Annotated in this window: 450 protein-coding genes, 9 tRNA genes, 1 other RNA gene, 1 pseudogene and 1 riboswitch (2 of these 462 only partly in view); of the genes and pseudogenes, 265 read left to right on the plus strand and 196 right to left on the minus strand. The window is 59.2% G+C overall.

Annotated features, from left to right (window positions below; all coding sequences use genetic code 11):
- From IE087_RS11480 to IE087_RS11485, 3 genes are all read left to right on the plus strand, one after another.
- Positions 1-468 carry the end of a 2-hydroxyacid dehydrogenase gene (locus IE087_RS11480; RefSeq protein ID WP_189369490.1) on the plus strand. The gene continues 483 nt to the left of window position 1, outside the view, so the window shows 468 of its 951 coding nt (coding positions 484-951); the start codon falls outside the window, past its left edge; the stop codon is at positions 466-468.
- Between the two features lie 229 nt (positions 469-697).
- Entirely contained in the window at positions 698-823 is a 126-nt protein-coding gene (locus IE087_RS23680) for a hypothetical protein (protein ID WP_268244646.1), read from the plus strand.
- A 10-nt stretch (positions 824-833) separates the two neighbouring features.
- Positions 834-1,811 (plus strand): glycerophosphodiester phosphodiesterase family protein, encoded by a 978-nt coding sequence (locus IE087_RS11485; protein WP_229801357.1) that lies wholly within the window; start codon positions 834-836, stop codon positions 1,809-1,811.
- 49 nt (positions 1,812-1,860) lie between these two features.
- On the opposite strand, the gene arsH is transcribed toward IE087_RS11485, so the two are convergent.
- Complete coding sequence (gene arsH, locus IE087_RS11490; RefSeq protein WP_189369491.1) at positions 1,861-2,580, minus strand: arsenical resistance protein ArsH; 720 nt, start codon at positions 2,578-2,580, stop codon at positions 1,861-1,863.
- The gene (locus IE087_RS11495) at positions 2,567-3,022 is read right to left on the minus strand and encodes a hypothetical protein (RefSeq protein WP_189369492.1); all 456 of its coding nucleotides are present in this window, start codon (positions 3,020-3,022) and stop codon (positions 2,567-2,569) included. The genes arsH and IE087_RS11495 overlap by 14 nt, the downstream gene beginning before the upstream one ends.
- A gap of 425 nt (positions 3,023-3,447) precedes the next feature.
- Here IE087_RS11495 and IE087_RS11500 point away from each other — a divergent pair, with 425 nt between their 5' ends.
- Together IE087_RS11500 and IE087_RS11505 are read left to right on the plus strand one after the other, a co-directional pair.
- Positions 3,448-4,029: a thymidine kinase gene (locus tag IE087_RS11500; RefSeq protein ID WP_189369493.1), complete on the plus strand. Its 582-nt coding sequence runs from the start codon at positions 3,448-3,450 to the stop codon at positions 4,027-4,029.
- A gap of 189 nt (positions 4,030-4,218) precedes the next feature.
- A complete protein-coding gene (locus IE087_RS11505; RefSeq protein ID WP_189369494.1) occupies positions 4,219-6,525 on the plus strand; it encodes a calcium-binding protein in 2,307 nt (768 codons plus the stop codon).
- A gap of 32 nt (positions 6,526-6,557) precedes the next feature.
- Here the strand turns inward: IE087_RS11505 and IE087_RS11510 are convergent, their stop codons facing one another.
- The gene (locus tag IE087_RS11510) at positions 6,558-7,685 is read right to left on the minus strand and encodes a beta-ketoacyl-ACP synthase III (RefSeq protein WP_189369495.1); all 1,128 of its coding nucleotides are present in this window, start codon (positions 7,683-7,685) and stop codon (positions 6,558-6,560) included.
- Between the two features lie 182 nt (positions 7,686-7,867).
- On the opposite strand from IE087_RS11510, the gene otnK reads away from it, so the two are divergent.
- Together otnK and otnC are read left to right on the plus strand one after the other, a co-directional pair.
- A complete protein-coding gene (gene otnK, locus IE087_RS11515; RefSeq protein WP_189369496.1) occupies positions 7,868-9,100 on the plus strand; it encodes a 3-oxo-tetronate kinase in 1,233 nt (410 codons plus the stop codon).
- Positions 9,097-9,747 (plus strand): 3-oxo-tetronate 4-phosphate decarboxylase, encoded by a 651-nt coding sequence (gene otnC / locus IE087_RS11520; RefSeq protein ID WP_189369497.1) that lies wholly within the window; start codon positions 9,097-9,099, stop codon positions 9,745-9,747. The genes otnK and otnC overlap by 4 nt, the downstream gene beginning before the upstream one ends.
- A gap of 178 nt (positions 9,748-9,925) precedes the next feature.
- Here otnC and IE087_RS11525 read toward each other — a convergent pair whose 3' ends face one another.
- The 5 genes from IE087_RS11525 to IE087_RS11545 all read right to left on the minus strand — a co-directional run bounded on the left by IE087_RS11525 (position 9,926) and on the right by IE087_RS11545 (position 16,246).
- Positions 9,926-10,978 (minus strand): ABC transporter ATP-binding protein, encoded by a 1,053-nt coding sequence (locus IE087_RS11525; protein WP_189369498.1) that lies wholly within the window; start codon positions 10,976-10,978, stop codon positions 9,926-9,928.
- A 3-nt stretch (positions 10,979-10,981) separates the two neighbouring features.
- The gene (locus tag IE087_RS11530; RefSeq protein ID WP_189369499.1) at positions 10,982-12,235 is read right to left on the minus strand and encodes an MGH1-like glycoside hydrolase domain-containing protein; all 1,254 of its coding nucleotides are present in this window, start codon (positions 12,233-12,235) and stop codon (positions 10,982-10,984) included.
- An 8-nt stretch (positions 12,236-12,243) separates the two neighbouring features.
- Positions 12,244-13,458 carry a carbohydrate ABC transporter permease gene (locus tag IE087_RS11535; protein ID WP_189369500.1) on the minus strand — a complete coding sequence of 405 codons (1,215 nt, stop codon included), beginning with the start codon at positions 13,456-13,458 and terminating at the stop codon, positions 12,244-12,246.
- A 124-nt stretch (positions 13,459-13,582) separates the two neighbouring features.
- Positions 13,583-14,815 (minus strand): carbohydrate ABC transporter permease, encoded by a 1,233-nt coding sequence (locus tag IE087_RS11540; protein ID WP_189369501.1) that lies wholly within the window; start codon positions 14,813-14,815, stop codon positions 13,583-13,585.
- A gap of 72 nt (positions 14,816-14,887) precedes the next feature.
- Positions 14,888-16,246 carry an ABC transporter substrate-binding protein gene (locus tag IE087_RS11545; protein ID WP_189369502.1) on the minus strand — a complete coding sequence of 453 codons (1,359 nt, stop codon included), beginning with the start codon at positions 16,244-16,246 and terminating at the stop codon, positions 14,888-14,890.
- A gap of 275 nt (positions 16,247-16,521) precedes the next feature.
- Here IE087_RS11545 and IE087_RS11550 point away from each other — a divergent pair, with 275 nt between their 5' ends.
- A complete protein-coding gene (locus IE087_RS11550) occupies positions 16,522-17,535 on the plus strand; it encodes a LacI family transcriptional regulator (RefSeq protein WP_189369503.1) in 1,014 nt (337 codons plus the stop codon).
- On the opposite strand, the gene IE087_RS11555 is transcribed toward IE087_RS11550, so the two are convergent.
- A complete protein-coding gene (locus IE087_RS11555) occupies positions 17,532-19,127 on the minus strand; it encodes a GMC family oxidoreductase (protein WP_189369504.1) in 1,596 nt (531 codons plus the stop codon). The two genes, IE087_RS11550 and IE087_RS11555, sit on opposite strands and share 4 nt — an antisense overlap.
- Before the next feature lie 109 nt (positions 19,128-19,236).
- Here IE087_RS11555 and IE087_RS11560 point away from each other — a divergent pair, with 109 nt between their 5' ends.
- The 4 genes from IE087_RS11560 to IE087_RS11575 all read left to right on the plus strand — a co-directional run bounded on the left by IE087_RS11560 (position 19,237) and on the right by IE087_RS11575 (position 23,434).
- Positions 19,237-20,469 (plus strand): TRAP transporter substrate-binding protein, encoded by a 1,233-nt coding sequence (locus IE087_RS11560; RefSeq protein ID WP_189369505.1) that lies wholly within the window; start codon positions 19,237-19,239, stop codon positions 20,467-20,469.
- Between the two features lie 146 nt (positions 20,470-20,615).
- A complete protein-coding gene (locus tag IE087_RS11565; protein ID WP_189369506.1) occupies positions 20,616-21,287 on the plus strand; it encodes a TRAP transporter small permease in 672 nt (223 codons plus the stop codon).
- Positions 21,284-22,642 (plus strand): TRAP transporter large permease, encoded by a 1,359-nt coding sequence (locus tag IE087_RS11570; RefSeq protein ID WP_189369507.1) that lies wholly within the window; start codon positions 21,284-21,286, stop codon positions 22,640-22,642. The genes IE087_RS11565 and IE087_RS11570 overlap by 4 nt, the downstream gene beginning before the upstream one ends.
- 12 nt (positions 22,643-22,654) lie before the next feature.
- Entirely contained in the window at positions 22,655-23,434 is a 780-nt protein-coding gene (locus IE087_RS11575; RefSeq protein WP_189369508.1) for an IclR family transcriptional regulator, read from the plus strand.
- Position 23,435: 1 nt separating this feature from the next.
- Here the strand turns inward: IE087_RS11575 and IE087_RS11580 are convergent, their stop codons facing one another.
- The 3 genes from IE087_RS11580 to IE087_RS11590 are packed head-to-tail and all read right to left on the minus strand — an operon-like array spanning position 23,436 to position 26,187.
- Entirely contained in the window at positions 23,436-24,098 is a 663-nt protein-coding gene (locus IE087_RS11580; RefSeq protein ID WP_189369509.1) for a GntR family transcriptional regulator, read from the minus strand.
- Complete coding sequence (locus IE087_RS11585) at positions 24,098-25,114, minus strand: Gfo/Idh/MocA family protein (RefSeq protein WP_189369510.1); 1,017 nt, start codon at positions 25,112-25,114, stop codon at positions 24,098-24,100. Before IE087_RS11585 ends, IE087_RS11580 begins: the two co-directional genes overlap by 1 nt.
- Positions 25,111-26,187, minus strand: a complete 1,077-nt coding sequence (locus tag IE087_RS11590; protein WP_189369511.1) for an isocitrate/isopropylmalate dehydrogenase family protein — start codon at positions 26,185-26,187, stop codon at positions 25,111-25,113. The genes IE087_RS11585 and IE087_RS11590 overlap by 4 nt, the downstream gene beginning before the upstream one ends.
- Before the next feature lie 133 nt (positions 26,188-26,320).
- Between IE087_RS11590 and IE087_RS11595 the strand changes: the two genes are divergently transcribed.
- Positions 26,321-26,614 (plus strand): putative quinol monooxygenase, encoded by a 294-nt coding sequence (locus IE087_RS11595; protein ID WP_189369512.1) that lies wholly within the window; start codon positions 26,321-26,323, stop codon positions 26,612-26,614.
- The gene (locus tag IE087_RS11600; protein WP_189369513.1) at positions 26,611-27,405 is read left to right on the plus strand and encodes an N-acyl homoserine lactonase family protein; all 795 of its coding nucleotides are present in this window, start codon (positions 26,611-26,613) and stop codon (positions 27,403-27,405) included. The genes IE087_RS11595 and IE087_RS11600 overlap by 4 nt, the downstream gene beginning before the upstream one ends.
- 98 nt (positions 27,406-27,503) lie before the next feature.
- On the opposite strand, the gene IE087_RS11605 is transcribed toward IE087_RS11600, so the two are convergent.
- The 9 genes from IE087_RS11605 to IE087_RS11645 all read right to left on the minus strand — a co-directional run bounded on the left by IE087_RS11605 (position 27,504) and on the right by IE087_RS11645 (position 36,961).
- Positions 27,504-29,213, minus strand: a complete 1,710-nt coding sequence (locus tag IE087_RS11605) for an ABC transporter ATP-binding protein (protein ID WP_189369514.1) — start codon at positions 29,211-29,213, stop codon at positions 27,504-27,506.
- A complete protein-coding gene (locus tag IE087_RS11610; protein ID WP_189369515.1) occupies positions 29,210-29,569 on the minus strand; it encodes a hypothetical protein in 360 nt (119 codons plus the stop codon). Before IE087_RS11610 ends, IE087_RS11605 begins: the two co-directional genes overlap by 4 nt.
- Positions 29,569-30,516, minus strand: a complete 948-nt coding sequence (locus tag IE087_RS11615) for an ABC transporter permease (protein WP_189369516.1) — start codon at positions 30,514-30,516, stop codon at positions 29,569-29,571. Before IE087_RS11615 ends, IE087_RS11610 begins: the two co-directional genes overlap by 1 nt.
- Position 30,517: 1 nt before the next feature.
- Complete coding sequence (locus IE087_RS11620; RefSeq protein WP_189369517.1) at positions 30,518-31,498, minus strand: ABC transporter permease; 981 nt, start codon at positions 31,496-31,498, stop codon at positions 30,518-30,520.
- 91 nt (positions 31,499-31,589) lie between these two features.
- Positions 31,590-31,748, minus strand: coding sequence for a hypothetical protein (locus tag IE087_RS11625; protein ID WP_229801358.1), 159 nt, complete (start codon positions 31,746-31,748; stop codon positions 31,590-31,592).
- Between the two features lie 78 nt (positions 31,749-31,826).
- Positions 31,827-32,807, minus strand: a complete 981-nt coding sequence (locus IE087_RS11630) for a hypothetical protein (protein WP_189369519.1) — start codon at positions 32,805-32,807, stop codon at positions 31,827-31,829.
- Between the two features lie 198 nt (positions 32,808-33,005).
- Positions 33,006-34,565, minus strand: a complete 1,560-nt coding sequence (locus IE087_RS11635) for an ABC transporter substrate-binding protein (RefSeq protein WP_189369520.1) — start codon at positions 34,563-34,565, stop codon at positions 33,006-33,008.
- 112 nt (positions 34,566-34,677) lie between these two features.
- Entirely contained in the window at positions 34,678-36,255 is a 1,578-nt protein-coding gene (locus tag IE087_RS11640; protein ID WP_189369521.1) for an ABC transporter substrate-binding protein, read from the minus strand.
- Positions 36,256-36,481: 226 nt separating this feature from the next.
- Entirely contained in the window at positions 36,482-36,961 is a 480-nt protein-coding gene (locus tag IE087_RS11645) for an Lrp/AsnC family transcriptional regulator (RefSeq protein WP_189369522.1), read from the minus strand.
- A 101-nt stretch (positions 36,962-37,062) separates the two neighbouring features.
- Here IE087_RS11645 and IE087_RS11650 point away from each other — a divergent pair, with 101 nt between their 5' ends.
- Positions 37,063-38,250 carry a diaminopropionate ammonia-lyase gene (locus IE087_RS11650; protein WP_189369523.1) on the plus strand — a complete coding sequence of 396 codons (1,188 nt, stop codon included), beginning with the start codon at positions 37,063-37,065 and terminating at the stop codon, positions 38,248-38,250.
- A gap of 119 nt (positions 38,251-38,369) precedes the next feature.
- On the opposite strand, the gene IE087_RS11655 is transcribed toward IE087_RS11650, so the two are convergent.
- From IE087_RS11655 to IE087_RS11735, 17 genes are all read right to left on the minus strand, one after another.
- Positions 38,370-39,275 carry an aminotransferase class IV gene (locus tag IE087_RS11655; protein ID WP_189369524.1) on the minus strand — a complete coding sequence of 302 codons (906 nt, stop codon included), beginning with the start codon at positions 39,273-39,275 and terminating at the stop codon, positions 38,370-38,372.
- 85 nt (positions 39,276-39,360) lie between these two features.
- Positions 39,361-40,539, minus strand: a complete 1,179-nt coding sequence (locus IE087_RS11660) for a DegT/DnrJ/EryC1/StrS family aminotransferase (RefSeq protein ID WP_189369525.1) — start codon at positions 40,537-40,539, stop codon at positions 39,361-39,363.
- Positions 40,540-40,633: 94 nt separating this feature from the next.
- Positions 40,634-41,932 (minus strand): NAD(P)/FAD-dependent oxidoreductase, encoded by a 1,299-nt coding sequence (locus tag IE087_RS11665; protein ID WP_189369526.1) that lies wholly within the window; start codon positions 41,930-41,932, stop codon positions 40,634-40,636.
- 45 nt (positions 41,933-41,977) lie between these two features.
- Positions 41,978-43,339 carry a glutamine synthetase family protein gene (locus IE087_RS11670; protein WP_189369527.1) on the minus strand — a complete coding sequence of 454 codons (1,362 nt, stop codon included), beginning with the start codon at positions 43,337-43,339 and terminating at the stop codon, positions 41,978-41,980.
- Positions 43,332-44,021 carry a type 1 glutamine amidotransferase gene (locus tag IE087_RS11675; RefSeq protein WP_189369528.1) on the minus strand — a complete coding sequence of 230 codons (690 nt, stop codon included), beginning with the start codon at positions 44,019-44,021 and terminating at the stop codon, positions 43,332-43,334. Before IE087_RS11675 ends, IE087_RS11670 begins: the two co-directional genes overlap by 8 nt.
- A 39-nt stretch (positions 44,022-44,060) precedes the next feature.
- Positions 44,061-45,395: a glutamine synthetase family protein gene (locus IE087_RS11680; RefSeq protein ID WP_189369529.1), complete on the minus strand. Its 1,335-nt coding sequence runs from the start codon at positions 45,393-45,395 to the stop codon at positions 44,061-44,063.
- A 4-nt stretch (positions 45,396-45,399) separates the two neighbouring features.
- Positions 45,400-46,206, minus strand: a complete 807-nt coding sequence (locus IE087_RS11685) for an ABC transporter permease (RefSeq protein WP_189369530.1) — start codon at positions 46,204-46,206, stop codon at positions 45,400-45,402.
- Positions 46,203-47,090, minus strand: a complete 888-nt coding sequence (locus tag IE087_RS11690) for an ABC transporter permease (RefSeq protein WP_189369531.1) — start codon at positions 47,088-47,090, stop codon at positions 46,203-46,205. The genes IE087_RS11685 and IE087_RS11690 overlap by 4 nt, the downstream gene beginning before the upstream one ends.
- An 85-nt stretch (positions 47,091-47,175) precedes the next feature.
- On the minus strand, positions 47,176-47,907 hold the full coding sequence (locus IE087_RS11695; RefSeq protein WP_189369532.1) for a transporter substrate-binding domain-containing protein: 732 nt from the start codon (positions 47,905-47,907) through the stop codon (positions 47,176-47,178).
- A 25-nt stretch (positions 47,908-47,932) separates the two neighbouring features.
- Positions 47,933-48,706, minus strand: a complete 774-nt coding sequence (locus tag IE087_RS11700) for an ABC transporter ATP-binding protein (protein WP_189369533.1) — start codon at positions 48,704-48,706, stop codon at positions 47,933-47,935.
- A gap of 124 nt (positions 48,707-48,830) precedes the next feature.
- Positions 48,831-49,568, minus strand: coding sequence for a phosphate/phosphite/phosphonate ABC transporter substrate-binding protein (locus IE087_RS11705; protein WP_189369534.1), 738 nt, complete (start codon positions 49,566-49,568; stop codon positions 48,831-48,833).
- Positions 49,565-49,999: a tellurite resistance TerB family protein gene (locus IE087_RS11710; protein WP_189369535.1), complete on the minus strand. Its 435-nt coding sequence runs from the start codon at positions 49,997-49,999 to the stop codon at positions 49,565-49,567. The genes IE087_RS11705 and IE087_RS11710 overlap by 4 nt, the downstream gene beginning before the upstream one ends.
- A gap of 25 nt (positions 50,000-50,024) precedes the next feature.
- On the minus strand, positions 50,025-50,459 hold the full coding sequence (locus IE087_RS11715; protein ID WP_189369536.1) for a tellurite resistance TerB family protein: 435 nt from the start codon (positions 50,457-50,459) through the stop codon (positions 50,025-50,027).
- Positions 50,460-50,465: 6 nt separating this feature from the next.
- Positions 50,466-51,239, minus strand: a complete 774-nt coding sequence (rlmJ, locus tag IE087_RS11720) for a 23S rRNA (adenine(2030)-N(6))-methyltransferase RlmJ (protein ID WP_189369537.1) — start codon at positions 51,237-51,239, stop codon at positions 50,466-50,468.
- A gap of 203 nt (positions 51,240-51,442) precedes the next feature.
- Positions 51,443-52,027 carry a ferric reductase-like transmembrane domain-containing protein gene (locus IE087_RS11725; protein ID WP_189369538.1) on the minus strand — a complete coding sequence of 195 codons (585 nt, stop codon included), beginning with the start codon at positions 52,025-52,027 and terminating at the stop codon, positions 51,443-51,445.
- A gap of 10 nt (positions 52,028-52,037) precedes the next feature.
- On the minus strand, positions 52,038-52,529 hold the full coding sequence (locus IE087_RS11730; RefSeq protein ID WP_189369539.1) for a peptidase associated/transthyretin-like domain-containing protein: 492 nt from the start codon (positions 52,527-52,529) through the stop codon (positions 52,038-52,040).
- 120 nt (positions 52,530-52,649) lie between these two features.
- Positions 52,650-53,546 (minus strand): NAD-dependent epimerase/dehydratase family protein, encoded by an 897-nt coding sequence (locus tag IE087_RS11735; RefSeq protein WP_189369540.1) that lies wholly within the window; start codon positions 53,544-53,546, stop codon positions 52,650-52,652.
- Positions 53,547-53,767: 221 nt separating this feature from the next.
- On the opposite strand from IE087_RS11735, the gene IE087_RS11740 reads away from it, so the two are divergent.
- Positions 53,768-54,661 carry a hypothetical protein gene (locus IE087_RS11740; RefSeq protein ID WP_229801359.1) on the plus strand — a complete coding sequence of 298 codons (894 nt, stop codon included), beginning with the start codon at positions 53,768-53,770 and terminating at the stop codon, positions 54,659-54,661.
- 65 nt (positions 54,662-54,726) lie between these two features.
- Here the strand turns inward: IE087_RS11740 and pyrG are convergent, their stop codons facing one another.
- Together pyrG and secG are read right to left on the minus strand one after the other, a co-directional pair.
- A complete protein-coding gene (gene pyrG, locus IE087_RS11745; RefSeq protein ID WP_189369542.1) occupies positions 54,727-56,370 on the minus strand; it encodes a CTP synthase in 1,644 nt (547 codons plus the stop codon).
- Between the two features lie 159 nt (positions 56,371-56,529).
- On the minus strand, positions 56,530-56,895 hold the full coding sequence (gene secG, locus IE087_RS11750) for a preprotein translocase subunit SecG (RefSeq protein ID WP_189369543.1): 366 nt from the start codon (positions 56,893-56,895) through the stop codon (positions 56,530-56,532).
- Between the two features lie 116 nt (positions 56,896-57,011).
- Here secG and nthA point away from each other — a divergent pair, with 116 nt between their 5' ends.
- The 3 genes from nthA to IE087_RS11765 are packed head-to-tail and all read left to right on the plus strand — an operon-like array spanning position 57,012 to position 58,605.
- On the plus strand, positions 57,012-57,629 hold the full coding sequence (gene nthA / locus IE087_RS11755; RefSeq protein ID WP_189369544.1) for a nitrile hydratase subunit alpha: 618 nt from the start codon (positions 57,012-57,014) through the stop codon (positions 57,627-57,629).
- On the plus strand, positions 57,626-58,300 hold the full coding sequence (gene nthB / locus IE087_RS11760) for a nitrile hydratase subunit beta (RefSeq protein ID WP_189369545.1): 675 nt from the start codon (positions 57,626-57,628) through the stop codon (positions 58,298-58,300). Before nthA ends, nthB begins: the two co-directional genes overlap by 4 nt.
- Complete coding sequence (locus tag IE087_RS11765) at positions 58,297-58,605, plus strand: nitrile hydratase accessory protein (RefSeq protein ID WP_189369546.1); 309 nt, start codon at positions 58,297-58,299, stop codon at positions 58,603-58,605. Before nthB ends, IE087_RS11765 begins: the two co-directional genes overlap by 4 nt.
- Positions 58,606-58,691: 86 nt before the next feature.
- On the opposite strand, the gene IE087_RS11770 is transcribed toward IE087_RS11765, so the two are convergent.
- Positions 58,692-59,087 carry a DUF6524 family protein gene (locus IE087_RS11770; protein ID WP_189369547.1) on the minus strand — a complete coding sequence of 132 codons (396 nt, stop codon included), beginning with the start codon at positions 59,085-59,087 and terminating at the stop codon, positions 58,692-58,694.
- 174 nt (positions 59,088-59,261) lie between these two features.
- Between IE087_RS11770 and IE087_RS11775 the strand changes: the two genes are divergently transcribed.
- Positions 59,262-60,554, plus strand: a complete 1,293-nt coding sequence (locus tag IE087_RS11775; RefSeq protein ID WP_189369548.1) for an adenylosuccinate synthase — start codon at positions 59,262-59,264, stop codon at positions 60,552-60,554.
- 10 nt (positions 60,555-60,564) lie between these two features.
- Complete coding sequence (locus IE087_RS11780; RefSeq protein ID WP_189369549.1) at positions 60,565-60,780, plus strand: DUF2842 domain-containing protein; 216 nt, start codon at positions 60,565-60,567, stop codon at positions 60,778-60,780.
- On the opposite strand, the gene IE087_RS11785 is transcribed toward IE087_RS11780, so the two are convergent.
- Complete coding sequence (locus tag IE087_RS11785; protein ID WP_229801360.1) at positions 60,759-61,322, minus strand: GNAT family N-acetyltransferase; 564 nt, start codon at positions 61,320-61,322, stop codon at positions 60,759-60,761. The genes IE087_RS11780 and IE087_RS11785 overlap by 22 nt on opposite strands.
- Before the next feature lie 50 nt (positions 61,323-61,372).
- Positions 61,373-63,544: a hypothetical protein gene (locus tag IE087_RS11790; protein WP_444545918.1), complete on the minus strand. Its 2,172-nt coding sequence runs from the start codon at positions 63,542-63,544 to the stop codon at positions 61,373-61,375.
- A gap of 137 nt (positions 63,545-63,681) precedes the next feature.
- Here IE087_RS11790 and IE087_RS11795 point away from each other — a divergent pair, with 137 nt between their 5' ends.
- Positions 63,682-64,401, plus strand: a complete 720-nt coding sequence (locus IE087_RS11795) for a thiamine diphosphokinase (protein ID WP_189369551.1) — start codon at positions 63,682-63,684, stop codon at positions 64,399-64,401.
- Here IE087_RS11795 and IE087_RS11800 read toward each other — a convergent pair.
- From IE087_RS11800 to IE087_RS11810, 3 genes are all read right to left on the minus strand, one after another.
- Positions 64,319-65,236 (minus strand): DMT family transporter, encoded by a 918-nt coding sequence (locus IE087_RS11800; RefSeq protein ID WP_189369552.1) that lies wholly within the window; start codon positions 65,234-65,236, stop codon positions 64,319-64,321. The two genes, IE087_RS11795 and IE087_RS11800, sit on opposite strands and share 83 nt — an antisense overlap.
- Positions 65,237-65,427: 191 nt before the next feature.
- Positions 65,428-66,801, minus strand: a complete 1,374-nt coding sequence (locus IE087_RS11805; protein WP_189369553.1) for an L-serine ammonia-lyase — start codon at positions 66,799-66,801, stop codon at positions 65,428-65,430.
- Positions 66,802-67,491, minus strand: coding sequence for a glutathione S-transferase family protein (locus IE087_RS11810; RefSeq protein ID WP_189369554.1), 690 nt, complete (start codon positions 67,489-67,491; stop codon positions 66,802-66,804).
- A 124-nt stretch (positions 67,492-67,615) separates the two neighbouring features.
- On the opposite strand from IE087_RS11810, the gene IE087_RS11815 reads away from it, so the two are divergent.
- From IE087_RS11815 to IE087_RS11845, 7 genes are all read left to right on the plus strand, one after another.
- The gene (locus IE087_RS11815; RefSeq protein WP_189369555.1) at positions 67,616-68,203 is read left to right on the plus strand and encodes an EF-hand domain-containing protein; all 588 of its coding nucleotides are present in this window, start codon (positions 67,616-67,618) and stop codon (positions 68,201-68,203) included.
- 101 nt (positions 68,204-68,304) lie between these two features.
- Positions 68,305-69,093, plus strand: a complete 789-nt coding sequence (gene rpiA / locus IE087_RS11820) for a ribose-5-phosphate isomerase RpiA (RefSeq protein ID WP_189369556.1) — start codon at positions 68,305-68,307, stop codon at positions 69,091-69,093.
- Positions 69,094-69,104: 11 nt separating this feature from the next.
- Positions 69,105-70,586 (plus strand): FAD-dependent oxidoreductase, encoded by a 1,482-nt coding sequence (locus IE087_RS11825; RefSeq protein WP_189369557.1) that lies wholly within the window; start codon positions 69,105-69,107, stop codon positions 70,584-70,586.
- A 73-nt stretch (positions 70,587-70,659) separates the two neighbouring features.
- Positions 70,660-71,826 carry an FtsH protease activity modulator HflK gene (gene hflK / locus IE087_RS11830; protein ID WP_189369558.1) on the plus strand — a complete coding sequence of 389 codons (1,167 nt, stop codon included), beginning with the start codon at positions 70,660-70,662 and terminating at the stop codon, positions 71,824-71,826.
- A complete protein-coding gene (gene hflC, locus IE087_RS11835; RefSeq protein ID WP_189369559.1) occupies positions 71,826-72,713 on the plus strand; it encodes a protease modulator HflC in 888 nt (295 codons plus the stop codon). Before hflK ends, hflC begins: the two co-directional genes overlap by 1 nt.
- Positions 72,713-72,907: a DUF2065 domain-containing protein gene (locus IE087_RS11840; protein WP_189369560.1), complete on the plus strand. Its 195-nt coding sequence runs from the start codon at positions 72,713-72,715 to the stop codon at positions 72,905-72,907. The genes hflC and IE087_RS11840 overlap by 1 nt, the downstream gene beginning before the upstream one ends.
- 172 nt (positions 72,908-73,079) lie before the next feature.
- Positions 73,080-74,552 carry a Do family serine endopeptidase gene (locus IE087_RS11845; RefSeq protein ID WP_189369561.1) on the plus strand — a complete coding sequence of 491 codons (1,473 nt, stop codon included), beginning with the start codon at positions 73,080-73,082 and terminating at the stop codon, positions 74,550-74,552.
- A 112-nt stretch (positions 74,553-74,664) separates the two neighbouring features.
- Here IE087_RS11845 and IE087_RS11850 read toward each other — a convergent pair whose 3' ends face one another.
- Both IE087_RS11850 and IE087_RS11855 read right to left on the minus strand, forming a co-directional pair.
- The gene (locus tag IE087_RS11850; protein ID WP_189369562.1) at positions 74,665-75,195 is read right to left on the minus strand and encodes a peptidoglycan-binding domain-containing protein; all 531 of its coding nucleotides are present in this window, start codon (positions 75,193-75,195) and stop codon (positions 74,665-74,667) included.
- 70 nt (positions 75,196-75,265) lie between these two features.
- Positions 75,266-75,694, minus strand: coding sequence for an OB-fold nucleic acid binding domain-containing protein (locus IE087_RS11855; RefSeq protein WP_189369563.1), 429 nt, complete (start codon positions 75,692-75,694; stop codon positions 75,266-75,268).
- A 124-nt stretch (positions 75,695-75,818) separates the two neighbouring features.
- On the opposite strand from IE087_RS11855, the gene IE087_RS11860 reads away from it, so the two are divergent.
- Genes IE087_RS11860 through IE087_RS11870 form a run of 3 tightly spaced genes read left to right on the plus strand, consistent with a single transcriptional unit; the run spans position 75,819 to position 77,304 of the window.
- Positions 75,819-76,142, plus strand: coding sequence for a 2Fe-2S iron-sulfur cluster-binding protein (locus tag IE087_RS11860; protein ID WP_189369564.1), 324 nt, complete (start codon positions 75,819-75,821; stop codon positions 76,140-76,142).
- The gene (locus tag IE087_RS11865) at positions 76,142-76,909 is read left to right on the plus strand and encodes an FG-GAP repeat domain-containing protein (RefSeq protein ID WP_189369565.1); all 768 of its coding nucleotides are present in this window, start codon (positions 76,142-76,144) and stop codon (positions 76,907-76,909) included. The genes IE087_RS11860 and IE087_RS11865 overlap by 1 nt, the downstream gene beginning before the upstream one ends.
- On the plus strand, positions 76,906-77,304 hold the full coding sequence (locus tag IE087_RS11870) for a hypothetical protein (protein WP_189369566.1): 399 nt from the start codon (positions 76,906-76,908) through the stop codon (positions 77,302-77,304). Before IE087_RS11865 ends, IE087_RS11870 begins: the two co-directional genes overlap by 4 nt.
- A gap of 92 nt (positions 77,305-77,396) precedes the next feature.
- On the opposite strand, the gene purD is transcribed toward IE087_RS11870, so the two are convergent.
- Positions 77,397-78,662: a phosphoribosylamine--glycine ligase gene (gene purD / locus IE087_RS11875; protein WP_189369567.1), complete on the minus strand. Its 1,266-nt coding sequence runs from the start codon at positions 78,660-78,662 to the stop codon at positions 77,397-77,399.
- A gap of 67 nt (positions 78,663-78,729) precedes the next feature.
- On the opposite strand from purD, the gene xseA reads away from it, so the two are divergent.
- Entirely contained in the window at positions 78,730-80,274 is a 1,545-nt protein-coding gene (gene xseA, locus IE087_RS11880) for an exodeoxyribonuclease VII large subunit (protein WP_189369568.1), read from the plus strand.
- A 138-nt stretch (positions 80,275-80,412) separates the two neighbouring features.
- Here the strand turns inward: xseA and IE087_RS11885 are convergent, their stop codons facing one another.
- The gene (locus IE087_RS11885; RefSeq protein WP_189369569.1) at positions 80,413-80,808 is read right to left on the minus strand and encodes a hypothetical protein; all 396 of its coding nucleotides are present in this window, start codon (positions 80,806-80,808) and stop codon (positions 80,413-80,415) included.
- A gap of 49 nt (positions 80,809-80,857) precedes the next feature.
- Complete coding sequence (locus IE087_RS11890; protein WP_229801361.1) at positions 80,858-81,889, minus strand: alkane 1-monooxygenase; 1,032 nt, start codon at positions 81,887-81,889, stop codon at positions 80,858-80,860.
- Positions 81,890-82,101: 212 nt separating this feature from the next.
- Here IE087_RS11890 and IE087_RS11895 point away from each other — a divergent pair, with 212 nt between their 5' ends.
- The 4 genes from IE087_RS11895 (at position 82,102) to IE087_RS11910 (ending at position 86,942) form a co-directional block, all read left to right on the plus strand.
- On the plus strand, positions 82,102-83,796 hold the full coding sequence (locus tag IE087_RS11895) for an NAD(P)H-dependent oxidoreductase subunit E (protein ID WP_189369570.1): 1,695 nt from the start codon (positions 82,102-82,104) through the stop codon (positions 83,794-83,796).
- 110 nt (positions 83,797-83,906) lie between these two features.
- Positions 83,907-85,349 carry a signal recognition particle-docking protein FtsY gene (gene ftsY / locus IE087_RS11900; protein WP_189369972.1) on the plus strand — a complete coding sequence of 481 codons (1,443 nt, stop codon included), beginning with the start codon at positions 83,907-83,909 and terminating at the stop codon, positions 85,347-85,349.
- Between the two features lie 48 nt (positions 85,350-85,397).
- Complete coding sequence (locus IE087_RS11905; RefSeq protein ID WP_189369571.1) at positions 85,398-86,300, plus strand: EamA family transporter; 903 nt, start codon at positions 85,398-85,400, stop codon at positions 86,298-86,300.
- Positions 86,301-86,312: 12 nt separating this feature from the next.
- Complete coding sequence (locus IE087_RS11910; protein ID WP_189369572.1) at positions 86,313-86,942, plus strand: inner membrane-spanning protein YciB; 630 nt, start codon at positions 86,313-86,315, stop codon at positions 86,940-86,942.
- Here the strand turns inward: IE087_RS11910 and IE087_RS11915 are convergent.
- From IE087_RS11915 to IE087_RS11925, 3 genes are all read right to left on the minus strand, one after another.
- The gene (locus IE087_RS11915) at positions 86,939-87,658 is read right to left on the minus strand and encodes a cyclic nucleotide-binding domain-containing protein (RefSeq protein WP_229801362.1); all 720 of its coding nucleotides are present in this window, start codon (positions 87,656-87,658) and stop codon (positions 86,939-86,941) included. The two genes, IE087_RS11910 and IE087_RS11915, sit on opposite strands and share 4 nt — an antisense overlap.
- A gap of 86 nt (positions 87,659-87,744) precedes the next feature.
- Positions 87,745-88,431: a glutathione S-transferase N-terminal domain-containing protein gene (locus IE087_RS11920; RefSeq protein ID WP_189369573.1), complete on the minus strand. Its 687-nt coding sequence runs from the start codon at positions 88,429-88,431 to the stop codon at positions 87,745-87,747.
- A gap of 24 nt (positions 88,432-88,455) precedes the next feature.
- Positions 88,456-89,394, minus strand: coding sequence for an alpha/beta hydrolase (locus tag IE087_RS11925; protein ID WP_189369574.1), 939 nt, complete (start codon positions 89,392-89,394; stop codon positions 88,456-88,458).
- Positions 89,395-89,507: 113 nt separating this feature from the next.
- Positions 89,508-89,585, plus strand: a riboswitch (SAM riboswitch).
- 71 nt (positions 89,586-89,656) lie between these two features.
- On the opposite strand from IE087_RS11925, the gene metZ reads away from it, so the two are divergent.
- From metZ to IE087_RS11950, 5 genes are all read left to right on the plus strand, one after another.
- Positions 89,657-90,844 (plus strand): O-succinylhomoserine sulfhydrylase, encoded by a 1,188-nt coding sequence (gene metZ, locus IE087_RS11930; RefSeq protein ID WP_189369575.1) that lies wholly within the window; start codon positions 89,657-89,659, stop codon positions 90,842-90,844.
- A 151-nt stretch (positions 90,845-90,995) separates the two neighbouring features.
- The gene (folE2, locus tag IE087_RS11935) at positions 90,996-92,099 is read left to right on the plus strand and encodes a GTP cyclohydrolase FolE2 (RefSeq protein WP_189369576.1); all 1,104 of its coding nucleotides are present in this window, start codon (positions 90,996-90,998) and stop codon (positions 92,097-92,099) included.
- A gap of 216 nt (positions 92,100-92,315) precedes the next feature.
- Positions 92,316-92,543: a DUF1127 domain-containing protein gene (locus tag IE087_RS11940; RefSeq protein WP_189369577.1), complete on the plus strand. Its 228-nt coding sequence runs from the start codon at positions 92,316-92,318 to the stop codon at positions 92,541-92,543.
- A gap of 104 nt (positions 92,544-92,647) precedes the next feature.
- Positions 92,648-94,096: a TrkH family potassium uptake protein gene (locus tag IE087_RS11945; protein ID WP_189369578.1), complete on the plus strand. Its 1,449-nt coding sequence runs from the start codon at positions 92,648-92,650 to the stop codon at positions 94,094-94,096.
- Positions 94,096-95,766, plus strand: a complete 1,671-nt coding sequence (locus tag IE087_RS11950; RefSeq protein ID WP_189369579.1) for a thiamine pyrophosphate-binding protein — start codon at positions 94,096-94,098, stop codon at positions 95,764-95,766. Before IE087_RS11945 ends, IE087_RS11950 begins: the two co-directional genes overlap by 1 nt.
- An 86-nt stretch (positions 95,767-95,852) precedes the next feature.
- Here IE087_RS11950 and IE087_RS11955 read toward each other — a convergent pair whose 3' ends face one another.
- Positions 95,853-96,149 carry a hypothetical protein gene (locus tag IE087_RS11955; RefSeq protein WP_189369580.1) on the minus strand — a complete coding sequence of 99 codons (297 nt, stop codon included), beginning with the start codon at positions 96,147-96,149 and terminating at the stop codon, positions 95,853-95,855.
- A 122-nt stretch (positions 96,150-96,271) separates the two neighbouring features.
- On the minus strand, positions 96,272-98,008 hold the full coding sequence (locus tag IE087_RS11960) for a serine protease (RefSeq protein ID WP_189369581.1): 1,737 nt from the start codon (positions 98,006-98,008) through the stop codon (positions 96,272-96,274).
- A 176-nt stretch (positions 98,009-98,184) separates the two neighbouring features.
- Between IE087_RS11960 and IE087_RS11965 the strand changes: the two genes are divergently transcribed.
- From IE087_RS11965 to IE087_RS12015, 11 genes are all read left to right on the plus strand, one after another.
- A complete protein-coding gene (locus IE087_RS11965; RefSeq protein WP_189369582.1) occupies positions 98,185-99,126 on the plus strand; it encodes a glycine--tRNA ligase subunit alpha in 942 nt (313 codons plus the stop codon).
- On the plus strand, positions 99,123-99,482 hold the full coding sequence (locus IE087_RS11970) for a glyoxalase superfamily protein (protein ID WP_189369583.1): 360 nt from the start codon (positions 99,123-99,125) through the stop codon (positions 99,480-99,482). The genes IE087_RS11965 and IE087_RS11970 overlap by 4 nt, the downstream gene beginning before the upstream one ends.
- On the plus strand, positions 99,479-100,000 hold the full coding sequence (locus IE087_RS11975; RefSeq protein ID WP_189369584.1) for a DUF6446 family protein: 522 nt from the start codon (positions 99,479-99,481) through the stop codon (positions 99,998-100,000). Before IE087_RS11970 ends, IE087_RS11975 begins: the two co-directional genes overlap by 4 nt.
- Entirely contained in the window at positions 99,997-101,199 is a 1,203-nt protein-coding gene (gene gltS, locus IE087_RS11980; RefSeq protein ID WP_189369585.1) for a sodium/glutamate symporter, read from the plus strand. Before IE087_RS11975 ends, gltS begins: the two co-directional genes overlap by 4 nt.
- Positions 101,200-101,208: 9 nt before the next feature.
- Positions 101,209-103,467, plus strand: coding sequence for a glycine--tRNA ligase subunit beta (gene glyS, locus IE087_RS11985; protein ID WP_189369586.1), 2,259 nt, complete (start codon positions 101,209-101,211; stop codon positions 103,465-103,467).
- A gap of 235 nt (positions 103,468-103,702) precedes the next feature.
- Positions 103,703-106,240: a putative PEP-binding protein gene (locus tag IE087_RS11990; RefSeq protein ID WP_189369587.1), complete on the plus strand. Its 2,538-nt coding sequence runs from the start codon at positions 103,703-103,705 to the stop codon at positions 106,238-106,240.
- A 154-nt stretch (positions 106,241-106,394) separates the two neighbouring features.
- Positions 106,395-107,036: a cell wall hydrolase gene (locus IE087_RS11995; RefSeq protein ID WP_189369588.1), complete on the plus strand. Its 642-nt coding sequence runs from the start codon at positions 106,395-106,397 to the stop codon at positions 107,034-107,036.
- Between the two features lie 92 nt (positions 107,037-107,128).
- Complete coding sequence (locus IE087_RS12000) at positions 107,129-108,058, plus strand: dihydroneopterin aldolase (protein ID WP_189369589.1); 930 nt, start codon at positions 107,129-107,131, stop codon at positions 108,056-108,058.
- Positions 108,058-109,035 (plus strand): dihydropteroate synthase, encoded by a 978-nt coding sequence (gene folP / locus IE087_RS12005; protein ID WP_189369590.1) that lies wholly within the window; start codon positions 108,058-108,060, stop codon positions 109,033-109,035. Before IE087_RS12000 ends, folP begins: the two co-directional genes overlap by 1 nt.
- 1 nt (position 109,036) lies before the next feature.
- Positions 109,037-110,383, plus strand: a complete 1,347-nt coding sequence (gene glmM / locus IE087_RS12010) for a phosphoglucosamine mutase (protein WP_189369591.1) — start codon at positions 109,037-109,039, stop codon at positions 110,381-110,383.
- Between the two features lie 56 nt (positions 110,384-110,439).
- Positions 110,440-110,934, plus strand: a complete 495-nt coding sequence (locus IE087_RS12015) for a hypothetical protein (protein ID WP_229801363.1) — start codon at positions 110,440-110,442, stop codon at positions 110,932-110,934.
- Between the two features lie 2 nt (positions 110,935-110,936).
- Here IE087_RS12015 and IE087_RS12020 read toward each other — a convergent pair whose 3' ends face one another.
- Genes IE087_RS12020 through IE087_RS12030 form a run of 3 tightly spaced genes read right to left on the minus strand, consistent with a single transcriptional unit; the run spans position 110,937 to position 112,517 of the window.
- Positions 110,937-111,860, minus strand: coding sequence for a DMT family transporter (locus tag IE087_RS12020; RefSeq protein ID WP_189369592.1), 924 nt, complete (start codon positions 111,858-111,860; stop codon positions 110,937-110,939).
- On the minus strand, positions 111,850-112,197 hold the full coding sequence (locus IE087_RS12025) for an antibiotic biosynthesis monooxygenase family protein (RefSeq protein ID WP_189369593.1): 348 nt from the start codon (positions 112,195-112,197) through the stop codon (positions 111,850-111,852). The genes IE087_RS12020 and IE087_RS12025 overlap by 11 nt, the downstream gene beginning before the upstream one ends.
- On the minus strand, positions 112,194-112,517 hold the full coding sequence (locus IE087_RS12030) for an NIPSNAP family protein (protein WP_189369975.1): 324 nt from the start codon (positions 112,515-112,517) through the stop codon (positions 112,194-112,196). Before IE087_RS12030 ends, IE087_RS12025 begins: the two co-directional genes overlap by 4 nt.
- Positions 112,518-112,588: 71 nt before the next feature.
- Here IE087_RS12030 and IE087_RS12035 point away from each other — a divergent pair, with 71 nt between their 5' ends.
- Together IE087_RS12035 and IE087_RS12040 are read left to right on the plus strand one after the other, a co-directional pair.
- Entirely contained in the window at positions 112,589-113,272 is a 684-nt protein-coding gene (locus IE087_RS12035; protein ID WP_189369594.1) for an ArsR/SmtB family transcription factor, read from the plus strand.
- A gap of 124 nt (positions 113,273-113,396) precedes the next feature.
- Positions 113,397-113,894: a GNAT family N-acetyltransferase gene (locus tag IE087_RS12040; RefSeq protein WP_189369595.1), complete on the plus strand. Its 498-nt coding sequence runs from the start codon at positions 113,397-113,399 to the stop codon at positions 113,892-113,894.
- 128 nt (positions 113,895-114,022) lie between these two features.
- Here the strand turns inward: IE087_RS12040 and ilvC are convergent, their stop codons facing one another.
- On the minus strand, positions 114,023-115,045 hold the full coding sequence (gene ilvC, locus IE087_RS12045) for a ketol-acid reductoisomerase (RefSeq protein ID WP_189369596.1): 1,023 nt from the start codon (positions 115,043-115,045) through the stop codon (positions 114,023-114,025).
- Positions 115,046-115,178: 133 nt separating this feature from the next.
- On the opposite strand from ilvC, the gene IE087_RS12050 reads away from it, so the two are divergent.
- The 3 genes from IE087_RS12050 to IE087_RS12060 all read left to right on the plus strand — a co-directional run bounded on the left by IE087_RS12050 (position 115,179) and on the right by IE087_RS12060 (position 117,332).
- Complete coding sequence (locus IE087_RS12050) at positions 115,179-115,634, plus strand: Lrp/AsnC family transcriptional regulator (protein ID WP_189369597.1); 456 nt, start codon at positions 115,179-115,181, stop codon at positions 115,632-115,634.
- Complete coding sequence (locus tag IE087_RS12055) at positions 115,631-116,089, plus strand: Lrp/AsnC family transcriptional regulator (protein ID WP_189369598.1); 459 nt, start codon at positions 115,631-115,633, stop codon at positions 116,087-116,089. The genes IE087_RS12050 and IE087_RS12055 overlap by 4 nt, the downstream gene beginning before the upstream one ends.
- A 115-nt stretch (positions 116,090-116,204) precedes the next feature.
- A complete protein-coding gene (locus tag IE087_RS12060) occupies positions 116,205-117,332 on the plus strand; it encodes an aminotransferase class V-fold PLP-dependent enzyme (RefSeq protein WP_189369599.1) in 1,128 nt (375 codons plus the stop codon).
- 100 nt (positions 117,333-117,432) lie between these two features.
- Here the strand turns inward: IE087_RS12060 and IE087_RS12065 are convergent, their stop codons facing one another.
- Positions 117,433-118,638: a UbiH/UbiF family hydroxylase gene (locus tag IE087_RS12065; RefSeq protein WP_189369600.1), complete on the minus strand. Its 1,206-nt coding sequence runs from the start codon at positions 118,636-118,638 to the stop codon at positions 117,433-117,435.
- A 62-nt stretch (positions 118,639-118,700) separates the two neighbouring features.
- Positions 118,701-119,348, minus strand: coding sequence for a pyrimidine 5'-nucleotidase (locus IE087_RS12070; RefSeq protein ID WP_189369601.1), 648 nt, complete (start codon positions 119,346-119,348; stop codon positions 118,701-118,703).
- A gap of 105 nt (positions 119,349-119,453) precedes the next feature.
- Here IE087_RS12070 and IE087_RS12075 point away from each other — a divergent pair, with 105 nt between their 5' ends.
- Positions 119,454-120,107 (plus strand): GntR family transcriptional regulator, encoded by a 654-nt coding sequence (locus IE087_RS12075; protein ID WP_189369602.1) that lies wholly within the window; start codon positions 119,454-119,456, stop codon positions 120,105-120,107.
- Here the strand turns inward: IE087_RS12075 and IE087_RS12080 are convergent.
- Complete coding sequence (locus IE087_RS12080) at positions 120,104-121,993, minus strand: glycosyltransferase (protein ID WP_189369603.1); 1,890 nt, start codon at positions 121,991-121,993, stop codon at positions 120,104-120,106. The genes IE087_RS12075 and IE087_RS12080 overlap by 4 nt on opposite strands.
- 81 nt (positions 121,994-122,074) lie before the next feature.
- Positions 122,075-123,223 (minus strand): glutamine-hydrolyzing carbamoyl-phosphate synthase small subunit, encoded by a 1,149-nt coding sequence (gene carA, locus IE087_RS12085; RefSeq protein WP_189369604.1) that lies wholly within the window; start codon positions 123,221-123,223, stop codon positions 122,075-122,077.
- 205 nt (positions 123,224-123,428) lie between these two features.
- Here carA and IE087_RS12090 point away from each other — a divergent pair, with 205 nt between their 5' ends.
- Positions 123,429-123,899 (plus strand): GatB/YqeY domain-containing protein, encoded by a 471-nt coding sequence (locus IE087_RS12090; protein WP_189369605.1) that lies wholly within the window; start codon positions 123,429-123,431, stop codon positions 123,897-123,899.
- A gap of 112 nt (positions 123,900-124,011) precedes the next feature.
- Here the strand turns inward: IE087_RS12090 and IE087_RS12095 are convergent, their stop codons facing one another.
- The 3 genes from IE087_RS12095 to ctaD form a co-directional block, all read right to left on the minus strand.
- Positions 124,012-124,494, minus strand: a complete 483-nt coding sequence (locus IE087_RS12095) for a DUF2244 domain-containing protein (protein ID WP_189369606.1) — start codon at positions 124,492-124,494, stop codon at positions 124,012-124,014.
- 110 nt (positions 124,495-124,604) lie between these two features.
- Complete coding sequence (locus IE087_RS12100; RefSeq protein WP_189369607.1) at positions 124,605-125,210, minus strand: peptidoglycan-binding domain-containing protein; 606 nt, start codon at positions 125,208-125,210, stop codon at positions 124,605-124,607.
- Positions 125,211-126,156: 946 nt separating this feature from the next.
- The gene (gene ctaD / locus IE087_RS12105) at positions 126,157-127,830 is read right to left on the minus strand and encodes a cytochrome c oxidase subunit I (protein ID WP_189369608.1); all 1,674 of its coding nucleotides are present in this window, start codon (positions 127,828-127,830) and stop codon (positions 126,157-126,159) included.
- A 375-nt stretch (positions 127,831-128,205) separates the two neighbouring features.
- Here ctaD and IE087_RS12110 point away from each other — a divergent pair, with 375 nt between their 5' ends.
- On the plus strand, positions 128,206-130,686 hold the full coding sequence (locus tag IE087_RS12110; RefSeq protein ID WP_189369609.1) for a Hint domain-containing protein: 2,481 nt from the start codon (positions 128,206-128,208) through the stop codon (positions 130,684-130,686).
- Between the two features lie 90 nt (positions 130,687-130,776).
- Here the strand turns inward: IE087_RS12110 and lipB are convergent, their stop codons facing one another.
- Entirely contained in the window at positions 130,777-131,433 is a 657-nt protein-coding gene (gene lipB, locus IE087_RS12115) for a lipoyl(octanoyl) transferase LipB (RefSeq protein ID WP_189369610.1), read from the minus strand.
- Between the two features lie 4 nt (positions 131,434-131,437).
- Positions 131,438-132,097 (minus strand): DsbA family oxidoreductase, encoded by a 660-nt coding sequence (locus tag IE087_RS12120; RefSeq protein WP_189369611.1) that lies wholly within the window; start codon positions 132,095-132,097, stop codon positions 131,438-131,440.
- A 155-nt stretch (positions 132,098-132,252) separates the two neighbouring features.
- On the opposite strand from IE087_RS12120, the gene IE087_RS12125 reads away from it, so the two are divergent.
- A complete protein-coding gene (locus IE087_RS12125; protein WP_189369612.1) occupies positions 132,253-133,614 on the plus strand; it encodes a peptidoglycan-binding domain-containing protein in 1,362 nt (453 codons plus the stop codon).
- A 119-nt stretch (positions 133,615-133,733) separates the two neighbouring features.
- Positions 133,734-133,820: transfer RNA gene (locus IE087_RS12130), tRNA-Leu, on the plus strand.
- A gap of 160 nt (positions 133,821-133,980) precedes the next feature.
- Here the strand turns inward: IE087_RS12130 and IE087_RS12135 are convergent.
- Complete coding sequence (locus IE087_RS12135) at positions 133,981-135,738, minus strand: ABC transporter ATP-binding protein (RefSeq protein ID WP_189369613.1); 1,758 nt, start codon at positions 135,736-135,738, stop codon at positions 133,981-133,983.
- 816 nt (positions 135,739-136,554) lie between these two features.
- On the opposite strand from IE087_RS12135, the gene IE087_RS12140 reads away from it, so the two are divergent.
- The gene (locus IE087_RS12140; protein ID WP_189369614.1) at positions 136,555-138,096 is read left to right on the plus strand and encodes an ankyrin repeat domain-containing protein; all 1,542 of its coding nucleotides are present in this window, start codon (positions 136,555-136,557) and stop codon (positions 138,094-138,096) included.
- A gap of 111 nt (positions 138,097-138,207) precedes the next feature.
- On the opposite strand, the gene IE087_RS12145 is transcribed toward IE087_RS12140, so the two are convergent.
- The gene (locus IE087_RS12145; protein ID WP_189369615.1) at positions 138,208-138,660 is read right to left on the minus strand and encodes a GNAT family N-acetyltransferase; all 453 of its coding nucleotides are present in this window, start codon (positions 138,658-138,660) and stop codon (positions 138,208-138,210) included.
- Positions 138,661-138,783: 123 nt separating this feature from the next.
- Between IE087_RS12145 and IE087_RS12150 the strand changes: the two genes are divergently transcribed.
- Positions 138,784-139,827 carry a YihY/virulence factor BrkB family protein gene (locus IE087_RS12150; protein WP_229801364.1) on the plus strand — a complete coding sequence of 348 codons (1,044 nt, stop codon included), beginning with the start codon at positions 138,784-138,786 and terminating at the stop codon, positions 139,825-139,827.
- Here IE087_RS12150 and IE087_RS12155 read toward each other — a convergent pair.
- From IE087_RS12155 to IE087_RS12185, 7 genes are all read right to left on the minus strand, one after another.
- Positions 139,784-140,713 carry an AEC family transporter gene (locus IE087_RS12155; RefSeq protein ID WP_189369616.1) on the minus strand — a complete coding sequence of 310 codons (930 nt, stop codon included), beginning with the start codon at positions 140,711-140,713 and terminating at the stop codon, positions 139,784-139,786. The two genes, IE087_RS12150 and IE087_RS12155, sit on opposite strands and share 44 nt — an antisense overlap.
- A gap of 68 nt (positions 140,714-140,781) precedes the next feature.
- Entirely contained in the window at positions 140,782-141,585 is an 804-nt protein-coding gene (locus IE087_RS12160; RefSeq protein ID WP_189369617.1) for an MBL fold metallo-hydrolase, read from the minus strand.
- Complete coding sequence (locus tag IE087_RS12165) at positions 141,582-142,382, minus strand: TatD family hydrolase (RefSeq protein WP_189369618.1); 801 nt, start codon at positions 142,380-142,382, stop codon at positions 141,582-141,584. The genes IE087_RS12160 and IE087_RS12165 overlap by 4 nt, the downstream gene beginning before the upstream one ends.
- Positions 142,379-143,497 (minus strand): DNA polymerase III subunit delta', encoded by a 1,119-nt coding sequence (locus IE087_RS12170; protein WP_189369619.1) that lies wholly within the window; start codon positions 143,495-143,497, stop codon positions 142,379-142,381. The genes IE087_RS12165 and IE087_RS12170 overlap by 4 nt, the downstream gene beginning before the upstream one ends.
- 73 nt (positions 143,498-143,570) lie before the next feature.
- Positions 143,571-144,206, minus strand: coding sequence for a dTMP kinase (gene tmk / locus IE087_RS12175; RefSeq protein ID WP_189369620.1), 636 nt, complete (start codon positions 144,204-144,206; stop codon positions 143,571-143,573).
- Positions 144,203-145,369 (minus strand): D-alanyl-D-alanine carboxypeptidase family protein, encoded by a 1,167-nt coding sequence (locus IE087_RS12180; RefSeq protein WP_229801365.1) that lies wholly within the window; start codon positions 145,367-145,369, stop codon positions 144,203-144,205. Before IE087_RS12180 ends, tmk begins: the two co-directional genes overlap by 4 nt.
- Before the next feature lie 16 nt (positions 145,370-145,385).
- Positions 145,386-146,303, minus strand: a complete 918-nt coding sequence (locus tag IE087_RS12185; RefSeq protein ID WP_189369622.1) for an SPOR domain-containing protein — start codon at positions 146,301-146,303, stop codon at positions 145,386-145,388.
- Between the two features lie 216 nt (positions 146,304-146,519).
- On the opposite strand from IE087_RS12185, the gene IE087_RS12190 reads away from it, so the two are divergent.
- Positions 146,520-146,609 (plus strand) — tRNA-Ser (locus IE087_RS12190).
- 265 nt (positions 146,610-146,874) lie between these two features.
- Here IE087_RS12190 and IE087_RS12195 read toward each other — a convergent pair.
- On the minus strand, positions 146,875-147,078 hold the full coding sequence (locus IE087_RS12195; protein ID WP_189369623.1) for a hypothetical protein: 204 nt from the start codon (positions 147,076-147,078) through the stop codon (positions 146,875-146,877).
- A 699-nt stretch (positions 147,079-147,777) separates the two neighbouring features.
- On the opposite strand from IE087_RS12195, the gene IE087_RS12200 reads away from it, so the two are divergent.
- From IE087_RS12200 to IE087_RS12235, 8 genes are all read left to right on the plus strand, one after another.
- Complete coding sequence (locus IE087_RS12200; protein WP_189369624.1) at positions 147,778-149,520, plus strand: hypothetical protein; 1,743 nt, start codon at positions 147,778-147,780, stop codon at positions 149,518-149,520.
- Positions 149,521-149,830: 310 nt separating this feature from the next.
- A complete protein-coding gene (locus IE087_RS12205) occupies positions 149,831-150,655 on the plus strand; it encodes a tryptophan 2,3-dioxygenase (protein ID WP_189369625.1) in 825 nt (274 codons plus the stop codon).
- Complete coding sequence (gene kynU, locus IE087_RS12210) at positions 150,656-151,840, plus strand: kynureninase (RefSeq protein WP_189369626.1); 1,185 nt, start codon at positions 150,656-150,658, stop codon at positions 151,838-151,840.
- Positions 151,841-151,924: 84 nt separating this feature from the next.
- Positions 151,925-153,052, plus strand: a complete 1,128-nt coding sequence (locus IE087_RS12215) for an ABC transporter substrate-binding protein (RefSeq protein WP_189369627.1) — start codon at positions 151,925-151,927, stop codon at positions 153,050-153,052.
- An 87-nt stretch (positions 153,053-153,139) separates the two neighbouring features.
- On the plus strand, positions 153,140-154,057 hold the full coding sequence (locus tag IE087_RS12220) for a branched-chain amino acid ABC transporter permease (protein ID WP_189369628.1): 918 nt from the start codon (positions 153,140-153,142) through the stop codon (positions 154,055-154,057).
- Entirely contained in the window at positions 154,057-155,040 is a 984-nt protein-coding gene (locus IE087_RS12225; RefSeq protein WP_189369977.1) for a branched-chain amino acid ABC transporter permease, read from the plus strand. The genes IE087_RS12220 and IE087_RS12225 overlap by 1 nt, the downstream gene beginning before the upstream one ends.
- A complete protein-coding gene (locus IE087_RS12230; protein ID WP_189369629.1) occupies positions 155,033-155,788 on the plus strand; it encodes an ABC transporter ATP-binding protein in 756 nt (251 codons plus the stop codon). The genes IE087_RS12225 and IE087_RS12230 overlap by 8 nt, the downstream gene beginning before the upstream one ends.
- On the plus strand, positions 155,785-156,474 hold the full coding sequence (locus IE087_RS12235; protein WP_189369630.1) for an ABC transporter ATP-binding protein: 690 nt from the start codon (positions 155,785-155,787) through the stop codon (positions 156,472-156,474). Before IE087_RS12230 ends, IE087_RS12235 begins: the two co-directional genes overlap by 4 nt.
- 28 nt (positions 156,475-156,502) lie before the next feature.
- On the opposite strand, the gene IE087_RS12240 is transcribed toward IE087_RS12235, so the two are convergent.
- A complete protein-coding gene (locus tag IE087_RS12240) occupies positions 156,503-157,741 on the minus strand; it encodes an FAD-binding domain-containing protein (protein ID WP_189369631.1) in 1,239 nt (412 codons plus the stop codon).
- A gap of 133 nt (positions 157,742-157,874) precedes the next feature.
- On the opposite strand from IE087_RS12240, the gene IE087_RS12245 reads away from it, so the two are divergent.
- From IE087_RS12245 to IE087_RS12255, 3 genes are all read left to right on the plus strand, one after another.
- Positions 157,875-158,513 (plus strand): ATP-dependent Clp protease proteolytic subunit, encoded by a 639-nt coding sequence (locus IE087_RS12245; RefSeq protein WP_189369632.1) that lies wholly within the window; start codon positions 157,875-157,877, stop codon positions 158,511-158,513.
- 165 nt (positions 158,514-158,678) lie between these two features.
- Positions 158,679-159,944 carry an ATP-dependent Clp protease ATP-binding subunit ClpX gene (gene clpX, locus IE087_RS12250; protein ID WP_189369633.1) on the plus strand — a complete coding sequence of 422 codons (1,266 nt, stop codon included), beginning with the start codon at positions 158,679-158,681 and terminating at the stop codon, positions 159,942-159,944.
- Between the two features lie 125 nt (positions 159,945-160,069).
- Entirely contained in the window at positions 160,070-160,438 is a 369-nt protein-coding gene (locus tag IE087_RS12255; protein ID WP_189369634.1) for a RidA family protein, read from the plus strand.
- Here the strand turns inward: IE087_RS12255 and IE087_RS12260 are convergent.
- Complete coding sequence (locus IE087_RS12260) at positions 160,435-162,225, minus strand: FkbM family methyltransferase (RefSeq protein WP_189369635.1); 1,791 nt, start codon at positions 162,223-162,225, stop codon at positions 160,435-160,437. The genes IE087_RS12255 and IE087_RS12260 overlap by 4 nt on opposite strands.
- A 166-nt stretch (positions 162,226-162,391) precedes the next feature.
- Here IE087_RS12260 and IE087_RS12265 point away from each other — a divergent pair, with 166 nt between their 5' ends.
- The 3 genes from IE087_RS12265 to IE087_RS12275 are packed head-to-tail and all read left to right on the plus strand — an operon-like array spanning position 162,392 to position 163,596.
- Entirely contained in the window at positions 162,392-162,775 is a 384-nt protein-coding gene (locus tag IE087_RS12265) for an NADH:ubiquinone oxidoreductase subunit NDUFA12 (protein ID WP_189369636.1), read from the plus strand.
- Entirely contained in the window at positions 162,776-163,228 is a 453-nt protein-coding gene (gene mlaD / locus IE087_RS12270) for an outer membrane lipid asymmetry maintenance protein MlaD (protein ID WP_189369637.1), read from the plus strand.
- Complete coding sequence (locus IE087_RS12275) at positions 163,225-163,596, plus strand: DUF2155 domain-containing protein (protein WP_189369638.1); 372 nt, start codon at positions 163,225-163,227, stop codon at positions 163,594-163,596. The genes mlaD and IE087_RS12275 overlap by 4 nt, the downstream gene beginning before the upstream one ends.
- On the opposite strand, the gene aat is transcribed toward IE087_RS12275, so the two are convergent.
- The 8 genes from aat to IE087_RS12315 all read right to left on the minus strand — a co-directional run bounded on the left by aat (position 163,560) and on the right by IE087_RS12315 (position 171,605).
- Positions 163,560-164,207 carry a leucyl/phenylalanyl-tRNA--protein transferase gene (gene aat, locus IE087_RS12280; protein WP_189369639.1) on the minus strand — a complete coding sequence of 216 codons (648 nt, stop codon included), beginning with the start codon at positions 164,205-164,207 and terminating at the stop codon, positions 163,560-163,562. The genes IE087_RS12275 and aat overlap by 37 nt on opposite strands.
- A 96-nt stretch (positions 164,208-164,303) precedes the next feature.
- Positions 164,304-165,650 carry an acetyl-CoA carboxylase biotin carboxylase subunit gene (gene accC, locus IE087_RS12285; protein WP_189369640.1) on the minus strand — a complete coding sequence of 449 codons (1,347 nt, stop codon included), beginning with the start codon at positions 165,648-165,650 and terminating at the stop codon, positions 164,304-164,306.
- Positions 165,651-165,660: 10 nt separating this feature from the next.
- Positions 165,661-166,152, minus strand: coding sequence for an acetyl-CoA carboxylase biotin carboxyl carrier protein (gene accB / locus IE087_RS12290; RefSeq protein WP_189369641.1), 492 nt, complete (start codon positions 166,150-166,152; stop codon positions 165,661-165,663).
- Between the two features lie 212 nt (positions 166,153-166,364).
- The gene (locus IE087_RS12295) at positions 166,365-167,120 is read right to left on the minus strand and encodes an ABC transporter ATP-binding protein (RefSeq protein WP_189369642.1); all 756 of its coding nucleotides are present in this window, start codon (positions 167,118-167,120) and stop codon (positions 166,365-166,367) included.
- A gap of 12 nt (positions 167,121-167,132) precedes the next feature.
- Positions 167,133-167,897, minus strand: coding sequence for an ABC transporter ATP-binding protein (locus IE087_RS12300; protein ID WP_189369643.1), 765 nt, complete (start codon positions 167,895-167,897; stop codon positions 167,133-167,135).
- 11 nt (positions 167,898-167,908) lie between these two features.
- Positions 167,909-169,108, minus strand: coding sequence for a branched-chain amino acid ABC transporter permease (locus IE087_RS12305; RefSeq protein WP_189369644.1), 1,200 nt, complete (start codon positions 169,106-169,108; stop codon positions 167,909-167,911).
- Between the two features lie 3 nt (positions 169,109-169,111).
- Positions 169,112-170,143, minus strand: a complete 1,032-nt coding sequence (locus IE087_RS12310) for a branched-chain amino acid ABC transporter permease (protein ID WP_189369645.1) — start codon at positions 170,141-170,143, stop codon at positions 169,112-169,114.
- A gap of 124 nt (positions 170,144-170,267) precedes the next feature.
- Entirely contained in the window at positions 170,268-171,605 is a 1,338-nt protein-coding gene (locus tag IE087_RS12315; RefSeq protein WP_189369646.1) for a substrate-binding protein, read from the minus strand.
- A 230-nt stretch (positions 171,606-171,835) separates the two neighbouring features.
- On the opposite strand from IE087_RS12315, the gene IE087_RS12320 reads away from it, so the two are divergent.
- The 5 genes from IE087_RS12320 (at position 171,836) to IE087_RS12340 (ending at position 177,853) form a co-directional block, all read left to right on the plus strand.
- Positions 171,836-173,143, plus strand: coding sequence for a helix-turn-helix transcriptional regulator (locus IE087_RS12320; RefSeq protein WP_189369978.1), 1,308 nt, complete (start codon positions 171,836-171,838; stop codon positions 173,141-173,143).
- Positions 173,144-173,233: 90 nt separating this feature from the next.
- Entirely contained in the window at positions 173,234-173,608 is a 375-nt protein-coding gene (locus tag IE087_RS12325; RefSeq protein WP_189369647.1) for a response regulator transcription factor, read from the plus strand.
- Positions 173,605-173,901, plus strand: coding sequence for a hypothetical protein (locus IE087_RS12330; RefSeq protein WP_189369648.1), 297 nt, complete (start codon positions 173,605-173,607; stop codon positions 173,899-173,901). Before IE087_RS12325 ends, IE087_RS12330 begins: the two co-directional genes overlap by 4 nt.
- On the plus strand, positions 173,898-176,579 hold the full coding sequence (locus IE087_RS12335; RefSeq protein WP_189369649.1) for a sensor histidine kinase: 2,682 nt from the start codon (positions 173,898-173,900) through the stop codon (positions 176,577-176,579). Before IE087_RS12330 ends, IE087_RS12335 begins: the two co-directional genes overlap by 4 nt.
- A gap of 89 nt (positions 176,580-176,668) precedes the next feature.
- Positions 176,669-177,853, plus strand: a complete 1,185-nt coding sequence (locus IE087_RS12340) for a hypothetical protein (RefSeq protein WP_189369650.1) — start codon at positions 176,669-176,671, stop codon at positions 177,851-177,853.
- On the opposite strand, the gene IE087_RS12345 is transcribed toward IE087_RS12340, so the two are convergent.
- Positions 177,850-178,296, minus strand: coding sequence for a protein tyrosine phosphatase family protein (locus tag IE087_RS12345; protein ID WP_189369651.1), 447 nt, complete (start codon positions 178,294-178,296; stop codon positions 177,850-177,852). The genes IE087_RS12340 and IE087_RS12345 overlap by 4 nt on opposite strands.
- A gap of 275 nt (positions 178,297-178,571) precedes the next feature.
- Positions 178,572-178,814 (minus strand): hypothetical protein, encoded by a 243-nt coding sequence (locus IE087_RS12350; RefSeq protein ID WP_189369652.1) that lies wholly within the window; start codon positions 178,812-178,814, stop codon positions 178,572-178,574.
- A 108-nt stretch (positions 178,815-178,922) separates the two neighbouring features.
- Between IE087_RS12350 and IE087_RS12355 the strand changes: the two genes are divergently transcribed.
- Complete coding sequence (locus IE087_RS12355; protein WP_189369653.1) at positions 178,923-179,186, plus strand: DUF2312 domain-containing protein; 264 nt, start codon at positions 178,923-178,925, stop codon at positions 179,184-179,186.
- A 6-nt stretch (positions 179,187-179,192) separates the two neighbouring features.
- On the opposite strand, the gene IE087_RS12360 is transcribed toward IE087_RS12355, so the two are convergent.
- Positions 179,193-179,684 carry a winged helix-turn-helix transcriptional regulator gene (locus IE087_RS12360; RefSeq protein WP_189369654.1) on the minus strand — a complete coding sequence of 164 codons (492 nt, stop codon included), beginning with the start codon at positions 179,682-179,684 and terminating at the stop codon, positions 179,193-179,195.
- A 50-nt stretch (positions 179,685-179,734) separates the two neighbouring features.
- Between IE087_RS12360 and IE087_RS12365 the strand changes: the two genes are divergently transcribed.
- Complete coding sequence (locus IE087_RS12365; protein WP_189369655.1) at positions 179,735-180,163, plus strand: GFA family protein; 429 nt, start codon at positions 179,735-179,737, stop codon at positions 180,161-180,163.
- On the opposite strand, the gene IE087_RS12370 is transcribed toward IE087_RS12365, so the two are convergent.
- Entirely contained in the window at positions 180,160-181,035 is an 876-nt protein-coding gene (locus tag IE087_RS12370) for a hypothetical protein (protein ID WP_189369656.1), read from the minus strand. The genes IE087_RS12365 and IE087_RS12370 overlap by 4 nt on opposite strands.
- A gap of 131 nt (positions 181,036-181,166) precedes the next feature.
- On the opposite strand from IE087_RS12370, the gene IE087_RS12375 reads away from it, so the two are divergent.
- From IE087_RS12375 to IE087_RS12415, 9 genes are all read left to right on the plus strand, one after another.
- Positions 181,167-181,242: transfer RNA gene (locus tag IE087_RS12375), tRNA-Thr, on the plus strand.
- Between the two features lie 837 nt (positions 181,243-182,079).
- Positions 182,080-184,023, plus strand: coding sequence for a winged helix-turn-helix domain-containing tetratricopeptide repeat protein (locus IE087_RS12380; protein ID WP_229801367.1), 1,944 nt, complete (start codon positions 182,080-182,082; stop codon positions 184,021-184,023).
- A 28-nt stretch (positions 184,024-184,051) separates the two neighbouring features.
- A complete protein-coding gene (locus tag IE087_RS12385; RefSeq protein ID WP_189369658.1) occupies positions 184,052-185,218 on the plus strand; it encodes a phosphatase PAP2 family protein in 1,167 nt (388 codons plus the stop codon).
- A gap of 17 nt (positions 185,219-185,235) precedes the next feature.
- Positions 185,236-187,206: a S8 family serine peptidase gene (locus IE087_RS12390; RefSeq protein WP_189369659.1), complete on the plus strand. Its 1,971-nt coding sequence runs from the start codon at positions 185,236-185,238 to the stop codon at positions 187,204-187,206.
- Positions 187,207-188,178: 972 nt separating this feature from the next.
- The gene (locus tag IE087_RS12395) at positions 188,179-188,403 is read left to right on the plus strand and encodes a hypothetical protein (protein ID WP_189369660.1); all 225 of its coding nucleotides are present in this window, start codon (positions 188,179-188,181) and stop codon (positions 188,401-188,403) included.
- Between the two features lie 246 nt (positions 188,404-188,649).
- Positions 188,650-189,261: a thermonuclease family protein gene (locus IE087_RS12400; protein ID WP_189369661.1), complete on the plus strand. Its 612-nt coding sequence runs from the start codon at positions 188,650-188,652 to the stop codon at positions 189,259-189,261.
- Between the two features lie 397 nt (positions 189,262-189,658).
- Positions 189,659-190,840, plus strand: coding sequence for an acyltransferase family protein (locus IE087_RS12405; RefSeq protein ID WP_189369662.1), 1,182 nt, complete (start codon positions 189,659-189,661; stop codon positions 190,838-190,840).
- Positions 190,841-191,611: 771 nt separating this feature from the next.
- On the plus strand, positions 191,612-191,806 hold the full coding sequence (locus tag IE087_RS12410) for a hypothetical protein (RefSeq protein ID WP_189369663.1): 195 nt from the start codon (positions 191,612-191,614) through the stop codon (positions 191,804-191,806).
- Complete coding sequence (locus IE087_RS12415; protein WP_189369664.1) at positions 191,793-192,803, plus strand: tyrosine-type recombinase/integrase; 1,011 nt, start codon at positions 191,793-191,795, stop codon at positions 192,801-192,803. The genes IE087_RS12410 and IE087_RS12415 overlap by 14 nt, the downstream gene beginning before the upstream one ends.
- A 203-nt stretch (positions 192,804-193,006) precedes the next feature.
- Here IE087_RS12415 and IE087_RS12420 read toward each other — a convergent pair.
- A tRNA-Cys gene (locus tag IE087_RS12420) sits at positions 193,007-193,080 on the minus strand.
- A 164-nt stretch (positions 193,081-193,244) separates the two neighbouring features.
- On the opposite strand from IE087_RS12420, the gene IE087_RS12425 reads away from it, so the two are divergent.
- From IE087_RS12425 to IE087_RS12440, 4 genes are all read left to right on the plus strand, one after another.
- Entirely contained in the window at positions 193,245-193,898 is a 654-nt protein-coding gene (locus IE087_RS12425) for a protein-L-isoaspartate O-methyltransferase family protein (RefSeq protein ID WP_189369665.1), read from the plus strand.
- Positions 193,899-194,011: 113 nt separating this feature from the next.
- Positions 194,012-195,361 carry a TolC family outer membrane protein gene (locus IE087_RS12430; protein WP_229801368.1) on the plus strand — a complete coding sequence of 450 codons (1,350 nt, stop codon included), beginning with the start codon at positions 194,012-194,014 and terminating at the stop codon, positions 195,359-195,361.
- Positions 195,362-195,435: 74 nt separating this feature from the next.
- A complete protein-coding gene (locus IE087_RS12435) occupies positions 195,436-196,317 on the plus strand; it encodes a hypothetical protein (protein WP_229801369.1) in 882 nt (293 codons plus the stop codon).
- Between the two features lie 40 nt (positions 196,318-196,357).
- The gene (locus IE087_RS12440; RefSeq protein ID WP_189369668.1) at positions 196,358-196,936 is read left to right on the plus strand and encodes a cobalamin biosynthesis protein CobQ; all 579 of its coding nucleotides are present in this window, start codon (positions 196,358-196,360) and stop codon (positions 196,934-196,936) included.
- 56 nt (positions 196,937-196,992) lie between these two features.
- Here the strand turns inward: IE087_RS12440 and IE087_RS12445 are convergent, their stop codons facing one another.
- Complete coding sequence (locus tag IE087_RS12445; protein WP_039684470.1) at positions 196,993-197,313, minus strand: DUF6280 family protein; 321 nt, start codon at positions 197,311-197,313, stop codon at positions 196,993-196,995.
- A gap of 219 nt (positions 197,314-197,532) precedes the next feature.
- Here IE087_RS12445 and efp point away from each other — a divergent pair, with 219 nt between their 5' ends.
- Entirely contained in the window at positions 197,533-198,096 is a 564-nt protein-coding gene (gene efp / locus IE087_RS12450) for an elongation factor P (RefSeq protein ID WP_189369669.1), read from the plus strand.
- Positions 198,097-198,386: 290 nt separating this feature from the next.
- Positions 198,387-199,085: an alpha/beta fold hydrolase gene (locus IE087_RS12455; protein WP_189369670.1), complete on the plus strand. Its 699-nt coding sequence runs from the start codon at positions 198,387-198,389 to the stop codon at positions 199,083-199,085.
- Between the two features lie 33 nt (positions 199,086-199,118).
- Here IE087_RS12455 and ygfZ read toward each other — a convergent pair whose 3' ends face one another.
- A complete protein-coding gene (ygfZ, locus tag IE087_RS12460; RefSeq protein WP_189369671.1) occupies positions 199,119-199,859 on the minus strand; it encodes a CAF17-like 4Fe-4S cluster assembly/insertion protein YgfZ in 741 nt (246 codons plus the stop codon).
- A 64-nt stretch (positions 199,860-199,923) separates the two neighbouring features.
- On the opposite strand from ygfZ, the gene IE087_RS12465 reads away from it, so the two are divergent.
- On the plus strand, positions 199,924-200,592 hold the full coding sequence (locus IE087_RS12465; RefSeq protein ID WP_189369672.1) for a glycosyltransferase: 669 nt from the start codon (positions 199,924-199,926) through the stop codon (positions 200,590-200,592).
- 489 nt (positions 200,593-201,081) lie between these two features.
- On the plus strand, positions 201,082-201,342 hold the full coding sequence (locus IE087_RS12470; protein WP_189369673.1) for a hypothetical protein: 261 nt from the start codon (positions 201,082-201,084) through the stop codon (positions 201,340-201,342).
- A gap of 201 nt (positions 201,343-201,543) precedes the next feature.
- Here the strand turns inward: IE087_RS12470 and IE087_RS12475 are convergent, their stop codons facing one another.
- Positions 201,544-201,930: a 6TM ABC transporter family protein gene (locus IE087_RS12475; RefSeq protein ID WP_189369674.1), complete on the minus strand. Its 387-nt coding sequence runs from the start codon at positions 201,928-201,930 to the stop codon at positions 201,544-201,546.
- A gap of 155 nt (positions 201,931-202,085) precedes the next feature.
- On the opposite strand from IE087_RS12475, the gene IE087_RS12480 reads away from it, so the two are divergent.
- Positions 202,086-203,294, plus strand: coding sequence for a pyridoxal-phosphate-dependent aminotransferase family protein (locus tag IE087_RS12480; RefSeq protein ID WP_189369675.1), 1,209 nt, complete (start codon positions 202,086-202,088; stop codon positions 203,292-203,294).
- A 45-nt stretch (positions 203,295-203,339) separates the two neighbouring features.
- Complete coding sequence (locus IE087_RS12485; RefSeq protein ID WP_189369676.1) at positions 203,340-204,083, plus strand: class I SAM-dependent methyltransferase; 744 nt, start codon at positions 203,340-203,342, stop codon at positions 204,081-204,083.
- A gap of 12 nt (positions 204,084-204,095) precedes the next feature.
- Here the strand turns inward: IE087_RS12485 and IE087_RS12490 are convergent, their stop codons facing one another.
- Positions 204,096-204,314: a hypothetical protein gene (locus tag IE087_RS12490; protein WP_189369677.1), complete on the minus strand. Its 219-nt coding sequence runs from the start codon at positions 204,312-204,314 to the stop codon at positions 204,096-204,098.
- 49 nt (positions 204,315-204,363) lie between these two features.
- On the minus strand, positions 204,364-205,467 hold the full coding sequence (locus tag IE087_RS12495; RefSeq protein WP_189369678.1) for a pyridoxal phosphate-dependent aminotransferase: 1,104 nt from the start codon (positions 205,465-205,467) through the stop codon (positions 204,364-204,366).
- Positions 205,468-205,568: 101 nt separating this feature from the next.
- Between IE087_RS12495 and IE087_RS12500 the strand changes: the two genes are divergently transcribed.
- On the plus strand, positions 205,569-206,363 hold the full coding sequence (locus tag IE087_RS12500) for a crotonase/enoyl-CoA hydratase family protein (RefSeq protein WP_189369679.1): 795 nt from the start codon (positions 205,569-205,571) through the stop codon (positions 206,361-206,363).
- Between the two features lie 176 nt (positions 206,364-206,539).
- Here the strand turns inward: IE087_RS12500 and IE087_RS12505 are convergent, their stop codons facing one another.
- From IE087_RS12505 to rimJ, 3 genes are all read right to left on the minus strand, one after another.
- On the minus strand, positions 206,540-207,085 hold the full coding sequence (locus IE087_RS12505) for a P-loop nucleotide/nucleoside kinase family protein (protein ID WP_189369680.1): 546 nt from the start codon (positions 207,083-207,085) through the stop codon (positions 206,540-206,542).
- A 149-nt stretch (positions 207,086-207,234) separates the two neighbouring features.
- Positions 207,235-207,669 (minus strand): RidA family protein, encoded by a 435-nt coding sequence (locus IE087_RS12510; RefSeq protein ID WP_189369681.1) that lies wholly within the window; start codon positions 207,667-207,669, stop codon positions 207,235-207,237.
- Between the two features lie 238 nt (positions 207,670-207,907).
- Positions 207,908-208,462: a ribosomal protein S5-alanine N-acetyltransferase gene (gene rimJ, locus IE087_RS12515; RefSeq protein ID WP_189369682.1), complete on the minus strand. Its 555-nt coding sequence runs from the start codon at positions 208,460-208,462 to the stop codon at positions 207,908-207,910.
- Positions 208,463-208,972: 510 nt separating this feature from the next.
- Here rimJ and IE087_RS12520 point away from each other — a divergent pair.
- A tRNA-Asn gene (locus IE087_RS12520) sits at positions 208,973-209,048 on the plus strand.
- A gap of 412 nt (positions 209,049-209,460) precedes the next feature.
- A complete protein-coding gene (locus IE087_RS12525; RefSeq protein WP_189369683.1) occupies positions 209,461-210,594 on the plus strand; it encodes a slipin family protein in 1,134 nt (377 codons plus the stop codon).
- A gap of 135 nt (positions 210,595-210,729) precedes the next feature.
- On the opposite strand, the gene IE087_RS12530 is transcribed toward IE087_RS12525, so the two are convergent.
- Positions 210,730-213,735, minus strand: coding sequence for a valine--tRNA ligase (locus IE087_RS12530; RefSeq protein ID WP_189369684.1), 3,006 nt, complete (start codon positions 213,733-213,735; stop codon positions 210,730-210,732).
- A 100-nt stretch (positions 213,736-213,835) separates the two neighbouring features.
- On the opposite strand from IE087_RS12530, the gene IE087_RS12535 reads away from it, so the two are divergent.
- The 3 genes from IE087_RS12535 to IE087_RS12545 all read left to right on the plus strand — a co-directional run bounded on the left by IE087_RS12535 (position 213,836) and on the right by IE087_RS12545 (position 218,053).
- Positions 213,836-214,612: a DUF3592 domain-containing protein gene (locus tag IE087_RS12535; protein WP_189369685.1), complete on the plus strand. Its 777-nt coding sequence runs from the start codon at positions 213,836-213,838 to the stop codon at positions 214,610-214,612.
- A gap of 74 nt (positions 214,613-214,686) precedes the next feature.
- On the plus strand, positions 214,687-216,984 hold the full coding sequence (locus IE087_RS12540) for a xanthine dehydrogenase family protein molybdopterin-binding subunit (RefSeq protein ID WP_189369686.1): 2,298 nt from the start codon (positions 214,687-214,689) through the stop codon (positions 216,982-216,984).
- Positions 216,962-218,053 carry a T6SS phospholipase effector Tle1-like catalytic domain-containing protein gene (locus IE087_RS12545; RefSeq protein WP_189369687.1) on the plus strand — a complete coding sequence of 364 codons (1,092 nt, stop codon included), beginning with the start codon at positions 216,962-216,964 and terminating at the stop codon, positions 218,051-218,053. Before IE087_RS12540 ends, IE087_RS12545 begins: the two co-directional genes overlap by 23 nt.
- A 41-nt stretch (positions 218,054-218,094) precedes the next feature.
- Here IE087_RS12545 and IE087_RS12550 read toward each other — a convergent pair whose 3' ends face one another.
- Positions 218,095-218,577, minus strand: a complete 483-nt coding sequence (locus tag IE087_RS12550) for a PaaI family thioesterase (protein ID WP_189369688.1) — start codon at positions 218,575-218,577, stop codon at positions 218,095-218,097.
- A gap of 124 nt (positions 218,578-218,701) precedes the next feature.
- A complete protein-coding gene (locus tag IE087_RS12555) occupies positions 218,702-219,571 on the minus strand; it encodes a methylenetetrahydrofolate reductase (RefSeq protein WP_189369689.1) in 870 nt (289 codons plus the stop codon).
- Between the two features lie 88 nt (positions 219,572-219,659).
- Here IE087_RS12555 and IE087_RS12560 point away from each other — a divergent pair, with 88 nt between their 5' ends.
- Positions 219,660-220,565 carry a LysR family transcriptional regulator gene (locus tag IE087_RS12560; protein ID WP_189369690.1) on the plus strand — a complete coding sequence of 302 codons (906 nt, stop codon included), beginning with the start codon at positions 219,660-219,662 and terminating at the stop codon, positions 220,563-220,565.
- A 58-nt stretch (positions 220,566-220,623) separates the two neighbouring features.
- Here the strand turns inward: IE087_RS12560 and curA are convergent, their stop codons facing one another.
- On the minus strand, positions 220,624-221,664 hold the full coding sequence (curA, locus tag IE087_RS12565; protein ID WP_189369691.1) for an NADPH-dependent curcumin/dihydrocurcumin reductase: 1,041 nt from the start codon (positions 221,662-221,664) through the stop codon (positions 220,624-220,626).
- 112 nt (positions 221,665-221,776) lie between these two features.
- Between curA and IE087_RS12570 the strand changes: the two genes are divergently transcribed.
- Positions 221,777-222,562, plus strand: coding sequence for an inositol monophosphatase family protein (locus tag IE087_RS12570; RefSeq protein ID WP_189369692.1), 786 nt, complete (start codon positions 221,777-221,779; stop codon positions 222,560-222,562).
- Positions 222,563-222,589: 27 nt separating this feature from the next.
- Here the strand turns inward: IE087_RS12570 and IE087_RS12575 are convergent, their stop codons facing one another.
- Entirely contained in the window at positions 222,590-222,958 is a 369-nt protein-coding gene (locus tag IE087_RS12575; RefSeq protein WP_189369693.1) for a GFA family protein, read from the minus strand.
- Positions 222,955-223,689: a rhomboid family intramembrane serine protease gene (locus IE087_RS12580; RefSeq protein WP_189369694.1), complete on the minus strand. Its 735-nt coding sequence runs from the start codon at positions 223,687-223,689 to the stop codon at positions 222,955-222,957. The genes IE087_RS12575 and IE087_RS12580 overlap by 4 nt, the downstream gene beginning before the upstream one ends.
- Positions 223,690-223,915: 226 nt before the next feature.
- On the opposite strand from IE087_RS12580, the gene IE087_RS12585 reads away from it, so the two are divergent.
- The 3 genes from IE087_RS12585 to IE087_RS12595 are packed head-to-tail and all read left to right on the plus strand — an operon-like array spanning position 223,916 to position 225,723.
- Entirely contained in the window at positions 223,916-224,368 is a 453-nt protein-coding gene (locus IE087_RS12585; RefSeq protein ID WP_189369695.1) for a hypothetical protein, read from the plus strand.
- A 20-nt stretch (positions 224,369-224,388) separates the two neighbouring features.
- Positions 224,389-224,742 (plus strand): hypothetical protein, encoded by a 354-nt coding sequence (locus IE087_RS12590; protein ID WP_189369696.1) that lies wholly within the window; start codon positions 224,389-224,391, stop codon positions 224,740-224,742.
- 15 nt (positions 224,743-224,757) lie between these two features.
- The gene (locus tag IE087_RS12595; RefSeq protein ID WP_189369697.1) at positions 224,758-225,723 is read left to right on the plus strand and encodes an NADPH:quinone oxidoreductase family protein; all 966 of its coding nucleotides are present in this window, start codon (positions 224,758-224,760) and stop codon (positions 225,721-225,723) included.
- Between the two features lie 75 nt (positions 225,724-225,798).
- On the opposite strand, the gene IE087_RS12600 is transcribed toward IE087_RS12595, so the two are convergent.
- The gene (locus IE087_RS12600) at positions 225,799-226,782 is read right to left on the minus strand and encodes a DMT family transporter (RefSeq protein ID WP_189369698.1); all 984 of its coding nucleotides are present in this window, start codon (positions 226,780-226,782) and stop codon (positions 225,799-225,801) included.
- A 103-nt stretch (positions 226,783-226,885) separates the two neighbouring features.
- Between IE087_RS12600 and IE087_RS12605 the strand changes: the two genes are divergently transcribed.
- The 10 genes from IE087_RS12605 (at position 226,886) to IE087_RS12650 (ending at position 235,584) form a co-directional block, all read left to right on the plus strand.
- Positions 226,886-227,404, plus strand: a complete 519-nt coding sequence (locus tag IE087_RS12605) for an SRPBCC family protein (protein WP_189369699.1) — start codon at positions 226,886-226,888, stop codon at positions 227,402-227,404.
- A gap of 87 nt (positions 227,405-227,491) precedes the next feature.
- Complete coding sequence (locus IE087_RS12610) at positions 227,492-228,427, plus strand: ABC transporter ATP-binding protein (RefSeq protein ID WP_189369700.1); 936 nt, start codon at positions 227,492-227,494, stop codon at positions 228,425-228,427.
- Complete coding sequence (locus tag IE087_RS12615) at positions 228,424-229,185, plus strand: ABC transporter permease (protein WP_189369701.1); 762 nt, start codon at positions 228,424-228,426, stop codon at positions 229,183-229,185. Before IE087_RS12610 ends, IE087_RS12615 begins: the two co-directional genes overlap by 4 nt.
- Before the next feature lie 69 nt (positions 229,186-229,254).
- Entirely contained in the window at positions 229,255-230,052 is a 798-nt protein-coding gene (locus IE087_RS12620; RefSeq protein ID WP_189369702.1) for a S49 family peptidase, read from the plus strand.
- Between the two features lie 178 nt (positions 230,053-230,230).
- On the plus strand, positions 230,231-231,181 hold the full coding sequence (locus tag IE087_RS12625) for a calcium/sodium antiporter (protein ID WP_189369979.1): 951 nt from the start codon (positions 230,231-230,233) through the stop codon (positions 231,179-231,181).
- Between the two features lie 22 nt (positions 231,182-231,203).
- On the plus strand, positions 231,204-231,980 hold the full coding sequence (locus tag IE087_RS12630; RefSeq protein ID WP_189369703.1) for an SDR family oxidoreductase: 777 nt from the start codon (positions 231,204-231,206) through the stop codon (positions 231,978-231,980).
- A gap of 288 nt (positions 231,981-232,268) precedes the next feature.
- Positions 232,269-234,155: an excinuclease ABC subunit UvrC gene (uvrC, locus tag IE087_RS12635; protein WP_189369704.1), complete on the plus strand. Its 1,887-nt coding sequence runs from the start codon at positions 232,269-232,271 to the stop codon at positions 234,153-234,155.
- Positions 234,156-234,228: 73 nt separating this feature from the next.
- On the plus strand, positions 234,229-234,888 hold the full coding sequence (gene pgsA / locus IE087_RS12640; RefSeq protein WP_189369705.1) for a CDP-diacylglycerol--glycerol-3-phosphate 3-phosphatidyltransferase: 660 nt from the start codon (positions 234,229-234,231) through the stop codon (positions 234,886-234,888).
- A gap of 5 nt (positions 234,889-234,893) precedes the next feature.
- Positions 234,894-235,139 (plus strand): molybdopterin converting factor subunit 1, encoded by a 246-nt coding sequence (gene moaD / locus IE087_RS12645; protein WP_189369706.1) that lies wholly within the window; start codon positions 234,894-234,896, stop codon positions 235,137-235,139.
- A gap of 4 nt (positions 235,140-235,143) precedes the next feature.
- Positions 235,144-235,584, plus strand: a complete 441-nt coding sequence (locus IE087_RS12650; protein ID WP_189369707.1) for a molybdenum cofactor biosynthesis protein MoaE — start codon at positions 235,144-235,146, stop codon at positions 235,582-235,584.
- Positions 235,585-235,709: 125 nt separating this feature from the next.
- Here IE087_RS12650 and IE087_RS12655 read toward each other — a convergent pair whose 3' ends face one another.
- From IE087_RS12655 to ubiA, 3 genes are all read right to left on the minus strand, one after another.
- Positions 235,710-236,036 (minus strand): hypothetical protein, encoded by a 327-nt coding sequence (locus IE087_RS12655; RefSeq protein ID WP_189369708.1) that lies wholly within the window; start codon positions 236,034-236,036, stop codon positions 235,710-235,712.
- On the minus strand, positions 236,023-237,936 hold the full coding sequence (locus IE087_RS12660; RefSeq protein ID WP_189369709.1) for an OmpA family protein: 1,914 nt from the start codon (positions 237,934-237,936) through the stop codon (positions 236,023-236,025). The genes IE087_RS12655 and IE087_RS12660 overlap by 14 nt, the downstream gene beginning before the upstream one ends.
- A gap of 65 nt (positions 237,937-238,001) precedes the next feature.
- Positions 238,002-238,964 (minus strand): 4-hydroxybenzoate octaprenyltransferase, encoded by a 963-nt coding sequence (gene ubiA, locus IE087_RS12665; RefSeq protein ID WP_189369710.1) that lies wholly within the window; start codon positions 238,962-238,964, stop codon positions 238,002-238,004.
- A 12-nt stretch (positions 238,965-238,976) separates the two neighbouring features.
- Between ubiA and IE087_RS12670 the strand changes: the two genes are divergently transcribed.
- The 4 genes from IE087_RS12670 to IE087_RS12685 all read left to right on the plus strand — a co-directional run bounded on the left by IE087_RS12670 (position 238,977) and on the right by IE087_RS12685 (position 242,604).
- A complete protein-coding gene (locus tag IE087_RS12670) occupies positions 238,977-239,702 on the plus strand; it encodes a 16S rRNA (uracil(1498)-N(3))-methyltransferase (RefSeq protein WP_189369711.1) in 726 nt (241 codons plus the stop codon).
- An 89-nt stretch (positions 239,703-239,791) separates the two neighbouring features.
- Complete coding sequence (locus IE087_RS12675; protein WP_189369712.1) at positions 239,792-240,565, plus strand: GNAT family N-acetyltransferase; 774 nt, start codon at positions 239,792-239,794, stop codon at positions 240,563-240,565.
- Positions 240,565-241,098 carry a hypothetical protein gene (locus tag IE087_RS12680; protein ID WP_308425462.1) on the plus strand — a complete coding sequence of 178 codons (534 nt, stop codon included), beginning with the start codon at positions 240,565-240,567 and terminating at the stop codon, positions 241,096-241,098. Before IE087_RS12675 ends, IE087_RS12680 begins: the two co-directional genes overlap by 1 nt.
- A 135-nt stretch (positions 241,099-241,233) precedes the next feature.
- Positions 241,234-242,604, plus strand: a complete 1,371-nt coding sequence (locus IE087_RS12685; protein ID WP_189369714.1) for a glutamate--cysteine ligase — start codon at positions 241,234-241,236, stop codon at positions 242,602-242,604.
- A gap of 179 nt (positions 242,605-242,783) precedes the next feature.
- On the opposite strand, the gene IE087_RS12690 is transcribed toward IE087_RS12685, so the two are convergent.
- On the minus strand, positions 242,784-244,199 hold the full coding sequence (locus tag IE087_RS12690) for a diguanylate cyclase (protein ID WP_229801370.1): 1,416 nt from the start codon (positions 244,197-244,199) through the stop codon (positions 242,784-242,786).
- Positions 244,200-244,275: 76 nt separating this feature from the next.
- Here IE087_RS12690 and IE087_RS12695 point away from each other — a divergent pair, with 76 nt between their 5' ends.
- The 5 genes from IE087_RS12695 to IE087_RS12715 all read left to right on the plus strand — a co-directional run bounded on the left by IE087_RS12695 (position 244,276) and on the right by IE087_RS12715 (position 248,674).
- On the plus strand, positions 244,276-244,560 hold the full coding sequence (locus IE087_RS12695; RefSeq protein WP_189369716.1) for a DUF3572 domain-containing protein: 285 nt from the start codon (positions 244,276-244,278) through the stop codon (positions 244,558-244,560).
- A complete protein-coding gene (locus IE087_RS12700) occupies positions 244,557-245,273 on the plus strand; it encodes an HAD family hydrolase (RefSeq protein WP_229801371.1) in 717 nt (238 codons plus the stop codon). Before IE087_RS12695 ends, IE087_RS12700 begins: the two co-directional genes overlap by 4 nt.
- 118 nt (positions 245,274-245,391) lie before the next feature.
- A complete protein-coding gene (locus tag IE087_RS12705; RefSeq protein ID WP_189369718.1) occupies positions 245,392-246,954 on the plus strand; it encodes a trimethylamine methyltransferase family protein in 1,563 nt (520 codons plus the stop codon).
- Positions 246,955-247,052: 98 nt separating this feature from the next.
- Positions 247,053-247,640, plus strand: a complete 588-nt coding sequence (locus tag IE087_RS12710) for a heme NO-binding domain-containing protein (RefSeq protein ID WP_189369980.1) — start codon at positions 247,053-247,055, stop codon at positions 247,638-247,640.
- Positions 247,637-248,674 carry a GGDEF domain-containing protein gene (locus IE087_RS12715; protein WP_189369719.1) on the plus strand — a complete coding sequence of 346 codons (1,038 nt, stop codon included), beginning with the start codon at positions 247,637-247,639 and terminating at the stop codon, positions 248,672-248,674. The genes IE087_RS12710 and IE087_RS12715 overlap by 4 nt, the downstream gene beginning before the upstream one ends.
- A gap of 183 nt (positions 248,675-248,857) precedes the next feature.
- On the opposite strand, the gene IE087_RS12720 is transcribed toward IE087_RS12715, so the two are convergent.
- From IE087_RS12720 to IE087_RS12740, 5 genes are all read right to left on the minus strand, one after another.
- Positions 248,858-248,932: transfer RNA gene (locus IE087_RS12720), tRNA-Glu, on the minus strand.
- A 102-nt stretch (positions 248,933-249,034) separates the two neighbouring features.
- On the minus strand, positions 249,035-250,774 hold the full coding sequence (recJ, locus tag IE087_RS12725; RefSeq protein ID WP_189369720.1) for a single-stranded-DNA-specific exonuclease RecJ: 1,740 nt from the start codon (positions 250,772-250,774) through the stop codon (positions 249,035-249,037).
- 102 nt (positions 250,775-250,876) lie between these two features.
- On the minus strand, positions 250,877-251,845 hold the full coding sequence (glpX, locus tag IE087_RS12730; RefSeq protein ID WP_189369721.1) for a class II fructose-bisphosphatase: 969 nt from the start codon (positions 251,843-251,845) through the stop codon (positions 250,877-250,879).
- Between the two features lie 31 nt (positions 251,846-251,876).
- Positions 251,877-253,163: a homoserine dehydrogenase gene (locus IE087_RS12735; RefSeq protein WP_189369722.1), complete on the minus strand. Its 1,287-nt coding sequence runs from the start codon at positions 253,161-253,163 to the stop codon at positions 251,877-251,879.
- An 81-nt stretch (positions 253,164-253,244) separates the two neighbouring features.
- Positions 253,245-253,529 carry a hypothetical protein gene (locus IE087_RS12740; protein WP_189369723.1) on the minus strand — a complete coding sequence of 95 codons (285 nt, stop codon included), beginning with the start codon at positions 253,527-253,529 and terminating at the stop codon, positions 253,245-253,247.
- A gap of 105 nt (positions 253,530-253,634) precedes the next feature.
- Between IE087_RS12740 and IE087_RS12745 the strand changes: the two genes are divergently transcribed.
- Positions 253,635-254,219, plus strand: coding sequence for a TetR/AcrR family transcriptional regulator (locus IE087_RS12745; RefSeq protein WP_189369724.1), 585 nt, complete (start codon positions 253,635-253,637; stop codon positions 254,217-254,219).
- Between the two features lie 54 nt (positions 254,220-254,273).
- Here IE087_RS12745 and IE087_RS12750 read toward each other — a convergent pair whose 3' ends face one another.
- From IE087_RS12750 to IE087_RS12780, 8 genes are all read right to left on the minus strand, one after another.
- Positions 254,274-255,185, minus strand: a complete 912-nt coding sequence (locus tag IE087_RS12750) for a pirin family protein (protein WP_189369725.1) — start codon at positions 255,183-255,185, stop codon at positions 254,274-254,276.
- A gap of 115 nt (positions 255,186-255,300) precedes the next feature.
- Positions 255,301-255,456, minus strand: a non-coding RNA gene (ssrS, locus tag IE087_RS23840) — 6S RNA.
- Between the two features lie 429 nt (positions 255,457-255,885).
- Positions 255,886-256,326, minus strand: coding sequence for an SRPBCC family protein (locus IE087_RS12755; RefSeq protein ID WP_189369726.1), 441 nt, complete (start codon positions 256,324-256,326; stop codon positions 255,886-255,888).
- Positions 256,326-256,745, minus strand: a complete 420-nt coding sequence (locus tag IE087_RS12760; RefSeq protein ID WP_189369727.1) for an SRPBCC family protein — start codon at positions 256,743-256,745, stop codon at positions 256,326-256,328. Before IE087_RS12760 ends, IE087_RS12755 begins: the two co-directional genes overlap by 1 nt.
- Entirely contained in the window at positions 256,742-257,062 is a 321-nt protein-coding gene (locus IE087_RS12765; RefSeq protein WP_189369728.1) for an ArsR/SmtB family transcription factor, read from the minus strand. Before IE087_RS12765 ends, IE087_RS12760 begins: the two co-directional genes overlap by 4 nt.
- On the minus strand, positions 257,059-257,466 hold the full coding sequence (locus tag IE087_RS12770) for a cupin domain-containing protein (protein WP_189369729.1): 408 nt from the start codon (positions 257,464-257,466) through the stop codon (positions 257,059-257,061). The genes IE087_RS12765 and IE087_RS12770 overlap by 4 nt, the downstream gene beginning before the upstream one ends.
- Positions 257,467-257,567: 101 nt before the next feature.
- Entirely contained in the window at positions 257,568-258,332 is a 765-nt protein-coding gene (locus IE087_RS12775; RefSeq protein ID WP_189369730.1) for a COG3904 family protein, read from the minus strand.
- Complete coding sequence (locus IE087_RS12780) at positions 258,329-259,603, minus strand: hypothetical protein (RefSeq protein WP_189369731.1); 1,275 nt, start codon at positions 259,601-259,603, stop codon at positions 258,329-258,331. Before IE087_RS12780 ends, IE087_RS12775 begins: the two co-directional genes overlap by 4 nt.
- Positions 259,604-259,710: 107 nt before the next feature.
- Here IE087_RS12780 and IE087_RS12785 point away from each other — a divergent pair, with 107 nt between their 5' ends.
- The gene (locus tag IE087_RS12785; RefSeq protein ID WP_229801372.1) at positions 259,711-260,169 is read left to right on the plus strand and encodes an MmcB family DNA repair protein; all 459 of its coding nucleotides are present in this window, start codon (positions 259,711-259,713) and stop codon (positions 260,167-260,169) included.
- A gap of 82 nt (positions 260,170-260,251) precedes the next feature.
- Positions 260,252-260,944, plus strand: a complete 693-nt coding sequence (locus IE087_RS12790; protein ID WP_189369732.1) for an outer membrane protein — start codon at positions 260,252-260,254, stop codon at positions 260,942-260,944.
- Between the two features lie 99 nt (positions 260,945-261,043).
- Here the strand turns inward: IE087_RS12790 and IE087_RS12795 are convergent, their stop codons facing one another.
- The gene (locus IE087_RS12795) at positions 261,044-261,232 is read right to left on the minus strand and encodes a DUF6324 family protein (protein ID WP_189369733.1); all 189 of its coding nucleotides are present in this window, start codon (positions 261,230-261,232) and stop codon (positions 261,044-261,046) included.
- 81 nt (positions 261,233-261,313) lie between these two features.
- Between IE087_RS12795 and IE087_RS12800 the strand changes: the two genes are divergently transcribed.
- Complete coding sequence (locus IE087_RS12800; protein ID WP_189369734.1) at positions 261,314-261,796, plus strand: GNAT family N-acetyltransferase; 483 nt, start codon at positions 261,314-261,316, stop codon at positions 261,794-261,796.
- Positions 261,797-261,839: 43 nt separating this feature from the next.
- Positions 261,840-261,916 (plus strand) — tRNA-His (locus IE087_RS12805).
- 327 nt (positions 261,917-262,243) lie between these two features.
- Here IE087_RS12805 and IE087_RS12810 read toward each other — a convergent pair.
- Complete coding sequence (locus IE087_RS12810; protein WP_229801388.1) at positions 262,244-262,534, minus strand: DUF6476 family protein; 291 nt, start codon at positions 262,532-262,534, stop codon at positions 262,244-262,246.
- On the opposite strand from IE087_RS12810, the gene IE087_RS12815 reads away from it, so the two are divergent.
- The 4 genes from IE087_RS12815 (at position 262,533) to IE087_RS12830 (ending at position 267,208) form a co-directional block, all read left to right on the plus strand.
- Positions 262,533-263,558 carry an RluA family pseudouridine synthase gene (locus IE087_RS12815; RefSeq protein WP_189369736.1) on the plus strand — a complete coding sequence of 342 codons (1,026 nt, stop codon included), beginning with the start codon at positions 262,533-262,535 and terminating at the stop codon, positions 263,556-263,558. The genes IE087_RS12810 and IE087_RS12815 overlap by 2 nt on opposite strands.
- Positions 263,559-263,768: 210 nt before the next feature.
- On the plus strand, positions 263,769-264,665 hold the full coding sequence (rpoH, locus tag IE087_RS12820; RefSeq protein ID WP_189369737.1) for an RNA polymerase sigma factor RpoH: 897 nt from the start codon (positions 263,769-263,771) through the stop codon (positions 264,663-264,665).
- Between the two features lie 150 nt (positions 264,666-264,815).
- Positions 264,816-265,133: a hypothetical protein gene (locus tag IE087_RS12825; RefSeq protein ID WP_189369738.1), complete on the plus strand. Its 318-nt coding sequence runs from the start codon at positions 264,816-264,818 to the stop codon at positions 265,131-265,133.
- Complete coding sequence (locus IE087_RS12830) at positions 265,130-267,208, plus strand: SUMF1/EgtB/PvdO family nonheme iron enzyme (protein ID WP_189369739.1); 2,079 nt, start codon at positions 265,130-265,132, stop codon at positions 267,206-267,208. Before IE087_RS12825 ends, IE087_RS12830 begins: the two co-directional genes overlap by 4 nt.
- On the opposite strand, the pseudogene IE087_RS23775 reads toward IE087_RS12830, so the two are convergent.
- A pseudogene (locus tag IE087_RS23775) lies at positions 267,209-267,831 on the minus strand (dipeptidase).
- A gap of 376 nt (positions 267,832-268,207) precedes the next feature.
- On the opposite strand from IE087_RS23775, the gene IE087_RS12840 reads away from it, so the two are divergent.
- The 3 genes from IE087_RS12840 (at position 268,208) to IE087_RS12850 (ending at position 270,461) form a co-directional block, all read left to right on the plus strand.
- Entirely contained in the window at positions 268,208-269,209 is a 1,002-nt protein-coding gene (locus IE087_RS12840) for a Gfo/Idh/MocA family protein (RefSeq protein WP_189369740.1), read from the plus strand.
- 48 nt (positions 269,210-269,257) lie between these two features.
- The gene (locus IE087_RS12845; protein WP_189369741.1) at positions 269,258-269,527 is read left to right on the plus strand and encodes a DksA/TraR family C4-type zinc finger protein; all 270 of its coding nucleotides are present in this window, start codon (positions 269,258-269,260) and stop codon (positions 269,525-269,527) included.
- An 88-nt stretch (positions 269,528-269,615) separates the two neighbouring features.
- Positions 269,616-270,461 carry an alpha/beta fold hydrolase gene (locus IE087_RS12850; RefSeq protein WP_189369742.1) on the plus strand — a complete coding sequence of 282 codons (846 nt, stop codon included), beginning with the start codon at positions 269,616-269,618 and terminating at the stop codon, positions 270,459-270,461.
- Between the two features lie 160 nt (positions 270,462-270,621).
- Here IE087_RS12850 and IE087_RS12855 read toward each other — a convergent pair whose 3' ends face one another.
- From IE087_RS12855 to IE087_RS12880, 6 genes are all read right to left on the minus strand, one after another.
- On the minus strand, positions 270,622-272,442 hold the full coding sequence (locus tag IE087_RS12855) for a M3 family oligoendopeptidase (protein WP_189369743.1): 1,821 nt from the start codon (positions 272,440-272,442) through the stop codon (positions 270,622-270,624).
- A gap of 139 nt (positions 272,443-272,581) precedes the next feature.
- A complete protein-coding gene (locus tag IE087_RS12860; protein WP_189369744.1) occupies positions 272,582-273,439 on the minus strand; it encodes an amidohydrolase family protein in 858 nt (285 codons plus the stop codon).
- A complete protein-coding gene (locus IE087_RS12865) occupies positions 273,432-275,024 on the minus strand; it encodes an ATP-dependent DNA ligase (RefSeq protein WP_189369745.1) in 1,593 nt (530 codons plus the stop codon). Before IE087_RS12865 ends, IE087_RS12860 begins: the two co-directional genes overlap by 8 nt.
- Entirely contained in the window at positions 275,021-276,025 is a 1,005-nt protein-coding gene (locus tag IE087_RS12870; protein WP_189369746.1) for a ligase-associated DNA damage response exonuclease, read from the minus strand. The genes IE087_RS12865 and IE087_RS12870 overlap by 4 nt, the downstream gene beginning before the upstream one ends.
- 38 nt (positions 276,026-276,063) lie before the next feature.
- Complete coding sequence (locus IE087_RS12875) at positions 276,064-277,005, minus strand: alpha/beta fold hydrolase (protein ID WP_189369747.1); 942 nt, start codon at positions 277,003-277,005, stop codon at positions 276,064-276,066.
- Positions 277,005-277,295 carry an SCP2 sterol-binding domain-containing protein gene (locus IE087_RS12880; protein WP_189369748.1) on the minus strand — a complete coding sequence of 97 codons (291 nt, stop codon included), beginning with the start codon at positions 277,293-277,295 and terminating at the stop codon, positions 277,005-277,007. Before IE087_RS12880 ends, IE087_RS12875 begins: the two co-directional genes overlap by 1 nt.
- A gap of 86 nt (positions 277,296-277,381) precedes the next feature.
- On the opposite strand from IE087_RS12880, the gene IE087_RS12885 reads away from it, so the two are divergent.
- From IE087_RS12885 to IE087_RS12905, 5 genes are all read left to right on the plus strand, one after another.
- Positions 277,382-277,927: a tetratricopeptide repeat protein gene (locus IE087_RS12885; protein ID WP_229801375.1), complete on the plus strand. Its 546-nt coding sequence runs from the start codon at positions 277,382-277,384 to the stop codon at positions 277,925-277,927.
- A gap of 21 nt (positions 277,928-277,948) precedes the next feature.
- Entirely contained in the window at positions 277,949-280,765 is a 2,817-nt protein-coding gene (locus tag IE087_RS12890) for a helicase-related protein (protein ID WP_189369750.1), read from the plus strand.
- Positions 280,766-281,152 carry an RNA-binding S4 domain-containing protein gene (locus tag IE087_RS12895; protein WP_189369751.1) on the plus strand — a complete coding sequence of 129 codons (387 nt, stop codon included), beginning with the start codon at positions 280,766-280,768 and terminating at the stop codon, positions 281,150-281,152.
- 51 nt (positions 281,153-281,203) lie between these two features.
- Positions 281,204-281,539: a ferredoxin FdxA gene (gene fdxA, locus IE087_RS12900; RefSeq protein WP_189369752.1), complete on the plus strand. Its 336-nt coding sequence runs from the start codon at positions 281,204-281,206 to the stop codon at positions 281,537-281,539.
- 289 nt (positions 281,540-281,828) lie between these two features.
- Positions 281,829-282,341, plus strand: coding sequence for a CarD family transcriptional regulator (locus IE087_RS12905; protein WP_189369753.1), 513 nt, complete (start codon positions 281,829-281,831; stop codon positions 282,339-282,341).
- 62 nt (positions 282,342-282,403) lie between these two features.
- On the opposite strand, the gene cobS (IE087_RS12910) is transcribed toward IE087_RS12905, so the two are convergent.
- A complete protein-coding gene (gene cobS, locus IE087_RS12910; protein WP_189369754.1) occupies positions 282,404-283,168 on the minus strand; it encodes an adenosylcobinamide-GDP ribazoletransferase in 765 nt (254 codons plus the stop codon).
- A gap of 71 nt (positions 283,169-283,239) precedes the next feature.
- Here cobS (IE087_RS12910) and cobT (IE087_RS12915) point away from each other — a divergent pair, with 71 nt between their 5' ends.
- Positions 283,240-284,247: a nicotinate-nucleotide--dimethylbenzimidazole phosphoribosyltransferase gene (gene cobT, locus IE087_RS12915; protein WP_189369755.1), complete on the plus strand. Its 1,008-nt coding sequence runs from the start codon at positions 283,240-283,242 to the stop codon at positions 284,245-284,247.
- A gap of 58 nt (positions 284,248-284,305) precedes the next feature.
- On the opposite strand, the gene IE087_RS12920 is transcribed toward cobT (IE087_RS12915), so the two are convergent.
- Together IE087_RS12920 and IE087_RS12925 are read right to left on the minus strand one after the other, a co-directional pair.
- Positions 284,306-286,186, minus strand: a complete 1,881-nt coding sequence (locus IE087_RS12920) for a monovalent cation:proton antiporter-2 (CPA2) family protein (RefSeq protein WP_189369756.1) — start codon at positions 286,184-286,186, stop codon at positions 284,306-284,308.
- 200 nt (positions 286,187-286,386) lie between these two features.
- The gene (locus IE087_RS12925) at positions 286,387-286,842 is read right to left on the minus strand and encodes an Lrp/AsnC family transcriptional regulator (RefSeq protein WP_189369757.1); all 456 of its coding nucleotides are present in this window, start codon (positions 286,840-286,842) and stop codon (positions 286,387-286,389) included.
- Positions 286,843-286,978: 136 nt separating this feature from the next.
- Between IE087_RS12925 and hppD the strand changes: the two genes are divergently transcribed.
- The gene (gene hppD / locus IE087_RS12930) at positions 286,979-288,073 is read left to right on the plus strand and encodes a 4-hydroxyphenylpyruvate dioxygenase (protein WP_189369758.1); all 1,095 of its coding nucleotides are present in this window, start codon (positions 286,979-286,981) and stop codon (positions 288,071-288,073) included.
- 57 nt (positions 288,074-288,130) lie between these two features.
- Here hppD and IE087_RS12935 read toward each other — a convergent pair whose 3' ends face one another.
- Positions 288,131-290,953, minus strand: coding sequence for an amino acid adenylation domain-containing protein (locus tag IE087_RS12935; RefSeq protein WP_189369759.1), 2,823 nt, complete (start codon positions 290,951-290,953; stop codon positions 288,131-288,133).
- 163 nt (positions 290,954-291,116) lie between these two features.
- On the opposite strand from IE087_RS12935, the gene IE087_RS12940 reads away from it, so the two are divergent.
- The gene (locus tag IE087_RS12940) at positions 291,117-291,794 is read left to right on the plus strand and encodes an SIMPL domain-containing protein (RefSeq protein WP_189369760.1); all 678 of its coding nucleotides are present in this window, start codon (positions 291,117-291,119) and stop codon (positions 291,792-291,794) included.
- A 125-nt stretch (positions 291,795-291,919) separates the two neighbouring features.
- On the opposite strand, the gene IE087_RS12945 is transcribed toward IE087_RS12940, so the two are convergent.
- The 7 genes from IE087_RS12945 to IE087_RS12975 all read right to left on the minus strand — a co-directional run bounded on the left by IE087_RS12945 (position 291,920) and on the right by IE087_RS12975 (position 297,416).
- Positions 291,920-293,212: an O-acetylhomoserine aminocarboxypropyltransferase/cysteine synthase family protein gene (locus IE087_RS12945; protein ID WP_189369761.1), complete on the minus strand. Its 1,293-nt coding sequence runs from the start codon at positions 293,210-293,212 to the stop codon at positions 291,920-291,922.
- Positions 293,213-293,313: 101 nt separating this feature from the next.
- Complete coding sequence (locus IE087_RS12950) at positions 293,314-293,751, minus strand: hypothetical protein (protein WP_189369762.1); 438 nt, start codon at positions 293,749-293,751, stop codon at positions 293,314-293,316.
- 125 nt (positions 293,752-293,876) lie between these two features.
- On the minus strand, positions 293,877-294,884 hold the full coding sequence (locus tag IE087_RS12955) for a GT-B fold glycosyltransferase domain-containing protein (protein WP_189369763.1): 1,008 nt from the start codon (positions 294,882-294,884) through the stop codon (positions 293,877-293,879).
- A 78-nt stretch (positions 294,885-294,962) separates the two neighbouring features.
- Positions 294,963-295,226, minus strand: coding sequence for a hypothetical protein (locus IE087_RS12960; protein ID WP_189369764.1), 264 nt, complete (start codon positions 295,224-295,226; stop codon positions 294,963-294,965).
- A complete protein-coding gene (locus IE087_RS12965) occupies positions 295,223-295,978 on the minus strand; it encodes a hypothetical protein (RefSeq protein WP_189369765.1) in 756 nt (251 codons plus the stop codon). Before IE087_RS12965 ends, IE087_RS12960 begins: the two co-directional genes overlap by 4 nt.
- A complete protein-coding gene (locus tag IE087_RS12970) occupies positions 295,975-297,048 on the minus strand; it encodes a Rieske 2Fe-2S domain-containing protein (RefSeq protein ID WP_189369766.1) in 1,074 nt (357 codons plus the stop codon). The genes IE087_RS12965 and IE087_RS12970 overlap by 4 nt, the downstream gene beginning before the upstream one ends.
- Positions 297,045-297,416 carry a hypothetical protein gene (locus IE087_RS12975; RefSeq protein WP_189369767.1) on the minus strand — a complete coding sequence of 124 codons (372 nt, stop codon included), beginning with the start codon at positions 297,414-297,416 and terminating at the stop codon, positions 297,045-297,047. The genes IE087_RS12970 and IE087_RS12975 overlap by 4 nt, the downstream gene beginning before the upstream one ends.
- 237 nt (positions 297,417-297,653) lie before the next feature.
- On the opposite strand from IE087_RS12975, the gene IE087_RS12980 reads away from it, so the two are divergent.
- The 3 genes from IE087_RS12980 to IE087_RS12990 all read left to right on the plus strand — a co-directional run bounded on the left by IE087_RS12980 (position 297,654) and on the right by IE087_RS12990 (position 300,754).
- Positions 297,654-298,619: a glycine betaine ABC transporter substrate-binding protein gene (locus IE087_RS12980; RefSeq protein WP_189369768.1), complete on the plus strand. Its 966-nt coding sequence runs from the start codon at positions 297,654-297,656 to the stop codon at positions 298,617-298,619.
- 73 nt (positions 298,620-298,692) lie between these two features.
- Positions 298,693-299,727, plus strand: coding sequence for an ABC transporter permease (locus IE087_RS12985; RefSeq protein ID WP_189369769.1), 1,035 nt, complete (start codon positions 298,693-298,695; stop codon positions 299,725-299,727).
- 1 nt (position 299,728) lies between these two features.
- Positions 299,729-300,754 (plus strand): quaternary amine ABC transporter ATP-binding protein, encoded by a 1,026-nt coding sequence (locus tag IE087_RS12990; RefSeq protein ID WP_189369770.1) that lies wholly within the window; start codon positions 299,729-299,731, stop codon positions 300,752-300,754.
- A gap of 105 nt (positions 300,755-300,859) precedes the next feature.
- Here IE087_RS12990 and IE087_RS12995 read toward each other — a convergent pair.
- Positions 300,860-300,943 (minus strand) — tRNA-Tyr (locus tag IE087_RS12995).
- A 106-nt stretch (positions 300,944-301,049) separates the two neighbouring features.
- On the opposite strand from IE087_RS12995, the gene rlmB reads away from it, so the two are divergent.
- The 3 genes from rlmB to IE087_RS13010 all read left to right on the plus strand — a co-directional run bounded on the left by rlmB (position 301,050) and on the right by IE087_RS13010 (position 302,822).
- Positions 301,050-301,826, plus strand: a complete 777-nt coding sequence (gene rlmB / locus IE087_RS13000) for a 23S rRNA (guanosine(2251)-2'-O)-methyltransferase RlmB (RefSeq protein WP_189369771.1) — start codon at positions 301,050-301,052, stop codon at positions 301,824-301,826.
- Between the two features lie 9 nt (positions 301,827-301,835).
- Positions 301,836-302,126 carry a hypothetical protein gene (locus IE087_RS23780; RefSeq protein ID WP_189369982.1) on the plus strand — a complete coding sequence of 97 codons (291 nt, stop codon included), beginning with the start codon at positions 301,836-301,838 and terminating at the stop codon, positions 302,124-302,126.
- Positions 302,127-302,348: 222 nt separating this feature from the next.
- A complete protein-coding gene (locus tag IE087_RS13010) occupies positions 302,349-302,822 on the plus strand; it encodes a CoA-binding protein (protein ID WP_189369772.1) in 474 nt (157 codons plus the stop codon).
- A gap of 58 nt (positions 302,823-302,880) precedes the next feature.
- Here IE087_RS13010 and IE087_RS13015 read toward each other — a convergent pair whose 3' ends face one another.
- Complete coding sequence (locus IE087_RS13015) at positions 302,881-303,258, minus strand: DUF2147 domain-containing protein (RefSeq protein WP_189369773.1); 378 nt, start codon at positions 303,256-303,258, stop codon at positions 302,881-302,883.
- A gap of 131 nt (positions 303,259-303,389) precedes the next feature.
- On the opposite strand from IE087_RS13015, the gene hisA reads away from it, so the two are divergent.
- Both hisA and IE087_RS23685 read left to right on the plus strand, forming a co-directional pair.
- Positions 303,390-304,106 carry a 1-(5-phosphoribosyl)-5-[(5-phosphoribosylamino)methylideneamino]imidazole-4-carboxamide isomerase gene (gene hisA / locus IE087_RS13020; RefSeq protein ID WP_189369774.1) on the plus strand — a complete coding sequence of 239 codons (717 nt, stop codon included), beginning with the start codon at positions 303,390-303,392 and terminating at the stop codon, positions 304,104-304,106.
- A gap of 160 nt (positions 304,107-304,266) precedes the next feature.
- Entirely contained in the window at positions 304,267-304,389 is a 123-nt protein-coding gene (locus IE087_RS23685; protein ID WP_268244647.1) for a hypothetical protein, read from the plus strand.
- 3 nt (positions 304,390-304,392) lie between these two features.
- Here IE087_RS23685 and IE087_RS13025 read toward each other — a convergent pair whose 3' ends face one another.
- Complete coding sequence (locus IE087_RS13025) at positions 304,393-304,833, minus strand: DUF302 domain-containing protein (RefSeq protein ID WP_229801376.1); 441 nt, start codon at positions 304,831-304,833, stop codon at positions 304,393-304,395.
- A 199-nt stretch (positions 304,834-305,032) separates the two neighbouring features.
- Here IE087_RS13025 and hisF point away from each other — a divergent pair, with 199 nt between their 5' ends.
- Together hisF and IE087_RS13035 are read left to right on the plus strand one after the other, a co-directional pair.
- On the plus strand, positions 305,033-305,794 hold the full coding sequence (gene hisF, locus IE087_RS13030; protein WP_189369776.1) for an imidazole glycerol phosphate synthase subunit HisF: 762 nt from the start codon (positions 305,033-305,035) through the stop codon (positions 305,792-305,794).
- Positions 305,791-306,099 carry a phosphoribosyl-ATP diphosphatase gene (locus IE087_RS13035; RefSeq protein ID WP_189369777.1) on the plus strand — a complete coding sequence of 103 codons (309 nt, stop codon included), beginning with the start codon at positions 305,791-305,793 and terminating at the stop codon, positions 306,097-306,099. Before hisF ends, IE087_RS13035 begins: the two co-directional genes overlap by 4 nt.
- A gap of 236 nt (positions 306,100-306,335) precedes the next feature.
- Here IE087_RS13035 and hisH read toward each other — a convergent pair whose 3' ends face one another.
- Positions 306,336-306,974 (minus strand): imidazole glycerol phosphate synthase subunit HisH, encoded by a 639-nt coding sequence (gene hisH, locus IE087_RS13040; protein WP_189369778.1) that lies wholly within the window; start codon positions 306,972-306,974, stop codon positions 306,336-306,338.
- The gene (hisB, locus tag IE087_RS13045) at positions 306,971-307,558 is read right to left on the minus strand and encodes an imidazoleglycerol-phosphate dehydratase HisB (RefSeq protein ID WP_189369779.1); all 588 of its coding nucleotides are present in this window, start codon (positions 307,556-307,558) and stop codon (positions 306,971-306,973) included. Before hisB ends, hisH begins: the two co-directional genes overlap by 4 nt.
- A 141-nt stretch (positions 307,559-307,699) precedes the next feature.
- On the opposite strand from hisB, the gene IE087_RS13050 reads away from it, so the two are divergent.
- Positions 307,700-307,939 (plus strand): Lrp/AsnC ligand binding domain-containing protein, encoded by a 240-nt coding sequence (locus IE087_RS13050; protein WP_189369780.1) that lies wholly within the window; start codon positions 307,700-307,702, stop codon positions 307,937-307,939.
- A gap of 173 nt (positions 307,940-308,112) precedes the next feature.
- Here the strand turns inward: IE087_RS13050 and IE087_RS13055 are convergent.
- Positions 308,113-308,187: transfer RNA gene (locus tag IE087_RS13055), tRNA-Gly, on the minus strand.
- A 98-nt stretch (positions 308,188-308,285) separates the two neighbouring features.
- Between IE087_RS13055 and IE087_RS13060 the strand changes: the two genes are divergently transcribed.
- On the plus strand, positions 308,286-308,684 hold the full coding sequence (locus tag IE087_RS13060) for a hypothetical protein (RefSeq protein ID WP_189369781.1): 399 nt from the start codon (positions 308,286-308,288) through the stop codon (positions 308,682-308,684).
- A gap of 26 nt (positions 308,685-308,710) precedes the next feature.
- Positions 308,711-308,896 carry a hypothetical protein gene (locus IE087_RS13065; protein ID WP_189369782.1) on the plus strand — a complete coding sequence of 62 codons (186 nt, stop codon included), beginning with the start codon at positions 308,711-308,713 and terminating at the stop codon, positions 308,894-308,896.
- On the opposite strand, the gene IE087_RS13070 is transcribed toward IE087_RS13065, so the two are convergent.
- From IE087_RS13070 to IE087_RS13085, 4 genes are all read right to left on the minus strand, one after another.
- Entirely contained in the window at positions 308,893-309,270 is a 378-nt protein-coding gene (locus tag IE087_RS13070) for a VOC family protein (RefSeq protein WP_189369783.1), read from the minus strand. The two genes, IE087_RS13065 and IE087_RS13070, sit on opposite strands and share 4 nt — an antisense overlap.
- 80 nt (positions 309,271-309,350) lie before the next feature.
- Entirely contained in the window at positions 309,351-310,058 is a 708-nt protein-coding gene (locus tag IE087_RS13075; protein ID WP_189369784.1) for a phosphotransferase, read from the minus strand.
- Positions 310,055-313,501, minus strand: a complete 3,447-nt coding sequence (locus IE087_RS13080; protein WP_189369785.1) for a pyruvate carboxylase — start codon at positions 313,499-313,501, stop codon at positions 310,055-310,057. Before IE087_RS13080 ends, IE087_RS13075 begins: the two co-directional genes overlap by 4 nt.
- Positions 313,502-313,679: 178 nt before the next feature.
- Positions 313,680-314,819, minus strand: a complete 1,140-nt coding sequence (locus IE087_RS13085; RefSeq protein WP_189369786.1) for an alpha-hydroxy acid oxidase — start codon at positions 314,817-314,819, stop codon at positions 313,680-313,682.
- A gap of 164 nt (positions 314,820-314,983) precedes the next feature.
- On the opposite strand from IE087_RS13085, the gene IE087_RS13090 reads away from it, so the two are divergent.
- Positions 314,984-317,413 (plus strand): ATP-dependent helicase, encoded by a 2,430-nt coding sequence (locus IE087_RS13090; protein WP_189369787.1) that lies wholly within the window; start codon positions 314,984-314,986, stop codon positions 317,411-317,413.
- Here the strand turns inward: IE087_RS13090 and sigJ are convergent.
- From sigJ to IE087_RS13110, 4 genes are all read right to left on the minus strand, one after another.
- Complete coding sequence (gene sigJ / locus IE087_RS13095; RefSeq protein WP_189369788.1) at positions 317,410-318,306, minus strand: RNA polymerase sigma factor SigJ; 897 nt, start codon at positions 318,304-318,306, stop codon at positions 317,410-317,412. The two genes, IE087_RS13090 and sigJ, sit on opposite strands and share 4 nt — an antisense overlap.
- A complete protein-coding gene (locus IE087_RS13100; protein ID WP_229801377.1) occupies positions 318,303-318,851 on the minus strand; it encodes a hypothetical protein in 549 nt (182 codons plus the stop codon). The genes sigJ and IE087_RS13100 overlap by 4 nt, the downstream gene beginning before the upstream one ends.
- Positions 318,848-319,231 carry a hypothetical protein gene (locus IE087_RS13105; protein WP_189369789.1) on the minus strand — a complete coding sequence of 128 codons (384 nt, stop codon included), beginning with the start codon at positions 319,229-319,231 and terminating at the stop codon, positions 318,848-318,850. Before IE087_RS13105 ends, IE087_RS13100 begins: the two co-directional genes overlap by 4 nt.
- A 390-nt stretch (positions 319,232-319,621) precedes the next feature.
- Positions 319,622-319,852 carry a DUF1127 domain-containing protein gene (locus IE087_RS13110; RefSeq protein WP_189369790.1) on the minus strand — a complete coding sequence of 77 codons (231 nt, stop codon included), beginning with the start codon at positions 319,850-319,852 and terminating at the stop codon, positions 319,622-319,624.
- A gap of 223 nt (positions 319,853-320,075) precedes the next feature.
- On the opposite strand from IE087_RS13110, the gene IE087_RS13115 reads away from it, so the two are divergent.
- Positions 320,076-321,149 (plus strand): Mrp/NBP35 family ATP-binding protein, encoded by a 1,074-nt coding sequence (locus tag IE087_RS13115; protein WP_189369791.1) that lies wholly within the window; start codon positions 320,076-320,078, stop codon positions 321,147-321,149.
- On the opposite strand, the gene IE087_RS13120 is transcribed toward IE087_RS13115, so the two are convergent.
- Positions 321,150-321,911 (minus strand): hypothetical protein, encoded by a 762-nt coding sequence (locus IE087_RS13120; protein ID WP_189369792.1) that lies wholly within the window; start codon positions 321,909-321,911, stop codon positions 321,150-321,152. It lies immediately after the preceding gene.
- Between the two features lie 724 nt (positions 321,912-322,635).
- Between IE087_RS13120 and mraZ the strand changes: the two genes are divergently transcribed.
- The 9 genes from mraZ (at position 322,636) to murD (ending at position 332,420) form a co-directional block, all read left to right on the plus strand.
- A complete protein-coding gene (mraZ, locus tag IE087_RS13125) occupies positions 322,636-323,127 on the plus strand; it encodes a division/cell wall cluster transcriptional repressor MraZ (RefSeq protein WP_189369793.1) in 492 nt (163 codons plus the stop codon).
- Between the two features lie 2 nt (positions 323,128-323,129).
- The gene (gene rsmH, locus IE087_RS13130) at positions 323,130-324,092 is read left to right on the plus strand and encodes a 16S rRNA (cytosine(1402)-N(4))-methyltransferase RsmH (protein WP_189369794.1); all 963 of its coding nucleotides are present in this window, start codon (positions 323,130-323,132) and stop codon (positions 324,090-324,092) included.
- The gene (ftsL, locus tag IE087_RS13135) at positions 324,092-324,448 is read left to right on the plus strand and encodes a cell division protein FtsL (RefSeq protein WP_189369795.1); all 357 of its coding nucleotides are present in this window, start codon (positions 324,092-324,094) and stop codon (positions 324,446-324,448) included. Before rsmH ends, ftsL begins: the two co-directional genes overlap by 1 nt.
- Positions 324,445-326,232 carry a peptidoglycan D,D-transpeptidase FtsI family protein gene (locus IE087_RS13140; protein ID WP_189369796.1) on the plus strand — a complete coding sequence of 596 codons (1,788 nt, stop codon included), beginning with the start codon at positions 324,445-324,447 and terminating at the stop codon, positions 326,230-326,232. Before ftsL ends, IE087_RS13140 begins: the two co-directional genes overlap by 4 nt.
- A 35-nt stretch (positions 326,233-326,267) precedes the next feature.
- Positions 326,268-327,743, plus strand: a complete 1,476-nt coding sequence (locus IE087_RS13145; protein WP_189369797.1) for a UDP-N-acetylmuramoyl-L-alanyl-D-glutamate--2,6-diaminopimelate ligase — start codon at positions 326,268-326,270, stop codon at positions 327,741-327,743.
- Complete coding sequence (locus IE087_RS13150) at positions 327,740-329,197, plus strand: UDP-N-acetylmuramoyl-tripeptide--D-alanyl-D-alanine ligase (RefSeq protein ID WP_189369798.1); 1,458 nt, start codon at positions 327,740-327,742, stop codon at positions 329,195-329,197. Before IE087_RS13145 ends, IE087_RS13150 begins: the two co-directional genes overlap by 4 nt.
- A 16-nt stretch (positions 329,198-329,213) precedes the next feature.
- A complete protein-coding gene (gene mraY, locus IE087_RS13155) occupies positions 329,214-330,296 on the plus strand; it encodes a phospho-N-acetylmuramoyl-pentapeptide-transferase (RefSeq protein ID WP_189369799.1) in 1,083 nt (360 codons plus the stop codon).
- Positions 330,296-330,952 carry an SDR family NAD(P)-dependent oxidoreductase gene (locus tag IE087_RS13160; protein ID WP_189369800.1) on the plus strand — a complete coding sequence of 219 codons (657 nt, stop codon included), beginning with the start codon at positions 330,296-330,298 and terminating at the stop codon, positions 330,950-330,952. The genes mraY and IE087_RS13160 overlap by 1 nt, the downstream gene beginning before the upstream one ends.
- Positions 330,953-331,025: 73 nt before the next feature.
- The gene (murD, locus tag IE087_RS13165; RefSeq protein WP_189369801.1) at positions 331,026-332,420 is read left to right on the plus strand and encodes a UDP-N-acetylmuramoyl-L-alanine--D-glutamate ligase; all 1,395 of its coding nucleotides are present in this window, start codon (positions 331,026-331,028) and stop codon (positions 332,418-332,420) included.
- Positions 332,421-332,494: 74 nt separating this feature from the next.
- Here the strand turns inward: murD and IE087_RS13170 are convergent, their stop codons facing one another.
- The gene (locus IE087_RS13170; RefSeq protein ID WP_189369802.1) at positions 332,495-333,661 is read right to left on the minus strand and encodes a BaiN/RdsA family NAD(P)/FAD-dependent oxidoreductase; all 1,167 of its coding nucleotides are present in this window, start codon (positions 333,659-333,661) and stop codon (positions 332,495-332,497) included.
- Between the two features lie 108 nt (positions 333,662-333,769).
- Between IE087_RS13170 and IE087_RS13175 the strand changes: the two genes are divergently transcribed.
- From IE087_RS13175 to IE087_RS13265, 19 genes are all read left to right on the plus strand, one after another.
- Positions 333,770-334,297: a peroxiredoxin-like family protein gene (locus IE087_RS13175; RefSeq protein WP_189369803.1), complete on the plus strand. Its 528-nt coding sequence runs from the start codon at positions 333,770-333,772 to the stop codon at positions 334,295-334,297.
- 132 nt (positions 334,298-334,429) lie between these two features.
- The gene (gene ftsW, locus IE087_RS13180) at positions 334,430-335,593 is read left to right on the plus strand and encodes a putative lipid II flippase FtsW (RefSeq protein ID WP_189369804.1); all 1,164 of its coding nucleotides are present in this window, start codon (positions 334,430-334,432) and stop codon (positions 335,591-335,593) included.
- A complete protein-coding gene (locus tag IE087_RS13185) occupies positions 335,590-336,687 on the plus strand; it encodes a UDP-N-acetylglucosamine--N-acetylmuramyl-(pentapeptide) pyrophosphoryl-undecaprenol N-acetylglucosamine transferase (protein ID WP_189369805.1) in 1,098 nt (365 codons plus the stop codon). Before ftsW ends, IE087_RS13185 begins: the two co-directional genes overlap by 4 nt.
- Positions 336,688-336,689: 2 nt before the next feature.
- Positions 336,690-338,096, plus strand: a complete 1,407-nt coding sequence (gene murC / locus IE087_RS13190) for a UDP-N-acetylmuramate--L-alanine ligase (RefSeq protein WP_189369806.1) — start codon at positions 336,690-336,692, stop codon at positions 338,094-338,096.
- Positions 338,093-338,413 (plus strand): hypothetical protein, encoded by a 321-nt coding sequence (locus IE087_RS13195; RefSeq protein WP_189369807.1) that lies wholly within the window; start codon positions 338,093-338,095, stop codon positions 338,411-338,413. Before murC ends, IE087_RS13195 begins: the two co-directional genes overlap by 4 nt.
- Positions 338,410-338,640, plus strand: coding sequence for a hypothetical protein (locus tag IE087_RS13200; protein WP_189369808.1), 231 nt, complete (start codon positions 338,410-338,412; stop codon positions 338,638-338,640). The genes IE087_RS13195 and IE087_RS13200 overlap by 4 nt, the downstream gene beginning before the upstream one ends.
- Positions 338,640-338,900 carry a DUF2484 family protein gene (locus IE087_RS13205; protein ID WP_189369809.1) on the plus strand — a complete coding sequence of 87 codons (261 nt, stop codon included), beginning with the start codon at positions 338,640-338,642 and terminating at the stop codon, positions 338,898-338,900. Before IE087_RS13200 ends, IE087_RS13205 begins: the two co-directional genes overlap by 1 nt.
- On the plus strand, positions 338,897-339,145 hold the full coding sequence (locus IE087_RS13210) for a DUF2484 family protein (protein WP_189369810.1): 249 nt from the start codon (positions 338,897-338,899) through the stop codon (positions 339,143-339,145). The genes IE087_RS13205 and IE087_RS13210 overlap by 4 nt, the downstream gene beginning before the upstream one ends.
- Positions 339,142-339,411 (plus strand): hypothetical protein, encoded by a 270-nt coding sequence (locus IE087_RS13215; protein WP_189369811.1) that lies wholly within the window; start codon positions 339,142-339,144, stop codon positions 339,409-339,411. The genes IE087_RS13210 and IE087_RS13215 overlap by 4 nt, the downstream gene beginning before the upstream one ends.
- A 31-nt stretch (positions 339,412-339,442) precedes the next feature.
- A complete protein-coding gene (gene murB / locus IE087_RS13220) occupies positions 339,443-340,366 on the plus strand; it encodes a UDP-N-acetylmuramate dehydrogenase (protein WP_189369812.1) in 924 nt (307 codons plus the stop codon).
- A 76-nt stretch (positions 340,367-340,442) separates the two neighbouring features.
- Positions 340,443-341,363: a D-alanine--D-alanine ligase gene (locus IE087_RS13225; protein ID WP_189369813.1), complete on the plus strand. Its 921-nt coding sequence runs from the start codon at positions 340,443-340,445 to the stop codon at positions 341,361-341,363.
- Positions 341,351-342,217: a cell division protein FtsQ/DivIB gene (locus IE087_RS13230; RefSeq protein WP_229801378.1), complete on the plus strand. Its 867-nt coding sequence runs from the start codon at positions 341,351-341,353 to the stop codon at positions 342,215-342,217. The genes IE087_RS13225 and IE087_RS13230 overlap by 13 nt, the downstream gene beginning before the upstream one ends.
- Before the next feature lie 5 nt (positions 342,218-342,222).
- Entirely contained in the window at positions 342,223-343,557 is a 1,335-nt protein-coding gene (gene ftsA, locus IE087_RS13235) for a cell division protein FtsA (RefSeq protein WP_189369814.1), read from the plus strand.
- A 26-nt stretch (positions 343,558-343,583) separates the two neighbouring features.
- Positions 343,584-343,961, plus strand: coding sequence for a hypothetical protein (locus IE087_RS13240; protein WP_229801379.1), 378 nt, complete (start codon positions 343,584-343,586; stop codon positions 343,959-343,961).
- 351 nt (positions 343,962-344,312) lie between these two features.
- Entirely contained in the window at positions 344,313-345,953 is a 1,641-nt protein-coding gene (gene ftsZ / locus IE087_RS13245) for a cell division protein FtsZ (protein WP_189369816.1), read from the plus strand.
- A 197-nt stretch (positions 345,954-346,150) separates the two neighbouring features.
- Positions 346,151-347,074 carry a UDP-3-O-acyl-N-acetylglucosamine deacetylase gene (gene lpxC / locus IE087_RS13250; RefSeq protein ID WP_189369817.1) on the plus strand — a complete coding sequence of 308 codons (924 nt, stop codon included), beginning with the start codon at positions 346,151-346,153 and terminating at the stop codon, positions 347,072-347,074.
- A gap of 107 nt (positions 347,075-347,181) precedes the next feature.
- Positions 347,182-348,051, plus strand: coding sequence for an outer membrane protein assembly factor BamD (locus tag IE087_RS13255; RefSeq protein WP_189369818.1), 870 nt, complete (start codon positions 347,182-347,184; stop codon positions 348,049-348,051).
- A gap of 40 nt (positions 348,052-348,091) precedes the next feature.
- Positions 348,092-349,741, plus strand: coding sequence for a DNA repair protein RecN (recN, locus tag IE087_RS13260; protein ID WP_189369819.1), 1,650 nt, complete (start codon positions 348,092-348,094; stop codon positions 349,739-349,741).
- A 96-nt stretch (positions 349,742-349,837) separates the two neighbouring features.
- A complete protein-coding gene (locus IE087_RS13265) occupies positions 349,838-351,526 on the plus strand; it encodes a chloride channel protein (RefSeq protein ID WP_189369820.1) in 1,689 nt (562 codons plus the stop codon).
- Position 351,527: 1 nt separating this feature from the next.
- Here IE087_RS13265 and IE087_RS13270 read toward each other — a convergent pair whose 3' ends face one another.
- The 6 genes from IE087_RS13270 to cobS (IE087_RS13295) form a co-directional block, all read right to left on the minus strand.
- On the minus strand, positions 351,528-351,872 hold the full coding sequence (locus tag IE087_RS13270) for a DUF427 domain-containing protein (RefSeq protein WP_189369821.1): 345 nt from the start codon (positions 351,870-351,872) through the stop codon (positions 351,528-351,530).
- A gap of 76 nt (positions 351,873-351,948) precedes the next feature.
- Positions 351,949-353,739 (minus strand): aminopeptidase P family protein, encoded by a 1,791-nt coding sequence (locus IE087_RS13275; RefSeq protein ID WP_189369822.1) that lies wholly within the window; start codon positions 353,737-353,739, stop codon positions 351,949-351,951.
- 48 nt (positions 353,740-353,787) lie between these two features.
- Positions 353,788-355,665 (minus strand): cobaltochelatase subunit CobT, encoded by a 1,878-nt coding sequence (gene cobT, locus IE087_RS13280; RefSeq protein ID WP_189369823.1) that lies wholly within the window; start codon positions 355,663-355,665, stop codon positions 353,788-353,790.
- On the minus strand, positions 355,662-356,363 hold the full coding sequence (locus IE087_RS13285) for an aspartate/glutamate racemase family protein (RefSeq protein WP_189369824.1): 702 nt from the start codon (positions 356,361-356,363) through the stop codon (positions 355,662-355,664). The genes cobT (IE087_RS13280) and IE087_RS13285 overlap by 4 nt, the downstream gene beginning before the upstream one ends.
- A 21-nt stretch (positions 356,364-356,384) precedes the next feature.
- Positions 356,385-356,843 (minus strand): DUF4240 domain-containing protein, encoded by a 459-nt coding sequence (locus IE087_RS13290; protein WP_189369825.1) that lies wholly within the window; start codon positions 356,841-356,843, stop codon positions 356,385-356,387.
- Position 356,844: 1 nt separating this feature from the next.
- On the minus strand, positions 356,845-357,831 hold the full coding sequence (gene cobS / locus IE087_RS13295; protein WP_189369826.1) for a cobaltochelatase subunit CobS: 987 nt from the start codon (positions 357,829-357,831) through the stop codon (positions 356,845-356,847).
- A 213-nt stretch (positions 357,832-358,044) separates the two neighbouring features.
- Here cobS (IE087_RS13295) and IE087_RS13300 point away from each other — a divergent pair, with 213 nt between their 5' ends.
- Positions 358,045-358,479: an Imm39 family immunity protein gene (locus IE087_RS13300; protein WP_189369827.1), complete on the plus strand. Its 435-nt coding sequence runs from the start codon at positions 358,045-358,047 to the stop codon at positions 358,477-358,479.
- 48 nt (positions 358,480-358,527) lie between these two features.
- Here the strand turns inward: IE087_RS13300 and IE087_RS13305 are convergent, their stop codons facing one another.
- A complete protein-coding gene (locus IE087_RS13305) occupies positions 358,528-359,154 on the minus strand; it encodes a J domain-containing protein (RefSeq protein ID WP_189369828.1) in 627 nt (208 codons plus the stop codon).
- Between the two features lie 86 nt (positions 359,155-359,240).
- Here IE087_RS13305 and IE087_RS13310 point away from each other — a divergent pair, with 86 nt between their 5' ends.
- Entirely contained in the window at positions 359,241-359,498 is a 258-nt protein-coding gene (locus tag IE087_RS13310) for a BolA family protein (RefSeq protein ID WP_189369985.1), read from the plus strand.
- 6 nt (positions 359,499-359,504) lie between these two features.
- On the opposite strand, the gene IE087_RS13315 is transcribed toward IE087_RS13310, so the two are convergent.
- A complete protein-coding gene (locus tag IE087_RS13315) occupies positions 359,505-359,981 on the minus strand; it encodes a DUF4177 domain-containing protein (RefSeq protein WP_189369829.1) in 477 nt (158 codons plus the stop codon).
- 66 nt (positions 359,982-360,047) lie between these two features.
- The gene (locus IE087_RS13320) at positions 360,048-360,521 is read right to left on the minus strand and encodes a thioesterase family protein (protein ID WP_189369830.1); all 474 of its coding nucleotides are present in this window, start codon (positions 360,519-360,521) and stop codon (positions 360,048-360,050) included.
- Positions 360,522-360,606: 85 nt separating this feature from the next.
- Here IE087_RS13320 and IE087_RS13325 point away from each other — a divergent pair, with 85 nt between their 5' ends.
- Entirely contained in the window at positions 360,607-361,794 is a 1,188-nt protein-coding gene (locus tag IE087_RS13325) for a class I SAM-dependent methyltransferase (protein WP_189369831.1), read from the plus strand.
- Between the two features lie 339 nt (positions 361,795-362,133).
- On the opposite strand, the gene gatB is transcribed toward IE087_RS13325, so the two are convergent.
- Complete coding sequence (gene gatB, locus IE087_RS13330) at positions 362,134-363,648, minus strand: Asp-tRNA(Asn)/Glu-tRNA(Gln) amidotransferase subunit GatB (protein ID WP_189369832.1); 1,515 nt, start codon at positions 363,646-363,648, stop codon at positions 362,134-362,136.
- A 119-nt stretch (positions 363,649-363,767) separates the two neighbouring features.
- Here gatB and IE087_RS13335 point away from each other — a divergent pair, with 119 nt between their 5' ends.
- A complete protein-coding gene (locus IE087_RS13335) occupies positions 363,768-364,256 on the plus strand; it encodes a hypothetical protein (protein ID WP_189369833.1) in 489 nt (162 codons plus the stop codon).
- Here the strand turns inward: IE087_RS13335 and IE087_RS13340 are convergent.
- Entirely contained in the window at positions 364,244-365,551 is a 1,308-nt protein-coding gene (locus tag IE087_RS13340) for a hypothetical protein (protein WP_229801380.1), read from the minus strand. The two genes, IE087_RS13335 and IE087_RS13340, sit on opposite strands and share 13 nt — an antisense overlap.
- Before the next feature lie 243 nt (positions 365,552-365,794).
- Here IE087_RS13340 and IE087_RS13345 point away from each other — a divergent pair, with 243 nt between their 5' ends.
- Positions 365,795-366,454, plus strand: coding sequence for a transglycosylase SLT domain-containing protein (locus IE087_RS13345; protein WP_373296516.1), 660 nt, complete (start codon positions 365,795-365,797; stop codon positions 366,452-366,454).
- 91 nt (positions 366,455-366,545) lie between these two features.
- Here IE087_RS13345 and IE087_RS13350 read toward each other — a convergent pair whose 3' ends face one another.
- The 5 genes from IE087_RS13350 to pepN all read right to left on the minus strand — a co-directional run bounded on the left by IE087_RS13350 (position 366,546) and on the right by pepN (position 371,772).
- On the minus strand, positions 366,546-367,445 hold the full coding sequence (locus tag IE087_RS13350; RefSeq protein ID WP_189369835.1) for an alpha/beta fold hydrolase: 900 nt from the start codon (positions 367,443-367,445) through the stop codon (positions 366,546-366,548).
- A complete protein-coding gene (locus IE087_RS13355; protein ID WP_189369836.1) occupies positions 367,442-367,873 on the minus strand; it encodes a hypothetical protein in 432 nt (143 codons plus the stop codon). The genes IE087_RS13350 and IE087_RS13355 overlap by 4 nt, the downstream gene beginning before the upstream one ends.
- Entirely contained in the window at positions 367,870-368,613 is a 744-nt protein-coding gene (locus tag IE087_RS13360; protein WP_189369837.1) for an SDR family oxidoreductase, read from the minus strand. Before IE087_RS13360 ends, IE087_RS13355 begins: the two co-directional genes overlap by 4 nt.
- Positions 368,614-368,634: 21 nt before the next feature.
- Positions 368,635-369,150 carry a DUF1993 family protein gene (locus IE087_RS13365; RefSeq protein ID WP_189369838.1) on the minus strand — a complete coding sequence of 172 codons (516 nt, stop codon included), beginning with the start codon at positions 369,148-369,150 and terminating at the stop codon, positions 368,635-368,637.
- A 78-nt stretch (positions 369,151-369,228) separates the two neighbouring features.
- Positions 369,229-371,772 carry an aminopeptidase N gene (pepN, locus tag IE087_RS13370; RefSeq protein WP_189369839.1) on the minus strand — a complete coding sequence of 848 codons (2,544 nt, stop codon included), beginning with the start codon at positions 371,770-371,772 and terminating at the stop codon, positions 369,229-369,231.
- A gap of 111 nt (positions 371,773-371,883) precedes the next feature.
- Here pepN and IE087_RS13375 point away from each other — a divergent pair, with 111 nt between their 5' ends.
- Positions 371,884-373,410, plus strand: a complete 1,527-nt coding sequence (locus IE087_RS13375; protein WP_189369840.1) for an FAD-binding domain-containing protein — start codon at positions 371,884-371,886, stop codon at positions 373,408-373,410.
- A complete protein-coding gene (locus IE087_RS13380; protein ID WP_189369841.1) occupies positions 373,410-373,574 on the plus strand; it encodes a DUF2256 domain-containing protein in 165 nt (54 codons plus the stop codon). Before IE087_RS13375 ends, IE087_RS13380 begins: the two co-directional genes overlap by 1 nt.
- Positions 373,575-373,921: 347 nt before the next feature.
- On the opposite strand, the gene IE087_RS13385 is transcribed toward IE087_RS13380, so the two are convergent.
- Together IE087_RS13385 and IE087_RS13390 are read right to left on the minus strand one after the other, a co-directional pair.
- A complete protein-coding gene (locus IE087_RS13385; protein WP_189369842.1) occupies positions 373,922-374,785 on the minus strand; it encodes a sugar phosphate isomerase/epimerase family protein in 864 nt (287 codons plus the stop codon).
- Complete coding sequence (locus tag IE087_RS13390) at positions 374,782-375,690, minus strand: NAD(P)-dependent oxidoreductase (RefSeq protein ID WP_189369843.1); 909 nt, start codon at positions 375,688-375,690, stop codon at positions 374,782-374,784. The genes IE087_RS13385 and IE087_RS13390 overlap by 4 nt, the downstream gene beginning before the upstream one ends.
- Positions 375,691-376,101: 411 nt before the next feature.
- On the opposite strand from IE087_RS13390, the gene IE087_RS13395 reads away from it, so the two are divergent.
- From IE087_RS13395 to IE087_RS13410, 4 genes are all read left to right on the plus strand, one after another.
- Positions 376,102-378,243, plus strand: a complete 2,142-nt coding sequence (locus tag IE087_RS13395; RefSeq protein ID WP_189369844.1) for a malate synthase G — start codon at positions 376,102-376,104, stop codon at positions 378,241-378,243.
- Positions 378,244-378,348: 105 nt separating this feature from the next.
- A complete protein-coding gene (locus IE087_RS13400) occupies positions 378,349-378,774 on the plus strand; it encodes a GlcG/HbpS family heme-binding protein (RefSeq protein ID WP_189369845.1) in 426 nt (141 codons plus the stop codon).
- Between the two features lie 111 nt (positions 378,775-378,885).
- Entirely contained in the window at positions 378,886-379,665 is a 780-nt protein-coding gene (locus IE087_RS13405) for a gamma-glutamyl-gamma-aminobutyrate hydrolase family protein (protein ID WP_189369846.1), read from the plus strand.
- Between the two features lie 35 nt (positions 379,666-379,700).
- On the plus strand, positions 379,701-380,279 hold the full coding sequence (locus IE087_RS13410; RefSeq protein WP_189369847.1) for an REP-associated tyrosine transposase: 579 nt from the start codon (positions 379,701-379,703) through the stop codon (positions 380,277-380,279).
- Positions 380,280-380,375: 96 nt separating this feature from the next.
- Here IE087_RS13410 and IE087_RS13415 read toward each other — a convergent pair whose 3' ends face one another.
- Positions 380,376-381,143: an SDR family NAD(P)-dependent oxidoreductase gene (locus IE087_RS13415; protein ID WP_189369848.1), complete on the minus strand. Its 768-nt coding sequence runs from the start codon at positions 381,141-381,143 to the stop codon at positions 380,376-380,378.
- A 167-nt stretch (positions 381,144-381,310) separates the two neighbouring features.
- On the opposite strand from IE087_RS13415, the gene IE087_RS13420 reads away from it, so the two are divergent.
- From IE087_RS13420 to IE087_RS13435, 4 genes are all read left to right on the plus strand, one after another.
- Entirely contained in the window at positions 381,311-381,763 is a 453-nt protein-coding gene (locus IE087_RS13420) for a methyltransferase family protein (protein WP_373296514.1), read from the plus strand.
- A 146-nt stretch (positions 381,764-381,909) separates the two neighbouring features.
- Positions 381,910-383,484, plus strand: coding sequence for a Re/Si-specific NAD(P)(+) transhydrogenase subunit alpha (locus IE087_RS13425; RefSeq protein WP_189369849.1), 1,575 nt, complete (start codon positions 381,910-381,912; stop codon positions 383,482-383,484).
- A gap of 15 nt (positions 383,485-383,499) precedes the next feature.
- On the plus strand, positions 383,500-384,996 hold the full coding sequence (locus IE087_RS13430; RefSeq protein WP_189369850.1) for an NAD(P)(+) transhydrogenase (Re/Si-specific) subunit beta: 1,497 nt from the start codon (positions 383,500-383,502) through the stop codon (positions 384,994-384,996).
- Between the two features lie 194 nt (positions 384,997-385,190).
- Positions 385,191-386,474: a DUF3422 family protein gene (locus IE087_RS13435; RefSeq protein WP_189369851.1), complete on the plus strand. Its 1,284-nt coding sequence runs from the start codon at positions 385,191-385,193 to the stop codon at positions 386,472-386,474.
- Positions 386,475-386,619: 145 nt separating this feature from the next.
- Here IE087_RS13435 and IE087_RS13440 read toward each other — a convergent pair whose 3' ends face one another.
- The 3 genes from IE087_RS13440 to IE087_RS13450 all read right to left on the minus strand — a co-directional run bounded on the left by IE087_RS13440 (position 386,620) and on the right by IE087_RS13450 (position 390,401).
- Positions 386,620-387,615 carry an ABC transporter permease gene (locus IE087_RS13440; RefSeq protein ID WP_189369852.1) on the minus strand — a complete coding sequence of 332 codons (996 nt, stop codon included), beginning with the start codon at positions 387,613-387,615 and terminating at the stop codon, positions 386,620-386,622.
- Positions 387,608-388,615: an ABC transporter permease gene (locus IE087_RS13445; RefSeq protein WP_189369853.1), complete on the minus strand. Its 1,008-nt coding sequence runs from the start codon at positions 388,613-388,615 to the stop codon at positions 387,608-387,610. Before IE087_RS13445 ends, IE087_RS13440 begins: the two co-directional genes overlap by 8 nt.
- 82 nt (positions 388,616-388,697) lie before the next feature.
- Entirely contained in the window at positions 388,698-390,401 is a 1,704-nt protein-coding gene (locus IE087_RS13450) for a peptide ABC transporter substrate-binding protein (RefSeq protein ID WP_189369854.1), read from the minus strand.
- Positions 390,402-390,694: 293 nt separating this feature from the next.
- Here IE087_RS13450 and IE087_RS13455 point away from each other — a divergent pair, with 293 nt between their 5' ends.
- The 5 genes from IE087_RS13455 (at position 390,695) to IE087_RS13475 (ending at position 397,633) form a co-directional block, all read left to right on the plus strand.
- Complete coding sequence (locus IE087_RS13455; RefSeq protein WP_189369855.1) at positions 390,695-392,527, plus strand: ABC transporter ATP-binding protein; 1,833 nt, start codon at positions 390,695-390,697, stop codon at positions 392,525-392,527.
- Between the two features lie 147 nt (positions 392,528-392,674).
- Positions 392,675-393,835, plus strand: a complete 1,161-nt coding sequence (gene argE, locus IE087_RS13460; protein WP_189369856.1) for an acetylornithine deacetylase — start codon at positions 392,675-392,677, stop codon at positions 393,833-393,835.
- A 90-nt stretch (positions 393,836-393,925) separates the two neighbouring features.
- Positions 393,926-395,272, plus strand: a complete 1,347-nt coding sequence (locus tag IE087_RS13465; RefSeq protein ID WP_189369857.1) for an NAD(P)/FAD-dependent oxidoreductase — start codon at positions 393,926-393,928, stop codon at positions 395,270-395,272.
- 12 nt (positions 395,273-395,284) lie between these two features.
- Positions 395,285-396,451 (plus strand): M20 aminoacylase family protein, encoded by a 1,167-nt coding sequence (locus IE087_RS13470; protein ID WP_189369858.1) that lies wholly within the window; start codon positions 395,285-395,287, stop codon positions 396,449-396,451.
- Between the two features lie 15 nt (positions 396,452-396,466).
- A complete protein-coding gene (locus tag IE087_RS13475; RefSeq protein ID WP_189369859.1) occupies positions 396,467-397,633 on the plus strand; it encodes a M20 aminoacylase family protein in 1,167 nt (388 codons plus the stop codon).
- Positions 397,634-397,682: 49 nt separating this feature from the next.
- Here IE087_RS13475 and IE087_RS13480 read toward each other — a convergent pair whose 3' ends face one another.
- From IE087_RS13480 to moaA, 3 genes are read right to left on the minus strand one after another with little or no spacing between them, the layout of a single operon-like run.
- Positions 397,683-398,732 (minus strand): glycosyltransferase family 4 protein, encoded by a 1,050-nt coding sequence (locus tag IE087_RS13480; protein WP_189369860.1) that lies wholly within the window; start codon positions 398,730-398,732, stop codon positions 397,683-397,685.
- The gene (locus IE087_RS13485) at positions 398,725-400,020 is read right to left on the minus strand and encodes a 3-deoxy-D-manno-octulosonic acid transferase (RefSeq protein WP_189369861.1); all 1,296 of its coding nucleotides are present in this window, start codon (positions 400,018-400,020) and stop codon (positions 398,725-398,727) included. The genes IE087_RS13480 and IE087_RS13485 overlap by 8 nt, the downstream gene beginning before the upstream one ends.
- A gap of 7 nt (positions 400,021-400,027) precedes the next feature.
- On the minus strand, positions 400,028-401,035 hold the full coding sequence (gene moaA / locus IE087_RS13490; protein WP_189369862.1) for a GTP 3',8-cyclase MoaA: 1,008 nt from the start codon (positions 401,033-401,035) through the stop codon (positions 400,028-400,030).
- A gap of 76 nt (positions 401,036-401,111) precedes the next feature.
- Here moaA and IE087_RS13495 point away from each other — a divergent pair, with 76 nt between their 5' ends.
- The gene (locus IE087_RS13495) at positions 401,112-401,561 is read left to right on the plus strand and encodes a hypothetical protein (RefSeq protein ID WP_189369863.1); all 450 of its coding nucleotides are present in this window, start codon (positions 401,112-401,114) and stop codon (positions 401,559-401,561) included.
- 11 nt (positions 401,562-401,572) lie between these two features.
- Here the strand turns inward: IE087_RS13495 and IE087_RS13500 are convergent, their stop codons facing one another.
- The 3 genes from IE087_RS13500 to glmU are packed head-to-tail and all read right to left on the minus strand — an operon-like array spanning position 401,573 to position 405,420.
- Positions 401,573-402,247 (minus strand): DNA alkylation repair protein, encoded by a 675-nt coding sequence (locus tag IE087_RS13500; protein WP_189369864.1) that lies wholly within the window; start codon positions 402,245-402,247, stop codon positions 401,573-401,575.
- Positions 402,244-404,064, minus strand: a complete 1,821-nt coding sequence (gene glmS / locus IE087_RS13505) for a glutamine--fructose-6-phosphate transaminase (isomerizing) (RefSeq protein ID WP_189369865.1) — start codon at positions 404,062-404,064, stop codon at positions 402,244-402,246. Before glmS ends, IE087_RS13500 begins: the two co-directional genes overlap by 4 nt.
- Positions 404,065-405,420, minus strand: coding sequence for a bifunctional UDP-N-acetylglucosamine diphosphorylase/glucosamine-1-phosphate N-acetyltransferase GlmU (gene glmU / locus IE087_RS13510; RefSeq protein ID WP_189369866.1), 1,356 nt, complete (start codon positions 405,418-405,420; stop codon positions 404,065-404,067). It lies immediately after the preceding gene.
- A 127-nt stretch (positions 405,421-405,547) separates the two neighbouring features.
- Here glmU and IE087_RS13515 point away from each other — a divergent pair, with 127 nt between their 5' ends.
- From IE087_RS13515 to IE087_RS13540, 6 genes are all read left to right on the plus strand, one after another.
- On the plus strand, positions 405,548-406,213 hold the full coding sequence (locus IE087_RS13515) for an HAD-IIIA family hydrolase (protein WP_189369988.1): 666 nt from the start codon (positions 405,548-405,550) through the stop codon (positions 406,211-406,213).
- Between the two features lie 80 nt (positions 406,214-406,293).
- Complete coding sequence (locus IE087_RS13520) at positions 406,294-407,493, plus strand: DegT/DnrJ/EryC1/StrS family aminotransferase (protein WP_189369867.1); 1,200 nt, start codon at positions 406,294-406,296, stop codon at positions 407,491-407,493.
- A gap of 154 nt (positions 407,494-407,647) precedes the next feature.
- Positions 407,648-408,370, plus strand: a complete 723-nt coding sequence (locus tag IE087_RS13525; RefSeq protein WP_189369989.1) for an EF-hand domain-containing protein — start codon at positions 407,648-407,650, stop codon at positions 408,368-408,370.
- A gap of 79 nt (positions 408,371-408,449) precedes the next feature.
- Positions 408,450-409,613, plus strand: coding sequence for an isovaleryl-CoA dehydrogenase (locus IE087_RS13530; RefSeq protein WP_189369868.1), 1,164 nt, complete (start codon positions 408,450-408,452; stop codon positions 409,611-409,613).
- Positions 409,613-409,888, plus strand: coding sequence for a hypothetical protein (locus IE087_RS13535; RefSeq protein WP_189369869.1), 276 nt, complete (start codon positions 409,613-409,615; stop codon positions 409,886-409,888). The genes IE087_RS13530 and IE087_RS13535 overlap by 1 nt, the downstream gene beginning before the upstream one ends.
- Positions 409,885-411,351 (plus strand): AMP-binding protein, encoded by a 1,467-nt coding sequence (locus tag IE087_RS13540; protein WP_189369870.1) that lies wholly within the window; start codon positions 409,885-409,887, stop codon positions 411,349-411,351. The genes IE087_RS13535 and IE087_RS13540 overlap by 4 nt, the downstream gene beginning before the upstream one ends.
- Positions 411,352-411,365: 14 nt before the next feature.
- Here the strand turns inward: IE087_RS13540 and IE087_RS13545 are convergent, their stop codons facing one another.
- On the minus strand, positions 411,366-411,968 hold the full coding sequence (locus tag IE087_RS13545; RefSeq protein ID WP_189369871.1) for an OmpW/AlkL family protein: 603 nt from the start codon (positions 411,966-411,968) through the stop codon (positions 411,366-411,368).
- Between the two features lie 137 nt (positions 411,969-412,105).
- On the opposite strand from IE087_RS13545, the gene IE087_RS13550 reads away from it, so the two are divergent.
- The 6 genes from IE087_RS13550 to IE087_RS13575 are packed head-to-tail and all read left to right on the plus strand — an operon-like array spanning position 412,106 to position 418,648.
- Positions 412,106-413,710: a carboxyl transferase domain-containing protein gene (locus IE087_RS13550; RefSeq protein WP_189369872.1), complete on the plus strand. Its 1,605-nt coding sequence runs from the start codon at positions 412,106-412,108 to the stop codon at positions 413,708-413,710.
- A gap of 6 nt (positions 413,711-413,716) precedes the next feature.
- Positions 413,717-414,406: a hypothetical protein gene (locus IE087_RS13555; RefSeq protein ID WP_189369873.1), complete on the plus strand. Its 690-nt coding sequence runs from the start codon at positions 413,717-413,719 to the stop codon at positions 414,404-414,406.
- Entirely contained in the window at positions 414,407-416,341 is a 1,935-nt protein-coding gene (locus IE087_RS13560) for an acetyl/propionyl/methylcrotonyl-CoA carboxylase subunit alpha (RefSeq protein ID WP_189369874.1), read from the plus strand.
- Positions 416,338-416,991, plus strand: a complete 654-nt coding sequence (locus IE087_RS13565) for a glutathione S-transferase family protein (RefSeq protein WP_189369875.1) — start codon at positions 416,338-416,340, stop codon at positions 416,989-416,991. The genes IE087_RS13560 and IE087_RS13565 overlap by 4 nt, the downstream gene beginning before the upstream one ends.
- Positions 416,992-417,846 carry a hydroxymethylglutaryl-CoA lyase gene (locus IE087_RS13570; protein ID WP_189369876.1) on the plus strand — a complete coding sequence of 285 codons (855 nt, stop codon included), beginning with the start codon at positions 416,992-416,994 and terminating at the stop codon, positions 417,844-417,846.
- 16 nt (positions 417,847-417,862) lie between these two features.
- Complete coding sequence (locus IE087_RS13575; protein ID WP_189369877.1) at positions 417,863-418,648, plus strand: crotonase/enoyl-CoA hydratase family protein; 786 nt, start codon at positions 417,863-417,865, stop codon at positions 418,646-418,648.
- On the opposite strand, the gene IE087_RS13580 is transcribed toward IE087_RS13575, so the two are convergent.
- Entirely contained in the window at positions 418,645-419,523 is an 879-nt protein-coding gene (locus IE087_RS13580; RefSeq protein WP_189369878.1) for a LysR family transcriptional regulator, read from the minus strand. The two genes, IE087_RS13575 and IE087_RS13580, sit on opposite strands and share 4 nt — an antisense overlap.
- 126 nt (positions 419,524-419,649) lie before the next feature.
- Here IE087_RS13580 and IE087_RS13585 point away from each other — a divergent pair, with 126 nt between their 5' ends.
- The 33 genes from IE087_RS13585 to IE087_RS13745 all read left to right on the plus strand — a co-directional run bounded on the left by IE087_RS13585 (position 419,650) and on the right by IE087_RS13745 (position 445,941).
- Positions 419,650-419,931 (plus strand): DUF1330 domain-containing protein, encoded by a 282-nt coding sequence (locus IE087_RS13585; RefSeq protein ID WP_189369879.1) that lies wholly within the window; start codon positions 419,650-419,652, stop codon positions 419,929-419,931.
- A gap of 176 nt (positions 419,932-420,107) precedes the next feature.
- Entirely contained in the window at positions 420,108-420,899 is a 792-nt protein-coding gene (locus tag IE087_RS13590; protein WP_189369880.1) for a GAF domain-containing protein, read from the plus strand.
- 148 nt (positions 420,900-421,047) lie between these two features.
- The gene (locus IE087_RS13595; protein ID WP_189369881.1) at positions 421,048-421,413 is read left to right on the plus strand and encodes an NADH-quinone oxidoreductase subunit A; all 366 of its coding nucleotides are present in this window, start codon (positions 421,048-421,050) and stop codon (positions 421,411-421,413) included.
- Positions 421,410-421,943 (plus strand): NuoB/complex I 20 kDa subunit family protein, encoded by a 534-nt coding sequence (locus IE087_RS13600; RefSeq protein WP_189369990.1) that lies wholly within the window; start codon positions 421,410-421,412, stop codon positions 421,941-421,943. The genes IE087_RS13595 and IE087_RS13600 overlap by 4 nt, the downstream gene beginning before the upstream one ends.
- 29 nt (positions 421,944-421,972) lie before the next feature.
- Positions 421,973-422,545, plus strand: coding sequence for a hypothetical protein (locus IE087_RS13605; RefSeq protein WP_189369882.1), 573 nt, complete (start codon positions 421,973-421,975; stop codon positions 422,543-422,545).
- Entirely contained in the window at positions 422,542-423,150 is a 609-nt protein-coding gene (locus tag IE087_RS13610) for an NADH-quinone oxidoreductase subunit C (RefSeq protein ID WP_189369883.1), read from the plus strand. The genes IE087_RS13605 and IE087_RS13610 overlap by 4 nt, the downstream gene beginning before the upstream one ends.
- A complete protein-coding gene (locus tag IE087_RS13615) occupies positions 423,150-423,323 on the plus strand; it encodes a hypothetical protein (RefSeq protein WP_189369884.1) in 174 nt (57 codons plus the stop codon). The genes IE087_RS13610 and IE087_RS13615 overlap by 1 nt, the downstream gene beginning before the upstream one ends.
- A 142-nt stretch (positions 423,324-423,465) precedes the next feature.
- Positions 423,466-424,680, plus strand: coding sequence for an NADH-quinone oxidoreductase subunit D (locus tag IE087_RS13620; RefSeq protein ID WP_189369991.1), 1,215 nt, complete (start codon positions 423,466-423,468; stop codon positions 424,678-424,680).
- A gap of 65 nt (positions 424,681-424,745) precedes the next feature.
- Entirely contained in the window at positions 424,746-425,042 is a 297-nt protein-coding gene (locus IE087_RS13625) for a hypothetical protein (RefSeq protein ID WP_189369885.1), read from the plus strand.
- 58 nt (positions 425,043-425,100) lie between these two features.
- On the plus strand, positions 425,101-426,264 hold the full coding sequence (locus IE087_RS13630) for an NADH-quinone oxidoreductase subunit E (protein WP_189369886.1): 1,164 nt from the start codon (positions 425,101-425,103) through the stop codon (positions 426,262-426,264).
- Between the two features lie 26 nt (positions 426,265-426,290).
- Entirely contained in the window at positions 426,291-427,064 is a 774-nt protein-coding gene (locus tag IE087_RS13635; RefSeq protein WP_189369887.1) for a helix-hairpin-helix domain-containing protein, read from the plus strand.
- Positions 427,065-427,067: 3 nt separating this feature from the next.
- Positions 427,068-427,286 carry a DUF5337 domain-containing protein gene (locus IE087_RS13640; protein WP_189369888.1) on the plus strand — a complete coding sequence of 73 codons (219 nt, stop codon included), beginning with the start codon at positions 427,068-427,070 and terminating at the stop codon, positions 427,284-427,286.
- 39 nt (positions 427,287-427,325) lie between these two features.
- Positions 427,326-428,606, plus strand: coding sequence for an NADH-quinone oxidoreductase subunit NuoF (gene nuoF / locus IE087_RS13645; RefSeq protein ID WP_189369889.1), 1,281 nt, complete (start codon positions 427,326-427,328; stop codon positions 428,604-428,606).
- 434 nt (positions 428,607-429,040) lie between these two features.
- A complete protein-coding gene (locus IE087_RS13650; RefSeq protein ID WP_189369890.1) occupies positions 429,041-429,517 on the plus strand; it encodes a DUF3291 domain-containing protein in 477 nt (158 codons plus the stop codon).
- Positions 429,514-429,888: a hypothetical protein gene (locus IE087_RS13655; protein ID WP_229801381.1), complete on the plus strand. Its 375-nt coding sequence runs from the start codon at positions 429,514-429,516 to the stop codon at positions 429,886-429,888. Before IE087_RS13650 ends, IE087_RS13655 begins: the two co-directional genes overlap by 4 nt.
- 120 nt (positions 429,889-430,008) lie before the next feature.
- Positions 430,009-430,410, plus strand: a complete 402-nt coding sequence (locus tag IE087_RS13660; protein WP_229801382.1) for a DUF5333 domain-containing protein — start codon at positions 430,009-430,011, stop codon at positions 430,408-430,410.
- A 3-nt stretch (positions 430,411-430,413) separates the two neighbouring features.
- A complete protein-coding gene (gene nuoG / locus IE087_RS13665) occupies positions 430,414-432,435 on the plus strand; it encodes an NADH-quinone oxidoreductase subunit NuoG (protein WP_189369892.1) in 2,022 nt (673 codons plus the stop codon).
- Positions 432,432-432,812: a hypothetical protein gene (locus tag IE087_RS13670; protein WP_229801383.1), complete on the plus strand. Its 381-nt coding sequence runs from the start codon at positions 432,432-432,434 to the stop codon at positions 432,810-432,812. Before nuoG ends, IE087_RS13670 begins: the two co-directional genes overlap by 4 nt.
- Positions 432,809-433,189 (plus strand): YNQ4 family lipoprotein, encoded by a 381-nt coding sequence (locus IE087_RS13675; protein ID WP_189369994.1) that lies wholly within the window; start codon positions 432,809-432,811, stop codon positions 433,187-433,189. The genes IE087_RS13670 and IE087_RS13675 overlap by 4 nt, the downstream gene beginning before the upstream one ends.
- Positions 433,190-433,195: 6 nt before the next feature.
- A complete protein-coding gene (nuoH, locus tag IE087_RS13680; protein ID WP_189369893.1) occupies positions 433,196-434,233 on the plus strand; it encodes an NADH-quinone oxidoreductase subunit NuoH in 1,038 nt (345 codons plus the stop codon).
- Position 434,234: 1 nt separating this feature from the next.
- The gene (locus tag IE087_RS13685) at positions 434,235-434,429 is read left to right on the plus strand and encodes a hypothetical protein (protein WP_189369894.1); all 195 of its coding nucleotides are present in this window, start codon (positions 434,235-434,237) and stop codon (positions 434,427-434,429) included.
- Positions 434,430-434,431: 2 nt separating this feature from the next.
- Entirely contained in the window at positions 434,432-434,926 is a 495-nt protein-coding gene (nuoI, locus tag IE087_RS13690) for an NADH-quinone oxidoreductase subunit NuoI (RefSeq protein ID WP_189369895.1), read from the plus strand.
- Positions 434,926-435,618 (plus strand): DUF4259 domain-containing protein, encoded by a 693-nt coding sequence (locus IE087_RS13695; RefSeq protein WP_189369896.1) that lies wholly within the window; start codon positions 434,926-434,928, stop codon positions 435,616-435,618. Before nuoI ends, IE087_RS13695 begins: the two co-directional genes overlap by 1 nt.
- Positions 435,615-436,037 (plus strand): carboxymuconolactone decarboxylase family protein, encoded by a 423-nt coding sequence (locus tag IE087_RS13700; RefSeq protein ID WP_189369897.1) that lies wholly within the window; start codon positions 435,615-435,617, stop codon positions 436,035-436,037. The genes IE087_RS13695 and IE087_RS13700 overlap by 4 nt, the downstream gene beginning before the upstream one ends.
- Positions 436,034-436,636: an NADH-quinone oxidoreductase subunit J gene (locus tag IE087_RS13705; protein ID WP_189369898.1), complete on the plus strand. Its 603-nt coding sequence runs from the start codon at positions 436,034-436,036 to the stop codon at positions 436,634-436,636. The genes IE087_RS13700 and IE087_RS13705 overlap by 4 nt, the downstream gene beginning before the upstream one ends.
- 3 nt (positions 436,637-436,639) lie before the next feature.
- Positions 436,640-437,110 carry a hypothetical protein gene (locus IE087_RS13710; protein ID WP_229801384.1) on the plus strand — a complete coding sequence of 157 codons (471 nt, stop codon included), beginning with the start codon at positions 436,640-436,642 and terminating at the stop codon, positions 437,108-437,110.
- Between the two features lie 45 nt (positions 437,111-437,155).
- A complete protein-coding gene (gene nuoK, locus IE087_RS13715; protein WP_039686350.1) occupies positions 437,156-437,461 on the plus strand; it encodes an NADH-quinone oxidoreductase subunit NuoK in 306 nt (101 codons plus the stop codon).
- Positions 437,462-437,582: 121 nt separating this feature from the next.
- The gene (gene nuoL, locus IE087_RS13720; protein WP_189369899.1) at positions 437,583-439,649 is read left to right on the plus strand and encodes an NADH-quinone oxidoreductase subunit L; all 2,067 of its coding nucleotides are present in this window, start codon (positions 437,583-437,585) and stop codon (positions 439,647-439,649) included.
- Positions 439,649-441,190, plus strand: a complete 1,542-nt coding sequence (locus IE087_RS13725) for an NADH-quinone oxidoreductase subunit M (protein WP_189369900.1) — start codon at positions 439,649-439,651, stop codon at positions 441,188-441,190. Before nuoL ends, IE087_RS13725 begins: the two co-directional genes overlap by 1 nt.
- A gap of 48 nt (positions 441,191-441,238) precedes the next feature.
- Positions 441,239-442,675: an NADH-quinone oxidoreductase subunit NuoN gene (gene nuoN / locus IE087_RS13730; RefSeq protein WP_189369901.1), complete on the plus strand. Its 1,437-nt coding sequence runs from the start codon at positions 441,239-441,241 to the stop codon at positions 442,673-442,675.
- A gap of 54 nt (positions 442,676-442,729) precedes the next feature.
- Positions 442,730-443,479: a biotin--[acetyl-CoA-carboxylase] ligase gene (locus tag IE087_RS13735; RefSeq protein ID WP_189369902.1), complete on the plus strand. Its 750-nt coding sequence runs from the start codon at positions 442,730-442,732 to the stop codon at positions 443,477-443,479.
- Positions 443,480-443,492: 13 nt separating this feature from the next.
- Positions 443,493-444,266, plus strand: a complete 774-nt coding sequence (locus IE087_RS13740) for a type III pantothenate kinase (RefSeq protein ID WP_189369903.1) — start codon at positions 443,493-443,495, stop codon at positions 444,264-444,266.
- 4 nt (positions 444,267-444,270) lie between these two features.
- Positions 444,271-445,941: a ribonuclease J gene (locus IE087_RS13745; protein WP_189369904.1), complete on the plus strand. Its 1,671-nt coding sequence runs from the start codon at positions 444,271-444,273 to the stop codon at positions 445,939-445,941.
- A 542-nt stretch (positions 445,942-446,483) separates the two neighbouring features.
- Here the strand turns inward: IE087_RS13745 and IE087_RS13750 are convergent.
- The 4 genes from IE087_RS13750 to IE087_RS13765 all read right to left on the minus strand — a co-directional run.
- Complete coding sequence (locus tag IE087_RS13750; RefSeq protein ID WP_189369905.1) at positions 446,484-447,926, minus strand: DEAD/DEAH box helicase; 1,443 nt, start codon at positions 447,924-447,926, stop codon at positions 446,484-446,486.
- Positions 447,927-448,049: 123 nt separating this feature from the next.
- A complete protein-coding gene (locus IE087_RS13755) occupies positions 448,050-448,985 on the minus strand; it encodes a glycosyltransferase family 2 protein (RefSeq protein WP_189369906.1) in 936 nt (311 codons plus the stop codon).
- Positions 448,982-449,719, minus strand: coding sequence for a hypothetical protein (locus IE087_RS13760; protein ID WP_189369907.1), 738 nt, complete (start codon positions 449,717-449,719; stop codon positions 448,982-448,984). The genes IE087_RS13755 and IE087_RS13760 overlap by 4 nt, the downstream gene beginning before the upstream one ends.
- A gap of 4 nt (positions 449,720-449,723) precedes the next feature.
- Positions 449,724-451,196: the 3' portion of a peptide chain release factor 3 gene (locus IE087_RS13765; RefSeq protein WP_189369908.1), read on the minus strand. Its footprint extends 126 nt past the window's final position; only the last 1,473 of its 1,599 coding nucleotides appear in the window; its start codon lies off the right edge, out of view; it ends in the stop codon at positions 449,724-449,726.

A 451,196-nucleotide genomic window follows, 5' to 3' on the forward strand; every position in this document is an offset into this window, starting at 1 on the left:
GCGCATCGGTGCCATTTTGGATTCGGCATGGACGTGGCGTATTTCAACCGGTCCCAGAAGAACCTCGGATTCCCGGCGGAGCGGGTCAAGGAACTGCCCGACCTTGCGGCGTCCGTCTATGTGCTGGTTGTCGCTGTCCCTGGGGGGACGGACACCCGCCATTTGATTGGTGCGCAAGTCTTGGAAGCGATGCAGGGGCACGCGCATCTGGTCAACATCGCACGTGGGGACGTGGTGGATGAGGCCGCTTTGATAGCGGCACTGGAAGCCGGGTCCATCGGAGGGGCGGGGCTGGACGTCTATGAACATGAACCGCAGGTGCCAGACGCCCTGCGGGCCTTGGACAACGTCACGCTGTTGCCGCATCTGGGCACGGCCGCGCTTGAGGTGCGAGAGGCGATGGGGTTGATGGCGGTGGAGAATATCGCGGCGTTTCTGGACGGAGAACCGCTGCCAAACGCGGTTTAAGGTGATTTGTCCCCGCGGGGACAAGGGGTACGGTCGCTTTGCCCGTTGTTTACCTTTGTCGTTTCTTTGCCTGCGATCAGTCGGTTGTCTGCCGAACGGTCAGGAAAGACGATTTTAACCACGCGCGACGCATCCTGCTTCCCGACGGCGGGCAAGCTTCGAAAAAAGCACGGCCATTTCTGCACTGATCGCCGTTGCATCAAAAAAACCGCTGTCGGAAGCCGTGACGGTGAGGCCGTACATCGTCCAGCTGCGGCCCACCATTCGTGCGGGCTGGATGGCGGTTCGGCGTATCCTTGCTGTCGGCGCTGACAGGCTTGATTTCGGCATTTCAACACGTTGGGACGGGCTCTAATGTCCGGATCATGCGGCGGATAATGAAACGACTTGCCAGTGTGGTTTTACTTCTGGTCCTGGGCGTGTGGGCGGCGAACACGTCGCTCTTTGTTGCCGGGGTTGATCAGCACCAGACCCGCGTGATTGCGCATCGCGGGGTTCACCACATCTACACTGGATCCGACAAATCGGGTGATGCTTGCCACGCCTCGCCTGTTGAACCGATTGAGCATGCTTTCATCGAGAATACGATCCCTTCCATGCAAGAGGCATTCCGCCTTGGTGCGGATGTTGTTGAGATCGATATTCATCTGACACCCGATGATGTGTTCGCCGTTTTCCACGATTGGACGGTGGACTGCCGCACCAACGGAGCGGGCGTCACACATGAACAGAGCCTTGCGGCGCTTCAGGCTCTTGATATCGGCTACGGACTTGATGACGGCACCGGCACCTATCCCATGCGGGGAAAATCGATTGGTGCGATTCCTTCGCTGGACCAGGTGTTCGCAGAGGCCATGGATGGACAGTTCCTGATCAATTTCAAAAGCCGTCGTCGAAAGGAAGGCGTGGCGCTTGCGCAGATGTTGCAACGGCCAGAGATGCGCGGGCAGGTCTATGGTGTCTATGGCGGGCAGAGACCGACGCGGGAAACGCTGGAGGCTGTTCCGGACCTGCGCGGGTTTGACAAGGCCGGGTTGCAGGACTGCCTTGTTCGATACCTCGCATTGGGTTGGAGCAGCTATGTTCCGGAAAGCTGCCGCAATACGATTGTTATGGTTCCGCAGAACTATGCGAGCTTTATGTGGGGGTGGCCGCATCGCTTTACCCGTCGGCTGGAAGCAGTGGGAACCGATGTTATTCTGGCCGGTGCCTATGACGGGTCGGGTTTTTCCAGCGGGATTGATGACGCGGACAGCTTTGCAAAGGTACCGGACGCTTTTGATGGCTATGTGTGGACCAACCGGATCGAATTGATTGGTCCGCTGAATGAGGCCAGACAGTAGGCATGTGACGCATTTGCGTCTCGCCCAGGTTGGCTATGCGTTGACCGCGTCACAGCTTTTTCAGTGACACCCGCTTGTGCACGTCTTCGACGCTTTCGACCCGTTCGGAATAGCGGTCAACGAGGTAGTCCTTGCGGCCCCGCACCATCCACGTGAATTTCACCAGCTCTTCCATCACGTCCACCACGCGGCGGTAGAAGGGACCTTCGGGCAGGCGCCCGTCTTCGAATTCCAGCCATGCCTTCGCGATGCTGGACTGGTTGGGAATGGTGACCATCCGCATCCAGCGCCCGAGGATACGCATCTGGTTCACGGCGTTGAAACTTTGCGATCCGCCCGACACCTGCATGACGGCCAGTGTCTTGCCCTGGGTGGGGCGGATGCCACCCTTGAGCGACAGGGGCAGCCAGTCGATCTGGGTTTTCATCAGGCCGGTCATGGCGCCGTGGCGTTCCGGGCTGGACCAGACCATGCCTTCGGACCATGTGGCCAGATCGCGCAGTTCGACCACTTTGGGATGATCCGCCTCTGCATCATCGACAAGAGGTAGGCCGGAGGGGTCGTATATCCGTGTCTCGCAACCGAGGTGGCGCAGGATGCGGGCCGATTCCTCGGCTGCGCGGCGAGAGTAGCTCACATCGCGCAAAGACCCGTAAAGCAGCAGGATGCGCGGGGGATGGCCCGGATCATCAGGTGCGCGTAGGGCGCCCGTATCGATTTGCGGCAATGCCTCGGCCACGAGGGCCGGAAGATCGTCAGGCACTTTCATCCTCGAGATGCAGTTTCATGTCGATCAGAACCTGCTGCAGCAAGGTCGTTTCCTTGAGCAACCGCTTGGCTTCGTTGACCGTGATCACGCCATCTTCGATCGACTGCTGGTATTCGGTCATCAGCATGGCAAAGCGTTGGCTGAGTGCGATCACGTCCGAGTTCACGCCGCCAGGACGGTCCGAGTTGGGGCGGCGGTCATCGTGGCTGAGCGTGATGCCCTGTAGTTCGGCCAGTGCGCCGGTGACATGGGGGTAGCTTGCCGCTTCTTCTAGTGCGATCACCGCGTCGACGGGCATGAAGCGGTCCGAGTGTTCTTCGTTATCGGAATAGTACCGGCCCAGGGTCGCTTTGGACTTTCCGGTCAGTTTGCATGCCGCTTCGATGCCGACATCCTTTACCAGCGACTCAGTGTGCTTTTTTAAATAGCTGCCAACGGTCATGAGTCTGCCCCTTACTACGTAACGCCTCAGTTCAACCGCCTGAGCGGGGGAACTTGGCCGATCTTTTCCCATTAATCGTCTAGCTTTGAAATGTCATTTTTAAAAGCGTCCCAAAGGTTTTCGGGATGTAACAAGTACCCGGTGCCCCCAAGTTCCGGGTTCGGGTGGGGTCTGCCACATCTTCTGTCCCGTGGGGGCGACAGGCCGGTCTGACCGGCAGCAGGGGTGGTAGATCCGTCGGAGGTTTAGTGTATCGGGAGGGGCATCATCCCCAAGTCGGGCGCGCGAGCACCCACGGCCCATCCCATTGTCACCCAGTGCCGAAGCGGTGCGGGGGCGTGCGACGCAGGCAACAAGATCATGCGCGCGGCCCTTGCACCCACCTGGTCTTGCCCAGACATGCGAGCCGAATTATGCAGCCGCGCATGGCCAAGCTCTATTTCCACTACTCCACCATGAACGCGGGCAAGTCGACCGTGCTGTTACAGGCTGCCCACAACTACCGGGAGCGAGGGATGGAACCCTATCTGCTGACCGCGTCCTTTGATGATCGGGCCGGGGCGGGGCGCATCGCATCGCGGATCGGGATCGGAGCAGAGGCCGACACGTTCACCAGCACCGATGATCTGTTCAAAGCACTTGTGGCAAGGCAGGCAGAGGGGCCTGTCGCATGTGTTTTTGTCGACGAAGCGCAGTTCTTGACCGAAGACCAGGTGTGGCAGCTGGCGCGGGCTGTGGATGATTTGGGCCTGCCGATCATGTGCTACGGATTGCGCGTGGACTTTCGCGGCAAGCTCTTTCCCGGGTCCGCCACGTTGCTGGCTCTTGCTGATGAGATGCGCGAGGTGCGCACAATCTGCCATTGCGGAAAGAAGGCGACCATGGTGATCCGGCAGGATGCCGAGGGCCGTACTATCACGGACGGCGCGCAGGTACAGATTGGCGGGAACGAGACCTACGTCTCGCTGTGTCGCAAACATTGGCGCGACGCTGTCGGGGACGGTTGAACCCGACGATTTCCTTCTTCGGCTTCGTCAAAAGTAACTAAAAACCCACCGATTTCCTTTGGTGCAACACCGGTCTTTCACTAGTTTTGACACATGTTCCCAGTATTGTTGCTGTCGGCATGAGAAGATGCTCAGCCGCATTCGACCGTATGTTTTTAGTGTCCTTTAGTTGCTTTGGAGGATTGTTTGATGCCCACCGTGTTCTATAATTTTTTTCAACAGAGCAATTTAGGCACCCTAGGCGGTACCATCACCAACGCTCATCTTGGGACGAACTTTCTGTTTGCGCGGGACGAAGTGGTTTCAGGATCTGACTACCAGGTCATTTCGGAACAGTTTGATTTCGGTGTTCTGCGCTATCCCGGTGGCACGATAACCGAGCGATACTTCGATCTGACCGATCCAGACCGGGTGGGCGAAGACTTTGAAAACCTGATCGGGGCAGTCAATGGAAACGGAGAGATTGCCAGGAGTGATATTGCAACCGGCCTGAGCGACTTTCTCGACTACGCGGACGCGCAAGTTGCCAGCGTGTCATTCGTTTTGCCCACGTTCCGCTATTTGAATGCGAATGCTGTCGGAACAACCAATTTGTTGACGCCTGGGGCAGAGCAGGAGATCAAGGCATTCCTCACAGATCTGCTGTCTGGAGTGTATGGCAACGCAACGATAAGCCACCTCGAGATTGGCAACGAGTTTTACAACGCAGACTATGACTGGACTGACGCGCAGTTTGGTGCGCTGCAGGCGCAAATCGCCGTGTGGATCAATGACGTGGTCACCGAGCTGACGGCCACAGGTCAATTGGCATCCGACCCGGTGATCCTCGCGCAAGGGTCAAACGGCACAAACCAGGCTACTGCGGACCAGCAAAACCAGATATTTATTGATGCTATCTTAGATGCACTGATCGCAAACGGCGTCAGCGCACCCGACGTCTCGGACCTGATTGATGGCGTTGTGGTGCACGGATATGGCGCATCATCCCAACCGTTGGCCATTGGTGGCGGGTTGGACAACCGCTTTACCAGCCTGATTGATACCTGGATGGATGGTGATCCGGACGCGCTTGAGATGGCTGTCACGGAATGGAATGTGGGGCAAAGCAGTACATCCGTGACGGGGATGGAACGCAATGCATCGGTGCTGCGCGTGTTTGCGGAAATGATGGAAGCAGGCGTGGACCTGGCCAACATCTGGACAGTGCAGAATTCCGCATATTCAACCCTTTCACGTGAAAGCCCCGCTTCGGTTGATTTACCAAGCACGAGCCTGACACCGACCGGATACATCTTTCGAATGATGTCCCAGTCGCTGCAGGGCACGCAGTTGCTGGACAATCAGAATGATATCCGTCTGGTGGACGGTTCTGCTGTCGCAAGCGGCTACACTTTTGCCTATTCGGGCGCGCAACAAACCGTCATATACATCGTGTCGGGCAGGGGCATTTCCTTTGATCTCAATATGGATCTGTCCGGTTTTCTATCGAATGGCATCGCTGTCAATGCAACGCGAATGACTGCTGTACCGGGGCAGGCACCGGATGCGTTAAATGTCGAGGCGCGGATAACGCTGTCAGACCGGGCCGATCTTGGACTGGCGACGGACAATGTTCTGAACGTGACACTGGATCCTTACGAACTCATTCAGGTTGTCATCACCCACAATGGCAATGGCGTTCTGCTGTTTGGCGATGATCAGAATGCAGTCAATGATGCATTGACGGGTACAGCCAACAACGACACGTTGATTGGCAATTCTGGAAACGACACGATTGTCGGGGACGGGGGGCAGGACATCATTGACGGTGGTTTCGGGAACGACAGTATCCTTGGCGGCACCGGGGAGGATCAAATCCGATCTGGGAATGGTGCAGACACCATTGATGGTGGCGCGGGCCATGACATGATCCGTGCAGGCACTGGCAATGACCTGGTCTATGGTGGTGCCAATGCAGACAATCTTTATGGCGAAGCTGGCAACGACACGCTTGATGGTGGCGCAGGACAGGACCGGTTATTTGGTGGTTCTGGCAATGACCTTTTGACTGACACCAGTGGCGCCGGTGGTCTGTTTGGAGAGGCCGGCAACGACACCATTGTGAATGGCGCATCTGCCAACCGGATTTTTGGCGGCGGTGGCAATGACAGCATTGATGGGGGAGGTGGCGCAGACACCATCTATGGCGGTGCCGGTTTTGATACAATGACTGGCGGTGCCGGAAACGATCTTCTTACCGGCAACTTTAACGCGGATGTGTTTGTGTTTGCGGATGGGTTTGGCAACGACACGATCACTGATTTTGACGTAGCCAACGCGTATGAGCGGATCGACTTTTCTTCTGTGGTTGCCATTGTGGATTTCGATGACCTGATTGCAGATCACGTCACGCAGAATTCAATCGGAGATGCCGTCATCTTTGATGGTGGCGGCAATTCAATCACATTGCTTGGTGTTTCCGTGTCTTCCCTCGGGGTCGGAGATTTTGTGTTTTAGCCCGTCGTCAACGGACACTGTGCTCGGGTGCCTTACCCGTGCCGTTCGACCAAAACAGAGCCTACGGAATAGCCCGCACCAAACGAACAGATGATCCCCTTATCCCCGTCGCCCAGATCGCCGGAATACTTGGAAAAGGCGATGATGGATCCGGCCGAGGAGGTGTTGGCGTAGTCCTGCAGGATGTTGGGCTGTTCGCCGGGTTCCGGTGTGCGCCCCAGCACCTTTTTCCCGATGAAGTCATTCATTGTCTTGTTGGCCTGATGCAGCCAGAGACGCTTGAGGTCCGATGCCTCAACCCCTTCATCCGCCATGTGGCCTGCGATGTGCTGGCTGACCATGGGCAGCACTTCCTTGAACACCTTGCGCCCGTTCTGCATGAACTGCATGTCGCGGCGGTCTTTCAGCCCGTCGGGGCGGGACCGGCGCAGGTAGCCGTTGTTGTTGCGGATGTTGTTTGAAAATGCGGTGCCGCAGCGGGTCGACTTAATTTCGAAGTAGGCGCCGGTGGCGTCCTCGGCCCGTTCGATCAGCGTGGCCGTTGCCACGTCGCCAAAGATGAAATGGCAGTCGCGGTCGCGCCATTCGAGGTGGGCCGAACAAATCTCCGGGTTCACCACCAGCGCTGACCGGATGGAGCCCGAGCGCACCATATCCGCCGCTGCCTGGATGCCGAAGGTGGCCGAGGAGCAGGCGACGTTCATGTCAAAGGCAAAGCCCTGAATCCCCAAAAGTTCCTGAATTTCGATAGCGACAGCAGGGTAGGCGCGTTCGAGGTTTGATGCCGCGCAAATCACCGCATCCACGTCCGCCGCCGTCTTGCCCGCCTGGGCCAGCGCCTTGTTGGCCGCATCGACGGCCATTTCCGCCATGATCGACGGTTCATCATCGCTGCGCTGGCGCAGCAGGGGGTGCATGACCTTGGGGTCGAGCACGCCGGATTTGTCCATGACATAGCGTCGTTCGATGCCCGAGGCTTTGACGATGAACTCTTCGGACGAGTGATCCTTGGCCTCAACCTCGCCTGCCGCGATCTCATCGGCATGTTCGGTGTTGTAGAGGTCCGCGTATGCGTTGAAAGCCTCGACCAATTCCGCGTTGGAAATGGATTGCTCTGGCGTGAAGACGCCCGTGCCGGTGATCGCAGGAGTGAAGGCCAAGGTGCGCCCCTTTCAGGCTTGTCGCATGTCGGGTGAACCTACAGGTGCCGCGCCCTTGTTCGCAAGGGGGACGGAGGGGTGCGCCGTTGCGGAAATCCCGAAATTTTGGCGTCATATGCCGCCGGGGTTGCCATTCCTGCTGTGCCAGTGCTTTCGTGCGGCAAAACGAAGGGAGAGGCGCGTTGAAACTGGGATGCATCGGGGACGATTTCACCGGATCAAGCGATCTGGCCAACACGCTGGCCAAGGAGGGGATGCGCACGACGCAATTTACTGGCGTGCCCGCAGGCAATGCCGATCCGTCCGTGGACGCAGGCGTGGTGGCGTTGAAGTCCCGTTCGATTGATCCGGCTGGGGCTGTGGCGAAGTCGCTCGAGGCGTTGGACTGGCTGCGCGCGCAGGGGTGCACTCAGTTTTTCTTTAAGTACTGTTCGACTTTCGACAGCACACCCGAAGGTAACATCGGCCCTGTTGCAGATGCGCTGGCGGACGCGTTGGATGCCCATCAGGTCATCGTATGCCCAGCTTTTCCCGGCACGGGGCGGTCAGTGTATCAGGGGCATCTGTTTGTGAACGATGTGCTGCTGAGTGAAAGCGGGATGCAGAAGCATCCGCTGACGCCAATGACTGATCCGGACTTGCGCCGCTGGCTGGCTCCGCAGACACGTTATGACGTGGGGCACGTGGCGGCTGCTTCGGTCTTTGCGGGCGCGGATGCGATCCGTGGTGCTTTGCAGTCCGAGCATGAGGCGGGCAAGCGTCATATCGTGGTGGACGCGATCCGGGATGAGGATTTGCGCGCCATCGGTGCCGCCGCGCGGGATTTGCCATTGATCACCGGCGGGTCGGGTGTGGCGCTGGGCCTGCCTGCGAACTTTGGCTGTGTGGCCGGTGCCGTGCCGTGGACAGGGCAGGGCGGCCGGGCCGTTGCCTTGTCCGGTTCTTGTTCAATCGCGACGCGGGCGCAGGTCGCTTATCATGCCGCCCGTCATCCCGCGCGAGAGGTTGTGGCGGCCGATGTGATCGAGGGGCGCTTGACCGCAGGTGATGCGGCGGCATGGGCCTTGGCGCAGGACGGCGTGCCGTTGCTCTATTCCTCTGCCGACCCGGAGGTGGTGCGACAGGTGCAGGATCAGTTTGGCCGTGACCGGTCGGCAGAGGCTTTGGAGGGCTTTTTTGCCGATGTGGCGCGCGCGGTGCGCGACGGCGGGGCAACCCGGATCATCACGGCGGGGGGCGAGACGTCCGGTGCGGTGGTCGAGGGGCTGGCGCTTGATACCCTCGACATCGGGCCAGAGATTGATCCCGGCGTGCCCGCACTGCGCGCTGGGCCTGATCTGGTTGTGGCGTTGAAGTCGGGGAATTTCGGGGCCGAGGATTTCTTTGAAAAAGCGGATCGGGTGTTGCAGGCATGAGTGAAGAAAGCGCGTTGCGCGAACAGATATGCTTGCTTGCCAAGTCCTTGTTCGACCGAGGACTGACGCACGGATCGACCGGCAACATCTCGGCCCGGACAGAGGATGGCGGGCTGTTGGTGTCGCCTACGGGCACCAGCTTTGGGCGGCTTGATCCGGGGCGGCTGAGCCGGTTCGATGCGTCGGGCGCTCATGTGGCAGGTGACAAACCGACGAAGGAAATGCCCCTGCACACGGCGTTCTACGACACGCGCAACACTGCCGGGGCCGTGGTGCATCTGCATTCCTGCCACTCGGTTGCGCTGTCGATGCTGCCGGGGGCTGACCCGGACAACTTCCTGCCGCCCCTCACGCCCTATGGCATCATGAAGCTGGGCAAGGTGCAGCTTTTGCCCTTCTTCCTGCCCGGTGATCCGGCAATGGGCGAGGCCGTACGGGGCCTCGCGGGCAAGCGGTCAGCGGTGATGCTGGCCAATCATGGTCCAGTGGTTGCGGGCAAGGATGTGGAGGCCGCCTGCAATGCCATTGAAGAACTCGAGGACACCGCACGGTTGGCGCTGATGACGCGCGGGATGCAGCCGCAGGGCCTGACCGAAGATCAGGTCCGGGCGGTGGTGACCAAGTTTGACGTGGCGTGGGATGATTGAGCGACGCGTTCTAGCACGGAATCAAGGCCAAAGGCCGCCGTGCCTACGCCGACCCGCCCCCCGGGGCGGCGTTATGTCGACGCCAGTGCGCTACCTTTGCGTCGCAATAACGCATCAACGATAAATCGCGCTGAACAATTGGTGCCAACGCCACCCCGCAGGTCGGCGTAGGCACTGCTCACGTGTTGATCGTGTTGCCGTCAGCATCAAAGAAATGCGTGCGCTCGGCATCAAAGCTGAGGCCGACCACATCGCCCACCTTCAAATCCGCATCACCGGAAATCCGCACATTGATCTGACCCGCTGCGCCACAATCCATCAGGACAAACGTGTCGGCGCCCAGATACTCGATCACATCGACCGTGCCATCACACTGCCCCATGCCCGAAGCGCCCACGAGGATGTGTTCGGGCCTGATACCCATCTGGGTCGCACCCGGTCCTACGGGGTACGGACCCGTCCGGCCCCCCGGCACAGTGTAGCTGTCCCCTGACGCCTCGCACCCGAACACATTCATCTTCGGGCTGCCGATGAACTGGGCGACGAAAACGTTGCCCGGATGGTTATACAGCTCGCGCGGTGTGCCGACCTGGATGATCCGGCCTGCGTCCAGCACCACGATCCGGTCGGCGAGGGTCATCGCCTCGACCTGGTCATGTGTGACATAGATCATCGTGGCCGACAGCGACTGGTGCAGCTTGGAAATCTCGTAGCGCATCTCGACCCGGAGTGCTGCGTCGAGGTTCGACAGCGGCTCATCGAACAGGAAGGCCGTCGGTTCGCGCACGATGGACCGGCCAATGGCTACCCGCTGGCGTTGCCCGCCCGAGAGGTCCTTGGGCCGACGCTCAAGATACTGATCCAGTTTCAGCGTCTCGGCAGCGGCATCCACCTTCTCGGCAATCTCGGCCTTGGGCGCGCCAGCGGTCTTCAGCGAGAAGCCCATATTGTCGCGCACCGACATGTGCGGATAAAGCGCGTAGGACTGGAACACCATCGACAGCCCGCGCTTGCTGGGCGGTTGATCGGTCACGTCCTGCCCGTCGATGAGCAGGGAGCCCCGGCTGATATCCTCAAGCCCCCCGATCATGCGTAGGAGGGTGGACTTGCCGCAGCCTGATGGGCCCACAAAGACAATGAATTCGCCATCGTTGATCGCCAGGTTGACGCCCTTAATGACCTGCACCTCGCCATACCATTTCTCGACAGCGTTGAGAGTGATCGCGCCCATTGCTCAGGCTCCTTGATTGTTTGGAGAGGCCCAGGCCAGCCAAACGGCCGCCGTCCATGTGAAAGTGCTGCCGCCTGCCGGTGACCCGTCGCGGGGGTCGAAGTATTCGGCAAAGCCGTGTTCGGCGATCAGGTCAGCCGTGTTGGTGCGCAACGCTTCGCCTTGGGGCAGTGCGAAATCCGCCAAACCTGTCCCGATCATCATGTTCATGATGGCCCAGACAGGCCCACGCCAATACCGCTTGCCGTCAAAGCGGTCATCATCCGGGGTCAAGGAGGGCACACCGTATTTCGAAAGGGCCATTACCTCGGCCAGACGGGTCCGCATATCCGGGTGGTCGATGCCGCCATACCAGCACAGGAAGGATGCGTTCGAAATGGATCCAGCCCAGCTGCCACCAACGACATCACGGCCATCAAAACATCCAAGCGTGGGGTTCCAGAGTGTTTGAGCACCGGCTTCCAGCGTTTTCACCCAGTCTTGTAACTCTGTCACATCCTCATCCAGCATCTCGCCAATGACGATCAGGTCACGCGTGGCACGCAACAGGATAAAGGTCATCGTCGGGTCAGCCACACGGAAAGGGGTATCCTGCAGCATAGCGGCCTCATCCCAGTGCAGTCGCGCGCCCCGTTGCACAAGCCAGATATAGCGATCGTAATCGTATTTCGTGGGCCGCATGGAGCCGTCCACATGGGTCGTGTCGCGGCGGGTGTATTCGCCGACGCCGTCGGGTGTGATCGCTGCCATCGCGGCATCCCAATCCGGGGCATTGTCGCGGCCTGCCTCCCACGGGTGGGTGATGCATACGGCCCCCTGATCCAACCGCCAGTCCATGAACCAGCGGTGCCAGGCGACCATCTTGGGATAAAGCGCGGCGACACGATCCCGGCCAACGTCCGTGTCTTTGTCCAGCATCATCCGTGCCATGGTCGCGGCCACCGGCGGCTGGCTGATGCCTGAGGACGGGATCGGTCCGGTTCCCTGCCACACGTCGTGATTGGGGAAGTACCCTTCATCCGGCACATGGAACAGGATATGCGGCACCATGCCGTTGTCCCACTGGCCCGAGAACAGGGTTTCGATTTCTGCCCAGGCACGTTCCACGTCGAACTCGGCAAACCCCACGGCAGCAAAAGCGCTGTCCCAGTTCCACTGGTAGGGATAGAGACCCGAGGTCGGGATCGTGTACCCGCCCTTGTCATTGCGTTTCAGAATTGCGCGCGCCTCTTCATCGCGCATGTCCGTGGATGTCATGTCTCGCATCATCCTTTTACCGACCCGGCGGTCAGCCCTTTCGTCATGAACCGTTCCAGCCCAAGGAACAGGGCCATGATCGGAATGGTGGCAATCACGGCGCCCGCCATCAGGTGCTGGCGCGGAATTTCAGAGGAGTTCAACATCGCGACCCCGCGGGTCAGCGTGAATTTTGACGGATCGTCCAGCAGCATGAAGGCCAGCAGGAACTCGTTCCAGGCGATCATGAAGACATAAAGCGATACCGACACCATCGCGGGCAGGGACAGGGGCAGGGTGATCTTCCAGATCACCTGCAGGCGGCTGAGGCCGTCCATAAGGCCCGCTTCCTCGACCTCTCCCGGCAGGCCGCGGAAGTAACCTTGCAACATATAAAGCGCCACGGGGATCGTGGTGACCGGATAGATCATCAGCAGACCCGGAATGGTGTTGCGCAAACCGGTCATGGAGAAAGCGATGTAGATTGGCAGCGCCAGAACGATCATCGGGACCATGTAGATCAACAAGATCGACCGCGAAAACGCCGCCCGCCCCTTGAACCGCAGCCGTGCCACGGCATAGGCGCCCGGGACGGAGAACAGCAGCGTGATCAGCACCGTCAGGACCGAGACATAGAAGCTGGTCCAAAGGTAGCTGCCGAAATTGAACTGGCCGAACAACTCGATGTAGCTGCGAAACAGGTCCCAGCCGCGGCTCAACTCGATGGAGAAATCGAGCGGGTTTTTCAGCAGCGCCTGCTGCGATTTCAGGCTGGTCATGACCATGACGTAGAAAGGGATCAGAACTACAGCGGTAAAGATGATGTAGCCGAAGCCTGTCAGAAACCGGATCACCGCATCCTCAAAGGCATGGCGTGACAGCGGACCTGGCTGCGCCTCGACCAGCATCAGGGTCAGGGGCCAGATCATGAAAAGACCAAAGGAGATGACGGCCATGAGCTGCCACAGAACCGGAACATTCTCCTGAAACAGGATCGGCGAGAGCGGCGTGAACATGATGACCACGCAAAGCAGGATGAAGCCGCCCATCACCAACCGCGCATCCCGCACGTAGATGGCCGCCAGCCCACCGCACAACCCAAGGATCAGGCAGCCCAGGGACCCGGGCCGAAATCCAAGACCCGAGGCGAAAGACAAGGTGACGGACACCGTGACAGAGATGACAAAGGCCCAGAACAGCCCAATCAATGCACCGGTCACAGCGCCATGACGCAGAATGCTCATGCCGATCCTCTTTCATCTTGCCAGATAAACTCCGGGGTGAATTGGCCGTCAGGCCAAGAGGGGCAGAGCCCCTGCGTCCCGCCCGCCGCAGGCGAGACGCAAACTTGTTTTGCGGCACCCACTTTCACAGCCCTTCCTCCTGAGAAATGTATTTGAAGAAGAAAAAGCTGAACAAAAGCAGGGTCGCAAAGATCACCACTGCCACAGCCGCGCCCGCCCCGATATTCGAGATCGCAAAGGCCTGCTCGTACACGTTCACGGTCAGTGTGCGTGTGCCCGCATTGCCCCCCGTGAGCAGGAAAATGTCGTCGAACTTGTTGAAGGTCCAGATGAAGCGCAGCAGGAACAGCACCGACAGGATGCCCAGGAGCATCGGCAGCGACAGGTACCAGAACTTCTGGAAGGGCGACGCGCCATCCATGTCCGCCGCCTCGTACATATCGGTGTCGATAGACTGCATCCGCGCGAGGATGAATAGGAAAGACAGCGGGAAATAGCGCCAGATCTCGAACACCGTGACCATGATCAGGGCAAGCGGGCGCTGGCCGAAGAAGTTGATGGGGCTGTCGACCACGCCCATCTGGATCAGCAGCGCGTTGAGCGAGCCCGAGAAGGGATCCAGAAGTGTGACCCAGGTGAAGGCAACGGCTATGATGGGTGAGACATAGGGAAACAGATAGAGACCGCGCAGCACACCTTTGCCGCGGAACGACTTGTTCAGCAGCAACGCGGCAAACAGCCCGATTACCAGCGCGCCGATGGTGCCGAAAACCGTATAGAACACGGTGGCCCAGAGCACGGACCAGAACTCGTCCCCGTCAAAGATGCGGGCGAAATTGTCGAGCGTGAATTCAGTATTTGTCAGGATGTTGTCGGCGGAGCCAAAGCCCTCAGGCTCGGTCCCCTCGACAATCTCTTCGAGCGTGTCCGGATCGCCGTCCAGTGTCACGGGAATGCGGATACGTTCATTGAACCCGCCCGGCACGTCGCCGAACTCACAGCGCAGCGCGCCGCTTTCAACGGAACATTGCTCTGGCAAAGCGCCCAGCGTCACACCGTCATGCAGCGTGTCGGTAAAGCTCAGCCCCGCGATCTCTTTCTGCTGGGACGAGTTGCGGACGCGATACTCGATCACCATCTCGCCGGATCGCTCGCGCAGGCTTTCGCGGATCACAGGGGCCACGGGGCGCAGGTCAGCCAGCCCCACGGGCTTGAAGCTGATCCAGAAGATCGCCAGCAGCGGCAGGATGATCACAAGGCTCACGATGGTGATCGTGGGCAGCAGCAGGGACCAGGCCAGCCGCGCCTCGCGGCGTTCAAGCGCACCACGGGTGGTCGGTGGAGTAGGGACCGTCATGGGATGTCTCTGAATGTGGGGTTGGGGGCGAGGGGGCAGGCGGACCCGCCCCCTCCAAGCCGAGCGACAGGCTTAGTTGATCGAGGACAGCTCGCTGTTCATCGCTGCAACGGCGGCGGCGGCGTCGATCTCTTCGTCAATGTACTGACGTACGATCCGGTTGATCGCCTGGCTGTTGATCATCTTGGAAGCCAGCGACAGCTGCCCTTCCTCGACGCCCCAGCGCTGGGCGACTTTCAGACCACCCACAATCTCGTCCAGCATCTCTGCTGCATAGAGATCTTTCATGGGCGCCTTACGGTCCACGCCCACCGGGATTTCCGACCACGCGGCCGAGAACTTGCCGGGCTCATCCGCCGTGCCAGTGCGGACAGGGAACTTGCCCTCGGCTGCGATGGACAGCGTTTGCATGTAGCCATCGTTCATCGAAAACTCGACAAAGGCCTGTGCCACTTCGGTGTCCGCGTCATTGGTGATGCCGAAGTACCGCACGTCACCCCATGCCGCGCCATCGGGGTTCGACGGTCCGGCAAAGTTGGTCACGATGCCGGTTTTGGCTGCCAACTCTTTGGTGGTGGGATCATCGTTGATCGTCGGGGCGGCGCTGTCACGCAGACCGGCCAGTTCATCCAGAATGAAGGGCGACCAGATGATCATGGCCGCATCGCCGGCGAAATAGATCTCACGCGATTGCTTCCAGAACAGCTCGCCCGGAGGCGAGGCTTTGGCGATGGCTTTGTAGAAATCCAGCACTTCCGTTGTGGCCGCAGCATCCAGTTCCTTGAAGCCATCATCGCCGACCGGGCTGACACCGTTGGCGAGGAAGACATGCTCCAGCACTTGCGACATGAAGTTCTCGTCCACCTTGGTGGCAGCGACAAAACCGTACATCTCTGGCGGATTGTGCAGCGCTTCAAGCGCGGCTTGCACGTTTGCGAACGTGTTCGGCGGCTCCAGACCTTTCTCTGCGAACAGGTCGGCGCGGTAGACGATCATCTGCGTCCAGCCGTCCACGGGGACGGACGCGATGTCGCCATCGTAGGCGGCCATCGACAGTGGGCCGGATGCGAATGTGTCGCGGCCCAGGCCGTCCACGACATCAGTTGCGGCTTCCGTGTCCAGAATGCCCGCTTCGGCCCAGGGCAGCGCGTATTGCAGCGGGTGGTAGATGACGTCCGGCAGGTCCCCGGCGGCAAAGGCGGCCGTGGTGCGTGTGCCGAGCTCGGTTTCCGAGACCGGGATGACTTCGACGCTGTTACCTGTCGCCTTTTCGAACTGCGCGGCCATTTCCTGCTGTTTGGCCAGGCGTTCAGGTTGCTCTTCGGTGGTCCAGAAGCGGATGTCTTCGGCCATCGCCGCACTGGCCCCCAGCACAAGGCTGAGTGCGGTGCCGGTGGCCAGTCGGGCTATCAGACCTTTGGTTGCGTACATGTGGTGTCCTCCCATTTGTCGTCTTTTGATCCGGTCGCCTGCGCAGCATCCGAACGGAACCTGCCATAAATGGTCGCAGATAATTGCAACGATGCAACAATTATTTTTGCTGCACCGTTTTTGAGAAAATCCAATAAATATCATGATTTTGCTGCGTTGCGGCGACGGAAGGAGTGCAAAAATTGCAACGATGCAACCCGATTCGGTGTTGATCGACATAGCGCCTCCTGTTCTGATAATCACAGTGTTCACTGACCCAAACCGCAAGGCAGGCCATGGCCGACCCGACCCGCAAACCGCCAACGCTCAAGACAATTGCCGAGATCACGGGCCTCAGCCTGTCGACCGTGTCATTGTCGTTGCGCGATGGGTCGCGTTTGAAAAAGGAAACCCGGGACAAGATCGCGGCTGCGGCTGCCGAGGTTGGTTATGTGCCCAACCGTGCGGGCGTACGTTTGCGTACGGGGCAGACCAATGTGCTGACGCTTGTTCTGTCACCCGCCAAGAACACGATCGATTACACCCGCCAGATGATCGAAGGGATCGGGGCGCATTTGTCGGGCACCAAGTACCACCTGAATGTCATTCCCGACCTGCAGGGCGCCACGCCCGAGGAATCGGTGCGCTATGTTCTGCAGAACCGCACCTCGGACGGCATCATCCTGACCCACACAAGCGCGCGCGACCCGCGAGTCCAGATGCTGATCGACGCCGATTTCCCGTTCGTGTCGCACGGGCGCACTGAATTCTACGCGGCCCATGCCTTTCACGACTTTCATGCCGAGCGCTATGTCGAGATGGCGGTGGAGCGCTTGATCGCGCGGAGGCGCAAACGCTTTGTCTTGGTGGCTGAAGACGATGCGACGACGAACTTCGCCAAGATCACGGGCGGATTTCATCGGGCGCTGGCCCGGCATGGCCTGACCGGAGAGGTGGCCACGGAAACCGGGATCCTGATTTCCACGGATACGGCACGGGAATTCGGACAGACGCTTGCGCAGCGCAGCGATCCGTTTGACGCGATCATCAGCAACAATGAGCTGGCCACTTTGGCCCTGATGGGCGGGATGGCCGATCAGGGACAGGTGCTGGGCCGCGACTATGATCTGATCTGCCGCCAGACGACGCCCATTCTACCGACGCTGTATCCGCAGATTGACACGGTGAGTGAAGATCTGGTGGCCACGGGTCGCGAATTGGCCCGTTTGCTGATCGACCGGGTGTCGGGTGTGCCGGTCGATCAATTGCAGACGTTACATGAACCAGAGCCTATGTGGCGCAGCCTTTAGGCGGTGCCGAGAATCAGATCTGATGCCTTTTCACCGATCATGATGGCCGGGGCATTGGTGTTGCCACTGACAATCTCTGGCATGATCGAACAATCAGCCACGCGCAGGCCTGTAATCCCGCGTACACGGAGCTGTTCGTCGACCACCGCCGTCTTGTCCTGACCCATCTTGCAGGTGCCGGTCGGGTGATAGATGGACGCCGTGTTGCTGCGTGCCCAGTCCAGCGTGGCATCATAGTCGTCCATGGGCAGATCCGCGTGTGGGCGGAATTCCTCCGAAATCTTGGACGTCAGCGGCGCATGGCGGGCAATACGTCGCGCAATATTGACCCCTTCGACCACCGTTCGGCAGTCCGTTTCCGTGCTGAGGTAGTTCGGAATGATCTTGGGATAGGTGCGCCCGTCCTTGCTGACCAACCGAATCTCTCCCTTCGATTCGGGCCGCAACTGGCAAACGGACATCGTAAATGCCGAGAATGGGTCAGCGCCTTTGCCGGGATTTTCTGCAGAAAGGGGCTGGACATGGAACTGAATATCGGGGGTCTCGAGGTCGTCCCGTGTCTTCATGAACCCGGTGGCGAGGCTTGCTGCCATGGTCATTGGACCGGCCCGGAACATCAGGTATTTGAGGCCGATCTTGGCCTGTCCGAACAGGCTCGACACCTCGTCATTCAGGGTGGGTTCGTTGCACTTGTAGACCAGCCGCGCCTGCAGGTGATCCTGCATGTTTTTGCCCACGCCGGGCAGGTCGGCAACCACGTCGATTGCGTGTTCCTGCAACTGTGCCGCTTCGCCAATTCCCGACAGCATCAAGAGTTGCGGAGAGTTGATGGAGCCCCCCGAAAGAATGACCTCTTTGCGGGCTTTGACCGTCTGCCATGTACCGCTTTTGTCACGGTAGGATACCCCTGTGACCTTGGTGCCATCCAGTTCGATTTTTTCGACCTGGGCATGGGTCACGATGTTCAGATTCTCGCGGCTGCGCGCGGGGTTCAGGAACGCTACAGCGGACGAGCATCGCCGTCCGTTGCGCGCAGTTAATTGAAAGAATCCAACACCTTCCTGATCGGCGCCGTTGTAGTCGGGATTGAATTTGTAGCCCGCCGATTGAGCCGCCGCGACCCACGCATCGGTGATGGGGCGCTGGATGCGCATGTTGGAAACCGAAAGGTTGCCTTTGTCTCCGTGAAATTCATCGGCACCGCGTTCGTTCTTTTCCGATCGCTTGAACAGCGGCAGGACATCGTCCCACGCCCAGCCGCGATTGCCCATCTGTGCCCAGCGGTCATAGTCCTGAGGTTGCCCCCGGACATAGAGCAAACCGTTGAGGGATGAGGACCCGCCCAGCACCTTGCCGCGGGGCCATTCGATAGACCGGCCGTTCAGGCCCGGATCGGGTTCGGTCTTGTAGCACCAGTCCACATTCGGATTGTGGATGGTTTTGAAATAACCGACCGGAATGTGGATCCACGGGTTCCAGTCCCGACCGCCCGCTTCCAACAGCACAACCTTGGTGTTCGGGTCCGCGCTCAGACGATTCGCGATCACGCAGCCGGAACTTCCGGCACCCACGATGACATAATCGGCTTCCAAAACGACCCCTCCCTTACTTAAAGTCAAAAAAAGACTAGGCAGATTGTTCAAGCTGCGCTAGCCTTTTCTGAGATAAAACGTCTCAATAATGCGCATCAGGGAGGATTGCATGAAACTTGGGAAAAATCTCGCGGGCATTTCGCGCCGCGATCTGTTCCGTGTGGCTGGTCGTTACGGCCTGAGCTCTACGCTGCTTGCAGCGGGCAGCTTTGGCGGTGCAATGAGCCTTGCCAATCTGGCGGCAGCCGCGGAATCAACCTACGATAAACGGTTCTCGAAAGAGCCAAAGCACACGCTGAAATTTGGCGCGGCCGGCTTTAACCAGCAGAACCTGCTGATCGAGCGCGCCGGTTGCCTTGAGTTCGCGCGCGATCTCGAAGAGCGCACCGATGGTGAGATTCGCATCGAGTTCATCGGCAACAACCAGATTTGTGGTCAGCTGTCCTGCGTTGAGAAGGCGCAACAGGGTATCGTCGACATCTACGCTGCATCGACACAGAACTCCGCCGGTGGTGCACCTTACCTGAACGTGCTGGACTATGCCTACATGTTCCGTAATCGGGCCGACCAGTACCACTTCATGTACAGCCCGGACAGCCAGCGCATCCTGCGTGACCCGTTCGAAAAGCGTCACGGCCTGAAGTTCCTGTTCACCCACGCAGAATTGCGCGGCATCCAGCTGGGTCTGGCTTGGGAAGACAAGCCAACGGTCGACAACATCGACGTTCTGCGCGGCACCAAGAACCGCGTGACGGGAACACAACTTGGCCGTATCGCCATGAACGCTCTGGGCCTGAACCCTGTGCCCGTGGCATGGGAAGAAACGCTCGACGGTCTGAAGCAGGGCCTGATCGATGGCGCGGAAACTTGGGCATCGGCCGTGGCCTATGCCAACATGTCGCCCGTCGTCAGCCAGTGTGTGGACCTGCGCTTCTTCTGCGGTACGGAACACACCGCGATGAACGCGCAAACCTTCGACGGTCTTGGCGGTGAGCTGCAGGATGCGGTTATGGAATCGTCCTACCTGACACAGGTGCACGTCCAGGCCGCAAACGAAGCCGCGCTGGTCAACACTGTTGGTTTCTCGCACCCACACCAAGGTCCGGACACCATCTTTGCCCAGAACAACGTGCGCGTTGCAGCGCTGTCCGACGCAGAGATCAAGAAAGCGGAAGAGCAGTGCTCACCCGAGTTCCAACCGCAGCTGTGGGAGCAGTGGCGCGAGCGGATCAACGGCTGGGCCGGTGGCATCGACACGTACCAGGAAATCTATGACAGCGTTCGTCAGAACACGCATACCCTGGCCGAGAACGTCGAACCTCGCCGCTGGTGGCGCGGTTAATCCGGAAGCGGATTTCTCACCAAATCAATGGCTTGGGCGTACATCGCCCAAGCATCTATCCATGTCGCGTAACACCGGCATGGATTTCCGTATCCTGACGCGACAAGATGCCGGAACGGATTTGCCAGGCACGAGGGAGGTGCAGCATGGACATGATTGCGGGTATGGGAGAAATCATCTCCGCCCTGATGACAGCGGACTCGTTCGAGATCCAAACCGCCCTGCGCGGCAACTCCGGAATATGGCCGCTGGGCTTCATCGCCACCCTCGTTGGTGGGGTGCTGGTGGCGCTGCTCTACCGTGCTATTCCATTCATCGAACGCAATCTCGAACCCGCAGTGATGGTCGTGGCTTACCTTGCCATCGGCTACATCATCTTTGCCGGCGTGATCCAGCGCTTCTACCTCAGCGGTCAGCCCGCGTGGTCGACGACGCTGCCGCCCTTCCTGTTCCTCATCATGACGTGGGTTGGGTGCAGTTATAACGTTAAGCTACGCACGCATCTGGCCTTTGCCGAATTCCGCCGCGGAGCGCCGCGCGCAGTTCAATTCGCCCTCCTGGTCCTCGACGCCATCCTGTGGTTCTGCTTTGCATGGATCGTGGTTGTCACCACCTCGCAGGAAACCGTTCGGGCTGCGGCCAACTTCGCCATCATGCTCGGCACCGACAATGTGATGCAGTGGTGGTTCCTGGGTACAGTGCCCATCGCCTTTGTCCTTCTGACCGCCCGCGTGTTTGAAAACCTGGTGAAAGACATCAACAAGTACAAAAAAGGTAACGAGATGATCGAAGCCGCTGTGATCGGAGGTGACGCATGAGCGATCCAACCCTCATCACGCTGATTTCCATCGGCGTTACTCTGTTCTTTATGATGGGTGTGCCGGTTTTCCTGGTCATCGCCTATTGGGTCATCGGCATGTCCTATGTGCTGGACCTGCAACTCCTGAACATGGGCGCGGCTCTGCAGGACGTGTTCACCGACGGTTTTGCGCTTCTGGCCATGCCACTCTTCATCCTGACGGGTGACCTTATCAACCGCTCTGGTATCGCCCGGCGTCTGTCAGACTTCGCCTATGCCTGTCTGGGCTGGATCCGGGGTGGCCTTGCCATGGCGTCACTCGGTGCTTGCGGCCTCTTTGCTGCCATCTCCGGTTCGAACTCGGCTACCACGGCCACAATCGGTTCGATGTTGCACCCTGAAATGGTCAAGGGTGGCTATGATGAACGCTTCTCTGCCGCCACTGCGGCCGCGGGCGGTACAGTTGGCATCATCATCCCGCCGTCGATCATCTTTATCGTTTACGGCTTCCTGATGAACCTGCCGATCTCGGAATTGTTCGTGGCCGGTATCATTCCCGGCGCGCTCATGGTTCTGGGCATGATGCTGGCGTGCTTCATCATCTGCTGGCGCAACGGCTGGGGCTACCTGATCGCCCTGTCCCCTTATCGCGTGTTCAAAACGGCTTTGGGCGCATGGCTTGGTTTCTTCGCCATCGGCCTAGTGCTCTGGGGCATCTACACGGGCAAATTCTCTCCCACTGAAGCGGCGGGTGTAACCGTGGGCTTTGGTATTATCGCTGGCTTGGTCAGCTGGGTGATCTCCAAAACGCTTAAGATGGATCAGACCAAGGACTGGTCGGAAAAGTCCGCCGTCTCAATGCTGGTGGTTGAAGGTTTCACCATCCCGCAGATCCCCGGTATCGTTATGCGCTCGGCCCAGATCACGGGTATCCTTGCGCCGCTGATCGCGATTTCGGTGGTGATGCAGCAGATCCTGTCGCTCCTGGGCGCGCAGGAGGTGATCGGCAACTTCGTGACATCGATGGGCGGGTTCTATCCGGTGCTGTTCACCGCGATGGCCATCGTGTTCATCTTCGGCATGGTTCTGGAATCGCTGCCGGTGACGATCATCCTTGCTCCGATCTTGGCACCCATCGCGGCCAATATCGGCGTGGACCCGGTCCACTTCGCCGTGATCTTCCTCGTGGGGGCCTCCATCGGCTTCATCACACCGCCTTACGGTCTGAACCTCTACGTCGCGTCAGGTGTAACAGGCGTTCCCTACTTCAAGCTGTTGCGCTATACGGTTCCTTATCTGTTTGCTCTGATTTCAGTGTGGATTCTGGTGTCGCTGGTTCCTGACCTCGCCTTGATCCTGCTGCCGGAAAGATAAGACGCACGCGCCATGCCTGACGATCACCGCCCCCGCAAGGACACCCAAATTCCCACCAATCTGCGCCTGCTGATGGTGATGGAGGAGGTCGCCAAGCGCGGGGTGGCCGTCAAACCGACAGACCTGATCGACGCATTGGGTCTGCCGAAACCCACCGTGCACCGGCTGTTGCAGACGGCCGAGGCCGAGGGGTTCCTGCAACGCGACCTTGATGGGCGCAGCTATGGACCGGGCCCGCGTCTGCGGGCCTTGGCCGTCAGCACTATGTCATCCGAGCATCTGCGCACCGCGCGTCTGACCATCCTGCGCAGTGTCGCCGAGGAGGTGGGGGAGACCTGCAATCTCGCCACGGCAGATCGTGAGGGGATGACTTATCTCGACCGGGTAGAAACCGAATGGCCGCTGCGCATTCAGCTGCCCATCGGCACGCAGGTGCCGTTCCACTGCACCGCATCCGGCAAAATGTACCTTTCGACCCTGCGACCCCATATCCTGCGGACAGTTCTGACGACCCGCCCGCTTGAGGCGCACACCGAAGGCACGCTCGTCGACATCGACAGCATCAAGGCCGAGTTGGAAACCACGCGTATGCGCGGCTATTCGACGGATAATGAGGAATTCATGTCCGGCATGGCTGCTGTTGCGGTCCCGATCTGGGACGGGCAGGGCAAGCTGCTGGCGACTCTCTCCGCTCACGCGCCTATTCAACGCCGCAGCCTGTGCGACCTGATCGACTTCCTGCCAGCGCTCCGCCGTGGGGCGGAAGAGCTGACCCGGTTGCACACGTCGTAACTTACAGCCCGTGAAACTGGTGCTTCTCGAGAAGCGCCACCAGCATGTCGCGCGCCGCTTGCCGGTGGGCGTGGTGCGTGTCATGTGCCGTCTTCGCATCCCCCCGCGCGATCGCCTGGTAGACGACCCGGTGATCCTCGTTCGACTGTTTGGGTTTGGGGCGCATGAACAGGGTCGTGGCACGGGCCCGACGCACCTGATCGCGCATCACGGACACAACCATGCTTAGCCGTGCATTACGACCCAATCGCACAAGCTCACGGTGAAACCGGTCATCCGCTTCGGCCCAGGCCCGCAGGTCATCTGCGGCCAGAGCAGCATCCATATCGCGGATGGCGGTGGCCAGAGTGGCAAGGTCCGCCTTGGAATACTGCGCCTCTGCGGCGCGGGCGGCGGCAAGGCTCTCCAACTCGGTCAGAATATCATAGATTTCCGCCATGTCGGTGGCCGATACCGGGCTGATGCGAATGCCTCGGCGCGGGCGCATCTCGACCAACCCTTGCGCCTGCAACATCAACGCCGCCTCGCGGACGGGCGTGCGGGACATGCCCAGCTTTTCGGCCAGTTCGGTCTCAAGATGGTCAGATCCCGGTGGCAACTCCCCGGCAAAGATCATCTGGCGCAAGGCCGACACGGCCCGTTCCACATTGCTCATGGCTCCCATTACTCCACCTCGTCCAAAGTGACTTTGCAGCCCGACCCCGCCGACGCATAGATCGCGTCCTTCACGGCAATGACGCGCAGGTAGTCGCGCGCCCCGTTCTCAAGCGGTGTGCCTTCTGTCATGGCGCGGATCACATGGGATTGCAGCGCGTGCACGCAATCACCGCCAAACCCGTCCCATGTATCGGGGCCGAGGATCGTTTCGACCTCTGACAGACCGAATGACCGGCGCGTGACAGACCCATCACCGTGCAAAGCAAGTATGCCCTTGTTGCCCTCGATCAACGCCTCGCCCATGGTGCGGCGTAAGTTGTCGGCCACGTGGTCCAAATGCCGATTGCCATCAAACAACGCCCGCACCGGCCCGTGGTCAAAGATCACATGGCCTGCGTCCTCACCCGCAATCACCGGATTGATCCGGCGCAGATCAGCATAGACAGCGCTGGCGGGGCCAAAGAGATAGGCAAAGGTGTCCACCCAATGGACCGCCGTTTCATGGACCAGAAAGCGCGGCATCTGCTGGAAGTAGGGCTGGCGATCCAGATAGGCCTCGGGCCCTTGCCCATCACCCGAGCGCAGACGAAAGGTGGCGTTCAGCACCTCACCAATCGACCCGGCCGCAAGTTCTGCCTTGATCGCCCGATACCATGGCTGAAACCGGAAATTCTCGTGCACAACCAAGCGCGCGCCTGCCGCTTCGGCCTCGGCCACGATGGACCGTGCCTCGTCGATATCCATGCAGAACGGTTTTTGACAAATGATCCACTTGATCCCTGCGGTCAGGGCCGCGCGGATGGTGGCGGCATGGGCGGGCGGGGGCAGGATGATGTCCAGCAGATCGGGCGCGGCCTCGGTCAGCATCACGCCCAGATCATCATAGGCGGGGGCGCCCGTGGCCTGCGCCTTTTCCATGTCCAGATCACAGGCCCCGACCAGATCGACTCGATCCATGCGGGTCCAGCTGCCATAGTGAAACTGGCTGAAATAACCCGCGCCAGCGCAGGCCACGCGGATCATGCCAAAGCTCCTTTTACAGCCGCGGCGACCTCCGCTGTCCCGGCACTTCCGCCCAGATCACGGGTCAGCACGTGGCCCTCGGACACCACCCGATCCACCGCCTCGCGCAGATTCTTGGCGTCTGCTGCCATCGCGGGCATGTCATGCCGACTGGCCAGCCATTCCAGCATCATTGCGCCCGACAGGATCATGGCCATCGGGTTTGCCACACCCTGGCCTGCAATGTCAGGGGCCGACCCATGGCAGGGTTGAAACACCGCGTGATCGGCCCCGATGTCTGCCGACGGGGCCAGGCCAAGCCCCCCCATCAACCCCGCGCCCAAATCCGAAAGAATGTCGCCAAACATGTTTTCAGTCACCATCACGTCAAAGGACCACGGACGCTCGACCATCCACAAGGCGGTGGCATCGACATAGGCGTGATCGGCTTCAATGTCGGGGTGTTTTGCCGCCTCGGCATCGAACATCTCGCGGAAAAAGGCAAAGGCGCGAAAAACGTTGGCCTTGTCCACACATGTCACCTTGCCCGACCCTTGTCCCGACGCCTTGCGTGCCTGGGCCATATCAAAGGCAAAACGGAACAAGGGCTCGGAAATTTCACGGGTGATGCGTAGTGTCTCGCGGGCCTCATCGGCCTCAACCTCGCCGCGGCCCTGCGTATAAAACAGGCCCTCGGTGCTTTCCCGGATGAGGACAAAGTCCACGGGTTTGTCTGTTGCCAATGGTGTCGGTTGGCCGGGCCGAATGGTAACAGGGCGCACCCCCGCAAATAGGGTCAACGCCTTGCGCAATTCGATCTGGGGGGCAATCTCTGTCCCGTCAGGATAGCGGATACTGGGCAAGCCCATCGCCGACAACAGGATCGCATCTGCCGCACGGGCCGCATCCATGGACGCGGCGGGTAGGCTGTCACCCGTTTTGGCGTAGTGCGCAGCCCCCGCAGGCAAGTCGATCCAGTTCAGACCATAGCCGCTGTTTGCCGCCAGATCACTTAACAGTTCAACCGTGGGCGCCATGATCTCGGGGCCGATGCCATCCCCCTGAAACACGGCGATATCGAAACTTCTGTGCATGATGCGGGCCCCTTTCGGCATAGGCTGGTGAAAAGCGACTCGCTTCTCGTATGCGTTTGTGTATACATTAACGCACGAGTTATCAAATACCCGTTCGCATCCACTGTGACCGGACAAATAAAAGGGGCACCCCATGCCATACGCCGTCACCGTCATCTTTGATCTGAAACCGGGCACGCAGGACGCGTTCATGCCGCACATCATCAACAACGCGCAGTGTTCGGTGCGGGATGAACCGGGATGCCGGCAGTTCGACGTCTGCACTGACCCCAGCCAGCCCGATACTGTGTTCCTTTATGAGCTTTACGACGACCTTGCGGCGTTCGAGGCGCATCAACAGATGCCGCACTACCTCGAAACGGGTCCCAAGATCGCTGACATGGTCGCGGGCAAAACCCTGCGCACGTTTGAACGGGTCGATCGATGACTTACGAGGTCTACGCTATCAAGTACGCCGAACAGACCGAGCGTGTGCGCGGTAACAACTATATGTTCGAGGACAATCACGACGCGCCCGATCCCATCGATTTCTACATGTGGCTGATCCGCGGTGAGGGGCGTGTGATCCTTGTGGACACAGGCTTTGACGCCGCCGAAGGGCAGGCGCGCGGGCGACCTATCCGCCTTGATCCGGGTGAGGCTCTGAAACCCTTTGGCTTGCAGCCCGATGACGTGACCGAGATCATCGTCACCCATCTGCATTTCGATCACGCAGGCGGTCTGCACCTGTTCCCGAACGCTCAACTGCACCTGCAGGTGGCTGAGATGGCCTATGCCACGGGTCCGTGTATGTGCCACGACGTGCTGCGCGACCCCTTCACAGTGGGCCACGTGGTCGAAGCTGTGCAGCGGCTCTATTCCGGCAAGGTGACGTTCCACGATGGCGACAGCGAGATTGCCGAGGGCATCACTGTGCACCGTGTTGGTGGGCACACCAAGGGCCTGCAGGCGGTGCGGGTGCGCACGCAGGCGGGCAGGCTGGTGCTGGCCTCGGATGCGGCGCATTTCTACGGCAACTTCCTGACCGGAACACCCTTTCCCATCGTGGTGGATATGCAGGATATGCTGGACGGTTTTGCCACGATACAAAGGCTTGCCAGCGCGCGGAAGCTGGTTGTGCCGGGCCATGACCCGTTGGTGCGCCAGTATTTCCCAACTGCCATGGCCGACCATATCACGCGACTTGATGTTGGCCCGATACAAGATCCCACACAGTAGCGGGGCACGTGCTGTTCCCTATGCTGCAATTCAGATGAAAGCAGCCAGGACTGGTTTGATTGACGCGGCACCCCCGCGTGACTGGCCAGATAACGGGGTCAGGCGTTTTCCAGGCCTTCGGTAGAGAGCCCTTCGAGTTTGGGCATGAGGCGCAGGAGTTCCTTGGTGTAGTCCGCTTGTGGCGCAGCAAAAAGCTGTTCTGTGTCCGCCACTTCGACCATTTGGCCCTGCCGCATGACGCCCACGCGGTCGCACATTTGCCGGACCACCGGCAGGTCGTGGCTGATGAACAGCATGGTGAGGCCAAGATGTTCTTGCAGGTCCTTGAGGATGTTGAGCACCTGCGCCTGGATCGACACGTCGAGGGCGGATGTGGGTTCGTCGCAGATCAGGAAGCGCGGTTGCGTGGCGAGGGCGCGGGCGATGGAGATGCGCTGGCGTTGACCGCCGGAGAATTCGTGCGGGTACTTGCGGCCCGCTTCGGCGCCGAGGCCCACGCGGTCCAGAAGTTCGTCGACGCGGTCCTGGATGGCATGCCCCTCAAGCAGTTTGTGGTGGAGCACCGGCTCGGCCACGATGGCATCCACCCGCATACGCGGGTTCAGGCTGGAAAACGGATCCTGGAAGATCATCTGGATCTGGCGCCGGTAGGCATCGCGTTCTTCGCGCGAGGCCAGTTGCGTGATGTCGGTGCCGTCGAAATAGATGTGGCCGCCGTTTGTCTCATACAGCGTGGCGATCATGCGCGCGACGGTGGATTTGCCGGACCCGCTTTCGCCCACAAGGCCAAACACTTCGCCCTCACGGATGTCGAAGCTGACCTTATCGACGGCTGTGAACATCTTGCGCCATGCAGGGATGATCGAGTCGCGCTGGACGAAGGTTTTTGTGATCCCGTCCACCTGCACCAGCGTGCCGGTTTTGGATTTGGGTGGCGTGGGCCAGTTGCGTGCAAGATCTTCGATCGCAAAGCGGGTGCTGCGGCCACCGTAGGAGAGTTGCGGGAAGCGGTGGACTTTGAGTGTCGCGCGGGGCACGGCGGCGATGAGTGATTTGGTGTACTCGTGTTCCGGCGTGCCCATGACCTGTTCAGTGGTGCCGCTTTCGACCACTTCGCCTTGGTACATGACCGTGACCCGGTCGGTCGTATCGGCGATCACGCCCATGTCGTGGGTGATCAAGATGACGCCAACCTGCCGTTCGCGGGCGAGTTCCTTGATCAGGTCGAGGATTTGCGCCTGGATCGAGACGTCGAGGGCGGTCGTGGGTTCGTCCGCGATGATCACATCTGGTTCCGAGCAGAGGGCGAGGGCGATGACCACGCGTTGACGCATGCCGCCCGAGAACTGGTGGGGGTATTGTTTGACCCGTTCCGCCGGGTCGGGGATGCCGACGCGGTCGAGTAGCTCGACGGCCCGGGCCTTGGCCGCTTTGTCGCCGAGATTCAGGTGCGCTTCGATGGTTTCGGTCAGTTGGTCCTCGACCGTGAGGAGCGGGTTGAGGGACGTGAGCGGGTCCTGAAAGATCATGGAGATCTTGGCCCCGCGCAGAGCGCGCATGCCTGCCGCGTCGCGACCGCTGATCGCCTCGCCCCGGAAGCTGACGGTGCCGTCGGCGATGTGACCTGGTGGGTCGATCAGGCCCATGACGGCGGCGCCGATGGTGGACTTGCCCGCGCCGGATTCGCCCACGAGGCCGTGGATTTCACCGGGGGCGACGGTCAGGTCGGCGCCGTTGACGGCGATGAAGGTGCCGCGGCGGGTGGGGTAGTGGACCGAGAGGTCTGAGATGTTGAGGAGGTGGGTCACTGCGTTCCCTCTAAGGCAGGTCTTGGCCCGCGTTTGCTCATGACTTCGAAAGCGATCTTGGCGAACGCTTCGACGCTTTTGTACTGAGGAATTGATCTCAGGCCTTGGACGCAGGTGGTATCTTCAACGTCCAGTTCATCGAAGTCAGACAGAGCTTTGGTGTAAGCTAAACATGCGGAAACCTCTTGATCTGTGAACACAGGAGCGGACATCCACGCACAATCAAAGTCTGTCCAGTCTTCCCAGATCATAACGAGATTGTCGGTTCCCAGTGTTTGGACGTATGAGCCGTCAGCGAAAGTCTCCATGTTGACGAAAATCGTTTCTCGGAGATTGATCAAAGAGTCATCTACCATCACCGCAACCTCGGGTTCAGCGCGTCGCGCAGCCAGTCGCCCAGCAGGTTGACGCTGAGCGCCAGAGCGAGAAGCGTGCAGGCGGGGAAGAAGAGGATCCACCATTCGCCTGAGAACAGGAAGCCCTGGCCGATGCGGATCAGGGTGCCGAGTGAAGGCTGTGTGGGCGGCGCGCCGACGCCGAGGAAGCTGAGTGTGGCCTCTGCGATGATGGCGAGGGCCAGTGAGATGGTGGCGATCACCAGCACTGGCGACAGCACGTTGGGCAGGATGTGTTTGACCATGATCGCGGGGCCGCTGCGGCCGATCAGACGGGCGGCTTGTACATATTCCTTGCTCTTTTCGACCAACGTGGCGCCGCGCACCACGCGGGCGAACTGGACCCAGTCCGACAGGCCGATGGCGATGATCAGCACCCAGATTGCCATCTGGTCGCGGTATTCGATGGGCGTGACCCCTTTCGCGATGCCGAAGATGAGCATGGCGACAAGGATGCTTGGGAAGGTCAATTGCACGTCGGCGATGCGCATGATGATGGTTTCGGTCCAGCCGCCCACGTAGCCTGCGATCAGACCCAGAGAGATGCCGAGGACCATCGCGAAGAGCACGGCAGCAACGCCTACGAAGAGCGAGATACGCATGCCGTAGAGGATGGTCGAGAACACATCGCGCCCCTGATCATCGGTGCCGAGCCAGAACGTGTCACCGGTGAAGGCGTTGGGCTCCATCGGCTTGGAAAAGCCGTTCATCAGGTTGAGTGACGCCGGATCAAACGGGTTGTAGGGGGCAATCAGTGGGGCAAAGATCGCTCCCAGCACGAGCAGTACCGCGACGGTGAAGCTGACGATGGCCACCGGCGAGTGTTTGAACTGGTAAAAGAAATCCGAGTCCGCCCAGCGTTGCAGGCGGGTGGGGGCTTTGGTTTGGGTTTGGGCCGTGTCGGTCATCTTAGTGTCCTCCCGCCCGGTCCACGCGCAGGCGCGGATCGATGGCGAAGTAAAGCAGGTCCACGATCAGGTTGATGCCCACGAACATGACAGAAATCAGCATCAGGTACGCGGCCATGACCGGGATATCGACGAACTGGATCGCATTGATGAACAAGAGGCCGACGCCGGGCCACTGGAACACCGTTTCGGTGATGATGGCGAAGGCGATGATGGAGCCCAATTGCAGGCCCGTGACCGTGATTACCGGCACGAGCGTGTTCTTGAGCGCATGGCGGAAGTTGATCGCTCGCTCTTTCAGTCCACGGGCGCGGGCGAAGCGGATGTAGTCCTGTCTCAGGACCTCAAGCATCTCGGACCGCACCAGTCGCATGATCAACGTCATCTGGTAGAGGCCGAGGGTGATGGCGGGCAGGATGAGGGCCTTGAGCCCACTTTCGGTCAGGAACCCTGTCGTCCAGTTGCCAATCCTGACCGTCTCACCTCGTCCGAAACTTGGCAGCCAGCCCAGTTCGACGGAAAACAGGTAGATGAGCAGGATACCGATCAGGAAGGTGGGTAGGGACACACCGATCAGCGAGGCGGACATGATGACATTGGCCCAGAGCCCGTTTCGTCGGATCGCGGTGAAGACGCCAAGACCGATGCCAAGCGCAATCGCGAGGAAGCCAGAAACGGCCGCCAGTTCCAGTGTGGCTGGTGCGCGTTCCAGCAGGATGTCGGACACGGGACGGCCCTGGCGATAGCTGACGCCGAAATTGCCCTGCACTGCCTCTTCGAGGAAGCGGTAGTATTGCACTGCAAAGGGCTGATCCAAACCAAGCTGCGCGCGCAGCCGTTCGACATCCTCGATGGTGCGTTCCTGTCCCAGCATGTTGTCGATGGGGTCACCGACAAAGCGGAACATGGAAAAGGCGACAAGGCCCACAACCAACAGTACGAGGGCGGATTGGGCGACACGTTGGAGAACGAAGGAAATCATTTCCTCGTCTCGCAAGATGCGAAGGTATGGTCAAGGGACTGAAACAGTGTTGTGGGCATAGCACCATGAGTTTTTCGCCCCGTGAGTGGCACTAGTCCGAGCGAGTGGCGTCCCACACCGTGATTTTGAGAATGTTGCCTTCACCGATCAGCGCCACCACAAACCGTGTATTGCCGAATGCGCTGTTGCCTGGCCGGATGACGGTCATTTCAAGATCAGAGTAGCGCTCGCCCAGTTCCCGAGTCGCCAATCTGGTAAACCCGTCGTCCAGTTCCCAAAGGTGCAATTGAAGCCTTGGCTTCAGGCTGCAGGGCTTGTCATAACCAAGCTACCCGGTGATGAACCGTGGCGAGGAGCCTGAAACGAAGCGGACAACGTCAACCTTGTGTGCCAAACCTTCCAATCCCGAAGACTCGTGTTCTGCAAGGCGGGAGAATTCAGCCGAAGCGGAAGGTTGGTTTTGCTCCCAGGCGATAAGCTTGCTGCGCCCTATTGGGCTGTAATGCACAACAATCGGGCCGTTGATACAGTGGGACGGGATAAATCGTCTTGGGTTGCTGACATAGCCTGAGGTGGTGAATGTGATCCATTGCCCGCCCTGAGTTTCTTCTAGCGGTGCGATGGCATGGTCCGTGACCTTGCCGCCGCGATCTGTTGCGCCCCGCACAATACCGTTGTTTCCACCGGACATAAGTGTCGTGAGGCGCAGGTCATCATTCCCAACACGCATGACAAGCGCGCCAAATGTGCCGCCCGCCATGTCCATGGTTTTGACTTCTCCAAAGTCCTGCCTGTTCGATATGGTGGGGAGGCCCGCGGTGTCCATGGTCACGCGCCAGATGTATAGGTCGTTGTCTTGAAGCTTGGCAGCGAGGCGGACTTCGCCGTCACTGGCGCCAGGTGACGATTTGACCGAGCGAATACGTGGGCCAGTGTCGGTGCCCAATCGGTCCAGCGTACGTCTATCGGATCCGACCTCGAACGAGATGACGCGCAGGCGGCCATCGCCGTCCCGCATTGTGACGAGGACGCGGTTTTCACCACCGGGAGAAATCGAAACAGAGGTGGCCGTCCCAGCATCATAAGACGCGCGCGCGGTGCGGTCGGTGCCCGCGAATGTCAGGGCCTTCAAGGTGTCGTTGGATGTTCTGACCACCACCACATAGACGTCGCTGAGGCCATAGTTGAGTCCTGCCACATCAACTTCGCGGACGGCGCCACGTTTAAAGTCGAGTGCCTTGGTGATCGATTGTGCGGTCGCTGTCTGAGCTGTGAGGAAAAGCAGAAGGATCGAAAGAATGGCTTTCATGGCAAATACCCAAAAATAGAAAAGCAATTTCATGCGCGGCGAAACAATGTCGCGCAATCACCGTACTTGAATGGGGGGGGCTGGGTGTCTCTGCCAAACCAAGGGGAGGCAGATTCTGGCAAGTCTATGCTTGTGGTATTTCTATAGTATTGCGGCCGCCCCGGTTTTGCAGGGCGACCACGGTCTGTTTTTTCCAGCTTAGTTCACGGTCACCCAACGCAAGATAAAGAAATTGTCCGGGCGTTGTGTGAGATCGACATTGGCTTTTGCACCCCAGACCAGAGGCTGCACGTACATCGGCACGTACGCCACTTCGTCCTGAAGGATCTTGGTGGTTTCGTCCAACATGGCTTGACGTTTAGCGTCATCGATTTCCGATTGGATCATCGGCAGCAACTCGTCCACACGCGGGTCCGAGAAACCTCCGAAGTTCCACGAGCCGAGCTTCTTTTCTTCGTTCGGCGTCGCGGCGAGGAATCGGATCGGGTGCTCAGCATCGAACGTGCCCGGCGACCAGCCCAGCAGGTACATGTCGTAGTTGTCAGCGCGCAGTTCTGGCCAGTAGTTCTGGACCGGCATCGCATCAAGCACGGCGGTGATGCCGACCTGCGCCAGCATGCCTGTGACCGCCTGACAGACGGCTTCGTCGTTCAGGTAGCGGTCGTTGGGACATTTCAGGCCGAAAGAAAACCCATCTGCATAACCCGCCTCGGCCAGAAGGGCCTTGGCCCGTTCCGGATCGTACGCAGGACGGTCTGCAAGCGGCGTGGAGTAACCACGCATGGCCGGGCTGACCAATTGGCTGGCGGGTTCCGCGTTGCCGCGCATGATCGTTTGCAGAATGGCAGGCACATTGATGGCGTGGGCCACAGCCTGCCGGACTTTTGCATCCGCAAACGGGTTGGCATCAGTGGTTTCGCTGGAGTATTTCAGCGCGTCGGCCTCATGCGGGAAGCCCAGCATGATGACCCGGGCCTCGATCCCCTGGATCACCTTGACGGCGTCATTGGCGGCAAGGCGTTCGGCGTCCTGAATCGGCACCGGGTTGATCAGGTCCACGTCACCCGATAGCAGCGCCGCCACAGCCGTGGCCGGGTTTTGGATTGGGGTCAGCTCGGCTCGGGTGATGTTGTGTTCGGCTGTGTCCCACCAGTCAGCATTGGGCTCAAGTACCGTGCGCAAGCCGGGTTCACGCGCGGTCACCTTGAACGCGCCGGTGCCGTTCGTGTTCAACGTTGCGTGGTTGCCGCTTTCCTTGTCAGGCAGGGTGGTGTTGTTCGTCTCGGCCCAGCCGCTGTCCATCATCATCCAGTTGGCGATGCTGTCGGGGAAGATGGGGTTGGGGGCCGTGGTCATGATGTCGACGGTGTAGTCGTCGACCTTGATGACCTCGGACACAGGCGCGAACCAGCTGCGCGTGTCCGACGCCTCGTCGCTTGCGCGCTGGTAGGAAAAGATCACGTCGTCGGCGCTAAATTCGGCCCCATCGTGGAAGGTGACGCCCTGGCGCAGGGTGAACCGCCACCCTTCGCCTGCACCAATCGGTTCCCACGATGTGGCAAGCGCGGGCTCGATGGTCATATCCTTGCCGCGGCGGACAAGGCCCTCATAGACGTTGTTGAGAAAGCCCAGAACGGCTGCCGAGTTCACGGCGTGCGGGTCCATGGTTTGCGGGTCGGTGGTTTCGGCCCACTTGAATTCTTCGGCGATGGCTGGTGCGGCCAGAACAGTGCTGGCCAGAAGGAAAGCGCGGATCATGTATTTTGGTCCTTGATGCGGTTTCAATGAAATCGGTGAAAAACAGGCAACACCCCGGCGCGCATTCGGGGTCAAAACGAAAGGGGGCCGCGCGTGCGGCCCCTGTCCATGATCAGTTCATGGTGATGTATTTGACCTTGGGCTGGTCTTCGGGGTCAACCTCGATCCCGACACCTTCGCCCATGCCCCAGTTCAGGACCTGGTGGTGCAGCGGAATATAGAGCTGCTCGTCCTGCACCACGCGCCAGATGGCGGCGATGTCTGCATTACGGGCCTCCAGATCGGTGTTTGAGGCCAGCGATTTGATCTTGGCATCCAGATCATCATTGTCGAACCCGGTGCCGTTCCATGTGCCGATGTCGCTTTCACGACCGTGGACCAGGAAGTTGAAGATGTATTCCGAGTCGTATGTCGGCACACCCCAACCCAGCATGTAGAAGTCGGTTTGCCCGTCGGTGATCAGCGGGAAGTGCTGTGCCTTGGGCTTGGCATCAAGGTTCACGGTGATGCCGATCTGACCCAGCATACCCACAGCCGCCTGACAGATCGCTTCATCGTTGATGTAGCGGTCGTTCGGGCAGTCCAGACGGATGGAGAAGCCGCTGTCATAGCCAGCCTCTGCCAGCAGGGCCTTGGCGCCGTCGATGTCGGTCGAGGATTCGCCGTCCATCGCCTCGGTCCAGCCGTTGACGAAGGGCGGTGCGATCATGCCCGCGGGCTGGGATTGGCCGCGCATCACGACCTGACGGATCGCATCACGGTTCATCGCCATCGACATCGCCTTGCGCACGCGCACATCGGCCAGCGGGTTGGCGCCGTCGACATTGTCCGCTTCGATGTCATCCGCACCCTGGTTCATGCCAAAGAAGATCACGCGGTTCTGCGGGGCCTGCTTGACCACCAGACCGTCAGCGGCATTCACGCGCTCAAGGTCCTGAACCGGCATGTCCTGAAGGAAGTTGATCTCGCCCGACAGCATGGCTGCGACGCGGGTCGCGGCGTTCTGGATGGGGGTGTAGACGATCTCGGTCACTTCCATCGGGAACTGGTCGATGCCCCAGTAGTTGTCGTTGCGGGTCATGACGGTTTTCACGTCAGGCTCGCGGCTTTGCAGGATGTAGGGGCCGGTGCCGTTGGCGTTCGTGGTGGCGTATGTGATCTCGCCCCCTTCAAAGTCCTGCACGTTGACGGTGTTGTTCGCCTCGGTCCAGTCCTTGTCCATGATGAACAGGTTTGTGAGGTTCGAGGGCAGGATCGGGTTCGGACCATCTGTGACCATTTCGATCGTGTAGTCATCGACTGCGCGCACTTCGGTGATCGAGCCGATCAGCTCTTTCATATCCGAATTAGTCGATTGGGCGCGGGTGAAGCTGAACACCACGTCCTCGGCTGTAAAGGCTGCGCCATCGTGGAAGGTGACGCCTTCGCGCAGTTTGAAGACCCAGACATTCGGATCATCTGCCTTGGGTGCCCATTCGGTGGCAAGTGCAGGTTCAAACGCGCCTGTTGTGTCGCGGATGATCAGAGGCTCGTACATCTGGTGGCGGATCGTGTGCGACGGCCCTTCGTTCTGCGAATGCGGGTCGAGGGTAAGCGCGTCGCCTGCGCGGGCCCATTTCAGCGTTTCGGCGCTGACCAGTGCTGTGCTGGACAGCAGAAGGGCCGCGGACAGGAATGATGTAACTCTCATGGAAGTCTCCCCATATTGCTTTTCTACCGCCGAGTGTTGGTTACTCCGAGGGGATTGGCAAGCAGGTAGCTCACGTTCGGCCACGCATAAATCTTCGGTCGAAGCCGAAATCATCACCTGATCTGACGGATCAGAAAAATTGTTCGCGTGATGTTTGGTCAGAGACCGCGGATTGCGAGCTGTTGGCAGCTTATCTGCCCATCACAGTCGATGCGAGGTTCCAGTGTCAGAGGTTCAGGCGTGTTGTTGCCTTGGTCCGATCCATTGCGACAAAGGTGTGAAATTTCCGAATGTTATCATTCGGAAAGAACAAACGCTGGGTCAGGTCCTCGTACTCGGACATGTCACCCACGATGACGATCAAGACAAAATCGACGACCCCCGTAACGTAGTAGCATTGCTGAACCTCGGGCGCGTCAAGGAAAGAGCGTTTTATGTCGTCAATGCGCCCGGCGGTCTCTGATCTCAGTTCGACCTCGACGACAATGGTGAGCGGCAGGCCCACTTTCTTTGGATCAATCTGGGCGGTTTGTGCAGCGATGATGCCCGCCTTCTCCATGCGCTTTATGCGTCTTTGTACTGAGGCGGTGGAGAGGTTGACCGCTTCGCCGATTTTTCGATGCGGTTGCGTGCAATCGTGCTGCAAAAGTCGGAGAATCGCCAGGTCAAACGCATCCGGCGCTTTTGATGAATTTTCGACGCTCATGCTGCAGTCATGCAAAATTTGCTTATTCAAAGCCAGTACAAAGAGGGCATTAGTCACCTTCAGCGGGTTAAATTTGCGCAAATGCAAAACAGGAGCCCCACATGTTCGCTTTACCTGAAACCCTGACAGCCGGATTTCACGCTTCGGAACCGCGTTTCGGACCCGTGATCCAAGACACTCTGCCGCGCGCAGGTTTTGATCGCGCCGAGGCCGAGATCACCACATGGTCTGGCTATCACCAAACACCACTGACTGATTTGCCTGGATATGCACGAAGTCTGGGCCTTGGCGCGATCCACTACAAAGACGAAGGACAGCGTTTCGGCTTGGGCAGCTTCAAGGCCTTGGGGGGCGCGTATGCCGTTTTGCGCGTCATTCAGCGAACAATATCCGGGCGCGAAGGGCGGACCGTGGGGGTTAATGAAATCCTGAACGGAGACTATGCCCAGCAGATATCAAACATGACCATGACATCTGCAACCGACGGAAATCATGGCCGGTCTGTCGCCTGGGGTGCGCAAAGGCTTGGGGCAAAATGCAGGATCTATATCCATTCAGGTGTCAGTCCGTTTCGTGCGAACGCGCTGCGCGCGTTGGGGGCGGACGTTATTCGGATTGATGGCGACTATGATGCGACGGTGGCCCAAACACGCGTCGATGCCGAAGAACATGGCTGGATGATCGTTTCTGACACCTCTTGGCCGGGTTACACGCAGCCTCCTGTTGATGTCATGGCGGGTTACGGTGTGATGGCGCGCGAGATTTTACGCGAACTGGCAGAACCGCCGACCCACGTGTTCCTACAAGGCGGTGTCGGTGGACTGGCCGCAGCGGTGATCGCCGTTTTCCACCAAGAGTGGGGAGCGAATGCGCCGCGCAGCATCATTGTTGAACCGGACCTTGCGCCGTGTCTGTTTGCCAGTTCCAAAGCAAACGCGATGACTCCTGTCAAAATCCAGGAGGAATCCTTGATGGCCGGACTGTCATGCGGTGAGCCATCGCAGCTCGCCTGGGCCATCCTTTCGCAGACTGTACATGGTTTCATGACGATACCCGAACATCTCGTTGCGCCCACCGTGCGCTTGCTGTCGCAAGGCTGCAATGGAGATCCGGGCATCGAAGCGGGTGAGAGCGCAGTGGCTGGTCTGATCGGATTGTCATGCGGGGCTTTGGATCGGCACCTGCGCAACGCACTCAGGCTGGATACGCAATCGAGGGTTCTGGTCATTGGCTCTGAGGGCATTACCGATCCAGAGGTGTTCAGCGCGATAATGTCTGGGGAAATCTGATCGATACTGTTGGTTTGGTCATGTCGTGTCACAGGTGTGACAGGGTTTCGTGACGCCATTTCCGGTGGCAGCTTTGCCTTGAAATGCTGCCATCGGTCAGTGACGTGACGCACGTGAAGTCATCTGGAGTATCGTATTTCGCTGCGGTGCTTTGAGCGCGCAATCCAGTCAAAATACCGGTTGCGCAAGTCAGAGGCGATCTCACCTGCCGCGCCATTCGAAAAACTCCGGTCGTCCACCCGCGCAACAGGAATGACGCCGCCGCCCGACGAGGACAGAAACACCTCGTCCGCCTCCAGAAACTCCTCGAGCGGCAGGGGCCGGGTTTCGATTTGCAGTCCGGCTTCAACGCACATCTCAAGCACCGTGCGCCGCGTGATCCCGTGCAGCACGCCGTGGTCGGAGGTTACGACGCGGTCGCCGAAGAGGGCAAAGACGTTGAAGCCCGGCCCTTCGGTCACGTTCCCGTCGTGGTCCAGCAGGAGCGTTGTTTCAAACCCATGCTCTTTGGCCTCGAACAGGCCCGAAGTGAAGTCGCCCCAATGGTAGTTCTTGACCCGCGGGTTCACGCTGTCTGCCGGGATGCGGCGGACGGATTTGGCGATCCAGACCGATGTGCCTTGCTCTGCCGCCTCTGGCTTGACGATGTGCACATAGGGCACGCACCAGGCGTAGAAATGGTTGGTGCAGTCGCGGGGGTCACGGCTGCCCGGCACCGGGTTGCGTCCGCGCGCTGCCACCATGGCGACATAGGCGTCTTGCAGGCCGCTGGCGGCGACCATGCGGTTGAGCGCATCACATATCGCTGCGTGGTCCATGCCGACGTTGTACCGGCCAGCCGTGAGCGACGCGATGAAGCGGTCAACATAGTCGTGCAGGCGAAAGAATGCACCGCGCCAAACCGGAACCACGTCATAAGCGATGTCGGAATGGGTCAGGCCCCAATCGGTGACGGGAATGGCCGCGTCCGAGATGGGGATGATGTTGCCAGCCATCCAGGCGGCACCTTGGGAGAGATCTATCATGCGCTCACGCTACTGAACCCGCTGCCCGTTGCAAAGGCAGGGTGGGCGGCAGTGCATCCCAACGCGTTGGGATGCAGGGCGGGTGTCAGGCGGCCTGTTGTTCTGTTGCCGTTGCCACGGCGGACAGCAGGGCCTCGGCCACAGCGTCGAGCGTGTCCTTGGTCAAGTGCACGGGCAGGCGCACGTCACAGGCGCGCATGAGCATGGTGCGGGTTTTCGGCAATTCCGGCAGGTTCGGGATGAACTGCCAGTTCCAGAAGGCGCGGGCGTTGTCCGTACTGGCCCCGAACACCTGCACCTTGACCCCGGCCTGGGCCGCGGCGGCGACAAAGCTGTCGACTTGCGCGTCACTCATGTCGATCAGGTTGAACTGGATGGAGTCCGGGGCACGTACTTCGCCATGCAACGGGCTGGGGACATGGATATGCGGGCTTTGATCCAACAGCGCGGCGACATGATCGTGGTTGCGCCGCCCGTCTTCGACCCTCCGGGCGAGGTGAGGCAGTTGCGGGCGGATCACGGCGGCACTCAGGTTTGACATGCGCAGGTTGTAGAGCGGCCACTTGTTCTGGTGCTTGGCAAAGGCGTCCTGCAGGACCGGGTGTTTCTTCCAGTTATGTTCGTATGCGCCTGACATGATGATGGCGCGGGCCACCAGATCGGCGTCGTCGGTGATCATGATCCCGCCTTCGCCCGCGTTGACCATCTTGTAGGATTGGAACGAGAAGCAGCCGATGGTCCCGATGGTCCCGATCTTGCGCCCGTTCCAGAGGGTGCCGAGCGAGTGGGCCGCATCCTCGATCACCGGGATCCCGGCGGCGGTGCACAGCGTCATGATGGCGTCCATATCGGACGTGTGGCCGCGCATGTGGCTGATGATGACGGCCTGTACGCTTGGTAGTTTGTCCACGAAATCGTCGATGTTGACGCGGTAATTGTCATCGACCTCGCACAGGACCGGCAGGCAGTCGGCATGCAGAACGGATGAGGGCACGGCGGCAAAGGTGAAGCCCGGGATCAGGACGCGGGCGTCGCGCGGCAGGTTAAGCGCCTTGAGCGACAGGAAAAGCGCGGCAGAACAGGACGACACGGCGAGGGCAAACTTGCTGCCCATCAATTCTGCGAATTCGGCTTCGAGAAGCGAGACAGGCGCGCCTTCGGTGGCGGTATAGCGGAAGAGATCGCCAGAGCTCAGCAGGCGGTCGATCTCTTGTCTAGCGGCGGCGGGGATGGGTTCGGCACTGTGCATGTCGGGGAGAGACATATTCAGAATCCTTATGATCGGTTTTCGTTTTTGTAAATCCGATAGGCGCAAAAGGAAACGGTTTTGTGACGTCTGGGCTGAATTAAGCCTGCCGTTAGAGGCCAAGGCGGTCGCGCAGGGCGTACCAGGTCATGGCGAGAACCAGGAGCGGGTTGCGCAGTTTTGCCCCACCCGGGAACGGTGTTGTTGGAATGGCGGCCATGGTGTCGAACCCATCAGGCTGCCCTTGGATCGCGTGCGCCATCAGCATGCCAGCATGTGTCGCTGTGCCGACGCCGTGCCCTGAATAGCCAGAGGCGCTCAGCATGTTGGGCGCCAGTCGGGCCACGTAGGGCAGCCGCTGCATCGTGATGGCAAGTGTGCCGCCCCATGCATAGTCGATCTGAACATCTGCAAGGTGCGGAAAGATTTGCGTCATCGGCTTGCGCACCTTTGCCGCGATGTCGCGGGGAAAGCGGTAGCCATAGCTTTCGCCACCGCCAAACAGCAGGCGGTTGTCGTGGCTGAGCCGGAAGTAGTTCACCACGAAGCGGCTGTCTGACACGGCGATGTCCTGTGTCAGCACGCTGGCGGGGTCGTCCAGCGGCGCGGTTGCGGCGACGAAGTTATTGATGGGCATGACGCGCGCTGCGACCGGGGCGTTTAGCCCGCCCAGATAGCCGTTGCAGGCGAGGATCACGTGATCTGCGGTGACAGAGCCTGTGTCGGTCCTAAGCGTGACCTGCGCACCATTTGTGATGCCGGTGACGGTGCTTCCTTCGTGAATTGTTGCCCCAGCAGTCTCTGCTGCATCAGCGAGCCCAAGTGCAAAGCGCAGAGGATGCAGGTGGCCGGACTTGTGATCAATGACACCACCGCGATAGGCCGGTGACGGGCAGATGGCGTGGAAAGCGTCCCGCTCCAGCACGTCAATGCGGTGGTCATAGTGCTTATCCATGTGTTCTGCATAAGCGTGCAGGTCCGCCACATCGCTGTCATCTTCCGCTGTCCAGGCGATGCCGGGGCGGTAGAAGCAATCGATGCGATGCGTGTCGATCAGCTGGCGAACGAGGTCTGTCGCCTCAAGCCCCAAGTCCCACAGACGTCGGGCATCCTCGGGTCCGACTATCTTCTCAAGATAGGGCTGCTCGACCCGTTGGCCGGTGCCGAGCTGCCCGCCGTTGCGACCTGAGGCTCCGAAGCCCGCGCGATGCGCTTCCAGCACAACAACCTTTCGCCCGGCTTGCGCCAGATGCAGCGCAGCGGACAGGCCTGTGTATCCCGCCCCGACAATACAAACATCGGCCCGCACGTCCCCCTGCAGCGGCGCGCGAACGGGGGGAATGTCAGAGGTCGCGGCATACCAACTATCGGGATAGCTCCCCGGTTGATCATTGGCGGTCAGAAGGTCCATCTTCCCTGTTTCCCAAAAATCCTCCCCGAAGGGCCGGGTTGCCAGTTAGACGTTCAACAGCAAATGCTCGCGCTCCCACGGGGAAATCACTTGCAGGAATTCGTCATATTCGGCGCGTTTCACAATCGAATAGACGCGGGCGAACTCTTCGCCCAATACCTTGTGCAGCTCTGTCGCTTCGTCAAATAGATCAAGGGCGGAACCTAGCACGCGTGGGATATCTCCGTCGCCTTCGTAGGCGTCGCCGCGGAACTGCGCCGACGGGCGTTGTTCTTGCACAAGTCCCAGGTATCCACAGGCCAGCGATGCTGCGATGCCTAGATACGGGTTGCAGTCCATGCCCGCGATCCGGTTTTCAACGCGGCGCGCTTGTGGTTCGGACAAGGGGATGCGGATGCCCGTTGTGCGGTTGTCACGGCCCCAGGCCAGATTGATGGGGGCGGCGTGATCCTTCACGTAGCGGCGATAGCTGTTGACGAACGGGGCCATGACCGCAAGCGCTGCAGGCAGGTGGTTCTGCAGGCCCGCTATGAAGTGGAAGAACGCATCTGTGTCGCCGTCTTGTGGTCCCACGAAAATGTTCTGGCCGGTTTCCATGTCGATGATCGAATGGTGGATGTGCATCGCACTTCCGGGTTCATTCGCGATGGGTTTGGCCATGAAGGTGGCGAAACAGTCGTGGCGCAGCGCCGCTTCGCGGATCAGGCGCTTGAAGTAGAACACCTCGTCCGCGAGTTTGACGGGATCGCCATGGCGCAGGTTGATCTCAAGTTGGCCTGCGCCGCCTTCCTGCGTAATGCCGTCAATCTCGAACCCCTGCGCCTCGGCAAAGTCATAGATGTCGTCGATCACGGGGCCAAATTCGTCCACGGCGGTCATGGAATACGCTTGTCGTGCAGCCGCCGGACGGCCGGACCGGCCCGTCATGGGTTTGATTTCCTGCGCGGGGTCCAGATTGCGCGCGATCAGGAAGAACTCCATCTCGGGGGCCACAACCGGTTTCCACCCCTTGTCGTTGTAAAGCCGCACAACCCGTTTCAGCACGTTGCGTGGGCTGAACGGGACAGGCTGGTCCTTGCGGTCATAGGCGTCATGGATCACCTGAAGCGTCCAGTCGCCGGTCCAGGGCGCCGCCGTTGCGGTCGACATGTCGGGCTTTAGGATCATGTCCTTTTCGATGAACCCGTCTTCATCCGCGGCCTCACCCCAATCGCCCGTGATGGTTTGGTAGAAGATACTGTCGGGCAGGTGGAAGTAGTCCTGCCTTGCGAATTTCGAGGCTGGCACCGCCTTGCCCCGCGCGATGCCGGGCAGGTCAGCGATGATGCATTCGACCTCGTCCAGTCGTTTGTCGTCGAGGTAGACACGCGCCGCGTCCGGCAGCTTGGATATCCAGTCGTCAGACATGTGTCAGCGCCCCCTGCTTGAGAAAGGCAGCCATTTCATCGGCGACCTTTTGACTGTGTATGGGGGCGTCCAGTTGCGCGCGGGCAGTGTCCAGCAGCCGGTCAGGCACAACGCCGGGACCCCGGTGCGTGGCCAGTGCATCCACCATGTCAGCGCCAAATTCGGGGTGGGGCTGTATCGTCCAGATGCGTTTGCCATAGACCAGCGCCGCGTTCTCGCAAAAATCGTTCGAGGCGATGACCTCGGCCCCTTCCGGAACGTCGACGACCTGATCCTGATGCCATGCGTTCACGGCAAGGGTTTCGCCTTTGTAGTCGTATTCACGTCGCCCGACCGACCAGCCGCCGTCGAATTTCACGACCTTGCCGCCCATGGCCTGCGCGATGATCTGGTGGCCGAAGCAGATGCCAACCATCGGACGGCTTGCTGCGTGGATGCCACGGATAAGATCCTCAAGCGGCGGGATGAAGGGGTGATCCTCGTAGGCACCGTGTTTGGAGCCTGTGATCAACCAGCCGTCGCATACCTCCGGGCCGTCTGGGAATTTCATGTCGACCACGTCGAAGGTTTCGAACTCAAAGCCGTGCCCGTCCAGCAGGCGGGCGAACATGGTGTCATAGTCACCAAGCGTTCCCAACACTTCGTCGGGTGCGTGACCGGTTTGCAGAATGCCGATTTTCATGGATCACCTGAGGGTTACGGGCCGAAGATAGTGCGCCGCCTAGACGGAGTCGAGGTAGATTTCCGTCTGCTCGTCCAGCGTGAGTTCGGCCATGTAGCGGGCTTCCTGCCGCTTGGTCATGTTCATGTTGCGGATCAGCTCTGCGTCGAAGATGCGCGCGATATGCGGGCTGTCGGCAAAGGCGACCATGGCGTCTTCCCACGTGCCGGGAACCTGCTCCAGTTCCTGTGCGTAGGCGTTCCCGGTGATCGGCGCAGGCGGGTCCTGTGCGTCCTCCATACCGTTCAGAGCAGCGCCAAGGACGGCAGCAATCGAAAGATACGGGTTCACATCACCCCCGGCCACCCGATGTTCGATCCGTCGGGCCGCTGAGGGGCCAGATGGGATGCGGATGGCTGCCGTGCGGTTTTCATAGGCCCATGCGATGCCGGTGGGTGCATGGGCATCCGGCACCAACCGGGCATAGGAATTGGCATGGGGCGCAAAGATCAGCATTGAGCCCGGCATGGCGGCAAGGCACCCCTGCACAGCATGGCGCAAGGTGTCTGTGCCCGCCTCGGTCCCGTCGTCAAAGATGTTCTTGCCATCCTTGTCCAGCACCGAGAAATGCATGTGCAACCCGTTGCCTGCATAGTCCGGATAGGGTTTCGCCATGAAGGACGCGGCAAAGCCGTGTTTGCGCGCCAGCCCCTTGACTAGCATCTTGAACAACCACGAGTCATCCGCTGCCTTCAACGCATCGGCCTGATGCATCAGGTTGATTTCGAACTGGCCGAGACCGCTTTCGGAAATGGCTGTGTCGGCGGGGATGTCCATCGCTTCGCAGGCGTCATAGAGCTCGGTAAAGAAGTCGTCGAAAGCATCGAGCGTGCGCATGGATAGGATTTCGCCGGCGACGCGCCGCTTGCCGGATCGCGGGGACGGAGGCACGCGCAGACGGCTGCCGGTGTCATCGATCAGAAAGAACTCCAACTCGACCGCAACAACCGGGGTCAGCCCTTTGGCAGCGAACCGATTTTGAACGGCAGCCAGTGCATGGCGTGGGTCGCCCATGAAGGGACGGCCATCTTCGTGAAACATCCAGATCGGCAGTAACCCCGTGGGCGTGTTCAACCATGGCATGGGGACAAAGCCGCGCTCGGTCGGGCGCAGTACGCCATCCCGGTCGCCGGTTTCCATCACAAGGGGGCTATCCTCAATATCTTCGCCCCAAATATCAAGGTTGAGCACTGACATGGGGAAGCGCGTGCCGCTGTCGGTGATCTTGTCGGCAAAGCGTACCGGCATACGCTTGCCGCGCGCCACGCCGTTCAGATCCGCGGCCGCCACGCGGATAGCACGGATTTCGGGATTGTCGACAAGCCAATCGTGCATGTGTTCACCGGATCAGGTTCATGCGCAGCTTCATCTTCTGGCGCGTGCTTGCAGGCAAGTGCCGGTTCAGGCGGCGGTTGACCAGACCAAACACACCGATGATCGCAAGCGAGCAGAGGATGAAATAGAATGCGAGGATCGGGTAGGGCACGAACGGGTTGAATGTCTTGTCCGCGAAGTAGTTTGCATAGTAAAGCGCGTCGCCGCGTTGCTGCCAGGCCGGGAAGCTTGAGAAGAACACAAGAGCCGTTGCGTGGAAGAGAAAGATCGCCTCGTTTGTATAGGCGGGCCAGGCCAGTCGCAGCATGGTGGGCCAGATCACCCGCCGGAACCGGGACCAACCGGACAAGCCGTAGGCGTCTGCCGCCTCTACATCCCCCTTGGGGATCGAGCGCAGGGCGCCATAGAAAATCTCCCCCGAATAGGCGGCCGTGTTCAGGAACAGGACAATCAGCGCCCCCAGCCATGCGGCTGTGAACGGATCAAAGAAGTCGTTTGTGCGTTTAAGGTTCAGGAACAGGAAGTAGGCAAAGAAGAACTGGATAAAGAGCGGTGAGCCCCGGAAGATGAAGATGAACCACTGCGCTGGTTTTCGGTAGATCGCGCGGGCCGACATCTTGCCCACGGCCAGCAGCGTAGCGAGGAAGAAACCGCTGACCAGGGCTATAACTCCGAAATAGACATTCCAGATCATGCCGGAGCCGATGAGCGTGAAATGCTCGCAAATGGTGAAGTCTGACCGCGGTAAGAGCCGTTCGCCAAACCCGATCGAACGGAAGGCATAGGCCTGGATTGTTTCCCAACAGCTCATGCGGCGACCTCTTTGCGCTGTTGTTCACCGCCGGTTGTGGCCTGTCCGTGAGTCAGCCGTTGCATGAGCCGTTCGAGCAGGATTTCGGACACACGGGTCATCATCAGATAAAACACCAGCAGACCAAGAAAATACCACATGCGCCAATCCCCATGTGGATACGCGGAAAAGCGCGATGTTTTGGTGCCGCCTAACTCGCGGGCCCAATAGACGATATCCTCAATCCCAAGCAGGAACAGCAGCGGCGTGGCCTTGATCAGCACCATCCACAGGTTTGACAGGCCGGGCAGGGCATAGACCCACATCTGCGGGACAAGCACGCGCCAGAAGGTCTGGCGGCGGCTCATACCGTAGGCTTCGGCGGTTTCCAATTGTGCCCTGGGAACAGCGCGCATGCCACCGAAGAGCACATTTGCTGCAAAGGCACCGAAGACGATGGCAAACGTGATGACGGCCAGTAGGAAGCCGTAGGTTTCGTGCACCCATTCCGCCGCGTTTCCCAGCGGCAGTTTCGCCTGCGCGCATACAAGGAATTCGCTGCCTTGCCGGACAGGTTGTGTCCAGTCTGGGCAGATTGCGCGGTGGCGCACATATTCGAACATCTGATCGAGAGCGATCACGAAGAACAGAAAAAAGGCAATGTCGGGCACGCCGCGGACGATGGCGATGTAGCTTTTGCCCAACAGGCTTACCGGAAGAAAGCTGGAGCGCGCCGCCATTGCACCCAAAAAGCCGACCCCCAAGGCCACAGGGCCGGTGACGGCGAGCAGAGCGAGCACCTTGATGAAGGATGCATAGAAGGACATGTGGACGCCCGTCGTCAGATAGCAGGAAAACCATCTGACCGTGTCCAGCGTATCGGGATCAGCGCAGTAGGAGAACATCTTGGGCCTCGCGCGGCGACCAGCCTCGAAGGCGATGCCGCGTGTAGGGGCAGGCGCGGTCGGTGCCGCACCTGCCGGGACCGTATCAGTAGGTTATGACTTCGTCGCCGAACCATTTGATCAGCAGTTCGTTCAACGTGCCGTCCTCTTTCATGGAGGTGATGGCTGCGTCGAACTTGCCGCGCAGTTCCGCGTCGCTTTCGCGCAGTCCCATGCCGACACCGCCGCCGAGCGGTACGGGCTCACCAACGAACAGCAGGTCGCCGCCGGATTCCTCGACCATCGGCACAAGGAAATCACGGTCGGCAAAGACGGCATCCGCTTCGCCATTGCGCACGGCTGCGATTGTCTCTTCCGGTGTGGCGAATTCGACCAGGGTCGCGCCGCTCTCTGCGATGTAACCAGCCTGGATCGTTGCGGTTTGTGCAGCGACCACGCCGCCTTCCAGATCGGCGTCTTCCGACGCGGCGACGTAGGCGGAGGCGGTTGGCGGATAGTAGTCTTGTGTGAAGTCGATCACTTCGTCACGCTCGGCCGTGATGCTCATGCCGGCGATGATTGTGTCGTAGTTGCCCGAAACGAGGTTGGGGATGATCGAATCCCAGTCGTTCTTGACCCATTCGCAGGTTAATTCGGCGCGCAGGCACAGCTCATCGCCCACTTCGCGCTCGAACCCGTCAATTTCGCCCGCGTCATTGATGAAGTTGTAGGGCGCGTAGGCGCCTTCGGTGCCCATGCGCACGACACTGTGGCCATCGGCCATGGCAAAGGTGGCTGTCATCGCAACTGCGACGGTCGAAAGAAGGATGGATTTCATGTGAGTTTCTCCCGTTGATTATTGGTTACGCGGCGTGGGTTGCAGACAGAAACCCGCGCAGTCGTTCTGATTTGGGCGCGCCAAAAAGCTCATCCGGCGGCCCTTGTTCTTCGATCAGGCCCTGATGCAGAAACACGACGTGGTCGCTTACATCATGGGCCAGTTTCATGTCGTGGGTGACGATCAGCATAGTCCGCCCTTCAGCGGCCAAATCCTTGATCACCTTGACAACTTCCTGTTCCAGCTCCGGATCCAGCGCGCTGGTCGGTTCGTCAAACAGCAGCGCCTCCGGCTCCATGCACAGCGCTCGGGCAATGGCTGCGCGTTGCTGCTGACCACCAGAGAGCTGAGCCGGGTAGACGTCGCACTTGTCGCCGATGCCGACCTTGTCGAGATATTTGCGCGCCGCACGTTCAACTTCGGCCGGGTCGCGGCGCAGGACGGTCACGGGCGCTTCCATCACGTTCTGCAGGATGGTCATGTGGGCCCACAGATTGAACTGCTGAAACACCATCGACAGGTTGGTGCGGATGCGCAGCACCTGTTTGGGATCTGCCGGACGGCGGCCATGGTCATGGCCTTTCCACGTCACCGCCTCGCCCTTGAATACCACATCACCTTGCTGGCTGTCTTCGAGCAGGTTGCAGCAACGCAAAAGGGTGGATTTTCCCGACCCGGACGACCCGATGAGCGATACGACATCGCCCCGCTTTGCCTTGATATCCACGCCTTTCAACACTTCCAGAGGGCCGTACGCCTTGTGCAGGTCTCGGATTTCAATAACGGAAGTGTCTGACACGTGGATTGGCTACGTTTGTTTCGATCAGCCGGTATAAGGGAGGAAAACATGTGCCTTGTCCACGGGCAAAAGGGACGTTTTGACTGCCATTTGCGCAAATTGACGTAGGGAGAACCCGGTTTGGTCAAGGCGCAGGCGGAATCGGTAAGGCGAGATACGCGGATGGCGGGAGGTTCACGATTCCCTTGAGGCGAAGCGCGCAGCGATCTTCGTGCGACAGGTTTGAAATAGCGGTTTCGATGGAATCGAATATCGGTTTGGGATCACGTTCCCGGGCCGTGATGTAGGGCAGCGCAGGCGTGGGCGCCGTGCGATCAAAAGCGTCCAGATATTCGGCAGCGTCGGTGTCCTCTGACGCCCATAGAAGCAGGGTCAACGCGTCAACGGCCGCATAGTCCGCCTTGCCATTCAGCACAGCCTTGATGCTTTCGATATGCGCCCCGGTCTGCAGGGTTTTCCCCGGCTTCAGCTTGCGTTCTTCTAGGTGCGCCAACGGGGCAGCCCAGCCTGATTGCGACAGTGGATCATTGAAGGCCATCAAACCTTGCCGCGACAAGTCTGCAAGGTCACGTGGATCGTCGCGTCGGAGAATGAGGTAGCTGAAGTAGTGCCCGGGCGGACAGTCGGGCAGATCGTAGTCGGGCGCACCAACAAGCGTGACACTATCATGCAATCGCGCCCGGTAGGGCAGTCCGCATGTCTGAGCCAAAAGCAGGTCAGGCGATTGCCATTCGGCCCACGGATCCCCACCACGGCTCAGCTGATCCGGCCCATACCCAAGGGAGGCGCGTATCGCATCCCAGAACCGATCATGGGCGCCGCGCAAATGCGGCATGTCGTACATGCCGAGCGATGCAATCACCCCGCAACCCGTTGGCGCGCCTTTGCGCTGTCCTGATCGGTGATGCCCAAAAGGTTGGTGACAAGACGCAAAAGCGCATCTTCTTCCTGCGCGCGTTGACCATCGGCCAGCACCACTTTCCACAGTGCCTCGACGACAGCCAGCCGGTCTTCGTACGCGACGGCCTCTTTGATCGCCCGGGTGAAGCGGACCGTGTCCGGTGCATCCGCCTCCATCGCCTCAGCTTCGGTGCGTAAAGCATTGGCTTCTTGGTGGGAAAGCTCATAGCGATCCTGTGTGATCTGATCGATCAATGCACGTTCGTCGCCGGAATAGTCGTAGTCGGAGCGGGCCACGCGGACCAGCAATGCGGTCAGGGCCAGCCGTGCGTCAGCGTCGGCGATCTGGGCGGGCTCGGGCTGGATCAGCCGTTTGAGGAGGTCTTGGAACATGGGTGCGGATATATGGCCGTTGTGCCTATTCGCCAAGCGCACGGGTGCGAATGTCCGCGCTGTCGTCTGCCGTGATGCCAAGTGCCGCTTCGATCTGGTGCAGGACATCCTCTTCGATGCCGGCATGTTCGCCGTCCGCCAGCAACACCTGCCACATCGCCATTGCGAGGCCGAGCCTGTCGGCATAAGCCACTGTTTCTCTGAGAATATCTGTGAATTCAGGTGTGCCGGGCGCGTGCCGTTCAAGCGCCTCGCACGTGGCGCGCAGTTTCGCCGCTTCCAAGGGTTTCAGATCGAAGGTGGCTGACAGAATTTTGTCAATCGCGGCCACTTCGGGTGCTTGGTATTCGCGGTCTGCCATGGCGACCCGGACCAGCAATGCGCCGAGGGCAAGCTGCGGCGTGGGTTCCGGCAAGGGTTTGGTTTCCTTGGGTCTTTTGGGGAAAAGGCGTTCGAACATGGCGTGTCACTTCAATTGGTCAAAGCGAGTTTTCAGATTTGCGGCCTGTTCGGCAAGACCGAAGGGCGGATTGATCACAAAAAGGCCAGAACCAACCATGCCGTGACCGGGTCGCGCGGGGGGAAAACGGACCTCGTGACGCAGTGCGGTCGGATGATCTTTTTCAAGCGCTTTCAGCATGTTGCTATGTGCACCTGATGTCAGGATTGGATACCACAAGACGATAATGCCTACATTCCACGCACGTGCGTATTTTTTTATGTGACCGGGTATCGTTGCGTAATCTTCTTTCACCTCGAAGCTGGGGTCGATCAGCATCAGGCCGCGCCTTGGCGTCGGAGGCAGGATCGAATGGGCCATGGCAAACCCGTCGGCGCGGTGAACCTTAGCTGTTGGCAACGCCAGTTCCAGCGCGTTGTGCTCTGCTGGGTGCAGTTCCGCCACCGTCAGCACGTCATTGTCCCGAAGCGTTTGCACCGCGATCATTGGAGAACCGGGATAGGCGTTTTCACCATGTAATTCATGGGTTTGCTGAAGGCATCTCATGTACACGTGGTTGCTTGGAAACCAATCCTTTACCCGCGCGATACCTTGCGCTGCTTCGCCGGTCTTGAGGGCTTCGTCGGCGGACAGGTCATAGAGCGCCCGACCGCCATGGGTTTCGATATAGCTGACCGGTTTGTCCTTGCGTGTGAGGTAGTCCAGCATCCATGCCAGAACGCTGTGTTTGTGGACATCCGCGAGGTTTCCGGCATGGTATATGTGCTGGTAGCTGAGCATGGGGGCTTATGGCCCGGAGGGCACCGTACGCGCAACGGTTAACAGGGTACTCCATGCATCGACATGGAAACCTGCGTTAACGCCTTCAAAAAAAGGGAAATCGGCCTGTCACCCCGCGTACACCCCCTGTGCACCCCCCGTACACCGGTTGTGCAGCTTTGGGCGGTTTAACGGACCGTGCGCTGCCAAATCCTGCCAGGTGGTTAACGTTGTCGGGGGCGGAGGCGCGGGGCGATCCGGAGGGCGGCCAAAAGGACCAGTGCGCTCAGGCCGTATTTGGTCACGGTTTCCATCGTGCCCTCGATCAGCAAGACGTGGATCACCGTGCCGACGGCAATTATCAGGGCAAGTGCCACATGCGCCCGTCGCCATGTCATCGGGCGGAGGGCGACGCGTTTGCGCAGCGCCGCCATGAGTGCTGCGGCGAACACGGCCCACATGGCGATGACACCCCAAGCAGAAAACGGCGTGGGCGAGGTGAAGGTCAGTGCGTCGATCACATCCGGCGGGCTTGTGATCCAGAGGCCTATGACATGCGTGAGAACTGCCATCAGCAGCAGCGTCCCTGTCAGGCGGTGCACCCGCCGCGCGCGGGCCGGGGACAGGTGGGGTAGATCACCGGCGGCCAGAAGGGGCTGCAGCAGCAGGAGCGTCATGCCGAAGATGCCAGCAAAACCCGATGCGATGTAGATGCCTTCGCGCCATTGCAGAAGGGGGCTGAACCCCGCCGCTACGAGCGGCGCAGCAATTGCGATGGCCAGCGCGGCCCATGGGATGATGCCGCGCATGGGTTCGGGGTCAGGCCTGTTGCAACACGAACTGAACGTCGAGCGTTGTGTCGGAGGCGCTGGACATGATTGGGCGCAGGAACACGGTTTGGAAGCCGCCCGCGTCAAACTCTGCATCGTAAGCGAGATGGCCGTGGGGCTGCCCAAAGGCCGGCACGATTTGCGGCATATCCATCTGGAACCGGCCTTGTGCATCCGTGAGCGTGGCGCCGTGGCTGCGTTCGTCCCGTTCGTGTCCTTCGGTTGTGTGTGCCCACATCTGGATGCGGGCGTTGGGGATTGGTGCACCGTCACCAGCGCGTAGAACGGTCCCGGTCATCAGGAAGCCACCGCCGCCGATGCGGTCAACGATTGGCGCGCCGGGGCGGTAGTTGTTGGCGCCGCCGCGCATGGTGAGGGTCGGGGCGACGCCTGCGGCGCGGGCGGGGATCGTCAGGCCGGAGGTCAGCAATGCGGCCGTGCCGGTCGCCAGAACGGTGCGTCGGGGCAAAGAGGTGGTCATAAGCATGTTTCCTCGGTTGGCGGTTGCCTATGAGGTAAGAGAGTATCACGTCGGATAAACCGGGGTCACGGGGTCGTGATAAATGTCCCAGACCAAATGGCGAAAAAAACGTGTGAACAGCTATTCGCTGATCGTGCTGCCGATGGCATCGAGGGGGAGAACCTCGGGACTGTTGCCGTCGTATTGAGACAGAACGGACGCGACGCCGAACATTGGTTTCCAACCCAATCGGGTGATGGCTCGTTTGGGATCATACACCCGGTCGATGCGGGGTGGCAGTGACCAGCCGCGGTTGTCAAAGGCCTTGGCAAGATCGGGCGCGCGGCGTCGGATGACGTGCGGTGCATCATGCCAGAGTTCTTCCTGATCGCTTTTCTGGAATGGGGTTTGGCCAGAGGCGATAAACACTTCGAAAGGCGACCCGGAATGGGACAGCGCCAGGGTGTGTGCATGGGCCACGTCGCGCGCGTCGATCCCTCGGTGCAGTCGGTAAACGGCCATCATCGGGGCAGGTTCGGGAAAGCAGCGCGACATGCGGATCACCCGCACCGCCAGATCGTCAGACGCCGCGCTTTGCAGCATGTCTTCGCCTTCGAGCTTTGTGCGGTGATAGATCGTGCGTGGTTGGGGTGTGGTGTTTTCGTTGATCCAGCTTGTCTGTCCCTCCTGTTGCGAGGCGTATCCATAAAGCGCCGTGGTGCTGGTGAAGATCAGGGATTTCACACCGTTTGTACGGACGGCATGTAATACGTTGGCTGTGCCCTCGATGTTGATCCTCGCAAATTCCGCTTCGGGCGTTGTGGGGACGTGGGGCGCATGGAGTGCGGCGGCGTGAAACACCGCATCGGCACCGGCACAGGCGCGTTGGAGCGCTGTGTGGTCGCAAATATCCGCAATCACGTGGGTGAAATTTGAGGGCGCGCGATCAACGCCCACAACCTCGTTGTTCTTAGACAGGTGGCGCACAATGGCGCTGCCAATCCTGCCTGACGATCCTGTCACGACGTATCTGCCCATAGGATTGGTGTGCCCCGTTTGCGCATTGCAGGCAACTGCGCGGCGTGGCTGTCGGCTTGGGCCTAGGGATGGATAGGATCCGTTAGGCGGGTCGATGCCGTGACACACGCCGTGCGACCAGAATCCGCCGAACGTGCAAGCGCGCAGAGATTTTGGTGGTCAGATCAGCATGCTTACATGATCTTGACGCGGAACAAATCGAGACAAAGCGGACCAGTTGCATGCCCCCTTCACGTCCGGCACCGGAAGCAATTGAGAATTTCATTTCTGCTTGCATAGCGGCCTACAGGCCGCTGGGCATGTTTCGTGCGCCATTGTTCGATGATGTGGCCGAAGTCATTGCGAAGCTGGATCAGGACTTCGACATTCTGGACCCTGTCGTGGGCAGCGAAACTGGCGAAATCTATACGCTCTTGCTGGCTTTGGACAGGGAAACGGCTGTTCACTTCAGTCTAAGGAATATCGGGACGTATCAGCAAACAGTGACCGATATGCTGAGGTGTTTTGCCAATGATGTTGCCGTTCAGGAAGCGGGGCAGGATGGCATTGTCACCTTGCACCTGACGGGGAATTTGAAAAGCAGGAGGCTCAATGCGGACGTCGCGAACTTCGCATTGACACAGGCCTTTGCGCCGGATTGGCCTTGGACGGATGCATTCTTTGTCGAGCAGATGTTGGGGCGCTTTCTGGGGGTCGGTGAGGTGCAGTGTTTTCGTGTGACCGGGGTGGACTTTGATCAGGCGGTCTATGTCTTCCCACCGCACGAGGATGCTGGCGATGTCCTGCATCGCTTTGAGGTCGAGCATCTTGAGGATTGGGAGCGTAGTACCGAGTTAAGGGCGGAGAACCTTCCGGAACTGCCGCAGCCCACGCCAGAGAACATCGAGGAGCTTTATGAAGAGCTGGGCATAGGGGCTGTGCGCGACAAGGACATGAACCTTGAACAGATTGCGTTGTTGACTGCCGACTACCTCGAACAGCGCCAGGTCAAGGCATCCATCTGGCAGGTTGGTTTTGACTGGTTTGTCCGGGCGCTTTGGGTGGTCGTGATCCTGTACGTCATCCGCACGGTATTGCTTCTTGCGTTCGGCTTCGGGTCGGACTGGCCCATCTAGCCATCCCAGACAAGCCTGTCCGTGAACGCAATGCCCGACCGTTTTGACAACGGCCCGGCGCGGGATCACACCAGCCGGGACATATCCTTGGCCGCGCGTACGAAATCCTGGAACAGCGGGTGAGGATCGAAGGGTTTGGATTTCAGTTCCGGGTGGAACTGCACGCCAATGAACCACGGGTGATCTGACCATTCCACGATCTCTGGCAGTCGGCCATCCGGCGACATGCCCGAAAAGCTGAGCCCCGCCTTTTCAAGCTGCTCGCGGTACTTGATGTCGACCTCGTAGCGGTGGCGGTGGCGTTCGTCGATCGTGGTGGTGCCATAGGCTTCGGCCACGCGGCTGCCCTCTGCTAGGGTGGCGTCATATGCCCCAAGACGCATGGTGCCGCCCTTGTCGTCGCCGACCTTGCGTTCGACCTTGTGATTGCCCTGCACCCATTCCTTGAGGTGGTAGACCACTGGTTCAAACCGTTTCTTGCCTGCTTCGTGGTCAAATTCCTCGGACCCTGCGGTTTTCAGACCAGCCATATTGCGCGCCGCTTCGATCACCGCCATTTGCATGCCAAGGCAGATGCCCAGGTAAGGTACCTTGCGAGTGCGGGCGAACTCGGCCGCCTTGATCTTGCCTTCAGTGCCACGCTCGCCAAAGCCACCGGGCACGAGGATGGCGTTGAAGCCTTCGAGATGGGGCGCAGGGTCTTCGTTGTCGAACAGCTCGGCATCGACCCATTCGACCTTAACCTTGACCCGGTTGGCCATGCCGCCGTGGGTCAGTGCCTCGGCAATCGATTTATAGGCATCTTCAAGCTGGGTGTATTTGCCCACGATGGCGACCTTCACCTCACCTTCAGCATTGTGGATGCGGTCGCTGACATCTTCCCATTTGGCCAGATCCGGCTTGGGGGCCGGGCTGATCTGGAAGGCGTCGAGCACGGCCTGGTCCAGCCCTTCGGCGTGGTAGGCGAGGGGGGCGTCGTAAATGGTGCCGAGGTCCTGCGCCGCAATCACGGAGTCGGGGCGGACATTGCAGAAGAGGGCGAGCTTCTCGCGCTCCTTGACGGGGATTGGCCCTTCGGACCGGCAGACAAGGATGTCCGGGGCGATACCGATGGAGCGGAGTTCTTTCACCGAGTGCTGTGTCGGTTTGGTTTTCAGCTCACCGCTGGCCTTGATCCACGGCAACAGCGTCAGGTGCATGAAGATGCACTGGCCGCGTGGCTTGTCCTGGCTGAACTGGCGGATGGCTTCAAAGAAGGGCAGACCTTCGATGTCGCCCACGGTGCCGCCGATCTCGCAGAGCATGAAATCGACTTCGTCATCGCCGATCTCGATGAAATCCTTGATCTCATTCGTGACGTGGGGGATGACTTGGATCGTTTTGCCAAGGTAATCGCCACGGCGTTCTTTTTCGAGGACATTGGAGTAGATGCGGCCCGACGACACGGAATCGGTCTTGCGCGCGGCCACGCCGGTGAAGCGTTCATAGTGCCCGAGGTCGAGGTCGGTTTCCGCGCCATCGTCGGTCACGAACACTTCGCCATGTTCAAAGGGCGACATGGTACCGGGATCGACGTTCAAATAGGGGTCCAGTTTACGCAACCGTACGGAAAAGCCACGGGCCTGCAAAAGCGCGCCAAGGGCAGCCGATGCCAACCCTTTGCCCAGCGATGACACAACGCCGCCCGTGATGAAAATGTAGCGTGCCATGTGGTGCAGTCCCCCGTGGTTCAATCAGGCCTTCAGGCCACTGTGAGCAGACGCATGAAAGCGTTCCCCACGGGACCTCAGTATAACAGGATTCGGTTTCACGGGGCAAGGATGCCGCAACATCATGTTGCAGCTTTTCCTATCTCCGCAAGGTTTTGTTTAGTCGGCGCTGGGGACCAGCGGTGCGTCGTCGTCAGCCGTGGGTGGCAACAGGTCGCTGCCAGGCGGCACCAGATCGTCTGCAGGCGCGTTCTGTGCGGGCGGCGTGATGCCCAGCTGGTCAATGACGGACGTGCCGGATGCGTTCTGTGCCGCAATGATCGTCAGCGTGATCGAGGTGATTGTAAAACCGATCCCGAGGATCCAGGTCACTTTACCCAGCGCGGTGGCTGCTGGCCGGCCCGTGGCCGCGCCACCTCCGCCGCCGCCCATACCAAGCCCACCCCCTTCGGAGCGCTGCATCAGCACAACGGCAATCAGGCCGAGGGCGAGGATCAGGTGGATGATCAGGACGACGTTTTCCATGAAGCGTTCAAGGCTCTTTGCTGCGCGATGGGCGGTATCTATGCAAGTTTGCGAAGCGGGGCAAGTGCGGTTTCGGCCTCTGGACATTTGTGTACGTGGGGTTCCATGATCGGGTCATGCCACATGACCATTCCGACCACGATCACCCGCATTCGTTGTTGCCCTCTGACCCTGCGTTGCGGGTCAAGGCGCTTGAAACCATCCTGACGCAGAAGGGGCTGATTGATCCTGCCGCGCTCGATGAGATCATAGACACCTATGAAAACAAGATTGGCCCCAAGAACGGTGCCCACGTGGTGGCCCGGGCGTGGTCCGATCCTGATTTCAAGGCCGCTTTGCTGGTGGACGCCGATCCGGTGCTGGCCGAGCTTGGCTATTACGGGCGGCAGGGCGAACATATGGTGGTCGTCGAGAACACCGAGACCGTGCACAACATGGTCGTTTGCACGCTCTGCTCGTGCTACCCGTGGCCGCTTCTGGGCATTCCGCCAGGCTGGTACAAGTCTGATGCGTACCGATCCCGCGCCGTGCGTGAGCCGCGTAAGGTGTTGGCCGAGTTCGGTGTGACCTTGCCCGAGGGGCAGGCGGTGCGGGTGTGGGATTCGACCGCAGAGGTGCGCTACCTCGTTCTGCCGCAACGGCCCGAGGGGACTGAAGGCATAGATGAGGCCGCGCTGATGGCACTGGTTACTCGTGACAGCATGATTGGCTGTGGTTTGGTAGTGTCACCATGACGCGCGTGCACGACATGGGTGGTCGCTTTGGGGACGGTACCGTCGTGCCAGAGCCCGAGGATGTAGTCTTTCATGCCGATTGGCATCCGCGTGCATTGGCGATCACGCTGGCGTGCGGATCGCTGGGGTTATGGAACATTGATGTCTCGCGTCACGCGCGGGAATGTCTGTCCCCCAAGGATTACACGCGCTTTTCCTACTACGAAAAATGGATGGCTGCGCTGGCTGATCTGCTGGTCGATACCGGGGCTGTGAGCCGCGAAGAGCTGGCAGAAGGGGCGGCACGGGAACCGAGCGATCTGGCGGGCAAGCGATTGGCTGCGGATGCTGTGGCCGAGGTTCTGGCCAAGGGTGGTCCTGCAACGCGCCCAAGCAATGTTGCCGCCCTTTTCGCTGCTGGGGACACGGTGCGCATTCGGTCGCTCCCGGAGAATCTACAAACGCCCGGTGGGCACACCCGGTTGCCCGCCTATGCTGCCGGTGCTGAAGGAACAATCGTGCGGCAGCATGGAACGCATGTTTTGCCCGACAGCAACGCGCACCGCATGGGCGAAGCGCCCGAACCGCTTTACGCCGTGGGGGTCAAGGCGCGGGACATCTGGGCGCATCCGGAACATCCCGAAGACGAGGTGATCCTTGACCTGTGGCAAAGCTATCTGTCAGCCAAATGACGCCCGAGCCGAGTTTCGAAGCCCCATGGCACGCCCAGCTCTTTGCGTTGACCGTGCATCTGAACGAAGCAGGTCATTTTGCCTGGCCTGACTGGGCCGCCCGCTTTGGCGCAACGTTGAAGCGGCATGGTCTGGCGAAAGAGCTGAATGGCGGGGACGACTATTTCATCGTGTGGCTCGAAACGCTCGAGGCGCTGATGACGGAAACAGGGGCCGCCGAGGCAACCGCGCTTTCGGATATGCGCGCAGCATGGGAAGCCGCCTATATGCGTACACCGCACGGGCAGCCTGTCACGCTGGATTGATCCTTCATCTTGCCAGATAAACTTCGGGGGTTTGGGGGCTGGCCCCCAAGGATGAGATTTTTCGGCGAAAAATCTTGGCGCCGTAGCTACTCGTCCACGTCGTCCATATCCGCCTGCCCCGACAGGCGCCGCCGTACATGGCTCCAGTTCAGGCCGACCCCCAGCACCAGAGACAGGGCGAACACCCCCAGCCATGTGTTGAGGTTCCCGTTGTCCAATGTGAGCAAGCCGAGGTCATAGAGCACCCAAAGCACCGCGCCGACAACAGCCAGCACCAGCGCCATGCCGAACCCGCCAATGGATCGCAGCGTGGCGCGCAAGTAGATGATGTAGCCGATCAGCAAAAGCAGCCCGGCAAGAACCGCAATTGAGAGATTGTTTGGCCCATGCTGCGCGGCCCAGGCCAAGTAGTTGTATTCCGTCGGATTGTAGGTGACGGCCAGAAGGCCAAAGGCGAAAAGCCAGCGTGCGAGAAAGCCCATGGGGGTTGGTCCTTGGATCGTGCTGATGCGTTGATGGCCTGAAACCTGCGCTAGTCGCAAGCGGCAGGAGCCTCCGGCGGTGGTATTTTTCGTCAGAAGAAACACAGATACCGGTTTGCCTCGGCTTCTGGTGTCGCTATACGGGCGCGGGTTTGCTTTCTGAAAGGGCATCAAATGGCCAATGTGGTGGTTGTCGGCGCACAATGGGGCGACGAGGGCAAGGGCAAGATTGTCGACTGGTTGAGCGAGCGGGCGGATGTCATTGCGCGCTTCCAGGGCGGACACAATGCCGGGCACACGCTGGTCATTGATGGTGAGGTCTACAAGCTGCATGCGCTGCCTTCGGGCGTTGTGCGTGGTGGCAAGCTGTCTGTCATTGGCAACGGCGTGGTGCTGGACCCCTGGCACCTTGTGTCCGAGATCGAGACTTTGCGTGCCCAGGGTGTAGAGATCACGCCCGAGACGCTGATGATTGCCGAAAACACGCCGCTGATCCTGCCCATTCATGGTGAGTTGGACCGTGCGCGCGAATCTCAGAACTCCGTGGCGAAGATCGGAACGACAGGCCGCGGTATCGGCCCGGCCTATGAGGACAAGGTGGGACGCCGGGTTGTGCGTGTGGCTGATCTGGCCGACCCCAAGACCCTTGAGCTGCGCGTGGATCGAGCCCTTGTACATCACGATGCACTGCGCCGTGGGCTTGGCCTTGATCCGGTGGATCGCGATGCGCTGCTTACCAAGCTCAGCGAGGTGGCACCCGCCATTCTCGAATATGCCGCCCCGGTCTGGAAGGTGATGAACGAGGCGCGCAAGGCTGGCAAACGCATCCTGTTCGAAGGGGCGCAGGGCGCGCTTCTGGACATTGATTTCGGCACCTATCCCTTTGTCACGTCTTCAAATGTGATTGCCGGGCAGGCCGCAACGGGTGTTGGCATGGGACCAGGCAGCATCGATTTCGTACTTGGCATCGTCAAAGCCTACACCACCCGTGTGGGCGAGGGGCCGTTCCCGACCGAGTTGGAAGATGCGGATGGCCAGCGTCTGGGTGAGCGCGGGCATGAGTTTGGCACAACGACCGGCCGCAAGCGCCGTTGCGGGTGGTTCGATGCCTGTCTGGTGCGCCAGACCTGTGCGACGAGCGGTGTGAATGGGATTTCGCTGACCAAGCTTGATGTGCTTGATGGGTTCGAGACGCTCAAGATTTGCGTGGGCTACGAACTGGATGGCGAAACGCTGGACTATCTACCGACCGCCGCTGACCAGCAGGCGCGCTGCACCCCGGTGTACGAAGAGATGCCCGGTTGGTCGGAATCGACCGAAGGCGCGCGCAGCTGGGCAGACCTGCCGGCCAACGCGATCAAATATGTGCGCCGGGTCGAAGAGTTGATCGATTGCCCTGTTGCCCTACTTTCCACCTCGCCCGAGCGTGAGGATACGATCCTTGTCCGGGACCCCTTTGCCGACTGAGGAGCCTCGCATGGCGCTGCGCTACAAGACCCGGAAACGGCTGGCTCTGCTGATCCTGATCGTGGCACTGCCGCTCTATATCGTGGCGGCTGTGTCCATCGTCGGGCTGTTCGAGCGCCCGCCGATCCTTGTTGAGTTGTTGATCTATGTCGGCTTGGGCGTCATCTGGGCGTTTCCACTGAAGTTTGTTTTCAAGGGGATCGGTCAGCCTGACCCGGATGCCTGACGCGCCCGCCATGTGGTTTTGCTGAGCCGGTAGCATTCATAGAGCGCCGTGCCGCTGCTGAGCGTCCGTGTTTCAGTTGCGACGTGATCAACGCCCAGTTTTGCGGTCGCCCTTTGTGAGCGGATATTGTCCGTGCCGATGTGGAACCAGACGGCATCCATGTATTGGAAGGCGTGATCCAGCATCAGCGATTTCATTTCCCAATTCGCCGCACCTCCCCAATAGGCGCGTGTCAGGAAGGTAAATCCGATGCCGTATTCCCCCGGGCTTTCCGGGGCTGGGTAGTAGCGTGAGCAGCCGATGATGTCATTGCTGGCCCGGTCGATGACGACAAGCGTGCCACCTTCGCTCAGAAGCATCTGGAAATAGGGCGCGAACACTTCTGGCTTATAGCGGTCAGGCGACGGGTGGACCGCCCAGATGGCGGGGTTGGACGCTGCCTGTGTAAGTGCACCTTCATCTTCGGTCTGCAAGGGGCGCAGGTGCAGCTTGGGGCCGTTCAGTGTGGGTTGGTCTGGAAAGCTCATATGTGCATCAGCCATCAAAAAAGGCGCCCGTGCAAGGGCGCCTTTCAAAAGTTCATTTGTCGGACTTAGCCTGCTTCGCGTTGGTCCGGGCGGTAGCCGATATCGCCTGTTACGGCAAAGCGGCCGCCTCTGATCTTTTCGATCTTGCCCGCGCGCAGCAGCTGGCCGAAAGAACGCAGCCCGTCTTCCCGGCTGAAATCGCCTTGTTCGACCTGACGCACCTTGGTCATCAGTTGTGGGCGCGAGAATTGATCGCGACCTTCCACAAAGCTCAGATAGCTTGCGGCGGCTTCCAACAGGGACGGCAGGTCATGCGCGCCCATCTCAGATGCATAGTCAGCGAAATTGCCCGCATCTTCGGCGTTAGCGCCGTCATCCATCGCGGCCACGCGGCGTGGTGTGACAGGACCCTTGGGCGCGGCTTCAACGTCGACCCGCTGTTCCGCAACCAGCTTGAGCGGTGCAGGGCGGTCGCTGCTCGGGCGCTTCGCACCTTCGTTGCGGGCTTCGGGACGGCGGGGTTTGACGACGGATGCAAGGTCCGAGCGGAAGGCGCCTTCCTCTTCTTCGTCCTTCTTGCCGATGTCTGCATCCGCTTTTTTCGCCATGACCGCAGCTTTGAGATGCTGGAAGGCGTTGCGGCGGCGCGACCCTTCTGGTTCATCCATCTGGTTCTCGGCTTCGGCCATCAGGCGCTGCACGTCATCATCTTTGACGGCTTCGGGTTCTGCTGGCGTGTCTGCCTCTGCTTCGACGTCATCAACGTGGTCGTCGTCGACGTCTGTGTCGGCGTCCTCTGATACCGGCAATTCCGCCTCGACCTCGGCCAGCTCTGCCAACAGTTCGGCTTCATCTTCCGCAGACAGCGTGCTTTCAGCAGTTGAGTCCTCGACCTCTTCAAGCGCGCCGCTTGCGATGGCGGCGTCAATGTCCGCGCGTTTGACCTTGATCACGCGCGCGCGGGGATGGGCGGGCGCCTCCTCCGCTTCGAGTGTATCGACCTCTGCGCTGTCGTCAAAGAGGTTGTCGGCCTTGTCTTCTTCCGATGCAGGGCCATCGTCATCGGCTGCCAACAATGCGGCCAGCGTATCGAGACCAAGATCATCGTCATCATCCGCTTGCGAATCGGGAGCGGCCGCGATCACCTCTTCTGCTTCTGCTTCTGCTTCTGCTTCTGCTTCTGCTTCTGCTTCTGCTTCTGCTTCTGCTTCTGCTTCTACCGGTGCATCAGATTGGTCGGATTCGAGGCGTGCAAGGATGTCGCCAATGTCGTCATCGTCGTCATCGGCTGTGTCAGGCAGTTCGTCCTGAGCCGCTTTAATATCTTCCGCTGCAGAGATGAGGACATCTTCAGCCGTGACATCTTCGTCTACTGCTTCGGTGATGTCTTCGAAATCGACTGCCGGTGCGAAGGCGTCGGCATGTTCGTCTTCGAACATCTCTTCGTCTTCTACCTCGTCCTGGCTTTGCGATACGACGGCGCGGATGCGCTGCAGCTTTGCCGCAATGCTGTCAGGTGCCGCATCGGCCATGGCGGCCGTGGTCGTGTCGTCGACCAGTTCGGCTTCGACAGGGGTTGCCTCGACGGTGGATTGGGCAAAGAATTCTTCGGCTTCGGCTTCGGCTTCGGCTTCGGCTTCGGCTTCGGCTTCGGCTTCGGCTTCGGCTTCGGCTTCGGCTTCGGCTTCGGCTTCGGCTTCGGCTTCGGCTTCGGCTTCGGCTTCGGCTTGAAGATCGACCGCAACATCAGCTTCTAAAGGATCGACTTGGTCGTCGTCAGCGTTGTTTTCCGCAGCCTCGTCTTCATCCTGTGCGATAACGTCAGTCGCCGCTTCATTCACCGAATCCGCGATCTGCACATTGGTGTCGCTGGCTTCTTCAGACACCGGCGCCAGTGTTTCGGCCTTGGGTGCAGGGGCGACAATCGGGGCTGCTGCCGCGGCAAGGGCAACCGGCGACACCGCGCTGGCTTCGGGTTGTTGCGTTTCTGCGCTGAGAACAATCCGGCCTTCTTGCTCGCGTGCTTCCACGCGGCGCGAAATCTCGCGCTCGGCAATACGGGCCAGCATCTCTGCATCGGGCTGTGGGGGCTCGGCCCCGAAATACCTGTCATCGGACGCCAGATCGCGGAAATACTCCGCAATCGCCTTCATGGTGCCGAAACTATCGTCGAATCCTTCCAACGTGCACGAAAAGGTACCGTAGGAAACTGTTAAAATTTTATTATTATTCATCATCGGATGCTCGTCCTCTGCTGATATGCAAAGGTCGTCCTATGTGGCGCGGCGGGCTAAAGCGGCCCGAATCTGTGGTGCTGAGGGTATCATTTTGTGTCGACATTGTGATCTGTTTCCGAAAATTGCATTAATCCGGCATGACTTCGTCGATTGTTTACAGTTCTGAGCCCGTGGCATTGTTCGGCGGTGGCGAGGCAACTCTGGCCGATGTGGCGGAGATTCAGGCGCTTTCCGGCCCCTGCGTTGCGGCGGATGGAGGCGCGAAAATTGCTCTTGAAGCGGGCGTCGATCTGGATGCTGTGATCGGTGATTTTGACTCGGTTACGGCGGATATCTTGCGCAAAATTCCGACGGATCGTCATCACCATATTGCAGAGCAGAACAGCACTGATTTCGACAAGGCGCTGCGCCATATCGCTGCACCCGTGGTGCTGGCCGCCGGCTTTTTGGGAGGACGGGTAGATCACCAACTGGCCTGTTTTACAGTGCTGGCGCGTTATGCGGACCGGCCATGTATTCTGATTGGACGAGAAGAGATTGTCTTTCTGTGTCCGCCGCGCTTGGCCTTGGCGACTCGGCCCGGCGATGTTGTATCGCTCTATCCGCTGGCAGCGGTTGAGGGCACATCAACGGGGTTGTACTGGCCGATTGATGGCCTCGCGTTTCACCCGACCTCGTCCATCGGCACATCGAACGCGGCGGAAGGGGCTGTCACCCTCACCATGTCGGATCCAGCGATGATCGTGATTGCGCCGCGCCGTTGCCTGCCAACGCTTACGCAGGCGCTGGTGCAGGCGCCTCAAGCCGCGCGATGGCCCGTTCGCGCAGCACGATGTACAGCCCCGCCGCAATCGTGATGCAAATCCCGATGGCGGCCAGCCCGTTGGGCAGGTCGCGGAACACGATGAACCCGATGATCGTGGCAAAGGGGATTTCGAGGTACTGCATAGGGGCCAATGTGGCCGAAGGCGCGTAGCGCAGCGACCACGTCATCAGCAGGTGCGCCAGCGTGCCGAGACCGCCGATTGCCAGCAGCAACGTCCATTCAAAGCTGTTCGGAGTGATCAGTTCGATACCCGGCAGATCGCGCCCTTGCAGCAGATAGACCAGCGGCCCCATGATCACCACGGCCATCACGCCGCTGACCGCTTGCAGGCCAATCGGATCGGTTTCCTTGGCGATCTGGCGCGTGACCAGCATGAAGACCGAGAAATTCAGGGCGACGAACAGGGGCAGCAGTGCGGGCCAGCCCACTTCAATAAAGCTGGGTTGAACCACCAGAAGTGTGCCACTGAACCCAACGATGCAGGCCCAGACGCGGCGACTGCCGACTTCCTCGCCCAGAACGTATTTGCCCAGAAGCATCATGATGAACGGCATGACAAAGGCGATGGCCACGGCATCTGCCAAGGGCAGGTACTGTAAAGCCGTGAACATGGCGCCGATCCCGAGGATGTGCAGCACCGTGCGGAATAGTGTCAGCCAAAGCACCCGCCCGTGCATGCGCCACAGCCGCCGTCCTAGCCAGACAATCGGGATCAGGATCACCGCTTGCACGGCGAAGCGGATCAGAACCAGTTGGGACAGTGGAACCGATTGCCCCAAGACCTTTGCCACTGCGTCCCCGACAGGGGCAACAACGCAAAAGCCCAGCATCAAAAGGATGCCGAGAAGAGGGCGATCGTGAGTCATGGTGCCACGCTACCCGGTGCGGAGCGGAGTGCAACACAAGTATTGAGACTTGAATGACGCCAATTGGCGTCAGATCATTTGATAATCTGCTTCGTTGGTCTGCGGATGCACTCTTTGCTGCGCAAATTCGCCCACCCGCCGCCCCCGGACCATGGCCCTTTGACCGTCTGTGTGTCAGAATCGCGACCGCATCAGCAGTTCGGCACGTTGACCGCGAGCCCACCGAGTGACGTTTCCTTGTACTTCTCGCTCATGTCTGCCCCGGTTTGCCGCATGGTTTCGATGCAGGCATCGAGCGGCACCAGATGCGTGCCATCACCGCGCAAGGCAAGACTGGCCGCGCTGACCGCCTTGATCGCGCCAAGCCCGTTGCGTTCGATACAGGGCACCTGCACCAACCCGCGCACGGGGTCGCATGTCATGCCCAGATGATGCTCAAGCGCGATCTCTGCCGCATTTTCGATCTGCTGCGGTGTGCCGCCCATGACGGCGCATAGGCCTGCGGCAGCCATGGCTGCTGCGCTGCCTACTTCCGCCTGGCAGCCCGCTTCAGCGCCCGAAATGGAGGCATTGTATTTCACAAGGCCGCCAATGGCGGCAGCCGTCAGCAGGAAGTCCTCGATATGCGCTTCGGATGCGCCGGGAACGTGATCGAGGTAGTAGCGCACGGTGGCAGGCAGCACGCCCGCCGCACCGTTGGTGGGGGCCGTGACGACCTGTCCACCTGCTGCGTTTTCCTCGTTCACGGCCATGGCATAGACGCTCATCCAGTCATTGATGGTGTGCGGCGCTGTCAGGTTCATGCCGCGCTCTTCTATCAGCTTGTCATGGATGCCCTTGGCCCGCCGCTTGACATTCAAACCGCCGGGAAGCGTGCCGTCGGTTGTCAGGCCACGTGTGATGCAATCGTTCATCACCTGCCACAGCCGTTTTGTGCCTGACCGCAGGTGCGGATCGCCGTTGCGGGACACTTCGTTGGCGCGTTTCATGGCTGAAATGGTCTTGCCCGACCTCTCGGCCATCTCAAGCATTTCGGCAGCCGTTTTAAAGGGGTAGGGGACGGGCGCCCCTTCGTCCGTTGCCTTGCCTGCGGCCAGCTCCTCTTCGGTCATGACGAAACCGCCGCCGATAGAGTAAAAAACCTGCTGCAAGGTGACGTCGCCCTGCGCATCGGTGGCCATCAGGATCATACCATTGGCGTGGCCTGTCAGGGGTGTATCGTAGTCGAAGATTAGGTCGGTTTTCGGGTTGAAGTGCAGGGCAGGCAAGCCATCAGGATGCAGTATGTGCGTGTCTGAGAGTGTGGCCAGTGCTGTTTCGGCCTGATTGTGGTCGTAGGTTTCGGGGACAAACCCAGCCAGACCTAGGATCGTCGCCCGGTCCGTGGCATGCCCGACGCCCGTGAAGGCCAGTGAACCGTGCAGCGACGCGCGCACTCCGGCGAACTGGAAGGGCGAGGCGCGCATCATGTCGAGGAACCGCGCGGCGGCCACCATCGGACCCATCGTGTGTGACGAGGAGGGGCCGATACCGACCTTGAACATTTCGAAGACGGACAAGAACATCTAGAGTGCGGATCCTTCGGGTGGGTTCGGGCGCTGTGGCGCTGTAAACGGTGCGGGGCCCAATCCTTCGGCCCGTATGGCGATCTCGGTGGCAGGCCATGCGTCCGCCCGTTTGCAGATGTGGGACAGGCGCGGGCTGTGGGCAAGGGTAAACCAGTCACGATTGTCCGGGCCATAGATTGCGCACCAGCGCAGCAAACAGGCCACATAAAAATCGATGGCGGTCGGTGTATCGTCACCAAAGGCTTGGTTGGCGGCCTGTTCAAGGATCGCGAAGTCCCGCATCAGTGCGCGTCGCGCACCATCGGTGACCGACTGTTTCAGGCCGGGGTCATCACCGACCAACTTGTCCGGGTAGAACAGCAATTGCATGTGCGGGTGCACCGTGTTGGCGCAAAAGAACAGCCACTTGAGGAAAGCAGCGCGCCCTTCATCACCTGCCTTTGGGCCGATGACGCCATGTGTATCGACAAGCCAAAGCAGGATGGCGCCTGTTTCAAAAAGGGTGCCATCGGGTGTTTCGAATGTCGGGATCAGCCCGTTCGGGTTCAGTTTGCGATAGCTGGCACTGCATTGCTCCCGTTTTGAGCGATCCACAAGGACGGTGGAGTATGCCAGGCCAATTGTATCAAGCGCCAATCGAATGATCAGCGACGCGTTGTCTGGCGCATAGTGCAGAACGTGGCTCATGCATGCCATGTACCTTCGATAACGGCGCAAACGATGTCTCAAAACGACCAATTCGTCGGAGAAAAAGCCACGATTAACGACCCGTTTACCTTGGTGCGCTTCCTTAAAGCACGGAGGATTTCAAATGCGCTGGATTCTATTGCTGATGTCGCTGGCGGTCTGTGCGTTGCCTTGGCGGGCCACGTTTGCGCAGGAATTGTCTGGGCAGTATTTGGTTGATGTGCTGGTTGCGCGGACACCGGGGGCGACGCTGGACCGGATGCGGGCGCGCCCCGACGCCTTTGTTCAAGAGGCGGCCGGGCTGATCCTTGGCTATGGCGGGACGCGGGGATTGACCGCTTCGGATATCGAGACCGCAATCGCAGCGGAGAAAGCGCGTCTGCGCGCGCGGGAAATCCGCCGCCTGCTCGAAGCTGACTTGAATGATGACCTGACGGTCACCCGCGACGAGTTGAACGTTCTGCTGCGGGCCGCGTCGGCGACAATGCGGGGGCGGCTTCTGGTCTGGCACCGAAGCGCGGACACGGACAGCGATGGCTCCGTCCAATGGGCGGAGTTGCGCAGCCATGCAGCCAAAAGGGCGGACGCCGGGATGTCAGAAACGGCTATGGCTGCCATGCGCGCGATGATGACCTTTGATCTGAATGGCGACGACCATGTGGTCCTCGACGAGGTGCTTGAGGCGATGGAACTGCTGGGTGCGCCTGCCTGACAATCTGTTTCCGTAGCACAGTGCAGCAAATTGCACCCTTTGGGGTCGCAACGACGGGCCCGCGTGCGTATAAGCCCAGCAGCATTTGGGGAGTCGCACACATGTCCGGAGAACTGTCGCCCATCGACAAGGCCAAATTCGTCGCTGCAAAACGCGCCGCCGACTATGTCGAGGATGGAATGCGCGTGGGTCTGGGGACCGGATCAACCGCCGCTTGGCTGGTGCGCTGCCTTGGTGAACAGGTCCGCGAGGGCGGCTTGCAGTTCAAGGGGGTGCCGACGTCGACCCGAACGGCAGACTTGGCCCGTGAGGTCGGGATCGAAGTGATCAGCCTGGACGAGGCTAGGTGGCTCGACCTAACCATCGACGGCGCGGATGAGTTTGATGGCGACCTGAACCTGATCAAGGGCGGCGGCGGTGCGCTCTTGCAAGAAAAGATCGTGGCGACTGCTTCTGATCAAATGGTGGTGATCGCTGATATCGGCAAAGAAGTCGAACATTTGGGCGCGTTCCCTTTGCCGATTGAGGTCATTCCCTTTGGCTGGCAGACCACGCAGGCGCTGGTTGAGGAAACCCTTGTGTCCATGGACGTTCTGGGCCGTCAGTCGAGCCTGCGCATGAACGGCGAGCGCCCCTTCATGACGGACGAGGGGAACTACATCCTGGACCTGCATTTGCAGCGCATCGGCAACCCTCGTCAGCTCAGCCTGGTGATCAACCAGATGCCGGGTGTGGTTGAAAATGGTTTGTTCATCGATATTTGTGACGCCGTTGTCATCGGCTACGGCGATGGTCGGGTCGAGGTGCGAGATATCAATGAAGGCACAGTGGAACAGGATCGGCTCGATTTCTTGGAAAGCGACAACCTGTTCTCCGACCTTGCAGACTAAGGACACGAAACATGGCGGACTATGACTACGACCTCTTTGTGATTGGGGGCGGTTCCGGCGGTGTGCGCGCGGCACGCGTGGCCGCTGGTGAGGCCGGGGCGCGCGTCGCACTGGCCGAGGAAGACCGCTATGGTGGGACCTGTGTGATCCGGGGCTGTGTGCCCAAGAAACTGATGGTGTTCGCCAGCGAGTTCGGTGAGATGGCAGGGGTCGGCAAAGCCTATGGATGGTCGATGACCGCTGGAACCTTTGACTGGAAAGGGTTCCGGGGCCACCTGAACACGGAATTGGACCGGCTTGAGGGCGTGTATCGCAGTCTTTTGAAAAACTCGGGGGTTGAGACCTTTGACGCGCGCGCCAAGCTGAAAGACAAGCATACGGTCGAGCTGTCGACCGGCGAGACCAAGACCGCCAAAACGATCCTTATCGCCACCGGTGGGCGTCCGGTGCGACCGGATATCCCCAATGCCGATCTCGGTATCGTCAGCGACGATATCTTTCACCTCGAAACGCTGCCGAAGTCGATCCTGATCATCGGTGGCGGATACATCGCGTGCGAGTTTGCGTGCATCCTGCACGGGCTGGGCGTGGAGGTGACGCAGTATTACCGTGGTGCCCAGATCCTGCGTGGCTTCGATGACGAGGCGCGGGGCCTGATCGCCGAGTCTATGCGAGATCGGGGGATCAACCTTCATACCGGCACTAACATTGTTCAGATGGGACCGGCATCGGAAGACCATTCCGGCGCAATTCCAACCGCATCTGATGCTGCAATGGGCGCAGGCGCACAGCAGGACAACGTCATGGCATATGGCAGTGCAACGACCGTGGAACACAATGGCGATCGGGATGGCCCCATCTGGGTGAAGTCCACAATGGGCCATGAGAATGTTTTTGATACGGTTCTGTTCGCGACTGGGCGTGACCCGAACAGCACTGACATGGGGCTTGAAGATGTCGGCATTGACGTCGGTCGCCGGGGTGAAATTGTCGTGGATGAGTTTTCCAAGACAGCCGCCGACAGTGTCTACGCCATTGGTGATGTGACCAATCGGGTAAACCTGACACCGGTGGCCATTCGCGAGGGCATGGCATTCGTCGAAACGGTGTTCAAAGACAACCCGACGGCTGTTGATCATGACCTGATCCCGTCCGCCGTGTTCACCCAACCCGAGATGGGGACCGTTGGCCTGAGCGAGGAAGAGGCCCGCGAACAGGAAGAGGTCGAAGTGTACTGCACGTCCTTCCGACCGATGAAGACGGCCTTTGCCGGGAAAAGCGATCGCGTGCTCATGAAACTGGTTGTGTCGGTGGCCACGCGAAAAGTGCTAGGGTGCCATATCGTTGCCCCGGATGCGGGCGAAATGATCCAGCTGGCGGGGGTCGCCATCAAGATGGGAGCAACCAAGGAAGATTTCGACAGGACGGTCGCGGTGCACCCCACCATGTCGGAGGAGATCGTAACCATGCGGACGCCAATGCGGACTGCTTGAATTTTTGGGTAAAAATCACAGGTAATGCACAAGGTGCGGCACATGTCGCACGGCAAAAGGAGAATAATACCACATGGCTGGCAATACAGGCGGCCCCTGGGGGGGTGGCGGAAACTCGGGCGGCGGCGACGATGATCGCGGCAAAGGCTCTCGCGGTCCCGGCCGCGGCAATGGCGGGCGTGGTCCCGGCGACGAAGGTCCGCAAATCCCCGAAATCGACGAATTGGTCAAAAAAGGCCAGGAACAGCTGCGTGTCCTGATGGGCGGTCGTGGCGGCGGCAGCAATGGCAGCGGTCGCGGTTCGGGCGGCGGCGGCGGTCCGTTTCTGACACGCGGTACGCTGGGCCTCGGGGCGCTTGCGGCCATTGTACTTTGGGGGATGGCAAGCTTTTACACCGTCCGGCCTGAAGAGCAGTCGGTTGAGCTGTTCCTGGGTGAGTTTTCGTCCATCGGAAACCCCGGTCTGAACTTTGCACCCTGGCCCGTCGTAACGGCCGAGGTTATTCCAGTCACCCGCGAACAAACCGAAGAGATTGGCGTTGGCGGTCGTGGTGGTGATGCCGGCCTGATGCTGACCGGTGACGAGAACATCGTCGATATCGATTTCCAGGTTGTCTGGAACATCAATGATCCGGCCAATTTCCTGTTCAACCTGCGTGATCCGCGCCCAACGATCCGGGCCGTGTCGGAATCGGCGATGCGTGAGATTATCGCGCAATCCGATCTGGCACCGATCCTGAACCGGGATCGTGGTGCGATTGCCGGGCGCTTGGAGGATCTGATCCAGTCCACGCTCGACAGCTACCAAAGCGGCGTCACGATTATCCGTGTCAACTTTGACAAGGCTGACCCGCCAGCATCCGTGATCGACGCATTCCGCGACGTGCAAGCGGCGGAACAAGAACGGGACCGTCTGCAAAACGTGGCGGACGCCTATGCCAACCGTGTGCTTGCCGAAGCGCGTGGTCAGGCGGCTCAGCTTTTGGAAGAGGCGGAAGCCTACCGCGCCCAACAGGTCAACCAGGCCGAAGGTGAAGCGAGCCGCTTTTCTGCCGTTCTGGAGGAGTATTCCAAGGCACCCGACGTAACACGCAAGCGTCTGTATCTCGAAACCATGGAACAGGTGCTTGGCCGCGTGGATAAGATCATTCTTGATGAAAACCAGGGTGCCGGAGGGCAGGGGGTCGTCCCATATCTTCCGCTGAACGAGTTGCGCCGTAGCGCTGGAGGGTCGAACTGATGCGGAGATCAACATTTCTTCTGCCCATCTTGGTTATTTTGGGTGCCATCGGCCTTTCTTCGTTGTTCATCGTGGATGAGCGTGAAAAGGCTCTGGTGCTGCAGTTTGGCCGCGTCGTCGCCATTAAGGAAGACCCCGGATTGGCCTTCAAAATCCCGCTCATTCAGGAGGTCGTGCGCTATGATGACCGTATCCTGAGCCGTGATGTCGAGCCGCTGGAAGTCACCCCTCTGGATGACCGTCGTCTCGTTGTTGACGCCTTTGCCCGATACCGGATCACGGATGTGAACCAGTTCCGGCAAGCTGTCGGTACGGGTGGCGAAGAGTCTGCGGATCGTCGCATCGACGGTATTCTGCGGAACGAGTTGCGCGAAGTGCTGGGCTCGGTGTCGTCAAACGACATCCTCAGCTCTGACCGTGCGGCCCTGATGCTGCGCATCCGCAACGGCGCCATCGCCGAAGCGCGTGCGCTGGGCATCGAAGTCATCGACGTGCGTCTGAAACGGACGGACCTGCCGACCGAAAACCTCGACGCCACCTTTGAGCGGATGCGGGCGGAGCGTGAGCGTGAAGCCACCGACGAACGTGCCCGTGGTAACGAAGCGGCCCAACGTGTCCGTGCCCAGGCCGACAGGACAGTGGTCGAATTGACGTCGGATGCGGAACGTCAGGCCGAGATCATTCGCGGTGAAGCAGATGCGCGCCGCAATGCGATCTTTGCGGATGCCTTTGGCGTGGATCCTGAATTCTTTGAATTCTACCGGTCTTTGACGGCCTACCAGCGGTCGCTTCAGGGGTCGAACTCGACCATGGTGCTGTCACCGGATTCCGAGTTCTTCAACTACCTGAAGTCGCCCACGGGCAATAACGCTGCCGCGGGGCAGTAATGGCTTGGGTCCTCTTGGCCCTAGGACTTGTGATGTTGGTGGAGGGGCTGGCCTATGTGCTGGCCCCTTCGCTTATTGAACGGGTGCTCGAGGTGTTGCGCACCATGCCGGAAAGTGCCCGGCGGCTGTTTGGCGCACTTGTTCTTGTGACTGGATTGATCTTTATCTGGCTGGCGTTTTTCATAGGTTTGTAAGGCAATAGGTTTCAGAGTGTTCACGCGCACATCACGCTGTGTTGAAACCACGGGACACTGATCCATCTTTAATGTTGCAAGGATGCAACCCTACATGCACGGTGTGCCCAGGTGCGCACATCCGTGTGCAAAATGACCGAAACGGTCAACAAGACTATGCAGGAGTAACCTGATGCAGCGACAGGCAATCGCCGTCTCCAGACGGCTTTCACCGCTTCCCTATTTTCGTGTCCTCTGGATGGGCGCTTTGGCGCTGGCCTTTGTTCTGGTGCAGGCGCTTATGGCGCACGCGCGCCCCGAAAGCCTGGCCCCTCTGGCCGAACAGATCAGCCCGTCGGTGGTCAACATCACCACTTCCACGGTGATCGAAGGGCGGACCGGCCCCCAAGGGATCGTTCCAGAAGGTTCTCCTTTCGAGGACTTTTTCCGCGAATTCCAGGACCGCAACGGTCAGGGTGACAGGCCGCGCCGTTCGTCGGCACTTGGGTCTGGCTTTGTGATTTCCGAAGATGGGTTCATCGTGACGAACAATCACGTCATCGAAGGCGCGGACGAGATCACGATCGAGTTCTTTAGCGGAGAGAAGCTGATTGCCAAACTGGTCGGCACCGATCCGAACACGGACATTGCGCTGCTGAAAGTCGAAGCGGATGAGCCTCTGCCGCACGTGCCATTCGGCGACAGCGACACCGCGCGCGTCGGTGATTGGGTGGTTGCGATGGGCAACCCGCTGGGTCAGGGCTTTTCGGTCTCTGCCGGTATCGTCTCTGCACGCAACCGCGCCCTGAGCGGCAGTTATGATGATTACATCCAGACGGATGCGGCCATCAACCGGGGCAATTCCGGTGGGCCATTGTTCAACATGGACGGTCAAGTGATCGGTGTGAACACGGCGATCCTGTCGCCGAACGGCGGTTCGATCGGCATCGGCTTTTCGATGGCGTCCAATGTTGTGACCCGCGTAGTCGACCAGCTGCAGGAATTTGGCGAAACCCGCCGCGGCTGGTTGGGTGTTCGCATTCAGGATGTGACCGATGACATTGCCGAAGCGATTGGCCTTGAAAACACCGCTGGCGCCCTTGTCACTTCCGTGCCAGATGGCCCCGCCAAAGATGGCGGCATGCAGGATGGCGATGTGATCCTGAGCTTTGCCGGTGTTGATGTGGCGGACACGCGCGGCCTGGTGCGTCAAGTTGGCAACAGCCCCGTGGGTGAAACAGTCCGCGTTGTCGTGTTCCGCGATGGTGAGACGGTGACCCTGCGCGTGACACTTGGACGGCGCGAGGAAGCGGAAGGCGCCGTGCCCGCCGCTGCGGCACCCGAGGAGGGACCGGCCGAAGCCGAAACCAAGGACGTGCTTGGTCTAACGCTCAGCACGCTGACGGACGAGCTGCGTGAACAGCTGGGTGCGGATGCGGATCAGGAAGGCCTTGCCGTTGTCGAGGTGGACGAGACCAGCGAAGCCTTCGAAAAGGGCCTGCGTGCGGGTGACATCATCACCGAAGCGGGGCAGCAAAAGGTCAACAGCATCGGTGAGTTCGAGACGCGCTTGGATGACGTAAAAGAAGCTGGGCGTAAATCGCTTCTGCTGCTGGTGCGTCGGGCGGGTGACCCGCGTTTCGTGGCGCTCAGTCTGGCTGAGTAAGTACCCTCATCGATCCGAAATAGGTAAGGCGCCCCTTGGGGCGCCTTTCTTTTGTTCAGGACTTGCAGTGGTGTGCCCAGCTGTAAGGCGCACCTGTGGTGCGCCCCGCCCGTCAGGTTGCGGCGGGATTGGCAACGGTGATCAGTCCCAGCTTGCGGGCGGCGGCGATGGAAAGGGTCTTGCTGTCCAGGCCCTCTGAGGCCTGGTATCGCCCGACTGCTGCTCGGGTGCGCGCGTCCATTTCGCCGGTGATCCGACCTGTATAAAACCCGCGCGCCTCCAGCGCCCGCTGGACCGATGCAATGAAGTCGGGCGTGATATCCGCTTCGCAGATTATCTCATACCAGGTTTCCCGGCGTGGCTGGACAACCTGTTGGCTTGTCTCGGTCTTGTAGATCGGGGGGGATTGGATCCGTCCGTCACTGCTGACCTGCGCGGGTTGCAACTGGACTTTTCGGGTCACGGTTTCGACGACGGCGGGGCTCACCGTCTTGTCCCAACACGTGTCCGGAGCAGCTCCGGGCGGGGCGGTCGCCAGCGAGATCGGGTCGACATTCGAAGACGATGTGACTGTGCCATCGTCGGCACAGGCTGCAACAATGCAGGCGGCAGCAAGGGCCGGGAAGAAGGGTCTGAGTGTCATGCTCGGGCCTCTGGCTGGGCTTTTGTGGGCAACATAGCTGCGGGTCCGGCCTCTGCCTAGCCCTGCTGCATCAGCCGCCCTTACGGCTTTCCCAGGTGTCGGTACGTGTCTCATTTCGCATATGCCGCCCGGTGCCTTCTGCAAGAAGCTGGTCGAGCAGGGACGAGATGTCCTCGATCTCTTCGGCCAGCACATGGGTGACGTTATGGGCCCGCTGCATCCGGCCCGTTACCTTCAACATGCGCCCGGCCACCACGGCACGGCGGAAGCGTTCGTAGATGTGACGCCAGACGATAATGTTCACCACGCCTGTCTCATCTTCAAGCGTGAGGAAGATCACGCCCTTGGCCGTGCCAGGACGTTGTCGCAGAATCACCAGCCCTGCCACCGCCACCCGCGCATTCACGGGCGGTGCGTCCAGTTCATTTGCGCGCAGGCATGCCGGGGGACGGGGCCATGTGGTCGTATGCCCGGAAGAGGAAGAGGAATAAGTCTGCATGAGAACAAAGATAGAACATACACTGTGTGTCGCAAGTGGGAAAGTTGGGGGTCGCAAAAGGGGCTGGCAGCCTTATCTCCTGCCCGGTAGAGATGTGCGGAATGCGGATTGAAGGAACCCAGACATGGCCAAGATTACCTATATTGAACATGGCGGCACCGAGCATGTTGTGGACGTGGCCAATGGCCTGACAGTCATGGAAGGTGCACGTGATAACAATATCCCGGGTATCGAGGCGGATTGCGGTGGCGCATGCGCCTGCTCCACCTGCCATGTCTATGTGCATCCCGACTGGGTCGAGAAGCTGCCGGCCAAGGACGACATGGAAACCGACATGCTCGACTTTGCATACGAGCCGGATGAGGCCCGCTCGCGCCTGACCTGCCAGTTGAAGGTCACGGACGCGCTGGACGGTCTTGTCGTTCAGATGCCTGAAAAGCAGATCTGATGCCCATCAGGGCGCCGCGTCTGCTGATGCGCCATTTGCGCCCGTCCGTTCGCGGCGCGGTGCAACCGCCGCGCCTGTTGCTGATCGCGCTGGCGTTCATGGTGTCCTCAGCGCCCGTACTGGCGGATGTCATCCTTGCCGCCCGCTATGCCGATCCGACCGACCGGTATGCCCACGGCATCCTTGGCGACGCGATCGAATGGGGAACGCTCGAGCTTGAGATGCAGAGCGGTGAGCAACGCCGCTTTGTCCTGCCCCGCGATCACGTTTTCGAAGACGTGGCTCCTCGACTTGCTGATCTGGATGGCGATGGCGCGCTCGAAGTGCTGGTGGTCGAAGCCGATGTGACCGCAGGGGCTGCCTTTGCAATCTACGGCCCGCAGGGTAAGATCACCGAGACGCCCCATATCGGGACCCGTAACCGTTGGCTTGCTCCGCTGGGGGCGGGTGATCTGGACGGTGATGGTGTGACCGAGATCGCCTATATCGACCGGCCGCACCTTGCCAAGACCTTGCGCATCTGGCGGTTTGCAGATGGCACGCTGACCCCCGCCGCAGACCTGCGGGGGCTTACAAACCACAGGATCGGAGAGGAGGACATCGCGGGCGGCATCCGCACCTGCGCGGGTGTACCCGAGATGATCCTCGCCACCGCCAACTGGTCGGACCTTGTGGCCATACGCTGGAACGGATCGCAGTTTCAGCGCATGTACTTGGGCACCGATACAACCCGCCCGGCCTTTGCCCGCGCCATGGACTGCGAATGATGCGACTGGCTGTTGCGTTGTTGTTTGCTGCAGCGCCAGCCATTGCGCAGGACCGCCTGACGCCCGAGCAGTTCCTTGATCTTGTTGCCGACCGAACGGCGTCTTTCGCAACGTTTCCAGACCGTCAGCCTGTCGGGATAGAACAGTTCCTGTCACGTGATCGCACCGTATGGGCCCGGGCAAACGGAACCTGCGCCTTTGGTCTGGTGACGGCGGAGAATGGTCAGGTCTGTTTCGACTATGATGATGACCCGCCCGGTGTGACGCACTGTTGGGTCCCGTTTCTGCGCGATGCGCGCCTGTTTGTTGCTTCAACCGATGATCTCGGAGAAGTGCAAGAGGTGGTGGACATCAGCGATGATCCGGTCGCCTGTACCCAAGCGCCGATGTCGTAAGCGATTTTCACACGCTGACCCGGTTGCTGGCGGTTGGAGCCTCCGGCGGGGATTTTTTTGAAACAGGGAAGGGGGGCCGGAAGGTCCTGGTCCTAGTCAAGCGCCCGCCATCCGATGTCACGGCGGCAAAAGCCTTCAGGGAAGTCGATGGCATCAATCATCCGGTAGGCACTGTCGGCGGCTTCTCGCAAGGATGCACCGCGGGCCGTTACGTTAAGAACGCGCCCGCCAGACGCGGTGATTTTGCCATCCCGCTGTGACGTTCCGGCGTGAAACACCATCTGGCTGCCAGTGGCGGGCAGTGTGTCAAGCCCGCCAATCACGGCCCCCTTCGCATAGTCGCCGGGATATCCCTCTGCCGCCATCACGACGGTGATGGCATGATCCTCAGCCCAGTTGACTTGTGCGGTGTTCAGCCGCCCCTCGGCTGCGGCGTGCATCAGGTCCATGGCTTGCGCCCCCAAACGCATCATCAGAACCTGACACTCCGGGTCGCCAAAGCGTACGTTGTATTCCACCAGTCGCGGCGCGCCATTTTCGATCATCAAACCTGCGTAAAGGACCCCTTGGTAGGGCATGCCGCGCGCTGCCATTTCGGCCATGGTTGGGCGAATGATCTCGTCCAGTGCGCGTTGAGCGATGTCATCGGTCAACACGGGCGCGGGGGAATAAGCCCCCATGCCGCCGGTGTTTGGCCCGATGTCGCCTTCGCCAACGCGCTTGTGGTCCTGCGCGGTGCCGATGGGCAGCACGTCGGTGCCGTCGCACAGGACGAAGAAAGACGCCTCTTCCCCCTGCATGAATTCCTCGATCACAACTTCGGCCCCGGCACCACCAAAGGCGCCCCCAAACATGTCGTCAATGGCGGCATGCGCCTGCTCAACAGTCTCGGCGATGATGACACCTTTGCCAGCGGCCAGCCCGTCTGCCTTGACCACGATGGGCGCCCCCTGGTCTGTGACATAGGCTTTGGCTGCAGCCGCATCCGTGAAATGACCGTACGCGGCCGTTGGTGCATTGGCCGCGTCACAGATGGCCTTGGTAAACGCCTTGGACGCTTCCAGCTGCGCTGCAGCCTTGCTCGGGCCGAACACCAGCACCCCTGCGTCCCGCAAACGGTCGGCGACCCCGGCGGCGAGCGGCGCTTCGGGGCCGACAATCACGAAATCAATGCACTCTTCTTCGACGAATGTCGCGACAACGCCCCCATCGTTGATGTCCAGGCTTGCACATTCGGCAATGGCTGCGATCCCCGCATTGCCGGGGGCCACGACCAGCCGGTCGCATTTCGGGTTCTGCAACACGGCCCAGGCCAAGCTGTGCTCGCGGCCACCGCCGCCTAGAATGAGAATGTTCATCGCTTGCTCCTTGGCCTTTGCTGGGCCGCGTTCTAAGCTGGGCGGACCTGCAGCACAAGGACGCCTCATGGACTTGCTTGACGATCCCGTTCCCGGTTCGAACACACCTGAGTTCTCTGTGTCCGAGATTGCGGGTAAGGTCCGCAAGCTGATCGAGGGCGAACTGGGCTGGGTCCGGATCAAGGGGGAGGTCGGGCGCGTCGTGCTGGCCCGCTCCGGCCACCTTTATTTCGACCTCAAGGATGATCGCAATGTCCTGTCCTGCATGACATGGAAGGGACAGGTGAGTGGTCTGGGCACCATGCCTGAAGAAGGGATGGAAGTCGTGGCGGAAGGGCGTATGACGGCCTCCGGCTTTCAGTCCAAATTCTCGCTGAACGCTGAACGCATCGCGATTGCCGGGCAGGGCGCGCTGATGGCGCTTCTGGAAAAGCGCAAGAAGGCGCTCGCTGCCGAGGGGCTGTTTGACGACGCGCGCAAGCGCCCCTTGCCCTATCTGCCCGACGTGATCGGGGTTGTGACGTCTTTGCAGGGTGCGGTGATCCGCGACATTCTGCACCGGCTACGGGACCGGTTCCCGCGCAAAGTGCTGGTGTGGCCGGTCGCCGTGCAGGGGGCCAATTGCGCCCCCGAGGTTGCGCGCGCCATCGCGGGCTTCAATGCGCTGACACCTGGGGGCGCCATGCCGCGACCCGATTTGTTGATCGTGGCGCGGGGCGGTGGCTCGGTCGAGGATCTGTGGGGCTTCAATGAAGAGATCGTCGCACGTGCCGCGGCCGCGTCCGATATTCCGCTGATCTCGGCGGTGGGGCACGAGACAGACACGACACTGATCGACTTCGTATCCGACCGGCGCGCACCCACCCCGACCGCAGCAGCAGAGATGGCCGTGCCGGTGCGCCATGAATTGCTGGCATGGGTCGAACAGGCTGGGGCGCGGATGACCGCTGCGGCAAGCGGCGGGATGCAGCGGCGCAATCAGCGCCTGCGCGATCTGGCCCGCGCGTTGCCCCGGGCGGATGCACTGGTCGAGGGGCCACGCCAACGGCTTGACGTGACGGGCGGCAAACTTGGGCCCGCACTTATCGCGGGCGTGCAACGGCGCAAGGTGCGGCTGTCGGACGTGTCGGGCAGCCTGCGTCCGGCCACATTGCGGCGCAGCCTTGATGCAGAGAAACGCCGTCTTGATGCCCTGTCCGCGCGGCTTGAACCGGCCTTGGCCCGTGTTGCTGCTGGCAAACGCGAACGGCTGGAGGCTCGCACGGCGCACCTGACACCGGCGCGGATTGGGCAGGATGCAGCGCGCAAATCGGAACGGCTGCGGGACGTAACAGCCCGAATGCAGGCCGCTGGTCAGAGACAGTTGGAGGGGTTGCATCGCAAGCTTGCGGCCATGGATCGTCTGCGTGAAACACTCAGCTACAAGGCGACGCTGGCGCGCGGTTATGCCGTTGTGCGGGGCGGGGGGCAGATATTGACCAGTCGGGCAGTAGCAGAACAGGCCAGCGGTCTTGAGATCGAATTTTCTGATGGTCGCTTGAAACTGGGTGGCGGAAAAAGCACTGCGCAGAAAGCTGTATCCAAACCGCCAGAACAGGGCTCGCTGTTCTAGGGCGCATCAAGATGCGCCTTACGGACCAGACCCACCGCATAGAACGCACAGAGATAAGGCGGAGGTGACCTCCGCCGTACAACGTCTCTGTGGCGCGATGATGCAAGATCTGTAAGGCGGACGTGTCGTCCGCCCTGCTCACACGCCGATCTTGGGGCCAAGGCAGATCATGTCCTCGCCAACATCCTGTGCTTCGTACAACTCGGTGCTGTCAGGGTCATTTGCGAAGGTTGCGATCAACCCACCGGCTCTCTTCTCGAAGGTCCAGCACTGCGGATCGGGGCGATCCTCGTAGACAAAGCAGATCAGCGGACCATCATTGTACCACGTCCCGTCCCTGCATTCACCATCCAGAAACGACCATGTGACGCGCCGGTTTTCGTGATAAATCTCAGCGCCATACGCTTCGCCCGAGCGCCCGTAAAACAGGGTCTTGCCCGTCACGTAGGCTTCGAACTCGGCCGCCGTCATCGGCTCGGCCATCGCGACGGAGCCTGCAAAGACAAGCGGGATCAGCAAGAGGCGAACGATCATGCGCGCACTGTGGCAGAGCCGCGCGAAACCTGCCAGAGGGTACGTCATTTCATGCGGATGCTGGCGTTATCCTGCTTTGGACCACGGCAGTCGCCCATCGTTCCGCCCGTTTGTCCATGATGCGACGCCACAAGGGTGGGACAAGCGCCAAAACGGCCATCACCGGCAGGGAGTGGGGCAATATGGGCATGGTCTCTGCATCCAGTTCCAGACGTGGAAAGGACTTCGCTGGACGGGCATGGTGAGCCGAGTGATGTGGCGCGTTCAGCATCATGGCCGCTGAATACCAATGTGGTGCGTTCCACGAATGGGCCGGCCCCATCGGCTCCAACTGGCCGTCTGACAGGCTGCGCCGCATGAGCCCGTAGTGCTGGACATAGTCCGACAACATCAGTTGAACCTGCGCATAGGCGCTGACGAGGATCAGCCCAAGAACCCCTGCACCGCCAGCCAGCGCATAAGCAACCGCAACGCTCAGCGCGGAGGCCAATGCATAGAAAAGATAGGGGCGCGGAAGCCGCGCACCGCCATGACGTCTGCGTTCCGCGCGCAACCCCTCGCGGCACCCACCCAACCATGCGCGCGTAAGATAGGCCCAGAACCCTTCACCCAGCCGGGCGGTGGCAGGGTCATCCATGGTTGCCGCGTGAACATGGTGCACCAGACGATGCGCACTGGTGTGGTGCCCGAAAAGGATGGAGGCATAGCAAGCCGCGCCCAATCGAAACGCCCAGCGATCCGCGCGGTGGATCAATTCATGCGCATTGGAGTTGGACACCTGCCCGAAATATAAGCCGGCCGCCACGACGATCAGCGCCTTGTCCAGTATCGCAAGGTCCGTGCCCATGGCCCAAACGGTCAGGCCCAACAGGGCAAAGTGGACAACGCCCAAGGTTTCGGACAGCCGATGACCAGACGTGTCAGTCGGCGCAGGGCGCACAGGCAGTTTGTCGAGAAAAAAGACAATAACCGTGATGACCAGCACAGCAGCAACCGGCCACGGCCCGCCCAACAAACAGGCCAGCGCCAGACACAACCCGGGCAAAAAGCTCGCGATCAAGAAGGGAAACAGCGGTGGCATCTATGCAGAATCACTCCGATTTTGGCGGCTGGACCGTAACATAGCCCGGCACAGAACGCGTTTAACCTGAATTTGCCGCCAAAAGCGTGACCCATTGGCGGCGACATGGTGACGATACGCGCGTCATTTGCGTAGCCGGGCGTCGCTTTTGGGCTGATCGTGCTTTCCCTGCGCTGATACTCTCTGCCCAAATCAGGGCAGGAGTGCGGGTGATGGCGCTGGACGAGTCGGCAAAGGGCAAAGGTGTCTGGAAATCGGGCAGGGGCAAGGGACGTGTCCGTCCCAAGGGCCGTGCGCTCGAGGATCAGGCTTGGCAAGAGGTGCAGGCGCTGCTTGGCGATCAACCGCGCCGCCGTGACCTGCTGATCGAATTCCTGCATCTGATCCAGGATACCTACGGCCACCTTTCTGCTGCGCATCTGCGGGCCCTGGCCGAAGAAATGCGCCTAAGCATGGCCGAGGTCTACGAGGTCGCGACCTTCTACGCTCATTTTGACGTGGTGAAAGAGGGCGAGGTCCCGCCCCCCGCGCTCACCATCCGCGTGTGCGACTCGCTCAGCTGCGAACTAGCAGGGGCTCAGGCACTCAAATCCGCCCTCGAAGACGGTCTTGACCCGTCCGAGGTGCGTGTCCTTCGCGCGCCCTGCATGGGCCGCTGCGACACCGCCCCGGTGCTTGAATTGGGCCACAACCACATCGACAATGCGACCCCACAAAAGGTGCATGCGGCAATCGCAGCCGGCGACACCCACGCGCATGTCCCGGAATATGAAACGCTGGATGCCTATGCTGCCGCCGGTGGCTACACCGCGCTCAAACAACTGCGCGACAGTGGCAACTGGGAAGACGTGCAGGCCAATATCAAGGAAAGCGGCCTGCGGGGGTTGGGCGGCGCGGGCTTCCCCTCCGGCACCAAGTGGGGCTTTGTCCGTGCCAATGCGGGTGCGCGCTACCTCGCCGTAAACGGGGACGAGGGCGAACCGGGCACGTTCAAGGATCGCTACTATCTCGAACGCACCCCGCATCTGTTCCTCGAAGGGATGCTGATCGCTGCCTGGGCGGTTGAGGCCGAAACAGCCTTTATCTACATGCGCGACGAATACCCCGCCGTGCTCGACATACTTGCTCGTGAAATCAAGGCGCTGGAAGATACAGGCATCGTGAAACCCGGCTATATCGATCTGCGGCGCGGGGCAGGTGCCTATATCTGCGGCGAAGAATCCGCGATGATCGAAAGCATCGAAGGCAAGCGCGGCCTGCCACGTCACCGGCCCCCCTACGTGGCGCAGGTGGGCATCTTCAACCAGCCCACACTGGTGCACAACGTCGAAACCCTGCACTGGATCGCGCGCATCTGCCGCGAAGGGCCAGAGGTGCTGAACAGCACTGAAAAGAACGGGAGGACCGGCCTGCGCAGCTATTCCGTCTCAGGCCGCGTCGCCAAACCGGGCGTTTACCTGCTGCCTGCAGGGTCCACGATCACGGACGTCATGGAGGCGGCTGGCGGTATGGCAGACGGCCACGTGTTCAAGGCATATCAACCGGGTGGCCCGTCTTCGGGCCTGCTGCCCGCGTCGATGAACGACATCCCGCTCGACTTTGACACGCTGCAACCGCATGGCACCTTCATCGGTTCGGCAGCGGTTGTGGTTCTGTCGGACCAAGATCGTGCCCGCGACGCAGCGCTCAACATGCTTAAGTTCTTCGAAGACGAAAGCTGCGGCCAATGCACACCCTGTCGGGTGGGCTGCGAAAAAGCGGTCAAGCTGATGCAGGCGGATACGTGGGACCAGGGTCTGCTGGATGAACTCTGCACCGCCATGACAGACGCCTCGATCTGCGGCCTCGGGCAGGCGGCGCCGAACCCGATCAAGCTGACGATGAAGCATTTCGGGGATGAAATTTGATATTGTCTTGGGCGACGTGATCAACGTCGCCCTTGCGTCGCCTCGAAGTCGTACCTTTTCATGCCCGCGCCCGCGTATTAGGTCAGGGGCAGAACGACATTCGGGGCATCATGGCATTTTTTAAGAAACTCAAGAATCGGCTGTTCAAGTCCTCGTCCAAGATTGACGAGGGGCTGGAGGCGATTGTCGAAGATGGCGGCGTGGAAGAGGCCGCGGCGCCCGATCCAGAGATCGTGCCGACACCTGACCCAACGCCGACCCCTGCACCGGTTGAGATGCCGCCAGTGTCCGATCCGATGCCCGAATCCGCGCCGGTCGAAGCGCCGGTGATTTCGGACCCGGAGCCTGTGTCTGAACCCATCGAAACACCTGTTGCACCCGATCCGGAACCGATAATCGTTCCTGAGCCTGAGCCTGAGCCTGAGCCTGAGCCTGAGCCTGAGCCTGAGCCTGAGCCTGAGCCTGAGCCTGAGCCTGAGCCTGAGCCTGAGCCTGAGCCTGAGCCTGAGCCTGAGCCTGAGCCTACACCGCGCCCGACGGATGTTGCGGCTGAAGCCCCTGTTGCCGAAGCGCCAGAAGCGGCTGACCCTAAACCGATGGCAATGCCCGCTGCCGTCGCGCCAGTGTCGCTGGTCGATGATGAACCGGAGCCTGATCAACCCAAGCGGGGCATCATTGGCCGCCTGCTGGGTCGTCGCGACGCGGCCCCGGTCATGCGCCGCACGCTTGACGACGACATGTTGGAACAGCTTGAGGAGTTGCTGATCGCCGCCGATATGGGCGTCGATACGGCCCTGCGCGTGACTGCCAACATGGCCGAGGGGCGCATGGGCAAGAAACTGTCGGTGCGCGAGATCAAGGAACTCATGGCGCAGGAAATTGCCCGGATTATGGAGCCAGTGGCAAAACCACTGCCGCTTTATCCACAAAAGCCGCAGGTCGTGCTGGTCGTGGGCGTGAACGGATCGGGCAAGACCACAACCATCGGCAAGCTTGCCAGCCAGTTCCGTGCAGCCGGCAAGTCCGTGGTGATTGCCGCAGGCGACACGTTCCGCGCTGCCGCCGTGGAACAGTTGCAGGTCTGGGGTGAGCGGGCAGGGGTGCCCGTGCTGACAGCACCCGAAGGCACCGACCCGGCCAGCCTCGCTTTCGACGCCATGACCAAGGCCCAAGCTGAAGGTGCTGACCTTTTGATGATCGACACGGCGGGTCGCCTTCAGAACCGCGGCGACCTGATGGAGGAACTGGCCAAGATTGTGCGCGTCATCCGCAAGAAAGACGAAAGCGCGCCGCACAACACCATGCTGGTGCTGGACGCAACGACGGGTCAGAACGCGATCAACCAGGTGAAAGTGTTCCAGGAGGTCTCGGACGTGTCCGGCCTCGTGATGACCAAACTGGACGGCACGGCCAAGGGCGGCGTGCTGGTGGCCTTGGCCGACAAGTTCGGCCTGCCCATCCACGCCATTGGCGTGGGCGAACAGATCGATGATCTGTCGCCCTTTGATCCCGAGGATTTTGCGGCAGCACTCACCGGGCTTGAAAGTGACTAGCTATATAAAACAATGGGTTAAACCTGTCCCCGCGGGGACAGATCCCAAATGACAGCGTGGCTCGCCAGCATTGAAGGTACAGAAACAGGACACACGGTTGCCCTGTGCCTCGCTATTTTGGCGGCTTTTTTGCACGCAGTCTTTGGCGCATTGCAGAAAGGGCGGCATGACCCTTGGCTGACACGTGGGGCCATCGACGCCTCATATGGGTTGATGGCCGCACCCTTTGCTCTATTCATCGTGCCTTGGCCCGAGCCGCATATGTGGCCCATCTTCGCCGTCGTGTTCGTGATCCACGTGGGCTACAAAGTTTTGCAGGCATGGGCCTACACCAAGGGTGACTTCACGGTCGTCTACCCGGTAGTACGCGGAACAGGCCCGTTGTTCACGGTAATCGGTGCCTATTTTCTATTCTCCGAAACCTTCACCATCGTTCAATGGCTGGGCGTTGGTGTATTGCTCGCGGGCATCTACGGGCTTGCGCTCTACAATCTGCGCTACTTGCAAACAAACCGCGACACGCTGCCGATGGCCCTTGGCCTTGCGGTGATCACCGGCCTTTTCGTTGCGCTGTACACGACCTATGACGCCTACGGCATCCGCGCGACCGAGAACCCGTTCACCTTTCTCGCGTGGTTCTTCATGATCGACGGCATCTTCATGCCGCCCATCGCCTACATGCGCTGGCGCCGGATGCAGGACGCGCCCGCATTGCCGCCCCTAATGTTACGCGGTGTGATCGGCGGGATCGTTGCCTTTCTCAGCTTCGGCTCCATCATGATGGCGACGCGGCTGGATAAAGTGGGCGAAGCGGCGGTGCTGCGTGAAACATCAACGGTCTTTGCCGCAATCATCGGTTGGCTGGTGCTGAAAGAAACGGTAGGACCGCGCAGAATTGCCCTGATGGCGTTGATCGCCGCCGGGGCAGTCATCGTCGAGATGGGCGGATAAAAAGGGCAGAGCATGGCAGACGCGCGCGAGATCAATCCCCTACTGAAACAGGTGCTGGAACTGGGACCACCGCTGGTCTTTTTCCTGATCTACCTGCGCATCCGCGACAACACCTATGAAATGGCGGGCACAGAGTATTCCGGCTTTATCGTTGCCACGCTGATCTTCGTGCCCATTATTTTGATCGCTATGGCCGTGCTGTGGGCCCTGACCGGCAAGCTGAGCCGGATGCAGATATTCACCGCGTTTATGGTCATCTTCTTTGGCGCGCTCACCGCGTGGTTCAATGACGAACGGTTCTTCAAGATGAAGACAAGCATTGTCTACGGTGTGTTTGCGCTGCTTCTGGGGATCGGCCTGCTGCGCGGGCAAAGCTGGCTGGCCTATGTGCTAAGTGATGCGGTGCCGATGCGGCACGAGGGGTGGATGATCCTGACCCGCAGGCTGTGCGCGATGTTCGCCACGCTGGCCATCGCGAACGAGGTCATCTGGCGGACCATGTCTACGGACGCATGGGTCAAAATTGAAACCTTCGGATTTCCGATCGCTATGATGGTGTTCATCTTCCTACAGTTTGCAGCCTTGCAAGAGCATATGATCAGTGAAGATGATGAAGACGCTGATCCTGATCCGCAGACCTAGGCTCGCACACCCTGAACCCTGTTCGCATCGTCCTGCCAGTTGGTTTGACGCGGAGCGACGGCAAAGGCGACCTTCAGCGCAAGATCACGTGAAATCATGGCTTCCAAGGCCAGCTTGAACCGAGATTTGCGCGCTGCACGCGCGCGCAAGTCGGCAACATCCCATTGCAATACCTCGGCACCCGCGCGCAGCCATGTGGTTGCTGCGCTGGGTTGCTGAGACAGATATGCAACCTCACCCACAAACAGGCGCGGTGGCATCGCAAAGGCTTCTCCGCGTTTCTCAATCTCAATGACACCCGAAATCACGTAATACAGAGATGCCAGAGGGCTGCCTTCGGATGTGACCTCTGTATCCTGATCCAGGGTGTACCGTTTTGCACGCATTACCAATTCGCGGAAGTCGCCTGGCGGCAGATCCTGGAATTGAGCATAGATGTCGCGATGTGCGTAGGGCACAGCCAGTGGTGAGCTGCGCCAGAACAGGCTACACAGGCCGATGATATTCGCGACCCCCATGACGACAGACGTGTAGATTGCCTCCCATAGCGGCACGTCCGATGCGACCGCATAGTACCATATGTAAAGAAGTGTGCCTGTCAGGATCATAAGGCGCAGGATGACCTGATTGATGATCAGGTAGCCCAAGGTGAAAACCGCCCCAGCCGCGAGCACAATCCACTCGGGTGGCACCATTTCGTTTAGTATTTGTATCATTCCAATTCCCCGGCGCGGAGGTTGGACCGATACGGTCAATTTTCAAAGCATTTTCTGAGACGGAACGCATCAAAACATGCGCGGGCTCAGCCTTTGCGGCCAAACAGGTTCTTCTGCCCCGCTTTGTCCTGCTTCGCCGTGCGCAGGTCCAGATGTAGCGCATGCCCCCGCTGCACAGCCGGTCGGTTGCCAACGGTGTCTAACCAACGCGCTAGGTTCGGCTTGTCTTCCAAAGTCTGCTCTTGCCCTTCCCACAGAGACGCCCAGGGCCAGATCGCCATATCAGCGATGGAGTAGTCCCCGGCCACGTATTCATTCTCTGCCAATTGTCGGTCCAGCACGCCGTAGAGGCGCGCGGTTTCGTTCCGATACCGGTCCTTGGCATAGGGAATATCGTGCCCCATCTGCGGCGCGTAGTTTAGAAAGTGATGGGTTTGACCGGCCATTGGGCCAACGCCGCCCATTTGCCACATCAGCCACTGATCCACGGCGATACGCTCCCGTTCGGACTTGCCCCCGAACCGGCCGGTTTTGCGCGCCAGATATTGCAGGATCGCGCCGCTTTCAAAGATTGAAATCGGTGCGCCGTCCGGCCCATCCGGATCGGTGATCGCGGGCATCCGGTTGTTCGGGGCAATCTTCAGGAAATCGGGTTTGAACTGATCGCCTGCGCCGATGTTGATGAGGCGGACGGTGTATGGAAGTCCAAATTCCTCCAACGCGATTGAGACCTTCCAGCCATTTGGAGTGGGCCAATAATACAGGTCGATCATGCGGTCCTCCGGGCAGTCCGGCGGTTATGATGCGGTTTTCTGCCAACCAAGCAAGTGTGATGGCATGTCTGGTATCGCAAAAATGCGCGACCAGCGGGGGGCAGAGATATCCGGAAGGGCGTCTTGCAGGGCTAGCAATTCTACGTCACGGGGGCGGCGCAGGGCGCGGGCATAGAATTGCAATGCGCCGGGCCGAGTATAGCCTGACCAGTGACAGACCCGGCGTCTGGTAATGTGGATGTGGCCACCAAACCGGGTGAGGGCGGCCAATGTGTGTGGACAATCCAGCTGCAACGTCACCGCATTTGGCAGGTTGATACCTGTCCCCACCGCGCGGTCGTGTGGCACATGCGCAGGGATCAGTTTTTCAAACATGGCATCGAAAGCGTCGTTTTCCCGACTGGTCACATTCAGCAATTCAGCAGTCCGGCCTGTTGGCGTTTCCATCGCCGCTTGCGCGACGCTGGCATAGCTTGCCCCTGTGATGGTGATGATGCGCTGCACCGCATGGGACGGCAGATGATGCAATGCTTCGAAGATCACCTCGGACCCCATGGAATGGGTGATGGCGTGGATCGGACGGTGGGGGGCAACGGTGTGGATCGTATGAATCGCTTGCGCCAATGCGACACCTGCCGCCCATGCAGAGCGTTGTGCCTGCCACAGGTTGCCGCGGGCGCGCCAGCCAAAGGCGATCGCCAAACCTTCGTCCGCATGACCGCAAGCAAAGCCTAACGGACGGGGCCACTGTGTGTGGTGCACGCTTTCGGGGTGGCGTGTGCGTCCGAAGATACGAACATGGGGGCAAAAGCGTGGTGTGCCCGGGTCGTATTTGAAGCCGTGGATCAGGATGATGATCGGGCCGCTACCTCGTGCTGCGTTCCGCAGGGCGGGCAGGGCCGGGGCCGGAGAGCCATGCAGCACAAGCCCGTCCGGGCCTGCATTCAGTCTCAGGATCGGCATGCTGCACCTCCTACCACATTTTGTGGGGCTCCTATGCTCTAGGCATATGACGCGGGCATGAAATTTAAGTTACAGCACCGTGACGGTGTTGACGCCCCCGGCGGGCGGGCGTAATCCACCGATGTGGCGATTTGTTACCGGATTGCGGGCCACGTTAAACATTTCCGCTAAAAGGTCAGGATGAAAGCCCCCCTTTCGCTTGACCCGCGTCTGGGGGTTTTTTGTGGCCTGACCCCTTTCAGGCCCGCGATGGAGTTTGAACATGTCCGATAAGTGGAATGCCCGCACCCGTGCCGTCCATGGCGGTGTCCGCCGCAGCCAGTATGGCGAAGTGAGCGAAGCGATCTTTCTCACACAAGGCTTTGTCTATGACAGTGCCGAGCAGGCCGCGCAGCGGTTCGAAGCGGCCGGCGAGGATGAGTTCATCTATGCCCGCTACGGCAACCCGACAGTGCGGATGTTCGAAGAGCGTATCGCGATGCTGGAAGGGGCCGAGGACGGTTTTGCCACCGCTTCTGGCATGGCGGCTGTGTCCGGCGCATTGATTTCCATGCTGAAGGCCGGGGACAGGGTTGTGTCGGCGCGGGCACTGTTCGGGTCGTGCCTTTACGTGTTGGAGGAGGTGTTGACTCGCTACGGGGTCGAGGTCGAATTTGTGGATGGGACCAATCTGGAGGCGTGGCGCGCGGCGATCACACCGGGCACCACGGCGGTTTTCTTCGAATCCATCTCGAACCCGACTTTGGAAGTCGTCGATATCAAATCCGTGTCGGAGCTGGCCCATGCCGTGGGCGCGACGGTCCTGGTCGACAATGTCTTTGCCACGCCGGTCTTCTCCAACGCGATTGCCGAAGGCGCAGATGTTGTCATCTACTCCACGACGAAGCACGTGGATGGGCAGGGGCGGGCCCTTGGCGGTGTGATCCTCGGGACCGAGGAGTTCATTCGCGAGACGGTTGAACCCTACATGAAACACACCGGCGGATCGATGTCGCCGTTCACGGCTTGGGTGATGTTGAAGGGGCTTGAGACCCTAGAGTTGCGCGTGCGTGCGCAGGCGGCGTCTGCCTTGCAGCTTGCGGATGCGCTGCAGGGGCATGATGCACTGGCGCGCGTGATTTATCCGGGCCATTCCAGCCACGCACAGCACGATCTGGTGGAACGCCAGATGGGCGGGGCCGGGGGCACGGTCCTGTCGCTCGATCTTGCTGGTGGGCAGGAGGCTGCGTTCCGGTTCCTGAACGCGCTCACGATCCCCGTGATCTCGAACAACCTCGGCGACGCCAAGTCGATTCTTACCCATCCGGCGACAACGACGCACCAGCGTTTGCCGGAGGATCAGAAGGATGCGCTGGGCATTACACCCGGTCTTGTGCGGATGTCCGTGGGGATCGAACATGGTGACGATTTGGTTGCGGATATCCTGCAAGCCTTGGAAAAAGCACAATAATGCACAAATGGGCGATGGTGCCGAAATCTGGCACCGCCCCCTTTATTTGTCATCCATGTTGCAGCGCCACACGTAACTGTTAGCAATATTGGAAAAGTGCTCGGGACGGCTTACCTACTTTGGGCACGCAGACAGAAAGGGGGGCTACTTTATGAACATTCATACGCCCGACATCACCGCAATACCCGAACGTGACGAGGCCGAAGCAGCACTGGATCTACTCCGACGCTGGGCCAAGAACGCCACAACAACAGATATCATTGAACTAGACCCCTCAGTCGCGCGACTTGTGCCGGGCAGCGATGGAGTCGAGTATCCGGCCTTTTCCCGCGAATACCCCGAGGGGTTCGACGTGGATGAAGGATATAAGGACACGTTGCCAGACTTGCAGAACGGGCCATCCAGCCTGATCCGAGGGGCAAAGACACGTATCCAACACGTTGGCATCTCGAATTTTCGTCTGCCGCTGCGCATTGAGAGCCGCGATGGCGCGCCTCTGACGTTAGAAACATCTGTTACGGGCACGGTCAGCCTTGAGGCCGACAAGAAGGGCATCAATATGTCCCGCATCATGCGCTCCTTCTACAAACATGCCGAAGCGACGTTTTCCTTTGGGGTGATCGAGGCGGCATTGGACGATTACAAAGCCGACCTTGATAGTTTTGACGCGCGGATCCAGATGCGGTTCAGCATGCCGGTACAGGTTGAAAGCTTGCGGTCTGGCCTGTCGGGGTACCAGTATTATGACATCGCGCTGGAATTGGTCGAGCAGGCGGGCGTGCGAAAGCGCATCATACATCTTGATTACGTCTATTCCTCGACATGTCCCTGCTCGCTGGAATTGAGCGAGCATGCCCGTGCCACTCGTGGGCAGCTGGCAACGCCGCACTCGCAGCGGTCGGTGGCGCGTATTTCGGTCGCACTCGAGGATGATGCTGACACGCTGTGGTTCGAGGATCTGATCGATGCTTGCCGTCGTGCCGTTCCGACCGAGACACAGGTGATGGTCAAGCGTGAAGATGAACAGGCTTTTGCCGAGTTGAATGCGGCCAACCCGATCTTTGTCGAGGATGCGGCGCGTCTGTTCAGTGAACAGTTGTTGGCCGATGTACGCATCGGGGATTTCCGCGTGGTGGCCAGCCACCAGGAAAGTCTGCACAGCCACGACGCCGTTTCAGTCCTGACTGAGGGCGACACGTTTGCGGTGGACAGTATCGACCCGCGCATGTTCCAGACACTGTTCCACGTTGGCTGATGATGGGCCAGGCGGAGGACACCTCCGCCTTACGAAACATACAGGCGCGCCGTTCTAGGCGCGCTTTTTTCATTTCGGCGGGGGACACCCCCGCCTTACAGCCCACAATTGCGCAAGGCGGCCATGCAGTTTCGGCATTGGTGTTTTTGCCCTTGGGGGCCTATGTTCCAGTCAACGGGAGGACACAGTTTAACGCATGATATGCGAGGTTTCCCAATGGCTTATGTCAGTCACCCCAACACATCTATCCTGAGTGCGATCCTTGATCGGATTACCGACTTCTTAGTTGCCCTTGGCCACTCTGCCGCCATGTCGGCCGCAGCGGAAAGCCGTTTCAAGCGCATTGAAGCTCTGAATGCCAAAACGGACGAAGAGCTGGCCGCCATGAACTTGCGCCGCGAAGACATTGCGGCATACGTGTTCCGCGACCTGATGCACCTGTAAGCTTGAATTCGGCCTGGCATTGTGCCGGGTCGTTTGCAAGCTGGCCACGTGTTGCGGTGTCACCTGCTTGACACCGCCCGCGCGGCCCGCCAACGCTGAGCGCGATGATCGACTTGCGCCCTGTTGGATATGTGATTGGCCTGCTTGTGGCTGTGCTTGGCCTGGCCATGATCCTGCCCATGCTGGTGGACTTGGCCGAAGGGCGTGGGCATTGGCCTGTTTTTGCGGAATGTGCGCTGATCACAGTCCTGGTTGGCGGCATGATCGCGTTGAGCTGCCAGAATGGCGTCCGTCAAGGGCTGACCATTCAGCAAACCTTTCTTCTGACCACTGGCGTTTGGTTGGCATTGCCCGTTTTCGGCGCGCTGCCGTTTTTCTTTGGCGCCACTGAGGCCCGGTTTGTCGATGCATTTTTCGAAGCGATGTCGGGCCTGACCACAACCGGGTCCACCGTTTTCTCGGGGCTGGATGAGTTGCCCAAAGGGCTGCTGTTGTGGCGTGGTATCCTCCAATGGCTGGGCGGCATTGGTATCATTGTTGTGGCCATGGTGTTCCTGCCAGAGTTGCGTGTGGGCGGGATGCAGATTTTCCGCACCGAAGCCTTTGACACCTTTGGCAAGATTCTCCCCCGTGCGACCGAGATCGCCAGCCGTATCTCGGTCATTTATGTGGCCCTGACCCTGATCTGTGCACTTGCCTATATCGCGGCGGGTATGGGCGCATTTGATGCAACGGTGCATGCAATGACCACGATCGCCACCGGCGGGTTCGCCAACTACGATATGTCTTTTGCTGCCTTCGGCCCTGCGCCGTCCTATGTCGCGACCTTGTTCATGATCTTGGCCGCGCTGCCCTTCGTGCGCTTCGTACAGCTCAGCGCGGGCACCGCGCGCCCTTTCCTGCAGGACAGGCAAATCCACGTGTTTCTTGTAACGGCTTGCGTCATCGTGGCCTTGATCGCAGGTTGGAACCTGCTGCAACAAAATGCGGTGAATGAAGGTGCCGTACGTGCAGCCCTGTTCAACACCGTGTCGCTGATGACTGGCACGGGCTATGCCAACGCAGACTATGGGCAATGGGGCAGTTTCGCGGTTGCGGTCCTGTTTTTTACCGGCCTGATCGGTGGCTGTGCGGGCTCGACTGCATGTTCGATCAAGATATTTCGCTACCAGTTGCTGTTTGCGTCGATCAAAGCGCAGTTGCAAAAGACCCGCAGCCCCCATGGCATTTTTACACCCCGCTATGCCGGCAGGCCAGTGGGTGATGACGTGCTGAACTCGGTCATGTCCTTTTTCATGTTCTTTGTGGTTACGCTGGGTATCTTGTCGGTGGCGCTGGCGATGACCGGGCTGGACTTTGTCACCGCTCTGTCTGGCGCGGCCACGGCCCTGGCAAATGTCGGTCCTGGTTTTGGAGACCAGATCGGACCATCAGGCAATTTCGCTGGCCTTAACGACACAGCCAAGTGGCTTCTGGCTGCTGCGATGCTAATCGGGCGGCTGGAGTTGGTGGCGGTCTACGTCATATTTACCATTCAATTTTGGAGAGCTTGATGGCCCAAACCCGCCCGCTTGGTGCGCAAATCTCGCACATGCTCAAAGACCGTGGCGTCGATGTGATCTTTGGCATCCCGGGGGTGCACAATCAGGAAATGTATCGTGGGATCGAAGAGGCGGGGATCACCCATGTGCTGGCCCGACACGAACAGGGGGCCGGTTTCATGGCCGATGGTTATGCTCGAGCGACGGGCAAGCCGGGTGTCGCCTACGTGATCACAGGACCGGGGCTGTGTAACATTATGACGCCGATGGGGCAGGCGTATTCTGACTCTGTGCCGATGTTGGTCATCTCGTCATGCCTGGATGAGATGGCTGCCACAAAGGGCCAGTTGCACCAGATGAAAGATCAACGCGGGGCAGCTGAAACTGTGTGTGATTGGTCGGAGGAGGCGCGTACTGCTGACGCGGCCTATGCGCTGGTTGATCGCGCCATTGCCGAGTTCAAAACCAATCGTCCGCGTCCAAAGCACATTCAGGTGCCAATACAACAACTGGAAACTCACGCCGAGGAAACCTTTGCGCGGTGGCGCCCCACGGATAAGGGTCGGCAAGAAAACAAGTTTTCGATCACAAGACTGCCCGGTGCGATCAAGCAGCCCATGCCATTGGATGTGATTGATACGCTTGCAATTCGGCTCTTGCAGGCAGAGCGGCCATTGTTCGTGTTTGGTGGAGGAGGCGCGCGGCAGCTGGGCGCATCCGGTTCGTCTGTGACATCTATTCTGGAATTGGCAAATGCGGCGGTATTCACAACATATGCCGGGCGCGGTGTTGCGCCGCCGGATTGGCCCCTCCTTTTTGGGTCGAGCCTCGCGCGCCCCGAGAGCGCCAAACTTCTTGATGCAAGCGATTGCGTCGTTCTCGTTGGAACTGATTTGGCAGAGGTTGATCTGTGGCGGTCTGAGGCTGGCCAACGGCCCGGTGCCTACATCGTCAACATTGATCCCGAGGTTTTGTCGCAATCCCACCCCAAAGACTGGTGTCTGCAATATGACGCTGCGACAGCGATGGCTCATTTGCACAGCGCGCTGGAAAAGCATTCCGCGAATGCTCTGAAGCGGCCCAAATCTGGTTGGTCTGCTGACTTAGTCGCGGGTTACCGCGACCGCTGGCGCGCCGAAGTTGATGCGGAACGCCCCGGCATCGTTCCCGTCTGTGACGCACTGCGAAGCTGCCTCCCTGAAGGAACCATGATCTATTCCGATATGACCCAATTCGCTTACACTGCGAAAGAAGTCTGGGACATGGAGATGCCCGGCCACTGGCATCACCCGACCGGCTTTGGCACCCTTGGCTACGCGACACCTGCCGCCATCGGCGGGGCTGTTGCACGCAAGGGCAAGCCGACAATGGCCATCATCGGTGATTATGGCTTCCACTACACGATGCAGGAACTTGGCGTTGCCGTTGAACTCGGCCTGCCATTGCCCATTATCCTGTGGGACAATGGTAAGCTCAAAGAGATCGAGGAAAGCATGGTCCGCGCCCAGATCGCACCCAATGCGGTTGTCGCGCGGAACCCGGATTTCTGCAAGCTGGCCGAGGCATTCGGCGCCTACGCGTGTGCGCCCAAAACTCTGGCAGAGATGCAGGATGCTGTCCGCGCTGCATTTGACGCGGATGGGCCAACCCTTATTTATTTGACACCCGAGATATCCGCGTAAGGCGCATCTTGATGCGCCATGCGAAGCTGACCGATATCTACGGGGACTGAGGAGGCGTAAGGCGCACCTGTGGTGCGCCCACCAGGCTACATCTTGGGACCTTGCGCGCGGTAGATGTCGCCCCACGTGTTGCCGGTAATGTAAGTGGGGCAGCCCTTCTTGCGGGTGTTGACGATCAGAAACCACATGGTTTCGCCGGGCCGCCCTGCACGGCTGTATTCGCAGCCCAGCGGATGTGTCAACCACTGCCCCTGGTACGCCGGTGACGGTTTCACCACAGCAGTGCTGGCCGAGGTGATGACGGCGGTTCCGACCAGGACTATGGCAGCAGGCACGACGATGGATATCGCCGCGGCGATGGATTTGAAGAAGGATTTGAACATGACACACTCCGATCACTGAAAAGGTACAGCGCCCCCACGCCTTGGCCTTAACCTGTGTTCATGCATGTTAATGCAATCCTAACGATCGCTGGCGAAGTGTGTCCGATTTGAGTGAAACCCGATCAGTCCCAGCAACTGACCAAAACAGTCATGCCGGTTGCCGCGGCTGAAAGGTCAACCGGATCAATCGGGGTCCCGCTGTCGGTGCTGGCCGCCGCCAGACCGGCCTCGGCAAGCACGCCCTGCAACGCTGCGCGATCCAGTGCAAAGCGCACACCTTTCGGCAGCGCCCGACCACCCTGTTCGTCCGGCAGCAGCATCCCCAAAACACCACCACCTGCATCCAAAACCGGGCCACCCACGTCACCTGGCAATGTGTTCAGGGCAAGACGTGAAAGATTTGGCTCACCGTCTAGACCGCGCAAATCGCTCAGGGTGCCAAAGGTCATGGACGGAGCGCCCAATACACCCTCGAAGCTGAAGCCGGCCGCGGCCACCTCGGATTGAAGCCGAGGTTGTGTGTCACTGAAGCGCGCAATCGCCAAAGGCGCCAGCGTGGATGTCGGTTTGAGTACGGCAACGCCCAGAGACTCGTCCACAACAGCAACTTCGGCATCCGTTTCGGAATCGACGGTCACGCGCGTGCAGCTGCTTACCGCCTCGGACGTGGTGAGGACGGTGCCCCGATTGTCCACAAAAAAGCCGGAACGTGACAAGCGCGGTTTGCGCACTTCAAGCCCTGACACAAGGTCAATCGCCTGCTCCTGTGTGCTGGCACTTGTTGGGATCACGCCGTCGGTCCGGACAAAGCTCTTGCCCATTTCGTCCAGCAAGCGCGTGCGGCGCTCTTCATCCCCTGCGGGCCACACGACAGTAAATCCCTTGATCTGTCCGTCTTCCAACGTCACGCGGGTTTCAGATACGTGTGCTGCATCTTCCCCTACCAGGACAAAGGAACGGTCCTTGCGCTCGCGTGCGCCGTCCAGTGGCACAATGTCCAGAGTCTGCATGATGTCGTAAAGACCAAACAAGGTTGTCTGGTCGCCTTCCTGGCTGATCAGAAGGACGGTCGCTTCAATGTCTCCGGTGCCTGTGTAGTGGGCGAAGGGGTATTCGTACTTGTCGAAAGCGACAACATCGGTGGGCATCAACATCTCGATCCCTGCGGTCTCGTCCCGCACGACCTCAAGACCCAGACCGTCCAGCACGGAATTGTAGTCCTGCAACAGAACGACGCGCTGCTGTGTTGTTAGAATGCCGGTGACATCAAACCCTTTTTGTTCTTGCCACTGCGCCATTGCGTTGCGGGTGCCACGACCAAATGCGCCGTCGATGCCGCCCTCATACGTCCCGGCCCATTGCAGGGCGATCTGCAAGTCTTCGCGCTCCGACCGGCTCAACTGCCGTTCACTGCGTTGTGCTTGTGCCGGGGTTTCATCAGAAGGCGGAGGGGCAGGCGTGTCCACGACGGGCGTGGTGTCTTCAGGTTCGGTCGGCACAGGGGGCTCCACCACGCCGCGGTTCAACACATTTGCGCCGATGGGCCAGAATTGCTGTCGGAAGGAAGATGTGAACGCGATGAAGCTGTCGCGCGGGATCACGCCTTCGGACCGGTACACGCGCAACACCTGTTCGGCATCCGATCGGGCATAAGGGCCAAGCGCGATACCATACCAGCCGCCACCAAGGGAAAACCCATTCACATCAGGCAGTTCAGCGGCATAGACGCGGGCACGCTCGGTTGCTGCGTTCAGGTTGGGCTGTGCCTCGATCTGGATCCAGACAGGGTCTTCCTGTGCACTTGCTGCAACCACCGACGCAAGCAGGACAACCCACGCCAGCACAATACGCTTCAACATCACCCGATATCCCCTTGGTTGGTCTTGGTGCCACTACTTTTCGTGCGCGGCAGATTAAGCAGGATTCCGCCCCAATGGAAATGGTGGAATACCCGTAAAAACCCACCTCGCGCGCAATTGACCATTTGGGGGCCGGGCCGTAGGTAAGTCACGCAATTCAACCGATGGCTTGACCCATGTCCGACACCGTTACACCGCCCCGTTCCTTTCAGGAAATTATTCTGCGTCTCCAGACCTATTGGGCGTCCAAGGGCTGCGCCGTGCTGCAGCCCTACGACATGGAGGTGGGGGCGGGAACCTTCCACCCGGCCACGACCCTGCGCAGCCTCGGATCACAGCCCTGGGCCGCGGCCTATGTACAGCCCTCGCGCCGCCCAACGGACGGGCGCTATGGTGAGAACCCCAACCGGCTCCAGCACTACTATCAGTATCAGGTGTTGATCAAACCATCGCCGCCCGACTTGCAGGACCTCTACCTTGGGTCTCTGAAAGCCATCGGTATCGACATGGACCTGCACGACATCCGCTTTGTCGAAGATGACTGGGAAAGCCCGACGCTTGGCGCATGGGGCCTCGGGTGGGAAGTGTGGTGCGACGGCATGGAAGTGTCGCAATTCACGTATTTCCAACAGGTTGGCGGGCACGATTGCCACCCGGTCTCGGGTGAGCTGACCTATGGGCTTGAACGACTGGCGATGTACATTCTGGGTGTCGATCACGTGATGGACATGCCCTTCAACGATCCACAAACACCCATCCCGCTGTCCTACGGTGACATCTTCAAGCAGACGGAAGAAGAATACGCGCGCTGGAATTTCGATGTGGCCAACACCGAAGTGCTGCTGCGACATTTCGAAGAGGCCGAGACCGAGTGCAAAGCCATCCTGGATCAGGCGCACGACGATCCCAAAACCGGCAAGCGCATCATCATGGCGCACCCGGCCTATGACCAGTGCATCAAGGCCTCGCACATTTTCAACCTGCTCGATGCCCGCGGCGTGATCTCGGTCACGGAACGGCAGGCCTATATCGGCCGGGTCCGCGCGCTGGCCAAGCAGTGTGCCGATGCGTTCGTGCAAACACGGGCAGGGGGCTGGCGGCCAGAGGATGCGGCGTGAGTTACACCAATGCCACCCCGGTTTTGCGCGTCTCTGACTATCAGCGCGCCAAGGCGTTCTACATGGACGTGCTCGGTTTTGAAGTGAAGCAAGAGGCGGGCGAACCTGTCACCGGCTTTGGCATCTACCGTGCAGGCCAAGCCCAACTCTTCCTCATCGCATGGAACGGACCCGAAGCGGCGTACGAAAACTGGCGCGTCTACCTTTACCCCGAAAACTTCGCGGCCACGGTCGACAAGATCAAAGCCACTGGCACCGCGATCAAAGGGCCAACCGTCACCGAATACGGCATGCGCGAGGTCGAAGTGACCGACCCTGACGGCAACGTCCTTTGTCTGGGCGAGGACGCGGGATGAGCGGCAAAATCATCGGGATTGTCATCGTGCTAAGTTCCATCATCGCGGGCGCGGCCCTGTACTATCTGCAGATCTACGGCTTCTACGAAGAGGTTGAGACGGCGGAGGTACAGCTTGTGTCGGTCGTTTCGGATGAACCCGAACCCATCCCCTTTGCTGATTTTCAAGCCATCGATGCCGACAGCTCCCCCATCCGCTACCGGGCCTGCTTCACAACCGAGATGTCACTGGCCCTACTGACCGAAACCTATGTGGGTCTGGAACAGGCAACCCCGCGCAATGCTCCGGGTTGGTTCGACTGCTTCGACGCCGAAGCCATCGCCTCAGAACTTGACGCAGGCACCGCTCTCCCGTTCCTCGGCCAGAAGAACGTCGATTTCGGCGTCGACCGTATCGTCGCCATCACCGAAGACGGGCGCGGCTATGTCTGGCACGAATTGAACGATTGCGGCGACAAGGCCTATGACGGCACCATCGTGGGCGAAGAATGCCCGGACCGTGACCAGATCACCCAATGACACTGGCCGTTCCAGCCTTCATCACCGCCACGCTGGGCCTTGCTGTCTTCCTGTTCGGGACCATCCTCAACGGGCGGTTCGAGGTCCTGCGCCGGTTCAACATCCCGGAACCGGTATCAGGCGGGCTGATTGCGGCGGTGATCGGGCTGCTCCTTTACTTGTTCCTCGACATTGAATTCGCGTTCGAGATGGACGCTCGGGACTTCTTCCTCGTCCTTTTCTTCGCTGGCATCGGCCTGAATGCACGGTTCGAGGATTTGCTCTCCGGCGGCAAACCACTGGCCTTGCTCTTGCTTCTGACGCTGGTGATGATCCTTGTTCAAAACGGGATCGGTACAGCCGGAGCGATCCTCTTGGGTTATCCCGCCGCCACGGGTGTCCTGTTCGGCTCCGCCGCCCTGATCGGCGGGCATGGCACGGCGATTGCATGGTCGCCCGAGGTGGCCGAAGCCAGCGGGCTGACAAACGCGCCAGAGCTTGGGATCGCTGTCGCCACGCTTGGCCTTGTTCTGGCGGCACTGATTGGCGGCCCCATCGCGCGCCACCTCGTCGAAGGCAAAGACCTGACCCCGGATCGCCCGGACGAAGGGCTCACTGTTGGTCTGCCCGCAGACAATGGCCCCAAAACACCCATCGACCCGGTGACCGTCTCGCGCGTGCTGCTCTATCTTAACCTTGCCATCATCGGCGGCTTCTCGGCGCATCTTGGGTTGATCGAAGCCGGCGTCAAACTCCCGCTCTTCGTGCCTTGCCTGATCATGGCCATCCTGATCGCCAATATCCGCGCGGTCCTGTTTCCGAATGCCATCCCCGTGGCCCGCACCCCCGCACTCGCCCTGATCTCTGAAATCGCACTTGGCGCCTTCCTCGCCATGTCGCTCATGTCCCTGCAGCTTTGGACATTGGTCGAACTGGGCGCGGCCATCGGCCTGATCCTTGCACTGCAAACACTGGCGACACTGGGCTTCGTGATCTTCATCCTGTTTCCGCTGATGGGTGGCGGCTACCGTGCTGCCGTTCTAGGGGCCGGGTTCGGCGGCTTCGCCCTTGGCGCCACCCCCACGGCCATCGCCAACATGACGGCCGTCACCAAACGATATGGCCCATCGCCCATGGCCTTTGTCATCCTGCCCTTGGTCTCGGCGTTCTTTGTCGATATTGCCAACGCCATCGCTATCCAATTCTTCGTCAATCTCTAGAGCGTCCCAATGCCTGACCTTCTGATCGAACTCTTCTCCGAAGAAATTCCTGCACGCATGCAAAAGCGCGCGGGCGAGGACCTGCAAAAGCTGGTCACAAACGGTCTGGTCGAGGCTGGGCTGACCTACGCCTCTGCCGCCGCCTTCACCACGCCGCGCCGCCTGACGCTGACGGTCGAAGGTCTGCTGGATCAAAGCCCCACCACGCGGGAAGAACGCAAAGGCCCCAAAGCGGACGCCCCCGAAAAGGCGATCGAAGGGTTCCTGCGCGGCGCGGGCCTGACCCGCGATCAGGTTGAGGAGCGCGAGACGCCCAAGGGCAACGTGCTCTTTGCCGTGATCGAAAAACCGGGCCGCCCCGCAGCCGAGATCATTGCCGAAGTGCTCGAGGCGACGATCCGCACTTTCCCTTGGCCCAAATCCATGCGCTGGGGCAGCGGCCCGCTGAAATGGGTGCGCCCGCTGCATTCGATCCTCTGCATCCTCACGGATGAGGCCGGGCACAGCGTTGTGCCGGGCGAGGTTGATGGCATCACCTTCGGCGACACCACCGAAGGGCACCGCTTCATGGCCCCGGGCCGCTTCCCCGTCACATCGTTCGACGACTACAGCGCCAAGTTGGCCCGCGCCCACGTGGTGCTGGACGCCTCCGAGCGCGCAAACACCATCTGGAACGACGCCACAAACGCTGCCTTCGCCAACGGGCTTGAGGTGGTCGAGGACAAGGGCCTGCTGGCCGAGGTTGCAGGCCTTGTCGAATGGCCCGTGGTCCTGATGGGCAAGATCGGCGACGACTTTTTAGACCTGCCGCCGGAGGTGCTGCAAACCTCGATGAAAGAGCACCAAAAATTCTTCTCGGTGCGGAACCCCAAGACAGGCCGGATCGAGCGGTTCATCACGGTTGCCAACCGCGAAACTGCGGACAACGGTGCCACGATTTTGGCGGGCAACGAAAAGGTTCTGAGTGCGCGTCTGGCGGACGCAAAGTTCTTCTGGGAGAATGACTTGCGCGTCGCCAAGTCCGACATGAGTGTCTGGACGCAAGCCCTTGAAAATGTGACGTTCCACAACAAGCTGGGCAGCCAAGCCGACCGCATCAACCGCATCGCGGCACTGGCCAAGGAATTGGCCCCCATCGTCGGCGCCGATGAGGCCCAAGCCGAGGAGGCAGCCCGCCTCGCCAAAGCCGATCTTAGCTCCGAAATGGTCTATGAATTTCCAGAACTTCAAGGGCTTATGGGGCGATACTACATCGGTGAAACTGAGAAAAACGCTGCAATCGCTGCCGCCGCGCAAGACCATTACTCGCCGCTTGGACCCTCGGATGATGTGCCGACCGCGCCCGTTTCGGTGGCCGTTGCTCTGGCAGACAAGCTGGATGTGCTTACAGGCTTCTGGGTGATTGATGAAAAGCCGACCGGTAGCAAAGACCCATTTGCACTGCGCCGAGCTGCACTCGGTGATGTGAGGCTCTTACTCGAAAACAAACATCGATTGAACTTGGCACAAGTCTTTGAACCAGGGATAGCACGAAACATTTCTGCTCGGTTGATTCATGATGACGAATACTACGCTAAACAGCTTGATCGGTTTCGAGCAGAACTGCCTGTCGAACTGCGCAACACACTAGACCGGTTGGACACTAAGATTGTGCTTGGTGATCCGAAAACTCAGTTGCGTTACCGGATTGTCATTGAATTTTTGTCGGGTGCTGTCTTTGCAGCTGATAAAGACGCAATTCGGCGCGACCTCCTCGCCTTCTTCCACGACCGCCTCAAAGTCTACCTCCGCGATCAAGGCATCCGCCACGACATCATCGACGCCTGCATCGCGATGCCGAACAACGACGACCTCACCCTGCTGGTCAAACGCGCCCGCGCCCTCTCCGAAACCCTCGCCACCGACGATGGCGAAAACCTGATCCAGGGCTTCAAACGCGCCAACAACATCCTGACCCAGGCGGAGGAAGCGGACGGCGTTGAATATTCCTACGGCGCCGACATTAAGTTTGCCGAGGAACCGCAGGAAACCGCCTTGTTCGAAGCGCTCGACACCGCCGAGGCCAAAATCGCTCCGGCGATGGAGGCACAGGACTTCACCACCGCCATGTCTGCCATGGCATCACTGCGCGGCCCCATCGACGCCTTCTTCGAAGCGGTCCAGATCAACGCGGAAAACCAAACCGTCCGCCGCAACCGCCTCAACCTGCTCAGCCGCATCCGCACGCTGTGCCTGAGCGTCGCCGACCTCACCAAGATCGAAGGCTGATCCTCCTTCATCTTGCCAAATAAACTTCGGGGGGGTCAGGGGGGCTGGCCCCCCTTTTCCCGCTCGAAAACCGTTGCGCTGACCCCGGTTTCTGCGCGCGCGCCCGGTGTACAGGGGGTGTACGGATGCTGCACGGGGGGTGCCACCCTGTCACAGGCCGAAAGTTGCACACCCTAAACCCTTGTGCGGTCAAGCTTTGCAGCTATGCTGCGCCTCGCAAAGGAGCGATGCCGCAGTGCAGAATAACCCGAACACCACCTTGGTCACGCCAACCGCCCCCATCGCGACCGAAACGCATGGCGGCCGGGCGAAATGCCTGCAAAGGCTGACCCGGCTTGACCTGCCGGTGCCTCCGACAGTGGCGCTGTCCTTTGATGCTGTGCACGACATTGCCAGCGGCCATCTTCCCGATGTGCCTGCGATTCTCGACCAATTCCCGGATGAGGCACTGCTCTGCGTCCGCCCATCTTCCGAAGATCCCGACTGGGGCGGCCCATCCGCGATCCTCAACATCGGCATGAACAAAACTCGCTACGCGGCGCTGTGTGACACGCTTGGAACAGATGCGGCGTCCAGCCTGTTCACCCGCTTCGTTCAAAGCTACGCCATCCATGTCGACCGGTTGGACCCGGACATGTTCGATGACGTCACCGGCGAAGGACCCGAAGCGCTCAAGCAAACCCTGGAAGCCTATGAAGTTGAAACAGAACTTCAGTTTCCGGCAACGCGTGTCGAGCAGCTTGCAGGCGTGCTGAAGTCCATGGCGCGCGCGTGGGAAGGCACCTCTGCCCGTCTGCTGCGGCAGGCCAAGGGAGCGCCCGCGGATGCCGGTTTGGGCCTGATTGTGCAGCAGATGGCTTTCGGTGTCGGGCAGGGCGAAAGTGGTTCAGGCGTCTTGCAACTCGTGTCGTCAAAGACGGGAATGCCTCAGGTCACCGGGCGGTATCTTCGCCAAAGCCAGGGCCGCGACGCATTGCGCAGCAATGCCAAATCCCTGTTCATCACCCGCGACCCCCGAGGCCCGTCCCTCGAGGAACTTGTGCCCGAAGGCTTTGCTCAACTGGTCGATCACGCCCGCCTGATGCGCACCAAACTGCGCGAAGAAATGCAGGTCGAATTCACGATTGAAGACGGGCGCTTGCACATTCTGGATGGTGTGCGCGTCGCACGCTCTTCCCGCGCAGCAGTGCGGATTGCCGTGCAACTGGCGCGCGACGGCATCATCCCCCGGCAAGAGGCGTTGATGCGGATCGAGCCGCGTGCGTTAAATGAATTGCTGCACCGCCAAGTCGATCGTCATGCCAAGCGCGATATTCTTGGCACAGGTATCGCCGCCAGCCCAGGCGCTGCCACCGGACGGTTGGTGTTTTCCGCAAACGAAGCACAAGCAAGCGCCGCGCGAAACGAAGACTGTATCCTTGTGCGCCGCGAAACATCGCCCGAGGACATTCGGGGTATGCACGCGGCCAAGGCCGTGATCACGGAACGCGGCGGGATCACCAGCCATGCTGCTGTGATCGGTCGAGGCATCGGATTGCCTTGCGTCGTCGGTGTGGGAGACATCCGCTTCCAGACCCGCAAAGGGCTGCTGACAACGAAGGATGGTCGTACGGTCGCCGAGGGCGACATTGTAACCGTGGACGGCACCAATGGGACGATCCTCGTTGGAGCGCCAGAGATGCAGGAGGCGGCCCTTGATGACGCCTTCACCGATCTGATGACTTGGGCGGACGCCGAACGCGACATTGATATTCGCGCCAATGCCGACACACCTGCGGATGCCAAAACAGCCAGTAATTTCAATGCCCAGGGTATTGGTCTGTGCCGGACTGAACACATGTTTTTCGAGCCGGGTCGTCTGCGGGTCATGCGCGAGATGATTTTTGCCGCAACCAGTGATGACAGGCGTGCGGTGCTCGAGCGGCTCCTGCCGATGCAGCGCGCTGACTTCAGTCAGCTTTTCCGCATCATGCAGGGCAAACCTGTCTGTATTCGCTTGTTTGACCCACCGCTCCATGAATTCCTGCCCACGGATCGCAACGGGCAGCGTGAGCTTGCCGATGCCTTGAACTTGCCGTTGTCGGATGTGACGCGGCGGATCGAGGCGATGACCGAATACAACCCGATGCTGGGTCTGCGTGGTGTGCGCCTTGGTGTGACGGTGCCGGAAATCTATGACATGCAGGCACGGGCGATCTTCGAAGCTGCTCTTGATGCCGGTCGCGACGGCGCGCCGGTTGTACCCGAAATCATGATCCCGCTGGTCAGTGCCAAACGTGAAGTCGAGTTGGTCCGTACACGTGTCGATGCAATTGCAGCAGCTGTGGCCGCGGAAAGGGGTGCGGAATTTGACTACCGCCTTGGCGTCATGGTCGAAACGCCACGTGCCGCGCTCCGAGCGGGTGACATTGCTCAGCACTGCAGCTTCCTGTCTTTCGGCACGAACGACCTGACACAGATGACATATGGGTTATCACGTGACGACGCGGGGCGGTTCATGTCAGATTATGTCCGGCAAGAAGTCTTTGTCGAAGACCCGTTCCACTCGCTCGACATTGATGGTGTGGGAGAGTTGCTCAAACTGGGTTCGGAACGGGGGCGCGCGGCAAGACCGGACGTGACGCTGTCCATTTGTGGCGAACATGGGGGCAACCCCGAATCAATTGCCTTTTGTCGACAGGCCGGATTCGACTATGTTTCGTGTTCTCCGTTCCGGGTTCCGGTCGCTCGGCTGGCTTCCGCTCAATTGGCGATTTCGCACAAAATCGGGTAGTTTTCGGTTCCATCCGCCACAGTATTCTGCGGTTCGTCACAAGCGATATCGCGCCCACGCATAGCGGCCATGTGCGACCAAATCGCCCAAAAACTGGACGAAGTGGTCAATTTTCCCTAAATGCCGCGGATCGGAAACGATCCTGGGGTGATCAATGCGACGTTTGGTAAAGGCGCTGCTGGCATGGTCCATGCTGGCAGGGACGCAGCTTGCTGCGGCTGACGCCGAGAATACGAGTGCAACGGGTGAGGCGTTGAGAAACGCAGAAAATCGTGGACTGCGCGGTGTGCCATCCACGCGGCTTGCAGCTTTGCTGACAGAGCCGGAGACGAAAACCGACATTTCTTTTTCGCGCAGCTGGCTTGATGCACAGCCCAAGGCGCAGGGCGGGGCACACTGGCGCTGCCTGAGCGAAGCGCTTTACTTTGAAGCACGTGGTGAAACGGTCAAAGGGCAGTTTGCCGTTGCCGAGGTTATTATGAACCGCGTGCGCAGTGCGCGCTTCCCCGACAATGTCTGCGGTGTGATCAATCAGGGCACCGGTCGCAAGTACCAGTGCCAGTTCACCTACACCTGCGATGGCGCGCCGGAAACAATCCGCGAGCAGCGCGCGTTTGAGCGTGTATCCAAAGTGGCCCGTACCGTTCTGGACGGTCGTGCGCCGGCTCTGACGGAAGGTGCCACGCATTATCATACGACCGCTGTCCGCCCACGCTGGAGCCGCGTTTACACCAAGACAGCTGCCATCGGCGTGCATATCTTTTACCGGCACACCTTCCGCACAGCTTCAAACTGACGTTTTCGGGTCCAAGGGTGGCGTCTTTGCACCTGTCCCCGCGGGGACAGCTTGGTTAGAAGTGCGCAACTTTGACTGCATAGGTCCGCATCATGGCGTCCGAAATCCGTCTTGCCTTTTCCCATCCATCTGAACGGTCAGAAGCGACTGCCACTTCTGCGCCGCTGGATCGCATCTCGGTCCGTGATCATACGGTCGAGGTTGAAATCGGCGCGTTTCAGGCCGAGCGTGGGGTCACCCAGCGCATCTGTTTCAACATCGTGGTCGAAGTGCGCCCGCTTACCGGGCCGATCGATGACGATGTGGACCGCATCCTGTCCTATGACAAGGTGACAGAAGCGATTGCCTATGAACTGGCCGCAGAACGCCTGAACTTGCTTGAAACCCTGTCTGAACGCGTGGCCGACCGCATCCTGATGGAGCCGCAAGCGATGCGTGTCTTTGTTCGCATCGAGAAACTTGACCGGGGCCCCGGAGCGCTGGGGGTCGAGATCGTGCGGAGCCGAGGTACGGCGCGGCCGGTCGCGGCAGAAGATCTGGAAGAAGATGTGATGCGCCCGGAACTGGTGTATCTGTCCAATGACGCCATTGTCTCGGACAATCTGAGTGGCTGGATAGATCAGCTAGAGGCGATGGGCCGACCGCTGATTTTTTGTGTCGGACCTGCGGACATTGATGCGCCTCAGGCCAGCCACCCACTGGCGCAGCGGCGCATCGACTTGCTTGCCATTGAACAGAATGCCTGGGTGCTCGCTGCCCGCGACGCACGGTGTAAGGTCGTGGACACCCGGACCGAGCTGGATTGGGCCATGCGCAACGGTCAGGCTTGCGTCTGGGCACCCTCCAAGATCGTTCTGGATGCCGTCGACGGTCCCTCGGCAAAGGGGGCGGATGCCGTTGCACTGGCGTCGTGGTTTGCCGCCACATTCGACGTTCTGGAAATGCTGGTGATTGGCGATGATGGCCCCAAGGATGCGCCGGTCACTCTGCGCGCCGTGCCTGTGGATCAGGCCAAGCTATAATGCGCTATGTCCGCCCGTTGATGCAGGTGGGACCAGCCCGTCCGGACGAGGCGATTGTCTTTGGTGCGTGCTGGTTCACACATGTTGAAACCCTTTCGCGCAGCGATGCGGCGCGCATCGTTCCGGTGTCTGACCTGACGGATGCAGAAAGCGCACCGTTTCGAAACGCGGGGTCTGCGCCGCAGATCATGGGCATCCTGAACACCACACTTGACAGCTTCTCGGACGGCGGAAAGCACAACACTCGTGCAGATGCCGCAGCGCATGGTCAGGTGCTGATTGGTCAGGGCGCAGACATCCTTGATATTGGGGGCGAAAGTACGCGACCGGGTGCGGCAATCGTGGACATAGACGAAGAGATCGCGCGCACAGCACCCGTGATCAGCGACCTCCGCGCCAAAGGCGTGACCACGCCCATCTCAATTGATACACGCAAGGCTGCCGTCGCAGTGGCGGCGTTGGATGCCGGTGCGTCCATTGTCAATGACGTGTCGGGCTTTACCTACGATCCTGATCTTGCCGCGCTGTGTGCTGAGCGCGGCGTGCCTGTTTGTGTGATGCATGCGCAGGGTGATCCACAGACGATGCAGGACAATCCAGTTTACGATGATGTTCTGCTGGACGTGTATGACTTTCTGGCCGCACGAATTTCGGCATTGCAGGCTGCGGGCATTGCGCAGGACAAGATCATCGCTGACCCCGGCATCGGGTTTGGCAAAACGCTGGAACACAACCTAACCCTGCTGAACCGGATCAGCCTGTTTCACAGCCTTGGTGTCCCGATCTTGTTGGGCGCATCGCGCAAGCGGTTCATTGGCACCATCGGCAATGCGCCCGAGGCGTCAAACCGCGCGCCCGGTTCCGTGGGGGTCGCGTTGGCGGCGATTGCGCAGGGAGTCCAGATCATCCGTGCGCATGACGTTGCCGAACACGCGCAGGCCATTGCGCTGTGGCGCGCTTCCGTGGCACATCGCTAACATGACAAAGCTTTTCGGGACGGACGGCGTCCGGGGCACGGCCAACACCGCGCCCATGACGGCCGAGATTGCGCTGCGCATCGGTGCGGCAGTGGGGCGGTACTTTCGCAGGGACGGCGACAGCGTACACCGCGTGGTGATTGGCAAGGATACGCGCCTGTCCGGGTACATGTTCGAAAACGCGCTGACGGCAGGTCTGACGAGTACCGGCATGAATGTCTTGCTGCTGGGGCCGGTACCGACACCCGCCGTCGGGTTGCTGACCCGGTCCATGCGCGCCGATCTGGGCGTGATGATTTCGGCCAGTCACAACCCCGCCCATGACAACGGCATCAAATTCTTTGGCCCCGATGGCTACAAGCTGAGTGATGCGGCGGAAGCGGAAATAGAAAACCTTGTATCCCAAGGGGTTGAGCCTGTCCCCGCGGGGACAATCGGGCGGGCGAAACGGATTGATGACGGTCGTTTCCGCTATGTGGAGCGGGTGAAATCCTCGTTCCCGCGCCAGATGCGGTTGGATGGGCTGAAGGTCGTTGTGGATTGCGCGAATGGTGCTGCCTACCGGGTGGCGCCGGAAGCCCTCTGGGAATTGGGGGCCACGGTCATTCCGGTCGGGGTGGCGCCGAACGGGCACAACATCAACGAAGGATGTGGATCCACACAGCCCCAAACGGCTGCAGAAGCGGTTGTGGCGCATGGCGCCGATGTCGGCATTTGCCTGGATGGGGATGCTGACCGCGTCATCCTGCTGGATGAAAAGGGGCGTGTGGGCAACGGCGATCAGTTCATGGGGCTGATGGCGGCCCGCTGGGCGGCCGAAGGGCGGCTCAAGGGCAATGCACTTGTCGCAACGGTCATGTCCAATCTGGGCCTTGAGCGCTTCCTGCAGGGGCGCGGTGTCGCGCTAGAGCGCACAGGTGTTGGCGACCGCTACGTGGTTGAACGCATGCGCGAAGGTGGGTTCAACCTTGGCGGTGAACAGTCCGGTCATATCGTGATGACGGACTATGCCACGACTGGTGATGGGCTCATGGCAGGGCTGCAGTTTCTGGCTGAACTTGTGCAGTCGGGCAAGCGTGCGAGTGAAGTGCTGCACGTGTTTGATCCGGTTCCACAACTTCTCAAGAATGTTCGTTTCGCAGTGGGACAGGCTCCGCTTGATATGGATAGCGTCAAGACAGCCATCACTGAGGCCGAAGGACAATTGAATGGCAATGGTCGCTTGCTGATCCGCAAATCCGGGACCGAGCCGTTGATCCGGGTCATGGCAGAGAGCGAAGACGAAACCGTATTGAACGCCAGCGTTGACCACGTTGTGCAAGCTGTCGAAGCCGCAGTTTCTTCTTGATCGGATATCGACGGGTCGTAGTGTTGCCGTATCTTTAACCTGATCGAGTACACATTATGAAGATTGTCGCCCTTTCCTTGTCTGTTCTTGCCCTGACCACCGGGGTCGCCATGGCCGATCTTAAGGCGAAAGTTGCTGCGCCCTGGAACGGGAAAAAGGTTCCTGCAGGACAAAACTGCGCTTTGGATGGTGGCAACGGGTCCACCCCGCCATTTCAGGTAACGGGCATACCGGACGGAACCGTTTGGCTGATCGTCGAATACAATGACAAAAGCTACAAGCCGCTTTCGCGCAACGGGGGGCATGGCACGATCGGTTATGCTGTTAACGGTGCATCAGGCAGTTTTCCCGCCGTTCCGGGCATGTCTGCGCGCATGCCGAAAGGTGTTCAGGTGATCGCGGCGGCGAAAAGCACCGGAAAATACGCATCGCCTGGCTATCTGCCGCCATGTTCAGGTGGGCGCGGCAACAGCTATGAGGCGGTGGTTAAAGCGGTTGATGCCAATGGCAAGGTGCTGGACAAGACGCGGATGTCGCTGGGCCGGTACTGAGATTATCCGCTGCGGCAGAACAATCGTCGCAGCGCGCCATATTGGCTGAGACCGACACCGGCAAGGATCAGCAGCATCGCCCAAAGTAGGCTTGGGGGGAGGGGTTCGTTCAGGATCACTGCGCCCATGACGACCGACCAGACCGGCACCTGGTAGTTCGTGATCGACATGAAGACTGGTCCCGCGCTGCGGATCACCAAGACGCGCAGCATGTTGGCCGCAGCCGTTGGGATCAGTCCGAGGAATGCGATGACCAAGAGCGTTTGCGTGTCTGGCAGCGGTGGCGGGCCCTCAACAATCCAGGCGGCGGGCAGCACGATGAGTGCGGCGATCAAAAGCAACACGGTAGACAGTCCGATTGGGTCCACGGGTGGCAGGCGGCGCATGAGGATGGACGAGATGCCATAGCAACTGGCGGCCCCAATACAGGCGATCCGTCCTGCAGTCTCCAACTGCGCGCCGCTCGCCTCAAAGGCCTGGCCACCGATCAGAATGCACACACCAACGAAGCCGATGACAAAGCCAAGGCTGCGGCGCCATGTCATGCGTTCGCCGGGGACCAGAAAATGCGCGAGCGGCAGTACGATCAATGCCACCGACGCCATCGAAACACCTGCAAAACCCGAGGTGACGTATTGCTGCCCCCATGCCAGCAGCATGAAGGGGATGGCCGAACTGAACCCGCCAATGGCGATCAGTGATGTCCATGTGCCCATCGGTACGGGGCTTTTGAACAATCGGGCACCGAGGGCGCTCCAGATGGCCACCATCAGGATGGCGGCAAAGCATATGCGTCCAGCGGCCAACCAGAACGGCGTGATCCCGGTCAGGGCAATTTCAGTGACCAGAAAGGTGCCACCCCAGGTGAACCCCAGGATGGCAACCATTGCCCAACTGATAGCCGTGATACGGGGGCTATCTGTCATGCAGCGCCCTGCTGTCGGCGGGTGCTTCATCCCGTTCCGTCATGCCATAGTTCCGGATGACCCCGGCAACACGCAGGCGGTAGTTGTCGAAATGGATGTCCCGGCCCGCAGATTGCGCTGAGCGGTGTTCCGGCAATTTGCGCCAGTGTTCAAGCGCTGCCTCATCTTCCCAGAAGGACAATGACAGGAGTTTGCCGGGCTCCACGAGGCTCTCGAATCTTTCGACGGAAATGAAGCCGGGGATGTCGTTCAGATGCTCCTTAAGCGCAGCAGCCCGGTTCAGATAGGGTGTGCGATGCCCATCCTTGGGCCAGACCTCGAAGATGACAGCGATCATTTGGAACCTCCCTGCGACATGGAAACGTTGGTGAGCCAAGTCCGATCTTCTTTGAGAATGAATTTCTCGGATTGTGCAAACAGGTAATTCTCACGTCCGAGTGGGTCGGCAGCGAGCCGCGCGCGGTATTGTTCGTAAGCTGCCAAGTTTTCAATGTGATAGATGCCGTAGGCAAGCGTCGAAGATCCTTCGTGTGGCGCAAAATATCCCACAAGGTCTGCGCCGCAACGCGGGATGGCTTCGCCCCACCGTTGGCCGTATTCGGCAAAGGCGGTGCGTTTGGTCGGGTCGATTTGGTATTGAATGATGCACGTTAGCATTTGCTTCCCTTTCATGTCTGAGCCTTGGCTAGCACTTTGACGAACGGGAATGCTTCGGTTACGATCGAACTATGAAAGAAGGTCCAGATATCTCTCACATCGCGGCGCTGATCGGGGATCCGGCGCGGGCGAATATTCTGACAGCGTTGATGGATGGTCGTGCGCTCACAGCATCTGAACTTGCCGAGGAAGCGGGTGTGGGTCTGTCCACGGCCAGCGGGCATCTGTCTAAGCTGGCTGAAGCTGAACTGATCGCGCCGCGCAAATCCGGGCGGCACAAGTATTTCAATCTGGCCGATGCCGAGGTGGCAGGCGTGCTGGAATCGCTGATGGGACTGGCGGCGCGGCGCGGTACCACGCGTGTCCGTACGGGGCCACGTGATGCGCAGATGCAGGTGGCGCGGGTGTGTTACAACCATTTGGCCGGACAACTGGGCGTGCAGATGTACAGCAAGTTGCTTGCGCAGGGCGTTTTGATGGAAGACGGGGAAGACGTGGCTCTGACCGCATCCGGGCGCGATTTCATGACAGCATTCGGTATCGATCTTGATGCTCTGGAAAAGGGGCGTACCCGTCTATGCCGCAGCTGCCTTGATTGGTCCGAAAGACGCACGCATCTTGCGGGGTCATTGGGGCGCGCGATGCTGACGTGTATGGAGCAGAAAGGCTGGATGTCCCGGGAGACTGGAAGTCGGGCAATCCACGTGACGAAGGCGGGGCAAGTCGCCTTTGCTGACATGTTTGGCGTCGATTAGCGCAGCGCGCTGTGCGCAATGATCCTTTACTATGAAGAAGGCTTTGAGACGTTTGTGTTGCACCTCTGAGGGTGACTTTGGAGCGGAACGACAAGCAGCCACTTAAACAGGTAGGCTCATTTTCATGTCGGAATTTAAGATCACGGTGGCAACAGAGAGCGTACTGGACAATGTGGAGAGCCTTGTTGCTGACGCAACGCGGGAACCGTTCTCTCACTCTGATTTGACGCCGGAGCAGTTGAAAGAAAACGAATGGGTGGTGTCGATTGCGAAATCGACTTGCCTTGCAGCACTTGGTCAGACGGACCGCGTATTGTTTGTGGCAACGGTCGACGCACGGCTTGTCGGGTTCGTTCTCGCGCTCAGAAAGACAGGCGACATTCCAGAAATCGACTGGTTGATCGTCGCGCCTGAATGCCATGGATCAGGCGTTGCTCATGCGTTGATGACTAGAGCGCTAAACTGGATAGGCTCGGGGGAACCGATCAAATTGGGCGTGATCCATTACAATCACCGCGCCATCGCGTTCTATGAAAAATTTGGATTCAGGAATACTGGCGAAATTGCGGGGCGTCACAAAATTCCCCGCCTTCTGATGATGCGAGACGGGTCGCCAATTTGAATGACCGTGACGCGATCTCAGTTCAGTTTCAAAAGAGCGTGTGGTAAGTCCGCTTAACGGCTGCCCGAGTCACATAAAGAAAACGGAGCGCAAATGCCTTTGCGCTCCGTATGTCTTTGTATTTTGACTTAGTTCTTGGACTTGTCGACCATTTTGCCGGCCGAGATCCATGGCATCATACCGCGCAGTGTTTCGCCCGTGGCTTCGATCTGGTGTTCGTCGTTGATACGACGTGTGCCTTTGAAGAAGGGCTGGCCAACCGCGTTTTCCTGCATGAAGTCACGCACGAACTTGCCGGTCTGAATGTCGGTCAGGATTGCCTTCATCCGCGCCTTGGTTTCGTCGTAAGGCAGAACGCGTGGGCCGGAGACATATTCGCCGTATTCCGCCGTGTTCGAGATCGAGTAGTTCATGTTGGCGATACCGCCTTCGTAGATCAGGTCGACGATCAGCTTCACTTCGTGCAGGCATTCGAAATAGGCCATCTCGGGCGCGTAGCCCGCTTCAACCAGCGTCTCGAAGCCCATGCGGATCAGCTCGACCAGACCACCGCAGAGCACGGCCTGTTCACCGAAGAGGTCGGTTTCGCACTCTTCACGGAAGTTGGTTTCGATGATGCCCGAGCGGCCGCCACCGATGGCGGAGCAATAGGACAGACCGATTTCCAGCGCGCGACCCGAGGCGTCATTGTCGACGGCCACAAGGCAGGGCACGCCGCCGCCTTTGACATATTCGCCGCGCACAGTGTGGCCGGGGCCTTTCGGAGCCATCATCACGACGTCGATGCCGGGCTTGGGCTCGATCAGACCAAAGTGGACGTTCAGGCCGTGGGCGAACGCGATTGCCGCGCCTTCGCGGATGTTGTCGTGGACGTATTTCTTGTAGGTTTCGGCCTGCAGTTCATCGGGCATTGTGAACATGATCAGGTCGGCCCAGGCGGCGGCCTCGGCAATGCCCATGGTTTTCAGGCCTTCACCTTCGGCCTTGGCGATGGATGCGGAGCCTTCGCGCAGGGCCACAACGACGTTCTTGGCGCCCGAGTCGCGCAGGTTCAGCGCGTGGGCGTGGCCTTGGGAGCCGTAGCCGAGGATGGCCACGTTCATGTCCTTGATCAGGTTGATGTCGCAATCGCGGTCGTAATACACGCGCATGTTGGTTCCTCCGGGTTTGGTTGCTGAGGTGCGTTATACGCAGGCTGTTGCCTCTGGTCAGCGTTGTGTTTTGGGTTTATTTGTCAATCAGAGAGAAAAGTCATGCGTCAAATAAACAGATTGTGGAAAAATCATGCTTGATGATGCGGATCGTCGTATCCTGCGGCAATGGCAGTCGGACCCGACGCTTGCCCCTGCGGAATTGGCGGAACGGGCACGCGTCAGTCCAGGGCAACTCGCACGGCGGCAGGCCAAGCTGCGGGAGGCGGGGTTGGTCAAGTCGGTACAGGCCGTGATTGACTGGGCTGCACTGGGGTATGCTGTCGAGGTATCCCTGCGCATCACACTGGACAAGACACAGGCGCGCGCCTTTGACGATTTCATCGAAGCGGCACGGGAGGTGCCGGAAGTGATCGAGATCCAGACCTTTCTGGGGCGCGTAGACGTGCGCCTGTCTGTCATTGCAAGGGATATGCCGCATTATCAGCATCTCTATCGCAGCCGTATCCTGACCTTGCCTCATATCGCGGATATCGAGGCGCTGATGCAGGTGGCAAGGATCAAGAGCGACGAGGCGCTGCCGCTGTGATCGACTTGGATGAGACAGACTTCGCCATTCTACGTTTGTTGGTCGAAGATGTAGGGCAGGGGGCAGGCGCCATCGGGCGGGCGTGCGGGTTGTCGCAGCCTGCCGCGTGGCGGCGCATCAAGCGGTTGCGCGCGGCGGGTGTGATCCGGGGGCAGCGGTTGAGCCTGGATGCGGAAAAACTGGGGTTCGGCGTGACCGTTTTTCTGGGTGTGAAACTGGCAACCAAGGGGCGGGTGAGCCTTGAGGATTTCGAGCGAGCTGTATCCGCCATTCCGGAAGTTCAAACCGTTGAACATGTGCTGGGGCTGTATGACTACCGCCTGCGGGTGGTGGCGCGTGACCTTCCCGATTTCGAGCGGGTCTTGCGGCGCCGGATCATGACGTTGCCCGGTGCGGGGGAGGTCGAGGCGAATGTGCTGCTGAGTGAAGAGCGCAGACCGGGGCCCATCGGTTAAAAACCGTTCCAATAGGCGACGCGCCGTGCCGCACTGCCGTGAATGTATACGGTGATAGGCTTTGTTCTGCAGGGTCCAAGCCGCTATGTCCTGCTGAAAGAGAAAGGACCGCATGATGCCCGCATTGCTTGATACCGTTGATCCGCAAGGTCTTGAGGAGTTTTCCGTCGTTTTCACTGACCGCTCACTCAACCACATGAGTGTGGCGTTTCAAGGCGTGATGAACGACATCTCATCAATGCTGAAAGAGGTCTACGCCGCCGATGCGGTGGTGGTTGTGCCGGGTGGCGGGACCTTCGGGATGGAGGCGGTGGCGCGTCAGTTTGGACGCGGTGCGGATGTGCTGGTGGTGCGCAATGGCTGGTTTTCCTACCGCTGGAGCCAGATTTTCGAAACCGGAGGCCTGACCGCCAACACGACAGTGTTGAAAGCACGACAAACCGGAAACACGTCACCATCGCCCTTTACCCCGGCCCCGATCGACGAAGTTGTGACCACCATTCGGGAGCAGAAGCCGGATGTGGTTTTTGCCCCGCATGTTGAGACAAGTGCAGGCGTGATTCTGCCCGACGACTATGTGGCCGCGATGGCGGCAGCTGCGCATGAGGTTGGTGCGTTGATGGTCCTCGACTGTATCGCGTCGGGCTGTGCTTGGGTGGATATGCGGGCACTGGGTGTCGACGTGCTGATATCAGCGCCGCAAAAGGGGTGGAGTGCGTCGCCTTGTGCGGGCCTTGTGATGCTGTCTGACCGTGCGGTGGCGCGGATGGAAGAGACGACCTCTGACAGCTTTGCCATTGATCTCAAGAAGTGGCACCAGATCATGCAGGCCTATGAAAACGGGGGGCACGCCTATCACGCAACCATGCCCACAGATGCGCTGCGCGATTTCCGCGATACGATGGTTGAAACGCAAGCGTACGGCTTCGACAAGCTGAAGGACGCGCAGTGGGCCTTGGGCAATGCCGTGAGGGCTATGTTGGCCGAGAAGGGTGTGACGTCGGTCGCAGCGGATGGATTTGGTGCGCCGGGTGTGGTTGTGAGTTACACCACTGACCCGGATGTGCAGACTGGTAAACGATTTGCGGCGCAGGGCATGCAGATCGCGGCAGGGGTGCCTTTGCAATGCGATGAACCCGCTGACTTCCGGACGTTCCGCATCGGGCTGTTTGGGTTGGACAAACTCTATGATGTGGACGGCACGGTTACGCGGCTGCGGCGTGTCGTGGATCAGGTGTTGTAAGGCGGAGGTGCCCTCCGCCGGGCGCACGGCACGTGCGCCTTACTATGGTGCGGAAACGTAAGGCGCACGTGCCGTGCGCCCGGCGGACCATAGGTCCGCGTTACCCCGCGCAGCGCACGCCCAACCCCAATTCCATCAGTGATTTTCGGATTGGCGTGATCTCATGCAACGCGTTCAGGCCAAGGGCTCTTGCATCGCGTGCCAGTGGCGATGTGGCCTGGCTTGCCCGGTTCAAAATGTCGATGCCTGTCACGCGCATGCGGATATCGCCATAGCGCGCCTTCTGGTAGCGGGCGAGCATTTCCGCGTCGCCGAGATTTACCGGTTGATCTATCGCCAGATCCAGCAGAGTCGTTGTATCGGCCAGCGACATGTTCAGTCCTTGCGCGCCAATCGGCGGCACCACATGGGCAGCTTCGGCAATCAGGGCCACCCGTGTACCGTTCAAACGTTCAGCGATCTGGCTGATAATCGGCCAGATCGTGCGGCGCGACGCGAGGGTGAGTGGCCCGAGTATGTGACAACTGCGCTCGGTCATCTCTGCTTCGAACTCTGCGGTCTCCAGCGCCATGCGCGCGACTGATTTTGCGCCATCATCCATCCAAACAACGGCAGAGCAGGGCATTCCCTCGTGATCGGGCAAGGGCACGAGCGTGAACGGACCCCCTGTTCGGTGTACTTCGGTCGAAATATTTTCGTGCTGGATCGGGTGGGTCACGGCAAAGGCCAGCGCCTTTTGTCCGTAGCGCGTGGTCGTCACCCCAATTCCGGCGGCTTGCCGCACGGGCGAGTTGCGGCCATCCGCGGCCACGACCAGCTTAGCTTTGATGCGCGTTCCGTCGTTCAGCGTGACTCGCGCCTCTGCCGTGCGACCCAAGAAACGGCTGGTGCCGGTTCCAGGTCGGAAATCCACGCTTGGAAGCGCATCAAGTCGCCCCACCAGTTCGCGCCGCAAGCGCCAGTTGGGAAAATTCCAGCCGAAGGGCAGATCAGACACGTCCGACGCACGGAACGATTTGACCTCGCGCGCTGCACCCGTGTCGGTGGCGGTGTCCGCGATGCGCATCACTTCAAGGGCCGCGCCATGCGGTGCAAGCGCGTCCCAAACACCTGCACGCTCAAGCAAGTCACGGGCGGGTTGCAGCATCGCGGTGGTGCGCATGTCGGAACCCTCGGCCTCGCGCTCGGTCACGGGTGGGGTTGGATCAACGCAGATGACGTCGAACCCGGCCGAACCAAAAGCAGCTGCGGCGGTCAGGCCCGCAATGCCGCCGCCGGAAATCAGAATGTCACAGGTTTCGGTCATATCTCACCTCCGATACAGGAAAAATATGCCGCGCGGTCCCGGTGCCAAGGTGGCATCCTGTCCTACCCGGTGAGCCGGGACAGAAAGTCAGTAAGGTCATCGGTGTGGTGATGGATGTGGCCTCCATCGGCGCGTGCCGCGGCAACGTGAACCGTGCGCATACCCATCGTATGCGGCACCGTCAGGTTCCGGGGATCGTCTTCGAACATCGCACCTTTTTCTGGCTCCAATCCGTCGCGGGCAAAGATGCGTTCAAACGCGGCATGATCCGGTTTGGGCTGAAAATCCGCATGTTCGATGCCATAGATCGCGTCGAACTTGCCCGATAGTCCGCGCGCAGCGAGCACCCTTTCGGCATAAGGGGCGCATCCGTTCGTATAGACGATCTTGCGGCCCGGCAGGGTGTCGATGCATGCGGCCAAGTCCGCGTCAGGCGACAGTCCATCAAACGAGATGTCGTGCACGTTCTCGAGGAACGGCAGCGGGTCGATCTCGTGTTCCCGCATCAGTCCGGCAAGGGTCGTGCCATGCGTGTGCCAATAGTGTTTGCGCAGACGATCCGCCTCAGGCTTCGAGATCTTCAAAGCCTCCATGACGTAGGCCGTCATCTGCACTTCGATCTGATCAAAGAGGCGCACGGCTGGCGGGTAGAGTGTATTGTCCAGATCAAAGACCCAGGCGCGGACATGTGCAAAATCATCAGCTGGCATGGGCTCGTGGATAGGCGCGGCGGGCAGGGTGCGCAAGGGCTTGGGGTTGCGTGACTGTGCGCGTGCACACTATGGTTTGGAAATTCAATGACTTGCGAGGATGCCATGCGCGCCGCACGCCCGACCCATACCGATGCTTATTCGATGATCCTCGAAGCGATCGACATCGGAACCTACCGGCCTGGTGATCGGTTGGTGGAAAGCGAACTGGCGGAACGGTTTGGTGTGTCGCGGACGCCTGTGCGCGAGGCATTGCAACGATTGGAAACGCAGTCCCTTTTGTCGCGGGACGGGCGCAGCCTGATCGTTGCATCGCTTGATCACAACCAGATGTCCGAGCTTTACGTCGTCCGGCGCGAGCTTGAGGGGTTGGCGGCGTCCTTGGCCGCACAACATGCCACGGTGGAAGAGGTGCGCATCCTGCGCGAGATGGTGGAGGCCGACAACGCGTTGGTCAACGATCCGCCTGCATTGGCACGCGCGAACCGGCGGTTCCATACTCAGATCCATCTTGCGTCGCACAACCGCTACCTGGTTCAACAGCTTGATCTGGTGCACAGGACCATGGCGCTGATGGCAACGACGTCTCTGGCCGCCGATGGGCGCACACGTATCGCACAGGATGAACATGACCGTATCGTGCGGGCGATCGAGGCCAAGGATCAGGTTGAGGCCGGGCAGGCGCTGCGTGATCATATTTCGGTCGCGTTCATGACCCGGTTGAAGCAGGATGCGGAGACGCGGCGCGACGAAGCCTAGTCTGGGCTTTTGATCGGTTCGACCATATCGCCGCTTGCGGTGCCGTGTTGGGTTTTATCCCAATAAAACGGTGCGCGCACCAGTTCGTAAATGGCCTTGTAGCTGGCGATGGCCCCAAGAGGGAAGTAAAGCGGTATGGTCAGCACCCAAGGCAGCAGATGACGGTGATCACGGTCCGACACTGCAAGTATGCCGATGGCCATATTCAACAACTCCGCTGCGATAAAGAAGGACACGGCAAACCAGACGACGGTTTCACCCAGTGTATCGGCGACGGGGTGTGGTAGACCCGTCGCGGGCAACCAGAAGCTCCAAAGCAACGGCAATGCTGCAAATTGGGATACTGTGGCCATAAACATGGCCTGTATGCCGATAAATTTTTTGAAGCCAAGATCCTCGAGAAGTTCCTTGGGGCGCCGCATGTGTACGCAATAGGTGATGAAAAAGCCTTTGATCCACCGGGATCGCTGTTTCACCCAAGGCCAGGCACGACAGTTGGCTTCTTCATAGGTGACGGTTGGGATCAACTCGGTACGGTAGCCACCGCGTGCCAGCCGTATGCCGAGATCCGCGTCTTCGGTCACATTGTGCGCGTCCCAACCGCCCAATTCGTCGAGGATCTCACGCCTGAAGAACAGGGTCGTTCCACCAAGAGGCAAGACAAGCCCAAGACGTTGAACGCCGGGCAACACCAGCCGCCACCAACTTGCGTATTCTATGGTGAAACAACGGGCGAGCCAGTTGTGACGTGCGTTGTAGTAGTCAAGTGTACCCTGCAGACAGGCAACGTCGGGACCTGCAGCCGCAAATTTCCATACAACTTTTTCGATCTGATCCGGTTCGGGCGCATCTTCGGCGTCCCACACTCCAATGATTTCGCCCTTACAAAAGTCCAGCGCATAGTTGAGAGCGCGGGGTTTCGTGGTGATTGTGCCATCATCCGGCACTTCGACGACGCGCATCCATTTTGGTAGGCGTGTGCGGGCGAGAGTTGTACGGGTCACGCTGTCCTTGGATTCGAGCACCAGAACTACGTCCAGAAGGGCTTTGGGATATGTCAGGCGGGACAGACGAGTGATCAGCGCCTCTGCAATTCGCTCTTCGTTGTACAGGGGGACCATGACCGACACGCGAGGCAGGCGACCAGCGAGCGGCATGGATACGGGTTCGGGTTGTGCAGGCAAACAGTGCATCAGTTGCGCAACGATCGCCGCCAGTTTGAGACCCGTGGTGAGTGCCAGCGTAAACACTGCCCAGCCAATCAATACGGTTGCTGTCCATGCGGGAAACAGCCAAAGAGACAATATCAAGAGAGCCAGTAAAGTAAGGGCGCCAACCATGCCCGGTGCCCAAGTCCGGCAACTCACTTCTTGTGGCACCTTGTACGCGGCCTGGTGTGCAAGTTGCACACCATGGATCGCGGTGATTTGATCGTGGATCTGGTCGATGGACGCGATGACCGGCAACAGCGTGATGGAGGGTTGATCCAGTATGTCATGGACGGCAGACAACTGATCTGGCCGTGCTGTCGCCACCAGAAGCGTATCGCCGATCCACCTCCATGGCACGACACCAAACTGTTGGCATATCTGTGCAGGAATAGCTTGTTTCATCAATGGATTGGGTGGATCGATGGTTAGGTCCACGCGGTCTGCATCGTGTTGCACCGCAAGGGCTGCCAGCACATCGTCCGGTTCAACATGCCCGTCGGCCACCAGTATCTCGCCCAGCGGGGCATCGAGCTGATGTTGCAGTGCGAGCGCTTCAAGCAAGGTTGTCTGGCTGATCAGTCCGGCGTTTACCAATTGTCGTCCCACCGGCACGGCAGGACGCACAGGTCGAGTGACCGGCTGCGGAAAAGACAGACGTAAAAGCGGATCGCTCATGGCGGGTCCCAGGTTCAGGAACCCTCACCAATGGCGTCTCATGGTTAACAGTCCGTTAAGACCATTGTATTCGCTTGGTTTTTAGCTGGCTCGTGCGGCCATTGCCTCGGCAAACCGTTCGAACAGATAGTAGCTGTCTTGCGGTCCGGGGCTGGCCTCTGGGTGGTACTGCACTGAATAGACTGGCTTGCCTTCGACACGGATGCCGCAATTGGACCCGTCAAAGAGTGACGTATGTGTTTCCACAACGCCTGCTGGCAGTGTTTGTGCATCAACTGCAAAGCCATGGTTCATCGACGTGATCTCGACCTTGCCGGTCTCAAGGTCCTTGACCGGGTGGTTTGCACCGTGGTGGCCGTGGTTCATCTTGATCGTCTTGGCGCCGAGGGCGAGGGCCAACATTTGGTGGCCCAGGCAAATCCCAAAGACGGGCACATCCTTGTCCAGAACGTCTTTGATCATGGGCACGGCATATTCGCCTGTGGCCGCTGGATCGCCGGGACCATTCGACAGGAACACACCGTCGGGTTCATGTGCCATTACTTCGTCTGCGGTCGCGCTTGCGGGCAGCACGGTGACATCACACCCGGCGGATGCGAGGCAGCGCAAGATGTTGCGTTTCGCGCCGTAATCCACGGCGACAACCTTGAATTTCGGATCATCCTGGGGCGTGTAACCCTCAGGCCATGCCCAGCGTTTTTCGTTCCAGCGGTAGGATTGGGCGCACGTCACATCTTTGGCCAGATCCATGCCTTCCAGACCTGCAAAGTCGCGGGCAGAGGCGACAAGCGCTTCGATATCGAAAACACCGTCGGGATTGTGGGCCAGAGCCACATGTGGGGCACCGGCCTGCCGGATAGCGCGGGTCAGGCGGCGTGTGTCGACACCGCCAATTGCAATGCGCCCTCGCGATGCCAACCAGCCCGATAGCCCTTCGGCGGCGCGCCAGTTCGATGGGTCGGTGGGCATCCATTTGACAACCATGCCGGATGCGACCGGATCACCCGTTTCATCATCTTCCGGGTTCACGCCGACATTGCCGATGTGAGGGAAGGTGAATGTAACGATCTGACCGGCATAGGAGGGGTCCGTCATGATCTCCTGATACCCGGTCATAGCGGTGTTAAAGCACAGCTCGGCCTGCGTTTGACCGGTGGCGCCGAAGCCTTGTCCGTAGAACAGTGTGCCGTCAGCAAGGGCAAGGCAGGCGGTGGGTTTGGCAGGGGTCATGGCAGGGCTTCCAGGTGCGGGCAAAGACAGCGGGTGCAGGCAAATTGCGCGGAAACTAATGTGCGGGCCTGTCTGGGTCAAGCCTATTGGTGAATTTACTTTATTGTTTAAAATCAAATAGTTGAATCGATGCCATTTCCTTGCTTCAACCTGACGTATGACGTACCTTTAACCTTCAACACGTGCCCATGGGGATGGACATCAAATGGATTTGCGCACCAAGATTTCGGCCGCGCTCAAGCAGGCCATGAAAGACAAGGATGCAGACCGACTGTCGACGCTGCGGCTGATCAATGCCGCTATCAAGGACAAGGATATCGACGCCCGTGCCGCCGGTCAGGATGACGGTGTGGGTGAGGGCGAAGTCCTTGCGATCCTTGGGAAAATGGTCAAACAGCGGAACGAGAGTGCGAAGACCTACGAGGAAGGTGGTCGCCTGGACCTGGCTGAGCGCGAGTTGGGCGAGATCAAGGTTATCGAAGAATTCCTGCCGCAGAAACTGGGCGCGGATGCGTCCGCCAAAGCGGTGGATGACGCCATTGCCGAGGTCGGAGCAGAGAGTATCCGGGACATGGGCAAGGTTATGGGTGTTCTGAAGTCCAAATACACCGGCCAGATGGATTTCGGCGCGGTGGGCCCGATGGTCAAGGAACGGCTCTGCGCCGCAGCCCACTAGGGGCGTGTCGGTCGCGTCGTGACACCAGCTTGGCGCGCAATTTGTTTGGTCACGCTGCATTGATGTTTGGCTTCATGCTTGCGTGCGAGTTTGTCGGCGGTAGCAAAGGGCTCTAGCGCCGCAGAGCACGCGTTAAGTCATCGTATAGCGCGATGCGTTCTTCCTCGCTCAGGAATGCGCCTATTTCGACTTCGCGCCCTTTCCCCTTGAGCGTGACGTAGTGGGGCACAGGCCCTTCGTCGTCGTACTTGGTGACCTTGGTCCAGTAGCGGTTGCAATCCCATTCCTGCACATCGCCATTGGCGTCGGTTCGGGTGAGGTGGGTTTCGTCTGCATCCAGTATCAGGACCTCAATGATCTGGCGCGCACGCCGGTTGCGGCGCAGGGCGACATACATCGCCCAGACCGCCCCCATGGCAAAAGGCAGAAGTCCCCACAACACGACAGAGCCCAGCAAAGGCAGGGCCGGGATCAAGATGAGGGTGAATGTTGCAAGGACGAAGGCCGCCATACCTCTTTGGGGGAGGGAATTGTGCGGCCAGAGATGCAGTTCCTGCACCTTTGCATCGGGTTCTGTGGTCCAGCGATACGGCATATCAACGTTATACGCCGCGATAAACACAAGTCGAAGGTCAGGTTGTCGCGGTTAGGGTGCCACCGCCCCCCTGGAGGAGTATTGGGGGCGGTGGCATAGCGGCGGGGGTGTTACAGGTCGGTATAGGAGGCCGACGGTTCGGGGCTCAGACGGCGCTGTTGGCTGCCGCCGGATGCAAGATCCTCACGGTAGAGTTTCAGGAGGCCGCGGGTACCGTCAGGCAGGCTGGCGATGTCCTGCAACGTGCGGCTGCCACCGGCTTCGGCGCGCAGATAGGACGACGTCAACAAGTGCTGCTGAAAGGTCGTGAGTGTGCCGGTGCCTTCATAGCCCATGTAGCGCTGATAGTCCGCGATGGCGTCGCGCGTTCTTGACCCAACCCGACCGTCCACGCTGCCGGCGTCAAAACCGAAGTAGTTGAGCGAGGATTGAACCTCGCGTCCTTCCTGGGTTGCGGGGATCGAGGGGCGATAGGTTTTCTTGGCGGGGGCCCGGTAGGTGCGCGGTTGCGCGGCGTAGGTGCGTGGGGCTACGGCGCGGCTTCGGGCGGCCTGGCGCTGCTTGTTCTTGCGCACTTCGTTGTTGATGATTGCGCCGCCGATGCCGCCGAGAATGGCGCCAGCGATGAAGTCCTTGCTGTCTGCGGTTGCGCGGGTGGCAGGCACAAGGGCAAGAGAAGCCGCGACAGCGGCAGACAAGAATGTTTTCGACAGCATAATATGCTCCTTTCGTCTGTTGTCCTGCGGGAAGCGGTCACGATGTTCGGGCAACGCGGTCCGCGGGCAGCAGTGTGGAAGTCATATGGGGCGAGGGTTAGCTTGTGGAAGATGGTTTGGCTGCCCCAAGCATAGGTGGGCGGCGATCTGCGCGTTTCAGACGGAGAGATGGGCGGTGAATGGCCATACACCGGGTTGTGATATTGCATAACAACCGGCATTCAGCTGCGATTTTGGCGTTAATCCTCTAACACCAATAGCCTCCTCAGTCAGACGAGACACGGCGTGTGCGATGGAAGATCAGCCCCACGATTGGCGCAAGAAACATCGCAAAAACCAGAAGCACATATGCGATGATTGCCATTCCGTGAAGGTTCCGGGCCTGCGAGATTTGAGCGAGAAGCGCCCTGGCATCCTCTGTGGGCATATCAGAAAGCGAAGGCTGTCGCGCGAATGCATTTGTGGGCTCAGCAAGGGCGATAACGAGCCATCCAAGAACAACGGTCCAGTGCATCAAGTACTATGTTTTCCGTCTGGCAGCACCGCGCCAGCTTCGTGCGAGACCATGCCACGGCCCCAGGCAAGCCAGAACCATCAACGGAACGGTCATGGATGCGACCAGCGGTGTATGTCGGTCTTGGGCCGAGTTGACTAGTGACGCAAGCCCTTCCACAGCCCGCCGTTCCAACAACACTGTTTGCAGGACAATTGAAACGCCTATTGAAAGCAATCCCAGAGCGACGAGGCTGGAAGCATGGAGGTGTGCCGAAACACCGCGCCGAAAAAGTATGACACTGATGCCTACCATTAGAAGCAGGCAAGCAGATGACGCGAAGTCGAGTGTAGGTAGAAGCATAGGAAAGCTGGTACTGATTACGTGTTTTTCCAGTGAAAAGGGCCCCGGTCGCCACCGGAGCCCCTTTTTGTTTTCAGGAAAGTGCAGCGCTTAGTGCGACGGCGCTTTGTCCCAGTCTTCCTGCTTAGGCAGGATTTCGAACGTGTGCTCTGGCGGCGGGCTGGGCAGGGTCCACTCCAGCGTGTCCGCATATTCGTTCCACGGGTTGTTTTCTGTCACCCGCGCACCGGCGCGCAGAGAATAGGCGATGACACCGAAGAAGAAGACGAACGAGGCAAAGCTGATGAAGGCGCCGATGCTCGACCACCAGTTCCAGTAGGCGAATGCCTCGGGGTAGTCGATGTAGCGGCGCGGCATACCCTGACGACCCAGGAAGTGCTGTGGGAAGAAGGTCAGGTTCGCGCCGATGAAGAATGCCCAGAAGTGTAGTTTACCAGCCCATTCGGGATACATACGGCCTGTCATCTTGGGGAAGTAGAAGTAGATGCCAGCGAAGATGGCAAAGACTGCACCCAAGCTCATCACGTAGTGGAAATGCGCAACCACGTAGTACGTGTCGTGGTAGTAGCGGTCCACGGCAGCCTGACTGAGAACGATGCCCGTCACGCCACCCACGGTGAACAGGAACAGGAAGCCAAAAGCCCACAACATGGGGGTTTTGAACTCGACCGAGCCGCCCCACATCGTTGCGATCCAGCTAAAGATCTTCACGCCCGTTGGGACCGCGATAACCATGGTTGCCAGCATGAAATAGGCTTGCTGGTTGAGGCTCATCCCGACCGTGTACATGTGGTGCGCCCAAACCACGAAGCCCAATGCGCCAATGGCGATCAGAGCCCAAACCATCGGCAGGTAGCCGAAGATCGGTTTGCGGGCGAAGGTTGCAATCACGTGGCTGATGATGCCGAAGCCGGGCAGGATCACGATGTACACTTCGGGGTGACCGAAGAACCACAGGATGTGCTGATAGAGCACGGGATCACCGCCACCGGCAGGATCAAAGAAGGTGAATCCGAAGTTCCGATCCATCAGCAGCATGGTGATCGCGCCTGCCAGAACGGGCAAGGACAGCAGGATCAGCCACGATGTGACAAAGATCGACCACGAGAACAGCGGCACTTTGAACAGTGTCATGCCTGGTGCACGCATGTTCAGGAAGGTGGTGATCATGTTGATCGCGCCCAGGATCGACGAGGCGCCCGAGACGTGGACCGCGAAGATCGCGAGGTCCATGGACATGCCCGCTTCGTTCGTGGACAGCGGCGGGTAAAGAACCCAACCAACGCCAGAGCCAAGCTGGCCGTTGCCACCTGGTGCAAGCACCGAGCATACGGCCAGCGTTGTACCAACGACATACAGCCAAAAGGACAGGTTGTTCAGCCGTGGGAACGCCATGTCCGGTGCGCCGATCTGCAAGGGCATGAAATAGTTGCCAAATCCGCCAAACAGGGCGGGGATCACCACAAAGAACATCATCAGGATGCCGTGGCCGGTGATCAAGACATTCCAGAGGTGACCGTTGGGCGTACATTCACCCGCGGCAGCGGCAATCAGGCGCGCGCCTTCCATACACATGTACTGAACGCCAGGGTCCATCAGCTCGAGGCGCATATACACAGTGAATGCGACCGAAATAAAGCCGGCGAGGGCCGAGGTGACAAGGTACAGAATACCAATGTCTTTGTGGTTGGTGGACATGAACCAACGGGTAAAAAATCCCCGTTCTTCTTCGTGCTCGTGCCCGTGAATGGCTGCGTCTGCCATGCGGTGCCTCCTGGCTGTTGGTTACTTCGCGCGCGGGGTTCCCGCTTCGCGCACGGATTCTTGAGTGGTTCTAGAGTTTTGACCCGCCCGCATCAATGGAAGATACGCGCAAGAGCCGGGATGAATTGTCGCGTGTGAAACATCCTGCATCCATCACTCTGACTTCATGATCAGAACTCAGGGTGAGGTGAGGGCGTTTCTGACCGAGAAACAGATCGGCAGATTATCGCTGTTCGTCTTCTCAATTCGTCGTACTGCCCCCTAAAAGCCGCAATAAAGGGCGATTGAGGGCGCTTTTCATCCTTCGTAACGCCTGAATCCACAGCCAAACCGAGCGCAAGGACGCATCAATGCGTCGAGCAGTGAGTGCAGACCATGGCAACCAACGACAACACCAATCCGGGGACCGAAGGCGATCAGGTCATATCGGGCACAACTGGGACCGACACGCTGACCGGCGGGCTGGGCTCTGACACCATTACTGGCAGTTCGGGCAATGATGTATTGCGCGGGGATGGCCCGGTTGAAGGTGCCTGGCATTTCGAGACATTTGATTTTGATTTTTCGTCTGCGGCGGGGCAAGCCTTTGACATCGAAAGCGGTGTGCGCACCGGGTCGGGTTATGTCACGGATTTCAACGAAGGGGGCTTAACCAACACGGTGCGCGGCACCACAGGCAACCCCGAAGACTTTGGTGTCATCTACACCAGCACCCTGAATGTCACGAACGGTGGCACCTATCGGTTGACCACGTCCTCGGATGACGGGTCGACCATCCAAATCTTTGATTCCAATGGTAATCCGCTTCAGTTTAACAACCAGACCGGCGGCACGCTGGACTATCTGAACAACGACTTCCACCAAGGCACGACGACACGTTTCGGTGACGTGACGCTGGACCCGAACGAAACCTACACCATCCAGATCCGCTATTGGGAAAACAGGGGCGGCGATACGCTGTCGGCCACGATCAGCGGGCCGGATACAGGCAATGTCAGTGAAAACCTTCTGACCTCGCCCATGATCGGCATACCACCTGGACCAGAATATTCGGTGACCGGCATCCCTGCGGGTGTTGAAGGCGATGATGTGATCGACGGCGGGGGCGGCAATGACACGATCCTTGGCGACGGCGGCAATGACACTCTGTCCGGTGGGGCCAACAGGGACAGTGTCGATGGGGGCAGCGGCGACGATGTGGTCCAAGGCGACGGCGGGGCCGACACCCTGATCGGCGGATCGGGTGACGATTCGATGGATGGCGGCAGCGGCCGCGACAGTGTGGGCGGCGGCACGGGCGACGACACGCTTCTGGGCGGCGGCGGTGCGGACACGCTTGAGGGCGACCAGGGATCGGATAGTCTCGCGGGCGGCGGTGGCGCCGACAGTCTGGTTGGGGACGACGGCTCGGACACCACGACGCTGTACGAAGATGATTTTGAAAGCGGTGCCAGCGGCTGGACCAACAACACGACCGAGTCGGATCCCGGCCTTGGCACGTCGCTGGGGCGCTTTGGATCACCGGACGGTGTCATCGCGACCGAACGCAGTTTTGATCTGGGCGCCGACGCAGAGCAGGTGAGGGTCGAATTTGACGCGCTGCTGCTGGACAGCTGGGATGGCGAAGATTTCGTAATCACGCTGAACGGCGAAGAAGTGCGTTTCAGCCACCTTGCTGGCGATACCTCGTCCCCGGCCAGCCAGAGCTTTGTCGGGGCGGATGGGGCGACGTATACGCTGGATTTCACGAATACCGCGACCGGAGAGCTGGGCTATACCTCCGGCGGATCAGTCTCGAACTCACAAGATACGATCATGAATGTCGTGATCACGATCGACAATCCGCCCGCAACGCTGGATCTGGGGTTAGGCAGCACACTGAATTCCATCATCAGCAATGAAAGCTTTGCCATCGACAATTTCAGCGTTGTGCGGGTGGATACCGCAAATGACACGCTGAGTGGGGGGACGGGTGACGACACACTAACGGGTGGCGCGGGTGATGACGTCTATATCTTCAACCCCGGTGATGATGACGATGTCATCACCGACTTCAATGCCGGCAATACGGGCTCGATCACGGATGGAGACCAGACCAACAACGACTTCATTGATCTGAGTTCATACTACACCAATATCTTCGAGCTGCGTGACGACTTGGCAGATGATGGCGTTCTGAACCAGTCGGTGGGCGATTTCGGCGACAATACGGCTCTGGGCGGGTCGATCACCATGACGGGTGTGGCCGGGGGTGATCTGACCTTTGACAACACCAACGTGGCCTGCTTCACGGCAGGCGCGCGGATCGACACCGTTGATGGGCCGGTCGAGGTGCAAGACCTGCGCAAGGGCATGCGCTTGCGCACATTGGACAATGGCGACCGGCCTGTCAGGGCTGTCCTGCGCCGCCGCGTTGATGGGTCAGGCGCGCTGGCCCCGGTCCATATCTCGGCAGGGGCGCTGGGCAATGATCGTGACCTGATCGTGTCGCCTGCGCATCGCATGCTGATCTCGGACTGGCGGGCCCAGATGCTGTTTGGCGCCGACGAAGTGCTGGTCAGCGCCGCAAACCTCGTGCGCGGGGACCTGATCTACCGCACGCCGATGCCAGAGGTGACCTATTACCATATCCTCTTGGACCGGCACGAGGTGATCTTTGCCGAAGGGGCACCGACCGAAAGCTTCCACCTCACACGCGACGCGGTCGAAGCCGCTGAATATGGTGACGGTGAAGAAGGAGAGGTGGCAGCCGAAATCGCGCGCTTGTTCCCGGAACTGCTGATGTGCGCCAGTCGCTGCATACGCCCTGTCATGAAAGGGTACGAGGCCCGCGCCCTTGCCGGGATGGTCGGCTAACCCCTTCTTCTGGCTGAAAATACCTCGGGGGTGCCCGAAGGACGGGGGCAGAGCCCCCTGAAACATGGTGTCGCGCAAGCGGCCTTTGGATCACGGTTGCGCGGAAAACACGCTGTCAAAGCTTTGGCGCAGTGCCATGTCCACGTCTTCCATCGTCACGGGCAAGCCCAGATCGACCAGCGACGTGACCCCGTGTTCGGCGATGCCACAGGGCACGATCCCGTTGAAATGGGACAGATCAGGTTCGACATTGATACTCAGGCCGTGAAAGCTGACCCATTTGCGCAGCCGGATGCCAATGGCCGCAATCTTGTCCTCGGCGGGCGCGCCGTCGGGGCGGGTGGGCTTTTCCGGTCGCGTGACCCAGACACCGACCCGCCCTTCACGGATCTCTCCCTTGACGTTGAAGCGGTCAAGCGTGGCGATCACCCATGCCTCAAGATCCTGAACAAAGGCGCGCACGTCGTGCCCGCGTTTGCCCACGTTCAGAAGGGTATAGGCGACGCGCTGACCGGGGCCGTGATAGGTGTATTGCCCGCCGCGCCGCGTTTGGAACACTGGAAAGCGGTCGGGATCGGTGAGGTCTTCGGTCTTGGCCGAGGTGCCCGCCGTATAAAGCGGGGGGTGTTCCAGCAGCCAGATGCATTCATCTGCTTCGCCCGCAGCAATCGCGGTCGCGCGCGCCTCCATCCAGGCTTCCGCCTGCCGGTAGTCGGTCAGCCCGGGTGTCGTGATCCATTCGACCATCGCGCTAGCCCGCCGCGTCCTCGGCCGCCTTGCGGAGGATCTGGGCGTAGTTCTCTGCCCCTTGGGCCCCGGTGACCAGATATTTGCCGCCAAAGACCATCGACGGCACGCCCGAGATGCCGTGCGAGGTCCAGAATGCCTGTTTCTCGCGGACACTTTCCTTCAGTTTTCCTGATTGCAGCACGTCTTCGGCGTCGGCCCGATCCAGACCAACGCTTTCTGCGACATCCAGCAGGACGCTGCGGTCCGAGACATCGCGCTGGTCTGTGAAATGCGCTTTGAACAGGGCCAGTTTCAAAGGGTGTTGCAGCCCCAGCGCTAAGGCGAAGTCCAGAAGCTGATGCGCATCGAAGCTGTTGACGATGCGGCTGTCTGGGGAAAAGACAAAGTCGATCCCAAGGCTGGACCCCAGCGCCTGTATCTGGGCTCGGTTCTGTTTGGATTGTTCCGGTGATGCGCCATATTTTTCGGCGATGTGTTCGGTCAGGTTCTGACCTTCTGGCGGCATGTCAGGATTCAATTCAAACGGGTGCCAGCGAACGCGCGCGCCTATGCCGGCGGTCCCTAAGGATTGCTCCAACTGTCGGAAGCCCACGATGCACCAAGGGCACATCACGTCTGAAACGATGTCCACGTCGACAACAGGTGAGTCGGTATCTGGCATGATTTGCGCTCCTGTAGCGCTGTTTGTTCGGCATACATCACCTTCATGGGACCAAGTTTCAAGCTTTTGGGCCCCTGAACGGGCAGGTATGGAATTTGTGACTCCCCAATACGCACGAAATTGATAGCATATGCCCATATTCTGGAGGGTTATTCATGTTCACAAAATCCATTGCTGTTTCGTTTGTTGCACTGTCCATGGCGATTGTTCCCGCAACGCGTGTGACAGCCGATGCCGGTGACTTCGTCGCCGGTGCCATTATTGGCGGCATCGTCGGTCACGCGGCAACCAAGCAGAACCAGCGCAGGAAGGCGACGCAGCGCACCTACACAAAGAAAACCTATAAGCCGCGGCTACCATCCACGCAGGAAGGGCGCGAGATTCAGGCCTCGTTGAACTATTTCGGTTTCAACGCGGGCAGCGTTGACGGGCAGCTGGGGCGTCGGTCGCGCAATGCGATTTCGTCCTATCAAGCCTATCTCGGTTATCCAGCAACTGGTCAGCTCACCCCGTTTGAGCAGAACCTGCTGATCACGTCCTATAATCGCGCGCAGGCCGGCGGCTATGCCGTGACGCAACAGATCGCGACGACGCCGGATGGCACGCGCGGTTTGCTCAAGACCTACCGGGCTGAACTGGCGGGCCAGCAGCCTGCGGTGCCACTGGCACCGAACACGACTATTGTCGTTGCCCCGCAGCCAGTCACCCCCACTGTTGGCACAACTACGACAACCACAGTTGTGGCGGCGGCACCCGAGGCGGCGGCGCCTGCGGCACCAACCGCAGCGGCAGCACCAGCCTTGCCGAACTTCCTTGGTAGCGGTTCAACTGCATCGCTGGCCTCGCATTGCAACACCGTTTCACTGTTGACCAACACCAATGGCGGTTTCACCACGGCGGCGGCGATGACCGACCCTGATGTCGCGCTGAACGAACAGTTCTGCCTTGCGCGGACTTATGCCATTGCGACAAGCGAGGACATGATTGCCAAGGTGCAAGGCTTTACCCCGGATCAAGTCGCTGCGCAGTGCGAACAGTTTGGTCCCGCCATGCAGCCCTATGTCGCCTCTCTCGCGCTCAAATCGCAGCCCGAGGTCGTGCAGGACGTTGCAGGTTTCATCCTGACAACAGGTATGTCCCCCGCGCAGTTGCAGGGCACTGCCAAGATTTGCATGGGCGTTGGCTACCGCACGGACAACATGGACGTGGCGCTGGGGTCTGCCCTGATGCTTTTTGCCATGGGTGATCATGTCTATGGCGAGATGATGGGTCACCATCTGGCGCAGGGCTTTGGCACCAGCAAGCGGATCGATTCTGCGCGTGTCTGGTATGCCGAAGGATTGAAGGCTGTGGATTCCGGCGCGCCTGCCGTGTTCGCACCGGGCCAGCCCGAGCGTGTGGAATTGCTGCGCCAGGCATCGCTGCGTCTGGGTACGTCGAATTCCGGTCTGGCGGTACCTGCGCAACCCACAGTCCAGCCTGCTGCACTGCCCACATTCGGTCTGAGCAGCGACTGATAGACACCTCGTTTGAGGATAGAGACCGGGGCCGATCTGCGGCCCCGGTTTTTCTTTGAGTTTTCGGTCTTGGCAAGGGGCGCGTTCATCGCTAAACCCCGCTCACCAAGTCAAGGCGTGCGGCCGTGGCGGAATTGGTAGACGCGCAGCGTTGAGGTCGCTGTGAGGTAACACTCGTGCGAGTTCGAGTCTCGCCGGCCGCACCACTTTCTCCGACATCCTGTTTTGAGACCATCGAAACGATGGCAGAGGCCTGTTTGCTTTGTGGGCTGGTGCGTCTGGAACGTCACGTGCCTTTGCCGCGTTCCGTATCTCTGGCATATCGCGGGGCATATCCCTGAAAGAGATATGCCCCGCGTGGTTTTGTCAGGCTGCAAGCGTCTGGCGCTGGCGCAGTGCGCGATAGAGGCCATCTTCGCGCGCCATCAACTCGGCAGGTGTACCGTCTTCGACGATTCTGCCGCGGTCGAAGACGAGTATGCGGTCCATCCGTTCGACCGTGGCAAGCCGGTGGGCGATGACGAGCGTGGTGCGCCCTTCCATCAATCGCTCGGCGGCCTCGGCAACGCGCGCTTCGGCTTCGGAGTCGAGCGAAGACGTCGCCTCGTCCATTACCAGAACGGGTGCATCGGACAGGAAGGCGCGTGCGATGGCCACACGCTGACGCTCACCGCCCGACAGCTTCACGCCGCGTTCGCCTACTTCGGTGCCGTACCCTTTGGGCAGGCGGGCGATGAAGTCTCCCGCACCCGCGCGCTCTGCCGCTTCGCGCACCTCATCCAAGGTGGCCCCGGGACGTGCATAAGCGATATTTTCGGCCAGCGACCGGTGAAACAGCACGGGTTCTTGCGGCACCAGTGCAATATGACGGCGCAGTTCGGCCAGAGAGACCTGTGCAATGTCCGTATCTCCCAGTGTGATCGCGCCATCCGTCAGCTCGTGAATCCGCTGGATCAGTTTGACAAAGGTTGTCTTGCCCGAGCCGGACCGCCCGACCAGCCCCACCTTTTGACCAGCGGGTATTTCAACGGAAAGATCGTTGAACAGTGGGCTGGGCGCGCCAGCATAGCCGTAGGTCACGTGGTTGAAAGCCAGCGTTGCCGCATGCGGTGGCAATGCGGTGGCTGGCAGGCGGGCGATGTCACGTTCTGCAGTGGCAGACATCAGATCGACCAGCTCTTCGGCATCGTTCACCGATTTCTGCAATTGGCGCACGTGATTGCCGATCTGGCGCAGGTAGCCATCCAGCATGCCAAGCGCCGACACGACATAGGCAATCTCGCCCGCGCCAGCGTGTCCCTGGACAAAGGCGAGCAGGGCACCACCAAGCACACCGGCCCGCAGGACCCACAGCGACAGGTCCTGCGTCAGCCCGGACCATGTACCGCGCTGCCACGTCCGGCGTGTTCTGTGCGCCCACTTCGACAGAACGCAACCCAGTCGGTCATCCTCACGTATTTCGCCCGCATGGGCGCGCACAACTGCATTTGATGTGATGGCATCAGCCAGCGCACCGGACACCCGACTGTCCTGCGCATTTGACAGCCGTGCGGCTGGGGCGACCCAGAACAGGGTGAGGATCAGCGATAGGGTGAGAAACAGCATGGCGCCCAAAGCCGCGACAAGGCCGACTTGCCATTGGAACGTCGTCAATGTGCCAATTGTGCCTAACAACACCAATGTCGACGGCAACAGTGCAAGCAGTAATACGTCGGCCATATCGTCCAAAGCCCAGGCACCCCGCGTAATTTGACGCACTGTCGACCCGGCAAAGGCGTTGGCATGCCAGTCTGCGGGCAACCGCTGGACATGGGCGAAGGCTTCGGATTCTGCCAAGCGCATTGTTGGAATGGTGAGCGCAATGATCGAGAAATAGCTGAGAATTTTCGCAGTAATCGACACCGCGCCAAGCCCAAGCAGCATCGCAAACGCACCCCAGGGGGAAGCACTTTCTGATACCGCGGCGACAAGGTGCCCGGTCACAACAGGGATGGCCACGTCGGCTGCCGTTGAGATCAGGACAAGAAAGAGAATGGCCGCGAGGAGGCCACGTCTGCGCAACCACAGACGCAGGGCAAAGGTAAGAACGCGCGCAAAGGCGCCTTTGGCTGACATGCGGGACATGAAACGTTCGCGGACAGTAAAGCCGCGCCTATTCTTCAAATGAAAAGATGTCCAAAGGTTGGACGTTAGCAACTGACGTATTTGGCTGGGTTAGCCGCGTGCTGTCAGGATGGGAAAGCTCCGACACGGACGCGTCCCGGGAGGAAATACATGCTGATAATCATAGTTGCCCTCCTTGCTAAACGACACCTTGGGGTTGAACTACTGGCAACTGAATATGCGAGTCAAGCGCGGCATCTGCCTTTGGGCAATTCTGCGCCGAGCGATGGGCCGACGGGCTGGTTCGGGAGGGCGTTGGCGTGCAGCTTCGAGTGGCTTCAAGCCGCGGCCGTCGCTTGCGCTGTGTTGACCGGGTCGAAACCCCTCGCGCCTTACATCATGTCGGGCCTTTTTGCCGTCGCGATCGGCGAATGTGTTGGTGGAAAACGGGCGTCTCTGTCGCTTGCACCACCGCGCCGATATGTGCCGGGAGGTGGTCCCAACCTATCACAGAGGATCGAAGGATGGCGCAAGAGGATTTGAACCGGTGCCTTGTCGTTTCCTGAACTCTCGGCCTGACGGCGACGCGCGCGTCCTTGTTCGTGTGAGCAATGTCAATCGTGATCGCATTGTAGATGGGACACTTGAGTGGTTGATGCTCCTCGACAAAGGCCTTGCTGATGCAAAAGTGGCTGTCTACCATAGTGGTGCTTTTGGGAAAGCATCCAGGTCCGCGGAAAGCTGTCATCGGCACCCCAGTACAAAGACCGACACACTTATCTCGGTATGTCTCATGCTCGTACCCAGCGGACCGTCGAGCCGAAAGTGAGAATTCCGATGACAAAATCCCTTGAACAACTGCGCCGTGATGCCAAGGCGCTTCGCAAAGACCACGAGGCTGGTGATGTCCGTGCGCGCCAGCGCATTGCGAACTACCCGCCACGCTCCGACGATGTTGCCCTTAAACATGCGGACTATCTGCATGTGATTGCGCGCGAAAATGGCTTTCTGTCGTGGCCCGCGCTCAAATTTGCTGTCGATATGGTTGGGATGGAGACGGCGGCCAAGCGGCAGCGTCTGAAGGCGGCCCTTTATAATGGTCAGTTCAGTGTGGCCGACCAATTGCTGGACGATACGCCAACCCTTGCGGAAGGCGATTTTAGCCTGTGCGTGGGTCTTTATCGCAAGGTGGATGTGCTGGCGTTTTTGCAGGAAAGCCCTGAGATGGCGACGCAGTTGGTTGGCAACATCGCCCCTCCGTTGACCGTTCTGGCGCGGTCAAAATGGATTCATCATGCGCCCGAACTGGTGGACGAAATGCTGGACATTGCGCGTGCGCTTGTCATGAATGGCGCAGATGTCGACCTGGGGTCACCCATGTATGATGGCAATCCCCACAAGCTGTCGCCGCTCTATTTCGCGATTGGGCACGCAAACAATATGCAGCTTGGCCGCTGGTTGCTTGAAAACGGTGCCAACCCCAATGATGACGAGAGCCTGTATCACGCGACCGAACTAGGACATCACGAGGGTTTGCGGATGCTGCTCAAGCATGGGGCTGACCCAAAGGGGACCAATGCGTTGCTGCGCGCGATGGATTTTCAGGACACAACCGCGGTTCAAATGCTGATCGACCATGGCGCTCAGGTTGATGAGTTCAATAATGCGTATGTTGGGGGCGAGGCGCCCTGGGTCGTGCCAGCCCTGCACCAGGCGGCGCGGAGGATGGCCAACCCTGACATGATCGAACTGATCTTGCAGAACGGCGCCGATGTGAACCGTCGCTTTCAGGGGGCAACACCGTATGCCTACGCCCGTGTTTTTGGCAACAAAACCTTGGCCCGGATGCTTGCGGACCGGGGGGCTGATACGACGCTAAGCGAAATTGAGCAGAGTCTTGCGGCAGCAGCGGACGCAGCACCAAGTGTGAAACGTCTCGATCCCGATCAGATCCCCGAAGCGTACCGCAACATCATTCGAATGATCTTGCATATCCCGGGCAAGCTGGAGCATGTCAAAAGACTAGTTGCATTGGGAGCAGCCTTTGATCTTCCGGACACGGAAGGATTGACCCCGGTTCACGTTGCGGGATGGGAAGGGCTGCCGGATGTTTTGGAGTACCTGTTGTCGCTAAAGCCCGACCTCACGCACGTGAACAGTTACGGTGGCACGCTTCTGTCCACGATCCTGCATGGGTCGGAAAACTGCCCGCAACGAGGCGAACGCGATTATGTGGCTTGCCTACGCCTTGTGCTGAGTGAGGGAGTGGCCCTGCCGCGCCGTGCGGTCGAAATGGCCGGGCCAGAGCAGATATCGGAGTTCCTGATTGACTGGGCCGACCAGCATCCAGAGCAGGTGGTTGACGGTGGTGTGGGCTAGCTCGGTCGTTTCGACATGTGTTCGAGGGTCGTAGTGGTTTAGGGCGGCGCCGGATTCTGACATTGGCGGCAATAAAGTCAGGCCGCGTTTTGTACGCGGCCTGACCAATGATCAGCGTTTCAGCTCCATCTGCGCGTTTTCAAATGGCAGACCGTCGTCATCCACGGCACGTCTTGAAAGTTCTTTGAACCCGAGTGCGTTGTAGAAATCCAGCGCTTGGACGTTTTCGGTGTAAACCTCTAACGACAACGCGCCTTTCAGGTCCAATGCGTGCGTAATCAAGCGGCGCCCGATCCCGGTACCTTGGCAATGTGGTGCAACGAACAAGCCGCCAACAAAGGTGTCGAGCAAGCTGATGAAACCAACCGGCACTTCGTCCTGAATGGCAACCCAAGTCTCGGCGTTAGGCAAGTATTGCGTTTCGATCAAGTAACGCTGCTCCAGCAGGCGTTCATGGCCGACAAAGGCATGTGCAAGACTGGACGCGTCAAACCAGATGTTTGACAGTTTTTTCAAGTCCGTTGCCGACTGGTAGGCACGGATGCGTATTTCCATGTTTTTCATGATGGTCCCAAAGGTGTTTATGCATAGAAAGAAAGCGCCCGACAGGCGCTGAGGCTTACCGCGTCTTGCGGTTCAAAAGCGGCTTCTGTGCATAAATCTCCTTCTGTCGACGCCGAGTAGATATTGGCTTCTGCCAATGACCGCAAGGCCGATGCCGGGCCGTCCAAGTGGCCTGCAGTGTTTTTCCATTTGAAGCATCGGTTTGAACTGGGCGGAAGTGTTGAGAAACACGTGCGGGTTCCATACCCTTGGTCGGACATGACGCACCAGGAAACACAAAACAAACCGCCCAAGGATGTTGCCCTGTGGTGGCGGGCTATTACCCATGTGGCGAGATTGAACGATGAAAAGCATCTGGGCTTGATTGCCGCTGGTGTTGCTTTTTATGCCATCCTTGCGGTGTTTCCGGGAATTGCCGCAACTATCGCTCTTTGGGGGATCATTGGCGATCCAGCCCTTGCGCTGGAGCAGATCGAGGAGTTCCGGCCCCTGATCCCGTCTGATGTCTATGGTCTGCTCACGGGGCAGTTGACGACCTTGGCGACGACGGATGGTTTGACGCTTGGATGGGCGTCACTCCTGTCTTTTGGCTTTGCATTGTGGTCGGCGCGGGCGGGCGTTGCTGCTTTGATGCAAGGGCTGAACGCAATCTATGATGCGCCGAACCGGTCAGGTTTGTCGCATTATTTGCGTGCATTTCTGTTGACGCTCAGCCTGATTGGGGTCGTGCTGACCGCCATGGCATGCATCGTTGTGGTGCCAGTCATTCTGGCCTTTTTACCGCTGGGGCCTTGGGCGAACCTTGGGGTTGAGCTGTTGCGCTGGGGTGTTGGCATCGGCGTGCTGCTGGTGGGTTTTGCTGTGATCTACCGGCTGGGTCCGAACCTTGAAGGCAAACGACCGCGCCTGATTTCGCCCGGGGTTGTTTTTGCTGTCATTTGCTGGATTGCTGCGTCCAGCGGGTTTTCTGTCTATTTGCAGAACTTCGGTCGCTACAACGAGATCTACGGCTCGATCGGCGCGGTGATTGTCATGCTCATGTGGCTCTTCATCAGTGCCTATTTGGTGCTGCTAGGGGGCGCGTTGAATGCAGAACTGGCCCGCGCGCGCCGGGCCAAGCTGGCTATCCCAGAGCCATCAGCCACATCCACGCCGTCAGGATCGTAAGAGCGGTTGCCACAAGCACCGAGGTTGCCGCCACACGCTTGGCCCGTCCGTACATGTTGGCAAAGATGTAGCCATTGACGCCGGGGGCCATGGCCGCTGTCAGCACGGCAGCCTTGTAGGCGTCGGTTGGCACAGACAATGCGCTGCCGAGCGTAAATGTGATGGCCGGGTGGAGGATCAGGGAGATGGCGCAGACCATCGCAATGACCCGTGCGTCACCTTCCGGTTTGTACTGGATCAGCACACCGCCGAGGGCAAAGAGCGCGGTGGGCAGGGCGGCCCGGATCACGAGGTCGAGCCCGTCGCTGAGCACGCCGGGCAGGGTGATCCCGCTGAGGTTCACGACAAAGCCTGCCATGATCGCCAGCACCAGCACGTTGCGGAACATGGCGCGGGCCACGCCGCGCGCCATCACAAGCGGGCTTTGGCCCCGGTTGCGCGCAATCTCCATCGCGGTGATGCCCAGCCCGTAGCAAAAGGGCGAATGGAAGGCGATGATCGCATAGGCTCCGGCCAGTGCGTCAGCGCCGTAGGCCCGTTCGTTGATGGCGAGCCCCAAAAGGACCGAGTTGGAGAAGAGGCAGCAGAAGCCGATGGCGATGCTGTCTTCGATGTCGCGCTTGAACAGGTAGTAGGCCCCCAACGTGCCCAGAACGAAGCCGCTGGCCGCACCTGTGTAGAAGCTGCCCAGCAGGCGGATGTCGAGGCTGCTCGACAGGTCGAGATTGGCGATGGCCGAAAAGAGCAGGCAAGGGATGGCGAAGTTCTGGCTGAACTTCATCAGCGCGTCGATGCCCTGTGCGGTGAAAAAACCGCGCCAGACGGCAACGTAACCGAACCCGATCACGAGGAAGACGGGCAGGATGACGTCAAGAAGCGCTTGCATGATCTGGCCTTTGCGGCGGTGTCAGAGGGCGGGAGCCTCCGGCGGGGATTTTTTTGGAACAGAGAAGGTCAGGACACGGGGCGCGTTACCGTCAGCCCGTCATAGGCGGGTTCGATGTGGTCTGCGGTTTCTGCGAGGACCGTGTCGTAATCGAGGTCAATATGCATGTTTGTGAGAATGGCGCGGCGTGGTTTGACCCGCTCGATCCACTGGAGCGTGTTTTCGAGGTGGCTGTGGGTCGGGTGCGGGTCGCGGCGCAGCGCGTCGACGATCCATGTGTCGAGGTTGGCCAAGTGGTCCCACGCGGCATCGGGGATTTTGGCAACGTCAGGCAGGTAGGCCACATCGCCGATGCGGAAGCCAAGCGCGTCGATGCTGCCGTGGTTGACTTCGAACGGCGTGAAAATGATCGGCCCGCCGGGGCCGTCAATCACCGTGTCGCCGTTGATCGTGTTGAGTTCGAGGATCGGGGGATAGGGCGAGCCTTTGGGTTGCACGAAGGCGTAGCCGAAGCGGCTGATCAGGTCGTGTTGCGTGTCGCCATCTGCCCAGACCTGTAGCCGTTCGCGCATGTTGAAGACGATCATGCGCAGGTCATCGATCCCATGCACATGGTCGGCATGGGCGTGGGTGTAGATCACGCCGTCGAGCCTGCCGGTGTTGGTGTTCAGCAGTTGGTTGCGTAGGTCCGGAGATGTGTCGACAAGAACCGTTGTGGTGCCCGCATCGCTTTTGCGTTCCACCAGAAGCGAACAGCGCTGGCGGCGATTTTTCGGGTTTTCGGGGTCGCAGGCGCCCCAGTGACCGCCCAGCCTGGGCACGCCGCCGGAGGAGCCGCAGCCCAGGATCGTGAAGGTTAGCGTGTCGCTCATGCGGGCACTGTGTAGGCCGCCGCCTTGGAGAACAAGCGGTCAAAATTCTTTTGTGTTTGCGCGGCGAAGTCGGCGTAGTCGAGGTCCATGGTTTCCGCCCCCTTGCGCGCCGTGTGTGCCGTGTAGGCGGGTTCGTTGCGCTTGCCGCGGTGGGGCGGTGGGGCGAGGTAGGGCGCGTCTGTTTCCACCAGGATGCGATCCATGGGCGCGTCGGCAAAGACGTCCCGCAGTTCTTGCGATTTGGGGAAGGCCGTGATGCCGGACATGCTGAGGTAAAAGCCGAGATCGAGAGCCGCGCGGGCCAGTGCCTTGGACGACGAAAAGCAGTGCATGACGCAGGTATAGGCACCCTGTTTATACTCTTCGCCCAGAATGCGGGCCATGTCGTCATCGGCGGCGCGGGCGTGGATGATCAGGGGCAGGCCTGTTTGCCGGGCAGCGTCGATGTGGATGCGCAGGGATGTTTTTTGGATGTCGGCCGACTCGGACGTGTAGTGATAATCTAGGCCGGTTTCACCGATGCCGACGAATTTCGGATGGTTTGCCAATGCGATCAGTTGGTCTGTTGTTGCCAGAGGTTCATCCGCCGCGCTCATCGGGTGGGTGCCAGCGGCGTAGAAGATCGGTGCATATGCTTCGGCGATGGCGCGCACCTGCGGTTCGAGCCGCAGCTTGGTGCAGATCGTGACCATGCGGGTGACGCCCGCTTGGGCTGCGTTCTGGATGATGTCGGGCAGCTGACCTTCGAAATCTGGGAAGTCAAGGTGGCAGTGGCTGTCGGTGATTTCTGGCGTCATCGGGAGGGGGCCGTCTCGGTAAGCTTGAACAGCGTATCTAGGACGAGGGCGGCAGGGTCAAGGTTGACCGCCCGACCGTGGCGCGCCCGGGCAAGCGCCTGCTGTGCGGTGTCGGCCCAGGCGCGTGCCTGTGCGGCGTTTGGGGCGAGCCGGGTGAGGATCGCCGCCTCGTCCAGGGCTGCTTCGACATCCGGTGGATGGCCCAATGCCCCGGTGCGGGCGAGGCGGCCAAGAGCCACGTCGATGAGCGTGTAGAGAAGGTCGAGTTTTTCTTCTGCTCCGCGGCCTGCTGCCGCTTCGGCAAGAGCCAGTGCGCGGGCGCGGTCGAGATTTGGGAACGTGCCGAGCAGGTGGATGACCTCGCGATAGAGTTTGAGCCCGTCGAGCAGGGACAGGCGCAGAGCATCGCCGACCGATCCGGCGCTAAGCTCGGCCAGTGACGCAGCATCTGGGCCGGGATCAATGCCTGCTTGGGCCATGGCCTGTTCCATCTGGGTGGAACTGAGCGTGCCGAGCCGGAGTGTACGGCAGCGCGACCGGATGGTCGGCAGAAGGCGGCTGGGCTGGTGACAGATCAGAAGGAGCGTGGTGCGAGGGGGCGGCTCTTCGAGCATCTTCAAGAGCGCGTTGGCCGCGTTCACGTTCATGTCGTCGGCTGCATCGATGATGACCACCCGGCGCCCGCCATCGGTCGCCGACAGCTGGAAGAAGGCGCCCAGGGCGCGGATGTCGTCGATGGTGATCTGGTCGCGCAGCCGCTTGGTTTTTTCGTTCTCGGTGCGGTGGACAGATTTGAGGCCCGGATCGGCCCCTGCTGCGATCCGGTGCGCGACCGGGTGGTCTGGTGAGACGTCCAGTGATGTGGGCACCGGTGCACCGAACATGTCGTCGGGATCGGGGTCAGGTGTGGCCAGCAGGAAGCGTGCGATGCGCCAAGCCAGCGTGGCCTTACCCACGCCACGCGGGCCCGTCAGCAGCCAGGCGTGGTGCAGGCGGCTTGTGTTGAACGCATCGAGGAACGCTTGTTGCGCGGCGTCTTGGCCGATCAGCGTTTCCGTTTCACGTGGATGTGGTGCGCCGGGAACGCGGGTGGGGTCTTGGGTCTCGTCGGCCATGAGGTTGCTCTAGCACCAGAGCGGGGAGGGGGGCCAGCCCCCTGGCGCATCCGCGCCGCCCCCCGTGGTAATTTCAGTCAGAAGAAGACAGATGCGCCGTGACAACCGCTTGTACTTCGGCGGCCACGTCGTTGATTGCGCGTCCGCCGTCAATGATGCGGAACCGGTTGGCGAACTCTGTGGCGAGGGCAAGGAAGCCCGCACGCATCTTTTCCTGAAGGTCGGTGCCGAAATCCTCGAACCGCTCTTCGGTGCCCTGACGGCCCTTGGCGCGGGCAAGGCCTTGGCCCGGGTCCATGTCGATCAGGATTGTCAGGTCGGGTTCGCGGCCAATCATCAGGTCGTGCAAGGTGTCCACTTTTGACCTCAGATCCCCGCGGCTCAGGCCCTGATACATGCGGGTGCTGTCGGCAAAGCGGTCGCAGATGACGATCTGGCCCGAGTCGATGGCGGGCTGGATCAGTCGCTCCATGTGATCCCGGCGGGCGGCGGTGAACAGCAAAAGTTCGGTTTCGGCCGACCAGCGGTCTGGATCCCCTTGCAGGACAAGCGCGCGGATTTCCTCGGCCCCCGCACTGCCGCCGGGTTCGCGTGTCAGAATGACATCGTAGCCTTGGTCGCGCATGTGATCTGCCAGCATCCGCGCTTGGGTGGACTTGCCGGAACCATCAATGCCTTCGAAGGTGATAAAGTGCCCTTTGGACGTCACACGTCACCTTCGGTTGCACGGCCTGCATTTATCCGATCAATCAATGACAGAGCTGCCGTGGACAATTTGGCAAGGAAGCCGCCATGGGGAACATCAGTTTCTGCCACAAGAGGAATGCGTACTTCGGGCAAACCATCGGGTTGAATGACCAACTCGGCCAACTCTGCCCCTTCGGCAATGGGCGCTTGGATTGGGCCGGTGTAAACCACCTCTGCATCTACGGTCTTACCGGCAAGAACGGGCACCAGGATGGTCACGTCTTCTTGCGGGACAAGTCCCACTTCGGGTTCTGCACCCTCCCAGACACGTGCTGTCGCGACGCGTGACCCACTTTCGACCACTGTGCGCTCAGCAAACTGGCGAAACGCCCAGTTCACGATCGCCTCGGATTCTTGGGCCCGTCCTGCGGTTGTATCGAGGCCAGAAATTACGAAAACGACGCGGCGGTCCCCCTGCTTGGCTGAGCCTGTCAGGCCATAGCCTGCTTCTTGCGTGTGGCCCGTTTTCAAGCCGTCCGCTCCGATGCCGAGCGTGAGCAGAGGGTTCCGGTTGTACCGGTTCGAGCTCTCCTCTTCGTCGAAAAGGAACTCTGTTTCCGAGAACATTGGGTAGTATTCAGGGTAGTCCGTGATCAGGCGTTGAGCCAGGAGGCCCAAGTCACGCATGGACATACGATGCCCAGCTGCAGGCCAGCCGCTGGAGTTGGCGAAGGTGGAATTTGTCATCCCCATCTCTTGTGCCCGGCGCGTCATCAGGCGGGCAAACCCTGCTTCGGTGCCGTCGGGGCTAAGCGCCTCGGCGATCACGACACAGGCGTCATTGCCCGACAGCACGATGATGCCGCGGATCAAATCCTCGACCGTGACGCGTTCGCCCTGTTTCAGAAATAGGGTCGATCCGCCAAAACTGTTGGCATGGGCTGACACAACCAGCTCATCCGTCATCGCCAGCTGTCCGCGTTCAATTGCCTCGAACGCCATATAAAGCGTCATGAGCTTGGACATGGATGCTGGCGGCAGCGGATCATCCGCGTTTTTGTTCAGCAGTACCGTGCCGGTCGTGTGATCGATCACATAGGCGGCCGAGGCGCGCGTTTCGAACGCGGTGGTGGGCAGCGCAGTGGTTGCGATCAACAGGGCGGCGGCAGCAATAGGGCGGATCACGGGGGTATGCTCCTGATCAATTGGTGACGGCGTATGCGTCCGTGAATCCTTCATCCTTGATCTTGGTCAGCAACTGGCTGCGTTCCGAAGACGTGCCGGCTGGGCCGACCACAACGCGCCAGAACGACTTGCCGTCGCGTTCAAAGGTTTTCACGGTTGGAATAACCCCTGCATTGCGCATTTGCGCGGCTGTCCGCTCGGCGTTGGCTTGAACCGAGAAGATGCCGATTTGGATGAAGGGTTTGCTCAGTTTCGAAGCCGAAGGCCGCGTGGTGGCAGCCGCAGGGATTGCGGTGGGTTTCGGGGCCGGCTGTATGCCCTGCGCGGCAGCGGATGTCGCAGATGGGGTGGGCTGGGCAGGTGCGTCAAGCACTGCAGCGGCGCTTTCGATTGGATCAAGTGTTGTTTCTGTGATTTCGGTCGGCGCTGCCACGGTGGCGTCGGTTTCAGTCAACTCGGGCTCTGCAGCCACTTCTTCCTTGCGCAACGCTGTCACGTTCAGTTGGGAGGGGGCACCAGCGAGCATACTGAGCGCTTCCGCGGCATCCGAGCTGATCTGCAGGCGTGGGCCCGGAATATCACGTTCGCGGCGGAACAAGGCGCCAACAACGAACTTGTCGTTTTCAGTGTTGCGAATGATGACGCGCTCCGGCTCAGTCACGTCAGGGTGCGCGACCCAGACGCCGCCCAGCGACGGGCGTCCATCCCAAAGGCCTGCCTCGGTGGCAGAGAACACTTCAGGTGCTTCGACGTCCCGTTCGATCGTCTTGATCGACTTGGCGTCCGGTGCGTTGCCCTCGACCGAGGTGTTGGAGCGTTTGAATGCATCCATCGCCACGAACTGACCGTTTTCGTTGCAACCGGCCAACAGGCCGACAGCGAAGAAAAGGGCAGTGCTGCTGCGAAGTGTGAAACGGGAAATCTGTCTGCTCATGGACCGAGTCCTTGCCTGCTGTTGCCTGTATGCCCGTTTTCGGGCTGTCGTTGGTGCCGCGTCCGGCACAAGGATTTGCCCCGCTGCAGCAGGGTTCTAGAGGAACAATAGACTGATCAGGCCAATCTGAAAAGCGTGTGATTCGTTTGTCGGCGATTTTTCCCTTTCATGTGGGGGTTTGCCGAATCACGCTTGCCCGCATAAAGCGGGTTCACCGGAGGTTTGGCAGAGTGGTCGAATGCGGCGGTCTTGAAAACCGTTGGGCGTGAGAGCGTCCCGTGGGTTCGAATCCCACAGCCTCCGCCACACCTGCTGTCCACTGCTTGTTGTTTTGCTTCGATTTACCGTTTTGCGTGTCTTGGGGGCGCTTTGGTCCGTGAGTATGAACGTCTGCTCCGAGCCAAATCTAACCCATTATGCACCCCGAGCAAATGTCGCTTCGGATACGTCAACCTCGCCTTGGCGCCGGTCATGGTGTGCGCATTTTGGGTGGGTAGTGAGGTGCCCACGCGAAAATAGAAGGAGCGCCATTCCGTAAGATGGCGCTCCAAACGCGCTGGTCTGAGGTTGGTCAAAAAGGCGGCCCCTGGTAAAAAGGCGGCGGGCGTTCAACCTCTGAAGAAAGGCCAACGTCCTTCTTGAGATAGTCCGGTAGCTCAACACGTCCGCGCGGAACAGAACGCGCTTTGTCGGGGCGACGTGCCAAAACGGCGGCAAGCCGCAGCAACAGCCCATGCGACCGGCTGAGTGGGATATAAAGGGATAAGCTTGGCATTGTTCTCTCCGTGATGATGGAAAGCCGCCGCATGAGGAAAAACACAAAAAAGGCCGCTCATGAGGCGGCCTTCAGATCGGAAACCTGTCAGACCGCGTTAACGGGCAACTGCGCCTGATGCGCGAAGCATTGGGGTCTGACAATTGATCATATCTGATCGCTCCTGAAACAGGGTTTCCATGCTCGCAATCTACTAACCAGATAGATATCACTCAACAACTTATGCGCGTATCGGTCGATTTCTGCCGGATCGTGAATTCAGGCCAATGCCACGGCTGATGCAGCGTGCGTTCCGACGTCGGCTTCGAGCCCATTGCGACCGATGCTGCGCCCCACCTGAACTGTAGCGATCCATCCGAAGCGGAAAATGACACCAAAAGAGATTTGAACAAAGATGGCTACTCTCGGTTCATCGAGATGCTGAGGAAGCAGGCCGTATCGCCCAGATCTGAATCCACGGCACAATGGGCGAAGAGTCTAGTACAAAGCTTCTGCTTAGATCCTACGCTACACTTTTCATGCGGTTCAGATAACCAATCATTGGGGAGTGCCTCCTCCAAGTTCAATTTTCGCCCAAGGACTAGACGACGGAGTGACGTCAGCTAGCTTTCAGTGTACGTAGGCATGGAAATGCAACTCATTCAAAAAATAAGTTTATGGGCTACTTTTGCTTAGTGATCACATGCGGGTACAAAAATAGTGAAGCCACCAGTTTATCTTCCCCAACCACTTGACCGGAGTGTCGCCGCTGTCAGTGTCGGAACTAAAACAAATAATCTTACTGATTTCTTTGATGTGGATTTTTCAGCCACCTTTGGTGAAAATAGAATACGAGTACCGCTTCACGAAGGAGGCTATCTTGATTTGCAGTGCAAGATCAACCAATCGTTAATCCAATTCCATTGGGTAAACTGCAGCCTGGAAAGTATAATGAGTTTCGATGAAGCAAATGGTGCATTCGAAACACGAAAAGTTTATCAAAAGAAAACTACTGAGACACAGGCTGCAGGGAGTGGCAGGGGTGAAGGTAACACGCCCGGTATTCTCCCAAAATGGATTACTCTCACTGGATCGTTTTCAGCAAAAAAAGATAAGTCTAGAACCCATACAATTGAGGGTTCGAGGGAAGATAGGCAAGTCTATCCTGTCGGAAACGATGCGGTATTCATCAGTCCCAACTCGGATGAAACACCTCTACGTGGGCCGGTGGTTTCGAACACAACTTTTGGTCGGTTTAGGCCAAACACTGCCTTGGATTCATGCCTTGTTGCTGCCGAAATACTTGTTACCGAAGACTGGGTAGATTATTTGGATCCTAAACCTGTTGATCTGCGGCCAGATTTACACGCTCGGTGGAGTCGCAATCGAAGCCACCGGAGCAATAGATCGGTGAACTTTCAACGTGATGCGTTTAGGCTGTTGCTCTCGCACCTAGTTAATAAGGGTTTACAGCGAGACCCAGACTCTCCATACGCGACTTTTGCAATGGATGCATTACTATTGCTGCCAACAGATATTGACGGAGAGTTGGGTATGTCGGTAGCTCATTTGGAAACGTCACGTGAAAAAGACACAAAGCCAATCTCCTTTAAGAAACTCTTGGAAGTTACGCAGCAAAGTCCAAGGAATACTATTGAGGCTTTACGCAGTGAGGGAGTTCCCGACGAACGTGTTCTTGGGCTGACACAAAAATACGAACTTTCGCCTGAGGGTCTTGGCGCCGACTGGAAATATATAGATAGTGATGGAGACGAGCTTGCAGAAGCACCTGAAGGATTTGGCATAGCAGCTAAAGTCTTGCATATGTGGAAAATCTATTTACCTGACGGTTCGATGCTTGACATTGCTGGCCGCCTTGCAGGAATCCAAAACGGTGTCATTGTCGCCTATTCTGCAAGCGGCAACCGCGCGACAGTATTAAAGATCTATAAAAACCATGCGCTTACCAAACATGGACATCTACAATCCCAAAAAGAACTTAAGGAAGAAATCTACGAACTCACAGAGTTTCTTTTCGCTAGCAGGGATGAAAAAATCTTGCCGTTTTCAGTATGGGTACAGTCAATTGAGGCTTTCTACCTAGGCCCGAAACCATTTTTTCCTGAGCTCCTTGACATGGATCGTCAGGCTATTCAAAGATTGTGTCAAGAACACAAGCTTGAAGTAATCCAATCAAGAGATGGCGACGAACTCTTGGTTTCTAGGCTGGTTCCCAAAGGGGCTTCTGTTTCTTCGCACGAGCTCAAAGAAGCTGCTTACCAATTGTTACAGGGCGGAAAAGAGTCTTTGCCTTACACGAATATGGCGCAGGATCTATCACGTTCGTTGGGTTTCGTTGCGGGATCGAAAAGAGAAATTGGTGTTGCAGGTAGTTGGCGCACACTGTTTGAGTCTGATGACAGGTTCGAGACAGATCAACATGGAATTAGGTTGAAAAGCTAGTTTAGCATTTTTTTGCGTGAACCAGCTGAGGACCACACTGATCGCGCTCGATGGGTTTTAGTGTTCCAGGCGAATTTCTCCTGGTGGCATATGAGCGGTAGACTATTTCAATAGCCGCGAAAGGCTATAGTCCAACGTTGCGGATTTTCATTGCGGGCACGAAATGCGCAAAGCAGACTTAAGGTCGAAGAAATTGAACGGCAGCTTTGTCCGCATTGCCATCGAACAGGATGAGGTACGATAGACCGCACCTCATACCGCTATGGACATCGCCGCGTGCCTGCACATTATCAGGCAGCGGAGGTAAGCGATGATCCACGATGACGAACACCACGGGGCACAGCTCGATTTTAAGGGCGACATGTCTTACGGCGATTATCTTGGGCTGGATGCGCTGCTGACTGCACAACATCCTTTGTCGGATGCCCATGACGAGATGCTGTTCATCATTCAGCATCAGACATCCGAGCTTTGGATGCGGCTGGCCATCCACGAGTTGAACTCGGCCCGTGATGCCATTGCGTGCGGCGATATGGCCCCGGCTTTCAAGATGCTGACGCGCGTGGCGCGCATCTTTGATCAGCTGAATGGCGCATGGGATGTACTGCGGACCATGACGCCCAGCGAGTACACCACCTTTCGCCCCAGCCTAGGCAATTCGTCAGGGTTTCAATCGCACCAGTATCGGCTGATCGAATATGTTCTGGGCAACCGGCAGCTCGCCGTATCCAAAGTGCATGAACACCGGCCTGAGGCATTTGCGACCCTCTCCGAAGAGTTGGAGCAGGCCAGCTTGTACCAGGTGGCCCTCGCCCGATTGGGTGACCATTTTGAAGTGGCTGACTTGGCGGGCGCGCTGCACACGGGACCATGGACGGCACAGGATCACGTACAGGATTTGTGGCAACGGGTTTACGAAGATCCCGCAACACATTGGGAACTCTATGAATTGGCGGAAAAACTGGTTGATCTCGAGGATTATTTCCGCCGCTGGCGCTTCAACCACGTGACGACTGTTGAACGCATCATAGGTTTCAAGCGTGGGACTGGAGGAACAGCCGGGGTCAGCTATTTGCGCAAGATGCTGGACGTCGTTTTGTTTCCAGAGCTTTGGAACGTGAGAGGAGCCCTGTAGATGGTTTTGAGAAAAGAGTTTTTCGATCTGCCCGAGGGTGTCATCTATCTGGATGGAAATTCGCTGGGTCCGTTGCCCAAGGGGGCCAAGGCGCGCGTGGCCGAAATGATGCAGGACGAATGGGGCGCGCAGCTTATCAAGGGCTGGAACAGTGCCGGTTGGATGGCGCAGCCGAGCCGTGTGGGCGATATGGTGGGTCGGTTGATCGGTGCATCTGCAGGTACGGTCGTGATGGGTGACACGCTATCCATCAAGGTTTATCAGGCGCTGGCCGCGGCATTGAAGATGCGGCCGGACCGAAAGGTAATATTAAGCGATTCCGGGAACTTCCCGACTGACCTTTATATGGCACAGGGCCTGATCCAGATGCTGGATGGCGGGTACGAGCTGCGCGTGGTTGAGCCTGAGGCCGTTGTGGACGCCATTGATGACAGCGTAGCGGCTGTGATGTTGACGCAGGTCGATTATCGGACCGGACGGGTGCATGATATGGAGGCGATCACCGAACTGGCGCACAGTTCGGGGGCGGTGATGATCTGGGATCTGGCCCACAGCGCGGGCGCGTTGCCCGTTGATCTGGCCGCTTGCTCTTGCGAGTTCGCTGTGGGTTGTACTTACAAATACCTGAATGGTGGGCCGGGTGCGCCCGCCTTTATCTATGTGCGACCTGATCTGGCGGACAATGTCGATCCGGCGCTGGCTGGGTGGTTGGGACATGAGGCACCTTTTGCCTTTGATCCCGACTATCGCCCGGCGCCGGGGATCGAACGGATGCGGGTGGGCACACCGCCTGTGATCCAACTGACGGCGCTGGAGGCGGCGCTGGAGGTTTGGGAAGGCGTTGATATGCAGGATGTGCGTGCAGCATCAGTGGCTTTGCAGGAGGTGTTCATACGCGAGGTTGAGGCGTGCGTACCCGAGTTGACCCTTGCCAGCCCGCGCGAGGCAGCGCGGCGTGGTAGCCAGGTGTCGTTCCGTTTTGAAAACGGCTATGCGGCGATGCAATCCCTGATTGCGCGGGGCGTGATCGGGGACTTCCGTGCGCCCGATATCATGCGCTTTGGCTTTACGCCCCTTTACCTGGATGAGGCAGATGTTTTGGCGGCCGTGGGTCACATCGAAACCGTCATGCGTGATCGTTTGTGGGACGATCCAGCCTTTATGGCCCGCCAAAGGGTGACCTAGGGCTTGACAGAACGGGGGCGGATAAGCGCCTGATAGATACGAAAGACGGGCCGCAAGAGCCCGGCAGACAAGGGAGAGACTTCAATGACATTCAAACAGCTTCTGGCTGCGACCTGCGTCGCGGCCCTGGGCGCAGGCGCGCAAGCCGATGGGGTAAAGGTGGGGATGATCACCACGCTTTCCGGTGGCGGAGCGGGCCTTGGAATCGATGTGCGCGATGGGTTCATGCTGGCCGTAAAGGGCAATGACGACATCGAACTGGTGATCGAGGATGATCAGCGCAAGCCTGACATCGCCGTGCAACTGGCTGACAAGATGATCCAGTCCGAAAAGGTCGACGTGATGACCGGTATTATCTGGTCGAACCTCGCCATGGCGGTGGTGCCTGCGGCGACAGCACAGGGCAAATTCTACCTGTCACCCAATGCGGGCCCATCGGCGCTGGCAGGTAAGGGATGCCATCAGAACTACTTCAATGTCAGCTGGCAGAATGATGCATTCTCCGAAGCGGCGGGCACGGCGCTGAGCGGTGAGGCGGGCAAGGTGTTCTTGATGGCGCCAAACTACCCGGCGGGTCAGGACATCATGGCGGGCTTCAAGCGCACCTTCCAAGGCGAGATCGCAGCCGAGGTTTACACCAAATTGGGCCAGACCGATTATGCCGCCGAGATTGCGCAAATGCGCGCAAGCGATGCCGACCAAATCTACTTCTTCCTGCCGGGTGGCATGGGGATTTCGTTCATGAAGCAATACGCAGGCTCGGGCGTAGACAAGCCTGTGTCCGGTCCGGCCTTCAGCTTTGATCAGGGTATTCTGGGGGCCATTGGTGACGCAGCAGTTGGAGCCAAGAACACCGCGCACTGGTCCAAGGATCTGGATGTGCCGGGCAATGCTGAATTTGTTGCTGCATTCGAGGCTGAGTATGGGCGTCTGCCGTCCATCTATGCGGCGCAAGGGTTTGACACTGGATTGCTGCTCGCATCGGCTGCGGCCAAGGCGGATGTGGCGGATGCCGATGCATTCCGTGCTGCGCTGAAAGCGGCGGACTTCCAATCGGTGCGTGGCAAGTTCTCGTTTGGGTCAAACAATCACCCCGTGCAGGACATCTACATGCGCGAAGTGATCAAGGAGGGTGATCTGGTCACCAACCGGATCGTCGGCACGGCGGCGACGGATCACAGCGATCCTTATGCGGCGGATTGCAACCTTTGATGTGATAGGCCCCGGCGGGTCCGGGGTCATCTCTTCCATAAAAATGAGAGGCTTGCGGGGCAAAAGTGATCTCGCAAGGCAGGGCGGATGACGACGCTGCTGTTGATCGAGCAGGTGCTGAACGGGCTGCAATCGGGGATCATGCTGTTCCTGATGGCGGCTGGTTTGACGCTGATCTTCGGCGTCATGGGCCTGATCAATCTGGCGCATGGCTCGCTTTACATGATCGGGGCATTTGCGGCAGCTGCGGTTGCCGGGGCCACCGGGTCTTTTGTTCTGGCTTTGTGCGCAAGCCTGATTACGGCTGCTGCGGCGGGGGCCATAATTGAAGTCGGAGTGATCCGACGCCTCTATGATCGGGATCATCTGGATCAAGTGCTGGCGACCTTCGCGCTGATCCTGATCCTGTCGGAAGGGACGCGTTGGGCGTTCGGGTCCTTTCCGCTTTATCTGGATGTACCAGCGGCGTTGGCGGGGCCGGTGACGCTGCCGGGCGGCATTCGGTACCCAGCCTATAGATTGCTGATCATTGGTGTTGGCTTGATCATCGCGGCTGGGCTGTTTCTGCTGATTGCCCGCACGCGCATCGGCATCCAGATCCGCGCGGGTGAGAGTGATCGTGAGATGATTGCGGCACTTGGTGTAGACATATCAAAGCTGTACACGCTGATCTTCGCATTGGGCGCCGCGCTTGCAGGGTTGGCTGGAGCCTTGGTTGGGGCCATTCAGTCCGTGCAGGTCGGCATGGGTGAACCGGTTCTGATCCTTGCCTTCGTTGTGATTGTGATCGGAGGGATCGGGTCCATCAAGGGTGCGCTGGTTGGGGCCCTTCTGGTGGGTTTGACCGACACGCTGGGCGGTGTTCTGCTGCCACTTGCCCTGAGCGGAGTGATGGATGCGTCTGCCGCGACCTCGGTTGGGTCCGCGCTGGCGTCCATGTCGATCTACATCCTGATGGCGGTGGTTCTGATCTTTCGCCCGACAGGCCTTTACGGGACGGCATGATGCAGCGCGAGACGGTTCTGAATACCCTTGTCTTTCTAGCGTTGCCTGCAGTCGCCGCAATCGCGCTTGTGCTGGACGAGCCGTTTACGATCACCCTTGCGACAAGGGCGGCAATCCTTGCCCTCGCTGCTGTTGGACTGAACCTCGCCCTTGGTCTGGGTGGATTGGTCAGCCTTGGGCATGCAGTGTTCTTTGGGCTGGGCGGATATGCCATGGGCATATTGGCGAGCCATGCGCAAAGCTATGCGCCGCTGGACCTTGGTCTGTTCGTGATCGAGGGTACCAAGTCCATGCCGGTGATCTGGCTGACAGCAGTCGTTGTGAGTGCGCTCGCGGCATTGCTGATCGGTCTGCTGGCCCTGCGCACGGCGGGTGTTTACTTCATCATGATCACGCTCGCCTTTGGGCAGATGTTTTACTACTTCACCATTTCCTGGCCTGCCTATGGCGGCGAGGACGGGTTGAGCATCTATGTGCGCAACAGCTTTCCCGGCCTCAACACGCTTGATCCAATCCAGTTCTTTGGTCTCGTGTTCGCTGTTCTGGCCATTGTGCTGTTCATCATGGGGCGGATCGAGCGGTCGGCCTTTGGCCTTGCCCTTGGAACTGCCCGACAGAATGCAGCGCGGGTGGAGACCGTGGGTCTCAGCCCGTTTCACCTGCGCCTCGTGGCTTTTGTCATCTCGGGTGCAGTGACGGGGCTGGCGGGGGCACTGTTTGCTGACCTCAACCGTTTTGTGTCGCCGACCATGTTCAGCTGGCAGATGTCGGGCGAGTTCATCGTTTTCATTGTTCTGGGCGGTATTGGCCGGTTGTTCGGGCCGGTGGTGGGGGCCTGTCTGTTCGTGTTGCTGGAGCATCTGCTGAGCGGGGTCAGTGAGTTCTGGTTGATCTATCTCGGCGCCATCCTGCTTTTTGTGGTGCTCTTTGCGCGGGGCGGTGTCATCGGAGCCTTGGTTGGGCGCGGAGGTCACCATGGCTGATCCGTTGCTGGAAATTCAGGCGGTGTCCAAGTCATTTGGGGCCTTGCGTGCGACAGACGATGTATCCCTGACCCTGTTGCCGGGAGAGATTCATGCTCTGATTGGGCCCAATGGCGCGGGCAAATCAACTTTGATCCAGCAAGTGGCGGGGGCGCTGGTGCCGGATACGGGCCGTATCCTCTTTGACGGGCGTGATGTAACGGCCCTCGGGACAGCAGAGCGTGCCCAGGCAGGTCTTGGCCGTACTTTTCAGATCAGCGCGCTCGCCATGGAGAATTCGGTGTTGCAGAACGCTGTTCTGGGTGCTGTTGGCGCGTCGCGCCGCGTGTGGCGTTTTGCACGATCAGTGATGCGGGACAGCGACGTGCGCAGCCATGCCGAGGCGGCTTTGAACCGTGTTGGGTTGTCTGACGTGGCGAACATGCGTGTCGGGGAATTGAGCCATGGGCAGCGCCGTTTGCTTGAAGTTGCAGTCGCGCTGACGCTGCGCCCCAAGGTGTTTCTGATGGATGAACCGATGGCGGGGCTGGGGGCCGAAGGGTCTGCCCGGATGACTGGGTTTCTGGATGGCTTGCGCAGCGAAGCGCCCATTTTGCTGGTTGAGCATGATATGGATGCCGTCTTTGCCCTCGCCGATCGCATTTCGGTTCTTGTGTCGGGCAGGGTGATCGCAACGGGCACACCCGCTGATATCCGCAGCAATGCCGAAGTGCGCACGGCTTATCTGGGTGAAGAGGGCTTATCATGACCCTTCTGAGCCTGGATAGCATCGAAGCGGCCTATGGTGCAGCGCAGGCTCTGTTTGGGGTTGATTTGTCTGTGGAGGAGGGCGAGGTGCTGGCCCTTATGGGCCGCAATGGCATGGGCAAGTCCACGACGATCCGTGTGATTTGTCGCTTGATGAAACACTCCGCAGGGGCGGTGCAGTTTAATGGGCAGGACATGGCCCGCGTTCCGTCGCATTTGGCCGCCCGTGCGGGGCTGGGACTGGTGCCCGAAGGGCGGCGCGTCTTTGCCCGGTTGACGGTGCGGGAAAATCTGATCGCTGCTGCCCGTCCTGGGCCGTGGGACTTGCGCAAGGTGACGTGCCTGTTCCCGCGGCTGGCGGAACGGTCGGGCCAGCTGGCGGGTCATCTTTCGGGCGGCGAGCAACAGATGCTGGCCATCGGGCGCGCCCTGATGACCAATCCCCGTTTGATGCTTCTGGACGAAGCCACCGAAGGTTTGGCCCCGGTTGTGCGGCAAGAGATTTGGATCGCCCTTGATGCTGTGCGCCGCGACAGCGGGCTTTCACTGCTGGTTGTCGACAAATCTTTGGCCGAACTGGGGCGTGTCGCAGATCGTGCTGTGATCCTGGAGCGTGGCCGCTCGGTTTGGAGCGGGCCGATGGCGGATGTGTCCGGCGATATTGCAAACACGTATCTTGGTGTTTGAACCGGGCATCGCGGATGCCCCGGTCCGGCTAGATGAGCCCCTCCACCGTATGCACGCCGCGCAGCCCTGCCAAAAGGGTCGGGATCTTGTCTTTGAATCGAAAAAAACCATGTGTCGCATTGGGCCACGCAGCACTGTCATAGGTACGCCGCAGCCTGTAAAGCGGCGGGGTATCCTTGGTTGCTGCAAAGCGCGCCAAGACATCCGCCGCGGGTCCGACTGGTGCATAGGCGGCCACAACCTGTTCCAATCCGGCCTCTTTCGCCCATGAGGCGATTGCCTCTGCTGTCGGCGCGGGCTGCGAAATGATACCGAGGTGTGGACGGAAACGGTCTGCTGCATCCTGTGTTGCGACTGTCGCAAAGTCCATCACATGGCTTGATACCGTCAAAGGGGAAAGGCCGGACCGTGTTGTTATGATCGCAGTGGCCGTTGGGGTGATGCCACGATCCAGAATGAAGCCTGGGCTCAGATCGTCATCGTGTAGGATCAGACCGGTTCTGGTCGCTTCGCTCGGCAGATCAAGGTCCGTCAGCGGAACCGGATCGGGTTTCGGTGGCCCGGACAGAGCAGAGGCATCTCCTGCCAGTTGCCATTTCGGGGCAAAGCGGCCTTCGGTATATTTTGAGACGTTCGATGTGCGGGCCAGATAGGTTTTCCCCGGCGTTTGAATGCCTGCCACCCAGCGCCAACTGAGCGTGTTCGAAGCGGGGTCTCCGTCCAGCAGATGCCGAAGGAAGAAGTCAGCGCCAAGTTCCCATGGCAAACGCAGGGTGAATATCCAGATCGAGGCAAACCACATGCGCGCGTGGTTGTGCATATATCCTGTTTCGACAAGTTCTTGTGCCCACGCATTAAAGCAGTCGATGTCCGTTTCGCCTTTGCAGGCCGCCTCCCATCTGTCGCGCAATCCGGATTGTGTCTGAACGTCATCAAGCGCCGCCTTGAGGGCCGTTTTGTATTGGCCCCAAACCGCCGGGCACATTTCCAGCCACCCTTTCCAATAGGTGCGCCAGTACACCTCTTGAATGAATTTTGCGGCCGATTTTTGGCTGTGGCGCACCAGCGTTGCTTCCAGAACCTCGGCTTCGGTCAAAAGGCGCGCACGGATATAGGGAGACAACGTAGACACGCCGCTGTGTCCGTCGCGGCCAAGATCATAGTTTCGGCGCGCGGCATAGTCCCGCCCTGCGCAAGGAACAAACCTGTTCAAGCGCTCAAGTGCTGCGATGCGGGTCGGGGGAAATCGTGTCAGGGCTTCGGTCATGGAGGCCCAGCTAGGTGACGATGTGACCGCTTCAAGCGTCCGCGTGCCCTTGCAGCCCCCGAAAGCCGATACTAAGACTCGGGTAACTTCTCTGCGGGTATGGTCTCGCGGAAGTCTGACGAGGCAGAATATTATGCGCGATCCCATCGACCAATACGCAAACTTCACGAACAACTTGGTGCCCATGGTGGTTGAACAAACCAGCCGGGGCGAGCGGGCCTATGACATCTTTTCGCGCCTCCTGAAGGAGCGGATCGTGTTCATCAACGGCCCGATCCACAGCGGGATGAGCCACCTTATCGTGGCCCAGCTTTTGCACCTTGAAGCGGAAAACCCGTCCAAGGAAATCAGCATGTACATCAACTCGCCCGGTGGCGAGGTCACGGCCGGTTTCTCGATCTACGACACGATGCAGTACATCAAACCCAAGGTGTCGACATTGATCTGCGGCATGGCGGCGTCCATGGGGTCAGCCATTGCCATCGGCGGTGAGCCTGGCATGCGTTTTGCGCTGCCAAATTCGGAAGTCATGGTGCACCAACCGTCGGGCGGGTCTCAGGGTATGGCGGCTGACATCCTGATCTCGGCGCGCCATATCGAACGCACGCGCGAGCGTATGTACCAGATGTATATGAAGCATTCCGGCCAGGACTATGAAACGGTTCAAAAGGCGCTGGACCGCGATACATGGATGACCCCGGAAGAAGCCAAGGATTGGGGGCATATCGACGAGATCGTCGAAGAGCGCAGCAAGTCTGGCGACGATGATTGATTGATCAAGTGATCGCGCACCTCACAAGGTGCGTGATCTGACCGCGAGGTCAGGTAAAAAGACGATTGTGGACCCCGCGGGCCTGTCCTAAGCTGACGGTCAACGCGGGGCGCGCCGGAGATTTCCGGCACCTGGATTGGCGGCATCTGCCGGGAAGGACGCGACATGGCCACGAACTCGGGCGGCGACAGCAAGAATACCCTCTACTGCAGCTTCTGCGGGAAGAGCCAGCATGAGGTCCGCAAGCTGATTGCGGGACCAACAGTTTTCATCTGTGATGAATGTGTCGAGTTGTGCATGGACATCATTCGGGAAGAGACGAAGGCGTCGGGCCTGAAATCCACCGATGGCGTGCCGACACCCAAGGACATTTGCGAAGTTCTGGACGACTACGTGATCGGTCAGGCCATGGCCAAGCGCGTGTTGTCGGTGGCCGTGCACAACCACTACAAGCGCCTGAACCACGCCCAGAAGGGCGGGGATATCGAACTGGCGAAATCCAACATCCTGCTGATCGGTCCCACTGGCTGCGGTAAGACACTATTGGCCCAGACACTGGCGCGCATTCTGGACGTGCCGTTCACGATGGCGGACGCAACCACGCTGACCGAGGCTGGATATGTGGGTGAGGATGTCGAAAACATCATCCTCAAACTGCTTCAAGCATCTGAATACAATGTCGAACGCGCACAGCGCGGCATCGTCTATATCGACGAGGTCGACAAGATCACGCGCAAGTCCGAAAATCCGTCGATCACCCGTGACGTGTCGGGTGAGGGCGTTCAGCAGGCTCTGCTGAAACTTATGGAAGGTACTGTTGCCTCTGTTCCGCCACAGGGCGGGCGCAAGCACCCACAGCAGGAATTCCTGCAGGTCGACACCACGAACATCCTGTTCATCTGCGGCGGCGCCTTCGCGGGCCTCGACAAGATCATCGCTCAACGCGGTAAGGGCTCGGCCATGGGCTTTGGCGCTGATGTTCGTGACAATGACGAACGCGGCGTGGGCGAGATTTTCACCGATCTCGAACCTGAAGACTTGCTGAAATTTGGTCTGATCCCTGAATTTGTTGGCCGCTTGCCAGTTTTGGCGACCCTCGAAGATCTGGATGAAGACGCTCTTGTCACTATCCTGACCCAGCCCAAGAACGCTTTGGTCAAGCAGTACCAACGCCTTTTCGAGTTGGAGGATACCACGCTGACCTTCACCGAAGACGCTCTGAGTGCGATCGCCAAACGCGCCATTGAACGCAAGACCGGCGCGCGGGGTCTGAGGTCGATCCTCGAAGACATCCTGCTGGACACCATGTTCGAACTGCCAGGCCTCGAATCCGTGACAGAAGTTGTCGTGAACGAGGAAGCGGTGACATCTGACGCTGCACCACTCATGATCCATGCCGAGGCGGAAAAGGAACCGGCCTCCGCAAGTTGATGTTGCCATAACGGTGCAAAAGTAAGGCGGGTTTCAAACCCGCCTTTTTTTGGTGACCATTGTTCTGTGGCACCAGACCAGAACCGTAAGGCGCACTTGCATGTGCGCCATCAAGTGGGAGAAAAATGGAAATTTCGCGTATTCATTCCGGTGGAGCGTTTGAGCCCAAGGTCGGCTATTGCCGCGCCGTTGTCGCTGGTGGCTGGATCCACGTGGCGGGGACCGTGGGGCAAGGCGATACCGTGACCGAGCAGTGCCAGAGTGCGCTGGACACGATACACGCCGCTTTGACCGAGGCTGGCGCAGATTGGAAAGATGTCGTGCGCGTCACTTACATGCTACCGGATCGGCACGAATTCGAGCCGTGCTGGCCCATTTTGAAAGACACTTTCGGTGCGCACCCTCCGGCGGCAACAATGATCGAATGCGGTTTGATCGATCCAAAATACAGGATCGAAATCGAAGTCACCGCTTTCGCGCCAAAACAGGGCTAGGCCGCCTTCTTGAAACGCTTCTTCAAAACGGCTTGAACGTCATCAGGGTCCAGCTCCTTCCAGGGTTTCCCTGGTGAAATTAACCCGGCCTCGACAAGGGAGGCTTGGATTTTTGCCATTTCAGGTTCTCCCATAGCCATACGTCCGCGCGATGTGTCGGGATGATCCCACACGGATTTGAGGTGAGAGATGACAAACGGCGCGGTGCCTGTGAAGGATTCAATGTGCCGGGTGATCATTGTCGTTGCTTTTGATTTGCGGCGCGCAATCATGGCCACACGTTGGTCGGCAATACCGCAAAACGCCATCAGGTGCAGGGCTGAACCCTCGCAGGCAATCACGTGTTTCGCGGCCTTGTAGCGGGCGATCTGAGCAGGGATCGGATGCTGCTGTGGGTGGAAAATCTCGTACCCTTGGGCGCTCAGGTGCTGTTCGATCTGCTCTTCGCCAAGCAAACCACCGCGTTCCAGGGACAGTTTTGACCGCGAGATATACAGTCTTTCTCCACCATCTGCTGTGATGTCTTTGGCAAAGTTGTTTTCGCGATACTGTCGGAAGGACGCAGTCCCTGCGATGATCGCGCCCAAGCCAAAGCCCTGGCCGGGGACAATCAACTGCTCCACGCTATGCGGCGTGTCGATCACTTTGATCGGCACGTTGACCCCCAAGACGTCGAACATGTCGCGCTGGAACGATTTCAGTGACAGGGGGACACCGGTGCGTCTTGGGGTGAACAATATCCCGTCGATATCGCCCTGAACGGTATCCAGCGCCCATAAGCGACCAAGAGATTCAGCGATGAAATGCGCGAAGTTTCGGTACAACACACCGCCCCAGATCCAGCGCCCTTTCAACGGCTCAGTTGTTTCGTTCAGAGGACCGAATGGCAAAGTGGTGCGGCCCCGATTTCGCCAATGCGCGGCCATGGGGACATCATGGCCTTGGGCAGTTTGCACACCGGACAAGCTGATGAAACCATTTGTCTCGCTTGGTTTCACGATGGCGTTTTCGCATGTCTGCATCCGCTCAGACCAGCCCCCGGTCGGGTCCGGCCAACTGGCATCCGGGTGTGACCAGATTTCATCTCGTGTACAGGTCCAGACAAAGCGCGTGGACAGCTCATCATTCTTTGTAAAGTTTGCCTTGCGAAGGATCGCTTTGCATTCGCGTGTACCGGCTTTGCCATATGCGTCAGGGTGGAATTCCAACACAATGGCTCGAATACCGCGCAGGTTTGCATGGCGCAAAAGCTCGAGCTCGCCCCCTTCGATATCGATGATCAATACGTCGGGCCGAAAGCTGTTGATCACCTGGTCATAAGGCACGGTCTCGACATCGACAGGTGTCGTGCGGCGCCGTTCATTCTGGATCAGGGATGACCCAAGGAAAGACGTGCGCAAATGGAAGGTGACATGATCCGGCTGATCTTCGCCTGCTGTGACAACCTGGTGGCGCACTTCCATCACGTCCTCAAGCCCGTTCAGACGATGCAGCGTCTTGATATGTGGGATAAGGTTCGGGTTCGCTTCAAACGACAGAACGGCGTCGGGGTGTGCATTCTTGGCAATGACGGCACCGACCACGCCAAGGCCGGCACCCAGCTCAAGCACACGATCGCCAGGTTGGACAACGTCCAATGCGCCCTGAATCTCTTCACCCTCGTAACGCCCTTCATTCATGCGGCGTATGCGGGTTTCGTTCAGGAACGGGGATGCGGGGACATGCACCCCAAAACATGTGGCCGCGATCTCTGCGGATGGATCATTCGCGTCGATGCTGTCCTTCATGATGTGCCTCGGTTTATCATTTGTTAGGGTTTAACTACACGTCGGGGTAGTCACTGCCCACTAAAATTTGAGCGAGATTCCAGATGCTGTAGACCTGCGGCACGCGTGCCACTGGACCTCGGTGCACTATTGCGGCATAGACTTCTCCAAACGTCGGAGGCGAAGCATGGGCATTCTCAACACGCTGTTGCGCACGGTGACTTGGTGGAACGGCCAAACGCTCAACACGCAACTCTTTACCGCCCGCAAAGGTGTAAAGGTTGGTGAAGATAGTCAGGGTAACGTCTTCTACAAAACACGGGATGATGCTCGCCGCTGGGTTATCTACAACGGTGAAGCAGAAGCCAGCCGTGTGGATCCTGAGTGGCACGGATGGCTGCACCGCACATGGGATGAGCCGCCCACCGACAAGCCCTTGAAGCGGAAGGATTGGGAAAAGCCGCACCAGCCGAACCTGACGGGCACAGCGATGGCCTATGCCCCGGCAGGTTCCATCCGGCGTGCCCAACCGGCTGATCGGTCCGACTACGAAGCGTGGACGCCTGAATAGATGGCTGAGAACACGACCGAGGTTCTGGTTGGCGGCGTTGTCATGGCAGCAGCCATTGGATTTGCAGTCTATGGCGCGCAGGTTGCGGGCTTGGGTAGCGCCAATGGGACTGCGTACCCTCTGACCGCCAGTTTTCGTAGCCTTGAAGGGGTGAGCGTTGGCACGGATGTGCGGCTTGCAGGCGTCAAGGTGGGTACTGTGACAGACGTTGCCTTGAACCCCGAAACATACCGCGCCGACACGGTCGTGTCTGTGCGGTCCGATACCCAAATCCCCGATGACAGCGCCATTGTCATCAGTTCGGAAGGACTGTTAGGGGGCAACTTTGTGGAAATCATGCCAGGCGGTTCACCGTTCTACTTCGAAGCAGGGGACGAGATTACCGATACCCAAGGCTCTGTGAGCCTGATTTCCCTTCTGCTCAAGTTCGTCTCTGGGGGTGAAAGCGAATGATCCGGCGCGCCGCACAAGTTGCGGCGCTCGCGTTTGCGGTGCTGGGCACCGAGATCGCGGCGCAGGAACAAACGGAAACTGCAACGGGGGCAGTGCTGCGCGGATTGGACAAGTTCAGCGGTCAGGTTGTCGATATTCAGATGCAGGCAGGCCGGACGGTTCAGTTCGAACGGCTGAGCATCACTCTGACTGAATGCCGTTATCCTGCGGGTAACCCATCAGGCAACGCCTACGCTGGGGTACAGATTACCGAGGCTGGGCGCGACGGCGTTGTTTTTTCAGGGTGGATGATTGCGTCAGCTCCGGCGTTGAACGCTATGGAACATCCGCGTTACGACGTCTGGGTTATACGCTGCACAACGTCGTAGAGTGTTCCGACAGGAACGGAATTGAAATCAGCCGTATGTACATCAAGTGCCCGCTCCAGCCGCGCATGGTAGGTGTCTCGGGTGATCTCGACCGCGCCCAGACTGGCGAGATGTGTCGTCAGAAACTGAGTGTCGAACAGAACAAAACCTGTGCGGCGCAGGTGATCGACGGCAGCCGCAAGGGCCATCTTGGAGGCATTTGTACGGCGCGAAAACATGCTCTCCCCAAAGAAGGCACCCTTCAAGACAACGCCATACACGCCACCGACCAATTGTGAGCCTTCCCAGACCTCAATCGAGTGTGCCTGGTTGCGGTCATGCAAGGCTTTGTAAAGCTCTCTGATCTCTGGATTGATCCACGTGTCGATCCGGTCCGCACACCCATCGACGACGCCTTCGAAATCGTTATCAAGACGCAATATCCAGTCGCTGCGCCGCATCGCTCGGGCGAGCGAGCGTGACATGTGAAACCCGTCCAGCGGTAGAACTCCGCGCATCCGTGGATCAACCCAGAAGACTTCTGGATCGTCACGCGACTCTGCCATTGGAAAAATGCCAGAGGCATAACCTTGCAGCAGCAAATTGGGTGTCAGTCGAACATCGTCTTTCATGTGCGCTTCCGCCGGGAGTCAGGACAGATTATCCCCGTCACCGGACATAAAAAAGGGACCGCGTTCAGCGATCCCTTTCGTCTTTGTGCCAGGACGTCACTCGGTCTGTGATTCCAGCCACTTTTCCAGCCAGTGGATGTTGTAATCACCTGTGTGGATATCTTTCTCGGCCAGCAACGCATGAAACAACGGAACGGTTGTGTCGATCCCGTCAATAATCAACTCTCCGAGAGCCCGGTTCAGGCGCGCCAATGCTTCGGCTCGGTCGCGGCCATGCACGATCAATTTCCCGATCAGACTGTCGTAATAGGGCGGGATCGAATACCCGTCATAAAGCGCCGAGTCGATACGCACCCCAAGACCGCCGGGCGCATGGTACTGTGTGATCCGGCCAGGAGAGGGTGAGAAATTGGGCAGTTTCTCTGCATTCAGACGCACTTCGATCGAGTGGCCGTTGATCTCCAGATCGTCCTGCTGGAAGGACATGTCCATACCGGATGCCACGCGGATTTGCTCGCGCACCAGATCGACGCCAAAAATGGCCTCTGTCACCGGGTGTTCCACCTGAAGGCGGGTGTTCATCTCGATGAAATAGAACTCGCCCTTTTCGTATAGGAACTCGATGGTACCTGCACCGATATAGTTAATCTTGGCGACGGCGTCCGCGCAGATGCGTCCAATTTCGGCCCGTTCTTCGGGGCTGATCGCGGGGCCAGGGGCCTCTTCGAACACCTTCTGGTGGCGGCGTTGCAGCGAGCAATCACGCTCGCCCAGATGCAGGGCCCGGCCCTTGCCATCGCCAAAGACCTGGATTTCGATATGACGTGGCGTGGTCAGGTACTTCTCGATATAGACTTCGTCATTGCCAAAGGCGGCCTTGCCCTCGGCCCGGGCCGTCATGAACGCGCTTTCCATGTCTGCGGCCGTTTGCGCCACTTTCATGCCGCGCCCACCACCACCTGCCGTGGCCTTGATGATGACTGGATAGCCGAACTCTTCGCCGATGGCTTTCGCCTCTTCCAAGGTGGCCACGCCACCATCGGAACCTGGAACGCAAGGCACACCTAGCGCCTTCATCGTGTCCTTGGCGGTGATTTTGTCGCCCATGACGCGGATGTGTTCCGCGGTAGGGCCGATAAATGTCAGTCCATGATCTTCGACGATCTGGACGAATTGGGCGTTTTCAGACAGGAAGCCGTAGCCGGGATGGATGGCCTCGGCACCCGTGATCTCGCAGGCCGAGATGATGGCCGGGAAGCTCAGGTAGGATTGCGGCGACGCAGGAGGGCCAATGCAGACGGATTCGTCGGCCATGCGCACATGCATCGCGTCGGCGTCCGCGGTGGAATGAACCGCCACAGTTGCGATGCCCATCTCACGGGCCGCGCGAATGACGCGCAGGGCGATCTCTCCGCGGTTGGCAATCAGGATTTTGTTGAACATGCGCCGACCCTTATTCGAGGATCACAAGCGGTGCGCCAAATTCCACGGCGGCGCCGTCATCGACCAGAATACGTTTGATCGTACCCGCGCGCGGGGCAGGGATGTGATTCATGGTTTTCATCGCTTCCACGATGAGCAGCGTGTCGCCTTCACTGACCTGCTGGCCAACCTGAATAAAGGACGGTGCACCTGGTTCAGCTTGCATATACACGGTGCCAACCATGGGGGATGTGACGGCGCCCGGGTGGTTGGCTGGATCAGCGGCAGGTTCAGTCGCCAGTGCTTCGACCGCCGGTGCAGCGGGGGCAGGGGCAGCAGTGGGCGCCGGCGCAGCGACCTGGGCCACAACCTGTTGCGCCATCTGACGTGACACACGCACATTTAGGCTGTCGTCTTCGCCATATTCGCGTTTCACCTGCAGTTCCGTCAGATCATTCTCACGTAGCAGTTCAGCCAGTGCCTGGATAAAGGCCACGTCCGCGTCATGGTTGCTCTTTGTCATTCTTGTCCTCAACCGTTTGGTCGTAGCCGCGCACAGATGCGCGGCCCGTAGTGCTCTTCGCTGCTTATAGCGGTGCAATGACGCAGAGGAAAGCGCTGTGACATTTCGCTGGTGCATGTGGAACAGTGCTGAGGACTGGACCTGTTCCCAAACGAAAAAACCGGCCCCACAAGGGGACCGGTTTGCGCATCTAACCTACTACCCAGGTTTGGTCAGATGGCGAGGTACTCGGCCCGCAATTCTTCGTTCTCAAGCACTTCTGCGGCCGTACCGTCAAACACGATCCCACCCGTGTCGAGGATCACGGCCCGGTCGGCCAGTTGCAGCGCACGCACGGCATTCTGCTCAACGATCACGGTCGTGATTCCCTGTTCCTTGATGACGGTCAGGGTCTTTTCGATCTCGTCCACGATGACGGGCGCCAACCCTTCATACGGTTCATCCAAAAGCAAAACCTTGATGTCACGCGCCAAGGCGCGGGCGATGGCCAGCATCTGTTGTTCACCCCCTGACAAGGTCGTACCCTCTTGGGTGCGGCGTTCGCCAAGGCGCGGAAATAGGTCATACAACCGTTCTATGGACCACCCGATGGGCGGGGCGATCTGGGCCAGTTTCAGGTTTTCTTCGACCGTAAGGCCCGGAATGATGCGCCGATCCTCCGGCACCAGGCCCAGTCCAGCTTGGCTGGCCTCATGGCTCGACATCTTGTGCAATGGCTGATGGTCCAGCCAAATCTCACCATGGGTGACTTCCGGGTCGCCGATGCGCGCAATGGACCGCAAGGTCGATGTTTTGCCCGCGCCGTTGCGGCCCAGCAAGGCAAGAATTTCACCCTCGTGCACGTTAAAGCTGATGCCCTGCACGATATAGCTTTCGCCGTAGTAGGCGTGCATATCCCAGACACTCAGAAATGCCGGAGCGGTGGCGGCGTGGTTCACGCCTTTAGAAAAGTCGGGTTTGACGTTCATCTGCTCAGCTCCTTATGCAGCATCTTGGGATTCACCCAAGTATGCTTCACGTACCTTCGGATGGCCCTTGATGTTGTCGGGCGTGTCTTCGACAAGCGGTGTGCCTTGCGCCAAAACAGTGATCCGTTCGGCAAGGCTGAATACCACGTGCATATCGTGTTCGATGATCGAGATGGTGATGTCCCGTTCGTCCTTGATTTGTTTCAGCAGGTCGATGGTGTTGTTGGTGTCGGCCCGCGCCATGCCGGCCGTTGGTTCATCAAGCAGCAGCAAGCGGGGTTCTTGCGCCAGGCACATGCCGATCTCGAGCCGCCGTTTGTTGCCGCGCGACATAGTCGCCGCGTTGTCGTTGCGCGCGTCCGCCATGTCCATCTCGACAAGCATCTCTTCAGCCCGCTCTACGATTTCGCGGTCTTTCATCATGCTGATGAACGCGTTGGGTGTGAACGCGCCGTCCCGCTTGGCAAAGCAGGGGATCATCATGTTTTCCAACACGGACAGGTCGCCGAAAATCTCGGGCGTCTGGAATACGCGGGAAATGCCCATTTGATTGATCTCATATGGCTTGCGTCCCAGCACCGACTGGCCGTCGAACATGACGGACCCCGTGTCAGGGATCAGCTTGCCCACCAGGCAGTTCAGCAGTGTCGACTTGCCTGCGCCATTCGGCCCAATGATGGCGTGTACGGTGTTCTCTGCGACGCTAAGGTTTACGTCCCCCAGCGCTTGCAGGCCACCGAACCGTTTGCCCACGTTTTTGACTTCAAGGATACCCATCTTGTCTCTCCTTATTCCGCAGGTGTGGTTTTGCCATCAGGCGTGTCAGTAGACTTCTTCTTGCGGCCAAAGAGACGCGCAATCCGTTGTCCCCCTTCGACAAGACCACCGGGCAGGAAGATCACGACCAACATGAAGATCAGGCCAAGTGTCAGGTGCCAGCCCTTGCCGATGAAGGGGTAGATCAGCGTGACCACGAAGTCTTCGAGCCCGTCCGGCAAGAAGGCGAACCAGGTGTGCAGAATGTCCGAGTTGATCTTGGACAGGATGTTTTCCATGTACTTGATCGCACCGGCACCGAGGACCGGGCCGATAAGCGTGCCAACACCGCCGAGGATCGACATCAGCACCACTTCACCCGAAGCTGTCCAGAACATGCGTTCGGCGCCGACTTGCGTGTCCATTGCCACCATCAGACCGCCTGCCAAACCGGCATACATACCTGAGATGACGAAGGCTGCGAGCGTGTAGGGTTTTGCGTTGAGGCCGGTGTAGTTCAGGCGCTGCTGGTTCGATTTTACCGCCCGCAACATCATGCCAAAGGGTGAGCGGAAAATGCGGATCGACATGTAGAAGGCCAGCAGCATCACTATCGCTGCCACGTAGTAGCCCGCGTTGAATGTGAACAACCAACTGCCCACGCTCCATTCGATGCTTGATCCCATCTCAAGCCCAAACAGGTTGGCCTTTGGTGTCGCGCCATCGGCAAGTGACCCGTCCAGAATGCGCGGATCGTTGACCTTTGGCTGTAAGCCCGTTTCGCCGCCCGTGATCGGTGTCAGCACCGAATAGGCGAGCGAATATGACATCTGTGCGAAGGCCAGCGTCAGGATCGAGAAGTAGATGCCGGAGCGACGCAGGCTGATCCATCCTACTGCGAGACTGAAAACACCCGCCACAATGACCGACACGATGATGGCCGGTACAACATTCATGGTCAGCAGCTTCATCATCCAGATAGCGGCATAGGACCCGACCCCCAGAAAGGCGGCGTGTCCGAAGGACAGGTAGCCGGTCAGTCCGAACAGTATGTTGAACCCGATGGCGAAAATGCCAAAGATGACAAAGCGCTGCATCAGGTCGGGGTAACCCGCGTTGAACTGCGCCATGCCGGACCCTTCAGGGAAGGGGTTCAGGATGAAGGGGGCCAGCGCAACCAGTACAGTGACCAGAAGCAGAAGGCGGAAGTCTTTTTTGTCCAGTCCAAACATGGATCAGTCCTCCATCACGCCCTTGCGGCCCATAAGGCCCCGAGGACGGGTCAACAGAATGATAATTGCCACCAGGTAGATGATGATCTGGTTCAGGCCCGGCAATACGGCGAGGACTTCGCGCATCGAGGCAAAGCTTTCGAGGATGCCCAGAAGGAAGCCCGCGGCGACAGCGCCGGGCAGAGAGCCCATGCCGCCCACGACCACAACCACAAACGACAGCACGAGGAAGTCCATGCCCATATGGTAGTTTGGCGAGTTGATCGGCGTGTACATCACGCCCGCCAGCCCAGCGACGGCGGCAGCGATGCCGAACATCAGGGTGAAGCGGCGGTCGATGTTGATGCCTAGCAGCTGCACCGTCTCGCGGTCGGCCATACCGGCCCGCACAACCATCCCGAAGGTGGTGAACTGCAGGAAGGCGAAGACTGCACCGATTATTACGGCAGCAAAGGCAAAGTAGATGATGCGCCAGTAGGGATAGATGATCGTGTTGGGATCAAAGCCCATCATGGCCCCGAAATCGAAGGACCCTTTGAAGGCTGCCGGGGCAGGGGTCGGGATCGGGTTGGCACCGTAGTAATACTTGATGATCTCTTGCAGAACGATGGCGAGGCCGAAGGTCACCAGGATCTGGTCCGCGTGAGGGCGCTTGTAGAAGTGTTTGATCAGCCCACGTTCCATAATGACCCCGATGGCGATCATCACCGGGATGGCAAACAGGATGGACAGCGGAACAGCCCAATCAATAATGGCAGCCCCGGTGCTTTCACCGAACCAGTCCATCACGTAAGGCACGTCGACTTTCAACGGATTGCCAAGAAAGTCCTTTTGGGTTTCGTCCACCACGGTGTGGCTGAGTGTGAGGATCCGGCTCAGGGTCACGGCGCAGAACGCCCCGATCATGAACAGGGCCCCGTGGGCGAAATTCACCACGCCCAGAGTGCCGAAAATCAGCGTAAGACCCAGCGCAATCAGCGCGTAGGCCGAGCCCTTGTCGAGCCCGTTTAGAATTTGAAGGATGATCGCTTCCATCGGCCGAACCTCTGGGTTGGGGACATCTGTCCCCGCGGGGACACATTATGTTGAATTTTGGGGTGCCTGGGATCAGGTGCCAGGGAAGGGTGGGCCACAATGGGCCCACCCTTGGTTTCGCGGCTTATGCGCCGGGGTTGCAGGACCCCAGTTCGCCACCAAAGATCGACGCGTCGTAGGTGACCTGGCTTGTCGGCGTGACTTCCACGATCTCGAGAAGGTCGAACTCGGATGTCGGGTTCTCTTTCCCTTTCACGACCAGCACGTCCTTGAAGCACTGGTGGTCTTCGGCGCGGTACAGAGTTGGACCGTTGCCCATGCCGTCGAATTCGAAGCCTTCGAGAGCCTCGGCCACGGCGCAGGGGTTGAACGACCCGGCACGTTCCACGGCATCCGCATAGAGCATCGCCTGCACGTAGCAGGTGTGCGCGGCCTGCGAGGGCGGGAAGCCGTACTTGGTGCCGAAGGATTTGACGAATGCCTTGGAACCTTCGTCCTGCAGCGACCAGTGCCAGTTGGTGGATCCGAAGATCCCCTTCACGTTGGCGCCCGCACCCTTCGCCATCAGGCGGGAGTAGAGCGGAACAACGATCTCGAAGTTCTTGTTGTTCACCAGCTTGTCACGCAGGCCGAACTGAACCGCGTTGGTCAGCGAGTTCACCATGTTGCCGCCGTAGTGGTTCAGAACCAGAACGTCCGCACCCGACTGCAGAACTGGCGCGATGTAGGACGAGAAGTCGGTCTGCGTCAGCGGCGTTTTCACGGCTGCAACAGTTTCCCAACCCATGGCTTCGGTCGAGGTGCGCACGGCTTCTTCGGTCGTGTAGCCCCAGTTGTAGTCAGCCGTCAGGTGATAGGCTTTGCGATCCGTGCCGTAGTTGTTGGCCAGGATGGGTGCGAGCGCAGCACCGGACATGTAGGAGTTGAAGAAGTGGCGGAAACCATTTGCTTTCTTGTCCTTGCCGGTGGTGTCGTTCGAGTGGGTCAGACCCGCCATGAAGATCACGCCCGCCTCTTGGCAGAGCGCTTGCACGGCCACGGCCACACCCGAGGACGAACCGCCTGTGATCATGACGGCGCCGTCTTTTTCGATCATGGAACGGGCCGATGCGCGGGCTGCGTCAGATTTGGTCTGAGTGTCGCCTGTGACGTATTCGACCTTCTTGCCCATGATGCCGTTGCCTTGCAGGGCCTTGGACGAGAAAGTGTTCATCAGGCCGCCGTCGCCACCACCGTTCAGGTGCTCGACTGCCAGTTCATAGGCGCGCAGTTCGTCTGCGCCTTCGTCTGCATACGGACCGGTCTGTGGTACGTTGAAGCCCAGTGTCACGCTCGAACCTGTTGGTTCGTTGGTGAATGCTGCGGCCGACTGCGCCGTGAAGATCGTTGGAGCGGCTACACCGGCGCCCGCGATGGCACCGGTCTTGAGCACGCCACGACGCGTCAGATTCATTTTGGACATGAATATCCTCCCAATTGTTGAAAAGCGCGATCCTGCTCCTCAACCGGATCGCGCATGCACTTTTCGTGCAAAGGCACTATCGCGCGGGTTTGGAAAATTGCGCAATAAGCCCCTTGTTTTGCAGAATTATTTTGTAAACATTTGCACAATACGACGGTATGCTTTGTAAACTTTGTTATGTCGCAGCGCAGAAACGCGTTGAAATGACTTACAAACGGGTGGGAATGGCGATGGCGCGAGATGCACTAACAGGCACGCGGATACGTGAGCGCAGGACGATGGAACGGCTCAAACAGTCCGATTTGGCGCGTCAGATTGGCATCTCGGCGTCTTACCTGAACCTGATTGAACACAATCGCCGTAGAATCGGAGGCAAGCTGTTGCTGGATATTGCAGCGGCTTTAGGTGTTGAACCTACCGTATTGAGCGAGGGCGCAGAGGCTGCGCTGATTGCTTCGCTTCAAGAGGCCGCTCAGCGCGCGAGTATGTCGGAGACAGAGAGCGGGCGGGCCGAAGAATTCGCCGGTCGCTTCCCTGGCTGGGCCGATGCGCTTGCAGCGGCCCATCGCAAAATTGCTGACCTGGAACGGACCGTCGAAACCCTGAGTGATCGCCTAGCCCACGATCCCGAACTTGCGGCCTCGGTACACGAGGTTTTGTCTACGGCGGCGTCGATACGGTCGACAGCCTCCATCCTTGCCGAGGATAAGACGATCACCGAAGAGTGGCGCAACAGGTTCCATGCCAACATTGATGCAGACAGTCGCCGCCTCGCGGACAGCTCAAAGGCGCTTGTTGGTTTTCTGGATGCTGAAACGGGGGAGGCGGCGCCGTCCGGGTCCCCGCAGGAAGAGGTGGCCCAGTTTCTGGCAGCACATGACTATGGGTTTTCGTCGCTTGAGGATGGGGCCGAGGATGTTGATCGCATCGTTAGCAACGCATCCGAATTGGTCTCGGCTCAATCTCGGCACCTTGCCCGCACAGTGCTTGATCGCGTCGTTCGCGACAGTGCACAGGTTTCAATGACCGATCTGAAGGCAGCGCTGACCGAGGATGGGCTGGACGTGATCGCCCTGTCCAACCGCTTTGGGGTTTCCGTTCCGCATATGATGCGCCGCCTTGCTGCCGTGCCGGGGTTGGACGCAGGGCTGGTCGTGTCTGATCGCGCGGGCAGTTTGCTGTTCCGCAAGGATATCGAAGGATTCACTATTCCGCGTCATGGGGCCGCTTGCCCTTTGTGGCCGCTGTTTCAGGTTTTGGCTCAACCGGGGCAAGCAATCCATGCGCGGGTTCAGATGCCATCTCGGGATGGGGCTGTCTTTGATTGCTATGCGGCTGCCCAGCCTGTCGGACCGCTGATTGTGAACACGCCGAGACTGGTGGAAGCGGCAATGCTTATTCTGCCGGTTCCCGATGGTCCTGAACCCAACGGTCTCACAATACAGGAGGTGGGTCCTGCCTGTCGGATTTGCCCGCGTGGTAGATGTGCCGGGCGGCGCGAGCCGTCGATCCTCAGTGATGGGTTCGGAGGCTTTTGACAGCTTGACCAAATACGCACATAGTTGGGCGCGCCAGCCAAGAGGCGAAACTGCTGCGGGTTGGTGCGATTTTGGGGAGGAGTCGCAGACATGGGCAAGCACGTTTTGCTCGTTGAAGACGAGACTAACATCATAGAGGCAATCCAGTTCCTGCTGAGCCGCGAGGGTTGGCAGGTTGATACGCATTCTGACGGGGCAACGGCAGTCGAAAAGGTGCGCAACATGCGCCCTGATCTGGTCGTGCTGGACTATATGTTGCCGGGTAAGAACGGCATCGACATTCTGACCGAACTACGAGCCGATCCGGATTTTGAGCGGTTGCCGGTTCTGATGCTGACTGCGCGAGGGCAAAGCAGGGATCGGGACCTCGCAGAGCGGGCAGGGGTCAGCCGTTTCATGACCAAGCCATTTTCCAATACAGAGGTGGTGACAGCCGTTCGCGATCTTGTTCAATTGGCGCAATGACGGACCACAACACAAACACCACCCTTTTTCTTGAGCGGCGCAGTTACCGCCGCCGCAGGGTGATGGATGCGTTGCGTCTGTTACCGATTGTCGGGCTGTTGTTGTGGCTGTTTCCGGTCTTCTGGCCAAACGCCAAGGATGGCCCGGACGCGCCTGCATCCGTATCCATGTCAGGTGCGGTCACTTATGTCTTTTTGGTCTGGGTCGTCCTGATCCTGTCGGCCCTCGTTCTTTGGTGGGTCTTGTCCAAACATTCGGGTGAAGCATCCGACCCGCCGGAGCAGCAGCGATGATATCCGTCAACCAGCTGGTTGCTGTCAGTCTGGTTTATGTCGCATTTCTGTTTGCAATTGCATTTTTTGCCGAGCGCGCATCGGCGCGAGGCCGGAGCGGATGGTTACGGTCACCGCTGGTCTATACCCTGTCTTTGTCCATCTATTGCACCGCCTGGACGTTCTACGGTGCGGTTGGCTATGCGGCGCGGTCCGGTATGGAGTTTGTCACCATCTATCTGGGCCCAAGCTTGGTAATGATCGGCTGGTGGTGGGTGTTGCGCAAACTGGTCCGTATCGGGCGCGCGCAGCGTGCGACGTCGGTGGCCGACTTGATTTCGGCGAGATACGGTAAGTCCAATCTTTTGGCCATTGTTGTGACGCTCATGGCCGTCGTGGGGGTTACACCTTACATCGCGTTGCAGCTGCAATCGGTGACACTGTCGGTATCAATCTTTTCCAATCCGACTGATGCAGACGTCCTGAGCCAGTCCACAGCCACGTTCTGGGTCGCCTGTGGCCTTGCCATCTTTACCGTGCTTTTCGGGACCCGGAATCTGAATGCCAATGAACGCCATGACGGCGTGGTGATTGCGATTGCCGTTGAAGCAGTCGTGAAGCTGATCGCTCTACTGGCCGTTGGTATCTTTGTTGTTTGGGGTATTGCCGGTGGCATCGGGCCCATGCTGGACCGCATCGATTCATCACCTATTGGCGAATGGAGTATGGACCGCAGCCGCTGGGTGGCTCTGACAGCCCTGTCCGCAGCCGCTTTTCTGGCGCTGCCCCGCATGTTCCAAGTCATGGTGGTCGAGAACGAGGACGAGCGCCATTTGCAGATCGCGAGCTGGGCCTTTCCGCTTTACCTGATGCTGATGAGTCTCTTCGTCGTGCCGATTGCTGTGGTTGGCCTCGACATTCTGCCTGCCGGTAGCAATCCGGATTTGTTTGTCCTGACCGTCCCGTTGGCTGAGGGGCGAGGTGGGCTCGCAACATTATCCTTCCTTGGGGGGTTTTCGTCTGCGACATCTATGGTCATCGTTGCCACACTCGCCCTGTCGACAATGGTGTCGAACCATATTGTGATGCCCATTTGGCTAAGTACGCAGGCCGAGGGAGCCCAAGTGTCGGGGGACGTCCGGAATGTGGTGATCCTGGCTCGGCGCGCGTCGATTCTTCTGATCATCTTCTTCGGGTATCTATACTATCGTTTGTCCGGCGGTGGCGCTGCGCTTGCGGCGATTGGGCTTATTTCCTTTGTTGGCGTGGCGCAGTTTCTCCCCGCCATGCTGGGCGGTATCTTTTGGCGGGGTGCCACGCGTTGGGGTGCGCTTGCAGGGCTGGTCGTAGGTTTCACTGTCTGGGTCTTTTGCTCGCTTCTTCCGAGCTTCGGGCCAGACGCTGTACTCAGTGCCGCCGTCTTTGACCATGGTATTGCCGGTCTGGGCTGGCTGAGGCCACAGGCTTTGTTCGGGGTCGAGGGGATCGACCCGACCGTGCACGCAATCGTCTGGTCCATAACACTGAACATGGTCGCTTTCCTCGGCGTATCTCTGGTCACGTTTCCGCAACCTCTTGAACGGTTACAGGGTGCTCAGTTCGTCAACGTCTTTGATCATTCTACGCAGGCTCGTGGTTGGGATGCGGCCCCGGCAACATCCGAGGACCTGATGGTTATGGCGCAGCGTATCCTTGGTCCGGCCGATGCATTGGCATTGTTTCGTGCTGAAGCCGAGCGACAGGGCGTGACCGGCCATTTGCCTGAGCCGACACAGGGCTTCCTGCAGGCGCTCGAACGGGAACTGGCCGGGTCCGTGGGGTCGGCAACGGCGCATGCGATGATCAGCCAGTTGGTGGGCGGCGCATCTGTTTCGGTCGAGGACCTTATGGCTGTGGCCGACGAGTCGGCTCAGATCCTTGAATACTCCAACCGGCTGGAGGCCAAGTCAGCGGAGTTGAGCCGTACTGCCCGCCAGTTGCGGGAAGCCAACGAAAAGTTGACGGCGCTGTCGGTCCAAAAGGATGCCTTTCTGGGGCAGATCAGTCACGAGTTGCGCACTCCAATGACGTCGATCCGATCATTCTCAGAAATCTTGCGCGACACGGACGAATTGGAGCAGTCGGAAAAGACCAAATATGCGTCGATCATTCACGGAGAGACGATCCGTTTGACCCGACTGCTGGACGATCTTCTGGATCTGAGTGTGCTGGAAAACGGGCAGGTCAGCCTGAACCTGGATACTGGCAACCTGAACGATGTGATCGGTCAGGCCGTTTTATCGGCGGGTGGGGATCGGAGTACACGATTGTCGGTCAGGCACGAGAATGCCGAGCTTGATCACCCGCTGACAACCGACCTTGACCGGCTGCGGCAGGTATTCATCAACCTGATCACCAACGCGCAGAAGTACTGCGATGCACCGCAACCCGAGTTGCATATTGACGCAATGGACGGTGGCGATGGATTGCGGGTTGTTTTTCATGACAACGGGACACCCATTCCAGCCGAGTCCCGATCGCTCATCTTTGAAAAATTCTCACGCATCAATGACAAGGATGGATCGGGCGCTGGTCTGGGCCTTGCCATATGTCGAGAAATCATGGCGCGTCTTGGGGGCGATATTACGCACGAGCCACGTTCGGACGGGAACGCGTTTATCGTGCACTTGCCCGTTCGCGCGGCCATGGCTGCGCAATAGAAGTAGAAGTTTTGTCGTCATAAAGTGGTTGGTAACCTATGGCCCTTAAGCAGTGAGTGCACCTGCAGGCCGTAGAAACGGCGGAGTTTATGAGCGAAACCGCAACAAACAGTATCTTGGGACGCATGGCGACAGCGGGCCGGGAAGAGCGTCAGGCGCGGGTCATGACGCTGGCCAAAGCGTTGCGTCTGACTTTGGCCAAGGTTGCAGATGCACTCATGGAACTGCCCATTGCCGTGATTGGGGCGGTGGTGGAAAAGGTCGACGGCGAGGCGGTCGAAGCACAGTTGAAGGATAATGCACTGCTGCTGCTGCTTGATGGGCCAGGCGGCCGGGCTGGGGCGGCGATTGTGGACCCCATCGTTGTAGGCGGAGTAATACAACAGCAGACCATGGGTGTTGTGCTGGCCGATACCGGAGCGACGCGCACGATGACCCGTACCGATGCGGCCGTTTGCGCGCCCTTGATCGACATGTTGCTGGAGAAGGCCTGCCCGATCCTGGACGATCCTGATGATGCCGCACTGCTTGACGGTTTTCGGTTCGGGGCAAAGGTGGACGATGCGCGCACGCTGGCACTGGCCTTGGACGCGCAGGAATACACCTTGATCCGTTTGACGGTCGATTTGACGCGAGGTGCGCGGCAGGGCGAAATCACCTTGGTGTTGCCACTAGCGGATTCACGCGATGCGGAGCCGGGCGAGGATGACACCGAGGCTGAGCCCACCGATGCGCCCTCGATGACCGACACGGTTATGGGGCTGAATGCGGATCTGAACATGATCGTCTGTCGCTTGCACTTGCCTTTGAACGCTTTGCAGGCGCTGAACATCGGGGATGAGTTGCCGCTGACACCCGGCGCATTTCCAAATGTCCAGATTGTGACCAATACTGGCCGAGTGGTAGGGCGTGGCGTTGTCGGGCATGTGGAGGGCGTACGGGCTGTCAAACCACAACGTGCGCCGTCTCATGCGACGCAACCATTACGCCGGGCCTCGGACGAACCGCATGTCGAGATGCCAAAGGTCGAAGAGATTTCCGGGCTTGCACGGCGTGAGGAGGATACAGGCGATGTACCTGCAGCTGACGAAGACGCCAATGTGACAACACTTGGAGACATGCGCGAGTCTGAAGGCGAAACCGACAAGTCGAAAGCAGATACGTCAGGCGATGACGACTTGCCTGGGTTGGATCAATTGCCCGATCTGGATGCTCTTCCTGATCTTTCAGAACTTCCCGACCTTGCGGAGTTGCCCGATCTGGCGGTTGGCTAGTCTCTTCGCGCTGTACCGGATTGTGCCGCAATAGCATCGAGGGTGGGCCGCAAACCATCCAGATCGTAACCGCCGTCACGCGCGGTGCGCAGAATGTCGTCGGTTGGTACGCGCCCCGCTTGACCCAGGCACCATACCACGGTCGACCGTGTCCCAGACGCGCAATAGGCCAGCACCGGTGTTTGCGTATCTTCGGTTAAAGCCATGTGCTGTGCCACATTTTCGGCGTTCATCGTCTGATGTGTCAGTGGCAGCCTGTGAAAAGCCAGACCCGCGGCCAAGGTGGCTGCTTCAATTGCGTCGGCCTGCAAAGCCGGTGGGACTTCGCCATCGGGACGATTGCAGATCACGGTTTTGATCCCCGCAGCCGCGATGTCCGGCAGGTCGGCAGGATCGAGTTGAGGGGCTACGAAATAAGTCGGCGTGATCTGTCGAATGTCCATCCTTCCGATTTATGTCGTGGATACAACTCTGTCCAGACCGTGTCACGTTGGCGGAACGCTCGCGGGCGGGTGGGCACCTTGCCTGTGTCTTGTTGGCGCGTGCCCGCCGAGCTGTCACGGATCTTTCCGTCTATTTCGATCAAGCAAGTTTTGCCGAACAACCGCTGCCCGGTCCGTCAATCATGTCGTTCACGACCCCGCGAAAGACAGCAGCTCGGTCAAAACACTCCCATCCCGGCGTCAAGCCCACCCCGATGGTGTGGGGGTGTTCCCTATCAGCTCAGAAAGATACCGATGATGACAAACATCAGGCCAATGACAGATACAAACAATGCCCCCAAATTCAGTGGTAGCACCCGTGCCATGACTGCGCGCATGTCTGCATCATCAAGGCCTGCCGCGCGTGCACGCCATACTTTGATGATGCACCAGACAAGGCCAATCAGGCCGAGGACGGACAATGTCGCACCGCCCCAAATCAGACCATCCCATAGGGTAAAAGCTGTCTTTTGTTCCATGACTTCCGGCTATCCGAGCAATGGCGTGATGGCAAGGCGCCAACGCCTCTTGCAGCACTGGACGCGCCCCGCTATCCAGCGGGCTGATCTGATCCTAAGGAGTGCGCAATGACCGACACAGCCACAAATGCCGAAAGCTACCGTGTCACCGCGGATGAGTTGCGCCAGTTCGTAGAACGGTTCGAGCGGCTCGAGATGGAAAAGAAAGACATTGCCGATCAGCAAAAAGAGGTGATGGCCGAGGCCAAGGCCCGCGGGTACGACACCAAGGTGATGCGCAAGGTGATCGCGCTACGCAAACGCGATAGCGACGACATTGCGGAGGAAGAAGCCGTCCTTGAGATGTACAAGGAAGCGCTTGGCATGAGTTAAGCGCGATCAGTCTGGGCTTTTTGCGGGGTCTTTTTTGTGCGCTGGAGCAAAGCTTAGCCAGCGCAACGGCAATGCACCGCCCTTGTGAACAATGCCGATTTTCACGGGGTTGCCCGAGCGTTTGTCGGTCAATTCAAGCGCGGACTCGCCGTTCTTGATATGCTTGTCGCCCCATTGCATGAGCGCAAGGATCACCGGCGCCAGTTCCCGGCCTTTCTGTGTAAGTACGTAGGCATGGCGTGTGCGGGATGATCCGTCGCGATACGCTTTTTTCTTTGCCAATCCGTTTTCGACGATCTGAGTCAACCGACCAGACAAAACGGATTTGGGTATTCCGATGTCTGCCTGAATATCCGCGAAACGACCGACACCATACAGCATTTCCCGCAAAATCAACCATGTCCAACGGTCCGGGACCTGTTCGATGGCAAGGGCTGCACCGCATTCGGACATCGGTATGGGGCTTTCGCGCACTGGCGAATTTTCTGAGTTTGACATTTGGACTCTGCTCTGTCAGTTTTTTGTTGTTGTCCGCAAGGTAGACTGAAATGACGTTGCAAGCCACTGAAAACACATTGAACGCTGGCGGTTGTTATTGCGGCGCGGTCCGATTTGCCGTCTCGCAGCGACCAGTGGTCAAGGGCCAATGCCACTGTCACGCGTGCCAGCGAATGTCTGGTGGGGCACCTCACTATTTCATGCTCGTGCCGCCAAACGGGTTTCACTGGACCGCCGGAACACCTGCGCAATTTACGCACCCCGATGTAGAGGGGGCGGTCACACGGTATTTCTGCGATGGATGTGGCACGCAGCTTGTGACAACACGACCGGACATGCCCGGCACGATCGTGAAAATAGGCACATTGGACGACCCGAGTGGTTTTGCCCCTCGCGTTGCCATTTGTCACGCTGATGCATTGGAGTTTCACACCGTACCCGATGGGGTTCAAGTATTCGAAGGATTGCCGGTCGCCTAGGGCGCGATGAGCGTCACTCCGGGGATGCGGGCGACCCGCTCCATGTCTTCTTCGTACATGTCTGTCAGGGTTTCGACAGTTTCATCAGTCCAGCCTGGAGCATTCAATTCTTCTTCGATCTCGTCCTGGATAGCAAACTTGTCCAGAAAGGCCGCAATGACACGGCGTTTTTGCATCTCCGTCATGTGCGGGTGGGATTTCAGGTAAGCCCGAAACCTTTGCATACCTTCCTTCGACATGATGTCTGACAGCAGATCGAACCCACCGATGATTTTTTCCCCATGTTCCAAGCCGGCGAGCTCTCGGACGATCTGTGCCCACAGCATTGGCATATCCTCAAAGCACCAGGTGGTGATCGTCACGTCGGGCGCGGCCGCTCGTATAGAGGATAAGGTTTCGGACCAGCGAATGCTGTAAGGGTCGGCGCCCCTCAAAAACGCCGCCATGTCTTTTTGCGGTGCGTTGTCGAACAGCGCTGGCAGGAACGTTGCCGGGTTGCGTATGGCGAGAAAGAGTTCGAATTCATCATGCGCGAACAATGCGGAAAGTTGGGCCACACGTTCGGCTGCGCCACGATAAATCTTTCCATCACGTATGCAGGCCCGCGGTGCTCCGAACAGGAACATGTGACTCAGGATCATGCGATCAGCGTTTTCTTCATCGAGGATCAAGTCCATCAAAACGTCGCGTGCATCCGGGGCAGGCTGCGCATCTTGCAGGGCCGCAAGCGTGTCTTTCAAAAGCGGCCGGTACTTGCTGGGACCCGGAACCGCGACACCGCGTTTTGAAAACTCTTCCTTGTTCCGCAACAAGCAGCGCATCAGCCTGTCTTCTTCGGTGAAATGCGCGCCAGCGTGAAGGACAATTTGCATGTAGTTCGACCTGATGGGCGTGAATTCCTGTGTTTTAGGTATACCTGTTTTGCGCTGGGATAAAACCTCTGACGGATAACGAAAAACGCGCTTGCCACAGCGCGAATCTCGGAGTAAGTGCTGCGCCCACGGCCCCTATAGCTCAGCTGGTAGAGCAACTGATTTGTAATCAGTAGGTCCGCGGTTCGAGTCCGTGTGGGGGCACCATCACTCTTTCCTGTGGCATCAAAGTCTCGTACAGACGTCTTTGATTTACAGGTGTTTTTTTGCAGCTACCTGACCGTACCATGTCATTCCAGCTCAGTGTTTTTCCAGATATCGCACTGGCAGATTGGGTGTGCTGGAGCTGGCTTCCAAAAGTGCAATTTGTCAATGAAGCGCCAGAGACGTGTAGGATAAGATACTGTGACGTCAGTTGCGCAACGATTTCCGGGACCACATGCTCGATACGCTCCTCCGCCGGGACATGTTTTTCGCAGACCTCATCAAACGTTTACTTGCCAATGAAAACCACTTTGGATCGGCGGGTGAGCCTGTGTCTGATCGATTCTGCGGATCTTGACCGGTTGCTATGTGGCCTACCCATTGAAGGGGGCGAGCGTAACCAATGCGGGAGCCACCTATCTTCTTCCAATGGCAGCAAAATTGGCAGGAGAACCATCGATATGATAGGCGGCTATGATGAATTTCATCTGATGCTGAACCGATCAAGCACCGCTTCGTTGTGACAGAGGTTCATAGTTTGGTGCACCTCTGTTTCTTGGTCAAAGAGCGGTGGAGCATGTTGTATTTGTTGAAGATTGTGCAATGTATGATGCCCGGCGGCGTTTTAATTGAGAGCCGCTGGTAAGTGCGATAGCTCACACCATGCGTGTCCGGACACAGCACGGGACATTTTTCTAACATGGGTGATAGAGCGATTGGGCGGCTTGATCTTCCCAAGTTTATTGTAGTGCTACTTAAGCTTGTGGATTATCGTTGATCGTTCGGTTAACAGATGACTTAAAGTTGGGATGGGGGACAACTTGTGATTTGTCGGCTGCAATGGCGAAAGTAAAACTAGGCGCGCTGGTTTTCGATACGGTGCAGCAGGAGCTTAAAGACGAAGTAGGACGACGAGTTCATCTCCGCTTGAAGTCAGTTCTTGTCTTGAACGAACTCATAAAGCACGCTCCGAATTTGGTGACACGTGATGATCTCATCCATGCAGTTTGGGGAGATGTATGTGTCACTGACGACAGCCTGACCCAATGTATTTCGGAAATTCGCCGTGTTCTCAATGATCCGGAGCGAACACTTGTCCGAACGGTAACAAAACGTGGATTCCTGCTGGATTTGCAACTGCCAGAGATCGGTTCAGAAAGACAGGAAGAGCGGAGCAATTTCGCGGTGGCGATTTTTGAGCCAGACCCATTCAGAGCCACCGAACTGTTCTCCAAAATCTCCATCGCGTCGCAGGACCTGAACCTGATCCGCGAAGGTCAACAAACCGTTGTCCTCGAAGGTCCCGATCTTGATGTGCTTCTAGATATTGCAACAGATGCCAATCAAGCGCGCCTTGGGGTTGCTCTCACTTCGGAAATGGCCGACGTCGCCAGCAAACTGGCGCATATTGCTGGCAGCGGGCAGATCTTTTCGACAATTGGCGCATGGGATGTTGGCAACCTTGGGCCAAATTTTGATTTGGAAGATCATGGTGAGCTTGACATGCCTGTTGAAGGTATGACCGTTCGTGTCGTGCGGATTATTCGCCGCCGGCAGCGTTCCATGCTTGGTTATGCGGCCCACAAGCCGGATCCTCGTCCCACCATCACGATTCTGCCACCGGTTGCTAGGCTCGAACAGCCGTTTGGCGAAGTGCTTGGTTCGATCATTGCGGATGATCTTGCAGCAACCATTACCGCGTCCCCCGAAGTAAACGTCACCTCTCGCCTGTCTACGGCAAATTGGCGAGGGAACAACGGGACACTGTCGAACTTGTCTGACCTGTTTGGATCGGACTTTGTGCTTTCGGGCCATTTCTTTCAAGTCGGCGAAGAGACGAAACTGAGCCTGGAGTTTGCTGAAACACGTAGTGACAAGGTTCTGTGGATCGAAACAAGAACCTGCCCAACGCAGGACATTTTGCATGGGCAGTCCGCCCTGGATGAGATCGCCGCAAAAGTGCAGAACGCCGTGATCAGAAACGAGGTCCGGAAGTTGCAATTCCAACCATTGGAGACATTGGAGAACTTTACTCTTCTGTTTAGTGCAATCGGCCTGATGCATCGCTTGTCCGTCTCAGATTTTTTTCGCGCACGGACGCTGTTGAGTGCTTTGAATGATCGTCTGTCTGATCAACCGGTGGTGTTGGCTTGGCTGTCGCGATGGTTCATCCTTCGAGTCCATCAAGGATGGTCTGATGACCCGCAAAAGGACGCCCAAAGCGCGCTTGATTGCACGAGGCGTGCGCTTGACATTGAACCTGAGAATACGTTGGCGTTGTCCAGCGAAGGGCACGTATTGACCAACTTGTTCAAGCGGTTTGATTTGGCGGAAAACAGGTTTGAGGCTGCGCTGTCTGTCAATCCCAATGACGCAATCAGCCACCTTCTGCGCGGTACGTTCTATGCTTTCCAGGGACGAGGTGAACAAGCCGAACGAGATGCATCTCGTGCTTTGCAATTGTCGCCCTACGATCCGCACAGGTTCTTTTACCTCGCCCACGCAGCAGGCGCCTCGCTTGCTGCGGACAACAACGAGCATGCGCTTGAACTGACAGAACAGTCATTGCGCTACAATCGTTCGCACGCTCCAACCTTGCGAGTGAAAACGGTGGCTCAAGTGCGTTTGGGAGACGTGCAAAGCGCGCGCGAAACGGCATCCGAACTTCTCAGAGTGCAACCAACGTTGCGAACGAATGAATGGCTTGCCAATTCGCCCAGTGGGCAATTCGATATCGGAACTTCATTCGCCCGAGACATGCAACTGGCAGGAATCCCAAAGTAGTGGGCAATTTTTTGGAAAGGAAATTTCAATGACAAAACGCGGTACAGGTGGACCTGAAAGCACGTTTAGCACGTTTAGCACTTTCAGTACGTTCAGCACTTTTTCGACCTTCGGTGGTGGCGGCGCGATCGAAAACCCGTTGCTGGCAGCCGCGTTGATGACCAACCGGGATGGCATCGCAGGTGCTCAGCTGCCAATCGTTGAAGGGATTAAACCCAATCCAGCGAACAGCACCAAAAACCTGCCCCGCCTCTCGCCAGAGGTACGTGCCGCAATTTTCGATTCCGAACTCGGCACGCGTGTGGCCTTCACCACGTCAAGCAATGATGACACACCCTCAGTAAATGTCTGGAGTGCAGCGATCATTGAAGCGGAAGAGCCGGAATCGGACTTTGACCCTTTGGTCAGCGTATCCGCGCCCACAATCGACCAGCTTCGCGCGCAGATGGCATTGGTCAGCAGCTACGCTGATATCCGGCCTGACCGCGCCGAAGAAATTTTGGTTCAGATGCCAGCGATTGCACCATTTTATGCGAGCCTGGAATTTATGGATCCGGCACGCACGCCTCATACAATGGAGCTGTTGGCCGCGGCTGGGCGGTTCTCAAACTACGTCGTGCAACGCATGAAGTACGCTCTTGCTATCAAGCGCCCCATTGAGTTTTCACCACAAGTGCAACCAATGATCCCAACGCCTACACATGGCACTTTACCAAGTGGGCACGCAACAGAAGCGTTCATGGTGTCCCGTCTAATGTGGGAACTGCTGTTAGCTTCGAATAACTCAACCTACACCGCTGGGTCTGGAGAATGGGGGCAAATTCTGATGCGATTGGCTTCTCGGATTGCCATAAACCGGACTGTTGCGGGCGTACACTTTCCGGTCGACAGCGCTGCGGGCGCGGTGTTGGGGCTATCACTGGCACAATTCGTGCGTACGCTTTGCTTGGGCGAGCGGAAATACACAAGCGCTACCTTCACTGGCCCCAACTTCAACGAAAATGCAGATTTTGATTGGACTCAGCTCTACACCGTGGAAGGCGACAAGCAGGCCAAGCATTCATCGAACCTTCCGAACGGAGAAGACTATGCCACATCGTCTTCGGCGAAAATCCCGAGCGGTGCTGTGACGTCAGAACCGTTGAACTGGCTTTGGCTTAAAGCCGTGAACGAATGGGTGGATCTGACAAATTGAAAGGCGGAGGTTTTTAGATGACTTTCAAATGGTATTTGACGAACCGTCCACCCGTAACGGATGCGCGCACGGATCATCGGCTGCTGCATCTTGAAGCACTTGAGCAAAACCTAACCGCTGATTGGTTCTCGGTTCTGATCAAACTGGAGCAGACCAGTATTGATGCTTTTCTGGATTCTTTGCCTGCGGAGATAGCAGACTCTGTTCATATTCCTGAGCTGTATGATAGCGATGATCGCGCCGAGGTGCCGACCATACAGCATGTAAGTGGCTTTGCCCGTGGTGCTGCGCTGCGCGCGCTGAACGAAGTCGATAACACTTTCGGAGTTTCCGCGTTGCGGTTGGGCGGACAAGTCCTTGGCGGTTTAAACCTCGATGCGACTTTTGACGAAATGCCTTTGGCGCATGTACCGGAAGATTCAATTGTCACTGCAGTGATCGATGATGCAATCGCATTGGGTCATAATCTGTTTGCCAGCGGAATCTGTAAAACCCGGATTGCCAGTGCCTTGGTCATGAGCGCGCCAACGCTGTCTGGCGGCAAGTTTTCGCGCGGGCAGGTATTCCACAAAGCCAAACTGGATCGGTTTTTGAAAGAGTGCACGGTTGCGGGGCTGCTGGATGAAGACCGCTTCTATCGCCTGACCGGACAGATTGACCATTCTGCCCCCGGTGCATCTTTGCTCGCGCATCGACGGACACACGGGACACATGTCGCTGGCTTGGCAGCGGGCTTCCCACGAGAGACGGCTCCAGATAACCGTCCCATCCTGTGCGTTACGTTGCCTGCAGAGGTGACGCGCGATGTTAGCGGACGCAACCTGCTTCCTGATCTCGCCTACGCGCTGATATTTGTAAGTCGCCAAAGCAGACGCATTCGCGCAGGTGATCGGCCAGCTCCGGTCGTGTGCAACTTCTCTTACGGGTCGTATGGTGGCCCGCACGATGGAACGGGTGACATTGATCAATTGTTCGAAAGGTTCGTCAACAGTGTGCCCAAACAAAAGCGCCGCGTCACGCTTCCTGCCGGCAATGCTTACGAAAGAGATATCCACGCCAAACTTTCCTTTGACGGCTGTTCCAGACAGACATGCAGCGTGGGGCTTAATGTGCCGGTTTCAGATCTGTCGGCGAGCCATGTCCAGTTCTGGTTGCCTGTGTCATCCAGTTCAACGCCCGACGGACAACCTGCATTTTCAGTTATCTTGCCATCCGGATATCGCAGCCCGGAGTTCAATGCTGAACCAGGTGCAAGCATGGTTTTGCAGAACGCAGAGGGACAAGTGGTAGCGCAGCTCAGCTATAGCTACGAACGCCGTCCGACCCAGCGTGGTGTCGTTTCATTGACCGTTTATCCGACTGCAACGTTCAATAGCAGTGACCCTGTCGCTCCTGCGGGACACTGGCGTGTCGAAATGGCGTTGTCCACCGAAGCCGAGATCCACGCTTGGATCGACCGAGACGAAGACCTGCCAGGCTATCGTCCACGCGGTCGCCAGATGCATTTTGATGCGAACGACACCGATCAAGTCAGTTCTGACAGCACGCTTAGCGGCTTTGCTTGCGGTGTGTCACCCGTTGTTGTGGGTGCGGTTGACTCGCGCATGGACGCGATGTCTGCCTACTCGGCTGCAGGGCCGATTACACCGACCGTCAATTCTCCCGACATCCCACGTCCGGGGCCAGACACGGCGTCAGTTAGTGACACCAGTCCTGTTTTGGCGGGAATTTACAGTGCTGGCTCCAGATGCGGTTCAATGGTGCGGATGAGTGGAACAAGTGTTGCCGCACCACAAATCGCACAATTTATGGTCAACGGTTTGGCTGCGGGGCAGCAAGCAGATCGCCCATGGGTGCAGTCTCAGGCACGCCAACGCAACCCCAACATTGATCGAACTGCTTACCCTCTTGGAAGAGCCGGTGAAGGCCCGATCAAGGTTGCAACAGGCATCAGATCAAGCAAAATCCTGTCTGACACAAGTACTTGAACATGGCGTATTTGATGCCAGCGCACTATCTTGCAGGAAGCAAAAAAGGACAGTTCTTGCCCCAGATGGCAGCGGGCATGAAGGCGCTTTGAGCAAGGCGTGAGCCGGGGATCGACAGCGTCTTGCGCGACGCTGAGCCAAAGCCCCTGCGATTTTACAAGTAGGGAAACGGTCCTGGGTATTTGGTCTGCTCGGCTCGGTCGGTGGACACGGTCCATTCAGAGGTTCTGCTGGGCCACCATAGGTACAGCAGGTGCCTGAACAGAGTGCGACAAGGCGCTTCAGTTGCTCTGTACCGGAGCCTTCAAGGTTGTGCTGGACATAGCAAAGACTGATCTCGGCTTTTCCCCTCATCCATCAAGGCACAGTCTTGCACGCTCACACGGCTCGGCGATGAGCTATCACACCATGATACGGTCAGGGTTAAGGAGCGTAAGCGTCTGGGATCAATGGCTTTCGACCAGCACCTGCTTTGGTACCGACACGTCACGGAGTTTGCCTGGGTGGGTTGCACAGACGACGAAATCGCCAGCGACAGCGGACACACATCCAAGAAGATGATCATCAAGTATGCGGGGAAAGCACGCCAAGTCATGCGAGCGCGACAAGCCACAGCCAAACGGAGATAGCCAAGAACAGAACCGTCACAGCATGGGAAGCTGATACCCCAATACGCGGAACAGATCATAAGGCGTTGCAAATATTGGAGGCGAGTACCGGAATCGAACCGGTGTACACGGATTTGCAAGAGTGGGCATGTTTCTGAAAGTATTGTATAAGTTGCTTAGACATCATACCCAAAATGGCGGAACAGAGCGGGAATGTTTAGACCGTAAAGGGGCCGCTTTTCCAACCAGTTGCTTTACAAAAAATGACTACAGCAACGACGCTTGAGTTATCTGCTGAGAGCATCGAAACTAGGGTCAGCCGTGCCCGTACGCCTGTTTGACCGAACAAAGGAAACAATGCCAGATGATCGATCAGAAACAGCACATTCTTTGTGATATAGAGCTACGTGTGTCCGGACCGACGGAAAAAGCGACAGCAACTTTTGCTGCCAACACTTTACGTACGATTGCCAATAAGCTGGAACAACACGGCTATGCTGATGGTCATCACGAAATAATGGATTTAGCCGGTCAGACCATGGGCACTATTTATCTCGACTTTTCGGAGGTCATAAACATGCAAAATTAGTGAGCGCGCTTTCGGTGAAATCAGCTCAATGCGTATCTCTTAGCAAAACGTTGCAAAGCTCGTTAGTTAACAAAACAAACCGAGGACCTGTAGCTTCTGCGGGCTCAGTTCCTCCTCTCATCAGAGGGTTAAGAAGCGGTCCATAGCAACAGAGTCAGTGAGGTAAGAACCCTTTCAGTCTAGATCATTGGACGTATTTGTGCGCCTATAGCGAGAATTGGAATCTCAGCTTATTGCGTGATGGTCATGGAAACACTGATTGGTTTATTGGTTGTCGCGGGCATTTTCGTACTTGTCTTGCGCTCGGCGTCTTCGCAAAACAGTGCATCTTTTGACCGCCGCGCTGGAGATCAGTCCTTTAAGCCAACGCGCACTTCGTCCGCAGGCAATCCTAAGCGACAGCCAGCATCGTATGACGCGAAAACCGCCGAACCGTTGCCTCTAAAACGGGTTGTGCAGGGCGCAGCTTACGTGACTGACGGAGACACCATCGTAATCAACAAGATGCAAATTCGCTTGTTTGGAATTGACGCACCTGAACTCGATCACCCGTATGGTCAGAAAGCCAAATGGGCGATGGTCAAGCTTTGCAAGGGTCACACAGTGCGCGCAGAAGTAACCGAAGAAGATCAGTATGGCCGCACAGTTGCACACTGTACTCTACCCGATGGGCGAGACCTGTCAGCTGAAATGGTTAAATTGGGGCTAGCAATTGACTGGCCGAAGTTTTCTGGCGGCAAGTACAAAACAATGGAGCAGTCCGGCGTACGGCGGAAACTTTGGCTGGCAGACGCCCGTCAGAAAGGACGGATGCACGTTTGGGAGAAATTTGAGGCCAAGAATGCTACCAGCAAGTAGGTAACAAACCGTGCCGGGTGAGGAAAGGATCTAGGTACGCCCCTCAGCCCATAGGAGACATTGGTTCTCAGTGCTCAGACGAGCAAGTCGCGGACAGACCGGCCTGATCTTGACGCAGCGAAATTTCCTCCTTTGGTCAGCCAAAGCATGTAAAAAAACTCCGCGTCGTAGGGCGATTTCCTAAATGCAGCCAATCAAGACGAACAACCCCGTCAGAAGCCAAACTGGTCGATTGCGGCGTCGCCGACTAGTAGAGTACATCGTCGTATACCGTCAAAGGGCTGAGGGATTTCGCGCTTATTTAGCCGCCTTGCCGAGCATCAATTTATCTTGCGAGACACTATTGACGCTTAGGCGGAACTGCATTTTAAGGCCAATCAGGTGTCATGGCTTTTGAATGAACAACGAGTGGCGCCAACCTTATAGATGCGCGAAAGCCAATAAAGTAACGATGCAATCTGACGCAAAGCCCATCGACACCCGGACTCGTGTCCATGGGCTGGATGCTCTGCGGGGATTGGCGGCGACAGGTGTTGTTGTAACGCACGCGGTTTTCATTCACCCCTTGGGCGTTGAGTTCAACAGGTGGTACGCCGACTATTTTTCGATGGGCGTGCCACTGTTTTTCATTGTCAGTGCGATGTCGATGTCCTTGGCGTATTCCGATGGTATTGGTCTACGTAATGCGTTCAGTTACGCGCTGCGCCGGTTTCTAAGGATCGCCCCGCTGTTCTACCTGCTTTTGGCAGCATGGCTGCATGTGGGAATCGAGAGAGACGCTGCCGCCTTTTGGCAAAATATTACGTTCACCTTTGGTTTTTTTTCCGAAAACCAAATAAGTCTCGTTCCGGCTGGTTGGTCTATCGGCGTCGAAGTGATTTTTTACCTTCTGTTTCCCATCCTTGCTATTTTCAGAAGTATTTGGGCAGCGGTCGCGATGACAGTGATTGCGTTTGGTGCCGCGTATTTCGTCAATTACACTGTCGCAGTGCCTCAACCAGACTATTTTTTTTGGACACATTTCGGCACGAACGCACCTTACTTCGCACTCGGGTTTTTGGCCTATGAGATTTACCGTCGTGTCCCTGAGAAACAGTATCAAAACGCAGGGCTGTTCTGTTTGACGGGCGGCCTGACCACTTTGGTGCTCTCATTTCTCTATGGCCCAACACTGAGCGCGGAACTCGTTTCCATCGAACCGGTTCCACTTAGCCTGATCGCAGGGTGGGGAACCGGATTCGCTCTTCTTGCATTGTCTCAAGCACTGTTCCCGGTTAGGGCGCTTGTGAACCGCGGTTCTACATACTTGGGCAAAATCAGTTACAGCGTGTACCTTTTGCATCCCTTGATCATCTGGGTGAGCTTTATCACACCTTGGGCCGCCGCATATGCACCCGACGGAAATTGGGTTGTGCCTTTCGTATCTGCCGCGACACTAGCACTCGTTCTTCCGATCGCAGCCATTTCTTTTCACGTGTTCGAGAACCCTTTCATCCGACTTGCGAGGAATTTGACGAGAAAAAAGCGGGCAGCACCGCAGCGAGACAAATGGGTGGAGAAACCGGGATCCTCAAACTAGGGGCTAGATCTCGGTGATTTCCAACTAGCTTTGCTTTTGACGGTTCGGCAATGAGCGGTAAAAATGGCTAGTCTTTTTTAGATAGGAGATGCGCAAATGGTGTATCTTGAAACCCTCTAAAAATGTCCCACGGCAAAAGGCGCTGAGTTGACATCAGGACAGACTTTGCAAAGTCAGCTTTCTGCGCATCTCTGACGCTAGCGAACGTTCGAACTCGAGTAGCACGCCGGTGTTACTTGGCCGTGCAACATCACGGGTCCAGTATGACGCGTAAAAATCGCTCGCAGAGACGCGGAGAGGCGTTTAGATCGCGCGTTTAGCGTCTCTCGGCACCCCACCCAACAAACCGCAATTGCGGTCGCTCAGTGGGGCGCTCCGAAGCTTGATCCTGCCGAAACTCCACATCGTGGAGGCAGGATCGAGCGGGCCAAACCTCACCCTCTTGTTAGGATATGCATTTAGTGACACCCAAAACACCGGCAAGACTGTTCGAGCTTCGAGGTTACGAAGCGTAGCCACACCGGAGATTAGTCGTGTTAGGATCGTGTCAACATTTAAGTTTATGTAGGCGCTTAATTTGCGGGAGCTGTGTTTTTGGGGTCTCGGATTGATATATGCATTTAGTGACACGACGACATTGAAAATTCTGAGAGCACCAAAGCGATTGTTGTGCCGTGAATCCGTCGTAGCTAGATTCATCCAAGAACCATACTTGCATGCTCCGCCCAGCGGGCATTCGACCAGAGTTGGGCGCGCAAGTGGTTGAAAAACGTGGTATTGGTGATCGTGGTGGCTAGGACGAAGATCGAGAAAAAGGCACTTGAACTGCACTCAGAATTTGAGAAAGCGGGTAAGACGGTTTGTAGAGTCATCGTCGAAGGTCGCCGGATCGAACTAGAGCTTGCTTTGCCAAGTGACGATGCAGATGAGTTCGCGGGGATAGAAATGCAGCATGGCAAAGCGTGAACTTCCAAAACACGTATATCGGCAGAGGAACGGAATTTATTTCCCGCGGCGTGGGTGGCCGTCGCAGAAGTTCGAAAGTGAGTTTGGAACCCCTGAGTTCTGGCGGGAGTATGCAGGAATTCTCGCGCAGAAAGACAAGCCGCGAAAGGTAGTCTCTCGGAACTTCGGCGGTCTCATCGACAGCTATCGGAAATCGCCGCGCTATCGGAACTTGAAGCCGCGCACAGGGCTGGACTATGACAAACACCTGGACTTCTTCCGCCAGATCATGGGCGAGATGAATCCAGCAAAAATGCAGCGAAAAGATGTGATCCGCCTGCGCGACTCAAACGCGCACAAGGCGTATTTTGCCAACTACTCTTTGCGTGTTCTTCGCGTTCTCATGGAACACTGCGTAGACCTCGGTTGGCGTGACACTAACCCAGCGAGGGGTGTCTCCGAGCTTAAATCCCAAAAGCGGCCCGAGCGCGAGCCGTGGCCGCGAGACCTCCTCGACGCTTACAGACTTGCCTGTCCGCTTGGCACGCGTCAGCGGTTGGTGATGGAGCTATGCGTCGGCACCGGCCAGCGGATCGGCGACGTTCTCAATATGCGTTGGTCAAATATTGAAGATGGCTCGGTCTGGGTGCGGCAGAGCAAAACCTCGAAAGAACTCTGGGTGCCCATTCTTCCTGAGCTTCAATCCGCGCTAGACGCCGCTAGTAAACACTCATTGTTCCTCCTGACCAACGAGCATGGCGTGAACAAATGGTCCTACAGAGGCGCTTCAGCCGCCGTCAGAAAGGTTCGCGAGCAAATTGGGGCCTTAGACTACGATATCCATAGCTGGCGATACAACGCGGCCTGTGAGCTCCTAGAGGCTGGCTGCGGCGACGACTTGATCGCGTCCGTGACCGGCCAGAGCCCTGCGATGGTCCAGCACTACACCAAAAAGGTGCGGCAGAAGATCAGAGCAGTACGGGCGCAACAGATGCGCACAGAGCAAGGTCGTTCCTGAAAACGCACCCATTGCAGCACAGCATTCTAGTAAAGCGCCCTCCCACAACAGATGTTGCACAACGCAACCGCGCTTCATTTGCGCGTGTTTTTGCTGTTTCCGAGCACCCAAAACAGGAACAGAACAAAAACAGAATGTTTAGACAAATGTTTAGACACTCGATCCACTTCGAGCCAAAAATCCGCTAAGTCATTGATTTTGTTTGGAGGCGAGTACCGGAATCGAACCGGTGTACACGGATTTGCAATCCGCTGCGTCACCACTCCGCCAACTCGCCATCCGTGGTGTGTGAGCGGCGATAGACCATTCGCTCGGGCCGTGCAAGGTCGTCTGCCAATGAAGTGCTGGAATTTTGCCACTTCGCACACCTGCCGCGTTGCCCACACGCTCCGACTGTGGCACATGTAAACGAAATAACCTGAACGAATGAGTTTAGCTGTAATGCCTGACTTCTCAACCCGGCGCACCTTGATGGTGGATACGCAAGTCCGTCCGGCTGATGTGACAAAATTCCCGATCATCGACGCAATGCTGACCGTTCAACGCGAGGACTATGTTCCAGTAGCGCAGCGCGAGACTGCTTACATGGGTGAAAACCTCGATTTGGGCGAGGGGCGGGTTTTGCTGGAACCGCGCACGTTGGCCAAAATGTTGGACGCGCTTGACGTTGCCCCAGATGAATTGGTGCTGGATGTCGGATCTGCCCTAGGCTACTCGGCAGCCATCATCGCTCATATGGCGCAGGCTGTTGTTGCGTTGGAAGACAACGAAGCGATGGCTGCCGAGGCCCAGGAAACACTGATGTCTGCTGGAGTGGACAACGTAGTTACACATGTCGAAGCACTGAAAGCGGGTGCCGCCGAACATGGACCATATGACGTGATTGTTGTTGAAGGGGGGGTGACCCATGTGCCCGACGACCTACTTTCGCAGTTGAAAGATGGTGGACGTATTGCCGCTGTGTTTATGGATGGTCCACTGGGAGAGGTTCGAATTGGGTACAAGATGGACGGCACGATCTCCTGGCGCCGCGCATTCAATGCCGGTGCTCCGATTTTGCCAGGCTTTGAGAAACAAGACGCATTTACGCTGTAACCCGTGATGCAGCGGGCACACAAAAAAAGAGGCATGTTGAGATGATAGGCAAGTCGGCGCGGAAATTTCTGACGACAACGGCAGTTACAGCGGCCGCTTTTGTGGGTTTTGGAATGCCTCAAGCGACCGCTGATACCCTCGCGGACGCGATGGTAGGTGCCTATACTCACAGTGGGTTGCTGGATCAGAACCGTGCGCTTTTGCGGGCGGCGGACGAAGATGTCCCGATTGCATTGGCGGCGTTGCGTCCCATCATCAACTGGTCGGCGAGCGTCACACAGGAATTCGGTGACGTGACCTCAGTGGCAGGCACGTCTTCCAGTGCAGAATCTACTGACGTAGTTCTGGCGTTGAGTGCATCCCTGCAATTGTACGATGGTGGTGCAGACCGGGCGCGGGTCGAGGCGACAAAAGAGACTGTTTTGGCCACGCGCGCGACTTTGTTGAACGTCGAGCAGGGAGTTCTTCTGCGTGCCGCGACAGCTTTCATCAACGTTGGGCGGCAGCAGAATTTTGTTGCCTTGAGCCAGAACAATTTGCGGCTTCTGCAGGAAGAACTGCGTGCTGCCAATGATCGTTTTGAAGTTGGGGAGGTCACGCGGACCGATGTGTCTCTGGCTGAAGCTGCTGTTGCGCAGGCACGCAGCAACCTTGCCAATGCACAACGCAACCTGATCCAAGCGCAGGCTGAATACACCAACGTAGTTGGGCGACGCCCTGGGCGTTTGGCGCCGCTGCCAGCACTACCGCGCACCGAGGCGCGCACAGAGTCAGCTCAGGCTGTTGCTGTGCGCAACCACCCCGACATGGAAGCTGCGCGTCGCCAAGTATCAGCGAATGAGCTGCTGGTTACAGCGGCCAACAAAGATACGCTGCCTGTTGTGACACTGGAAGGGACATTGGGAGTTCGGGAGGATATTGGCAATCCGGATGACGGAAGAACCGGATCGATTGGGGTTGAAGTGACGGGTCCAATCTATCAGGGTGGCCGCCTTTCTGCGCTTGAGCGTCAGGCTATGGCGTCCCGTGATGCGTCTCGCGGCAACCTTCATAACGTGCGGCACGGTGTGCAGCAGGATGTCGTAAACGCCATCTCGGACCTCGAAGCAGCTCGCGCCAGTCTCACCGCATCCGAACGTCAAATCCGCGCGGCTCGCATCGCATTCCAGGGCGTACGAGAAGAGGCAACGCTTGGAGCTCGGACCACACTGGACGTTCTTGATGCCGAACAGGACTTGTTGGATGCGGAAACCAACCGTATTGCGGCACAGGCGGATCAATACATCGCGGCTTACTCGGTGCTTGAATCCATGGGCCTGCTCACGGCGCAACGCTTGAAATTGCCGGTCCAGCTTTATGATCCGGCGGCGTACTACAACTTGGTCAAGAACGGCCCAGCGAAGCAATCAAAGCAGGGTAAGCAACTGGACAGGGTTCTTCGGGCACTTCAAGTAGACGATTAAGGTTTTCAGCATAGTATTGTGCGACTCTCACCCGCGGGGTAAGCTGAGGCCGAGGTTGAGAGTGGTACTTTGACATGTCTGATCCAATGACCAACACCGAGGTGGAGGACGTCTTGGCGTCCATTCGTCGTCTGGTGTCCGATGATAATCGTCCGGCACCAGAGAGCGCGGCGACTGCGTCATCCGACAGACTGGTTCTGACGCCAGCCCTGCGCGTGACCGAAGAGGTTGAAGAAGGGCGTGACCTTCCCGAAGATGCAGAAGCGGCTGCCGACGAAGCCATTGATTCCGTGGATGTATTAGAAGATGACTTGCCAGAGGATGGTGAAGTTGCATTTCAGCCAGCGGATGAAATGTCCGCGCCGACCGGGGATGAGGTTGAAGAAGCCAGCTTTGGTGACGATGACATGGGGCAGGCAGATGCTCTTGCGCCGGAAGAACATCCCATAGCGCTTGACGCAGTCGACCTGGATCAGGACACGCTGATGTCCATTCAAGATGCATTTGATGATGTCGACGACAGTGCCTCTGCTGACGAGACTGTGGAAGCAGAACCAGCACTGCAAGATGAATCGACAACTCTCAGCGCCAAGATTGCGGCACTGGAGACGCTGATTGCCGGGCAGACCGAAGAATTTGAGCCCGAGAAGGCCGGCGACGGAGCGAATGCGGGTACCGAGCCACCGGCGCTCGCCTGGGAAGATGCAGATGACGAGGTAAGCACGCCGGATCCGTCCCCGGATGTCGAGCCTGTGCCAGAGGCTGCCAAAAGCGACGGCGCGCAGATTTTCTCTAGCGACGAAGATGTACTTGATGAAGAGGCGCTTCGTGATCTGGTGAGCGATATTGTACGCGAGGAACTGCAGGGCGCATTGGGCGAACGCATCACACGCAATGTGCGCAAGCTGGTGCGGCGCGAAATTCACAGGGCACTTGCGGCGCAAGACCTAGAGTAGGGTGGTCAGTGTTCGGGTCCAATCGCTGTACTGACTGTCGGTGAATACGCCCGCTCATTTGCTTGTTGGCGCCGCTGTCTTCGGCGGACGGGGACGTCATGGCCTCCTTGTCGCTGCTTTTACCGGAGCGATCCTGCCGGACCTGTCTCTGTATGTCATGGCGGGCGTGTCTCTGTTCATTATCGGGATTCCGCCGGGAGTTGTCTTTAATGATCTGTATTTCTCGAACGCTTGGCAAACCGTATTCGCCATCGACAACTCGTTTGTCGTCTGGGGGGTATTGTGTGGCTTGGCCTGCTGGCAACGGTCCTCTTGGGCGATTGCACTGACTGGTGCGGCGTTGCTGCATGTGATGCTGGATTTCCCACTGCATCACGACGATGGCCGCCCGCATTTCTGGCCCTTCAGCTGGTGGGTGTTTGAAAGTCCAGTCAGCTATTGGGATCGTGGGCACGGTGCCGCATGGGTTGCGCCGGTCGAGGCTGCGCTTGCCATGTTTTCTGCGATGGTCCTTTGGCGGAGGGGGCTGCCAGCATGGGGCATTGCCTGTGTCCTGGCCTTGCTGCTTGCCGAGCTTTGGGTTGTACGCCAGTGGCTATTTTTCTTTTCAAGCGGATAAACAAAAGAAAACGCGCCCCGTGGGGCGCGCTCTCTTTGTAGCAGCGGTGACTGCGATCAGGCCGCTTCAGCCTGCTGTGCCGCATTGCGGCGCTCTGATTCTTCGCGGCTCAGGGCGACAGATGTACGGACACCTTTTCCAACGAATTCCATCAGGCCTTCCACAACCCGTTCGTTCGGGTCGATGCCTGCGCAGCTCAACACTTCGCGCCCATCGCGCGAACGTGCCCAGCGGGCAATCTGCTCTGGCCCGTTGCCATATTTCTTGTCATCGGCGATTGCATCGTCGAGTGCAGCCAACACAACGGCTGCGAATAGTTTGCGTGCACGGTTGCCTTGCTCATTGTTAAAGGCAGTGCCGTCAACGAAATCTTTCATTCGTCGTCCTTCCTTTATTCTTGCTCTTGTCTTTCCGGCGTGGCGCCCGTTATGGACGAACTGCTCCGATTCGGATACCCCGTAAATGCATGGCTGCCTTGCAATCAGCGCATATCAGGCTGCTGGCGCAGCACAGTATTTCGTTGTCTTGCCGGGACCCAATACGCGAGATATAGGGATCAACAACTTTACATCAACCTTTCGTCAAGGTTTTGCCACATGCCAAAAATCAACGGAAACGAGATACGCCCCGGTAACGTCCTGGAGCACAACGATGGCCTTTGGGCCGCTGTGAAGGTGGATCATGTGAAACCCGGCAAGGGTGGAGCCTTTGCCCAGGTCGAACTGCGCAACCTGCGCAATGGATCCAAACTGAACGAACGGTTCCGGAGCGCCGACAAGGTTGAACGGGTGCGTCTGGAACAGAAAGACCAGCAGTTTCTATATGAGAATGACGGAATGCTGGTGTTCATGGATGCCGACACATACGAACAGATCGAACTGCCAGCAGAGCTTCTCGGTGATCGACGTCCTTTCTTACAGGACGGCATGACGATCGTTGTCGAGTTTTATGAGGAAGAGGCCTTGAACGCGACGGTTCCGCAGAAGGTCACTTGCAAGATCGTCGAGACGGAGCCGGTTGTAAAAGGCCAGACTGCCGCGAATTCATTCAAGCCCGCGATCCTCGACAACGGGGTCAAAGTCATGGTGCCGCCCTTTGTCGGTCAGGACGAAGACATCATAGTGAATACTGAAACCATGGAATACGCAGAACGCGCCTAGGGCGTTGTTTTTACGTCACCTCCCATGGGGGTGTTGGTCGGGGCGCACAGCGCCCCGTTTTTTTACCATATGCGCATAGCTGCCCACGCGCGCGAGACCTTGGCCGAGAACGCGATGAACACGGTTCTGGTCGCCTTTCTGGAACTCAGGTTGCGCATGTATCTGCCACCGCCGCCCAATGTGGTTGATCACCGAGAAAGGTATGTTCTAGCTGCGGGAAAAGCGCGGTCCTGGCAAATGTCAGATTGAACCGGTCGGGCTTTGTAGAACGGTTTTCAGAAACACCGCCCATGATGGATACGACGCAATCTCATTTAGTAGCGCGGCCCAGCCTTTGGTTGCACGGTGCCAGCCTGACGTGCGCGACATGGCGCAGCATTGTTGCGGATTTGCCGTTGGCCCAAACACCGAACTTGCCCGTGGTCGACACCGCTGCGCGTGTCGAAGCGTACGCTGACCGTCTGCAACCTCTGGCTCCTGATGGGGCAGTGCTTGTCGGGCATTCCTTAGGCGGGATGGTCGCGCTGGAGTTGGCCGCCCGCACGCGGCCAGCAGCACTGATCCTGATTGAAGCGGTTCCGACAGTCGTCGACACCTTTGCCGGACGTTTGGCTGGTCGTACTCTTCCTACAATCCTCGGTCGGATGTCTCCGCGTCGTCTTGCCGGTCTGACCGGATTGGGTGAGCCAGATATGGTTGCACAGGAGTTGCGCGCCCAAATCCCGCACTGGAGCGCAGGCGAAATTGCCGATCAGATGCGCGCGGCTGCCGCTTATGATGGGCGCAGCCGTCTCAATAGCATTGCGGCACCAACGCTTTTGGTGCGTGGCTTGCGCAACCGGGGCACGCGTCGCGGCATGATCATGTTTGAAAATGGGATCGCGGGTTCGGAGCTGTTGGAACTTGACGGCGGGCACAACCTGCCATTGGAAATGCCAAATACACTCCGACAGCATATCGACGCATTCCTGGGGCGCCGGCTTGGGTGAATTCATCCGCAGGTAAGTCCTGGGGCCGTGCCGTCAGTCGTTGCTGCGCGTTACGGTGGCGGCCCCAGCCTGCATAGTGCCGTCGGCGCGGTCAAAGCGCAGATAGGCAATCGCGCGATCTCCGGCACGTGACAACAAAGTTCCGGCCGCTTTACCATCCGCAATGATTTCGGTGCCGGGTGCTGCATCGCCAGTGACGTCGACCTTCGCCAATCCTTTCCGCAAGGTTGTCTTGTGTTTCATCCGGGCGGTCACCTCTTGCCCGACATAGCATCCCTTGCGGAAATCTACGCCGTGCAGGGCCTCGAAGCCGGCTTCAAGGATGAAGGTGTTTTGGGTCAATTCCACATCGGTTTCCGGGACCAGATGTGCAACCCGCAACGCTGTCCAATCGACGTCGTCTCCGTTTTGCGGGGTTTCGCGATAGGCGCGCCACCCCAATTCCGCGTGCCGTGGGTCAGCAAACCCGTCTTCGGGTGCCTCACCAAGCCCTCGATGCAGGTGCAGGGCCGCATCCTCTAGCGTCACGTTCGCCCGCAGTTTGTACATGCTCAACCGCTGGCGCAGCATGTCGGTATGATCGCCATGTGCATCTAAAAGTATCGTTTTGCCATCGGGCACAAGAAAGAAATCCGAGATGTATTTGCCCTGCGGCGTCAGCAATGCAGCATAGACCAAACCGTCTGTCAGCCGATCCACATCATTGGTCACCAAGCCCTGCAAAAAGCTGTGTGCGTCAGGTCCTGAAAGGCGAAAGATGTGGCGCTTGGACATGGGTGTTCCTTTTTGATCTGCCCCTTGTCATATAGCAGTGCAATCTCCATCCGAAAGGGGCCCAATGCCTGCGCCGATCTCTGTCATCATTCCAACACTGAATGCCGAGACTGCGCTTGGTCCCACTCTTGCAGGGTTGATGGAAGGGGTGGACGCAGGGCTGATTGCCGAGCTGATTGTAAGCGACGGCGGATCAACGGACGAGACGCTGAAACTGGCCGATGCCTGGGGGGCCAATATCGTGAGCGGCCAGCCGTCGCGTGGCGGACAACTGCGCCGTGGCTGTGATGCGGGGCGTGCCGAATGGTTCCTTGTCCTGCATGCTGACACAGTATTGTCCGCAGGCTGGGCTGATGCTGTGCTTGCCCATCTTGGTCAGCCGGGTGCGGCATATTTCAGGCTTCAGTTTGATCGTGGTGGCCGTGCCGTTGCTGCGTGGGCTAACCTGCGCGCGCGTCTGTTTGGTTTGCCTTATGGCGATCAAGGGCTATTGCTGAGCCGCGATCTGTATGCCCGCGTCGGCGGCTATCGTGATATCCCCTTGATGGAGGACGTCGCAATCGCCCGTGCATTGCGCGGACAGCTTACCCAGCTTAAGGCGGCGGCCATCACAAGTGCTGAGAAGTACCGTCAGCAAGGGTGGGTGCGCCGTGGTGCGCGCAACCTTTGGACGCTGATCAAATATCTTGCAGGTACTGATCCCGAGGTTCTTGCTGCAGCGTACCGGCGTTAGCCGAACAGACGCGACCGTAGACCTGTGAACAGCCCCCTTAACGCGTTGTTTTCACCTTGTTCATCCAGCATTTCCTTAAGGTGCTTGTCACTCATGTCTGTGCGGCCAAGTAGGATGTCCTCACGAACGGACACATCAAAGAGCAGGGCTTGTTGAGCAACAACAAAGTATCGCCCCGCGATGCTTCAAGATCCATGTGAGCCGTCAGCGTATCACCAGTGAGGGCGGTTCCTGCCTTGGGGCCAATAAGCCGTGTCAGCACGTTGAACATCGTCGATTTTCCTGTGCGCGACACGCCGAAGCTTGGCGGTTGTCTGGCCAGATTTCGCTGTCAGCGAAGTGCCCCGCAATACAGGTGCATCACCGTACGCCAGCTCGACACTCTCAAGAGTGATTTCCAGCACGCCCTCCGGCGCTGGTTTGGCGTTTGGAGGAGAGGTCAAAGCCAAGGGCTCTTTGACATGCTCGATGAATGGCGCGGCGCCTGCGATGGACCTGAAATTGCTCCGAGCCGCCACATCGATCAAAAGCGAAACCTATGGCCGTGAACCAGATCATGAACTGATCGATGGTTTTTTCGTCCGAGATGATGTCGATCATTGCCGGGATGACTGCGCCGCCCAATGCCATGCGCGTCTTGGCTCCAATCGATTGATTGGTCAGGCCGGGATAGTGTCGCGCCTGGTAAGCTCCTCAGGCATTCGGCCCAACTTGAAAAATTCCATGAATAACCTCGTCCAATCGCGTTGAAAGACCTACGCGCATGCCGCGCGATTTGTGCGCTTGCTTCCTCACATATCGATACCCGTCAACGCAAGCATCGTCCAAACCGGGTCGACACTGATCGCAATACCAATAAGAACGATAAATCCCAGGAAATTTCGGTCTGCCCCGTTGATTACGGTCCGCCAGACATCGCAAGCGGCGCGACGGCGCCTTGCATGCGTTGGGTCAGGCAGTTGGGGTGCGACTGGTGAAAGGCACCATCCTGCAACATGATCCGGCTGAGAAGGTCCATGCGAAGGGCGGCCGAGGTTTAAGCGCCGTGCGCGTCAGGATCAGCTTTTGAATGACGGATGATGCGGCGCGTAAAACGAAAATTGCGATGATATAGTTACCGACCCAGATCAACATCCCCGAGTTTCCCTCAACAAAAAACTGGTCGAACATGGGCCGCATCAGGTCACTGCACGCGCCCAGCATATATCCTTCGATCAGCATGAACAGGACGGCCACGTTCATCAAGCCGGTGTGTTTCTTGAGATAGCCGTGCCAAATCCGACGCAGCAGCTCACGGGAATCTTGGGTCGAGGTGAAGGGAGCTTTGGGCTCAGTCACGCGTTGTGTCGGTCGGCGTTCAGCCGCGCTCCGGTAAGGTGGGTTGTGTTGAAGATCTGGCGCGGCAGACGTTGCGGGGCAAGTGCAGCAGATTGATTGACGCTGGGACGCGGCGCGTTACGGTGCGCCGGTCAATTACATGGCGGAGAGCATTCATGACATCACCATCCAAAGGTCGTTCGGGGCGCGAGTATCTGGCTATTCCCGGCCCCTCGGTGATGCCTGACGCGGTTTTGCAGACGATGCACCGCGCAGCGCCGAACATTTATGCGGGTGAAATAGTGGACATTGCGGCTAGTCTGGTCCCGGACCTCAAGCTTGTGGCCCGCGCAGAAGGCCATTTGGCCATGTATATCGGCAATGGTCACGCCGCGTGGGAAGCAGCACTCGCCAATGTGGTTGCACCCGGTGACACGGTGCTGGTGCCTGCAACGGGTCGCTTTGCGCATGGATGGGCTGACATGGCCAAAGGGCTTGGTGTAAGAACGCAAATCCTCGATTTCGGCAAGCGTGCGCCTTGGGACATGGATCAGATTGCAGACGCTTTGCACGCGGATGCATCGCACAAGATCAAGGCCATTTTGGCCGTGCATGTCGATACATCGACTTCGGTGCGCAATGACGTTGCTGCATTGCGCGCCTTAATGGACGATGTGGGGCACCCAGCCTTGTTGATGGCCGATTGCATTGCTTCGCTGGGTTGTGATCGCTTCGAAATGGATGCTTGGGGTGTCGATGTGATGGTGGCCGGATGCCAGAAAGGGCTTATGGTCCCGCCAGGCATGGCTTTCGTCTTTTTCAACGATAAGGCAGACGCGGTCCGCCGCGCAATGCCGCGCGTCAGCCGCTACTGGGACTGGTCACCGCGCGCCAACCCTGAAGAATTCTTCATGTATTGGAACGGCACTGCACCCACGCATCACCTCTATGGCCTGCGTACCGCACTCGACATGATCCACGCCGAGGGGATGGAGGCGATCTGGGCGCGCCATGAACAGCTTGCCCGCGCAATCTGGGCCGCGTGCGAGGCATGGGGAGAAGGCGGGCCACTGGAGCTGAACGTGGCGGATCGTGTCAACCGGAGCTGCGCTGTGACCGCCCTGCGTCTGGAAAGCCCGCACGCCACGGCGCTGCGCGACTGGACCGAACAGAACCTGGGGCTGACATTGGGGATCGGTCTGGGTATGGCCCCACCCGGAGACCCGGCATGGCACGGCTTCTTCCGCCTCGGCCATATGGGGCATGTGAACGGGCATATGATCATGGGCCTGCTTGGCGGGATCGAGGCCGGGCTGTCCGCACTCAGTGTGCCGCACGGATCCGGCGCGTTGGAGGCCGCGGCAAAAGTGATTGCCGAAGGCTGAACGACAACACGCATGGCAAGCCACAGGGGCGAAAGGCCAGCGCATATGGATGAGCACTACAAGGATCAGGCGCTCGTTGCGCTCTATGACACGGTCAACACATCGCGGGACGATTTTGACTTCTACCGCGCCCGGCTGCCCAACCTGCCTTGCCGCATCCTTGATATTGGATGTGGGACAGGAACGTTCGCGGTCGAACTCGCTGACGCAGGTTATACCGTCACTGGGATCGATCCCGCCGCCGCAATGATCGCTGCCGCACGCGCCAAATCCGGGGCGGACAAGGTGAATTTGGTGGTCGGCGAGGTGTCGGACCTGGGTCACGACACGTCCTTCGATGCTGCCGTCATGACCGGCCACGCCTTTCAATGTCTGCTGCACGACGATCAAATCGTGGACCTGTTTCAAAACGTTGCGCAGCGCCTGACAGGACGCGCATCATTCTGGTTTGAAACGCGCAACCCATCGGTCAAACCATGGACGCGTTGGACTCCGGACCGCGCTGGGCCACCGATTGCACTTGCAGACGGGCACCGCCTGCAGGTCACGCATGATGTCCAGGCGGTTGAAGGTGAATACGTCACCTTTTCCGAGACATACACGATCAACGAAGGCCAAGAGATGGGGTCGACGCAAAGCTGCCTCCGCTTCCTCACGTTGCCGGCGATCAAAGCGTTGGCCGAACGTGCAGGCCTGTTTGTTCACACGGCGCGTGGGGACTGGACCGGAGAGGCGTTTGACGAAAGCAGCCCCGAAATTATCGTCGAACTCAAAAGATCGGGCACATAGTCACAGCGCTGTTCAGACCTGTTTGCCCCGCCGGATGGAGGCGGCCTGCCGCCGCGCGGCCCAGACCCTGCCACGCTCGATCAGGTGGTTCACGCCAAGTCCCAGAAGCATCGCGGCAATCAGGCCCCAGATGGCCCAGATCGCAACAAGGATCCACGTGATGTTTACCCCGAACATCACGATACAGGCATTTGTGTAGTTGGGCGCGGTTCCGATGTTGTGATCGTCCATTGCAGCCTCCGGGTCTTCACCCTCGACTATAATGCGGCAATCGGCCCTGTCAGCCCTTTCTCGCGTGATTGAGAGCGGTTGGGAGCGCAGCCGCAAAGGCGTCGAGATGTTCAGCCGTGCCACAGCTGATCCGGATGCAGCGGTTTTGTGGCGCGGCAAAGGGCATGCGCACAAAGATGCCTTGTGCAATCAAACCATCCAGAACGGCCTTGGCAAAAACACCATCAGCGCCGCAATCGAGGGCAACAAAGTTGGTGGCCGAGGGCAGGGCGCTCAGCCCGTTGTCGCTTGCGATCCGGGCAATCCGATCCCGCGCTGCGCCAATCTGCGCCTGCACGTGAGCCAGATAGGATTGATCGTGCAGGGCGGCCAAGGCGCCAGCTTGGGCGGCGCGGTTCATGCCGAAATGGTTGCGCACCTTGTTAAACGCATCAATTAAGGGGGCCGCCCCAATGGCGTAACCAACACGCGCCCCGGCAAGGCCATAGACTTTTGAGAAAGTGCGCATACGGATCACACGCGGGTCGGCGGGATCAATCTCCGGTGCCGTGCCATGCGGCGCGCATTCAATATAGGCCTCGTCCAACACCAGCACGCAACCATCCGGCAACGTGTCCAGCGCGCGTTCCAGAACCGCGCCATCATGCCATGTGCCCATCGGGTTGTCCGGGTTGGCAAGGTAGACCAGCTTCGCACCGGTCTCGGCCGTCTTGGCAAACAGGGCAGCGGGGTCCTCGTGATCGTCTTTGTAAGTGACGGTGTGCAACGTGCCGCCATGGCCAGCGACATGGTAGTTGAAGGTTGGGTACGCCCCCAGGGATGTCACCACGTGATCACCCGGCCCAACGAACAGCCGCACAAGGTAACCCAGCAAACCGTCGATCCCTTCACCGACCATGATATGCTGCGCGTCGATGCCATGATGTGCCGCAACAGCCTCACGCAGATCGTGGTTTTCCGGATCACCGTATTTCCAGATGTCCACCGCGGCCATGGCCTCGGCCACTTTGGGCGAGGGGCCAAACACGCTTTCATTGGCGCCCAGCCGCGCCGCGAAGGTTGCGCCGCGCGCGCGTTCCTGCGCTTCGGGGCCAACAAAGGGCACGGTGGAGGGCAGGCTGGTGGTGAGCGGTGTCAGGCGAAGATCGGTCATGGTCCGAGGGGTAGCGCGGCACGCCATGACGGGCAATGCCCTTACGTTCTGCTGGTGCGCCACGCCGGTTTGAGGTTCTCTGACTGCAAAGGAGATTGCTCATGTCTGATCGCGTATCCGTCACCTACGAAAACCACATCGCCCATGTCCGCCTGACCCGCGCCGAAAAGATGAACGCGGTCGATCAGGCCATGATCGACGGGATCATCGCCGCCGGGAACGAGGTCGCCGCCAGCAAGGCCCGCGTCTGCGTGATCTCGGGCGAGGGCAAAGGGTTCTGTGCAGGCATCGATATCGGCGGCCTGGGCGCCATGATTGGCAAGGATCCGGTCGAGTTGATGATGCCGCGCACCCATGGGATTGGCACCACGAACCAGTGGCAAGAGGTGTCCATGGTCTGGACCCGTCTGCCCATGCCCGTCATCGCTGCCGTGCACGGCGTGTGTTTCGGCGCGGGTATGCAACTGGCGCTGGGCGCGGATATCCGGATTGCCGCACCAGATGCGCGCTTTGCAGTGATGGAGATGAAATGGGGCATCGTCCCGGATATGGGTGGCATGGTTCTGATGCCACGGCTGTTGCGGTCGGACGTGATGCGCAAGCTGACCTACACGGCTGAACCGGTTGCCGCCGAAAAGGCCGAGGCTTTGGGCCTTGTCACCGAATTGGCAGATGATCCGCTGGCGGCGGCTATGGAATTGGCTGAGGCATTGACGCTGAAATCACCAGCCGCCCTGCGTGCCGCCAAGGCCCTGATCGGATATGCCGAGACGCATGAACCTGATGACATCCTGCTGGAAGAGAGCCGGGCGCAAGCGGGTCTGATGGGCACGCCCGAACAAATGGAGGTCGTCGCGGCGCAGATGCAAAAGCGGGCGCCTGTGTTCAAAGACTAAGGTGTGATACCGCGCCTGCAAACGCATTGACTGCGGGATGCTGGCGGTAAGTTCCAAACGATGTGCTGTTTGGGCGCTGCTCCGGCCATACAGCGATGGGTCAACGTCACCTGAATGCCGCACTGACCTCGCGTTTTCAGACCAGTGCCGCGTCCACAGCCAGGCCGTACACGCATCTAGTTTTCTGCTGTGATCGGTATTTGAAAGTGCCGCGCAATCTTGGTGGCAGTCTCCGCAGGTGCTGTCTTCTCCGTGGACAGGCTCAGACAGTTGTCCCGCGCTATTGCCGTGAAGTTGCTGCTCTCCAAGTAGGTCCTGAGGGTTTCGGGGCTTGCGATCTTTCCTTTTTGCGCACGCTCGGGTGCAGATACGCGAGACAACAAAGTATCTTCGGAGCAAAAGAGATGAACGGGTACGAGCACGCCCCCATATTCCTGAACCGCGCGTTCATAATCACTTACAAGGGGGGCGTCCTCGGGATGGCTGTATGCGGCAGTTGTAATAAGCCGCGGCACATCAGCTTTCGCAGCGCCGCGCAACGTTGTGACACGAAGATCATGCACGAGGTCCCAAAAGCCTGGCGCAGCGAAACCGAATACCATTCTCGCGATATCGATGGCCGCATGATTGTCAACGAGCGGTGAGCCGGTCAGCAATGCCAGCGCTCGCGCAACCGTCAGCTTACCAGTGGCGGGCGCGCCATGAATAAGAAACAGTCTCATGTCTGCGCAGGATAGGGGCGGAGCGGAGGCGCATCAATGCCGTCGCGGCCCAATCGCAAAAGCTCTGGCGCCTGTGTTCAAAGACCGAGGTGTGAAAGCGCCTCGGTGCGTCGTTGGATGCTGAATTCCAACGCGTGCGTTCAGCCGCTTTATTGGTGTTTCTCTTGTGCCGTCTCAGGCATGATAAAGCGATCCAGTGGGATCTCGGCAATGCCTGTAATCTCGACCATCAGCCTTTGATCATAAAGCGATGACACTTCCAGCGTCGTGGTAACAGGAAATGGTGCTTCAAAGAATTTCGCCCGCACCTCGCCACACCCCATGAACGCTTGAATGTCCGTCGTGAACTGCTGAAGAGACACGATGTCGCTCATCTTTCCGCCCATCGCCTCCAGGATGGCCGCAATATTGCGCAAGACCTGCGCCACTTGCGCCGCCATATCCCCGTCACCCACAACCTGACCGTCAGGGTCGAGCGCGACCTGTCCCTTGAGGTAGATCGTCTTTCCGTCTCCCGAGATGACGGATTGAGAAAACGCGCCAAACGGGCTCCAGACATGTGGTGGGTTGAAACTTTTTGCCATGTTGCATGTCCTGTCTGCCGCTCAATGCGAAGCCATTGACCGTTATTCGACACACTAGCGCCTCCAAGCCGATCAAGCGACAACAAGTCGTCGATGGCACCTCTACCCGGCAGTGCGTCTTGCTTGGGGCGTGCGCGGAATGCTCTGAACCCGCTTCTATGTGCTGCATGAAATGTCGGTGGGCCACCTATGGCCTTGTCACTCAAGCGACCAAACATGCGTGCTTGATGGCCCTACCTCAGCCACCATATGTATTCCCGCTGGAACGAATGAGGGACGTCAAGACATGGTCCTCCCATACATCTGCGATCTTTAGATACTTGCGGGCATAGCCTTCTTTCTCAAACCCCAGGCGTTCCAGCAACGCGCCGGAACGTGTGTTGGCGGGCATGTAGTTTGCCATCACACGGTGCAGCCCATACCTGTCGAAGACAGCCGGTATTGTGACCGAGAGTGCCTCATACATGAGGCCCCGACCTTCGTGGTTGTGATCAATTGAATACCCCAAATAGCACGCCAGAAAGGCACCGCGCGTCACGTCGTTAAAGTTGCAGAGACCTATGATCTCTGCGCAGCCGGTCAGCCTAATGGCGAAATGATAGGACGAACCAGACGCGTTGTTGCTTTCCTGCGCAGCCGCACGCGCCTGCCAGGCCTCAAGGCTGTGATGGTCGGGAACTCGCGCAGGTTCCCAGGGCCGAAGATGTGTTTCATTGCGCTGGTAGTAAGCGAAGATTGGTTCTGCATCGTCGGCTGTCACAAGCTCAACATGTGTTCTGTCAGAAACAATCATGTGGTGAACCAACGCTGCTCGTGCTTGCAGCGCGACCTTGGATGGATCGTGGACAGGGGTCAATACGCGTGCCGGCTAATGGTCTCTGAACACGGCGTCGGCTGTGAGTGGAAGCATTCACGACATCGATCTGGCTGACGACAGGCGTCAAACTGCAGCTTCTGAAAGGGCACAGACAACATGCAATAACCCTGTCCCCGGGCTTGCGCTGATCAGCTCGAAATATTGCTGCATCCAGCCAGTGCGTCAGGATCATTGATCACTTTGATCTTGCTGCTGCCTTTTCATTTGTTGCGCAGGTGCGCAATATTGTTGCGCCGATGCCACAGGGTTTCCCCAGCGTCATTTCCACTGTTGAACGAATCTCCAAACCCCGCCGATACAGCGCCTCCCGACAGTTCAGGTCGGACCCTAGCGGCAAGAGGTGATCACTCTTCCGGTGCGGGCGGCGCTGCCGACCTCGTATGCCAGGGCCGGGTTGACCAAAGGGACGTGGTTTAGGTCCACGCACGATGTGTAGCTCAATCGGTAGAGCATCAGACTGTTAATCTGAGTGTCGCGGGTTCGACTCCCGTCACAACGACCATGGGTCAAGTGGAAACACTTTGGGTTCGACTCCCATAGGGGCCTGCAAGGGCTTCACCATTTTCGGATCCGGGGTTGTCCTAGCAGGGGTGGACCTCGTGGCGTGGTCGTTTCGGCGGCTTTGCCAAAGGGTCCGCACCTGCTCTGATCGATAGTCGGGCGCGGGGTTGATGATGTTTGACGTGCCGGTCCGGGCCGGGTGGATTTCGATCTGCCCCATGCCCCGATTTGCGCTGCGGCGTCCGCTCCTCCCCGGCTCCACCTTCGGTTTCGGCGCGGGGCGGCTCCGGGTCTTTTCTGCCCTTCACGGGGCTTCACACCTGTCAGCCGTTCTGGCTGCAACCCCCTGAAAACCAAAAAGGAGTTCGCGCTTTGCGACGACGATGATCCGAAAGATATGAAGGAGAGACGACATGACACTGATAGATTTTGTGATGGGCCGGCGGATGCTGACCCTGACGGAAACCGAGCGGGCGCTGGTGATGCGCAAGGGCCGGTTTGACACCATTCTAGGCCCCGGACGGCACGGTGTTGCACGGCGCAATACGGACGTTCTGGTGTTCGACATGTCGGACCCTCATTTCAAGTCGGACTACATCGACGCGCTTGTGAAAACGCGGCCCGATCTGGTGGAGGCGCATCTGACTCAAGTGCGGACCGGTGCGGACGAGGTGGCGATCCTGAACCGGGATGGCCGGGCGTTCGAGGTGGTGACACCGGATCACCGGACCTTTGTCTGGACCGATGCGGGGCCCTGGACGGTGGATCGGGTTGATCTGTCGGACGGGCACGAGGTGCCGCAAGCGCTGGCGCAACGTCTGATGCGGTCGGGTCTGACCCGGGCGCTGACCTCGACCGAGGTGTCTGCTGGTTACGTGGGCATCCTGTCTGTTGACGGGGTGGTCACGCGGCAGGTCGCGCCTGGCACGCACTGGTTCTGGATGCTGGGTCGGAAGCACCTGATCAAGCTCGTTGACACCCGGTGGCAGGCCCATGAGGTTGGCGGGCAGGAGATCCTGACCCGGGACCGGGTGTCGCTGCGGGTGAACCTGTCGGCGGATTACCGGGTGACCGACCCCATGCGGGCGGTGGCCGAGGCTAAGGATTTTGTCGCCGCACTTCACCTGTCGCTGCAGTTGGCGTTCCGGAAAACCCTTGGGGCGCTGACGCTGGACGAGGTGCTGGCTGACAAAGTGTCGGTGAGCGCCGAGGCTGCGGCCGGGGTCCGGTCTGAGATGGCTGGTCTGGGCATCGAGGTGGGTGAGATCGCTCTGAAAGACGTGATCCTGCCTGGCGAGATGCGGGACATCCTGAACCAGGTTGTCGCGGCCCAGAAAGAGGCTGAGGCCAACGTGATCCGGCGGCGGGAGGAAACGAACGCCACGCGGTCGCTGCTCAACACGGCTAAGGTGATGGCGGAGAACCCCGTCATGCTGCGGCTGAAAGAGCTGGAAGCGTTGGAGACGATTGCCGGCAAGGTCGAACGGCTGACCGTGCACAACGGGGCCGAAGGGCTGATGCGGGACATCGTCAGGCTGCAGGACTGAAGCAAAGGGCCGATCCGGGTTTGTCGGGTCGGCCCGTTTTTATGCGGACGCGGCAAGCCGCGACGCGATGTTTTAGGGGGCGCTGCCCCCGCGCGTGCCGCGCTCCCCCGAGGTATTTTCAGCCAGAAGAAGAGGTTAGAGTTCCTTGAGGCGGGTGAGCGCTTCCTGGAGTTTGGCTTCTTCCTCTTCGCGCAGGGCGAGGTTGGCTTTGGTTTCTTCGACCACTTCGGCGGGTGCGCTTGTCGCAAATTTGGGGTTTTTGAGCCGTCCGCGCAGGCCGCCGAGTTCCTTGGCCAGCTTGCCGAGGGTCTTTTCGAGCCGGGCGATTTCTTCGCCGACGTCGATGACATCCGCGAGGGGCAGGCCGAAGGTGCCGCCGGAGATCGCCAGCGCCACGGTGCCTTTGGGGAAGTCATCGGATTCTGTGAGCGATTCAAGTCGTGCGAAGCGGTGGATGAGCGCCTTGTTGCGCTCGTAAGACGCTTTTGCGTCGGGTGAGAACCCTTTGACAACGCAAGGGATATAGGCCCCGGCGGGGACGTGCATCTGGGCGCGGGCGGAGCGGATGGCTTCGATCAGTTTGATCACCCAGTTGAGTTCGGCGTCGGCGTCCGCGTCCACCAGATCGGTGGTGTAGGTCGGCCAGTCGGCGTGGATAAGCCGTTTGGGCCGGTCCTTTTGTCCCCAAAGCTCTTCGGTGATGAAGGGCATGATCGGGTGCAGCAGGAGCAAGCATTGGTCGAGGACCCAGGCATAGGTGGCCTTGGTTTCTGCGATGTCTTCCGGCGTGCCTTCGTCGAAGATGGGTTTGGTGAACTCCAGATACCAGTCGCAGAAGGTGTTCCAGGTGAATGCGTAGAGGGCCGAGGCCGCGTCGTTGAAGCGGTAGTCGGTGAGGGCCTGGTCCACCGTTTCGCGCGTTTTGGCGATTTCGCCTTTGATCCAGCGGTTGAGCGGGTGTTTGGTGTCAGGGACGTTCGCGCTATGCGGCAGGTCGAAGACGCCCCGCATCTCGCCATAGCTGGCGGCGTTCCAGAGCTTTGTGCCGAAGTTGCGGTAACCTGCGATGCGTTGGGTGTCGAGTTTGAGCGTGCCGCCGAGCGAGGCCATGGCCGCGGAGGAGAAGCGCAGGGCGTCGGCCCCGTATTCCTCGATCAAATCGAGCGGGTCCATGACGTTGCCGGTGGATTTCGACATCTTCTTGCCCTTGGCGTCGCGGACGAGGCCGTGCAGGTAGACGGTGTCAAACGGGATTTTGTCGGTGATCGCGAGTTGCATCATCATCATGCGGGCGACCCAGAAGAACAGGATGTCCTGACCGGTGATGAGGTCCGAGGTGGGGAAGTATTTGGCAAGTTCCTCGGTGTCCTCGGGCCATCCGAGGGTGCCGATGGGCCAGAGGCCGGAGGAGAACCAGGTGTCCAGGACGTCGGGGTCGCGCTCGATACCAACCTGCACCAATTCACCTCCATCTTGGCCGTCGGCCCATTCGGCAGAAAACAGGTGTGTATACTCGACCGGCACCGTGTAGTGCCTACGCGCCATTTCGAGTGCCTCTTCTTCGGTTGAAGCACAAAACAGATAACTGTCCCCTGACGGAGAAAGCTTCCCAGGTCCTTGCGCAAAAACCTCGTCAACTACCGGACCCATCCAAACCGGGATCTGGTGCCCCCACCAGAGCTGGCGCGAGATGCACCAGGGTTCGATGTTTTCCAGCCAGTGGAAATAGACCTTCTCCCCGCTCTCGGGGAGGATTTTGACATCGCCATTGCGCACCGCATCGAGCGCGGGGCCGACGATCTTGGCGCTGTCCACGAACCATTGGTCCGTCAGCAGGGGTTCGATGACCACTTTGGAGCGGTCGCCGAAGGGTTGCATGATGGGTTTGTTTTCAACATAGGGGCGCGTTTCGGGGCCGTCTTCGGTCTCGACCGTTTCCATGACCGCATTGCCCTCAGCCGTGATGTCTGCAACTACGCGCGCGCGCGCTTCTTCGCGGGTGAGGCCGCGATAGGCGTCGGGCACGAGGTTCATGGCGGCGATCACGGACTCGTCCGGCAGGGGCACATCGCCATTGGCGATTGCTTGCGCGGCGGCAGCCTCTTCGGAGTAGGGTTTGCCGTCGGCGCGCATCGCGGCCTTCGTGTCCATCAGGTTATACATCGGGATGCCGCCGCGTTTGGCGACCTGATAGTCGTTGAAGTCGTGCGCGCCCGTGATCTTGACCGCGCCCGAGCCGAAATCTGGGTCGGGGTATTCGTCGGTGATGATCGGGATCAGGCGGCGGTGCTCTTTCGGCCCGACCGGGATTTCACAGAGTTTTCTGACGATTGGGGCATAGCGTTCATCGGATGGGTGAACCGCAACAGCCCCATCGCCCAACATCGTTTCTGGCCGGGTCGTAGCGATGGAGATGTAGTCGCGTTCCTCGGTCAGCGTGACATTGCCGTCTTCGTCTTTCTCGACATAGGTATAGGTCTCGCCCCCGGCGAGCGGGTATTTGAAGTGCCACATGTGACCGGCAACTTCGAGGTTTTCGACCTCGACATCGGAAATGGCTGTTTCAAAATGCGGGTCCCAGTTCACCAGCCGCTTGCCGCGGTAGATCAGGCCTTTGTTGTACATCTCCACAAAAACCTTGATCACGGCATCGTGGAAGTTGCCTTCGTTGCCTGCAGGCGCACCCGGCGCGCCAGACATGGTAAAGGCCTCGCGCGACCAGTCGCAGGATGCGCCGAGGCGCTTGAGCTGGTCGCGGATGGTCCCGCCGGATTCCGACTTCCATTCCCAGATCTTCTGGGTGAACGCGTCGCGCCCCAGTTCGGTACGGGAGGGTTGTTGGGTTTCAGCCAGCCGCCGTTCGACAACCATTTGCGTGGCGATGCCTGCATGGTCTGTGCCCGGCTGCCAAAGCGTGTCAAATCCGCGCATCCGGTGCCAGCGCGTCAAGATGTCCTGCAACGTGTTGTTAAAGGCGTGGCCCATGTGCAGGACGCCCGTGACGTTGGGCGGGGGGATCATGACGCAATAGGTGGCCGCATCGGTACGCGCGTTGGCGCCCGCCTTGAAACAGCCCGCCGCTTCCCAGTCGGCATAAATGCGGGCTTCGGCCTCTTTTGCGTTGAATTTACCCAGTGCCATGGCGCTGATCCCTCTGTGTGATTGCCGCGTGAGATAGCGGTGTGGGGGGGTGAAGGGAAGGGGCTTTCGGGCAGGTAGGCCGTGCGATAAGGTCCACGGCATGAAGGACTACACGAATGGCCCCGCGCCTGGTTTTTTCATCATGTGGTGGAACAAGGGCGCGCTGCTTCCAGTCGCTTTGACCGTGTTCGTGCTGTTGCTGACCTATGGCAGCTATCAATCACTCAAGCTGGGCTTGGCTTTCGATGCACGAGGTGTCGTTATTGAGGCGACCGCTACGGATCGACGTGAGCAGCGCGTGCGCCGAAATGATCGGACGGAAACAGATTGCTACGTGACATTTGAATACAGGGCCGAAGGCGCGATTCAATCGGTCGAACGTAAGGTTGACCGAGGCCTTTATCGATCGCTTGTTCCAGGCACTCCACGCGACATTCGCTACCTGCCGGAGCGACCCCGCCGGATGGAGTATACCATTGGCAAGACCTGGCGGGACGGGCAGGTCAGTCGGTGGATTGCGTTGGTCTTTGGACTTGGGGCACTGGGGGCCTTCTGGTGGACGGCGCGGCCCGCTGTCGAAGCGTTGCGCGCGCGCAAGTTCGGGCGTGTGGAATGGGCCAAGGTGCTGCATATAGATGAGCGGATCACGCAAACTAAGCGTGGCAAGAAGACAAGGTATGTACTTGTCTGGGAAGACAGCCAGGGCGCGCGCGGCGAAAGCTTGGCGTCCAGTCTGCAAAGCCGATATTTCCGGTATGATCCGGGTTCGGATATCGAGGTTTATCGCGACAGTCGGGGCAAGACGTGGTGGGTCGGCGATGTCGGCCCTCGGGCAACCGCACCAACGGTGCCGGATGCAGGAAAGTCCGTGTCGTAACTGGTGCTGGACACCGCGCACGCACGCGATAGGTTCGCCCGTAACAACGCCCCCAGGCAGACAGGAGTGCTCCCATGGAAAAGTTTGGTAAATCCCAGCCCGTGAAACGTCGTGAAGATGTGCGGTTCCTGACCGGAGAGGGGCGTTACGTGGATGACATCGCTCCAGCCAATGCGTTGCATACATTCGTGTTTCGGTCCCCGGTTGCTCATGGCGTGATCACGGAACTGGATGTGAGCGACGCGCGCGAAGCGGATGGGGTGCACGCGGTCTATGTGCTGGCGGACCTTGAAGTGGCAGGCATGAATGTCGGCATGCAGGGGGCAACGGTCAAAAACCGCGATGGCACGGATGGGGCCGCCCCTGAACGTCCCATCCTGGCGCGGGGTCGCCTGCGCTTTGTGGGCGAACCTGTGGCTGTGATCGTGGCCGAAACACTGGTGCAGGCCCGGGACGCGGCTGAGATGATCATGCTCGACTACGATGATCTGCCAGCCAAGATGGACATGGCCTCGGGGGGCGAGACGGTACACGCCGAAGCGCCCGACAATGTCGCCTATGACTGGCATATGGGTGATGAGGCTGCGACCCAAGCGGCCTTTGACGCCGCGGCGCGCGTCGTGTCGCTGGATGTGGGGGACAACCGCATCATCGTGAACTCGATGGAGCCGCGCGGCTGCTACGCAGAACCCGAAGGCGACCGCGTGCATGTGGCGATCAACGGGCAGGGCGTGTGGGGACCCAAAGACCAACTTGCCAAGGCGCTGAACATCCCTGCGGATGATATCCGCGTCACCAACCCGGACACGGGCGGCGGCTTTGGCATGAAGGGGATGATGTATCCAGAATACTTCGTGGTGGCCCATGCCGCGCGCGACCTGAAGCGTCCCGTGCGCTGGATGTCCGAACGGACCGAGGCGATGTTGTCGGACAATGCAGGCCGCGATCTGACTTCGCTGACCGAACTGGCGTTTGACGAAAACCACCGCATCATCGGTTACCGCGTCTTCACCGAGGCGAATATGGGGGCCTATAACTCCCAATACGCACAGGCCATTCAGACCCAACTGTTCAGCCGGGTGCTGACAGGCGTCTACGATATGCCCGCGGCCTATCTGCGGTCTGTCGGCTACTACACCAACAGCACCCAAGTGGATGCGTATCGGGGTGCGGGTCGGCCCGAGGCGATCTACATCCTGGAACGTGCCATGGACCGCGCGGCGCGCGAGTTGGGCGTGGACCCGCTCGAGTTGCGCCGCATTAACTTCATCAAGCCAGACCAGTTTCCCTACGCCACGCTGGTGGGCGAGACCTATGATGTGGGTGACTTCGATAAGGTGCTGCGCCGGGCCGAGGCCGAGGCGGATATCCCCGGCTTTGCCGCGCGCAAAGCTGCCGATGCGGCAGAGGGGCGCCTGCGCGGTCTGGGCCTGTGTTACTATATCGAAAGTATTCTCGGTGATCCTGCCGAGAGTGCGAAGGTCGAATTTACGGATGAGGGCCGTGTGAATATCTATGTCGGCACCCAATCGAACGGGCAGGGGCATGAAACTGTCTATGCCCAGTTCCTGGCGGATCAGACGGGGATTCCGGTCGACATGATCGACGTGGTGCAAGGTGACAGCGACCGCATCAAGCAGGGTGGCGGCACCGGCGGGTCCCGCTCGGTGACCGTGCAGAACACGGCAACGCTGGCGACGGTATCGGCGATGACCGACGCGTTCGTGGCCTTTCTGAGCGAAGAAGAGGGCGTGCCTGCCTCTGATATCGCCTTTGATGATGAACAATTCCGGATCGAGGGATCGAACATGACCCCCACCATGCTGGAGGTTGCTGACATGGCCCGCGAGAAGGGGCGCGAGGACCTGCTGGTCCATGAACAGCGCACCAAGCTCGAGGCGCGCAGCTTCCCCAATGGCTGTCATGTTACAGAAGTTGTAGTGGATCCCGACACCGGCGTTGTGACAGTTGATCGCTACGCGGTCGTTGACGATTTTGGTAATCTTATCAACCCGATGCTGGCCGAAGGGCAGGTGCATGGCGGTGTTGTCCAGGGCATCGGACAAGCGCTGACCGAGCATGTTCAGTTCGATGAAGACGGCCAATTGCTCACGGCAACGTTCATGGATTACGCCTTGCCCCGTGCGGATGATGTTCCCTACATCGGGTTTACGTCCGAGCCGGTTCCGTCAACCGCGAATGTCATGGGCATGAAGGGCTGCGGTGAGGCTGGCACGGTTGGAGCGTTGGCTGCGGTGTCCAACGCGGTGCAGGATGCGCTGTGGGAGCACGGCGTGCGGCAGGCAGATATGCCATTCACACCGATGAAGGTTTGGGACTTGATGAAGGATGCTCGGATCGCGGCTGAATAAAACCATCTCGAACTGGCTGAAAAGCCGGTTCGGGGCAGGTCTGCCAAGGGTGGCTCCGCCGACGCGGGGCCAGACGATCCATGTCATTATCATCGACGGAACCATGTCCACCCTTGATCCCGGCGACGAAACCAATGCCGGGTTGACGGCCAAGCTGCTGGGCGAAATGGGCAGCGAGGTGTCCCTCTACTATGAGCCCGGTTTGCAATGGTCCCATTGGCGCAAGGCAGGGGATGTGATCTTTGGCCGTGGCATCAACCGTCAAATCCGGCGCGCCTATGGCTATCTGGCGTCGCGCTACCGGCCCGGGGACAAGGTGTTTCTGCTTGGATACTCGCGTGGGGCCTATGCCGTCCGGTCTCTTGCCGGGATAATCGATCGCGTGGGCCTGTTGAAGCCGGAGGCGGCGACAGAACGCAACATTCGGGACGTCTACCGTCACTATGAATGCAGCCCGGATGGCGATGCGGCGCGCATTTTCGTGCGCAACAATTGCCATGGTCAGGTCGAGATCGAGATGATCGGGGTGTGGGACACTGTGAAGTCTCTTGGCCTCAACATGCCGTTCCTGTGGCGGCTGAGCGCGCCACGCCACGCCTTTCACAACCATCAACTGGGCCGGTCCGTGAAACACGGTTTTCACGCAATCGCCCGGAACGAAACCCGCGTCGCCTATGCGCCTGTGATGTGGGACACGACGCAGGATTGGGACGGGCATCTCGTCCAGATGTGGTTTCGCGGCGTGCACGGTGACATTGGCGGCCATCTGTCTGGCCGGCGTGCATCGCGTCCGCTGGCCAATATCCCGCTGGTTTGGATGCTGGAACAGGCCGAGGCCTGCGGTTTGCCCTTGCCTGAAGGCTGGGCAGCACGGTTTCCGCAGGATGCCGAAGCGCCGTCCATGGGAACCTTTGCAGGGTTTGGCAAATGGTTCATCACGCGCAAGCCGCGCCGTGCCGGGTTGGACCCGTCCGAGCGGGTACATCCATCCTTGGCTCAGGCTCCGCCGCCACGGTCCTGGTCGGAATGGGTGGCCGATCTACGGGGGACGGGGGCGGACGCTCTTTGACCCTTGGGGTCAAATTCGCCCCACCCACCGTCCCGTAGCGATCAGCGCAGTTTCATGATGATGCAGGTTGTGGAGCCGGTCGCATAGAGCTTGCCGTCTTCCACGCCGCGGATTTCGCCGGTGGCCACACCCGTGCTGCGCCCTGCGTGATCGACGCGCCCGGTGCACGCGATTTCTATTCCCAGCGGGATGCCACGCGTGAGATTTATCTTGTATTCCAGCGTTGTATAGACAGATCCGGCGGGCACCTTTGTCATCACGGCGCAAGCCATCGCGCTGTCGAGCAGCGTGCCGTACCAGCCGCCATGCACTGTGCCCATCGGGTTTGTGACATCGAACTCTGGCGTGCCGCGAAAGGTTACTTCGCCGTCCCGTACCTCGTGCAAAGCGTACCTAAGCGTATGGCCGATGGGTGGTCCCGGGACAGTGCCGTCCAGAATGCCCTGCATGAAGTCCAGACCGGACATCGACAACAGTTCTTCCTGGCTGGGCAGGTCTGCAAGGTCTTTGGCGAGGCGGGGCATCTGTTTCTCCGGCTTGATTTGCCGGAACGGTAGTCAGATCAGACCGATTGGTCTAGTGGCAAATGAAGCTGGAGGTCATCCCCCGCCCGTCGGGCCTCGAAGTTTATCGGTGAGAAGAAGGAGATCAGGCGACGTTGCGCATCTGCCTGGGCCGGACAAGTCCCAGGGCGCGGCAGACTTTGAGCGTCAGGTCGGGGCGGTTGAGCGTGTAGAAATGAAGTTTGTCCACGCCCTCGGTGACGAGCGTATCGCACAGGTCAGCACAATGCGTCAGGGCAAAGAGTTGAGCCCGATCTTCACGGTCGGCTCGATCGAACGCGGTGGCAGTCGCCACTGGGATGGGTGTACCGCATTTTTCCGCAAAGCTGCGCGCGCGCGTCCAATTCGCCACGGGGAAGATGCCGGGTGTGATGGGCGCGGTGATGCCAGCGGCAACACATGCATCGCGAAAACGCAGGAAGCTGTCTGCTTCAAAGAAGAACTGGGTGATCGCCTCGGATGCGCCTGCATCAATCTTGGCCTTCAGCCAATCGATATTCTGCTGGGCCGAGGTCGCATCCGGGTGGCTGTCGGGGTAGGCACCCACGCGGATCGTGAATTGGCCCATATCCGACAGAGCACGGATCAGATCGACGCTGTGGGCAAAGCCGTCTGGGTGCGGCTCAAACGCACCGCCGCCCTGTGGATCACCACGCAGGGCCACGATGTCCTTGACCCCACTGGCTGCATATTTCTCCGCCGTGCGCAGAACATCATCCCGGCTTTGACCTGTGCAGGTCAGGTGGGCCGCAACAGGCAGGCCGGATGTCTTGCGCAGGGTCCGGGCTGCTTCCTGAGTCAACGATTGCGTCGTGCCACCGGCGCCATAGGTCACCGAGACAAAGCGCGGATTCAGCGGGGTCAGTGCCTGTACCGTGTCCCACAGGTGGAATGAAGCGTCGAGGGATTTAGGGGGAAACGTCTCGAACGACAGGGCGACATCGGGCGTGGGCATGCGGCAGGCTCCTTTGGGCTTGTTGCACCATGCCTCGATGCGTATCTTGAGGCAAATTCATAACTCTCAAGATAAAGATGAGTTTCATATGCATATCGAATTTCGCCACCTGCGCACGATCAAGGCCATTCACGAGGCGGGTGGCCTCGCACGGGCGGCTGATCAGCTGCACATCACGCAGTCCGCACTGAGCCATCAGATCAAGGGGCTCGAAGATCAGGCAGGCGTTGAGCTGTTTGTGCGCCGTTCAAAACCGCTCAGGTTGTCTGCTGCTGGCCTGCGCCTGTTGCGTCTGGCCGAACAGGTCCTGCCGCAGGTCGAAGCGGCGGCGGCAGAGTTTTCCGCTTTGCGCGATGGCTCTTCGGGCCGCTTGCACATCGCCATCGAATGCCACGCCTGTTTCGAATGGCTGTTCCCGGTGCTTGAGACGTTCCGCAAAAGCTGGCCGGATGTGGACGTGGATATTCGTCCCGGCCTTGCTTTTGATGCGCTGCCTGCGCTGATCAAGGAGGACGTTGATCTGGTCGTATCGTCTGACCCAGAGGATCTGCCGGGTGTCACGTTTGTCGAACTCTTTGATTATGCACCGGTTTTTGTGGCGACCTCCTCCCATCCGCTGGCGCAGAAAGCCTATGTCGAGGCCACTGATTTTCGGGACCAGACCCTGATCACCTATCCGGTGGAGCGCACGCGGCTGGATGTATTCAGCCAATTGCTCATCCCGGCCAAGGTCGAACCCGTGGCGGTACGGCAGGCGGAGCTGACGGCCGTTATCCTATTGTTGGTGGCGTCAAATCGGGGCGTGTCGGTGCTGCCTGATTGGGTGGTGCGCGAGGTGAAATATTCAAGTGACTATGTCACCCGGCCCCTGACCGCACAGGGTTTGACGCGGCGGCTCTATGCCGCCGTGCGCGATGACGATCTGGGCAAGCCCTATATGGGCAAACTTATCGAACTGGCGCGGGTCGAGGCGAAGAAACTGCAGGCGGCCTAGGGTCGAGGGCGGCTCTGTTTGCTGCGCAAATGCGCCCGCCCACCGACCCCGGCGCACATCACGCCATCAGTTTCACGATCTGTTTGCCGACATTCTTGCCCTCCAGCAGGCCCATGAATGCCTTGGGTGCGTTTTCCAGACCCTGTGCAATGTCTTCGACCACCTTGATCTCTCCGCTTTGCACTTTTGGTCCAACTTCGGTCAGGAAGGCGGGGAACCGGTCCCAATGGTTCGAGATGATGAAGCCGTTCACGCTGAGGAAATTCACCAAAATGGGGCGCCACAGGGCGGGGGCGGACAGTGCAGTATCCGCGCCTGCGCCCAGACCACCGGCATTGTACCAAGAAATCATGCCGCAAATCGGAATGCGCCCATGCGGGTTCATCAGCGGCATGACCGCTTCCAGCACCTTGCCGCCGACATTTTCAAAGTAGATGTCGACGCCCGTGGGGGCAGCGTCCTTGATGGCAGCGCGCAAGGACCGCGCGGTGTCATGAGCGCGGTGGTCGATACAGGCATCAAAGCCGAACGTGTCGGTGGCCAGGGCACATTTCTCGGCACCACCCGCAATTCCAACCGTGCGCAACCCCAGTGCCTTGGCAAGTTGTCCCACCATGGATCCAACCGGGCCGGTTGCAGCAGCGACCACAAGGGTTTCACCCTCTTTGGGGCGCCCGTACTCCATCAGCCCATGCCATCCTGTGAAGCCCGGCATGCCCAAAACGCCAAGTGCGGTGGTCACTGGCGCAATCTGCGGGTCCAGTTTGCGCAGGGTCGACGGGTTGGCCACGGCATGGGTCGTCCAACCGAACATGCCCAGCACCATGTCGCCAACCGCGAACCCGTCCGCAGTGGACGCGATCACTTCGCCCACGCCGCCGCCCTCCATCGTCCCGCCAATCGGCACCGGGGCCGCATAGGATTTGGCGTCATCCATGCGCCCGCGCATGTACGGGTCAAGCGACATGTAATGCACCCGCACCAGCACCTCGCCTGCACCCGGAGTGGGAATCGGGGCTGTTTCCAGCGCAAAATTGTCTGCTGTTGGCGCGCCAGAGGGGCGGCTGGTGAGGGTGATGTGCTGCATCTGGTCGGTCATGGGGTTCTCTCCTTGCGTGTGGGGGCAGGTGATCAGTCTCTTGCCCCCTTGGCAACCGTCTGTGGGCGGCGTATAGCGCGCCCTTGATCTTTCCCATCCCCGGAGCGTCCCGATGCAAGGCAGCGCAAATCTCAACATCATGATGAAGGCCGCGCGCAAGGCAGGCCGTTCGCTGGTCAAGGACTTCCGCGAGGTAGAGAACCTGCAGGTGTCGATGAAGGGTGCGGGCGACTTCGTGTCCAAGGCTGATCTTGCCGCCGAAGAGATCCTGCGCGAAGAGCTGCGCACAGCGCGCCCCAATTATGGGTGGCTGGCCGAAGAGGGGGGCGAGGAAGACGGCGAAGATCCCACGCGCCGCTGGATTGTCGACCCGCTGGATGGCACCACGAACTTCCTGCACGGGTTGCCGCATTGGGCTGTGTCCATCGCGCTCGAACACAAGGGACAAGTTGTGGCGGGCGTCGTCTATGATGCCGCCAAGGACGAAATGTTCTTTGCCGAAAAGGGCAGTGGTGCCTTCATGAACGACACCCGCCTGCGGGTGTCTGGCCGCCGCCAGCTGATCGAAAGCGTGTTTGCGACAGGTCTGCCTTTCGGTGGGCGCTCTGATCTGCCCGAGACGCTGAAGGAATTGGCACGCTTGATGCCAACTTGTGCCGGGGTGCGCCGCTTCGGCTCTGCCGCGCTGGATTTGGCCTATGTCGCAGCGGGCCGCTATGACGGCTATTGGGAACGTCGCCTGAACGCGTGGGATCTGGCTGCTGGCCTGTTGATCGTGCGCGAGGCAGGGGGTCTGGTTGAGCCGCTAACCGAAGGTGGAAGCATCCTTGAGGATGGTGAGATCATCTGCGCCAACGAACACATGTTCGCACCTTTGGCGAAGATCATCCGCGTCTAAAGCCGTAAACCCTCCGGCATCGGCCCACTAGCTTTCCGACGGTGCATCCGACGGGTGATTCACGCCGTCATTCCATTGGATCGGTTCGTGTTCTGCAGGGTTCACACCCTCGAGCGCGCCCATGTTGACGCCGATCTCGTCCGGGTTCGAACGGCGGTTATGGTACATGTAGATGCCGCAAATATTGCAAAAATGGTGCTTCGCCGTCTTTGTGCCCCACTGATACGTGGTCAGGTGCTCGGCGCCCTTTGCGATCCGCACACCATCCTTGGGGGCGGTCACTGCCGGCGCAGCCCGACGGCGGCAAAAGGAACAATCGCACCGCCCGGCGGTGGCAAGGCCATCACTCAGCGTGACCTCAAGCACGACAGCACCGCAATGGCAGGACGCTCTCATCGCCGCACCCTCGGGATGCGCGAGGCGGTGTAGCGTACTTCCGGATGCGGCGGGTGCCCATCCGTGCGCTGCCAGAACCCCGGTCCCCCAAGCCGCAGCCAAAGCGGAATGGTCAGCAGAACACCGGCGATAAACCCGCCTGCATGGGCCCAATACGCTACGCCGCCTCCATTCGGGTCACTGCCGACACCGCCCACGAATTGCATGCCAAACCAGACGGCCAGCATGATCCACGCAGGGATCGGGAACACCCGGAAGATGATGATCAGGATCAGCAGAATGTCGATGCGCGCCTTGGGAAACAGCAGCAGATAGCCCCCCATCACACCCGCAATGGCGCCCGATGCCCCCACAACCGGCACCACCGATCCCGGAGCAGACAGAATGTGGATCGCGCTCGCCGCAACCCCGGTGGTCAGGTAGAACCCCAGAAAGGGCAAATGGCCCATCTCGTCCTCAACATTGTCGCCAAAGATGTATAAAAACAGCATGTTGCCTGCCAGATGCAGCCAGCCACCATGCAGGAACATGGATGTCAGCAGCGTCGAAAACCCGTCCCCCGACAGGATGCGCGCCGGGATCGCAGCATAGTCGAAAAAGAACCGGTTCAGGGCGCGGTCATCGGCAAACAGACTGACGTAGCTCAGGAACACCACGACATTGACCGCCATCAGCGCGTAGGTGACATAGGGCGTGCGGCCCGAAGGGTTATGATCGCGGATCGGAAACATGGGGGCACAGTTGGGGTTGGAGCAGCAGGCGTCAAGCACTCAGGAGGCTGGACATGTCATTTCCAGCCAACCGATCCGGGCACAACAGCGCAATTTTTCTAAGCAAACGGGAACACTTCGCCAAACAATTGTCTTTTTTCCCCGGTAACACGTCAAACAACACGCGCATTGCTGACTGGAAAAATGTAAGATGGCCACAGACCTAACGTCGAAGACACCCCCAGCTATGTTCCTTGAACAAGAGGCGGGGCGCTATCACTACAACCGTGTCTTCACATTCTTATCCTGGGGTATTTTTGGTGTGGCGATGCTGACGCCGCTGGCGACGCTCCAGGTTTTTGCAGATCCGTCCAGCTCTGACATGCAAAACCTATTGGCACTGATCGCACTTTTGATCAGCCCGGTTCTGGCGTTGACGACCTATAACCTCGCCCGGAATTTCAAAGAGATCAGGATTGATCGCGCGGGCATCAAGGTGCTGCCCTATGGCTTGCACATCGCGTCCGAAGATATCGATGACATCCGTTATGGCAAAAATTTCGCGGGCGTCAGAACGATTGAGATCAAGGTGAACAAACCCTACAGGGTGTTCCAGATGGTGCTGTGGTCGCTGGGCCGGAAAATTACGCTGGGTTTCAACCCGAAACTGTTCACCCATGCCCATGGTGAAGCGAACTAGCCGCACAGACCGGCGACGATTTGATCCGCTACGGGGCGAACGCCCTTGCTACCACGCATTGGCAGTGTGGCGCCCATGCGGCGATCTCCCCGATTGGCGTCTTTGGCGAAGAGCGCTACCTTTTTGATATGCAGCCCGAGCAACCCAATCCGCTCATCCGCCTTTTTCTCAACGGCACCGCCGTGGGGTTCGCCCTCTCGGCCCTGTTCGTCACGGGCATCTGGTTGCTTGATATCGCGGGCATTCACACCCGCGCCGCGCAAAGTGACGATGCGTTCCTGATCCTGTTCATCCTGTGGTTCTTTCATGGCCTCCTGTTCGGGGCCGTGCAGATCAGTTATGTGGTCTGGCAAATCGGTCGGGACGGCCAGTAGATCAAGGGAACCACCATGCGCGCTATGCAAGTCACCGCCCTCGGGCAACCGCTCGAGCTGCGCGAGATCGACACGCCAAAACCCAAGGCAGGCGAGGTGCTGGTGCGCATCCACACCTGTGGTCTGAACTTCGGCGATACGTTGATCGTCAAAGGGACCTATCAGGAAAAACCGCAACTCCCCGCCACGATCGGGATGGAGATGTGCGGCACGGTCGAAGCACTGGGCGAGTGCGTCACACATCTCAAGCCGGGTCAACGCGTTGCCGCCTATGCAGGTTTTGGCGGGCTGGGCGAATATGCGTCCCTGCCTGCAAATATCTGTGTGCCCATCCCCGATGACATGACCGAGGTGGATGCCGCCGCCTTCCTCGTGGCTTATGGCACCAGCCATGTCGCGCTTGACTACAAGGCGCATCTGCAACCGGGCGAGCGGTTGCTTGTGCTTGGGGCCTCCGGCGGGGTCGGTTTGACCGCAGTCGAACTGGGCAAGCTCATGGGGGGCGAGGTGATCGCCTGCGCGCGTGGTGCGGACAAGTTGAAAATCGCCTCCCATGCTGGGGCGGATCACCTGCTGGACAGTGACACCTGCGATCTCAAGGCGGATGTCAAAACCCTTGGTGGTGCCGACGTGGTCTATGATCCTGTCGGCGGCGACCTCTTTGACGCCGCCCTGCGCGCCTGCAACCCCGAGGCGCGACTGCTGCCCCTAGGCTTCGCTTCGGGCACTGTACCGCAAATCCCGGCCAACTATCTGCTGGTGAAAAACCTGCACGTGCTTGGCTTCTACTGGGGCGGTTATATGCGGGTGAACCCAAAGGTGCTGACCGACAGTTTCGAGGTACTTTTTGGCTGGTTTGCCGAGGGTAAGCTGAAACCTCATGTCAGCCATGTACTGCCGCTGGAACAGGCTGATGAGGGGCTCGACCTGCTGCGCACCCGCAAGGCGACGGGCAAAGTCGTGATCCAAGTCGATGGCTGACGGTTCACTCAGGCACACTTTCCGGTTTTAACCTTGGCGCGCGTTGGCTTTGGAGAAACCTGACCGAGACCAGAGCTAACCACTGCGTCCCCGGACGGGTCTGCGGCCGCTGCTTCGTGACTTCTGCCGCTCACGTAGAAACACAAACAGACCGGCACCGAGGATCAATAGAATGCCGATCCAGACCTCCAACACCGGCAGGTCCCCGAACACCGCCCAGCCCCAGAACACAGCCAAGGGCAGGCCAACATATTCAAAGGGCGCAACTGTCGCCGCATCGGCCAATCGGTAGGCTTGGCTCAGGCAGTAGCCGACAATGGCTGAATTCAAGCCCAAACCTAAAAAGACCCATATATCAGTGCCTTGTGGCCAGACCCAAGCGCGCAGCAGAAAGATGACCGATCCATTGGTTGCGCCCTCAGCGTAGCGTCCGTCACCTGCCGCGACAAAAAAACCAAGGGACACGATGATAAAGGTTGTCTGGATGTAGACCGCCATGGCACTGGCCTTGCTGGCCACGCCCAGTTTCCGCGTAAGTATTTGATTCAAAGCGTAAGTCAGCGCCGACAAAACTGGCAGCAGCAAAACGATCCTGCTCACGGAAAGCGTATCCGCATCTGCCCAGGGGCGCTGCATGATGAGCACCCCGGCAAATCCGATGGCAACTGCGGACAGGCGCAACACGCCAACCCGTTCGCCTAAAATTGGTATAGATAACAATGTGATAAACAGCGGCGCGACAAAGAATAGGGCGGTCACGTCCGCCAGAGGCAGCACCGCCAGCCCCACGAAAAAGGTCATGTTGGCGATGACGATCAGAATGCCCCGCAACGCGTGCTGCCAGGGCGTGTTGGTGCGTAGAATGCCAAAGCCACCTTCATATTGCACGATGATCAGGCTGATCAGAATCCCAATTCCCGAACGCGCAAACACGATCTGGTGCAGCGGGTATTCCCTCGATAACTCCTTGATCAGCATATCATTTATTGAAATGCAGAATACACCGATCAGCACGCACAAGATACCCAGCCCTGCGATGTTCTGACGCGTGTTTTCCATGATCTCTGCCTATCACACTGTGGCACGGAGTGGCTTGCGAATAGCGCATAGCGCAATTGCGTGCACTGAGGTATCAGGGGCGAAAGAGCAAGGGAGCCTCCTCATGCAAATGTCCGATACCCGCCAGATCGCCGCCACCCCGTCCGAGGTCTATGCGGCCCTTCTAAGCCCCGATGTTCTCAAGGCATGTGTTCCCGGCGCGACCGAGGTGACAGGCAGCCCCGAAGACGGCTTCGAAGCCACGGTGACGCAAAAAGTTGGACCGGTGAAGGCAACCTTCAAGGGCAAAGTGACGTTGTCCGAAATGCTTGAGAATCAAAGCCTTACGATCTCGGGTGAAGGGAAGGGTGGAGCCGCCGGATTTGCCAAGGGCGGGGCGGAGGTTCGCATGGCCGAAGTCGATGGAGGGACCGAATTGTCCTACGATGTTGAGGCAAAAGTGGGCGGCAAACTCGCCCAACTTGGTAGCCGCATCATCGACGGTTTCGCCAAGAAGATGGCAGACCAGTTCTTCACCAATCTTCAAGAAGCATTGGAAGGACCGGCGAACTCCGAGGGCGAAGCGGAGATGGAAGACGCACCGAAAAAGGGCTGGCTGGGCCGCTTGACGGGCAAAGAGTAAACACGCACATGCGGCTGTGCAGGGGCGCGCTGGCGTGGTGTTCCGGCTCGGCATAATCCTTTTCCACCCGAAAGACCCGGAGCATCCATGGCGGCGATCCTGAGTATCCAGAACCTGCGCAAATCCTATGCGGGTGGCTTTGAAGCGCTCAAAGGTGTCAACCTCGATATCGAGGAGGGCGAGATCATTGCGCTGCTCGGTCCGAACGGTGCGGGTAAGACAACCTTGATCTCAACGGTTTGCGGCATCACCATGCCAACTTCCGGATCGGTGACGGTTGCCGGATACGACATCTTGGATAACTACCGCCAAGCCCGCAGCCAGATTGGCTTGGTGCCGCAGGAAATTGCGCTGGAGCCCTTCGAAAAGGTCATCAACACGGTGCGTTTTTCCCGTGGCTTGTTCGGCAAAAGCCGCAAGGACAGCGCGGTCGAAGACATTCTGAAACGCCTGTCATTGTGGGACAAACGCGACAATCAGATCCGCGAATTGTCAGGGGGCATGAAACGGCGCGTGTTGATTGCCAAGGCGTTGGCTCACGAGCCGCGTGTGTTGTTTCTTGATGAGCCCACGGCGGGTGTCGACGTAGAACTGCGCAAGGACATGTGGGAAATTGTTGAACAATTGCGAGCCGACGGTGTCACGACAATTCTGACCACGCACTACATTGAAGAGGCCGAGGCTATCGCGGATCGAGTTGGGGTGATCAACAAGGGCGATATCTTGTTGGTTGAAGACAAGGATACCCTGATGGCGCGGATGGGAAGAAAGCAGTTGGATGTCCAGTTGACGACTCAATTGGACGCTGTGCCGGATGCTCTGTCTCTGTATGACTTGAGATTGGCCGACGATGGTTGGACTTTGAGCTACAGTTACGACGTGAATGCAGAGCGAACCGGTATCACCAAACTTCTTAACGATGTTCAAGAAGTGGGCCTTCAGCTTCGCGACGTTGTCACGCGGCAGTCCAGCCTCGAGGATATCTTTGTGTCACTGGTGAACGAACCGGAGGAAGTGGCATGAACTGGGCAGCGATCCGCGCCATTTACGTCTTTGAAATGGCAAGATTTTTCAGAACCATCGCGCAGTCCTTGATTTCGCCGGTACTGTCCACATCGCTTTACTTCGTGGTCTTTGGCGCTGCCATCGGTAGCCGTATTGATCAAGTCGAGGGTGTCAGCTACGGCGCGTTCATTGTGCCGGGGCTGATCATGTTGACGGTGATGACGCAGGGCATTTCCAATGCGTCATTCGGTATCTACTTTCCCAAGTTCATCGGGACGATCTACGAATTGCTGTCGGCTCCTGTAAGTTTCCTCGAGATTGTCATGGGGTATGTCGGAGCGGCGGCCACCAAGGCGATGTTTATCGGTATCGTTATCCTGACCACCTCGTTTTTCTTTGTCGATATCGAGATACAGAACCCAGCGGCCATGATCGCGTTTCTGCTGCTCACCTGCATCAGCTTCGCCCTTTTCGGTTTCATCATCGGCATCTGGGCGGGCAACTTCGAGCAGCTTCAACTCGTTCCATTGCTGGTGGTTACACCGCTGGTTTTCTTGGGCGGGTCTTTTTATTCCATCTCGATGCTGCCGCCTGTTTGGCAAACGATTTCGATGTTCAATCCGGTTGTGTATCTGATTTCTGGTTTTCGGTGGGCGTTCTTCGGGGTTGAGGATGTGCCGATACTGACGTCACTGGCAGCCATTGCACTCTTCACTTCACTGTGCCTGGGTACGGTCTGGTGGATTTTCAAGACAGGATGGCGCATTCGGCAATAACGTAACGGCGGGCAACTCCTTTCAATTGCGGCCTTGTTCTGCCGGGGGCTGCATTCTACATGGGCTTGGATGAAACGCTGGATCCCCTTCATGAAATCCGACCCGACAGTCGCCGTAGTGCGGCTGCAAGGGGTTATTGCCGGTGGCTCCCGTGGCGCCCTGAATGATCAGTCTTTGGCCAGTGCCATTGAAAAGGCGTTTAGTCGGGGCAAGCCCGTCGCTGTTGCACTTGAAATCAACTCGCCGGGCGGAAGCGCTGTTCAATCGTCTCTGATCGGCGCTCGCATTCGCAGGCTGTCCGTTGAAAAAGACGTGCCGGTTATTGCCTTTGTCGAGGACGTTGCCGCGTCGGGAGGGTACTGGTTGGCTGCAGCCGCTGATGAAATCTATGCGGATCCGTCATCGATTGTGGGATCTATCGGTGTGATCTCTGCCAGTTTCGGCGCACATGAGTTGCTGACGCGGCAGGGTGTCGAGCGTCGGGTTTACACCGCAGGCAAGTCCAAAAGCATGTTGGACCCATTCCGCCCAGAAAAACCTGAAGACGTTAAGCGCTTAAAGGGGTTGCTGAACGACATCCACACGAATTTTATAGATCATGTGAAAGCCCGCCGCGTGGGTAAGCTCGATGCGGAAACCGAGTTGTTTACCGGCGAGGTGTGGTTGGCGGAAAAAGCCAAATCGCTGGGTCTGATTGATGGGATCGGGCATTTGAAACCGATGATGCAGGACCGGTTTGGCGATAAGGTTACATTCCGCCGATATGGCGTACGGCGCCCGTTCTTTACCCGGTTGGGTGCGCAGGTGATGGATGATGCCGTATCGTCCATTGAAGAGCGCGCGGCCTACGCCAGGTTCGGGCTGTAACCATGATGTCCAAGATTGTCCTTCTGTTCCTTGCCTTCATCGCGGTGTTGGCCGTTTTTGGCAAGCTGCACTGGATAGGGGGCAGGCGCCTTGCCGCAGCCAAATGCACGTGCGGACGGTACCGAATTGGGAAGGGCAAGTGCAGTTGTGGACGGGGTGGCACCTGATGGCGGTTGCAATGCCGTGGCTTCTCAGCGGGCTTGGTCTCGTCATTCTTTTGCTGGCGGGTGACTCGCTGGTCAAAGGCGCGGTGAACCTTTCGCTCCGCCTTGGTGTACCTGCCCTGATCGTGAGCCTGACCATCGTTGCATTCGGGACATCCGCGCCTGAGCTCTTGATCGCTATCCAAGCCGTTCTGGAGGGCGCCCCGGGCATCGCCATAGGGAATGTGGTTGGTTCAAACACAGCCAATATCCTTCTGGTGCTGGGCATCCCTGCCTTGCTGGCGACAATGCACACGTCCGAATGTGAAACGAAAAAGACGTATAATTTCATGATCGCAGCGTCGATCTTGTTCATCGCGTTGGCATTCAGGGGCGTATTCGATTGGATCGCGGCGATTGTTTTACTGGCGGCACTTGCGTTCGTGCTGTGGGATGCCGCTCGCGAAGCCAGCGGCCATCGTGCGGCTTGTGCCGAGGCCACAACAGATGAAGAAGAAATCGAAGGTGTAGACCCGGACCTTCCCGGATGGCGCATTGCGATCTTTTTGATCCTTGGTTTGATTGGCCTGCCGCTTGGGGCGGATTTGTTGGTCGACAATGCAACGATCATTGCCAAGATGTATGGTGTCAGTGACACCGTGATTGGCCTTACCCTTGTGGCTGTGGGCACATCCCTACCTGAGTTGGCCACGACCGTAATGGCGGCACTTCGCAGGCAAGCGGATGTTGCGCTTGGCAATGTCATTGGGTCGAACATGTTCAACCTGCTCGCCATCATCGGTGTGGCCAGCTTTGTTGGATCTATCCCCGTAGACTCCGCATTCCTGAGGTTTGATCTGTGGGTGATGTTGGGGGCTTCGATCCTGCTGGTGCCATTTGTGTATTTGCGCCGCGATATCACGCGGGTGTGGGGCGTTGTCTTGACCGTCCTTTATCTGGCCTATCTGGCTATCGTACTAAGCTGATCTCAAAGGGGAGGGTGCGAAGATGCGCGCACTAGTAACAGGGGCAGGGCACCGCCTCGGCCGGGCCATGGCTGTGTATCTTGCTGGCCGCGGATATGATGTTGCCGTGCATTATTCCAGCTCTGACAAGGGCGCGCGTGAATCCGTCGCCAAGATCGAAGCCAAGGGGCAGCGCGGCGTTGCATTGCAAGCCAACCTGCTGGTCGAAGCTGATACACAAGCTCTGTTCGGGCGCGCCGTCGATGCGCTGGGTGGCCCAATCACCTGCCTTGTGAACAATGCTTCCATTTTCGAATATGATACCGTGGAAAGCGCCACCCGGGACAGTTGGGATCGGCATATTGAAAGCAATCTGCGCGCGCCGTTCGTGCTGACGCAAGCAATGGCAGCCCAGGGATTGGCGCCTACACATGATGACAAGAATGAGCCAGTTGCCAATGGCTTGATTCTGAACATGGTGGATCAACGTGTGCGCAAGCTGACACCCGAGTTCATGACCTATACCATCGCCAAGATGGGGCTTTGGGCGTTGACACAGACCAGCGCGCGGGCACTTGCGCCCGCGATCCGCGTAAACGCGATTGGGCCGGGTCCGACATTGCAGGGCGGCCGTCAAAGCGCTGAGCACTTTTCCAAGCAACGGTCGGCAACAGTTCTCGAGCGCGGATCCAACCCGGCCGACATCGTCGCTGCGTTGGGGTACTTCCTCGATTCACCCGGCATCACGGGGCAGCTTTTGTGCGTTGATGGTGGGCAGCATTTGGCGTGGGAAACGCCCGATGTGATTGGCGTCGAATAGGTGACGTTAGGTGAGTTTTGCACTGGATTCATTTTGGTTACAAAACTGTTACCAAAAGCCTTTTGATTTCAGTGACTTGCTGTGCGTGGAGTAAAAAAGTGTTTTTAAACAGGGGGATAGATATGTGCCTAAAAATTAGGCATTTCAGTGAACCGTCCAAAAAACAAAGAAAAATCCGGAACGCCCAGAAGTTACCCGCACACTTATCCACATGATCCGTGGATGCAAGTATGCTTGATTGGTCAGTCAATTCAGTGCAGCCAAAAGAGAAGAGACGGCACGAATCGCATGGTGAACAACGAGCCCCCCACACCCGCCCAAATTGAACATCCCGCGCCGGTTGGGCACGAGGTGATCCAAAGCTATCTCAAGACACTGGACTCGTCCCCGGGCGTTTACCGAATGCTCGATCGCGAAAGCCGGGTGCTTTATGTGGGTAAAGCGCGCAATCTGCGCGCGCGGGTGTCCAACTACGCGCGCGCCTCGGGTCATAGTGCCCGGATCGCCCGAATGATCTCGATGACCGCGTCGATGATGTTTCTGACCACGCGGACCGAGACGGAGGCTCTGCTGCTTGAGCAGAACCTGATCAAGCAGCTCAAGCCGAAGTTCAACGTGTTGCTGCGCGACGACAAAAGCTTTCCCAACATCCTGGTGACTGGTGACCATCCCTTTGCCCAGATCAAAAAGCATCGCGGCGCCAAAAAGCAAAAGGGTGCATATTACGGCCCCTTTGCCAGTGCGGGGGCGGTCAACCGAACGCTGAACCAGCTGCAAAAGGTATTCCTGTTGCGCAACTGCACGGATTCGATGTTCGAAAGTCGCACTCGCCCATGCTTGCTGTATCAGATCAAACGGTGTTCGGGTCCTTGTGTTGGGCTGATCTCGGAAACTGACTATGGCCAATCGGTCAAAGACGCTGAGCGTTTTCTGACCGGCAAGTCCACGGACATTCAGGCGAAGCTTGCAACACAGATGCAAGAGGCCTCTGAAGCAATGGAGTTCGAACGCGCCGCGGCAGTACGCGACCGTATTCGAGCGATGACGCAAGTACAGTCGGCGCAGGGCATCAATCCACGCGGTGTGACCGAGGCAGATATCGTTGCTCTTCACATGGACAGCGGGCAGGCTTGTGTGCAGGTGTTCTTCATCCGGGCGAACCAGAACTGGGGCAACCGCGATTTTTACCCTCGTGTCGGTGCGGATGTGGACGCAGCAGAGGTTCTCGAGGCATTCCTCGGTCAGTTTTACGATACAAAGGAACCGCCGAGACAGCTGATCCTGTCGAATGAGATCGAGAACCCCGACCTGATGGCAGAGGCGTTGACCCAAAAACTGGGCCGCAAGGTCGAGTTGTTGGTGCCGCAGCGCGGGGAGAAGGCGGAACTGGTCGACTCGGCGCTGCGCAATGCTCGGGAAAGCTTAGCACGCAAGATGGCCGAGAGCGCGACACAGGCCAAGTTGTTGCGTGGTCTTGCCGATGCGTTTGAGCTGCCCGAACCGCCCGCCCGGATTGAGGTTTACGACAACTCGCACATTCAAGGCACCAATGCTGTGGGAGCGATGATCGTCGCTGGCCCGGACGGGTTCATGAAAAACAGTTACCGCAAGTTCAACATTCGTGGGGACGACCTGACGCCCGGCGACGATTTTGGCATGATGAAGGAAGTGCTGCACCGCCGCTTCAAACGCTTGTTGTCTGAAGACCCCGATCGGGCCAAGGGCATGTGGCCCGACCTTCTGTTGATTGATGGCGGGGCAGGGCAGGTGAGCGCCGTTGCCCAGATCATGGCCGAGCATGGGGTCGAGGATATCCCGATGGTAGGCGTCGCAAAAGGTGTGGATCGGGATGCGGGGAAAGAGGAATTTCACCGCGTCGGCCAACGCCCGTTCGCCCTGCGTCACAACGATCCGGTACTCTATTTCGTGCAACGCATGCGCGACGAAGCGCACCGATTTGCAATTGGTACGCATCGCGCCAAACGTGCCAAGTCAAACATGAAAAACCCGCTGGACGACATTCCAGGTGTGGGTGCGTCGCGCAAGCGCGCCCTTTTGGCTCATTTCGGCTCGGCCAAGGCTGTCAGCCGTGCCAACCTCGCAGACCTCAAGGCAGTGGATGGTGTGTCGGAAGGATTGGCGCAGAAAGTCTATGATTTCTTCCACGATCAATAGGGTTCGTCTTTGCGACCCTCCATATGATCCATCGGCTCTTCCCGCTCCCTCAACTTCAGGCTAGACCTGCCACATGATCTGGAACATTCCCAACATCCTGACGACACTTCGTCTGATCGCAGCGCCGCTTGTGGCGGTCATGTTCCTCTATTTTACGCGGCCCTACGCGGACATTTTGGCCGTGATCCTGTTCGTGGGGGCTGCCATCACGGACTGGTTCGATGGCTACCTTGCCCGAGCTTGGGGCCAGCAGACAAAGCTTGGTACAATGCTTGACCCCATCGCGGACAAGGCGATGGTGGTGATTGCCCTAATGGTCATCATCGGCTTTTCAAGCTGGTCGCCGTGGCTGGTGCTGCCTGCAACCATGATCCTGTTCCGCGAAGTGTTTGTGTCAGGCCTGCGTGAGTATCTGGGCGACACGGCTGGGACATTGAGTGTCACGAAACTCGCGAAGTGGAAAACCACCCTCCAGATGATCGCAATAGCGGTGCTGTTTTCTCAAGGCGTGTTTGAGCATTACTTCGGTATGTCTGTTTGGGGCATGGACGACGAGATGGTCATCGCCATCCTGAATGGGGACGAACCGGATCACCTGGGGCTGACGTGGAAGCTGGCCGGTGCCGATTGGTCAGGCCGTATAGGCCTTTGGTTGCTGTGGATCGCCGCCGCACTTACCTTTATCACCGGGTGGGACTACTTCCGTAAGGCCATGCCGCATTTGAAAGGGTGACAAGGATGGATGTGCTGTATTTCGCCTGGGTCCGCGAACGGATCGGCATTCCGCGCGAAGCGGTCGAGACCAAGGCTTCGACAGTGATGGACCTCGTCGACGAGTTGCGCGGACGCGAAGAACGTTACGCCGCAGCCTTTGCGGACATCTCGGCCCTGCGCGTCGCAGTGGACCAGCAATTGACCGATTTTGACACGCCTTTGGCGGGTGCGCGCGAGGTTGCTTTTTTCCCGCCGATGACAGGCGGCTAGCGCCATGCGGATCGTTGTACAGGACATCCCGTTTGATTTCGGAGCCGAAGCTGCCGCGTTTGCCGAAGGTCGAGCTGAGTCCGGGGCTGTTGTCACTTTCACAGGCATCGTTCGTGACGTGGACGGCGGGTTAAAGGCGATGGAGATTGAGCATTATCCCGGTATGACCGAAGGCGCCCTGAGCGAAATTGCGGGCCAGGCGATGAGCCGTTGGTCGCTTGAGGACGCGTTAGTGATCCACCGGCATGGACGGCTTGAAGTGGGCGAGATGATCATGATGGTCGCAACAGCGGCGCGGCACCGAAAACATGCGTTCGAGGCCGCGGAGTTTTTAATGGACTACCTCAAATCCCGTGCACCCTTCTGGAAGCGAGAGATTACGAAGGACGGCGCCGAATGGGTCGCGGCGCGGGACGAAGATGAAGATGCCCTGACACGCTGGTAACGGCGGATCAAGATCCGCCTTACGACGTCAATCGAATGAGAAGAGACAGAAGAAGGTTTGGGGCAGCGAATTGAAATCCGCGTTACGAGCAACCTGGTAACGCGGATCTTTATCCGCCATTGTCCTCAGCTCGCCTGCTGCCGGTCGATCCAGGCGCGCAGCTCTTCTGCCTCATGACGCGCGTCGCGCAACCCATCCATCGCAGCACGCAATTCGGCTTCTGTTTGGCTCAGCTGGTTTGTCAACTCAGCTTCGCGCTGCTGCAGGTAGGTGATGGCTTGATCACGTGTTTCTTCAGCCTCGTGCAGCTCCTGGCTCATGCGGTCCAGTTCGGCGACGTCACCAGCTGCCACGCGGGTAAAGCGATGTATCAGCCAGTTGGCGAACCAGCCAAGGCAAAACGCAATGAAAAGAATGATGGCTGTCGCAATGACAAACTCAGTTCTGCTCATCGTCCTGTCCTTCGGCGCTGTCCTCGGTGCCCGCCTCTGTATCGCCTGTTCCGGCAAGGGTTTCCAGCGTTGTTTCGCCTTCTGGTAACGAAGGTGTGGGTCGAATGAGCTTGAATTCGATGCGCCGGTTGGCTTCACGGCCTTCGTCGGTGTCATTTTCGGCGATTGGATCGGTTTCGCCATACCCTTTGGCTGAATAAGTTGATGTCAGCACGCGTCGCGCACGCAACTCGTTTAAAACTGATTGTGCCCGCGCCTGACTGAGGTTCAAGTTCATTTCTTCGCGGCCCTGGCTGTCCGTATGGCCCTGGATCTCCAGTCGTATGTCTCCGCACTGACGAAGCACTTCGGCTATGTCATCCATCGTGCCAAGGGCGCTGGCATCAATCGTGGCGCTGCCTGGCTCGAAGCTGATCTTGGAGGAAGACAGGATCGTCGCAATCTCTGCCTCGCATTCGTCCGGGGTCGGCAACGCTGCCACAGGGTCGAGCTTCTCTTGGTAGATGACACGGATGTCGAACTCTTCCGCTTCTCCCAATTTCGAAGCGAGCAATGAGGCGATGTTCGTGCTGGCTTTTGGATTGCCGGTGTTGCCAGACACGGTCAACGTATCGGGTGTCACCGTCACTGCACCGTTCGAAAGCTTTGACAGGGCCTCAAGCCCGGTGAGCACGCGAACGGGCCAGTTCGATGGAAGGTCGTTCACGATGCGCGTTGCGGTATACACGCTGTCAGAGCCGAACGCGGCCTGCGCGTAGCTGTCCACCAGTGAGCGCAGGTTTTCATCCGAAATTCGGCCGCGCAATTGTACGAGTCCTTCCGGGCTGAGCGTGGCGATGAATTCCGGAGGGCCTTGGCTCGGGTCAACTGTTTCCGGCAGTTTTGCATAGAGCGCGAAGACCTCTGGCAGTTCATTCTCCAATTCGCCGACCACGCGATCAAAGTTGGCCTGCGGCGTCCCCTCGGCAGCAATTAGGGTGATGTCGGCGTCCGAAAACGTTACCGATCCCGCGCCCAACTTGGAAAGTGCAGCGATTGACTGTGTAACGGCGACGCTCCACTTCGGGCTAGGCACGCCCATTCCAACGGTGCACGTCGCAGACCCGGTCAATCCCGCGTCGAGAGCCGCGGACACAATTTGTGTGCGGGCAGCTTCTGTATCGGCAGAGCATGCGTCAAATCGCGTTCCGCTGTCGTCCTTTACCAGCCGCAGCGTGAATGGCGTGATCACAGGGCGGGGGGCCGCAATGTCAAGAGCAACACGGAGCCCGGGCGGCGCGGCGCGATTCAGTTGTTTCTCGAGCTGCGCCTTAGCCTCGGCGCTGTCCGTAATGGCCCGGATGGATACGCGCCCCGCCGTGACCGATACCTTGGCGCGCGGCAAACGCTCCATTGCCGCAAGCGCAAATCCCAGGGAATCTTCCCAACCGCCTGGCGCAGGATAGTCTGCCACTTCGATCAGGTCTGTTACGGGTACATCACCGGCAATCGCTGTGATGCGATCTACTATCGCTGTTCGATCCGTCGTGGCGGGTATCAATCCGATAATGGAAAACCCGGCGTCATTGCGGAGAATTTCGGCTGAGAAACGGGGCGGGGCGATAGCTGCCGCTGCTTCCACTTCCATCTCGTCGATAACACGGGCGGCATCCACAACGCTGCCAGCTGTCGAAAGTGCCGCAAAACGAACCGCTTCAGTAGGGGCAATGCCTGCCAGAGTGACTTGCAGGCCATCAGCTTGGACCTCGGCCCATGTCAAACCTGCTGTGTCAAGCGCGTCCCGTACGCCAATTTCCGAATTTTCTTCGATCAATTTGACTGAGAGGTTGGCTGTTACCAATGCGAGTACAGCCGCCACGGCGAACGTGGTAACAACGATCAGAAGGGACGACAAACGCATGACATGCAACCCTTTCTCAGGTCAGGTGCGCGGCCCGGTTTACGCGGCTTGGCGCGAGGGTTCAATCATACGAGTAGCGCCGCACAGAAAAAGAGGAGCGGAATCGCGCCCGTATCCCGGTTGGCCCGAAACAGTTGCAGGCATTTTTTCGGGTCTTCAATGTCCAGTCCGCGCAGTTGCCATGCCATGTGCCAGCCCATGGCCCAAGGTCCCGTAAGGGCCAGTACCATTGCCAGCACATTGGCCGCATCGACAGCAGCAAAGATCACCGCGATCCCCATGAGGCCTACGGTCGCCATCAGGAATCGGCGCAGCCATGGCGCAGTGTTCTCTCCAAAAAGGCGCGCGGTCGATTTGACACCGATCAGGGCGTCGTCTTCGGTGTCCTGATGGGCATAGATCGTGTCATAAAACAGGGTCCATGCAATCCCGGCGAGGTATAGAACCACGGCAGGGGCTTCCAACTGCCCCGTATGGGCGGTCCAAGCCAATAGGGCGCCCCAGTTGAAAGCAAGTCCCAGAAACACCTGCGGCCACCAGGTAAACCGCTTGGCAAAGGGATAGACCGCAACAGGCAGCAGGGCGAGAACGCCCAACAGGATGGCGGCGGCGTTGAAGGTCAGTAGAATGGCAAAGGCAATCAGTGATTGCAGGAACATCCAGATCATGGCGCCGCGCACGGTGACCTGACCAGACGGAATGGGGCGCGACCGCGTGCGCTCCACCTGTCCATCAAAGTCACGGTCGGTGATGTCGTTCCACGTGCAACCCGCGCCGCGCATCAGCCACGCGCCCAATGCGCATCCAATTGCAATCCACGCATCTTCCCATCGCGGGCTTTGATCGTGGATCATAGCCAACGTCAGTCCCCACAAGCAGGGCAGCAGCAGCAGCCATGTCCCAATGGGCCGATCCGCACGGCTTAGGCGCAGGTAAGGGCGGCTCCAAGCTGGGGCCAGCGTATCAACCCAATTGTCTGATACAGCGTCGGCGACTTGTCCATCTGGTGATGGCTGCGAGTTGGTCATATGTAGGGGCCTATGAGTGAAGCCAAGATCCGCCTTTATGTAGAACACCCCTTGGGACAGGGGCAATCGGTTCAACTGTCGCGGGATCAGGCCCATTATCTCTTTGGCGTGATGCGCCTGACCCTGGGGGCAGCAGTCTTGCTGTTTAACGGGCAGGATGGGGAATGGCGGGCCACGGTAGTCGAAGCAGGCAAGCGTGGCGGCGCACTTCATTGCGAGGTTCAGACCCGCCCCCTGCAAGTGCCGCCGGATTTGTGGTTGATGTTTGCCCCGATCAAGAAGGCACGCACGGACTTCATTGTTGAAAAGGCGGCCGAGATGGGCGCGCGGCGGATTGTGCCAGTTCAGACCGATTTTACCAACGCGGGGCGCGTGCAGCGCGACCGTCTGCAGGCCCACGCGGTCGAGGCGGCAGAACAATGCGGTGGCACCTATGTGGCAGAGGTCACGGATATGGTGCGCCTCGACCGCGCGCTGGCCGATTTGGGCGAGCGAAAGGTGATGTTTTGTGACGAGGCCCTGGCGGAGGCGGAGGACACCTCCGCCTTACTGGACACTCCCGGGCCTTGGGCGATCCTGATCGGGCCAGAGGGTGGGTTTTCTGAAAGAGAACGTGCCCGGTTGCATAGGCTGGAGGCAGCGTATGCCGTGCAATTGGGACCACGTATTCTGCGCGCCGATACGGCGGCTGTCGCCGCACTGACAGTCTGGCAGCAGACGTTGGGGGATTGGCGGTGAACGTATTGGCTCCAAACGGTCTTTGCCGCGCTAGACCCGACGATGCCCCAGCCATTGAACGTTTCCTGTCCAGGTATTCCGAGACATCCATGTTCCTGCGGTCCAATCTGGCCGAATGGGGGATCGGAAATGCGGACAGCGCGCATGCAACGGACTATGTTCTTTGGCGCGATGATGGTTCAAAGATCAGTGCCGTCTTTGGTCTAACGAAATCTGGTTATCTTTTGGTGCAGATGCCGGATCAGATCTCAGATCTCAGATCTTTGAAGCCCTTCTGGTCTGGGCGCAAGGTTATCGGTATGAGCGGCGCGTCGGATCAGGTCACGCATGTTTTGTCCGCATTGGGTTTTAGGCCTAGTGACCAGGATATGGCCGAGGATGAGCCGTTGCTTGCTCTCGACTTGAACAAACTCGAGCCGGCGCACGACACGTTACGATCGCCACGCATGGGGGATCGGAATCTGCTTTTGAAATGGTTCTCGGGTTATGGCGCGGATACTGGACTGCCCTTTGCCGACGCGGACATTGAGCATCGAGTCGAGCGTGCTCTGAGGGATGGGCATGTGCAAATACTCGAAGAGGATGGGCGCCCGGTTGCGATGACATCGACGAATGCGGTTGTAGATGACACAGTCCAAATTGGAGGTGTGTTTGTGCCCGAGTCGCTGCGAAACCGGGGCTATGGCCGCAGGGTTGTTGCAGCACAGTTGGCCCAGGCGCGGGATAACGGGGCGCGCCGCGCAATTCTGTTTGCCGCGAGCAAGGCGGCTGAAGCGGCCTATGTTGCCATTGGGTTTCATCGCATCGGCACATATCGCGTCGTGATTTTAAAAACACCAAAGACAATTGGGAAGGCTCATTGATGTTCTTCAGATCCGAAGCAAAAGCCACCCTGTGGCGCTGGCGCGAGGTGCTGGCGGGTGTTGCGCTGGCGATCCTAGCGCTTTGGTGGCTGGCCCAGGCGCGAGGTGTGCTGGGGTATATTGCTCCGGTCATGCTGGTGGGGGCAGGGGCGTTGATCATGGTTGGTCTTCAACGCGGCCGCTTTCGCGGGGCAGGTGGCGGGCTTGGCACTGTGCAGGTGGACGAAGGCGAGGTGACGTATTTCGGCCCTCTCAGCGGCGGATCGGTGTCCTTGCGCGAAGTGCAGCGTGTGACATTGGACGGGGCACAGTCCCCTGCGCATTGGCGTCTCGATCAACCACATCACCCGCCGCTGATGATCCCGGTGGACGCCGACGGGGCAGATGCGCTGTTTGACGCCTTTGCCGCGCTGCCAGGGTTAAGAACCGAACGGATGCTGGCCCAGCTTCGAGCGGGTGCGGGCGAACCCGTCCTGATATGGGAACGCAGCGCTCCTACGCTGGCGCAAATGCAGCCGCGCGGGCGGGCATGATGTCTTGCGTCCAAGGGGGGACCTGCGCGCGGATGCGCACGACCCCGTGATTTGGTGCACGGCTGCCGTGCATTGACACCCTCGGCAATTCGCACCATCCCTTGCAGCCTGAGACAAAGAAATGCGGAGCGCCCCATGTCCATTCCTCAGTCCGGTGGCGGGCCAATCGAACATCATGACCAGCTGGCGCAATACCTGGCAGATGGATGCAAGCCCAAGGCAGACTGGCGCATCGGCACCGAACACGAAAAGTTTGGCTATTGCCGTGACACGCTCAAACCGCTGCCCTATGAAGGCGCGCGATCGATCGAGGCGGTACTCAGCGCCCTGCGAGATCGTCATAACTGGGCGGAACTGCGTGAAGGCGGCAAACTGATTGGTCTGGAAAAGGACGGGGCAAACATCTCGCTCGAACCCGGTGGTGCGCTTGAACTCTCTGGTGCCCCGCTCGAAACGATCCATGAAACGTGTGACGAGGTTAATCAGCACCTACGCGAGGTGATGGACATCGCCAACGAGATCGGCGTCGGTTTCATCGGACTTGGTGCCGCACCGATCTGGACCCACGAAGAAATGCCGCTGATGCCCAAGGGGCGCTACAAGCTGATGGATGCCTACATGGGCAAGGTCGGCACCATGGGGCGCACGATGATGCGGCGCACTTGTACCGTGCAGGTCAACCTGGACTTCGAGTCAGAGGCCGACATGGTTCAAAAAATGCGCGTTGCCGTGGCCTTGCAGCCGGTTGCGGTGGCTTTGTTTGCCAACTCACCTTTCTTCGAAAACAAGTTGAACGGTCACAAATCCTGGCGCAGCCGAGTTTGGCGTGACCTTGATCCGGCGCGCACTGGCATGGTGCCATTCGTGTTCGAGGATGGCTTCGGTTTTGAACGCTGGGTAGAATACGCGCTGGATGTGCCGATGTACTTCGTCTACCGCGACGGCCAATACATCGATGCGCTGGGCCAGTCCTTCCGCGACTTTCTTAAAGGTGAACTGCCTGCGTTGCCTGGAGAAACGCCGCTGCTCAGCGACTGGGCCGATCATCTGACAACGGCTTTCCCCGAGGCACGGGTCAAGAAGTTCATTGAAATGCGCGGGGCGGATGGTGGCCCTTGGCGGCGCCTGTGTGCCTTGCCCGCTTTCTGGGTTGGCCTGACCTATGACCAGACGGCTTTGGACGCGGCATGGGAGCTCGTTAAGGGGCTCGATGCCGAGACACGTGAAGGATTGCGCGTTGCAGCCTCGGTTGACGGGTTACAAGCCGAGGTGAATGGGGTCAGGATGCACGACCTTGCTCGTGAGGCGGTTGCGATTTCCCACGCGGGGCTGCAGGCGCGTGCCCGTCCCGGTGCCGGAGGTTTGGTGCCGGACGAGACCCATTTCCTGAACGCTCTGCAGGAAAGTGTTGAAACGGGCAAAGCGCCTGCGGACGAGTTGCTGGATCATTACCATGGAGATTGGAAGGGCGACATCAGTCGGGTGTTTTCTGAATACTCTTATTGACAGCCATAATCCTGCCGCAAGACGCAACGACAGGCCTCAAATCAATGTGAAAACAGTGCCTTGCCCGCTTGAATGAAAGTGACATGCCGTTGGCGCAGTTGAATTCAGTCGCCCACCTCGCGCACAGACATCCGTGAGGAGTCGTCTGGTAATGCCATAGCGCTGAAAGGGATCGCCGTTCAGGCGGCAGGGCGGCTCAGGATCACGCGATTGCGTCCCTTCGCCTTCGCTCCGTAAAGTGCCTTATCTGCGCGGTCGAGCAACGCCTGAGGTGTCTGGGCAACCGATGTCTTCGTGCCGCCGACGGGGTCCACGACGGTCATGCCTATTGAGATCGTGGCATCAACCGGCGATGTTCCGTCTGGCAGCTCGAAAGGCGTGGTCTGGATGATTTCGCACAACCGTTTGGCCGCCTTGCGCGCGTTTACGAGATCTACTCCCGGCAGCACGATCAGGAACTCTTCGCCTCCGATCCGCGCCACAAGGTCGACCGCCCGCAGGTTCTCTTTCAACCTGCGGCCTGCTTCGATCAAAACAGCATCGCCTGCTGCGTGGCCGAGCGTGTCATTGATACGTTTGAAGTGATCCATATCAGCCACCATCACCGCATACGGCTTGCCTGTGCGCGCCGCCCGCTCAGCAATGCGCGCCAGGTGCGGCATTGCATAGCGGCGGTTGTGCAACCCGGTAAGCGGATCGATGACCGCCGCTTCGATTCCGGACCGAACGGTATCACGCAGTGAATCGGTTACCAGCTTCCTGCTCAGCAAAGCTTCGAGCCGCAGTGCCAATTCCTCCGAAGACCGAGTGCAACGCATCAGATCATTGGCGCCCATATCCAGCATTTGTGCGCCGAGTGTTGCTTGCTCTCCGTCGAGCATCACAAGGATCGCGCAATGGCGTGTGTTGGCTTGACTGCGTATCGTGGCCAGCAATTGCAACATCTGTGGTCCTTCATCTGGACCGATCACCAGAACAAATGCGTCGGGTGTGCGGCCTGGCGCAGTCTCTGACACAGCAGTGGCCGGCTTGGTAAAAACTGTTGTTGCACTGATCCGGTTGGACAAGGCGTCAATCCAGGGATCCGCTACTGCCGGGTTCTCGGCGACGATGCGCACGGTTTGTGCCGGTGAGAAATTTGCGACCGCTTCCCCAAAACCCAGAGCGCGAGAAGTTCCTTCGCGAAGGATCCATTCGCTTGCAGTCGCATACGCACGAATGATCGAGCGGGTTCGAGCCAGAAGCAGTGCGTCGTTGATCGGCTTTTGCAACACATCATCGATGCCGCCCGCGAGCAAGCGCAAGCGTTCGGCTTCGTTGTCGACGCAGTTCAGCACAATGATTGGCATTTTTCCGGCCAAACCCATCTTGCGAACCCGTGCAAGCAGACCCAGCGGATCACCGTCAGGAAGAACTCCGGCACACAGGATCAAGTCAGGCGTCTCTTGGGATAAAACGTTAACGGCTTCCGCAATCGAGCTTGCTTGCAACATGTTGTAGTGGCTGGCCGCCAATTTGACGCGCAGCACAATGCGATTTGTCGCAATTGGGTCTATGACGAGGACCTTACCGTGCATGAGACGCTTCCAATTCATTGCAAAAGCCGTGCATTCGGTTTTTGATCGTTTAGGTTAACAAAGCGTTTCCATCAGACTGCAGAGGCCAAACTTGATGTCCCGTTCGCAAGAATCCGCCGAAACTGTCGGTCTACAGGCCGTTGCCTGGATGGTTGGGAACGAAGAGCTGCTTCCCGTATTCCTGGGGGCCACCGGCGCCAGCGAAGCCGACATGCGCTCCGGTGTGGGTGATCCGGCTTTTCTGGGGGGCTTGTTGGATTTCATCATGATGGACGATGCATGGGTCACCGCGTTTTGCGATGCACAGGGATTGTCTTACGATACGCCAATGCGCGCGCGTATGGCTTTGCCTGGCGGCGGAGAAGTGCATTGGACGTGACACTCTCCGGTTCCTCTGTACGCGGGATCATTTTCGACAAGGATGGAACGCTTTTTGATTTTTCGACCACCTGGGAAGCTTGGGCCGCTGCATTCCTGCGGCGGGCGACCGGTGGGAACGATGCGCTTGCGCAGCGGGCCGGTGCTGCAATTGGGTTTGATCTGACGGGTGCGCGCTTCCTTCCCGGAAGTATTGTAATCGCAGGCACGCCGACCGAAATTGCCGTCGAGCTAAGTACGCATTTCCCTGAGTTGTCGTTTGACGCGCTGGTGGCGCTCCTGAATGAAGAGGCGGCCCGTGCACCACAGGCAGAAGCCGTCGCCCTCAAGCCGCTTTTGACGGGGCTGCGTGCGCGCGGTCTGGCTCTGGGAGTTGCCACCAACGATGCAGAAGCACCCGCGCGTGCCCACTTGCAGTCGGCCGGTGTGGATGGCTTCTTTGATTTCATTGCCGGCAGTGACAGTGGCTTTGGTGGCAAGCCAGCGCCCGGACAATTGCTTGGGTTCTGCGCCGATACTGGGCTTGATGCGGCGTCAGTTGTGATGGTGGGTGACAGCACCCATGATCTGCACGCAGGCCGAGCTGCAAGAATGCGAACGGTTGGTGTTTTGACGGGAATGGCACCGTTCGAAGAATTGGCGCCATACGCAGATATCGTATTGCCTGATATTGGCGCGCTGCCGGATTGGCTTGATCAGACGACGATGACCTGAGGGCGACAAATTCGGCCCTTCACCCCGAAAAAACGACACAGCCGGTCGCAAACGGAGATGTACCCAGCGGCGCGCTGCTGTGTCGTGTTTTGCATAAGCAGGTCAAAGGGGTAACACGATGGCACATACAGCGATACGACGCAGGACGCGTGGCGGTGGCCGGGCCGGGGCAGCAGCCCGTCGAGGCGCCGCTGTGATCGAGCAGATGCCATGGAATCCACCAGTCATTGTTGATCCTCCGGTGGAACCCTTAAGCCCCGAGGGCGTGGAGGCAATCCACGATGGGGCAATGCGGATTCTCGAAGAGATCGGCATCCAGTTTCTTAATGAAGAAGCCCTTGGCATTCTGCGTAAGGCGGGCTGTCAGGTCGATGATGACATTGTTCGTATGGACCGCCATTTCGTGATGGAGATGGTTAAAAAAGCGCCGTCCGAGTTCACCATCACACCGCGCAATCCGGATCGGTCGATAACGGTTGGTGGAAGGAATCTGCTTTTCGGCAACGTGTCATCTCCGCCCAACTATTGGGACATGGAGATCGGCACCAAAGTGCCCGGCAACCGCGAAATGTGTGCCAACCTTCTGAAGTTGACGCAGTACTTCAACTGTATCCACTTTGCGGGAGGATACCCGGTTGAGCCTGTCGATCTGCACGCCAGCGTACGGCATCTGGATGTGTTGTATGACAAGCTTACTCTCACGGATAAGGTCATGCACGCATACTCGTTGGGTAAAGAGCGGGTCGAGGACGTAATGGAAATGGTGCGCATTGCGAGCGGACTGAGTCATGCGGAATTCGATGCTGCTCCGTGTATGTACACCAACATCAACTCGACCTCTCCGCTTAAACATGATCACCCGATGATTGACGGGTGTCTGCGCATGGTGCGCCGTGGCCAAGCCGTTGTGGTAACACCATTCACATTGGCGGGGGCGATGGCACCGGTGACAATGGCCGGGGCGGTGGCACAATCAATTGCCGAGGCATTGTGTGCAATCGCGCTGTTTCAATATGTGAGGCCAGGTGCGCCTTGTGCGATTGGCACATTTACGTCCAATGTTGATATGAAGTCGGGCGCACCCGCGTTCGGTACGCCCGAGTATATGCGCGCAACTCAGATGACGGGTCAATTGGCACGGTTCTACGGTTTGCCGATGCGCTCCTCGGGTGTGTGCGCTTCCAACGTGCCCGACGGGCAGGCCATGTGGGAAACGTCGAACAGTTTATGGGCGGCGGTGCAGTCCGGAACCAATATGGTTTATCATGCGGCCGGATGGCTTGAGGGCGGATTGATCGCAAGTCCAGAGAAATTTGTTATGGATTGCGAAGTTCTGCAACAAATTCAGCGTTACATGGATCCCGCTATCACGGGAACTGGTCCTGAAGACGTTGCCTTGGATGCCATCAAGTCGGTGGGCAACGAAGGACATTTCTTTGGCATCCAGCACACGCAGGATCGCTACAGTACAGCTTTTTACCAACCGTTCCTCAGCGATTGGAAGAATTATGAAGGGTGGGAGGCCGCCGGCGCGGTATGGACGCCGGAACGTGCTCACCGTGTGTTCAAAGACATTATCGGAAGCTTTGAGGCGCCAGCCATGGACGATGGCATTCGCGCGGAACTTGCTGATTTCGTTGCGCGCCGAAAGGCGGAAGGCGGTGCGCCGACCGATTTCTGAGACTCCCGGGCCCGATGTTTAGGTCAAATTGCATCTGTTAGAGGATTGTTTAGAGCTGGTTGTGCATGGTGCTTCCGTGGAAATGGGAATGTCGTGCAATGCATGGGCTGATCAATCGAGCAATTCAGTGTTTCGTAACAGACAGTTATGGGGCGGACAAATGGGTCGAAGCGACCCGGTTTGCTGATCTCGACTTTGTCGAATTCGAGTCGATGCTGATTTATGGTGATGACATTACGCCGCGATTGCTGGACGCAATCAGTCAAATTCTGAACCGACCGCGAAGCGATGTCATGGAAGATATGGGCACATATCTCGTGTCCCATCCCAATGTCGAAGCATTGCGTCGATTGCTGCGCTTCGGTGGCGTGACATTTGTTGAGTTTCTACATTCGTTGGATGACCTGCCAGACCGCGCACGACTGGCTGTATCAGACCTGAACCTGCCGCGAATTGAGTTGCGTGACCACTCCCCAACCCATTTCAGCCTGATCTGCGAAAGCCTCATGGACGGATATGGGCACGTTATGATGGGGATTTTGCGGACCATGGCCGATGATTACGGTGCGTTGGCACTTCTTGAACATACGGGTCGCGGCAATGGGATTGAAACCATTTCAGTCACTCTGGTCGAGACTGAGTTTGCCGAAGGGCGCGTGTTTGACTTGGGGGCACGTGCATCATGATGGATCAGACGGCTCTCACGCAGGCTATGGACGTGCTTTGCCCAATGCACCTTTTGTTGGGGCCGACGGGGCATGTGATTCATGTGGGTCCTACGCTACAGAAACTGCGCCCGGATAGTCCTATGGTGGGTCGGCGGTTCCTAGAGATTTTTGACTTGAAGCGCCCACGCGCCGTTACAACCATTGACGGGCTGCGGGCTACGGCTGGTACCAAATTGCACTTGCAATTGCGTGATAGCCCCAAAACCGAGGTCAAAGGGCTGTTGGTGGCGGGGCCGGACGAGGGACAAAGTATTATCAACCTGTCATTCGGTATTTCTGTAGTCGATGCCGTATCCGACTATTCGCTCAACAGTTCAGACTTTGCTGCAACGGATCTAACGATTGAAATGCTGTACTTGGTCGAGGCCAAGTCAGCCGCAATGGAGGCGTCGCGCAAACTGAATTTGCGGTTGCAGGGCGCAATGATCGCTGCGGAAGAGCAGGCGTTTACGGATACGCTCACAGGCCTCAAGAACCGCCGCGCAATGGATCATGTGCTTGCGCGCCATATGGACTGGGGCACGCGTTTTGGTTTGATGCAGATTGACTTGGACTGGTTCAAGGCGGTGAATGACACTCTTGGGCACGCAGCTGGCGATCACGTATTGCAGACGGTCGCTCGGGTCATGGTTGAAGAAACGAGAGAAAGTGACACCGTTGCGAGGGTGGGTGGGGACGAATTTGTCGTCATTCTACCGCATGCAAAAGACGGCGATGCTCTGGAGGGTATTGGCCGGCGAATCATAAAGCGGCTATCACAACCGATTCCATTTCAAGGCGATGTCTGCCGCATCTCGGCCAGCATTGGGTCAGCCATTTACGATCCAGAGTCGGAACAGTCGATTGCAGAAGTCATGGATGATGCTGACGTGGCGCTTTACGCGTCCAAACACGGCGGACGTGGGCAACAGACCCACTACGTACCGATTTTGCGACAGCATGCTCAGAACCTGTCGCCGCCAGTCGGACGGAATACGGCACGCAGCGCGTGACCGGTCGCGTTGTTGCGCACATGCAGGTTGATGACTGTTGCATCGTGTCCAAAAGGGCGAGTCCGTTCAAACGTCCGTCAAGCCTTGGAAAACACTGCAGAATGACAAAGTTTGCACATGCCATCGTCGACGATTGTTCGGCCGGGCCATGCAAGTGAAGAAGACTAGGTTTTTCAAAGAAACTGGCAGCCCGTAGGGGAATCGAACCCCTCTTTCCAGGTTGAAAACCTGGCGTCCTAACCGATAGACGAACGGGCCAGCGCTGGTGTGAGCGCTCAGATAGGCAATTCGACGATGTTGCGCAAGCGGAAAAAACGTTCGAATGGCGATATTTCTGCTGAAATCCGAAACCCGTCGATTTTACGCTCGAGCTGCATCTTCGAGCCGCAGTTGAACCGACTGTCGACCGCGAAATGAATTGATCTCAATTCGCCCACCCAGATGAAATGGCGCACCGCCGTGATCAAGCAATGCTTGCCCCAAAGGACCCTCGAACGCGCCGAATGCAATGGCATCAAGGCGCTCGCCACCGGGTTCGCCAAACGTGAGCTTCAGATGTGTCTCGCCGACGCGTCGGGCCTGTAAAATGCGCATCGCGGCAAAGGCATATCGCGGGGCAGGGGCGCTCGCCCCAAACGGGCCGGCGGCATCGATTTGGTTTAGCAACTCAACTGTCGCTGCTCCGGGCATCAAAACACCGTCCAGGCGCAAGTCAGAAGGACCAAGCGTGTCAGCCCCTTGTTTACACAAAAGCTGGGACAACCGTTCCATGGCAGCCTCAATTTTGTCTTCGGCGACGGTCAAACCCGCAGCCATCTTGTGGCCCCCGCCCTTGATCAACAGACCTTCGGACACCAGCCTCTGTATAGGAGCGCCAAGATCGATGCCCGAAACCGAGCGGCCCGACCCCTTGCCGATCCCATCCTCGACCCCGATGACAATGGACGGACGGTTGGTGGCTTCTTTCATGCGGGACGCCACGATTCCAACGACGCCAGGGTGCCATCCCGGCCCTGCAGCCCATGCCAACGCGCCGTCTGATCCACGCGTTTCGCATTGCGCGATGGCTTCTGCGCGCACCTGCGCTTCGATCTCGCGCCGTTCAGCATTGAGGTGATTGAGGCGTTCGGCAAGTGCGGCCGCCTCGTGAGGATCTGTGGATGCCAATAGGCGCGCGCCCAAATCCGCTTGCCCGATGCGACCGCCCGCGTTGATCCGAGGTCCCAGCAGATAGCCCAGATGATACGGTGTTGGCGCGGTATCAAGGCCCGCGATGTCCGCCAAAGCAACCAACCCCATGCGTTCTCGCCGAGCCATCACTCTGAGGCCTTGCCTGACAAAGGCACGATTTACACCGATCAAAGGCGCGACGTCTGCAACGGTTGCCAACCCGACGAGGTCCAGCATCGCCATCAGGTCCGGGCCCTGCATTTCGCGCGCGCGCAATTGTCGCCCCGCTTCCGCCAGTGCCAGAAACACGACCGCAGCCGCGCAAAGATGTGCCAACGCACCATCTTCATCCTGTCGATTGGGGTTCACTACAGCAAAGGCGTCAGGCAGAGTTTCGGCGCCCAGATGGTGATCCAGTACGATAACATCGGCATTCTCTGCGGCAGCGATTGGGCCATGCGACAGGGTTCCGCAGTCGACACAGATGATCAGGTCATGTGTGGAGGCAAGCTGCGCCATCGCTTGCTCGTTCGGCCCGTATCCCTCGTCGATGCGGTCGGGGACATAGAGTGTTGCGGTCAATCCCATCTCTCTGAGCCACGCGATCAACAAGGCGGCTGAGCTGCCGCCATCCACGTCGTAGTCAGCGAAAATTGCAATGTTCTGTCGCTGTTGCACAGCGTTCAGAAGGCGAGTTGCCGCAACCTCCATATCCCGCAAGGACCGTGGATCTGGCATCAAGTCGCGCAAGGTGGGCGCCAAGTAGGGCTCTGCCGCCTCGGCGGGTACGTCCATACGCGCGAGAATCTGGCAAACCGGGCGCGGTAATTGTGTGTGCTGAACCAGGGCTTCAGCCGCGCGATCGGTTGCAACGTCCGGGCCGATCCAGGCCCGGCCGGTCAGTGACTGCTCAATACCCAAGAATGCCACAATGCGCCTCCCCCCTTGCGCAATACTGCGTCAGTTTAGGCGCGGCTGCACCCGTGGCAACATCAACACGGATGTCGAAGCTGCTGCCTTTGGTCCGGCGGGTCAGACCGTGTGTGTTGGCGTCCGGTAATTGATCCGGCGTACCGATCCTGTCTTGGATCGCATCAACAGCGTTTCGCATGTTAGCCAGCCGGGCTCGCGTTGAACGGCATGCAAAAGCGATCCGCTGGTAACACCCGTGGCTGCAAAGATCACATCCTGCGTGACCATTTCGTCACGGGTGTAGATGCGGTTCAAGTCGGTAATCCCGGCCTTGGTTGCGCGACCCTTTTCATCGTCATTTCGGAAGAGCAAGCGACCATAAATCTGCCCGCCCATGCACTTGAGGGCCGCCGCCGCCAATACACCTTCTGGCGCGCCACCCTCACCCATGTACATGTCGATGCCAGTGGTTGGGTCAGCGCAATGCATTACCCCAGCGACGTCCCCATCCGTGATCAGGCGGATGGAGGCACCAGTGCCGCGGACGGCGTTGATAATGGTTTCGTGACGGGGGCGTTCCAGAATGCAAACGGTGATATCCGATGCGTCGCAGCCTTTGGCCTTGGCAAGTGCTTGGACACGTTCCGCCGGGTTCATCTCCAGTGTGACCGTGTCGGGGGCAAAACCCGGGCCGATGGCTAGCTTGTCCATGTAAACATCCGGCGCGTGCAACATGCTGCCGCGCGGACCCATCGCGATGACAGTCAACGCATTGGGCATATCCTTGGCGGTAAGGGTTGTGCCTTCGAGTGGATCGAGTGCGATGTCGACGCCGGGGCCGCTGCCAGTTCCGACTTCTTCACCGATGAAGAGCATGGGCGCTTCGTCGCGCTCACCTTCGCCGATGACAACGACACCCGCAATGTCCAGCATGTTCAATTGTTCGCGCATGGCGTTCACAGCAGCTTGGTCTGCCGCCTTTTCATCGCCGTGACCGACCAGACGTGCTGACGCGAGCGCAGCAGCTTCCGAAACGCGGGCGAGACCCAGCGAAAGCATGCGGTCCTGAAATTGTGCGGTTGATGTCATCGTGGAAAATCCTTTGGGGAAGTATGAAGTGTCAGACCGACTCGATACGCAGGACAACGGGGTCCGACGCAAGCACACCGGTGCCCTGCATGGCTGCTATCGCCTCGTTTACAGCAGAGCGCGTGCAGGTATGGGTTACGATCAAGACCGGAGCAGTTGTGTCACTGTGACCGTACTGGCGCATCCGGTCGATGCTGACGCCAGCCTCGCCAAGAACTGTGGCGATCTTGGCAAGTGCACCGGGTTTGTCGACCAATGCCATGCGCAGGTAGTAGGGTGCTGGTAGCACAGAGGCCGCGCGAGGCGCTGTTTCAAGCGTTCCGGCGGGTTGGCCAAAGACTGGCAGTGAATGTCCTCGTGCAATATCGCAGATGTCGCCCATGACGGCCGATGCGGTGGGGCCTTCGCCTGCACCAGGACCGCGCAGCACAACTTGTTCGACAGCATGCCCTTCGATAGCGACCATATTCGTGCCACCCTGCAGCTGGCCAAAGGGCGAGGTGTCCGGCACGAGGCACGGCATCATGCGCTGTTCCAGGCCGCGCCCGGTTTTCTGAGCAACACCCAGCAATTTGATTTTAAAGCCCATGTCGGCGGCATGGCGGATATCGTCAATGCTGATGCGTTCGATACCCTCAAGTTCAATGCCGTCAAAATCCACGCGAGTGCCAAATGCGATGGACGACAGGATGGCCAGCTTGTGTGCGGCGTCGATTCCGCCGACGTCAAGTTGTGGGTCCGCTTCAAGATATCCAAGCCCGTCTGCCTCGGCAAACACCTCTTCATAGGTCAACCCGGCGCTTTCCATACGAGTCAGGATGTAGTTGCAAGAGCCGTTCATGACACCGACGATGCGCGTGACTTCATTGCCCGCCAACCCTTCTGTCAGGGCTTTGATCACCGGAATCCCGCCGGCCACAGCGGCCTCGTAGCGTAAGCTGATCCCCTTCGCTTCGGCAGCTTCGGCGAGGGCGTGCCCGTGAATGGCAAGCATGGCCTTGTTGGCGGTGACCACGTCCTTGCCCGCTGCAATTGCGGCTTCGACAGAGGCTTTGGCTGGACCGTCGGTGCCGCCCATCAATTCAACATAAATGTCGACATCGTCACGTGTTGCCAGGGCAACCGGATCGTCTTCCCATGCATATGCGTTCAGCGGGACTCCGCGATCCTTGTCGCGCGACCGTGCGCTGATTGCACTGATTTCGATCCGGCGACCAGTGCGCGCTTCCAGCAGGGGGGAGTGTTGGCGAATGATCTTGATCACCCCGATACCGACGGTACCCAACCCTGCGATGCCAAGCCGAAGCGGTGCGTTCATGTCGGGGTCCTTTGAGCGATCATCATCGCGGGCGATGTAACGGGTTCCTTGGGCAGGTGCAATTGTCGTTGATTGACGGACCTAGCCAAGGCGTGCGCGCATCCTCGCCCGCGTGGCGGGGTCTACGATACTCTGTTGTTGCAGTGCCCGTGCCCGTGCCCGGAGCGCAGCAACCCGTGCGGCGAGCGCATCGGATGTCTGCACTGGGTCGCTCACGACAGGTGCCGATCCAGCCAGAAGAGGTTCCAAGGGCACAAGTGCAGGAAACTCCGATGCCCCGACTTCGGGGGAAATCGTGTTGTCTAACTCCGGAAACTGCGTGCAGGCAGTCAGGGTCAGGCAAATAAGTGCTGTCGTTGCGCGCATGGGCGAGACGCTCCGCAAATCTTGTGTTGCCTATGTGATGCACCAAGCCCCTGCGCCGTGCAAGCGTGGCTTGGTTTTGAACAGCTGTTTGGATAAGTCTCGCTCATGGCTCGCACCACCGGTTCCCACTCTGATATCACTGGTCCGCGCGTGCGCGATGCGGCGCTGCGTCTGTTTGCACGACATGGCTATGCCGCTGTTTCCATGCGTCAAATTGCAGGCGAAGTGGGCGTGCAGGCCGGGGCGCTTTATAACTACACACCTGACAAGCAGAGCCTGTTGTTTGCATTGATGCGCGATCACATGGTCGAGTTGTTGGAGGCCGTGCCGGTCATGGACACGGACCCGCCTGCGGGCCAGCTTGAAGCTTTTGTGCGGTTTCACATCGAGTTTCACCATGCGCGACCGGATGCGGTTTTCATTGCATATATGGAGCTGCGGAATCTGGACGCGCACAACTTTGCCGAGATCGAAGGGCTGCGGGGACGCTACGAGGCTGTTTTGGAACGGATTTTGCGGGATGGTGCGGGTTCTGGAGTGTTTGATGTGTCGGACCCAAAGATCGTGACCTTGGCTGTCATCGCAATGCTGACCGGGGTGACGACATGGTTCAGGGATGAGGGGAGGCTCAGCCTGTCTGATGTACAGGACCAATACTGGGACATGGTGCGCAAAGCCGTAATGACGTGACAGCGGGTCGGACGCTGTTTGGCTGCGCCAAATGCGCCCCGCCCGCCGTCCCGTTTAGTGTGCGGGCTGGATGAATGTACCGTTGCGCAGGTCGCGCATGGCCTGCATCAGTTCCTCTTGCGTGTTCATTACGATGGGACCGTGCCAGGCCACCGGTTCGTTGATGGGTGCGCCGGAAATCAGCAGGAAGCGGATGCCATCAGGGCCTGCTTGAACGGTCACTTCATCGCCCGTCCCGAAGCGGACCAAGGTGCGGTCGCCTGAGAGGTCGCGGATGTTAAGCTCTTGCCCTGCCACCTCTTTTTCCAGAAGCACGCCGGACGGGGTTGAGGCGTCTGCAAACGCGCCTGCACCCTGGAACACATAGGCGAAAGCGCGCCTGTACGTGTCTATTTTGAAGGTTTTTTTGACGCCTGCGGGCACCGAGATGTCGAGGTATTGGGGATCGGCCGCGATGCCATCGACGGGTCCCTTCTGCCCCCAGAATTCACCGGTGATCACGCGCACGCGGGTGCCGTCATCGTCGACGACTTCGGGAAGGTCGGTCCCGGCGATATCCTGATAGCGCGGGGCGGTCATTTTCTGGCTTGAGGGCAAGTTGCCCCAGAGTTGGAAGCCGTGCATTTGCCCCTTGGCGTTGCCGTGTGGCATCTCCTGATGGAGGATGCCGGACCCGGCGGTCATCCACTGGACTGAGCCTGCGCCGAGCGTGCCGGAATTGCCCAGGGAGTCGCTGTGTTCGATTGTCCCTTCGAGCACGTAAGTGATTGTTTCTATTCCTCTATGTGGGTGCCAAGGGAATCCTTTTTCGAAATGTGCGGGCACATCGTTACGGAAATCATCAAACAACAGAAATGGATCGAGTTCCGATGGGTCCTGGAAGCCGAAAGCGCGGTGCAGATGCACGCCAGCCCCTTCGAGGGTGGGCTGGGCCTGACGGGTTTCGAGTGTGGGTCTGAGGGACATGGGTGTCTCCTTTCATCCTTGCGTTGGGGCAAAGATAGACCTGTGCCGAGGCGGTGCAATTTGCGCCTGCGAACCGGGTCTGTGCAGATCTGCGACACAAGATGATGGGTGAAGTGACGGGACCACCACAACCGTTTGGTTCTCTCATTCCCGAGGACCTGTATATACAGGTGGGCGCCAGGTAACCGGACCAGGGTCCGGACAGAGCCAGCTCCCTCGGAATTGCTTAAGGCCACCGGAATGCAACCTGTCACGAGAAGGGCAGAACCCGCCACGCGCCTACATAGGGGTGGGGGCGGCGCGCGGCAAGGCTTGCTGTCCGGACAGGTGGTGGATCGGCCCTTCGGGGAGGATTTTTTCAAACAGGGAATTCGGACCGTCCCTCTCGCGCGCCACTTGGTGGCACGCTGCCGGGTATCGCGCGCCGCTGCGCGTCACGTTTGTTGCGGTCCGAATGGTCGGAGCCCCGGACCGGGGACCGTACGGTGTGTTAACGGGCGATTTGGCGGCTGGTTTGTTGGCGACATTTGTTTGTCGCAGGCGCAAACTGCGATGTTTTGGGCCGAAACTGCGTATTTTGAGGCCCGCGAAGCTGGTCTGTTTTGGGCAGGTTTTGGCAAAGTGCACAATTTGAGCCCGAAACTGCGCATTCTTCTCCGCGCGCCAGGTGTGAGGCGCGCGGACGGGTTAACGCGATACGTTATGCCGCAGGTTGGCTGGTCTCGGGCCGGGCAATTTCGCCGTTCAGATGGTCGCGCAGGCTGGCTTCGAAAAAGTGTTGCCAGCCCCGTTGGCAGATGTCGAAACAGGCGATCTTTGGCGAGAGCCCTTCGTGGGTCAGCGTGACCGTGCTGCCGCCCGGGGCGGAGGCGATCCGCCAGACAAGGCGGGTGCCTTTCCATTCGGCCGGATCGTCCACCCCCTCCATGATCATGTGGGCGTCGGTGCAATTCCATGCGAAACTTTGGGCCGTGCTGTCGGGATCGAGGGCAAAGGTCGCGTGGCTGCTGTTGAAGCGGATGATGAAGCCCTGTGTGGTGCGGTCCACGCGGGTGGACCACCAGAGTTCAAGATCGTCCGCAATCAGACGCGCGGCCTGTTCAGGTGGCGCGCTGGTGGTGATCGTTGCGGTGTAGTCCATCAGTCCTCTCCATGAATGTCGTTGCGCATGCGCATAAGGTGTTCATCCCAGCCGTTGTCGAGCGAGAGGATGAGGTCGAAAGCGGCTTCGTCCTGTGGCAGGCCTTCGTGGGTCAGCGCCAATTGCGTACCACCCGGGACGTCCGAGAGGGTCCACTTCACAGTGCTGACCGCATCGCCCATCGGGCGGACCGTGAACGTGTATTCGAGATATGTGGGCGCGTCGGCCTTGATCACTTTGCCCCAGATCAACAAGTCGCCGCTGGTTGTGCCATACATTTCCAGCTTCGCGCCCTCGGTCAGTGGGGTTTGGGGGGCGTGGAACCATTTGGCGAGCTGTTCCGGTTGCGTGAGATAGTCCCACACCATCTGGCGCGGTGCCTTGAGGAAGATGGTTTTCTGCAGCGTCGTTTCGGTCATTGGAGGTCCTTTTCAATAGCAGTTTTGAGAGCGTCGAGGCGGTCGTCCCAGAAGCAGTCGAAATATTCGAGCCAGTTGAGCACCGGTGCGAGCCCGGCGGGGTTGAGCGTATTGATCCGTTCGCGACCGCGCGCTTCGACCGTGATGAGACCGCCATCGCTGAGCACCGTCAGGTGTTTTTTCACCGCCGCCCGCGTCATGTCGAAACGGTCGGACACTTGTGCGATGGTCATGTCCTGTGCCGAGAGCATGCGCAGGATGTCGCGCCGGGTCGGGTCGGCCAGCGCCCGGAAAGCGTTTTGGGTCTGGTCCGTCATGGCGTCACCGGAAGGAAGTCGAACGCGCCGTCCTGATAGAGCATGGTCACGCAGGGGCTGTCAGAGATGCAGGCCGAGACATGGGCCATGTTGGCCGGGATTTCGTAATAGCCGCCCGGGCCGATGATGGCCGGGTTCTGTGCGTCAGGTGCAGCGTGTGTCATTTGCCCTTCCAGCATGACGCCGAACATGGTGGCGGACTTGGTGTGGGGCGGGCTGACTGTGCCTGCGGGCAGGCGGACCATCGCAAAGTAGGGTTCCGCCATGCGGTCGCCTGAGAGGGGGGCGAAGGCCACGCCTTCGGGTGTCGTGTCCCATTCAAGCGTGTCGGAGGGCGTGAGTATAATCGCTGGGTCAGCGAGCGCTGGTGTGGTGGCTAGCAGCAGGGCGGCGAGGGGTTTCATGGTGTGTCTCACATATGATGCCATTTGGTATCATATTAATGAGATACCATATGGTATCATGTCAAGCCTGCTGGCATCCGTTTGATCCGCCGTTGAGCAAGTCATTCAGATTTTTGGATAAATCCGTATGTTTCCAGCTCTTCCGGCAGCAACACATAGATCTCGTCGGGTGGGGTGCTGAGCGCGTGTTGCATCACGAGCGGGTCGATTCCCATCTCGTCGAGATATGTCATCACCTCGGCCTGGCCGCGCTGGATGTCTTCGACCGCGAAGGCGGCTGGCAGGAACGTGTTTTGGCCGAAATAGTGCTGGTGTACGCCGACCGAGGCTTGCGTGTCGATCGTGCGCGTCGTGCCTGATGCCAGCAGGTAGGGGCAGGCGGAATAGCAGAACTCGCCCGCCAGCATTTGGGTGCTGATCCCCTCACGCCGGATCACGCGCCCGAGCGCGAGTGCGTCCTGAACCGAGCCGCCGGGGCTTTGCAGGATCAGCGTGTCGGGGCGGGGGTCGGCTTGGGTGATGAGGCCCGCGAGCCGGTCGGCGTCGCCTGCGCTGATCTCGCCTTCGAGCCGGTAGGTGGTGCCGTCTGTTTGTGTCAGCACCAGTCGGTTGGGCAGTTCGCCGGGGTCGCGGGCCGGTTGTGTCACGGGGCGGTCACGGTCGGGGCGGAAGGTGCGCCGCTGGTCGCCGGGGCGCACCGGTTCCGTCAGGCGTGGTGCGTCGGGGCCGAAACTGGGCAGGCGCAGCCCTTGCATGTCGCCGAGGATCAGGAGGCCGCCGATGCCAAGTTGGAAGATCAGGACCCCCATCAGCACGCGCGCGATGGGGTTGCGGGGTTTGCTTTCTGTATCCGCCGTGTCGGTCATTCGGCGACCCGTTTGGGGGTGCCGGGTGCGTTGATCTGGCCGGGGGCGGTCATCGTGTCTTCGACATCGCGCAAGGCGACCATGGCGGCGCGCAATTCGGCGAGGGTCATCGTGTCTTCGACTGCGGCCCCTTCGCGTCCGCCGCGGATGGCGGATTGGGTGATGGCGAGGATGAAGACCAGCACGGCAGGCAGCAGGTCGATGGCGATGGCCCCGGCCCAGGAGGGCACGAAATTGCGGGCATAGAGGATGACTGCATCGGCGGACGAAATGGGGGTGTAGGTCACGTCTGTGGTTGGTGCCATGGCCTGTACCGCTTGTGCGGCCCGTTCAAGCGTGGTGGCGCGCTGTGCCAGCACTTCGAGCACCGAGGTGATGGTGGCCGCCTGATCGGTGCGGCCCTGTTCGGTGCTGCTGTCGAGTTCCGGTAGGACGACCGAGGCGGCAAGGTCCTGGGCTGCGCGTTCGACAAGTGGGGCGACCGAGAGTTGACGGATTTGGGTGATCAGCCCCGCAAGCCGGACCGCTTGTTCGGAGAATTCGACGCTGCGTGCCTCGACCGGGCCGGGTTCGACGGTCAGCGCGCGCATGCGGGACAGGATCACGTTGCCTTCGGCAAAGGCGCTTTCGACAAGCGGGGTCTGGGCGCTGATTTGCCCTTCCAGCCCCGAGAGTTCGGCAGCTTTCTGGCGGAGGACACGGAAGACCGCACCACGGCCTGCAAGGCCCGAGAGTGCGCCGGCGGCCTCCTGTTCGGAGAGGTCTTCGAAGGACTGCCGGACGCGGGCCACGTCGCGTTCCAGAGATTGGCCGGTCAGGGCCACTTCATGGGCGCGTTCGAGGCTGTTTTGATAGTCCTGCACTGTTTTGGCGAGGTGTTGTTCGACCGCCGCTGAGCCTGCAAGCGCTGCTGCGTTGAGCCACGAGGACATGGCCACAATCGCAAGCGAGCCTGCGCCCATCGCCACCATCAGTCCGATGCGGGCACGGGCCGAGCGGACGGCGGGAAAGAGCCGCATCATGTAGGACCAGAAGACAAAGATGCCCACGGAAACCGCGACCGAGTAAGCGATGGCGGCAAAGACCGACATCGCGCCGTTTTCGTCGAGGAGGGACGACACCCCGAGATAGGTGTAGATGCCCGAGGCGGTGGCGAGCACCCCGAGGGCTGTGCCGGAGAAGGTGTCGAGCCAGCCGAGGTGCCCCTCAAGCTCGCACGCATAGCGCACGCCGCGCGCCTGTGTCTGGCTCAGCCTTGTGTCATTGGTCATATGTCAGCTCCCACCGCTGTCGGCCAAAGGTAAGGGCAGAGGCGCGGAACGCCAAGGGGGCAGGGGTCTCTTGCTTTTGTTCAGGTTTTGTTCATATTCTCGATCCCATGCAAACCGCCCCTGATCTCACCACCATGATGCCCGGCCAGTTGCTGGCCCGTGGCGTGTCGCGGCATCTGGCCAGCCTTGGTCTGGCGGCCGTCGAGGAGTTGGTGCCTGCGCGCGGCCTGCGGGTCGACGTGATGGCGCTGGGCGCCAAGGGCGAGATCTGGGTCATCGAGTGCAAGTCCAGCCGTGCCGATTTCATGTCGGACCACAAATGGGACGGATATCTGGAGTGGTGCGACCGATTCTTTTGGGCCGTAGACGAAGATTTTCCTGTTGATCTGCTGCCCGAGGGGACGGGGTTGATCATCGCGGACGCCTATGATGCTGAGATCATCCGCATGGCCCCGGAGGACAAGCTGGCACCTGCACGCCGAAAGGTGATGGTGCAAAAGTTCGCCACCCATGCCGCGCGGAGGTTGCAGGCCCTGCGTGATCCAGGCGCAGGGCTGGGATGGTAACGACCCGGTGACTTCACGTGATCGCATAAAGTAACCCCTTTGCGGTTTTGTCTTTTGTCACACGCTTACAAAGGACATTTAAATGACACAGAAAAATCGGGGCCGAAGTGCGAGGGTCGCTTTGGTTTTGGCGCTTGGTGCCGCTTTGCCAACGGCTGCGGCGGCAAATGACACCTATTTCTTTGCGTTCGGCGGTGCGGTGCTGAACGGCAGCCAAGATGCGGACGGGATCATCGGGGGCAATCCACAATCGGTCGATACAGACTATGACGACGGTTTCCAGTTTGGTTTGGGCGTCGGGCGCAGCTTTGGTACGTTTGGCAATGTTGGCGTGCGGGGCGAGATCGAACTGTCCTACTCAGACACGGACGCGGACACGATCGCGTTTTCCGGCAACGGCCCGGCTAACGAGATCAATGTGGCGGGCGGTTTGCAGTCCACCACGCTGTTCGCAAACATATATGCTGACTTTGAAACCGCGGGAGCGGTCACCCCGTTTGTTGGGGCCGGTGTTGGAATCGGGCGCTTTTCCCAAGATCTGGTCTATGGTCCCGGTGTTCGGGTGAGCGAAAGTGATACAGCCTTTGGAGGGCAACTGATTGCCGGTGTGTCCTGGGCGGCTTCTGACACGGTGACATGGACGCTTGATGCTAGGTACCGCGAATTTTTCGACATTGAGTCCAACAGGTTTGCCCCATCCGGCGCATCCACCGGTGTGGTAAGCGGTGACGCAAGCGCCTTTTCCATCAATGTGGGCGCACGGATCGCGTTCTGATGGGGCAAAACAACGCCGCGTGCATCAGGTAGCCCCCATCCCAGTTGTACTTGGTCACGAGACGTGGTGTGCAGGCCATCCGGCAGCGGATGGCCTGCGTTATTTCTTGAGCGCACCAGCCGCCTTGGCAGCCGCTCTGATCTCGTCAGCGATTTCCTCGGCCTCTTCCGGGTCAAAATCCATTGGAATTTCAACGCCCTTCGCCTCGACATAAATGCGCACCATGCCCGCGTCGGTTGGCCCGATCTGCAGGTTGGCCTCGATATCGCTTTCTTTGTTGATGCCCATGGTCATCTCCGGCGGAAGTTGAAGCGGGGTGCTAGCCTGATCGCCATTGAAAGGCAAGCTGCCGTCAGCCATGCTTGGACCATGACAGATGTTGCTTTGCGCCCGTTTCGACCCGAAGATACTGATTGGCTGGTTGATCAGCACGGCGGTCTCTATGCGCGCGAAGCGGGTTTTGATGACAGTTTTGGTCCCTTGGTTCGGTCCATTCTCGAGGCGTTCAATGAGGGGCATGATGTATCCTGCGAGCGTGGGTGGATTGCTGAGGCGGACGGGCAGCCGTTGGGATCCATCTTTTGCGTCCGCCATGACGAGATCACAGCCAAGCTGCGGTTATTTCTGCTCGTGCCAGAGGCGCGAGGTCGGGGTGTTGGGCGGTTGTTGCTGGATCAGTGCATGTCTTTTGCGCGTGAAACGGGATACGCAGGTATGACCTTGTGGACCCATGAAAGTCACCAAGCGGCCTGCGCGCTTTATGCCCGCACGGGGTGGTCGTTGGTTGCGTCCAAACCTGTCCATTCATTTGGGCAGGATTTGGTGGAACAGACGTGGGTTTATCGCTTCTGACGGTCTTGCATTCGGTCGGCGGCATGGGTATTTGACCCTCAGTGCCGCCTTAGCTCAGTTGGTTAGAGCGCCTGATTGTGGATCAGGAGGTCCCCCGTTCGAGCCGGGGAGGTGGTACCACTCTTTCGCGCAACGAAAGAGTGGTGGTGGGATAAGAGTGTTTTCGAAGAAAACGCGCGGTCCCACACCTCTGAACAGCCAAGCGGTTCCAAACCCAATTGAGCGCCTTGCGGCGCGTTCCATTTTGATTTGCCGCTTCGAACCCACCAAGACAAAGACTTTGTCGCGCATCCGTTCCCGCGTGATCTTTGGCGTGACAGTGCGCCGCCGTCTTCCCAAGAAAAATAGCCGTCTCCCCGCTTGCGGGTCCCCTCGGCGATTTTTCTTGGCAAGCCATCGTCGCCCCGTCTCTTGAAGATCAGGCGAGAACGGCTCCGAGACAAAGCGTTAGTCCAGGGTGATGGTTTGGCGCAGGGTGCCGGTGACCTGATCATAGATGAGGATTTCGTCGTTTTCGGTCACGATGCCGAACCAGTCGGAGCCGATGGTGAAGGCAGTCGCCGTGGCGCCGTCGGGCAGTGTGACCTGATCGGGCAGGGGCAGGGGCGCGGGGTCGGCATTCAGCCGGATGACAAGCAGGGCGACCACCGTTACAACGCCCGCGATCATGATGATCGTCAACACCGTCACCAGCCGCCGCAGAAAGGTCAGGTTGGCCGGCATTTCTGGGGTGTCCATGTCGTCCACGTCCGTCTCCTTTGTCATTGCAGCCGATCCGCCTGCGCGCCTTGATAAGGCCATCGCCCGCGACGTGCCAGAGGGCGCGGCGCTGTCCCGGACCCGTTTGGCTCGGCTCTTGGCGGAAGGGGCTGTGAGGGTTGATGGTACCGTTGCATCCGATCCCAAGGCGCGTGTTGTTGAAGGTGCATTGGTTGAGGTCACAGTTGAGGCCGCGGAGGAAAGCCATATCGGGGCCGAGGATATTCCGCTGGACGTGGTGTTCGAGGATGCCGATCTGATTGTCGTCAACAAACCGGCGGGCATGGTGGTGCATCCGGCGCCCGGGTCGCCCTCGGGCACTTTGGTCAATGCCTTGATGCATCATTGCGGCGACGATCTGTCGGGTGTTGGGGGTATGAAGCGCCCGGGCATCGTGCACCGGATCGACAAGGACACGAGCGGACTGCTTGTCGTTGCCAAGTCCGATGCGGCGCATCACGGGCTGGCTGCGCAATTCGCCAAACACACGGTGGAGCGCTACTATCGCGCGCTTGTTTACGGTGTTCCGGATGGCAATGATCCACGTTTGCGTGGGGTGAAGGGGGCGTCCTTTGAACCCGGCAACGTGTTGAAGCTGACAACGCAATTGGCCCGTCACAAGACGGATCGCCAGCGGCAAGCTGTTTTGTTTCAGGGCGGGCGGCACGCTGTCACGCGGGCGCGCTTGGTTGCGCGCTATGGCACGCCGCCGGTTTTGAGCCAGGTGGAATGTTGGCTTGAGACGGGGCGTACGCATCAGATTCGTGTGCATATGGCTCATGCTGGGCACGGGTTGGTGGGCGATCCGACCTATGGTGGTCGGCGGAAACTGGCCCGCGGGGCGCTGTCAGAGGCCGCTGCGGCGGCTGTTTCCGGGTTTGATCGGCAAGCACTGCATGCTGCCGTTCTGGGATTTGAGCATCCGGTGAGTGGCCAGATGTTACGGTTCGAGGCCCCGTTGCCGCGGGATTTTGCCGATTTATTGGCTGTTTTGGAGGCCTGAGGGCCAAAAACGGGCCTGGTCAAACAGTCTTTACATAACCCTGTAATGAACAGCACATGCGCGTGACCGCACGGATCAGGCCCTGCCGAAGTGTGGTTGTGCATGTCATATTGAGGGGGCGTCGACCCCCGCCTCTTGAATGCGGGTGATCGCCGTCCCATATGGAATGTTAAGCCCGTAAACATGAAGCGGGGATACTGGAGGGACAATATGGCTAATTACGCAAATCTTCCCGCACCGACACCGGAAGGCGGCCTGAACCGCTACATGCAGGAAATCCGCAAATTTCCCCTGCTGGAGCCGGAAGAGGAATACATGCTGGCCAAGGCCTGGGTCGAGAAAGAAGACACAGGTGCGGCCCACAAGATGGTCACCAGCCACCTGCGGCTCGCGGCGAAGATCGCCATGGGCTATCGTGGTTATGGCCTGCCACAGGCCGAGGTGATCTCGGAAGCGAATGTTGGCCTGATGCAGGCCGTCAAACGCTTTGATCCGGAAAAAGGGTTCCGTCTGGCGACCTATGCGATGTGGTGGATCCGCGCATCGATCCAGGAATATATCTTGCGGTCGTGGTCGCTGGTGAAGCTGGGCACGACATCGGCTCAGAAAAAGTTGTTCTTTAACCTGCGCAAGGCCAAAGCCAAGATCGGTGCGTTGGAAGAAGGCGATCTGCACCCCGACAACGTTAAGCGAATTGCTACTGACCTCGGCGTGACAGAAGCCGAGGTAGTCAGTATGAACCGGCGCTTGTCAGGTGGTGATGCGTCGTTGAACGCGACCGTTGGCTCCGAAGGCGAAGGGACCATGCAATGGCAGGACTGGCTGGAGGACGAAGACGCCGACCAGGCGGCCGATTATGAGGCCCGTGACGAGCTGGAAGTGCGCCGCGAGATGCTGGCAGAGGCGCTGGACGTGCTGAACGAGCGTGAGAAGGACATCCTGACCCAGCGCCGTCTGGCAGATGCGCCTGTGACACTAGAAGATCTTTCGGGTGAGTATGGCGTGAGCCGTGAACGCATTCGCCAAATCGAGGTGCGCGCCTTTGAAAAGCTGCAAAAGAAGATGCGCGAGATCGCCAAGGCCAAGGGGCTGATGACCCCCGCTTGATAACGGCTAAACCAATGTTTGAGACACCCCGCCGGTTTCGGCGGGGTGTTTTGCTGTGTGCCCCGATGTTTCGCCGCGCTTTGAGAATTCGGCAACTTGCGGTAGGCTTTGATCATTGTTTGAGGTCATTGATCAAAGGGCGGACACGCCATGCTTATTTTGAAACGATGGAGCGTCATTGCAATCATGGGCGTGATTGGGCTCGCTTTGCTTGCTTATCTGATCGGCTCGGATGCCGGAGATGCCATTTTCATGTCAGAGACGCCGGACGGTGTTGTGCCTCAAGGTTCAGACAAGAGCGGAGACATCGCCGGTGCGATCACCGCCGTTGCAGGCGCTGTCACCACGCTGGGTGCGGCTGTCTTTGGACTGCTGGGCAAGTGGACTGACTATCGCAAAGCGCAGCTTGAGGTCGCGGCCAAGGAACTGGAGCTGGAGCAGAAGCGCCAAGCGGCCAAGCCCGAATGATGTGGCGGCTGGTGGTCGGTCTGGTCCTCGTGGCATCCTCGCTCTGGGCGGATGCAGACGGTTTGGATGAGGCGACCATACGACCGGATGATCGGTCTATCACCGAACGATTGTTGGTCCGTGCCGGATTTCGTGACTTGCAGAAAAGCTATGCTCTGATTGTTGGTGTCAGTGACTTTGACGAATTTGCCGATCTGCCAACCGCCAAGGACCCGATACGTATGCGGAACTATCTCGTGGACGAGGCGGGCTTTGACCACGTTCACATCCTGACCGGTGACAAGGTAACCAAGGACCGGTTGGAAGAGTTGATGCTGGACGATTTCCGCCAGCTTGTGGGCCCCAATGACCGTTTTCTGTTCTATTGGTCCGGGCACGGAGAGACCTTGGGGCAGGGGCCGGGTGCCCGGGGCTTTCTCCCCCTGAAATCCAGCCGCAAGGGCCGGTTTTCGACCATGGTGTCGATGGACGACATCGCCGATTGGGACAGCTACATCACTGCGCATCAGGTGTTGTACCTGATGGACAGTTGTTTTTCCGGGCTGGTGGGGTCGGCACCGCAATCGGATCTGGCTGACATCACGCGTGCGCAGTTAAGCGGACCGGCACGCCATGTCATCACCGCCGGCCGCGGGGATGAACAGACCATTGCAGTCGATCAACTGGGCGGTTCGGTGTTCACCCACGCACTGCTCAAGGGTTTGCGCGGGGCGGCGGACGCCACCAATGCGCTGGGCAAGGATGACATCGTATCCGTGGGTGAACTGAAGTCCTATGTTGGCCAGGAGGTGACCCGCCTGCGCACGCGCTTTGGCTGGCAACGTTCGATCACGCCGCAAATCCGGGATCTGACCGGATCGGACGGGGCGTTTTTCTTTCCCATTCCTGCCGCCTTTGCTCCGGAGGAAGATGACCCCGAGCCTGATCCGCCCGGATCCGACGACGTTGCCGAGTTGCAGCAGGCGCTGATTGATCTTGGTTATGACACGGGCGGTGTCACGGGCGTTTTGACCCTGCGGACGCAGGTGGCTCTGGTCCTGTTTCAGCGGGATCAGGGGTTGGAGGAAACCGGGCAGGTCGATGATTTGACGCAACGCGCGATCATCAACGCGCTTGTCGGGTTGGCGCAGCCGCAGGGGGATGGAGATGCGTCTGACGATGACAGTTTGCCAGACACTTTGATGGCCATCGAGCGTCGTGAGCAGGCTGCGATACAGCCTGCGGTACCTGCACCTTCGCCCCTGACGGATGTTCGCGTCCGACCTTGTGAAAATTGCCTAGAGTTCATCCGCGTGCCCGGCGGAACGATGGCCTACGGCCCGCGCCCAGTGGACGATCCGATCCCGTCAATCACGGAGGAGGTTGCGCCGTTCTTTGTCTCGAGCACCGAAGTGACCATTGGCCAGTTCCGTGCTTACGCGGAGCATACGGGGATCGCCTTTGTGGATGGCAAGACGTCTGAGGGGCCAAGTTGCTTTGACTGGCAGGAGGGGGACAAGCTGCGCAAGACCGCGCAAGCCTTCAATCAGGACAGCGATCTGAGCGGCGATCATCCGGTGGCCTGTGTCAGCCGCATCGATGCGATGGGGTATATTGATTGGCTCAATGAGCAGACCGACGGTCCACGCTATCGTCTGCCGACCGAGGCAGAGTTCGAGTTGTTGCTGGAACGCCAGTTGAAACATCGCATTCAGGCCGAGGGCTTTGGTCGTGATCTGAACAACGATGCGGACGTGGTCTGTGCGCTGGGCAATTTCGGCGATGCGACATCGCAATTCAGTTGGCGCAACACGTCCTGCAATGATGGCAATCCGGGTGTGGCGCTGGTGGCGTCCTACCCGGCCGATGCGAATGGCGTACATGATCTGGCTGGCAACCTTTGGGAATGGGTGGCCGATTGCTGGCGGGGCAACCTGTCTTTGCCGCGTGCGCTGGACGGGTGCGAGAGCGGGACGCTCAAAGGCGGCTCATTCGATGATCCGATCAAGAATGCGGCGCCCGAGACGCGGCAGCCGGTGCCCGTGAACCGCCGTCAAACCAATATCGGCTTCCGCGTGGCGCGCGATCTCGACTGATCAGTTCAGCCGCGTGCGCAGAACACGCACCATATTGCCGCCCATAACCTTGCCGATGGTTTCCGTGCTCAGCCTCGCTTCGAGTAGCGCATGGGTCAGGCTGGACAGCTTGGACGTGTCGAAGTCGGTCTTGACCGACCCGTCGAAATCCGAGCCGAGCGAGACGTGATCAGCGCCCACGGTGTCCTCCGCCTTGACGATCATGGCGGCAATGGCTTCGGGTGTGGGGGCGCGGCACAGGATAACACCCCAATACCCCAAACCGATCACACCACCCGCGGCCGCGACAGCCTTCATGATCGCATCCTCGAAATTGCGGGTGACGGGGCAGCGCCATGCAGCCCTGTGTGGCTGACAATCACCGGCATGTCGCTGAGCGTCAGCACGTCCTGCGCCACCGCCGGGCTGGCATGGGCAAGGTCCAGAACCATGCCACGCACCTCGATCTCCGCCACGACATCACGTCCGAAATCGGTCAGGCCCATGCTGCACGTGCAGTGCAAGGGGCCGCCCAGTTCCTTGTCGAAGAAGTGTTGCAGGACGATGATGCGGTGCCCTGCTGCTTTCAACCGGTCGAGATTGGCCATCTCCCCTTCGAGCGCGTGTGCCCCTTCGATGCACATCTCGTTCCGCGTGGTGATGACGGTCAGCCGGTTGGGAATCTTAGCGGCGACCTTGTGCAGGCGTTCGGCCTGATACAACGCGCGTTCGGCCAGCAACCCCCCCGGTGCGGGGCGGCCTGAGTTGGCCGATGACAAGGGGCGTGATGTTGTTAAAGGCTTCGGCGGAATTGGCTTCGTGGTTGTGACCTGCGGGTGATTTCGTGACGGCGGCAAAGACTTGCAGTGCCACGCCGCCTCCGATCAGGCGCGGCACGTCGACATAAGGTCGCGTGCATGGCGCTGGCCAGACTGACGAAGCGAAAGGCTTCGCCTTGTGCCGGGCCAAGTGCACGATATGGTAGCGCAAACGGTACAGCGCGCAGAGAAGGACATGGCCATGACAGATCCGATCCGGTGGGGTATTCTGGGGGCCAGCAACTTTGCCCGCAATGACATGGCACCCGCCATTCATGCCGCGCAAGGGGCCGAGTTTGCGGCCCTTGCCACCTCGTCTCCAGAAAAGGCTGAGGGGTTTTCCGCCTTTGCCCCGGGTCTGCGGGTTCATGACAGCTATGAGGCGCTGCTGGCGGACCCTGAGATTGACGCCGTCTACATTCCGTTGCCCAACCACTTGCACGTGGAATGGTCGCTGAAGGCGCTGGAGGCCGGCAAACATGTGCTGTGCGAAAAGCCGATGGCCATGGCGGCGTCCGAATATGATGCGCTGATTGCAGCACGCGACGCATCGGGTTGTTTTGCAACCGAGGCCTATATGATCGTGCACCACCCGCAATGGCAGCGCGCCCGCACCCTTTACGAAGAGGGGGCCATCGGGCGCTTGATCCATGTTGAGGGGGTGTTCGGCTACGACAACTCTGGCGAACCCGGCAATGTCCGCAACCGCCCCGAGACGGGTGGCGGCGGCATTCCCGACATCGGCGTTTACACCTATGGCTGTACCCGTTGGCTGACCGGGCAGGAACCGGACGAGATCACCCATGCGGATGTGGATTTTGAAAACGGGGTGGATGTTTTGGCCCGCGTATCGGCCCGGTTTCCTGGATTTTCGGCCCATTGGGTCAATTCGATGCGAATGCACCCCATCCAGGAGATGACCTTTGTCGGATCGGAGGGGATCATCAAGCTGACCGCGCCCTTCAACCCGGCGCGATTTGCAACGGCTCGGCTGGAGGTGCAGCGCAACGTGCATGGTCGTACGGGTGGGGCCACTGTGACCGAAGAACGGTTTCCCGGTGTGGACCACTATGTCCTGCAGGTCGAGGCGTTTTCGGCCCATGTTCGGGACGGAGCACCTTACCCTTGGCACCTTGAAGATGCGCGGGGAACGCAAACGGTTATTGACGCGGTGTTTTCCAAAGCCAAAACTACCGGTGGTTGATCGACCTTTTTTTGGGGATTCTTTCGGATCGGATAAGGGAACGGGATCATGGCAGGGGGATGGGCCAAGGACGGCGCTGTGTCTGAACAGATCGAGGCATCGATCTCGGATGAGCTTGCGCGCATGCAGGCCCGGAGAACCCCTGTTGGTGACAGCCTGACCCATTGTGCCGATTGCGATGAGCCGATCCCGGAAGCACGACGTATTGCTGTGCCCGGGGTCAAGCTTTGCGTGGATTGTGTCGCAGAGCGGGATGCAGTGCGTATTCAGCGTGGCGGCATCAACCGGCGTGGATCGAAGGATAGTCAACTGAAGTAACTTGGCCAGATGCCATTGAGAAAGGAGTTTTAGCGCTGCGAGGCAGGCAGCATCTTATAAATTCAAACGATTAGAGAGTATGGTTCGCGTGTATATTCAACTCGATACTGCCCGACTTTTTTTTGACACCGTGGGGGCCCAGCTGGAGCCTGGTCCCGATAACATGCAAGAGCGGCCAACGCTGCTGGTGCTACATGGGGGACCTGGGTTTGACCACTCGACCTTGCGCCCCTATTTCGACCGATTTGCCGATGATTTTCAGGTGATCTATCTGGATCATCGCGGCAGCGGACGGTCGACCGGAGACCCCGACACATGGAAGCTTGACCAATGGGCCGATGACATTGCTGCCTTTTGCGAGGTTTTGAACATTTCGCACCCGGTGGTTTTTGGGCAATCCTTTGGTGGTATGGTTGCGATGCATTACGCAGCGCGGCATCCACAGGGGCCGTCCAAGCTGATACTGTCGTCGACCTGCGCGCAATTCCGCCTGGATGAAACCAAGAAGATGATGCGCAGGCTGGGCGGGGATGTTGCGGCAGAGATGGCGGATGATTTCTTTTCCAACCCGTCGAGAGAGCGTTTTGACCAGTATGCGCAAGTGTGTCTGCCGCTCTACAGCCAATCGGAAAACCCGGATGCAGCCGGATTTCGCAACCGTGCCATCCAACGCCCCGAAGTGGCGGTCCATTTTTTTGGTCAGGAAATGAAGGATATGGACATGCGGGGCGAGGTGGCGGGGATCACGTGCCCGACCCTTGTTCTGGGCGGCGCGCTTGATCCTGTCACGCCGCCGGTTTGTTCAGAAGAGATCGCGCGGGCCGTCGGGGACAACGCTACGCTCGAGATGTTCGATGGGTGCGGGCACGGCGTGCACCGCGATGATCCCGACGGGGCAGAGCGTGTCATGCGGGCGTTTTTGCTAGCAGCGTGATCTGACGCTTGCCGAGGCGTTCGGCGTCGGGCTTTGGGGATATGCCGCCTGCCTGCGCAACTGGAGCAGGCGGCTTCTTAAACCCACGCGCCAACAAGGGAAAATGCCCACGCCTGTGGAGCAAGCGTAGGCATCAAACCGGCAAGGTTCAGGAGGCGTTTCACCCCTCCATGGCTTCCAGTTCGTCGATGAAGCCCGAGATCATGCTGAGACCTTTGTCCCAGAATTTTGGATCCGACGCATCGAGACCGAAGGGGGCCAGAAGCTCCTTGTGGTGTTTGGACCCACCCGCCTTGAGCATGTCGAAGTACTTGTCTTCAAAGCCTTCCGTCCCCTCTTCGTAAACCGAGTAAAGCGCGTTCACGAGGCCATCGCCGAAGGCGTAGGCGTAAACGTAGAAAGGCGAATGAACGAAGTGCGGGATGTAAGCCCAGAACGTTTCGTACCCGTCCATGAATTCGAAGGCGGGGCCAAGGCTTTCGCCCTGCACGCTCATCCAGATGGCGTTGATGTCTTCGGGGGTTAATTCACCACCCCGCCGTGCTTCGTGCAGTTTGCATTCGAAGTCGTAGAAGGCGATTTGGCGCACGACCGTGTTGATCATGTCCTCTACCTTGCCCACCAGCATGACCTTGCGCTGGGCATCGTCCTTGGCGCCGTCGAGCATCGTGCGGAAGGTGAGCATTTCGCCGAAGACGGAGGCCGTTTCCGCAAGCGTCAGTGGTGTCGATGACAGCATTTCGCCTTGCCCTGCGGCGAGGACCTGGTGAACGCCGTGACCCAATTCGTGGGCCAATGTCATCACGTCGCGCGGTTTACCGAGGTAGTTCAGCATGACGTAGGGGTGCACGTCCGTGACCGTCGGGTGAGCGAAGGCACCGGGGGCCTTGCCCGGTTTCACGCCCGCGTCGATCCAGCCCTTTTTGAAGAACGGTTGCGCCAGCTCACCCATGCGTGGATCGAAGGCATTGTAGGCGTCCATGACGGTCTTTTCGGCCTCGTCCCAATTGACGATGCGGGGGTCTTCCATGGGCAGGGGGGCGTTGCGGTCCCAGACCTGCATCTTTTCCAGCCCCAGCCATTTCCGTTTCAGTTCGTAGTAGCGGTGGCTGAGTTTTGGGTAGGCGGCAACGACGGCGTTGCGCAGCGCTTCGACCACTTCGGGTTCGACCTGGTTGCTGAGGTGCCGACCGGTTTGGGCCGTGGGCATCCCGCGCCAACGGTCTAGGATTTCCTTTTCTTTGGCCTGCGTGTTGTGCACACGGGCGAAGGTTTTGATATTGCCGGAGAAGACTTCGGCCAGTTCCCGTGCTGCGGTTTCGCGTTTCTTGCGATCGGGGTCTGTGAGGAAGTTCAGCGTGCCTTCGATATTCAGCGCTTCGCCGTCGATGTCGAAGGTGAGACCCGCGATGGTTTCGTCAAAGAGCCGTTCCCAGGCATCGCCCACGACACCGAGGTCATGCAGGAATTTCTCAAGCTCGTCGGAGAGCTGGTAGGGCTTCATCGCGCGGATCTTGTCAAAGACCGGTTTGTAGCGGGCGAGGTCGGTGTTCTGGTCCAGCAGGCCGCTGAGGTGATCGTCTTCCAGTCGGTTTAGTTCGAGTGTGAAAAACACCAGAGGCGTGGTGAAGTTGGTGATCTTTTCCTGCATGTCCGACATGAACTTGGCCCGGTCCGCATCTGTGGTCAGCTGGTAATAGCGCAGGCCAGCATAGGACATGATGCGACCGGCCACCTGGTTAATCCGTTCCTGGCGTTGGATGCAGTCGAGCACGCCCTTGGCGTCGAGATCAGCCAGATTGCCTTCGTAATCGGTGGCGAAGCTCTTGCAGGCTTCTTCCAGCCAATCGAGGTCACGTTTCAGTTCGGGCGCGTCTTCGCCGGTGTAGAGGTCATCAAGGTTCCATTCGGGCAGGTCACCCAAGGGCTGATCCCCCGTGCTTGCGTTGGCATCGCGGACGGGGAAGGGGAGTTGGAACATGTGTCAGTACCTTTGATTACGTGTTGCGCCCATAGGTATGGGGCGACGTCGGGAGGGGCAAGGGTTTCGCCGCGCTTCTCCGTGGCGACTGGCTGGGGCTCTGCCCCAGACCCCGAGGTATTTTTAGCCAGAAGAAGGGTTATGGCATAAAGAGGCGGTTGGGTGTGTCGACGAAGATCTTTTGGCGCTCGTCTTCGGTGGTGATGCTGCTGAGACTGTCGGCAAGCGCAGCCGCATGGGGCATTTGTGCGCCGCTCAGCATGATGTGCGGCCAGTCCGAGCCCCAGAGGCAAGCATTGGGGTTGGCGTCGATCATGCGGCGCATGAGGGGGTGGGTTTTGGCGATGTCATCGGTCAGCCGATAGGGGGCGGAGAGTTTGACGTAGGCGTGCCCCTCTGCCAACAGCGCGCAGAGCGTGTCGATGGCTTTTGTGTTTGCGTCGAGGTGGACGGGCCAGCCGCAATGATCGATCACCAGCGGAACGGGCAGGGCGCGGATGTCGTCGGCCAGTTGTTCGATATGTTTGTCAGCATGCAGCAGCATCTGGATATGAAGCCCATGATCGGCAAGTGCGGGGGCCATCGCCTTGGCCCCGTTCCATGTGAGCACACCGCCATGGACGTAGTTGAGGCGCACGGCGACGATGTCCGCGTCGGCGAAGTGTTTGATGTCAGCGTCTGAGGCGCCATCGGGGAGGAGGCCGACACCTTTGAACCCTTTGCCCATCGCGCGGACGGCTTTCAGTGTGACCGTGTTGTCAGTGCCGTAGAGGATGGAGTGCACGATCAGGCCCCGCGCGCATCCCAGTGCGTCGAGATGGGCGCGGTAGAGGTCAAGCCAGCCTTCGAAGTCGATGCCTTCGGGTGGGTTTTGTACGCGTCCTTCCCAGAGTGGGTGTTCGGGACCGCCAAGCAGGTGGACATGGGTATCCCATGCGCCGTCGGGCAGTGGTGTGGTGGGGGATGTGGGCGCGAAGGGCGGCGGGGCGCTATCCATAGATCTTGAGCATCTCGTTCAGGTCGTCGAGGCTGTTGGCCTCTTGCACGGGTTTGTCGTGGCGCCAACGTGACATGCGGGGAAAGCGGAGCGCCACCCCCGATTTGTGCCGGGTGGAGGCCTGGATGCCTTCGAACGCAATCTCGAACACGTGATGCGGCGTGACCTGGCGGACGGGGCCAAAGCGTTGCTGGGTGTTCTTTTTGACCCAGGCCGTGATCTTGCGGAATTCCTCGTCGGTCAGGCCGGAGTACGCCTTGGTAAAGGGCACGAGGTCGTTGCCGTTCCAGACGGCGAAGGTGAAGTCGGTGAAGAGGTTGGCACGCCGTCCGTGGCCGGATTGGGCGTAGATCATCACCGCGTCGATGGTCAGCGGATCTAGCTTCCATTTCCACCAATCGCCTTTCTTGCGCCCGGTCAGATAGGGGCTGTCCATGCGTTTCAGCATCAGCCCTTCCGCTTGTGCATCACGGGCTGTGGCGCGGGTTTGAGCGAGTGCGTTCCAGCTTTCGAAGCCGACGGTGGGCGAGAGTTTGACTGGGGCGTCGTCAGGCAGCGACTTGCAAAGAGTTTCCAGCGTCGCACGACGTTCCCTTAGGGGCGTTTGCCGCAGGTCCTTGCCCTCCCATTCGAGCAGGTCATAGGCATAGAGGATCACGGGCGCTTCGGTCAGCAGCTTTTTGGGCACCGTCTTGCGCCCGATCCGTTTTTGCAGGGCGTTGAAGTTTTGCGGCGCGTCCTCACCCCAGGCCAGCAGCTCGCCATCGAGCACGGTGCCGTCAGGGATGAAATCGCGGGCGCGGGCGAGTTCGGGAAATCGGTCGGTCATCAACTCTTCACCACGGGACCAGACGAAGTGGTCGCCATCGCGCAGGATCAGTTGGCCGCGGATGCCGTCCCATTTCCACTCCGCCTGCCAATCATTTGGTTCGCCAAGGTTTTCTGGCTCGTCCTCCAGCGCGTAGGCGAGGTAGAATGGGTATGGCCGTGACGCGTGCGCAGCGGGGTCATCTTCGAGGATCAGATGTGACCATGTGGTTGTGGCCGGGTCCCAATCGCCCATCAGGCGGTGGGCCATTTCGGCCTCGTCCTTGCCAGTGGCGCGGGCCAGCGCGCGGGTCATCAGCTTTTGACTGACGCCGATGCGGAAGCCCCCGGTGAGCAATTTGTTGAACAGGAAGCGTTGGGTGGGGTCGAGCGAGGCCCAAGCGTCCAGCACGAACGTCTTGCGTTCTGGTTCTTCGACTTGAGAAAGATCACGCAATGCGTTGATCCAATGCGTTAATCCGTGATCTGTTTCTGTGCTTGGCGGAGGCAAGACAAGCGCGATGGTTTCGGCCAGATCACCGACGATTGGGTAGGCTTCTTCGAACAGCCACAGGGGGATGCCCGCGACCTCGGCACCCCATTCGCGCAGGCGTGTGGTGTTCACGGCTCGTTTGGGGCGACGGCCCGAGAAGATGGCGATGGTCCAGATACGGTCCTCTTCCGGGGCCTCTTGGAAATACTCCGCGAGGGCTGCAACCTTGACCGTGGTTTTTGTGGATTGGTCGATGGCGTTGAAGAGCGCGGCGAAGCGTTTCATGCGGCTTCGTCCTCGGCATCTTCTCCGCCGAATTCGGTTTGCAAGACCTGTGCGTTCCAGCCTTGGTCATTCAGATAGCGTGTGAAGATTTCTGTGTAACCATGCGTAACATATATGTTTTCCGCACCGGTATCTGTGATGGCTGACAGTAGCCCGGACCAGTCGGCATGGTCCGAGATGACAAAGCCACGGTCACCTGCGCGTCGCCGCCGAATGCCGCGCAGGGCCATCCAACCGGAGGCGAAGGCGTTTTCCTGCGGCCCAAACTTGCGCGCCCATGCAGAGCCGAGCGCCGAAGGCGGCGCCAGCACGAGGCCACCGGAATGCGCCTTGTGGTCGAAATCCGCACTGGCTTGGATCGTATCCGGCAGGCTGACGCCCTGCGCGCGCATGACCGCATTGGTGTTCTCAATGGCGGTGTGTGTCAGGATAGGCCCGATCTCGGGGTTCAGCATGGACATCAGCCGCTGTGCTTTGCCCAATGCATAGCAGCCGAGGAAAGCGGTTTTGCCGGCCGAGGCGCAACCTGCCCACCATTCGTTGATCTGTGCCGCGATGACCGCTTGGTCCTGCCAGCGGAAGACCGGCAGGCCGAATGTACTTTCGGTGATGAAGTGGTGGCACTTGACTGGCTCGAACGGGGTCGAAAGGCCGTCATCCACAACCTTGTAGTCGCCGGATGCCACCCAAACCTCACCGGCAACTTCGACGCGGATTTGGGCCGATCCGGGGACGTGACCGGCTGGGTGGAACGACACGGTTGCGCCGCCGATCTGGAGCCGCTGACCATAACCAATGGTCTCTATGGACACGTCCCCAAGCCGGTGTCGCATGACGGGTGCGGCAATGTCGGTGGCCAGATACGACTCCATGCCCCAGCGTGCGTGGTCGGCATGGCCGTGGGTGATCAGCGCCCGGCTGACCGGTTTCCACGGGTCGATGTAAAAATCGCCTGCAGGGCAGTAGATACCTGCCGGAGTGAAGGTAAGTGCGCCGCTCATGGGGGCGAACCTAGCATGTCTGAAAAAGCAGACCAGCCTTAGGCTGCGTCGGCGAACCGGGCTGTCATCGTGTCAAAGATGCTGGCGCGTGTCTTGGCATCTTCCATGAGCACCTCGTGCTCTCCGCCCTGGATCAGGTGCAGGTTGCCGTCCTCCCAGCTGTCCATCCGGTTGTGGATGCGCCCCACGTGGACAATGCGTTCATTAGTTCCAAGGAAGGTGTCGCAAGGCAGTTTCGGGGCCGCCATGCGGGATAGGGCCAGTGTTTCATCCAGCGCCTCGCGCAGCCAGACGAAGCTGGGGCCGCCGAGGGCGAGGTCGGGATGTGCGCGCAGTTGATCTCGCATCATGTCGAACATCTCGAGGTCGGTGGTCAGCAGATTGTCTTCGAACGGGGCCGTGAGAACATAGGAGTCGATGATCGTCCCAGGGGGCAGGCGGTGACCCTGGCCGATGGCTGGCATCATGCGGCCCAAGGCCCATGCGACCGGGCGCAGATGGGCCGAGATGCGGATACCCCACATTGGCCCAGTGAAGGCTGCGGCACTGACAGGCAATCCGTCGTAGAGGGAGCGCAGACCGATGCAGCCACCCATGGAATGGCCCAGCAAGAAGAATGGCTCTGGCAGGCCCAGTTCACGCGCTGCGGCGAGCGCTGCTGTGGCATCTTTCTGATAGTCGGAAAAGACTTCGACATGCCCCATACGCGCGTCGTCCAACAGCCGGTCAGCCAATCCCTGACCGCGCCAGTCGATGGCGAGTGTCGCGAAGCCGCGCTTGGCTAGTTCACCTGCCGAGGGTGCGTATTTCTCAATATACTCGGTGCGGCCGGGAAACAGCAGAACCGTTCCCTTGGCCGCATCCGGCTGCCACACGCCCAACCGGATGCGCACCCCGTCCGCCGCGGTCGCCCAGTAGGCGGCGCCGTCCAGCGGTGCAGGATGCACATCGGTGAAAAGGGGGGCAGCCGTCAGGGTCATCAGGCCAGCACGGAGGCCAGTTTCATCGCCATACCCATGTCGCCATCGACCTTGAGCTTGCCGGTCATGAAGGCAGATGTCGGGTTCGTGTCGCCTTCGAGGATGGAGCGGAACGTGTCTGCGTCGGCCGACAGTGTCACGTCTGCGTCTTCGTCGGCTGCACGTGCGCCGTTTTCGTCCATCATGATCGCGCCTTCGCCTTCGATGTCGAATTTCGCGGTGCCGGTGAAATCTGCGCCAGCCAGCTTTTCGTTCAGGACGGCCACGGCCTCGGTCACTGTGTCACTCATCTTTGATGCCCTTTTTGGTCTGTGGACGGGTGCGGTCTCTGGAATTTGCGGCCCGGCCTGTTACATTCATCGTTATGGGCACTCACTTGCGTAAACTCTACCCTGTCGTCACGGCACTTTTACTTACAGTAGGGAATTCCTTACCCGCTGCCGCGCAATCATCGCTTGACGAGAAATTGCAGGCGTTGCGGGATGCGGAACCTGCCGAAGCCACCCGGCTCACGCGAGAGATTGAGCGGGAGTGGTCGCAATCGGGGTCTACCGCGCTGGACATGCTGCTGCGACGTGGGCGGGATGCGCTTGAGAACCAGAAGCCAGACATCGCAATCGAGCATCTGACTGCGCTGATCGACCATGCTCCGGATTTTGCCGAAGGATGGCACGCCCGTGCCACTGCCTTTTACATGAAGGATTTGTATGGTCCGGCGATCAGCGATCTGGAAAAGGCCCTGACCCTGAACCCCGACAACTACAATGCCATCTTCGGTTTGGGCGTCATGTTTCAGGAGTTCGGAGACAACGTGCGGGCTGAACGGGCGTTTCAGCAAGTTCTCGACTTGCATCCGCATCATGAAAACGCCACCAAGGCGCTTGAGCAGTTGAAGGCCCAAGGCATCGGCCGCACACTCTGACGAGTTACCGGGGGACAGCCCATGTCGGGCGACGCGCGGGTGGTTGCCGTTCTCGGTCCCACCAACACAGGCAAAACCACTTATGCCATCGAAAGGATGCTGGGCCATCGCACGGGTGTGATCGGCCTGCCTCTGCGTTTGCTTGCGCGAGAGATTTATGACCGGATTGTCGCTCTGCGCGGCCCGTCCGTCGTGGCGCTGGTCACGGGTGAGGAACGGATTGTTCCGCCTCGCACGCAATACTGGGTGTGCACGGTCGAGGCGATGCCCGAGGGGATGGGCTGCGATTTCCTCGCTGTGGACGAGATCCAGCTTTGCGCCGATCCGGAGCGCGGACATGTTTTTACCGACCGGCTTTTGCGGGCGCGTGGTTTGCACGAAACGCTGTTCTTAGGCTCTGACACGATGCGCGGGCCTATTGCAGCGCTGGTTCCGCAGGCGCAGTTTATGCGGCGCGAGCGGATGTCGCAGCTTGTGCACTCCGGTCAGAAAAAGATCAGCCGGATACGGCCCCGGTCGGCCATCGTCGGATTCTCGGTTGATAACGTCTATGCCATTGCCGAGCTGATCCGCCGTCAGAAGGGCGGGGCGGCTGTGGTGATGGGGGCTTTGTCCCCCCGCACGCGCAACGCCCAGGTGGACATGTACCAGAATGGCGAAGTCGACTTTTTGGTCGCCACCGACGCCATCGGCATGGGGCTGAACCTTGATATCGACCATGTGGCCTTTTCCTCGCTCACCAAGTTCGATGGGCGACGTATGCGCGCGCTGGCCCCCAATGAGTTGGCGCAGATTGCGGGCCGGGCCGGACGCGGACAGAAAGACGGCACTTTTGGTGTGACTGGAGATGTTAGCCCGCTGGATGACGGTGTGGCGCAGGCGATCATGGACCACCGCTTTACCCCGCTCAGCAAGCTGCAATGGCGCAACCATGCCCTGCAATTCGGCACCATCGACGCGCTGGTGCGCAGCCTTGAGGCGCCGTCGGATCATGAGGTTTTGGTCAAGGCGCGAGAAGCTGAAGACCTGCAAGCCCTGAAATCGCTGAGCGAAAGCGCCGAAGTGACTGCCCGCTGCACCGATGCTCAATCGGTCCGCCTGCTCTGGGATGTGTGCCGCGTGCCGGATTTCAGGGGTATCAGTCACCAGGAACATTCCAGCCTGCTCGACGTGATTTTCCGCTACTTGCACGAACGCGGTTTGATCCCAAATGATTGGATGGCCCGCCAGATCAAGCGCATTGACCGCGCCGATGGCGACATCGACGCGATCAGCAAGCGATTGGCATTTATCCGCACATGGACATATGTGGCGCAACGCAAGGGGTGGGTGGATGACGAAAGCCATTGGCGCGACGAGACGCGCCATGTAGAAGACCGCTTGTCAGATGCTCTTCACGAAAAACTGACACAAAGATTTGTAGATCGGCGCACGAGCGTGCTCTTGCGCCGGCTAGGCCAGAAGGAGGCCATGGTGGCCGAAGTAAATGACGCAGGTGAAGTGACTGTCGAAGGCGAGTTCGTCGGCAAGTTGGACGGGTTCCGGTTCTCTCAGGACAAGGGGGCGGGTGCGGCCGAGGCGAAGACGATCAAGACCGCGGCGCTGCAGGCGCTGGCGCCGCATTTCCACCTGCGGGCTGATCGGTTCTACAACGCACCGGACACCGAGCTGGATTTCACCGAGCAGGGTGGCCTGATGTGGGGCAGCTCTGCCGTGGGCAAGCTGGTGGCGGGGCAGGACCCGTTGAAACCCATGGTCGAAGTGTTTGTGGATGATGTTGCAGGCCCCGAGGTTGCACAGAAGGTGCAGCGCCGCCTGCAACACTTCATCGACCGCAAGGTCGCAGCCCTGTTCGAGCCGCTTCTGGCCATGCAGAAGGACGAGGCGCTGGCAGGTCTGGCCAAGGGCTTTGCCTTCCAGATGATCGAAGGCTTGGGCGTGCTGCCTCGCGCCACCGTTGCTGACGATGTCAAAGCGCTGGACCAGGATGCACGCGGGCTGCTGCGCAAGCATGGCATCCGCTTTGGTCAGTTCACCATCTTTATGCCCTTGCTGCTGAAACCCGCGCCAACGCGTCTGCGCCTGGTGCTGTGGTCGCTGGCGCAAGGGCTGTCTGAATTCCCGGAATCCCCGCCTCCCGGCCTGGTCACCGTCCCGGCAATGCAGGACGGTCCCCGAGGCACCGACACGATGTCGGGCTATCGCAATGCGGGCGAGCGTGCGATCCGCATCGATATGCTGGAACGTCTCGCGGACATGCTGCGCGCCGAGGATTCGCGCGGCGGGTTCGAAGCCAAGGCTGACATGCTGTCGATTACCGGCATGACCCTTGAGCAGTTTTCCGGCCTGATGGAAGGTTTGGGGTACAAGTCTGAGAAGGGGGAGCGGGAAAAGGTCAAATCTGCTGACACAAATCCGGTACCGGACGCAATGCCTGAAAGTGAAGCGACGGCAGAGGAAACCGTGGCTGAGAAGGCCGCGGACCCCGAAAAAACCGAAACACCACAATCGGAGAGCGCCGAGGCGGCGGAGGCCACCGACGCCAAACCCGAAGATGCCCCTGCGACCGACGGCGATGCCGAAGATACCGGGCCGGAGATGGAGGTCTTCTATACCTTCACCTGGGGCCGCACCGCAGGGAATCGTCGCCCGCAGCAAGGTGGCAAGCCCCGGGGCAAAGGTGGCCCGAAGGGCGGCAAACCCAAGGGCAAAGGCCCGCGTCGCGACGGTGGCAACAAGCCTCAGAACTTCTCGGCCCGACCGCCGAAGAAGGAAAAGGCGATTGATCCCGACAACCCCTTTGCAGCAGCCCTTATGGGGTTGAAGGACGGGAAGTAAGTGGCTGATGAAGCGGACAAACTGCGGCTGGACAAGTGGCTGTGGTTTGCGCGCTTCTTCAAGACACGGTCGCTTGCAGCAGCCCGCGTTGCGGCAGGTGATGTGCGTGTGAATGGCGACCGGGTTACCAAACGATCTACGACAATCGTGCCGGGGGATGTGCTGACCTTTTCACAAGGTCGTGTGGTCCGGGTGATCGAGGTGAAAGCCATCGGCACGCGCCGGGGACCGGCTCCTGAAGCGCAGGCGCTTTACAACGATATGTCCCCGCCACCGCCACCAAAAGAAACGCCCGTTCCGGAAAACCCGCGGTTCGAAGGAAAAGGCCGTCCAACCAAGAAAGACAGGCGGCAAGCTGATCTTTCCCGGTCGCGCCATCTTGAATGATGACGCTCACTCCTTTAGCTAAACAATGCCCGATCAGATGAGACACCCCTTATGACCTATATCGTCAACGACGCCTGCATTGCCTGCAAATACACCGACTGTGTCGAGGTATGTCCGGTCGATTGTTTCTATGAGGGTGAGAACATGTTGGTGATCCATCCTGATGAATGCATCGATTGCGGTGTATGTGAGCCAGAATGCCCCGCCGACGCCATCCGCCCCGACACCGAGCCGGATATGGAGAAGTGGGTCGAGTTCAATCGCAAGTATTCCGAGATGTGGCCGGTGATCATCACCAAGAAAGACCCATTGCCCACTGCCGAAGAGATGGATGGCAAGGAAGGCAAGATGGAACTGTTCTCAGAAAATCCGGGTGAGGGCGGTTAAGCCAGCGAATCGTTTTTTCAAAGGCTTCTGTCGAAGAAAACGAGACATATAGGCTTGGAAAATATAGGGGTTTCGAAAGTTTCCTTTAGGGCAGCTTTCGAAGCAGCCGTTTTTGTGTTATAGTTCTGTTGCAATTGACAGACGGACGCTGCCTTGGCCCGCAGCAATGCTACGGGCTGGACCAAATTTTTTGACCTGAACCGCACCAAGACGTGGCAGTGAATGCCTCGCCTAATGCGGTTTTGATTGTCAAAAGGCTGGCCAACCCGGAGTCGCATGAGGATCAGGAATGACAAAATCTAAGAAGCTCGACTTCCGCCCCAATGAATACGTCGTCTACCCCGCGCACGGTGTGGGCCAGATCACATCGGTGGAAAAGCAGGAAGTCGCAGGTATTGAACTGGAATTGTTCGTCATCTCGTTCGAGAAGGACAAGATGACCTTGCGTGTACCCACCCACAAAGCGACCGACATCGGGATGCGCGCATTGTCGAGCCCCGACGTGATCAGCCAAGCGATGAAAACCCTCAAGGGTAAGGCCAAGGTCAAGCGCGCCATGTGGTCCCGCCGGGCACAGGAATACGAGCAAAAGATCAACTCGGGCGACTTGATCGCAATTGCCGAGGTTGTGCGCGACCTGCACCGCACCGACGACCAGCGCGAGCAAAGCTACTCGGAGCGTCAGCTGTATGAAGCGGCCCTTGAGCGTCTGACCCGTGAAGTGGCTGCTGTCTCCGGTGGTGACGAGATTGCTGCCGCCAAGGAAGTGGGCGACGTGCTCAGCAGCCGCATTGCTGCCTAACATCCGGTTAGCGAAGAACGTAAGCCGCTGAAAACAAACGTGTCCCCGCGGGGACACGTTTTTTATTGGGCTATCGTTGCCAGTGTCAGCAGAACTGCAATCTCGGTCAGGATCTGCGTCGCGCCCAGAATGTCACCGGTTTGCCCCCCGATCTTTGCGTTTGCAATCAATCCCACGCAGAGCGTCACAGCCCCTGCCACGAGAGCAGCAAGCAGTCCGGCGCCCCCGGTCAGCAGCATTGCACCCACGATCCCGATCAGCAACGCAACTACAACGGCGCCCATGTCCGGAGCCCCCACGCCATGTGAAAGGCCTGTGCTGCGCGCGTGGGGCAGGGCCAACATGAGTGGCGGCATCATTGCGCGGCTCAGCACCAGGGCGGCGATCAACGCAGTCCATGACACTTCGGTCAGTCCAAGCCAGCGCAGGCCCATCACGACGATCAACGCCAGCACGCCGTAAGCGCCGATGCGGCTGTCCTTCATGATCTCAAGCCGTCGTTCTTTGTCATGCCCGCCCCAAAGCCCGTCAGCGGTGTCAGCCAGCCCGTCTTCGTGCATGGCGCCGGTCAGCATGACCAGCGCGCCGAGGGTTAAACCGGCGATGATGGGCCAGGATAAACCAAGTGTATTGAGGGTCGCGGCGAACAGGGCAAGGAGACCGCCCAGAACCAATCCGACAACCGGGTAGGCCCAGACGGCCCGAGCACCCTGGGCAAAGGCATGATCAGGCAAGGCGGGCATGGGTAGGCGCGTCAGCAAGACCAGTGCGGCCGGCACGTCCCAGAGGCGTGCCGCAAGGGCAATGTCGGAATCATTCTGTGCCATGTCCGGTCCTGACTTGCGGGTGCGTTCCGATTGGGTAAAGAGCGTGAGACCAACAGGCAAGGACAAGACCCATGAGCTTTGAAAGTTTGGATGCGCTGCGCGCTCTATTGGCCGATATGCCGGGCCCGGATCAATCGGCACTGGCGGGCGCAGAAGAGCGGAATGGGCAATTGACCAAACCCCCCGGCGCTTTGGGTCGGCTTGAGGATCTGGCACAGTGGTATGCAGGCTGGCGGGGCGATGTGCGGCCGTCAATTGACGCGCCTCAGGTCATCGTTTTTGCGGGAAACCACGGGGTCGCGGCGCGCGGCGTGTCTGCCTTTCCGCCGGAAGTGACCGTGCAGATGGTAGCGAACTTCGAACATGGTGGGGCCGCAATCAACCAACTGGCCAAGGCGTTTGGTGCGCGCATGGATGTCGTTCCGCTGGATTTGGATACGCCGACGGCTGATTTCACCAAAGGCCCGGCCATGACCGAGGCTGAAGGTGTGGCCGCCCTGCGGGCGGGTTGGGACGCTGTTGCCGAGGATGCTGACCTGTTGGTGGTCGGCGAGATGGGGATTGGAAACACGACTTCTGCCGCTGCCATTGCTGCCAAGCTATTTGGTGGTGATGCGGCTGAGTGGACGGGGCGTGGAACCGGGGTTGAAGGCGATGCGCTGGCATTCAAAACGCAGGTGGTTGCGGATGGGCTGGGCTTGCATAAGGCTGCAACCGACGGGCTGGATGTGTTGATGCGTCTAGGCGGGCGTGAATTGGCAGGGATGGTTGGTGCCATGGCCCGGGCGCGGTCCTTGCGTATCCCGGTGATCATGGATGGGTTCATCTGTACGGCTGCGGCAGGGTGCCTTGCCAAGACGCAAGAGGGTGCGCTGGATCATGTGGTGGCGGGCCATCAGAGCGCTGAGGCGGCACATGGTCGGATGCTTGAGGCACTGGGGAAGGCACCGCTTTTGTCCCTTGGCCTGCGTTTGGGCGAAGGGTCCGGTGCCGCGCTTGCCATCGGCGTGCTAAAAGGGGCCATTGCGTGCCATTCGGGCATGGCGACCTTTGCCGAGGCGGGCGTGTCTGACGGCTGACGGGTGCTCTCTTTGCTGCGCAAATTCGCCCACCCGCCAACCCTTGTACGGTGACGTGTTAGGCCCGTTTGGGTTCTTCTTGGCGGGCAGAGAGGGCTGCTTCTAGAGATTTCTCTAGCGACTTGGCGCGTTCGACATAGGCATCGTTCTTTGACGCCGGAATGTTGGGATCCCACACTTCGGCCAGTTGGCGTACCGCGTCCCGGTCATGGGCATAGAACACCCGCTCTGCTTCGGCGGCTTCGTATTCGGTGAGACCGAGGTTTTCGAGCGCGTAGCGCCCGGCACGCAGGGAGCTGTCGAACATTTCGCGGACGATGTCATTCGCGCCCGCCTGGTAGAGCCGGTAGACATGCACGCGGTCATAGGCGCGCGCGATGATGTGGATGTCGGGCCGCGTCTTGCGTGCATAGGCGACCAGCCGTGTCGACGCATCTTTGTCATCCAGGGCGACAACCAGGATGTGTGCGGTGTCCAGACCGGCGGCATGCAGGATGTCGGGGCGGCTGGGATCGCCAAGAAACCCTTTGAACCCGAAACGACGCATCAGAGCGATGGTTTCCATGTCATGGTCCAGAACAACTGTCTTGAACCCGGAGCCTTGCAACAGGCGGTTTACGATCTGGCCGAACCGCCCGATGCCCGCGATGATCACGGGGCCATCTTCGTCAATCTCGTCGGCTTCGATTTCAACGCCACGCTTGGCGATGCGGCGTGATTGCAGTTCATAGAGTATAAAGAGTAGGGGAGTGATCAGCATCGTCAGTGCGATGACCAGCAGTAAGGTTTCAGCTACAGCTTGCGGGATCACGCCCTGACCGACTGAGAAGGCGACGAGGACAAAACCAAATTCGCCCGCCTGTGCCAGCCCCAGGGTAAAGAGCCATCGATCACGTCCCCGGATATTGAAGGACACGGCCAGAAGGTAGAGCAGGAAGCCCTTGATCCCGATCACGAGGATCGCCATCGACAGGAGCGCGGGCCAATCGCGGAAGAGCAGATCAAAGTTTATGCCCGCGCCGACCGTGATGAAGAACAATCCCAACAACAAGCCTTTGAAGGGCTCGAGGTCCGATTCAAGTTCATGCCGGAATTCCGAACTGGCCAGCACGACACCGGCGAGGAAGGCGCCAAGCGCAGGGGATAGGCCCACAAGCATCATCAGGAAACTGATCGACACCACGATCAGAAGGGCGAGCGCTGTGTACATCTCGCGCAGGTGGGCCGCGTGGATGAACCGGAACACAGGCCGGGTGAGGAACACACCGGCGAGGATGACGGCAATGACCGCCGCGATTGTCACCAACGTGACACCCCAGGCGGGTAGGCCCTCGACCAAGCTCATCGTGGCAGCGTGCCCATGGCCGCCATGGTCGTCGCCATGTGCGCGGGTGATGGAGCCATCGCCGGTGATCTGTACCGGCAGGGTCACCACGAGTAGGGGCAGGAATGCGAGGATTGGGATGACGGCGATGTCCTGCGTCAACAGGACAGAGAACACGGATCGGCCACCGCTGGTCTGCATAAGACCCTTTTCTGAAAGTGTCTGCAGGACGATAGCAGTTGAGGACAGCGACAAGGTCAGACCGATGGCAAGTGCGATACCCCACGGCTGGTTGTAGGCCATGGCAACGCCCATCAGTGCCAGTGCGGACAGAACGATTTGCAACCCGCCCAGACCCAGCAATTTATGCCGCATGTCCCAAAGTGCCCTGGGTTCTAATTCCAGACCGATCAGAAAGAGCATCATGACCACGCCGAATTCGGCGAAATGCTGCAAGTCCTCTGTTTCGGCGCCGACAAGGCCCAGAACGGGACCGATGGCAATACCGGCAGCCAAATAGCCCAGAACAGAGCCAAGCCCCAAGCGCGACGCCAGCGGCACGGCGATGACGGCAGCGGCGAGGTAGATCGAAGCTTGGTAGAGAAAACTTTCCATGGTGGACCCTGTACGTTTCGGTCTGTTCTCAAGATGCCTCGGTGTCGCCGAAATACAAGGCGAAGGAAACAACTTGGCCCGAATTGGCTGTGCAGCACAGTGGATGCGCAGTCTGAATGAGCGAAATCATTCTTACGCGTCATCGAGCGGTGTTGTGCGGCGCACTGCACAGGGTGGTGCGATCGCGGTTCTTGCCGGTCTCAGGTGGGTAGGGGGCCGTCGCGTTTCAGTTGATCCATGACGATCTGGCTGTGCACCCGTGCGACGGCCGGATGGGGCAGCAACACATCGTGGATGAGCGTGTTCAGCGCTGTCAGATCGGCACAGTAGACGCGGAGCAGGTAATCGGCCTCACCGGTCATGGTCCACGCGCTTGTCACCTCCGGCTGGGTGTTGATCAGGCGGGCGAAGCTGGCGGCATGCTCTGGCCCGTGCACGGACAACTGGACCTGTACGAACCCCTGAACGGTTAACCCCAGCCGCTTGGCATCCAGGCGGGCGACGTAACTTTCGATGTAGCCCTCAGCCTCAAGCCGTTGGCGTCTGCGCCCCACCTGGCTGGCCGACAGGTGCAGCATGGCGCTGAGTTCCTGTGCTGTCAGATGTGCGTTTTTTTGCAAGGCGGCGAGCAGGCGGGTGTCGATGGAATCAAGCATCTGCGGAGTTTTGTCTGGTTTTCCCTATATTATGCGCAAAGAACGCGTAAATTGAAAGTTTTGCGCGAAACTATGCGCAGATACCGCGCGTTTGTGGCCCTATATCTGCATTAAACCTGTTCAAGGAGGTATTCCCATGGGCCCTTTCCCGCATAACGCACCGAAATCGACCATCTCCGCTGACAACCCGGTCGGCACAGACGGGTTCGAGTTTGTCGAGTTTGCACATCCTGAGCCGGAGGAGTTGCGCACGCTTTTCACCCGGATGGGATATGCGGAGGTGGCCAAGCACAAGACGAAGGACATCGAACTGTGGCAACAGGGCGATATCACCTATGTGCTGAACGCCGAGGCGGACAGCTATGGTGCGCGCTTTGTTGAGGAGCATGGACCCTGTGCGCCGTCGATGGGCTGGCGTGTCGTGGATGCGCAACATGCCTTTGAACGCGCGGTTCAAATGGGGGCAAAGCCATATGAGGGTGACGGCAAGGTGCTGGATGTGCCAGCCATCTACGGCATCGGTGGCAGTCTGATCTACTTTGTCGACCAATACTACGACACCTCACCCTATAACGATGAATATGAATGGTTGGCGCAGTCCAAGCCGCGCGGGGTCGGGTTCTTCTACCTCGACCACCTGACCCACAACGTGCACAAGGGGAACATGGACACGTGGTTTCGGTTTTATGGGGATCTGTTCAACTTCAAGGAAATCCGGTTTTTTGACATCGAGGGCAAGTTCACAGGTTTGTTTTCCCGCGCGCTGACGTCCCCCTGTGGCCGTATCCGCATTCCAATCAATGAGGACCGGGGCGAGACCGGTCAGATCGTGGCCTATCTTAAAAAGTACAAGGGCGAAGGTATCCAGCATATCGCGGTGGGGTCGGACGATATCTATGACAGTACGGATGCGATTGCCGAGAACGGTTTGAAGTTCATGCCGGGGCCGCCCGATACCTACTACGATCTGTCCAAGGACCGGGTTATCGGTCATGAAGAGCCCATCGACCGGATGAAGAAACACGGTATCCTGATTGATGGCGAAGGGGTTGTCGACGGAGGCGAGACTAGAATCCTGCTCCAGATCTTTTCAAAGACGGTGATCGGCCCGATCTTTTTCGAGTTCATTCAGCGTAAAGGCGATGACGGCTTTGGTGAGGGGAACTTCAAGGCGCTGTTCGAGAGCATTGAGCAGGAACAGATCAACAATGGCGAGCTGGTGGCTGAATAGCGCCGCGCACCCGTTTTCTTACATAGCAAGCAGCACGGGCATCGGATCGGTGCCCCTCTAACCTTTTGGCATTTTCAGGACGAGGTTGCGGTTGCCTTTCTGGTACCGCAATTCGCTGTCACCAATGGCAGACACGCGCCCGCCGTCAAAGCGGTCACCAACTTTGACCTTCTGATAACGGCCGTTTTTCAGCCGCACCAATGCGCGACGGTTGGACGGTGTGCCATAGACGCCGATCAGGTTGACACGGCTGAGGTTGATGGCATTGCGCACAGTTGCTTCGCGCGTGACCGAGGCAGACGAGGGTATGGCAGGTGTGACCGTCCTTGGGGCCACAGCTGCGACGCGCTGTGGTGCAGGGGCGGCGCGGCTGGCGCGGGCCACTACGCGGTCAAAGTTCCGGGGTCGTGTCTCGGGTCGGATGGATTGTGCGACAGCAAGCGCGCTGATCGGTTCTGTTACAGCGTCAGCCGCAAGGTCGGTGGTATCGACATCCTGAACCGGCTCAGCCTCCTGCGGCGCAGCCGGTCGCAGACGGGGCCGCAGCAGCGCCAATTCAGATCGCGAAAGACCGCCTAGCGTGGCGCGTTCATTCTGCTCCACAAGGTCGTTTGGACGTTCGCGAGGACGAACCTGTGCAAGCGCGACCGTGTCAGGAGTATCCCTTGTCTCGGGCGCGTCCTGCTGCTGCGCGCGCGCCGTCGATGGAGGTTTAAGTGGTGGGGGACCCAGGAACACGGTGAACCCATCTGGGCTGAGGGCGCCGTCTTCGGTTGGGACAATGCGACCACTGTCGTCCAAGGCAAAGCGCGTGCCAGCAGCGGGGGGCGATGTGACGTCGGGCAGAGCGGCATCTGTCAGGTATGATTGGGTGCCTGGCACCGCGATGGCGTCCAATGCCGGGCTGACAGGATCGATGCCCGTGACATAAAGGTCTTCCAGTACAATCAGGCCCGTTGGCGATGGTGGAACCTCCGGTGCTTTGGGCCAGATGCCGGTCACAGCATATCGTGCCTCGAGAGCGGCAGTGTCGAGTTCGTCTTGCGCGGTGGGGTCGGGTTGTGGGTCACGCAGCGCATCCAGCACAGCAGCGTCTTCCGCGGTCAGCCCATCATCGCTTAGGCCTTCGTTGAGCGAGGCGACAATCAATTCGTCACCCGTTTGTTCAGTTGGTTCCAGCTCAACCGTCGCACCGACACCCTCGGCCAGAGATTGTGCCGCATCCGCGGGCAGGGTCGAGGCAAGCGTGCGCTCACGTTTGGGAAACAGTTTGGCAAACCCATCGTCAAGGAAGACCGAAGCCCAAGCCGCGACACCGGCCAGGAAGACAAGCAGGATGACCGTCAGGATAAGGCCCAGAAAGCGCGGTTTGCCCCCTACTTGCGCATCCGCCCGTGCGCCGAACACGGTCATGCGTTGCGCTTCGGCGTCTGTCGTTGCCGCGACGGCCGGCGCGGCTGAACCCACAGGCGCTGCCTGCGGGCGCGCAGGCTGGATCGAAGGTGGCGCCGGTGGTATCCGTTTGGGCTTCCGCCGCGACAGGAATCCGCCTTTGTCTTCAGGAGCTGTCTGCGATGAAGGTGGCGTGTCTGGTGGCAGGTCTTCAATGGGTGGGGCAGCGCGCAGGCTTTTGGCCGCGGCTTGCTGCGGATTGAGAGCAGGCGCTTTTTCAGCAGTGGCGCTGGCTATGTTCAGCTTGGCGGCGGGGCGGGGCGGCGGAGGCTCTCGGGTGACGCCGCCCAGCGGCGCTGCGGAGGCGCCTTCGGCGGTTGCACGGCGGCGGGTTGCGAAGCCCATAAGAGCGGAGGTTTCATCCGGCGCGCTTTCTTTTGAAGGTACAGTCGCTGCATCAGCGCCTTTGTCCTTGGCCAAAACCTCCTTGGTGTTTACCGCAGGTTGCTCGGCCTTGTTCTCTGATGCCGGTGTTTTGGGGTCGACTTCTTCCTGCGTCGCCTGCACGGCATCCGCCTTCTCAGGTTCAGCCGGTGCAGTAGCGTCTTGCAGCGCTTTCACATCGTCTGTCGCTGCCTGAGCGTCATCTGAAACGGGCGGATCGCCCTTGTCGGTGGCAGGTACCTTTGCATCATCGGATGCAGGTATTGTCTCGGGTTTTGGCGCGCTGTTCGTGTTGGGTACAGGCGTGTCTTCAACGGGTGCCGCGGTTTTGGCCTCGATAGTTTCCGAGGGGACCGGAACGACCTCATCCGCTATTGCATCCTGGTCGGAGACGGTTTTCTCTGGCTCTGGCTCTGGCTCTGGCTCTGGCTCTGGCTCTGGCTCTGGCTCTGGCTCTGGCTCTGGCTCTGGCTCTGGCTCTGGCTCTGGCTCTGGTGCGTGCGATACGATCACGACGCGAATGCCATCAGGCTCGACCTCCGCACCGTCGGGCAAAACGTTCTCGGCATGCGCGGTTTGTCCAAAGAACGGTTCGCCCAGAAACCCGTCGCTTTCGGGGGCTGCGACAAAGCTGACCGGGTGAAAGCGGTGCTCGACGGCGAACGCTTCGGCCTCGGCAAGGGTTTCTCGAGCGACGGCGGCGATGTGGGTTTTGCTCCCATCAACCGAGATGTCGAACGCCAATGCATCGACAGTGTAGGGGGTGGCTCCATCAAGCGCGTGCCGTGCCGCTTCGCGACGTGCTTCGGGGTCGACGTCTCCGGTGTCGATAGTCAGATACTTGATCTGATTGTCCGGAATAATCAGTTTTGTACGGACCCGTTTGGTCTTGACCTCGTTGGCTTGTTTGCGCAGCGCCTTAAGGCTTCCTGTCAGGTCGTCAGTGCCGACATCCACTGCGCCCACTTCACGCCACCCTCCTGCCGCGCGGTGCAGCAGGCGGATCCCGTCAAAGGACAAGGATAACGCAAATTCAGGCTTCATGTTTTGCCCATAGCAATTGTGCGTTCCGAACGGAACACGGGGGAATGGTTGTATGAAGAATAAAGCAGGTCTTTGCCCATGCAAACAAAAAGCCGCGTGACCGGGTTGTACAGGCGCCACTTACGCGGGAAGTGTTGAGCCAGTATAGACATTGGAGATTGCTATGAAATTGTCTTTATTAAGTGCTGCGATCTGGATCGCCGTGGCGGGTGTAGTTGCCGCGCAGGATGACGGCCCCGTTTTGTCGGTATCAGGTATGGGCGAGGTCGCTGTTGCCCCTGATATGGCCGTGATCTCACTGGGTGTCGTGCATGTTGAAGAAACGGCTGGAGATGCGATGGCCAAAGTGAGCGCTGACGCGACCGCACTGATTGCTGTTCTGTCGGAACAGGGGATCGAGGCACGGGACATTCAAACCTCCCAGCTGAGCGTCCACCCGGTCTGGAGCAGCTACGATTCGAACGATCGCAAAATTACCGGGTTCGAGGCGCGCAATGCGGTGACAGTACGCGTGCGAGACCTGGATGGTTTGGGCGGAGTACTGGACCAGGTGCTTGAGGTTGGGGCCAATACGTTCAATGGGCTGCAATTCCAATTGCAAGACCCAAGTGCGGCTGAGGCTGAAGCGCGGGCCGGAGCAGTCCGGGACGCCATGGAGAAGGCGGCGCAATTGAGCGAAGCGGCCGGCGTTGGCCTTGGACCTGTCTTGAGCCTGAGCGAAGGTGGACAAGCGCCGCGTCCCGAGATGTTTGCGGCAGCCCGATCCGCCGATGTACCCATTGCCGCAGGCGAGTTGGTGGTGACGTCACACGTGTCGATGAGTTTTGCGCTCGAGCCGTGATCCAAAGGCTGCGCTGCGCGCGACGACCTTGTTAAAGGGGGCTCTGCCCCCGGCCTTTGGCCTCCCCCGGGATTTTTGGAAACAGGGAAAGGGCGCAGCAAGAGCCGCTGCGCCCATTTTTTGTATCAGCTGGCTGCTTTGGACAACGCCTGGTCCAGATCAGCGATCAGGTCGTCTGCATCCTCGATACCAATGGAGACGCGTACCACTTCGGGCGCGGCCCCTGCGGCGCGTTGTTGTTCTGCCGTAAGCTGGCGGTGCGTGGTCGACGCCGAGTGGATGATCAGCGAGCGCGCGTCGCCCAGGTTCGCCACGTGGCTGAAGATTTCCAGCGCGTTCACCAGTTTCACACAGGCATCGTAGCCACCCTTGACCGCGAAGGTGAAGAGGCCGCCAGCGCCACGCGGGCAGATCTTGGCTACTCGGTCATAGTAGGGGGAGCTTTTCAGTCCAGCGTAGGTGACGTAATCGACGCGGTCGTCCTTTTCGAGCCATTCGGCGATCTTGATCGCGTTTTCGACATGCCGATCCATGCGCAACGACAGCGTTTCGGTGCCCATGAGCGTGTAATGCGCCGCTTGTGGGTTCATCGTCATGCCGAGGTCACGCAGACCGATGGCGATGCCGTGGAAGGTGAAGGCCAGCGGGCCAAATGTCTCGTGGAACTTGAGGCCGTGATAGGCGGGCTCGGGCTGGCTGAGCGACGGGAACTTGTCGTTGGCAGACCAGTCGAAGGTTCCGCTGTCCACAACGCAGCCACCCGTCACTGTGCCGTTGCCTGTAAGGTATTTCGTCGTCGAGTGTACCACCAGCGTGGCCCCATGTTCGATGGGGCGGCACAGGTATGGGGTGGCCGAGGTGTTGTCGACGATCATCGGAATTTCGGCGGCGTCTGCGATGGCCGCGATAGCGTCGAGATCCGTGATGTAACCGCCTGGGTTGGCGATGGCTTCGCAGAATACGGCGCGTGTGTTGTCGTCAATCGCGGCCTTGACTGCATCAAGATCGTCGAAGTCGACGAATGTCGCCTCCCATCCGAAGCGTTTGATGGTCTGGCTGAATTGCGTCACCGATCCACCGTAAAGCCGGGTCGACACGACGACGTTCAGACCGGGCGCCATCAGCGGGAACAGCGCCATGATCTGCGCGGCGTGGCCGGATGAACAGCAGACCGCACCGGCGCCACCTTCGAGTGTGGCGATGCGTTCCTGCAGCACCGCAACCGTTGGGTTGGTCAGGCGGGAATAGATGTAGCCAACCTCTTGCAGGTTGAAGAGGGCGGCGGCGTGTTCCGCGTCACGGAAGACAAAGGCGGTCGATTGATAGATCGGTGTTTGCCGCGCGCCCGTGGCCGGATCGGGCCGTGCGCCCGCGTGAATCTGAAGGGTGTCAAAGCCGTATTTGGGGCCGTCGGTCATAGTGTTCTCCCACCTCTGGCGGCTCGCGCCAGCTCAATTGCATCGCCTGCATGGTTAGGCAATGCAACGGGTGTGGGCAAGGGCGGGGCGGCTTTGCCGGTTCAGGCCGTTTGCAACAGGGGCATCGATGCGCAGACCTCTGGAAAGCCAATCGATGTGTAGTCGATCATTTCGATCTTGGGATGCAGGGCCATCTTGTCCTGAAAGATCGCGTACCGAACCTGACTGGTGCATTTCAGGATGCCCGTGTCATCGAAGTGGTCCCATTCTGTCCAGACCTGGGAATATCCCTTGTTCGGGATGCCTGTGGCGACCACCCGCGGCGTGACTTGGGAAATGCGAGATTTGCGGGCCGCATTCCGATACAGTTCAAGGGCTTCCATCAGGACACCGGGCGAGCCGAACACCAGCAACTCGCCCCGCGTGTAAAGCGGCAGTGGGTAGGTGAAGTGATCGGCCATCAGGTCCAGCCGGTTATTGCAGAATGCGTGCGAAAGTGTCGTCAAAAAACGGGTCAGGGATTGCGTCATCTCAGCCATCCGAATGTGGGGGATCAATTTTTATTGACTGCCCAGTTAATGTCCCGAGATGCTTTTGTAAGGGAGAAAACGACACATTTCGTCTCAAAATTGCCGCGCGCAAAGTTTTGACGCAGCGTAACGGGTCAGCGCATCCAGAACCCGTTGGATTTGATCCGGTTGCGGATCGCTTGTTCCCGCCGCGGCATGTCGTTCTGATCGAACAATGCGCGCACCTTTGCCCCGCGTCCCTGGAACACCATCCGCTTGATCGGATCGTAGCCTTTGAGGACTTTTTTGATCTTGTTTGGAGCCGTGACCTCTTCGAGCGTGTCGATCACATTTTGGCTTTCACGCGCGTAAAGAAGGGGGAAGATACGGTAGTGGCAGGTAACGCTGCCATCCAGCAGGCCATGCACAGCGCTGTTGCGGCCGCCGCCGAGGCTGTGGATCACAAGGGGCAGGGCCACCTGGTCAAGCCATGGATCAAGCGGTTGGCAGACCAGGGGAGGCGGTGGCGTGTTTCGGATCGCCAGCGCATACTCCAGAAAGCGGGTCCCAAAGGTGTGTGGGCAAGCACCGAAAAAGAAGCCCGCGTTGAAATACAGGTAGCGCTTCCAGTATTCGTCTGGCTCGGTCATATCGAGGCTGGTTTCGAAATCCAGACCGACCATATCGTAAAGTGACTTCCAGATTTCAGCGTAGCCGGGGCCATAGAGTTCGATTTGCGGCCACGTGCCTTCCCGCCTCAGCGATGCCGAGGGGTAGTCGAAATCGAAGGGCACCTTGGTCATGTCGCCCAGGACAAGCGTGTCGCTATCAAAGAACACAAACGGTTCGCCCTTTGGCAACGCGGTCAGCATTTCGATCTTGTTGCCGTATGGGTAGTGTGCGCCGAAATGCGTGTTCTGGAAGCTGACAACTTCTGCGCCAAGGGTTTCCAAAGCCTCCCGCACATCGCCGGTCATGCGCGGGTCCTTCGGCCACATGGGGCCGGGCTGCGGTTCTGCCACCAGCACACGCCCCGTAAAGTTGGGGCTTTTCGCTCGCAGGGAGGCTGCGAACAGCAGCGCCTCGTAGCCAAGCCGCCCGGCCTGACCAACAAGGGCAATGTTAAACGTCGGGGGTGTCGTTTTCTTGGGTTTGCGTACCATGTGCCTGTCGAGATGCGTTTTCGCTATTTTGCCCGCACTATACGCGGCACACGGGAATGGCAAAAGACCCAGATCCGGTCATTCCGGCGGTGGGTTCAAAAGATCGTAGAGTTTTTGCAGACCGGTCAGGATCACAAAGGCACCCACGGCCCAGATGAGCAACTCGAACGGGGCGAAATCCGTACCACGCAGCCATTGCCCGACCAGCCCGCCTTGGGGGCGTAGCGCATCGACGCCAAACAGACCATCACGCGGCCACAGGCGCAGGTGCCAGAACCGGGACACATAGAACAGGATGGCGGCCGTAAGCCCGGCGATGATCAGCCAGATGATGCGCTTCATTCCGTCACCTCGATCGTGTCCACGTCGATTTCCCAGATCAGCAGATCGCCGTGTTTCGTGATCTCGCCTTCTGCCGTGATGAACTGCGCTACATGATCATAGGCTTCGCGGGGCAGTCGGGTGTCATCAGGGCCGATGACCAGCAGGAATTCCTCGCCCAGCACGGGTTGGGTCGACACGAAAATGGGCGGCACGTCCCCCAGCAGACACAGGTTGGCGCAGGCCTTGTGGGCCAGTCCACGGCCGGGGCGCATGGCGCCTGCAAGGCATTTGCCGTCGCAGATCTCGCCCGCCAGTTTCCAGCGGCCTTGCGGCTCTGGCGTGATCTCTGGCGCGTCACCTTCGGCGGCTTGCAGACCGTTCCGGCCACCGCGCAACTGCATCATGTAAAGATCGCCGCGTTCCAGCACGATCCCCGACACCTGCGCCAATTGGCCATCGAGCGGCATGGCGCGGCTATCGACACCGGACTTGCCACCTGCGGTCATCATGAAGCTGTCACCGGGTTTGATCCGATCATTGCCCTCTGTCACGTGGATGACGGGGTAGGGTGTCATCTCGACCACGCCGGTGACGGTCTGACGGCCATAGTCAAAGCGAAAGGCCCCGGGGCCGGGATCATCTTGTGCCGCCCCCATGAGAAAACCAGCGCCTGCGAGTCCTGCAATCAACAGGACGCAGGCAGTCAAAAGGAACGTGCGCAAGGGGCCCGGTGCTGGCAGGTAACCGACGAAGAAGGGTTTGTCGCTCATGCTGTCACCCCTTCTTCGTGAAGGTCCGGTTCGGGGACTGGCAGCGGGACCGGTTCCACATAGGTGCCGGGTGGATTGGCGTCTGGATGCACTTCGACCATGTCGCCCATCACGCGGACACGGTAGGTGGGGACCTTTTCGGTAAACGGTGCGGGCGAGCGGCCACTGCGCACGTCATACTGAAAGCCGTGCCAAGGGCAGGTGACCAGACAATCGATGATCTTGCCTTCACCCAATGGCCCGTTCTGGTGGGCACAAGCGTTGGAAATCGCGCTCAGCTTGCCCTCCATCAGGTAGACGGCCACGCGGTCGCCATTCGCAAGCTTGGCGATCTTGGCATAGCCGTCGCGGAAATCACCAACGCGCGCCACCTCGGCCCATGCGCCATCCTTGCCAGCTGCCTCGGACCGTTCCTGCATCCATGCGGCAAGATGCAGGACGATGACTGCCCCAGCACCAACAAGGAACAACACCGTGAACACATGGTTCTGCTGATCCTGCAAGATGCCCAAGGACACATGCGCCGCGACGGAGAAATAGGCGGCATAGATCAAGTAGTGCAGCCGCTTCCATATGGGCGGTGTCAGGAACTTGAGCCAGAAGTCGTGGGATGTCGCGGCAAGGATCAGCAGGCAGACCAGCGCAAAAATTCCAAAGACCTCAAAGGGAAAGCCTGCGATCTGGCCAAAGCTGGAATTGGCATAGAGCAGGCCGACATATTTGTCCGAACTGGAAAAGGCGAAATACCAATTCAGGATGTAGCCTGCGTGCGTCATGGCAACAAAGGCTGTCATCACGCCAAAATGGCGACGGTTGTAGAGCAAAGGCAGGAACCGCTTGTCCAGCCGCGCGGCAGGTCCGATGCACAGGATTACCGTCAGCATGACGAAGGCGCATGCCCCAAAGGCGCGGGCATTGTGGATTTGCGGATTGATCGGGCGCTCGTGGCTGAGTGCGCCGGGCGTGACATACAGAAACACCCACAGGAATGCGGCGACGCCAGCCAGCATCACAGCGTCATAGATCCACTTGTTCGGGTTCCATTGAACGGGGATGTACTTGACGCTCATTGGCCTGCCCCTTCGGTCAATTGCACGGGGGCGATGTCAGCGGGCCAGGTCTGGCGCACGCTCAGGCCGGTGATGACGATGACCACGATGCCGATGCTCATGGCGATGATGGCCAGACCGTAAGAGGCACGCACCGGGCGGTAACGGTTGGCCCACGGCGCGCGTTCGGTTTCGATCTGCCACCAGCGCCACAGGACAATCGGCCAGATCAGCAGCACGCCGGGGATCAGGAGCGGGCGGAAAATGTAAGCGCCGCGCGCATCTTCATCAATTCTGTCGATCCCGATGGTCAGGAACACCGCAGCAACAAGTGCGCCGATCATCCCCCATGTTTGCATCGCCATCACGAGGGCCTGTGCCACGTCCATGTGGTATCGTCCTTGCGTCAGTTCGTTCGTTCCGCTTTGACCCTAACAAGCTGATCCCTTTCGGCCCAAGCCCAAACTGTCACTTTTTCCTGACAGAGCGAAATTGTGATCAGCGCGTGTCGAGTTGGGTGCCGAAATTCGCGGCACGGGCGGGTTTGGACTGTAAGTCTGTGTCGGTTTGGGTCTATCACTTGGCCCATCTTCTGCGAAAATGCCGCCAGAACAGGGAGCAAACTCATGAAAAAACTCGCATTTGCCGCCACTTTGATGCTGGGCACCTCAGCCGCATCCATTGCCGCTGCCGACTGTGGCGAGGTGTCGATCACCGAAATGGACTGGGCCTCGGCCGCCGTCGTGACCAATGTCGCCAAGTTCCTGCTCGAGCAGGGCTATGGCTGTTCGGTTACCGTCGTCCCAACGACCACCGTGCCCGCCATGGCATCCGTGGCCGAGACGGGCGAGCCGGACATCCTGACCGAGCTCTGGACCAGCTATACTGAGGTTTACGAAGAGCTGCGTGGCGAGGGCAAACTGGTCGAGATGTCCAAGGTCCTGTCCGATGGTGGCGTCGAGGCCTGGTGGATCCCCGACTACTTGGCCGAAGCGCATCCCGAATTGAAAACCCTTGAAGGGATCAAGGCGAACCCGCAACTGGTTGGTGGCCGATTCCACGACTGCCCGTCGGGTTGGGGCTGCGACATCACCAACCACAACAATTTCAAGGCCTCCGGTCTGGCTGATGCGGGTGTCGAACGCTTCCAGCATGGCTCGGGCGAGACACTGGCAACGGCGATTGCCGCTGCTTACGAAGCGAAAGAACCATGGTTCGGCTACTACTGGGCACCCACATCCGTGCTGGGCAAATACCCGATGGTGCAGGTCGAAATGCCCGCCTATGACGCCGACACGCACACTTGCAACGGTCTGGAAGACTGCGCCACACCCGGCCTGTCCGCATACCCTGTGTCGAATGTGGTTACGGCCGCGACCCAAGCCTTTGTCGACCGTGAACCGGACGCCGCAGCACTGATGGGCAATGTCACGTTCACAAACGCTCAGATGGGCGAAGTGCTGGCGTGGCAGGAAGCCAACGAAGCCTCGAACGAAGAGGCTGCCGTGTACTTCCTGACCACCTACAAGGACGTCTGGGGTGGCTGGCTGAACGACGAGGCACGCGGCAACCTGTCGGCCCTGCTGCAATAAGCTCGGGCGCCGGGGTTCGCCCCGGCGCAACCCTCGCCCCTTGGGGCGCAAGATCAAGAAACTGGGGAACGACATGGCAGCCTATGATGGCATCTTCGACGGCCTTGGCCTGCGGGAGTGGTGCGACGTCGGCAAGGAAGATGCGCCCATGTCCATGGCGCAGCTTCTGGCTCAAAGCGGCGGCAACGACGCGGTGGCAGAGGAAGGTGGGCTGCCGTTTCCGTCCCTCGACGTGCTGCACGAGGCCTGCGGGCGTATCGGCCAGACCCGTGACCTGACCGCCGGGATTGAACAGGGGTTCCTGTCAATCCGGTCCGAGTTGAAATTCGTCCTCGATCCCATCACCCAACCGCTCAGCTGGATGCTCGACGGCACACTCTGGGTGTTCCAAAGCGCGCCGTGGTGGCTGATGATTCCAGCTTTGTTGCTGATCTCATGGCTGGTCAGCCGCTCCAAATCCGTGACGGCTTTCGTCGGCCTTGTCCTGCTCTTTTTTGGGTTCATCGACCACTACGAGGTGGCGATGCAGACCCTTGCCATCGTGTTTGTCTGTACCGGGCTTTCGGTCCTCTTCGGTGTGCCGATCGGCATCGGCATGTCGAAATCCGACACGGCTCAACGCACCATCGTTCCCATCCTCGACCTGCTGCAAACGCTGCCCACCTTCGTGTACCTGATCCCGCTGATCTTCCTCTTTTCGGTCACGGAGTCAAAGCTCTATGGCATTGCCATTATCCTCTACGCCATCGTGCCGGTCATCCGTCTGACCGACCTCGGCATCCGCCTAGTGGACAAGGACGTGATTGAAGCAGCCAATGCTTTTGGCCTGACTGCGTGGCAAAAACTTTCCCGTGTGGAACTGCCACTGGCGCTGCCCAATATCATGGCAGGCGTGAACCAGACGATCATGATGAGCCTTGCGATGGTGGTCATTGCCTCGCTTGTCTCAGCCCCCGGCCTTGGTGTGTTGGTCCTGCGTGGCATCCGCAACCTCGAACTCGGTGTGGGCATCGTTGCGGGCCTGGGCATCGTGTTGCTCGCCGTGATCCTTGATCGCGTGTCCAAGGCCGCGCTGGCCCGTGTTGATACCGGACGCAAGGAACACTGAGATGACCGCAAAAGTGTCCCTGCGCGGGCTGTACAAGATCTTTGGCCCCAACGACGCGGCCATGGTGCCCCATGTCCAGGCGGGCATGGACAAGACAACCCTGCTGGAAAAGCACAAGCACGTGCTGGGTCTGCAAGATATCAATGTCGACATGCAGCCGGGCGAGATCACGGTGATCATGGGCCTGTCCGGGTCGGGGAAGTCCACCCTGATCCGGCACCTCAACCGCCTGATTGACCCCTCTGCCGGTGAAATCCTTGTGGATGGGCAGGACGTGATGAAGATGGGGCAGGCAGCCCTGCGCGACCTGCGCCAGAAACAGATGTCGATGGTATTCCAGAAATTCGCGCTGTTGCCGCACAAGACGGTGCTGGAAAACGCGCAGCTTCCGCTCAGCGTGCAGGGCGCGGACAAGGCGACCTGCGATGCCGAAGGGCGCAAATGGCTGGCGCGCGTGGGGCTTGAGGGGTTCGAAGACCGCTATCCGTCACAACTCTCCGGCGGCATGCAGCAACGGGTCGGCATTGCTCGCGCGCTGACAGCCAACACCGACATCATGTTGATGGACGAGGCGTTTTCGGCCCTCGATCCACTCATTCGCACCGATATGCAGAACCTGCTCTTGGAGCTGCAAAAGGAACTGCACAAGACCATCGTCTTTATCACGCACGATCTGGACGAGGCGCTGAAACTGGCCGATCATCTCGTGATCCTCAAGGATGGGGCTGTGGTGCAGCAGGGCGAGCCGCAGGGCATTTTGCTCGCCCCATCAGACCCTTACATCGAAGACTTCGTAAGTGACATCAACCGCGCCCGCGTGCTGCGTGTCCGGTCGGTGATGAAACCCATCCAAAGCGACAACTTCGACGGAGAGGTCGAGGCCTCCCGCAACCTCGAAGATATGATCGCGCTGACAGGTGGGGATACCAATCACGTCTACAAAGTGACGGATGGGGGCGAGGTTGTGGGTCAACTCGACATGAAAGATCTGGTCAAGGCGTTGGTGCCACGGGTGTCTGGGTCATGACGGGTGGTTTTTAGTTGGAGAACCTGCCGCGCAGCGCCGCTGCTTGGCATTCAAACCTAAAATTGATCCCCCGGATCAGTTTTGCAGCACAGCTGCCGGTTTGAATGGTGGGCGACCCTGGAATCGAACCAGGCGTGCGTCTCCGCGAGGGAGTTACAGTCCCCTGCCACACCTTGCGGCCTGTCGCCCACTACGCCATTAGGGCCTGAACCCCGGTGGCGTGAGCGCGTGATTACCGGGACGTATATCAAGGGTCAAGGCACAAAATCAGACCCCAAGGGCCAAAGGTGCAAAGATGAAAAAACCCAAATGGGTCGTCGAAAAGGAACAGGCGAAAAAGGCGGACGCGGCAGCGACGGTCTGGCTGTTCGGTTTGCACGCGGTACGCGACGCGCTGCTAAACTCCAAACGTGAAAAACTGCGCCTGATGGTCACGCTGAATGCAAAGAACAAGCTGGAAGACGCCATTCTGACCGCCGGCATCACGCCCGACGTGATCGACCCACGCAAGTTCAAGCCGCCGATTGATCCGGGTTCTGTCCATCAGGGCGCAGCGCTCGAGGTCAAGCCGTTGGACTGGGGCAGCCTTGCCGATGTGGCCATTGGGGCGGAAGCGCCGCGGCTGATCCTGCTCGACCGGGTGACGGACCCGCACAATGTGGGGGCGATTCTGCGCTCGGCCGAGGTTCTGGGGGCTTCTGCTGTCATTGGCACGCGCCATCACGCGGCACCAGAGACTGGTGCGCTCGCTAAAACGGCTTCGGGCGCGCTTGAACGGCAACCCTATGTGCGAGTGCGCAACCTGGCGGATGCCATCGTGGAGTTGCAGGGCATGGGCTACATCGTTCTGGGACTGGACGGAGAGGCGGACGCAACGATTGAAACCACCCTGAGCGGCCAAAAGGATCGCGCCGTCGCTCTGGTTCTTGGCGCCGAAGGCCCCGGCTTGCGACAGAAAACCCGCGAAACTTGTGATGCACTGGCGAAAATCGACGCGGCGGGCGGGTTTGGGTCACTCAATGTCTCAAATGCTGCCGCACTTGCCCTATATGCCTCCAAGGACCATGGATAGGAGGCGACCATCGCCCACCCCACGAAAATCGCCACCTGCTGCTATTGCGGCACCCGTGCCGCGCTCGTTCTGACAGGGCGCGAACGCCACGAACTGGCCTGTTCCAGTTGCGGTGCGCCTTTGCACGACCTCAAGATGTTGCCCAAGAAACGATCCGGTGACCGTGAGACGGTCCGACCCTCTGCCATCCGGCACAAAAGCAAGCCAAAGCCCGCCAAGAAAAAGTACAAGAAACGCAAGTCGCGTTGGGCGGACATGTTCGAGGACGCATTTGATATCATTGAAGATATCTTTGACTAGGCGAGGTGTAGACACCGGGGTGTCAAATCCGGCCTTTAAGTTTTCGTTCACAGATTTGCGAGAAGGTCTTTTGCAAGACGTGAGTGATCATATCTTAAGTAGTGAACCACAGGTTTGGAACTCCTGTAGGTTATTTCACTGTCCCTCGTTCCGCACCTGCGCGCCCCTTTCGCTTTGCGATCGGGGCGTTTTTTTGGGAACGTGACCGGGCAGGGGGAAATCATGTCCGAAACCTATACCGATGCGCATCTGAAACAGGTCCTGACGGGGACCAAGGTTGTCGCCGTCGTGGGCGTGTCCACCAACCCGGTGCGACCCAGCTACTATGTGGCGCGGTACCTCGCGCTCAAGGGCTTCACCGTGATCCCGGTGAACCCGGTCTACGCGGGCGAGACGCTGTTTGGGCGCCAGATCGTGCCTGATTTCGATTCGATTACTGAGCCCGTCGACATGGTGGATATCTTCCGCCGGTCCGAGGCGGTGCCCGAGATCGTCGATGACGCCATGGCGCGCATTCCAACCCTGAAAACAATCTGGATGCAGATTGGCGTGGAACATGCCGACGCCGCAGCCAAGGCGCGTGCAGCGGGTCTGACGGTTATTCAGAATCGTTGTCCCAAGATCGAGTACCAGCGCCTGTTCGGCGAGCTGCGGATGGGTGGATTCAACACCGGCATCATTTCATCCAAGCTTTAGCCGCAGAAAAGCCCCGTGCAGAACTGCACGAGGCCGCATGCTTCGTCAGTGCAAAGGGTCAGTTGACGCGCGTCCAGGTCTGACCTCGGCAAATCGGTCCGACGCAGCCGGAAACCTTCAGCGCGTTTCCATTCAGTGACATTTTCGACCGGTATGTCTTGTCAACATCTGGTGCCCAGATCTTGCCACCAGAATAGCTGCCATTTCCCTTGGACTTCATATCCCAAATGATGGGTTTGCCTTCTGACGACGTGTTGTCGCTATTGAAGACTTTGGCAATTGTGCCGCAGACATTCGATCCGCAAGATGCGATCGTGACGTGCAGATAGCCGCCGGTTTCGCCCGTTTCTGTTTTCCAGGTTCCGTGCACTGGGTCGGCTGCGGCGACACCTGCGCCAGCAACGGCCAGACATGCGGCTGCAATCAAGTGTTTCATGAGTGGTCTCCTCCGTAATGCGCAGGACTGTGAGCCATTGAACCGCATCAAAGCAAGAATGACCTTGGGTCGCGTTGCGAATCTTGACGATAGGTGCAAGGACGCGCGCAGACAGTGAAAGGCCCAACAACATGATCCTGTATCCCGCCATCGACCTCAAGGACGGCCAGGCCGTGCGCCTCGTACACGGGGACATGGACAAGGCCACCGTGTTCAACGACGACCCGGCGGCACAGGCCCGCGCTTTTGTCGAGGCTGGATGCGAATGGTTGCACCTTGTCGATCTGAACGGCGCCTTCGCAGGTGAGCCGTTGAATGCGGCCCCGGTTGAGGCGATCCTGAAATCCTGCGCCGTGCCCGCGCAACTTGGTGGCGGCATCCGGGATATGGCGACAATTGAGATGTGGCTGTCCAAGGGCTTGCAACGGGTCATCCTTGGCACCGTTGCGGTCGAGAACCCCGATCTGGTGCGCGAAGCGGCCAAAGCGTTTCCCGGTCACGTGGCTGTGGGCATCGACGCGCGGAACGGCAAGGTCGCGACCAAAGGCTGGGCGACCGAAACAGACGTGGACGCCACTGATCTCGCCAAATCCTTCGAGGACGCGGGCGTGGCCGCAATCATCTACACCGACATCAACCGCGACGGGGCCATGGGCGGACCAAACATCCCTGCCACGCAGGCCCTGGCCGAAGCGGTGGATATTCCCGTCATCGCAAGCGGCGGCGTGTCGTCACTGGACGATCTGACGGCGCTTAAGGCGACAGGCGTGATCTCGGGGGCCATCTCGGGCCGTGCGCTTTATGACGGAGCCATCGACCTCAAGGCCGCGCTTGAGATGCTTGCATGATACGCTGGCCCTTTACCCCATCCTTGTTTCTCTGCTTGGGGTCTGCGCCTTGCCCATTTTGGGCGTCGTGATGTCCATCTGGCTGGCAGAGACGCACGGCTGTAGGTTGCACGAAGGTGGCACCAATCCCTGTATCATCTAAGGAAAAGACCGGGGCGAAATGTTGTATACCATGTTCGTCTCGGGATGGTTCATGCTGATCACGGTCCCCGCAGGGGCCGTGATTCTTTTGATCTTGGCGATCCAGATCAGCCGTGACCTTGTCGCACGATGGCGCGGCTAGCGCTTACTGCGCAGCACCGTCGGTGAACTTGCCCAACGCGCCAGTCATGGTCTGGACATAGGCGGCATCCTCAGCCACTCCACCCAATTTACCCAGCATTGCCGCCGGGTCTTCGTAGGCGATCATGGTCTTGCCTGTTTCGTCCTCGAACACCGCGATTTTCATCGGCAGGAACAAGGCAGAGGTTCGGTCATCCAGCATCGCCTGCGTGCCCAATTTGGGATTGCCAAAGATCAGCAGCTGCGAGTTGCCAATGTCTTCGCCAACGCCTTGGGCACCCGCCCCGTGATCCACGCGCGCAAAAATGGTCAACCCGGCCCCTTCCAGCGCGGCCTGAAGCGCATCCATCGTCTCCACCACGCCATTCGCCGATTCCTTGCGAACAATCCCGTTGTCACCAGCCATTGCCGTACCTGTCAAAAAAAGGCTCGTTACCAGAGCCATCAAAATCCGCATCACGCGTCTCCTCGTTTGCAATAGCCCGAACCTGTCATATGCGCGAGCGAAGGCCATGCACCTTTCCGTGAATGAGTGAAGATGGGCGGAAATATTCCTTCATCTTGCCGGATAAACTCCGGGGGAGGCCGCAGGCCGGGGGGCAGAGCCCCTTTCCCCGCTGCCAAATCCACGCTACCAGACGCGCATGTTAAAAACCCGCATCATTCCTTGCCTTGATGTCGCCGATGGCCGTGTGGTCAAGGGCGTGAACTTTGTCGACCTGATCGACGCCGGCGATCCGGTCGAAGCCGCCCGCGCATACGACGCTGCAGGCGCGGACGAGCTGTGTTTTCTCGACATCCATGCAACCCATGAAAACCGGGGCACGATGTTCGATCTGGTGCAACGTACGGCAGAACAGTGTTTTATCCCGCTGACGGTGGGCGGTGGTGTCCGTACGGTGGCGGATGTGCGGGCGCTGTTACTGGCCGGGGCCGACAAGGTGTCGTTCAACTCCGCTGCCGTGGCAGACCCCGATGTGCTCGCGCGCGCCGCCGACCAGTTTGGCAGCCAGTGCATTGTCTGCGCCATCGACGCCAAGACGGTCGAGCCGGGGCGCTGGGAGATATTCACCCATGGCGGACGCAAGCCGACGGGCATTGATGCGGTCGAATTTGCCCGCACTGCAGCCGAAAAAGGGGCAGGGGAGATCCTTCTCACCTCCATGGACCGCGACGGGACACGCGCGGGGTTCAACCTGCCTCTGACGCGCGCCATCTCGGACGCCGTGCCGATCCCCGTGATCGCAAGCGGCGGCGTCGGCACGCTTGATCACCTTGTGGATGGCGTGACCGCAGGGGGCGCCTCCGCCGTGCTGGCGGCTTCCATCTTCCACTTCGGTGATTATACCATTGCCCAAGCCAAGGCCCACATGGCGGCGGCGGGCATCCCGATGAGGCTGACATGACACTGGACGATCTATTTGCCACGATCGAAGCCCGTAAAGGAGCCGATCCCGATAGCTCCTGGACCGCCAAGCTGCTGGCCAAGGGGCCGGAAAAATGTGCCGAGAAATTCGGTGAGGAAGCAGTCGAAGCCATCATTGAGGCGGTGAGAGATGACAAGGTCGCCCTGACATCCGAGGCGGCGGATGTGCTTTATCATCTGTTGGTGATGCTGGCGTCGCGGGACGTGACGGTGAGTGACGTAATGGAGGAACTGGCGCGGCGCCAGGGCACATCTGGTATCGCCGAAAAAGCGGCGCGGGGTTAGGCGGAGGATACCTCCGCCTTACGAATCTGAAATCTGTCCCCGCGGGGACAGCCTGTTAGCTGCTGTAACTCTTTCTTGGTTGATCTGTGGTTTGTGCGCGTTTTCAAATGCTTGTGCGCCGTGCGGTGTGTTTTGGCAATGTTAACCAGGCAAATGGCACACTGCCCTTCGACGGCGGACGGCGCATTGAAATGCGCCTTACGCGCGTAAGGCGGAGGTGTCCTCCGCCCCGCCTGTCAGGGCGCCCAGGTCAGGAAATTGCGGATCATGCGCAGACCGATGTCTTGGCTTTTCTCGGGGTGGAATTGCATCCCCAGCATCGTGTCTCGCCCAACGACGGCAGTAACATCTCCACCGTAATCCACATGGGCGAGCCGCATGTCAGGGTCTGCGACCTCGAAATGATAGGAGTGTACGAAATAGGTGTGATCGCCGGTCGACACCCCTTCAAACACTGGGTGTTGCGCCTCCAGAACAAGGTCGTTCCACCCCATATGCGGCACCTTCAAAGCTGTATCTGACGGCGTGATTGGCACCACTTCACCATCGACCCAGCCCAAACCCGGCGTGTCGCTATACTCACGTCCCCACGCGGCCATCAACTGCATGCCCACGCAGATGCCCAGAAAGGGTTTCCCCTTTTTTTCAACGGCTTCGACAAGTGCGTCATACACGCCTGATCCACGCAGCGCTGCGGCGCAGGCGGGAAAGGCGCCGTCGCCCGGCAGCACGATCCGGTCGGCCTTGGCCACGACATCCGCGTCTGAGGTCACCACAACTGTGCCTGCATCCGCCTCACGCGCCATGCGTTCGAACGCTTTTTCAGCCGAGTGCAGGTTGCCGCTTTCGTAGTCGATTAGGACTGTCAGGCTCATAGGCTGCCCTTGGTCGACGGGATGGCGTCTGCGGTGCGCGGATCGACCTCAAGGGCCACGCGCAGCGCACGCGCAACCGCCTTGAAGGCCGCTTCGGCAATGTGGTGGCTGTTGATCCCGTGCAGCATGTCCACATGCAGCGTGATGCCGCCATGGGTGCTGAGCGCTTGGAAGAACTCGCGCACGAGCTCAGTGTCAAAGGTTCCGATTTTGGGCGTCGGCAGGTCCACGTTCCACACAAGGAAGGGCCGCCCCGACAGGTCCAGTGCCGCCCGGACAAGGGCATCATCCATCGGCAACAGGCAAGACCCGTAGCGCTGGATTCCCTTCTTGTTTCCAACGGCTTGGCTGAGCGCCTGCCCAATGGCGATGCCCACATCCTCGACCGTATGGTGGTCGTCGATATGCAGGTCCCCTTTGCACCGCACCGTCATGTCGATCAGCGCGTGGCGTGCCAGCTGATCCAGCATGTGGTCAAAGAATCCGACGCCGGTTTCGTTGTCGTATTGCCCCGTGCCATCAAGGTCGAGAGACACCGAGATATCGGTTTCCGCGGTGGTGCGGGTGAGGGTGGTGCTGCGCATCGCGCGCCTCCTGCCAATGGGTTCGCGTGCTTCTATAGGCGGGCAGAGCAGCGCCGCCAAGAGGCGCCCATCACGCTTGCAGGGACCTGTGCAGACGTGCCACTACGGGGGCATGCACCTCAGTTGCCCAAGGCCTTGCCCATGACCACTTGTGTTTTCATCCAAATCCGCTGTCGCCCCGGTTCCACCTACAAGGTCGCCGAAGAGATTGCGTTGCGTGAGATCCATTCCGAGCTTTATTCGACCTCGGGTGACTATGACCTGTTGATGAAGGTCTACATTCCTGAAGGTCAGGATGTCGGCAAATACATCAACGATGAGTTGTTGGGTATCGACGACATCGAACGGTCGCTGACCACCATGACTTTCAAGGTATTCTAGGCATCTTTTGGGGCACGCCTCACGAGGTTGGGATGTGTTGCCAGGTGGAGAAGGGCCGATTGATGTAATCGATCTGCTGGACCTTGGCGTGGCAACGCGTCGGTTCAATTGCATCCAAAACAAAAAAGACCGCCAAGCGGCGGCCTTTTTGTCACTCCCGTCAAGGAGGATTTTGGAGCGGGCGAGGCGATTCGAACGCCCGACCCTAACCTTGGCAAGGTTATGCTCTACCCCTGAGCTACGCCCGCTTCCTTGGGTGAGGCGTGGAATACTTTTACCCGCTTCGCGCTGCAAGCGGAAAATGGACAAGATTGCAAAAAATTTGCGAACAGGCGACGGAAGGCCGATGACCTTGCGTAGAAGTCATATGATCCGCCACTCACGCGACACAATTGCGGTCCTTGCCCTGCTTTCTGCCTGTGCTTTTTCTCCGGCAGCCCAAGCTCATGACGGGCCGCATGGTCCCACCATGATGGCCCAGGTCGAGCGGGCCGTCATGGTGGGGCTTCAAGTGAACATACGGCTTACCCTCACGGGGTTGGGTGGTCCGTTGGTCCTGCAGGCAATGTACGTTCCTGGCGCAACCGTACAGTTTGATGCACCGGTTGCCGTCAATTTCGCGGAGGATGTTCCAACGCGCGCAACCGTGACGTTCGCCACGCCGCCTCCGGCCAGCTTTATCCTGTTTCTGGACTTCGGCGTTGCGGGGCAAGGCGCGGTCACTGTCATTCCGTCACCTGTTTAGAACCAGCTCAACAGAAAGGATCCCAGATGCACCTCAGCCTGTCCGCCGCCAAATCACTGACACTGGCCTTTGCGATTGTTCTTGGCTGTGTCGCATCAGGCGATGCAGAGCCGCGACTGGGGCGTCATGTAAGTGCTGGGATTGAGGTGGTCGGTAGCGTTCTTTTCACGGCCTCTGCCATCTTCGATACGCAGATTGATACAGTGCGCTAGGCGCGTTGGATCAGGTCCCAGCGGTTGCCAAAGGGGTCACGGAAGACAGCCACGGTTCCGTAAACCTCGTGCCGCGGTTCTTCTTCGAAATCGATCCCGCGTGCCGTTAGCCGTGCATGGTCTTGGGCAAAGTCATCCGAGTGCAAAAACAACCAGACCCGTCCACCGCCTTGGGCGCCGACGCTGGCGATCTGATCTGCGCCGTCCGCCCGCGCAATGATGATTGACGTTTGCGCACCGGGTGCGCGCACTTCGATCCAGCGTTTGCGCCCTTGATCGATGTCGGCGACCAGTTCGAAACCCAGCGTGCCACAGAAAAAGTCCAGGCCTGCTTGGTAGTCCGGGACGAGGATGGAGAAGGATTGGATGTGCATGTCGGTACCGGGTGTGTAAGTTGGGCGCGGGCGTTGCGCGTATGTGTTTAAGCCTGATCCGGAGAGGTCGCAATTGTGTGTCAACGCTCGCCAGACTTCAGCGCCGACGTGAACGAAGGCACAAGCGATCGCGCATGCTCAGGCTCAAGTTGCCAAGAGCACGCGATTTCCCAGGCGAGTGCGGCTTGTTTGATGATCGGCGTAGGTGCGTCGGTCCAAGTGACTGTGTCAAAGAGGGGGTGATCGCGGCGTGCTTCGTCCCAGTCAATCACTGTCACATTGCCGTCCGTGTCGGTGAGGATGTTGTCCGGGTTCAGGTCGCCGTGCACAAGCGTGGTTTCGAGGCTGATGGCCGACCAAGCGGCCCTGAGTTGGAAAACAAGATCCGTTGGCATTCCGGCCAGATCAATATCTCCCCCCGACGGCTCGGTCAGAAGATCGCGGGCGGATGCAAACCCGTCGCGTTGGGGCAGGTCAGCGGCGACGTTGTGAAGGCGGGAAATTTTATCGGCAATCGTCTTAGGAGGTGTGGAGCCCCCTTCGCATAACGGTTCGCAGGTCCAACCGTCGACCAAGAAGGTGCCAAGGCTGGATCGCAATGGCGTGGGCACGCTCAGCCCGCAAGTCTCTGCATGCCGTGCGACAGGTAAGAGCCACGTTATCGCGGCCTCTGACCTCCGCGTGGATTTGAGCACGTGTTGGCCCACCCGCAGCACAGTGTTGCGGTGTCCGCCGGGCAGGGGGACGGGCGTACCCGTCAGGCCCCATGCGCCTAGCGGCGGGGTCACTCCAATTCGACCAGCAGATCCTTGGCGTCGATCTGGCCGCCGGCCGAAACGTGCACGGCTTTGACAACCGCGTCGCGCTCGGCGTGGATGCCGGTTTCCATCTTCATGGCTTCGATGGTCAGAAGAAGGTCGCCTTCGCAAACCTCTTGTCCGGCTGTGACGCCGACGCTGGCCACAACACCCGGCATGGGTGCGCCAACATGGCTGGCGTTGCCATCTTCGGCCTTGGGCCGAGAGATTGTCTGCGACTTCACCAGACGGTTTGGTACGCGGATCGTGCGCGGTTGGCCGTTGAGCTCGAAGAACACGCGCACTTCGCCGTCTTCGTTGGTTTCACCCACTGCTTGCAGACGAATTTCCAACGTCTTGCCCGGATCGATTTCTGCCGTGATCTCTTCGCCGGGCTTCATACCGTAGAAGAAGGTTTTGGTCGGCAGAGCCCTGACAGGGCCATAGGTGCGGTGACGCCCCATGTAATCAAGGAACACCTTGGGATACATCAGGTAGCCCGACAGATCTTCGTCATCGATGGCCTTGCCTTCGAGTTGGCCGGACAGGTCGGCGCGTGTGTTTTCCAGGTCGACCGGCGGCACATCTGCGCCGGGGCGGGCCGTATTGGGCTCTTCGCCCTTGAGCACTTTTTGCTGGATGCCATGCGGGAAGCCGCCGGGAGGTTGGCCAAGATTGCCGCGCATCATGTCGACAACGCTGTCGGGGAAGGCTACCTCTTTGTCAGGGTCCTCGACCTCGTCACGGGTCAGCCCCTGTGACACCATCATCAGGGCCATGTCACCAACCACTTTGGATGATGGAGTGACTTTCACGATGTCGCCGAACATCTGGTTCACGTCTGCATAGGTGCGCGCAACTTCGTGCCAGCGTTCTTCGAGGCCAAGACTGCGCGCCTGTGCCTTGAGGTTGGTGAATTGGCCGCCCGGCATTTCGTGCAGGTAGACCTCGGAGGAGGGGGCCTGCATGCCACTTTCAAACGCCGCATAATGCGCGCGCACTGCCTCCCAGTAGTCGGAGATGTCGCGGACCGCGTTTATGTCGAGCCCGGTGTCGCGGTCGGTGTTTTCCAGCGCTTCGACAACGGTGCCGAGTGTGGCTTGCGACGTGTTGCCTGATAGCGCGTCCATTGCGCAATCAACTGCGTCCACGCCCGCTTCGGCTGCGGCCAGAATCGTCGCAACCGCTACACCGGCGGTGTCGTGGGTATGGAAATGGATGGGCAGGCCGACCTCTTGCTTCAGGGCGCGGATCAACTGCTTGGCCGCAGCGGGTTTAAGGAGGCCCGCCATGTCCTTGAGGCCCAGTACGTGGGCGCCTGCATCTTTCAGCTGATTGCCCATGTCGACATAGTATTTCAGGTCATACTTGGCCCGGTCCGGGTCCATGATGTCGCCGGTATAGCAGATCGTGCCTTCGCAGATCTTGTTCTGCTCTTGGACCGCATCCATGGCGACGCGCATGTTTTCAACCCAGTTCAGGCTGTCGAAGACGCGGAAGACGTCGATGCCGGTGTCTGCGGCGACGCGCACGAATTCCTGCACCACGTTGTCTGGGTAGTTGGTGTAACCCACACCATTGGCCCCGCGCAGCAGCATCTGGGTCATCAAGTTCGGCATACGCTCGCGCAGATCGCGCAGGCGCTGCCACGGGCATTCCTGCAAGAAGCGGTAGGCGACGTCGAAGGTCGCACCGCCCCAGCATTCCATCGAGAAGAGCTGCGGCAGGTTGGCGGCGTAGGCGGGTGCCACCTTGATCATGTCATAGCTGCGCATCCGCGTGGCGAGCAGAGACTGATGCCCGTCGCGCATGGTGGTGTCAGTGATCAGCAATTGCTGTTGCGATTTCATCCAGTCCGCAACGGCCTGAGGGCCCTTTTGTTCCAGCAGATTGCGTGTGCCCATCTGGTGGGACGGATCGGCCTGCAGCGATGGTGGCTTCGGGTCCTTGATGTCGGCGCGGGGGCTGGGGCGGTCCTTGACCTCCGGGTGACCGTTCACGGTGATATCCGCGATGTAGGTCAGAACCTTGGTGCCGCGGTCGCGGCGGCGGGGGAATTGGAACAGTTCAGGTGTCTCGTCGATGAACTTAGTTGTGTATTCGTTCGACAGGAAGGTCGGGTGCTTTAGCAGGTTTTCGACAAAGGCGATGTTGGTCGAAACGCCCCGGATGCGGAACTCGCGCAGGGCGCGGTCCATGCGGGCGATGGCGATCTCGGGTGTTGGGCCTTTGGATGTCACCTTGGTCAGCAGGCTGTCGTAGTAGCGGGTGATGACGCCGCCCGCGTAAGCCGTACCGCCGTCGAGACGTATGCCCATCCCGGTGGCCGACCGGTAAGCGGTAATGCGGCCATAATCGGGGATGAAGTTGTTCTGTGGGTCTTCGGTGGTCACCCGCGTTTGCAGGGCGTGGCCGGTCAGGACGATGTCCTTTTGGCTGGCCTTGCCAGTCGCTTCGTCAATCGGTTTGCCTTCAGCGATCAGTATCTGGGCGCGTACGATGTCGATCCCGGTGACCTCCTCGGTCACCGTGTGTTCGACCTGCACACGGGGGTTCACTTCGATGAAGTAGAACTTGGACGTTTCCATATCCATCAGGAACTCGACCGTGCCCGCGCATTCGTAGTTCACGTGCTTACAAATCTTGTAGCCAAGGTCGCAGATCTCGGCCCGCTGCTTGTCCGTCAGGTAGGGGGCGGGGGCACGTTCCACGACCTTCTGGTTGCGGCGCTGGACCGAGCAGTCGCGTTCAAAGAGGTGATACATGCCGCCGTGTTTGTCGCCGAGGATTTGTACTTCGACATGGCGCGCGCGGGTGATCATCTTTTCCAGATACCCTTCGCCGTTGCCGAAGGCTGCTTCTGCCTCGCGGCGGCCTTCGAGCACTTTCTCCTCGACTTCCGCTTCGCCCATGATGGGGCGCATCCCGCGTCCGCCGCCGCCCCATGAGGCTTTGAGCATCAAAGGGTAACCGATTTCCTTGGCTTCTTTCCGGATGGCGTCCATGTCGTCGCCCAGCACTTCGGTAGCGGGAATGACAGGAACGCCAGCAGCGATGGCGACCTTGCGAGCGCTGGCCTTGTCACCAAGGGCACGCATGGTTTCGGATTTGGGGCCGATGAAGGTGATGCCGTTCTTTTCGCAGGCATCCACGAAATCGGGGTTTTCCGACAGCAGGCCATAGCCTGGGTGGATGGCGTCAGCCCCGCTTTCGCGGGCGACGCGGATCATTTCGTCGATGCTCAGATAGGCGGCAACTGGCCCGAGTCCCTCGCCGATACGGTAGGCTTCGTCCGCTTTGAAGCGGTGCAGGCCCAGCTTGTCTTCCTCGGCAAAGACGGCGACCGTCTTTTTCCCCATTTCGTTGGCTGCGCGCATGATGCGGATTGCGATCTCACCGCGGTTGGCGATGAGAATCTTTTGGAAATCGGGCATGGTCGCTCCCCCCGGGGCCGTATTTTGCAGTCGCGGCATTCTCTATGATGTTTACGTGACGCAAACAATACGTGGTTGTGGGTAGATTGACCGGCAGGAGAAAAGGTGCCCGGTGGATGACCGGCTGTGACGTCTGGGCACTCAGTCAATACTCACCTGATGCCGACCTGTGTCGCCGCTAGGCGTGTTGGAAGGGTTTAGGCAGGTCCTGCAGCGTCCGCGCTCCGAGTTGGCCCATATTGGCCTTCAAGTCTTCGGACAGGATATGGCAGAGATGATCGATGCCATCCGGTCCGAGTGCGGCAAGCGCGTAGTGCCATGCGCGACCCAGCATGATGAAATCAGCGCCCGATGCCATGGCGCGCAAAATGTCCAATCCGCCTTCGACACCGCTGTCAAAGATGATTGGCAGGCGTGTAGCGCGGCGTACGGCTGGCAGGACCTCGATTGTGGCGGGGGCGGCATCGAATTGTCGGCCGGCGTGGTTCGACACCCAGATCGCATCGACGCCGAGCCCTTCGAGCCGCTCGGCATCCGTGCCTCGCATGACGCCCTTTACGACGAAGGGTCCGTCCCAAGCATCACGCAGCCACGACACATAGTCCCAATCCGGCGAGGTACGCAGCAAGTATCCGACATGCGCCGTCACAGGCAGGTTCTTGGTTGCCGCTGTGGCATAGGCATCCAGCATTCGCATATGTGGCATGCCCTTGCGCGCCATCGCCACTGCCCATGCTGGTCGCATGGCAACCTGAGCCATCAGGCGCGGTGTCAGACGAGGTGGGTTGGTAATGCCGGACCGTGTTTGCCGTTCCCGCCGGGATGCCACGGGCACATCGACGGTCAGCACCAATGTCTTGAACCCGGCAGCGCGGGCGCGGTCTAGCATGTCCTTGCGAATGCCCTCGTCACGCGGCGGATACATCTGGAACCACGCATCCTCACCCAGAACTGGAGCGACATCCTCGGGTGATGCTGCCGCCACTGTGGACAAGGTGTAGGGCATGCCCAAGCGCGCTGCACCTTGCGACAAGTGGCGTTCGGCGTCGGGCCACATCAGTCCGGACATTCCAACTGGAGCGATGCCAAAGGGCAGGGCGCGCTGTTGTCCCAACAGGTTCGTTGAAAGATTGGCTTCGAATTCGCCATGCAGAATGGACGGTAACAGCCCCACGCGATCAAGCGCTGTGCGATTGCGACAACGCGTGGCCTCGTCCCCGGTTCCGCTGTCCAGGTACTCCCAAACGAATTTCGGGATTCGTTGGCGAGCGCGGTCGCGCAGATCGCTGAGGGCGGGATAGCGGCTGTTCAGATCCATGCGCGGGACTATGGAGATGGGCGCGTAGGGCTGCAAGGCGTTGAATTTGCGAACGCTCTGCCTGTTGGGCTTTCCGAACTGCGGTTTCGAAAAGGGCAAAAGAGGGTGGAACATGGCGTGAACATCAGTCTTTTCCTTTGAGCGCTGTCGCGATACATTGTGGCATGAGCAGCTTTGATGATCTTGACGCCTTTGAAGGGGCATCCCTGTCCGCACGCGCCATGGCGGCGCGGCCACAGCCCTATCTGGATGGTTTGAACCCGGCACAGCGTGCGGCAGTCGAGCAACTTGATGGACCGGTTCTGATGCTTGCTGGCGCGGGGACCGGTAAAACGCGAGCGTTGACTGCGCGCATCGTGCATCTGTTGAACACCGGGCGGGCGCGCCCGAATGAGATTCTGGCTGTGACCTTTACCAACAAGGCCGCGCGCGAGATGAAGAACCGTGTGGGGCAGATGCTCGGGCAGCCGATCGAGGGTATGCCTTGGATGGGCACATTCCACGCCATCTGCGTAAAACTGCTGCGCCGCCATGCCGAGCTTGTGGGCCTCAAGAGCAACTTCACCATTCTGGACACGGACGACCAGATACGCCTTTTGAAACAACTGGTTCAGGCGGCCAACATAGATGACAAGCGCTGGCCTGCGCGGCAGCTGGCCAGCATCATTGATGGGTGGAAGAACCGGGCGTTGACGCCCGACAAGGTTCCTGCAACAGATGCAGGGGCTTACAATCACAAGGGCGTTGATCTTTATGCGCAATACCAGCGCCGCTTGATCGAACTGAATGCCTGTGACTTTGGCGATCTGCTGTTGCACATGGTCACCATTTTTCAGGCGCATCCGGACGTGCTGCAACAGTATCAACGCTGGTTCGCGTTCATCCTCGTGGACGAGTATCAGGATACCAACGTGGCCCAGTATCTGTGGCTGCGGCTGCTGGCGCAGGGGCACAAGAACATCTGCTGCGTGGGGGATGACGACCAGTCGATCTATGGCTGGCGCGGGGCCGAAGTGGGCAATATCCTGCGGTTTGAAAAGGACTTTCCCGGCGCGCATGTGGTGCGGCTGGAGCAGAACTATCGGTCGACCCCGCATATTCTGGCGGCGGCCTCGGGTGTCATTGATGGCAACGAGAACCGTCTGGGCAAGACGCTGTGGACCGACAAGGACGAAGGCGAGAAGGTGCGCCTGATCGGCCATTGGGATGGTGAGGAAGAAGCGCGCTGGATCGGGGAAGAGATTGAGGCGGCGCAAGCCGGCACACGAGGTGTACGGTCTATGTCGTTGGAAGACATGGCTATTCTGGTGCGGGCCTCGCATCAGATGCGTGCGTTCGAGGATCGCTTCCTGACCATCGGACTGCCGTATCGCGTGATTGGAGGGCCACGCTTTTACGAGCGGATGGAGATTCGGGATGCGATGGCCTATTTCCGCGTTGTGGTGTCGCCTGACGACGATCTGGCCTTTGAGCGGATCGTGAACACACCCAAGCGAGGCTTGGGGGACAAGGCGCAGCAGACCATCCAGATCACGGCGCGGGCCAACGGGGTTTCGCTGGTCGAAGGGGCGCGGCTGGCGGTTGATCAGGGTTTGATAAAAGGCAAGGGTGGCAAGGAGTTGGGCGCGCTTGTTGATGGCATTGCGCGTTGGAATTCCAAACTGCGCGGACCGCGCATCGAAGTGGCACAGGACGACTCGGTGATTGACGAGGGCGTTGCCCCGTTGCGTGTCGAATACGGCCCGCCGCCGGTGAGCCATATCGAGTTGGCAGAGATCATTCTGGATGAATCGGGCTATACCGCGCATTGGCAGAATGACAAGACGCCTGAGGCTCCGGGGCGGCTGGAGAACTTGAAGGAGCTTGTGAAAGCCCTTGAATCTTTTGAGAATTTGCAAGGGTTTCTTGAGCACGTTTCGCTGGTCATGGACAATGCGAGCGAAGATGCCGAGGCCAAAGTGTCGATCATGACCCTGCACGCGGCCAAGGGTCTGGAGTTCCCGCAGGTGTTCCTGCCGGGCTGGGAAGACGGGCTGTTTCCGTCGCAACGGTCGATGGATGAAAGTGGGATCAAGGGGCTCGAGGAAGAGCGCCGCCTGGCTTACGTGGGCATCACACGCGCTGAGGAGGTGTGCACCATTTCCTTTGCCTCGAACCGGCGGGTGTTTGGGCAATGGCAATCATCCATGCCGTCGCGCTTTGTTGATGAGCTGCCCGAGGATCATGTGGATGTGCTGACACCACCGGGCCTGTATGGGGGCGGCTTTGGTGCTGCGGCCCCAAATATGGGGGGTGAGTCGCGGCTGCACCAAGCGGCAGCGGAGGCGAATGTCTACAACTCGCCCGGATGGAAGCGGCTGCAGGCGCGGGCCGGAGAGCGGCCCATGAGTCAGCCCAAGGAGAGCCGGAACACGGTGATCGACCTAAACGCCGTGTCGGCTTTCACGGTGGGCGAGCGCGTGTTTCACCAGAAATTCGGGTATGGTGTCATCGTCGGGATTGAAGGTGACAAGCTGGAAGTGGAGTTCGAGAAGGCGGGCACCAAGAAGGTTGTCTCGCGTTTTGTGTCGGGAACGGATGACATTCCTTTCTAGGATGTGACAATACCAAGAGGATCGTTTTGTCTAGGATTCAGCGCTCCTAACTTGTCGGGGTTGCGCATCATATACATCCAACAGATCAAGCCACTGGTGTTTAGCGCCACAGTGACAAGCGCTTCGGTCTGACCGTCTTTGGTCATCAGCACCGCCGGGTGGCCATTCGCCGTGACCTGTGTCGGCACCAGACGCCCGGCATTTTTCAACGTAACCGCGTGCGAGACCTGAACGATATCGTCCGGACCAACGAGCGGGCGGCGGGCCGCGCGTGCCTTGGCGCCGCCATCCGAGATCGAGACGGCATCGTCAGACAGATAAGCCTTGGCCGCGTCAAGATCGTTGCTGGCAATGGCGGCAAGAAAGCCGCTGATCTGGGCGGCGCGTCTGCTTGCGGGTTGGGTCAGGTCCGGGGCCGATTGCGCAACGCGGCGGTGCGCGCGGCTGACCAATTGGCGACAGGCGGCTTCGGATTTGCCCAACGTCTGGGCGATGTCGGCATAGGACGCATCGAACGCCTCGCGCAGGACAAATGCGGCGCGTTCACTGGTGGGCAACGTGTCCATCACCCAGAGCAAGGCGAGTTCGCATTCTTGCGCTTGGGCAAAGCTGTCTTCCGCCGTGTTTTCATCTACGATCAATGGCTCGGGCAGCCATGGTCCAACATAGGATTCCCGCCGCGTTTTGGCCCGTCGCAGGCTGTCGATGGCCACCCGTGTTGCGGCGGTGCGCAACCATGCGGCCGGTGTTCGGATGGCGGCATGATCCGCTGCGGCCCACTTGAGCCACGTGTCCTGTACTGCGTCTTCGGCGGCGGCCCTTTCACCGAGCATGCGATAGCACAGGGCCGTCAGCATCGGCCGCTGTGCTTCGAATTGGTCGGTCCACGTCATGCGGCGACCGGTTGGGTAAGTGTGATGGACGTGCCATTCACATCCAGCCGCTGGCACAGTTTGCCGTGGCCCATGCCACGCTTGAGCACTGGGTAGGTACGGGTAAAGGCAGCGGCGAAGGAGGCGGCCACGACGGCGCGGGGTCCATGGGCTGCTTCGATCCGGGTGCGCAGTGCATCCAGCGTGTCATCGCCCCGAATGGCCGCCCATGCGAACTGGTAGCCGAGGCCGAAGTCACCTGCCGCATCCGGTGCGCCATTCAGACTGGCCTGGATATCGGCAGCACGGGCCCCAAAGGCCAAGGCCATGTCCACGGTCAGTTGGGCGCAAGGGCCGCAATCGCCCTCGACGGCTGAGCCGACCATGGCCCCCATCCGGACGTGATGCGCGGATTTGGGGCCGGCATAGGCGCTGACCTTCTGGAACAGGGTCATGCGCAGACCGGCGCGTGGGTCGATGTCGATCAGGTCATGCATGTACTGCGTATTGTAGTTGAATTGTTTGCCAAAGCGGCGGGCACCGGAATGAAGAAATGCGCGGATCATGAGGTTTGCTCCTTGGGTTGCATTGAGAAAGCGATTGCAAGGCATGTCCAGACTGGAAGCTGGATGCCTAACAGGTTGACGAAAGCCACCAGATCAAAGGCAAAGCCCCGGTTGGCCCATGTGACGAGGTGATAGAGAGCGTGGAGGGCGAGCCAGCTAAGGCCCACGATCAACACATCGTGGTTACGCGAGCGTGCTGCGTACAATACCGCGAGGCCGCTGGTGCCGAACACCAAGGCGAAGTCGCGAACGAAATGCATGTTGAAGGGCCTCATGGGTGCAACACCGGGGGTGTTGGAGTACCAGAGCTGCGGCTGCGTCCACATCAGGATGCCCAAACCCACTAAATAGATCCCTACGATCCAGAGAACACGGTCCATGCCATAGTATCCTTGCCTTTGTCATTGGGATGACGTGGCAGGTCAGGCCGGTGTGACATTTGCGGGCAAGTTAATTGAAGATGGGAATAAAAAAGCGGCGGTCCCCAGGGAGGAGGGGGCCGCCGCCTTCGTCATGCCGGCCGGTCAGGGAGGAGGAGGACCGGTTCAGCAATCTCTGCACCCTTCGGTGCGGTATTCGTGCGACGACATTCGGGAGGAGGTGAATGCCGCCGCTCTTGCAACATCGCGTCGGTCAGGGAGGAGGAAGACCGAAAGTGCGACGTATTGCGGTGTTAAAGTGCGGCGACGCCAGGGAGGAGGAGGGCGCCGCCGCCAATTTCAGATGCCCCAGGGAGGAGGAGGGGGCGATCTGATCCTTGTGTTCTTGTGTTACGCTGTCAGGTCGTTCGCGGATTCCCAAGCGACGCGCTTCAGTTCCGACCGGTGCAGGCCCAGATCGGCCAGTTCACGGTTGGACAGAGCGTTCAGCTCGGTGAATGTGCTGCGGAAGATACGCTGTTTTGCGCGACGCTCTGCAGCGGCTTCGAACACGCGGGCAACCGTGCCGAGGATACGTTCCACGAGGTCGCTGCGTCGTGCTACATCATTGTAATAGGCCATGTTCTTTGCCTCATGCTCATTTCGTTGACCCAAATATAAGCCAATGCTGCGGGTGCACAATGGACACCAATTCAATGCTGCTATGCAGCAATTGCATGGGGTTGTGGTCCAAAGCCTGGGCAATGTGCACAAGGAAACAGCGTTTCGGACGGTGCTGTTTTCAAGCTCTTGTAAGACGCGAAAATTATGCCATTTCTTTCATCATAAAGCGGGGAAATCGAGCATGGCTGTCACGAAACAAAATGTTATGGACGCGCTGGCGCGCGTGGGGATGCCGGATGGAGGTGACCTGGTCAGCCGGGATTTGATTCGAGCGGTTCAGATGCAGGGCGATGCCGTGCAGTTCGTGATCGAGGCGCCCAACCCTGAGCTGGCGGCCAAGATGGAGCCCGTTCGTGCGGCTGCCGAAGCGGCGGTGCGGGCGCTGGACGCAGTTGGAGAGGTGCGCGTGGCCCTAACGGCGCATGGCCCGGCCAAGAAGCCTGCTGCGCCGCCAAGCCTGAAGATCGGGGGGCACCCCAAGCCCCAGGACGGTCCCACGAAGCCCACTGGCGTCAAACGCATACTTGCCATTGGGTCGGGCAAGGGCGGTGTTGGCAAGTCCACCGTTTCATCGAACCTTGCTGTGGCGCTGGCCAAGCAAGGGCGCAAAGTGGGGCTGCTGGATGCGGATATATATGGTCCGTCTCAGCCCCGCATGATGGGGGTGAACAAGCGGCCCGCGTCGCCGGATGGCAAGACCATCATTCCCTTGCACGCCCATGGCGTCACCCTGATGTCCATTGGGTTCATGATGGAAGAGGGCAAGGCCGTGGTGTGGCGTGGCCCCATGCTGATGGGCGCGCTGCAGCAGATGCTGGGGCAGGTGGAGTGGGGCGAGCTGGATGTTCTGCTGGTCGACCTGCCGCCGGGTACCGGGGATGTGCAACTGACCCTGTGTACGAAATCCGAACTTTCAGGGGCCATTGTTGTCTCGACCCCGCAGGATGTGGCGTTGATCGACGCGCGCAAGGCGCTGGACATGTTTGCGACGCTAAAGACGCCGGTGTTGGGCCTGATCGAGAACATGTCGATGTTCGTGTGTCCCGATTGTGGGTCGGAGCATCAAATCTTTGGCCAAGGGGGCGTTGCGGCGGAGGCCGAGAAGTTGGGCGTGCCCTTGCTGGGAGCATTGCCAATTGATCTTGAGACGCGCCTTGCCGGAGACGGGGGCACGCCTATTGCTGTTGGCGACGGGCCGATGGCGCAGGTCTACGCGCGCATCGCCGAAGGGCTGATCAAGGGCGGTATGGCCTGATCAAACGTCGCGCCCCTCGACAGCGATACCATAGAGAGTCGTGAGTATGCTGGCGCTGACCAACGCATAAAACACAGAAACAATTATGGAGATGAGACCACTGACGATATTGTCTGTCAGAATGGTGCCAAGAGCGAAGTTCAGGCCGAAATCCACTGCGGCCAGTATAATCATGATCCCGACGATGGTGAGTGCCAAGGGTTTCGACGCGTCCCAGCTTTCGCGGAAAGTCATCTTGCGCCCAATGGTGCAGGCGGGAAGGATCAGGCTCCATCGGAACAACAACCAGCCCAGCAGCACGACCAGCGGTATCGCAACGATTCCCGCCATCACTTCACCGGCTCCCGCGCCGACGAGACCCACGGGAACGAAAAGTGGAAGGGCGATCAGGGTGATGAGAAGGCCCAACAGGATGCTGCGGCCGAGATAACCCAGCACGATGCCAGCGCTTGGGGTGTAACCTTCGTCCCGCTGTTCCAGCGGGAGCAACACAAAACGGTGCCAGGCCGCAATCATCATCAGGTAACCGATTGCCATCAGCAGGAACGCCGGGATGAGAAGACCGAAATTCGAAATGGTCGACAGTGCTTCGGTGTCGTCAAGGTTTGTCACGCCACTGGCCAGACCGGGGGCCGTTGCGATCAGCAAACCCGCACCCACTGCAATCAGCACAATACCTGCAGACGTGGCCCGAAAGGTTGCGCCAAGGTCACGGAATACCATGGAAACGGCGTGAACAAAGATGCGGATGGCGTAGGACATGTGTGCTCCTGTCTGGCTTTGGGGTGCTGTTGCCGCGTTCGCGCGCCCTTCGCAAGGGATTTCATGGGACGGGCGGGGCGATATGGGATGCGGCATGGGAAACCATGGGCAAGAGTGGCCAAAAGTTGTGTGATTCGAATCAATCTACCTAAGTAGCACATATTTACGCCGGAACAAGTAGAGAACATAAGCGATGCCATACAATTGGCCCAAATTTTTTTGGGAAATTGTGGTGCGGTAATGCTATCTGATCATCGCCACAATATATTGTGTCATATCTTCTTCATCTTACAGCATGTTCCTGAAATCTGGTGAAATCATCCGCAATATGTTGTTTTCGACTGCGAGGGGAAACCAGTTGTAGTGTGTTGTGACCTCAAAAAACCATTGCGTCCCATGTTTTCCCACGTCATACCTAATGACATCAGATGAGAACGAGCACGGGGCAGCAAACGACCCCAAGCAAAAAACAAAACTCTAGCAGGTTTCATACAGGCACCTCGCTTTCATCAGACCAGAGATCCGGCGCGCGAGCGAGCAGACATCCCCCCAGGTGGCGCGCGCAGCTGGACATCCCGCGAGGCGGGACGAGGGCGGCGGGTTGATCAGTGGCAGCAGATCAACCCGCCGTTTCATTTCAAGGCCCCGAAAAGAGGGCGCAGGTGACTGGGGAACGAATTTGAAGCGCTGCGGCGCGAAGGTGAAATAGGGACGGGCCAAAACGGTGGCACGCAGGTTCAGAGGCGAAAGCGACCACAAGGTGGACGCAAAGGGGCGGGTGTCTATCCCGGCCTCGTTTCGTCGTGTGATCGAAGCCTGTGACCCCGACTGGACCGAGGGCCTGCCGCCCCGCATTATCATTGTCTATGGCGGCGCGACGCGTGACTACCTTGAGGGCTTCACGGTCGAGGCCATGGATGAGGTGGACGAGAAGATTTCGAAATTCCCGCGCGGTTCGGCCAAGCGGAAGGCGATGGAGCGTCTGTATAGCGCGCAATCCATCGAGACCGTTGTTGATGATACCGGCCGCATCGTGTTGCCCGCCAAGCTGCGTGAGAAGATCGGCCTTGATGGCATGGCGCGGTTTGTATCCTCGGGCGACACATTCGAGATTTGGCAGCCCGATGCTTATGACGAGAGTATCGCCGCGCTGCATGATGATGGGTTCGATCCTGATCTGGACCCGTCAGCTTACCTTGACGGGGACTTGGAGTAAGAATGGCTGGGGGGCCACATATTCCGGTTCTGATCGACGCGATCCTGCGGGAATGCGCGCCCATTCATGGCACATGGCTTGATGGCACCTTTGGGGCCGGGGGCTATACGCGCGCCTTGCTGGAGGCCGGGGCTGAGCAGGTGATTGCGGTGGATCGTGACCCTTTGGCCTTTGAATTGGCTGGAGAGTGGGCTGCGACCTATGGCGACCGGATCGTGATGCAGCCGGGTGTGTTTTCGAAGCTGGATGAGTACGGGCAGGGGCTGGACGGTATTGTTCTGGACCTGGGCGTGTCGTCGATGCAGTTGGACCGCGCTGAGCGGGGGTTCTCCTTCATGCAGGACGGGCCGCTGGATATGCGCATGTCGCAGGACGGACCCTCTGCCGCGGATATTGTGAATGAGGCCGAAGAGGGCGTGATGGCGGACATCCTGTTTCAGTACGGCGAGGAGCGGGCGTCGCGCCGCATTGCGCGTGCGATCATCACGGCGCGGCCTATCACCACGACGCTTGAGCTGGTGGGTGTCATTGAGAAATGCCTGCCGCGTCCGAAGCCGGGGCAATCGCATCCTGCGACCCGCAGTTTTCAGGCTCTGCGCATTGCGGTGAACAATGAATATGATGAGCTGTATCAGGGGCTTATGGCAGCTGAGCGGGCTTTGAAACCCGGTGGGCAACTGGCCGTTGTGACCTTTCATTCGGTCGAGGACCGGATGGTGAAGCGCTTCATGACCGCGCGCGGTGGGCGGCAGTCGAACCCGAACCGCTATGCGCCCGAGGTGGAGGCCGTGCCCGCGCAGTTCGAATTGCGGACCCGGAAGGCGATTGGGCCCGACAAGCAAGAATTGGAGATAAACCCGCGCAGCCGGTCGGCCAAGCTGCGGGTGGCGGTGCGCACGGACGCGCCTGCCGGAGAGATTGACGCAAAGAGTATTGGTATGCCGCAGGTCAGGGGGGCCATCTGATGCGCACGGTTTTGTATATTTTGACGACATTGGCCGTGATTGGCCTGGCCTTCTGGGCCTATCGCGAGAATTACGCGACGCAGGAAGCGCTGTCGAAGACGGACAGGCTGCACCGTGACATCCGCATGGCACATTCGCGGCTGGCCGTTCTCAAGGCCGAATGGGCCTATTTGAACCGCCCGGACCGGCTGCGCGATCTGGCCGACATCAACTTTGACCGGCTTGGCCTGTTGCCGTTCCGCCCTGACCAGTTTGGGCATGTGGACGAGGTGGCCTATCCCGCGCCACCGCAACTTGTCATCGACAACGCGGTTGAAGTGTCCGGCGAGTTGCCCGGCGATGGAGAGCAGCCATGACCCGCACCCCTTTGCGCCCATTGGCCCGTATTCTGCCCGCCCGCGCCGCCGGTGAAAGCACCGAAGCCATCGAGCGTGAGAACCTGCGTGCCCGCCACGAGGAAATGCGCGACCGCTCGCGCCAGCGCGCCGAGGGCCGTTTGCTGGTGTTGGGCCTGTTCTTTTTCTGCGCCTTCATGACGGTTGCCGTCCGCATGGGAATGCTTGCCACATCGGAGCCGGTTGAGCCCCGAGCGAGTGCTCAGGGCGCTGCGATTTCGGCGGCCCGCGCGGATATCGTTGACCGTCAGGGCCGTCTACTGGCCACGAATTTCGAGACCCATGCGCTCTATGCCCAGCCGCCGCAGATGGTGGACCCGGCAGCGGCGGCCCAGAAGTTGGCCGAGATTTTTCCCGATCTGAAGGAAGAGGAGCTGCTGAAGGATTTCACCGGCAAGCGTAAGTTCCTGTGGATTCGCAAGAAAATCAGCCCTGAGCAGATGCAGCTGGTGCATGAGATCGGTGATCCCGGTCTGCTGTTTGGTCCGCGCGACATGCGTCTTTATCCCAATGGGACCTTGGCTGCCCATGTTCTGGGCGGGGCCAGCTTTGGCAAGGAAGGTGTGAGCGCCGCCGAGGTCATCGGTGTTGCGGGTGTTGAGAAGCAGTTCGATGATTATCTGCGCGATCCGGCAAACGGCCAGAAGCCGCTGCAGCTGTCCTTGGACCTGACCATTCAGGCCGCCGCCGAGCGTGTGCTCTATGGCGGTATGCGGTTGATGAATGCCAAGGGCGCGACATCCGTGCTGATGGATGTGAAGACGGGCGAGGTGATCTCGGTCGTGTCGCTGCCAACATTTGACCCCAACAACAGACCCCGACCCGCGACCAAAGGGGATCAGTCGGACAGCCCGCTGTTCAACAGGTCTGTGCAGGGCGTGTATGAGTTGGGATCTTCGTTCAAAATTTTCACTGCAGCGCAGGCCGTTGATCTCGGGCTGGTGTCACCTTCTACGATCATTGATGCGTCGGGCCCTATGCGTGTTGGCGGTTTCAGCATCGGTGAATTCAACAACAAGAACTACAAGAAGCTGAGTGTCGCCGACATCATAGTTAAGTCATCGAACCGCGGCACGGGCCGCATGGCCTTGCAGATTGGCGTTGAACGCCAACAGCAGTTCCTCAAGTCGCTGGGATTTTTCAAACCAACGGATTTCGAAATTGTTGAAGCACGAACAGGGCGGCCGCTTTTGCCCAAGCGTTGGACCGACTTGAGCGCGGTGACAATCAGCTATGGTCACGGTCTGTCGTCGTCTCCGATGCACCTTGCCGCTGCCTATTCTGCAATTGCGAATGGCGGCCGGATGGTTAAGCCGACCATTGTAAAGCAGCATGGTCCGCGTCTTGGTGATCGCGTCATGAGCGAAGGAGCGGCCCGTGCTGCGCGTAAGATGTTGCGCAAGGTTGTGACGGATGGCACCGCTAGCATGGCAGAAGTACCGGGATACGCCGTTGGCGGAAAAACAGGGACTGCCGACAAGCCCAAGCCGCGCGGTGGTTATTATGATGACAAAGTCATCGCCACCTTTGCCACCATGTTCCCGGCGCATGATCCAAAATACGTTTTGGTGGTGACACTGGACGAACCGGTCGAAACCTCTGGTAGCAAACCGCGCCGTTCTGCTGGTTGGACCGCCGTTCCGGTTGCCGCCGAGATGATTGGCCGGATTGCACCGCTACTGGGCCTGCGCCCAAGCGTTGAACCTGTCACCCTCGCTGATATAACGCTGACCAGCAGCAACTGAGGTGCGCATCGCACCCGAACCGTAGGGCCAACAATATGGGCGCGCAGGCACGATCACTTTCATCGCTGGGCCTGACCGCCCGAGGTGGGGTCAATCCCGATATCACCGGCATTGCCGTGGACAGCCGCGAGGTGACGGACGGGTTCCTGTTCGCCGCCATGCCGGGCAGCCGCGTGCATGGGGCGGAGTTCATCCAATACGCGGTGCGCATGGGCGCGGCCGCCGTTCTGACCGATGCAGAAGGGGCCAAACTGGCCGCGGAGTGGTTGGACGATGTGGCCGTTGTTGTCACCGATGCCCCGCGCGAGGCGCTCAGCCGGACGGCTGCCCTGTGGTTTGGCGGTCAGCCTGACGTGGTGGTCGCTGTCACCGGGACCAACGGGAAAACATCCGTGGCGACCTTTGTGCGTCAGATCTGGATCGAGATGGGCTTGCCTGCCGTCAACCTGGGCACAACGGGGGTGGAGGGCGCATGGACGGCCCCCTTGGCCCACACCACGCCCGAGCCGATCACACTGCATCGCACCCTTGCTGAGGCGAAGGCGAACGGGATTACCCATGCCGCGATGGAAGCCTCTTCGCATGGTCTGGACCAGCGCAGGCTGGATGGCGTGACGCTGAAAGCGGCTGGGTTCACGAACTTTACCCAGGATCATCTGGACTACCACCACACATTTGAGGCCTATTTTGACGCCAAGGCGGGTCTGTTTGCACGTGTGCTGCCCGAGGACGGGGTGGCCGTGATCAATATGGATGATGCACGCGGCGTGGACATGGCCGCCATTGCACGGGCGCGGGGGCAAACCGTGATGGCCGTGGGCCGGGATGGCGGCGATCTGCGCCTGAGCGCGCAGCGGTTCGATGCGACGGGTCAGGATGTGCGGTTCGAATATGAGGGCAAGGCGTATACCGCGCGTCTGCCCCTGATTGGAGGTTTTCAGGCCGACAACGTGATGCTGGCCTGCGGGCTGGTCATTGCCTGCGGGGCGGAGCCCGCGCGGGTGTTCGAGACGTTGCCCCATCTTGGCACCGTTCGAGGGCGTATGCAGCTGGCCGCCACGCGCGAGAATGGCGCGGCGGTGTTCGTGGATTACTCACACACACCTGACGCGGTGGCCACCGCGCTCAAGGCGATGCGCCCGCATGTGATGGGCCGGTTGATTGCCGTTGTGGGGGCAGGCGGGGATCGCGATGCGGGGAAGCGTCCGTTGATGGGGCAGGCCGCGGCTGAGAATGCTGACATCGTCTTTGTCACCGATGACAACCCGCGCAGCGAAGACCCCGCACTGATCCGCGCTGCGGTCATGGAGGGCTGCCCCGAGGCAACCGAAGTGGGGGACCGGGCCGAGGCAATCCTGCGCGCGGTCGATGCGCTGGGGCCCGGTGACGCGCTGCTGATCGCGGGCAAGGGGCATGAGACGGGTCAGATCGTGGGCGATGATGTGCTGCCCTTTGACGATGTGGAACAGGCAAGCGTGGCCGTGGCCGCCTTGGAAGGACGGTTGACATGACGCTTTGGACCGCAGCCGAGGCTGCTGCCGCAACGGGTGGGCGCGCCACCACGGATTGGGTGGCGACCGGGGTGTCGATCGACACCCGCACGATTCAGCCCGGCGATATCTTTGTGGCCCTCAAGGCGGCTCGGGACGGGCATGATTTTGTGGCGCAGGCGCTTGAGAAGGGCGCGGCCGCGGCGCTGGTGACCCATGTGCCGGACGGCGTGGCCGAAGATGCGCCCTTGCTGATCGTGGATGATGTTCTGGAAGGTCTGGAAGGGCTGGGTATCGCGGCCCGTGCCCGCACAGAGGCCCGCGTGGTCGCCATTACCGGGTCGGTTGGCAAAACCTCGACCAAGGAAATGCTGCGCGCCATCCTGACGGATCAGGGGCGCACACATGCCTCGGTTGCCAGCTACAACAACCATTGGGGTGTGCCACTGACACTGGCGCGGATGCCGCAGGATACGGAGTATGCGGTGATCGAGATCGGGATGAACCATCCCGGCGAGATTGCGCCGCTGGCCAAGATGGCGCGGCCGCATGTGGCGATGATCACCACGGTTGCCGCTGCGCATCTGGAAGCCTTTGAGAATATCGAGGGGATCGCGGTCGAGAAGGCATCGATCCTTGACGGTTTGGAGTATGGCGGTGCTGCGGTTCTGAACAACGACTGTTCGACTGCGGCGATCCTGCAGGCCAAGGCGCATGACGCCAAGCGTCGCGACATCGGCTTTGGCGAACACGGCTTTGATTTCAAATTGAAATCCGTTGATTTGAAGCGTGATACAACCGTGGTGCAGGCTGAGGCGCATGACGCCCCGCTGCTGTTCAAGATTGGCGCTGTCGGCAAGCACTATGCCATGAACGGTTTGGGCGCGCTGGCCGCCGCCGAGGCGCTGGGCGCCGACCTTGCCCTTGCGGCGCAGTCGCTGGGCCGGTGGTCCCCCTACGAGGGGCGGGGTGCGCGCGAAGTCATCGTTTTGGACCCGGTCGAGACCCACATGACGCTGGAGCTGATCGATGACAGTTACAACGCCAATCCGACCTCAATGGGCGCTGCACTTGAGGTTCTGGCCGCTGCGGAAGTGACCAATGACATCGGACGTGTCAGCAAGGGGCGGCGGATCGCTTTTGTCGGTGACATGAAGGAGCTGGGCGATGAAGGACCCGCGATGCATGGCGGGATTGCCGATCTGCCCTCCATAGCATCCATCGACGTGATCCACTGCATCGGCCCGCTGATGAAGCATCTGCACGAGGCGCTGCCTGCAGACAAACAGGGGCAATGGGCAGAGACGTCCGAAGAGATGGCGGCACAGGTTCCGCGCCGCCTGGACAGCGGGGACGTGGTTCTGGTCAAGGGATCGCTGAGCATGCAACTGGCACGGGTCGTTGACGCGATCCGCAAAATGGGCCATCCGGTAGACAAGGGCGAAGACCCAAAAGATAAGGCCCAAAAAGAATAACGAGGGACAGGCAGGCATGCTTTATTGGTTGACGGCACTTTCGGATGGCGGGGACTTTTTCAACCTGTTCCGCTACATCACCTTTCGGGCCGGGGGTGCGTTCCTGACTGCGCTGGTGTTTGGCTTTCTCTTTGGCCGTCCGCTGATTGCGGTGTTGCGCAAGAAGCAGGGCAAGGGCCAGCCGATCCGCGATGATGGGCCGGAAGGGCATTTTTCCAAGGCGGGCACGCCGACCATGGGGGGGCTGCTGATTGTTGGGGCCCTGGCCACATCAACGCTGTTGTGGGCGCGCTGGGACAACCCGTTCACGTGGATTGTCTTGGGCGTCACGCTGGCCTTTGCCCTGATCGGTTTTGCCGACGACTATGCCAAGGTGTCCAAACAGACCACGGCAGGTGTGCCCGGTAAGGTGCGGCTTTTGCTGGGGTTTCTGATTGCTGGTATTGCTGCCTATTTTGCCACGATCAGCCACCCCGACGATCTGCAGAACCAGTTGGCGGTGCCTGTCCTCAAGGATGTGCTGATCAATATGGGGGTTCTGTTCATTCCCTTTGCCATCATCGTCATTGTGGGGGCCGCCAATGCGGTGAACCTGACGGATGGGCTGGACGGGCTGGCCATCATGCCGGTGATGATCGCAGGCGGCACGCTGGGCATCATCGCCTATGCCGTGGGCCGCGTTGACTTCACCGAGTATCTGGATGTGCACTATGTGCCCGGTACGGGTGAGTTGCTGATCTTTACCTCGGCGCTCTTTGGTGGGGGCTTGGGGTTCCTGTGGTACAACGCGCCGCCTGCTGCGGTGTTCATGGGTGATACCGGATCCTTGGCGCTGGGCGGTGCTTTGGGCGCGATTGCCGTGGCGACGAAACACGAGCTGGTTCTGGCCATCGTAGGCGGTCTGTTCGTGGTCGAGGCGCTGAGTGTGATCATTCAGGTTCTCTACTTCAAACGTACCGGCAAGCGCGTGTTCCTGATGGCCCCGATCCACCACCACTATGAGAAAAAGGGCTGGGCTGAGCCTCAGATCGTGATCCGGTTCTGGATCATTTCCCTGATCCTGGCGATGATCGGCCTTGCCACCCTGAAGGTGCGGTGATGCCACGGGCGCTGGTCACTGGCGGCAACCGTGGGATCGGGTACGCGATGGCGCAGGATCTGCTTGCGCGGGGATGCGATGTTGTGATCGGGGTAAGAGATGCGCAGGCGGGGGCAGCTGCAGCGGCCGCCTTGGGCTGCGATTGGGTCCATCTTGACCTTGAGGATACATCCACCTTTGCACCGGCCATTGAGGCCGCAGGTGGCATCGATATCCTGATCAACAACGCAGGCATCCTGATTGAAGACAGCATGGTGACCCATCCCAAGGGTCTGCGGCGGTCCATGCAGGTCATGTTTCACGCGCCCTTCGAACTGATCCTGCTATGCCTGCCCCATATGGCGCAGACGGGACAGGGCCGCATCATCAATGTCAGTTCCGGCTGGGGCGCCTTTGACGAGGGTCTGGAAGGTCCGGGCGGGTACGGTGTGGCCAAGGCGGCGCTGAATGCACTGTCCCATGCCTTGCCACGTGATCTGCCGAAGGGTGTCAGCATCAATGCGATGTGCCCGGGCTGGGTGCACACACGCATGGGCGGTCAGGCCGCGCCCCGCACACCGGAAGAGGGCGCGGACACGGCCATCTGGCTGGCGCTTGATGCGCCTGCAAACGTGACCGGCAAATTCTTTCGCGATCGTCAGGAAAAGGCGTGGTGATGATCTTTCTTCTGGCTGAAAATACCTCGGGGGAGGCCGCAGGCCGGGGGCAGAGCCCCAAGGGAGCAAGGACATGATCCCGGTGCAGGGTCTGAACGGCGCACGCGTTGCGGTTCTGGGGCTTGGACGCTCGGGCCTTGTTGCAGCGCGTGCTTTGAAAGCAGGCGGTGCGACACCGATCTGCTGGGATGACAACCCCGAGGCGCAGGCCAAGGCCGAGGCGGAAGGGTTTACCTGTCTGAACCTGAAAAAACAGGGTGCGTTTGACGACATTGCGCGGCTGATTGTCAGCCCGGGCATTCCGCATCTTTACCCGACCCCCAACCCGGTGATCGCTGCGGCATGGGCTGCCGGTGTGCCGGTGGACAATGACATCGGGCTGTTCTTCCAATCCTTTGCCACTTCCGATTGGAACCGCTTTGACACCGTGCCGCGGGTCATTGCCGTGACCGGGTCTAATGGCAAATCGACGACCTGCGCCCTGATCCATCACATCATGGAGGTCGCGGGCCGCCCCAGCCAGCTTGCGGGCAATATCGGGCGCGGTGTGTTGGACATCGACCCGCCCCATGATGGTGAGATCGTGGTGCTGGAACTGTCGAGCTACCAGACTGACCTCGCGCGCAGCCTGACGCCGGATGTGGCCGTGTTCACCAACCTGTCGCCGGATCATCTGGATCGGCATGCGGGTATGGGTGGATATTTTGCCGCCAAGCGCAGGCTTTTTGCCGAGGGTGGCCCGGACCGGGCTGTCATTGGCGTGGATGAAGACGAAGGGCGATCCCTTGCGGGGCAACTGAGCGAAGGCCCCAGCGATGACCGCGTGATCCGTGTGTCTGTGGCGGAAAAGCTGACCGGACCCGGCTGGCAGGTCTTTGCGAAAAAGGGCTTTTTGGCCGAGTACCGCAAGGGACGTCAGGTTGCGTCCATTGATCTGCGCGAGGTTGCAGGCTTGCCCGGCGCGCACAATCACCAGAATGCCTGTGCCGCCTATGCTGCTGCGCGTGCGGTTGGTGTGGCGCCTAAGGTGATCGAACAGGCCTTTCACAGTTTTGCGGGCTTGCCGCATCGCAGCCAGACCATCGCCGAGGCAGATGGTGTGCGCTATGTGAATGACAGCAAGGCCACGAATGTGGACAGCGCGGCCAAGGCGCTGATGGCGTTCAAGAACATTCGTTGGATTTGTGGCGGGTTGCAGAAAGAGGGCGGGCTTGATCCGCTCAACGACGCCTCGTCCGGTGTGCGCAAAGCCTATGTCATCGGGCGAGAAGCGGCGCAGTTCGCGATGCAACTGAATGTCGAAGCGCAGGTGTGCGGCACGATGTCGGCGGCAGTGGACGCTGCGATGCAAGAAGCTGAGGCCGGAGATGTGGTTCTGCTTGCGCCTGCTGCAGCCAGTTTCGATCAATATGACAGTTTTGAGCGGCGAGGCGATGACTTTGTCACTGAGGTCACGAAGCGGCTGTAATCCAAAGGCGCGCCTACGGCGCATTCCATTCTGATTTTGAAAAAGCCTTTTGGCTTTCCCAAAAAGGGGTGTGATCAGCTCTGAAGCGCCCGTGCAGCGGCCATGGCGGATGACCAGGCCCATTGGAAGTTATAGCCCCCCAACCAGCCGGTGACATCAAGGGCTTCGCCGATGAAGTACAGGCCCGGTGTGATCTGCGACTCCATTGTTTTTGAGCTGACCTGACCCGTTTCAATACCGCCACGGGTCACTTCGGCGGTGCGGTAGCCTTCGGTGCCGCTTGGGGTCAGGGCCCAGTGGTGCAGGTCATGGGTCAGGGCTTCAATCCGCGCGTCGGACAGATCGCCAAGGCGGCCCGACATGTCCAGCTGCGTGGACAGATGATCGACAAGCCGGGCGGGCAGGTGGCGTGCCAGTTCGGTTGTCAGCGCTTTCTTTCCGTCGCTGCGCCGTTTGGCCCGCAGGATGCCGGCGAGGTCCGTTTCCGGGGCGAGGTGAACGGTGATGTCCTGGCCTGTGTTCCAATAGCTGGACGCCTGCAGGATGGCCGGACCGGAGAGGCCGCGATGGGTGAACAGCATCGCTTCGTCAAAGCTGGTGCCGTTGGCCGTAACCCGGGCCGGGCAGGAGACGCCCGAGATGTCGGCAAAGCGGCGGTCTGTGAAGGTGAATGGGACAAGCGCCGGTTCGGTTGTCGTCACGCGGTGCCCAAACTGGCGTGCGGTATCGTAGGCGAACCCGGTTGCGCCCATTTTCGGGATGGATTTGCCACCTGTGGCGATCACCAGGTTGCGGCATGTGATGCGACGGCTGTTGCTGAGAAGGGCGACAAAGCCATTGCCGTCCCTGGCGATATCGGTGACCGATGTTTGCAGGAGGAGGTCAGCGCCTGCCTGGTCCATGAGGCCCCGGAGCATTGCGATGATGTCCTTGGCCGAGTGGTCGCAAAATAGCTGTCCCAGCGTCTTTTCGTGCCAAGCGATACCATGACGGTCCACCAGTTCGATGAAATCCCATTGCGTGTAGCGGGCGAGAGCCGATTTGGCGAAATGAGGGTTCTGGCTGATGAAGGCGTGGGCGTCGCAGTGAAGGTTGGTGAAGTTGCAGCGTCCGCCGCCGGAAATGCGGATCTTTTCCCCCGGCGCCTTGGCGTGATCAATCAGCAGCACGCGCCCGCTTGCATGTGCTGCGCACATCATGCCTGCGGCTCCGGCCCCTATGACGAGCGTGTCGTATTCCATGAGGTTCCCGTGCAGCATCGCACATAAAGGGTCAAGGTGTCGGGGTTGTGTGGGCCTTTGCATTTCCTAGGTCGGTGACAATGTCGCAAGCAAAGAAGGATCTGCAGAATGACAGTTTTGGCCGCCGGGAGCGTTTTTCCGAAACTTGATGTTGCCAGATTGGGCGGCGGCACGCTGACCCTTGGTGCGCCGCGGGGCGGGCATGACTGGCAATTGGTTGTTGTCTATCGCGGCCTGCATTGCCCGTTGTGCAAAACCTACCTGTCGAAGCTGCAGGTGCTTGAGAGTGACTTCAACGCGCTGGGCGTTGATGTTGTGGCTGTTTCCGGTGATCCGGAAGCCAAGGCGCAGGCCATGGTGGATGAGAAAGAGCTGAGCCTGGCCATGGGCTACGGCCTGAGTGTGGCGCAGATGGATGCGCTAGGTGTCTATATCTCGGACCCGCGCAGCCCGCAGGAAACCGATCAGCCATTCCCGGAGCCGGGCCTGTTTGTGGTGAACGGTGACGGCGCGATCCAGATGGTGGATGTGTCGAACGCGCCGTTCCTGCGCCCGGATCTTGAGAGCGTGGTCAAGGGTATCACCTTTGTCCGATCGAATGACTACCCGATCCGGGGTATGCACAAGGCTGCCTGACCGGGCGGCGTAACCCCGCTTGCGGGCCAGTAAACTAAGGCTGGCCCGCTTGATCATTTGTCGCTATGCTATCGCGCAGCACCTCGGATCAACCGGGGGCATGAGGCAGTACAGGCAGCAAGGCGGCAGATCATGACTGAGATGGTCTATGGTGCGGTCCCGGTGCGGGACGGTGAACCGATTCTTCCAAAATGGTGGCGCACAGTCGACAAGTGGTCACTGAGTTGCGTTCTTTTCCTGTTCGCCATTGGCCTGTTGCTGGCGCTGGCGGCCTCGGTTCCACTGGCTGAGAAGAACGGCTTTCCCCCGTTTCACTATGTTGCGCGGCAGGCGTTCTTTGGATCGGTTGCGCTGATCGTGATGATCATCACGTCGATGATGTCCCCTGGGGTGGTGCGTCGGCTGGCTGTGCTGGGTTTCCTCGTGTCCTTTGTGGCGCTGGCACTATTGCCGTTCTTTGGAACCGATTTTGGTAAGGGGGCCGTGCGTTGGTATTCGATGGGCTTTGCCAGCATCCAGCCGTCTGAATTTTTGAAGCCCGGATTTGTCGTGGCAGCCGCATGGATGCTGGCGGCGAGTCAGGAGTTGAACGGCCCACCAGGCAGGACCTGGTCCTTTGCGCTGTGCGTTTCGATCGTTTTGATGCTGGCCTTGCAGCCGGACTTCGGGCAGGCCTGCCTTGTCCTATTTGGCTGGGGTGTGATGTATTTCGTGGCTGGTGCGCCCATGATCCTTCTGGTCGGCATGGCCGGGCTGGTCGTGTTCGGCGGTACCATTGCCTATTCCAATTCCGAGCACTTCGCCCGGCGGATTGATGGCTTTCTGAGCCCGGATGTCGATCCGCGGACACAGCTGGGCTATGCCACCAACGCCATTCAGGAAGGTGGTCTGTTCGGCGTGGGCGTGGGTGAGGGGCAGGTGAAGTGGTCGCTTCCCGATGCGCATACCGACTTCATCATTGCCGTGGCGGCCGAGGAATACGGTTTGATCCTCGTCCTGTGCATCATCGCGCTTTATACAGGGATCGTTGTGCGGTCGCTGATGCGCCTTCTGCGTGAGCGTGATCCGTTCATCCGCCTTGCGGGCACCGGGCTGGCCTGCATGTTCGGGGTTCAGGCGATGATCAACATGGGTGTTGCCGTGCGTCTGTTGCCTGCCAAGGGCATGACGTTGCCCTTTGTAAGCTATGGTGGCTCGTCCGTGATTGCGTCTGGTATTGCCGTGGGCATGTTGCTGGCTTTTACGCGGAGCCGCCCGCAGGGCGAGATATCTGATCTTTTGGGGCGCCGCCGATGACGCAACAGCCGCTCCTTCTCATCGCTGCCGGTGGCACCGGCGGGCACATGTTCCCCGCTCAGGCCTTGGCCGAGGCGATGCTGGCACGTGGCTGGCGTGTGAAGCTGAGCACCGATGCACGCGGCGCGCGCTACACGGGTGGCTTCCCCCACACGACCAAGATCGAACAGGTGTCATCCGCCACCTTTGCGCGTGGTGGGGTTCTGGCCAAGGCAGCAGTGCCATTTCGCATTGCGGCGGGTATTGCCGCTGCAAAGATCAAGATGCTGCGGGATCGTCCCGCTGTCGTCGTGGGCTTTGGCGGCTATCCGACTATTCCGGCGCTTGCTGCTGCTACGATCCTGCGTGTCCCGCGCATGATCCATGAGCAGAATGGTGTGCTGGGCCGTGTGAACCAGCTTTTTGCCAAGCGCGTCGATGCGGTGGCTTGCGGGACATGGCCCACTGAACTGCCCGAGGGCGTCGAGGGCACCTTTGTCGGTAACCCGGTGCGCAATTCGGTGCTGGAGCGGGCCGGGGCGGGTTACATCGCGCCCGGTGACTACCCGATGGAGATTTTGGTGATTGGTGGCAGCCAGGGTGCGCGCATCTTGTCCGATGTGATCCCGCCGGCGATTGCCAGCCTGTCGATGGATCGTTTGCGCAACATCCGGGTCAGCCATCAGGCGCGGGGCGAGGATGAGGAGCGTGTGCGCGCCTTCTATGCTGAAAACGGGATCAATGCCGATGTGCAGCCGTTCTTTCACGACGTGCCGCGCCGGATGACCGAGTCGCAGTTGATCATCTCGCGCTCGGGGGCATCGTCGGTTGCGGACATTTCGATTATTGGTCGTCCGTCGATCCTGGTGCCGCTTGCGTCTGCCATTCGGGATGAACAGACAGCCAATGCGCGTGGTCTGGTGGATGCGGGGGCGGCCATCCTGATTCCCGAAAGCCAGTTGAGCGTCGAGGCTGTTGCCGAACAGATCAACACCGTGCTGGACAATCCCGATGGGGCGTTGCAGATGGCCAACGCCGCGCTGACCGTCGGCAAGCCGGATGCCACTGAACAGCTTGTCTACATGGTCGAAACCCTCAGCCAGAAAGGGGCCTGACAATGAATGCCGCAACCAAACTGCCCGGAGACGTTGGTGCCATCCACTTTGTGGGGATTGGCGGGATTGGCATGTCGGGCATTGCAGAGGTTCTGCTGAACCACGGCTATGTTGTGCAGGGCTCGGACCTAAAGCGAACACCGATCACGGATCGGTTGCAGGAACTGGGCGCGCGTGTGTTCGTGGGCCAGACTGCGAAGAATATCGAAGAGGCTGAGGTCGTTGTGATCTCGTCCGCCATCAAGCCGGGCAATGCTGAGCTGGACGCGGCGCGGGCGCGGGGCCTGCCCATTGTGCGGCGGGCCGAGATGCTGGCGGAGCTGATGCGCTTGCGGTCGAACATTGCGGTGGCTGGGACACACGGCAAGACGACGACCACGACGATGGTTGCGGCCCTGCTAGATGAGGGCAAGTTTGACCCGACCGTTGTGAATGGCGGCATCATTCATGCCTATGGCTCGAACGCCCGCAAGGGTGATGGCGAGTGGATGGTGGTGGAGGCCGACGAGAGCGACGGCACTTTCAATCGGTTGCCTGCGACCATTGCCATCGTGACCAATATTGACCCCGAGCATATGGAGCATTGGGGCACTGAAGAGGCTCTGCACAAGGGCTTTTACGACTTTGTGTCGAACATCCCGTTCTATGGTTTGGCCGTGTGCTGTACTGACGATCCGGATGTGCAAAGCCTTGTGGGCAAGATCACGGACCGTCGCGTGGTGACCTATGGCTTCAACGCGCAAGCGGATGTGCGGGCGATGAACCTGACCTACCAGAACGGCGTGGCGCATTTCGACATTGCCTTGCAGGCCGAGGATCAGGTGATCAAAGGATGCAGCCTGCCGATGCCCGGGGATCACAACGTGTCGAACGCGCTCAGCGCTGTCGCCGTTGCCCGCCATCTGGGTATGAAAGCGGATGAAATCCGCAATGCTCTGTCCAGTTTTGGCGGCGTTAACCGTCGGTTTACCCGTGTGGGCGAGGTTGAGGGCATCACGATCATCGACGATTACGGCCACCACCCAACCGAGATTGCTGCCGTTTTGAAAGCTGCGCGCCAAGCCACGTCAGGCCGCGTGATCGCGGTCCACCAGCCGCACCGCTACACGCGGCTGCATCATCATTTCGATGATTTCTGTTCCTGTTTCAATGACGCGGATGTCGTGGGGATCGCGGATATCTTTGCCGCAGGCGAGGACCCGATTGAGGGGGCCAGCCGAGACGATCTGGTGGCGGGGCTGATCCGTCACGGTCACCGCCATGCGCGGGCCGTTGTGGATGAGAACGATCTGGAGCGCTTGGTGCGCGAACAGGCCCGCCCGGGTGACATGGTTGTCTGCCTTGGGGCAGGGTCGATCAGCGCCTGGGCCAATGGTTTGCCAGCGAGGCTGCACAAGGGGGCTGCGTGAGCATCGTTGAGTTCATCCTGCAGTTTGCGGTGCACGGCATTCCTTTGATCGCGTTCCCGGTGGCGCTGGTCTGGGGGCTGAAGCCTGTGGTGTACACCCTGGTGTTGCTTGCATGCGCGATGCTTGTGGGGCCGTACCTGTTTTTTGGTGCTTGGGCGCTGATTGAAGGTATCTCTCTTTCAGACACGATTGAGCAAGTGCGCCAGACCGGTATCGGTATGGTGCTGTTGGCTGGCTATATGATGGCTTCTTCGATGGTGTGTGCGCTTTTTGCTGCTGCGGTGCGTTTTGCCTGGACCAAGTGGAGGGCGGCGTGACGACACTCGCCATCGTATTCAGCCTGCTTTTGATGCCTCTGGGTGTAATCCTGCGCATGCGCAACCTGCCCATGGTGTTGGGCGTGTTGATCGTGCTGTGTGTGATCTTGAGCCTGTACAATCTGTTTGCAGGGACACCCGGATCACCGTTGTTCTTTGCTGGCCCGGCGGCCCTTGCGCTTATGCTGGGCTGGACCTTGGGCAAACGGTTCGGGGGACGGGGCTGATGTTGCTGTGGGCCTGCATAGGCTGGGTGTTTGCCGCGACGATTGTTGCGATGCTGCCTATGCGTCATCAATACATTCCTGGTATTGCCCTGCTGATCGCGGCGCCTGTACTGATTGCGTGGGTGGGCATCACCGTGGCCTGGTGGGCCGGTTGTCTTGCGCTTGCGGCCTTTGTGTCGATGTTTCGCAATCCGCTGCGCTATTTCATGGCCAAGGCCCGTGGCCAGAACCCTCAACTTCCGCCGGAGTTCCGTTCATGAGTCTATCCCTGATCCTTGCGTGCCTGTGGGGCGTCGCGGCGAACGTGCTTGCAATGATGCCCAGCCGGGATAACCATTGGACAAATGCCTATGCGCTTATTGCGATTGGTATTCCCATTATTGGCTATGTCACGTGGCAGCATGGTCCGTGGTTGGGGCTTATCGTCATGGTTGCGGGGATGAGTATCTTGCGGTGGCCAGTCATTTACCTCAGCCGCTGGGTCAAAGGGAGGTTGATCCGATGATGTATGCAATTGCCTTGACGGCACTGGGTCTGGGGATCGTGGCGGGTTGGTCTCTGGCTGCCCGGTTCATGTTGCGCAGTTTGGTCGCTGTGATCATTGTTCTTGTATCGGCGGTGTTGTGGGTTTCTATGGCACCGAACACACTTCCCGGCGATGGGTTTGCGGCAGTCGTTGCCACCTTTCTTGTGGCAATGCCGATGGCGGCGGGACTGTTGGGGGGCGCTGTATTTTGTGGGTTGATCCGGCGTCACAGCAAGGCGACTTGACCTCTTGCATCCATGGCGGCATTGCAGCGCCATGACGTATGACCTGCCAGCCGTTCGCGGCACACTGACTCCGAACAAGGATCTGTCTGGCCTGACATGGTTGCGTGTCGGCGGCCCGGCGGATTGGTTTTTTCAGCCTGCCGACGTGGAGGACCTGAGCGCCTTTCTTGCGGCCCTTGATCCTGCCGTTCCGGTCTTTCCCATGGGGGTGGGCAGCAACCTGATCGTGCGGGATGGCGGCCTTCGGGCAGTGGTGATCCGTCTGGGTCGCGGGTTCAACGGCATCGAGGTAGAGGGCGACACGGTTACCGCGGGTGCGGCGGCTCTTGACGCCCATGTGGCGCGCAAGGCGGCTGATGCGGGCGTTGACCTGACATTTCTGCGCACCATCCCCGGTGCCATTGGTGGCGCGGTGCGTATGAATGCGGGCTGCTATGGCAGTTACATGGCGGATGTGTTTGTGCAGGCGCATGTCGTGCTGCGCGATGGCACGGTCACGACACTGGATGCTGGCGATCTGAACTTCCAGTACCGTCAAAGCGCGCTACCGGATGGCGCGGTCCTGACCCACGTGACGCTGCGCGGCCCCATGGCTGAGCCACAAGAGCTGCATACGCGCATGACCGATCAGCTGGCCAAGCGGGATGCGACCCAGCCCACCAAGGACCGTAGCGCGGGGTCTACATTTCGAAATCCGGCCGGGTTCTCGTCCACCGGGAAAGACGATGATGTCCATGATCTGAAGGCGTGGAAGGTCATTGATGACGCGGGCCTGCGCGGTGCGCGGCGGGGTGGGGCACAGATGAGTGAAAAACACTCGAACTTCATGATCAACACTGGGCAGGCAACCGCCGCCGATCTCGAAGGTTTGGGCGAAGATGTGCGAAAAAAGGTTTACGATTCCAGTGGCATCACGCTAGAATGGGAAATCATGCGCGTCGGCGATCCGGCTTAGGGTTTTCCGCGCAAGGCAGGCCGATTTTCGGCGTATAAATCGAGGGTTCGCAAAAGAACCCCGGGACTAGAGGCACATGGCGGGGCAGTCGAGCAGACGTTCCAAAGTGGCGGTGTTAAAGGGTGGCCCCTCGGCTGAGCGCGAGGTGTCGTTGTCAACGGGACAGGCCTGCGCAGCCGCGCTGAGGGACATGGGTTATGAAGTGGTCGAGGTCGATGCTGGCCGCGATCTTGCTTCTGTTTTGCAGGACATTGCACCGGATGCCGTTCTGAACTGCCTGCACGGCCGTTGGGGCGAAGATGGCTGCGTGCAGGGTGTCCTTGAATGGCTGGGCATTCCCTATTCGCATTCCGGCGTTTTGGCCTCGGCCCTGGCGATGGACAAGCAGCGCACGAAAGAGGTGTTTCGCGCGGCGGGCTTGCCGGTTGTCGACAGCGTTATCCGGTCGAAGGAAGACGTCATGGCCGACCATGTCATGCCGGTGCCCTATGTCGTGAAGCCCAACAATGAGGGATCGAGCGTTGGCGTCTATCTTGTGCAGGAGGGGGCCAACAGCCCGCCACGCCTGAGTGACGACATGCCCGCCGAGGTTATGGTCGAAGCCTTTGCCCATGGCCGCGAATTGACCACCACGGTGATGGATGGTCGCGCGTTGGGTGTGACCGATATCATCACAGATGGGTGGTATGACTACGACGCCAAGTACAAGCCCGGCGGATCGCGCCACGTGATCCCGGCGGATGTGCCGAACGAGATTGCCGAGCTGTGTCAGGATTATGCCCTGCGTGCGCACCAGGCACTTGGATGCCGGGGCGTGACACGCACCGATTTCCGCTGGGATGAAAGCAAGCGCACCGCAGGTTTGATCCTGCTTGAAATTAACACGCAGCCCGGAATGACCCCAACCTCGCTGACGCCCGAACAGGCACAGGCGGCTGGTATGTCCTTTGGCGAGTTTTGCGCCTGGATGGTGGAGGATGCGTCATGCAACCGGTAAGGCGCGCTGATCCAGCCCCGTCGCGCTGGTCGTGGCGCATGCAACGCCTGATGCTGACGCCGGGCATCCGTTTGATGCTGCGGGCAGGTATCCCTTTCGCGCTGTCTTTTGGTGCCGCGACGTGGTGGCTTTCGAACCCGGACACGCAGGCGGCCATTCAGGCCACCGTGGCCGAAGCGCGTGCAAGCATTGAGCAGCGCCCGGAGTTCATGGTCAACCTGATGGCCATTGATGGCGCGGACACTGAACTGTCCGAAGCTATTCGCACGGCTGTCCCACTTGATTTCCCGATCTCATCCTTTGACCTCGATCCTGCGGCCATCCGGGCCACCGTGCGCCAGATGCCCCCGGTCAAGGAAGCGTCCGTGCGCATTCGTCCGGGCGGGGTTTTGCAGGTGGACATCACACCGCGCGTCCCGGTGGCCATCTGGCGTCAGCCCGAGGGCCTGACCCTGATTGACGAGGCCGGCGCGCTTGTACGGCCCATTGCGCGCCGTGGGCTACGCCCTGATCTGCCCGTGATCGCGGGAGAGGGGGCGGCGCAACATGTGGATGAGGCGATGCAACTGGTTGCCGCCGGTGCGCCCCTTGGTGACCGTCTTCGCGGTCTGGTCCGCCTCGGTGACCGCCGTTGGGATGTTGTGCTGGATCGCAATCAACGCATCATGCTGCCGACTGACGGCGCGGTGCAGGCGCTTGAACGGGTGATTGCCCTTGATGGTGTGGACGAGGTGCTGAAGCGCGATATCGCGCGCATCGATTTGCGTTTGGCCGACAGACCCACCGTGCGCATGACAGACAATTCTACCGCCGAATGGCGGCGTATCAGACAGTTGACCCCGGGGACCGAGTAGTAGTGATGACCGACCTTTATGCCAGCCAGCGCAGCATGCGGAACATGCGCAAGATCGCGATGCAACGGGGTGTGGTGGCGATCCTTGATGTGGGCAGCTCGAAAATTGCCTGTCTGGTTTTACGTTTTGATGGAACAAACCAGCTGGGCGAAGAGGGCGAGATCGGGTCGCTTGCCGGGCAATCAGGGTTCCGGGTGATCGGCGCTGCCACTACCCGGTCGCGGGGTGTGCGCTTTGGCGAGATCTGCGCCATGCAGGAAACCGAGCGCGCCATTCGCACCGCGTTGCAGGCAGCACAGAAGATGGCTGGCATCCGGGTCGATCACGTGATTGCATGCTTTGCCGGGGCTGAGCCACGCAGCTATGGCCTTGATGCGCGGCTGGACCTCGAGGGCGGCGTCGTGTCCGAACAGGATGTGGCCCGCGTGCTGTCGCGCTGCGATGTGCCGGACTACGGGGAAGGGCGCGAGGTGCTGCACGCGCAGCCCGTGAACTTTGCGCTTGATCACCGTTCGGGTCTGTCTGATCCGCGTGGCCAGCTGGGCAATGAACTGGCCGTTGATCTGCACATGCTGACCGTTGATGCATCGGCGGTGCAGCACTTGGCGCATTGCATCAAGCGCTGTGATCTGGAGCTGGCGGGCATTGCCTCCTCGTCCTATGCGTCGGGGATTGCTGCGCTTGTCGAGGATGAGCAAGAGCTGGGTTCGGCTTGCATTGATCTGGGTGGCGGATCGACTGGCGTATCGATCTTTATCAAGAAGCACATGATCTATGGCGATGCGGTACGCATGGGCGGCGATCATGTGACCAGCGACATTTCGATGGGTTTGCAGGTGCCGATGGCGAATGCCGAACGGATCAAGACATTCTATGGTGGGGTGCATGCCACCGGTATGGATGATCGCGAGATGATCGAAATTGGCGGTGACACAGGCGACTATGAACATGATCGTCGCACGGCATCGCGGGCGGAACTGATCGGGATCATGCGCCCCCGTGTGGAAGAGATTCTGGAGGAGGTACGCGCCCGTTTGGACGCCGCCGGGTTCGATCATCTTCCTAGCCAGCAGATCGTGTTGACGGGCGGCGGTAGCCAAATCCCGGGTCTGGATGGTCTGGCCTCGAAAATCCTTGGCCAACAGGTGCGTCTGGGTCGACCTTTGCGCGTGCACGGCTTGCCTCAGGCGGCAACAGGACCCGGCTTTGCGTCGGCGGTCGGCCTTGCGCTCTTTGCCGCGCATCCGCAGGACGAGTGGTGGGACTTCGACATTCCCGCGGACAGGTATCCGGCGCGCAGTCTGCGCCGCGCGGTCAAGTGGTTCCGCGACAATTGGTAGGCCGTTGGCTGGTTGCGTCTGTGCTTGTGGCGCTGTTTGCGCTGCCGGGCATGGCACAACAGCGGATTGCGCCGGAAGAGTTTATGGCGCGGGTCACGGGCGAAACGGTTTCTTTCTTTGACCGCAAGTTTGGCAATCTGGTTGGTGTCGAACAGTTTCTGTCCCCGCGACTGTCGGTCTGGCGGGGGTCTGAAAACAAATGCGTTTACGGCGAGATAACGACGCCTAACGGTCAAATATGTTTTTTGTATCGCGATCTCGACCCAGTCGGGCCGGTGTGCTGGGTTCCTTACGATAAGGACGGAAACCTGATGGTCTTGGGCGTCGGGAGAGCATTTGGCGAAAGCCAGCTCGCGCGGTTCAACGATAGGGATCTGGGATGCCCAGAGGTGCCGCTGAGCTAGGGAATCGCTTGATTCTCAGGACGTTATGGATCACCCTATGACCAACGCCCGAAAGAGGCGCGCGGCACAAGGCAGGCCGCACTATATGGCAGACCGAGCAGTTTGCACAAAAACCCGTATTTCGCACGCCCTCGTGGCGCGCGCTGTAGTTCTGCTTGTGCCATTCCCATGTTCAACCGCAAGATATCCACGCCTCGGCGAAATTTTGCAGATCGGTGTTCAAATGTGCCTATATTTTGCGGCAAGTTTGCGATTTGAGGGTGACGTTCTGACCCTAAAACGCTAGAGTCGATGCAATTTAGGCACAAAAACACCCGCAAATGCGGCAAATCAGACAGGCGGACCTGACTTATGACCCTCAACCTTTCCATGCCCGGACATGACGAGCTGAAACCCCGCATCACCGTCTTTGGTGTTGGTGGTGCAGGTGGCAACGCCGTCAATAACATGATTGAAAAACAACTGGATGGCGTCGATTTCGTTGTCGCCAACACCGACGCGCAGGCGCTGCAGCAATCTGCGGCGACCAACCGGGTCCAGTTGGGCATTAAGGTTACCGAAGGTCTTGGGGCAGGAGCGCGCGCATCCGTAGGGGCAGCGGCTGCCGAAGAATCAATTGAACAGATCGTGGATCACCTGGCCGGTGCCCACATGTGTTTCATCACTGCCGGTATGGGCGGCGGTACCGGAACGGGCGCTGCGCCGATCATCGCACAGGCGGCCCGCGAACTGGGCGTTCTGACCGTTGGCGTTGTCACCAAACCCTTCCAGTTCGAAGGCGCCAAGCGGATGCGGCAGGCCGAGGACGGCGTTGAATCGCTGCAGAAGATGGTCGATACATTGATCATCATTCCAAACCAGAATCTGTTCCGTCTGGCGAATGAAAAGACCACGTTCACAGAAGCCTTCAGCATGGCGGATGACGTGCTGTATCAAGGTGTTAAGGGCGTGACGGACCTGATGGTGCGTCCGGGCCTGATCAACCTCGACTTCGCAGACGTGCGCGCCGTGATGGACGAGATGGGCAAAGCCATGATGGGCACGGGCGAGGCCGACGGCGAAGATCGCGCCATCCAGGCCGCCGAAAAGGCCATTGCCAACCCGCTGCTCGACGAAATCTCGCTGCGTGGTGCGAAAGGTGTTCTGATCAACATCACCGGCGCCCACGACCTGACCCTGTTCGAACTGGACGAAGCGGCCAACCGCATCCGCGAAGAGGTGGATCCGGACGCCAACATCATCGTTGGTTCGACGCTCGATACGGCGATGGAGGGCAACATGCGCGTCAGCGTGGTTGCGACAGGTATTGACGCGTCCGACGTCCAAAGCGAAATCCCGGTCCCGCGCCGGTCGATGGCAGCACCGCTCAGCCAGACCGTGACCGCAGAAGAGCCTGCGCCTGCTCCGGCGGCAGAGCCCATGCCTGAGCCTGCACCGGCTCCAGTGGCCGCTGCTGCAGAAGAACCTTCACTGTTCCAGGAGATGGATGTTCAACAGGTCGCCGCGCAGGACATGGCCGAAGACATTTTTGCAGATGAAACTCCGGCCGCTGCAGAGGATGATCTACCTCCGCCTGCCTACCAACCGCAGGTGGCTGCGTTCGAACCAAAGCCGGATCCGGCAATCACGCCTGCGGAAGAGTTCGTTGCCCCACGTGCGCCAGCGCCCGGCACCCCATCACCCGAAGCATTGGCGCGTTTGCGCGCGGCTACGCAAAAAGCGGCACCCGCCGCAGCACCTGCGCCTCAGCCTGCCCAGCCGGCGGCTGCCGCAGAGAAGCCGCGTTTTGGTATCAATTCCTTGATCAATCGCATGACAGGTACAGCGGAAGGTGCGCCAGCAGGGCAGGAGCGCCCCGCACGCCAGCAGCCTCCGGTCCAAGGGAATGGTGCGGCCCCGGCGCCTGCACCTGCACCTCGCCCGGCCGAAGCCGTCGATCCAGATCAGGAGCGGATTGAAATTCCGGCCTTCCTGCGGCGTCAAGCGAACTAAAATCCGGTCACAAACCGGCATGAGGGCTGCCATTTGGCGGCCCTTTTAATTTTATATTTTCAATAGGTTAGTGAGTGATGCGCGCATTGCTGCGCAGCTGTTACATACATGTTTCATACCGTTGCAAAGAGTGAGTTGTGTGTTTGACCACTCCACCTTAGCTCTGGCGGTGTCAGAAACTGTAATGGGTGGGCCCCGTGCAAACGACCGTCAAAGGACCAGTTGTTTTTACCGGATGCGGATTGCATTCTGGGAAACCTGCGCGTTTGACTGTGCGCCCTGCCATGGCGGAACATGGCATCTGGTTCCGACGCACTGACGTCACCGATCGCGATGCGCTGATCCCGGCGCGCTACGATGTGGTGCGCCAATCGCCGTTGTGTACCACCCTTGTGAACGATGCTGGCGTGTCGGTCGGCACAGTGGAACATATTATGGCGGCCATCGCCGGCTGTGGCGTTCACAATGCCCTGATTGAAATTGACGGCCCTGAAGTGCCGATCGTCGACGGCTCGGCCCTGCCGTTTGTGCGCGGTATCATGCGGCGCGGTTTGCGCAGACTTCCGGCGCGCGTACGTGCGTTCGAAGTGTTGAAATCGGTTACCGTGACACAAGGCGATGCAACAGCAACCATTGCGCCGTCGGATGTTGTAAGGATCGACTTCCACATTGATTTCGTGGATCCGGCTATCGGGCGCCAGTCGAAGTCGCTGAATATGTCCAACGGCAGCTTTGCGCGCGAACTAAGCGACAGCCGCACCTTTTGCCGTCAGGATGACGTAAAGCAGATGCAGGCCAATGGTTTGGCTTTGGGCGGTGCGCCCGGTGTCAATGCCGTTGTCTTTGATGGTGACCGCGTGTCAAGCCCGGGCGGTTTGCGCCACTCGGACGAGCCTGTGCGCCACAAGATGCTGGATGCACTGGGTGATCTTGCCTTGGCCGGTGCGCCGATTGTTGGCCACTATACAGGCACGCGGGCAGGGCACACGTTGACTAACCAATTGTTGCGCGAACTCTTTGCAACGCAGGGTGCCGTACGCATGATCACATGTGACGAAGAGATGACGGCACGCCTACCTGGATCGGGCCTTGTATGGGACGAAATCCCCGAAGTTGCCTGATCCGCGTCATCCGGGCAAATCGTCATTTCATCCTTCCGAAACTTTGTGCTAGAGACGGGCAAACAGCCTGAAATGGGCGGTGCTGAGCATCTTGGGGGTGGCAAGGAATGACCCGCGGAAAATCCATTACGCGCCTGGCGGCTGTCGTCACAATAGCGACGTTGGTTGCGGCATGCGGCAACAGCAATGGGCGACCGACTACGGGCGGGTTCTTCAATCGTCAGGAAGTGCCGCTCGAGAACTTTACCGCAGAGCAAATCTTTGAACGTGGTGAATTCGAGCTGGAAGGGGGGCAGTTGACTGAGGCTGCTTTCTACTTTTCTGAAATCGAACGTCTCTACCCTTATTCGGATTGGGCCCGTCGCGCCCTGATCATGCAGGCTTTTGCCCATCACAGGGACAAGGACTACCCGAACAGCCGGTCTGCTGCGCAGCGTTTCATCGACTTTTATCCGGATGATGATGACGCAGCGTATGCCCAGTACCTGTTGGCCCTTAGCTATTATGACCAGATCGACGAAGTTGGGCGCGATCAGGGGCTGACTTTTCAGGCACTGCAATCGCTGCGCGAGGTTATTGAGCGGTATCCGGACAGTGAATACGCAAGATCGTCGATCCTGAAATTCGACCTCGCCTTTGATCATTTGGCAGGTAAGGAAATGGAGATCGGACGCTACTACCTGCGTCGCGATAACTTCTCGGCCGCGATCAACCGTTTCCGTGTTGTGGTTGAGGATTTCCAGACGACCAGCCACACACCCGAGGCGTTGCACCGCCTGGTTGAGGCCTATCTGTCGCTTGGCCTGACGGATGAAGCGCAGACTGCAGGGGCGATCTTGGGGTACAACTTCCAGTCCACAGAATGGTATCAGGACAGTTTCAACCTTCTGACCGGGCAGGGGCTTGAACCAAACGCGCGTGGAAACAACTGGCTGTCACAGATTTACCGTCAGATGATCAAAGGACGGTGGCTCTGATCTCAGGGCGGGGCGTGCCGGACTTAGTGAGGGTCTGTTGATGCTGCGCGGGTTGGATATCTCCGACATGCTGATTATCGACCGGTTGGAATTGCAGTTCCAGCCGGGTCTCAACGTTCTGACCGGCGAAACCGGCGCGGGTAAATCCATCCTGCTGGACAGTCTAGGCTTTGTACTGGGGTGGCGCGGTCGTGCGGATCTGGTGCGTCAGGGGGCTGCGCAGGGCGAGGTGACGGCGTGGTTTGACCTGCCTGATGATCACCCCGCGCGGGCCGTGTTGGATGAGGCGGGGCTGCCAGCCGAAGACGAATTGATCCTGCGACGCGTCAACACGGCGGATGGGCGCAAGACGGCATGGGTGAACGACCGCCGCTGTTCCGGGGAAGTGCTTCGGGCGTTGTCAGACACTTTGATCGAACTGCATGGTCAACATGATGACCGCGGTTTGCTGAACCCGCGCGGTCACCGGGCAATTCTGGATGAATTTGCCAATCTCGACGCCGCACGGGGCAAGACGCGCAAGGCGTGGCGCACCATGGGGCAAGCCCGCAAAGCCATGGCGGAAGCCGAAGCAGCGATGGTCGCCATACGCGATGAAGAGGATTTCCTGCGCCATGCTGTCGCCGAGCTGGATGCGCTTGATCCCAAACCGGGGGAAGAGGCCGAGCTCGACACCCGCCGCAGGTTGATGCAAGGGGCCGAGCGCATTCGCGGAGATGTGCAGCGCGCGCACCAAATCCTTGGCCACGAAGGGGCGGAAGGGGCCATGAGTGACGCCATTCGCTGGCTCGATGGTGTGGCAGACAAGGCCGAGGGTCATCTGGATATTCCGCTTGCCGCGCTGGCCCGTGCGATGGTCGAACTGGATGAGGCAACAGACGGTATCGTCTCCGCGCTGGATCACCTGACATTCGACCCAACCGAGTTGGAAGATACTGAGGAACGGCTATTTGCCATTCGCGGGCTGGCCCGCAAACACGATGTCGTGCCCGATGAACTGGCCATTTTTGCAGATGGGCTGCGCGCAAAACTGTCGGCTCTGGACACCGGGGATGCCGATCTGGGCCGTCTGCAATCTGCTGTGGCAGAGGCCGAGGCGGCCTATGACACGGCAGCGGAAAAACTGGGCGCTGCACGTCGGAAGTCAGCCAAGGCATTGGACAAGGCCGTGATGGCGGAACTGGCCCCGCTCAAGATGGAGCGGGCTGTTTTCGAAACCCAGATCACCGAGGAGGAGCCGGGGCCTGATGGCCGCGATGCCGTGGCGTTTACCGTTGCCACGAACCCAGGCGCCCCATCTGGACCTTTGAACAAGATTGCATCCGGCGGTGAGCTTAGCCGCTTCCTGCTGGCGCTCAAGGTCTGTCTGACACGCGAGCAGTCCGGGCTGACCATGATCTTTGACGAGATTGACCGGGGTGTTGGTGGTGCTACTGCCGATGCAGTGGGCCGCAGGTTGAGCCAGATTGCCCAAACGGGTCAGGTGCTCGTGGTCACTCATTCACCGCAGGTGGCAGCGCTGGGTGCGCATCACTGGCGCGTGGAAAAGCAAGTGTCGAAAGGCATGACCACCTCACAAGTTGTGCCGCTTGCTGCTCCTGAGCGGGTGGATGAGATCGCGCGCATGCTGGCCGGAGACACCATCACTGATGAAGCGCGTGGCGCGGCGCGCGCTTTGCTGAGCGGTTAAGGCCACAGTCGCCGTACTGTGATGCTGCGGGGGCTTTCGCAGGCGCAGCAAAGGGCGTAACGCTGAAATAGCCACGTATCTTTGTAGCCCGGCCCCATGTCCGCCTCCGACCGATCCATCTTGTCCCAGCAACTCGACCTCGCGGTCACCGCGTGCAAGGACGGTTGGCATGTTTTGCGGCACCGTGGGCCGAGCCAAATCCAGTTCTGGTTCATCGCCCTTGCCATCGGGATTGCCGCCGGATTTGCGGCGCTGTTTTTCCGTAAAGGGATCGAGGCGCTGCAGGCATTTCTGTATGGCACCGAGGATGTCCAATACCTGCACACATTCGCGTCCTCACTGCCGTGGTACTGGATTCTGATCATTCCAATAGTGGGTGGTCTGATCACCGGCCTGATCCTGCATAACTTCACCAAGGATGCCGTTGCCCGCAGCGTTGCGGATGTGATCGAGGGCGCTGCCCTGCGCGACGGGCGGGTGAGCACACGCGCCGGGGTCGCCTCTGCCTTTGCCAGCTTCATCACGCTCTCTACTGGCGGCTCGACAGGCCGCGAGGGGCCGGTGGTGCATATCGCCGCCGTGATCTCGACCAAGGTGTGTCGCTGGATCAAGGCCGATGGTGTCACCGGGCGCGACCTGCTGGGCTGCGCCGTCGCGGCTGCCGTCTCTGCCAGCTTCAACGCGCCCATCGCTGGTGCGCTTTTTGCGCTGGAAGTGGTGTTGCGCCATTTTGCCGTTCACGCCTTTGCCCCCATCGTCATTGCGTCGGTGGCGGGCACCGTCATCAACCGGCTCGAATTTGGCGACGTGACTGAGTTCATGCTGCCCGACACCAACGAGTTGGTGTTCTATCAGGAATTGCCCGCGTTCCTGTTGCTTGGCCTGACATGCGGCCTCGTTTCGGTAGTCCTGATGCGCTCGATCTTCTGGACAGATGACGTGGCCTCGCGGTTTCAGCATCGTACAGGTATGCCGCGCTGGTTGCGTCCTGCGGTTGCTGGCGCATTGCTGGGCGGCATGGCAATCTTTTATCCGCACATCATCGGGGTCGGTTACGAAACCACATCCTTGGCTCTGACCGGGAAACTGGCCTTGAACGAGGTGATGGTGTTCATTGTGCTGAAGACAGCAGCGGTGGCCGTTACCATGGCAGGGCGCATGGGCGGCGGCGTCTTTTCCCCGTCGCTGATGATCGGGGCGTTGACGGGGCTCAGCTTCGGCCTTGTGGCAACCGGGGTTTTTCCGGATGTCTCGGGGTCTGTAACACTATACGCGCTTGCCGGCATGGGCGCCGTGGCCGCCGCTGTCTTGGGTGCACCGATTTCCACGACACTGATTGTGTTCGAGCTGACGGGCGACTGGCAAACGGGTCTGGCTGTGATGGTGGCCGTATCTATGTCGACGGCGCTGTCATCACGGCTGGTGGATCGGTCATTCTTCCTCACCCAGCTGGAACGGCGAGGTGTGCACCTTGCTGCTGGTCCGCAGGCCTACCTGCTGGCCATGTTCCGGGTGGGATCGGTCATGCGCAAGCCGGGGGACGCCCGCATGGCGGACGAAACGCGCTGTTGGGAGATGATCACCGACGGCATCTATGTCGATGAAAGCGCAACGCTTGAAGCGGCCCTGCCGATTTTTGACACCACAATGGTGCCCTTTATTCCGGTGGTCACGCTGACAGGTGAAAACGCCGCCCCCGAGCTACAGGGGGCTTTGTTCCACGTCGATGCGCTCAAAGCCTATAACCGTGCCCTTGCCGCCACGGCAGCAGAAGAACACAGTTAGATCAGATCTGTTCGACAGTGACGCCGTCCTTGCCGTAGAACGCAAGGTGATCCTTGATCCTGGCGACGCCATCAATGGGGTCCTCGTAGGTCCAGACGGCGTTGGCCAGTGTTTGTGATTTCGTGACAACGGAAAAGTAGTTGGCATCGCCCTTGTGCGGACAGCGCGTTGTTTTGTCCGTGCGATCAAGAAACGCCATCGCGATGTCATCGCGCGGGAAATAGATGACGGCGGGGTAGTCCCCTTCGCTCAGCTCAAGCGCATTGCTGCTTTCCCCCAGAACGGCGCCTCCTGCACGTACTGTCCATGTGCCGGGTGCCTTGCGGATCTTGATGTGATCAGCCATGCCTGCGCCTCCTGTCGTCAGTGGTCCTACCGTGATGAAGGGCAGGTGTAACAGATCAATGAAAGTGCTGCCAGACTTACAAAGGTGCACAGGCCTGTACGAGCCATTCCCGGGTTTCATCCGAGACGCGCGGGCCGATTTTTTCAAGCGTTTCAGCGTGGTAGGCGTTGAGCCACGCCCGTGACGTTGCGTCCAGCATGTCCGGTACAATAAGGCGCCGATCAATGGGGGCGAAGGTCAGCGTGCGCCAGCTCAGCATCTCGCGATGGGCGTCGCCGCCGGGCGGGCAGTCCGCCTTTTCAACTACGATCAGGTTCTCGATCCGAATGCCAAACCCGCCTTCCCGGTAGTACCCCGGCTCGTTCGACAGGATCATGCCAGGCTTAAACGGCACGGTGCTGACGCGGCTCAGGCGCTGCGGCCCCTCGTGCACGGAAAGATAAGCACCGACACCATGGCCCAGCCCGTGATCGAAATCCTGATGCGCATACCACAAGGGTGCGCGGCCAATCGCCTCGATATCCCGTCCGGCCAGCCCGACCGGCCAGATCAGGCGCGACATCCCGATCATGCCCAGCAATACACGCGTAAAGGCGGCACGCGCCTCGTCAGGAGGCGTGCCAATCGCGATTGTACGCGTGATGTCCGTGGTACCGTCCAGATATTGGCCGCCGCTGTCCAGAACGATCAGGTGACCTTCTTCAAGGGTGCTGTCCGTCTCTTCCGTCACGCGGTAATGCATGATCGCACCGTTGGGGCCTGTGCCCGCAATAGTCTCGAAACTGATGTCCTGCAGGGCGTTGTCACGGCGGCGGTATTGTTCAAGTTGCGTGACGACTTGGGTCTCGCGCAGGCTGCCGAGGGCCTGCCGGTCCAGCCACGCCAGCAGCTCGACGACCGCGGCACCGTCGCGCAAATGGGCTTCGGCACTGCCCGCGATCTCGGCAGCATTCTTGCACGCCTTGGGCAGCGCACAAGGGTCGTCGCCCCATTGCACCCGATCCCCGATGGCATCGGCCACAATAACGGGAACCGAAGACTTCTCCAACCGCACCGGACCTTCCAGACCGGTGAGCGCATCCAGGAAAGTATCAGGCGCATGGCAGGTCACGTCATCCCCAAGATGATCGTGTACCTCGATCAGTTTGGCGGGATCCATAAACAGATCGACCGCACCCGTGACGTGCAGGATGGCAAAGCCTTGAGCAATCGGGTTCCGGGGAATGTCAGAGCCACGGATGTTCAACAGCCAGCACAGGCTGTCGGGCAGGGTAATGATCGCTGACTTCGCACCTGCATCCGACAATGCCTGGGCCAACCGGACCCGTTTGTCGTCATGAGACTCGCCCGCAAAATCCAGCGGATGAACCTTCGCCGGTTCTGCTGCAGGGGCAGGTTGGTCATTCCAGATGCGGTCCACAAGGTTGTCGCATTGTACAAGCTCAATGCCTGTGCCTTTCAGCCCATCCTCTGCCTGTACAATCTGTCCGGGTGTGTGCAACCACGGGTCAAAACCGACCTTGCAGCCGTCGGGCAATTGATCTTTCAGCCAGTTCGCCAAGGACACGTCGGGCCATGGCACAGGGGTGTAGTCCGAAGCGACCTGCGCCTTCACCTGCGTCCGATACCGCCCGTCAATGAATACACCTGCGACATCGCGTAGAGCGGCACAAAACCCGGCTGACCCGGTAAACCCGGTCAACCACGCCAACCGCTCGTCCCGGGCCGAGACATACTCGCCCTGATGGGCGTCGGCGCGAGGGATCAGAAAACCGTCCAGACCGTCCCTGTCCAGTTCAGCGCGCAGTGCAGCCAGCCGAGGCGGCCCTTGTTCCGGACGTGCAGTGACCTCAAAGCTCTGGAACATCGCTCAGCCTTTTCCCTGTTTCAAAAAATCCTCCACGAAGGGCCGATCTCAACTCGCCTTCCGCATGCCCATGATGCGTGCCCGTGCCCTTGGGTCGCTGTCAAACAGCGCGGCAAGCTGTTCGGTCATTGCACCGGCCAGTTGCTCAACATCGGTGATGGTCACCGCGCGGTCGTAATAGCGCGTCACGTCGTGCCCGATGCCGATGGCCAGCAGTTCCACGGCGCGCTTGCGCTCGACCATCGCGATCACGTCGCGCAGGTGTTTTTCAAGGTAGTTGGCCGGGTTGACGGACAAGGTGCTGTCATCGACCGGCGCACCATCGGAAATGACCATCAGGATCTTGCGCGCCTCGGGGCGTCCCACCATCCGGCGATGCGCCCATTCCAGCGCCTCACCGTCGATGTTTTCCTTCAGCAAACCTTCTTTCATCATCAGGCCCAGATTGGGCCGGGTCCGGCGCCACGGCGCGTCGGCGGATTTGTAGATGATGTGACGCAGATCGTTCAGACGCCCCGGTTGGCTTGGACGTCCATCATTCAGCCACGCCTCGCGGGCAAGACCGCCTTTCCAAGCGCGGGTCGTGAAGCCGAGGATTTCGACCTTCACATTGCACCGCTCCAGCGTGCGCGCCAGAACGTCGGCGCAGATAGCCGCAATGGAAATTGGACGCCCACGCATGGACCCGGAATTATCGAGCAGCAAAGTGACAATCGTATCGCGGAACTCGGTATCCTTTTCGACCTTGAACGACAGTGGCGTTGTTGGGTTCGCCACCACACGCGCCAAACGGCCCGCATCCAGCATCCCTTCCTCGCGGTCGAACTCCCAGCTGCGGTTCTGTTGTGCCTGCAACCGGCGCTGCAACTTGTTGGCCAGACGGGACACGGCGCCTTTCAATGGCTCCAGCTGCTGATCCAGATAGGCGCGCAACCGTTCCAACTCGACCGGTTCGGCCAGATCCTCGGCCCCGATCTCCTCGTCATGAGTATCGAGATAGATTTGGTAGTCCGGATCAGCCTCGGAAACTGGCTGAGGGGCAGGGGGTTCCAGCGGCGCCTCGCCCTCGGGCATCTCCGCCTCTTCGCCCAGTTCCTGATCGGCCATGTCATCCATGGACACCTGGGCCTCGGACGCATCCTGCGTCTCGTCCTGCGAGCTTTCGGGCGTGCCTTCGGCGTTTTCCTCGTCCTGGTCGTCCTGGCCGGTGCTGTCGGGTTCCTGTTCTTCTTCCTGACCTTCTTCGGCCTGATCTTCCTGATCCTCGTCCAGCTGATCAGGATCATCCCCCAGCTGATCGCCATAGCCGAGATCCGTGATCACCTGCCGTGCGAATTTCGCAAAGGCGGCCTGATCGTCCAGAATGTCGCCAAGATTTTCGAGCGTACCGCCCGCCTGATCCTCGATAAACCCGCGCCACAATTCCATCGCGTTCTCGGCCCCTGCGGGCAGAGGGCGACCGGTTGCCAAATGGCGCACCAGATAACCTGCCGCAGCCGCCAACGGCACATCCGATGCTTGCTTGCACTGATCATAGCCCTTGCGCAGAGCCTCATTGGCAATCTTGGCATCAATGTTACCAGCCGTGCCCGGCATGTCCCGCGCACCCATCGCCTCGCAGCGGGCCGTCTCCATGGCTTCGTAAAGGTCCCGCGCCATCTCGCCCTGAGGAGAGTAGCGCGCATGGGTCTGCCCGTTGTGATAGCGGCGGTGCAAGGCCAATGCGTCGGCGGTCCCGCGGGCCAAAAGCACCTCTTCCCGCGTCATGCGGCGCGACACCTGCGGCAACCGCATGGAATCGCCGGACACACCCGCCGGATCGACGGAGTAAGAGACGTTCAACTCGGGATCATTCGCCATGACCTTCGTGGCTTCGGCGAGGGCCTTTTTGAACGGATCGGCGGGGTTGTCGTTTTGGGTGCTCATGCAGAACCGCCTACGGAATGATCAGACAGGGTGGCGCGCCCGGTTGCGAGGGCAACCAGCACATCCACATGGATATCAAGCGCATCGATGACTTCATAGCCCACGTCGCGCCCGTCAAAAGCCAGATTCAGATCGGTCCCCGCCAGAACAACGGCCTGTGCGCCTGCGTCAACCAGCTTGCGGCCCTCTTCGATGAAAAAAGCGCGCTGGGCGTCTGTGCAGCGTCCAGCAAGGGCCATGTCGGTATAGGCCGTTCCAACACCATCGATATCTTGAGGCGCAACAGCCTTGGTCTGCTCAAGTTGACCATATAGTTGCGTCCGCATCACGACACCCGTTCCGAGTAAACCGACGGTTTCAAAGCCTTGTGCAACGAAAAAGGCGTCAAGCGGGTTGACCGCGCTGATCAGTGGCAACGCAGACAGTGCAACGGTTTCCCCAAAGCAGAAGTGTCCGCCGAGCGAGGTGATCGCAGCACAGTCCGCACCCGCCGCCTTCAACCGTTCAATGAGCACGGCGTAAATTTCCGCCTGCGCCGCCCTATTTCCGGCCAGATTGTTTTCCAGCAGCGTTGACGCCTCGGTGTTTACAATCGTCAGGTCCAAAGGTGCATTCAGCGCCCGCATGGCGTCGGTCAGGCGTTGGTAATATACAACGGTTGCCGCGGGACCAATGCCGCCAATCAGGCCGATATGCATTTCTCCGACTCCCGTCTTATCTTACTGTTTCCTGTTTCGGTTGGACCAACCGTCTAAGTTGGAAAAACTTTCCTTTGGAAGCGTCGGGGAAAAATCCATTTCTGTTCCGTGCTTGCCTTCGTAGGCGTCACTTGCAACGTAGAGTAGTCCTTCAAGCCAATCTGTTGGCCAACGGCGCGTCCAAAAGGGACGTGCGGCAAACCTTTCATAAAAAGCTTGCCCTTGGGCGACGATAGCCAGTCTTTTGTAAAGAAAAGGGTCTGCAGAACCGGGCTGCCAGATCAGTTTTCGGTAATGAGCATATGTGTCGATGGCATACAGTTTGGCAGTTAGCGCCTCTTCAAATCCAAAGATTGTGTTGTCGTCGCAGCTTTGCAAGCGGTTGATCAGCGGCGAAAGGTCTGTTGACCTGTCGTTCCACCCTGAGCCTTCAATCGAATTGATCAATGACCAGAATTTAGGAGCGGGCAGGTTACGCATATCATCCCAAGCTCACACTCGCCGCGCTTTCCGGCAGTTCCTCGTCAAACAAACGCTGGTAGAATTCCGCCACTGTCTGCCGCTCCAGCTCATCACACTTGTTCAGGAAGGACAGGCGGAAGGCGTAGCCGACATTGCGGAAAATCTCGGCGTTTTGTGCCCATGCGATCACGGTCCGGGGCGACATCACGGTCGACAGATCGCCGTTCATAAACGCAGTCCGCGTCAGGTCAGCCACTGTCACCATCTGCTTGATGGTTTTGCGCCCCTCGGCCGTGTTGTAATGCGGGTTTTTGGCCAGCACGATTGCCGTTTCAGCGTCGATCGAAAGGTAGTTCAGTGTCGCCACCAGCGACCAGCGGTCCATCTGGCCTTGGTTGATCTGCTGCGTCCCGTGGTAGAGGCCCGTGGTGTCGCCCAAGCCCACTGTGTTGGCGGTCGCAAAGATGCGGAAATAGGGGTGCGGGTTGATCACCTGGTTCTGGTCGAGAAGAGTCAGCTTGCCGTCCACTTCCAGAACGCGCTGGATCACGAACATCACGTCGGCTCGGCCGGCATCGTACTCATCGAACACGATGGCGGTGGGGTTGCGCAAGGCCCAGGGCAGGATACCCTCTTGGAAATCAGTGACTTGCTTGCCGTCTTTCAACTTGATGGCATCCTTGCCGATCAGGTCGATCCGGGAGATATGGCTGTCGAGGTTCACACGCACGGCGGGCCAGTTCAGGCGCGACGCAACCTGTTCGATGTGCGTCGACTTACCCGTCCCGTGATAGCCCTGGATCATCACACGGCGGTTGTGGGAAAACCCTGCAAGGATTGCCAGTGTGGTGTCGGGATCAAACTTGTAGGTGCTGTCCAGTTCCGGCACGCGGTCGCTGCGGTCGGCAAAGCCCTTGACCACCATGTCCGTATCAATGCCAAACACTTCACGGACCGAGATTTCCTCGGTTGGTTTTGCATTGATGTCCATTCCACCGTCCGCCATCTCAAATTGTCCTTCAGCATAGAAAACGCGCCCCGGATGGGCGCGCTGTCGGTGGTGCAACATATGGCGGGAAAGGGCAAGGGGAAGGGCGTATGCCTGAACAGAAAATGGCAGCGCTGTGTTTACCTGCTGACGACCGTCCGCAATAACTTGATTGATACGGTTCAGACGCACCAATGATCGCCCGCGATTTTTGACATTGAGGAACAAATATTGGCGCAGAAAAGACAGTTCCTGATGGGTGGTGTTTCGTTGACAAAAGGCCGGGTGGTCTCTTTTGGCCCAGTGATGCGCGAGATATGCGATCAACTGGAAAGCGACATTGCCAATTGGTTTGCGGCATCTGACTTGCCATTTGGCTGCATCCATCTAGTCATTAGACTTGGCGCGACTGCAGAAAAGTTGCCTCAATATCAGGCGGTTGACGCTCTACACAACGAGTTGCCAGTTTCGTTTGTTGCGTCGATGGATGACTTGCAGTCATTGGATCGTGCGGCTTTGAAGGTAGCTTTGCTCGAAGTTTGTGCCAGAACGCTGGAAGATATCGGGCGGCGCTATTCGGCCCCGCTGCCCGAACACTTGCACCACAATCATTTGGTTAAAGGGTCGTATCAGATCAAATCGCGTGGAGGGAGCGATTTGGAGTAAGCCGCGCTTGATCGCCTAGCACCCTTGAATTTGACGCAAGGCGATCCATCACTTGAAATTCCTGCTATCTTTGATCTGATCCCAAGCCCAGACGACCTCTTGCAACTGCTCTTCTTGGCTGCGATCCCCGCCGTTCATATCGGGGTGCAGCACCTTGATCAGCTTCTTGTAAGCCTTGCGTACCTCGGCTTTTGTTGCGTCGGCTTTTGCTTCCAGAATTTCGATGGCCCGCTTTTCGGTCGGGGGCAGACGGCGCGAGGCTGCTGAGCCGCCACGGCCGGGGTTCTGGGTCGCGTTCTTGCCCAAGACCTGATGCGGGTCCTCGATGCCCAGACGTGCCCATGCGCGTGCCTCAGGGTCGCCCATCGGCTTGGTCTGGCGTTCCCATACCTTGTCCTTGGATTGTTGGGCGTTGATCTCGGCCTCGGTCGTGCCGTCAAAGAAGTTCCACTTGTTGTTGTACTCGCGCACGTGCTGCTGGCAGAACCAGTAGAAATCATCCAGAACGTCCGGCGCTTTGGGCGCGCGAAACTTGCCCGGCTCGTTGCAGCCTTCGTGATCGCAGATGCGCGTTGATGTCTCTGACGCGCCGGACATACCCCTCCGTCCGCGCGGATTTTTCTTCTTTGCAGAAGACACGGACATATCAAAACCAAAAGGATCAGGTTTAGGCATGGAGGGGTCCTTTCCGACTCAGGCCCACAAGTTTAGAGTCTGAGTGCAGAGATTGAAGGGGGTGCATGAAAAAAATGTCAGTTGAAATGACTGTTCGGCAAGAAATTGAAGACAAGCTGCGCGCTGCCTTCAACCTACGTGATATCACCGTGGTCGATGACAGTGCAAGCCATGCGGGCCATTCAGGGGCCCCGGCGGCCGGCCAAAGTCACTTCAATGTCATGCTGCGAGCTTCTGAGTTTAAAGGGAAAAATCGTATCGCGCGACATCGCGCTGTTCACGCGGCCCTGGGTCCCGAATTGATCGGGCGCATTCACGCATTGGCGCTGGATCTGGATGTCTGAGAGACCCTAATCCTTTGTTTCTGCACCGCTGCGCTGGCTGGCCAGATTCTTGAGGGACGTGGTCATTCCAGACACAGGGCTGGTTTCTTCGACGCCGTTATCAGATGCCATCTGTGTGGCGCCCTCACCGGGCGAAAATGTCGCATCCTCTTCGCCGTCTTCCGCTTCGCCTTCGGGGGTTTCGTTGTCGGTCTCAGGGGTGTCAGCAGGCGGCGGAAGCAGCTCGGGTTCAAACTCGTCAATTGGGTCGCTGACCGGACGGCGAAAGACCAGGAGGTTGCGCCATTCCGTTGTGCTGCCCGTCAAGCCAGATCGTTCGATCGAAGGCAGCGTTTCCGCGCGCTGAAACTCCCAACCATCACGGCCCATATCGTTCATCATCGATTCCAGCGCATGTGCAAACCGCGCTTCCGGACCTTTGACGCCCTTGCTTTTCACGCCCTTGGTGGGGGCGGGTACAACCTTGTATTCCCAACCTGACACGACTTGTTCCCTTATCATGTTTCGCGCGGATATAGCCGGGCGGGTCACGGGTGAAAAGCCCGTCAGTCAGGTGCGGCGAATACCGATGCTGGCATGCACACCCTCTGGTTTGTTCAATGACGCATGTGCTTCGGCCACATCCTTCACCCGCGCCAGCACGCCACCGGGCATCGGGGCAACGCGTGGTCCTGATTGGTCCACATGCAATGTCATCGTCTCGCCTGTCGCTGCAAGCCAACCATCGGCGTGGCGCAACTCCTGAAAGGAGTGCAGCCGCTTTTCGTCAAAATCCACAAGGTGATAGCTGACAATCACCGGATCATTCACGTGCAATTCGCGGATATATCGGACGTGGAACTCGGCCGCATAGGTCGTGTTGCCGGTGCGCGACTGGTAGTCGGGCCCGAACCCGAAATGCTCAAACATCTGGTCTGCACCCATGTCGAACAGCACGCCATAGTAGGCCATGTTCAGGTGTCCGTTAAAGTCGATCCACTCGGGTTTGACGGTCATCACGGTCGATTGAAACGGGGCTTGCATGTGATCTCCTGCTGGCGCGTCCCTTCGGATTGCATGCGCGGGCAGGGGTGGTAAAGCTGAAAACCATTGTTTGAATGGATAGGCCATGACCGAAACCGTGCGCGCCCAGTACGAGGCGTTCCCTTACCCCGAACGTAAACCAACGGACGAACGCAAACGGCTGATCACAGGCTCGCCGTCCTTGCCGGTCGAAATGGACCATTGGCTGTGGGGCGGGGCGCGGGACTGGTCGCAGCCGCTCAAGGCTCTGGTCGCGGGTGGCGGGACAGGCGACGCCCTGATCCAGCTTGCGCAAAAGCTGACCGATGCCGGGCGATCCTATGACATCACCTATCTCGACCTGTCCCAAGCCTCGCGCCGGATTGCCGAGAAGCGGGCCGAGGTGCGCAAACTCAGTGGTATCACCTTTGTCACCGGGTCTTTGCTGGATGCGGGTGACTATGGCCCCTTCGATTATATCGACTGCTGCGGGGTGCTGCACCACCTGCCGGACCCGCAGGCCGGGTTCAACGCACTGGCCGGGGCCCTCAAACCGGACGGAGGGATCGGCCTGATGGTCTATGCCCCGCATGGGCGATCAGGTGTTTACCCGCTGCAAGACGCCTTCAACGTGCTTCTGCAAGACCTGCCGCCCGAAAAACAACTCAAAGCGGCCAAACGCATCTTTGACCGTCTGCCCGATGCGCACCCGTTCAAGCGCAACCAGCGCCTGGTGGATCACAAGAACGGGGACGCAGGGTTCTACGACTTGTTGCTGCACAGCCAAGATCGCCCGTACAGCATTACCGAACTATGGGCTGCGCTGAGCGCTGCAGGCTTGGACTATGCAGGCGCACCTGAGCCACAGCTTTATGATCCTGCACCCCTGCTTGACGATGTCCCCGACATGGAGCGCTGCGCGCGCATGCAACTGGCCGAGGACTTGCGTGGGACATTCAAGACGCATGTGGCCTATGCACGCCACAAAGGTCAGGTGATTGCGCCACCGATGTGGCAGGCGGATGCGATCCCCCACCTGCGCGACCTCGATGCCAAGGCGCTTGCGACGCATTTGACCAAAGGCAAAGGGCTGACCATCGATACCTCTGGCGAGGCGTTCCACTTCGAAATCCCGGCACAGGCAGCCGCGCTGGTGGAAAGGGTCGACGGGACGCGAAAGGTGGCAGAGATTGCGCCCTCATTGGAGGAGCGTGATGTTTGGAATATGGTTGAGGCTGCGCTGTGCAGCTCTGGAATGATGCACTATTCGGGAATTTTGGCGAAGGGTGAGTGATGAAAAAGCTGGTTGCAAGACTGTCATTTTTAGTCCCGACTTCGTGGCTTTCCACCGCATATCTCTTTGAAAGAATAGATATTTTGTCCGCTGATGCGGCAACATGCGACCATGAGTGGCACGTCGTTGCATCGATTCTAAGTAGCGTTGAATTGCAGGTGCATTGCTACAAATGCAATACCTACAGTGAGGTCCCGGACCCATCTAAAAAGGAATGGGACGAAAGCTACAATGCTATGGAAAACCCATATCCTTGGCGTGATCACTCGCGCATTAGATATTATCAAAACGAACGCGCAGATCAGAATTTTCAACCGCTCTCCAGATTGAACTAGCCTTTCAACCGTTCAGCTTCTTGGCGACGATCTCGTTCACAGCCTTGGGGTTCGCCTTACCACCTGTCGCCTTCATCACCTGACCCACGAACCAGCCAGCAAGCTTCGGGTTTTCCTTGGCTTTTTCAACTTGCGCAGGGTTGGCCGCAATCACTTCATCCACGGCGGCTTCGATGGCACCCGTGTCCGTCACCTGTTTCATACCACGGGCTTCGACGACCTCGGCCGGGTCGCCGCCTTCGGTGTAGATGATCTCGAACAGGTCCTTGCCAATCTTGCCCGAGATGTCGCCCTTGCCGATCAGGTCGATGATGCCGCCCAGCTGCGCGGGCGAAACGGGGCTTTCGGTGATGCCCTTGTCATCGTCGCGCTTCAAACGGCCAAACAGCTCGTTGATGGTCCAGTTCGCGGCCTGCTTTCCATCGCGGCCCTCGGCCACAGCTTCGAAGTAGGCGGCGGTGTCCACGTCTGCGGTCAGTACGGACGCGTCATAATCAGTTAGCCCAAAATCACCAATAAACCGGCTCTTCTTGGCATCCGGCAACTCGGGCAGGGAGGCTGCGATGTCATCCACCCATGCCTGTTCGATCTCAAGCGGCAGCAGGTCGGGATCAGGGAAATAACGATAGTCATGCGCTTCTTCCTTCGAGCGCATCGACCGGGTTTCACCCTTTTCCGGGTCATAAAGACGCGTTTCCTGATCGACCGTACCACCGGCTTCAACAATAGCAATCTGTCGCCGTGCCTCGACATCAATGGCCTGCTGGATAAAGCGCATCGAGTTCATGTTCTTGATCTCGCAGCGCGTGCCCAGATGGGAAAAATCCTGCGTTTCCTGATACTTCTCATAATCGCCGGGACGGCAGATCGACACGTTCACATCCGCGCGCAGGTTGCCGTTCTGCATGTTGCCATCGCAGGTGCCCAGATAGCGCATGATCTGACGCAGTTTGGCGATGTAGGCGGCGGCTTCCTCTGGGCCACGAATATCGGGACGGCTGACGATTTCCATCAGGCACACGCCGGTGCGGTTCAGGTCCACGAACGACATGTTCGGGTCCATGTCGTGGATCGATTTACCGGCGTCCTGCTCCATGTGAATACGCTCGATGCGCACCAGACGGGCGGTTCCATCGCCAAGCTCAACCAGCACTTCTCCTTCACCCACGATGGGGTGGTACAGCTGCGAAATCTGGTAGCCCTGTGGCAGGTCGGGGTAGAAATAGTTCTTCCGGTCAAAGGCCGAATTCAGGTTGATCTCGGCCTTCAGGCCCAGCCCGGTGCGCACGGCCTGTTCCACGCAGTATTCGTTGATGACAGGCAACATGCCGGGCATGGCCGCATCCACGAAGGCGACGTTGGAATTGGGTTCGGCACCGAACTTGGTCGAGGCACCCGAAAACAGCTTGGCGTTGGATGACACCTGCGCGTGCACCTCCATCCCGATCACCAGTTCCCAATCGTGCTTGGCACCGGCAATGGTCTTGGGTTTGGGAAGGTCGTACGTCAGGTCAAGCATGGTCTCACCGATCTCCATCAAGGGGCTATCGCGCGGTGTAATGCGCCGCCGCACGGCTCGCAAGAGGGCGCGACGATCCGGCGTCTTTGCACATGTGGTACGCTATGCAAGTTGGAACCATGAAGATTGATGAAATTCCGGTGCCCCAAGGCACACTGATCGCACCCTATGCTGACAAAGAGGCGCACTACACGGATTGTTTTGAAACGGTAGTTTCTGGCCCGGTGTCGCTGGCCGCCTTTATCAAAGCATTCTACATCCAGCCACTGTTCAAGGCGGAACGTATCGTTCTGCGTGTGCTGGCGCGCCAGGCATCGACGGATGCCGAAGTGCTGGCACTTGCCAGTGGTTCGATAGACCGTTTCGCGGTTTGGGAGGTGGAGGAACGCACAGCGGAAGAACTTCTGATGGTTGATAAATCAGGGCGCACGATGTCCTGGCTCATGGCGACCGAAGATCGCTTGCGGTTCGGAACCATTGTGGTCCCTCAACGCAACAAGTTGGGGAAGCTGACACTCGGTCCGGTGTTCCACAGCCTGACCGGTGCGCACAAAGTCTACTCTCGTGCGCTTCTGTCCGGGGCAGCACGCCGTGTTCAGAAAGACTGAAGCTCTGGCCCATCCATCGTGAAGACCACGTTGTTTCCCGCCGCCAGTTCGCGGCGAAAGAGTTGGTTCAAATAGCGCAACGCGTCTGCCCGTCCTGATGCGGCAAATCTGTCTGCGCACCGGACGCGCAATCCATTGTCGAATCCACGCGCGGCATGGGCCCAGACCATCGGGTGCAACTCGGTCAGATGTTCGCGCGTTACCTCATCGGCAGCGGCCGCAATCTGCAGTCTGACGTAGTCGGTTTCATCATCCCCGGTTGGCGAAGCGCCCATCGTGCTGGCGCAATATGCGGCAATCAGGTTTGTTGTGTACTGGTCGGGGCTTCGATTGAGGATGTCTTTCAGGCCATCCAAAAAGAAATCGAGATCCAGACGGGCGCAGGCTTTGCTGTCTTGTGCAATCGCGTCGAACATCACCCACGCATAGGCGCCGGTCCCCCACAGATCGGCCGTGTTGCCAGCGGCGCGGCGGGCCTCCATTTCGAGACTCGCATATGTGCCACGCCAGCGCGGCAACAAATGCGTGCCCATCGCGCGAAAGGCGCGCGGATTTTTGGGGTCCAGCTGAATCCATGTCTCGTAGTGGGACACCACGCGCGCTGTTGCGCCGCCCTGACCTGTGATCAAGGCACAATGGGCAGCGGCTAGAAACGGTGATGCGTGTTCCTTTGGATCGAATTCCAGAAGGATGTCCGCCGCCCTGTCGAAATGGGCGGCAAACGCCTCGCGATTGCGAACGGGTACTTCCACGTCCCAACCGGTGCCGCGCCATGCCCAGCCCAAATCCATATGCGTGTGCGCAACGATCGTGGCGATAACCGGGTTGCACGGATGATCCGCCAAAACTCTCTCGAGGGCTTCGATGCCTGCCAAAAGCGGAGCTTCCGGGTCGGGACGCCCCGAGATCAAGGCGTGTTCAGCTGCACTCACCACATCGGCGCGCGCGCCAAAGGCCAATAGTTCTGCAACGGGCGTGCCGCCCAGGGTCTTGTCTCTGGCTGCGTCAGCTTGATTGATCTCGGCCGTCAGCCGGGACCATTCGTCCAGACGCGCCAGTTTCAACCCACGGGCCTGATGCGTGTCACGCGCGCGTTCTTCTGCCGTAGGATTGGGGCAGGGGATCGAAAGGTGTCCCAGAGGTTTTGCCGAACGCGTGGGGGCGTGGCATTTGGTCTCGTCGGGCGCGTTTTGTCCCACCTGCAGAACGCCATCCGGGGCCATGGTCAAATGTGGCGTCGCAAGCAAGTTGCGAATATGCGACCACGGAACCCTGAGGCGTTCTGCAAAAGCCATCGTTACTTGTCCACTACTCGTTACATTCTCAAATTTGCCGTCTAAATGGGTCACAAAAGGGGCGAAGCCGGGACAAGTTCGCGCCTTGTATGTAGTCATTTTTGGCAAACTCTCGCGCTGGTTCTGCTAATGTACGACATCCGTGCAGATTGTTGCCAATGCGGCCACAGAACGCCAAATCTGGTTCCTGTAGCGACTGGACAGAGTCGTCAGGAAACGCGCATATTTGGTATCATGTTTGGTCTGCGCATCCTGCTGGTTCTTATCGCTTCACTTTCGATGCCGAATCTCTCGAAGGGCCAAGACAGCGGTCCCTATGATGGTCTGCGCCCGCCCGTCCGAACCAGCGACGTGCCACGGACCCGATGGTCGCATCAACCGGGCCATGTTCTCTGGAATCGCGCCGCTCTGTCTGCGCTTAAAGGGCATGGCAAACCACTGGTTGATCTGGTGCCAGCGGACATCTCGGACTGGTGTCCGCGCTATCCGGACGCGAATGATGATGACCGCCGGGCGTTTTGGCTTGGGTTCATGTCAGCCCTCGCCAAGTATGAAAGCACGTACAAACCGCGTGCCGTCGGAGGCGGCGGCAAGTGGTATGGCCTTTTGCAGATACTGCCGGCAACCGCGCGCGGTTATGGCTGCACTGTGGGGACGGGTGAGGCACTGAAAGACGGGGCCGCGAACCTCAGTTGCGCTGTGCGCATCATGGCCACGACGGTCCCTCGGGACGGCGTGATCTATGGCCGTGGCGGTAAAGGTGTCGCAGCCGACTGGGGACCGCTGCGATCTTCGTCCAAGCGCGCCGATATGGCCGGGTGGCTCAAACGCCAACGCTACTGCGCGCCTCTGGATTCGGTGCGCCCTGTGCCCCGACCCGCGCGCAAGGTGGCGCTCGACTGAGCGGAGCGCCCTGACGGGCGCACATGATGTTTTGCAGCCCCCTCCGGTGGCTGCGTTTGTGCGAGGCTCTGCCTCGCGCTCCGTGGTATTTTCAGTCAGAAGAAGATTGGATCAGGGTTTTTTCGATGCGATCCCAGACATGTGGATAGGTCAGCAGGATCAGGTGGCCGTGCCCCTTGATGAAAGCCACCCGCGCATCGGGAAGCGTGTCGACAAAGCGTTGTGTTGGCCGCGGAGGAAAGACCGGGTCGACCGCCCCGTGATAGAAGACAATGTTCGTCCCTGCCAATGCCTCTGGGTCCGGGTTTGTCCAACGCCGCAGGTCACGGGTGTGGCGCCGGTAGAGCCCGTTTTCCGGCAATTCGATGCGGCTGTCATTGGCGGCGACCAGTGCGTCTGCAGCCGCCACCGTTTCCGGGCGCGTTTCGACATCGGGACCGTAGGCGAGGCGGCGATAGTATTCGAGCCACACCTTGCGCGGGTTCAGGCTGCGGGCACGGGCCGCTGCGGCGGCCGTTCCTGCGGCACCACGCAGGCCTGCCAGAACGGGCTGGGGCGCGGGTAGGGCGGTTGAAATGCCGGTCACATGTACGTCCACGTCGGGAGAGGTTGCGCGAATGTCCTTGGCCGCTTCCAGTGCAATCACGGCGCCGGTGGAGTGGCCGATCAGATCGATGCGTTTCAGATCGTGGGTTTCGACAAGGCGCGCGATGCGTGCTGCCGCGCGGTCCAGCACGATGCTTTCTTCTGCTGGTCGTCCGTCAAAGCCCGGTAGGCGAAAATAGGCGACGGCCCGGTCTCTGGTTTCCAGATCGTCTATGGGGCGCAACACACGGATCGACGTCATTGCACCTGGGATGCCGATCACGATGCTGTCGGCGCGTTCCAAGGCCTTTGGGTCGAATAGAAGCGGGTCGGAGGGCGGGGCGGCCTCCTGAACGGCACAGGCGGTCAGCCAGAGGCTTGCTGCGAGGGCGCCGAGCCACCTCATCCCAGCAACGAGAAATGGTGCCGCTTCACGGTGATCCCCCGATCTGTCAGCACAGTTTCGAATGTGTCTGCGGGTGGCGTCGCTTCGAGTGGGACACGCACTTTGCGACCCGATGTCAGCACTGCGCTGGCTCGCACGGAAAAGTCGAGACGGGTATCGAGGCGGATATGGTCGATCTTGTCCCACGCGATGTCTCCGGCGCGGCGGCCCGCAAACCAGCTGAGCCCGTCCGATGCCAAGGCAAGGCCCGCGCTGCGCCCGGAGATCAGGTCATAGAGCGCGGGTGCCGTGCACAGTGCGATCAGCGCCATGAGGATCAGGGATGCGTCAAGCAGCGCGATGGCCGCAAGGATCAAGGTCCACACAACCACTAGCGCAACCAGCGTCCGCCGGTTGCGCCCGGTTGCTTCGTACCGGTAAGGCGTCATCGTCCGCCGGTGACGTCAAGGGTCGAGCCTGTGACATAGCTCGCCCCGTCTGACGCGAGCCAGAGGATTGCCTTGGCCACTTCCTCGGCCGACCCTTCGCGGCGCATGGGTACCATATGGGCCAGCTTCTGCGCGCGCCCGGGCTCGCCCCCTTTGGCATGCAGCTCGGTGTCGATCAGGCCCGGGCGGACCGACATGACGCGAATGCCATCGGGTGCCACCTCGTCCGATAGGCCCTTGGTAAATGTGTCGATCGCGGCCTTGGACGCGGCATAGTCAATATATTGATTGCCAGACCCCAGACGCGCTGCAGCAGAGGAGATGTTGATGATCACACCGCCCGTCCCCTGCGCCTGCATCCGGGTGACCGCTTCCTTGGCGACGAGCATCGCACCGATCACGTTGACATTCATCATGCGTGTCAGACGTGCATGGTCGATGTCGGTCAGCTTGGCGGTCTGATCCACGATACCGGCATTGTTGATCAGCACGTCGACACGGCCAAAGGCGTCGTCTGCGGCCTGGTAGATGCGGGCGATGTCTTCGGGATCGGCTACGTCCCCTTGCACGGTGATGGCGGTGCCGCCAGCCGCTTCGACCGCAGACTTTGCCGCGTTTGCGCCGCCCAGATCAGACCGGTAGGCCAGCACGAAATCATAGTCAGCGGCACCAAGCCGGACACATGCGGCACCAATACCGGCGGACGCGCCAGTGATCAGGCAGACAGGGCGTTTGGACATGGAATAACCTCTCAAATTCAATCAGTTCAGGGGGGTGTCAGACACGAAGCTCGTGCCGGGACTGTAGATGTGGAACCCATCCAGATCACCCTTGCCGACCTTTGCGCCAGCCATCCGTGCGGTGGCATAGGCGAGGGTCAAGTGAAACTGGGCGTTGGGCAAGGCATAGAGCAGGGCGTAGTCGCGGCCCGACTGAGTCAGCTCTGCCTCGCCCGCAACATGGGTGATCTCGCGCGCGTCAGCATCGTCAAAGGCAGAACGATCCAACTGATCCAGCAAGAACCGCATGTCATGGGCCAACGCAAGAATTGCGCCCGGATCGGTGTCCATCGGCATCTCGGGCACCTCGTCGCCCATCAAGGGCATGACCGTGCGTGCGACATAGCCCAAGGCCACGCAGAAATGCTCGGCCGCGGAAAAGCTGTCGGAGGCCAGCCGCGCCTCAAGCTGAGCGGGGTCGTCAAGGCAGGCCAGAAGGCGCTGCACCGCATCGGTGAGCCGCTTCAAGGGCGGGATCGTTGCGTCGTAAAGGTCCATGGTCGGCTCGGTTGTAGGGTAAGACCCGGGGGCTCTGCCCCCGGACCCCCGGAGTTTATTTGGCAAGATGAAGGCGGATCAGTCTTCACGAATACGGGTTATCATCTCGGTTGTGTCGCGGCTCAGGTTCGGGGTCGAGGCGATGCGCTCCAACTCCTTGCCGATCATCGACTGGCGGATCGCATCATAGCGGCGCCATGTCTGGAAGGCGGAGCACATGCGCGCAGTGGTCTGCGGGTTCACCGGATCGAGGTTGATCAGCCAGTCGGCCAGCAAGGTGTAGCCCGAGCCGTCCTTGGCATGGAAACCAGCGTGATGGGCAGCAAACGCCCCAAGGGTCGCACGGAAGCGGTTGGGGTTCTTCCAGTTGAAATCGGCGTGTTTCGTCAGTGCCTTGGCCGTGTCGGCGGCATCATCCGGCTTGGCCTCCATCACCTGCAATCCGAACCATTTGTCCATCACCAGTCGGTCCTGTTTCCACTGCGCCTCGAACTGGGCCAGGCCCGCATCGCCGCGGCCCGCACGGATCAGGTAGGCAAGGGCCGCCAATTGCTGGGTCATATTGGTGGCGCCGTCGAACTGTGCCTGTGCCATGTCCCCGCCATCAAGCCGCGTCAGCAGCGACAGCGCCGCGTTCCCGAGGGCCCGTTGCCCTGATTGCTCTGCCTCAGGGGCATAGGTAGCGTTCACCTGATGACGCTTGTACAAGTCGGGCAGGGCATCTGCCAAACGGTCTGCCAAAGCTTGTCTGTGGCGTTCGCTGGACTCCCAGATTGCATCAGGGTCTGGCGTTGTGCCATTGGCGTGCAGGTCTGCGGCCAGCTGCGACTGACCGGGCAGGGCAAGGCAATAGGCGCGGTAGGCCGGGTCGAGCGTGTCGTCGATCAGCAGGCCTGCTGCCCCGTCAAGCCACGCGGCGTCGGGCGCGCTGCCCTTTGTGACCGCGCTGATCAGGGACGCTTTGCCAAGGTTGCGCGCGGCTTCCCAGCGGTTGAACGGGTCGGTGTCGTGGGCCAGCAGGAACGCGTGGTCGGGCGTATGATCCAATTCGATGGGCGCCGAAAAGCCACGCAAGATCGACGGAACAGGCTTGGCGCCCAAGCCCGGAAAGCTGAAGCTCTGGCTGTCCTTGGTCAGCTCCAGCACCTGCGTTGTTAAAACCTCGTCTCCGTTTAGACCCAACAGGCCGACGGCAATCGGGATCACTTGGGCTTGCGGGGCAGGTGTCGCGGAAGACGGTGGCGTATGCTGTTTAAAGGTTAGCGTGTAGGTGCCGTTTTCAAAGCTGTCCGTGACAGCAACCCGTGGCGTGCCGGCTTGTGAATACCAGCGCTTGAATTGGGTCAGGTCACGACCCGTGGCGTCCTCGAACACCTTCAGCCAGTCTTCGATCGTTGCGGCATCGCCATCGTGGCGGTCGAAATAACGATCGAGGGCCTTCTTGTATCCCTCATCGCCCACCAGAGTCTTGAGCATGCGGATCACTTCCGCCCCTTTCTCATAGACAGTGGCGGTGTAGAAGTTGTTGATTTCTTGAAAGCTTTCGGGCCGCACCGGGTGCGCAAGCGGGCCTTGGTCCTCGGGAAATTGGCGTGCGCGCAGATCGATCACATCGCTGATCCGTTTGACCGGTTCCGACCGCATATCGGCGGTGAACTGGCTATCGCGGAAAACGGTAAGTCCTTCTTTCAGACACAGCTGGAACCAGTCGCGGCAAGTGATCCGGTTGCCCGTCCAGTTGTGGAAGTATTCGTGGGCGATGATCGCTTCGATCCGTTCGAAATTACCGTCCGTGGATGTCTCGGGCGACGCCAGCACAGCCGAGGCGTTGAAGATGTTCAGCCCCTTGTTTTCCATCGCGCCCATATTGAAATCGTCCACGGCCACGATGTTGAAAACATCAAGGTCATAGGCACGGCCATAGACATCCTCGTCCCATTTCATCGAATCCTTCAGCGCCTGCATGCCAAAGGCGCATTTGCCTTCATCCCCGGGCCGGACATACAGGGCGAGGTCCACCTTGCGCCCCTCCATGGTCGTAAAGCTGTCGCGATGGGCGACCAACTCTCCGGCCACCAGTGCAAAAAGGTATGCGGGCTTGGGCCACGGGTCGTGCCATTCGGCCCAACCCTCGCCAGACGCAACCGGATTGCCGTTGGACAGCAGCACCGGGTGCGGTCCGTTGATCCGGACCGAGAAGGTCGACATCACGTCTGGCCGGTCGGGGTAGTAGGTGATCTTGCGGAACCCTTCGGCTTCGCACTGGGTGCAATACATGCCGTTCGACAGGTACAGCCCTTCAAGCGCCGTGTTGGCAGCCGGATCGATCTGCACCTCGGCTTCCCATGTGAAAGGCACGTTGGGCACGTCGCAGGTCAGCCCGTCATCCGTGAGGGCTGGTTTGACCGTTTCGCCGTCGATCTTGGCCGAGACCAGTGACAGGTTTTCGCCGTGCAGGAAAAACGTCTTGTCGGTGGCTTCGGGGTTTGGCGAGAACTTGATGCGCGATGTGACCCGTGTGGCCGACGGGGCCAGATCGAAGGTCAGATGCACCTCATCCACAATATAGCCGAAGGGGGTGTAGTCCTTGAGGTAGATCGTCTGTGGGGATGCGTCGCGCATGGGGTCGCCTTTGTGGTCCAGGGTTGCGCGGACGGTAGGCCGATGGCGCGGCAGCGGCAAGAGTGTCGCGGGCGGGTTGGCAAGGATGTGTTCACTGCTAGCTTTGGGCGCATGATGACTGTGGTTTGGTTCAAACGGGATTTGCGGGTGGCAGATCACCCAGCGCTTGCACGGGCAGCGGTGCAGGGGGATGTGATTCCACTTTATGTGTTTGAGCCGGAGTATTGGGCGGAACCTGATGTGTCGGGCCGCCAGTTCGCGTTTGTGCGTGAGAGTGTTGATGACCTGACGAGCGATCTGGCGGGGCTTGGTGCGCCTTTGGTGGTGCGGGTCGGGCGCGTCGTGGATGTGCTGGCCGATCTACATGCGCGTGTTGGATTTGATGGGGTGATCAGTCACGAGGAAACGGGCAATGCTTGGACCTTTGCCCGGGATCGCGAGGTGGCTGCCTGGTGTCGCGTCAACGGTGTGGCGTGGGAAGAGCTGGCGCAGTCCGGCGTGGTCCGCCGCCTGAATGGTCGCGATGGGTGGGCCAAGCAGCGCAACGCTTTTTTGCGCCTGCCGCAGGTGGATGTCCCCGCGGGGATCACGGGCCCTGTGGTGCCGTCGGATGATGTGCCGACCTTGGTGGCAAGTGATCATTGTCCGGAGCGGCAGTTGGGTGGGCGTCAGATGGCGTTGTCCCTGTTGGGGTCATTCCTGACAGAGCGGGGGCAACGCTATCGCAAGGACATGTCGTCACCTGTGACGGGCGAGTGGTCCTGTTCCCGGTTGTCTCCGTACCTGGCCTTCGGGTGTTTGTCGGGGCGCGAAGCGTCTCAGGCTGCTGCCGCGCGCCAGCGTGAGGTGAAGGGAACGCGCGAAGGGTGGGGTGGGTCTCTGAAGTCCTTTCAGGCAAGGCTCGCCTGGCGGGATCACTTCATGCAGAAGCTCGAGGACGAACCGGCGCTTGAGCACCGATGCCTCCATTCGGCCTATGAGGATATGCGCCCAAAGGTGCCGGATGCGGAACGGCTCGCGGCTTGGGAGAAGGGAGAGACCGGTCTCCCATTTGTCGATGCTTGCATGAGGTATCTGGCGGCGACGGGATGGATGAACTTCCGGATGCGGTCGATGTTGATGGCCGTTGCGTCCTATCACCTGTGGCTGGACTGGCGGTTGACGGGCCTGCATCTGGCGCGGCAGTTTACCGATTTTGAGCCGGGCATTCACTGGCCGCAAAGCCAGATGCAATCGGGGACCACGGGCATGAACACCATCCGTATCTACAACCCCGTCAAGCAGGGGAAAGATCAGGACCCGACCGGTGTGTTCACGCGAAAATGGTGCCCTGAACTGGCGCGCGTGCCGGATGCGTTCTTGCAGGAACCATGGACATGGGACGGGGCAGGGACGTTGCTGGGCAAGACCTATCCTGCGCCTGTCGTTGACGTTTTGGAGGCGGCCCGCGAAGCGCGGGACAAGGTCTGGGCCGTGCGGCGCGGCGGGGCGTTTCGGGATGAGGCGCAGCGTGTTGTGCACAAGCACGCCAGCCGCAAGGACCCGCAGGGACACTTTGTTGATGACCGCGCCCCAAGACGGCGCAAGGCATCGGTGTCGCCAGCCAAGGATGGCCGGCAGATGGGGTTCGATTTCTGATGGGCCGGATGCGCAAGAAGGCGGACTTGCCTGAAAAAACCTGCCCGGTTTGCGATCGTCCTTTCACGTGGCGAAAGAAGTGGGAAAAGGTCTGGGACGAAGTCAAATATTGCTCGGATCGGTGCCGTCGCGAGGCGCGCACAAAGGCGTTGAGACGGCCTTGAGCCGATTTGTCCCCGCGGGGACACGCTTTTCGGTCAGCTCATTGAATTTTCATGGTTTTGTGAAAGTGCCGATGGATCAACGGGTTGACCCATCGCACGGCGTGTTTTGCAGATTTTAACCACCGGGAACGCACACTGCACCCCGAGAGGGGGCGGCACTTTGTTTGGTCGAGACAGCGGCCGCTCATCCATCAGCGATGATCGCCTTGTAAGACGCCGCCCGGCGTTGATCCGAGCGACGTACGGTTCGAGCCAAGACGACATTGCAGGGTAGGGCCTATCACTGCGGTCTTGGACCTGTGCCTTAATATATGTCCGACAAACGCAGCCGCCTTCCGCCATACGGCCTAGGCAAAAATCTCCTTGAACCTGTCGACACAGAGCCGAAACCCGTCTTCGAAGTAGCCATTGCCGGGATGGTACACGCTTTCAAAGGAAATCACGCCGTCATAGCCATCGTCTCGCAGGGCGTTTGCCATCGGCTCAAACTGGTCGGCGAGCTGGCCTTCACCCATGCGGCGCACTTCAAGGGTGGCGCGCGGTGTGTCGACCATGACATCCTTGATATGAACATGGCCCAGATAGCCCCCGCGCATTTCTTCATAGCCATCGGGGTAGGCGCGTTCATGACACCAGCAATTGTTGCCCGGGTCCCAAAGCACTTTCAGCGTGTCCTTGGCATCCAGATCGTCAATGAGTTTCCGCGCCGTGTAGCAGGAGTTCACAAGCGTGCCGTTGCCCGTCTCTACAACCAGAACCACCCCTTCGGATTTTGCCAGTTCAACGGCTGGTGCGATCAGAGGCGGCATCGTGTCCCAGACCCCGTGGGCGACATTCCATTTTTCGGCGCCATGGCTGCCCCAAAGGATCTGTTCCTTGCGTTGGGTCATGATGCGGACCAGCGGCGCGCCAACGACATGTGCCATGTCGATGACCCGTTTGAGCGCATCCATATGTTGGGTGTGCAGCGCGTCACCCGGTCGGTTGGCCGCTGTCATTCCCGCAAATATGTGACGCGAGAGACAGGATACAGGCTTGCCCCGGTCACGCAGAAGGCTGTCTATCTCGGCGACCTCCGCCTTTGAGTGATCGCCCACCTCGGTGTCGCCGACGAATTGCAGCTCGGCATATTCGAGGTCAAATTCATCCATCACGTCGATGGCGTGCCCAAGATCACGGCTGATGCCGTCGCAAATTACACCCAGTTTCATGTCGACCCCTCCGGAGTGCGGTGCAACTCGGCGCCGACGATGTCTTCGATGACGCGGGTGCATACCCAATTGTCACCGTCCGGATACTTCGATTTGCCCGCCTGAAAAATCTGCATGGCGGCCGAGGCGGTGTGCATGGGCACGCCAAGATCGGAGGCCAGTTCAAGCGATATGGTGAGGTCCTTGTGCATGGTCGAGATATGACTGCCCGTGCCTTCGAATTGCCGGTCGATGATGTGTTCCAATGCCGTGTTTGCCACGCCACAGCCTGCGCCAGAGGTGGAGAAGACGCGCAACAGGGCATCGCCGGGTACGCCCGCTTTTGCGGCAAGGGCGCTGGCTTCGAACGTGGCGGAGAAGATCGACCCGATCAGTGTTTGTAGGCAGGCCTTCATGGTTTGCCCATCGCCTGCCTTGGTGCCGACATGATGGATGGTTGCCGAGACCGCCTTCATGACCGAGACATTGGCCTCAATCACCGCGGCATCGGCTGCGGCCATCATGGTGAGCGTTCCGTTCTGTGCGCCTGCGAAGCCGCCGGATACTGGGCTGTCAATCAGATGCACGCCTGACCCGTCCATGGCATGACCGATCGCCTGCGCCTCGGCTGGTTTTATCGTCGCCGTCAGGATGACTGATCCGCCGGGGGACATGTTGGCGACCAGCCCGTCGGGCCCGAGAATGACCGATTTGGCCTGATCGCCGTTCATCACCATCACGAAGGCACAGTCAGACTGTGCCCCGATCTCTGCCGGGCTGTGTGCCGGGGTGCCTCCCATCTGTTCAAACTGGGTCATGCGATCCTTGCTCAGATCGAGACCCCAGGTTTGAAATCCATTTCCAATGAGGTTCTTGGCTAGGCCACTGCCCATATCGCCAAGTCCCACTACGCCTACGGTTTTCATAAAAAACCTCCCGCTGTTTTAGGCAGCCGCATGCGAATGCGAGCTGACATTTCGAAAAGACGCCAAGGGGCATCCAATTTCGCGGGGATTTCACACGCCGATGTGCGGCGTTGGGCGAGTCCGGAAGACACCCCGCTGCCCAGTTAGGTGGGGTGAGGGAAGCCTGAATCGTGGATTTCTGCAAGGAAAATTGGGGGTGAAACCGAGGCTGGCATTCTGAACGCGAACCGCGTTTCCGCTGCAATGGACTCTGCCGCCGGCGTTTCTGGGGTGTGTCGCACCTGTGTTTGAGGGCGCGGGGCGAGGTGTTTGCGATTATTGGTAAAAATTTTTGACCAATGATGTTTACGATAGGAAACTAATTCTCTAAGCCTTCCTGTGAATCGAATTCCAAGGCCAGAGGGGCATTCAATGACAGCTTATGTGGACCGCAGTGATTTGAAGGTGGCGGACAGCCTCGCGCATTTCATCGAAACGCATGCCCTGCCGGGTACGGGGGTTGCGTCGGCCGATTTCTGGGCTGGCTTTTCGGCACTGGTGCATGATCTGGGGCTAAAGAACCGGGATCTGTTGGCCGAACGGGAGAGCATGCAGGCCAAGATCGATGACTGGCATGTGGCGCATCGCAGTGCGGACCATGACCCGGCGGCCTATCGCGCGTTTCTGGAAGAGATTGGATATCTTGTTCCGGAAGGGCCTGATTTCGAGATTGAGACCCAGAGTGTCGACCCCGAGATTGCATCGACACCGGGTGCGCAGTTGGTGGTACCGATCATGAATGCCCGCTTTGCCTTGAACGCCGCAAATGCGCGTTGGGGCAACCTCTATGACGCGCTCTATGGCACAGATGCGCTGGGCGATTTGCCGGCGGGCAAGGGCTATGATCCCGCCCGTGGCGCGCGTGTGATTGCTTGGGCCAAGGCGTTTCTGGACGAGGCTGTGCCGTTGACCGGTGGGTCATGGGCTGATGTCGCGTCTTTGGGCGTGTCTGGCGGGGCGTTGGATCTTGGGGCGTTTTCCTTGTCCGACCCGGCACAGTTTTTGGGCCATGGCGGGGACGAGGAGGCGCAGACCTTCTTGTTCGGTAACAACCATCTGGCCATCGAGATCGTGGTGGACCGCAATGATGTGATCGGTGCCTCTGATCCTGCAGGCATTTCTGCGGTGAACCTTGAATCCGCCCTGTCCACCATCATGGATTGCGAGGACAGCGTGGCTGCCGTGGATGCCGAGGACAAGGTTCTGGCCTATGGCAACTGGCTGGGCCTGATGAAGGGCGATCTGGAAGAAAGCTTTGAGAAGGGTGGAAAGGTCATCACCCGCCGGATGGCCGGTGATCGTGCTTATACCGCGCCTGACGGGTCGGCCCTGAGCATGAAGGGCCGCAGCCTGATGCTGGTGCGCAATGTGGGTCACCTGATGACCAACCCGGCCATTCATGACCGCGATGGTAACGAGGTGGGTGAGGGGCTGATGGATGCCATGATCACCACCCTGATCGCCATGCACGACCTGCAGAAGACCGAAGGGCTGCGCAATTCGGTGTGCGGGTCGGTCTATGTGGTGAAGCCCAAGATGCATGGGCCGGTCGAAGTGGCATTTGCTGACGAGATTTTCACCCGCGTTGAGAAGGTGCTGGGCCTGCCCGCCAACACCGTGAAACTGGGGATCATGGATGAGGAGCGGCGCACGTCCGCCAACCTCAAGGAATGTATCCGGGCGGCGAAGGCGCGTGTGGCCTTTATCAACACCGGTTTCCTCGATCGGACGGGGGACGAGATCCATACCTCGATGGAAGCGGGGCCGATGATCCCGAAGGGCGAGATGAAGGGGGCGGCCTGGATCGCCTCTTATGAGGATCGCAATGTGGATATCGGTCTGGCCTGCGGGTTGAAGGGCAAGGCACAGATCGGCAAGGGCATGTGGGCCATGCCGGATCGCATGGCGGAGATGCTGGAACAGAAGATCGGGCATCCGCAGTCGGGCGCGACCTGTGCCTGGGTGCCGTCGCCAACGGCTGCGACTTTGCATGCCACGCATTATCACAAGGTGGATGTGATGGCCCGTCAGGACGTGCTGAAAGCGGGTGGCGCGCGTGGCACGCTTGAGGATTTGCTGACTATTCCTGTCGCTGTGGGCCGCAATTTCTCCTCCGAAGAAATTGCGCGCGAGATGGAGAACAATGCCCAAGGCATCCTTGGATATGTTGTGCGCTGGGTGGATCAGGGCGTTGGCTGCTCCAAAGTGCCGGACATCAATGATGTGGGTCTGATGGAGGACCGCGCGACATGTCGGATCAGCGCACAGGCCATGGCGAACTGGCTGCATCATGGCGTGGTGAGCGAGGATCAGGTGATGGCGTCCCTCAAGAAGATGGCCGAGGTTGTCGATCGCCAGAATGCGGGCGATCCCGCGTATTTGCCGATGGCCCCGGGATTTGATGGCGTGGCCTTTCATGCCGCCTGCGATCTGGTGTTGAAGGGCCGGGTGCAGCCGTCGGGCTATACTGAGCCTGTGCTGCATGCACGCCGGTTGGAGTTCAAGGCGGCCTGAGCCGCGTTTTGAACGGGCGGGACCGAGGGGCGCTGCCCCTCGTGCTCCCCGTGGTATTTTCAGTCAGAAGAAACTGGGGCGAGGGCCCCGATCAGGAGACAAGACATGGCGATTTCGTTGCGCAAGGCGCGGACCATCATTCGCAAGGCATTGGAGAAGGGGCGGGAGATGGAGTTGAAGCCATTGTCCGTCGTGGTGCTGGATGCCGGTGGGCATGTGCAGGCCTTTGAGCGCGAGGATGGGGCGGCACCCGGTCGGTTCGCGATTGCGCAGGGCAAAGCCTATGGCGCGGTCATGTTAGGTATGGCGGGCACGGCGCAGATGGCGCGGGCCGAGCAGCAGGCCTATTTCATGGCGGCGGTGAACGGCGTTTATGGCGGGCAGGTTGTGCCCGTGCCCGGCGGTGTGCTGGTCCGTGACAAGAAAGGCGCCGTCATTGGTGCTGTGGGTGTAACCGGCGACACATCTGACAACGATGCCGTTGCAGCCGTTGCGGGCATCGAAGCGGCGGCTTTGGTGGCTGAAATTTAGGCACTGCCCACATCTGCGGCTTTTTGCACATGTCCTTGCGCGCCCGTCTCTCTGTTCAGGAGGCGGGCGTCTGCGTATATCGGGTGAAATGCAACCACTGCAGAGGACCCTATGGCGCGGCCCATTATCGGCATCATTTCGAACCACCACGTGATCAATGACGAGTACGAGGTACAGGCGGCTGGCCTGATCAACGTATCGGCTGTTGCGGATGTGTCCGAAGGTTTGCCCATGCTGATCCCGGCAGAGCCTGCGAAGGTGCGGATTTCCGATCTGTTGGAACATTGTGCGGGTTTCGTGTTCACCGGCGGGCGCGCCAATGTGCATCCGGAGGAGTACGGGGAAGAGCCGACCGAGGCCCATGGGGCGTTTGACCGTAACCGGGACAGTGTGACTTTGCCGCTGATCCGCGCCTGTGTGGAGCGGGGGCAGCCATTTCTGGGCATTTGCCGGGGCTTTCAGGAGGTGAACGTGGCTATGGGCGGGTCGCTTTATCCTGAGATCCGTGATCTGCCGGGCCGCGACAATCACCGCATGCCACCCGATGGGACGCTGGAAGAGAAGTTTGCCCTGCGCCACGACGTGACTTTTTCCGAGGGCGGTGTTTTTCACCGTCTGATGGGGCGCCAGTCGGTGCCCACCAACACGTTGCACGGGCAGGGGATCAAAACCGCCGGTCCGCGTGTTGTGGTCGACGGGCATGCGCCTGATGGGACTGCAGAAGCCATCTATATCGACGGCGCACCCGGTTTTACCCTGTCGGTACAGTGGCACCCGGAGTGGAACGCAAAATGCGATCCTGTCTCGCGCCCATTGTTCGAAGCTTTTGGCGAGGCGTGCCGCGATTGGGCGGATGGTGGGCGCGCGCGTTCGGTTTTGCGCTCGGCTTAAACGCCTGTTAACCACGGTGCTGGCAGGGTGGCGGCATGCCACGTTATGTCCGCTCTGATCGCCCCGGTTCCACCTATTTCTTCACAGCCCGTGCTGCGCGCCGCGGCACTGATCTGTTCTTGCGCGAGATTGACCCGCTGCGTGCGGCCATGCGCAAGACGCGGGAGAGGTATCCGTTTTCCATAGAAGAGATCGTTGTGTTGGGGGATGTCATACACACCCTTTGGCAGCTGCCCGAGGAGGATGCAGATTTCTCAACTCGGTGGCGGATGCTAAAAAGCCTGTTCTCCCGATCTGTGGAGGCGCCGCAGGATGTTGGTGCGCTGCGGTTGCGTGCGGGCGAGAAAGGTCTGTGGCAGCGGCGGTTCTGGGAGCACGCCATCCGGGATGCGGATGATCTGGCGGCCCATCGGCATATGATTTTCTCTGCCCCTGTACAGGCCGGATTGGTGAACCGTCCGGAAGATTGGCCGCATTCATCAATACACCGGGCGATTGGGCAAGGACGCTATCCGGCGTGTGGTCCTGTTGGCCGGGCATATCGTCCATACCCAACTCCGGTGGCAGGGCGCACGACACGTGCGCCTTACGATACCGGAACCGTCGCCACGTAAGGCGGGGCTGTGTCCCGCCCACGGGCATTTGAATGGTGCGATGACGTGATCTGTAAGGCGGAGGTGTCCTCCGCCATCGGCGGATCAGGATCCGCCTTACGCCGTCTGCCCGCCAGAGATCTGGATGCATTGACCGTTAATGCTTTGCGATCCGGGGCTAACGAGCCAAAGCGCCGCAGCAGCCACTTCATCGGCATCGATCAGCCGTTTGTGTCGGTTCGCGTCGATCATCACTTGCCGTGCGTCTTCAGTACTCATTCCCGTCCGTTCCGCAATGGCGACCTGATTGCGGTCGACGATCGGCGTGTCGACATATCCGGGGCAGAGCGCGTTGAAGGTATAGGGCTGGCCCATGTAGTCTTCGCTGAGGCTTCGGACCAGACCGATCAACCCGTGCTTGGATGCTGAATATGCGGCACCACCCGGCAAACCTCGTAGCCCGGCTATCGACGACACAGCAATCACGCGGCCCCAATCCGTTTCGCGCATGCCGGGCAAACAGGCACGGATGGTCAGAAAGGCACCATCCAGATTCGTGGCCATCATGTTCCGCCAAAAATCCAGTTTGGTTTTGTGCAGGGCGCGCCCCTCGGCGATGCCGGCATTGGGAACGCAAATCTGGACGGGCCCGCGTTTTGCGACAGCATCGTTGACTACAGCATTGACCGAGGCTTCGTCCCTGACATCCATGGCAGCACCCCAGATCCCGTCACCCGCGACTTGGTCCAGAACCTCTTGCCTTCGTCCGGTGATCGTGACCTGTGCTCCACGCTCCTGCAGCGCATGTGCGATCGCAAGACCAATGCCGGTGCCGCCGCCAGTGACCAGGGCATGTTTGCCGGTGAGAAATGTGTCGGATGTCATGAGGCTGTTCCCTTTGCGCCAAGGAGTGGGCCAACACTGCGTGGTCCGTGCCGAAGGATCAATCACAATTCATCGGATGCCTGCGCCATTCGTCGCGGTCTTTCTGCAACGCATTGACAGGCCTCCGTCTTTTCTTTTCAGGTGCGATCAAAGTTAACGTGTGTCAAATGATTAGCCTGCTCCATATTCCCCCAGTCTGGCTTGTGTTCTGCGTCTTTCTGGCGTGGTGCCAAGGGCGCTATCTGCCGCTTGGGATGAGCGTTGATCACCCGGTTACGCATATGATGGCGGGCCTTTTGATCGGCGCGGGTGTGCTGTTGATGATCGCTGCCCTGCGCGCGTTTTGGCGGCACAAGACAACGGTGATTCCGCACCAGGAACCGCAACGGCTGATCACCGATGGTGTGTTTGCCCGCACCCGGAACCCCATTTATCTCGGCGACACACTTCTTCTGGCCGGTCTGATCCTGCGCTTTGATGCGGTGCCGTCATTGGTGCTGGTCCCGGCCTTCGTTTGGTGGATCGAGCACCAGTTCATCATCCCGGAAGAGGACCGGATGCGGCGCATCTTTCGGATGGAGTTTGCGCGCTACGAACAAAAAGTGCGCAGGTGGGTCTGAAAATTTTCGAATATTACTTTTATGACGCAGGGGCGCTGCTTGTATCTCGGAGATGGGTTGGGTAGGGGACAGCTTACGGCGCTGCGCCACATCGCCTTTGGGTTAAGCGTGAAATTGACTGCCACGAACGGATGGGGGTTCTTCGAATGAAGATCGGAACACCAAAAGAGATATTTGAGGGAGAGCGCCGCGTCGCCATGACGCCAGAGAGCGCCGCAGCCCTGCAAAAACTGGGCCACGACTGTGTGGTCGAGACGGGCGCGGGGGCCGAGGCCGGTTTTTCCGATGCCGACTACAAGGCTGCTGGCGTTGAAGTGGTCAAGACCGCTGCTGCCCTCTGGAAGGCCGCTGACATCGTTGCCAAGGTACGCGCGCCCGACGCGACCGAGATGAAGCGCCTGCGCGAAGATCAGACCCTGATTTCGTTCTTCAGCCCCGTTGCGGACGAAGCCAAGATGCAGTCGGCTGCCAAGAAGGGCGCCACCGTCGTTGCGATGGAGATGATCCCCCGCATCAGCCGTGCCCAGAAGATGGACGCGCTGTCGTCCATGGCGAACATCGCGGGTTACCGCGCGGTCATCGAGGCCGGCAACAATTTCGGCCGCTTCTTTACCGGTCAGATCACGGCGGCGGGCAAGGTGCCCCCGGCCAAGGTTCTGGTGGTTGGCGCAGGCGTGGCCGGTCTGGCGGCCATCGGGACATCGACCAGCCTCGGTGCCATCACCTATGCCTTTGACGTGCGTCCCGAAGTGGCTGAACAAGTCGAGTCCATGGGCGCCGAATTCGTCTATCTAGACTTTGAAGAAGAACAGCAGGACGGATCCTCGTCCGGCGGCTATGCCTCTGTTTCTTCGCCTGAATTCCGTGAGGCGCAGCTGGCCAAGTTTCGGGAACTGGCGCCCGAGATGGACATCGTCATCACCACGGCCCTGATCCCCAACCGCGAAGCGCCGGAACTGTGGACCGAGGACATGGTGAAGTCCATGAAACCCGGTTCTGTCATCGTGGACCTTGCGGCAGAGAAGGGCGGCAACTGCAAGCTGACCGTCGCGGATGAAAAGATCGTAACCGAAAATGGTGTGACGATCATCGGCTACACTGACTTCCCAAGCCGCATGGCAACACAGTCGTCGAGCCTGTATGCCACGAACATCCGTCACCTGATGACGGACCTGACGCCGGAAAAAGACGGTGTCATCAACCATGACATGGAAGATGACGTGATCCGCGGCGCGACCATCGCTCATGCGAAGGAGGTCACCTTCCCACCACCGCCGCCCAAAGTGGCTGCGATCGCCGCAGCTCCGAAAAAGGAAGCGGCAAAAGAACTGACGCCTGAAGAGAAACGTGCCGAGGAAGTGGCTGCGTTCAAGGCGCAGACGAAGAACCAGGTCACTTTGCTGGCCATTGGCGGGGCGCTGGTACTGCTCGCTGGGCTTTATACCCCGGCCAGCTTCATGCAGCACTTCATCGTCTTCGTGCTGAGCGTGTTTATCGGTTTCCAGGTGATCTGGGGCGTGGCGCACAGCCTGCACACGCCGCTGATGGCGGTGACGAACGCCATTTCTTCCATCGTGATCCTTGGCGCTCTCATACAGATCGGATCGAGTTCAGGGGTCATCACGTTCCTGGCGATCTTCGGGATATTCATGGCGGCCATCAACATATTTGGTGGCTTCCTCGTGACACGGCGCATGCTCGCCATGTTCCAGAAATCGTAAGTAGGGGCGGGAACTATGGAACTCGGATTTACTACCGCCGCGTACGCTGTTGCGGCCGTTCTTTTCATCCTGTCCCTGGGCGGTCTGTCCGGTCAGGAAAGCGCCAAGCGGGCCGTCTGGTACGGCATCGTGGGCATGTTCATCGCCGTTGTGGCGACGTTGATCGGACCGGGATCGGGCCTGTGGCTGTTGTCGCTGGTGCTGATCGCAGGTGGGGCCGTTGTGGGTTATCAACTCGCCACCAAGGTCGAGATGACGCAGATGCCCGAGCTTGTGGCCGGTATGCACGCCCTTGTGGGGCTGGCGGCCGTCTTCATCGGCTTCAACGCCCATATCATGATCGGTTACGTGGACAACCACCTGGCCGAGAATGGGGCACAACTGGGCGGTGCGCTGGCAAATGGTACGTGGATTCAGTCGGTCGAAAAGGCTGTGCTTGAGCCGCTGTCGGCCTTTGGTCAGCTGATCGCCAAGAAGACGACCGTTGAGATCACCATTCTGAAAATCGAACTGGTGCTGGGTGTCTGGATCGGTGCGGTCACGTTCACCGGGTCTTATGTGGCCTGGGGCAAGCTGTCCGGCAAGGTGGACAGCGCGGCGACCAAGCTGCCTGGTGGGCACATGCTGAACGCCGCTGCTGCCGGTGCATCGCTGATCCTTGCCATCATCTACTTCAGCACTGGCGCGCTGTTGCCGCTGGTTCTGCTGACGTTGCTGGCCCTGTTCATTGGCTGGCATTTGATCATGGGCATTGGTGGGGCGGATATGCCTGTCGTGGTGTCGATGCTGAACAGCTATTCCGGCTGGGCGGCGGCGGCCATCGGTTTCAGCCTTGGCAATGACCTGCTGATTGTTGTGGGCGCGCTTGTGGGCTCCTCCGGTGCGATCCTGTCCTACATCATGTGTAAGGCGATGAACCGGTCGTTTGTCTCTGTCATTCTGGGCGGCTTTGGTGGCCCGGCAGGAGAGCAGATGGCCGTTGAAGGTGAGCAGATTGCCATAGAAGCTGACGGTGTGGCCACGGCCCTGAATGAGGCCGATAGCGTCATCATCATCCCGGGCTACGGCATGGCTGTGGCGCAGGCGCAGCAAGGCGTGGCCGAGCTGACGCGCAAGCTGCGCGCCGCTGGGAAAGAGGTGCGCTTTGCGATCCACCCCGTTGCGGGTCGTTTGCCCGGGCACATGAACGTGCTCTTGGCCGAAGCCAAGGTGCCTTACGACATCGTGCTGGAGATGGACGAGATCAATGATGACTTCCCGGACACGGATGTTGCTATCGTCATCGGGTCGAACGACATCGTGAACCCGGCTGCGCAAGACGACCCGAACAGCCCCATCGCGGGTATGCCGGTGCTGGAATGCTGGAAGGCCAAGCAGGTGTTCGTGTCGAAGCGCGGGCAGGGCACCGGTTATTCCGGGATCGAGAACCCGCTGTTCTTCAAGGAGAATACGCGCATGTTCTACGGTGATGCCAAGCAGTCCATCGACAAGCTGTTGCCGATGATCGACTGACGCGGCAGGTGTCATACCAGTTTTGAAAAGGCGGGCCTTCGGGACCGCCTTTTTTTGGTTTTGTATGGATTGGGCCGATGTTGGTAGTCTCGGTATACAATTGCATCCTATTAAGCTGTTGATAAGATGTGATAATCTGCGTTGACTTTGTTCGATTTGTGCTTATTTGGGCATAACAGATCATCGGAGCAGTCATGGCCCCCATCGAAGACCACCCGTTGCGATACCAGCTTGCAAACGAGCTGCACGCCCGCCCATTTCCATCCATGCGCGCACCATGTGCTGCGGCCTATGTCGCGTTCAAGCAGCCGGAGATGGCGGTCAACCGTGACCGTGCCAAGGACGTGGCGCACTTGCAGGCATTGCTGGATCGCTACGGTGCGCCACATCCGCAGCCGGGGGCCACGCATTACTATGGGCAGATCGGGCGGCATTGGCTGAAATGGGAACAACATACCGAGTTTGTGACCTACACCATCTTTTCGGATGGGGTGGAGGATCGCCCTTTCGATACGCGCGCATTTGAGCCCTTTCCGCCAATGTGGTTGGAGCAAGCGCCCGGGCAGAGGTTTACGTCGGTCCTCATTCGGATCGAACCGCGACCTGAAGAGGCGGGTATTCGCGATCGATTGATGGACTGGTTTGTGCCTGAGAGTCTGGCCGTAAGCTCTGTTCTGGACGACGCTGCGGTCATCGCGGGAGACTTCCGGATCGATCAGAATGGCCATATGCGCTTTGCGGCGTTTATCTCGCAGGAGACGGGCGAGCGTCGCGTTGGGCGCATCGTTCAGCGGTTGTGCGAGATCGAGACATATAAATCCATGTCCATGCTTGGTTTTGCGCGGGCGCGATCGTTGGGGCCGGACTTGAATGCGCTGGACGCACGCCTGACCGAGTTGATTGAGCGCATGTCGGGCGAGGATGCAGAAGCGGAAGAGACCTTGCAGGCACTGCTTTCGATTTCGGCTTCGCTCGAGACCATGTCGGCGCAGTCTTCGTTTCGGATCGGGGCAACACATGCCTACGAGGCGATTGTGGATGAGCGGATCGGAGCGTTGCGCGAGGGCCGCTATCAGGGGCGGCAGACATTCGCAGAATTCATGATGCGCCGATACCAGCCCGCAATGCGGACGGTCCAGTCGGCTGAGAATCGGCTGGCCGCTATGTCGGCTCGGAGCGTGCGCGCGGCAGAGTTGCTGCGGACGCAAGTGGACGTTGAGCGATCGGCGCAGAACCAAGCGCTGCTTGAGAGTATGGACAAGCGTTCTGATCTTCAGATGCGGTTGCAAAGAACCGTCGAAGGGTTTTCGGCTGTGGCGATCAGTTACTACTCAGTGTCGCTGTTGTCGTATCTGTTTTATTCGCTGGAAGCGTCGACAGGCATTTCCAAGAACCTTCTGACCGCTGTGATCACTGTGCCCGTCGTGGTCTTGGTCTGGACAGCAATCAAGCGTTTGAAGAGCAAGGTGGAGCGGTAGGGACGGGGTCGGACGCTCTTTGCCTTTGGCAAATGCGCCCCGCCCGCCGTCCCTCAGCCTGCGTGCCACAGTGTCTGAAACCGCGGAGAGGGGGCGCTGCCCCCGCGGCTTTGCCGCCCCCCGTGGTATTTCCAGTCAGAAGATGTCAGCGGCCGCGAATGCGTGGATCGAGTGCATCGCGCAGGCCGTCGCCAAGATAGTTCACACCAAGCACGGTGAGCGAGATCAGGATGCCCGGCAGGACCACGCGTTCCGGGTATTGCTCCATCCGTTGCACTGCGTCGGCCAACAGTTTGCCCCATGTGGGGAAGTCGGACGGGAAGCCGACGCCGAGGAAGCTGAGTGCGCTTTCAGTGATGATCGCCGTGGCGAGGCCCAAAGTGGCCGAGACCATAATGGGTGAGATCACGTTGGGCAGCAGGTGCCGCCGGATGATCTTGCCTGAGGTGGTGCCGATGGAACGTGCTGCGAGGATGAACTCGCGTTCTTTGAGCGCCAGGATATCGCCGCGCACGATGCGCGCTGTTTGCATCCATGACGTTAGACCCACGACCCCCACGATCAGGATGAACATGCCACCCTCGGGGCCGAAATTGGCCCTGAGCGGTTCGCGGAACAGGGTTACGGCCACCAGCAAAAGGGGCAGGATGGGGAGGGACAGAACGAGGTCCGTGAAACGCATCAGCCAGAAGTCGGCCTTTTTGAAGTACCCGGCGACGACGCCAATGGACGTCCCGATCAGCAGCGCCAGCACCATTGCGGCCCAGCCGACGGCCATGGAGGCGCGTCCACCGGCAATCAGGTTGGCCAGAATATCTCGGCCCAGGTTGTCGGTGCCAAGGGGCCGGAACCACCCGACCTTGGCGTCACCATTCCACAAAGCCACGTAGATCGGCCGCATATCCTTGTTCCGGATATCCAGCTTTTGCGGATCGACCTGCCAAACATACGGCCCAAGGATCACGGCCAGCGTGATGAACACCAGGAACCCGCCGCCAAAGAGCGCGCCCTTGTGCCGCTTGAATTGGTCCCAGACGTCCTTCCATTGGCTACGGGGCGCTTTTGGCGGCTCCTTGTCCTGGAGCGCGGCATAGGGGTCTGTCGCGCCAGAGGCGGGCATATCTTGCGTCTGATCAGTCATAGCGGATCCTCGGGTCGAGCACGCCGTAGAGCACGTCGGCAATCAGGTTGAAGAGCACGATCAGGATCGCGAAGATGAAGGTCAGGGTCATGACCATCGGGATGTCGTTGGCGAAAAGGGCTGTCAGCAGCAATTGCCCGATCCCGTTCACCTTGAAGACGTTCTCGGTGATGATGGCGCCGCCAAAGATCGAAGGCACACCAAGCGCAATAACGGTGATAACCGGGATCATCGAGTTCCTCAAAACGTGCTGCATCACGACGACACCTTCGCGCAGGCCCTTGGCCCGCGCCGTGCGCACATAGTCCTGACCGAGATTGTCGAGCATGGACGACCGCATGTAGCGGCTGATCTGGGCCGTGGTCTGCAGTGCCAGAACCATCACCGGCATGACCATTTGCATGAACTGCACTTTGAAACTGGCCCAGTCGGTCACAACGTGCGTTGTGTCATAGATCGAGGGCAGCCAGCCGAGTTGGACCGAAAAGACCACGATCAACAGGGGGCCGGTAAAGAAGGGCGGGATCGAAAAGCCGATCATTGTGATGAACGTGCCGGACTGATCGAAGACGGAGTATTGCTTGTAGGCGGAGTAGATGCCGATCGGTAGGGCAATCAGGATGCCAACGATGTAGGACAGGCCCACCACCCAAAGTGTTTGCGGGATACGCTGCACCACGATGTCCATGACTGGGCTACGGGTCTGCCAGGAAATCACGCGTTGCTTGCCTTCGGCGAAGGTTGTGCCGAACCAATGATCCATGAGGACCTGGGGTTCGATCCAGAAGAATTGCACCATCCATTTCCAGTACTGGACATGTAGTGGTGCACCGAGGCCGAGCGCTTCGCGCATCTTTTCTTTGACTTCGGGGGGGACGGTCAGTGGCACTTGCGCCATAGGGTCGCCCGGGGCGAGCTGCAGAAGCAGGAAAATAACAAGGCTGATGAACAAAAGCGTCGGGACCGACAGGATCAACCGGCGGATTGTGAAGGTCAGCATATGAGGCCAATCCTTTTGCGGAGGTCTTTTTGTTTTTGGTCAGAAAAGAGGGTGGGCGATGCCGCCCACCCCGAGAATCTGATCACTTGATACGGTACCAGTCCGCAGTGTTCCAGATTTCGCTGTCCCAAACGTTCAGCTTTACGCCGCCCAGTGTGTTCGAGTGGGCGGACACGCGGCCACGGTGCACAAGCGGCACAATGGTGAAGGTGTCTTTGGTCAGCATGTTGTTCATCTTGATCGCGATTTCGGCGCGCTCTTCGATGTCGCCTGTGCGGGCAAGTTCATCGATCAGCTCGTCATATGCGGGATCACAGAAGCGGTTGATGTTCTCACCCTGCCATTGGCTTGCCGGGCGAGGCTCGTTGCCGCACCGGTACTGGGCCAAGTATTGCTGAGGGTCAGTGCCGTTGAACGTGTTGGCGTACATTTCAACATCGGCATAGAACTTCTGGAACGTGTCGGGCGAACCCGGGTCACCGCCGAAGAACACGGAGGCGTCGAGGTTGCGCAGTTCCGTTTCCACGCCAATCTCTTCCCACCATGCCTTGATCAGCGCCTGGAAGTCCTGACGCACAGCGTTGGTCGACGTCTGGTACAGGATCGACAGCTCGACGCCGTCCTTGTCGCGGATGCCGTTGCCATTGCTGTCCACCCAGCCTGCTTCATCCAGCAGCGCCTTGGCGCCTTCAATGTCCTGTGTGGCACAATGCATGTCACCCGAGGCGAACATGTCCGGTGCTGGAACAAGGTCACAGGTCACTTTGCCTGCTTTGCCATAACCGACCTCAACCAGAAGCGGACGGTCGATGGCCATGGACAGGGCCTGACGCACCGCCATATCGCTCAGGAAGGGGTGCGGTTCGGCAACTGTAGCACGTGTTTCTGGTGGCAAATCCGGTGAGGGGTTCGTCAGGTTCATTTCCAGACGTTCCACCAGCGGGCCGAAGCCTGCGATGGCTTTGCCTTTGCCGCCTTCTTCCATCTTGGCGATGACGTCGGGGGCCAGTTGCAGGTTCCAGGCGTAGTCAAACTCGCCCGTTTCCAGGACGGCGCGGCCAGCAGCGGTTGCGTCACCGCCACCTTTAAACGTTACGCGCGCAAAGGCGGGTTTCGCCGGATCGCGGTAGTTGTCATTCGCGACCATCGTGATCACGTCATTGGGGCGGAATTCTTCGACTTTGAAGCCGCCGGTGCCAATGGGGTTAAAGTTCGCTTCGGTGCATTCGGGGGCCTTGGCGCCCAGGCAGTCTGCAAATTGCGCGGCCTGAATGATCGGCGACTGGCCACCCACGAATGGGCCATACGGATTCGGTTTGGGTTGGTTGAACGTGACCTTCACGGTCAGATCGTCCAGCGCCTCGACATTCTCGACGCCATCGAAGAACGCAAGCTGCGCGCAGCCGCCTTCGGGGTGCATGCAGTAATCTGCGGTGAACTTCACATCCGCCGAGGTGAATGGGGTGCCGTCAGACCAGGTGATACCTTCCTTGATCTTCCAGGTGATGGTGGTGAGGTCTTCGCTCACGCCGCCGTTGCCGACGGTTGGAATTTCTGCCGCCAGCCACGGTGTCAGGGCGCCGGTTTCGTCGTAGCGGGCGAGGGGTTCGATGATCATCGACGAGGATTCGATGTCCTTGGTGCCGCCCGAAAGATAGGGGTTCAGAATCGATGGCGCCTGCCAATAGATGATCTTGAGTTCGCCATCCGAGCCACGCTCGGCAAAGGCTGCCGGGGCAAGTGCCACCGATGCCACAGCACCCATAAGAAGGGTTTTGAGGGTCATATCATACTCCTTGTTGGACGGCAGGTTTGGCCTGCTCGTCTAATGCACGCCACACTGAGTGTGACGCAAGTCTGGCCTGAGGGGAGGATACGTGTACGCGATAACCTACGGTTTCCCCGTAGTTTTTACTCTTGGCCCCCAAGCGCACGGCGATATCGAAACAGCTTTTGGGGAAAATGCAAGCGTTGCATGCGTTCAACGATAAATTTCGTAGGTCAATGTTTGACAGTGCCTGTGCCTTCGCCCACTCTTTGGAAAACCTGAGCCAAAAAGGCTCGATTGCGGGGATACGAATGCTCGACCAAACAGATACGTCGCCGATTGCCAACATTCAGAATCTGCGGGTGCAGTTTCAAACCAAGGACGGGCCGGTGCTTGGTGTCGAGGATGTTTCCTTCCAGGTGCATGCGGGCGAAACCGTGTGCATTGTGGGCGAATCCGGATCGGGCAAGTCGGTGTCGTCGCTGTCCCTGATGCGCCTTGTGGAATTCGGCGGAGGCGAGATTGCTGGCGGCCGTCTGCTGTTTGACCGCAAGACATCCGATGCCGTTGACTTGGCTGACACGGATCAAAACCTGATGCGGACCATTCGCGGCAACGAAATCGGCATGATCTTTCAAGAGCCGATGACAGCTTTGAACCCGGTCTTTACCGTGGGCCGCCAGTTGACCGAAGGACTGCGTCTGCACAAGGGGCTGAGCAAAGCACAGGCCGAAGAACGGGCGTTATCTCTTTTGCAACAGGTGCGCATTCCCGAACCGGCCCGCAGGATGAAGCAATACCCGCACGAGTTGTCAGGTGGCATGCGGCAGCGTGTGGTGATTGCCATGGCCCTGGCCTGTGAGCCCCGTTTGCTGATCGCAGACGAGCCGACAACCGCGCTCGACGTGACCATTCAGGCTGAAATCCTGGCGCTTATGGACCGGTTGAAGCGTGAAACCGGTACAGCCGTGATGTTCATCACCCATGACATGGCAGTTGTTGCGCAGATGGCAGATCGCGTTGTTGTCATGTTCCGTGGCAACAAGGTCGAGGAAGGCCCGGTTGCCGAGATTTTCGAAAGCCCGCAGCACCCCTATACCAAGGCACTGCTGGCCGCGGTGCCCAAATTGGGCGAGATGCGTGGCAAAACCTATCCCGAACCGATGAAGCTTTTGGGCCGGTCGCAGGGTGAGATTGCCCCGATCCCTGGCACCGAGGAAAAGCTTTTGGAAGTGCGAAACCTGACGACGCGTTTCTCGGTCAAGGGTGGCTTTTTCCGGCGCACAGTCGCCAATGTGCATGCGGTCGAGGATGTGTCCTTTACCATCAACAAGGGTCAGACTCTGAGCTTGGTTGGTGAATCGGGATGCGGCAAGTCTTCGGCCGGTCGGTCGATCCTGCGTCTTGTCGAGCCTCAATCGGGGCATATCGTGTTGGATGGCACCGACATCATGGCGCTGAATGATCGTGATTTGCGCGATGCGCGGCGTGACATGCAGATGATCTTTCAAGATCCGTTTGCCTCTCTGAACCCACAGATGCAACTGGCCGACCAGGTGGCCGAGCCCATGCAGAACTTTGGGATGTTCAAGGGCGAGGAAGGCACCAAGCGGGTCGAGATGCTGTTTGATCGGGTCGAGTTGCCCCGCAGCTTTATGCGTCGTTACCCGCACGAGCTATCGGGTGGACAGCGCCAACGTGTTGCGATTGCACGCGCGCTGGCATTGAACCCCAAGCTGATCATCGCGGACGAAGCTGTGTCGGCTCTGGATGTGTCCGTTCAGGCGCAGGTTTTGAACCTGATGATGGAATTGCAGGCCGAGATGGGCCTGTCCTTCCTCTTTATCAGTCACGATATGGCCGTTGTTGAACGGGTAAGCCACCAGGTTGGTGTAATGTATCTGGGCCGTATCGTTGAAATGGGTCCGAGGGCGCGTGTGTTCGAAAACCCGCAGCACCCCTATACGCAAGCCCTGATGAAGGCGGTACCGATTGCCGATCCGCGCCAGCGAAAGGCAGAGAAAGACCTGAACTTCAAACCGATTCCGTCGCCCATTCACCCGGTTGACTACGTCCCGGCCCCGTCTGAGTACAACGAGGTCGAACCGGGCCACTTTGTCCTGACGACCGACAGTGGTTACTGATTTCGCCTGCCCACAGCACTGACACTTTTTTTGTTTGATTCGCCGGCTTTGCGCGGCGCAATCCCGTTGATGTGATTGCGTCGATCAGCAGCACTGGAAGTCGGTCAGTACTGCGCCTAGGTTGGCCCGGTATCGAAAGAGATCCACATGACACCCAGACTGACCCCGCTTGAACTGATGACCAAGCTCATCAGTTTCCCGACCGTAAGTCGTGACACCAACTTGCCCCTGGTCGATTGGGTCGAGGGGTATCTGAACGATCACGGCATTTCCGCACATCGGTACCATCACCCGGACGCGCCCAAGGCAGCGTTGTTTGCCCATGTCGGCCCTGAGATCGAAGGCGCAGTCGTGCTGTCCGGGCACACGGACGTCGTTCCGGTTGACGGACAACCATGGGACACGGATCCCTTTACCGTCACCAAACGGGACGGCAAGTATTTCGGGCGGGGCACGTGCGACATGAAAGGGTTTGATGCGCTCGCCCTTTGGGCGTTGGTGGAGGCGCATTATGCCGGTGTGAAAACGCCCCTGCAGCTGGCCCTGAGCTTTGATGAGGAGATCGGCTGTTTGGGGGCTCCGCCCATGATCGAAGCCATGCAAGGTGTCGTGCCCAAAGGGGGCCCGGTCATCGTTGGTGAACCTTCCATGATGAAAGCTGTGACGGGCCACAAGGGCGGGCAGGGGTTTGACACGCATGTGATTGGCTTCGAAGTGCATTCCTCCCTTCTGCCCCAAGGGGTGAGCGCGATCCTTGAAGGGGCAAAGATCATCGACTTTGCCAATCATCGGAACGCGGAGAATATGGTGGCTGAACCCTCAACGCTGGCCGCCATGTTCGATCCGCCATTTACAACCTGGCATGTCGGGCAGGTGAGCGGCGGAACAGCGCACAACATCACCGCCAAGGACTGCTTTTTCGCCATGGATTTTCGTGCAGTGCCCGGTGACGATGTCGTTGCTTTGAAAGAGGCGTATCTGGCCCATGTTGCCGAGGTCGAAAAGGGGATGAAGGCCATACATCCCGAGACGCGCGTCGATATCGAGACACGCTTTGACGTGCCACCGCTCACACCCGAGGAAGACGGGGCTGCCGAAGGCCTAGTGCGGGCCATCACGGGCGACAATGGGACCCATGTGGTGAGCTATGGGACCGAGGCCGGGCAGTTTCAGGCCGCCGGTTATTCCGCAGTGGTCTGTGGACCCGGCGATATTGCGCAAGCGCATCAACCCAACGAGTTCATCACGGTCGCCCAGTTCGAGGCGGGACACGCATTCATGCGTGATCTTGTGGCCCGCCTTGCTTAAGGCGCCGGGGCACGCGGTCAAAAGTGGGCCGACGCCAGTGCGGGGGCGCCTTTTGCACACGAAGTCCGCGGTAACTCCGATTGGCATGATGTGACCGGTTTTCCGTTCCATGATGCAACGCCGGTGACTTGGTCCGGCCCGCCGCCGGAACAGGCAGATGTGGTTGTGATTGGCGGCGGTGTGATTGGTGTCTGCACTGCCCTCTATTTGGCTGAGGGTGGGCAGCGCGTTGTTCTATTGGAAAAGGGACGCATTGCCGGGGAACAGTCCAGCCGCAACTGGGGATGGATTCGTCAACAGGGGCGGGACCCAGACGAATTACCCATCATGGTCGAGGCCAACCGTTTGTGGCGCGATCTGGCGCAACGCACAAACGTTGATATTGGCCTGACGCAGGGCGGCGTGACCTATCTGGCAAAAACGGATGCCGAAATGGCGCGCTATGCCGATTGGCTACCGCATGCTGCGGCCAATGATGTTGATAGTCGTCTGCTGAGTGCCGGCGAAGTTGCTGACCTGATCCCGGGGATGTCGCGGAGCTATGCCGGTGCGCTTCATACCGCATCCGACATGCGGGCCGAGCCGTGGGTGGCCGTGCCAGCGCTGGCGGGCGTTGCGGTGCGTGCAGGTGCGACCATTGTTGAGAACTGCGCGGTTCGGGCACTCGATGTGCAGGCGGGTCGCGTCGCGGGGGTTGTCACGGAACAGGGCCGGATCGCTGCGCCTGAGGTTGTTCTTGCGGGGGGCGCGTGGTCTTCGTTGCTGCTGCGCCGACATGGTATTTCGTTACCGCAATTGTCGGTGCGTGCGACGGTTGCCGCAACCGAGCCGTTGCCGATGGTGTTTCCCGGCGGTGCTGCCGATGATGAGGTCGCGTTTCGACCGCGTCAGGATGGGGGCTATTCACTTGCTGCCGGAGGGTTCCACGAACTGTTCATTGGCCCGGATGCGTTCCGGGCGCTGCCGAAATACCTGCCGCAACTGCGCGCTGATCCTTTTGGAACGCGTTTCCTTCCGGCCGAACCGCGGGGTTATCCCGATGCGTGGTCAACGCCGCGCCGTTGGGATGCCGATGGGCCAAGCCCGTTCGAAGAGATGCGCATTCTCAATCCCGCTCCCAATCGCCGCAAGGTGGCGCAATTGACCAGCAGATTTCAGGCGTTGTTCCCGCATATTGGCCCTGTGCGGATCAAGACCGCATGGGCGGGTATGATTGACACCATGCCCGATGTGGTTCCGGTGGTGGATCGCGTGGAAGCATTGCCCGGACTGACCATCGGCACAGGAATGAGCGGTCACGGGTTTGGCATTGGTCCGGGCATGGGAAAGGTGCTGGCGGCTCTGGTCATGGGCGACGATCCGGGCCATGATCTGACACGGTTCCGCCTGAGCCGTTTTTCCGATGGCAGCAAGATGCGCCTCGGCCCATCTGTCTGACAGGATCACACTATGCCCATCAAGAATCGCCTTGCCGAGACCCACGCCGAGATCACGGGCTGGCGCCGCCACCTGCATGCGCATCCGGAATTGGATTTCGACGTGCATGAAACGGCGGCCTTTGTTGTGGAACGGCTGCGGGATTTCGGTGCTGACGATATCGCAACAGGTATTGGCAAGACCGGCGTCGTTGCCGTCATCAAAGGCCGTACGGACACGAAGGGTCGCGTAGTGGGGTTGCGTGCCGATATGGATGCACTTCCGATCGAAGAGGCGACCGGGCTCGACTATGCGTCAAAGCACCCGGGCAAGATGCATGCCTGTGGCCATGACGGGCACACGTCGATCCTGCTGGGCGCAGCGCAATATCTGGCCGAAACGCGGAACTTTGACGGCACGGTGGTGCTGGCCTTCCAACCTGCCGAGGAAGGCGGAGGCGGGGGCCGTGAGATGGTCAATGACGGGTTGATTGATCGGTGGGGCATTCAGGAGATCTATGGCCTGCACAACATGCCGGGTCTGCCCACCGGCGCCTTTGCCATTCGTCCGGGCGCATTGCTGGCCTCGGCAGATGAATTCGAGGTGACGGTGACGGGCAAGGGGGGGCATGCGGCAGCTCCGCACCAGTCCATTGATCCCAATGTGGCGGCGGCGCATATCATTCTGGGCCTGCAAAGCATTGCGAGCCGCAACGTGGATCCGTTGGCGTCGGCCGTTGTGTCAGTGTGCGCGCTGCATTCAGACATCGACACCCACAACATCATCCCGCAAGTGACACGCATGACTGGTACAGTTCGTGCATTGGATCCAGAGGTGCGGGATTTTGTTGAGGCGCGTGTGACCGAGATCGCGACCGCCACGGCACAAGCCTACCAATGCGAGGCCAAGGTGGACTACACCGTCGGGTATCCGGTCACAATCAACCATGGTGAACACACAGAGTATGCAGCGGCGGCCGCGCGTGCCGTCGCCGGGGACGTGATCACCGATTATCCTCCCATCATGGCAGCAGAAGATTTCTCGTTTATGTTGAATGCCTGTCCCGGTGCCTACATCATGCTCGGGAACGGGGACGGGCCGATGGTTCACCACCCCGAGTATCAATTCGATGACGAAGCTATTCCCGCTGGCGCCAGCTGGTTCGTGGAACTGGTCGAACAACGCATGCCTGCGCAGTAACCAAAGGACGCATTAATGCCCATCAAGAACCGTTTTGCCGAAATGCACGCTGACATCACCGCGTGGCGACGTGACATTCATCAGCATCCTGAAATTCTGTTCGAGACGCACCGCACAAGCGCACTGGTTGCCGAAAAGCTGCGGGCCTTTGGCTGCGATGAAGTTGTTGAGGGCATCGGCCGCACGGGCGTCGTGGGTGTGATCAAGGGAAAGGCCGACGGGTCAGGCAAGGTCATTGGCCTGCGCGCTGATATGGATGCGCTGCCGATCCATGAGGCGACAGGCGTTGAATATGCGTCGAAAACCGATGGAGCCATGCACGCCTGCGGCCATGACGGTCACACGGCGATGCTGTTGGGGGCTGCGCAGTATCTTTCTGAGACGCGGAATTTCGATGGCACGGTTGTGGTCATCTTCCAACCTGCGGAAGAGGGCGGCGGCGGCGGTCGCGAGATGTGTAACGATGGCATGATGGACCGTTGGGGAATTCAGGAAGTCTATGGTATGCACAACTGGCCAGGCATGCCCGCAGGCGAGTTTTCCATCCGCCCGGGGCCTTTTTTCGCGGCAACCGATCTGTTGGAGATAGAGTTCGAGGGGCTTGGGGGACACGCCGCCAAACCGCACGAGACAATCGATACGACCCTGATGGCGTCGCATGCGGTGACGATGTTGCAATCCATTGCCAGCCGCAATGTAGACCCAATCGACCGGATGGTTGTGTCCGTTACATCTTTCGAGACGTCTTCCAAAGCCTTCAACGTGATCCCGCAGAAGGTACAGATCATGGGTACCGTGCGCACCATGAGTCCCGAGGCGCGTGATCTGGCCGAAAAGCGGGTGGTGGAAATCTGCGAGGGCGTTGCCAGCACTTTTGGCGGTGTGGCGCGGGTGAATTATAACCGGAACTACCCGGTGATGGTGAACCATGACGAGCAGACGGAGTTTGCGGCCGATGTGGCGCGGTCGGTGTCAGGCCAGTGCGAAGAAGCGCCGTTGGTCATGGGCGGTGAGGATTTCGCCTTTATGTTGGAAGAGCGGCCCGGGGCTTACATCCTTGTGGGCAATGGTGACACGGCGATGGTTCACCACCCGGAGTACAACTTCAATGACGAGGCCATTCCTGCCGGCTGTTCCTGGTGGGCCGGGATTGTCGAGCAACGGCTGCCGCTGGCGTCGTAACGGCGGGTGACGCTCCTGCCTCTGGCAGATCGCCCCACCCGCCGTCCCTTCAAGCGCTTAGAAGATCTTTGTAGATCGCAATGATGGCGTCCGCTTCCTGCTGAATCTGGAAGTGGTCGACCATGTGCTGGCGAGCGTTGTTGGACCATTCCTCTAACGTGTCCGCATTGGTCACTAGTGAACTGGTCGCGCTTGCCATTTGATCGACATCGCCTGCATCGATCAGTGTTCCGGTGCGTCCATCGACGATCAACTCTTCGAACGCGCCGACGCGGGTTGCGATGGTGGGAGCACCGCACGCCATGGCCTCAAGTGGTGTAAGGCCAAACCCTTCCCAACGCTGCGGGGCAATGTAGATGTCCAGAGCCTGATAGAAACGAGGAGTTTCCCAGACCGGAACCTCGGGCAGGAACAGTAGTCGATCAGCCAGATTGGCAGCCTGCACACGCGCTTTGAGGTCATCGAGAAACCCCTGATCCTTGTCGACTGTTCGACCCATGACAATCGCAACGGCGTCGGGCTGTTCGTTCAAGACGCGGATCATCGCATCCACAAACACATCGGTTCCCTTTTGTGCACGAATACGTCCGAAACAGCCTATCAGTGGTCCGCTGGGCAGTCCGAGCTCAGTCCGCAACGCAGCCTTGTCTGGATTCGGCACAAAGGTATCCGTATCAATGCCATGGTGGATCACCGTTGCCTCGCGTTCGAGGTAGCCGGCTGTTTTGGCCGAGGTGGCGATGACCCGGTCCATGCGCGCAATAAGCGCCTTGGTCAGACGGGTGTGGTGGCGTTGGCTGGCTGAGGTGAAAAGCAGTTTGAGCCGCTTGCCCAGCACTCCACGCAGTGTGAGACCCGCAATCATCTCGACATTGCGCCGTGCGTGCCAGACCCGTGCCCCAGACGGGCCGCTGCGGGGCATCGTCAGAAGGCGGGTCCACGACACGTTTGGAACATCGTCGGGCATCTCCGGTGCACAGGCACTGATGGCGATGGACTGCGCTTGCAGCGGTACCAGTCGGGCCACGGTGGCTGTCACGCCTGAAAGCCGTCTTTTAAAATTTGGCGCAATAACGTCGATATCAGCAAGATCAGGCATGCGCGCCCACAGCCTGACCATCCGCCAGAGAGAAGAGGCGGTGCGCAATCGCGTCCAGCGCTTCTGTGCCAGTGGGGGCAAGAGGGCGAGCGTTGGCGGCGAGTTGCGCGGCGCGGCTTGGGTGGGTGAGGAGCGTGTCGATCTCTGCCGCGAGCATGGTGCCATCTGTGATTTGTACGCTCGCGTCCTTCATCTGGAACGCGGCATAGGCCTCTGCGAAATTCGCATAGTTCGGTCCGTGCAAGATCGCCGTATGCGCAGCAGCCGGCTCGAATGGCGTATGGCCTCCGACATCCGAGAAAGAGCCGCCAAGGAACACGATAGGGCTAAGCGCATACCACAGGTCTGTCTCGCCCATTGTGTCGGCAAGGTAGACTTGCACGGGGGCATCCAGAGTCTGCCCCGTACTGCGCTGCGCAACGCTCAGGTTCGCATCATGTATTATGGGCAGGATATCATTGGCCCGTTCCGGGTGGCGGGGAACGAGGATCAGGCAGAGGTTCGGGTGCGACTTCAACAGTATGTTGTGCGCGGCCAGCACTTGCTCTTCTTCTCCGGGATGGGTCGAAGCAGCGACCCAGACGGGCCGTCCTCCAAGCGTGCTGTGCGCTGCGTCCAACTCTTCCGGTTTGACGCGTGGTGCGCCGAGGATGGATTTGAGGTTGGTGCCCTTTTCAGCCTCGGTCAAACCCAGTTCCCTCAGGTGGTCACGGCTGCGCTTGTCCTGACAATGGGCCCAGGTTATCCCGCGCAGAAGATAGGACGCGGTTGTTGGAAACTTCTTCCAACCGTCTGCGCTGCGATCTGATAGGCGGGCATTGAGTAGGGCAACGGACAAATCCCATTGCGCACAGATGTCCAGCAAGTTGGGCCACAATTCGGACTCGACCAGCACGCATAGGTCGGGCCGCCAGTGGTTCAGAAAGCGGGTGAGGGGACCAATCCCATCCAGTGGGCTGAATTGGTGCAGGACGCCCGGCGGTAGTTGGGGCCCAACAGCCTCAGCCGATGTGGCGGTGCTAGACGTCAGCAGCACCTGCATATCCGGAGCCACGTCGCGGATGCGCTTGATCAGCGGCAGGACCGACTTGGCTTCACCTACCGACGCGCCGTGTATCCAGATCAGTGTTCCCAGAGGGCGCTCAGCGCTGGCATGGCCCAGTCTTTCATGGGCCCGATCTACCGTAACACCACCTTTGCGTAAACCGTTCACGGCAGTGCGTGCGACAAAAGGCAAAGCCACCGTGCTGAGGGCGCGGTAAAGCAGGAACAGGGCGGTGGGCCGCATGGGGTGCCTAGCCGCCCGTATGGCTCATGTGCCGGGGCATCTGCCCATCCAACCGTTGCCGGGAATAGTCGAAATCATGCCCCTTGGGCTTGAGTGCGATGGCCGCGCGAATGGCTTCCTTGAGCGGGCCGTTGTCCTCGGGAAAATCACGCAGCGGCGGGCGCAGGTCCGCCATATCTTCCTGGCCAAGACACATATAGATTTCGCCCGTGCAGGTGATCCGCACGCGGTTGCAACTTTCGCAGAAATTGTGGCTAAGCGGGGTAATGAAGCCGATCTTCTGGCCTGTTTCTTCCAGTCTGACATAGCGCGCCGGGCCGCCTGTGCGTTCTGCTAGATCGGTGACGGTGTAGTGCTCGGCATAGCGCGCGCGGACATCCTTCAATGACCAGTATTGGCCCAAACGGTCCTCGTTGCCGATGTCACCCATGGGCATGACCTCGATCCAGGTCAGGTCCATGTCGCGGTCGGCGCACCATTGGGTGATGGTTGGGAGTTCTGCTTCGTTGAAACCTTTGAGAGCGACGGCGTTGATTTTGATGCGCAGACCGGCGGCCTGTGCTGCATCAATGCCGCGCAGTACTTGCGGCAGGCGGCCCCAGCGTGTGATGTCTGCGAATTTACCTTCGTCCAGAGTATCCAGCGATACGTTTACACGACGCACGCCAGCGGCATAGAGGTCCTTGGCAAACCGTTCCAGCTGACTGCCATTTGTCGTCAGCGTCAGTTCCTTGAGCGATCCAGCTTCAAGATGCCGACCCATGCTGTTGAAGAACGTCATGATGTCCCGTCGCACCAGCGGTTCACCGCCGGTAATGCGCAGCTTTTGCACACCGAGGTCGACAAAGGTCGAACACATGCGGTCGAGTTCTTCCAGCGTCAGCAATTCTTTCTTGGGCAGAAAGGTCATGTTTTCCGACATGCAATACACGCAGCGAAAATCGCACCGGTCGGTGACGGAGACGCGCAGATAGGTGATTGCGCGCTGGAAGGGGTCGATCAAAGGGGCTGTCATAGGTTAATTGGTATGCATCGCGCGGCCCACCTGCAAGGGGCATTGCGCGACAATGGACCAAAGTCGAGGTGTGGGAATGCGCTGGTTAATATTGAGTGTCTGCGTTCTGAGTGTGGCGGGATGCGATGCGCTGCCCAGATGGGCGGGCGGGGCACAGCCTGCGCCCGTCGTTGAACAGCCGGCGGAAGATCAGGCTGGCGAGTTGGAAACAGGTTTGGATGATGTGGTTGAGGATCAACCCCTGCCAGACCCCGATGATGCGCAAGAAGTTTCGATTGGCACACTTGGGCGCACCGTTGCATCCCTTGGGAATGCTGCGGAACCGGGACTGTGGTTGAAGACGCCTTTGGTGTCCGTCGAACAGTCCGGGCGCGTGTACTATGCAGAAACCAACACGACCGTGGACGTCACATTGATCCCTATTGATGGCCCCCGCACAGCCGGAAGTCGCTTGTCCCTTCAAGCGATGCAAGCGCTGGGTGCGCCGTTGACCGGACTGCCGGAAGTGGATGTCTTCGGCGCGTAGCGCTTGGGCCGTCAGAGGTACTTTCCCGCCTCACGCCGTGCAAAGGGCTTCATCGCATCACCGTGCGTTGCCAGGAACTTCGTGGCGCGCGGGATGTCGTGTTTTGAAAGCTCGCGGACCCACCAAGCAATCGCTTTCTGGATGAACCATGTCTGATCCGGCACATAGGCCGCGGCCCAGCCTAGCACACGGTCACGTATTTCGATGTCCTGAGGCTTGGGGTTGTTCTGCTTGGTCCATGGGAGGGTGATGACGAGAGCGGCCCGACGCGTCCACATGTGATCCGAGACTGTCCAGGCTTCGACTTGGTCGATCCGCGTTGGATCGGCGACCAGCCGTTTTTGACCCGCCATGCAGGCGTGATCAGCGATGGCCCAGCTGTCGAAGTCGGGCACCCAGGATGCGATCAGGGCCCAAGCAGCTTCGTCGGGGCGGATCCGAGCTTGTGTCAGCAGCTTGGCGGCTGCCACACGCGCCTCGTAAATGTCTGTCTGCCAAAGCCCATCTGCCAAGGCGACACGCGTTGGCACGTCCAATGCCTGCCGCCACTGCTTGGACAGATCGTTCAATACCGGATTTGGCACGCCCAAATGCAATCGATCGGACTTGTGGTAGGCTTTTGCGCCCGCTGCGCGTTCGACATCGGCATGTGCCTTGATCTGGTCGAGGGCTTGTTCGGGGGTCATTCCACGGTCACGGACTTTGCAAGGTTGCGCGGCTGATCCACATCAGTGCCCTTGGCGACGGCCGTATGATAGGCCAGCAACTGCGCAGGCAGGGCATAGAGAATGGGTGCGATGATGTCCGGACAGTCCGGCATGGCGATTTCGGACCAGACGCCATCCCCGGCCTCTGCAATGCCAGCCGCATTTGACACCAGAACAACCTTGCCCTTGCGGGCCATAACCTCTTGCATGTTCGAAACGGTCTTGTCGAACAGCCCGTCCTTGGGGGCCATGACAACCACTGGAACGTGTTTGTCGATCAATGCGATAGGGCCGTGTTTTAGCTCACCTGATGCATAGGCCTCGGCGTGTATGTAGCTGATTTCCTTCAGCTTCAGGGCGCCCTCAAGCGCGAGCGGATACATCACTCCGCGGCCTAGGAAAAGAATGTCTCGCGCTTCCGCCAGCTTGCGCGCGGTGCGCTTCATCACCGCGCTGCGGTCAATGCCATGAGTCATCAGGGCTGGCAAGCTGCGCAAAGCGGACACGTGATCGGCGAAGGTGGCGGCGTCAATCTCGCCGCGGTCGCGGGCTGCACGCAGCGCCAACATCAGCAGAACGGTTAACTGGCAGGTAAATGCCTTGGTCGAGGCCACGCCAACTTCGACGCCTGCATGGATGGGCAGGGCGAGGTCGCTTTCACGCGCAATCGAGCTTTCGGGAACATTGATCACCGATACGATCTTGTCCGCCTTGCCCTCGCAATAACGCAATGCCGCAAGCGTGTCGGCGGTTTCGCCGGACTGGCTGACAAACAGGGCCAGCGTTTTGCCCGGGATGGGTGGTTCGCGGTAGCGGAATTCGGACGCAACATCAACCTCGACTGGCAGGCGGGCGATCTGTTCGAACCAGTATTTTGCGGTCAGACATGCATAGTAGGCAGTGCCGCAAGCGACCATCGTCAGACGCTCGATGTTTGCAAAATCGATGCCGGGATCGGGCAGGGTGATTTCGCCATCGCTGCCGAGATAGTTGGCCAGCGTGTTGTTCAGCACATTGGGCTGTTCTGCGATTTCCTTTGCCATGAAGTGCTTGTGCCCCGCCTTGTCTACGCGGGCGGCGTCGATCTGGATTTGGCGCACTGCCCGGTTGGCCAAAGTCCCGTTGGCATCGCGGATTTCGACGCCTTGGCGGGTGACAACAGCGCGGTCGCCTTCCTCCAGATACGTGATGCGATCGGTCAGCGGGGCCAATGCAATGGCATCTGAACCCACGAACATTTCACCGTCACCATGACCGATGGCGAGGGGCGAGCCTTTGCGCGCAGCGACGATCAGATCGTCATGACCGTCAAAAAGGAAGGCGAGGGCGAACGCGCCTTCCAACGCATCCAGCGTTTTGAAGGCGGCGTCCACAGGCTCTGCGCCCTGCTGCATATGGTGGTGCGTCATCAGGGCGACGGTTTCGCTGTCTGTCTCAGTCTCAAAACTGATCCCGGCGTCGGCCAGTTCGGCGCGCAATTCGCGGAAGTTTTCGATGATCCCGTTGTGGACGACAGCAACGGGGCCAGCGCGATGCGGGTGTGCGTTGCCCTCGCTCGGGCCGCCATGTGTGGCCCAGCGTGTGTGACCTATCCCAGCTTTCCCGGCCAAAGGCTCATGCACCAGCTTGTCGCTGAGGTTCACCAGCTTGCCGACCGCGCGCCGCCGATCCAGTGTGCCGCCATTGATCGTTGCGATCCCGGCACTGTCATAGCCGCGGTATTCAAGCCGCTTCAGCGCTTCGACCAGAATGGGGGCAACTTCATGATCGCCCAGAACCCCTACAATTCCACACATTTAACTGCCTCTGCTCTGGCGGGCCTTTTTGGCCTTCAACATTTCAAAGAGTTTGCGGGCCATGCCCGGTTTCTCGACCTGTGGCGCGCGGGCAATGGCGAGTGCGCCGTCCTCCACATCGGATGTGATGACCGAACCGGAGCCGGTCATCGCCTCGTCCCCGACGGACACAGGCGCAACAAGCATTGTATTGGAACCGATAAAGGCGCGCGCGCCGATCTCCGTCCGGTGTTTCATGACGCCATCGTAGTTGCAGGTGATGGTGCCGGCACCGATATTGCTGGCCTCGCCCACAGATGCATCACCGATATAGGATAGGTGATTGACCTTTGCCCCGGTGGCCAACGCCGCATTCTTCACCTCGACGAAATTGCCGATGCGTACATCCTCCGCCAGTTCCGCGCCGGGACGCAGGCGGGCATAGGGGCCGACGATCGCACCACGTGACACGTGGCAGCCCTCAAGATGCGAAAAGGCGCGGATGGTTGCGCCGCTTTCAACGGTCACGTTGGGGCCAAAAACTACATTTGGTTCAATCAAAGCATCCCGCCCGACGACAGTGTCAAAAGACAGGTAAACCGTGTTCGGGGCCATCATCGTCACGCCGCTGTCCAGCAATTCGGCGCGCGCGCGGGCCTGAAAGATGGCATCCGCCGCCGCAAGGTCAGAGCGGCTGTCGACGCCCAGTGTTTCTGCCTCATCGCACTTCACCGCCGTGACCTTCAGTCCGCGGGCATTTGCCAGTTCGGGCACAGCGGTAAGGTAGTATTCGCCCGATGCGTTGTCGTTTGTGACCTCAGACAAAAGCTCGAACAGCACCTTTGCGTCACAGGCCATCAATCCGCTGTTGGTAAAGCGGATGGTGCGTTCGTCTTCGGTGGCATCCTTATATTCGACGATCTTGATCAGGCGATCCCCGTCCATGACCAGACGTCCGTAACGCGGTTGCACCTCGGCAATGTCAAAGCCCAACACGACCACATCGTGGGTGCGCCGCGCCTCAACCATACGAGTGAGGGTGTCGGGTTGCAGAAAGGGCGTATCCCCAAAGACGACAACCACATCACCGTCAAACCCTTCAAGCGCCTCGCGGGCCTGATCCACCGCGTGGCCAGTGCCAAGCTGCTCGTCCTGCAGCACCACCTGAACGCTTGGGTCAAAATCCATTGCTGATGCATGCACCTGATCGCTGCCATGGCCCGCCACCACGATAGTGTGCTCGGGCTCAAGGACTGAAGCGGCCCTGAGCGCATGGTGCAGCATCGGGGCGCCAGCGATGGGATGAAGGACCTTGGGCAGGTCCGATTTCATCCGTGTGCCTTTGCCCGCGGCCAGGATGATTAGTGCAACGCTCATGGCTTTCTCTTTGTATTTTTGTTTGGCCCTGTTTATCCGCTGGGCGCAAAGGCGCAAGCGCGCGGTAATCAAAGAAGATTTCGGCTTGCAACAGGAACGGGCGGTGATCCGCCAGAAGGGGCGACGCATGGCGGCAGTGATTTTCGATCTCGATGGCACATTGGCAGACACCAGCGGGGACCTGTTGGCCGCAGCCAATCACTGTTTTCGCGACATGGGTTTGGGTGATGTTCTGGGGCCGGATGATGCGGGTGTGGCGCTGCGGGGGGGACGGATGATGCTGCGCACTGGCCTGACACGTGTCGAGCAGATGGATGATGCGTTGGTCGACAAGTACTACCCGATACTCCTCGAAGCCTATGCGGCGGATATCAGCAGTCTTACAACGCTGTATCCGGGGGCAATGCAGGCCATCGCGGCCTTGTCCGATCAGGGCTATGCCATCGGCATCTGCACCAACAAACCCGAAGGCTTGGCCGAACAATTGATGCAGGACCTTGGTGTACGGGATGCCTTTGGCAGCCTGGTCGGCGCGGATACACTGTCAGTGCGCAAACCTGACCCGGAACCGTTGTTCGAAGCGACCCGTCGTCTTGGGATCGATCCGCAGACCTGCATTCTGGTGGGTGATAGTGACACTGACCGGAACACTGCGCGCGCGGCGGGTGTGCCATCGGTCCTTGTCACCTTTGGTCCGTCTGGCGACGACATGGCGGCCTTGGAGCCAGAAGCATTGCTCGATGACTACGCCGCTCTGCCGAGCGTAGTCGCGGCGCTTCGCCCACTGGCGTAATCCCGCAGGTTCGCTTTCGGAACATGAAATAAAGACAGGATGTCTTGACGGGTTCTGCGCCACATCCCACAAACGCTCGCATGACAGAGCATTTTACCGGCAGTTTCACCCAGCAAGAGCCCATTCCCGAAGAGGGGATCGAGGCCGCGATTGCAGTTATGCGGCATGGCCGCCTGCACCGATATAACACGGTTGAAGGCGAATTGTCGGAGACGGCATTGCTGGAACAGGAGTTTGCGAACGAGGTTGGCGCGCAATACTGCCTTGCCGTGGCATCGGGCGGATATGCCATGGCGACGGCCCTGCGGGCCGTCGGGGTGCAGGCAGGGGACAAGGTGTTGTCGAATGCCTTTACCCTTGCGCCGGTGCCCGGAGCGATTGCATCGCTGGGTGCCGTGCCTGTCTTTGTCGGCGTGACCGAGAGCCTGACCATCGATCTGGATGATCTCGAGGGCAAACTGGGCGAGGCGAAGGTACTGCTTTTGAGCCACATGCGCGGGCATATCTGCGACATGGAGCGCCTGATGGCGATGTGCAACGCGGCAAGTGTAACAGTGATCGAAGACTGCGCCCACACCATGGGGGCCGCATGGAACGGTGTCGCCTCAGGGCGTTATGGGGCCATTGGGTGCTATTCCTGCCAGACCTACAAACATGTCAATTCGGGCGAGGGCGGATTTCTGGTCACCGATGACCCGCATCTTGCTGCCAAGGCCGTGATGCTGTCCGGCAGCTACATGTTGTTCGAGCGTCACCTTGCCGCCCCGCCGAAAGAGGCGTTCGATGACATCAAGTACCACACGCCCAACATCTCGGGTCGTATGGACAACCTGCGTGCGGCCATCTTGCGCCCTCAGATCGCCGATCTTGCAACGCAATGTCAGCGTTGGAATGACCGCTACAATGCGATTGAAGACGGTTTGCGCGACACGCCCGGCCTGACCGTGATTGACCGTCCCAAGGCAGAAACCATTGTTGGGTCATCTATTCAGTTTCTATTGTTGGATTGGGCTGCATCCGCGGTGCGCGAGGTCATCAGCCAATGCGCTGCGCGGGGTGTCGAATTGAAGTGGTTTGGCGCAGCAGAACCCGTTGCGTTCACCAGCCGCTATGACAGCTGGCGCTATGCGCCTTCAAAGCCAATGGCGGCAAGTGACCGGGTTTTGGCGGGCATTGTGGACATGCGTGTTCCACTGACCTTCAGTCTGGAAGACTGCGCGCTGATTGCCCGGATCATTCGGGACGAAGTCACACGCATCAACAACAGAATGACCGCTTAATACGCTGCCGATAGGCGGATGAGCGCCGCAATTGCGGCTCAAACGCCTTGTCCGGACACGATTTTGCGTGCGTCCCGGCAAGCTGATGATAGCAATCGGCGTACTCTGTGCGGCCTATGGCGGGCAGCACGACATTGATCAAAAGTAATCAGCTATGCGTACAGAAAAGAAATCTGAAACACTCGAAGTCCGGGTGAGCCTGAGTGAAAAATCCGCCTTTGCAGCCCGTGCGGCTGCGCGTGGAGAGTCCATGAGCGCAGCCTTGCGCAGGCTGATTGCCGAAGATGCCGTGCCTCATCTTTTATCCAATGAGGTTCCCATGTGGCGTAAATTCATCATTGCCGGTGCGCCGGCTGCAATCACTGCTTCTGTTTTCATTGCCGTCTCACTGGCCGGTGCGGCCGCCAATACTGACTTCAAAGGCGGGTTTCGGTCTTTGGACGCCAATCGAGATGGCATCGTCGACCACGCGGAATTGGTGGCGGACATGACCCATCAAATTTCCCAAGCAGACGTCCCGCCTGAATGCGAAGGCACGCAGTGGGAAGAACGATGGTCAGCAACACCTGAGAAATTGGCCGACGGGCACATGGAATTCTACGATGCAAATGGCGACGGGGAAGTGACGTTAAAGGAATACATTGCTTCCTACGAGCGCCAGCGTGCGAGCGATTTTGTTGAGGCGGATACCGATGACAGCGGATTTGTCACACTCGACGAACTTGAGGCGGCCTATCGTCTGGATGAGGCCAAGGTGAGTGCCGAGTGTCGTGCGGCGATTGGTATGCAAAGCGCGGCCAAGGCCCCCGAGATCATGGCGTTCCTCGATGCTGACGGTGATGGGCGCGTGAGTCTTCGGGAATTCGTGGACCACTGACCGGGACTCGACACCGAAATCCTTCCTCGCTATTATTGAACGTGCGTTCAATTTACGTGCGAATGTCGGGGGAGGATCCATGTTCCACGCATCAATGACCTTTGATCTGGGTGACGAGATCGGCGCGCTGCGCGACATGGTGCATCGCTGGGCGCAGGAACGCGTCAAGCCGATGGCAGCCAAGATCGACACGGACAACAGTTTCCCACCCGAACTTTGGCCCGAGATGGGCGAACTTGGTCTGCTGGGGATCACCGTCTCGGAAGACGATGGTGGGGCGGGCATGGGCTATCTCGCCCATACCGTCGCTGTCGAAGAAATCGCGCGCGCCAGTGCTTCTGTCTCTCTCAGCTACGGCGCGCATTCGAACTTGTGCGTGAACCAGATCAAGCTGAATGCAACGCCCGAGCAGAAGGCAAAATACCTGCCCGGATTGGTCAGCGGAGAACATGTTGGCGCGCTGGCCATGTCTGAGGCGGGGGCCGGTTCAGATGTTGTGTCGATGAAGCTGCATGCCGAGAAACGCAATGATCGCTTTATCCTGAACGGGACAAAGTACTGGATCACCAACGGGCCGGATGCCGATACGCTGGTTGTCTATGCCAAGACCGATCCAAACGCGGGCCCGCGGGGCATGACCGCGTTCCTGATTGAACGGGATATGGTCGGTTTTTCCACGTCTCCGCATTTCGACAAGTTGGGCATGCGGGGGTCGAACACGGGCGAGCTGATCTTTGAGAATGTCGAGGTCCCGTTCGAAAACATTCTTGGTCAAGAAGGGCACGGCGTGGCGGTCCTCATGTCCGGCTTAGACTATGAACGGGTAGTGTTGGCGGGAATTGGGCTCGGCATCATGGCGGCCTGCCTGGACGAGGTCATGCCCTATGTCACCGAACGCAAGCAATTCGGCCAACCCATCGGAAACTTCCAACTGATGCAGGGCAAGATCGCCGATATGTATGCGGCGATGAATTCGGCCCGCGCTTACGTTTACGAGGTCGCCAAAGCCTGTGATCGGGGCGAGGTGACACGGCAAGATGCTGCGGCGTGCTGCCTTTATGCATCCGAAGAAGCCATGAAGCAGGCGCATCAGGCCGTTCAGGCCATGGGCGGTGCAGGCTTTCTGAACGATGCGCCCGTTGCGCGGATATTCCGCGACGCAAAGCTGATGGAGATTGGTGCCGGAACGTCAGAGATCAGGCGCATGCTCGTGGGGCGCGAGCTGGTTTCGGCGATGGCCTGATGCCGCGCCAAATTGTCATCACAACAGCCAGTTTGGTTGTTCTGGCAGCATTCGGTGGCTTCTGGTTGGGCCAGCGGCAGGTGAATGTTGATGCCAGCGACGTCATCGCGGCTGTGGCTGACGCACATGTGGCAAAGCATGGCGGTGACAGGCGCCTCTGTGTGGGGTGGCCCGGGGACGACGGTGTTGTATTTTTTGTGCGGTGTGTGGCGTCGCTCTATGCCGTGGACCGGTGGGGCCGCGTTTCCGAAATAGATCAGGAGGGTGCCATATGAACATGGCCGCCCAATGCCTGGCGCATCCCAAAGATCAGATTGCAATCATTGATCTCGCATCGACTGCGCGCGTCGAAGTCACCTACGCCGATTTGTCCGAGATGGTGGATGGTTTGGCGCGGGCTTTGCAAGTCGAGGTGAAAAAGGGTGATCGCGTCGGCGTGTTGTTGTCACAGTCGCCCTGGTGCGCGGCGGCGCATCTTGCAATCTGGAAAATCGGCGCGATTTCAGTGCCTTTGTTCAAGTTATTCAAGCACGATGCATTGCGATCCCGTATCAATGATGCAGATGTTTCCTTGGTGCTGACCGACCCTGAGGGTGCTGCACTGGTCGGGGAACTGGCCCTGTGCTGGCAGGCTGATCAAGCAGGCATCCCGGGCGATCCGGTGCCTTTTGCTTCTGCAACTATGAAAACGCCTGCTGTTCTCATCTATACGTCCGGCACCACTGGTCACCCGAAGGGTGCACTCCATGGGCACGGGGTTCTGGATGGCCACTTGCCCGGTGTCTCGCTCAGCCATGATGAGCTGGGCCAACTGGGCGATCGCTTGTGGACACCAGCGGACTGGGCCTGGATTGGTGGTCTCTTTGACGTGTTGATGCCCGCGCTGGCCTTGGGCGTGCCCGTTGTCGCGGCACGTATGTCAAAGTTCACAGTAGAAGGCTGCCTGAGAACCATCGAACAAGCCTCTGTACAAAATGTGTTTTTCCCGCCAACGGCTCTGCGGATGTTGAAGGCCGAGGGCGCCCGGATTGACGGATTGCGGTCGGTTGCTAGCGGTGGCGAACCGTTGGGCGCAGAAATGCTGGCGTGGGGTCGGGACGCGCTGGGTGTCACGATCAACGAGTTTTACGGCCAAACGGAATGCAACATGGTGGTGACGTCCTGTGCGGCACAGTACGAGACCAAGCCGGGATGCATGGGTCGCCCGGTGCCGGGCTTTGACGTGGCGATCATTGATGAAGATGGCAACATGGCAGAAGGTGAGGGCGATATAGCGGTCAGGCGCGGCGCTCCCTCAATGATGCTTGAGTATTGGCAGCGCCCGGAGGCTACGGCGGACAAGTTTCGTGGCGAATGGATGCTGACCGGGGATCGTGGTCAACAAGATGGGCCCGATATCCGGTTTGTTGGACGCGATGACGATGTCATCACGTCGGGAGGTTATCGTATTGGACCGGCCGAGATTGAAGACTGCTTGCTGACACACCCAGACGTCGCAACGGTCGGCGTCGTGGGCAAGCCCGATGCACTAAGAACCGAGATCGTCAAAGCCTTTGTTGTGCCAAAACCGGACAGGCAGCCGGACGCGCATTCGCTGCAGACCTTCGTGAAAGAGAGGCTCGCAAGCTATTCATACCCAAGGGAAATTGAGTTTCTGGAGGCCTTGCCCATGACTGTCACGGGCAAGGTTATTCGCAAAGAGCTCAAGGCGCGCGCAATCCGCGAGGTGCAGGATTGATGCGCGCCTTGGCCTCAGAAGCGCCGCACGTAGGCAAAGTTCAGAACGATCGGGTCAATTTCGGCGGTGCCGACATTTGCGCCATTCAGAGTCACATCGCTGTCGATGTCGATCCAGCGGATGTTGGCGCGGAAAGCGTCACGATCGCTGATCGCATAGTCAATCCCGGCCTGAACGGCTACGCCCCAACTGTCGTCCAGCTCCAGGTTTCCGAGGCCGGAGGATTCATCCGAGAAGGTGGTGTAGTTCACACCGACACCCAGATATGGCTTCCAAGCGGTCTGGGTCGGGAAGTGATAGTTGACCGACAGGGTTGGCGGCAAATGCTTGACCGACCCGATTTCACCACCGTTCAGGGAAACGTCGTGTTTGAACTGGGTCGCGGCGAGAAGCTCGACACCCCAGTTGTCGGCAAAGAAGTATTCGCCGGTGATGGTCAGGGCATAGCCGTTGTCAACATCTGCGGCGGCCCCTGCGAGGGTCCCATTGTCGGAGTCGGGGAAGACACCTCCCAAACCGACACCAAGGGTCCAGTCCCCTTTCGATTGAGCGGATGCGCCTCCGGCAAGGGCCAGGGCAGCGCAGGCGGCGATCACGAATCTGCTGGTGTGTTTCATCTCTTTTTTCACCTGTTATTAAGTTCCTGCGTATCTTTTGCGCGCGCAGCATTTTCGCGCGATGATCCAGATCAATCGCGGACCAAATTCGATTGCGACATTCCGTCCACCCGCCGTCCTACATGTGGAGTTCTGCCATGCGCCTGACATCTTCGGTCCTGACCGGATCCGATGACTTTCGTTCCAATCGTGCGGCCCATCTCGATGCGTTGCGCGTTGTGGAAGAGGCGGCGCAGGCTGCGGTGCAGGGCGGTGGCGACCGGTCACGCGACCGGCACGTCAGTCGCGGCAAAATGCTGCCGCGTGATCGGGTGGCAAATCTGTTGGACCCCGGTTCGCCTTTTCTCGAGGTCGGGGCGACGGCGGCGCACGGGCTCTACGACAGCGCGGCGCCCTGTGCCGGGGTGATTGCAGGTATAGGCCGTGTCATGGGGCACGAGGTCATGGTGGTGTGCAATGACGCGACGGTGAAGGGCGGCACGTACTACCCGATGACCGTCAAGAAGCACCTGCGCGCCCAAGAGATCGCGGAGCAAAACCATCTGCCCTGTATCTACCTGGTCGACAGCGGCGGGGCGAACCTGCCCAATCAGGACGAGGTGTTTCCAGACCGGGATCATTTCGGTCGCATCTTCTTCAACCAGGCGCAGATGAGCGCAAAGGGCATTCCCCAGATTGCGGTCGTCATGGGGTCATGTACGGCGGGCGGCGCCTATGTCCCGGCCATGTCCGACGTGACCATCATCGTCAAGGAACAGGGCACGATCTTTCTGGCCGGGCCGCCGCTGGTCAAGGCGGCCACCGGCGAGGTTGTCAGCGCCGAAGACCTTGGCGGCGGCGACGTACACACGCGCCTGTCGGGGGTGGCCGACTACCTGGCCGAGGACGATGCCCATGCGCTGGCTCTAGCGCGCCGCAGCGTTGGCAACCTGAACCTGCGCAAGCCGACAACCGTCACGCTGCATAGTGTCGAGGAACCTGCCTATGACCCAGAGGAAATACTGGGTGTCGTCCCCGCGGATTTGCGCACGCCGTATGACATTCACGAGGTAATTGCGCGCACCGTGGACGGATCACGTTTCGATCCTTTCAAGGCGCGGTTTGGCGAAACGCTGGTCTGCGGCTTTGCCCATATCAAGGGCGTGCCTGTCGGCATCATCGCCAACAATGGCGTGCTGTTTTCCGAAGCCGCCCAGAAAGGTGCGCACTTCGTTGAACTGTGTTCGCAGCGCAAAATCCCACTGGTGTTCTTGCAGAACATCACGGGGTTCATGGTCGGCCAGAAATACGAAAACGAAGGGATCGCGCGCCACGGGGCCAAGATGGTGACGGCAGTGGCGACCACGTCGGTGCCCAAGGTGACGATGCTGGTGGGCGGATCCTTTGGCGCCGGTAATTATGGCATGGCCGGGCGTGCCTACTCGCCGCGCTTTCTGTGGTCTTGGCCCAATTCGCGCATTTCCGTCATGGGCGGCGCGCAGGCGGCGGGTGTGCTGGCCACCGTGAAACGGGACGGGATCGAGCGGGGCGGGGGCACTTGGTCAGCCGAGGAAGAGGCCGCGTTCAAGCAACCAACCATAGATATGTTCGAGGAACAGTCGCACCCTCTCTATGCCTCTGCGCGGCTTTGGGATGATGGCGTGATCGATCCCCGCAAAGCGCGGGATGTCTTGCACCTCAGCCTATCTGCAGCCCTGAATGCACCGATTGAGGACACACGCTTTGGCGTGTTCCGGATGTGAGGCTTGATGATCAAACCCAGTGACATTGCCAGCCGGATTAAGAATGCATTGCCGGACATCAGTATACCAACGCTTGGGCGCGAGGTGAAATTGCCAGTTTATGTGATTCACAACTCGCTCGATTCCGAGGACTATTTCTTTATCTTTGATTTCGAACAGTTTGTTGAACAGACTCGCGCGGGCGTGTTTGTCCGACCTGCATTGACTGTCTGGTCCGGACGTTCTGATTTCCGGCGGTCATTGTTTGCGCGCCAATTTCGCGAAAGCTTCGCACGCGAGTTTGACATTGCACGCGCGCAGTTGGCGCACAGCGATAAGAAGCCAAGAGGTTGGTTCGGTTTCTTGTCTGGCACATTCTTAGAATTGCGCGGCGCAAACCTTTCGGCCTTTCTGGCCAACCTCGTCCTGCTCGTGGCGACATCAGCAGGGACCAAAGTTCTGTCGCACATTCTTCCCAAGAGCTGGCTCTCTGGGAAATCTGACACCTCGAAGTTGGAAGAAAGCATCGAAGCCACCCAATCAAAGGTGGATGTGGCATTGGAGAACATACAAATTCGTTTGCATGAGGAACTGTACAATCATGCGTACCGGGATGGCGGGCGCGGCAAGCGCGCGCAATTGGAATATGACGCTTGGCCGCTGCCAGGATATGTGCGCCAACACCTAAATGATGGCGCTTCGGGAGCTTGGTGGTAAATGTTCGACACAATCCTCATAGCAAACCGGGGCGAGATTGCGTGCCGTGTGATGGAGACGGCCCAAGCCATGGGCGTGCGTTGTGTAGCGGTGTACTCCGAGGCCGATGCGGCAGCAAAGCACGTACAGATGGCCGACATGGCTGTGTCCATCGGTGGCGCGGCCCCTGCTGACAGTTACTTGAAGGGCGACGTGATTGTTCAGGCTGCGTTAGACACAGGTGCGCAAGCCATCCATCCCGGTTATGGTTTCCTGTCTGAAAACCCGGACTTCGTGGAAGCTGTAGAAGCGGCGGGTCTGACCTTTATCGGACCATCGGCGCAAGCGATCCGGGCCATGGGCCTCAAGGACGCGGCCAAGGCCCTGATGGTTGAAGCGGGCGTGCCTGTTGTGCCCGGCTATCACGGCGCGGATCAGTCCGATGACCTGTTGGCGACCGAGGCGGACAAGATGGGTTATCCCGTTTTGATCAAGGCGGTTGCAGGCGGTGGCGGCAAGGGTATGCGCCTTGTCGAAAGTGCAGCCGACTTTGCCGATGCGCTCGCCAGCGCCCGGAGCGAGGCGCAGACCGCCTTCGGCAATCCGGATGTGCTCGTCGAAAAATTCGTAACGCACCCCCGGCATATTGAGGTGCAGGTGTTTGGCGATGGTACGAACGCCGTGCATCTCTTTGAACGCGACTGTTCGCTGCAGCGCCGTCACCAGAAGGTCATTGAAGAGGCGCCAGCCCCCGGCATGACGGACGAGATGCGGGCGACAATGGGGGCCGCTGCCGTGCGTGCTGCGGAAGCCATTGGCTACAAAGGGGCAGGGACGGTTGAGTTCATCGTCGATGGCTCAGGCCCGCTGCGCCCCGACGGCTTCTTTTTCATGGAAATGAACACACGCCTGCAAGTGGAACACCCTGTGACCGAAGCGATCACCGGTGTTGATCTGGTCGAATGGCAATTGCGCGTCGCGGCGGGGGAGCCTTTGCCTGCCGCGCAGGAGAATCTATCGATTTCGGGCCATGCCTTTGAGGCGCGGCTCTATGCCGAGGATGTGCCGGCCGGTTTCTTGCCCGCCACGGGGACATTGACGCATCTGACTTTCCCGGATGCAGCACGCGCGGACAGTGGCGTGCGGGCAGGGGACGAGATCAGCCCGCATTACGATCCGATGATCGCCAAGGTCATTGTGCACGGGCCAACGCGCGATGTTGCCCTGAAACGCTTGTCGCAGGCACTGGAAAAGACACAGGTGGCAGGGACGGTGACTAACCTTGCCTTTCTGGGCGCGCTGGACGGGCACGCGGGTTTTGCTGCTGGTGAAGTGGATACTGGGCTGATTGCGCGCGACATTGATATGTTGACCACGCCAACGGAGGTTCAGCCAAGACACGCCATTGCGGCTGCGATGATTGCATCCGGTTTGGACGGCGTTGTTCCGGATGCTGGGTTCTCTTTATGGCAACCATTGCGCCGCTCCGTGCCGTTGATGCATGGCGACGACGTATTGGACGCTCGTGTTGAGGTTCTCAATCAGGACACGCAACGCTGGTATCTTGATGGAACCGAAATGTTGGCTGAACGGCGGCAGGGACAATGGACGATCGCGGGCCATCCCGCCCCGGATGTCCACTTGGCTGGCGGTATTGCCACGGTCTTTGACGGTTACGGGATTGCGTTCCACATCGTCGACCCGCTGGACGTGAACGCCACAGAAGCGGGCGATGGCAATGTGGTCGAGGCGCCAATGCCCGGTCTGGTCAAGGCGGTGTTTGCTGCACCGGGGGCAATTGTCGCCGAAGGGGATAGGCTCGCCATTCTCGAAGCGATGAAGATGGAGCATGTCCTGCTGGCAGCCCGCGACGGCACGGTCGCCGAGGTGCTGGCCGCCGAAGGCGATCAGGTGGTTGCGGGTGCGGCACTGGTCCGGCTGGAGGATCAGGCGTGATCACGCTGCATCACTGTCCCCAAACCAGGTCAATGCGGTCGCTATGGTTGCTGCACGAACTGGAGGTGGAGTTTCAGGTCCAGGTGCATCCCTTCGACAAGTCGCTGCGCGCGCCCGAGTTCCTGAGCCGCAGCCCTGCAGGGCGCGTTCCGGCGCTCGAGATTGATAGCCACTGCATGTTCGAAACCGGGGCCATCACACAGTATCTGTGTGAGCAGTTCAGCCCCGAAGGGCTTGGCCGCAGCCCCGGCTCGCCGGAGCGCATGGAGTGGCTGGTCTGGGTGCACTTTGCCGAAACAGTCAGTCAACACTCGGCGGCGCTGACACAACAGCACGTCGCCCTCTACGATGACAGTATGCGCAGCCCGACCGTGATGAAGCTGGAAGCGGCGCGTCTGGGAAAATGCTATGATGCGATCGAGGCGCGCTTGTCCGAACGGGATTACCTGTTAACGTCTGGGTTCTCTGCCGCAGATGTGTCCGTTGGACAGGCTGTCTATATGGCGCGCTACTTCCGCAAGCTTGACGATCATCCAACCCTCGCGCGTTGGTTTGAGCGGATCACCAACCGTCCCGCATTTCAGGCAAGCTTGCCGGATGCATCAGCGCGGCTCTATGATCAAGACTTCTACCCTGCTTGGGAGGCATGAATGGACGCGGTTGAAATCTACGAGGTTGGACCGCGCGATGGTCTGCAGAACGAGGCGGGTGAGATCGCGATTGCCGACAAGATCGCACTGGTCGACAAGCTGAGCGCTGCCGGCTTTCGGCGGATCGAATGTGCAAGCTTCGTCAGCCCCAAATGGGTCCCACAAATGGCGGGCAGCGCCGAGGTGCTGGCAGGCATTGCCCGTGCCCCGGGTGTTCGCTATGCCGCGCTGACCCCGAACATGCGCGGGTTTGCTGACGCGCGTGCAGCTGGCGCAGACGAGATTGCGGTGTTTGGCTCCGCCAGCGAAGGGTTCTCACGCGCCAACATCAACGCCAGCATTGACGAGTCGCTGGATCGTTTTGCGCCAGTCATTGATGCCGCGCGCGCCGTCGATCTGCCCGTGCGGGGTTACGTGTCTTGCGTGGTGGAGTGTCCCTATGACGGTGCGGTTGATCCCGAGGCGGTGGCGCGCGTCGCGGACCGCCTGTTTGCCATGGGTTGCTATGAGATCAGTCTCGGGGACACCATTGGGCAGGGCACGCCGGACGCGGTCGCACGCATGCTGCTTGCCGTGCGCGACGTGGTGCCGGTGGGCCGCCTTGCAGGGCATTTTCACGACACCAATGGACGGGCGCTCGACAACATCGACGCCTCTCTTGCGCTTGGCGTTCGAGTTTTTGACGCCGCTGTTGGGGGGCTGGGTGGATGCCCCTATGCGCCGGGGGCTGCGGGCAATGTTGCGACCGAAGCGGTGGCAGCGCATTTGGCGCGTTTGGGATACGAGACCGGTCTTGATCAGTCGCTGATCGAAGAAGCCGCCGAATTGGCACGCAGCATGCGCATCACCGCATAAGGCAAGGAACAGAACCGTGACTGACACTCTTTCGATCACTGTTGATCCACGCGGCGTTGCGACGCTGCTGCTGGACCGTGCGGACAAGCACAACGCGATGAATGCGGCCATGATTGCGGACCTGCACGATGCAGCCCGTACGCTGGGCAGCGACGACGCCGTTCGTGTTGTCGTTCTTGCCGCCGCTGGCAAGACCTTCTGTGCGGGTGGCGATCTGGGATGGATGCGCGAGCAGATGCAGTCGGATGCGGAAACGCGGGCGCAAGAGGCGGGCAAGCTTGCCCATATGCTGCATGCACTCAATACAATGCCAAAGCCGCTGATCGGGGCGATCCACGGCAACGCCTTTGGGGGCGGGGTCGGGATGGCGTCGGTCTGTGACATCGCGATTGGGGCTGATCACATCAAGATGGGACTGACGGAGACTCGGCTTGGCATTATCCCAGCCACAATCGGTCCCTACGTGGTCGCACGGATGGGCGAGGGGCGCGCGCGGCGCGTGTTCATGTCGTCGCGGCTGTTTGATGCCTCCGAAGCGGTTGAGCTTGGCCTTTTGGCCAAAGCGGTCCCGGCGGACGATCTGATGCAAGCCGTCGAGGCCGAAGTAACCCCATATCTAAGCTGTGCCCCCGGCGCGGTCGCCGCCGCCAAGGCACTGGCGCGGGAGTTTGGCCCCCGGATCGATGACCAGACGATTGCAACATCCATCGGCGCCCTGAAATCGCGCTGGGAAACCGAAGAGGCTGCGGAGGGCATTGATGCATTCTTTGCCAAGCGCAAGGCAAGTTGGGCACGCACCTAACCCTCGGTCTCACCGGCAAAAGCAGAACGCTTCCGGCGCAGTGCCGTTGAAACAAATTCGGTAAAGGTGGCAATACGTGGTACCGCCCGCAAATCTGCGTGGGTTAGCACCCATATGGGCAGGTATGGCATAAGCGGAAGGCCGGGCACGCGCGCAAGGTCCGGATCCGTGTCGCCGATAATGCACGCCACACGCGAGGCGCCAAGACCAGCACGCATCGCCCCCAACATGGCCACCATGTCATCAAGGGCCATTGCTGTTGTCGTATTTGGATATACGGCCATCACTTCCTTGGGCGTCGGTTGCCAATGCAGGAAGCGCAACCACCGCAACGCGCGATTAGGGTCGTTTTCAAGCTCTGCAATATAGGTTTTGCTCGCGTAGACAGCCGATTTCTGCACCGCCACCTGCCGTCCGACCAAATCCGGATCAGGGGTGTCAGAGATCCGAATGGCCACATCGGCCTCGCGTTCCGCAAGGTTCAGCGTTTCGATGCTGCCGATAATGGTCAATTCGATGTCCGGGTGCGCTTTCGCGAAATCACCAAGGATCGGCGCAAGCACAGACTGCACCATCAAGTGGGGTGCAGTGACGGTCAATGGCCCGCTTAAAGCAATATCACGTGCGGCAATCACGCGCGTCAAACTGGACTGTTCGGTTTCAAACGCCTCGGCGGTACGAGCTGCATCGCGACCAGCTTGGGTGGGCACGTACCCGGAAGGCCGCCGGTCAAAAAGTGATGTCCCAAGCGCTGCTTCCGCCGCTGAAATCCTGCGTGAGACGGTGGCGTGATTGACGCCAAGCGACCGCGACGCACCGCTGATGCCACCATGTCGTACGGTCTCAAGTACATATTTCAGATCGTTCCAGTCCATATCGATCTCTTGTCAGCCGATCTGCTTGATCATTTTTGCACAGGTGTGTCGAAAATATTCTCATTTTCGTCACATGGCCGGCATGGTCAAGATACTGGTGGACTTCATATGCAAAGGACCCAAGCCATGACCACCCATGCCGTTGTAATGCTGCGGATCACAAACCTCGAAAGCCTGACGCAGTATCGGGAAAAGGCGGCCGAGGCACTTGCGCGCCACGGTGGGGAAGTGCTTCAAGCCTCTCCTGATCCTGTTGTGCTTGAAGGCGCACCTGTAATGCCGGACATGATTGCCATTTTGCGGTTTCCTGACCGGGCGAGGGCAGAAGCATGGAAAACCGACCCGGAATTACAGAGCATACATGAGCTCAGGCGAGGCAGCGGGACATCAGATATTATTCTTATGTGACGACACGTCCAAAATCCTTATTTGTGTCTGCACTTGCAACGCAATTCTTACCCCGGTTCGAAAGGCAGCCAGCCTTTCGAACCGTACTTGTTTACCCAAGGTCAGTATTTCGATATTTCCCATCGAGTTAGCTGCGCTATACTGCGCATGAAGAATGGCGCAGTGGACCCCGAACAATGGCAGAATTTGCATTTGATTTTAGCCATACGGACGAGTTTGACAAACTGGCGCGGGCCGTGAAGGCAAAGTTGAGCTGCCGAACCGTAATGATAAGCGTGAAGCAGGATGACGCGCTGCTGGCATTGGGCCATTCCACGCGGTTGATACAGCTTGAGGATCGCTTATTCCCGGCACAGGACACGATTTGCACATATGTGATCCAAACCGGGGCACCGCTCCGGGTGGTTGATGTTCCAAGTCACAGCTGTTGGCGCCATGCACCGGTGTCTACAACACTTGGGATCGGCGCCTATCTCGGGGTGCCCGTGCGATTAAATGAAGGTGAACCCATTGGAACCTTGTGCGCACTGTCAGATGCGCCGCGTATCTGGAACGACGAAGAGTTCGCCTATCTTGAGACAATTGCTGATCTGATCGGCAGCAAGATCGAGCGGCTTATGCTGCGTTACGAACAACAGGCGCTGAGCGATGCGCTGGCCGAAAACGATGCGATCCTGACCACTCTGGCGGAGACTAGCGGCAAGGCCATCACCGTTCACAATGATGCAGGCGAATTGGTCTTTGCCAACGCCGCGCTCAGGGCAGAGTTGGACCTGACGTATCAGGAACTTCTGACGCTGCCCCACGTTGCGCAACGGCTGGCTGACGACGGATCACGCTCAGGCGCGGTTTCCGTCAGCGCGCCGGGCAGGCCAAGTCACGCGTTGCACGTGCAGCTTTATGCGCCAAAGGAAGGACTGACCCTGGCCGAGTGGAGCCGGTCGGACGCGTCGATCACATTGATCTGAATACGCTGCGGCGAAATCACCCGGAGAATTCGGTCACTTCCGGTCCTGGCTTTATTGACCCTGCCGGGTGGCGCGCGTAAACCCTTGTAAGCCAAACCTGCCACTTGACCTGGCGCATTCACACCCGCGCCAAGAAAAGGAGCCCACCGTGGAAGAGATGTTGCGGGAGTATCTCCCCATTCTCGTATTTCTGGCCGTTGCCATCGGCCTTGGACTTGTCCTTATCCTAGCTGCTGTGGTCCTTGCGGTACGCAACCCGGACCCAGAAAAAGTGTCCGCTTACGAATGCGGATTCAACGCGTTTGACGACGCTCGCATGAAGTTTGATGTGCGGTTCTATCTTGTGTCGATCCTGTTCATCATCTTTGATCTCGAGATCGCGTTTCTGTTCCCCTGGGCCGTTGCGTTCCAAGATGTAAGCATGGCCGGTTTCTGGTCCATGATGGTGTTCCTGGGCGTTCTGACCATTGGCTTTGCCTATGAATGGAAGAAGGGGGCGCTGGAATGGCAATGACGGATACGGCTGGTCCCGCCTATGCAGGCGGCGACAAGGACCACGCAACCCAAGCCCTGAACGCCGAGCTGCAGGACAAGGGGTTCCTGCTGACATCAACGGATGACATCATCAATTGGGCCCGCACCGGTTCGCTGCACTGGATGACATTCGGTCTGGCCTGCTGCGCGGTCGAGATGATGCACACGTCCATGCCGCGCTACGACCTTGAGCGGTTCGGTACAGCGCCGCGCGCCTCCCCACGCCAGTCGGATTTGATGATCGTGGCGGGCACGCTGACGAACAAGATGGCACCCGCTCTGCGCAAGGTCTACGACCAGATGCCCGAGCCACGCTATGTGATCTCGATGGGGTCCTGTGCCAATGGTGGTGGCTACTACCACTACAGCTATTCCGTGGTACGCGGCTGCGACCGCATCGTGCCCGTCGACGTCTACGTGCCGGGCTGTCCACCCACGGCTGAGGCGCTGCTGTACGGCATCCTGCAGCTGCAACGCAAAATCCGCCGTACCGGGACGATTGTGCGGTGAAAATACTGCGGCGATGGATAGGTCCCGTCATGGTTGGTGCAACGGCTGTGATCGCAATACCGGCCGTATCCAAGCCGGGAATCGTTTCGGTCGAAGTGGACCGAGTGTCCGGCGTACTCACCGTTTTCAACTATACAAACTGTGATCTAACCGCAGTTGCTGCGACCGCGAATGCAACGATTGCTCCGAAATCCAAATTCAAAGCCAAGCGCGAAGAACCTAGCGACGCATATCTCGGGCAATTCTGGTTTTGGGGGGAGGACACACCAGCCGTCGGTGTTCGCTTTGACGAAGCAGAAGCAAGCGTACGTCGGTTTCCCCCGCATAAAGAGCTGACTTCCCCTTTTATCCCCGCGGGATACGAGGCGGACGATCTGACGCTTGATCGTGTTGAGGTTTATACTGGTAAAACTGCGCTGCATGAATCTCCGCCGAGTTTCGCGCACTTGCCGGGGCTTAACGACCCGAATACATCAAACTGGACTTCCAACGTTCTGTTGAACCAGTGGAGTTGGAAAGACATGTCGGCAAACAAAGTGCGTGGGGAATGGACCATCCAAGCCACGAATGCACAGTTGGAAGTGGAGGCTTGTAAGCCATGAGCGAAGCAATGACCGAACTTGGCACCTATCTCGAAGCCAAGCGCCCCGATTGCGTGCTGGCCTGGGATGTCACCCATGGTGAACTGAACGTTGACGTGGCGCCCTCCAGTCTGACCGGCTTCGTCGAGTTCCTGACCAGCGACAGCACCTGCCGGTTCTCGACACTCGTGGACATCACCGGCGTGGACTATCCCGGCCGGGCCAAGCGGTTCGACGTCGTCTACCACTTCCTGTCGATGTACCAGAACCACCGCATCCGCCTGCGCGTGTCGATCCGCGAAGATCAGATCGTGCCGTCCCTGGTGGACGTCCACCCCTCGGCCAACTGGTTTGAACGCGAAGTGTTCGACATGTTCGGCATCCTGTTCTCCGGCCACCCGGACCTGCGGCGCATCCTGACGGATTACGGCTTCCGCGGCTATCCGCTGCGCAAGGATTTCCCGACGACGGGCTATACCGAAGTGCGCTATGACGAGGCCGAAAAGCGCGTCGTCTACGAACCCGTCAGCCTCGTTCAGGAATACCGCCAGTTCGACTTCATGTCGCCCTGGGAAGGGGCCGAATACATCCTTCCGGGGGACGAGAAAGAAGCGGAGGCGAAGTAGTGGAAATGCTCTGGTGGCTTTTGATCGCAGCGGCAAGCATCATCCCGATGTTCAAGCTGCTGCCCCATTTCGGGCTCAACCAATACTGGGCTCTGTTCTGCATCCTGCCGGTGGGCACCATCGTGCTGCTCTGGGTGATGGCGATGAAGCTGCAAGAGTTGGAGAAGCGGTAATGGTGCCTCCATCTGGCGTATTTTATCTTTTCGGCGTCATAATCCTCTTGGTCATATTCGTCGGCATAATTGCGGTGTTTCTTGGCATCGCGCGCCTTTCTCGCCTACTCGGTTCTAGATTTTGCCTAGGAGACAGACAATGATGGACGGCTCCAAATTCGACGACGCTCTCACGGGCGAGCAGAAAATCCGCAACTTCAACATCAACTTCGGCCCGCAACACCCTGCGGCGCATGGGGTTCTGCGGCTTGTGCTGGAACTGGATGGTGAGATCGTGGAACGCTGCGACCCGCATATCGGCCTGCTGCACCGTGGCACCGAAAAGCTGATGGAGTCGCGGACCTACCTTCAAAACCTGCCCTATTTCGACCGGCTCGACTACGTGGCGCCTATGAACCAGGAACACGCCTGGTGCCTGGCCATCGAAAAGCTGACGGGCGTGGAAGTGCCCCGCCGCGCATCCCTGATCCGCGTGCTGTTTTGCGAGATTGGCCGCGTCCTGAACCACCTCCTGAACATCACCACCCAAGCGCTCGACGTGGGCGCGCTCACGCCGCCGCTTTGGGGCTTTGAAGAGCGTGAAGAACTGATGATCTTCTACGAAAGAGCGTGTGGCGCACGTCTGCACGCGGCTTATTTCCGGCCCGGCGGTGTCCATCAGGATCTGCCGCCCGAACTGCTCGATGATATCGAGCAATGGGCGCACAAGTTCATGTCGGGCTTCATGGTCGACATTGACGGGCTGTTGACAGAAAACCGCATTTTCAAACAGCGCAACGCCGACATCGGTATCGTGACCGAAGACGATATCCTGAAATATGGCTTCTCGGGCGTCATGGTACGAGGCAGTGGGCTGGCTTGGGATCTGCGCCGGTCGCAACCCTATGAATGCTACGACGAGTTCGATTTCCAGATACCCGTGGGCAAGAACGGCGACTGCTATGACCGGTACCTCGTCCGCATGGAAGAAATGCGCCAGTCGGTGTCGATCATCAAGCAGGCCATTGCCAAATTGCGCGATTGCCCCGGTGACGTGTTGGCGCGCGGCAAGATCACACCACCGTCGCGCACCGACATGAAAACGTCGATGGAAGCGCTGATCCACCACTTCAAGCTCTACACTGAAGGGTTCCATGTGCCTGAAGGCGAGGTCTATTGTGCGGTTGAGGCCCCCAAGGGCGAGTTCGGCGTGTACCTTGTGGCCGACGGCACCAACAAACCCTACCGCTGCAAAATCCGTGCGCCTGGTTTCCTGCATTTGCAGGCGATGGACTATATCTCGAAAGGGCACCAACTGGCAGACGTGGCCGCGATCATTGGCACGATGGACGTGGTGTTCGGAGAGATCGACCGGTGAAGATCGCAACTATTTTTCTGGCCTCAGTCCTTGCGTCGCCAATTCATGCTCAAGCTCCGGATCGATTGAAGGAACGCGTACGGTCTGTGGATCAGGCTGCTGTACAGAAAACGTACTTGCAGGTTTTGCGCGATTTTGGCTGCCAGGTTGATAATTCGGATGTTTCAGAGCGGGTTGCACATGGGCGCTTGATGGTGGACGAGGTGTTTGACTTGGCGAAAATACCGAAACGACATCGTGACAACCAAGACCTTCGCAATATCGCGTTGGAGCCCGTCGATGATGCCGTATTCGCTTTGGAACGAGCAGGGCACCTCAAGTTCAATGGGGCAACTTCCGTGATTTCTGTCACGGAGTGTTAGGCCACTCAAAGGTACTTACAATCCCGCGCCCGATATGGGGTGGATGAGGAAAAAGAACATGCTGCGCAGACTACATTCTGACCAACCTGATAGCTTCGCCTTTACACCAGACAACAAGGCGTGGGCCGAAGCACAGATCACCAAGTATCCCGATGGCCGTCAGGCATCGGCCATCATTCCGCTGCTCTGGCGTGCACAGGAACAAGAGGGTTGGTTGACCCGCCCGGCGATCGAAACTGTCGCGGACATGCTTGACCTTGCCTATATCCGTGCGCTCGAAGTGGCTTCCTTCTACTTCATGTTCCAGCTGCAACCCGTTGGCTCTGTTGCACATATTCAGGTTTGCGGCACCACGTCTTGCATGATCTGTGGCGCCGAAGATCTTGTGGCCGTTTGTAAGGAAAAAATCGCCCCAAAAGCGCACCAGCTCTCTGCCGACGGCAAGTTCAGCTGGGAAGAAGTCGAATGTCTTGGCTCCTGCGCCAATGCGCCCATGGCGCAGATTGGCAAGGACTACTACGAGGACCTGACCGCTGCTCGCATGGGTGAAATGATCGACGAATTGGCGAAGGGCGAGGTGCCGACCCCCGGCCCACAGAACGGTCGTTATGCGTCTGAACCTCTCGGCGGTCTGACCAGCCTCAAGGATTTCGATAGCGGGCACACCAAATATAATGCATCTGTCCAACTGGCGACGGATATTGGCGACACGGTTAAACGTATCGAGGGGACCGAAGTGCCGTTGCTCGCCCCATGGGGCAAGGCGAACGCGTCGGCAGATGCCAGTAACGCCAATGAAAAGCCTGCTGCCAAGGCTGTGAAAAAGACACCTGCGAAGGCGGCAAAACCTAAGGCAAAGCCCAAAGCGGACGCCTCGGTAACCAAAAATAAATCTGATAAGAAACAATCAGATACGGCTGTCCCCGCGGGGACAAAACCGGCGCTGCTTTCAGAAGCCCGCGAAGGTGGGGCGGACGACCTGAAGCTGATCAAAGGTGTCGGACCGGGCCTTGAGAAAGAATTGAACGCGGCGGGCGTGTTTCATTTTGACCAGATTGCATCTTGGACTGCAGACGAAGTGGCCTGGGCCGATCAACACCTCGTGCGCTTCAAGGGACGGGTCAGCCGTGACAGCTGGGTCACGCAAGCACAGGCCCTCTCACGGGGAGAAGACACAGAATTTTCCCAACGCGCGAAAAAAGACGATATCTATAAGGAATAACATCCTTAAACGGGAGAGGTATCGTAATGAACAAGAACGAGGGAATGATCAGCTGCGCCGTGGGTTGCTGGCTGGTCGCGCTGCTGGGCGGCGTTTTGGCAGCAATGCTACTAATGGTGCTGGGCGGTTGGACCTTTATGCAAGGCGTGTTTATGGGCGTCGTTGTGTTTGTGGTCGCCGGAGCGCTTCTCAGCTGGATTATTTGCAAGCCGTTGCCCGCAGCTGGCGAAGCGTCGATTGAGCAGGCCAAACCAGCCGATGCGGCAAAGCCCGCAGCGCAAGCGGCAGCTCCGGTTGCTGCAACATCGACAGCTGCAGCGGCAGAACCAGAGATAAAACCTTCGACCCCATTGCCGGGGGAGGCCGATCTGGCTGAGCGCAAGGGCGAATGGAAGTACGAGGCGGAGCCCAAGGCAAAGGAAAAGCCGAAGGCAAAGAAAGCTGCCAAAAAACCGGCTGCCAAGAAAGCCACCAAGTCAAAAGCTGAAACACCTGCCTCCGCTGCGGGCGAGGGAACCAAGCCCCAGACACTGTCCGCTGCGCGCGACGGTGGGCCTGACAATCTGAAAGAGATCAAAGGCGTTGGGCCGAAGCTGGAAGCGCTTTTGCACTCAATGGGCTTCTACCATTTCGATCAGGTTGCCAGCTGGGGTGCCGACGAGGTGGCTTGGGTCGATCAGAACCTGCAAGGCTTCAAGGGGCGTGTCAGCCGCGATGATTGGGTTTCGCAGGCCAAAATCCTTGCCGAAGGGGGCGAAACCGAGTTTTCCAAGAAAGTCGGTAAGGGCGACGTCTACTAACGCATGTCCGATCATCTTGATCCAAAACTGGCCCGGCAGGGCCGTATCGCGGCCCTTGTCATAGCAGGGGCCGCTTTGTTGTCGGTGTTCGCACCGGTGATTGTGCAGGGCTTTGGTTTGCCCGCGCGTTACGAAATTCTGATTTTGCTTTTTGCCTTGGCTGCGTTCATTTGGTCTCTGGTGGTTGCCATCAGGATTTGGCAAAAGAGCCGTGACAATTGATAGCCCCGCGCAGGGCTTGCGAGGCAAAGGATAATACCCATGCTGGCTGACAAGGATCGCATCTTTACCAATATCTACGGCATGCATGATCGCACGCTGAAAGGTGCGCGGGCACGTGGGCATTGGGATGGCACGGACAAGCTGATCCAGAAGGGTCGTGATTGGATCGTGCAAGAGATGAAGGACAGCGGCCTGCGCGGTCGTGGTGGTGCTGGTTTTCCCACCGGTCTGAAATGGTCCTTCATGCCCAAGGAAAGTGATGGTCGCCCCAGCTACCTTGTTGTAAACGCTGATGAATCCGAGCCGGGCACGTGCAAGGACCGCGAGATCATGCGCCATGATCCGCATACACTGGTCGAAGGGTGTTTGATTGCGTCCTTCGCGATGAATGCAAACGCCTGCTACATTTACATCCGCGGCGAATACATCCGGGAAAAGGAAGCGCTGCAGGCGGCTATCGACGAAGCCTATGACGCCGGTCTGGTGGGCAAGAACGCCGCAGGCTCCGGTTGGGATTTCGACATTTACCTGCACCACGGGGCAGGGGCCTATATCTGCGGTGAGGAAACCGCACTGCTTGAATCGCTTGAAGGCAAGAAGGGCATGCCTCGCATGAAGCCGCCATTCCCGGCGGGCGCGGGTCTGTATGGCTGCCCGACCACGGTGAACAATGTTGAATCCATTGCGGTTGTTCCGACGATCCTGCGCCGTGGTGCGTCGTGGTTCTCTGGCTTTGGTCGTGCAAACAATGCCGGGACCAAGCTGTTCGCTATCTCGGGCCATGTGAACAACCCCTGTGTGGTCGAAGAGGCGATGTCCATCACCTTCGAAGAGTTGATCGAAAAGCATTGCGGCGGCATTCGCGGTGGCTGGGATAACCTCAAGGCCGTGATTCCTGGTGGGTCGTCTGTTCCCTGCGTGCGCGGGGAGAAGATGAAAGACGCCATTATGGACTTCGACTATCTGCGGAATGATCTGCAGTCGGGTCTGGGCACGGCGGCGGTGATCGTGATGGATCAGAGCACAGATATCATCAAGGCGATCTGGCGGTTGTCCAAGTTCTACAAGCATGAGTCTTGCGGTCAGTGCACGCCTTGTCGTGAAGGCACGGGCTGGATGATGCGCGTGATGGAGCGGCTGGTGTACGGCGAGGCGGATGTCGAGGAGATCGACATGCTGCTGGACGTGACCAAGCAAGTTGAAGGCCATACGATTTGTGCGTTGGGTGATGCTGCCGCGTGGCCGATCCAGGGGCTGATCCGGAACTTCCGGGATGAGATCGAAGATCGGATTGCAGGCAAGCGGATCGCGGCAGAGTGATGCTGCGCATACTGACCGTTTGCGTTGGGCTTGTCGCAGGGTCTTCCGCCGTTGCTTTGGAAATGAACTCCACCGAAAGAGCTATGGCTGGCCTGATGGTCGCGCGAATGCTGCAAAACGATTGTAAACCGGATGTCACTTGGGCAGGTCAATCCGGTGCGACAACCTTCTACGCAAAGAACTTCAATGTTCTTGTCGCCGAAGGCCATTCGAAATCGGCGCTGCGGAAGTTTGAGCGACATAGGACGAAATGGTTGCAAGCCTCCATCGCTTGGATGGAAGACGCTGGTATCAAACTCGCAGGCCTATCCCGGGAACAGGTACGAGATGCAGGTTGCGATTGGGCGTCTTCAATCTCTGGGACCAATCACCCAGCCGGGCGGTTTCTTAAAAGCAAGTGACACAGAGCGTTGTGTGTGAGCGGGTTCTGAACAATGCACCTGGCTGAGTTCAACATCGGCACTCTGAAGTACGATTGGGAAGACCCGCGCGTTGCAGACTTTCTGAACAACCTCGATCGCGTCTATGACATCGCGCGTCGCTCGCCGGGTTATGTCTGGCATTTGGAAGGCGAGGAGATGGAGGCGGCACAGCTTGACCCCCATGGCCCGCTGGGTGGCAATCCACGCACGGCTAGTACGCTATCGGTTTGGAAAGACGTTGAAAGCCTGCGCAATTTCACCTTCAGCACCGTTCATAAGCAGTTCTATGACCGCAAAGGTGAATGGTACGATCCAGATCAGGGTTTGCGCTTTGTCATGTGGTGGGTGCCCGACGGGCACAAACCGACAGTCAAGGAAGCAATCGACCGCTTCCATCATCTTGAAAAGCATGGCAATACGGACATTGCCTTTGGCTGGGACTACCCGGCACATCGAAGCGTTGACCCCGGGGGGAGGAGACTGCAGTGACCAAGACAAAGACCCGTGCACTGCCGGATATGCGGCCAGCATTTTTGACCTTTGTTTTGCTGATCGCGGTTTTGCTGCTGTCAGCCTGTCAGGAACGGCGTTCGGAACGCGTTGCCTTTGACGGCGTGTTTTTCCGGGCAAGCTCGGGCAAGGTTGATAAGCAGCGTGATCAGTTCGAGATCGGTGTGAGCCCTGTCTCTGCCTCTCTTGAAGGTGCGCGCGAAGCCGGGCGGTACGAGGCTGTGCGGTATTGCATCAAGGAGTTCGGTTCATCGGATATCACGTGGATCGAAGGCCCGGATGCCGAGGATGGACGCCTGCGCATTTCAGGGGACAAGCTGCTGTTGCGGGGCACCTGTACACCTGTGTAGTAACAACCCGTTTTCAAGGCGACATTTTGCGTCCTGACGGGTTGTGTCGGCCCGTGTTATTGCATAGCACAGACCTGCTTTCCCACATGGCATCAAAGTGATGCAGCACGTGGAGAGAAAATGATGCGCGCGATGACCATGGCCTTGATCCTTAGCCTGACTGCCGGGATAGCCTCGGCGAAGCCACACCTCCGGGATGTGCCCGAAATCGACGGTACGATTCTGGCCGTCGGAATTGCGGATGAAATCCGTAAGAATTGCCCGGATATTTCGGCCCGTCTGTTGCGGGCGTATTCGGTGGTCAACGGCTTGAAGGCACGGGCCCGCACTTTGGGCTACTCGGACGAAGAGATTGACGCATACCGCAAATCGGATACCGAAAAGGCGCGCCTCAAGGCCAAGCGCGCAGAGTATCTTCGAAGTGCGGGCGTGACCCCTGGCCAATCGGCAAGCTATTGTGCCGTCGGCCGGCAAGAGATTGAAAAAGGCGGCCAGATCGGCGCCCTACTGAGGATGAACTGACGCATGAGCGACCTCCGCAAGATCATCATCGACGGTAACGAGATCGAGGTGGACGGGGCAATGACCTTGATCCAGGCCTGTGAAGAGGCCGGGATCGAGATCCCGCGGTTCTGTTATCACGAGCGTCTGTCGATCGCAGGCAACTGCCGGATGTGTCTTGTGGAAGTTGTGGGTGGTCCACCCAAACCTGCCGCGTCTTGCGCGATGCAGGTGCGCGATTTGCGCCCCGGGCCCGAGGGGCAGCCACCGGTTGTGAAAACCAACTCGCCCATGGTCAAGAAGGCCCGCGAGGGGGTGATGGAGTTCCTGCTGATCAACCACCCGCTAGATTGCCCGATCTGCGATCAGGGCGGTGAGTGCGACCTGCAGGATCAGGCCATGGCCTACGGTGTCGATTTCAGCCGCTTCCGCGAACCAAAGCGTGCGGTGGATGATCTGGATCTTGGTCCATTGGTCGAAACACATATGACCCGCTGCATTTCCTGCACCCGCTGCGTGCGCTTCACGACCGAGGTCGCTGGCATCACTCAGATGGGGCAGACGGGTCGCGGCGAGGATGCTGAGATTACCAGCTATCTGGGCGAGACACTGGATTCGAACTTGCAGGGCAACATCATCGACCTGTGCCCGGTGGGCGCGTTGGTGTCGAAGCCATATGCCTTTACGGCCCGTCCGTGGGAACTGACCAAGACCGAGAGCATCGATGTGATGGATGCACTTGGGTCCTCCATCCGCGTGGACACCAAGGGGCGCGAAGTCATGCGGTTCCTGCCGCTGAACCACGATGGCACGAATGAAGAGTGGATTGCGGACAAGACGCGTTTCGTCTGGGATGGTTTGCGCCGTCAGCGTCTGGACAAACCTTATGTTCGTGAGAACGGCAAACTGCGCCCCGCAACGTGGGGGGAGGCCTTGGGCAAAGCCGCCGAGGCCATTAAGGGGGCATCATCCTTGGCCGGTCTGGTCGGTGATCTGGCGCCGGTCGAAGCCGCTTACGCTTTGAAAGAGTTGATTGAAGGGCAGGGTGGGTTTGTCGAGTGCCGCACCGACGGCGCCAAGCTGCCCTCGGGCAACCGGGCTGCATATGTTGGCACCGCGGCGATTGAGGATATCGATAGTGCAGAAGCCATCATGCTGATCGGTACCAACCCGCGTCTGGAAGCGCCTGTGTTGAACGCGCGTATCCGCAAGGCCTGGGCACGTGGGGCCAGTGTGGGTGTGATCGGTGAGATGCCGGACCTGACCTACGAGGCCAACCACATTGGGACAGAGGCGACCGTCATTAACGATCTTCTGAAGCGTGACCATTCAGGGGTGCAGGAAAAGCCGTCGATCATCATTGTCGGCATGGGCGCGTTGACCCGTGGGGACGGCGCGGTAATTCTTGCCGGGGCGCAGGCGCTGGCGGAAAGCACCAAGTCGGGCCTGATGATCCTGCATACAGCCGCGGGCCGCGTGGGTGCGATGGATGTTGGTGCCACAAACCCGGATGCAATGGCAGCCGTTGAGAAAGCGGATGTCATCTACAACCTGGGCGCCGATGAAATCGAAATCGGTGAAGGGGCCTTTGTGATCTATCAGGGCAGCCACGGTGATCGTGGAGCGCACAGGGCAGATGTGATCCTGCCGGGGGCGGCCTACACAGAAGAAGGCGGCCTGTTCGTCAACACCGAAGGGCGGCCACAACTGACGCAACGCGCTGGTTTTGCACCGGGTGAAGCCAAGGAAAACTGGGCCATCCTGCGTGCTTTGTCGGGTGAGATCAGCGCGGCCTTGCCCTATGACAGCCTTGCTGCTCTACGTCAGAAACTGGTGGGTGACCATCCGCACCTCGGCGATGTCGATGTGGTGGCTGAGAACTCCGGTGATGCTCTTGAGGCGGGTGAGATCGAAGGTGGCGTGCTGACCTCGACCATTAGCGATTTCTACCTGACCAACCCGATTGCCCGTGCCAGCCAGTTGATGGCGGAACTGAGCGCCAACGCGAAGGCCCGTAAATCCCAAGAGGTACTGGCAGCAGAATGATTGTTCGCAGCATAATCAAGGTTGTTGCACTTGGCGCTGTGGTGACCCTGTCTGCCTGCGCGTCGCAGGTGTTGGACGGCTATGTTGGCAAGTCCATCACAGAGCCGATGCTAGATTATGGTCAACCGGCCGCGGTTTTTGACCTTCCTGACGGGCGTCGTGCCTTTCAGTGGTCGATCAGTTCTTGGGGCTCTGTTCCGATTGTCAGCACCGAAAGACAAACGTCTGATGGGCTTCACGATTGGGCGGATGTGACAAAAACACGGACCATCAGCATTCCGGTGGAAGAAACGTGCCTGTACACGCTCTACGGCGTTCCGCGTGGCAACGATTGGATCGTCACCGGGTACCGGCAGCCGTCGTTCGAGTGCGAATGAAGGCTGCGTGGATCATAGCCGCGTTGCCGCTTGCGGCCTGTGACCCTGTGCCGACGGCGGAACAGTTCATTCCCGACTACCGAGGCGTGGAAACGCAGTTGTTGGCGGATGATCTGGTTCAATTTAACGTGGAAATGAGCAATGCCCTATCCGCGGCGGATGTCGAAGATTACGCCGAATGTGCTGCCGCTGGATACACATTGATCCGGGGGTGGGGATTTGCGCGTCATTTGCGCACAAATGTGAATGAAGAGGCTGGCGTGTGGAGAGCGGATGCTGTTTACACCATTTCGCCAGCTCTGCCGCGTGGAATACGGACCATCGACGCCGAAGTCGTGGCCGCAGCCTGCGCGGAGAAGGGAATACCGACGGTGTGAGGACTGATGGCTGAATTCTTTACCACTCCTGGCGGCATCGCCGTCCTTGTTCTGGCCCAAGTGCTGGCCGTCGTGGCGTTTGTCATGATCTCGCTGCTGTTCCTTGTCTACGGTGACCGCAAGATCTGGGCCGCGGTCCAGATGCGCCGTGGACCGAACGTGGTGGGTGCCTTTGGCCTGCTGCAGACGGTGGCGGACGCCCTGAAGTATGTTGTGAAAGAGGTTGTGGTGCCTGCTGGGGCAGACAAGACCCTGTTCATGCTTGCCCCGATGACCAGTTTTGTGCTGGCGATGGTCGCATGGGCCGTGATCCCGTTCAACGACGGCTGGGTGCTGTCCGACATCAATGTGGCAATCCTGTATGTCTTTGCTATCTCTTCGCTTGAAGTTTATGGCGTAATTATAGGCGGTTGGGCGTCGAACTCAAAGTACCCCTTCCTTGGCTCGCTGCGGTCTGCAGCACAGATGATTTCCTATGAAGTCAGCATCGGCTTGATCATCATCGGTGTGATCCTTTCGACCGGGTCGTTGAACTTCGGCGCCATCGTGAATGCACAGGATACCGGCTACGGGTTCTTTGGCTGGTATTGGTTGCCGCACCTGCCCATGGTGTTCCTGTTCTTTATCAGCGCATTGGCTGAAACGAACCGCCCGCCCTTCGATTTGCCGGAAGCGGAATCCGAATTGGTTGCTGGCTACCAGGTTGAATACTCGTCGACCCCGTTCCTGCTGTTCATGGCGGGCGAGTACATTGCCATCTTCCTGATGTGTGCGCTGATGTCGCTGCTGTTCTTTGGTGGCTGGCTGTCGCCTATCCCGGGGCTGCCCGACGGTGTGCTGTGGATGGTCGCGAAGATGGCATTCTTCTTCTTCCTCTTCGCAATGGTGAAGGCGATCACGCCGCGCTATCGCTATGACCAGCTGATGCGCCTGGGGTGGAAAGTGTTCCTGCCGTTCAGCCTGGTCTGGGTCGTGTTCGTGGCCTTTGCCGCCAAGTTTGACTGGTTCTGGGGCATCTACGCCCGTTGGGCCGTGGGGGGCTGATATGGGATTGGCTGCCGCCATCAACGAAGCGCCGGAACACCATCTGGATGACCTTGTGTCATTCCTGGGCTCCGAGTTCGCTATTGGAACGACCGATGAAGATGGGAAGCTCGACAGAGCGGATCCCGGAGAAGTCGTCTCGGCCCTCAAAGCCTGGGCGTACATGCACCTTAACGATGGAACACAGGGAGACTAGCAATGACGCAGATCGACTACGGCCGCGCCGCCAAATACTTCCTGCTGCAGGATTTCTGGCAAGGCATGAAGCTGGGCTTGAAGTACTTTTTCGCCCCTAAGGCCACTGTAAACTATCCGCACGAAAAGGGGCCTTTGTCCCCACGTTTCCGTGGTGAACACGCGTTGCGCCGTTACCCCAACGGGGAAGAACGCTGCATCGCATGCAAGCTGTGCGAGGCGATTTGCCCGGCGCAGGCCATCACCATTGATGCTGAACCGCGCGAGGACGGCAGCCGCCGCACCACACGCTATGACATCGACATGACCAAGTGCATCTACTGTGGCTTCTGTCAGGAAGCGTGCCCGGTCGATGCCATTGTCGAAGGTCCGAACTTCGAATTCGCCACCGAAACCCGCGAAGAGCTTTTCTATGACAAGGAAAAGCTGTTGGAGAATGGTGAGCGTTGGGAAGCCGAGATCGCACGCAATCTTGAACTGGATGCACCGTATCGCTGATGGGAGCCTGGGGACCACATAGCTTCGACAACGACACGGCAGCTGATCTGCTGGACACGTTGAAAAACCTCGATCAGCCGGTCGAGCAAGCAGGAGCCGTGTGCGAAAGCTTTGAGGCCGTGTTTGAGGCGCCAGCCGGTGATCTTGATGCGCATCTGGCATCGACAGCGGTGGCCGGAGCCGAGATCATTGCAGCGTGTTTGGGCCAACCTCGGGACGGGGCCGAGGCGCCATTTGATCTCGAAGCCTCCTTCAAATTCTACGATGACGCTGTTGGCATGGCACTGGCCGCTTTGGACCGCGTGACCGCCGAAGGCTCGGAACTGGCGGAATTGTGGGACGAGAGCGAAGAAGCGAGCACTTGGCGAGCCAGCATTGCTGATTTGGCCGGGCGCTTGAAGGCTGCGGCGAAATCCCATGACCTTGGGACTGAGTTTGCACCCGACGCGCCCGAGGCTGATCCCGAGCAGGCGCTGCGGAGCGACGTGGACCAAGTCTATGCCGATATGATGGCCGAGATTGAGCGTCTTGCCGACGCCGGCGGGGGCGAGGTTCAGGTCGAGGTACTGCGTCATTTGGTGCGCAAGCTGCATCTGATCCACAGCGACATCAGCAACATGCGGTATTTCATTGCGGATAGCCTGGATGCACTGACCACCCGCATCGAAGGTCTCGAGGGGCAACGCTCATGACAGATGACAAGAACAACCCTTTTGCGGCGATGCTGGCTCAGATGCAGGAGATGACCAAAGCGTTTCCGCAAATGGCGGCGTTCGACCCGTCGAAAGGGTTTGACCCCAAGATGTTCGAAGCCTTGTGGCCCACCATGCCCAAGGATTTGATGGAGACGTGGTTTGGCAACAAGCTCAACGAGAATGGGCTGGACGCCAAAACCCGGCTGCTGCTGACACTTGCCGGGCTGACCATGCAGGGCGCCCAGGCTGATACAGCCATTCGCCAGACCGTGCGACACGCGCGTGAGGCGGGGGCCACCGACCAACAGATTTCCGAGACTTTGGGCATGATGGCGATGTTTGCCGGTGTGCCCGCGATGACTCGCGCCATGGGATTGGCGCAAGAGGTCATGGATGACGACGAGGACGAGACATGACTGTATTTGCCTTCTACCTCTTTGCGATCAGCGTGATCGCGGGCGGCCTTTTCACGGTGATCAGCCGGAACCCCGTCCACTCGGTTCTCTGGCTGATCCTGTCTTTTCTGAGTGCAGCAGGCCTGTTTGTGCTGTTGGGGGCCGAGTTCGTCGCGATGCTTTTGATCATCGTCTATGTAGGCGCGGTCGCAGTGCTGTTCCTGTTCGTCGTGATGATGCTTGACGTGGACTTTGCCGAATTGAAGGCGGAGATGGCGAAATACATGCCGCTCGCGTTGCTTATTGCGGTCGTGATCCTGATGCAGTTCGTGATGGCCTTTGGCGCCTGGGAGTCGAATGCGGCAGCAGAAGGCCTGCGCGCGCAGGTGACGCCGGTGGATCGTCACAACACTGAAGCGCTGGGGATGATCCTGTATGATCAGTATTTCCTGCTGTTCCAACTTGCAGGGCTGATCCTGTTGGTCGCCATGGTGGGCGCCATTGTTCTGACCCTGCGCCACCGCTCGGATGTGAAGCGTCAGGATGTGATTGCCCAGATGATGCGTGATCCCGCAACGGCGATGGAGCTGAAGGACGTCAAACCGGGGCAGGGGCTCTGATCATTGAAGACCCGGTACGCATATCTGGCAGCGGTTGTCGCGATGCTTGGGGGTGAGGCTGTGGCCTTGTCGCTAACCGATTGCGACCGTACCACGCATATCAGCCACGGTGGTGAAGCGGATCATGTCGATCTGGGCGAAGGCCGCGTGATGTGGCGTGACTGGTGGAGCCAGGAAGGGACGGCGACGTCCTTCTCTGTTGTTGACTGTGCGCCCGGCACGGCGATGACATTTCGCACACAAGAAGAGAACATGGGCAACCGCTTGCCTTTCGACCGGACGGAGAAAGCGCTTGCCGTGATCGAACGCCACGAAACTGGTGCACGCGCTTTTGCCACCTTGGACCGCATGGCCGCCGATCTGGACGGCATCGCGCACGACATAGACATCATCACGCTGGACGCAGAGCCTTGCGCCTGCGCCGCACTCTACCCCGAGGCTCGGGGCGAGAAGACAGAATTCATGCTGGGCTGAGCCCAGCAACAGACGACAAGCGGGGACACACCCCGGAGGGACGACATGATAGGACTTGAGCATTACCTGACCGTCGCGGCGACGCTGTTCGTCATCGGTATCTTCGGGCTTTTCCTGAACCGCAAGAACGTGATCATTCTGCTTATGAGCATCGAACTGATGCTCTTGGCGGTGAACATCAACCTTGTGGCCTTCTCAAGCTTCCTGGATGACCTTGTGGGGCAGGTTTTCACCCTGTTCGTGCTGACCGTCGCTGCGGCTGAGGCGGCAATCGGCTTGGCCATCCTGGTCTGTTTCTTCCGCAACCGCGGCACCATTGCCGTCGAAGACGTCAACGTGATGAAGGGCTGATCGGATGAGTCTCGCACTATGGATCGCCATCATCGTGGCCGGGGTCGGAGGCGCAGCGGCCGTGCTGTACTTTGCATGGCCTGACGTTGCCGCAACCAAAGAAGACAAAGGGTAGCGCACAATGGAAACCATCATCCTCTTTGCCCCTCTGGTTGGCGCACTGCTGTGCGGGTTCGGCTGGCGCATCTTTGGTGAAACAGCGGCCATGTGGATTGCCACGGGCCTGTTGTTACTGTCGGCCATTCTGTCGTGGATCGTGTTCCTGACCTTTGACGGCACGACCGAGCAGATCCAGATCTTGCGCTTTATCGAAAGCGGATCGCTCAGCACCGATTGGTCCATCCGCCTCGATCGTTTGACAGCCATCATGCTGATTGTGATCACCACGGTGTCGAGCCTCGTCCACCTTTATAGCTTCGGCTACATGGACCACGACCCGCAATGGAAAGAGGGCGAAAGCTACAAGCCGCGCTTCTTTGCCTACCTGTCCTTTTTCACTTTTGCGATGTTAATGCTGGTGACGGCGGACAACCTTGTTCAGATGTTCTTTGGCTGGGAAGGTGTGGGCGTCGCCTCGTACCTGTTGATCGGGTTCTACTATCGCAAGCCATCGGCCAACGCGGCGGCCATCAAGGCCTTTGTGGTGAACCGTGTTGGAGATTTCGGTTTTACGCTGGGTATCTTTGCACTCTTTTTCCTTACCGACTCCATTAAGTTCGACGATGTCTTTGCTGCCGCACCCGAATTGGCGCAGACGCAGTTGTCCTTCCTCTGGTCGGAATGGAATGCCGCGAACCTTGTGGCCTTCCTGTTGTTCATTGGCGCCATGGGGAAATCGGCGCAGTTGATCCTGCACACGTGGCTGCCTGACGCGATGGAGGGCCCGACACCGGTGTCGGCCCTGATCCACGCCGCGACCATGGTGACCGCGGGTGTCTTTCTGGTCTGCCGCATGTCGCCGCTGATGGAGTTCGCGCCCGAGGCGATGGCCTTTGTCACCGTGTTGGGGGCTTTGACTGCATTTTTCGCTGCGACCGTCGGTTTGGTACAGACCGACATCAAGCGCGTGATCGCCTATTCGACCTGTTCGCAGCTTGGCTACATGTTCGTGGCTGCTGGCGTTGGCGTCTATTCGGTCGCCATGTTCCATCTGTTCACGCACGCGTTCTTCAAGGCGATGCTGTTCCTTGGTGCGGGCTCGGTCATCCACGCGATGCACCACGAGCAGGACATGATGAACTACGGTGGCCTGCGGAAGAAGATTCCTTACACCTTCTGGGCCATGATGATTGGCACGCTTGCCATCACCGGTGTGGGCATCCCGTTAACGGGGTGGATCGGTTTTGCAGGGTTTGCGTCCAAAGATGCAGTGATCGAAAGCGCATATGTCGGATCGACCTTCGCATTCTGGGCGCTGGTCATCGCGGCGCTGTTCACGTCCTTCTATTCCTGGCGTCTGATGTTCCTGACCTTCTACGGCACGCCGCGCGGCGACAAGCACACGCACGAGCACGCGCATGAAAGCCCGATGGTCATGCTGATCCCTCTGGGCGTGCTGAGCCTTGGCGCGATCTTTGCCGGTGCAATCTGGTATGGGTCTTTCTTCGGCAAGCCGAACGAGGTCATCAAATTCTTCGGTGGTCACTACGAAACGCCTTCGGAAGAGATCAAGAAAGCTGTGGCAGAACGCAGCCCCAAAGCCTCTGAACTGAAATACGTGATGGAGGATGGACCGGGCGAGGCCGGTATCTATATCGTGCCCGAGAACACTGTGCTGCACGAAGCCCATTACGTGCCCACATGGGTAAAGCTGTCGCCGTTCGTGTCGATGCTGCTTGGGTTCGTCGTGGCCTTCTGGTTCTACATCAAGAACCCGTCGCTGCCGGGCCGTTTGGCCGAAAACCAGCGCCCGCTCTACCTGTTCCTGAAGAACAAGTGGTACTTTGACGAGCTCTACGATTTCATCTTCGTGCAGCCCGCCATGTGGATTGGCAAGAAGCTGTGGAAGAAGGGCGATGGCGACGTAATTGACGGGACCATCAATGGTGTGTCGATGGGCATCGTACCCTTCTTTACCCGCCTCGCTGGCCGCGCGCAGTCCGGCTACATCTTTACCTATGCCTTCGCCATGGTGATCGGGATCGCGGTCCTTGTCACTTGGATGACGCTCAGCGGAGGAGCGAACTGATGGACAACATTCTTTCCATCACCACGTTCATGCCCGCGCTGGCGGCCCTGATCCTGGCCGTGTTCCTGCGTGGTGAAGATGAGGCTGCGCAGCGCAACGCCAAGTGGGTGGCCATGGCCACTACGGTGATCACCTTCATCGCGTCGTTGTTCATCCTGTTTGAGTTCGATCCGAACGATACCGGCTTCCAATTTGTAGAAGAAGGCACGTGGATCATGGGCCTGACCTACAAGATGGGGGTCGACGGTATCAGCGTTCTGTTCGTAATGCTGACCACCTTCATCATGCCGCTGGTCATTGCCGCGTCGTGGTCCGTGACCGACCGGGTCAAGGAATACATGATTGCCTTCCTGCTTCTGGAAACGCTCATGCTGGGCGTATTCATGGCGCTGGACCTGGTGCTGTTTTACCTGTTCTTCGAGGCCGGTCTGATCCCGATGTTCCTGATCATCGGCATCTGGGGCGGGGCGAACCGTATCTATGCAAGCTTCAAGTTCTTCCTCTACACCTTCCTTGGCTCGGTGCTGATGCTGGTGGCGATGGTCGGGATGTATGCCGATGCGGGCACCACCGACATCGAGACGCTGTTGAACCACCAGTTCGGGACCGAGACGTTCAGCCTGCTGGGTATTCAGATCGTGGGCGGGATGCAGACCCTGCTGTTCCTCGCGTTCTTTGCCAGCTTCGCGGTCAAAATGCCGATGTGGCCGGTGCACACATGGCTGCCTGACGCACACGTGCAGGCCCCTACGGCGGGTTCAGTTGTGCTGGCGGCCATCCTGCTGAAGCTGGGTGGCTACGGCTTCATCCGCTTCTCCATCGGCATGTTCCCGATCGGCTCTGACGTGATGGCGCCGCTGGTTCTGTGGATGTCGGCCATTGCCATTGTCTACACCTCGCTTGTCGCGCTGGTGCAGGAGGACATGAAGAAGCTGATCGCCTATTCGTCCGTTGCGCACATGGGCTTTGTAACCATGGGCATCTTTGCGGCCAACCAGCAGGGGCTGGATGGTGCGATCTTCCAGATGCTGTCGCACGGCTTTATCTCTGGCGCTCTCTTCCTTTGCGTCGGCGTGATTTATGACCGGATGCACACGCGCGACATCGACGCCTATGGCGGTCTGGTGAACCGGATGCCGGCCTATGCGCTGATCTTCATGCTGTTCACCATGGCCAATGTGGGCCTGCCCGGCACCTCCGGGTTTGTCGGTGAATTCCTGACGCTGATGGCGGTGTTCCAGGTCAACACCTGGGTTGCTGCGGTGGCGACCACCGGTGTGATCTTCTCAGCCGCTTATGCCCTTTGGCTGTACCGCCGGGTGGTCATGGGCGACCTGATCAAGGAAAGCCTGAAATCGATCACGGATATGGGCCGCCGCGAGAAGGCGATCTTTGCGCCGCTGGTGGTGATGACGATCCTGCTGGGTGTTTATCCTGCGCTGATCCTCGACATCATAGGGCCTTCCGTGGCTGCCCTTGTGACCCAATACGATACGGCACTGGCCGCGGCCGAGGCCGCGACACAGTTCGCCGAAAACTAAGGACACGTTCTTTCATGTCCTACCACTACGTTACTTGAGGACGTTTATATGTCTGCTGATCTGACCATCATCCTGCCCGAGATCCTGCTGGCCGTTTTTGCCATGCTGGGCCTGATCGGGGCGGTCTATACGTCCAAGGACGGCCTCGCGTCACCGTTGCTGTGGGCCACATCCGCCGTGTTCTTGGCCGTTGCCGCCTGGATCGGGTTTTCGGGCGAGGGGACGAATGTCGCCTTTGGCGGCATGTTTGTGGATGACGGATTCTCGCGCTTTGCCAAGGTGACGATCCTTGTCTCCGCCGCTGCCGTGTTGTTGATGAGCGAAGGCTATATGTCCCAACGCGGCTTGCTGCGCTTTGAATACCCGATGCTGGTGGCGCTGGCCGCGGTTGGCATGATGACCATGGTGTCCGCCGGTGATCTTATGGCGCTCTACATGGGCCTCGAATTGCAGTCGCTTGCGCTTTACGTCGTGGCATCGCTGCGTCGTGACAGCGTGAAGTCGACCGAGGCGGGGCTGAAGTATTTTGTACTGGGCGCCCTGTCTTCCGGTCTTTTGCTCTATGGCGCGTCGCTGGTTTATGGCTATGCAGGCACAACGCTGTTCTCGGGCATCGTGCAGGTAGCGGAAGAGGGCGTGTCGCTTGGCCTGCTCTTTGGCCTTGTGTTCCTGATGGCAGGGTTTGCGTTCAAGGTGTCCGCCGTGCCGTTCCACATGTGGACGCCGGATGTTTATGAGGGCTCGCCCACGCCAGTCACGGCCTTCTTTGCAACGGCGCCCAAGATGGCGGCCATGGCCCTCTTCGCTCGTGTGATGCACGACGCCTTTGGCGGTGCAGTCGCTGACTGGCAACAGGTCATGGCGCTGCTGTCCGTTCTGTCGATGTTCCTTGGGGCATTTGCCGCCATTGGTCAGACCAACATCAAGCGACTGATGGCTTTCTCGTCTATTGCTCACATGGGGTACGCCCTCATGGGATTGGCGGCGGGCACCGTGCTGGGTGTGCAGGCGATGCTGGTCTACATGGCGATCTATGTGACCATGAATGTCGGCACCTTTGCCTTCATCCTGATGATGGAGAAGGACGGCCAACCCGTTGTCGAGATCAGTGCGCTCAGAATGTATTCCAAGCGTGAGCCGGGCAAGGCGCTGGCAATGCTGGTGTTGCTGTTCTCCCTTGCTGGTGTTCCGCCGATGTTGGGTTTCTTTGGCAAGCTCTATGTCCTGCGCGCGGCCTACGAAGGCGGGTTAGCATGGTTGGCCATCGCGGGTGTGATCGCGTCGGTGATTGGCGCCTATTATTATCTGCGCATCGTCTTTTATATGTACTTTGGCGACACGGATGAAGAGCGCTTGAATGGCGGCAAGTCGCCCATCCTGTGGGCCATGCTGATGGGGTCGGCTGCCGTCATGGTGCTGGGGATCATCAACATGTTCGGTGTCGAAGGGGCTGCGGCTTCGGCTGCGCTGACCTTGGTGAACTAGGGCGCATTTGGCAAACCGACCCTTCGGGGAGGATTTTTTGGAAACAGGGAAGTCATGACCGCTTGGCCCGCAGGATATGGGCGACGCGTGTTGAGTTCTGTGGATTCAACGCTGAGCGAAGCCGCGCGTATTGCGCCGGATCTGGCTGGGCCTGAATGGCTTTTGGCACTTGAGCAGACTGCAGCGCGTGGGCGGCGCGGGCGGGCTTGGGCGATGCCGGTTGGGAACTTTGCAGGCACGTTGGTGTTGCCGTTGGACGAAGCGCCAGGGCAAGCCGCATTGCGGTCCTTTGTGATGTCGCTGGCCCTGCGCGATGCGTTTGTAGCTGCGACCGGGCGCGAGGATGTTTTTGCGCTTAAGTGGCCGAATGATGTGCTGCTGCGCGGTGGTAAGGTAGCCGGTATTTTGCTTGAGAGTGTTGGCCGTGGCGCGCGGGTCACTCACCTGGCAATTGGCGTAGGCGTGAACCTGGCGGCGGCACCTGACGCATCTCAGGTCGAAGAGGGCGCACTGCTGCCCGTGGCGCTCAAGTCGACGCTCGGGACGGATATCTCGCCGGAGAGTTTCCTGGATTTGCTGGCGACGGCCTACGCGCGCTATGAAGATCAGTTTCGCACCTATGGCTTTGACCCGATCCGCACCGCCTGGCGTACCCACGCTGCCAAAATGGGTGAGGTCATCACGGCTCGTACCACGCGTGACACATATGTGGGGACCTTTGTGGACGTGGACGGCGATGGGCAACTTGTTCTAGAGACGGCCAAGGGCCGGATCACCATTCCGGCGGGCGACGTCTTTTTCTGAAAAGGGGCATGTGATGCTTCTGACAATCGATTGCGGCAACACGAACACGGTCTTCTCGATTTGGAACGGGACGCAGTTCCTTGCCACGTGGCGCACCTCGACCGAATGGCAACGCACGGCCGATCAATACTATGTCTGGCTATCGACCCTGATGGAGTTCCAGAAGCTGGATGTTGAGATAACGGATGTGATTGTCTCGTCCACGGTGCCGCGGGTTGTCTTTAACTTGCGTGTTCTGTGTGACCGTTACTTCAATTGCCGTCCTTACGTTGTCGGCAAACCCGATTGCCTGCTGCCCGTGCAGCCACGGGTGGATGAAGGGACGCAAATCGGGCCGGATCGCTTAGTCAATACGGCGGGGGCCTATGATCGCTGTGGCGGCGATCTGATTGTTGTGGATTTTGGCACCGCGACCACCTTTGACGTTGTAGCCTCGGACGGTGCCTATGTCGGCGGGGTGATCGCGCCGGGTGTGAACTTGAGCCTTGAGGCCCTACATAGTGCTGCAGCTGCGCTGCCACATGTGGACATCACCAAGCCGCAAGCCGTTGTGGGGACCAACACGGTCGCCTGTATGCAGTCTGGCGTCTTTTGGGGTTACGTGGGCCTTGTCCGTGAGATATGTGCCCGAATTAAAGCGGAGCGCGACCGCGAGATGCGCGTGATTTCGACCGGGGGGCTGGCCCCTCTGTTTCAACAGTCCGAAGCGCTGTTTGATGACTTTCAAGATGATTTGACGATGCATGGCCTGACGGTCATCTATCGCTACAACAAGGAAAACAACTGAACTTATGAGCAGTGAACGTTTGATCTACCTGCCCCTTGGGGGGGCGGGTGAAATTGGCATGAATGCCTATGTTTACGGTTATGGCACCGAAGATGCCGAGCGGTTGATCGTTGTCGACCTGGGCGTGACCTTTCCCGATATGGACAGCACGCCCGGTGTGGACCTGATCCTGCCCGATATCACCTGGTTGGCTGAGCGGAAGGACCGCATTGACGGTATCTTTGTTACGCACGCCCACGAAGACCACATCGGTGCCGTCGCGCATACTTATGGCCAGCTTGGCGCGCCGATCTATGCGCGACCTTTCACGGCCAACATCGCGCGGCGCAAGATGGATGAGCATGGGCACCCCGAGGATGCAGTGCGGGTGGTCGCGGGTTGGCCGGACCAAGTGCAGGCGGGACCGTTCAAGGTGGGGTTTCTGCCGATGTCCCACTCGATCCCCGAGAGTGCTGCGTTGATCATCGACAGCCCCGAGGGCCGTTTGATCCATTCGGGCGATTTCAAACTGGACCAAACACCTGTTGTCGGAGAGCCGTTTGATCCCGACCTGTGGGCCGAGGTCAGCAAGGATGGGGTCAAGGCGCTGGTCTGCGACTCGACCAACATCTTTTCCCCGCATCCCGGACGATCCGAGATTTCGGTCGGGCCCGAAATCGAAAAGCTGGTGCGTGGCCACACCTCAGGGATCGTGGTCGCCACAACATTTGCGTCCAACGTTGCGCGGGTCAAAACACTGGCCGAGGCCGGTGAACGGGCAGGGCGGTCCATCGTGTTGTTGGGGCGCGCCATGCGTCGGATGATTGAAGCGGCGATTGAAACAGGTGTGCTGACCGACTTTCCGTCTGTTGTCAGTCCGGAAGATGCCAAGAGCATTCCACGCGAGAACCTGATGCTACTGGTTACGGGCAGTCAGGGGGAACGGCGTGCGGCATCGGCCCAGCTGGCGAATGGTAAGTACATGGGGTTGGAGCTGAAAGAGGGAGATCTGTTCCTGTTCTCCTCCAAGACCATTCCGGGCAACGAACGTGGCGTGATCCGTATCATCAATCAATTGTCCGAAAAGGGCGTGGATGTGGTGGATGATTCTTCGGGCCTGTATCATGTTTCAGGTCACGCCAATCGGCCTGACCTTGAACGCCTGCAGGACATCGTGAACCCTCAGATCGTCGTGCCCATGCACGGCGAACACCGGCACTTGCGGGAACATGTCAAGCTGACCGAGAGCAAGGGGCGCACCGGTGTGCTGGCGGTCAACGGGATGATGATTGACCTAAGCGGTAATGCCCCGAAGGTTGCAGAGTACATCGAGACCGGGCGGACATATCTGGATGGGTCCGTGCAGATCGGTGCGCTGGACGGTGTGGTCCGTGACCGTATCCGCATGGCATTGAATGGACATGTGCTGGTCACGCTGATCCTGGATGAAGAGGATGAGCCACTTGGTGAGCCATGGTGCGAGTTGATGGGTCTGTCCGAGGCCGGGCGCAGCAATGCCGCGCTGGTTGAGGTTCTGGAAGAAGATCTGAGCCAGTTCCTTGGGCGCGCGGATGCCAAGACTTTGCGTGATGATGACAGCTTGATCGAAGCGTTGCGGCGGATCGTGCGCAAGTCAGCGCAGGACGAGATCGGTAAAAAGCCGGAAGTGACAGTTGTGATCAGCCGGATGCACTAATGCACACACACTACCGCGACATTCTTGACCGTGTTTCTGACCCAGTCCTGTGGTTCGATGAGGCAGCGGTGCCAAGGTTCGAACCGTTTTCGCCAAAGCTAACGGCGAATATCTATGCACAGGAGGCAGTGCTCGTACGTATTGAATGTCAAGGCTGCAGGACAGAGTTTGATGTAGCTTTCACCTCGCCTGCAGCGTCAAAGCCAATAGAGCCGGATGACACGCGCTACCGGAAATACCCTCTACTGCAGGACTATATTTCCTCACGAAAGCTGCACTATGGTGACCCTCCAAATATTCGATGCTGTGCGGCTGGTGCCAGCATGAACAGCATTCCAAAGACAGTTCTTGAATACTGGGTCAAGCCTTATGCCTTGGGTGAAGGCTTAGGGTGTAGTTGGCCGAACCGACTAGACCTTGAGAACCCAAAACATGTTGAGCGCGCGCGCAAAGGTGATCTGATTTTGGCCCCGGGTTCAATGCAGTTCCGCCGAAATCCCGCGTTCGAGGGAATTGACCTTACTCCGGAATGGGCAAGCTAATCAGCTTGCCATACGCTCTTCAAAACTCAGGCCGATAAAACTGGGCGTGTGATCCCCCAACCCAACCACTTTGTTGCCACCGCGATCGTCGCGGGACGACCGACTGCGGCTGGAGGATGAGCGGCTGCGCGATTTCGATGAGGTGTCTTCGCGCGGCGTTTCTGCCTTGGTTTCGGTGGTTGCTTCGACCGGTGCTTCGGTTTTCGGTTCGGACTTTGACCGTGTCGACCGGCTGCGTGTCGACTTTGGTTTTTCTTCCGCATCCGATGTCTTTGAAGCGGCAGGTTTGGACGACTTCACCGGGTTGTCGAGGCGTGGGATTTCTTTCTGGATCAGCTTTTCAACTGCATCGAACTGCTTTTCATCGCGGGGCACACATATGGTGATCGCTTTGCCCTCGCGGCCAGCACGGCCCGTCCGGCCGATACGGTGCACGTAATCCTCGGGGTGGCCGGGAACGTCGAAGTTGAACACATGGCTGACCGACGGAACATCGAGACCGCGCGCTGCCACGTCGGAGGCCACAAGGATGCGCAGTTCACCATTGCGGAACCCGTCCAGCGTACGTGTCCGTTGCGACTGGTCCAGATCACCATGGATCGGTGCCGCGTCATATTTGTATTTTTTCAAAGACTTGGCGACGATATCCACATCCGTCTTGCGGTTGCAAAAGATGATCGCGTTGGTCAGTTTTTCACCTTCGACATCGATCAGGCCACGCAACACCTTGCGCTTTTCGGATGCCTCGCGGTCCTTGCGTGACCCTTTGAACATCACGACACCCTGTTCGATCGTCTCGGATGCGGTGGCCTGACGGGCCACTTCGATACGTTCCGGGTTCGACAGAAAGGTGTTGGTGATGCGCTCAATCTCGGGCGCCATGGTGGCGGAGAAGAACAGCGTTTGGCGGGTGAAGGGCGTGAGGCCAAAGATGCGTTCGATGTCGGGAATGAACCCCATGTCGAGCATACGGTCGGCTTCGTCCACGACCATGACCTTCACGTCGTTCAGGATCAGCTTGCCGCGCTCGAAGTGATCGAGCAGGCGGCCGGGCGTGGCGATCAGCACATCGACGCCTTTGTCGATCAGCAGGTCCTGCTCTTTGAAGCTGACGCCGCCAATCAGCAGCGCCTTGGTCAGCTTTACATGCTTGGCATAGGTGTCGAAGTTTTCGGCCACCTGCGCCGCCAGTTCGCGTGTCGGGCACAGCACAAGGCTGCGTGGCATACGGGCGCGGGCGCGGCCACGGGCCAATGCGGTGATCAGGGGCAAGGTGAAGCTGGCAGTTTTCCCGGTCCCGGTCTGGGCAATCCCCAAAACATCGCGCCCGTCAAGGGCTGCCGGAATCGCACCGGCCTGAATAGGTGTTGGCGTTTCATAGCCAGCTTCATCGATGGCTTTCAGCACCTTGGGATTCAGGTTCAGATCAGAAAATTTTGTCATGTATGTCCGTTGGTTGCGGACACTGACTTGGCCCGCGGCGTCTGATGATGTCAGCCCGAGTGGCCCAGAGGGGGCACCGTGCCCCGACATGCTGCGCGTCCATAGCAAAGGCGCTGCTTCGCGTCAAACTGCGGCATTCGGGAAATGCCGTGCCGTCATTGCGTCAAGGTTCAAATCCACCTTGCGCAAAAGCCCTTTGGCTTCCAAACGGGCACGCAAGTTCGGGCCGTCGCCGATCACTTCGTCGTAGAACGCACGCAACCCGTCTTCGCCTTCGGTTGATTGCAGGTGCTTGAACAATTGGTGCAGTGTCTTTCCGCCGCGTTCGGCAGGCAGGGCAGGCTTGAGTTCGGCCCGGTAAGACCCCTTTTCCAGCCGATACAAAAAAGTGGTCCGCCACGCCTCCCACGATGTTGCATGACAATGCGCAAGCGCCATCTCGGACAGTTCAGTTGCGTTTGGAAGCATTTGATCGTCCTGAAACGCGTTGTGTATGCGGATTTGTATATCTGGCTGTCCGGTGCGCACAAAAACCTTTCCCGCAACGTGGCTGAGGAACCCGCCAGTCAGGTAGTTTCCAAAGGTGGGGTAGAGCGCACGCACGGTTTTTGCACGACTGGGTCCTGGCGCTACAAATGCCTTGAACGCGTTTTGTGATCCGCCAAGCAGTTCCATAGGGCGGATGCGGGCGTTGAGGTGGTTGCTGTCCAACCCCTCCAAACGCTCTGAGACGGAGTGGTTGCCTGTGACGATGAATTCGTCGACGTCCATGTGAATGAGCCAATCAACCTCTGCCCGACGATGATAGGCATGTGTCGCGTTCATCGTTTGGCGCAACTGATGCTTGGCAGGACGTCGTCCGTACAGTTTACTCCAATAGGTAGCGTCGCATATCTGGACCCGCACCTTTGGATGCTGCTTGAGCGGTGCGAAGGCTGCCTGATTGTCGTCATCAAGATAGATGTAGAGGCGATGGGCCCCCAGTTCGATATGATACGCTGCAAAGCGCAGGATGTCCGCCGCGGGCGCCAGAATGGTTGCGGACAGGCCCCAGGTCATATCTTGTCCTTGTAGGCCTGCATCCGCGCAAAGATCGTTGCCTTATCTTCCATCAGCATGTGTAGCATTCGCATGGCGAGAGGGCGGATCGTGGCATCCCGTTCTGCCAGTTGCCAGAACCGTGCGAGCATCACCTTGTCCGCGTCCCCGTTCTCTATGGAATAAGGGGGCATGCTGAGCCCCAGCGGGGGACGCCGTTTCAGACGCACAAACTTTGATTTCTCGTTACCCGGTTTGCCGGTTGAACGGCGTTCACTGTCGTGCAGTTTGACGAGGTCAAAGAGGGTAGACAGCCCCATACCAAGCGCCCGCTGATCACCCGTCTCACCACAATCCGCAAACGTGGTGGCTGCCGAAATCAACCAGCGCACATTTAGCGTCATTGCCAGCGCGTGACCTTCTTCGCGCCACATACGAAAGAACAAGGGCATCGCGCCCGCGGGTGGGGTGTTGCGGCGCGACATGGCAATCAAAAGCGCGTGCAAGAGCAGTATTTGTGGCGCGCCTTCGAATTCCATCTGTAAACCCAGATGCTTATGCCGAATGTCGTACCGCGGAACATCGGAAAAACTGAGCGTTGTCGCCGGGACCTTTGTATCCCAAAGCACCTTGAGATCAGTATCGACCGGCGGCACCAGATCAGCCGCGTTCTCGAAGGGGCGTTGCCGTTTCTCGAGGAATTTCATCAGGCCGGCATACCCACCACGGTGGATAGGAGTGTCGTCCGCTCCCATGACCCTAGACCATCATTTCCTTGGTTGCGCTGAGTGTTACATCCGGATAGTCACGTGCGACGCGGTCAATATCCCACTGCAAACGCGTCAGGTAAACGATGTCGCCATCGTGGTCATGGCTGATGTGTTGTTTGTTGCTTTCCGTAAACTTATCAACGGCTTGCTTGTCGCCGCTCACCCAACGAGCAGACGTGAACTGCGATTGTTCGAAGCGCACGGGCAAGCCGTACTCCAGCTCAATTCGGCTGGCGAGCACTTCGAATTGCAGTGCACCCACCACGCCCACGATAAAGCCCGATCCAATGGACGGTTTGAATACTTTGGCCGCCCCTTCCTCGGCAAATTGCATCAGCGCCTTTTCCAGGTGCTTCGCTTTGAGAGGATCACCGGCGCGCACGCCTTGCAGTAGCTCGGGGGCAAAGCTGGGGATACCTGTAACACGCAAAGCTTCACCTTCGGTTAACGTGTCGCCGATGCGCAGTTGGCCGTGGTTCGGTATGCCGATGATGTCGCCCGCCCAAGCCTCTTCCGCGAGTTCGCGGTCGGAGGCGAGGAACATGACAGGGTTTGAAATCGCCATGGGTTTCTTGGACCGTACGTGGGTCAGTTTCATGCCGCGTTTGAAGTGGCCGGACGCCATGCGGAGGAAGGCGACGCGGTCGCGGTGCTTGGGATCCATGTTGGCTTGCACTTTGAAGACAAAGCCGGAGACCTTTGATTCTTCAGGGGAAATCTGGCGCGGTTGGGCAGACTGAACCTGGGGTTCTGGCCCGTAATTCGCAATCCCTTCCATCAATTCTTTGACACCAAACGAGTTGATGGCGGAGCCGAACCAGATGGGGGTCAAAGTGCCTTGCAGCATTGCTTCGGCGTTCAGCGGCGGCAGCAATTCCCGGGCCATTTCCAGCTCTTCGCGAAGCTGGTTCAACTGCGCTTCGGGCACGTGTTCGGCCAGTTTGGAGTCATCCAGGCCGTTGATTTCAATGCTTTCGGCAACTTTGTTGCGGTCAGCGCGGTCCATCAGTTCGAGCCGGTCGCGCAGGATGTCGTAGCAGCCGATGAAGTCGCGACCTATGCCGATGGGCCAGGACGCGGGGGTCACGTCGATCGCCAGGTTTTCCTGAATTTCGTCAATGATCTCAAAGACGTCGCGGCTTTCCCGGTCCATCTTGTTACAGAAAGTTAGGATCGGCAGGTCACGCAGGCGGCAGACCTCGAAAAGCTTTTGCGTCTGGCTCTCCACACCCTTGGCGCCGTCGATGACCATGATGGCCGCGTCCACTGCCGTGAGCGTGCGATAGGTGTCTTCGGAGAAGTCGGAGTGGCCGGGTGTGTCGACAAGATTGAACCGGAACTCTTTGAAATCAAAGGACATCGCCGAAGCGGAGACAGAGATGCCGCGGTCCTTCTCCATCGCCATGAAGTCGGAGCGGGTGCGGCGTGCTTCGCCCTTGGCCCGGACCTGTCCGGCCATCTG

Source organism: Tateyamaria omphalii (assembly GCF_014651375.1).
In the GTDB taxonomy this organism is placed as follows: Bacteria; Pseudomonadota; Alphaproteobacteria; order Rhodobacterales; family Rhodobacteraceae; genus Tateyamaria; species Tateyamaria omphalii.

Excerpts from the sequence above, each read along its gene's own strand:
- IE087_RS11485 (WP_229801357.1), top strand. The coding sequence starts at position 834 with ATGCGGCGGATAATGAAACGACTTGCCAGTGTGGTTTTACTTCTGGTC.
- arsH (WP_189369491.1), bottom strand. The coding sequence starts at position 2,580 with ATGAAAGTGCCTGACGATCTTCCGGCCCTCGTGGCCGAGGCATTGCCG.
- IE087_RS11495 (WP_189369492.1), bottom strand. The coding sequence starts at position 3,022 with ATGACCGTTGGCAGCTATTTAAAAAAGCACACTGAGTCGCTGGTAAAG.
- IE087_RS11500 (WP_189369493.1), top strand. The coding sequence starts at position 3,448 with ATGGCCAAGCTCTATTTCCACTACTCCACCATGAACGCGGGCAAGTCG.
- IE087_RS11505 (WP_189369494.1), top strand. The coding sequence starts at position 4,219 with ATGCCCACCGTGTTCTATAATTTTTTTCAACAGAGCAATTTAGGCACC.
- otnC (WP_189369497.1), top strand. The coding sequence starts at position 9,097 with ATGAGTGAAGAAAGCGCGTTGCGCGAACAGATATGCTTGCTTGCCAAG.
- IE087_RS11525 (WP_189369498.1), bottom strand. The coding sequence starts at position 10,978 with ATGGGCGCGATCACTCTCAACGCTGTCGAGAAATGGTATGGCGAGGTG.
- IE087_RS11530 (WP_189369499.1), bottom strand. The coding sequence starts at position 12,235 with ATGACATCCACGGACATGCGCGATGAAGAGGCGCGCGCAATTCTGAAA.
- IE087_RS11535 (WP_189369500.1), bottom strand. The coding sequence starts at position 13,458 with ATGAGCATTCTGCGTCATGGCGCTGTGACCGGTGCATTGATTGGGCTG.
- IE087_RS11540 (WP_189369501.1), bottom strand. The coding sequence starts at position 14,815 with ATGACGGTCCCTACTCCACCGACCACCCGTGGTGCGCTTGAACGCCGC.
- IE087_RS11545 (WP_189369502.1), bottom strand. The coding sequence starts at position 16,246 with ATGTACGCAACCAAAGGTCTGATAGCCCGACTGGCCACCGGCACCGCA.
- IE087_RS11550 (WP_189369503.1), top strand. The coding sequence starts at position 16,522 with ATGGCCGACCCGACCCGCAAACCGCCAACGCTCAAGACAATTGCCGAG.
- IE087_RS11560 (WP_189369505.1), top strand. The coding sequence starts at position 19,237 with ATGAAACTTGGGAAAAATCTCGCGGGCATTTCGCGCCGCGATCTGTTC.
- IE087_RS11565 (WP_189369506.1), top strand. The coding sequence starts at position 20,616 with ATGGACATGATTGCGGGTATGGGAGAAATCATCTCCGCCCTGATGACA.
- IE087_RS11570 (WP_189369507.1), top strand. The coding sequence starts at position 21,284 with ATGAGCGATCCAACCCTCATCACGCTGATTTCCATCGGCGTTACTCTG.
- IE087_RS11575 (WP_189369508.1), top strand. The coding sequence starts at position 22,655 with ATGCCTGACGATCACCGCCCCCGCAAGGACACCCAAATTCCCACCAAT.
- IE087_RS11580 (WP_189369509.1), bottom strand. The coding sequence starts at position 24,098 with ATGGGAGCCATGAGCAATGTGGAACGGGCCGTGTCGGCCTTGCGCCAG.
- IE087_RS11585 (WP_189369510.1), bottom strand. The coding sequence starts at position 25,114 with ATGATCCGCGTGGCCTGCGCTGGCGCGGGTTATTTCAGCCAGTTTCAC.
- IE087_RS11590 (WP_189369511.1), bottom strand. The coding sequence starts at position 26,187 with ATGCACAGAAGTTTCGATATCGCCGTGTTTCAGGGGGATGGCATCGGC.
- IE087_RS11595 (WP_189369512.1), top strand. The coding sequence starts at position 26,321 with ATGCCATACGCCGTCACCGTCATCTTTGATCTGAAACCGGGCACGCAG.
- IE087_RS11600 (WP_189369513.1), top strand. The coding sequence starts at position 26,611 with ATGACTTACGAGGTCTACGCTATCAAGTACGCCGAACAGACCGAGCGT.
- IE087_RS11610 (WP_189369515.1), bottom strand. The coding sequence starts at position 29,569 with ATGGTAGATGACTCTTTGATCAATCTCCGAGAAACGATTTTCGTCAAC.
- IE087_RS11615 (WP_189369516.1), bottom strand. The coding sequence starts at position 30,516 with ATGACCGACACGGCCCAAACCCAAACCAAAGCCCCCACCCGCCTGCAA.
- IE087_RS11620 (WP_189369517.1), bottom strand. The coding sequence starts at position 31,498 with ATGATTTCCTTCGTTCTCCAACGTGTCGCCCAATCCGCCCTCGTACTG.
- IE087_RS11630 (WP_189369519.1), bottom strand. The coding sequence starts at position 32,807 with ATGAAAGCCATTCTTTCGATCCTTCTGCTTTTCCTCACAGCTCAGACA.
- IE087_RS11635 (WP_189369520.1), bottom strand. The coding sequence starts at position 34,565 with ATGATCCGCGCTTTCCTTCTGGCCAGCACTGTTCTGGCCGCACCAGCC.
- IE087_RS11640 (WP_189369521.1), bottom strand. The coding sequence starts at position 36,255 with ATGAGAGTTACATCATTCCTGTCCGCGGCCCTTCTGCTGTCCAGCACA.
- IE087_RS11645 (WP_189369522.1), bottom strand. The coding sequence starts at position 36,961 with ATGAGCGTCGAAAATTCATCAAAAGCGCCGGATGCGTTTGACCTGGCG.
- IE087_RS11650 (WP_189369523.1), top strand. The coding sequence starts at position 37,063 with ATGTTCGCTTTACCTGAAACCCTGACAGCCGGATTTCACGCTTCGGAA.
- IE087_RS11655 (WP_189369524.1), bottom strand. The coding sequence starts at position 39,275 with ATGATAGATCTCTCCCAAGGTGCCGCCTGGATGGCTGGCAACATCATC.
- IE087_RS11660 (WP_189369525.1), bottom strand. The coding sequence starts at position 40,539 with ATGTCTCTCCCCGACATGCACAGTGCCGAACCCATCCCCGCCGCCGCT.
- IE087_RS11665 (WP_189369526.1), bottom strand. The coding sequence starts at position 41,932 with ATGGACCTTCTGACCGCCAATGATCAACCGGGGAGCTATCCCGATAGT.
- IE087_RS11670 (WP_189369527.1), bottom strand. The coding sequence starts at position 43,339 with ATGTCTGACGACTGGATATCCAAGCTGCCGGACGCGGCGCGTGTCTAC.
- IE087_RS11675 (WP_189369528.1), bottom strand. The coding sequence starts at position 44,021 with ATGAAAATCGGCATTCTGCAAACCGGTCACGCACCCGACGAAGTGTTG.
- IE087_RS11680 (WP_189369529.1), bottom strand. The coding sequence starts at position 45,395 with ATGCACGATTGGCTTGTCGACAATCCCGAAATCCGTGCTATCCGCGTG.
- IE087_RS11685 (WP_189369530.1), bottom strand. The coding sequence starts at position 46,206 with ATGAGCTGTTGGGAAACAATCCAGGCCTATGCCTTCCGTTCGATCGGG.
- IE087_RS11690 (WP_189369531.1), bottom strand. The coding sequence starts at position 47,090 with ATGTTCTCCTACTGCGCTGATCCCGATACGCTGGACACGGTCAGATGG.
- IE087_RS11695 (WP_189369532.1), bottom strand. The coding sequence starts at position 47,907 with ATGAAATCCATCCTTCTTTCGACCGTCGCAGTTGCGATGACAGCCACC.
- IE087_RS11710 (WP_189369535.1), bottom strand. The coding sequence starts at position 49,999 with ATGTTCCAAGACCTCCTCAAACGGCTGATCCAGCCCGAGCCCGCCCAG.
- IE087_RS11715 (WP_189369536.1), bottom strand. The coding sequence starts at position 50,459 with ATGTTCGAACGCCTTTTCCCCAAAAGACCCAAGGAAACCAAACCCTTG.
- rlmJ (WP_189369537.1), bottom strand. The coding sequence starts at position 51,239 with ATGCTCAGCTACCAGCACATATACCATGCCGGAAACCTCGCGGATGTC.
- IE087_RS11725 (WP_189369538.1), bottom strand. The coding sequence starts at position 52,027 with ATGCGCGGCATCATCCCATGGGCCGCGCTGGCCATCGCAATTGCTGCG.
- IE087_RS11730 (WP_189369539.1), bottom strand. The coding sequence starts at position 52,529 with ATGACCACCTCTTTGCCCCGACGCACCGTTCTGGCGACCGGCACGGCC.
- IE087_RS11735 (WP_189369540.1), bottom strand. The coding sequence starts at position 53,546 with ATGGGCAGATACGTCGTGACAGGATCGTCAGGCAGGATTGGCAGCGCC.
- IE087_RS11740 (WP_229801359.1), top strand. The coding sequence starts at position 53,768 with ATGCCCCCTTCACGTCCGGCACCGGAAGCAATTGAGAATTTCATTTCT.
- pyrG (WP_189369542.1), bottom strand. The coding sequence starts at position 56,370 with ATGGCACGCTACATTTTCATCACGGGCGGCGTTGTGTCATCGCTGGGC.
- secG (WP_189369543.1), bottom strand. The coding sequence starts at position 56,895 with ATGGAAAACGTCGTCCTGATCATCCACCTGATCCTCGCCCTCGGCCTG.
- nthA (WP_189369544.1), top strand. The coding sequence starts at position 57,012 with ATGCCACATGACCATTCCGACCACGATCACCCGCATTCGTTGTTGCCC.
- nthB (WP_189369545.1), top strand. The coding sequence starts at position 57,626 with ATGACGCGCGTGCACGACATGGGTGGTCGCTTTGGGGACGGTACCGTC.
- IE087_RS11765 (WP_189369546.1), top strand. The coding sequence starts at position 58,297 with ATGACGCCCGAGCCGAGTTTCGAAGCCCCATGGCACGCCCAGCTCTTT.
- IE087_RS11770 (WP_189369547.1), bottom strand. The coding sequence starts at position 59,087 with ATGGGCTTTCTCGCACGCTGGCTTTTCGCCTTTGGCCTTCTGGCCGTC.
- IE087_RS11775 (WP_189369548.1), top strand. The coding sequence starts at position 59,262 with ATGGCCAATGTGGTGGTTGTCGGCGCACAATGGGGCGACGAGGGCAAG.
- IE087_RS11780 (WP_189369549.1), top strand. The coding sequence starts at position 60,565 with ATGGCGCTGCGCTACAAGACCCGGAAACGGCTGGCTCTGCTGATCCTG.
- IE087_RS11785 (WP_229801360.1), bottom strand. The coding sequence starts at position 61,322 with ATGGCTGATGCACATATGAGCTTTCCAGACCAACCCACACTGAACGGC.
- IE087_RS11790 (WP_444545918.1), bottom strand. The coding sequence starts at position 63,544 with ATGATGAATAATAATAAAATTTTAACAGTTTCCTACGGTACCTTTTCG.
- IE087_RS11795 (WP_189369551.1), top strand. The coding sequence starts at position 63,682 with ATGACTTCGTCGATTGTTTACAGTTCTGAGCCCGTGGCATTGTTCGGC.
- IE087_RS11800 (WP_189369552.1), bottom strand. The coding sequence starts at position 65,236 with ATGACTCACGATCGCCCTCTTCTCGGCATCCTTTTGATGCTGGGCTTT.
- IE087_RS11805 (WP_189369553.1), bottom strand. The coding sequence starts at position 66,801 with ATGTTCTTGTCCGTCTTCGAAATGTTCAAGGTCGGTATCGGCCCCTCC.
- IE087_RS11810 (WP_189369554.1), bottom strand. The coding sequence starts at position 67,491 with ATGAGCCACGTTCTGCACTATGCGCCAGACAACGCGTCGCTGATCATT.
- IE087_RS11815 (WP_189369555.1), top strand. The coding sequence starts at position 67,616 with ATGCGCTGGATTCTATTGCTGATGTCGCTGGCGGTCTGTGCGTTGCCT.
- rpiA (WP_189369556.1), top strand. The coding sequence starts at position 68,305 with ATGTCCGGAGAACTGTCGCCCATCGACAAGGCCAAATTCGTCGCTGCA.
- IE087_RS11825 (WP_189369557.1), top strand. The coding sequence starts at position 69,105 with ATGGCGGACTATGACTACGACCTCTTTGTGATTGGGGGCGGTTCCGGC.
- hflK (WP_189369558.1), top strand. The coding sequence starts at position 70,660 with ATGGCTGGCAATACAGGCGGCCCCTGGGGGGGTGGCGGAAACTCGGGC.
- hflC (WP_189369559.1), top strand. The coding sequence starts at position 71,826 with ATGCGGAGATCAACATTTCTTCTGCCCATCTTGGTTATTTTGGGTGCC.
- IE087_RS11840 (WP_189369560.1), top strand. The coding sequence starts at position 72,713 with ATGGCTTGGGTCCTCTTGGCCCTAGGACTTGTGATGTTGGTGGAGGGG.
- IE087_RS11845 (WP_189369561.1), top strand. The coding sequence starts at position 73,080 with ATGCAGCGACAGGCAATCGCCGTCTCCAGACGGCTTTCACCGCTTCCC.
- IE087_RS11850 (WP_189369562.1), bottom strand. The coding sequence starts at position 75,195 with ATGACACTCAGACCCTTCTTCCCGGCCCTTGCTGCCGCCTGCATTGTT.
- IE087_RS11855 (WP_189369563.1), bottom strand. The coding sequence starts at position 75,694 with ATGCAGACTTATTCCTCTTCCTCTTCCGGGCATACGACCACATGGCCC.
- IE087_RS11860 (WP_189369564.1), top strand. The coding sequence starts at position 75,819 with ATGGCCAAGATTACCTATATTGAACATGGCGGCACCGAGCATGTTGTG.
- IE087_RS11865 (WP_189369565.1), top strand. The coding sequence starts at position 76,142 with ATGCCCATCAGGGCGCCGCGTCTGCTGATGCGCCATTTGCGCCCGTCC.
- IE087_RS11870 (WP_189369566.1), top strand. The coding sequence starts at position 76,906 with ATGATGCGACTGGCTGTTGCGTTGTTGTTTGCTGCAGCGCCAGCCATT.
- purD (WP_189369567.1), bottom strand. The coding sequence starts at position 78,662 with ATGAACATTCTCATTCTAGGCGGCGGTGGCCGCGAGCACAGCTTGGCC.
- xseA (WP_189369568.1), top strand. The coding sequence starts at position 78,730 with ATGGACTTGCTTGACGATCCCGTTCCCGGTTCGAACACACCTGAGTTC.
- IE087_RS11885 (WP_189369569.1), bottom strand. The coding sequence starts at position 80,808 with ATGATCGTTCGCCTCTTGCTGATCCCGCTTGTCTTTGCAGGCTCCGTC.
- IE087_RS11890 (WP_229801361.1), bottom strand. The coding sequence starts at position 81,889 with ATGCCACCGCTGTTTCCCTTCTTGATCGCGAGCTTTTTGCCCGGGTTG.
- IE087_RS11895 (WP_189369570.1), top strand. The coding sequence starts at position 82,102 with ATGGCGCTGGACGAGTCGGCAAAGGGCAAAGGTGTCTGGAAATCGGGC.
- ftsY (WP_189369972.1), top strand. The coding sequence starts at position 83,907 with ATGGCATTTTTTAAGAAACTCAAGAATCGGCTGTTCAAGTCCTCGTCC.
- IE087_RS11905 (WP_189369571.1), top strand. The coding sequence starts at position 85,398 with ATGACAGCGTGGCTCGCCAGCATTGAAGGTACAGAAACAGGACACACG.
- IE087_RS11910 (WP_189369572.1), top strand. The coding sequence starts at position 86,313 with ATGGCAGACGCGCGCGAGATCAATCCCCTACTGAAACAGGTGCTGGAA.
- IE087_RS11915 (WP_229801362.1), bottom strand. The coding sequence starts at position 87,658 with ATGATACAAATACTAAACGAAATGGTGCCACCCGAGTGGATTGTGCTC.
- IE087_RS11920 (WP_189369573.1), bottom strand. The coding sequence starts at position 88,431 with ATGATCGACCTGTATTATTGGCCCACTCCAAATGGCTGGAAGGTCTCA.
- IE087_RS11925 (WP_189369574.1), bottom strand. The coding sequence starts at position 89,394 with ATGCCGATCCTGAGACTGAATGCAGGCCCGGACGGGCTTGTGCTGCAT.
- metZ (WP_189369575.1), top strand. The coding sequence starts at position 89,657 with ATGTCCGATAAGTGGAATGCCCGCACCCGTGCCGTCCATGGCGGTGTC.
- folE2 (WP_189369576.1), top strand. The coding sequence starts at position 90,996 with ATGAACATTCATACGCCCGACATCACCGCAATACCCGAACGTGACGAG.
- IE087_RS11940 (WP_189369577.1), top strand. The coding sequence starts at position 92,316 with ATGGCTTATGTCAGTCACCCCAACACATCTATCCTGAGTGCGATCCTT.
- IE087_RS11945 (WP_189369578.1), top strand. The coding sequence starts at position 92,648 with ATGATCGACTTGCGCCCTGTTGGATATGTGATTGGCCTGCTTGTGGCT.
- IE087_RS11950 (WP_189369579.1), top strand. The coding sequence starts at position 94,096 with ATGGCCCAAACCCGCCCGCTTGGTGCGCAAATCTCGCACATGCTCAAA.
- IE087_RS11955 (WP_189369580.1), bottom strand. The coding sequence starts at position 96,149 with ATGTTCAAATCCTTCTTCAAATCCATCGCCGCGGCGATATCCATCGTC.
- IE087_RS11960 (WP_189369581.1), bottom strand. The coding sequence starts at position 98,008 with ATGTTGAAGCGTATTGTGCTGGCGTGGGTTGTCCTGCTTGCGTCGGTG.
- IE087_RS11965 (WP_189369582.1), top strand. The coding sequence starts at position 98,185 with ATGTCCGACACCGTTACACCGCCCCGTTCCTTTCAGGAAATTATTCTG.
- IE087_RS11975 (WP_189369584.1), top strand. The coding sequence starts at position 99,479 with ATGAGCGGCAAAATCATCGGGATTGTCATCGTGCTAAGTTCCATCATC.
- gltS (WP_189369585.1), top strand. The coding sequence starts at position 99,997 with ATGACACTGGCCGTTCCAGCCTTCATCACCGCCACGCTGGGCCTTGCT.
- glyS (WP_189369586.1), top strand. The coding sequence starts at position 101,209 with ATGCCTGACCTTCTGATCGAACTCTTCTCCGAAGAAATTCCTGCACGC.
- IE087_RS11995 (WP_189369588.1), top strand. The coding sequence starts at position 106,395 with ATGCGACGTTTGGTAAAGGCGCTGCTGGCATGGTCCATGCTGGCAGGG.
- IE087_RS12000 (WP_189369589.1), top strand. The coding sequence starts at position 107,129 with ATGGCGTCCGAAATCCGTCTTGCCTTTTCCCATCCATCTGAACGGTCA.
- folP (WP_189369590.1), top strand. The coding sequence starts at position 108,058 with ATGCGCTATGTCCGCCCGTTGATGCAGGTGGGACCAGCCCGTCCGGAC.
- glmM (WP_189369591.1), top strand. The coding sequence starts at position 109,037 with ATGACAAAGCTTTTCGGGACGGACGGCGTCCGGGGCACGGCCAACACC.
- IE087_RS12015 (WP_229801363.1), top strand. The coding sequence starts at position 110,440 with ATGAAGATTGTCGCCCTTTCCTTGTCTGTTCTTGCCCTGACCACCGGG.
- IE087_RS12020 (WP_189369592.1), bottom strand. The coding sequence starts at position 111,860 with ATGACAGATAGCCCCCGTATCACGGCTATCAGTTGGGCAATGGTTGCC.
- IE087_RS12025 (WP_189369593.1), bottom strand. The coding sequence starts at position 112,197 with ATGATCGCTGTCATCTTCGAGGTCTGGCCCAAGGATGGGCATCGCACA.
- IE087_RS12030 (WP_189369975.1), bottom strand. The coding sequence starts at position 112,517 with ATGCTAACGTGCATCATTCAATACCAAATCGACCCGACCAAACGCACC.
- IE087_RS12035 (WP_189369594.1), top strand. The coding sequence starts at position 112,589 with ATGAAAGAAGGTCCAGATATCTCTCACATCGCGGCGCTGATCGGGGAT.
- IE087_RS12040 (WP_189369595.1), top strand. The coding sequence starts at position 113,397 with ATGTCGGAATTTAAGATCACGGTGGCAACAGAGAGCGTACTGGACAAT.
- ilvC (WP_189369596.1), bottom strand. The coding sequence starts at position 115,045 with ATGCGCGTGTATTACGACCGCGATTGCGACATCAACCTGATCAAGGAC.
- IE087_RS12050 (WP_189369597.1), top strand. The coding sequence starts at position 115,179 with ATGCTTGATGATGCGGATCGTCGTATCCTGCGGCAATGGCAGTCGGAC.
- IE087_RS12060 (WP_189369599.1), top strand. The coding sequence starts at position 116,205 with ATGCCCGCATTGCTTGATACCGTTGATCCGCAAGGTCTTGAGGAGTTT.
- IE087_RS12065 (WP_189369600.1), bottom strand. The coding sequence starts at position 118,638 with ATGACCGAAACCTGTGACATTCTGATTTCCGGCGGCGGCATTGCGGGC.
- IE087_RS12070 (WP_189369601.1), bottom strand. The coding sequence starts at position 119,348 with ATGCCAGCTGATGATTTTGCACATGTCCGCGCCTGGGTCTTTGATCTG.
- IE087_RS12075 (WP_189369602.1), top strand. The coding sequence starts at position 119,454 with ATGCGCGCCGCACGCCCGACCCATACCGATGCTTATTCGATGATCCTC.
- IE087_RS12080 (WP_189369603.1), bottom strand. The coding sequence starts at position 121,993 with ATGAGCGATCCGCTTTTACGTCTGTCTTTTCCGCAGCCGGTCACTCGA.
- carA (WP_189369604.1), bottom strand. The coding sequence starts at position 123,223 with ATGACCCCTGCCAAACCCACCGCCTGCCTTGCCCTTGCTGACGGCACA.
- IE087_RS12090 (WP_189369605.1), top strand. The coding sequence starts at position 123,429 with ATGGATTTGCGCACCAAGATTTCGGCCGCGCTCAAGCAGGCCATGAAA.
- IE087_RS12095 (WP_189369606.1), bottom strand. The coding sequence starts at position 124,494 with ATGCCGTATCGCTGGACCACAGAACCCGATGCAAAGGTGCAGGAACTG.
- IE087_RS12100 (WP_189369607.1), bottom strand. The coding sequence starts at position 125,210 with ATGCTGTCGAAAACATTCTTGTCTGCCGCTGTCGCGGCTTCTCTTGCC.
- ctaD (WP_189369608.1), bottom strand. The coding sequence starts at position 127,830 with ATGGCAGACGCAGCCATTCACGGGCACGAGCACGAAGAAGAACGGGGA.
- IE087_RS12110 (WP_189369609.1), top strand. The coding sequence starts at position 128,206 with ATGGCAACCAACGACAACACCAATCCGGGGACCGAAGGCGATCAGGTC.
- lipB (WP_189369610.1), bottom strand. The coding sequence starts at position 131,433 with ATGGTCGAATGGATCACGACACCCGGGCTGACCGACTACCGGCAGGCG.
- IE087_RS12120 (WP_189369611.1), bottom strand. The coding sequence starts at position 132,097 with ATGCCAGATACCGACTCACCTGTTGTCGACGTGGACATCGTTTCAGAC.
- IE087_RS12125 (WP_189369612.1), top strand. The coding sequence starts at position 132,253 with ATGTTCACAAAATCCATTGCTGTTTCGTTTGTTGCACTGTCCATGGCG.
- IE087_RS12135 (WP_189369613.1), bottom strand. The coding sequence starts at position 135,738 with ATGTCCCGCATGTCAGCCAAAGGCGCCTTTGCGCGCGTTCTTACCTTT.
- IE087_RS12140 (WP_189369614.1), top strand. The coding sequence starts at position 136,555 with ATGACAAAATCCCTTGAACAACTGCGCCGTGATGCCAAGGCGCTTCGC.
- IE087_RS12145 (WP_189369615.1), bottom strand. The coding sequence starts at position 138,660 with ATGAAAAACATGGAAATACGCATCCGTGCCTACCAGTCGGCAACGGAC.
- IE087_RS12155 (WP_189369616.1), bottom strand. The coding sequence starts at position 140,713 with ATGCAAGCGCTTCTTGACGTCATCCTGCCCGTCTTCCTCGTGATCGGG.
- IE087_RS12160 (WP_189369617.1), bottom strand. The coding sequence starts at position 141,585 with ATGAGCGACACGCTAACCTTCACGATCCTGGGCTGCGGCTCCTCCGGC.
- IE087_RS12165 (WP_189369618.1), bottom strand. The coding sequence starts at position 142,382 with ATGACGCCAGAAATCACCGACAGCCACTGCCACCTTGACTTCCCAGAT.
- IE087_RS12170 (WP_189369619.1), bottom strand. The coding sequence starts at position 143,497 with ATGGCCGACGAGACCCAAGACCCCACCCGCGTTCCCGGCGCACCACAT.
- IE087_RS12185 (WP_189369622.1), bottom strand. The coding sequence starts at position 146,303 with ATGAGCAGACAGATTTCCCGTTTCACACTTCGCAGCAGCACTGCCCTT.
- IE087_RS12195 (WP_189369623.1), bottom strand. The coding sequence starts at position 147,078 with ATGCCAAGCTTATCCCTTTATATCCCACTCAGCCGGTCGCATGGGCTG.
- IE087_RS12205 (WP_189369625.1), top strand. The coding sequence starts at position 149,831 with ATGATCCACGATGACGAACACCACGGGGCACAGCTCGATTTTAAGGGC.
- kynU (WP_189369626.1), top strand. The coding sequence starts at position 150,656 with ATGGTTTTGAGAAAAGAGTTTTTCGATCTGCCCGAGGGTGTCATCTAT.
- IE087_RS12215 (WP_189369627.1), top strand. The coding sequence starts at position 151,925 with ATGACATTCAAACAGCTTCTGGCTGCGACCTGCGTCGCGGCCCTGGGC.
- IE087_RS12220 (WP_189369628.1), top strand. The coding sequence starts at position 153,140 with ATGACGACGCTGCTGTTGATCGAGCAGGTGCTGAACGGGCTGCAATCG.
- IE087_RS12225 (WP_189369977.1), top strand. The coding sequence starts at position 154,057 with ATGCAGCGCGAGACGGTTCTGAATACCCTTGTCTTTCTAGCGTTGCCT.
- IE087_RS12230 (WP_189369629.1), top strand. The coding sequence starts at position 155,033 with ATGGCTGATCCGTTGCTGGAAATTCAGGCGGTGTCCAAGTCATTTGGG.
- IE087_RS12235 (WP_189369630.1), top strand. The coding sequence starts at position 155,785 with ATGACCCTTCTGAGCCTGGATAGCATCGAAGCGGCCTATGGTGCAGCG.
- IE087_RS12240 (WP_189369631.1), bottom strand. The coding sequence starts at position 157,741 with ATGACCGAAGCCCTGACACGATTTCCCCCGACCCGCATCGCAGCACTT.
- IE087_RS12245 (WP_189369632.1), top strand. The coding sequence starts at position 157,875 with ATGCGCGATCCCATCGACCAATACGCAAACTTCACGAACAACTTGGTG.
- clpX (WP_189369633.1), top strand. The coding sequence starts at position 158,679 with ATGGCCACGAACTCGGGCGGCGACAGCAAGAATACCCTCTACTGCAGC.
- IE087_RS12255 (WP_189369634.1), top strand. The coding sequence starts at position 160,070 with ATGGAAATTTCGCGTATTCATTCCGGTGGAGCGTTTGAGCCCAAGGTC.
- IE087_RS12260 (WP_189369635.1), bottom strand. The coding sequence starts at position 162,225 with ATGAAGGACAGCATCGACGCGAATGATCCATCCGCAGAGATCGCGGCC.
- IE087_RS12265 (WP_189369636.1), top strand. The coding sequence starts at position 162,392 with ATGGGCATTCTCAACACGCTGTTGCGCACGGTGACTTGGTGGAACGGC.
- mlaD (WP_189369637.1), top strand. The coding sequence starts at position 162,776 with ATGGCTGAGAACACGACCGAGGTTCTGGTTGGCGGCGTTGTCATGGCA.
- IE087_RS12275 (WP_189369638.1), top strand. The coding sequence starts at position 163,225 with ATGATCCGGCGCGCCGCACAAGTTGCGGCGCTCGCGTTTGCGGTGCTG.
- aat (WP_189369639.1), bottom strand. The coding sequence starts at position 164,207 with ATGAAAGACGATGTTCGACTGACACCCAATTTGCTGCTGCAAGGTTAT.
- accC (WP_189369640.1), bottom strand. The coding sequence starts at position 165,650 with ATGTTCAACAAAATCCTGATTGCCAACCGCGGAGAGATCGCCCTGCGC.
- accB (WP_189369641.1), bottom strand. The coding sequence starts at position 166,152 with ATGACAAAGAGCAACCATGACGCGGACGTGGCCTTTATCCAGGCACTG.
- IE087_RS12295 (WP_189369642.1), bottom strand. The coding sequence starts at position 167,120 with ATGAACGTCAAACCCGACTTTTCTAAAGGCGTGAACCACGCCGCCACC.
- IE087_RS12300 (WP_189369643.1), bottom strand. The coding sequence starts at position 167,897 with ATGGGTATCCTTGAAGTCAAAAACGTGGGCAAACGGTTCGGTGGCCTG.
- IE087_RS12305 (WP_189369644.1), bottom strand. The coding sequence starts at position 169,108 with ATGTTTGGACTGGACAAAAAAGACTTCCGCCTTCTGCTTCTGGTCACT.
- IE087_RS12310 (WP_189369645.1), bottom strand. The coding sequence starts at position 170,143 with ATGGAAGCGATCATCCTTCAAATTCTAAACGGGCTCGACAAGGGCTCG.
- IE087_RS12315 (WP_189369646.1), bottom strand. The coding sequence starts at position 171,605 with ATGTCCAAAATGAATCTGACGCGTCGTGGCGTGCTCAAGACCGGTGCC.
- IE087_RS12320 (WP_189369978.1), top strand. The coding sequence starts at position 171,836 with ATGGCGCGAGATGCACTAACAGGCACGCGGATACGTGAGCGCAGGACG.
- IE087_RS12325 (WP_189369647.1), top strand. The coding sequence starts at position 173,234 with ATGGGCAAGCACGTTTTGCTCGTTGAAGACGAGACTAACATCATAGAG.
- IE087_RS12330 (WP_189369648.1), top strand. The coding sequence starts at position 173,605 with ATGACGGACCACAACACAAACACCACCCTTTTTCTTGAGCGGCGCAGT.
- IE087_RS12335 (WP_189369649.1), top strand. The coding sequence starts at position 173,898 with ATGATATCCGTCAACCAGCTGGTTGCTGTCAGTCTGGTTTATGTCGCA.
- IE087_RS12340 (WP_189369650.1), top strand. The coding sequence starts at position 176,669 with ATGAGCGAAACCGCAACAAACAGTATCTTGGGACGCATGGCGACAGCG.
- IE087_RS12345 (WP_189369651.1), bottom strand. The coding sequence starts at position 178,296 with ATGGACATTCGACAGATCACGCCGACTTATTTCGTAGCCCCTCAACTC.
- IE087_RS12350 (WP_189369652.1), bottom strand. The coding sequence starts at position 178,814 with ATGGAACAAAAGACAGCTTTTACCCTATGGGATGGTCTGATTTGGGGC.
- IE087_RS12355 (WP_189369653.1), top strand. The coding sequence starts at position 178,923 with ATGACCGACACAGCCACAAATGCCGAAAGCTACCGTGTCACCGCGGAT.
- IE087_RS12360 (WP_189369654.1), bottom strand. The coding sequence starts at position 179,684 with ATGTCAAACTCAGAAAATTCGCCAGTGCGCGAAAGCCCCATACCGATG.
- IE087_RS12365 (WP_189369655.1), top strand. The coding sequence starts at position 179,735 with ATGACGTTGCAAGCCACTGAAAACACATTGAACGCTGGCGGTTGTTAT.
- IE087_RS12370 (WP_189369656.1), bottom strand. The coding sequence starts at position 181,035 with ATGCAAATTGTCCTTCACGCTGGCGCGCATTTCACCGAAGAAGACAGG.
- IE087_RS12380 (WP_229801367.1), top strand. The coding sequence starts at position 182,080 with ATGGCGAAAGTAAAACTAGGCGCGCTGGTTTTCGATACGGTGCAGCAG.
- IE087_RS12385 (WP_189369658.1), top strand. The coding sequence starts at position 184,052 with ATGACAAAACGCGGTACAGGTGGACCTGAAAGCACGTTTAGCACGTTT.
- IE087_RS12390 (WP_189369659.1), top strand. The coding sequence starts at position 185,236 with ATGACTTTCAAATGGTATTTGACGAACCGTCCACCCGTAACGGATGCG.
- IE087_RS12395 (WP_189369660.1), top strand. The coding sequence starts at position 188,179 with ATGATCGATCAGAAACAGCACATTCTTTGTGATATAGAGCTACGTGTG.
- IE087_RS12400 (WP_189369661.1), top strand. The coding sequence starts at position 188,650 with ATGGAAACACTGATTGGTTTATTGGTTGTCGCGGGCATTTTCGTACTT.
- IE087_RS12405 (WP_189369662.1), top strand. The coding sequence starts at position 189,659 with ATGAACAACGAGTGGCGCCAACCTTATAGATGCGCGAAAGCCAATAAA.
- IE087_RS12415 (WP_189369664.1), top strand. The coding sequence starts at position 191,793 with ATGGCAAAGCGTGAACTTCCAAAACACGTATATCGGCAGAGGAACGGA.
- IE087_RS12425 (WP_189369665.1), top strand. The coding sequence starts at position 193,245 with ATGCCTGACTTCTCAACCCGGCGCACCTTGATGGTGGATACGCAAGTC.
- IE087_RS12430 (WP_229801368.1), top strand. The coding sequence starts at position 194,012 with ATGCCTCAAGCGACCGCTGATACCCTCGCGGACGCGATGGTAGGTGCC.
- IE087_RS12435 (WP_229801369.1), top strand. The coding sequence starts at position 195,436 with ATGTCTGATCCAATGACCAACACCGAGGTGGAGGACGTCTTGGCGTCC.
- IE087_RS12445 (WP_039684470.1), bottom strand. The coding sequence starts at position 197,313 with ATGAAAGATTTCGTTGACGGCACTGCCTTTAACAATGAGCAAGGCAAC.
- efp (WP_189369669.1), top strand. The coding sequence starts at position 197,533 with ATGCCAAAAATCAACGGAAACGAGATACGCCCCGGTAACGTCCTGGAG.
- IE087_RS12455 (WP_189369670.1), top strand. The coding sequence starts at position 198,387 with ATGATGGATACGACGCAATCTCATTTAGTAGCGCGGCCCAGCCTTTGG.
- ygfZ (WP_189369671.1), bottom strand. The coding sequence starts at position 199,859 with ATGTCCAAGCGCCACATCTTTCGCCTTTCAGGACCTGACGCACACAGC.
- IE087_RS12465 (WP_189369672.1), top strand. The coding sequence starts at position 199,924 with ATGCCTGCGCCGATCTCTGTCATCATTCCAACACTGAATGCCGAGACT.
- IE087_RS12470 (WP_189369673.1), top strand. The coding sequence starts at position 201,082 with ATGGACCTGAAATTGCTCCGAGCCGCCACATCGATCAAAAGCGAAACC.
- IE087_RS12480 (WP_189369675.1), top strand. The coding sequence starts at position 202,086 with ATGACATCACCATCCAAAGGTCGTTCGGGGCGCGAGTATCTGGCTATT.
- IE087_RS12485 (WP_189369676.1), top strand. The coding sequence starts at position 203,340 with ATGGATGAGCACTACAAGGATCAGGCGCTCGTTGCGCTCTATGACACG.
- IE087_RS12490 (WP_189369677.1), bottom strand. The coding sequence starts at position 204,314 with ATGGACGATCACAACATCGGAACCGCGCCCAACTACACAAATGCCTGT.
- IE087_RS12495 (WP_189369678.1), bottom strand. The coding sequence starts at position 205,467 with ATGACCGATCTTCGCCTGACACCGCTCACCACCAGCCTGCCCTCCACC.
- IE087_RS12500 (WP_189369679.1), top strand. The coding sequence starts at position 205,569 with ATGTCTGATCGCGTATCCGTCACCTACGAAAACCACATCGCCCATGTC.
- IE087_RS12505 (WP_189369680.1), bottom strand. The coding sequence starts at position 207,085 with ATGAGACTGTTTCTTATTCATGGCGCGCCCGCCACTGGTAAGCTGACG.
- IE087_RS12510 (WP_189369681.1), bottom strand. The coding sequence starts at position 207,669 with ATGGCAAAAAGTTTCAACCCACCACATGTCTGGAGCCCGTTTGGCGCG.
- rimJ (WP_189369682.1), bottom strand. The coding sequence starts at position 208,462 with ATGATTGTTTCTGACAGAACACATGTTGAGCTTGTGACAGCCGACGAT.
- IE087_RS12525 (WP_189369683.1), top strand. The coding sequence starts at position 209,461 with ATGACACTGATAGATTTTGTGATGGGCCGGCGGATGCTGACCCTGACG.
- IE087_RS12530 (WP_189369684.1), bottom strand. The coding sequence starts at position 213,735 with ATGGCACTGGGTAAATTCAACGCAAAAGAGGCCGAAGCCCGCATTTAT.
- IE087_RS12535 (WP_189369685.1), top strand. The coding sequence starts at position 213,836 with ATGAAGGACTACACGAATGGCCCCGCGCCTGGTTTTTTCATCATGTGG.
- IE087_RS12540 (WP_189369686.1), top strand. The coding sequence starts at position 214,687 with ATGGAAAAGTTTGGTAAATCCCAGCCCGTGAAACGTCGTGAAGATGTG.
- IE087_RS12545 (WP_189369687.1), top strand. The coding sequence starts at position 216,962 with ATGCTCGGATCGCGGCTGAATAAAACCATCTCGAACTGGCTGAAAAGC.
- IE087_RS12550 (WP_189369688.1), bottom strand. The coding sequence starts at position 218,577 with ATGCCCCGCCTCGCCAAAGACCTTGCAGACCTGCCCAGCCAGGAAGAA.
- IE087_RS12555 (WP_189369689.1), bottom strand. The coding sequence starts at position 219,571 with ATGCCCACGCCCGATGTCGCCCTGTCGTTCGAGACGTTTCCCCCTAAA.
- IE087_RS12560 (WP_189369690.1), top strand. The coding sequence starts at position 219,660 with ATGCATATCGAATTTCGCCACCTGCGCACGATCAAGGCCATTCACGAG.
- curA (WP_189369691.1), bottom strand. The coding sequence starts at position 221,664 with ATGACCGACCAGATGCAGCACATCACCCTCACCAGCCGCCCCTCTGGC.
- IE087_RS12570 (WP_189369692.1), top strand. The coding sequence starts at position 221,777 with ATGCAAGGCAGCGCAAATCTCAACATCATGATGAAGGCCGCGCGCAAG.
- IE087_RS12575 (WP_189369693.1), bottom strand. The coding sequence starts at position 222,958 with ATGAGAGCGTCCTGCCATTGCGGTGCTGTCGTGCTTGAGGTCACGCTG.
- IE087_RS12580 (WP_189369694.1), bottom strand. The coding sequence starts at position 223,689 with ATGTTTCCGATCCGCGATCATAACCCTTCGGGCCGCACGCCCTATGTC.
- IE087_RS12585 (WP_189369695.1), top strand. The coding sequence starts at position 223,916 with ATGTTCCTTGAACAAGAGGCGGGGCGCTATCACTACAACCGTGTCTTC.
- IE087_RS12595 (WP_189369697.1), top strand. The coding sequence starts at position 224,758 with ATGCGCGCTATGCAAGTCACCGCCCTCGGGCAACCGCTCGAGCTGCGC.
- IE087_RS12600 (WP_189369698.1), bottom strand. The coding sequence starts at position 226,782 with ATGGAAAACACGCGTCAGAACATCGCAGGGCTGGGTATCTTGTGCGTG.
- IE087_RS12605 (WP_189369699.1), top strand. The coding sequence starts at position 226,886 with ATGCAAATGTCCGATACCCGCCAGATCGCCGCCACCCCGTCCGAGGTC.
- IE087_RS12610 (WP_189369700.1), top strand. The coding sequence starts at position 227,492 with ATGGCGGCGATCCTGAGTATCCAGAACCTGCGCAAATCCTATGCGGGT.
- IE087_RS12615 (WP_189369701.1), top strand. The coding sequence starts at position 228,424 with ATGAACTGGGCAGCGATCCGCGCCATTTACGTCTTTGAAATGGCAAGA.
- IE087_RS12620 (WP_189369702.1), top strand. The coding sequence starts at position 229,255 with ATGAAACGCTGGATCCCCTTCATGAAATCCGACCCGACAGTCGCCGTA.
- IE087_RS12625 (WP_189369979.1), top strand. The coding sequence starts at position 230,231 with ATGCCGTGGCTTCTCAGCGGGCTTGGTCTCGTCATTCTTTTGCTGGCG.
- IE087_RS12630 (WP_189369703.1), top strand. The coding sequence starts at position 231,204 with ATGCGCGCACTAGTAACAGGGGCAGGGCACCGCCTCGGCCGGGCCATG.
- uvrC (WP_189369704.1), top strand. The coding sequence starts at position 232,269 with ATGGTGAACAACGAGCCCCCCACACCCGCCCAAATTGAACATCCCGCG.
- pgsA (WP_189369705.1), top strand. The coding sequence starts at position 234,229 with ATGATCTGGAACATTCCCAACATCCTGACGACACTTCGTCTGATCGCA.
- moaD (WP_189369706.1), top strand. The coding sequence starts at position 234,894 with ATGGATGTGCTGTATTTCGCCTGGGTCCGCGAACGGATCGGCATTCCG.
- IE087_RS12650 (WP_189369707.1), top strand. The coding sequence starts at position 235,144 with ATGCGGATCGTTGTACAGGACATCCCGTTTGATTTCGGAGCCGAAGCT.
- IE087_RS12655 (WP_189369708.1), bottom strand. The coding sequence starts at position 236,036 with ATGAGCAGAACTGAGTTTGTCATTGCGACAGCCATCATTCTTTTCATT.
- IE087_RS12660 (WP_189369709.1), bottom strand. The coding sequence starts at position 237,936 with ATGCGTTTGTCGTCCCTTCTGATCGTTGTTACCACGTTCGCCGTGGCG.
- ubiA (WP_189369710.1), bottom strand. The coding sequence starts at position 238,964 with ATGACCAACTCGCAGCCATCACCAGATGGACAAGTCGCCGACGCTGTA.
- IE087_RS12670 (WP_189369711.1), top strand. The coding sequence starts at position 238,977 with ATGAGTGAAGCCAAGATCCGCCTTTATGTAGAACACCCCTTGGGACAG.
- IE087_RS12675 (WP_189369712.1), top strand. The coding sequence starts at position 239,792 with ATGTTCCTGCGGTCCAATCTGGCCGAATGGGGGATCGGAAATGCGGAC.
- IE087_RS12680 (WP_308425462.1), top strand. The coding sequence starts at position 240,565 with ATGTTCTTCAGATCCGAAGCAAAAGCCACCCTGTGGCGCTGGCGCGAG.
- IE087_RS12685 (WP_189369714.1), top strand. The coding sequence starts at position 241,234 with ATGTCCATTCCTCAGTCCGGTGGCGGGCCAATCGAACATCATGACCAG.
- IE087_RS12690 (WP_229801370.1), bottom strand. The coding sequence starts at position 244,199 with ATGAATTGGAAGCGTCTCATGCACGGTAAGGTCCTCGTCATAGACCCA.
- IE087_RS12695 (WP_189369716.1), top strand. The coding sequence starts at position 244,276 with ATGTCCCGTTCGCAAGAATCCGCCGAAACTGTCGGTCTACAGGCCGTT.
- IE087_RS12705 (WP_189369718.1), top strand. The coding sequence starts at position 245,392 with ATGGCACATACAGCGATACGACGCAGGACGCGTGGCGGTGGCCGGGCC.
- IE087_RS12710 (WP_189369980.1), top strand. The coding sequence starts at position 247,053 with ATGCATGGGCTGATCAATCGAGCAATTCAGTGTTTCGTAACAGACAGT.
- IE087_RS12715 (WP_189369719.1), top strand. The coding sequence starts at position 247,637 with ATGATGGATCAGACGGCTCTCACGCAGGCTATGGACGTGCTTTGCCCA.
- glpX (WP_189369721.1), bottom strand. The coding sequence starts at position 251,845 with ATGACATCAACCGCACAATTTCAGGACCGCATGCTTTCGCTGGGTCTC.
- IE087_RS12735 (WP_189369722.1), bottom strand. The coding sequence starts at position 253,163 with ATGAACGCACCGCTTCGGCTTGGCATCGCAGGGTTGGGTACCGTCGGT.
- IE087_RS12740 (WP_189369723.1), bottom strand. The coding sequence starts at position 253,529 with ATGCGCGCAACGACAGCACTTATTTGCCTGACCCTGACTGCCTGCACG.
- IE087_RS12745 (WP_189369724.1), top strand. The coding sequence starts at position 253,635 with ATGGCTCGCACCACCGGTTCCCACTCTGATATCACTGGTCCGCGCGTG.
- IE087_RS12750 (WP_189369725.1), bottom strand. The coding sequence starts at position 255,185 with ATGTCCCTCAGACCCACACTCGAAACCCGTCAGGCCCAGCCCACCCTC.
- IE087_RS12755 (WP_189369726.1), bottom strand. The coding sequence starts at position 256,326 with ATGGACTACACCGCAACGATCACCACCAGCGCGCCACCTGAACAGGCC.
- IE087_RS12760 (WP_189369727.1), bottom strand. The coding sequence starts at position 256,745 with ATGACCGAAACGACGCTGCAGAAAACCATCTTCCTCAAGGCACCGCGC.
- IE087_RS12765 (WP_189369728.1), bottom strand. The coding sequence starts at position 257,062 with ATGACGGACCAGACCCAAAACGCTTTCCGGGCGCTGGCCGACCCGACC.
- IE087_RS12770 (WP_189369729.1), bottom strand. The coding sequence starts at position 257,466 with ATGAAACCCCTCGCCGCCCTGCTGCTAGCCACCACACCAGCGCTCGCT.
- IE087_RS12775 (WP_189369730.1), bottom strand. The coding sequence starts at position 258,332 with ATGACCGACACGGCGGATACAGAAAGCAAACCCCGCAACCCCATCGCG.
- IE087_RS12780 (WP_189369731.1), bottom strand. The coding sequence starts at position 259,603 with ATGACCAATGACACAAGGCTGAGCCAGACACAGGCGCGCGGCGTGCGC.
- IE087_RS12785 (WP_229801372.1), top strand. The coding sequence starts at position 259,711 with ATGCAAACCGCCCCTGATCTCACCACCATGATGCCCGGCCAGTTGCTG.
- IE087_RS12790 (WP_189369732.1), top strand. The coding sequence starts at position 260,252 with ATGACACAGAAAAATCGGGGCCGAAGTGCGAGGGTCGCTTTGGTTTTG.
- IE087_RS12795 (WP_189369733.1), bottom strand. The coding sequence starts at position 261,232 with ATGGGCATCAACAAAGAAAGCGATATCGAGGCCAACCTGCAGATCGGG.
- IE087_RS12800 (WP_189369734.1), top strand. The coding sequence starts at position 261,314 with ATGACAGATGTTGCTTTGCGCCCGTTTCGACCCGAAGATACTGATTGG.
- IE087_RS12815 (WP_189369736.1), top strand. The coding sequence starts at position 262,533 with ATGTCGTCCACGTCCGTCTCCTTTGTCATTGCAGCCGATCCGCCTGCG.
- IE087_RS12810 (WP_229801388.1), bottom strand. The coding sequence starts at position 262,534 with ATGGACACCCCAGAAATGCCGGCCAACCTGACCTTTCTGCGGCGGCTG.
- rpoH (WP_189369737.1), top strand. The coding sequence starts at position 263,769 with ATGGCTAATTACGCAAATCTTCCCGCACCGACACCGGAAGGCGGCCTG.
- IE087_RS12825 (WP_189369738.1), top strand. The coding sequence starts at position 264,816 with ATGCTTATTTTGAAACGATGGAGCGTCATTGCAATCATGGGCGTGATT.
- IE087_RS12830 (WP_189369739.1), top strand. The coding sequence starts at position 265,130 with ATGATGTGGCGGCTGGTGGTCGGTCTGGTCCTCGTGGCATCCTCGCTC.
- IE087_RS12840 (WP_189369740.1), top strand. The coding sequence starts at position 268,208 with ATGACAGATCCGATCCGGTGGGGTATTCTGGGGGCCAGCAACTTTGCC.
- IE087_RS12845 (WP_189369741.1), top strand. The coding sequence starts at position 269,258 with ATGGCAGGGGGATGGGCCAAGGACGGCGCTGTGTCTGAACAGATCGAG.
- IE087_RS12855 (WP_189369743.1), bottom strand. The coding sequence starts at position 272,442 with ATGTTCCAACTCCCCTTCCCCGTCCGCGATGCCAACGCAAGCACGGGG.
- IE087_RS12860 (WP_189369744.1), bottom strand. The coding sequence starts at position 273,439 with ATGGATAGCGCCCCGCCGCCCTTCGCGCCCACATCCCCCACCACACCA.
- IE087_RS12865 (WP_189369745.1), bottom strand. The coding sequence starts at position 275,024 with ATGAAACGCTTCGCCGCGCTCTTCAACGCCATCGACCAATCCACAAAA.
- IE087_RS12870 (WP_189369746.1), bottom strand. The coding sequence starts at position 276,025 with ATGAGCGGCGCACTTACCTTCACTCCGGCAGGTATCTACTGCCCTGCA.
- IE087_RS12875 (WP_189369747.1), bottom strand. The coding sequence starts at position 277,005 with ATGACCCTGACGGCTGCCCCCCTTTTCACCGATGTGCATCCTGCACCG.
- IE087_RS12880 (WP_189369748.1), bottom strand. The coding sequence starts at position 277,295 with ATGAGTGACACAGTGACCGAGGCCGTGGCCGTCCTGAACGAAAAGCTG.
- IE087_RS12890 (WP_189369750.1), top strand. The coding sequence starts at position 277,949 with ATGTCGGGCGACGCGCGGGTGGTTGCCGTTCTCGGTCCCACCAACACA.
- fdxA (WP_189369752.1), top strand. The coding sequence starts at position 281,204 with ATGACCTATATCGTCAACGACGCCTGCATTGCCTGCAAATACACCGAC.
- IE087_RS12905 (WP_189369753.1), top strand. The coding sequence starts at position 281,829 with ATGACAAAATCTAAGAAGCTCGACTTCCGCCCCAATGAATACGTCGTC.
- cobS (WP_189369754.1), bottom strand. The coding sequence starts at position 283,168 with ATGGCACAGAATGATTCCGACATTGCCCTTGCGGCACGCCTCTGGGAC.
- cobT (WP_189369755.1), top strand. The coding sequence starts at position 283,240 with ATGAGCTTTGAAAGTTTGGATGCGCTGCGCGCTCTATTGGCCGATATG.
- IE087_RS12920 (WP_189369756.1), bottom strand. The coding sequence starts at position 286,186 with ATGGAAAGTTTTCTCTACCAAGCTTCGATCTACCTCGCCGCTGCCGTC.
- IE087_RS12925 (WP_189369757.1), bottom strand. The coding sequence starts at position 286,842 with ATGCTTGATTCCATCGACACCCGCCTGCTCGCCGCCTTGCAAAAAAAC.
- hppD (WP_189369758.1), top strand. The coding sequence starts at position 286,979 with ATGGGCCCTTTCCCGCATAACGCACCGAAATCGACCATCTCCGCTGAC.
- IE087_RS12935 (WP_189369759.1), bottom strand. The coding sequence starts at position 290,953 with ATGAAGCCTGAATTTGCGTTATCCTTGTCCTTTGACGGGATCCGCCTG.
- IE087_RS12940 (WP_189369760.1), top strand. The coding sequence starts at position 291,117 with ATGAAATTGTCTTTATTAAGTGCTGCGATCTGGATCGCCGTGGCGGGT.
- IE087_RS12945 (WP_189369761.1), bottom strand. The coding sequence starts at position 293,212 with ATGACCGACGGCCCCAAATACGGCTTTGACACCCTTCAGATTCACGCG.
- IE087_RS12950 (WP_189369762.1), bottom strand. The coding sequence starts at position 293,751 with ATGGCTGAGATGACGCAATCCCTGACCCGTTTTTTGACGACACTTTCG.
- IE087_RS12955 (WP_189369763.1), bottom strand. The coding sequence starts at position 294,884 with ATGGTACGCAAACCCAAGAAAACGACACCCCCGACGTTTAACATTGCC.
- IE087_RS12960 (WP_189369764.1), bottom strand. The coding sequence starts at position 295,226 with ATGAAGCGCATCATCTGGCTGATCATCGCCGGGCTTACGGCCGCCATC.
- IE087_RS12965 (WP_189369765.1), bottom strand. The coding sequence starts at position 295,978 with ATGAGCGACAAACCCTTCTTCGTCGGTTACCTGCCAGCACCGGGCCCC.
- IE087_RS12970 (WP_189369766.1), bottom strand. The coding sequence starts at position 297,048 with ATGAGCGTCAAGTACATCCCCGTTCAATGGAACCCGAACAAGTGGATC.
- IE087_RS12975 (WP_189369767.1), bottom strand. The coding sequence starts at position 297,416 with ATGGACGTGGCACAGGCCCTCGTGATGGCGATGCAAACATGGGGGATG.
- IE087_RS12980 (WP_189369768.1), top strand. The coding sequence starts at position 297,654 with ATGAAAAAACTCGCATTTGCCGCCACTTTGATGCTGGGCACCTCAGCC.
- IE087_RS12985 (WP_189369769.1), top strand. The coding sequence starts at position 298,693 with ATGGCAGCCTATGATGGCATCTTCGACGGCCTTGGCCTGCGGGAGTGG.
- IE087_RS12990 (WP_189369770.1), top strand. The coding sequence starts at position 299,729 with ATGACCGCAAAAGTGTCCCTGCGCGGGCTGTACAAGATCTTTGGCCCC.
- rlmB (WP_189369771.1), top strand. The coding sequence starts at position 301,050 with ATGAAAAAACCCAAATGGGTCGTCGAAAAGGAACAGGCGAAAAAGGCG.
- IE087_RS13010 (WP_189369772.1), top strand. The coding sequence starts at position 302,349 with ATGTCCGAAACCTATACCGATGCGCATCTGAAACAGGTCCTGACGGGG.
- IE087_RS13015 (WP_189369773.1), bottom strand. The coding sequence starts at position 303,258 with ATGAAACACTTGATTGCAGCCGCATGTCTGGCCGTTGCTGGCGCAGGT.
- hisA (WP_189369774.1), top strand. The coding sequence starts at position 303,390 with ATGATCCTGTATCCCGCCATCGACCTCAAGGACGGCCAGGCCGTGCGC.
- IE087_RS23685 (WP_268244647.1), top strand. The coding sequence starts at position 304,267 with ATGTTGTATACCATGTTCGTCTCGGGATGGTTCATGCTGATCACGGTC.
- IE087_RS13025 (WP_229801376.1), bottom strand. The coding sequence starts at position 304,833 with ATGGCTCTGGTAACGAGCCTTTTTTTGACAGGTACGGCAATGGCTGGT.
- hisF (WP_189369776.1), top strand. The coding sequence starts at position 305,033 with ATGTTAAAAACCCGCATCATTCCTTGCCTTGATGTCGCCGATGGCCGT.
- IE087_RS13035 (WP_189369777.1), top strand. The coding sequence starts at position 305,791 with ATGACACTGGACGATCTATTTGCCACGATCGAAGCCCGTAAAGGAGCC.
- hisH (WP_189369778.1), bottom strand. The coding sequence starts at position 306,974 with ATGAGCCTGACAGTCCTAATCGACTACGAAAGCGGCAACCTGCACTCG.
- hisB (WP_189369779.1), bottom strand. The coding sequence starts at position 307,558 with ATGCGCAGCACCACCCTCACCCGCACCACCGCGGAAACCGATATCTCG.
- IE087_RS13050 (WP_189369780.1), top strand. The coding sequence starts at position 307,700 with ATGACCACTTGTGTTTTCATCCAAATCCGCTGTCGCCCCGGTTCCACC.
- IE087_RS13060 (WP_189369781.1), top strand. The coding sequence starts at position 308,286 with ATGACCTTGCGTAGAAGTCATATGATCCGCCACTCACGCGACACAATT.
- IE087_RS13065 (WP_189369782.1), top strand. The coding sequence starts at position 308,711 with ATGCACCTCAGCCTGTCCGCCGCCAAATCACTGACACTGGCCTTTGCG.
- IE087_RS13070 (WP_189369783.1), bottom strand. The coding sequence starts at position 309,270 with ATGCACATCCAATCCTTCTCCATCCTCGTCCCGGACTACCAAGCAGGC.
- IE087_RS13080 (WP_189369785.1), bottom strand. The coding sequence starts at position 313,501 with ATGCCCGATTTCCAAAAGATTCTCATCGCCAACCGCGGTGAGATCGCA.
- IE087_RS13085 (WP_189369786.1), bottom strand. The coding sequence starts at position 314,819 with ATGGATCTGAACAGCCGCTATCCCGCCCTCAGCGATCTGCGCGACCGC.
- IE087_RS13090 (WP_189369787.1), top strand. The coding sequence starts at position 314,984 with ATGAGCAGCTTTGATGATCTTGACGCCTTTGAAGGGGCATCCCTGTCC.
- sigJ (WP_189369788.1), bottom strand. The coding sequence starts at position 318,306 with ATGACGTGGACCGACCAATTCGAAGCACAGCGGCCGATGCTGACGGCC.
- IE087_RS13100 (WP_229801377.1), bottom strand. The coding sequence starts at position 318,851 with ATGATCCGCGCATTTCTTCATTCCGGTGCCCGCCGCTTTGGCAAACAA.
- IE087_RS13105 (WP_189369789.1), bottom strand. The coding sequence starts at position 319,231 with ATGGACCGTGTTCTCTGGATCGTAGGGATCTATTTAGTGGGTTTGGGC.
- IE087_RS13110 (WP_189369790.1), bottom strand. The coding sequence starts at position 319,852 with ATGGCCTATTACAATGATGTAGCACGACGCAGCGACCTCGTGGAACGT.
- IE087_RS13115 (WP_189369791.1), top strand. The coding sequence starts at position 320,076 with ATGGCTGTCACGAAACAAAATGTTATGGACGCGCTGGCGCGCGTGGGG.
- IE087_RS13120 (WP_189369792.1), bottom strand. The coding sequence starts at position 321,911 with ATGTCCTACGCCATCCGCATCTTTGTTCACGCCGTTTCCATGGTATTC.
- rsmH (WP_189369794.1), top strand. The coding sequence starts at position 323,130 with ATGGCTGGGGGGCCACATATTCCGGTTCTGATCGACGCGATCCTGCGG.
- ftsL (WP_189369795.1), top strand. The coding sequence starts at position 324,092 with ATGCGCACGGTTTTGTATATTTTGACGACATTGGCCGTGATTGGCCTG.
- IE087_RS13140 (WP_189369796.1), top strand. The coding sequence starts at position 324,445 with ATGACCCGCACCCCTTTGCGCCCATTGGCCCGTATTCTGCCCGCCCGC.
- IE087_RS13145 (WP_189369797.1), top strand. The coding sequence starts at position 326,268 with ATGGGCGCGCAGGCACGATCACTTTCATCGCTGGGCCTGACCGCCCGA.
- IE087_RS13150 (WP_189369798.1), top strand. The coding sequence starts at position 327,740 with ATGACGCTTTGGACCGCAGCCGAGGCTGCTGCCGCAACGGGTGGGCGC.
- mraY (WP_189369799.1), top strand. The coding sequence starts at position 329,214 with ATGCTTTATTGGTTGACGGCACTTTCGGATGGCGGGGACTTTTTCAAC.
- IE087_RS13160 (WP_189369800.1), top strand. The coding sequence starts at position 330,296 with ATGCCACGGGCGCTGGTCACTGGCGGCAACCGTGGGATCGGGTACGCG.
- murD (WP_189369801.1), top strand. The coding sequence starts at position 331,026 with ATGATCCCGGTGCAGGGTCTGAACGGCGCACGCGTTGCGGTTCTGGGG.
- IE087_RS13170 (WP_189369802.1), bottom strand. The coding sequence starts at position 333,661 with ATGGAATACGACACGCTCGTCATAGGGGCCGGAGCCGCAGGCATGATG.
- IE087_RS13175 (WP_189369803.1), top strand. The coding sequence starts at position 333,770 with ATGACAGTTTTGGCCGCCGGGAGCGTTTTTCCGAAACTTGATGTTGCC.
- ftsW (WP_189369804.1), top strand. The coding sequence starts at position 334,430 with ATGACTGAGATGGTCTATGGTGCGGTCCCGGTGCGGGACGGTGAACCG.
- IE087_RS13185 (WP_189369805.1), top strand. The coding sequence starts at position 335,590 with ATGACGCAACAGCCGCTCCTTCTCATCGCTGCCGGTGGCACCGGCGGG.
- murC (WP_189369806.1), top strand. The coding sequence starts at position 336,690 with ATGAATGCCGCAACCAAACTGCCCGGAGACGTTGGTGCCATCCACTTT.
- IE087_RS13205 (WP_189369809.1), top strand. The coding sequence starts at position 338,640 with ATGTTGCTGTGGGCCTGCATAGGCTGGGTGTTTGCCGCGACGATTGTT.
- IE087_RS13210 (WP_189369810.1), top strand. The coding sequence starts at position 338,897 with ATGAGTCTATCCCTGATCCTTGCGTGCCTGTGGGGCGTCGCGGCGAAC.
- IE087_RS13215 (WP_189369811.1), top strand. The coding sequence starts at position 339,142 with ATGATGTATGCAATTGCCTTGACGGCACTGGGTCTGGGGATCGTGGCG.
- murB (WP_189369812.1), top strand. The coding sequence starts at position 339,443 with ATGACGTATGACCTGCCAGCCGTTCGCGGCACACTGACTCCGAACAAG.
- IE087_RS13225 (WP_189369813.1), top strand. The coding sequence starts at position 340,443 with ATGGCGGGGCAGTCGAGCAGACGTTCCAAAGTGGCGGTGTTAAAGGGT.
- IE087_RS13230 (WP_229801378.1), top strand. The coding sequence starts at position 341,351 with ATGCAACCGGTAAGGCGCGCTGATCCAGCCCCGTCGCGCTGGTCGTGG.
- ftsA (WP_189369814.1), top strand. The coding sequence starts at position 342,223 with ATGACCGACCTTTATGCCAGCCAGCGCAGCATGCGGAACATGCGCAAG.
- ftsZ (WP_189369816.1), top strand. The coding sequence starts at position 344,313 with ATGACCCTCAACCTTTCCATGCCCGGACATGACGAGCTGAAACCCCGC.
- IE087_RS13255 (WP_189369818.1), top strand. The coding sequence starts at position 347,182 with ATGACCCGCGGAAAATCCATTACGCGCCTGGCGGCTGTCGTCACAATA.
- recN (WP_189369819.1), top strand. The coding sequence starts at position 348,092 with ATGCTGCGCGGGTTGGATATCTCCGACATGCTGATTATCGACCGGTTG.
- IE087_RS13265 (WP_189369820.1), top strand. The coding sequence starts at position 349,838 with ATGTCCGCCTCCGACCGATCCATCTTGTCCCAGCAACTCGACCTCGCG.
- IE087_RS13270 (WP_189369821.1), bottom strand. The coding sequence starts at position 351,872 with ATGGCTGATCACATCAAGATCCGCAAGGCACCCGGCACATGGACAGTA.
- IE087_RS13275 (WP_189369822.1), bottom strand. The coding sequence starts at position 353,739 with ATGTTCCAGAGCTTTGAGGTCACTGCACGTCCGGAACAAGGGCCGCCT.
- cobT (WP_189369823.1), bottom strand. The coding sequence starts at position 355,665 with ATGAGCACCCAAAACGACAACCCCGCCGATCCGTTCAAAAAGGCCCTC.
- IE087_RS13285 (WP_189369824.1), bottom strand. The coding sequence starts at position 356,363 with ATGCATATCGGCCTGATTGGCGGCATTGGTCCCGCGGCAACCGTTGTA.
- IE087_RS13290 (WP_189369825.1), bottom strand. The coding sequence starts at position 356,843 with ATGCGTAACCTGCCCGCTCCTAAATTCTGGTCATTGATCAATTCGATT.
- cobS (WP_189369826.1), bottom strand. The coding sequence starts at position 357,831 with ATGGCGGACGGTGGAATGGACATCAATGCAAAACCAACCGAGGAAATC.
- IE087_RS13305 (WP_189369828.1), bottom strand. The coding sequence starts at position 359,154 with ATGCCTAAACCTGATCCTTTTGGTTTTGATATGTCCGTGTCTTCTGCA.
- IE087_RS13310 (WP_189369985.1), top strand. The coding sequence starts at position 359,241 with ATGACTGTTCGGCAAGAAATTGAAGACAAGCTGCGCGCTGCCTTCAAC.
- IE087_RS13320 (WP_189369830.1), bottom strand. The coding sequence starts at position 360,521 with ATGCAAGCCCCGTTTCAATCGACCGTGATGACCGTCAAACCCGAGTGG.
- IE087_RS13325 (WP_189369831.1), top strand. The coding sequence starts at position 360,607 with ATGACCGAAACCGTGCGCGCCCAGTACGAGGCGTTCCCTTACCCCGAA.
- gatB (WP_189369832.1), bottom strand. The coding sequence starts at position 363,648 with ATGCTTGACCTGACGTACGACCTTCCCAAACCCAAGACCATTGCCGGT.
- IE087_RS13335 (WP_189369833.1), top strand. The coding sequence starts at position 363,768 with ATGAAGATTGATGAAATTCCGGTGCCCCAAGGCACACTGATCGCACCC.
- IE087_RS13340 (WP_229801380.1), bottom strand. The coding sequence starts at position 365,551 with ATGGCTTTTGCAGAACGCCTCAGGGTTCCGTGGTCGCATATTCGCAAC.
- IE087_RS13350 (WP_189369835.1), bottom strand. The coding sequence starts at position 367,445 with ATGAGGTGGCTCGGCGCCCTCGCAGCAAGCCTCTGGCTGACCGCCTGT.
- IE087_RS13355 (WP_189369836.1), bottom strand. The coding sequence starts at position 367,873 with ATGACGCCTTACCGGTACGAAGCAACCGGGCGCAACCGGCGGACGCTG.
- IE087_RS13360 (WP_189369837.1), bottom strand. The coding sequence starts at position 368,613 with ATGTCCAAACGCCCTGTCTGCCTGATCACTGGCGCGTCCGCCGGTATT.
- IE087_RS13365 (WP_189369838.1), bottom strand. The coding sequence starts at position 369,150 with ATGGACCTTTACGACGCAACGATCCCGCCCTTGAAGCGGCTCACCGAT.
- pepN (WP_189369839.1), bottom strand. The coding sequence starts at position 371,772 with ATGCGCGACGCATCCCCACAGACGATCTACCTCAAGGACTACACCCCC.
- IE087_RS13375 (WP_189369840.1), top strand. The coding sequence starts at position 371,884 with ATGATGACTGTGGTTTGGTTCAAACGGGATTTGCGGGTGGCAGATCAC.
- IE087_RS13380 (WP_189369841.1), top strand. The coding sequence starts at position 373,410 with ATGGGCCGGATGCGCAAGAAGGCGGACTTGCCTGAAAAAACCTGCCCG.
- IE087_RS13385 (WP_189369842.1), bottom strand. The coding sequence starts at position 374,785 with ATGAAACTGGGTGTAATTTGCGACGGCATCAGCCGTGATCTTGGGCAC.
- IE087_RS13390 (WP_189369843.1), bottom strand. The coding sequence starts at position 375,690 with ATGAAAACCGTAGGCGTAGTGGGACTTGGCGATATGGGCAGTGGCCTA.
- IE087_RS13395 (WP_189369844.1), top strand. The coding sequence starts at position 376,102 with ATGACAGCTTATGTGGACCGCAGTGATTTGAAGGTGGCGGACAGCCTC.
- IE087_RS13400 (WP_189369845.1), top strand. The coding sequence starts at position 378,349 with ATGGCGATTTCGTTGCGCAAGGCGCGGACCATCATTCGCAAGGCATTG.
- IE087_RS13405 (WP_189369846.1), top strand. The coding sequence starts at position 378,886 with ATGGCGCGGCCCATTATCGGCATCATTTCGAACCACCACGTGATCAAT.
- IE087_RS13410 (WP_189369847.1), top strand. The coding sequence starts at position 379,701 with ATGCCACGTTATGTCCGCTCTGATCGCCCCGGTTCCACCTATTTCTTC.
- IE087_RS13415 (WP_189369848.1), bottom strand. The coding sequence starts at position 381,143 with ATGACATCCGACACATTTCTCACCGGCAAACATGCCCTGGTCACTGGC.
- IE087_RS13420 (WP_373296514.1), top strand. The coding sequence starts at position 381,311 with ATGATTAGCCTGCTCCATATTCCCCCAGTCTGGCTTGTGTTCTGCGTC.
- IE087_RS13425 (WP_189369849.1), top strand. The coding sequence starts at position 381,910 with ATGAAGATCGGAACACCAAAAGAGATATTTGAGGGAGAGCGCCGCGTC.
- IE087_RS13430 (WP_189369850.1), top strand. The coding sequence starts at position 383,500 with ATGGAACTCGGATTTACTACCGCCGCGTACGCTGTTGCGGCCGTTCTT.
- IE087_RS13435 (WP_189369851.1), top strand. The coding sequence starts at position 385,191 with ATGGCCCCCATCGAAGACCACCCGTTGCGATACCAGCTTGCAAACGAG.
- IE087_RS13440 (WP_189369852.1), bottom strand. The coding sequence starts at position 387,615 with ATGACTGATCAGACGCAAGATATGCCCGCCTCTGGCGCGACAGACCCC.
- IE087_RS13445 (WP_189369853.1), bottom strand. The coding sequence starts at position 388,615 with ATGCTGACCTTCACAATCCGCCGGTTGATCCTGTCGGTCCCGACGCTT.
- IE087_RS13450 (WP_189369854.1), bottom strand. The coding sequence starts at position 390,401 with ATGACCCTCAAAACCCTTCTTATGGGTGCTGTGGCATCGGTGGCACTT.
- IE087_RS13455 (WP_189369855.1), top strand. The coding sequence starts at position 390,695 with ATGCTCGACCAAACAGATACGTCGCCGATTGCCAACATTCAGAATCTG.
- argE (WP_189369856.1), top strand. The coding sequence starts at position 392,675 with ATGACACCCAGACTGACCCCGCTTGAACTGATGACCAAGCTCATCAGT.
- IE087_RS13470 (WP_189369858.1), top strand. The coding sequence starts at position 395,285 with ATGCCCATCAAGAATCGCCTTGCCGAGACCCACGCCGAGATCACGGGC.
- IE087_RS13475 (WP_189369859.1), top strand. The coding sequence starts at position 396,467 with ATGCCCATCAAGAACCGTTTTGCCGAAATGCACGCTGACATCACCGCG.
- IE087_RS13480 (WP_189369860.1), bottom strand. The coding sequence starts at position 398,732 with ATGCCTGATCTTGCTGATATCGACGTTATTGCGCCAAATTTTAAAAGA.
- IE087_RS13485 (WP_189369861.1), bottom strand. The coding sequence starts at position 400,020 with ATGCGGCCCACCGCCCTGTTCCTGCTTTACCGCGCCCTCAGCACGGTG.
- moaA (WP_189369862.1), bottom strand. The coding sequence starts at position 401,035 with ATGACAGCCCCTTTGATCGACCCCTTCCAGCGCGCAATCACCTATCTG.
- IE087_RS13495 (WP_189369863.1), top strand. The coding sequence starts at position 401,112 with ATGCGCTGGTTAATATTGAGTGTCTGCGTTCTGAGTGTGGCGGGATGC.
- IE087_RS13500 (WP_189369864.1), bottom strand. The coding sequence starts at position 402,247 with ATGACCCCCGAACAAGCCCTCGACCAGATCAAGGCACATGCCGATGTC.
- glmS (WP_189369865.1), bottom strand. The coding sequence starts at position 404,064 with ATGTGTGGAATTGTAGGGGTTCTGGGCGATCATGAAGTTGCCCCCATT.
- glmU (WP_189369866.1), bottom strand. The coding sequence starts at position 405,420 with ATGAGCGTTGCACTAATCATCCTGGCCGCGGGCAAAGGCACACGGATG.
- IE087_RS13515 (WP_189369988.1), top strand. The coding sequence starts at position 405,548 with ATGGCGGCAGTGATTTTCGATCTCGATGGCACATTGGCAGACACCAGC.
- IE087_RS13520 (WP_189369867.1), top strand. The coding sequence starts at position 406,294 with ATGACAGAGCATTTTACCGGCAGTTTCACCCAGCAAGAGCCCATTCCC.
- IE087_RS13525 (WP_189369989.1), top strand. The coding sequence starts at position 407,648 with ATGCGTACAGAAAAGAAATCTGAAACACTCGAAGTCCGGGTGAGCCTG.
- IE087_RS13530 (WP_189369868.1), top strand. The coding sequence starts at position 408,450 with ATGTTCCACGCATCAATGACCTTTGATCTGGGTGACGAGATCGGCGCG.
- IE087_RS13535 (WP_189369869.1), top strand. The coding sequence starts at position 409,613 with ATGCCGCGCCAAATTGTCATCACAACAGCCAGTTTGGTTGTTCTGGCA.
- IE087_RS13540 (WP_189369870.1), top strand. The coding sequence starts at position 409,885 with ATGAACATGGCCGCCCAATGCCTGGCGCATCCCAAAGATCAGATTGCA.
- IE087_RS13545 (WP_189369871.1), bottom strand. The coding sequence starts at position 411,968 with ATGAAACACACCAGCAGATTCGTGATCGCCGCCTGCGCTGCCCTGGCC.
- IE087_RS13550 (WP_189369872.1), top strand. The coding sequence starts at position 412,106 with ATGCGCCTGACATCTTCGGTCCTGACCGGATCCGATGACTTTCGTTCC.
- IE087_RS13555 (WP_189369873.1), top strand. The coding sequence starts at position 413,717 with ATGATCAAACCCAGTGACATTGCCAGCCGGATTAAGAATGCATTGCCG.
- IE087_RS13560 (WP_189369874.1), top strand. The coding sequence starts at position 414,407 with ATGTTCGACACAATCCTCATAGCAAACCGGGGCGAGATTGCGTGCCGT.
- IE087_RS13570 (WP_189369876.1), top strand. The coding sequence starts at position 416,992 with ATGGACGCGGTTGAAATCTACGAGGTTGGACCGCGCGATGGTCTGCAG.
- IE087_RS13580 (WP_189369878.1), bottom strand. The coding sequence starts at position 419,523 with ATGGACTGGAACGATCTGAAATATGTACTTGAGACCGTACGACATGGT.
- IE087_RS13585 (WP_189369879.1), top strand. The coding sequence starts at position 419,650 with ATGACCACCCATGCCGTTGTAATGCTGCGGATCACAAACCTCGAAAGC.
- IE087_RS13590 (WP_189369880.1), top strand. The coding sequence starts at position 420,108 with ATGGCAGAATTTGCATTTGATTTTAGCCATACGGACGAGTTTGACAAA.
- IE087_RS13600 (WP_189369990.1), top strand. The coding sequence starts at position 421,410 with ATGACGGATACGGCTGGTCCCGCCTATGCAGGCGGCGACAAGGACCAC.
- IE087_RS13605 (WP_189369882.1), top strand. The coding sequence starts at position 421,973 with ATGGTTGGTGCAACGGCTGTGATCGCAATACCGGCCGTATCCAAGCCG.
- IE087_RS13610 (WP_189369883.1), top strand. The coding sequence starts at position 422,542 with ATGAGCGAAGCAATGACCGAACTTGGCACCTATCTCGAAGCCAAGCGC.
- IE087_RS13620 (WP_189369991.1), top strand. The coding sequence starts at position 423,466 with ATGGACGGCTCCAAATTCGACGACGCTCTCACGGGCGAGCAGAAAATC.
- IE087_RS13630 (WP_189369886.1), top strand. The coding sequence starts at position 425,101 with ATGCTGCGCAGACTACATTCTGACCAACCTGATAGCTTCGCCTTTACA.
- IE087_RS13635 (WP_189369887.1), top strand. The coding sequence starts at position 426,291 with ATGAACAAGAACGAGGGAATGATCAGCTGCGCCGTGGGTTGCTGGCTG.
- IE087_RS13640 (WP_189369888.1), top strand. The coding sequence starts at position 427,068 with ATGTCCGATCATCTTGATCCAAAACTGGCCCGGCAGGGCCGTATCGCG.
- nuoF (WP_189369889.1), top strand. The coding sequence starts at position 427,326 with ATGCTGGCTGACAAGGATCGCATCTTTACCAATATCTACGGCATGCAT.
- IE087_RS13650 (WP_189369890.1), top strand. The coding sequence starts at position 429,041 with ATGCACCTGGCTGAGTTCAACATCGGCACTCTGAAGTACGATTGGGAA.
- IE087_RS13660 (WP_229801382.1), top strand. The coding sequence starts at position 430,009 with ATGATGCGCGCGATGACCATGGCCTTGATCCTTAGCCTGACTGCCGGG.
- nuoG (WP_189369892.1), top strand. The coding sequence starts at position 430,414 with ATGAGCGACCTCCGCAAGATCATCATCGACGGTAACGAGATCGAGGTG.
- IE087_RS13670 (WP_229801383.1), top strand. The coding sequence starts at position 432,432 with ATGATTGTTCGCAGCATAATCAAGGTTGTTGCACTTGGCGCTGTGGTG.
- IE087_RS13675 (WP_189369994.1), top strand. The coding sequence starts at position 432,809 with ATGAAGGCTGCGTGGATCATAGCCGCGTTGCCGCTTGCGGCCTGTGAC.
- nuoH (WP_189369893.1), top strand. The coding sequence starts at position 433,196 with ATGGCTGAATTCTTTACCACTCCTGGCGGCATCGCCGTCCTTGTTCTG.
- IE087_RS13685 (WP_189369894.1), top strand. The coding sequence starts at position 434,235 with ATGGGATTGGCTGCCGCCATCAACGAAGCGCCGGAACACCATCTGGAT.
- nuoI (WP_189369895.1), top strand. The coding sequence starts at position 434,432 with ATGACGCAGATCGACTACGGCCGCGCCGCCAAATACTTCCTGCTGCAG.
- IE087_RS13695 (WP_189369896.1), top strand. The coding sequence starts at position 434,926 with ATGGGAGCCTGGGGACCACATAGCTTCGACAACGACACGGCAGCTGAT.
- IE087_RS13700 (WP_189369897.1), top strand. The coding sequence starts at position 435,615 with ATGACAGATGACAAGAACAACCCTTTTGCGGCGATGCTGGCTCAGATG.
- IE087_RS13705 (WP_189369898.1), top strand. The coding sequence starts at position 436,034 with ATGACTGTATTTGCCTTCTACCTCTTTGCGATCAGCGTGATCGCGGGC.
- nuoK (WP_039686350.1), top strand. The coding sequence starts at position 437,156 with ATGATAGGACTTGAGCATTACCTGACCGTCGCGGCGACGCTGTTCGTC.
- nuoL (WP_189369899.1), top strand. The coding sequence starts at position 437,583 with ATGGAAACCATCATCCTCTTTGCCCCTCTGGTTGGCGCACTGCTGTGC.
- IE087_RS13725 (WP_189369900.1), top strand. The coding sequence starts at position 439,649 with ATGGACAACATTCTTTCCATCACCACGTTCATGCCCGCGCTGGCGGCC.
- nuoN (WP_189369901.1), top strand. The coding sequence starts at position 441,239 with ATGTCTGCTGATCTGACCATCATCCTGCCCGAGATCCTGCTGGCCGTT.
- IE087_RS13735 (WP_189369902.1), top strand. The coding sequence starts at position 442,730 with ATGACCGCTTGGCCCGCAGGATATGGGCGACGCGTGTTGAGTTCTGTG.
- IE087_RS13740 (WP_189369903.1), top strand. The coding sequence starts at position 443,493 with ATGCTTCTGACAATCGATTGCGGCAACACGAACACGGTCTTCTCGATT.
- IE087_RS13745 (WP_189369904.1), top strand. The coding sequence starts at position 444,271 with ATGAGCAGTGAACGTTTGATCTACCTGCCCCTTGGGGGGGCGGGTGAA.
- IE087_RS13750 (WP_189369905.1), bottom strand. The coding sequence starts at position 447,926 with ATGACAAAATTTTCTGATCTGAACCTGAATCCCAAGGTGCTGAAAGCC.
- IE087_RS13755 (WP_189369906.1), bottom strand. The coding sequence starts at position 448,985 with ATGACCTGGGGCCTGTCCGCAACCATTCTGGCGCCCGCGGCGGACATC.
- IE087_RS13760 (WP_189369907.1), bottom strand. The coding sequence starts at position 449,719 with ATGGGAGCGGACGACACTCCTATCCACCGTGGTGGGTATGCCGGCCTG.